The sequence below is a fragment of the Reichenbachiella sp. genome (genome assembly GCF_039941815.1).
GTDB lineage: Bacteria > Bacteroidota > Bacteroidia > Cytophagales > Cyclobacteriaceae > Reichenbachiella.
Map to the genome: position 1 here is coordinate 115,343 of NZ_JBDVDW010000032.1, position 461,373 is coordinate 576,715.

Consider the following 461,373-nt stretch of genomic DNA (forward strand, 5'->3'; position numbering starts at 1 on the left):
CCATATCGAGAGGAGCACACGACCAAACTAGCCGCATGGACTGGCAAATCCATAGCTGAAATCCGCTCTGGAGAGTCAATAAAATTGATCAAGGCTATCATTGCTCAAAGGAACATCAAATCGCCAGAAGAGATTGTAGAATTGCATAAAGCCGTAGACTTAACAGCCGATATGCATCTTGCTGCCATGAAATTTGCAAGGCCTGGAATGAAAGAATCGGAAATTGCTGCAAAGATCAACCAGGTGGCATTAGCTGGAGAGGGGCAGCTCTCTTTTCCCGTGATTCTAACTAAAGATGGACAAACCCTTCACAATCACTACCATGGAAATATTATTCAAGAAGGCGATTTAATACTTTGCGATACAGGTGCAGAGATTCAATCAGGATATGCAGGTGATATGACACGCACGTTTCCTGTGGCCTCTACATTTACGCAAACACAAAAAGAACTATACCAAATAGTACTCAATGCTCATGAAACAGCTATTGCAGCACTCAAGCCTGGTATAAAATATAAAGACATTCACCTGAAGGCTTGCACAAAACTGGCTGAGGGACTCATTGAAGTCGGTCTAATGAAGGGAAATCCTGAAGAAGCAGTTGCCGCCGGAGCGCATACCATGTTTTTCCAATGTGGGCTAGGTCATATGATGGGAATGGATGTCCATGACATGGAAAACCTGGGCGAACAGTATGTTGGATATTCTGATGATCTGAAAAAGAGTACCGAATTTGGACTAAAGTCCCTTCGTCTTGGAAAAGAACTTGAAGCTGGCTTTGTCATCACTGTCGAACCAGGGATCTATATCATCCCTGAGTTGATTGATCGTTGGAAAGCGGAAAATAAATACACGGACTTTTTGAACTATGACAGATTGGAGACTTATAAATCCTTCGGTGGAATCAGAATAGAAGAGGATTTTGTGATCACTCCATCAGGCGCAGATCTGCTGGGCAAACCCGTGGCAAAAACAGTAAATGACGTAGAAGAAATTAGAAAAGAAGCTTTACAATCATGAAAAATGCAATCCTAATCGCTGCAGTCCTGCTGACGGGCTGCCAATCATCCAACACTAACTTTACATGGGAAGAGTTTGCCATAGAAGGCAACCCCTCGCTTAGAGGAATATCTGTATTAGATGAAAACAATATCTGGGTATCTGGCACCAATGGAACTGTACTCAAAACAAGCAACGGCGGAGTAAACTGGGAAGAGGTATACGTGCCAGATTCAGACTCTCTAGACTTCAGAGATGTCGAGGTGCTGACCCCTGACGAAATCGTATTGATGAGTGCAGGACCAGGAGCACAATCTAATGTCTTCAAATCAAAGGATGGAGGTAGACATTGGGACAAAGAGCTATCAAATGCTTATGATTCCGGATTTTATGACGGCATGGCCTTTTGGAATGCGAAGGAGGGAATTCTGGCAGGAGACCCGGTCAATGGCAAACTATTTTTGATGAAGACAAATGATGGCGGCGACTCCTGGCAACGCATTCATCCAGACAAATTACCCGCGATGAATGACGGTGAATTTGGAGGATTCGCGGCTAGTGGTAGTCATTTGACCGTACAGGGCAATTCTATTTGGGTAGGTTCTGGTGCTGCCACCTCCAGGGTTTTTTATTCAAAAGACAAAGGCGAGCACTGGGAGGTGGTATACACACCAATCATCCAAGGGGAAAGCTCAACGGGTATCTTCTCTATCGATTTCTTTAATGAAAACACCGGCATCGCTGTAGGAGGCGACTACACTAAAGAAGACGAAGGCACCAAAAATGTAATATTATGTGCAGACGGAGGTGGTACCTGGAAGCTGGCTGATTCCTTTCCTGTCTTTCAATCTTCGGTCAGATATGTTTCTAAGGAGCAACTAGTTTCCGTAGGGCCAGAAGCGGGCTACTTTTCTGAAAATGGAGGGAAATCCTGGTCCAAAATTGAAGGCCAAGGATATCACACAATGGATATTGCTGAAGACGGGACTATCTGGGCGGCGGGTCGTGACGGCCGAATTGCTCAGTTGATTTCTCAATAATGGAGAAAGAAAAAATCCTCAAACATTGCTTAAAAATTCTGGAAGAAAAGATCTCCATCGCCAGACAAGGTATGGAAGAAGCGCAAGCTTCGGCTAACAACGAGACTAAATCTTCTGCTGGAGACAAATACGAAACCGGCAGAGCCATGAGTCAGCGAGAGCGTGATTTACATGCCCGACAGTTGTCCGAGCTCATAAATATGAAAAAAACATTTGGGTCAATCCCTGCTGACAGAGATTGTACAATTGTAGAGCTGGGCGCCCTGGTCGAAACCAACCAATCCACGTTTCTTATTTCTGCAAGCCTTGGTCAGATAAATGTGAAAGACATTCCCATCATGGCTATTTCTGCTATTGCCCCGATTGCGCAAGCCATGCTCGGGAAAAAAGTGGGAGACAAGTTTGAATGGATGAATAAGGAACTCAAGATCTTGGCGGTGTCATAGCCCCACATCGTTTTCCAATTATTCGTATTTTTTTCTAACCTCTTCCGGAATTTCACAGTCAGATTTTCGTCTCGTATCGGCCAGGTGAAAGATTTTCCATCCTTCGCTAGTCTCAGCAAGTTGAAAGGCATCCACCCCACAATGCAGAAATTGATCATTGAGATAAAAGGCATAATCTACCCACACCGCAGCCAATGGACCATCGATTTGTACCTTCTCATTCCAGATGGGTTCATTCCAAACGTCTTCTTTCGGATTTCCTACTGCGTCTATAAACCGCTGCAAGGCCCCGGCTCGTAATTGCGGTTCGCCTGCAGGATTTCGAAAAAGGGTATAGGTAGCAGCGTTCTCGGTAAAGCAAGATTTTAGCATTGTGCTATCACTTTTACGCATCGCTTCGAATACTCTATTTACTACCTCCAGCACTTGCTTTTCTTCAATATTTTGTGCCGATATTCGAAACGACAACAACATCATTCCGACCAATAAAATATATTTCATGAGTTTTTGATTTTACTCATAAAAATAGCCGGCTGAAAGGCTCAGTACAACTTCTGCCTGCAATTTTGGACAGCTGGGTAATCGACCTTATGTTTTGGTATTGAATGAATCTAAACGGTAGGTAAATCAGTGTCGCTCTTCCAATATTTTCACCACATCTTCCAGGTCATAGCCTTTGGCTCGCAGCAAAATCATATAATGATAGAGTAGATCAGCAGATTCATTGAGAAACAATTCTTTGTTGTCGTCCTTGGCTTCTATCACCACTTCTACGGCCTCTTCCCCTACTTTCTGAGCCACCTTGTTGATTCCCTTCTGGAATAGAGAAGAGGTGTAAGAGTTTTCATCTGGGTTTTCATATCGATCCTGAATCACCGCTTCCAATTTGGATAAAAATCCAAAATTGGATCGATTACTTTCTCCCCAGCAAGTATCCGTTCCTTTATGGCAAGTCGGCCCTACAGGGTTGGCCTGGATCAGCAATGTGTCCTGATCGCAATCGAGTTTGATATCCACCAGCTCCAGGAAGTTTCCGCTTTCCTCGCCTTTAGTCCAGAGGCGATCTTTTGAGCGACTATAGAAAGTCACCTTTTCAGATTCCTGTGTTTTTTGTAAAGCCTCCTCATTCATATATCCGAGCATCAAGACGGTCTTTGTCTTTGCATCCTGGATGACTGCCGGTACCAGGTCGTTGTTTTTTTTAAAGTCTATTTTCATATCATATTTTTTCCTATCGCTCGGCTATTTCGAAGTCAAGCGTGTGGCTGCTAGATCCGTATAGCAATGCCTTGTTTCTTTAATTCTTGTTTCAAAGCTGGAATTTCAATTTCCTTAAAGTGAAAAACGCTAGCTGCCAAAGCGGCGTCTGCTTTGCCATAGGTAAATGTGTCCGCAAAATCCTGCATACTCCCCGCACCACCAGAGGCGATGATGGGAATGTTGACCAACTCGGAGAGCTTTGCCAAGGCCTCATTTGCAAACCCATTCTTGGAGCCGTCATGATCCATAGAGGTAAACAATATTTCTCCTGCCCCTCTCGACTCAGCTTCTTTCACCCACTCAAACAGATCTATTTCTGTGGGCACTTTTCCCCCGACCAAATGCACTTTCCACTGATTGCCAATTTGTTTTGCATCCACGGCCAGCACAACGCACTGACTACCAAATTGTGCAGATAGTTCATCGAGGACCGATGGGTTCTTCACAGCCCAGGAATTGATTGATATTTTATCCGCCCCTCTATGCAACAGAGTATAGACATCCTTCACAGATTTAATTCCCCCGCCAACAGTAAAGGGAATATTCACTCTTTCGGCGACCCTTTCTACCAGTTCTGCGGTGGTTTTGCGACCATCATCTGTAGCTGTGATATCCAGAAAGACCAGCTCATCCGCCCCCTGTTGGGAATAGACCGAAGCCAACTCCACAGGATCTCCTGCGTCACGAAGATTCACAAAATTGACCCCTTTCACGGTGCGTCCATTTTTGATATCCAGACAGGGCACGATTCTTTTAGTCAACATATGATTCTAGTTGTTTGAGTGTAATTCTATCCTCATAAATGGCCTTTCCGATGATGATTCCGTCCATCTCCATCTCAGCTGCGGCCTCCACATCGGTGATGTCTTTTACCCCTCCGCTCGCTATTATTTTCTGATCTGGAAATGCTTCCATTAGATCTTTGTATAGATCAATAGCGATGCCTTGCAGCATTCCATCCTTAGCTATATCAGTACATACGATGTACCGGTTGCCCAGCGTCTGATATTCGGTAATCAGATCAAATAGATCCACCTTGGACTTTTCCTGCCAGCCGTTGATGGCAATTTTTCTATCGGTAGAGTCTGCACTTAGAATGATTTTCTCGCTACCAAATTTTTCCAACCATTGACTGAATAGCGCTTTATTTTCCAACGCCACACTTCCCAGATTGACTTGTTTGGCTCCTGCATTAAAAGCAATGTTGATGTCCTGGTCTGATCTGATGCCTCCACCAAAATCAATTTTTAAGCTTGTATTCGACGCAATTTGATCTAACACTTTTGCATTACGGATTTCTCTAGCTTTCGATCCATCGAGATCTACCAAATGCAAATAGCGAATCCCGGCTCCTTCAAACTTTTTGGCTACCTCGAGAGGATTTTCGTTATATACTTTCTTTTGGTCATAGTTGCCCTTGGTCAGCCTTACACATTTGCCGTCTATGATATCAATTGCAGGTATTATTCTCATGATAGTAAATTGATAGTTTGCTCACTGTTGATAGCCATTACAGTTCTATAAAATTTTTTAATATCTGCTGCCCACACGTCCCACTCTTCTCAGGATGAAACTGGCAACCATAAAAATTATCCTTGTGCAAAGCCGCACTAAAAGGTTTCGGATAATTGGCCTTAGCGATAGTCCATTCTGAATCCGGCACATAATAGGAGTGCACAAAATACATGTATTCTTTCTCCTCCAAACCACCCATTAATGGAGTCTGAAGGTTTTCTATTTGGTTCCAGCCCATATGCGGAACTTTCAAACCTTCACCAGGAAATAATTTTACCGGCAAGGGAAATAAACCAAGCCCTTTGGTATCGTTTTCTTCGGAGTACTCGCACATCATTTGCATGCCAAGACAAATGCCTAAAAAAGGCTGCTTGGCAGCCTTTATCACTTCCACCAATCCATACTTCTCCAGAGCGATCATCGAACTGCTGGCCTCCCCTTGTCCCGGAAAAATGAGCTTGTCAGCCGAAGCAATGGTCTCAGCATCACTGCTCAACTCGGCATGGAGTCCGAGTCGCTCACAGGCGAACTTTACAGACCGCACATTGCCCGCCCCATAATCGATTATTACCACTTTGCTCATAGAGTTCCTTTAGTTGATGGCAGTATCATTTTATCTTTGTCCTGCTTCACAGCCATTTTGATTGCTTTTGCAAATGCTTTGAATATCCCTTCTATTTTGTGGTGTTCATTCTGTCCCTCTGCTTTGATATTAAGATTGCATTTGGCTGCATCAGAGAAGGACTTGAAAAAATGAAAGAACATTTCTGTTGGCATCTTCCCGACCATTTCACGTTTGAACTCGGCTTCCCAAACTATCCAGTTGCGGCCACCAAAATCCAGGGCTACCTGGCAAAGACAGTCGTCCATCGGCAGGCAAAAGCCATATCGTTCGATCCCCATTTTGTTGCCCAAGGCTTCGGCTATAGCTTCGCCCAGCGCGATGCCAGTATCTTCGATGGTGTGATGTTCGTCCACTTCCAGATCTCCTTTCACAACTACTTTTAGATCGAGCAACCCATGTTTGGCAATCTGATCAAGCATATGATCGAAAAATTTTATGCCTGTATCAACCTGAGACTGTCCTGTGCCATCCAACTCGACGGTGATATCAATGTCAGTTTCTTTAGTCTTGCGTGATACGTTGGCAGTTCTGGTACCACGAGCCACCAGCTCATATATTTGCTGCCAGTCGGTCGTTGTGAGGGTAATACAGGATTGAAGCTCTTTTGCGTCAGCTGAGATTTCCTCTGCCCCCAGGGCTTCATTGTTATTGATGAAAATCGCTTTGGCGCCTAGGTTTTTAGCCAGTTCCACATCTGTGATTCTATCACCAATGACAAATGAGTTAGCCATGTCATACTCCTGCTTATTCAAATACTCAGTCAGCATGCCAGTTCTTGGTTTGCGTGTCGGCGCCTGATCTGCAGGGAAACTTCTGTCGATTTTGACTGCATCAAATATTACTCCTTCATTTTGAAAGGCTTGTATGCACTTGTCCTGCGCTGGCCAGAAAGTCTCTTCCGGAAAAGACGTTGTGCCCAGTCCATCCTGATTGGTCACCATCACAAGTTCATATCCCAATCTGGCAATCTTGGACATCCACTGAAATACGCCGGGATAAAACTCCAGTTTTTCGAGCGAATCCAATTGATGGTCCTCTGGCGGCTCTATCACCAACGTGCCATCTCTATCTATAAACAGTACCTTTTTCATCTATTCTTTTTTGTCTTTTTCAAAGGCTTCTATGCCAGCCAATAGTTTCTTGTTTTCTTCAGGAGTGCCTATCGTAAGCCTGAGGCAGCCATTACATAAGTATTCTTTGGAGCGGTTGCGAACCACAATTTGTCTATCCATCAAAAAGCGATACAGCTTATCGGCGTCATCCACTTTTATCAATAAAAAGTTAGCCTCTGATGGATAGATTTGTGTCACACAAGAGAAGTTGCGAAGGCTATCTTCTACTTTTTCTCTCTCATCTAGTATGATAGACAAGTTTCGTTTGAAACCAGTTTCGTTGTTCAAGGCATTAAGTGCTGCTCGCTGAGACAGTTGGTTTACATTATAAGGTGGCTTGATGGCGTTTAGCACTTTAATCAGTTTAGCTGAAGCGAAACACATCCCCACTCTCAAGCCAGCAAGTCCCCAGGCTTTGGACAGTGTCTGACACACCACCAGATTTGGATAGTTGTCCAGTTCGCTGAGCCAGGATTCAGAGCTCGAAAAGTCTATATAAGCTTCATCAATAACGACCAGGCCTCTTTGTAGATTCAATATTTTTTTAACCTCCGCCTTGTTTAATAGGTTCCCCGATGGGTTGTTCGGCGAGCAAAGGAAAAAAATCTTCGTCCTTTCGTCAGAAGTGTTGATCATTTTATCAGCATTTAGCTGAAAGCCCATGTCGAGGTTTACCTTTCTTATAGCGACATTATTAATAGCTGCCAGCACAGGGTACATACCATAACTGGGGTTGTGCGAGACGATATTGTCGATGGATGGCTCGCAGCAGACCCGAAATATCAAATCTAAAACTTCATCGCTACCATTGCCCAAAAGAATCTTGTCAGTAGAAACTCCTTTGAGTTCAGCAATCCTCATTTTGAGGTCTTTTTGATACGGATCCGGATAGCGGTTGTGTCCATTGTCAAATGGGTTTTCATTGGCATCCAGATACACCTCTGCCTCATGATCAAATTCGTCTCGGGCCGAACTATATGGAGTCAGGTTGAGCACGTTGGTCCGTATGAGTTTGGTTATATCCATGACTAGAGTGAAAGCAATCGTTTGGTGACAGCCATTCTATGGGCAGTTAATTGTTCGGCCTCAGCCATCAACTCTATGGCAGGGCCTATACGTTTGATCCCCTCAGCCGTAATTTTCTGAAAGGATATTTTCTTACAGAATGAATCTGTGCTCACGCCACTAAACGACTTGGCAAATCCATTGGTCGGCAACGTATGATTGGTACCAGAAGCATAATCACCAGCACTTTCTGGTGTGTAATTTCCTATAAAAACAGACCCAGCGTTGATCAATCCATTGAGGTAAAAACTTTCATTCTCTACACAAAGGATAAAATGCTCGGGTGCATATTCATTGATGAAATCCAAGCAGGCCTGATCATCCTCCATCAGAATCAACTTGGAATGCTGCATGGCCTGGCGTGCGATCTCTTTGCGAGGAAGTAGGGGCAGCTGCGCACTAAGCTCTTCTTGAACTTTAAATATAAGGCTCTCCGATTTTACCAGACAAATCACCTGACTATCCGGACCATGTTCGGCTTGTGACAAAAGATCCGACACGACGAACTGTGCATTGGCAGAATCATCAGCAAGCACCAATAGTTCTGAAGGTCCGGCTGGCATATCTATAGCCACACCAAGCTGCGTCGCTCTTTGTTTAGCTGCGGTTACATATTGGTTACCCGGCCCGAAGATCTTGTCTACTTTAGGGATACTTTCGGTACCGAAAGTCATAGATCCGATGGCTTGTATTCCTCCTGCCCTAAAAATCTGGCTAACGCCTGCATGTCTGGCAGCAAACAAGATCGCTGGGTGTATTTCTCCTTCGAGATTTGGAGGGGTGCAAAGGACAATCTCTCTGCATCCCGCTATCTGTGCTGGGATGGCAAGCATAAGCACTGTAGAAAAAAGAGGGGCGCTACCGCCTGGGATATAAATACCTACCCGTTCTATAGCTCTGGTCTCTTGCCAGCAGCTCACACCTGGCATAGTTTCTACTTTTACACCACTGGAAATTTGAGCCCTGTGAAACTTTTCAATGTTTTCTGCAGCCAGTCTGATCGCTGCTTTTAGATCATCAGGGATTCTTTTGCACGCTATGTCCACCTCCTCTGGGGTAACTCTCATCTCTTTTATGTCAGCCTTATCAAATATTTTTGTATAGGATAAAACCGCCTTGTCTCCTTCCTCCTGAATGGCCTGAAACACCTCATTAACGAGTTGTTGCAAATTCTGCTGCTTCAACTCTGGGCGCTGAGTAAGCGACTTCCACTCAGTTTTTTTTGGATTCTTAGCCAATATCATAGCACCATTTTTTCAATAGGAACAATTAATAACCCTTCTGCTCCGGCGGCTTTGAGCTGATCTATTACCGTCCAGAATTTTCCTTCTTCTATGACAGAATGCACCGAACTCCAGCCTTTTTCGGCCAGCGGTAATACGGTCGGACTACGCATGCCAGGAAGTAGTCTGGATACCTCGTCCAGCTTATCATTGGGCACGTTCATAAGTACATATTTCGATTTTTTGCCTTTTTGTACGGCATCCAGGCGGAATAGCAATTTTTCGAGTAATGCATTCTGGGTGTCGTCTAGTTTTCGGCTTTTTACCAGGCAGGCTTCTGACTGTAGTATGGTCTCTGTCTCTTTTAATCCATTTTTAAACAATGTGCTTCCAGAACTTACCAGATCACATATTCCTTCGGCCAGGCCTATATTGGGTGCGATCTCGACAGAACCTTTGATCAGGTGAATTTCTGCATTTACGTTATTTTCTTTCAGATATTCTGTAAGTGTATTTGGATAAGACGTGGCTATTTTCTTTCCTTCAAAATAATGAACCCCAGGGTAATCCACCTCTTTCGGAACGGCGAGAGAAAGTTTACATTTCGAAAAACCCAGCTTTCGTACAATTTCAATATCGTTTTGACTTTCGACTAGCAGGTTTTCTCCAACAATTGCCAAGTCGGCTACTCCATCTTCTACATATTGAGGTATATCTCCGTTTCTTAAATAAAGCACTTCGAGTGGATAGTTGGACGCACTGGCCTTGAGCTGATCCTTACCATTGTCGATATGGATGCCACAGTTCTTTAACAGACCGATAGAGTCCTCATTCAACCTTCCTGATTTTTGAACTGCAATTTTTAGTTTACTCATTTTTATTTTTTTGTGGCCTGAGTAAACTGGGCTTGGGGATAAAAAAATCCCGTCCAATTTTACTCAGACGGGATTCGATATTTTTTTATAGGTACAGCAATATCACCTCGTCTGTGCGATCAAATGATGGTGATGATGTTGCCTGTTTGTATTCATTTTTTTATTGTTAGGAAATGCAAACATAGAAAGGATTTGCCGAAAACAAGAAGAGAAAAATATTTTTATTCCGTCTTAGTAAAATAGTTCTGCCACGATAGCCAATCCTGCACCTATCAAACTTATGATCAATTTTTTTGAATTCCACTGATGCTCTGGACTGGATTCAATAAAAATGGTCGTTGAGATATGCAAAAAATTGCCGGCTACGAATGCAAAAAGCATGACCATGCCTGACTCGCTTATTAGTCCCAATGGCTCCAGCCAGTGACCGGCCAAAACACCAATCGGTGAAGCCATTGCAAAGACAAGCAGCAACATAAGCTGAGTGTTTCTATTTTTATACTGACAAGCCAGCACAGTCATAAGTGCCAGTGCTGCGGGTATTTTATGTAAAATCACACCTATAAGGAGGGTACCTTGACTGTGTTCGCTATGAATCACATCCGGATGGGCCAAAATGGTGCCTTCGAGAAAAGAATGTAGAAAAAGTGCTGTCATCAAAGAAATGCCAGACCATGCTGAATGATCTTTGCCATGATGGTGCATGTGCATATGACCGTGCTCTACTCCGCTGGTGAAATACTCAAGGATCTGCTGGAAAAAGAATCCCGCCAGGATGAACATACCAATTCTGAACTGATCCATATGGGTTTCAAATAGCTCAGGCAGAATGTGTACAATGGTGATTGAAAACAGAAAGGAACCTGCAAATACGAGGATACTTTTGACGTGAGCTTCGTTAGTCTGACTTGCTCTCAAAGCATAGAGCCCTCCAAGAAGAGCGGAAAAAAAGAGTATTGCAATGTTAATAATCATATTACTTTTCAAGAACAAAAATTAGCCGACTGGATTCTTCTTTCCGGTATTCGGACAATTCATAATCACCAAATATATCTATTACTTTCAAATTGATTCTGTTGAAATAGTCTAAAAAATCTGTGCGTCTGATGGCTTTTACTTTTTCCTGAAACTCATAGTGCTGTCCGTGATCGTCTACTTCAATATTCTTTAAAATAAATTCGTCCTCAGTATACGATCTGCGAATATTGAAATGAATGTTTTCTATAGTTTTGTCTTCTTCATGTATCAGGTTATTTACCACCACATAGGGATTTAAAAAATCCAACAAAAATTTGCCGTTTGGCTTCAAAGATTTGATAGTGGCATCAATCACACTTAGGTTTTCATCTTTCGAATCGAAATACCCAAAACTTGTAAACAAGTTGAAAACGTAATCAAATTTTTCATCAGCATATACATTACGCATGTCATGTACAGCAAAATGCAAAGTATCATTGGCTTTGGTACGCGCAAATTTGACGTTCTCCTCTGACAGGTCTACTCCCGTTACATCAAATCCTTTTTGGTTGAGGTAAATTGAGTGCCTTCCTTTACCACAGGCAAGGTCAAGTATTTTAGCATCGGGATTCGGCTGAAAGTAGGCAATAAGCTGATCCAAAAAAGCTGCAGCTTCTTCATGATCCCGATGTTTGTATAAAATGTGATAATATATGGTATTGAACCACTCATCAAACCATTCTTTCTTCGAAGTCCCCAAGGATATGTCTTTAATTACGAATGCTAAATTAATGGATTATAAAGTTTGACGATCAAAGTATTTCTATCTGAGATTCAATACCTGCTGTTGCATAGGATTTCAATGTGCCATCTTCTCCTGAATAAATGAAAAAAGCATCGATTCCATTCAATTTTTCTATCATTTCTATGGACTTTTCAAGCCCTAACACCATACAAGCAGTAGCATAGCCGTCAGCCAGGGTACAGTTGGGCGCAAAAATAGAGGCACTCAATAAATTGTGCGATACAGAATATCCTGTGTAGGGGCTAATCGTATGCGCAATAATTTTCCCGTTTTCCTGATAGTAGTTTCTATAATTACCTGAGGTCGCCAACGACCGGTTTTTCACAAAGGTCACAGCAAATGGATTGCCAACCGCTTGATTCATTTCTGGCTTCTCAATACCAATTTTCCATACAGAATTGTTTTGGTTCTGTCCCAAACATCGCACCTCTCCACCTATTTCTATCATATAGTTTGAAACTTTATTGTGATGCAAAAAACTTGCAATGACATCCAAAGCATAACCTTTGGCAGAAGCACTAAAATCTAGGTAAGTATGTGCCGGTTTGGTAGCGAATCTCTCGTTGAAAACTACCTGATCAAAACCAACAACAGCTAAAAGAGAATCTACAACTACACTATCCAACGTGCTTTTCTTTTCCGGGCCAAATCCCCAGGCGTTCACCAAGGGTCCAATCGTGGGATCATAGGCCCCTTGAGTATTTTCGAATATCTCGCGACTCAGCTTCAGTACCGGATATAGAAGAGAGCTTTCATAGGCCAGGCTGTCATTGATATTGAATCTTGAAATCTCAGAATCTGAGATGTAGGTGGAGAGTGACTGGTTGAAGGCTACTAGTATAGAATCTACCTCAGTCTTATACATGCTTTGCTCGGGTGCCATATACTTGATGGAATAGGGAATGGTACCCATAGTAGTGCCGGTCAAATGATGCATAACCTTCGATTCCATAGGGTTTAGTTGCCTAAAAACAATCAAAACTCCAACCGCCAGTACAATTAATAAGATCCTTCTTTTTTGCATTGCTTCAATTTTTCAGGGGCAAAGAAAGATTATTTAAGTCAAACGATCCATTTTGATCTCGCCTTTCGATACGAATCAGCCGAATACCTTATTTTAGTAAAAAATTTTAGTGCTCAATGAGGGAAGATTATTTGAATCCGGACGGTGAAGAGATGGACTCTGACGAGGTAGAGTTTGAGAAGGCTTTGCGTCCGTTGTCCTTCGATGATTTTACGGGTCAACATAAGGTAGTAGAAAATATAAAAATTTTCGTCATGGCAGCCAAGCAAAGATCCGAACCTCTGGATCATGTATTGCTCCACGGACCTCCGGGATTGGGGAAAACCACCCTGTCGCATATCATATCCAATGAGCTCGATTCGAGTATCAAAGTCACCTCTGGCCCGGTATTAGATAAGCCTGGTGATTTGGCCGGCCTTCTGACTAATTTAGAACCCAACGATGTACTTTTCATTGATGAAATACATAGACTAAATGCGGTGGTGGAAGAATATCTTTACTCTGCTATGGAGGACTATAAAATCGATATCATGCTCGACTCCGGACCCAATGCCAGATCAGTGCAGATTGGCCTCAATCCGTTTACACTGATAGGAGCAACCACGCGATCAGGATTACTTACCTCACCGCTGAGAGCAAGGTTTGGAATCAACGCCAGATTAGAATATTATGATTCAGGGTTGCTCTCGACTATTGTCAAAAGGTCATCTGGAATTTTGAATATGCCGATTGAGGAAAGTGCGGCTGTCGAACTGGCCAGAAGAAGTAGAGGTACGCCAAGGATAGCAAACAATCTACTTAGGCGAACAAGAGATTTCGCCCAGATCAAAGGCAATGGCACCATTACCAAAGATATCACTCGATTTGCTCTGGAAGCCCTGGATGTAGATGCTTATGGACTCGATGAGATGGACAACAGAATTTTGTCCACCATCATAGAAAAATTTAAAGGCGGACCGGTCGGCATTTCGACTATAGCTACAGCTTGTGGAGAAGAAGCTGATACGATAGAAGAAGTATATGAGCCATTCCTGATCAAGGAAGGCTTTTTGAAGCGTACGAGCCGGGGGCGGGAGGCTACCGAGCTAGCGTATAAGCACCTCAAAATCGTGCCTCCATCGAGAACTGGAACTCTGTTTGACTAACCATCTTGGATCGCTCAAGACTCACTCATCTCATCAAAGAAAAAGCTCTGGAAGAAGGCTTTCAGTTCTGCGGAATTGCAAAAGTTGAATTTCTAACGGAAGAAGCTCCACGTCTGGAAAAATGGCTCCAACAGGATATGCATGGAGAAATGTCCTACATGGCCAACCATTTCGACAAAAGATTGGATCCTACCAAACTGGTAGAAGGCGCCAAATCAGTCATCTCCTTACTTTACAACTATTATCCCAAGGAGGATGTCAATAAAAACAAGGAGGTGAAAATAGCCAAGTATGCCTACGGTAAAGATTACCACTATATCATTAAACCAAAACTAAAAACCGTCCTTCAGTCAATCACTGGACAGGTAGGAGATGTAAATGCACGAGTTTTTGTGGACTCTGCACCGGTACATGAAAGAGCCTGGGCAGCCAAGGCCGGATTAGGCTGGGTTGGAAAAAACTCCCTGCTTATCAATCGTAGCATGGGTTCGTTTTTCTTTTTGGCCGAAATTATTCTTGATGTAGATCTCGACTACGACGGCCCTATCAAAGACTATTGTGGTACTTGTACAAGTTGTATGGATGCATGTCCCACCGATGCTATTCCAGAAGCGTATGTCGTAGATGGTAGCAAGTGTATCTCATATCTGACTATTGAACTAAAAAATGAAATCCCTTCATCATTCGAAGGACAAATGGAGGGCTGGGCTTTTGGCTGTGATATCTGTCAGGACGTCTGTCCATGGAATCGATTTTCAAAACCACATCAGGAAGCTGCTTTTGAACCTCACCAAACCTTGAAAGAAATGAAGAGCTCTGACTGGGAAGAAATGACAGAGGATCTTTTCAAAGAAATATTCAAAGGCTCTGCAGTGAAACGAACCAAATATTCGGGGCTAAAACGAAATATTGATTTTTTAAAAAAAGGCAGATAAAAATCCATCTTCTATTTGATTCCTCTCGTAATTCAATTGATCCAATAATCTTCTATTTTTGCCGACTTATAATAAAATTCATATGGCTAGCAATAATCCACTTTTACAATCATTCGAAACCCCATTTGGAGTACCTCCTTTTGATAAAATAGAACTTGGCGACTATAAGCCAGGAATCGAATCGTTGATCAAAACAACCCTCGATGAAGTAAAGGTGATTGCGGAAAGCGAAGCTGAACCAACATTCGAAAACACCATAGTCGCTTTAGAAAGAAGCGGACATATGCTAGATCAAGCATCTGGAGTGTTTTTCAATCTAAACTCTGCAGAGACCTCTGATGAAATGCAGGCTCTTGCCAATGAGATTTCTCCGTTGCTTACTGAGTTTGGCAACGAAATCATGCAAAATGTCCAATTATTCGAAAGGGTAAATACTGTCTATGAAAGCAAATCTGAGCTTGAGTTGGACAAAGAGGACCAAATGTTACTCAAAAAAACGTATTTAGGTTTTATCAGAAGTGGCGCCAATCTCAACGAGAATGACAAAAAGAAATACCGGGAGCTGTCCAACGACCTAGCTATGGCTTCTCTTAAATTTGGAGAAAACGTACTCGCCGAAACAAATAGCTTTGAACTCCTAATTGAAAATGAATCAGATCTGGCAGGCCTTCCTCAAGGGGCCGTCGATGCGGCAACTCTTGCTGCAGATGAAAAAGATCATAAAGGAATGTGGCTATTTACCTTGCAGGCACCGAGCTTTCTCCCCTTTATGGAGTACGCAGAAAACCGTGAGCTGCGAGAGAAAATGTACAGAGCCTACATGTCTAAGGCCTTCAAAGGAGATGATCTTGACAACCAGGAAATAGTAAAAAATATAGTAGCGCTAAGATATGAAATGGCTCAATTGCTTGGATACGATACGTACGCTGACTACGTACTAGAGGAGCGAATGGCAGAAAAACCAGCCAAGGTCATTGATTTTCTCAACGACTTGCTAGATAAAGCACTTCCCAAAGCAAAAGAAGAAGTAGAAGAACTGAAGACATATATTCGTGACCTTGGAGAAGACATCGAGCTTGAACGGTGGGATTGGGCTTTCTACTCACAGAAACTTAAAAACGAAAAGTATCAGCTTGACGATGAAATGCTGAGACCCTATTTCCAAATGGATAAAGCGGTAGAAGGCATTTTTGAAGTGGCCAAAAGGCTATATGGCCTTCAATTCAAAAAAAATGATGACATACCAGTTTACCATAAAAATGTAGAAGCGTATGAAGTTGAGGATGAATCAGGCAAACACATTGCAGTGTTTTATGCTGACTTTTTTCCTAGACCAGGTAAGCGCGGCGGAGCATGGATGACTTCTTATCGCGGTCAGTGGAAAACGGACTCAGATCACCGACCAGTGATCTCTATCGTCTGCAATTTCACCCCACCAACAGAATCCAAACCTTCACTGCTGACCTACAACGAAGTCGAAACTCTATTTCATGAGTTTGGACATGCCCTGCACGGTATATTGGCCGATGGGAAATATAGCTCGCTGAGCGGTACAAGCGTGTATTGGGATTTTGTAGAGCTGCCATCTCAGATTCTGGAAAACTGGCTTATGGAAAAGGAGTGTCTGGATCTTTTTGCCACGCATTATCAAAGCGGAGAGCTGATTCCGGTAGATTTGATTGAGAAGATTAAAGCATCTTCAAATTACCATGAGGCCTATCAAACGGTACGTCAAATCAGCTTTGGGCTAATGGATATGGCATGGCACTCTTTGTCTGGCGACAAAATAAAGGTAGCCGACGTAGCCATCTTCGAACAAGAAGCCATGAAAAAAACCGAGCTGTTCAATCCAATACCAGGAGTTTGCATGAGCACACAGTTCAGTCATATTTTTCAGGGAGGATATGGCGCAGGATACTACAGTTATAAATGGGCTGAGGTGTTGGACGCTGATGCTTTTTCGGTATTTAAGGAGCGAGGTCTTTTTGACAAAACAACTGCCGACTCCTTTAGAGAAAATATATTGTCTCGTGGGGGTAGTGAACATCCAATGGAGCTGTATAAACGTTTCAGAGGGCAAGAGCCAACTGTACGGGCCCTATTGGAGCGAAGCGGTTTAACCTGAAATATGCATTAGATAATCTATTCCAATCATAAAACACTTTGAAATAGACACTAAACATATATTTATTGAATCACCATAGCGGTGCTATGCCTCTTCAATATAAGTGCCTCTTTCTTTGCGCTTTATAGCTTTCATCACGATTCCTAATGCATAATCCAGGTTTAAAGTAATAGGCTACTGTCTACTAATTATCATTTGCACCGCATAAGTAGAATTGATATTCGCTTTCTCGGCTTCATTGGTTGGATAGACCAGTCTTTGCAACTCAATTAAGTAGTTTTTGTATACCGCAGTCGGTTTAGCATTATCTCCTATCGATACTTTTTTTTCGGTGCCGTTTACTTCTATCGCTATTAATAGGGTTCCCTGTGTCACGCATTCCACATCATCCGGGCAAAGCGAATCTTCAAGCAAGTCGGTAAAAGTGATACTGATGATCGAAGATTTTACATCAACTGTCTCTCCCTTATTGATTGAGAAAGGCTCGTCCAGATTGACTTCTGTAAGCTCACCACAGCAGTCTTCATTAGGATCTGTGCATGCTGTCAGCGTCAGTATCAAAACGAAATGTAAAAATCTACTCATATTAATAGAACACTCTTTGTCGTCAACAGGTTGTGAGGAAACAAAAATATATTCAATTAGTTGCATTAAAAAAAAATAGATTTACCTTAGCGCCATTATGAAGTCATTAGAAAAGATCATAGCGTATAAGGCCACTCCGGCCGCCACTGTCTAAGGCCACTTAGACCCCAGCTATTTTTCATCTTTTTATCAACACTTTTATTTCTTAATAATGACAAGTTTGCTCAATTACCTTAGAAAAGGTTATAAATATTTTTTTATCGCTCTAAAAGGCGAAGAGACAGAATTCACTTCCGGTAGTATCAATAAAGCCATTTTCCTATTGTCTGTACCCATGGTCTTAGAAATGGGAATGGAGGGCATATTTGCTATCGTAGATATATTTTTTGTAGGAATGGTCAGCAAAGAAGCTCAGGCAACTGTAGGGCTTACCGAATCTGTAATGATGATTATCTACTCAATAGCCATTGGGCTGAGTATGGCTGCTACTGCGGTAGTAGCACGCAGGATTGGTGAAAAAAAACCGAAAAAAGCTGGCGATGCCGCTTTTCAAGCCATTTTAATTGCAGTCCTCTTTTCTGTAATTATTTCTGTAGTAGGTATCATCTATGCGGAGGACATATTGAGGCTGATGGGTGGCTCCGAACAACTGGTTCAGAATGGCTTTGGCTATACTAAAATCATGTTGGGGGGCAATCTCTGTATAATGCTTCTATTTCTGATCAATGCGATCTATCGTGGAGCTGGTGACGCTTCCATGGCTATGCGGTCTCTTTGGATTGCCAACGGATTGAATATTATTCTAGATCCTATCTTCATCTTTGGTTTGGGGCCTATTCCTGCCTTTGGCGTAGAGGGCGCTGCCATAGCCACTACTATCGGTCGGTCAGTCGGAGTTTTTTACCAATTGCTAGGATTGTTTGGCGGTGAGCGGATCATAAAACTCACCATAGAGAACGTGAAACTCAGATGGAAAACGGTTCGTAGTATATTTGATATTGCTGCAGGTGGAATGGGGCAATTTCTGATAGAGTCTGCCAGTTGGTTGTTCTTGATGCGAATTATCTCAGAGTTTGGCGATGCAGCCATTGCCGGATATACGATCGCTTTTAGAATCATTGTCTTCACAATTTTGCCTTCTTGGGGTATGGCTAATGCAGCTGCAGCCTTGGTCGGTCAAAACCTGGGTGCAGAAAGGCCTGATCGTGCTGAGATTTCAGTATGGAGAACAGCTCATCTAAACACAGGGTTTTTATTTGTGGTCTCTATAATCTTCTTCTGGTTTGCCCCTCAGTTTGTAGGTTTTTTCACTGATGAGGTAATTGTATTGGAGCATGGTGCTTTGGCGCTACGTGTGATTTGCGTAGGCTATATCACATTTGCGTACGGAATGGTAATCAGTCAGGGCTTTAATGGAGCTGGGGATACCAAAACTCCAGTAGTTATGAATATTATATTCTTCTGGTTTATCCAGATTCCGCTGGCCTATTACCTGGCGATCTATCTAAAATATGGATTCCTGGGAGCACTTAGCTCGGTAGCTATTGCTTTTGCACTACATGCTGCTGCTTGCATCTATTGGTTTAGACTAGGCAAATGGAAGCTAGTGAAGGTTTAGAATAAAATTAGTCACTTCCGAAATATTATGTTTTGGAAGTGACTTTCTTAATTATTTTGGAGTCACTGTGCACCTTTAATTATTTCTTCCACCACTTCAGGGTTCAATAGTGTAGAGGTATCACCGAGGCTAGACGTTTCATTTTCTGCTACTTTTCTGAGTATTCTTCTCATTATCTTACCGGATCTAGTCTTTGGAAGGCCTGGTACAATTTGAATTTTGTCCGGCTTAGCAATCGGCCCTATGATCTTATTGACAGTTGCTTTGATTTCATCTTTAAGGCTGGCTTCAGTCCGCCCCTCGGTATCACAGATCACATAGGCATAGATCCCCTGCCCTTTGATGTCATGCGGAAAGCCAACAACAGCTGACTCGACGACGAGCGGGTGCTCATTGATGGCATTTTCTACCTCGGCTGTACCCATTCTATGACCGGATACATTGATTACGTCATCTACTCTACCAAGAATCCTATAGTAACCATCTTCATCCCGCTTGACTCCATCACCTGTAAAGTACATCCCTTTGTAAGTCGAAAAATATGTACTAATGCATCTATCATGGTCACCATAGGTCGTACGAATCATCGATGGCCATGGAAAACTGATACAAAGGTTACCTTCCACACCATTTCCTTTCAATTCATTGCCTTCGCCATCCACGATGACTGGTCGAATACCCGGTAAGGGCAGCGTAGCATAGGCGGGCTTTGTCGGTGTAAGCCCCGCTAATGGAGAGATCATAATGCCGCCAGTTTCTGTCTGCCACCAAGTATCTACGATTGGGCATTTCCCTTTTCCGATATGGTCATGATACCAGTGCCAGGCTTCCTCATTGATTGGCTCACCTACCGACCCCAGCACTTTGAGCGAGTCCAGTTTATAGGGTGCCACAGGTTCCAGGCCATAGGCCTGAAGTGCTCTGATGGCTGTCGGGGCAGTATAGAACTGATTGACCTTGTACTTGTCCACCACTTGCCAAAATCTACCGGCGTCAGGATAGGTAGGTACACCTTCAAACATCAAGGTAGTTGCACCAGCCAATAATGGCCCATAGACTATATAAGAATGTCCAGTAATCCAACCTACATCAGCGGTACACCAATAGATGTCATCGCTATTGTATTGAAATACATTCTGAAAAGAATATTGAGTATAGACCATATATCCGCCTGTAGTGTGAACAACGCCCTTTGGCTTTCCTGTAGATCCAGAGGTATATAGAATGAACAGCATGTCCTCACTATCCATTTCTTCGGCCTTATGAATAGGGTCCGCTTTGGCCGTCTCCTCATGCCACCAAAGATCTCTACCAGATTCCATAGTTACCTTAGTTTTTGTCCTCTGTGCCACAATTACTTTTTGGATAGTGGTGCACTTTTCAAGTGCTTCGTCTACTACTTCTTTGACCGGTATGACCTTAGCCCCTCGAAAGTTTCCATCTGCAGTAAGAACCATTTTGGCTTCACAATCATTGATTCTATCGGCCAAAGCAGACGATGAGAATCCAGCAAATACGACAGAATGCACTGCTCCTACGCGTGCACAGGCAAGCATGGCTATCGCTGCTTCCGGAATCATCGGCATATATATAATGACCCGATCTCCCTTTTCGATACCGTTATTTTTCAAGACATTGGAAAACTGCGATACCTTCTCGAATAACTGATGATAGGTTAGCGTGATTCCCGCTTCATTCGGATCATTTGGTTCCCAGATGATAGCTGGCTTATCCCCAATGGTGTATAGATGTCGCTCGAGAATGTTTTCTGTGATATTGAGCTTAGCATTTTCAAACCATTTGACTTCGGCTTGCTCAAAATTGTAGTCTACTACACTGTCCCATTTTTTTCTCCAATAAAATTGGTTGGCCACTCTTCCCCAAAAGGCTTCTGGGTCAGCCATGCTCTTTTCATAAGCTAAAAAGTACTCACTTAGGTTTTCAATTTTTGTCAGCATAGGTAATCGTTTATCTGGTTCTTTGCATCGTCTCTTAAATTTATGGCCTTTAATTTATTATCAGCCTTCTTTTTAGCTGAATAACAATATTGTGGGGCTCAATGCGCAAAAAATTAGGCGCCATTGTGTTTTGACGAGTAGACCTGGCTAATCCTATTGATATGAAGTTTAGATTCGATGTCAGAGTTTATTAGCTTTGCCGATATATCCAAAATACCGCTGCTGATGAACGAAAGATACATGCAAAGAGGGGTGTCAGCCTCAAAAGAAGACGTACACAATGCGATAAAAAATATCGACAAAGGTGTATTTCCTAATGCCTTTTGTAAGATCGTTCCAGACATGCTGGCGGGTGATGATAGCTACTGCAATATCATGCATGCCGATGGTGCCGGGACCAAATCATCTCTGGCTTACATGTATTGGAAAGAAACGGGCGATTTATCAGTTTGGAAGGGAATAGCACAAGATGCGGTAATTATGAATACCGATGACTTGCTATGTGTAGGAGCGGTTGACAATATTTTGCTCTCCTCTACTATCGGTCGAAATAAAAATCTAATACCTGGTGAGGTGCTAACCGCACTGATAGAAGGTACAGAAGAGGTCCTACAAATGCTACGCGACAACGGCGTAGATATTCGGTCTACTGGTGGAGAGACAGCCGATCTTGGGGATTTAGTACGCACAGTGGTCGTAGACAGCACCGTCATTGGAAGAATGAAGAGGGCTGACGTGATTACTAATGAAAATATTCAAGCAGGCGATGTCATCGTGGGGCTGTCATCGTATGGCCAGTCCAATTACGAATCGACTTACAACGGAGGCATGGGAAGCAACGGCCTCACCTCTGCCCGTCATGATGTTTTTGCCAAAAAATACATGGAAAAGTATCCTGAATGTTTTGACCCCTCTGTGCCTGCAGAATTGATTTATTCAGGGTCTAAAGATCTTTTGGATCCGGTAGAGGGCAGCCCGCTGGATGCTGGGAAACTGGTGCTCTCTCCAACCAGGACGTATGCTCCTATTATCAAAAAAATACTGGAAAACTATCGAAGTCAGATTCACGGCATGATTCATTGTAGCGGAGGCGCACAAACCAAGGTGTTGCACTTTGTAAACGGCGTCCATGTCATAAAAGACAACCTCTTTGAAATTCCTCCTCTTTTTAAATTGATTCATGAGGAGAGTGGCACCGATTGGAAAGAAATGTACAAGGTGTTTAACATGGGTCACAGAATGGAGCTCTATGTTCCACAAGAACTCGCTAGTGAATTGATTCAAATCTCAGAATCTTTTCGAGTGAAAGCACAAATAATTGGTAGGGTAGAAGACTCTAATACCACCAAAGCTACCATCCAGACTCCGCACGGTTCGTTTGAATATTTGAAGTAAAGTTGCACCCTTTCCCATCGGAATATAACCGTAACACCCACACATAGTAAACTTACAAATAGCGAATTCCTATTACCAAAATGAGAAAAGAAAGCTGATTTTTATAGCTGACCTAGTATCTTAGGGCTAATAATCTGAGCTCAGAAGTTCTCTTTTTGATCTGGTTTGACTAATATTATATCTCCACCTGTTCTCAATCATTTTTTTAACTTTATTAACACTTAACCATAATTCACATGGCAGATATTAATGTAGTGGTGACGGTAGATACCGAAAACATCACACCTCAAAATCTCAAAACCACAGTCGTATTGACTGACGATAATGGCGATCAGGATAAGACTCCCGACGATAGTGAGACCTTTGACATCCGAACTACTAGTGGTAAGTCAGTCCAGTTTACAATTGTACCAAAAAACACTGGTATAGGAGCCCAAGTGTCGTTTGACAGTTTTTTTAAGGAAAGTGGAGACAGCGTCTTTGACCCGATGCCGATGTCAACAAATAACTGGACAGGCACAACTACCGGCACATCCGGAAACGATGAGTTTTTCGCTATCAAATTCAATGTGGTTGGCAATAGTAACAGTCCATTTACCCTAGATCCAGAAATGGAAATATGGCCATAGCCAAAATAAAACATATTCTTAAAATGGCCTATTTAATAGTGATAGGCCTTTTTTTTTCCTTCAAAAGTATAGGCCAGAATAATAGTGCTCAAGATAGCCTTATCCATCTCATAGAAACCTCGAATTCTCTGGACGATTCATCTCTATTTGAGCTTTTAATTGAGGTTACTAAAAATCATCACAGTCCATCTACAAGAATAAAATATGCACGACAGGCTCGAGACTTGGGTGAAAAAAACAACAATCAACTTTGGCTAAGAAAGAGCTACCTCGGATTGGGATATGCATTTAAACTCGATGGAGAATTAGAATTAGCCCTTGAAAGTCACCTTAAAGCTCTTGATTTTGCCATTCAGATGGAGGATCAATCCTTGGAAGCCACCTCATACAATGCCATCGCTGGTGTCTATCGACTTCAGGAAAACTACTCCCTCTCGCTAGATTATTATCGTAAGAGTATCGACATTTTCAATGAGTTTAAAGATACTTTGCGACTAGCCACCACGTTGATGAATGCTGGTGAGCTCTTCCGATTCAAAAAAGAATATGACTCAGCCATAGCGTTTACAAAAATATCTAAACAACACTTCACTCAGCTCGGTCACACGTTTGGTATGGCCTATAGTCTGGGTAATATCGGTTTGATTTATGCCGAAACAGGAAGAATAGATTCTGCCGAAAATTACATGAGCAAAGCGATTGGAATATTCAACTCTTCTGGAAAAACTTATCCTATTTCGGTCTATCAAATCTCTCTAGCTGACATCTATACCCAACGTAAAGATTATGGGAGAGCACTCAGTTACGCACATAGTGCTCTTGAGATAGGTCAGCAGGAAGGACTTAAGGAACAAATTCGAGATGCCAGTCTCAAATTGTCACAACTATATCAAAATCAAGGCAACTATAGAAAGGCCTATGATTATCAAAGTCAGTACATCATCTATCGTGATAGCATCAACAATGATGAAACGATTCGAAAGATGGCGGATCTTCGTACTGAATATCAGGTATCCAGAAAACAAGCCGAGGTAGATTTGAAACAGACGGAAGTAGACCTGCTCAACGAACAGGCAAGAAATAATCAAATTGTGCTTTGGAGTGTGATAGTGATTTTGGTTCTAGTCCTATTTCTCACTTATGCACTACTGAAAATATATAGAGTCAAAGTTCGGGCGATTCGAATTGTAAGAAAGAGAAGAAAGATCATCACTGCCCAGCGAGACCAACTTGAGGAGGTCAACAAAACCAAAGACAAATTTTTCTCGATTATCTCACATGACATCAGAGGTCCAATCAGTAATTTTCAAGGCGTATCTCAGCTAATTCATCTATTGGTAGAAAGCAACGATAAGGATGCCTTGCTCAAACTTGGCACCATGCTGGACACTTCATCCAAAGAGGTTTCTGCGCTATTAGACAATCTACTGGAGTGGGCTATGAGTCAGCAAGGAAGAATGCCATACAAACCTGAGGAAATCAAATTGCACGAATTATGTAATTCCAATCTGGCCATAATGAAGAATCTAGCGACGGCCAAGCAGATCACAATTAATGATAAGGTAAAAGAAAAAGTATCCATCCGGGCTGACAAAAATAGTGTGTCCACGATAATCAGAAACCTAATCAGCAACGCTATTAAATTCACTCCTGAAGGCGGCAAAGTAAAGTTAACGTTGGGGTTCGATGTAAATATGGCCGTGATTTCAATAAAAGATACAGGCATAGGTATACCCAAAGAAAAAATGCCTCATCTTTTTGATTTCAAAGGCGAACGTAGTCGATGGGGTACCGATGGTGAGAAAGGCGTAGGACTTGGACTCACTTTAGTCCATGAATTCGTCGAACTAAACAATGGAAGAATCGAGGTAAAAAGTGAGGAAGGAAAAGGCACTATGTTTATGGTTTATTTGCCACTGATCAGCGAATAATGGCCTCGTCTCGAAATTGCTAAAACTTCCAATTCTTAAGATAATATCTTTGAAGCATTAGCAAATCGCCAGACCGAATGCTGGATGTAACTTGTGAATGGATTACCTAAAATCTGGCATATCCAATTTCTTAGCAATTCTGTGCGCGGCATTTAGTAACCCAACATGGCTATAAGCCTGAGGGAAATTACCCCACATACTTCCATCCTTTTCGTTTACATCTTCGCTCAATAGACCAACATGATTTGAATACCCCATCAAATTGTCAAAATATTCAACGGCTTCTTCTACTCTTCCAACGCAGGCCAGTGCCTCGACATACCAAAAAGCACAAATCAGAAAAGTCGTTTCGGGTTCTCCAAAATCGTCCTGATGCTTATATCGATAGAATAGCCCATTAGATGCTTTGAGGTCCTTTTCCATCGCCTGCAGGTGCATTTTTGCTCTTTCAGAATTATTATCCAGATAGTTCATATTGATCAGCTGCAAGCAGCTGGCGTCCATGCGCTCCGTCCCTATGGCTTGACTATAACCTTTCTTAGAAGCACTATAGCACATTTCAATTTTTTGCTTTGCAATCTTACCTAGTTTTTGGGCCAGCTTTCCAATCTTCTCATCCTTGATAACAACCGCTATTTTTTCTGCGGCAAGACTTCCTGCCCAATGAAACAAATAGGTATAACAGTGATGCTGACTTAGGTTTCTAAACTCCCAAAGCCCTGCATCAGTTTGCTCCATAGTCTTCTCAATCAAACCTAGCGTCTTATAAATCAAATCACCTGAATCAAATCTTTCAGTAAAAATTATCCGCTGGTCATTATATAAGGGTAATAAGGACAGCAATACCTGACCATAGACATCATTTTGGATGTGTTCATAAGCTTGATTGCCAACCCTGACTGGCTGATTGCCTTGATAACCTTTCAGAGTTGTTTCAACTTCTATTAAGTCTTTTTCACCACCTATTCCAAAGAGTGGTTGATATCTATCTTCTTCACCACTTGTAATATTCATTATGTAATGAAAATACTTTTCCAGCTCTTCGAAGTGACCAATATTATTGAATGCATTCAACGTATAAAAGGTATCTCGCATCCAGCAAAACCGATAGTCCCAGTTTCTGGTAGACCCTGGTGATTCTGGCAAGCTTGTAGTGGTGGCTGCTACTATGGCTCCGGTGTCCTCATACTGATGGATTTTTAAAATCAGCGCGGAACGAATAGCAGCCTTTTGATAAAAATTAACAATGCTTGCCGTTTTCACCCACTTGTGCCAATAGTTGACTGTACGACCAAGGAACAATTCTGCTGTTTCGGTGAGATCAGCTTCCATCGGAGGACCAAAGGTCAATACCAAATATTTAGTTTCGTTTAGGACGAAACTTTGGTCATTGATCAAAAAGCTTAATGAAATATTGGTTGTCAGGCGAACCTGTGCTTCCAGCCCTATGTATCTAATATGATTACTCCCCATACTTTTTTCCGGACGAGTATCCCCATAGTCACCTACAGGGTCGCAAACTACCCTAATATTAGGATGGTCGGAGATAGGCTCTATTTTTCTGACAAGCATGAGTGGCTTGTAGCTGCGCTCATGCTGTAGATAGCGCGGTGCAAAATCGGTAACCCTATACTTTCCAGTAGCACAGGTTATTTCAGTACATAGCACATTTGTGTTTTCCAAATAATACTGATTGGAAGAAAAATCCCTTTCGCTCGGTAGAGCAGAAAACTCTCCTCCTTTATCCTCATCGATAAGGTTTCCAAAAATGAAACTGCTGTCGAATCTTGGCCAGCACATCCAGGATATGTTGGTGTCTTTTTTGATGTGGGCGGTATAAGCACAATTGCCAATTACACCATAGTCATAGGTATGTCTATCCATGGGAGCTCAGAATAATAAATTAAAGTTGTTTTTGGGTTGTGTGCTGCAATGATTGAACTATTAAGAAATTCAATCAATGTGCTAAAATGATGAAATATTATCAAATAATGCCATAATTATTGCAACTTTGTTTAGCTAAAATTCACATTTATTAATAAACACACAATGAGACAAAAAATCGTAGCGGGCAATTGGAAGATGAATAATAACCTGGAAGCGGGTAAAAAACTTGCTCAGGAAGTACTGGACAAAGCCACGGGAAATGAAGAAGCACAAATTGTACTAGGCACACCATTTATTCACCTTACTGTATTGGCCGACTCAGTCGCAGGCAAAAAAGGGATTGAGATTGCAGCCCAGAATTGTAGTGATAAAGCTTCAGGTGCCTATACAGGTGAAACCTCTGCTGAAATGGTGAAATCAACTGGTACAAACTATGTCATAATTGGTCATAGCGAAAGAAGAGAATATTTCAACGAAACCAATGCGCAATTAGCAGCAAAAGTAGATTTAGCTCTTGCTCAAGAGCTGATACCTATATTTTGCTGTGGTGAATCTCTAGAGATTCGAGAAAAAGAGGAACATTTCTCATATGTGAAACAGCAGTTGACCGAAAGCTTATTTCATTTGTCTTCAGCAGACTTTGCCAAAATTGTGATCGCCTATGAGCCTATCTGGGCCATTGGTACTGGGAGAACTGCATCTTCAGCACAGGCACAAGAAATGCATGCTGAACTCAGAGCTCATCTAGCTAGCCATTTTGGTCAAGAGTTGGCCGATTCTTGCTCGATTTTGTATGGTGGAAGCTGTAAGCCATCTAATGCAAAAGAGATTTTTGAGGGTTCTGATGTGGATGGAGGTCTAATAGGCGGAGCCTCATTAAATGCGAATGACTTTCTTGCCATTGTCAACTCCTTCTAAAACAATATTATTCAACATTTTCCCATAATGATATCTCTTATTCTTTTCTTGATTTTTCTACCCTGGACGGGGTTTTCTCCCAGCGGATCACAATTTGATCCTTGTGAAATCTATGGGAAAGTTTATGTCGAAAGCAATCCAAGATATGCTCATTTTAGAGTGTACGAAGATGATTCTGAGGCCTTTGCTGACATTATTATTTTTGATGAAGAGAATACCTTATATGCAGACGAACCAGGGCACTGGTCTTTTGTGGATGACAGAGATTTTGCTGATGTTTACATATACTTTGAAAAAGACAGGAATTTAGCCGACTTTGCGGTTTATTATACAGACTATGCGTCCTTTGCCGGCTGCAACAGATAGATGACTTTCACAAAAATAACATTTCAGACTAACAGAGAATTTTCGGATATACTCACAGCCGAGTTGGCTGAATTGGGCTATGATACATTCGAAGAAACTGAAAAAGGTATAGATGCCTATATCCTAACCGAACGATATTCTGAAATCGCCATATCTGATATGGTAAAAAAATATGAATCGCTCGCTTCCATCCAATATAAAATCGAGACCATAGAGAAGGAGAATTGGAACGAGGAATGGGAAAAAAACTATGATCCTATAGCTGTAGACAGCAGATGTAGAGTAAGAGCCACTTTTCATGAACCGGATGATTCCTACACGCATGAAATCGTAATTACACCCAAGATGTCGTTTGGCACAGGCCACCATGCGACCACCCAAAGTATGCTGGAGTTGCAACTGGATGGCGATTTTAATGAGAAATCCGTCTTGGACATTGGTTCTGGTACAGGTATTCTGGCTATCATGGCGTCTAAGCTTGGCGCTGGCTATGTAGAAGCCACTGATATTGACCAATGGTGTGTGGAAAATGGATTGGAAAATTTTCAACTTAATGGATTGGCTCATATTGAATACCACAAGGGAGCTATTCAAATGCTCTCGCTAAAAAAATCCACTTACGACATTGTAATTGCCAACATCAATAAAAACGTTTTACTCGAAGAGATGCCTCATTATGCGGCTCTGCTACCAGTTGGTGGTGATCTCTACCTGAGCGGCTTCTATGAGGAAGATATTGCTGATTTAAAAAATAGTACGGATGAACATAATCTGATCCTTGAAAAATCAGTTATAAAAGACAACTGGACGGCATTGAAGTTCAGCAAATACTGATAAAGCACATAGCATATCGCGATCGGTTTACTATCTTTAGCAGTTGATTCAGAATAGCATTAGATGGTCTGGAATAGGCGAATATACTTTCTACTTTTTTTTATACTTATAACAAGTCTGGCGCAAGCTCAATATTTTAGGTTCTCACAGGAGCCTGACAAGTTTGTAGAAGACGTTGTGAATAATATATCTGGTATTGGCACAGAATCAGCCGAAAAAGTTTCCTACGACTTTAGGAATGCCTGGGCATCCAGCATCACGGATGAACAGAAAGTATCCATTATAGAAATTTGTAATAAAATGGAAGATCGTCGGTTTGGTACCCGACCGTATCATGAATACTTCTTTAGCCTTATCACCTATGCTTTAACTCAGGAAGGCTCGAATTCTGCGGAGCTGTCAACCATTCTGGACGTATGCCACCATGCTGTCGATTTCTATGAAAAAAATGAGGTCGCAGACTTTTTCAGAACACTTACTTTCTTTTTTGCACGCGGCGCTCTCTACAATTCGCATTATAACAAGCTAACTACCACTGGAGGGTTTTACGAAATAGCCTTATTGGAAGGAGAGCTACCAGAGCCTGAGCCAGAAGCCCCATTAGAAGAGGAGGAAGAGGAGTTTATATCCGAAGAGGAAGTCGAGGAGGAGTATACGGAGGAGGAGACTGGCACAGATGATTGGGGCAGCGACGACGGTTGGGGAAGTGATGATGGATGGGGTAGTGATGACGACAGCTGGGGAAGTGATGATGGATGGGGCAATGATGACAACGGAAACAGCGATGACAGTTTTTACAACAGCGAAGAATCAGAAAATTTTTCGGCTGAAGAAGAAAAGAAGCCGCTGGTATTGGAGAGGCAGGCTTTTTCTCTAGAGAAGATAGATTTAGTTGCTCAAATGAAATCCAATGATCAGGATCCAATTCTCTCTGGCCCAGCCATCAAGCTTACTGGTATTGAATTTAAGATTGCAACACCATATGATACGCTAACTATTAGCAATGCTTCAGGTACTTTTTTAATCAAAGATCAAGTATTCGTTGGAACAGCTGGCGAGGTGGATTGGCCAGATGACCTGGCTGGCACCGAAGGCGCTGTCGTATTGCTTGAAGGCTATTCATTCAATGTGAACATTCCCAAATTGAGAACCTCTCGAGCCAAGCTAAAATATCCCGATCTATTCAATGGAGAAGCGCCTGGGGCATTCATTTTCAAAAGTGGGAAACGACTTGATCATGAAGAAAAGAGATTCCCTCAGTTTATCTCACATCATTCCGATCTTGAATTGAGCCTGCCTGGAGAGAGATTAAAATACACTGGTGGATTCGCCATGAAAGGCGCTAGAAAATTTGGTACCTCTGTTTCTAAAGAGCCGTCTACGATTGAAGTAGCAGATGGTAAAGGAAGATCTTTTGTAGCTAAAGCTGTAGAGTATGTCTTCAAGGATTCGTTGATCTTGTCTGATAAAGTTGCATTTGTTCTCTATCATGGATCAGACTCTATCTACCACCATTCTGTACGATTTGACTACGATCAAGCCATATCAAAATTGACTCTGCTCAAGGACAAGGGAGCATACAAAAACACCTACTACTTCTCTTCCTTCTTTAAATTAGAATTTAAAGCTGATATGATACAGTGGCATCTTGAATCAGACAGCATTGACATCTCCATTCTCAATGCAAAGAATAGAGTACCTGCCCTATTCGAATCCGAAGAGTATTTCAATCCTTTGCGCTACAAGAAAATGACCGGATTGTTCGAGTTTCATCCGGTGAGAGCCGTTGTAGAATTTGCTCGACTGGTTCAGAGCCCAGAATACAACCTTCTCGAAATGCAGGAACATTTTGGGATCAAGCCCGAGCTGGCTTTCCCAGCTATGCAATTCCTAAAGCAAAACAATTATATTCTCTTTGATGAAGAGAACAATCAGATCAAAGTCCTTAGAAAGGCATTCCACTATGTGATGGCCTATACCAAGCAGAAGGATTTCGACAACATTCTTATTTCATCATTAAATCCGAATGGCTCCAATGCTTCTTTGAATTTTGAGACTGGCGAAATGGAGGTACGAGGGGTCAGTAGAATAGTGGTGACACCCGACGAAGACGTAAGAATCACGCCAGATTCGAGTCGGATTACTTTACTCGAAGACAAGAATATGAGATTTAGTGGAGGAGTAAACGCAGGTGATTTCAAATATCGTGGTACGGACTTCTTTTTCAACTATGATGAATATTTGATTCAAATGCCCGTCATCGATTCTATAAGAATTCAGGTTGATTTTCATGAAGGGGATGATGAGGAGAAAACGTCACTTAGCAATCACTTGACTCAGACCTCAGGTACGTTATACATCAACCACCCAAAAAACAAAGCCGGGGTCAGGCGATTTGCCCAATATCCTTTTTTCGTATCAGACTCAGAAGCCATTGTATATTTTGACAGTCCTGATATCTTAGATGGTGCCTATGACAAGTCTGTATATTTCGTGGTCCCTCCGTTTGAGATGGACAGTATCAATCGTGATGACCCTGCTGGGATCGCTTTCAAAGGGACATTCTATTCTGGAGGAATAATTCCACCGATAGCGGAGAACCTTGTGATCATGCCCGACAGATCATTGGGATTCGAACATCAAATACCTGCCTCGGGATATGCGCTCTATGGTGGCGAAGGCGTGTTGTATGATAGCCTATCATTGAATGCAGACGGTCTACGTGCTGATGGAAGAATTGATTACCGGACAACAACGGTAAATTCCGATGATTTTATTTTTTATATGGATTCTGTATCAGCGGTAGGACAGGAAGGTATCATCCGTGAAGGACAATTGGATCAGGCCTCATATCCTGAAGCAGTGCTGGCCGACTATAAGATGCTTTGGCTCCCGCTCAAGGACAGTATGTACATCGCCAACAGAAACGAACCATTTCAATTCTATAATTCCAGCGCCTCACTTGATGGAAAAGCCAATATTACAGCCGGCGGTGTCTACGGGTCTGGTGAAATGCTCTCACGAGGATCGCGATCAGTCTCTGATGAATTTCACTTTAGCCAATATGAATATTCAGGAAGACATGCAGAATTCGAAATCTTGACAGATAACCCCGAGAAACCAGCGATGAAAGGAGAGGATATAGCCTTAGAATTCAACTTGCTCGACAATATAGCCGAGGTCAGACCTGAGCAAGAAGGAGTCGCTGCTATCAGTTATCCATATGCTCAAATGAAAACCTCCATAACTGAAGCCACATGGTATCTGGATTCTGACCGAATTACCATGACCAAGCCTGATGAAATAGATATCAGCTCTTCCTATTTCTATACCACCCGTGAAGAGCTGGATTCTCTAGCCTTCAGCGCTACCAATGCGATCTATGACATCAACACCTTTGAACTCAACATACAGGGTATCCCTTATATCAAAGTGGCTGATGCTGAGATCATTCCAGACAACAACGAGACCACTATTTTCGAAAATGCAGTACTGAGACCATTCGAAAACGCCAAACTCAAAATTGATACGCTCAACGGGTATCACAACCTGTTTGATGGCAATATCACAGTGATTTCGAGCAAGAAGTTTGAAGGATACGCGACTTATGAGTTAGTCAATGCTGCACAAGACACCTTCGCTATCAAATTCGACAGCTTCGAATTGAAAGGCTTTCAGGTGGGTAAAAATGAATATGACAGTATGACCGTCTCAGGCGGTACAGTACTTGAGTCACAAAAGCTTCAGCCGTCACCAGGGTTTTTCTTTGCAGGAGATGTGACTATGTACGCCAATCGCAAGTATTTGGAAATGGAGGGACAAGTCAAGCCTAACATTACCAGTCTTGGGGAATATGACTATTGGATTAACTATTCTGTCCCCGAGGGTCAGGACGAAGTGTTGATCGACATCGATACAGCTACGACCACCACCGGCAAACCAATAGACGCTGGCCTGTATTACAATAGTGTCACCTACGATGTATACATGGCCTACGTGCATGATAAAAAGAGAGCTGCTGACGAGCCCATATTTAAAGCGGGAGGCCTACTTTCTTATACAGACTCATTGTCAGAATTTAGAATTGAAGATCCTTCAAAAACTCTAAATGAAACTTATTCCGGTAGAAGTTTCATTTATAATGACGATACTCAGCAGCTTCTGTTTGAGGGTCCGGTCTCATTTATAAGGAACAAACCCGAATTCTCCCTGGAGGCCACCGTACTTGGCTTTGCCAAGCCAGACTCCAACACCTATTTTATGGATGCGATGCTAGCCTTGGATATGAAGCTGCATCCGACCGTACTCACAGCTATGACTTCTGACATTACGGATGTAGTAGCTCAGGTTGGGCCTGAGGTGGCTCATGGCAATAACATCGAATTGATGTACAAGCTGGCCGATATGATTGGAGATCCAGCCACAAGAAATTATGAAAACAACTCGATGAATGAATATATGGCACTTGCAGAGAGCTCCCCTAAAGTCATCAAAACATTGTTTATTTCTAATGTGAATCTAGCCTGGTCACATCGACATCGTGGTTTTTACAATACTTCTAAAATGGGTCTGTCACATATACTTCAAACAGATATCAATGCCCTATCCGATGGCTTTCTGGAAATCAAGAAATCTGATGATGGAGAAGATGTTGTTCACCTGTTCCTGCAGATTGCACCATCTACCTGGTATTTCTTCAGCTATGAACATGGTCGTCTGATGATGTTTTCATCCAACTCGGATTTCAACAATTTCGTAACAGAAAATTCTACCATCAGCAGCACAGGCCTTGGTGAATATACAACTGTGGTGGGTGATGAATTCGAAGTGCTGAAATTTGTAAATGACTTCCGAAACAAATACTATGGAATCAATGAGGCATATAATCTGGAATACCCAGAAGAAACGCATTTGGAGGAAGATATCTATCAGACTATAGAAGATGTCGAAGGATCTGAAGAAGAAGACCCTGTAGAGGATTACAATACTTTCGAAGAATTAGAAGAGGACGAAGACGATGGATTCTAAAATTAAACTCTGCTTTCTTCCCATCCACCAAAAAGCCAGTTACCCGCAGTGTTAGGGTTATCGCTTCTCATAAATTGATCCACAGACCGAATCATTTCCTCTTGAGAAAGTCTTCCATCATTGTTGGTATCCAGGTTTCTAAATGCCTTTGGTGCGAAACGAACCTCAATTCTCATCCCAATGAATAAGTCGATATATTCGGTCTGCGATATAAACCCATCATCATTGATATCAAATAATCTAAACAGAGTGGTCACAAAGTTATTGAGGTACTGCTTATAAGTTTCTAGATTTTTGGGATCCAGAAGCACAGTCATAAACTGCAACCATTGTTCTTTTGTCCCTTCTCCATTTTCCACATACGGGACTAGCTTATCCCATATACCTTTGGTCATTCCCATAACCACATCGTATTCGGGAGTATCTAAATCTATATCACGAATGATGGCTAAGTTCTCACCTATCGCTTCAAAATCTTCTTCTTCGATTGAGCCATTTTTATCAAAATCAAGAATGTTGAAAAAATGAGAAAGTTTCTTTATTTGTAGTGGTGTCAGCATAATAACTCAAACTTATAAATTCTGTAAGATTTTACCTACGGTCGCGCGTTTCTTATAATCCGGATCGAAAAAAGCATACAATATTTTTTTGTCTTGTCCGATAATATAAGTTGCAGGAACCGGTAGGTTGGGGCCATTGTCTCCATTGTTTTCTACTAGATCAATTCCCCAGTGTTTATATTTTTTTAACATCACCTCCTCCAATTTAAAGGTCACATGATAGGTATTCATAATGTCAAGACTCTTGTCATGAATGATTTTAAAAGAAGCTCCGGTTTTATCAACGGTTTTTGCGACTCCTTCAGGTTTCTCAGGTGTGACAGCCACTACTATTCCTCCCTTTTCGGTAATAAAATTGAGTGAGTCCTCCATCTGAGAGAGTTGTTTGTTGCAATGAGGACACCAATGTCCCCTATAAAACATCAAAACAACTGGCCCTTTTTCAAGTGCATTGTACAGTTCGAATGTATCTCCGTTCTGATCAACACCAGAAAAGTTTAGGGCGATATCTCCTTGACTTAATTGAAAAGGTGCATCCTGTGCACGGCTGATTACGGCTGCAATCAACATTACCGAAAATAGAGCAAGTTTATAAAATGGTCGCACCATTGTTTTACAATTTGTCGGCTAATATAATGCTTATACGGTTCATTCAACAATTCAGAGTTCAATTGTTGTTCTCACATTGCTGGTAAAAAATACCCCTATTTAACCTTAAGTATATCCTTCATGTGAAAAATGAAATTTTCTAGCGCCTCTTCCCATGTCAAATCAGCGTCCCACCTTGATCCCAGGTATACATCTTTAGTATAGACATGTTTTACAAAATACTTGGTCACCACGGCATCTACAGGTTGTGTGCTAAGTGTACTCCCAGCCTTGATGGTGACATAATCAGTTTCGTAAGGATCCACTTCATAGTTGAGCATTTTCTTTATGGTCTTACCAGTACTGGTAATAGATTGTAACGCTAACTGATATCCCTGATTATAAATTTCATCATCTTTCCCACTCTCCGAGAAGACATATTTCAACGGGTAATCAAGCATTATTTCCTCCAATCTTCTATTTTTTCTTTCAACCTCAGCATTAAACGACGCAATATTTCTTCGAGCTTCATCATCCAAGGCAGAGCTGTCCTCTACTTGATATTTTCTAAACTTTGGGACCACCAGTTTGTCTACCTTGAGATCCATGGCGTAGGTAGGAATTCTTTTGGCCTCGAGGATTTTGGTGTCCGTAAAAAATTCTGGCAGATCGGGAATAAGATAATTGGCTAAGTTCATTTCTGCTCTAAAGACATCTTTTCTCATTTCCTTGAGTAAGACATCCAGCACTGGCCCTTCCATCTGCCAAGCTTTTTGACCTTCACTAATAAAAGTGTTTTTGTCATTAAACGCAGTTATGGATATGACAAATGACTCAACTCCCTGCTCGTTGGCTGGGGACTGCTCCACCACTATTATATATTTTATCTCACGACGCTCCATTTCCTTTGCAAATGAGGCATTGGCATTGGGGTTGGCAAAAAGATCATCGAGATAATAATAGGCGACGGCATCAATCTTCATTCTTCGGAAGGATTCATGTACACGTCGCGATAATTCTCGCCAATCCTTACGGACACTAGGGTTAGCAATCGTTGGAGGTACCGAGACAAAAACCACTGATTTTGTCGACAGCAAATACTTGGGCAAATGAGGCTGAATGTCAAGATTTTTCATGGATAACCATCGCACAGTACCAGACTGAGCATTAGCCGGCTGGCCTATGAAGAAAAGGCCGACAACCAGCACTAGAATAATCGACGTGAAGTAATTGCGCAAAGAATTGATTGTTATAAATTATTGAAATCATTTAACGTTGAAAAATAGCCAAATTGATACACTTCCCGTTATTTTTATCATAATAATCTACGAGCCATGAATAAAGCAAAGTGCGAGTGGGCCCTTGGTCACTATAAATCATATGAAAACTACCATGACAAAGAATGGGGCACGCCTACATATAACGATCGGGTACATTTCGAATTTCTCATTCTGGAAAGTGCACAGGCAGGCCTGAGTTGGAGTACTGTACTAAAAAAGAGAGCAGGATATAGAGAGGCCTTTGCACAATTTGATGTACACGAAGTAGCAAAATTTGATGAGGAGAAAATCGAATCTTTAATCTCAAACCCGGCAATCATTCGTAATCAACAAAAAATAAGGGCTGCTGTGAATAACGCAATCAGGTTTTTGGAAGTACAAAAGGAATTTGGTTCTTTCTCAAACTATATCTGGTCATTTGTAGAACACAAGCCGATCATTGGGCATTGGAAGAGCAAGCAGGACGTGCCGGCTACTACGACAGCATCCGACACGCTGAGTAAAGATTTGAAAAAACGTGGGTTCAAGTTTGTTGGAAGCACCATCATGTATGCCCATATGCAAGCCACTGGTCTGGTCAATGATCATACAACCGACTGTTATAGATATAGAGAACTTTTGAGTTCAATGGATTCTTAGTTATCTTCGCAGGGATATTTAAAAAAGAACCACGATTATGTTTAATCCAGCAGTTACTTCAGGTGTAGATTTATTTGTGAATATTGTGATCGCTCTCGTCAGTTTTGCTGCAGCGGTCTCTCTTATCGACTTTAGAAACACCAACAAAAAGGAAGAAAAGGAGGCTTAATTATAGCTCCCTGTGAAAATATAAAATCCAACTTACGTTGGATTTTTTTTATGCCACTTCCAGTAGTTTTTTCACCTCGTCTATTATGGAAGAAGATTCCATATTGACAGCAATTCTCAGCGCCCTTAGCCCGCTTACTCCCTGTAGCTCTTCCAGTTCCAACTGCTCAACTTCCCCAATCAATAGGCCTTTGTTTTTGAGATAATCTATATATCTCCTGTATTCTTCAGCATCCCTATCTTGCGAATAAATGATTGCTATTTTGCCTGGCTGTGTTATTCTCTCCTCGGAATCTTTGACCACTGCCTTATCTATTCGTTTTTTGGTGATCTCATAACGAATATTGTATGCACCATCTACATCGAATTTCTTCTCTTCCTGTCTGAATCTAATAGACAGTGGATTTGAATGCACCAATATTAAATGAGTGGTCTCCAAAGGCATTGGTAAGCTAGGAATAAGGGCTGCACTCCTGTTGGCAATCTCAGCGGTCACCACAAGTTGCCACAACCGTAGATTTCTTAGATAAACTTCGTCGAACTCAAGGTGCTCTACCATAGACGCCCCGATATAAATGTTGTGCTCCACACCATCAGTTTTATATTTTTCGAAATAGTGTGGAAACATTTTTTGGGCCTTTTTCTCTTCTTCATCCAAGATCGTCCCTATTGTATCATTGAGCATGGTTAGACTATCCTCAAAGTTTTTTCTGTGTTCGTAGACGACACCAATCTCGGTATCCAAAGCATTCCAATACTCTGCAGAAAATTCACTATTGTCTGCGTGATTGGCTTCAATATTTCTAATGATTGGCTCGACCTCCTCTTGAATAAACTCAAGTATGACTGTTTCGTCGCCAGTCACCAGCTTATTTTTTATTTTTTTTCTAAAAGCATCCAACCTGAAAATCGTTTCATCCAAAATGGGAAGATTGGTAAGCTCCATGGCTTTGTTGAGAACCTTTTTGGCAAGCTGCAGCTGTCGGTTCAAATCCTTATAAATGCAGTGATGTCTTTCGACAGATGAGTTTCTAATGTCCGATGCCGCATACAGAGGAAATACATTGTTGAAGACAATGTTGGGAGCCACAGCGTTTTTATTCTGTGAAATCTGGTCCAGCATTTCATGCGCTGCATTATTAAACTTCCATTCTACGGTGGGGTGAATCGAAGTGTATTTCTGCTTAATTAAATTTTGAATGTTATTCTCAATCTCTTCAGAGCTTCTTTTAACAGCTATAGAAAACAAAGGAAGTACTTCTTTGATCCGGGTCAGCGTAAGTGCATTCAGATCCCCTTTATTGGGAGATGCAAGCTCCAAGAGGCCCACAAATTCGTCATTATAAAACAGGGGATTCAGAATCAAATTGTTGACTCCGCCATGCTGCAATGTAGAGGCTTGCTCTTGCAGTTGGCTGCAGCACTGTGACATGTCTTCCACTATCATCGGCTCAGCCTGATTGGCAAAGCGTTCATAAAGATGGGCATTAGCGTTTACACAGTCTATTTTATCGCCTTGACCTATCAAAATACTACGTCCGGATTGACCTCCGAAATTGATAAATCTATTCTTGCTCTTTTGATAACCTGAGATTCCAAGCCTGACGTCAGAAAGCTGTAATAGTGAACGGAACTTTTGTTCCAAATCAAGAAAACTTGCTTCATCAGTAATACTGTCTTTCTCCAGCAAATTTTCTTTCATTCTGGATAGCACCTGCTCCTTAGTGACTTCGTTCAATTTGAAAACAATCAAGCCTTGAAACTCAAATATTTCCGTCGGTAGCATTTCCATCCAAACGTCTACATTGTCGACATTATCCGTCAGGTGTTTAATACCCTCTTCAGATAAGTCAGGCAGATCCCCTTTGAGCTTGATTTCGCAAAATTTTGGATTTATCGTAATTTTAAAATACCTGCGCAACCCTGTGCGGTTGTTAGTCAGTGTATAAATGATATCCTTGTCCAACTCGATTGTCAGGCCATAGTACATCTGCATGATAGCAAAGTAAGCCGCCATCGTCTTGTGCAGCATGATCTGAGCCATCTCTTCCGGATCCAACAAGGCCTCATAAGATCCCGCCTCCGCCATCAAATCCCGATAAGCTTTTGTAGAATGTACGTCTTCTTTTTTAAACGGAGCCATAGCCGACACCATCTCCTCTTCTTCGGTAAATGGTGAAAATATAGCCGTCATTAGAAGGTTTACAACTTCTTTGTGCCTGTCCAATACGGTCATATCATCGATAGGCTCCAAAAGCTCAGGCGCTTTTTCCAAACGCTTCATTATTTCCTTTGCCGTAGAAGCAAGAAAAAAGTTCTTGTCATTGGTACGTACCTGCCAATATCCTATCAAGTTGGTCAAACTCAACTTTGACTCAAAAGGGAAACTTGCTCCCATATCACACTGCTCCAACTTTGCCTCCATCATTTTACTTAAAATCCTTGACTAGCGAACGTATGGACTGATTCTTTAGTTTCAAATCTAATTACTTTCTGACTATTAAAATTTAACAAATTAATCATACGCATCTTAGGCTGTTTAAAGGTGGTTGGCTTATATTTCTCTTTCAAATTGAGAAATAGGAGTTGGATACTGAGCAAAAAACGGAACAAAAAAAGAAAGAAGTCAAAAACCTGTACTTCAACAGAGATCTCAGTTGGATGACTTTCAACTATCGTGTCCTTTTGGAGGCAAAAAGTAACGAAGTCCCTCTCTACGAACGGTTGAGGTTCCTCGCGATCTACTCCTCGAATCAAGATGAATTCTTCAGAGTACGAGTTGCCAACATTCGTCGGCTGGTAGAAATTGGTAAGAAAAAAATTAATAAAGCATTAGATATCAAACCAGATATATTGCTCGATAGGATTCATGAAAGAATCCAAATCCAATTGGATGAATACGGTCAGACGTTAAGAGAGCATGTGCTAAAGGAGCTTGAAAAAAATGGCGTATTTATATTGGAGCCCAATCAACTCAATGAAGATCAGCGAGCGGCATGTCTTTATTATTTCAAAACTAAGGTGCTTTCGTTTCTGCAGCCCTATCAATTTGATAATCCGATCAGGGAGCCATTTCTCAACAATCGAGAGTTGTATTTTGCAATAAAACTTAAGAGTAAGTTTTCGCAAGATATAAAGTTCGCTTTTATCAATATCCCATCGAATCGTCTGCCCAGATTTTTCAAATTACCCTCACCTAGTTTTCAGTTTCACTACATTTTTCTGGACGACATCGTTTCTATGCATCTGGATTTTGTATTTCCTGATTATGAGGTGCTTGAGTGCAAAAGTATAAAAATGAACAAGGACGCTGATCTGAATATCGAGGATGAGTTTAGTGGGGATTTAGTTGAAAAAATTCAGAAGCAGATTCAAAAGAGAAACCTAGGCACGCCAGCTAGATTTTTGTTCGATCGATCCATGTCTCCCGAACTACTAAGCAACTTTCAAGATGTTTTTCATCTGTCAGAAGATGATCTGGTCTCTGGTGGTAGATATCATAGTCTTTTCGACTTTCTGGATTTTCCAAATCCCATAGGCTCATCGCTTGAGTTTGAACATCAAGAGCCTTTAAAAAATTATAAGATAGATAGACATCGATCAATCTTCACAGCTATTGATGAATCTGATCAGATGTTGCATTTTCCATATCATAGTTACAATTACATCCTACAGTTTTTTAATCAAGCTGCGATAGACCCATATGTGACAGAGATCAAGGTGACATTTTACAGAATGGCCTCGGACTCCCTCATAGGTAATGCGCTCATATCGGCTGCTAAAAACGGCAAGAAAGTAACTGTCTTTATAGAATTGAAGGCTCGATTCGATGAAGAAAACAATCTGATATGGGCAGAGAAAATGCAGAAAGAGGGTATTAGAATAATATATAGTATCCCTGGCCTCAAAGTGCATGCAAAGGTGGCTTTGGTTAAGAAAAAAACAGAAGATGGCTCAAATAAAATTTATTGCTTCTTTGGAACTGGCAATCTCAATGAAAAAACAGCCAGTATCTATTGCGACCATGGGCTGCTCACTTGCCACAACAAGATGGGAGAAGAATTGGACCAGCTGTTCAAATACCTTTATAAAAGGATACAGCCCAAACCCTTTAAACACCTGTTAGTCTCTCAATTCAATATCATTGATTCGTTCAACGCCCTGATTCAGCGAGAGATTGACCATGTAAAAAATGGTAGGGAAGGCAAAATAATAATCAAGCTCAACAATATAGAAGAGCGCGGCATGATTGACAAACTCTATGAAGCGAGCCGAGCTGGTGTAAAAATCGACATGCTGGTTAGAAGCATTTGTTGTATCATACCTGGAGTGGACGGAATGAGTGAAAATATCACCGTCCGCAGGATCGTCGGCCGCTATCTTGAGCATGCCCGAGTGTTCTGGTTCAATAATAATGACAAAGATGAACTGTTTATGGGTTCTGCAGATTGGATGAAGAGAAACCTTAAAAGTAGAATCGAGGTGACTTTCCCTGTATACGATAAGGCACTAAAGCAAGAGGTAAAGGAAATACTACGTCTTCAGCTTCAGGATAATACCAAATCAGTATTGCTGGATCAAAAAATGAACAATATCCCTATCCAAAGAACCAAAGGCCAGAAGCTTTACAATGCTCAGGAAGATTCCTATCAGATGATAAAAAAGTGGGAACAGACCGGTTGATCTATTGCTCATAGACCCGGCAAATGCAATTAATACATGTACTGATTCTTGAAGAACACTTCGGCTACGATGAAGGATAGTACTGCGATCACGAAACCAAACATAAATACGGTGTAGGCCATCCTTAGCATTCTATATTTTTTTCCTAGAACAGCGCCTAAGTAATAAATATCTTTAATCAGACTGCCATACAGGTAATGGCTATCTTTCATCAATTCATTCATTCCCCATTCATACTCCTCCAAACTCATTTTATGAAAATTGCCAAAAAAGAGAAGATTGGTTCGCTTATTCATGATATCACTTTGTGTAAACTTCCCTTTTGAAATATTGGGCCGTGTAGCCAGTATGCTTAGCACGATCGTGATCAAACAGATAATGGTCAAAATCAATGTGGGTATTATAAAATGAGGGTACTCCTCTAGTTTCCTGATGAGCACTGATATAATAATAGAAAGTATGATCGAATTAATAGAGATCATAATGTTCGCCTTGTTGTCGGCCATCCCGCTCAAATCCAGATGATTTTTTGAAGTGGTGCGAAACATTGTCTCTATACCTCTGGTAGGTTTTATGTCCTCCTTTTCTTTGGCCTTAGCTAATTTTTGTTCAAGAGTAGCTACCTTTTTCTTTAGGTCGGCGTTCCTTTCTTTTTTACGTTCAGATATTTGCGTTTGTAACGCTTTGAGGTTCTTTTGCTTGCCCTCCTCAAAGCTCTTCTTGGCAAACGTGGTAAAATATTCATGCCCTTTTAAGAAGTCTGAATTTATTTTGAGCCAGGAAGAGTTCTTGAAGTCCTCATCGTTTATTTCCTCCCATTCTTTTCTCAAGAGCTGAGCCCTTCCATCAAATTGATCCGTCGAAAGGTGATACAAATCCGCATCACAAAGCACCTCTTCCAATTTGGTCAGCGGTCGCTGAGGCATCATGGTCGCCATTATACAGCCTTCAACGCTGGCGATAATTTCAGAATCAACTTTGTTGTTGGTCAAGAAGTCCCGAGCGATCTCTGCACTCTTTCTTTCATGATTTTCGCTATCATAGATATGGCCCAGATCGTGAAACCATGCCGCAATTTCCACAATTTCTTTCTCTTGGTCAGAGAGACCTTCCCCTTCAGCAATTAGTTGTGTAGCACTTACCACATCTTCAGTATGCTGCAGGTTATGATAGTAGTATTTATCGGGCAACTCGTTTTTGAGAGAAGTAACTACATATTTCGATACCTCCCCTAACATCTTTTTTAGACTCCCCATTTTTTCTTAGTTAAACCACAAATTAACAAAATTGCCATGAAACAAAATCCTACTATATGGGGTAACATACCAAACGCATTTCATAAGTTTATGCTTATTTCTCTGATATTAATATATTAGTCCAGATGTCATGCCTTACACAAAGTATACTATGATAATTCTTTTGGCTCTGTTCGTGGGATGTCAGTACAACTCCAGGCCTACCGCAGAAGCCTTGTTTTATCATACGCCATCTACACTTGAAAATTACGACCTTAAAAAACCGGATGCAAAATATTTCTTGCCATATGTCCTTGAAGAAATCTCCGGGATGACCTATTACCAACCTGGAGTAATCGCCTGCATTCAAGATGAAGATGGCAAAATATTTTTTTATAATCATCACAAGCGAGAATTAGAAAAGACCATAAAGTTTGAAGGATCGGGTGACTATGAGGGAATCACTTGTGATGGAGAAAAATTATACATCGTAGAAAGCAATGGAGATCTGCACAAAATTGTGCTAAACGATCAAGGGAAAATAGAAAAGAAAAAGAAATACAACACCATACTTAAAAAGAGCAACGACGTAGAAGGATTAGTTTATGATCCTGGTACAGAGAATTTGTACCTTATATGTAAGGGCGATGCTGGATTAGGCAACAAGAAGACCAAAGGCAAGGCAGCCTATATTTTTGATCTTGACAAAAAAGAAGTCAAAGAAAAACCAGCATTCAAAATCACAAAAGACGATATCAAAAATTTTCTTGAAGAAAATAAGGATTTCAAATACGAGTCTAACAGAATTAACTTTAACCCATCTGGCATTGCATTACATCCCACCAACGGTCACTTTTATATTATCGCATCGGTGGGCAAGTTGATGCTGATTACTGATAAAAAGGGCAACATCAAAGGAAGTATCCCTCTAGATCCGCGTCTTCTGGGGCAACCAGAAGGTATATGCTTCGCCCCAAATGGTGATATGTTTATCTCAAGTGAAGGCCAGGGCGACAAGGGGTATATCTTGAAATTTAATATGAACTAATGATTCGATCGATAACATTATTTGCTGTCATTGCACTTACTCTGGTAGAAACTGGGTTTGCCCAAACCCCACAGACTTCACATAAGGTCTTCTTGATAGGAGATGCTGGAGAGCCAAAGCTGGCAAGTGAAAACTTTGCTACGCTTGAAGCTGAATTAAACAAGGCAGGCAAAAATGCTACTGTTATCTTTCTTGGAGACAACATTTATAAGGATGGATTGCCGGATAAAGATCACAAGGACCGCGACCAACAGGAAGATAAACTGCTCAAGCAACTTGAAATCACCAAAAACTTCAAGGGTAAAACAATTATTATTCCCGGAAACCATGATTGGGACCATAGCGGCAAAGAGGGCTGGGATCGAGTCAGAAATCAATCAAAAAAGGTAAAAAAGTATTACGATAGCAAAAAAGTGTTTTATCCCAAAAATGGAGAACCAGGCCCCGAAGAAATAAAACTGGACGAAGGTTTATTCTTAATCGTCCTAGATCTGCAATGGATCTTACACGAATGGGAAAAACCTCTGACCTCTGATGTATTGGTACCACACAAGGAAGCTGACATTTTGCATGACTTCTACGAAATGCTTGAGGCTCACAAAAATGATCACGTCATAGTTGCGGCGCATCACCCGATGTATAGCTACGGTCCTCATGGTGGAAAATATCCGTTTAAGAGGCACCTATTCCCTCTAACGGCCCTAAATCCGGACCTATATATTCCTTTACCCGTGATTGGTTCTATATATCCGGTATACAGATCGACCGCAGGGTCGTTGCAAGACATCCCACACCCGAAGTACAAAGCGATAAGAAATACCATAGCGAGTGTATTGTCTTACTACCCCAACGCAATCTTTGTGTCTGGACATGAACATTCGCTACAGCATATTGAAAAAGACAAGGTCAATTATATTGTAAGTGGGTCTGGCTCGAAAGTATCATATCTAAAGAAAAAAGGGAAGTACCTGAAATTTGGTGAATCTAGAAGAGGGTTCGGTGCCGTGTCTTATTTGCCGTCAGGCCAGCCTAAATTGGAGTTTTGGGCTGCAGATGCACAAAGTCCCAAAGGGGAAAAAATCTATGAAACTTCCCTCTATTCATTTCAATACAGGCCCGATAATTATGACTATCCCAGATATTCGTTTGACGATAGCGTCCGTCTGGCTCATGCCTCTACACAATATGATGCTGGAGGTTTCAAACGGAAATTGATGGGAGTTAATTATCGTGAGATATGGGAAACCGAGGTAAGTGCACCTATTTTTAACATTACAGAAGAGAAAGGAGGCCTTGAGATCATAAAAAAGGGTGGCGGATTGCAAACCAATTCTCTTCGTATGCAGGCTTCAGATGGTAGGCAATATGTCCTAAGGTCGCTTGAAAAGTACCCAGAAAGAGCTGTTCCAGAAATCATGAAAGGAACCATTGCAATAAACATTGTGCAGGATCAGATGAGTGCCAGCAATCCGTACGGTGCATTTGTCGTACCTCATATGGCAGAGGCCGTCGGCATCTATCACACCAACCCCAAGCTCGTGTACATCCCAAACGACGGCGCACTGGGGAGACATCGCCAAACTTTTGCTAATTCACTGGCCTTGTACGAAGAACGACCTGCGAAAGACTGGTCTGGTTCAGGCATTTTCGGGAACTCAGACGACCTCGTAAATTCACCGGAAGTCCTGGAAGAAATACATGATGACAACGACAATGAAGTAGATCAGGTATTTGCACTTAGAAACAGAATGTTTGATATGACAATTGCCGATTGGGACAGACATGAAGACCAATGGCGCTGGGCTTCTTTTGACAAAGATAAAGGCACACTCTATCGCCCCATACCAAGAGACAGAGATCAAACATTCTACCTAAACGAGGGCTGGTTGCCAAAGCTGGCGAGTCGACGCTGGGCTATGCCAAGAGTCGAAGGATTCAATGACAACATAAGATGGACGCCTGGTTTCAACTTCAACGCTCGACATTTTGATCGTTGGTTTTTGAATGAGCTTTCAAGAGAAGATTGGGCCAAAATGGCAATAGAGGTGAGAGACAAACTATCTGATGAAGTCATCGAAGAGGCCATCGGGCAATGGCCGGAAGAAATCTACAAGCTTGCTGGCGAACGAACCATCAAAACTTTGAAGGCCAGAAGAGACAATCTTCCGGACTTCACCATGCGGCATTATGAATCACTTTCTCGTGAGGTAGAGGTACTAGGATCTGATAAGAAAGAATTGTTCATCATAGAAAATATGAGTAGGGACAGTCTAAAACTAACAGTGTACAAACTGTCTAAGGGCAAAGAAGTGAGGCAGGTTATATACGAGCGTATTTTTATCGGCAAGGAAACCAAAGAGGTGAGAATCTACGGGTTGGACGATAATGATCAATTCAAAATAACTGGGTCAGCAAAAAGCAAGATCAACGTGCGAATCATTGGTGGAAAAGGGAAAGACACATTTTATGATGAAACCACCGCAGAAAAGGCCAGCAATATAAAAATATACGACAAGGCTCATTCCTCTAAAATAGCTACCGAAAGACAGACTTTCAACTCGAAACTGAGTGAGAAAAAAGGCATCAACAAGTACAATAGATATTGGTTCAAATATGACAAATTGATGCCTATGGTCTATGGTACTATAAATCCCGATGATGGTATTTTTATTGGCGGCGGGTTTAGATATACCAAGCAAGGCTGGCGCAAGGACCCATATAAATCCGAACATTTGGTACTTGCAAATGTAGCCTTGGAAACCAGGGCTTTCAACGTGAAGTATGAAGGTGACTTCAATGACGTCATAGGCACTTGGAACGTGGGACTTGGGATTGATATCAAAAGCCCTGTAGTGAACAACTTTTTTGGGCTGGGTAATGATTCTGAATACAACCTCGATAGGGGAGTTGATTTTTATCGAATAAGAGTAGAAGAAAGGGTATTGGAGCTGAGTATGGATAAAAATCTTGGCAACAAGGGACTCTTCTCTTTCGGAATACGACAGCGAACTGTGGAGGTAGAAGAGCGTGCTAATTCGTATCTAAGCTCTACCGGATTCAGTGAGTTCGACACAAGCGAACTCTTCGAGAATGCACGTCATTATGGTGGGCTTTATAGCCAGTTGGAATTCGACACGAGAGACGAAAAACTTTTTCCAACACGTGGATTATATTGGGAAAATGAGCTTTCTGGACACAAAGGCCTTAGTAACAATACTACGGACTATGGCCACCTTCATACAAGCCTTGGTCTCTACTACAGTTTCCAATACCCTGCGTGGCTCACACTTGCGTCTCGCACCGGTTATGCGCATAACTTTGGAGACTTCGTAGCCGATGAGTTTTATAATGCCAATACATTGGGTGGCAGAAGTAATCTTAGAGGTTTTAGAAAAACTCGTTTTTACGGGCGAACAAGCTTCTATCAAAATGTCGACCTCAGGCTCAAACTCTTCGATTTCTCCTCTATCCTCTTCCCTGGGAGGTTTGGTATCCATGGTTTTTATGACGTTGGTCGTGTGTGGACTAAAGAAAACTCCAATACCTGGCATCGATCTGTAGGCACTGGCATTTGGGTAGCACCGCTAAGCAAATTCGCAGCAGCACTATCCTATGCATTTTCTCCAGAAGAGGATCTCATTTCTTTCGATTTCGGTTTCTTCTTCTAAGTTCCTCTTGGTATTCGCTTTTTTTGTTCTAATCACATAGACGGCTAATTCGCCTCAATTTTGACCATTCTATAGACCTGACCGCCCGGTGCTTGAAAATACAGCTCTCCCTTTTCAGGTCGATCTTTTATGATTTTGGCCGTTGAGTTTTTAACTCGGTTATATCGTCGATCAAAATCGTCTACCAAAATTTTTATCCATAGGCCGCCATAAAACGCATCCGCATCAGGTACATCTTTGAAGTCTTGCTGATAGATTAGATTGAGTCGAAGATCATTGTCAAACTGAATATAGTCTCTAACCACTGGCTCATCAAATGATACGACTTTTGCCCCAAGTGTTTCTTTATAAAACGTCTGAATTTCTGATCTGGACTCTAACAATTGATTGATTTTTAAATCTCCTAAATTGACTGCTTCTTGAGCTAAGATTGAAAAAGTAATTCCAAGCATGATCATGCCTGATAAAATAATTGTTTTCATTTCACTTAATTTTAGAATGTGGAATTTGTATGGTTCTCCATTTACCTGGGGTTAACTTCAAGATTTGAAATGGAGATGAAGTTTTTATAGATAATCTTATGAATGGACGCTGTTTGCCGGATGAATGGTGGGATTTTGCTATTCCTAACTACAGCCAACAAAGTTTTCTATGAACGATAATTTAGACTTGAACCCTATTTTGCCTTAGTTCGTTATACCCTTTAAAAGGGTAACAATGCTAAAATCTAGTCTGCTTATTCTATTGCTCTCGCTCTCATATACTATAGAGCTACCAGAGCTCAATGCCAAAATCATTACCTACATAGATAGTGTAATGGATAAAAAAGTAGCTCGAGGAGAATGCTGGGATCTTGCAGCAGGTGCACTGGCCTATTCGGGAGCCTATTTCGATCGTAGCTCTCAAAAAACAGTCACAATCTATGGCAGAAAACTCAATCCAAAAAATGAAGAAGTTCTTCCCGGTGATCTGATCCAATTCGAAAACGTTCAAATGAAATGGTCTGTAGGAAATACCACTTATAGCTCGGCCATGGCTCAGCACACAGCTATAGTATATAAAGTAAATGCCAAGGGTGATTTTGAAATTGCCCATCAAAACACCAGTGAATGGGGTAAAAAAGTTGGCGTTAGCAATTTCAACCTAAATCATGTCACCAAAGGAAAAGTCATGATTTACCGACCTATTAAAAATAAAAAGTAAAGGTCAATTGAGTAGGGAATTCTAAGCCCGATAACTCTTCTGAACAACACAGCCGCCAATAAAAAAATCTGCTGAATAAAATAGTCCATTCAACAGATTTTAAGTTTCAATTTGTGGTCATAGCTCAATTAGCAAATGCCGGTTTATCTCAAATGAGTGTTTAGCCCCCAATATTAATATTGTAACCAATAGTAAATAAAACAGGCCATGGCTCTTGCAGCTCAATGCCTGGCAGACTCTTCACGATGTCCACATCATTGTCATATTCGGAAGATCGGAATGGGAGTAATAGTCCAAAATTCCAGTAGTTTTCCTCATTCTTTTTACCGAACAGCTTTACTCCAAAGCCGACAGTAGGGCCAAGATATACTTTGTCCAATTCCGTGAAGCCTTCCACCTTCAGAGCTGCATTGGTTCCATACATGGCACTAAAATAAGCTTGAGCCCTTTTTTCTGATGGTACATAGTACATCACTCCAAAGTTGTAACCGAATCCTGCTAGCTGATGACCCAAGCCAATGAACATTCCAAAATTGTCTGACAAATTGTGGGTGATAGACCCACCAATACCACCATAGTTAAGTCCCAAACCAATACCAAGATGAGTTTTACCCTTTTGTGCTTGAGAATATCCCAAAGAAGAACAAGCCACTAGTATGAACAGTACGACATATATTTTTTTCATAGCAACTTTTTTTTGCACGAAATTATATGAAAGACCATTGAGAAAAAAGTCCATTTGAGGATAACAGCAATAATCTCAGCTAAAAGAAGATAAGCCAACATTTATATATCTTCTTAAAACTAGAAACTAATAGTTTGAATCTTCGTACACGCTTATTGAAAACTCAATAAACTCAAACTTATATGAAAGGACACATAGGAGAATTTGAAGAATTAGTCTTACTGACCATTGCCACACTTGGTGAACAAGCCTACGGAGTGGCAGTATTGGAAGACATCCAAAATCGCACAAACAGAAAAACCAGCATAGGAGCCCTTCACTCGACCATAACCCGGCTCGATGAAAAGGGATTTATTACCTCATATCTGGGAGAACCTACCAACGAAAGAGGTGGTCGTAGAAAGCGCTTTTTCCAGCTCACCGCATCAGCCAAACAAGCCTTGTCCGATATGAAATCCTTGCGAGATGAACTATGGACGTTGTCAGACTTAAAACTCACTTCAAGATGAAAAATCAAGGTCAAAAAACTCAATCCCCGCCTCGCCTGGCCGTTAAACTCTTCTTCTGGTTTTGTGGTAATGCAGCAGTGGAAGATTTATATGGTGATCTCGAAGAACTATACATCTCGAATACTACCACAATAGGCAGGAAAAAAGCCAACCGAATATTCTGGCGTCAAGTCCTCTCACTGATATTCTCATATGCTGTGAAGAAAAGAAAGAAGGACGCCTCATACTCGTTTCGATTCAATGCTCCCTCTTTGGCCCTGATAGCAAATTTCTTAAAGGTATCAGCAAGGAGCCTTGTCAAACACAAAACCTTTTCCTTCATCAATATCATTGGTTTGGCTTTTGGGATGTCCATCTGCCTACTGGGAATCACCATGCTCTACAGTATACAGCAGTTTGACAAGTTTCATGTCAATGGAGATCGAATCTACCGCATCAATACAAAAATCAAAAGTAGTTCGGTCAATGATAAATTTGCGACTACAGCTCCATATGTGACCGACCGGATTGGTGGCTACACAGAGCAAATTGAGTCGACTATTACCATCAATGATGGCTTCAACGCACAGATTGATATTGATGAAAACGAAATGAGTTTTTCAGGACTGTATGCGGATGTCGAGTTTTTGAAGGCGTTTACTTTCCCACTTCAAGCCGGCAACACGTCATCAGCACTAAACGAACCATTCAGTCTGATCCTCACTGAAAAGTCTGCTACACGCCTCTTCGGGCATTCAGATGTACTGGGCAAAGTGCTGGAAGTAAAAGAGAAGGGCTTATTCAAAATAACCGGCATCATGAAAGACTACCCGTCTGCTTCTCATCTCCAGTTTGAAGCGCTGGTCTCCTATAGCACGCTGGAGGCAATTGACAAAGGGCTAACCAAGCGATACGATGACTACAGATTCTATATCAACTCATACACCTATCTATTATTAAAAGAGGGGGTGTCAGCCAAATCTCTGGAAGAGCCTTTGTCAAAAATCGCAGACGGACTCTCTGTCGACAATGAGCAATTTGCTCTGTATTTACAGCCAATTTCCAATATTGTCTCAGGAGAGGATATCAACTATTCGATCGGACCAGTCTTTGATCAGTTGACGATGGCATTTTTTGTTTTTCTTACCTTAATTATTCTGCTTCCGGCTTGCTTCAACTACGCTAATCTATCACTCGCCAGATCGTTGAAAAGAGCTAAGGAGATCGGCTTGCGAAAAGTAGTCGGTGGTGGCAGAAGAGATATTTTCATTCAGTTTTTGTTTGAAACACTGATCATAACTTGCATCTCGTTAGTCGGAGCGGTGTATATCTTCACCCTGATCAGAGAAGAATTTTTGAGTATGATTATAGGAGCAGACACTTTGGATCTTTCGATTCATTGGCCGGTAGCTCTCTCGTTTATTGCGTTTGCTCTTTTTACTAGTTTTTTGGCTGGAATCATTCCTGCCATCTACTTTTCCAAAATGAGTGCTATTTCATCATTGAAGGGTGGCGCCAAAGCCGGCATACTGTTTAAGGGCGGCCTTAGAAATGTACTAACGGTAGTACAGTTTTGTCTATCTATTCTGTTCATCTTCGGCGCCATTGCCATGAGTACACAATACATCCATACTATCAACTATGAAAAAGGCTTCGACGAATCCAATAAAGTTCTACTTCCTCTACATGGCGTAGACAAAGATTTGGTTTCGCATGAATTCTCCATCCATCCAGAAGTCCAGCAAATAGCCTTCTCATCCGGCGTCCCCGGTACACCCTCTAATGATGAAGAGTGGGTACAAATAGAAGATGGAATAGATTCTGTGGCAGTGGCACAGTTATTTGTAGACAATTCATATTTGGATCTTATGAAGTTCGAAATTATTGAAGGCAAAAAATTTATTGAAGACCTGAGCAGAGTAAATGAGGAACAATTGTTTATTAATGAAACCCTGCTGACCACCATGAATTGGACTAAACAGGAGGCGTTAAACAAAACACTTCTTCTTGAAGGCGGCCACGTAGGCAGAGTAATAGGAGTGGTGAAAGATTTTAATCACCTCCCTGTTTTTGAAGAGATTCAACCCTTCTTTTTTAGATATAATCCAGACCGGTTTAGTACTGCCACTATGCAAGTGAGTACAACAGACGTATTTGGTACAGCTATGAAATTTGAAGCCACTTGGGAGACGCTTAACAAAATAGTCCCTTTTGAATTGATCTTCTTGGAAGATAAATTAGATACGGCTTATCAGTCCTTAAGAAATCAAATCAAGATTTACTCATTTTTGAGCTTTCTGGCAATTTCAATAGCATGCCTTGGTCTTCTGGGAATGGTTGTTTTTTCTATGGAAAATAAAATTAAGGAAATCGGAATTCGCAAGGTGATGGGAGCCTCAGTCAAAGACTTGACTCTTCAACTCTCTAATGGTTTCTTCAAACTCATGCTCATTGCCGCCATTATTGCGCTCCCGTTAGCCTTTGTGTTCTTTGAATTTATGCTGGGCCAAATTGTATTTTATCATGCTCCTCTCGGCTGGTTCGAATTGAGTCTAAGTTTGATTACTCTTATTATATTAGGTGGAGGGACGATAGTCACCCAGACCTTGAGGGCTGCCAAAATTAATCCCGTGAATAATCTGAGGTACGAATAAAAAAAATAAATAGTATTATCTTTAACGGAGGCCTTCATTATTTGGAGGTCTCCTTTTTTTTCATGCAACTTTGCAGATTAGAAGTTTAATACATTTATAACTACCCTTTGGACTGCCACGCATTGAAGAATCTCATTGTTTATCTTCTTCTATTACTCTTGCCTAGCACTGCATTATACGGGCAGAAAAAAGTACTTAAGGCCAAGCCAAAAGCAAAAATGGATACCGTTCGGGTGAAAGCCGATCGCTTCATCTTCATTCATGATCACGCTTACTATGTACGTAAGGATTCTGTCTTCATCTTGCCTGATACTACAGATTTCTATATCAGAAAAAACAACCTTGAAAGGACGCAGGAATTTTATAAACAAGTAGAGAAGAAAATGAGTAAGTCAAAAGTGGCTAGCCTCATGTACGGTGTCATGTTTGCAAATAATGGCTCTTCTCCTAGAGCGGAAGAATTTCACGAACAAGCCTTCACCCCTTATGAAAGGGATAAAATATCTTCCTTGAAATACAAGCACTTGCCCATCTTTGGTGCGACAGTAAAAGATACCACAAAAAACAACCCGTCAAAATGGACCAAGCCTTTAAATAAAATTCATGTTCATACGCAGGATTGGATCATTAGAAAAAACCTGACTTTCAAAGAAGGCGACCGGGTCGATCCCTCCGACCTTGTGGATAGTGAGCGTCTTCTTCGACGGCTTGACTATGTGAAAGATGCTCGCATAATGATAAGACAGGGCTCCACCAGGCGAAAAGTGGATGTGGCAGTCGTCACACAAGATGTTTTTCCGTACAGTTTGCTGCTGACTCCCAGCAATGACAACGATGCGCTCTTCGGTCTTAGCAATGTGAACATTGCTGGTATAGGGCATGAACTAGAATATGACTATATCCGAAATGGTGGTTCAGATTTTTTTTATAGAATTATAAATATTCAAGGTTCTTTTATTGACAGTGAGCTCAACTATGCCAACCACTTCAGACGAACTGGCATTGGAGGGTTCTTGTCACGTGACTTTTATACACAAGAGACAAAATATGCAGGCGGTGCGGCACTCAGCAGATATAAGTACGGAGAATACAACTATGAGCCTGCCAGCGACGTGGCCTCTCCTTATTTCTATGAGAAAAAATATGCCAGCTTATGGCTCGGTCGGTCCTTCAAAACAAATATCAAAACTCACCTTCTAGGTATCAATGCAGAAACTAACGCTGTGGCCTCAGCAGGTGTGGAGCATTCGGATTTTTACGATCGCCCCATAGTAACCGCCGACACCAACTATCGATATCACGATAATACAACCTACTTATTGAGTCTTGGCCTGAGTTCGAGAAACTATTACAAAGACAGGTTTATTGTTCAATTTGGACGGACAGAGGACATCCCTACGGGTAGTGAGCTAGGGGTAGTGGCAGGATACCAAACAACAGAATTCAACGAAAGAGTCTACATTGGATTCAATTACGCCAGAGGTGGTTACATTAGGAAATTTGGTTACCTAAATGGAATCGTGTCTTGGGGAAGTTTTCTTAGCGAAAACGGATATGAAAACGGAATCTTCAGAATTGGTGCCGACTACTTTACATCATTGATCAATGTAAATCAGTACAAGATTAGACAATTCGTTGACCTTACCTTTAGCCAGGCTTTGCATCCTGATGAAGAATACATTTTGAGCTCAGAAGATCATCTGGGAATTAGAGGTGTGAGAAGCTATTACTTGAGAGCGACCACAAAACTAAATCTAAGGTTAGAAACAGTGTTGTTCACTCCTATCAACCTTATAGAATTTAGAATGGCTTTGTTCGGATTCTTTGATTATACGATGACCAAAAATATTCGTAATAACTTTTTCGATACTGATCATTTCTTAGGACTAGGTGGCGGTATCCGACTTCGAAATGACAACTTAGCAGTATCCACCATACAAATTAGATTAGGATATTATCCTAGCACCCCGATAAATGCTGGTACAGGACTAGTGGATCTTTCGACCTCCTCTCATCTCAATATCCGGGACTTTGCCTTTAGAAAGCCGGAAATAATTCCATTTTAAACTGGATTCAATCGAATAATATCAGGTTGGCTCTAATCGAAGAAAGAATTCTGATCTTTCTCAACACATTATTCCCCGATATTTACTCTTTTGTAAAATTTTTCAAACACTAAAATTTATTATTATGAAAAGAGTAATTGTAATTTTCTCACTAGTTTTTGTTTCAATGTTCGGATTCTCAGCTTGCGAGGGCGAGAGTGAATTTGACGAAATCCAAATGGATTTACCAACCTCAACAAATGATATTGATGATGATGATGAGACCGGAGATCCTACTGGAGGCTAATTCAGTGTTTTTTAAAGGCAAACAGAAAATGTTTGCCTTTACTATTCTAATTTCACGTTTGTTAGATCTTGCCCTACAAATAATCAAATAATAACCTATATTTGATTACATTCAATTTTTCGTTTTTGAATGCTACCCAATAAGACCTAACCCCTTTTGACATGTCAGTGATTCTAACTCACTTATTACTCATTTATTCATTATTTGGATTTGATACTGAAATTCAAAAAGAAGTTGACGACCTGAATAATCTCTGCAAAGTTTATTATCGCTCTAATCCTGATACAGTAAAAATTCTTGCAAATCGTGCACGTCAAAAAGCAGCGAATTCAGACTATTCCTTTGGGCTTGCCAAAAGCTTGTTTTTTCTTGGAGCTATTGCTGATCAAGAAAACCGGCCGGATGAAGCCGTACCTTACCTATTAGATGCACTAACTCATTTTGCATCAGTGAATAGTAAAACTGCTCTTTCAAATCAAGCGGAAGTTTGCGTAACTCTTGGTAAAATTTTCAAACAACATCATCATGAGGATGAAGCTATTGAATTCTACGAACAAGGAATTCAATATGCAGTTTCCGCAGAAAATAACAAGGCTTTACGAAAATTGCTTTACAATCAATCTGGGGCTTATAGGAAAAAGCAGCAGTTCACTGTAGCCACTGACTTACTTATGCAAAGTTTGGAATTTATTAAACCAGAGGATAATGTAATCAAACAAAGAACATACAATCAACTAGGAGCGATTTATTATGAGATTGGAGAACTAACCTCTTCCAGGGTGTGGTTCAACAAAATGATTCTATTAGATTCTGGAGGAGCACCATCAAGATATTCCGGGCAAGCTTATCACAACATTGCCCTCACATACCAGAAGGAAAATAATTTTGAGAATGCCTGGAAATATTACCTTTTAGCAATTCGGGAAAAAGAAAAAATAAACAATGCCAGAGATCTATTTGTGACCTATAAAGATGTAACGGAAATGTCTTTAAATAATGAGCAATACGACATGGCTATGTCCTATGCTCATAAGGCTCTTTCACTACTAGATCAAGTCCCCAAGACGCCTGAATATTATGAACTATACGATTTTCTATCCAGTTGTTTACTTAGAACGGATCCAAACAAAGCTTTGCATTACTCGAGACTCTATGCGGGTGAAAACAAGGCTTTTTTGAGTCAGCAAAAGCAACTGATAGCTGCAGGAGACAAATACAAAGTACAATTGATCACCTCGAATTATTTCTACAAAATAGAACAGGCGAAAGAAAGAATAAAGCTAGCCTGGACCGCGAGCTGTATGGCCGCTTTCCTATTTTTAGCCTTCCTCTTGACAATCAAAATCTATAACATCTACAACTATAAGTCTCCAAGCCTGGCACTCTCACATATCAAAAATCAGAAAGAAATGATATACCTACTTGATCTGTTTAGAAGAGAGAAAGAGGAGATGAAAAAAACGCTTAGGCAAAAAAAGTAGCCCCAGCTTTTCCATAAACTGTTCAGCTAACTCACCACTCAATTCTTAAATCCTAAGAGGATTTATTGGGCAAAAAAAGTCCTGCCATCCTGATTAAGTACAGGAGCAGGACATTCTGTTTCAGATTAATTCTTTTGATCTTATAACACGATCCCAATAAAGGATTTGAATGCAATTCCCATCAATCCAGTCAGGATCATTGTAATACCGAGGCCTTTGAGTCCATTGGGTACGTTGGAATACTTTAGCTTTTCTCTGATGGCCGCCAGTGCTACGATGGCAAGAAACCAACCGAATCCGGAGCCTGCACCATAAGCTGTAGCCTCGATTATAGTATAATCTCTCTGCACCATAAATAACGATGCGCCAAGGATCGCACAGTTCACTGCAATCAATGGAAGAAAGATCCCAAGTGAACCGTAGAGTGCCGGAGACACCTTCTCTATGATCATCTCTACCAGCTGTACCATAGCTGCAATAATTGCAATGAACATTATGAATTGCAAAAAGCTAAGATCGATGGTTTCAAAGCTACTGTTGATCCAAACCAAAGCCCCTTCTTTCAGAATGTACTCCTGTAGAACCCAGTTCATTGGCACAGTGATGGTCAATACAAAGATTACTGCTGCGCCAAGCCCAAGGCCTGTGGATACTTTTTTGGATACCGCCAAGAACGAACACATACCTAGAAAGTATGCGAACACCATGTTGTCGATAAATGCGCTTTTTATGAATATATTAAATGCTTCCATTTCTATTTCTTTTGTATGCTCCAGGCACGCTTAGTGTTCTACGTATCCGTTCTTAGTTCTTTGAATCCAGATTAATATTCCCAGTACCATGAAAGCACCGATAGAATCTACCATTAATCCATTGGTTTGAATATTGACAAGTCCTCCTGTCCAATCAGAGATAGTCGCATATACTGGCACATCGAATACGGTACCAGAGCCAAATAGCTCTCTGAAAAAAGCTACTGTCAAAATGATCCACGCGTACCCGAATCCGCTTCCCAGTCCGTCGAGTACCGAGTCATAAGCCTTATTTGCCATAGCGAACGCCTCTAATCGTCCCATGACAATACAGTTAGTAATAATCAGACCTACAAATGCCCCGAGTACTTTGTACATGTCAAACAGATAAGCCTTCAACACCTCACTCACAAGAGTCACCAACGTGGCTATTACAGCCAACTGAACAATAATTCTAACTCGTCCAGGGATGAGATCTCTCATTAGAGAAATGATAAGGTTGGAAAATACAACCACAAATACCACTGCCACAGACATGACAAGTGTCGGTTCCATCTTCACTGTTACAGCTAGAGCAGAACAGATGCCTAGTACTTGTATAGTGATCGGATTGTCATCATTCAACGGATCCGTGATGAACTTCTTCCTTCTCTTCGACAATAAAGGCTCTGAAGGCTCTTTTACTATCGTTTGTTCCAAAGTTTCTGTACTCATTGTATCTTATTTTAATGGGCATCGCCCAATCAATTCATTGCTTTACTATTCAGCAGATTCTTCTACCATTTCCTCTTCTGTGCTTACCACCTCAGCTACCGGCTGGTCTGCAGCTCTCTTCTTTTCTATAAATGTGCTGTAATACCCAAAATAATCTTTCAGCATAGCATTCACACCTTTACCTGTCAAGGTAGCACCTGACATACCATCAATGTGATGATCATCCAAAGGCAGTCCTTTTTCACCTTTCACCATATCTACTGACTGAAAGGAGCCTGATTCATCATAAAGCTTCTTGCCTACGTATCTGCTTTTTACTGCCTCATCCGTGATTCTAGCTCCTAAGCCAGGTGTCTCAGATTTGTGATCGAAAGCTACTCCTCTTATTGTATTTAGATCACCGTCCAGAGCAATAAATCCTGATATCCAATCCCAAAGACCAGCCCCAAACATCGGGAAAATATAGGCATCTACCCCAGAGCCGTCTTCTTTCATATACATGAATATCGGATAAGGTCTGGATTCAACATCTTTCTTGTATTTATTATGATTCTTTTGAAAGTCGATTTTCTCAGCAACCAATGGATTTCCTTTGGCATCTTTTTCCATAAGCTCTCCATTGATATCGACTACCATAGAGGTCACACGTGTCTTGTACAGCTCTAGTATTTCGTTGGGCTCTTTGATATTAGAAATATCCATCACCGCCCCCAAAATCTTCTTCTTGGTATCCAACTCAACTTGCTTGTCTTGCAATGGCTTCAATACCACTGAAGTACCTGACAGTAATACTGCCAATACTATGGTCAGTATGCCGGAAAAAACTACTATGTATAAATTAGATCGTTGCACGTTTCAACCTCCTTTTCTTGTTAGCTGCTACCACATAAAAATCAATAAGTGGCGCAAATACGTTCATTAATAAAATCGCCAGCATGATTCCTTCTGGATAAGCTGGGTTAAATACTCTTATGATAATGGTCAGTACTCCAATAAGGAATCCATAAATCCATTTTCCTGTTTCGGTTTGTGTGGCTGTGACAGGGTCAGAGGCCATAAACACTGCACCAAAAGCTAAACCACCGATGACCAGGTGATAGTGTGCCGGCAACTCCATGTATGGGTTGACTCCAAGCATATTGCAAACAGAACCCATAACGAAGGCTCCGAAAAACACGCTAAAAATAATCTTCCAGCTACCTACTCCTGAGATGATGAGGATGGCTGCACCAATCAAGCACATCAAAGTAGAAGTCTCTCCAATACTACCAGGAATGATCCCGATAAACATATTCCAAAAATCAAATAATCCGGCGGACCAGGTATTGCCCAGCATGCTCAACATAGATTCACTGCCTTCTACTGCCGCCGCACCGATTGCAAGTGGTGTAGCTCCTGAGAATCCTTCAATAGCCTGCTCAGTACCTAAGTATGACCAAACGTCACCTGAAATCTGCGAAGGGTAAGCAAAATATAAGAATGCTCTTGCGGTCAAAGCCACGTTTAGGATATTCATTCCTGTACCTCCGAATGCTTCTTTGCCGATGATGACTGCAAATGCTGTAGCCAATCCAACTTGCCAAAGTGGTATGGAAGGAGGCATCACTAGAGGAATCAGCATCCCTGTGACTAGAAACCCTTCGTTTACTTCGTGTTTTCTAATCGTCGCAAAGGTGAATTCTATACCAAGGCCAACTGTATACGATACAATCAAGATCGGCACAACCAATGTGGCTCCAAGCAAAATCTCACTCGCCAGGTCTGCTACCTGACCGATGGCCAGATAATGTTGATGTCCAGCATTCCATATTCCGAATAGAAGACAAGGAATCATGGCTATGATTACTGTCATCATCATTCTCTTCATGTCGATAGCATCTTTTATCTGAGTTCCTTTGGCACTTGTCGTGCTGTTTGGGGCCAGAAAGAGCGTCTCATGCGCTTCGTATATATAGAAAAACTTCTCCCACTTACCACCTTTTTCAAAGTTGGGGCGAACCTTCGCAAATATGTCTTCTATAAATTTCATGTGTTTATAATTGCTTTCTTATGTTACCGGTACCCCGGTACGATGTAACTCTCATGGGTCTCAATCTATTGATTTGTTTAATGTTCGAAGATTGAGCTTCCCTATTGGCTTCATCGATTCTTAACTATTTTTTACTAGATCCAGTCCTTCTCTTAAAATGGCCTGAACGTCATTTTTCGACACATCGATAAATTCACAAAGCGCCAAATCTTCCTCAATTACTTCATAAATGCCTAAGCCTTCCATATCATCAAAGTCCTCAGCGAGTATCGCTTTTAGCAAGTGGGTTGGAAGTATATCCATTGGAGTCACCTTCTCAAAGGCACCTGTTTGCACAAATGCTCTATGCTGACCTCTCATGTTGGTATCAAGTACATACTCTTTTTTCTTTCCGCCAAGGAAAGAAAGTAAGCCAAACGCTCTATGAAAACTCAAGCGATTAGTTGTAGGCAAAATCCAGCCAAACAGCTCGTAATAGTCCCCTTCAGGAATCACTGTAAGCTGATGATGATAGAATCCAAGATAGCCTGTGGAGTTCACTTGATTTCCGGTCAATACATTTCCAGAAATATATCTTACATATCCGTCATTGATAGTACCATCAATCAATTTGTTGATGGCAGCACCTGAGTACATCTTATAGTATTGTGGAGCTTTCACCTCAGAACCGGTCAGAGCGACAACCTTGGATGCGTCGTACTTTCCTTCAAGAAAAAGTTTGCCAATTTGCGCCACTCCATAAGGATGGACCGTCCAAGAGACTTCTCCTTTGTTGATCGGCGCCAAATGATGAATCTGTACTCCTACATTTCCTGCAGGATGTGGTCCTGATACAGTGTTTACTTGTGCTTCTGAGTTTTTAAATAAATCAGAAGTATCAGAGGCACTGATGTTGACATGGACCTTGCCATCTGTTAGCTTGGCCAAAACAGCGATACCTGCTTCAAAATAATTCTTCTGCCCTTCCAGGATAAAGTTCATATCCGGAGCCAGTGGATGCGTATCAACTGTTGAAACAAAAATGTTCTTTGGAGAATCATCCGGGTTGGCCACCACGCCAAACGGGCGTTGAATAATATTAGGCCAAACACCGCCTTGAGTCATCTGCGCTATCGCAGCTTCTTTGGAGAGACTCTTGATATCGGTATGCTTCTCGAATGACTCGAAAGACACCTCTTTGTCAGCCAATATCCTTACTTCCAATATTTTTCTTTTGGCTCCTCTGACCACTTCCGCTATTTCGCCACTTACTGGTGAAGCGTATATCACGTTTTCGACCAGCTTGTCCACCAAAATTGGTGTGCCGGCTTTTACGTTGTCACCCTCCTTGACCAAAAGCTTTGGACGGTTCATACCAACAAAGTCCGTGGGTTTAATGGCGTAAGTCTCCGCGAGTGGGAGTTCTCCGATTTTCTTTTCAGCTTTTCCTGCGAGATTGATATCAAATCCCTTCTTAAGCTTTATATTCTGAGACATATTTTATTGCAAAAGTCCTGTTTTATAAAACGAGGCAAAAATAATAAAAAATTGATGATAATGGGCTAGGAGCGCAATTATCGTAAAAGAATTTGAAGATGAAAAGGCAACAGATTAAAATCATGATTTGATAATGGACTTCTTACATTCCAACCAGGCAGAATCAGATGGCAGTCCACATAATGAAAATAACCAATCAAAGACTTATGTAAAGGAGTAGCATAATTCAATAATCTAAATTGCCCATATGGTAAACCAGCAGATTTTATTACTGGCATTAGGCATCTCAGCTAGTTTTAGCCATACATTTTACTCTACAAAACAGCCATTGACTATGAAAAAACCTAATTTTGGGCGATGAAAAAGATCTTAATACTTCCCTTTCTAACATTGACTCTTCTTAGCCTTTCGGCAAACGGCCAAGGGTTATCTGCCTCTGTCATAATTCCAAAAGACGGGTATGTCTCTGTCCCGGTAAGTCCACTTTCGATCAGAGGACTTGGAGTCAGTTTCGGTTTGATTGGTATTGAAACAGGAGCCTCTCTTTATAATATGCCCGGTTTGCCTATGGAGGGACTACCTTTTGACACAGATAAACCGGTCACCGGTCCTCATTGGTCTATTCTGGTTCCGCTGCAACTAACGCTGACGCTGGAATCGAACGCAGTCTCTGTCAAGTTTCTAGGTGGTGGATTCGGAATGGGGCATCTCGCTCCACGGATCAACTATGGCAACATGGATCGCGCGATTCGCACACATGAAAATTGGGATGTTGCAAATTCCGACCTCGAAGTGGAGAACAAACTAGGCTTTGGTTGGATGACAGGTGTAGAATTGTCTTTTCATGTGAGTAGCAAGTTTTCTATTACTACGGAGGTACAATACCTAAAAGGGACAAGTGGAGCGGCTATAGTGGGAGAGTATTCTGGTGGGTCGATCGGAGGCTCCATTGAAAACAGAGTTGTCGAATACCCAGATACCAAAGTCCTTCTGGAAGGAGTAGAGATATCCATAGGAGTAAAAATGAATACGTCCAAATAGTTTTTAAAACCCTGCTCTAGTTGACTGCTTCAAACAGATAGCTTCTGAATTCTCCATCAAATTCGCTAGAGATTTTGTGTTCTGTAGCATTGGAGGTGATGATCTGCCAAACTTGGACTGAGTCTCCAATGGTGATTACAAGTTCGTTTCTGTCAGTGCTGAATAGATATTCTCCGGAGAGCCCGGGGGCATCATTTTCATAGCACTTACTTCTGCCTTCATTCACTTCATATCTTCCACTGGAGAAATAAGTATAATTATTGTCGGCTACACAATCGTACGGAATCAGTGTTCCTAGCTCAACTTCGATGGCTGTCAGCTGCCACACTTTTCCCAATGAGTTTGACCCGCTAAAATGATCATAGCTATCATCAGCGTCTTCAGAACAAGAAAAGAAAAGGCAGGCAAGAAAAAATGTTGTCAATGTGAGTCGCATAGTTTATTAGAGTTTGTCATAAGACAAAAAGCTCTGATATCACCCCCAAAACGGTTATTTCCTTTTAAAAGAAATATAGGTGATTCCCCAAAATATTAGTGATGGAATTCCAATCCAGATGGCTTCACTTTTCAGCACCTCTAATCCACGTGCTGAGAAGAATCGAGCAGCACCGATTGGTGAGACAGCTATCGGCCTCCACGGGAGGAAGTATCTGGTATTGTCCCAAGGAGAAAAGAATGCTACGCCCAATCCGCCGTTGGTCATAGAGTCCAAAAGAGCGTGAGAGGCTGTACAGATAAAAAAATAGCTCCATAACAAGATCAAGGATTTCCAATTACCCTTTTTTATAGAGAATAACGTAGCGCATATCACGCCAATTAGTAAAGCGAAAAGTATCGAATGTGAAAATCCTCTGTGACCCCAAAAGCTGCCATAGGCAATTCCAAATTTGAAGGCCAGCACATCTATATCTGGTAGTATTGTGCAGCAGACGCCAACCAACAATACCCTCGGGGTAAAATGTTTCTGGGGAAACCCTGTCTTGATTGAGACAGCAATGATTGCATGACCAAAAGCTGAGGCCATTTATTGCGCAACGGCGGCATACTGGTTAATAATATAATCTCTCACTTGCTCCATCAGCCACATGGGGGTGGATGTAGCTCCGCAAATTCCTATCGAATCCTCGGGTCGAATCCAATTAAGGTCAATCTCTTCTTCACTGCCAACAAAATAACTTCGTTTATTAAAATTCTTGCATACCCCATAAAGTGCTTTTCCATTGGAGCTTTTTTTACCGCTTACGAAAATGATCACATCGTGCTTTTGGGAAAATTTTTCCATACTGGGCTCTCTATTCGACACTTGTCTACATATACTATCGTTAGCCTTGAAATCTGTGATTTCAAGTGGTTGGCCTTTTGCCGCTGTGATTTTGTCTTCTATGAGCTGCTTTAATCTATAGAACCCTTTGGTGCTTTTGGTGGTCTGACTGTAGAGTGTGATTGGTCGGGCAAAATCAATCTGGTCCAGATCTTCGTCTTCCATCACTATAATAGCCTTCTCTTTAGTTTGACCGGTAAGTCCAATGACCTCAGCATGACCTGGCTTGCCATAGATGACAATTTGACCTGCTCGCTCTTCCATCTGATCGAACGATCCCTTTACTCTATTTTGTAGTTTGAGTACTACGGGACAGGAGGCATCGATCAATTCGATATTATTTTGGATGGCAATCTTATAAGTCTCCGGTGGTTCTCCGTGCGCTCTAATCAGGACTTTACAGTTGTGAAGGTTTTTCAACTCTTCATGCTCAATGACTTGAAGCCCTTTGGCAGAAAGACGCTCCACTTCCATATGATTGTGGACAATATCTCCAAGGCAGAAAAGCTGACCGCTTTCGTTGAGCTCATCCTCGGCCATTTCAATGGCGTATTCCACACCAAAACAATACCCAGAATTATTATCTATCTCTATATTCATCTTTAGTCGAAACGTTGTACAAAAGTAAAATATATCTTTCTAGCGATAGGGTTAAGAGACAAAAATGTTCAGAACCCAATAGTCGCAAAATATTAAACGTATATTTTACAATTTAGGTACTAGTACCTATATCAATTGACTTTTAGGTAGACTAGCTTGCTAAAATTAATTACCTAAAACCTAACCATTACCTTATGTCTAGTCATAAACTAAAGTTACTTTCAGTATTATTATGTTACATCGTGCTGATGTCATCCTGTGGGAGCGAGGGCGATTCACAGACTAATGAAATTCCATTTACTTCAAAGCAAGTCACTACACTGGCAAACGAAACCCTAAATGGAATAAGTCCCATTTTTGAGGAAGTCAAAAATAGTGCCCGAGTCCAATCAGAACCATTACTTTTATCCTTTGATTTGGTGTTCGACACAGAAACAAATCAAATGGCAATTCTTGGTTTCAAAGAAGAAAGTTATTTTCCGATCGATGGCCGTGAAGAAACTGCCCGAGCACTTGGAACGGTATATACTGTAGATTGCACAATTGGTAATAAAACAACCAGTATTGAATGTGATGGGAAATGGAACTGTGGATCAGCTATTGCTGACTGTCTTGAGCAAGGTGGTTGTGCAACAATATGCGAAAACCCATCAGGGCTATCAGCACAGTCAATCAGAAACCATGACATACGGTTTTTAGCAGACAGAGGGATTTCTTCTACTACGATAAGTGCCTCGCTCTTAAAAACAACTAGTTTAGACCTTTCTAAGACATCCGTTTACTCTGTCAAACTAAAACGCTTTCTCTACTTCTAAAACCTGTAGACCGATTTCACACCGGAGTAGAAATAATAAGAATCATTAATTATTATCTGCTCTGCCGAAGGAGTGTATCTTTCGGCAGAGTCTTTATTTAGTGCTTTGCAGATCTACTCGGGAATAGATCCAAATTCTATGTTGTATAAGGTTTAGAAGAGCCAATTTCGTATTATCCACCAGATCAACCATTCGTCATTCGGCTGGTAGCGAGCTGCACAATATGATCTACTTGTTCTTCAAGAAACATGTGCGTCGTATCTACTTCAACACTATCTTCTGGCTTAATGAGTGGGCTTTCCTCTCGAGTAGTATCTATCTTATCACGTTTTCTTAGGTTATCCTTTACGTCTTCCAAATCGACGAGCTGATCCTTATCGAACAACTCCTTTTGCCGTCGCTCCGCTCTGACATCGAAGTCAGCGTTCATGAAAATTTTTAGCTCTGCCTCTGGAAATACCACCGAACCAATATCACGTCCGTCCATAACCACTCCTTTGGATCTACCCATTTTCTGCTGTTGTTTTACCATCGCTTGCCTCACTGCCTTAATCGCAGCCACTTCGCTCACCTTTTGCGAAATATCCATATGACGAATTTTCTCTTCGACATTTAGTCCATTCAAGAAGGTTTCGTTTTGGCCTGTGGATTCGTTGTGGTGAAAAGAGATTTCAATATTATCGAGCGCCTTACTCACAGACTTCGGATTTGTAAGGTCGATATAATGATCAATGAAATAAACGGTAACTGATCTATACATGGCTCCAGTATCCACGTACGCATAATTTAGTGCGGCCGCAACACGCTTGGCAGTAGAACTCTTGCCACAAGCAGAATAGCCATCAATGGCAATGATAATTTTCCTCATGAAATTTTTGGCTCAAATGGGTTAATGATCTTCCAAATTCAGGTGCCTATAGTTTTAGCAGTCTTTAATAGGACAAGGTATTGGTTTGCCTTTCTTAATCTTCCGAGGTTTTCTTTCCTTAGGATAATGCGAAGACTTGCATGAGCCAAAACTTAGAAGCAACCCTATTAAAATTAATGAAAAAGTTCGTGAAGTGAGTTTGAAGTACATGAAATTTTCGTTTGAACAAATATAGTCACAAAAGAAATTTTCATCCTAAACATTGCAGTAGCATCCTCATATATGTAGATTGGTAAACTCCACTTAACAATCGAATGCTTTATTAATTAAAAAAAGTTGCCCTATGAAATCCAAAAGGCTTTTGTACTTCGTATCTCTTGTCAAATCACAAAATAAAAATAATATATGAGTACCATCGCATCTAAGAAAGACGAAATTAAATGGCCTGAAATATTTAGCCTGGGCGCTTTAAATGTCTCGGTAGTTATAAGCTGGATTGCCTACCATGAATACCAACCTATTCTTTTAGAAAATTTTAGTTTCGATCATTTATCAGACTTTCTTATCATCTCTAAGGGATTGATTCTTGTACTGATCCCAGCACTAGCTGGACTATTGGCTGATTATCTGCTCGGGAAAAACGGTAAATTTTTCACACTTTTTACTGTCGGCATTGGGGCTACAGCAATGATTTTCATGATTGTGGCTTCCATCATTGGGGCTGGTCCTGTCGGCGCCTTAAAACCTTTTTTGCCCTACATGATCATTCTTTGGTTGATTTCCATGAACCTATTTATAAGCCCGGCTTATTCGATGATAGAAGCCTTTGCACCTGCTCAGAAGCTGCCTATTGTTATGGGTTTCTTGTTCCTTGTTACAGAATTGGTTTATGCACTTGAGCCTTTGGTTGTGGGATTGGTGCAGTTTTTTGGCGATACGCTGACATTTATCGTCGGTGGAGTTTTGATCTCAGCCAGCGGATATTTATTTCATCGAATATCCTCTGATGAAGTTATTTCAAGGAAAAAAGAGTTGATGGAGTCTAGGGTAAAGCCACAGAGCTTTCAAAGTTATATTGCCATACTCACAGTAGGCTTGGCACTTGGAGTAGGTAAGGCGTTTTTGGTAGAGTACATCCCCTCTAGTTTTGAGCACTCATTCCCCGAGATGAGCAGTCTTGGCGGCTATGTTTCCTTTGGGTTATTAGGCTTCTCAGCCATACTTGCTTTTGTGATAAGTAAAAAGGTGGCCACCATGAATACTCAAAATGTACTAATCACAAGTTTGATTATTATCTGTGTAGGTACCTTGATACTCATTGTATCTTCAAACCTGACACTATCGATTATTGGTGGATTGATTACTGCTATTGGGTTCAGCATGTTGAATATCAGCGGTCTGCCATTTGCTATCAATCAATTGTCTGTAAAACATATCACCTACGGTGTTGGGATTTTCATAGGGGCGTCGGAAGTATGTTCAGGCTTATTTGAATACTATTTCAGATAGCCAACCATATTCGAAATCATTGATAAAAAGAGCCTCTGTTGGGCTCTTTTTTTATTTCGTTTTTTTCCCAAATCCCCAAAACTTGATCATAAAGGTAACTCCCCATAAGAATAGAGGAATACTCAGCCATTGCCCCATATTTAGCGGAATGTCTGCCTCCCATGATTCTTGATTTTCTTTGAAAAACTCTACAAAAAATCGTTCTGACCATAGCATGGTCATAAAGAACCCAAAAAGAAAGCCTGCTTTGAGCCTTGATCGATGATAGTACCAGACATGAGCCAAGATTAAGAACATCAGGATACAAGCAATGGACTCGTACAGCTGACCAGGGTGCCGTGGTACTCCCAGTACATGAATTTTTGCATATTGAACTCCTCCGGACTTATATAAGTCATATGGCATCTCTAGCCCTTTTTCATAGAAAATGTGCTTCCGTATACTGCCTCGACTCAATGCATTGGGCACACTCCTTTCAAAAAATCCGCTAGAAGTTTCATCCAGTTCGATACCTCTTTTATATTCTAATACTATGGTCATTGGGACCAGGCCTGCACTATCACTTTTGGCCTTACCACCTTTTTCAAATGACACATTTTCAACTCTTTCATCACCACGTAGAAACATATCCTCCACACTTCTAGCAAACACCACCCCACTATCTGTACCCGTTGGCAAACCGATAATTTCAGAATTCATATAATTTCCAAACCTTATAAATGCCCCTACAAGTACCGTCACTATCGCTACTCTATCCAAAATCCATAAATAGGTGAAGCCGTAGTTTTTAGCATAAAGGTATAATGCGATAAACATTCCAATCGCACCACCATGACTAGCCAACCCGCCTTCCCAAATCTTGAATATTTCGATGGGATTGCTCAGGTAATAACCAGGGCTATAGAAAAGACAGTGGCCTAACCTGGCTCCCACAACTACGGCAATCACCAGATACAACGTCAGCTGATCGACATCTTTTGGGTCTTTACCTTCTCTTTTGAATATCCAATACATAACCTGCTGTGCCACAATAAAACCCATGGCGAACAACAAACCATACCATCGAACTTCTCTTTCAATGATAGGTATGGTAAACATTTCCGGACTAGGACTCCAGATTATAAATTCAAGGATAGATGTCATGCTTAACTATATTTTACGCCAAAAATATGGCGTTAGTAAAATCAATACTGTAAAAAGCTCCAGCCGGCCCAAGAGCATTAAAAAAGACAAGAACCACTTGCCGGGTACCGGTATGGCTGCAAAATTATCAACTGGTCCTACCTGGCCAAGACCAGGGCCTATATTGCCAAGACAAGTGGCTACGGATCCTATGGCTGTCAAAAAGTCAGACCCAATCCACGCCATGATCACAGATCCAAACGCGAATATCGAAATATAGATCATGATAAACGCCAGGATATTGTACGTAATGTCTCTATGGACAGCTTTTTTGTTTAACCTCACAGGTATTATCGCAGAAGGATGAAGTTGCCTTTTGAGCTCCAATATGCTATTCTTAATAAGGACAATATGCCTAACAATTTTTACTCCGCCGGCTGTACTTCCAGCAGATGCTCCAAAAAACATCATTACAAAAATCAGCACTACAATCGAAGAGGCCCATTGGCTATAGTCTGTGGTGACATAGCCAGTGGTGGTTATTATTGATATTACTTGAAACAAACCGTTCCTGAATGATTCTTCTATACCTAAGGAGGAGTGTGTGAAAACACTTACGCCGCAAATGATGGTAAGTAGAATACAGAAGGCAGCGTAGAATCTAAACTCTTCGTTTCTATATACCGTCCTAAACTTACCATGAAGCCCAAAGTAGGTGAGTGTAAAATTCGTACCCGCAAGAAACATAAATAACGTAATCGTATATTGTATAAAGGGCGATTGATAATAGGCAATGCTAGCATTTTTGGTAGAGAATCCCCCTGTAGCCATCGTAGTGAGGGCATGGTTTATAGCATCATAGAAGCTCATCCCTCCCAACCATAATAGAATCATTTCCGTAAGGGTCAGGCCCACATAAATAAACCAAAGACGCTTAGCTGTTTCTGTGATTCTAGGTTTTAATTTATCTGGCGTGATACCCGGAGCCTCGGCTACAAATAGCTGCATGCCTCCAATGCCTAATATGGGTAGAATCGCTACGGCTAGCACGATGATTCCCATTCCTCCAATCCATTGTGTCAGGCTTCTCCAAAACAAAATGCCTTTATCTATAGATTCAATGTCTGTAAGAATGGTAGCACCAGTTGTAGTAAACCCCGATATAGTTTCAAAAAATGCATCTGTGAAATTGGGAATCATGCCGCTCAGCATATAGGGCAGGGTGCCGAAAACCGACATCGTCAACCATCCTAAGGTCACGATTAGATATCCATCCTTTTTCTTGAGCTCCTTGGATCTATTTTTTCGAGTGAGTACGAAGGTGATATAGCCTACAAACATGGTGATACCACCTGATTTTAGTATTGGTATCAAATCTCCGTCGTCAAAATATAAACTAAATGGAACGCATAACATCATGAACGCTCCGTTCAACAGCACCAGCAGGCCGAGTACATTTAGAATTACTTTGTAATTGAATCTCATTTGAAGTATGCTTCTACTTTTCTGATGCACTCAGAACGCGTCAAAACAACCACTCGATCTTTGACCTCGAAGTGAAAATTTCCTCTGGCGATATGTCCCTGCCCGTTTCTAATGACACCACCAATAATAGCAGATCTTGGAAACTCAAGGTTGCGCAACTCATGATCAAGTATTTTGGAGCCTTCGGTCACTTCAAATTCCAAAATTTCTGCATCCACGCCATGAATAGTGGTCATGTTTACCACTTGCCCCTTTCTTATGTATCTAAAAATAAAACTAGCCGCAATCAACTTCTTGTTGATCATCGTGTCCACTCCGATATTTTGGGACAAATGGATATAGTCCATATTCTCAACCAAAGAAATAGTCTTGCCCACACCATGATTTTTTGCTACTAATGAGGAAATAATATTGGTTTCTGAATTGCCAGTAACAGCAATAAAGGCATCCATATCATCGATCCCTTCTTCCTTTAGTAAGTCAACATCGCGTCCGTCTCCATTGATAATCATGGTGTTTTGAAGCATATCTGCTAGTTCAAAACACTTATCTCTATCCTCTTCGATTAGTTTAATATTGTATCGCTTGCTTAGCTGCAATGCTGCCTGAATACCAATCTTACTTCCACCTAAAATCATGATATTTCTAATGTCCTCGCTTTGCTTTTTAGCAAGGTCAAGCACTCTTTCTACACCATCAGGTTGACATATAAAATAAGCATGATCATTGATGAGAAACTTATTGTCTCCATGCGGTATGATTGTCTCTTGATTTCTGAGTATTGCCACTGTGGTAAAACTGTGATCTGGATTGAGATACGCCGCCTCGACAAGTGTCTTTCCATTCAATTCAGAATTTTCATCAATGGTGATCCCTACCAAGGATAAAGTCCCTTTTTCGAAGTCAAACAAATCTGTGAGGGCAGTTTGTTTGAGCAGTCTTTTTATCTCTTTGGCTGCCAAAGATTCTGGAGAGATAATTTCATCTATGCCTATGTCCTTGAGGTCAAGGATTTCTTTCTTATGCAGGTATTCTGTATTTGTCACCCTGGCGATCGTTTTGCGTGCGCCCAGGTTTTTGCCAATAATGGAGGTGGATATATTGGTAGCTTCGGATTCTGTAACCGCGATTAGCAAATCTGCTTTTCCGATTTGTGCCTCTTCAAGCGTACGAAAGGAGGTCGAATTTCCTTTTGTAGTCTGTACATCCAGATGATTGGCAATGTATTGAAGCTTGTCGTCATCCATATCGATGATGGTAATATCGTGTGCTTCAAATGCCAACAGTTTGGCCAAATGAAACCCCACATCTCCAGCTCCTGCTATAATAATCCTCATACGTAGCTTTTTCCCTTTACCGATTGGTGTTAGCAAATATATAAAAACCCTCTTCTTGTGAAACGAATCGCATGTTTTGTTGGATTATTTTCGATGAGTGAATCGATCATAGTTCCTTTGTTCCACGAGTCATTTCCTTTTTTCCGGGAGGTCCATCAAGCTCCTCAGTTACAAATCCTGCTTCTTTCAAATCCCGCTTGAATTGACCTTGTGCGCAGTAGGTTACGAAAATTCCTCCCACGTCGAGTAGAGTATGCATTTTCGTCAGTACTTCCCTTGACCACATCTCTGGCTGTCTCGACGGAGCAAAGGCATCAAAATAAATAATATCAAAACTCTTTTCTGGCAAATCAACATCCACTATGTCAGCCTCGATTTTAGTAAGAGAAAAATTGTCTGTAACACGTGTCCTCTTTTCCCATCCAGCCTGATGAATCATTTCGAAAAGTTTATTTGATCTGGAATCTTTCTTTAGTTTCCCATAGTTGAGCTGTTCGACTAGTTGCGGCCGCAGTGGAAATTTTTCAAGAGACGCATAATCTATACTATATTCATTTTCTTCGGAGGCTAAAGCTGTGAGCCATACGTTGAGCCCAGTACCAAACCCAACTTCGAAGATCCTAACATCTCCTTTACCAGGGTTAACCTGTCTGAAATATTCAAGTCCCATCTTTAAGAACACATATTCCGATTCGGTGACTGCCCCGTGGGTAGAATGATAGGTTTCATTCATTTCAGGGATTAGAAGAGACGATGAGCCGTCTCCGGTTTCTATGAGCTTAATCTCAGGCATTTTTATAAATCAACACTACAGCATGTGCGGATATTCCTTCTTCTTTTCCTACAAAACCCAACTGCTCTGTGGTGGTTGCCTTTATAGAAATGTCATTTTCTTCCAAACCCATCACTTTTGACAAGGTAGCTTTCATTTGAGGTATATGTGGATTTATTTTTGGTCGCTGGAGACAGATGGTACAGTCGACATTGCCTACATCGTAATTCTGCTCTTTTATGAGCTTCATGACATCGGCCAACAAAATCTTACTATCAATTCCTTTGAATTCAGGTGCAGTGTCTGAAAAGTGAAAACCAATATCTCTAAGATTGGCAGCTCCCAGTAGTGCGTCACAAATCACATGGATTAGCACGTCTGCGTCCGAATGCCCAACAGCACCGTGTGTATGCGGAATTTCAATACCTCCGAGCCAAAAGGGATGCGCTTCTGCCAGCTGATGCACATCATAGCCATATCCTACTCTAATGTTCGGTTTCATTTTTTAATTGTCTTTGCTTTCTCCCAATATTTATCCATTTCTTCCAAGGTCATTTCGCCAAGTGTCTTTCCATCCTTTTTGCTTTCTGTTTCAAGGTATTGAAATCTCTTGATAAACTTCTTGTTGGTTCGCTCGAGAGCTTCTTCTGGATCAATATTCACAAATCTCGAATAATTCACCAGTGAGAATAACAAGTCGCCAAATTCATCTCTGGCCTTTTCTTCATCTCCTTTTTCAACTTCTGCCTTGAACTCGTCCAACTCTTCATGGACTTTATCCCAAACCTGATTTTGATTATCCCAATCAAATCCAACACCACGGGCTTTCTCCTGAATTCGCATCGCTTTGACCATGGCTGGCAGAGATTTAGGTACTCCGCCAAGGACTGACACATTGCCTTTTTCCTTTAGCTTTAGCTTCTCCCAATTCTCCTTGACTTCTTTTTCGTCTTTGACTTCGGTATCTCCATATATATGTGGGTGCCTGTGAATTAGCTTTTCGCAAATGCCGTTTAGCACATCTGCTACATCGAAGTGATTGGTTTCCGATGCTATCCGAGAATAAAACACCATATGCAACATGATGTCTCCAATTTCTTTTCGTACCTCTTCCAGATCATTTTCAAGAATAGCGTCGGACAGCTCATAGGTTTCTTCTATTGTGAGGTGACGGATAGACTGCAGCGTCTGTTTCATGTCCCAGGGACAATTTTCTCTGAGCTCGTCCATGACAGTCAAAAGTCTGTCAAAAGCCGCCAGTTTGGCTGAGCGATTGGTGTCTGGCTTACTTTTTGCGATCGGCATGAAAAATGATCTTGATCATTAATGTGGAATTTTTGACAAAGCTATTGGCTTTAATGTTTAAATTTGCATTCAACATTTGAAAATATGACTACAATATTATTAGGAATTGGATTTGTGGCGATTTTCTTCATTTTAATGAGTGTAAGGCTCATTTTTTTAAAAAATGGGGAATTCAAAGGTACTTGTGCTTCACAGAATCCATATCTAAATAAAGAAGGGGAAGCTTGCGGCTATTGCGGTAAAACTGTAGCAACTGGTGACTCATGTGGCAACCCTGACAATGAAGTAAACAGGGTCATGGAAAAATTCAACTAGCATTTCTTAAAGGATTATTAATTAAAACGGTAGGGTAAAAGCTAAAATTCGAAAGTCATTTTCGAATCTCATTGGTTTGTCTAGTTTTGCGCACCCAAAAAAAACCTTATACATCTATAGATGACACTAATTAAATCAATTTCCGGAATCAGGGGCACCATCGGTGGCAAGGAAGGAGAATCACTTACTCCCAACGACGTAGTAAAATATACCGCAGCCTTTGGGCATTGGGTGAAGGAAAATTCAGGAATCAATAAAATAGTAATTGGCAGAGATGCTCGTCCATCTGGAGAGCTGATCACAAAAATAGCGACAGGTACTTTACAAGGTCTTGGAATAGACGTTGTGGATTTGGGGCTCTCTACCACACCTACAGTAGAAATGGCAGTCTCGGCAGAAAATGCCGGAGGTGGTATCATCATCACTGCAAGTCATAATCCGAATGGCTGGAACGCACTAAAACTATTGAATGCCAAGGGAGAGTTTATCTCTGCCAGCGATGGAGAATCAATTCTCGAATCGGCTGATTCTGGTGAAATCGAATTTGCCTTGTCGAAAGACCTGGGAAAGTACGAGCAGAATGACTCATACATTGACTACCATATCGACCGAATCCTTGAATTAGACTTGGTGGATGTTGAGGCCATCAGAAATAGAAACTTTAAGATAGGAGTGGATGCTGTGAACTCTACTGGAGGAATTGCAATACCAAAGCTGCTTGAAAAACTTGGTGTACGTGATTACAAGATTTTCTTCGGTGAGCCGAACGGACTTTTCCCCCATAACCCTGAGCCTTTGCCAGAGAATATTACACACCTCTGCAATGAGATAGAAGGCGGACATTTGGACCTTGGTATTGCTGTTGATCCGGATGTAGACCGACTGGCCTTTGTTGGAGACAATGGAGAGCCATATGGAGAGGAGTATACACTAGTGACGATCGCTGATTATGTGGTCAAAAACAAGCCAGGAAATACAGTGTCAAATATGTCCTCCACCAGAGCACTAAGAGACGTGACTGAGCGTGCAGGAGGCCAATATGAAGCTTCTGCTGTCGGTGAAGTCAACGTGGTGGAAAAGATGAAGTCTACTGATGCAGTAATTGGCGGAGAAGGAAACGGAGGAATTATTTTTCCAGAATTACACTATGGTCGTGATGCACTCGTGGGGATCGCTCTGTTTTTGACACACCTTGCGAAATTTGGTAAATCTGCGTCGCTGCTGAGAGCCATGTATCCCAATTATCATATTTCAAAAAACAAAATCGATTTGACTCCTGAGATTGACGTGGATTTCGTTTTGGAAGAAGTGAAAAACAAATACATCAAACAACCTATTAATACTGAAGATGGTGTAAAAATCGAATTTGATAAAGAATGGGTTCATTTGAGAAAATCTAATACGGAGCCTATCATTAGAATATATGCTGAGTCAGATTCCAGAAATACGGCCGATGCTATGGCCAACAAATTGATTATGGATATCAAAGAAATCGTGACTGAGAAAGTTGAAGACTAGACCGGTTCTTCCAAGACACAATTGAAAAGCTGGATCATTCGATCCTGCTTTTTTTATGAAGTCTAAAATAGCTCCTCAAAAAAATTGATCATTGCCTGCCATGCCCGACGATTGGATTTCTCCTGATAGAACATACCTTTCTCTGGAAATTTTGCTGCTGGGTTGGTAAAAGCATGACCGGTGTGGCCAAATGCAAGTATTTGCCAATCTGCGTTGCGTTCAGTGAGTTCATTTCCCAAATCAACCGTACTCGCAGGATCAGCCAATGGGTCGTCCCATCCGTGCAATACTAAGACTGAGGACATGATGTCACCGTGATGTTCTATTCCAGGCTGGTCATATATGCCATGAAAGCTAACCACACCTTTCAGATCATATCCTGACCTAGCCAAATCCAGCATGGTTTTACCACCAAAGCAGAATCCAATACCTCCGACCTTGTTTACATCCACACGGTCATTCTTTTTGAGGGTATCCACGGCTAGCATGATATTATTAAGCAAGAGGGATCTGTCATCCAAAAAAGGCTTCATGAGTGCGTCGGCTTCCTCGGGAGTAGTTGCTCTATTGCCGATACCATACATATCCAGAGCAAACCCAACGTACCCTAATCTGGCCATTTCTTCTGCCTTTTGAATTTCAAATCCAGATTGACCTTTAAATGTATGAGCCACCAAGATACCTGGTCGCTTACCTACTATTTCGTCATCCCAGCAGAATACTCCTTCAAATTTTTGATTCTTGTTCTCATCCTGATAAATTAATTTCTCTGACTGTATCATATTCGTTTAATCGTGTATCACCCGCGCGCCTACTTTGTCTTTTATTTTAAAAAATTCATAACGTAACTCTGTTCCTTCCTTTTTGTCAAATTTAAAAGTATTGGTTTTTGAATCGTAAAGCACTTCAAAATATTGCTCCTCCAATTCACCAGATAGAATTTGAGTGCTATTTACTTCAGAATCTCTTAGATGGAGCATACTTGCATATGCTACGGGTAGAGAGAGAATAATATAATCTTCTATATACAAATCGTGCTGCTGTCCATTGAGCGTAATCTTGATTCCTTGTTTTGTCTTTTGAAACTGAGTGCGGTATAGATATACATAGCCATAAACATCATCTCCAGAGGGCTCCCTTTCTATAAAATTTCGCTTGTTGTAGTATTCGATTACTCTTGAGATATCTTTCCAACCAAACTTGAATCCAGATGAAGCAATGTAGGCTAAAGACTCGTCGTCATCAGCTACAAATGATTTGAAGGTCTCGAGTCTTTCTACCTTTTTTGATTTTTTTTCAGTAAGGCCAAGCGCTTTTTCAAATCGTCCATCCTTCTCCACATATAGACTCTGATCATTGCCGGTGTTTTCAAATAGGGAAACTCTGCCTACTTTCAGTCTTTTCAAAAAAAAGTAGCCGCTACCTTCCGATTCAGGGTTTGATTTTAGGAAGTAGGTTCTTTCTTTCATTCCTTCACTGTAGCCATAGACCAACTCACAGGGATAAGTTTCAAATTCTTTGGTTTGCTCATTCTTAATCTCCACCTGATCATCATACATGACCAATCTTGTGTAGGCAATTCGTTTGCCATTTTTCAGAACAAGGCTATCCTGAGAATAACCAGCCAGAGGGCAAAACATTGCAATGAGGAGTACTGCTGATACTTTCATGAGGAGGTGTGCTTGTTAATAACAGTCCTCAAATATATAAAAGGTCGTATCTAGTGAAGCCCTACCTCTACAAAAGAATAAAAAAAGCCTTACAGCATGCTGTAAGGCTCAATCCTCAAGCCTAATTATCAAAACTGTATCCTGTATAATATATCTGGGAAAAAGCCGATTTGTTCAACTACATTAATTTGGTCTGTAACTTCATTATAACGCTTCACAAACTCATTTTTTCTATTTGTTACATTTTGTAGATCAATAAAAAATTGATGTGAAACATTCTTTTTACTGCTGTTGATCCTAACTCCAAATTTTACATCCCATCTGAAATATTGGCCATATCGCATGGTATAAGCTTCATTTTCAAACCGAACTTCGTCTCCAGCATTATTTCTTGTCCCCTGTAGATCTATAGGTGTGTACGGCTTCCCGCCTGATGTAGTCAGCTTGGTATCAAACGTCCAGGCATTTTTTTGCCCTTTACCAAATTTCCATTCTTTACCAAACAGAATATTATATACATAATGATTGTTGAACGCCGTATTTCTTTCTACTCCATCGCTCCCTTCATATTTGGAATCGAATAGCGATGCAGTCATGAGCAGATAATAATTATTGCTGAAGAATTTTTCGAGCGTTACCTCTGCGCCATAGTTCTTACCTGTGCCGTTGTTAACCAACGAGCCTTTTTCTTCGAAAACAAAATCAGCCCCCTCGTTTAAGATAGAATAGCTGCTTGGAGATTGCTCCACTGGCACATCAAATATATGCTGATAGTAGGTCTCTGCCTTCAGACGCCAGCTTGGACCCAAATTTCTATCATATCCCAGCACAAAATGGTGGCTCCTTGTAAAATCAAGATTTGTATTCGTTTTTTGATAGACTCCCGGACCTACTTGCTCTTCATAGAAAAGTATGGGACTCGGCACGGCCTGAGCATGAAGCCCATAAGCAAAACTTATCCTTTGACGTGGATCAAATTGCCAACTGATTGCAGCACGTGGTTCGATGGCAATAGATTCCGTAAAACTGTGATATTGACTGTGTAAGCCGACAGTAATACTCAGATCGTCAGAAACCTTATGTTCGGTCTGAGCAAATCCCTGTGTCACCATATACTGATCCTTAAAATTTCTAATAAGCCTAAAATCGTCTGGAACTCCATCTCCGTCCGAATCAGGTATCCCTGGCTGATTGTCTCGGTCTTCAACAAAAAAATTGGCGTCATATAGTTCAGCGACAACACCCGCTCTTAGCGACCAGCTAGCATTAAACTTCTTGTTGAGAGTGGATGATAGATTATATCTAATCTCGGTATTGTCGACATTGGTAGACCGGTATTTCAATAGCGTATTTCCTTCGGCATCCTTGATCAGATTATCCTGATTGTAGGTGTTAGCCGTAGCCGACGCGCCAAGGATCGTTTTCAGATAAGTGTTTTTGTTTAGTCGGAGCAAATGTGATAATCCTATGACTCCTAGATCACTATTGACATAGGCGTCTTCATTTGGATTGGCGAATAAATCTGTTTCGTCTATCTCGTCTCCGAAAAAATCAATACTACTTAGCCCGCCAAGTCCAAAAATTTCAAACCTCCCTATTTTCGAATCTCCAAGGTTGGCCTTAAAAGAAAAATCATGATAGATCGGAATCGCACTGGTCCCGGGCGCAGCGAACCGCGCAATGCCATATCTATATGAGGCTACAAAGGACGAATTATTTCCACGCTTAATTGGACCCTCTGCCATAAATTCCAGTCCGGAAAATGCAGCCAATTGACCGGTAAACTCATATTTATCCGTATTACCGTTTCGAAAGTTCACATCAAATACCGCCGCATTTGCATTTCCATATTCGGCAGGGAAAGCCCCAGTCATAAAATCTGAGTTTCTGAGTAGATTGGTATTGAGTGCACTTACGGGGCCACCTGTAGAGCCTATCGTATTGTAGTGATTGACGGTAGCCACAGGCATGCCTTCGATTCGCCAAAGCAGCCCACTGGGTGAATTTCCACGAACGACTATATCATTTCTAGAGTCATCAGGAGCACTAACGCCGGCAAAAGAAGCAGCCATTCTTGCTACATCATTTCTACCACCTGAGAATCGAGTGACCTCTTCCAGGCTAAATGTTCTCGCACTGACTTTAGCCAGTTCATTAATTGGCAAATCCTTGTTGGCATCGGCCGTCACTACGATCTCTTCAAGTTTTTCGACGGATTCTTCAAGTTTGATTTGAATTACCACTTCTTTTCCTGTAGTCACCAATACATTTGGTATAGTTTGGTTTTTGTATCCCAAGTATTGCACAATCAGTGTCTGGCGACCTATCGGAACATTTTCTAATTTGAAATAGCCATTCACATCGGCTACCGTACCGAGATATGGGTCTGAGCCAATCAGTCCTACTGTAGCTCCAAATAGAGGGTACTCGGCTTGGGCATCGAGTATTTGGCCTTTTACAGTCTGAGTCTGGGCTGTTGCTTTCAAGCTTATTAGTGCTACAATCAATCCTAGCACTAGTATCAACTTCCTTTTCATGGTTTTCGGTTTTGAATTTTTAATATAGACTCGAAATTAGAGGTTGAGTTTACTTTCTATGAACATAAAATGACTGAATTGGGAAATATTAGGCTTGAATCGTGCTATAGCAAGGATGAATATTTACATAGAAATCGTCTCGGTTTCAATAGATGTTCTTTTGGTTTCAGCCACCGGTTTTCCCGGTTCAACACCAAACCACACGCCATATGAGAAAAAACATGATATAATTGTGTTTGAAGATTATCTAAAATTGTTGCTGTAGGCAGTGAGGAAATGAAAACTCGTATAGATTTAAGGAAAATGAAATGGCCAAGTGAGAAAGTAATTCGGTGGACTGGAATTCCTCTCATGGGGTTTGCAATGACATTTATTGTAAAAGATCATGGGCATTTACAAAAGTCGCTCATTGAAAACATTATTATATCTACCATCTTTACCTTGGTGCTTTGGAATGGAGCAGTAATAATTATTTTTTGGCTCAGGCGTAAATACCCCGACATTCATCTGACTGCTAGACGTTTGACTACCACGATGCTAATAGTGACCGTGTTTTTGATCATAGCTCCTAATACCATTAGATTAATTCTTGGCATCAGTACATGGGAGGAAATCATTCAACTCAAAACCATTTTTTCGCATTCGGAAATCAACATGGTTGCCGCCTTTATGGTATCCTCGATTTATGAGGGGGCATACTTTTTTGGGAAATGGAAGGAATCTTTTGCGCTTACAGAGCAATTGAAAAATCAACAGATTCGTACTCAGTTTGAGGTGCTGCAAAATCAAATGAGTCCACACTTCTTGTTTAATAGTCTCAATACCTTAACTACACTGATTGCTGAAGATTCGAAATTAGCCATAGATTTCACGCAGACCTTATCAGAGGTGTATCGTTATATCCTTCAGAATAAGGAGAAAGAACTGGTCAGACTGGAGGAGGAACTTGAGTTTTCGAAATCTTACATCTATTTATTACAAATGCGATATCCAGAAAATCTCCATATCAATTTCGCTGTGGATCATCGTCACTTAGATCTTTTTATTGCTCCACTCACACTTCAGATGCTCATCGAGAATGCCACCAAACATAATATTATTTCCAAAACTGAGCCGCTGACTATTGATGTATATGTTGAAAAAGGAGATGTCATTGTAGTGAAAAACAATCTCCAACTCAAGAAAACCTTAGAAAAATCTACAAAAACCGGACTGGCGAATATCAGAAAAAGGTACCAGTATTTGGGACAGCGAGAAATAGATGTGATTATCTCTCAAAAGAATTACATGGTAGCTGTGCCGCTAATAGAAATGCACACAGAAGTCGAATTTTCAAAACAACTATCTTATGAAAGTTCTGATCATTGAGGATGAGGCCCCTGCTTTTCGCAGGCTACAAAAGCTATTAGAAGAGATAGACCCCTCTATTGAAATTGTTGAAGTCTTTGATGGCGTAAAAGAAGCGGTAAAATGGTTCAACAATCATCAGGGACCTGACTTGATCTTTATGGATATTCAGCTAAGTGACGGCCTGAGCTTCGAGATTTTCGAGCAAACTGAGATCAATAATCCTGTAATATTCACTACTGCATTTGACGAGTATATGCTCAAGGCATTTAAGGTCAACAGTATTGACTATTTGCTCAAACCAATCAATAAGGACGATTTGCAGCATAGTTTGGATAAATATCGCTCATTGAAATCACAGTTTTCTGATAGCCAACCTACCACCATTCAAGATTTAATCAAGAACATCAGATTGGACGACCGTAAGTTTAAATCGCGATTTTTAGTTAAAATGGGAGAGAAAATGATGTCAGTCGAAACAGAAGATATTTCCTGCTTCATGGCCAAATCTGGAGTGGTTTTTTTGCTTACAAAAGCAGGTAAAAAATATCTGATAGATCAAACACTTGACGAAATAATTAGAGAATTGGATCCTGATAAATACTATCGAGCCAATAGACAATTCGTGCTAGGCTATAGTTCTATACAAGCAGTCCATAAGTATGGAAAAAGCAAATTGATGGTAGAGACGAATTTCGATCACGAAGAGCAAATCATTGTAAGTAGCGAAAAAGCCACATCCTTTAAGGAGTGGCTTGGTTAGGTGTTTCTCGGTCTTTTATATCTTACTTACCAATCTTCCAGGCATCATCTGGAGTCCCGGCAAAACAATTCGGTGTAACTGGAAAGTCTGCAGTAATCACATAGTAATATGTACCGTCCGGGTATTCAGGTGTTACTCCGGTACGTCCATTACATTCGTCCAAATCCCCCAAGTCTTCCACGTATTCGAAATCTTGGATATACGTACCGTCATAAGTCCCATCCGGAGCAGAAGAACCATCTCCTGGTCGACTTCCAGATCTGAGTTGATAGCTGGAAAGAAGCTCCTTAATTGATGATGAACCGTCATTCTCGTCAGAGTAACCATACTTGTAATAGATCGGAAATCCATCTGCCGCAAAACCATAAATCAATGAGTGTCTGCTACCATCTTCCTCATCAGCCAGTGCCACTATATCGCCGTGATAATGATAGTTACCAGCGGTTGTCACATGTGCACCATAGGCATCCAATCCAGTGTCGTTCTCTTCTGTAACTTTCGCTTGCCACTCCCAATTCTCCTCACCGTCATCTGGATTTTCCCAAGGTTTTAAGCCCATCGGGTGAAATTCTACGCCATTGACTGCCACCCCAAATTGATAAAAATTGTCATTGGATGGAGTGGGCCCTCCAGTCTCATCATATACATATGTGACACTCGCTGCCTTCTCTGGTGTTAGGTCTAGGTCATGCGTAGATTCTATTGCAGTAGGATCTGCATTAGGAAATGTTCCCACGTCATGGCTGGGATATTGATTAGAAGAAATGGTTCTGAGGTCACCGCTGATAGAGAAGCAAACCTGACTTATAGTAGTACTACTATAAGAACAACTGGATGTACTTCCTTCTTCTGCATCGTACTGATTGTCATATATGTGACTACCAGAGTATGGAACAAGCTTGAAATAATAAGATTTATCTTGTTCCAGGATGGTGAGATCCAATGATACAATCGATGTTCCATTGTAAATCAATTGCTCTCCCACTCCATTATAAGAAGTACTGCCATCCAGATCATCTCCATCCGTCAGGTCAGTAAAACTGTCTTCTGTATTAATAATAATTACATATCCATCGGCGTCATCCATGGCTGTCCACGAATCAATAGTAAGGCTGTTGCCATTCTGATTCGAAAAGCTAAAAATATCGGTCGAAGTATTTGATTCGCTTACTTCTACCTCGAAGGTATCAGATACAGTCGCGTCACTTGGGTCGGTTGCGGTGACTGTCACATTAGTGGAACCAGCTCCTACTTCCGTAAGAGTGAGCGTGGTGCCGTCTATACTCACAGTCACTATAGATTCATCTTCACTCACTACCGTCAGCGTCAGATCATCATTGTCTGCATCTTCGAAAACGTTGGCCAATTCCACCGTCGCTGAACCAAATCCAACATTCAATGATTGATTAGAAATTACATTGGCGACAGTTGGTGCTTGGTTCGTACTGCCAGACGAGGATATCTCGACAACAAAAGAATCAGAAACACTGTCTCCATCGCCATCTTCTGCACTTACAGATATGGTGGTGGTGCCATTACCCACTTCAGTGAGGGTAAGAGTGGAACCTGAGACAGCAACGGTTGCTACCTCTTCGTCGCTTGATGTAGCAGTAAATGTCAGGTCGTCCCCATCTGCATCAGAAAAAACATCCGACAAAGAGATGCTCTCCGTACCGAATCCTTCTGCAAGTGTGAAGTCTGCAATTTGATCCGCTACCGTTGGAGCAGAATTGCTTGAGCCGTTAGGCTCATCTTCGTTGCACGAAGACAACAGGCTTAGTAACATTAAAATTACAAGGCTAGATTTCAGTAAGCGTGAAAAATTTTTCATTACTAGTATTTTATGGTTGTAGATATCCGATCGGCATTGAGGCGAAAAGATCTGTTTTTCTGATAAAGTGACATTCTAATTATATTGGTTTGATACTTCACGACTGACAAGAGCACCGTGTTTTTGACTTCGATTTCAACCACTGGCTGATAGGGCAAGTCAATTTTTGCTATTATAATAATCATATCTTCATTAGTCGAAAGATCCAAATAGTCCAGTGATACTTGTTGACTGTTGATTGTGAAATTGAGATTTTGATCCAGATACTCATTCAGTTCACATTGGAACTGTCCAATGTCGGAAGAATTGTCTTTAGCGTTAATGGCCTGTATGACATTGGATCTATCTAGCCGAATTTGGAGATAATATGAATTCTGTTTTTCATAAATTTCAAAAAAACCAAAATTAAACTCATGACTGAAGGCCGATGAACATATCATCAGCCCAGAGAATAATAATGCGTGTCTAAGAAATAAATACATTAAAATTAGATCGTAGTTGAATCAAATATGAGACGGTAATAGTGGTATTATCCCTACCTGGTTCGTTGACCAAAGTATACCAAGTTACTAAATGTAAGCATGCGAAATTTTACATACTGTAATAAAACTCACGTTCTTTTGCGAATTTGTTAAATAATTAACCTTTAGTTTATCTTTTGGCCAAAACAAGACCAATAAAGAATTTTCCCTTCTATCTTTGAACCCTTCAAGAATGAACCTCGTACAAGGTGTTTACTTCCTAGTGTCAGGATCATACTCAAGAAAATGAAAAAAACGACATTAAATAATATCTCAATAATGAACATCTGTTGGATGTGTTGTTGCTGTATGTACTCATATAGCGGGAGATATACATTTAGTGAATTATTGATTAGAAGCACTTAATCAGCATAGCAATAAGACATTAAAAAGCCTCTCCCGAGAAATCAGGAGAGGCTTTTTTATTGAATAAAAATCAAAATATACCATGCAAAGTTTTAGAACAGAACTTGAAAATTTAGACAATCCAGTTGTCCAAAAAGACATAATAGCCTTAGCCGATAAAATTCAAATCTTTAGAGAAGGTAAAATAGATCCGGACAAGTTTAGAAGCCTAAGGTTGGCCAGAGGTGTCTACGGTCAGCGTCAGCCTGGTAATCAAATGGTACGAATCAAAATTCCATTTGGAAAAATGACAGTCAAACAACTGAGAAGGATTGCGGATATTTCTCATGAGTACGGTGGGGGTAATCTCCATGCCACTACCCGACAAGATATCCAGATACACTATGTCAGTCTGGATCGTACACCAGAGCTTTGGGCTAAACTGGAACAAGACGATATTACTTTGCGTGAAGCGTGCGGCAACACGCTAAGAAATGTAACGGCTTCGCCTGTGGCAGGCATAGACAAAGACGAACCTTTCGATGTGTCTCCATATGCTCATGCCCTCTTCAAGTATTTTCTCAGAAACCCTGTATGTCAGGAAATGGGAAGAAAATTTAAAATCTCCTTTTCATCAAGTGAAAAAGACACCGGAATCTCATTCATTCATGATATTGGATTCATTCCAAAGTTGAAAAAGGAAGGCGGCAAGGAAATAAGAGGATTCAAAGTAATGATAGGCGGGGGACTCGGAGCACAGCCTGTGGCCGCTCAAAAAGCCTACGATTTTCTTCCCGAAGATCAGATGATTCCATTTACTGAAGCCTTGCTGAGAGTGTTTGACAGATACGGTGAACGTAAAAGAAGAATGAAGGCTCGTTTCAAATTTCTTATCTCCGAAATAGGTATCGATGAAGTAATGAGACTGGTGGAAGAAGAGAAAAAAGCTTTAAGTACGCAATCATTTGTAGTAAAAAACCTGCTCGGTCAGCCTCTCATTCCAGAGAAACTAGGATTTTCGGATAAGGCAATAGCAGACTTGGAGAAATATGAAGCTTGGAGAAGCACCAACGTGTTTGAACAAAAACAAGCTGGATTCTATGCAGTATCCATCAAACTGCCAAACGGTGATATGAACTGGGAAAAAGCTCACATTTTTGGTGATGTGGTTTTAAAATATGCGGCTGATGATATCCGGGTGACTGTGAATCAGGGATATTTACTTCGGTTTGTGAAGGAGGAAAGTCTGAAGTCCTTGTTTGCTGAGTTGGACGCGCTTAATCTCGCTGACCCTGGTTTCAACAGTACAGGGGATATTATGGCTTGTGCTGGTACAGACACCTGTAACTTGGGCATTTCTAATAGTACTAGGGTAGCTCTGGAATTGGAAAAAGTAATCGAGAAAGAATATCCTGAGTTGATCAAGAACAACGATCTACATATCAAAATTAGTGGGTGTCCTAATTCTTGTGGTCAACATGCGATAGCTTCTATAGGATTTCATGGATCGTCATTGAGAAATAAAATTAATAAAAAGACACTTCCAGCAGTACAGGTATTGCTTGGAGGAGGATTGGGTAAAGATGGCGATGGATTTCTTGCAGAGAAGGTCATCAAAGTCCCTAGTAAACGCAGTCCTGACGTCCTTCGCGTTTTGTTCAACGACTATGAAGAAAACGGCAACGAGGGCGAATACTACTATGACTATTTCAGACGTCAGGGTAAAGATTATTTTTATCAGCTCTTGAAATTTTTGGCTGACCTGGAAAGTCTCCAACCGACTGATTATATCGATTGGGGCAAGGAAGAACAATTCGAAGTGAAAACCGAAGTTGGCGAGTGCGCCGGTGTTATCATAGATCTCTTTTCAACTTTACTGTATGAAGCAGAAGAAAAATTTGCCTGGTCTGTTGAAGCGTTTGATGGCGGTAGTATTGCCGATGCGATCTACCATACCTACACTGTGTTTATCAATGGGGCCAAAGCCTTACTGATCGATAAAGGGGTAACGGTCAACAATCAGGTGAGTGTGATGCGGGCATTTGATGAAGAGTTCGGTTCAGATTTCAATACCGTTACAGGAGGTTCGTTCAAAGATTTTGTACTTAGAATAAATCAGACCGAACCATCACCAGAATTTGCGCTTGTCTATAGAGATGATGCGGCAAGGTTTCTTAAAAGAATCAAAGAAGTACAAAAAAATCAGCTGGTAGAAGAACCAGCATAATATAACCTGAAATGAATAATTCGAAAACTCCGAAATTGACGTTAGTTGGCGCTGGACCTGGTGACCCGGATTTGATTACACTAAAAGGAATCAATGCCATAAAATCTGCCAATGTCGTACTCTATGATGCCTTGGCCAACGAGGAGCTTTTAGACTATTGCTCGCCTGAGACCAAAAAAATATTTGTTGGCAAACGAGCCGGTTTGCACCACTATCAGCAACACGTCATTAATCAAATGATCGTCAATCATGCCAAAAAGTATGGACATGTAGTTCGTCTCAAAGGCGGTGACCCTTATGTATTCGGCCGCGGTCATGAAGAATTGGAGTACGCAGAAAAATATGGCCTGATCGTGGATATTGTCCCAGGAGTGACTAGCGCAATTTCTGTACCTGCACTAAGCCAAATTCCATTGACGAAAAGAGGACTAAACGAAAGTTTTTGGGTGCTGACAGGTACCACCCGCAGCGGACAACTATCTGAAGATATTAGGCATGCTGCAAAGTCGTCTGCTACAAGTGTGATTCTAATGGGTGTGAAAAAACTGGGACAAATATTAGAAATCTACTCCGCAAATGGCAAATCACGGACGCCGGCTGCGGTCATTCAAAATGGCTCTACTCCAGAAGAGAAAATGGTAACTGGTAATGTCGCAACCCTCGAAGAACTGGTAATAAAAAATAATATCGGCTCCCCGGCTATAATAGTCATCGGAGAAACTGTAGCTTTAGGTAAGGAAAAATTAAACAGCACATTAGATAAATTCGTTTTATCTGAAAAAACCACTCAAATATGAAGAACGGCAACAATTTATTCCCGGTATTTTTTAAGCTGGAACAGCTGCAACTTTTGATTGTAGGAGGTGGGCATGTCGGATTAGAAAAACTGACTTCTGTGCTGACCAATAGCCCTTCTACCAACATTCGATTGGTTGCTAAAGAAATCAGTGATGAGGTTCGAGATATGGCAAAAGATCATCCGAATGTGAACCTTATAGAAAGAGAATTTAGGCCTTATGACCTGGAAGGCATTGAGCTGGTGATCGTGGGAATTGATAACACGCGCACCAGTGAGCTGATTCGAGACATGGCCAAGACCCGAGGCCTAATGGTGAATGTGGCTGATAAGCCGCAGCTCTGTGATTTCTATCTGGGCTCCGTGGTAAAAAAAGGTGATCTAAAAATTGCAATATCTACTAATGGTAAATCCCCAACGGTAGCCAAACGGATCAAAGAATACCTCAACGAATCTATTCCAGAAACTATCGACGAAGTGCTTCAGAATATGAAGAAAATTCGTGAACGACTCCATGGTAACTTCGATTTCAAAGTACGAACTCTTAATAGTATTACTAAAGATTGGTTGAAGGGCTAGGGCAATATTCTATTTGTATCCTATTTCTTCGGTTAGAGCAATTTTACTTTTAGCAAAATTCCCCGTACCAAAGCCAATTTCCTTGCCGGACTCATTGAATAATGTTGACTCTGCGGTGTAGAGGTTTTTAGATTCAAACCCTACTTTTCCTATTGCTTTTATTTTTCCACTACTCACTGGCCTTATGAGGTTGATATTGAATGAAGTGGTAAGAACAAAGACGTCTGTGACAATGGAGCTAACAGCAAAAAAAGCGGCATCATCCAATAATTTAAAATATATCGAGCCATGCGTGGCTCCCAAAGCATGAAAATATTTATCTGTGATGGTTAGTCCTATTTCAGCTGTTTTCTCCGTGATACACACTGTTGTGGTATCAAATATTTGTGTATTGACATTGGCACCCAAATACATGCGTTCTAGTTTGGTGTAATGCTGATCCATTGATAAAATCCGTATTAGTTTTTAGACTTTCCTGTCAAAACAAGATAATACTTTATTAGAAAATTAGTCAAAGTTAAACTCCAGAGATTAAACCCAAATTCTATTCAGAAAATTGATCACATTTTTACCGCTGATATGTTCAGCCGTCTCACGTGAGAATCGTTTTTCAATATTTTGAATCATCAAAGAATAGCTACCAGCGTTTTCATGCTCCGGATGATAAAATGGCTCTCTTGTTCTGTCTGGGTGACTGCCTGTAAAAAAGAAATCTGCTCCAAAACAGATGGATTCCTTGCCTCCTAGCGTAAGCCCGTGATTGATGTGGTCGTAAATCGTATCTGGATAATTGTCATCGACGAAGGCTCTTAGCAGATTGACCCCTATCAGCCCTTTTCTATTGATAATCTCTTTTGCCAATTCATCTGGCAAATTGCGATTGTGATCATATATAGGGCGATAGTTGGAATGACTGGCGATAATAGGAAAATCGAGATTTTTTTTGTCGATGAATTCTAATATGTCATGAGCCAAAGGATCACTGGTATGCGACAAATCAATTGCAATTTTTCGTCCACTAATATATTCAAGAAGCACTCGTCCATCGTCTTTGAGACCAACCTGAGTAGTATTCCCTCCACCAAATCTGTTTTCCAAATGATGCGTGAGCCCGAGATATAATACTCCGCTGGTATTTTCTATTATGCGTTCTAGCTTTACGAACCCATCATCAAGTGTGTCCTCTGCCTCACAAAAGCCTGAGGCATTTTCAATGGCCGCAACCATGCCTACTTTTTTGTCAGACATCACTTCGGACAGTGCCTCAAGGCTATTCGCCAAAGACAACTGATCCTGATGCTCGTTGAGCAATGATTTGAAAATTTGACTCTGCTCTAAACCTAACCTTGAGCTGCCACTACCTGTGGCAGTATAAATAGCCATCACTTGAAGCCTCACCCCGCCTTCTTTTAACCACGGAATAGAACAACCGATGTCATTTTTTCTGAATGGGTCTGGATTAGGTGCACTTTGTAGATAGGATAACAAATCACAATGAAGGTCAATGTTTGGGAAAGCCATAAAAACGATTTCAAATTATTATTGTCCTCAAATGTAATGCAAGAGCAACTTATACAAGTCAATCCCCATTGACGCAGAGTAAAGGGCAAAATTTTGAAACCAACTCTCAAATAAGATTCTACAGCTAGTGTTGAATATCAAGGTCAAATGCTATGATTTCACTCGGGTCAAAACCAATTCGATGAGACTTTACTTCCAACAAAGTCGCAGCCGTTGGAACGATAACTGGCTCGGTATATACCTCCCAGGTCGATCCCGTTCTTCCAAATTTCTCATCAATAAATCTATAGCCAAGTGAGGCTCCAGGCGTTGTGCACGAAAGAGTAACGCGTTTATTCTTAAGTGTCATTTTTGGCTCGTCCGTTTTTGGTTTGCCAGATTCCCCTTGCCAAAGTTTATTGATCAATTCTGATTCTGGTAAGTTCGGGTCGTCGTTGATCGAGATCAGCCAACGATCCATTTCTGCACTTAATTCACTCCGTTTGTTTTCATAAGCCGGATCTGAAGCCAGATTGACGAGTTCGTGCGGGTCGAGTTTACAATCGAACAACTCCTCTTCGGGTTTTGTCTGGCGAAACCATTGTGCTTGTTCGGCATTCAGTTGGCCTTCTTTTTCCAATCGAAGTAACTCTTGCATCGTTGGTATCCTTTCACGATAAGCGATTGGCAGATAATAGCCTTGCTGGGGTCGATAGTTGCGAATGTATTTGAATCTATGGTCTCGTACAGCTCGTATCACATCGGTATAACCATCAAATCGATCAGCGGCGGCATGTATATACTCTCTGTCGCTCAAGGACGCATCTTTTCCTAGAAATGGTCGTCCTTGAAAGTAGTCTGGCAATTCGCTTGAAGACAAGGAGAGTACAGTAGGTGCAAAGTCTACAAAACTGATCAACTGTTCGTCTATTTTACCAGCAAGTTGCTGATTGGGAAATCTAATGATCATCGGGGCATTGAGTCCAGCATCATACACCATGCGTTTCTGTCGAGGAAGGGGTCCTCCATGATCAGCAAAGAAGAAAATAATTGTGTTTTCAAGTAGACCGTCAGCTTCTAACTGATCCAGGATAGCTCCCAATTGAGCATCCATTTCAGCAATATTGTTGTACATTTTCCATAGGTCGTTTCGGACAATCTCATTATCCGGGAGATATGGAGGTATTGGGAAATCCGATTGCTTCGACACATGCATTTGAGCCCTGGTTTGTAAAGCTATTTTAGCTGAATCCGTTAATACCAAGGCTGTGTCTCCTGCATGATAATGTCTAAACTCACCAGCTCTTATTGGATAAGGCTCAAACAATCCTGACTCGTGGGTCACCATAAAATTAAATACAGAAAAAAAGGGTTGATTTTGGTTCCGATTTCTCCAATGTGCCAATTCACTGCTCTCATCCCAAGCGGTGACCGGTGTCGAAAACTGATAGTCCTCTTTTACATTATTGGTACAATAGTAATCATTGATTCGTAGCCATTCGCTCATCAATCGTACCTGAGGAGGTGGTACTGCTTCATAGGGCGGTAATCCTGTAATCTCTGTATGTGAATTAGTTCGCATGTGGTTTGCCCCGATGCTCGACGGGTACATACCTGTGATGACGGCAGTACGGCTTGGTGCACACACTCCAGATGGCGAATAGACATGTGGGAAGACAACTCCTTCGCTTGCCAGTCTGCTTAGGTTTGGAGTACGAATGGTAGAGTCACCGAACGGAGGTATAAAGGGCCCCATATCCTCGGTGACAAGCCACAGGATGTTGGGTTTCTTTGGTAAGTCTAAATCATTGTAGTTGACCATCTCATCTTCCGAGAATTTTGTCCTTTGGCAGGCAGATATTAATACTCCCAATGAAAGAGCCAGGAATAACGCTATTGAAAAATTTGGCCTGATGTTATGCACGATAGACTTATTTGCAATATTTTTCAAAGTAACTAGGTGATTCACTTCCTTGTGTTATCCATTCTTTACAAGCCTCACTTTTTCTTCCCATTTTATACTTAGCCAACACTCTTTGAACTCGAGCTCTATGATATTTAGGTTCAATCATTTCGCACTTATTGTAACAATCAATGGCACTTTCATATTCTTGGTGTTCTAATAATAGATCTGCGATTTTAGCATAATATTTATAATCTGTCGTGTCTTTTCTTCTTAGTTGTTTAATGCTTTCCCTAAGATCATTTTGAATATTCCACAACACCTGCACTGAATCAAAACTATTTAATTCAACTTGGGCCTGACTTCTTGTAATCATACCTTCTTTAAGTTTTAATTGGACCAATCGTTCATGCGCTGAATGAAGTTTTAAATATGTCAAGTATTCCTCAAGCAGAGGTATCAATTCGCTTTCTGATAATTGATCTAGATAAATTGACTTTTCTAGTTCGGATATCCGAATGGAATCAGTTTTTGTGAATTCTCGTTTAGATCCAAATGAATCAAGTAGTTGGCTATGAAGTTTCCCAAGGGCAAAATGATGTGCTTCTTCAAAATTCATTTTGCTCTTACTACAACCGAACAGACAGAAACCTACTGTTATTAATGATATGAATCTAAACATTAGGCAGAATCTAGCTTTTTTGCATTTAAATAGCAATGCGACTTCGTTCAATTCTAATCGCAAACGGTAAATCAGATGATATCACATATAGAAGGAAGACATTATAGCTCATAGTTATATCATTTGTTCCACTCTGTTTGATATTCATCTGCCTTGGAAGCTGCTTCTCTATTTTTTATGACGAGATGATTCTTATCGAGATGCTTGCTACGATAGCCCAAGAGGTGAAGAAATGGCTTGGCCAAAAAACGCGCAACGTTAAGGTTGACTACCATCGCGTCATGCTCTGCTGACTTCCATCTAATGCCTGGAAGAAAAGGAAGTAGGTGGGCAAGTTTTGTTTTTCTAAGTACAGCAGACAAGCGCAGAAAGAAAGGATGTACTTTCTTAATTTCAAAGAAACCTTCCTTTCCCTGATTTTGATACAGTGGCATAAATACTCTTCCAGAGTTAGACGCAAGAATGGTCTTTCCGCTTAGGGTAGCCATCTCCTGGCCTTTTTTCACCTTTTGGAAATTGACGAATCCGGGTTTCATTTGAAACTCTTGACCGTCCTTGATTTCGAATCTGAAACTAATTTCAAAAATGTCCCGTGAGGTGGCAGACGTCTTGGCTAGCTGCTCATAATAGTGATAGTATTCTATGAGCTCCTTATCCACGGAGCCAGCGAAGGCCAGACTGAGATAAATAAAAGCCAGCTGATTTTGAAAAGCTGCCGGATCGTCATGCTGTCCTGCCTCATAGCCAAAGGAGACGTAGCCCATCTCATTGATATAGCTCAAGATCGGGCCTTCGAGATATTCCTCGACACCCAAGATCATGGGGACAGGAAATTGCTCCGCAAAGCGGCGGTTTAGCAAGCTGTCGTTGACAATTACAAATGGAATGGATTCACTTGAAGTCGTATGCAAATCCATGAAATAGAAAGGCCCTTCTTCCTCTTCGATAATATCGTGGATCGTCTTATAAATTTCGTATTGCTCTTTCTTCTCATTTATCAATTGATTGTCAAATCCATTTTGTAAATCTTTGATTGCATCGCTGGTCCAAATCCTATTGAGATCTTCTGCACAGAAGCGCGTTCCTTTCTCAAGTGCACAGAGGTTTCCTGAGATTGCATAAATGTTGCCTTTTATGTTAGCCCGAATTGGAGACAGCTCTTCTCCGACCTGATGCAAAGCCAATAAGCCGGTATTCTCATTTCCATGAATCCCTCCAAAAAACACAACCGTGGGCCCTGGCTTTTCTCCTTCAATCTTTGCAATGATTCGTCCTACCTCTACCGTTCGGTTGAGTACCTTGTTGTGTACTTTAATCATGATCAAAGGGTATTACATCCTTGATCGTAATAATTCCCACGAGTTCTTTACCCTGAACTACAGGCATACAACCGTATTCCAATTTTTTCATTAGCTCTATAGCTTTAGATATTTCTGTGTCTGGGTGTACTGTTACCACATCTTTGGTCATGATATCAGCTACTTCCAGATAATCCACTTCCTCTTCCATTTTTTTGTACCGCTCAAGATGCGTCCAGGTCAGCAAACCACATAGGTCACCTTCTTGATTTTCTACTGGGACATGGTGGATGTTTTTCCATTCCATGACATTGGTGGCTAATCTGGCCAGATCACTATCATTTACGATATATAGTCTAGTGGACATGATGTGACTGACCAGATGAGCTGTGCTTTTTGCTTTGTTTTCCGCTTTTAGCATAGGCCATAAATGGACTGGCTGGTCTTCTATCTTTTGATTGTGATGCAATGCTTTGGTCACTGTAAGCAGCGCATCATCTTTCTTCATTTCTTTACTTAGGTTTCTATAGTTTTTTATTAACCATTTGGAAGCGGTCTGACCTTCAGCACGCTGCGCTATTATACCTAATAGTTTTTCTATATCCTGTTTGTCTATTCCCTCCTTCTCAAGGCCAGAATAGGCCATTGGCAGCAGCTCATTTGTAATTAATTTTGGCACTGGCACCTGGTCTCCATTCCAATGCAAAGCAGAATCTTTACCTGTTCTGGCAGCGTTTATAAAATTTGCCTTTGCATCCCTAAAATCCATCTTGCTTGCCATATGGTCGTACTGAGAAGGGCGTCCTTTCATCAGTCCAATCCAAAAGGCAAAATTTGCCATTTGGTCTAGCACTGTAGGGCCCGATGGAATGTATCTGTTTTCTATTCTCAGATGCGGTTTTCCGTTGCCTACTCCGTAGCAAGCTCTATTCCATCTGTATATCGTGCCATTGTGAAGACATAGGGCTTCTAGCTTAGGGATGTTACCCTTACCAAGCTCCTCCATCGAATCTTTGGTAATATCCTTCGTTAGGATCACATTGTACAGTGCGGCGTCATTCTTAAAAATGTCCACTGCAGATCCTTCGGCCCAGTGGTTTCCGATGGTGACCCGTGCCTGTCTGTCTCTTAGCGCTCGTGTCGAGCCACGAGTGTCTATGCTCTGTTGGAAGAGTGCGATTCTTGTTTCACTCCAAAGCTCTCTTCCCAGCAATAAAGGTGAATTGGTACATACGCTCAAAACGGGGCCGGAAATCGCTTGCGCCCAATTGTAACTTGAAATAAAATCATCTGATGTGATTTGCAGGTGCATCTGAAAACTGGTATTGCAGGCTTCAAATAAAACTGAATCATGTCGGATGGTGAGTTCGTCCACGCCACTTAGATTCAATTCAAAATCGCCTCCTCGCAATTCCCTGGCGATTTCATTTAGATTTCTATAACGGGGACTTGGAGTCATGTAATCGAAGCCCAATTCTTTCTTGCCAATGGTAGGAAGTATCCCGGCAAGCACTACGTTGTTGTTATACTTTTGAGCTACATTTTGAGCCTTAGCCAGCAAAGACTTTAACGACGACTGCATTTGAGCAAAACATGCCGACTTGAGTTCTATGGGATCTAAATTGATTTCCAGATTGTATCGAGCGAGTTCTGTAGTAAAATGGGGGTCATTGATAGCTTTTAGTACGTCCTGAGCATGCTTGGACGGTCGCCATTGGTCGGTGACCAGGCAAAATTCTTGTTCGGCACCAATTCTGATCGTATCATTTTCAATCAAATTGTCATTGATCATGGTCTCAAGCGCCTTGATATCACTTAGCAGGTGCTTGATAAACCGAGCGCGAGTTTGGTCATCCCTCATGGCAGTATTTTTAAAATCTCATGGTTGATTTCATGATACAATTCATGAAATTTTCTTACCTACCAATTTACTTACAAATGGAAGGGTAAGTACCTATGCAAACCAGACCTTAGTCCATCAAAATGATGATCTTAATCATATAGTCTCTCGAGTTCTAGTATCAGAATTTGGCAGCAATCATGTCCTTGTTGCATACCATTCCCGCCACTGATCCAGATGATACAGCCAAGGATACAGATCTGAGATTGGAATTGTCGCCACAGGCATAAATACCCTCTACACTGGTCTTTTGAAAATTATCGACACTGATTAATCCTTCTTCATTGATATCGCAACCAAGTTGAGCTGGAATCTGACAATGCTGCTCAAATCCAGGGCTAGAATATATGGCGTCGATGGCTACCGATGATTGATCCGCGAATGAAATCTGGCTTACCTGTCCTTTTTCATGTTCTAACATTACAATCTTTTTTTCAACAATATTGATCCCATGATGCTCGATTTTTTGCTTTTGTTCTGAGTTGAGCAATCCAGGGCCATTTGTGCAGAGCACAAGATCATCAGTCCAATGTGAAATCAGCATGGCATAGTGATAGGCAATATCAGCATTTGCAATGATTGCTGTTTTCTGACGTCTAACTTCATAGCCGTGGCAATATGGACAGTGTAGGACCGAAATGCCCCAACATTCCGAAAACCCGGGAATCCCCGATGAATGATCCTTCAGACCGGTAGCAAAGATTAGTTTCTCAGTAGAAAATACATTTCCCGATTGTGTTTCAATTACAAAGCCAGCCGCCATTTTCTTTCCTCTAACGGCTAGATCCTGATGAAAATGAATGGATGGGTAGGCCTCCACTTGTAGTCTAGCCACTTTGGAGATTTCTGCTGGGGGCTTTCCATCCTGGGTAAGGAAGTTATGCGAGTAGGGAGTTTGCGAATTGCAAGGCTCACCATTGTCAATAATGAGCACCTTTCGGAGCGATCTCCCAAGCGCCAGCGCGGCTGACAAACCAGCATAGCTTCCTCCTACTATTATTATCTCGAAGTTTTTTGCGTCTTCCATAATTCAATTCTTTTTGATATGGAGGCAAAGTTATTTTATTTATGCAACATTGTTGCATAAATAAAATATAAAAAAACTCCTCTTCGTCCCCTTTTATCTATCCAATAACCAACGGATCCTGTCAAATGAGAACAAATAATGAAGAGCGGTCACGGCCAAAAATAAACCTGCGTAAGAAGAATAATTGAGATCATAGATCATCCAGCAGGCTAGTCCAAAAAACAAGAATTCCAGTAATAATCGAATACATCCTGATATAGGAATAGGTGCTGATCCCGATCGGCTTGGGTCGTTTGGTACAGCAAATACACCCCAACAAGCCGCTGCAAAAACAGGAATCACTAATGCCAACACATACTTGAATTGTCCCCCGTAATCCCAGCCCCAGACACCCATGGCTAGTAGGGCTATAAGTTCTAAAAGAAATCTGATGGCAAGATTAAGCGGATGAGCACCCATATATTCGATTTGCAAAAAGTAAATCCTCTAAACTAGTGAATTCTTACTTCTGAAATACAGCACGGAATTTTTCTTGCCTATTCGAAAACTTTCTGAAAACTATTGTCTTCTATGATCTGCCCTAGTATTTGATAATGATTGGTTTGCATTTTATCAAATAGAAAATTGCCCATGCTGATCCGTTTCACTCCCCAATCTTTCAGGATCGCAAAAGACGGTAGGCCGGGCATGCACATTACATTTACGGGTAGTTTTGTGCAGTCAACAATTGCTTTAATATCGTGCTCCTGGTAGGCACATGGAATAAAAATACCATCTACTCCAGCTTTTTCATACTGCGCAATTCTTCTAACAGATTCTTCAACGGCGTCGCTTCGACCCAGTAGAAAGCTGTCAGTTCTGGCGTTGATAAACATATCTATCCCCCGACTCTCTAGTTTCTTTTTGACTTCTGAAATGCAGCTGGCAAACTGAGTGGCCGACAGTAGGTCGCGTTCCTTTTCCACCTGACTATCTTCAATATTGACTCCCACTACTCCGAGAGCTGCGAGGCGCTGGATATGATTTGAGATCACTGCAGGATCTTGACTATATCCGGACTCTAAATCTACCGACAGAGGAATGCTTATTGCCGTGCATATTCTTTGTACTATATACTCCAACTCTTCAAATCTCATCTCCTCTCCGTCCTGATATCCGAGCATGGATGCAATGGCAGCACTTGACGTGCCTAATGCCTGATTACCCAATTTTTCTGCGGTTTTAGCGCTGGCCACATCCCAAACATTTGCGATGAGCAGAGGTTGACTATTCTCATGTAATTTCTTAAAGTCACTCATGATTTTTTTGACAAAAAAACACCTTCACATTTTCACATTCAACCGATTATTGAACAAGCATTTTTTCCTGGTTAATCAGACCGGTGAATAAAACATGAAAGCTAAGGTTAATCGCATTGATTTTAATTGCCGCCTGATGAAGAGGCTACTCATGCCATGACAGATACCATCTCTAATACTTTTTTGCCGAGGGTCCGATTACCGTTGATTATGATTTTTTCTAATACCTCTGACGGGCGTAAGCTTTTGGAGAATAGTTTCCACGATATATCGACTGGGATTTCCACCTGTACATCTGGTACAATCTGATGGCCTGAAACCAAAGACCATGCGTCATTCTCTTTCTGGAGATACCAGCTGCCACCAATTTCACTTGGAATTTTCGCTTCGATAATTGTACCAAGAGTAGCTTCTACCTTACGAAAGGTGTAGGGTAGTGCCCTAAAAAATGTATCTATCATTGGAAAGAAAAACTGACGTGTCATAATTCCCTCCAATCCCACTGCGTCTCGGATTTGCTGCTGGTGATGCCATCTTTCAGTATACTCTCTGGCGACATGCATCCAATTTAGGCTATCGGATTCTCCGGCCCAATCCACAGAAAAAATAGCTTTGTCATTGGGGTCCAGATTCTCAAAGTACTGGCTGACTAAAGGTCCGGTAGTCTTATGCATCAGAATAAGGACTTCGGGGCTCAGTCTCTTACTTGCAGACACCCAATCGGCATTTAGCTGATTGAGCCAGTCTACCATCGTCTGATAGTCGGTCGAATTTGGAGGAGTATTTCCATAGTAGCGGTCTCGCTGAATTGATAGTACTCTCAGGTCTCCATCTAGTAGATGGCTCACGACATCTTTAACTTTCCACTGTTTTGCTACGGTTTGTTTGTGCCAATCTTCAGGGCGAAGGCTATTCAATAAAGTTATTAGCCGCTGCTGAAGTGGCTGGAATAGTGGGCGTACGTCTAAGGATAAATTGGTGCTCATAGTCATTCGATAAAAATTCTTAATTCTCTCGATTTACTAAAGTATTAACATTGGTATCGTTTGAGTGACTTTACATCATTCTCAAATACTTGAAGATCGATGCCTTGACCCAAGGTCACAAGTCTTTGGGCTTTTTCAAAAAATGATATTCTGATTATCAATCCACTTTTGTATGAAACAAAAATAGAAGTAAAATGAAAAAATCAAATTTTGACATTTCGCAAGTTATCAAGGCCACAGCACATGAAGCATGGAATATAATCGGTGCAGTAGATGGTGTTGATTTATGGCTGGAGCCCATCACAGCTGGTAGGGTAGAAAACGATAAGCGGACCTGCAGCACAGCTGAGGAATCTTTCGAAGAGGGTATTAAGACTGGCTTTGGGTCAAGCCCTGCAAGATACATTCGAGAACAAAGACTCGGTCATGCAGGGAAGTTGCTTACCACTACTCAACAATCGGTTTCTGAGGTGGCGTTCGCTGGTGCATTCAACGATCCCGCCGCTTTTCTTCCAGCTTCAAACAATATTATGGCAGTTCGCCTAAGAACTATCGATTGCTAAATAGCTGATGCTCTTGAGTATACTGGTTAAACTATCTGATATTATTCCTATCTTTACCCTGTTGCGCAAGCAATAAAAATCAATTCCTATCCTATCCAGCAGTTTTCAGCCAGCAGTTTTACTTGTTTCAATTTGATAAAACTGTTTTATGAGTATTCGTTTTTCAGCTAAACACCTAATCGGTGTCATATGTCTGACTTTGTTGATTGGAGATTTAAAAGCGCAATGGCTCACAGGCTATTGTTATAGAAAAAGCATCACTATTGACAATACAAAAGTCAACGGGTCGGCTAACCACAATGAGTTTCCAGTACTCATCTCTCTCACAGACAACGATCTCAGAACCGTAGCTAATAATGGAAATATTGAAGATTCCAACGGCGATGATATTCGCATTACTGACGATTCTCACGTAGAACTGGACATTGAAATCGAAAATTATGTAGCTAGTACAGGCCAACTTATCATATGGGTAGAGGTCCCGACACTGGACTACGATGACAATACCACACTCTATCTATACTATGGCAATAGTAGTGCTACGGCCTACGCTAACCCTGAAAATGTATGGGATTCTAATTACTCGGCGGTTTGGCATTTAAACGAAGCCACTGGCAGTCAGGTATTAGATGCTACTGCCAACAACATGGACGAGGCTGTAAATGCCGGAGTTCCGTATACTTACACTTATACCAAGAACACTAATACTTCGTCTATAGCCGGAGTCATATCAAAGGCTCGCAGTTTTAACAACGTCGGCAATCTGGCCAGTGATGACAACTATATAGAAATCCCGCATACGGCTGCCAATGCACTGGACATCACAGGTAGCCAAATCACTATAGAGGCCTGGGCAAGGATGTATTATCCTGCTCCACAAGACGCTCCCTTTATATGCAAGACCACGGCGACCAATCAGGAGAGTTATATGTTTGGTACTCAAAACGGATCCAACGCACTGAATCGAAGAGTTACCTCATCCGAAGCTGACACTAACGATGATGGCTGGGATCACAACAATAATTGCCTTGCCAATGGGCACTATAGATATGACGACGCTTATACTTCAGATGCGGATTGGCATTATTTTGTGATGATCTATGATGGGTCTGACGACGATGGTACAGATGTCACTAATCTTAAAACTTTTATTGATGGGTCATTACAAACCTTTAGTCGCTCTGGCGCCTGCGATCCTTATCCGTATGGAGATATTAAAACTACAACAGGAGATGTTTTTTTGGGCAGAAGACAAGGAACAGACAGATTCTTTAAAGGCGCCATGGACGAGGTCAGAATTTCAAATACAGCAAGATCGGACGATTGGATTACCACCACTTACAACAACATTAGTGATCCTTCCTCTTTCTACGCAATCGGTGAGGAGGAATATCCAATCGAAGGCGGTGTTGCTACGGCAACAAACAGCCAGATAGATATCAACGAAAGCACAACAATAACTTTAACTGGATACGACGTATCAGCTACTCTCCAATGGCAAAGCTCAACGGATAATTCATCTTTTTCGGATGTTGGTGGTGCTACATCCACAGAGTTGAGTACTGGCAACTTGACTCAGACGACATTTTACAGAGTAAAATCAACTTTAAGTGGGTGCGATGCCTTTTCTTCAACTGCCAGCGTCCTGGTTCGTTCCAATTTTAACGGTACTCATGCCTACAGAAGTATTTTGTCTATAGATCACACCAAGGTCGAGTGTACCTCAAGTCTTACGGACTACCCGTTGCTGGTAAACATCTCTGGAGATACGAATTTGCAACAAGCAAATGGGAAGGTGCAAGACGCAAGTGGGTATGATATTATTTTTACAGATGCAAGCAATGTACAGCTGAGCCACGATCTTGAGCACTATGAAGGTACTAATGGTGATCTGGTGGCATGGGTCAAAATCCCAACACTTTATTGCGATGCTAACACGGAAATTTTTATGTACTACGGCGAATGTGGATATGCGGGCGGTGATCAATCAAACACTGATACCTGGTCCAATAATTATGCTGGTGTTTATCATTTGAATGATGACCCTTCTGCAGCAACAATCGACGATCGTACGGCGAATGGCAATGATGGCACAAGTACAAACTTTGCCTCAGACACCAGACTGGCAGGGCAGGTAGGGCAGGCAATCTTGTTTGATGGTGCTGACGACTTTATCGACTTTGGTACCACACCACAGATTAGTGGTACAGGAAATCGAACGTATGAATGCTGGATCAATACACAAAGCTTTGATGCAAACGAAGGCATCTTCCAAGCGGGAGACCCTGGAAATAATGATTTTTCACTCCACTTGTTAAACAATTCATCCGAAAATTTTGAGGTAGAGACTGACACTAATGATGATGATTTTACACTTGTTTCCAGTACAAACAATTGGAGGCATATAGCGCTCACCTATGATAATGGCAGCAGCGAGACAAGTATTTTTTATGATGGTGTCCTTTTTGATGTTTTCGCCGGGGGGCTCAATACAACTGCTTTCGCTCTCGAACTTGGCAGGTACAACGGTAACGAGTTTGATGGATATATGGATGAGTTCAAAATATCGACAGTAGCCAGATCTGAGGAATGGATTAAAACACAATTTAACAATCAGGATGACCCATCGTCATTTTACTCTGTAGACGCCGAAGTGTCTGAATTTGTATGGTCTGGGGGTGCTGGCACCACAGATTGGAACGATGCCAACAATTGGTCTACTTGCACCGTGCCTTCTACATCAGATGATGTAATCATTCCAGGTAGTCTGGGGTTCTATCCTCAGTTGGATCAAAACAGGACGGCCAACTACATCAACATCGCTTCGGGTGCTAGTATGGACCTCAACGGGTTTCAACTCAACGTAACTGATGATTTCAAAAATGATGGCACGTTTACACATAGCAATGGCACCGTCATATTTTCTGGTACCGGAGAACAGACGATAAAAGGTTCGGCTGCACTGGAGTTCTACGCTGTAGAAATAAACAAGGCTTCGGGGAAAGTCATCCTGAACAAAAATGTGGATGTATCCAATACGATGACGATGACATCGGGCATCGTGGAGCTCAACGACAATGAGCTAACCATCACCGCCACAGGTTCGATATCAGGAGGGTCCTCCTCCTCATTTTTCGTAACGACTAGTAGCTCTTGTCTCACCCAGGAGGACATTGGGTCAGGCGGAAGAACCGGAAATATTCTGTATCCAGTGGGTACTAGCGGCACCAGCTACACTCCTGCGACTATCAACAATACAACAGGTACCGCAGACGACTTTTGTATCTATGTCTGCAACAATGTGTATTCGACAGGCGGATGCTCGGGCTCACAAATCACGAGTAAAGTGGTAAACAAAACCTGGGAAATCTCACCAGTGGCTGGCTCCGGGCTCGATGTCGCCATCACACTACAATGGAATGGTGTCGATGAAGCTCTCGATTTTGTAAGTACAAATGCGTATGTCTCTCACTACACCGGAGGCGAATGGATCAGTAGTACTCCATCGGATGTGAGTGGTCAGTCGGATCCTTATACATTGACAATATCCAACATCTCTAGTTTTTCTCCATTTGGTGTTGGATCGGATGACTCGTTGCTACCGGTGGAGCTAGTAAGTTTTGATGGGTCTCAATCCTCAGATCATATGGCGCTGGCTTGGCAAACATCATCTGAAGTCAACAACGACAGGTTTATAATAGAGCACTCAATAGATGGGATTTCCTATCAGCCTATTGGTGCGATTAGGGGCAACGGTACTGTCAATACAATATCAGACTACTTCTTTGATCATAACGAACCAGTCGAAGGCATGAATTATTATCGCTTGAAGCAAATTGACTATAGTGGCAAATTTGAGTATAGTGAAAGCATCGGAATTGCTTTTTTCACGTTGAATGCAAGCTCGCTAATCGTGACCTATCCAAATCCTTCTGACGGGGTATTTACAATCGAAAGTGCCATAGCGACAACAGCTCCTGTTTTGGTCGAACTGAGAGACATTAGTGGTAAAAGAGTCTGGGCTAAGAAGATCACGATCTCCGCGAATCAAACCTCTTTGGACATTTCTCACCTCGAAAACGGTTATTATTTATTGCTGGTAACCGGAAATAAATTTGTTCACACCCAAAAAGTTGTGAAGGAATAGCTCACGGATAATTATTTATTTTGAGAATAAGTTCTTGGTCGCACTATTGAGGTCCTGATCTAGTTACATATATTGACTGAAGAATGCTGAAATACTTTTATTGAAAGCTTCAAATTTTTTCTGCCTCTCCTTGTTCAGATAATCGTTCGTCTTATTAAATGATTCAATTGATGCATTGTATTCGTTGATCGAATTGTTGTATTCATCCACATCCTTTTGAGTCAAAGATTTTTGGTCTTTAGATTCGAAAGACTTTGCAGTGGCTTGCATTTTTTCTCCTTTTACATAGAAGTCTACCTGACCAGGCATATATTTTGAAGCTTCATTCTGGTAGAAATCAAGCATGAAATGGCAGGCATCCTTAAGCTTGCGGTCCCCTCTATATAACCCTACTGCTTTCAACTCTTCTTTGCCTTCCTTAGAGGTAAGCTCGAGTGATAGTCTGTATTGCTCGATATCACTCACTTTCCCTGTTGAAAGCGCTTCTACCATTTTTTTTTCGTACCAACTGCTTTTGAAATAAATCAGGTAAATTTTATTGTAGTACTTATTTAGCGATGAGATGTTGGTGAGTTTTCTGGAAAGCCTCGACTCGCTCTCCACCAAGTTGATATTATGCTTTATTGCAAATGCTTCTTCGGAAGATTTCATAGCTTGATAAATAGTATCCATTTTTATGTCTACGGCTTCCTTCGCCATCAAATAGGCTTCCATGTCGTCGTATGACTGCTCTGCTATTTGCTCCAGGTCTACAATGTTTTTATAATCACTATTGATAATTAGGTATGAATAATGAAGATAGGTTTTCACTGAATTGCGCAAGGAATGGTCTCCCTTGTAAGCCTTCATTTGGCTGGCTCTATACTCGGCCGATTTGAGTGTTGAGGCCAATTCCATTCTGCGTTTTTCAATCTTGCCAGCATTCCTACCTCTAGAAGCCTGTTTCATATAGTCCCAGGTATCTTTTGAAATTTGTTTATAATTTTCTCCCAGCCTACTCATGTATTCAACAGGTGATTCCTGAGCGGTCGAATCAAAATTTATAATCAACAAAATAAATGCAATAAGTGTAGTGCTTTTCATATCCGTTTTATTCGTAGTCTATCCAATCTTCAAATATTCGAAAAACTTCATTTAATATAGGGTCTTTCTTAGTACTTTCTTTTAGCAATTCGTTATTGGCCTCATAAGTCTTGTCTACCTCTATACCAATGGATTCGAACTCGGACGAGATATTTATTGGATCGTCCAACAGTGTGTATTCATTTGAGTATTGGTCATATTTCAGGGACTGACCAAAGCCTTGGGTCAACATTCGTTCTAGAGAGTCATATTGATTCTGCATGGTTAGTAAGACTGTGTCTTGTTTTATTCTAGAGGCTGACATTTCTCTCAACTCTTTGACCGGTACATTTCTGGCCTGTCTCGGGCGAAAGGATTTTGAAACAGTTTTTGATTTCAGAGCGTGTCGATATGTGCCTTCCCCGACAATTTTTTTGGAGGGAAAGAAAGGGAGTTCAATATCGGGAATTACACCAGTCTGTTGATAGCTTCCGCCATTGATGTTGTGCATTCTCATTGTTGTGATTTTGGCTAGACCCACATGGGATGAATTGGATTTCTGCTGAATTCGATAAAGAGTCTGGCCGGTAGACTTTCCAAAGGTAGTAGCCCCAACCACAAGCTGATTTGGATAATGGCGCATGGCAGACACCACCAGCTCGGAGGCGGATGCTGAGTAAGCATTAACAAGAAAAATAACTTTGCCTTTATAAATCTGTCCCCGTTTTGTGTCTTTGAACAACAGACCTTCTCTTGATTGTCTATCCGTGATCATAAAAAGAGGGCCATAATCAATAAAAAATCCTGAAAGATCTACCGCTTCTTGTAGAGATCCGCCGCCATTGTTTCGTAGGTCGATGATAAGTCCATCTATATTTTTTTTATTCAACTCTAGAAGAATCAAAGTCAGGTCCTGTCCAGAGCTTTTTGTACCAGCAACCAAATCAGAATAAAAGCTCGGAAAAAACACATATCCTATATTCCTATCTTCTTTATGGAGAATTAAATTGTAAATATGATTGTCGACATTTTCTACTTCTTTCTTTTTGAGAGTATAGGTTCTAAACGACCGGTCTGCTGCGGACCGGATTTCGACTGTAATCACATCAGAAGTACGACCATAGAAGGCTGCATGAATTTCCGAAAAGGACAAGCACTGCATCGGGCGAGAGACACTGTTCAGATTAATAGCTACTATTTCGTCTCCCACTTTGATCGATGTAAGGGTGCTTGCATGGCTAAAGGGAAGAATATTAGTGATGACAAACTTCGAATCTAAATTTTCAAATAAAAGCCCTGTCGAATAAGTCTGATTGGACAGGGCTGATAATAACCTCTCTTGTCCATCTGGAGAAAAGAAATCGCTATGCGGATCGAAACTTTTGGCATATGCCCGCATTAAACAATTGAAAATGAAGCTGCGAAGGTTAGACTTCCTGGATTCCAGTTTGCATTTTTCTGCCTCCAGCAGTGTTCTCATCTTATTGTTGAGGCGATGGTTTATCTCTTGGTCATCTGAATTGATCAAGCTGTCATTATCAGCTATTTTTTGTAGCACCCTTAGCTTTAAGTCTCGTTGCCAGAAATCATACAAGTCGGCTGTATTAGATGCAAAATTTATAGAATCAAACTGGATCTGGAAATAAATACTATCCTCTTCAAAGAAATCCAAATTACCCAATGTGTCAAGAAACATTTCCACTCCCTGAGACTGTCTTTGATAGAGTTCAAAAGACTGGTTTAGAAAACCATTGAGGCTCTTTAATTCTAATTCTCGGTCTGATGGAATAGATCGTCTGAGTTCGTCAATTACCTCTACAGTGAGCAGCAGTCTGTCCGGATCTATCAAGCTCACAAATTCATCGACTATTCGATGCTGCACTATGGGCCTTATACTTTCATATTCTACATGTGAGATAGAAAGTTTCCTGTCCAGCAATTCGATCTTTTTGATGTCGCCTTGAGAATACTCCTGAGCAAATAATCCATATGGAATGGTTAGCAGAATTATCAGTCCAATTATTATCTGCTTCATTAGGCTCATTTTCGCAATTGTGATTGATAAAAATAGATTTTGTGTGGTTTCGCCAAATCTCATATTAGGATACCCGTTCGTCCATGTTCATATCACCAGATTCAAGGTCTCGGTTAATGTTTTTCACTACTGTATCCAAGTCGAGTGCTGCTTTTCTGAGGGCAAGAGCTACTTCATTTTCTTTGCCCGGCTCCAGAGATTGACTAATGATATCCGTAAGGCCAAGTACGTTCGATAGAGGTGCACGCAATAAATGAGAGTTGGCAAACGCGTACTTTTTTAGCTGACTGTTTTGAGTCTCCAATTCTTGCGTACGAAATCTAACTTTCTCCTCCAGTGATTCATTAGAAGAAGTAAGCCTTTTATTAATTTCAAACAGCTCCTCATTCATCTCCTGGATTTGAGTTTTCAGCAGACTAAGTTCTGCATTTTTCTTTCTAGAATCAGTATAGGCTTCGCCCAAAAGGATATATAGAAAATACAGTGAACTCAAAATAGTGATGATAAATATAGTTCCTGACCAGAGACTAGACAGTCCTCTGACTTCCATTAAATAAGTTTGACCAATCTGATCTTCCAGATAAAAAAAATTGGCGAACTGAGTGATCAGTATAATTAATGCCCAAATTTGTGATCTTTTAAGACCCTGTATAATTAATGCTACTACAGGAATCAACGGAAACCAATAAACCATAAACGTATAGGTCTTTGGCAGTGCCAAAAAGATATATTCACAGAGCAGGTAAATAAAGACTGGTACTGCTCCCCTAATCCAGTTTTTGTTGGGATAACTAAATCCAAGAATCGAAATTAAGGTGACAGCAAGGGCATAGGCAGCAAAAGTTTCTACAGTACTTGACTGCAAATCCACCAAGATTTCAGCCAGAAGTAAAACATAGGCAACAAGCATTTGGCTAATCAGAATCCCAAAATACACTCTATTGGATTGTATCTTATAATCTGTCAGGGTAAACAAATTAAGCCTGCCCAAAAAACTCTTTTTACTCATCAAGGACTTTAATAAAAATGCGATGGATTCGAAGATAACGAAATACGAAATTTTAATCCTCGTATCACCACATTTAATGCCTGTCTTGACTAACTCCTACAGATTAAAAATGTTCTGAGCTTTTAATGTCTAGATTGCCCGTGCTGGCTAAATTGCTTTCCCATGCTCTAAGTAATAATTGATGGCCTCAACCCAATCCTCCAAATTGCGACTGTACATCTTATCAGCTGCGATTTTGTTCAACTGATTGCCTTTTTCGTTTAAGCCAATAAATGAATAGGTGACCTCCGCCTTCGTCTTTTGATCAGCAGATGATTGACACTTGACTGTGATTGTCCAATATCGATTCTGCGTGGAGACCAAATACTGAATATGAAACAGGCCTGGATCAAACTTAGATACTCGCCAAAGGTATTCGCCTTCTTCGGCACTGCCATCCGAGCTGAAGGTTGTACCTTCTTCGATGACTTCTGTCTCTGGGTAAATCAGTTTGGGTTTCCAATGTTTCTCCCATTTTCTTTCTTCAAACGCTCCGAATAATGGGAACACTCTTTCTATTTCAGCATCAAGTATAAAACTTGCTGACCTGACTTCTTTCTCGGATATAAATTGTGTCATATTGTGATTCGTTTTTGTGTTGCATGCAAGCAATAATAGTATCACAAACAGCACAGGTGTTGAATTTTTCATGTCACAATATTCGAACAAGAACACGAGTTGGATTTATCGAAAATTGGGAATTTTTACTTCAATATAGAAGCGGGTGTTTTTCCGAAATATCGGGCAAACGAATGGCTGAAAGACCCAAGGCTTGTGAAGCCCAGAGCGTAGCAGGTTTGTGTCACGTTATACTTTTTGCTCCTCAGCATCTTCTTGGCCTTTTCTAATTTCAGCTTGACTAGATATTGATGTGGAGTATCATCGAAAAGATTTTTGAAGTTGGCCAATAAATGAAATTTATTCATTCCTACGGCCGATGCCAGCGAGTCGAGGCTTACTGAGGAGTTTACATGATCATGCAAATATTCTTTTGCCAAAAAAAGCCGTCTGTAGAGTTCTTGTTGCGTAGACTTTTTCACCACGTCAATTTTTCTTAATTCACCTCGAGTTGTTTTTTCGATTGAATCGAACGCTATGATCAATTCGTATAGACAATCGTCCAAAACCTCTTGGGTAAGCGCCGGATCAGTAAGGTTAGAAAGCAGCAGCCTGAGTTGACCATTGAGTACGAAAGGCACTTCTGGTATTGTGGTGAGCCTATTAGTCTTATCAAAAGGATCGTCTAACAACCCTACTGTTGACGATTGAATACAACTTTCACAATCATGGATAAAGTCATTATCAAATAATACGAGTAGAGTTTCTACAGTGGCTTTCTCATTAAATCTGATTTCCAACTCATCGTTTTCATTTAGGAAATAGAAATATCGCTCTGATATTTCAATAGGCCTACCATTTAGCCGGTAGTTTCCCTTGCCATTCAGTTGAGTTGCCAACATATATGGCGTCTTGTGAGAAGGATAATAGTATTGATTTGTAGTCTTTACATGAATTACTCCATTACCTTTTGGCCTTGAAATAGCCTGATCGGGGTTGATAATATGCGAAAGTGTCCTTTTGATCATTTTCTAAAGCCTACTACACTGCAAAATCGTAATTTTAGTACGAACAAAAAAATACCCACAGGTAAGTGCCATCTGCACCGCCCGTGGGTTTCTACTTGAAAAGGTTGTCTTTATGGAATTATTTTCCCAATTTTTTTCTTGATAGCATGATAGGGCTAATGATAACTAGTCCGATACCTGGCACCAAGTATTTGTCCTTATTCGATCTGCTTTCATCCACATTTATGCCATCAGCTGTTAAGTTCAAGATGATTTGAAAATCATTGTCTTCACTTAAAAAGAGCTTGGTGACCTTTTCCCTACCCCTATAGATTCTAAATAAATTAGTTTGATTGTAAATGTCTGCGAACATGGAGATGTCACTCGAAGATTTGTGGGCTGTAATGGTATGTCGGGAAGAACAAGTTTCAAATCTGTTTGATCAGATTCCGGATTAATACCTCCGCTTTCAAGAGAAATCAACTCTCCATCAACTGTTAATTTGAAATTTTCTTTGACATAGCCCATAAACAATTCCTGATAGGCGGATAGGGATTTTTACTAAGGCCGATCCATTTCTTAGATTTTATTTTTGTATGGGCTCTCAACTATTGAAACGGAATGATGTTTTTACTCTCAGTCTCGAAAAGGAAAGATTATTGACTAAGGGTAGCAGATTGACCACTCAACAATTTCCATCCATCTTCTCGTCTTATTACTGTACCTGATTCGATTATAGAAACATTCATTTGTGTACCGGCTGTATCCGTCATTTCTCCCAATACTATCCCAGAGTAATTTGCAATATCTGCGGTCAGCGGAAAGATTTGTAATGTATCCCAACCAAAATAGATTTGCTGAAATGACTTTGCGTTGGCAGTCAAAATTGTCTCGACTGAATCATAACTAAGCGCAGCATCATAACCAGGTGGCACCCAATAAAAATCTGCAGACGTGTCCAAGTATTTAAACTCGGCTAGCAATCCGTCAGTGGCAATGTCTTTATGATAATTATCGAACATCTGTTGGACCTCCAACTTTATTTGATCTTTATCCATTGCTTGCGATTTTGGATTATAGTCACAAGACCAGAGTATAAATATGGTAAGAATATAGGAGGTGATTTTCATGGTATTCATAGTCAGTTGCACTTCAATTTAATAAAAATGAGCTTTTGAAGCTGCAGTTCCAGGTCGAACTCTTCCTACAATGTTTTCTTAAACCATGCTAGTACTTCTCTCTGCAACGGGGAGTTTTCCCTCAAAATATAAGATCCGTGCAGTCTACCATCTGCGATGTGAACTGCTCGATGCCCTGATGTATTGGCATAAAGCTCCTCGGCCCAGCCACGCCTTAGCCCGTTTTGTTCTTCCGCTGAGGCAATGTGAAATGCATTTCTTAAAGTAGGGCTTTTTACTGTTCCTAAGCTTTCAATGGCGGTAACTTTTGCCGAAATCGAAACCACAGACTTTACTGGATATGAATCTGAGGAAGCAGCCACACAAGCCAAATTGGCACCAATGGATGCACCCAGTATTCCTATTCTAGTACTATCAACGCGAGTATCAGATTTCAAAAAATCTAAAGCTGCCTTTAGATCTAGCGGAGCTCGGTTTGGATTGCCAAAAAGGTCGGTGAGATTACCTTGATCTTTTCCGGACTTACCATGCGTCCTGACGTCGTAAGCCAAGATGGCAAATCCATTATCCAAAAGATCCTTAACAAGATCAAGGGCAAACCACTCCTCTCGGGATGAGCCGCCCTGATGAATAAGTATAATCGCTGCGGCTGGTATAGTCGATTTCGCCAACCCATATGACGCACTTATTTTGATATCATCTGTAGTGACAAACTCTACCTCTTCAAAACCCGATATAGACTGAGCGTCTATGGTATGGTAAATCAGCGAAGACATAAGAAAGATCAGCACTCTATTCATTTGAGTCATTGGTTCTTTGATCTACGTCTTTTACAAATTTGATCAGGCCGTCGAAGAAGGCCTCCTGATCATCGTACATGTCCATATGGCTTCCATTCGGGCAATGTAAATAAGATGCGTCCGGCATCTGGGTCGCCATCCATTCCATATGCTTAGGGTCCATCGTGTCATAGGCTCCGCCTATGGTGAGCGTAGGCACTTTTATTTTTCCTAAATCTTGACTTCGATCCCAATTCTTTAATTTGGCATCTCCCACAATTCCAAATTCGCTAGGTCCTTGCATGGTCACATACATGTCCATATTTAGCTTAGCAAAAGCTCGATTGACAGGATCTGGCCATTGCTCCAAAGGCATGCGGAGCACATGTTTTGGATAGTAATGTGTGTATATCAATTCACTATACCTTGGGTTAGCATAATCTTCGTTGGCTTCTAACGCACGGATTTCAGCCAGCACTTCAGGGTCCAGCTTAGGACCGAGAACGTCATTAGCATAATCCACATAGGCAGGTATGGATGACATCATGTTAGCTATTATCAGTCCTTTTAGATTGTCCTGATATTTGAGGGCGTACTCTATACCCAATATTCCTCCCCAAGAATGACCGAGCAGATAGAAGTTGTCTTTGTCCAACCCCAGCGCTATTCTGACTTGTTCGACTTCCTCTACGTATCGATCCAGATTCCATAATATGCTATCTGAGGGTTGGTCGCTATAGGCAGATTCTAACTGGTCGTAGTAGTAATATTCTATATTGGCTTTGGGGAAGTAGGCATCGAAACATTCGAAGTATTCATGTGTCGCTCCTGGACCACCATGAAGCAGAAGTACTTTCATAGTAGGGTTGTTTCCAACACGTTTGGTCCAAACGTTAAATTCTCCAGCAGGAGTTTGAATTGGAATGAGTTTTACTCCTCCACTCATACGATCTGCCGAATCTGTGTAGTTGAAATAATCGGAAGATTTCTGAATGACTTCCTTTTCGATTTTGGTGGTACAACCAATTAGTATAAGTGCCAGGACAATAGCAATCGCAATATGCTTCATAGTTTCTTTTGTTTTAGGGTTGACTGATTCCTTAAACACCGAAGGATAAAAAATCAACGTGTATCCAATTTAATTAATCGTACTGATTATCCCGTGATCATTTCCGACAATCACCTTCAATTTTGAAATTACATTTTACATCATAACTTAAAATTACGTTGAATAACTTATAAATAAGTTTGCAAACTTAAAATTAAGTTGTACTATTGTATAGCTGATTAATTAAACTCATAAAGCGATGGTCACTTTAACTAAGGCAGAAGAGAAAATAATGAAAATTCTCTGGGGTATTGAAAAAGGTTTTATCAAGGATATTATCGATCAATACCCCGACCCAAAGCCGCCCTACAATTCGGTATCTACCATAGTGCGTGTCTTGGTACAGAAGGAGATTGTAGGCTATACTGCTTATGGCAACTCTCATCAGTATCATCCACTCATTACTAAGGACGAATATAGCAAGGGGCAGCTGTCGAGACTGGTGTCGGATTACTACAGTAACTCGCTCACCAAGGTGGTCAACTTCTTTTCGGAAAGTAAAGAATTGGATGAGAAGGAGTTGGACGAAGTGATGAAAATGCTAAAGGACTTAAAATCACAAAAGAATGGATAGGATAATTTGGTTTTTGGCTGAATCAAGCATTATGCTGATTTGCCTATATACTTTGTACCTATTGATCCTAAGGAGGGAAACCTTCTTTGCGCTCAACCGGTATTATCTGCTCTCTATTGTGGTCTTTAGTTTGCTTTTTCCGCTTTTGAGTTTTGATTTTGATCCTCCAAAGGTGGCTGTTGTTCAGAGGCCTATAGAGGAAATCAGCAAAGTGCGTTTGTCTTATTATGATGCATTTGAAGAATGGTCCTTTGCGAATGGCGGGGTTGTGAGAAGTAACGGGGAATCTCTGGAAGGGCTTTTATCCGATGTCAGTTCTATGGATCTGATATTATGGGTTCTGGCGAGCATATATGTCATCGGTTTGATTTTTTGTTGGTCTTGCACGTTTTGGACAGTACAATGGATCTACCAATTAATTGGTAAACACTCACATGTACATCGGGACGACCTAACAATTGTGCTAGTGGACAAACCGATTGCTCCTTTTTCATTTATGAAATATGTCTTCATCCCAAAGGAAATGACAAATTCGAAGGAGTACGATCATATTCTAGCACATGAAGCAACACACGTCCGACAACGTCATTCCTTGGATCTAATTATTGTTCAACTAATAGCAGCCATACATTGGTTCAACCCTGTGATCTGGCGGCTTATTAAATCTCTAAAAACAACACATGAATATATAGCAGACAACAACATACTAAATGAGGGTTATTCCTTAGTTGAGTACCAGACTTTGCTTTTGAGGCAATTGATCAGCAACAACTCATACGGGTTGGTACACAATTTCAATTTATCATTTATAAAAAAAAGAATAACCATGATGAAAAGTAAAAAATCAGGATGGACAGGTAAAGTAAAAGTAGCCTTCGTCCTTATAGGTACAATCATTTTTAGTATTGCCGCTGTACAATGCAATTCGCTTGTAGAGGAGCAAGTAGCCATCACTTCTGAAGGGTCTTCCGCCAATATCATTGCTGATGGCATCAGCTTGCCAGTACTCTCAGCCACACACGGTCAGGTAGATTTAAGTGCAAACAATTCACTGGAGCTAACGGTAGCATCTAATAAAATAACCATCAATGGCAAGTCCGTAGAAGTGGCTGGGATAATGTCGGAAATAGCTTCATCAAAGTTGGATGAGAGTGGCATCATCGTCATGCGGGTGGATCGCAATCAGTCTATGGGTCTGATACGTGAGATTCATACTGTCCTTCGCAAGGCTGACCGACGCAAGGTGCTCCATCTCGGACAGACCGAGGCTGGAGAAAGGGCAGAGTCTGCTTTGCTACTTCCTCCTATGCCAGGAGATACTCGTCCAGGAGTACCTCAACTGCCCACAATTGATGATGAATACATCGCCAGAACTGGCATAGAGGTACTAAAGATTAAGTTTGGAGATGATGAAGGAATATCCAATCAAATAAAGGTAGATGCTATGGTTAGAAAGCATATGCAGAATCAGTCGTCCAACTATGTGGTGAGCGCCAAGTTTGAAAACAACGATACATATGACACTTATCTACGCAATCTTGTATACATCAAAGAGGCCTTCAATCAGATCTATATGGAACGAGCAAAAGAAATGTTCGACAAAGATTTCTTTGAACTAGACAAATACAATCCGGACGAAAAAGAGCAATACCGGGCCGTACGAAAAGGCATCCCCATGGCTATTTCAATTGCTAATGAATCCTAATTTCAGGTAATAAATAAGTAAAAAGGAGCTCGTCTGGCTCCTTTTTTTATGCCTAATTAGATTCACTTTTCAGTTGAACAATCAATTTTCTTACCTCCAATAGTATGGCGTCGCGAGCCGTATTATAGTCCTTGCTTATCGAAGGAGTGCCATTCCATTCTACGGCCACTATTTTCAGTCCTTCCACAGGTGGGGGCTGACAATCAAAAGTTATGATTTGGCTAGCTGCCTTTAGATCATTTTCGTTCACAAGCTGTGGATTCCAATCATTTATATTAAAGCCGTCGGCACTTAGCCCTTCAATAGTGGCCGTAGTGAGTTCTGCATCAGGCTCTGTACCTCGAAAGACCGCTTGATAATTCAGTCCTTCTTCTTGAGCCAGCTGATTGAAATACGCCGCGGCAATAGGACTTCGTGCAGCTCCATGTGTGCAGACAAATAGTACTGTTTTAGTTGATTCTTCAGTCGATGTTTTCGGCGAACAGCCAATTATTATTGCTATGCATAGAATAATAAGGTTTAGTGTTTTTTTCATCATTGCTTATTTCTTTCCCTTCCTGTTTTTCTTTTTCCCCTTTTTCTTGTCCTTGCTGCTTCCTGAAAATGAGGAGTCGAGTCTACCAAATGGCAGATCTATATTGAAGTAGACCTCAGATTCTTCGCTGTCCTGATCAAAAGCCGTTAGGATATCGTAGCTGTGTCCATCAGAATGCTGGAGGCTCTGCCCGGCTGACCTCAGTCCGAAATAGTTGAGTAGAGAATATTCGTCTGCGGTGGATACCACTATATATGCAGATTCGTATTTGGTACCATCTCCTGTTGCAATGATGCTCTCCATCAGGCCATAGTAGATGGAATAAAGCCTGCGAAAATCATCCATATTTCTGGTCATATAGTTGGCGACTGAGACCTTATAAATATCATTCAATTTTAACGGTGTCGCCTGAAGTACGTTCTCAGTGTATTTTGCCAATTCCATAAACTCCTGATTGTTGAAATGTTCGGCGATTTTGGGATCGGACATTTGAAAATATGGAGAGTAGGTGCTTTGCTGACTTTGCGCCAAATAGAATCTGAGATAATCATCGCGAGAAAGAATTTCCGTGTTTTTCATCCTATCAAACAAGGAGTCATATGGGATTAAATTATTCTTATCCAGAAGGAGGTTTAAGTTTTTGGAGGTATAGTCTTTAAATTTGTAAGCTTTGTTTTCATCCTTCTCTATCAGCTTCAGGTCAGTCTCTGCCAATATTTTGGCTTCCAAACCTAATGTGAAAGCGTCAAAGTTGAGAGAGTCAATTTGCAATGCCTGAACAGATTGATCGACCGCTTCCTGAAAGTTTCCTAGCTCTAAGCTGCACATACCGTGGAGTAGAGCGAAGTTGATATCTAATGAATCAATGTTTTCTGCTTTGATTGCGATTGTCCTCGCTCGCTCATAGTCTTCTATATAAAAGTAATTCCAACTGAGGTAGTGAATCGTCATCAGGTTGGAGCTATCAAGTGTAAATGCATACTCGTACATTTGAGTAACTGAGTCCGATCGTCCTTGCTTTTGAAAGCAGTTAGCCAATCTCACATAGCCTTCCGGGTCGTCTTTTTGAAGACGATTATAGATGCGAAAATTCAACACAGCACTATCCAATACGTCTTGCTCATCGAATACATTGGCAAGATTGTAATAGCCATCTGCAAAAGTGGAATCCATTCTGATAGCCCTTTTGTAATCTGAAATGGCATTCTCGATATGATTTAGCTGATAATAGCAGTTGCCTCGGAGTTTGAATAATTCCGCATCGGCAGAATCGGACTCAACGACCTTACTATACAAACTAAGTGCTTCCCTGTACTGAGAGTTTTCGTAGTAGTCGTTCGCTTGCGAGAGCACCTCTGAGTAGTCTTGCGCCTTGAGCGAATTTGCAAACAAAGTGAATACTAGAAGCGTGGTCAGTTGCTTTAACATTAGTTAAGGAAATTAATTGATTATAGACAGAGCCTGTTTCTCATTAGATCCAAAATCCTTTGTTCTTTGGTCAAGTATAATATGGTTTAGTTCTAACCTTCTCGAGGACTCAATTGGAAGATAATAAATCTATATGTACTGAAAATGGTGTGAGCACACTTAATTCTAATTTATAACTAATGGCCTAGTCATGTGCCACATAAGCTATTGGTTTCAATTGGCTAATTGAAGATCTGTCTCAGGGACAAAGGATATACCTTAGGACTTCGCTGTATCCAAATCTCCAATAGATGTAACCGAAATAAGTTTTAGCAATTGATGAGACAAAAATCTCAACTTCTCAGAACTAATGCGAACATAAAATATTGGGGCTACTAGGAGATAGCAGCAAATGTTCTTTTAAGATTGGTAGTTCTTAGCTAAAAGGCTCCACTATTCCTTCTCTTTCATTTTGCAGGTGCTAATGCCAAAAGGTGCATATAGTGGGCAGAAGCTCACAAAGCTTGTCAAGATAAATACACCAGCTAAAACCAACAAAATAATGGCGAGTATGCCGGAAATAATACCAGCATTGTACAGTGTGGCGATGATGGCAGCGACGACTACTCTGAGTACTCGATCTGCGTTTCCCATGTTCTTTTTCATAATTTTGTATTTAGTTTGATACATACTGAACCAGTAGGACAATTCCTGTGACCAATGCCAGACAAGTCAGGCATACTAGCAGGAATTTGTAAATTTTGCCTTTCATAGCTCTTTTTATCAAAGATATTGGCGCGAAACCCGCGATGCAGTGACTTATGTCACCATTTTATAAGACTTTTATACTGTGGGGCTGTTGGAGCAGCTTGCCTTCGCTTTCAAGTTTTTTCATGACACGACTAATCACCTCGCGTGCGGTACCCAATTCATTGGCAATCTGACGGTGAGAAATTTTCAAAGGGTTTTTGCCTGTTAAATTCACTTTCTCCATTAAATAGTCATGAAGTCGCTTGTCCATCCGATCAAAGAGCACGTGATGGATTGTATCTAGCAGCTCCCCATATCTCAGGTTGTACTGTTGGAAAAAGAGCGAGTTAATATCTGGAAACTGGCGAGTCCATTCTGATACTTTGTCCACGGGAAGGAGCCATGCTGTCGTATTTTCTTCGGTAAGGGCGAAAACATTGCTGGGTTCATTTTTTATGCTGGCGGCAAAGGACATAATACAGCTCTCATTGGGGCGGATATAATAGAGTAACAGTTCTCTGCCCTCGTGTCTGGTAAACACTTTGATCAATCCTTTCTGCACAACAGGGATTACTTTTACATACTGGCCTTCTCGCAAAATCTCGGTGTCTTTGGGTATCATCTTCTGCACTGCTGCAGCTGTGATCTCCGAGACCAGCCCAGGGTTGAGCTGAGAAAAAACTGGCGGTACCTGTTCTGCTTCCACTTCTTGTTTAATTGGAATTAAAATTCTTTTCGTAGAACGCCAAGATCAGCTCCGATAGTTCCTCTCCTTTTTCTTCCTGGATGAAATGACCTGCATTTAATATTTTGTGATCCTGCCCTTTTGCTCCAGGAATCAGCTTTTGCATAGGGATTTCTGCGCCCTTCATAATGTGATCTGAATCTCCGAATAGGGTCAGAAATGGCTTTTCCCATTGCATTAATTTTTTCCAGGCCAACTGGTTGATTGCAGACTCGGGATTGTTCTCGTCGGCAGGCACTAGCATTGGAAATATTCTGGCCTCTGCCTTATACTCCTCGGAGGGAAAGGGTGCATTATAAGCGGCTATTACTTCTTCACTCAAGTCTTGGACTGTTCCCATATTGATAATTTTGCCTGCTTCAAATCCGGGAGAGTGTTGAGAATATTCCCGCCACTGTAGGAAGCTTTCGGGCATAGCGACCTGACCGGTAGGTAAAGTGGTATTGGAAGCCACCACCGCAGCGAACCGATTCGGCATATCTGTGACCATTCGCAACCCTAACAGGCCGCCCCAGTCCTGACAAAAGAGTGTGATGTCATTTAGATCCAGTTGTTCCACAAAGGTGGTCATCCATTGCAAATGTGTTTGATAGGTGTACTCCGATTTTTTGATCAGCTTGTCGGATTTACCAAAACCGATCAGATCGGGAGCTATAACACGAAAACCATGTTTGGAAAGAATGGGGATCATTTTTCTATAGAGATAAGACCAGCTGGGCTCGCCATGCAACAGTAGCATGATTGGGCCGTCTTTAGGCCCTTCGTCCACGTAGTGAATTCTCAGCCCAGGCTCTACTTCCAGATAATTGGCAGTAAAGCTGTACCCTTGTAAGTTTTCAAATCTGCTTGCAGGTGTTGTTATTATTTCTTTCATGAAATGGAATGATTTACCCTAAAAGGTAAAACAAAAAACGTTTATTTTCGGCTAATTTGACCGTTTATAAACGCTTTCAAGATTGAAATAGAATAGTCTATTTTCTCAATTTAAGAATGAAGTCTATGACTTGATCTGCGATTTCGATGGGACATCCATTATAGTCAAATATTCCTCCTTGCTTCGAGTTTTGCCCACAAACTACGAAAATGCCAGAACCGAATTCTTCCTTAATTTTAGTGGCCAACCAGCCAACAAACCCACTATTGTCCAGCCCTTTCTTAAAATGAAACCGAAATATCCTAAAGTTTTCTGTGCCTTCGTGTTCGACAGGAACCAGCTGACTCCAAACTTGATCATCTCTAACCATAGCCAGTGCTTTTGAATCAAATTGAAAATCGTCTGCTGGTATTTCTCTGAAGTAATAGGGCTCCTCATAAACCTTGAAGGTGGCCGTCTTCAATACCTCTTGCAATCGTTTTTCGGTTTCTTCCTTTGATTCCCGGCTAATATACATTTTCAACTTTTATACCATTGCCTTGTTGCAATAGCTGGCTTTTTCGAAGTCTGTGACGTTCATAGAAATGATAGGCACTTGAGGAAATAAACCATTGAGTACAGAAACAATACGGCGTGACAGATTAGCCTTTTGCTCATCTGTCCGCCCTTGCATAATGTTGCCAAAGACATGTATGAAATCATCCGACCCTTCTCCGGCTATAAATTCTTCGAAAGGCAAAACGCGTACTTTAATATCTCCCTTGGTAAAAAGCTCACTAGCCACGGCCTGGTTATAGACCTGCTGCATGATTTCCTTTTTGGAATGTACTCGGGTGATTCCTTCCGAACAGTGTATGATGAAATGGGGCATGAGAATAATTCAAGATTTATAAACAATTAACACTTTCTAGCTGGTAGATTACTCGTTGAAACCAACTGCTTTTTCTTACAAACCCTTCTGGTCGATCAGATAGATCAAAGCGGCCATAGAGGCAGCTCCAAGCTCCAGTTCGCGTTTGTTGACTTTATCGAAGGTGTCCTCAGATGTATGGTGATAATCGAAATATCGCTGTGAATCAGGCATCAATCCGATCAAAACGGTGCCTTGATCTTCCATCGGATTGATGTCAGCTCCACCGTATCCTTTCACTAGCTTTCGTAAATCATAAGGAGCCAACAGATCACTCCAGCTTTGGATTTTTGTGAGCACCTCGTCAGTAGATCTGATACCAAATCCTCTTGGTGTAAACCCTCCTGAATCTGACTCAAGTGCAGCCACATGCTTTTCTCCTTTCTCCTTCGCCACACGTGCATATTCCTTACCGCCTCTAAGGCCATTTTCTTCATTCATAAACATGACTGCTCTCAGCGTTCGTTTTGGACGAATGCCTGTAGCTTTAAAAATTCGGACGGCTTCGATTGCCTGTACACATCCGGCTCCATCGTCGTGAGATCCATCCCCAACATCCCATGAATCGAGGTGTCCTCCCACTACTATGTACTCGTTGGGTAATTCGGATCCGGTAAGCTCACCTATTACATTATAGGATAATACGTCTGGTAGCATTTCGCAGTGAGTTTCGATGTAGAATTTCAAACCCTTATTGGCTTTGAGAGTTTTACTTAGTTCATTCGCTCCGATAGTACTAATGGCTACTGCAGGTATCTTTGGGGCTTCGGGATCATAGATCAAAGTACCAGTATGGGGTACATCATCCAGCGCTAAGGTAAGCGACCTCACTACCACAGCTACTGCACCATACTTGGCAGCTACAGAAGGTCCATTTACGCGCTGATCACCTGCTCCACCATAGGCATGCCCTGTATGGATATGCTTCGGGTCCAACGGCCGATTGAAGAATACAATCTTACCTTCTACGTTTTTCTTTCCTAATGACTCCAGGGCTTCTAGGCTTTGCACTTCGATCACTTCCGCAAGCAATCCGGCTGATCCAGTTCCAACACTATTGCCCAGCGCAGTCACTTTCATATCTTTTGATCCAAAGGATTTTGCTCCTACAATTCTACCAACCTCTGTATTACCTCTTACCCAATGGGGTACCATCACTTCCTGTAGATATACTCGGTCAAATCCCATTGATTCCATTTGCTGTCGAGTGTATTCAACCGCAGCAGCAGCAGAAGGCGACCCACTGAGTCTATGCCCTATGCTAAGTGAAAGATATTTGAGCATGGGATACGATTGACCATTTGTCAGAGCCTCATCGAAAATGGTACGAAGGTTTTGTTCATGTTTTTGGGCTTGAGATACAAATGTGAAAACAAGCATGACCAGGACTGCAAGGGAAAATTTGTTCATTATTAAATTATGTTATAAGTGCTGATAAAAACTATTGGATGGCAAGAATAAGACTATGACCTTTTACTTGTATCAAATTTTGATGCAAATTTTTCATCCTGAACAGTAGGAATACTAATAGTGAGGATTAGAAGTATTCCTTACATCAAACTTTCCAGCTTATGGTTTCAGAATTAAGACTCCTTCGGATTGATCAACAATTTCTTGTTTGTTCATCAATTGTCTTCTAAACTCTCCACGCACAAACATCTCAGCTTGGTCGCTATAATGTGGGGAAAAGATATTGCCAGAATTACCGGTTGGCAAAATGCTCCAGCTATTGCCCTCTACATCAGCAAAATCAACAATTCTTCTTGTGGACGGCCCGGCGGTGGTTTTGTAAGCACCGTCTGCAGTCCATCGATAGATATAGTTGTTGATTACTTCGTTGTTTCCCGGTACAGGGAATGGCCCGACATTAAAATACTTCCGTAACAAATCTACCGATCCCAGTACGTGGCCGTGCTCTAATGTATGCACTTTGCTCCATTGCCAGTCTGACATATCGCTCCCCAACTGATTCTCTAATTCTAAAATGCCTTCTGTGAATGCTGATGTAATGACCTGAGATCTCGTTTCCACTTCTTGCGTTGTAGGATCGTCCCACCATACTGAGCTGTCATTAGCGAAAAGTGGCTGGAAACTCCTTTTCATCAGATGAGTTTTCATATAAGCGTCGAAGCCTTTCTCTCCAATTTTATTCACAAAAAGAGCTTCTTGTATTTTATACACCATTTTGTTGTAAATCACTGGGGCTACAGCTTCCAACTCAAAACTTCCTTCCCAACTACTTAGGATACTCAGTGCGTTTTCTTCATTTTCCGAATTCACTAGTTTTGGATCCACTGCTTGCACTATAGATCGGGCCACCTCCGGGGAGTTGTTGGACGTGATATCGAGCATCATTGATTTTGTATCTTCAACGTTCCATTTTTTGCCAGCAGAAAGGAGTTGTTTGATACGCCTGGCTCTATCTTCTGGCAGGTAGTAGCCTGGCACCACTACTCCATTAGTGGTATCCGATTGATTATTTGCGCTATAAGCAAATCCCCAGGGAGCATTTTCGGATTTTGGGTTATAGTTAAAATCATAGTATCCAAGCATCTCGGTCTCTTTAGATGTGCCATCGAGAATCAACTTGGAGTTTACTTGTGGGGCTCTTTTCATCAGATGCGCCGACGACCATCGAGCGTAATTGTTGTTTATATCTCCATACATGACATTGAGGCCTGGGGCATGAATTTTGGCCACATTGTTTCTTGCATCATCAAAATCTGAGAGATGCGAAAACCCATAAGTGACTTCAAGGATCTCTCCTGGCTTTTGTGTATACACCCAAAATAATGATACCGGTGGCATATTAGGATCCAGTCCGAGTGCTTCGTTGACCACAGGGCCATGATGTGTATGTCGAATTTCCATTTCAACATTTGCCGTATCCTTTACGACAATGTTTTCGCGACGCACTTTGAAATCTCTTACCTCCTCTTCAAAGAGATATTGGTTAGCATTTTCAGGGTTAACTTTTTCAAGGTACAAATCGATATCATCGTTTTCAAACATGGTCAACCCTGTGGCATATTGTCTGTTGTGTCCCATAATAGCGAACGGGTATCCAGCGAGATAGTATCCATAGAAGGAGGTCTCCTCCGTTTCTATATGAGCTTCATACCATACGGCTGGCTGAGAAAAGGCAATGTGTGGATCGTTGGCTAGAATCACCTTTCCGGATTCAGTTTTTTCAGGCCCGATAACCCAACTATTGCTCCCAATAAATGGAGATGCTGGTAAATCTTTCAAGACTTCATCAATCAGGATTGCCATTTCTTCCATAAGCGTGTCAGTAGGATATGACCTCATGGTTGCACTTTCAATATTGATGTCCACATCAAGGTCATTAATATATTCCTCACCTAGATCATTTAGTATTCTGGTGACTAAAGGTTCCGTCTTTTGCGCTGCAGCAAAACTGAAGGACATATAGCCCATGGTGTTGTAGACATCTATCAAAGTAAACGGCGTTTTTTCGATTCCCAGAAGGGTAAACTCTATGGGTGTCGGCCCATCCTTGAGAAAGGTATTCACACCTTCAATATAGGCTTGGGCAGCTGCCTTGATGACTGGGTCACCCTCGGCTTCAAAGGTGGCAAGCGTCTGGATGGAGTATTGGTGAATTCCCAATCCACGGAAGAGTTTGTCTGTCTTTAGCAATTTGCTTCCAAATATCTCAGACAGTCTCCCCGGTGCTATTCTTCGTACTACTTCCATCTGCCACAGTCTATCCTGGGCATGCAAATAGCCAAGTGTCCGATAGGCATCTACTTCATTGTCAGCATAAATATGAGGAATGCCATACTTATCAAAATAGGCCTCCGTTCCATCAGAAAGTCCGGGTAAACTGGCCTCACCTGTGTATTTTGGTCTGGAGCTGTCTGCATACCAGTACGCTCCAGCGATAATAAATAGTAGAAGTAGGAGGACAAAAAAGAGTAATTTCTTAACCATGATTTGAGAGAAGGTGTTCGACAGTCAAGATAGTAACTCCTGCTTTTTCGAACAAATTAAGAAATTGTTTTATAATTAGAGTAGGTTCACTCGTCTCTCACTGTAAGAACTGCTGGATTTTTCTCTTGAGCTGCTGCTTCTCGGCTCTCAAGACAATGTTTTTGTGTACAAGAGGGTACATTTCCATTACAGCACCCAAGCCGTACCCGAGCTTCGTGGCTATTTTTTGACAGTAGAGAACTTCTTCATTAAAAATCTCATCATCGATTTTCATTAGCTGAATGATGCTATAGAGAAATTCAAATTTGTCATCTTCGCTAAGGGATTTCAAGTCTCCAAGTTGTCCGGGATCATCTACAATTTGCTGGATTTCATCCCGGCTCATTCCATGTGCTTCCCCAATCCGAAAAATCAAACGTAACTCCCGCTCATCAACATTATCATCGCTGTTGGCTAGTTGTGCTAATGCTTTGAGCTGTTCTTCTACCATAAGTGGTGTTGATACTTGTATAACTAATTTAACTATTTTTTACTTAGGCTAAATATGGCTCCCGTTTTCTGTTGGAATAAAGACTTGTATCCTGCTAGCTATTTTTAGGAATAGAAACGAAAAGTTGGTGAATCAAGAAAAAACGCTTAAAAAAATAAATTAGATTAGGTGATGATGCCGTTCAATGCGTCATATAGCCATCAAGCTATAAATAGCAACACGAAATTCAATGTAATGAACTTAGATTTTAATCCCAAGGAATTCGAACAACTCCTGAACCAGACAAGCAAAATCGTATTGGATTGGCATGGTAAACTAACTTATGGAAAGACGTACAACAACCCAACGCCAGAAGACATTAGGGTACTCTTTGACGAGCCACTTCCTCAGCAGTCTACTCCCGCATCTCAGCTTCTGGAAAAGATAGATCAAGATGTCTTACAAAACTCGAATCTCAATACCAGCCCAAATTACTACGGATATATCACGGGTGGCGGCAATCAAGCTGCGATTCTAGCTGAAGTACTGAAAAATGCTCTAAATCAGAATAATCTAAAATGGCACAGTGCACCGGCCAACTCAGAAATAGAGAAAATAGTCATCAAGTGGATCTGTCAGTTTATTGGCTATCCTGATGATGCCGGAGGCGTACTCGTGAGTGGAGGCTCTGTTGCCAATTTTTTGAATCTAGCAGTCATGCGCAAAATGAAATGTCCCATAGATGTAGCTGTAGAGGGGATGCACCAGGCACCAACAATGACAGTATATGCCTCTGAGCAGGGACATAGCAGCATAGACAAAGGCATGGATATGCTAGGCCTTGGCAAAAGACAGTTGAGAAAAATTTCAGTAGATGACAACTTTCAGGTTCGGCTGGATGAAATGGAGTCGTGGATAATCAAAGATATTGAGGATGGGTACCTGCCAATTGGAATCGTTGGCATAGCCGGAACTACTAACTCTGGCGCTGTGGACGACCTTGATGCGCTTGCAGACCTTGCCGAAAAATACAATCTGTGGTATGTGGTAGACTCTGCCTATGGAGGACCAGCAGCTGCTACAGAAATAGCTGGTACGCTATTCAAAGGAATAGAACGAGCTGATTCAATTCTGATCAATCCTCACAAGTGGTTTTACGTGCCTTTTGAAGTGGCTTGTGTTATTGTGAAAAACAAGGAGCATTTACGGGAAACATTTTCATTGGTGCCAGATTACCTCACGGCAGGGTCAGATGAGAAGGAAGATTTGATGGATTTCAATTTACAGCTCACCAAGGACTTTAAGGCGTTGAAAGTATGGATGACCTTAAAAACTTACGGTGCCGAAAAGCTCCGGGCAGCTATTACCAACGACATTGAAAATGCAAAATATGCAGCAGAGTTGATCGAAAAGAGTAAAGATTTTGAACTGTTGGCTCCTGCACCTCTTTCCATTGTTTGCTTTAGATATCTTGGAAATGGCCAGCAGACCGAAGAGGCTCTCGACCAACTCAATATAAGCTTACTGAATGCAATAGAGGCGGACGGTCGAGTCTTTTTTGCCGGAACCAAGATAAAAGGGAAGATTTCTTTACGGATCAGTTTGACCAACCATAGACGTACTCTTGCTGATGTAGACTATCTCTTCCAGGTATTGCGAGAGCTCGCTGTTGCTCTTGACTGATGTTGCTTTTTGGCAAAAATGAATCGAACAAGAATAGGGTGGCTCCAATTCACAGATTTTGTAATAAGCCAAAATAATTGTTATATTCTAAATCCTTTCTGATCCCTGAGGCACTTGACAAGCCATAATTATTGCCTAATAATGAGAATCAGTATTGCCATATTTGTGTCGTTGCTCCTTTCGACAACTGTCTCCAACGGACAGGGTTTGGAGGGTGTCTTTAAAAAGCTGCTTAAGGAAGATATAAAAGACACATTATATGTTGATTCAATACTGACAGTTGCTAAGAATTTTAATAAAAGCCAACCCATTGAAGCCATCGAGTATTTCAAGAAGGCAAAATTGATTGCTGAAGAAATAGAATATGACCAAGGGGTGCTTGCGGCTATAAACGGGATTGGAAATGGCCATATAATTACCGGCAACTACGAGGAAGCACTAAGGTTTCACCAACTCCTGCTGACCGAATCTCAAGCGCTCGACGATAAGAACCATATTCTTATTGCTCTCGGCAATCTTGCCATCACCTATGCCAGCCTGCTCGATTATGATAAGTCATTAGATTATTTCCGGCAAAGTTTATTTTTGGCCCGTCAAACAAATCATCAAAAAGTTGGATCTATTTGTGGCAACCTGGGTAACCTTTTTAAGATTAGAGAAGACTATGACAGCGCAATGCACTATCTCAATCTCGCTATTACATTTGGCATTGAAAATGACAATCATCGAGCTTTAGCCTTCGGCCTGCTCAATTTATCTGATGTAAAAGTCCACTTGTCCCGATATGAAGAAGCTCTCTTGCATATTGATTCGGCCCTAGTCTGCGGCAAAATGATCGAGTCAGAACTATTCGAAATAAACGGCCAAGTCAGCCGTATTGAAGTGCTCAAAGCAATGGGGCAGGGCGTTAAGTATATTCCAGATTTGAAAGAGTATCTTAAAATTGCTGAAGACAACTTGTACTATCAGGCACTTGTGACTGGTTACGCTCTTTTGTCAGACTTATTAATAGAATCGGGCAGACCAAATGAGGCAATGTCCGCCCTGAAAAAAAGATATGAATGGGAAAATCAGGTGTTCAATTCTGAGAAGTCCAAAAAAATAGAGCAGTTGACAGCACAATTCGAACTCGACCGCAAGCAAAGGGAAATTGATATTCAAAACTTAAGGATAACCAAACAAACATATTTTATTTATATCGTAAGTGGCATTGCCATTTTGACTCTACTTATTGCTTTAGTTCTTTATAGATATTTTATCACCAAAAGCAGAGCAAATGAGAAATTAGAAGCTTTGAATCAACAAATCACGGAGCATCAAGTAAAGCTTGTCAATCAATCCAATAGCTTGAAACACGCTAATGAAGAAATCAATAATATCAATAGCAACCTCGAAAAAATTATTGAAGAAAGAACACAAATGATAAAAGCCCAGAACGAAAAACTACTTGAGTACGCTTTTTTGAGTGCACATGAAATTCGCGGGCCGCTTTCGAGTATTCTGGGCCTGACTCAGATGTTAAAAGAACACCCGGATGACAAGTCTCTTATGAGCATTACTACCCAACTCCATGACAAGTCTGCAGACATGGATTTTGTAATCAAAAAAATGGTTACCTCTCTCGAAGAGGAAATTCAACTAAGGCCAATCAATAAAAGGCCAACTACTTAGTTAAAAACAGAAAAACGTCTTCGACTAGTTGCAGCTTGATTTTATCATCGGAAATCTCTTTGATAGTATATGGAATGCCATATTTGTCTCCATCATTGATCAAGTTTAATACGGTATCAGAAACAACTTCCCAATTGAGTGTATGAATCAGCGTATCTGAACCAAAAATGCACCCGTCGTATCCATAGGCACTGATTGTAATCTTTCCATCTTCCTTAATGTTCATCAGACCATTCATAGTATAGTTGATCCCCTCGGTCTGACTGGCATTTTGATCCGGATAGGTAACCCATTGCACGTTCCAATCACCAGCAATTGTTTTGCTTATTCTTTCTGTTTCTCCCTTGGTTGAGTCACATGCATTAAGCATTATAGCCAATGCAAGAATGAGTAAGGTTAGATGTCTTTTTTTCATAGCTTTTTTAAATAATGTTCAAAATTACAACGATATTATTTGAAACAGCAAAACTAAAATGCTGCAGGTTAAGAAAAATATCAGACAATAGGTTCAAACTTTTTTATTATGCCTAATTGCTCCTAAATTTGCGCAATTTTAGAGTACCCTTAATAACTAAAAAAACACTCCGCAATGCCAAAGGACAATAGCATTAAATCAATACTTATTATCGGAAGTGGCCCCATTGTAATCGGCCAAGCTTGTGAATTCGACTATGCAGGGTCGCAAGCTGCCAGATCCCTTAGGGAAGAAGGTATCGAAGTGACTTTGATCAATTCGAATCCCGCCACGATTATGACCGATGAAGTAACCGCGGACAACATTTACCTCAAACCCCTTACAAAAAAATCCATTCGCGAAATCCTCGAAAAACATGACATAGATGCAGTACTGCCTACCATGGGTGGCCAGACGGCATTGAACCTTGCCATGGACTGCGATAAAGCTGGCATTTGGGAAAAGCACAATGTAAAAGTAATCGGATCGAATTTCGATGCTATCGAGACCACAGAAGACCGTGAAAAATTCAGATTGCTTATGCAGAAGCTAGACGTGGGAGTCTGTAAAGGGCGAACTGCGACTTCTTTTCTTGAAGGAAAAGAAATCGCTCAAGAAATTGGATTTCCATTGATCATTCGATCCTCATATACCCTGGGTGGTGCAGGCGGTGGTTTTGTAGAGAATCCAGAAGATTTTGACAAAGCCCTCAATGCTGGCCTTCATGCCTCTCCTATTCACGAAGTCCTGATTGAGCAGAGCATTATGGGTTGGAAGGAATACGAACTCGAAATCATGCGTGATAGTATTGGAAACTTCATCGTGATCTGTTCTATTGAGAATTTTGATCCTATGGGTGTACATACAGGAGACTCTATTACGGTAGCTCCTGCAATGACTCTGCCTGACACGGTTTATCAAAACATGCGTGATCTTGCCATCAAAATGATATCCGGAATTGGTCAGTTCGCAGGCGGTTGTAATGTGCAATTTTCCGTGCATCCGGAGACTGATGAAATCATTGGTATTGAAATCAACCCTAGAGTATCTAGATCCTCGGCGCTGGCCTCCAAAGCTACTGGCTATCCAATTGCAAAAATCGCAGCTAAGCTGGCCATTGGGTACAACTTGGATGAGTTGAATAATCAAATCACAAAAACAACCTCTGCCTTCTTTGAACCGACAATTGACTATGTAATTGTCAAAGTCCCACGCTGGAATTTTGACAAGTTTAAGGGAGCAGACAGACACCTGGGGCTTCAGATGAAATCTGTAGGTGAGGCCATGGGTATCGGAAGAAACTTTCAAGAGGCGCTGCAAAAAGCATGTCAGTCTTTAGAGATCAAAAGAAACGGATTAGGAGCAGACGGACGAGAGCTAAAGAGTCATGATGAGCTTCTCGACAGCTTAAAACACCCAAGCTGGAATAGACTATTTCATGTCTATGATTCCTTCAAGCTTGGTATTCCATTCAAAACTATTTACAACTTAACCAAAATTGACCCTTGGTTCTTGAATCAGATTGAAGAGTTGATCGCTCTGGAAGGCGAAATAAGTGAATTTAGCTTGGACTCTCTACCTAAGGATCTTTTGCTTGAAGCCAAAAAGAAGGGGTATGCTGATCGACAGATAGCCCACCTGATTGGATGTCTGGAGAGCGAGGTTTTTACCAAGCGGCAGGATCTCGGAATGAAGAGAACATACAAGATGGTGGATACTTGTGCTGCAGAGTTTGACGCCAAAACTCCGTACTACTATTCCACCTTCGAAGAAGAAAACGAATCCATTTCCTCCGATAAGAAAAAAATCATAGTACTCGGGTCAGGGCCCAATCGAATCGGTCAGGGGATTGAATTTGACTATTCTTGTGTGCATGGCATCCTTGCTGCAAAAGAGTGTGGCTATGAGACCATCATGATCAACTGTAACCCCGAAACTGTTTCTACCGACTTTGACATTGCAGATAAGCTATATTTTGAGCCCGTCTTCTGGGAACACATCTATGAAATTATTCTTCTGGAGAAGCCCGAAGGAGTCATCGTACAACTAGGTGGGCAGACTGCACTTAAGCTTGCAGAGAAACTGGAGCGATATGGAATTAAAATAATTGGGACGAGCTATAAGGCGCTTGATCTGGCAGAGGACAGGGGGTCCTTTTCTTCTCTGCTAAAAGAACAAAATATCCCATATCCAAAATTCGGCGTCATCGAAACTGCCGATGAAGCATTGGAGCTATCAAAGGATCTAGGGTTCCCATTACTGGTAAGACCTTCTTATGTCCTCGGTGGACAAGGAATGAAAATCGTAATCAACGAGGAAGAGCTCGAATCTCACGTGGTAGAGTTATTCAGACAGATTCCTGGAAATAGGGTGATGCTCGATCACTTTCTTGACGGAGCCATGGAAGCTGAAGCTGACGCGATATGTGATGGTGAAAATGTATATATCATTGGCATCATGCAGCATATAGAACCGGCAGGTATTCACTCCGGGGACTCGTTTGCAGTATTGCCTCCTTTCAATTTGGGAGACCTTGTGATTAGAAAAATTGAAGATTACACCAAGAAAATTGCTCTGGCTCTTGATACTGTTGGACTGATTAACATTCAATTTGCAGTCAAAAATGATGAGGTTTTCATCATAGAAGCCAACCCAAGAGCATCTCGAACCGTGCCATTTATTTGCAAAGCATATCAAGAGCCATATGTGAATTATGCGGTAAAGGTCATGCTTGGAGATAAGAAAGTGACAGACTTCAAGTTTAACCCCAGGAAAGAAGGATACGCAATCAAGGAGCCTATTTTCTCATTCCATAAGTTTCCAAATGTGAACAAGGAGCTTGGGCCTGAAATGAAATCTACTGGCGAATCTATCTACTTTATAGACGATCTAATGGATGATTATTTCATGGAATTGTACGCAGAACGAAACCTATACCTTAGTCGATAAGTAAAAGAAGCTATGTTTAAGTTTTTACTCCTATTATTTATTTTCATTTATGTCATCGCCAAGGTCGGTGGATTTATTCTTCGGACCCTGTTTTCTGGCTTTTCAAGTCAGGCACGTCAGCAAACTTATCAGTCTCAAGGCCAACGCAGTCAGCAGAGGCCAAGAGATGGAAACGTGATCATTGATTACAACCCAAAAGATAAGCACGAGTCAAAAGACGGCGGCAATTTTAAAGGTGGTGATTATGTAAATTATGAAGAGGTAGACTGAACCCAGGAATAATAAAAATTGATATCAAAAAAGGTCGATTGATTAATCGACCTTTTTTGTTCCTTACCAAACCATATTCATTCAAGGAGTATGCGTTCCATATAATTCCGATCCTCCGCTACTATTTTTAGAAAATACATGCCTGGCTTGATATCGTCAACCTGAACTACAGAAAGTTGATCCTCCAACAATTGTGAAAGTAAAATTTGTCCTGCTGGGGATATTAATTCAAGCTTACCAGATCGAATGGTTTGTCCAAACTGCACTTGAAAAACGCCTCTGCTTGGGTTAGGATATACATGAATTGGCTCCATCGCCAAAGGCTGCATATCTGACGCTGCTTTGATCCTGGCAGACGAAGAAGAACTCACCGAAATGGTGAATGCCGCATCAAAAACACCATAAGAAATGGTGTTGTACCAAAAATTTCCTCCTCCATATGTGTTGGAATAAGAGTATCTGATTGATGAATTGGTTAACTGAAAGGTATATGTCTGACCGTCAATTACATCGAACGGAATGTCCAAACCAATTGATTGCCATCCACTCCCTGCTGAAATTCCTGTTTGCTCATATGCAGGTGTTCCTGAAACAGTATTTCCTTGAAAAACTCTCAGCGAAGAGCCGGATATGCTATAGACGAGCCTAACATCAACCTCTACTACTTCCCCATCTTCGGTTGCAGTGAAGGATTGTCCCATAGAATTACTATTCGAATAGCTTAATATTCCGGACCCAGAGGTATTTCCTAAGGTAGTAATGACTGCTTCTCCTTCTGTAGCTGCTGAGGCTGAATTGCTAAATGTCGACATTCCTTCATTGTTTGATGCACTTAGTCTGTAGTAGTATGTAGTAGAAAGAATTAAACCTGTATCAGAATAGCTAGTAGTGTTGGCAGGCAAACTGGTTACTTGCATATAATTGCTTTCATTATCCTTTGAACGTTCTAGTACAAAAGAGTCCTCATTGTTAGAATTGTCCTGCCAGCTCAGCATAATTGAGGACGAACCCGTAGCGGTAGCTGATAACCCGGAAGGAGCAATGGGAGACGTCGGCGTGCCTCCACCTCCTGACGGTGTAGTCGCACTTATCTCGCTGCTACTAGCTGTATTGGCACTAGCGTCAGTCACTTTAATTTTATAAAAGTATGTAGTTGACGCTGAGAGGCCAGTGTCACTATAGCTAGTAGCATTTGCCGAAAGAGTGGCAACAGCACTAAAACTTCCCCCAGAACTGCTGGCTCTTTCTACCGTGTAAGATGTCTCGTTAGATTCATTGTCTGTCCATGTCAGGTCTATTTGAGTGGATGATGTTGCTAATGCGCTGACATTAGTAGGAGGACTGAGACTTGGTGTACTATTTCCTGTAAGGCCAAAAAATTCCGCTGCCCAATACGAGGAGAATAAATTCACATCATTGGTGTAAGAGCCGTTCGACCCTCCTTGAGTTGTACCCGGACCTGGATCGATCGCAATCGTATGTCCCATCGTATTGATAGCATAAGTTACTACTTGTGCCATACCGCAACCATCGTGGTATTCAGACCTTGTGACAAGTGAGTTTCCGTTGAAAGAGTTGTCGGTAACATCTGCTGTCTGGTCAATGCTGTGCACATTGGTCCATTGCTCCATGATCTCATTCTGATTCATGAAATATACAGTATAGTCAGAAGCGCCATGAAATGTGACCACTCTTGGCCAGGGCCCTGTATGACCTGAAGCTCCACGGACGCTATTGCCCAACTGAGTTGGTGATTGGTTTACATTACCAAACATTGCCATAAAGGCACTGGTACTGCTAGTGGCTACTTTATAGGGAAGGCCGGACATAACGGCACCAGCGCTAAACACGTCGGGATAGGTAGCAAGCATAGTTGTAGTCATGGCCCCACCAGCGGAGAATCCAGTAGCAAATACCTGACTATTGTCAACGGAGTAGTTGCTTTTCATATAATCGACCATATTTTTTAGTGATGCGGCCTCTCCAGAACCTCGATTGATATCACCGTTTTCAAACCAATTGAAGCACTCCGATGAATTGTTTGTGCTTTTCTGCTGCGCATGAATGACATAAAATTTGTAAGTGTCTGCCAGCATATTCCAGTCACTTTCATTTGAGTAGGAGGTCGCATTTTGTGTACAACCATGCATCACCAATACCAACGGCGCATTACTCGGCATGCTACCTGGGGTATGGATGTACATAGACAAATTCCCAGGATTCGATCCGAAACTAGGAATGGCGGTTAGCTGTGCTTGAGCATAGCTCAGCATCAGACAAAAGATTAATAAGTTTAGTGTTTTTTTCATAAGGCCTGAATTTGTATCATAACCTGAATTTCAATTTTTATCTCTCTAATTTTTGATCTCCGTACAAAAATCAAGGGTGGACTTATAGTTCGAATTGGTCCAAAAAGGACTCATATGAGACGCCTCCATATTATTTCAGTGTTTAGTTCAGTGCCAGACTTTAGCAATGGTGTGCAAGACAAATAGTCTCTCAAATGCTTGATTTTTCTACTATTTTGATCAATAGCCAAGCCGGATAACTGACATCTTCTATTATCTTTAAATAATGAAAGGTCTCTATTGCACGCTCTTCTTAGTTCTTCTTGGTTGTTCTAATAAAATGCCTGAGTCGACTGCTCCATCCACGAAGTCAGAAATTTTTCTTTCTGAGTATACCCCGGCTGGCAAACTTGCTCATGCTGGTATTTTTTCTCCTGACGAGAAGTCATTCTATCTTACGATTTCCAATTCAGATTTTGAAAAATTCGACATCCTTGTTTCGTTGTTGGTTAATGACCATTGGTCTGAGCCGAAACCTGCTTTCTTCAATTCCGAATACAATGAGCATGGGATAGGCTTCTCCTCTGATGGTAAAACATTATTTTTTAGCTCCACCCGACCTGTGGGCATTGAAGGAATTCCAGAAACCTGGCACATCTGGCGGTGTAGAAAACAACAGAACGGTTGGAGCGAACCAGAGTTTGTCAGTCTCCCAGGCATGGAAACCAAATTAGTCTCGCACCCTACGCTGACCAAGTCTGGCAGAATGTACTTCCATTCTGGAAGTCTTGATTATAGCGACTTAAGCTTATTCTACTCAGATTATAAAGAAAATCAACTCTCTGAAGTTAAACCTGTCGTATTTCTTACCGAACCTAATGGAATTATGATTACCCCTTTCATTGCACCTGACGAGACTTATTTAATATTTAGTCAGGTTATCTCCCAAAAGGAAATACTGCTTGTTAGCAAGAAAAGTCCCGCAGGCTGGAGTGCCCCACTCCCTCTTTTGACTCAACCGGAAAAGGCCAATATGTCAAACCCATTTATAAGCAGAAATCAAGATTATTTGTACTATGCCAGAGGTGAAAACGACGTCAATGGGAGCCCTACAATTTGGCAAATTCACAGAATGAAGATTAAAGCCGAAGTCTACCCTTTTCATTAGAAGAATATTGATTAATTTAATTGCTCATATTAACTAATCTAAACATGACACTTGAAGAATTAATGCCCCAAATCCTAAATTTGATATTCTCTTATGGTCCAAAATTAGTAGGAGCAATAATTATCCTTATAATTGGTTTTTGGGTGGTCAAAGCGCTTTCAGGGGGATTTAGGCGGCTGCTGGAGGCTCGGGAAATTGATGCTTCACTTAAACCATTTCTGGTAAGCCTAGTTTCCATGTTGCTCAAGGTCATATTGGTGATTTCTGTGCTGACTACAATGGGAGTAGAGATGACTTCTCTGATCGCCATCCTGGGTGCAGCGGGTTTAGCCGTTGGTATGGCACTGTCGGGTACACTCCAAAACTTTGCAGGAGGAGTTATGATTTTAATTTTCCGACCATTCAAGGTGGGTGACTTTATCGATGCTCAAGGATACAATGGCACAGTACATGCTATTCAGATTTTTAATACAATTCTTAAAACACCGGACAACAAAACTATAATCATTCCGAATGGAGGACTATCTACTGGAAGTATGACTAATTTCTCTTCTGAACCAAAAAGAAGAGTTGATTGGACTTTTGGGATAGCCTATGGAGATGATGTTGACAATGCAAAAGCAGTAATTAAAATGCTTGCTGATGCTGACACGCGAATTCACAAAGATCCCGAGGTTTTTATAGCCGTATCAGCACTAGCTGATAGCTCGGTCAATATTGTGGTAAGGGCCTGGGCAAACGCCGAAGATTACTGGGGCGTATTCTTTGATATGAATGAAAACATCTATAAGACATTCGCCAAAAAAGGAATCAGCATTCCATTCCCACAAATGGATGTGCATATGCATAAAGATTGATCAATCAGTATTTGGAATTGATAGCATTTTAGGATCAAAAATGCTCTAGGTTAAAATCAAAATGGTAGGCGGTTGACTAGACAATCAGCTTAATTGACAATTATTTTACTGCTAAATACATTTCCTCCATAGCTAAGCTTGTATATATAGATTCCAGAAGAGGCTCTCGTTCCATTAGAATAGTTTAAATCCCATATCACCGTGTGATCCCCATGAAGTTGTAATTCGTTATCTAAGATTGGGCTCACCAATTTGCCCATAGAATCGTAAATATGAAGTCCTACCTTGGTTGTGCTTGGCAAGGAGTAATGAATATTAACTGTGCTTCTAGACGGGACAGGATAGGCATTTGCAGCAATCAAAGGTTCTAAGCCTATCGGATCAATTGTGGTTAGCACATCGATTCGCCCTGCATAGACCTGGCCAGCATCGCTATTGAGGTCATCGTTTAAAAGTGCTGAAACAATAATCTGACCTGATCCCAATGCTATACCTGAGCCAAAGTGATTGTCTGATTTAGGTACAGGTTCGAATATTTCTTTGGCTTGTGTCCATGTGTTGCCATCACTGGTAAAAGAATATAGTTTACCCGCATGCTTTTGCCCATCAACTGTAGCTTTGGGTGCTCCTATTGCAATAATATCATCAACAATTTTCACGGTTGCTCCAAAATATTCGTTGAGAAGGCCATTGTCAGCATTTAATTTTTGTATTCGAGTCCAACGGTTGTTTTCCCTCTCAAAATAATAGGCTGTTCCAGAATTTTTAGTAGTCCCATTTCCTAGCAAAGACCCAACCAAAGCTTTGGTATCTGAAATTGCCACAGATACACCAAACATGTCGCTCACGCCTTCCTCTTCTGAAGTGAGAATTGCAGACTTATTCCATCTTTCTCTAGAATAGGTATAAATATATGCCTGACCAGAACTTTCACTTTCTCCGTCATAATCAGGCGCTCCAACAATAATTTCATTCCCGGAACTAATCCCCACAGCATAACCAAAGTTGTCATGAGAAAGATTAGAGCTTTGAGCCAGCGATGTCGGGATGCTTTGACGGCTTTTGTAATCTTGATATACAAAAACGTCACCTGACTCCACATTTTTACCATTTGAATTAATGGAACCGACCACAAGAAAGTCATCATTCATATCGAGAGAATAACCAAACCATTGATTGGGCATTTCCACAGCTGGGTAATATTCTCTTTCGAGCACCCATTCTGAACCGTTGAAATTATACAAGAGAACAGCTCCGGAAAAAGGACCCCAATGAAATGATCCAACGACCCCCACAGCCATCCAGCTGCCGTTTATGGCTACTGAATAGCCAAAATTTTCGAAAGAAGCTCCGCTTTCATTGCGTAATTCTTGAAACTCCTGCCATACTCCAGATTGGAGCTGATAAATATGAACCTCACCGGCATCTACCCCATCGATTGTGGTTGAATGTGGAGATCCTATTATCATCCACTCGGCATTGACGGCCGTCGCCCAGCCATAATGCTCATTAAGATTTGAAATTTCTCTTACGACCTTAGTTATCTCTTGCCCTCTAGACTGAAGCGATAGAAGAATTAGTGCAATCGTGATTACTTTTTTCATCAGTTAGTTTCTATTAGTACAAATTCTAAATTGATTGGGGAGCCATTATAAGTCAGGCTTTGGGTTTTTGTTTCGCCGTCTGCTAGTTCTAATCCTTTGGGTACGACAATACCAATTTTGTATTCTACTGATTTTTCAAATCCATGAAAGTGAAAATAGCCATCTTCGTCAGTAACTATTGATGTTTCGAATTCTCCATCATCGGCAGTACTAGCTGTGTTGTACATGCCGTCATTATTTTTATCTACATAGAGCATTATACCAGAATGTTCGGTGTTGTCATTGTGCTCGAGTATAGAAACTTGACCGGAAATCTGTGAATTGTATACAAAGCTTTCAGTAATTTCAGAATAGAAAGGAACAGCATCTCCGTCATCCATTACAAAGTAAAAGTGCATATCACTCTCATTTTTTATGTCTTCTGCGGTAAACTCTAAATTGATCTCTCCAAATCCACTTTCGTCCGCATCACCATAGTTTAAAGTACCTATATGATATCCTCCGTATGATGGTTCATCATTCCAAAACACACTTATTTCCGTCGAGTCTGGGTTATGACCCCAATAAGTCATATTGATGGCATATTTTGATTCTCCAAGATCTTCAGCTACTAAATCACCAAAATGACTTGGAAAAAAAGATTGCATTTCTAGGTTTATAGAATCTACCAAGTTTGTAGATGGGTAGGAAATAAGCAAGTCATATTGTCCCGGAGTAAGTAAGGATGAAGTGGTTTCACTCTCCTCGTTTTCAGGTTCTAAGTTTATGACATACAAGTTGAGTTTATCAGTATTAAGGTAAACCATCTTTTCTTCACCCAATGAAACTTCAGGAACCTCAGAGTCTCCCAAATCATTGACAATCAATTCATGTATATCATAAAACCCATCAGGTCCAATTACAGCAACGTATGTTTCATCCACAACCTGATCAAAGTCCACATCCAACATCAAAGAAGTTGCATTCCCTACTACTTCAAAGCTATACACGTTTTTTTGCCATTCATTATCAAGTGTACTACTGGATCTTCCGCTAGATAATGCTTGACTGACTTCCTTTTTCAAGTTGTTCACAGCATTCTTCCCAATGATATCCACCTTTTTTTTGCCAAAATTGTATCGTGCACCTGCATATTTTTTCTTCCACCCTATTTTATAGGTTACCCAGCCAGCAGCATAACTTCCGTTTAGGTCGTTTTTATAATATCTCATAGCACCATTCACACCTCCGATGTTTTTACCTCCAATAGCGGGTATTTTCTTAGGCACTTTTAGTTTTACCTTCATTAGAGCATTTAATGAGCCATTTTGTGACAATTTCGCGTTCAAGTCAAACGTCACCAATGGATCTGAAGGAATTTTCATACTGGACTTTATCGAATAATATTCATTCCAAATCAAATCTAAAACGATACTGCCTTCTCCTAATTGAGACTTCCAATTGTTGCTACCAGCCCGATATGCGCCTAACAATAAATCTGCAGAAAGCACGGCAAATTTTTTGGTGACCACTGCTGTGTTTTTGTTGTATAGAAGTGCTGCGTCTTTACCTCCGATAGTGGTAGGTCCTCCAAATGTAAATGCGATAGCTCCTTCAAAATATATTCCATTGGTGACATGAGAGTGGCCTGCGCCATCTTTGACAGTGACATAGGTACTAGGGTCTGCAAGGTTTTTCATGTTTCCTTCCATGTATACAATGTACATTCCTGTGCTACCTACTGGCAACGCAGTATTGAATGAGGTCGCCTCGAATGATATCCCAATGTTATTAAGTTTGGCGGGACTATCTTCAAATTCAAGAGTAGCACCTACTTCGTATCCAGGGGGAAAAGAAACCATTGCGGTAGCACTTTCTATTGTGTTGTTTGCAAATCCTACACGTAGGTTCTGAAGACTTACAGCACCAAGCTCTATCTGACTCAGCTCAATGGCAAAATCATTTATTTTAAATTTATTATTGCTGCCGGACATGTCAATTTCAAGGCCTCTGCCTCCATCATTGCCCAGATCAACAGAGGCAGACCAAAGCTGAGTAACACTTACAACTCCTGTGAAATAATATTTACTTTGACTGTATTCAATATTTACATCTTCGGCTTGCACCTCAAGGCTTCCCATTTGAAAATCAGAATTAATTGTTGCATTGAAATAATCAAGCTTGCCCTCGCTGATTCTCATTCCTGGAGATTGTGAATCACCTAGAGTTGCACTAATGGACTGACTGGAAATGGATAGTGTAAAATCACCAAAAATATTGAAGTCATTTGAGCTTTTGTCCCATTGGAGACCAAGAGGAGCGGGGTTAATTGAAAGTTGATTTAATGTAAACTCTTTGCTCAAGGATAGATTGATGCTTTTCAGGGTGCTTCCTTCTACGACAATTCCAGGTGTATCGGCATCGCCCATTCCGAAGGCAACTTCTTCTGATGCTATCTCAAAAGTCCCGCTGCCATACATCATAAACTGATTGTTGGATTTGTCAAATGCAAACGTCAGATCTTCCGGAGAAAACTGCAGACTCGACAACGTAAAATCACCGGTAACGCCCAAACTAATTTGTTGAATCACGCCATTTTCAATCATTATACCTGGGCTATCGGCATCTCCAAATGACAAACCAACCGTTTCTCCGCTGAAGCTCGCAGTGGCTCCGCCATAGAACATAATAATATCATCTTGACTATCCCATCCAAAGCTCAGGTCGTTAGGAGAAAACTGAAGTGCTTTGAGATTAAAATCTGCAGTGATCCCGGCTGATATTTTTTGTAATGCACCCTTTTTTAATTCTATTCCCGGAAATGATGCCGTACCTAGATTAACTCCAATGGTTTCTGTTTCAAAACTGACTTCTGCATTCCCATAAATTCTAAAGATTTCGTTGCTTCCATCCCAATCAAAGCTTAGGTCTTGCACAGAAAAATTAATGCCTTTCAAATCAAAGTTTTCCGACATGCCAAATGTCACCTTAGTTAATATTCCATCAATTATTTCAACAGCAGGGCTTGCGGACGAACCTAAGGATATTACTATTTGTTCATCCCCAAAATTTGCTGTGCCTTCTCCATATATTGAAAATTGGTTGTCACTATATACCAAATAGACCGAAGTGGGAATAATATTAAGTCCTTGAATCTCAAAGTCTGTGGTAATTTCTGTCAGAGAAATTGTATCATCTAATTCAATGCCTTCTATGCCGGCAACATCGATTATTTCAGCTTTCAATAAAATTGAAGGAAATAGAAAAATAAGAAATAGTAAGTGCCTGAGAATACTCCTTATAGTCATATATTTTAACATAAATGCTTTGATTCAGTGATAGTGGTGAATTGAAAAATTGGGTAAGGATATTGGCTCAAAACCAACTAAATATCAATAGCTCAATTTTATAACCAGCAGATCATTTCAGGCCTGCTGAGTATCAAACCAATAATCAAAATTTGGAAATGGATGTACTCAAACATTCAATAATTTCGAGTATTTATCGAGCAAATGTAGCCTTCAGTATAAGACTAATTCGGTCATGTGGGTGTTCTAATCGGACATCGACAGTGTTTGAATCAACCGACAAGAGGTCAAGAAGATTGTAGTTTATTCGATGCTTTTTCGTCGTATGTATTTCTGAAAAACACTAATAAATTAGAATAGAGTTTTGCTTCTTACCCATTCAAGAGAAAAGGAGGTAGGATATTAAACAACACTATGAAGATAGTGCTGAATTGATCAGCTGAATATCCTGATTACCTCAGAAAACAGAATTCTAAAAATCTAGTTACTTTAATGCCCCATTCTACAAGAACAACCGACCTCATTGGCTCTATGCCAGTCGAAAGCTGGGGCATATCCGTGCTGTTCCCAGTAGAACTTGCCTCTTGGCTTACTGTAGTTTCCGACTTCGTTCATCGTATTGGAATCATAGAGTCGTCCATTGATCATGGTATAAACAAGTGAGTTTGAATTCTGAATATCGTCTAATGGATTCTTATCTAAGACGATCAAGTCCGCCAGTTTACCTACTTCAATCGATCCAAGCTGATCGTCCATGCCAATGTAGTTGGCACCGTTGAGAGTTGCTGCTCTAAGCGCTTCCATATTTGTCATTCCACCCTGAGCAAGTTCCCATAGCTCCCAATGTGCACCAAGACCTTGTAGTTGCCCATGTGCACCGAGGTTGACTTTAACTCCTGCGTCGGCTAATTTTTTACAGCTTTGAGAGGCTAGGATATGTCCATTGTCATATTCTTTCATCGGGATCATCGTGCGATGCCGTGACCTGGAGTCGATAGTTCCTCTTGGGGTAAAACTCAGAAGCTTCTTGTCTTCCCAGACATTAGTCGTTTGATACCAGTAGTATTCTCCACTGACTGCCCCATAGCTCACCAGAAGCGTAGGAGTATATCCCGTCTTGCTTGCAGACCAAAGTTGAACAACATCATCGTAAAGTGGAGCCACAGGCAAATTGTGCTCTACTCCCGTATGGCCGTCTAATATCATAGTAAGGTTGTGGAAAAAATTTGACCCTCCTTCCGGAACTACCTCAACTTGCTGCTCATGGGCTGCCTGTATCACTTGCTGTCGCTGGTCTCTTCTAGGTTGATTATAGCTTTTCACCGAAAACGCACCAAATGCTTTTGTTCTAGTAATGGCCGATTTAGCATCGTCAAGACTGTTTACTACGGCTTTAAAATCCCCATCTGCTCCATATAAAATGACACCGGTAGAGAATATTCTTGGCCCAACCATGGCGCCAGATTTTACCATTTCTGATTGAGAAAACACCATTTCAGTATTAGAGGATGGGTCATGGGTAGTAGTCACTCCGTACGCCAGGTTGGCGTGGTATTGCCAATGCTGCTGCGGACTCAGGCCATATCTAAATGCCCCAAGATGGGCGTGAACGTCCACCAAACCAGGCATGATTGTTTTACCCTTGGCGTCAATCACTTTGGCATCTCCAGGTATGGCTATGTCCGTGCCCACTGCTGTGATCTTATTCTCTTCTATTACAATGGTACCATTGTTGATCACTTCGTTGCCTTTCATGGTAATGATTCTTGCATTGGTAAATGCGATTTTGCCCTTGGGTTTATCCGATTTCAGTTTCAGGTCAATTTTCGTTCCTACCGAATCCATGGCGGGTATACTGTCTGGAGCACCTTCCAGAAACAAAAATCTGTCATTGATTTTGTTGCTGAAGTACTCTTCTCCCAGGGTCCAATTCAACCGCTTAGAATCTCCCGACCAATGCAGACTGATTCCTGCATCTCGGGCTACTTGTGCCACTGGAATATTAGTTGATTTGCCATCCAATTCGAGTGTTTTACCTGCTAGCGGCATAGCGGCAATGTATACCTTATATAAATTGGAAAATGCTACCCACTTTTCATTCGGACTAGGCAGTAAGCGTTGTGCATATTTTGACTTCACGATTTCTCGTTTATCCGTACCGTCCAGCTTTACAGATTTGAGTGTTTTTTCAATATTTCCAAATAAATACCCTCCCGTCTGATAGTAGATTCTATCTCCTTTCTGATTGAAAGTAGGGTAGGTGCCTTCATCAGTTATTTTCTCACTCAGCGCCATATTGTCTAAGTCTTTTGGTTTTTTTGCGGCGCGCCATTTGAGCAAATAAATTCCCGGCTCCTTAGTGTATACAAAACCTTGATGTCCGTTGCCCGCTTCTTTTCTGTAAACCACAGTATTTATATCCGATGGGTGAAAAGAGGGCTCCCTGTAGATTGCCTTTTCGTTAGTAAGTTTTAAAGGGGCACTTTTTGACGATGTCATGGCCACTCTGTAAATCGCTCCCATGTCATCATCATTCCAGGTCACATAAGTGAGATACTTTCCATCTCTTGAGAATGAAGGCTCAAATTCCAGATCCGTCCCTTTGGTCAGACGAGAGGGTTTTCCGTCTGGCAAAGTTTTTTTCCATAAGTAGCCTGCCGCATTGAATACTAAAGTACGCCCATCTGGTGAGGCAACGGCCTGACGAATCGCTTTTGCATTGAATTCGTTTGGCGCAGCGTCATTCTTAAACTTAAGTGCATTGACTATTTTGTGTGTGGCTTCAGCTTGAAATGGAATGGTGCTGACTTCTAGCGAGGAGACATTGATCTTCCTGATTTTGCCTTTGGCCCATATTACAATATGTTGGTCATCAGGTGTCCAATTGAATCCTGTATAAGGACCAAAAATTGCCCAAGCTTCCTGTTGGTCTTTTGTGAGATCGTCGTAAATAGGCCATTCTTTTCCGGACTTCAAATCATGTAGGTAAAGCACCGTTTTTTCTCTAACCCGACGGATAAATGCCATTTTGTCTCCTCGGTGTGAGGTTACAGGCCGGATCGCTCCTCCAGCCCCTCCAGTTACTCTTTCGATCTTCCCCTTGTCGAGATCATATCTATTGATAGCGTAAATCTGACTATTTGGGTCTTTGTTGTATTGAAAAAAGCCTCCAGGATATACATCTTCACTGTAGTAGACGTATTTTCCATCGGCAGAAGCGAAAGGTTCTCCAATATCCTGTTGTTCATTTTTTTTCTCTACTAGCTGAATGCCTTTTCCTCCTGATTTGTGATACATCCAGATTTCACCAGCTCCAGCTGATCTTTGGGATGTAAAATGCTTCCTGGCAAAAATATATTGCCCATCTGCTGACCAGGCTGCATTATTGAGCAACCTAAAATCTTCCTTTGTTACTTGTTTTGCTTCAGTACCATCGACATTCATAACCCAAATATTGTCCCCTCCTCCAGCATCACTGGTAAAGCTTATCAACTTTCCGTCTGGGCTAAATCTCGGCTGTACTTCAAATGCATGACCCTCTCTGATTACACTTGCTTGCCCACCTTCCATAGGAAGTGTATAAATATCTCCTAGCAGATCAAATACAAGCAGAGTCCCATCCGGACTTACGTCCACACTCATCCAGGTACCTTCATCTGTCGTGATTTTGATTTCCTGAAAAGGTAGCGTGGGTTCAGAAACCTTCCAGTCATCTTTCTTTTTTTCCTGTGCTAGAGATAATTGTGCGATTCCAAGAAGCAATATTGCGGTTAACAGATTTTTCATGGTTAAATGTTGAAGTCAAAATGTAGCCTAAGATAATTCAATAATTTTTGCTCATAAAAAAGCTACTAGAACTCTTTCATTTCCTAGTAGCTTTCAATTCATTAAATAATTTTACTCTTTAAAAATTGGTAGTCCATGCTTTGCGCAAAGCGATTTGCTCTTCTGTGGCATCGGGGTCTATTTCGAAAACGAATTTTTTTGAAACTGCATCGTCACCGGCTCCTGTAATTTGTTCTGGAGTGTATTTGATTCCTACCTTTGCGTAGTATTCTTCCAATGGAAGTGCTTTAGCATCTTTGACGTAGTTCTGAAAAAAATCAGCAACTTCGGGATGAGTCATTTCTACGAAAATATCAAAAAAATCTGCTTCAGGAAATGCTCTCTCAGGACCATATTTCTTGGACAACTCGTTTACTACTTCTCTCAATCCTCGTGTCCCGTTAGATTTTTCTAAAAGCAAAATATCCAACATATTAATTATCAAGGCTCCCTTGTAGTAAATGTTGCCATACTGCTTTTGTCCTTCAGCAGAAAACGAGGTCTCTGCAATTTTTAGCAAACTATAACTAGAATCAAAATAAGCCTCATCGACTCTAAGCTTGTACCTCAACTGACCCAAAAGCTCTTCCAAGGTCATTATCCCTCCACGAACTTGCATCATATCTGATGCCCATTCTGTAGTGGCTTCATAAAGCCAGAGGTGGTCGGAAGAAGTCGGGGTTACAAAATTGAATTGCTCAATGATTTCACTATGAATATTGAGCGGAGTAATGATATGAAAAAACTCGTGTGCGGCGGTACTCGTGATTTTTGGTCCACCATCTACAGCATAGTCGTCCTCGATATACACATATTCTGAGCTATAAGAGTGCTCCCAGGCTCCTGCATTGTGGTCTTCGAAGTGGAATAAGAAAGTATATCTTTTTACAGGAAACTCAACTACAAATTTGTTGGCTGCCTCTAGCATAGCACTCATGCTTTCTAGCAAGTCTGCTGATTTGATCTTGTCGGTCTTGCTATAGGTATAAAGCTCAACTTTGGTGCCGTTGAAATCTGCACTGGCTTCTGACAGCCTTCCAAGCAATATGGGTGAATCCACTGCATGGTCAAAGCTCTTGGCATAGTAGGCTCCCAACTCATTCCTGGAAAGGGCCGTACCTATATTCCAATTTTCTGGATAATCTAAGTCAATGGTGAGAGAGGCGCCCTGCATGCCTTTTGGATAACCTATCACACAATGTGCATTGAATAGTACATGATCCTCTTCCATAGAGGTTCCACACATTTTATACACCTTCATTCCGTCATCTGGCGTATCCCATGTCTCGGCAATGGTGTATTCCAGTTTAGTGATTTTTTTGGGTGTGCTCAGTTTATACTGATTTTCGCCTAGTTTCTCCGTGGCTACTTCACGACCCTTTTTGTCATACGCTTTGAAGCTGCGAACATATCGTCCAATATTCATTGTCTGATAAGTACCTGGAGCGGTGGCCGCAAACTGATAGATGTCGTTATCTTCGCTCAGCCCTTTTACATTGAGCGTCACTTTGAACTCATCGCTAGTTCGGTCATTCAAATTGACGCTATAGTTGAGCTTGGCTTGCTGGCCGCAGGAGATCAGTACGATCCCTGCACTCAGCCATAATGTTGTGATTAATTTTTTCATTTTGATTGTTTTTGATCCTTAAAGAAGCAAGCTAAAACAGTCGATTGAATTCCAGAAGAAAACTTTGATGAACGGATACAAGCAGGGAGCAATAGTAACTTGTGATAGTTTACTCTTTAGATTTGCACTATGAATTCTATAAGTATACTGGGATGCGGCTGGCTGGGACTACCCTTAGCCAGAAATCTTGTGAAAGCTGGTTACTCTGTTAGCGGAAGTACAACTAGAATTTCCAAAATTCCCGTTCTAGAAAAGGAAGGGATTGCCCCATGTCTTGTAAATCTAAATCCCAAACTTGAGGAGAGTGCAAAGCATTTTTTTGATACTGACCTGTTGATTGTCAATCTTCCTCCTAGAAATAAGAATGATCAAGAAGGTTTTCACAAGGCTCAATTGGAAGAAATAATCAATGCTGCCAAGAAAAAGGTAAAGAAGGTAATTTTTGTAAGCTCGACAGCTGTCTATCCTTCTGACAATTCTGAAGTTATAGAATCTGATGCGTCTCATTCTTCACTATCTCGTAGTGGAATCCCTTTGCTCGAAATGGAAAACCTATTTGTCGAAGAATCGAGCTTAGAAACCACTGTGATCCGATTTGGAGGTCTCTATGGTCCAGATCGACATCCCGGTAGATTTTTGGCTGGCAAGAAGAATTTAGCCGGAGCAAACAACCCTATAAATATGATTCACCTAGAAGACTGTATCGGTGTGATAAGTGCAATCATTGAAAAGGGGCTATGGGGTGAAGTCTTCAACGCCTGTTCTCCTAATCGAAGCACAAGAAAGTCGTTTTACGAATCAGCAGCCAAAGAGCTAGATATGGTGCCTCCTGCTTTTTCGTGTGAAGAGTCTCCTTACAAGCTGGTCAACTCTGACAAACTCTTATCCGCAACAGGATATAAATTTATCTTTTAATCGTTCAAAAAATTACGGCACCATAGGCCTTAGAAGCTACTTCTCTTCAAATACCAGACTGGCAGAATTAATACAATAGCGTAGTCCGGTTGGCTGTGGTCCATCTTCGAATACGTGACCAAGGTGGCCTTCGCATTTCGCGCATACTACCTCTGTCCGAACCATTCCATACTTATAGTCGGCCAAGTCCAACAAACTAGAATCTGTCGCATAGGTGTAAAAACTTGGCCACCCGGTGCCGCTTTCAAATTTGGTGTTAGACTCAAACAATGGGTTTTTGCAAGCCGCACAATAGAAGGTGCCTTTAGCCTTTAGTTTATTGTACTCTCCTGTCCATGGCCTTTCGGTTCCTTTTTCACGCAACACATTATACTGCAATGGGGTCAATATCTCTTTCCATTCCTGGTCTGTCTTGATCACTTTTTGCCTCACTATAGAAGTGCGCTTATCCTGACTTTTGGTCTGACAGGCACTGATCAACATAACTGCAAGTACGGTGACAAATAATCTCATTATCAATTGGTTTTAGATTTCAAAGTAGTAAACATAAATTTGAAGGAAATAATTCAATGGGTTTTAAAGATGCTCAAAGGGTTCTACACCACAATGATTTATAAGTTGATTTTAATTAAATTGGTTTCGAACCAACTTAATTAACGATGGGTACTAAAGGAGATAAAATCACAAATGAATCTTCACTGACTGCAGCGCTGATATTAGAAAAGCTCATTTCGATAGATGGATTATCATCCAAAAAAATGTTTGGAGGCTACGGCATTTTTAATGACGGTAAAATGTTTGGGATGGTAGGCTCCAAAGGTCAAGCTTATCTCAAAGTAGATGATTCCAACAAAGCTCAATTTGAGAAAGCAGGAGCAAAACCTCATAGCAAAATGCCATATCTTTCCATACCAGATGATATACTTGCAGATCAAGAGAAATTGGTCCATTGGGCAGAGACATCGATTGAGATTACAAAATAAAACCCTCAAGATGAAAAATATTTTCCTGCTCTTTTTGGTACTGAGCGCTTGCCAGTCCAAAAACAACCTGGAAATCGAATCAACTTCTCAAGTACCAGAGTATTCCATTTTCAGTATTGACGTAAACGACCAGCTGGCCGGATCTGCATATCGAAAGAGAGCAACAGGATATCAGCTGATCACACTTTTGGATAGCTCATTGTTCATACCTTCATTCTCAGAATCGAATGAGGGCGCTGTCTCTATACGGCTCTCCTTGCATCCTCAACTTACCTATGAGAAACAATTGGATCAGATGCGCTTGATTCTGCCCGTGGCAGCCAAGGCATATAATCTCGATTCACTGCGTGGCATATACTTAGGACGACTGGTTCAATCCGGCGACCTGGCCATAGAGGTAACCATAGAGTATCTCCAAATCTTTGGTGGCTATGCTTCTACGGCGACAACAGAATATGAAAAAATTGGCGTGTTCCTTTCGAAATCAAAACTGGGACAGGATTGGAACGAGATTCTCCAACCTTACGGATTACAAGTGACCGGAGCTTCGGTGGAGAAGGTATTCTATACTCGGCCCTATGGGCCAATAAAAATTGATTCGTCTCGATATTCAAATATTGAAATCCCAGATCAATTGCTGGATTGTATGACTTGGTTGGAAATAAGGAAATTGCAATAGTTAAAAATGAGCTCTCAATTTGAAAGAAATACAGTCTATTGTCAATTTTAGATTGGATAATCTGTTACTCAAACGATCATAGAAATTATATTGATACACCAGTTCAATTGAAAAATAAAGCCTAACTTAATCCATATATTATGCAAGAATCATCAGAAAAACAGGGGTTTAAAGATCTATTGAGAGATGTCATTATTCCCAAAGCAGAAAAAATCGGTGGTGTTCTACTTCTTGTGTGTTTTATATTCAAAGTATTGGCCTTTGCAGGCGCAGAAAATTTGTTGTTGATATCTTTAAGTACGTTGGCTGTGACCTACTACCTGACCCCCTTTTTACTGAAAAGAGAAGATTACACGAAACTTGAAATCATAGTGTTAAAAATTGGCTTCATCTCATGCGCCATTGTAATCATGGGAGTCATGTTTGCACTCCTTAATTTGCCTGGAGCTAGTGAAATGTTATACATCGGGTTTCCAATTACGGGACTCTCTACCATAATCCTTGGATATATTTATACCTCCTCAGAAACCGATATACTGAAACCTAATTTTGTGCGCTTTGTACTGGCGTTAGCCTTAGGTTGTGCTGTATTTCTTATCTAGTGAGATAAACAAGGGTCAAACTAAAAATATATTAGTGCTGCAAAGCTATCTAGGAGGTAAAAAGGTTTACCTGCTTGACTAGTGATATGCCCTGTAGCACTACATCACGTTTCATCAATTGAATAAACGAAAATGTCAACACTTCAATTTTTCTCACTTTATTTCATGGCAGCTTTTTACTTGTTTGCTGGGATTAGTCATTTTCTAAAGCCCAGGTTTTTCTTGCAGATTATGCCACGGTGGGTACCTTCTCCTGAGTTTGTAAACAAGCTTGTCGGCGGAATAGAGATTCTGCTTGGAGTAGCTTTGTTGTTTGAAGGTTTTCGATCACATGCAGCATGGGGCATTATCTTATTGCTGATAGCTGTTTTTCCTGCTAATATTAATCACTTTCAAATAGCTCGAAGAAAAGAAAAACAGGTACTGGCCACACTGATACGATTACCTATCCAAGGACTTTTGATCTATTGGTCTTATACCTTTATTTGAGTGGAAACCGTCAGGTGTTAATTATTGTCTAACTGAATTTTGTAATTTTATTGATTCTATCTACGGCCACGCATGAATATTAAAGTATACGAATCAGATTTTATCTCCTTCAAGGGCGAATTGTTATCATTTATCTTTCGGCTCGTATCTAATCGTGCGCAGGCAGAGGATCTTGTGCATGATACATATCTCAAAGCTTTCGAAAATATAGATACCTTCCGAGAGGAATCTTCATTCAAAACCTGGGTCTTTGCGATCGCCCACAACATGAGTCAAAACGTGCTAAGAAAACAAAGTCGCTGGCGAGAAGATGCACAACAACTGAACGCTCGACTGCACATCGACTCACAAGAGATGTTCGAAGATATGCGGGCAGTATATGTAAGTCGGCCTGATGCTAATTTTGAAATAAAAGAGCATATCAGCTATTGCTTCAACTGCATGATTAAGACACTGGAGTTGCAACAGCAAGTTTGTATCTGGCTCAAAAACGTGTATGAATTTAAGATCCATGAAATAGTGACCATCACAGGATTGTCAGAAGGAAAGGTAAAACATGCCGTGGCTGATGCCCGCAAACATTTGCTTAGAATATTTGACGATAAGTGTGCTTTCGTCAGCAAAACCGGCACTTGTCACCAATGCTCTTCTCTAAAAGGAATTCTCAATCCTGAGCAGGATGCACAGGCACAGGCCAACCAGCTCAAGCTGGTAAAAGAAGGCTCATCTGCAGATAAAGAACGCTTGTTGGACTTGAGGGTTCAGCTTGTTCAAGGCATAGACCCTCTCCATTCTTCCAGTGATCACCTACATTCCTACTTCTTAGAAAACAGTCCTAATTGGGTCAAAATGGCCCTTTCAAAAGAAAAATCTTAAAATATCCTATTTCCTCGTCCGTTTTGCCTGCTCCATTTGTCTAAAGAGAAACATTGTTAAACAAATCTTTTATTCAAATGACAAAATCAGCATTAGAAACCGTGCAAGCATTTCAGCAATCACTAGGCAGCGGAAGCGCAGACTGGGAAAACCTTCTGGCAGACAATATCTCCTTCATTGGTCCAGTAGATCAAGTGTATGGGAAAGCAGCAAACATTGAGTTGAACAAAAACTTCTTTCCACTAATTAAGGGCTACCAGGCTAAGACAGCCCTGGAGAACGGCAACCATGCTGTAATGGAAGGCTCCTATACCATATCCACTCCAACGGGTGGAACCCTTGACTTGCATACCGTAGAAATTTTTGAAGTAAGTGAAGGACAAATTCAAAACATAAGAATCTACTATGACGCCCAGGCGTTTCGTACTGAATTTTCTATTCCTCTAAACAAATAATTTATGAAATATTTTGATCAAGACTTCGTAGATTTTTTTAAAGACTTAGCCAAAAACAACAAGCAGGAATGGTTTCATGCCAACAAAAAAAGATACGAATCAAGTATAAAAAAGCCGTTTGAAGGTTTTCTCAAAGATTTGATTCTATCCATGAGACAAGAAGACTCCACAATTACTGTTGAACCGAAGGACTGCACCCTCCGCATCAATAGAGATCTCAGATTTTCCAAGGACAAAACGCCCTACAATTTGCATTACTCCGCAGTGGTATCGAGTACCGGGAGAAAAGACAAAAGTGTGCCTGGGATTTTCCTGAGGTTTACGCCCGAAGAGGTCGGAATCATGGGTGGCGCTTATGTGCTGGACAAGGAGCAGCTTCAGGCCGTACGATCTTCGATAGCAGAAAACCCAAAAGCATTTCAGCAGCTAATCACAGATCCCTCCTTCATTTCTGTTTTTGGTAAACTAAAAGGAGAGGAAAGTAAACGGATACCTTTTGAGTTTCAGTCCGTTTTTCAAAACGAACCTTTAGTCGCAAAAAAGCAGTTTTATTTTGTGGCAACACATCCCGCTGATCTGATCACTTCCGATCAGCTCCTGGAGACGGTCATAGCTCATTGGCATGCCGCTCGACCGCTCAATGAATATTTCACCAAATCCATGCGAACTTAACATGGCATATGATGAGTATCTGGCGGAGCGAGTGAAGCTTGCCCTTAGCAGGAAAGGCGTCCGTGCTGAGGCGAAGCGATTGATGGGTGGATTATGCTTTGTGTTGAACGACAAAATGTGTGTCGGGGTGAGTAAAAATAAGAAGACCGGGCAATCAGGGCTGATAGCCAGAATTGGCGATTCAGCGGTACAAAACGCTCTTGAAAATCAACGCTGTCATACATTCAGTCCAGCCGGACGGCCAATGAAGGATTTTATATTCATAGAGGACCAGGGTCTCGATCAGGAAGCCGAATTGGATCATTGGGTTGAGCTTGCTATTGCCTTTAATCCAAAGGCGAAAAAAAGCAGAAAGTAAAAACTCCACTCCAGATCCATCATTCTAATCATATTTGCGTTTGATAGAATCATATTTATTAGATCAAAAAGGCAACTATGGTAGGATTGGAAACCGAAAGGTTAATCTTTAGACAATGGCAACGTGCTGACTATCCATCATTCTTTGATTTTTATAGTCGTGAAGAATACGCGCGCTTCGTTGGTGGAGTCAAAAACTCGGAAGAGGCATGGCGATTGATGGCTACCTACATAGGTCATCATGCGCTCAATGGATATTCCTACATGGCCATCGACGAAAAAGAGTCAGGGAGTCTGATTGGTACTGTAGGGCTATGGAATTCTGAGCCCTGGCCAGAACCGGAGCTAGGCTATTGGCTCTTACCACAGGCACATGGAAAGGGATTTGGAGTAGAGGCCGGAGTTGCGGTTAGAGATTTTGCGCTGAATACGTTAAGGCTTGAAACACTAGTGAGCTACATAGACGAGGCAAACGAGCCTTCTAAAAAACTGGCCCTTCGTCTTGGTGCCAAATATGATCAGACAATTGAATTACTCGATTTCGGCCAACACGAAGTGTATAGGTATAGATAAATTCGCTCACGACATAGAGTGCTGATTTTACCACCTATGCTTGCCTAATCATGAATGCGGCGACCGTCGATTGGGGCCTGGTCTCTTTCATGCATCCCATAATCTCGAATAACTCCTGCTACCCTTAACCTGTAGTCTTCAAAAATTACAGTGCGTCCTTTTTTTTGTGCTCGCCTATGCTCTTTCATCATTCGCCATCGACTCACAGATGCCTCATCTCTCCAAAATGATAAAGACAAGATTTTATTCGAATCTTGAAGGCTGACAAACCTCTCAATAGAAATAAATCCATCCATTTTGATCAGTTCTGATTTCAAATCAGCAGCTATCTCCAGGTACTCCTGTTTGTACTCTGTACGAGGGATTACTTCAAATATTACTGCTACCATTTTACTTTTCAGATAAGAATAATTGTACTTCATTATACAGCTGCTTTCTGGGTTTTTCTAAATGAATCACATGAGTTGATTTTTCAATAACTACATACTTTTTCAAGGCTGCTTCATCAAGATTTTCAAACAGCCTCCTTCCATCATCCCAACTAAATGAGGTGTCCCACTCTCCGCGAATCACTAAGGTTGGAGCCAAAACTCTCCCCGGCACAAAAAAACAATCTCCATTCCAACAGTCATAAAGATCCTTCTTCCATCCCGCAGGATATCTTACATACTCGCGATTTTCAACTATTGAAGAGCTATCACTTGCCAACCATGTTTGGCCCCAATACTCCATCACTTCGTCTTCCAACACGCTGTCATGTCCTTTTGGCAATTGTGTTAAAAATTGCTCCACTCTTTTTTCAGGAGTGAGTTCTATGTAGCCATAATCTGGCTTGCTCCAACTTACTGGCCCTTCACGCTCCACCAAAGGAGCAAAAAGCACTAATTTTTCAATTTGGTCTGGATGCTGAGAAGCATAATATCCTGAAACCGTAGCCCCCCACGAATGGCCTATAAGACACAGTTTTTTTTGGCCCGTCCTTTCCAGTATATATTCAACTGCCTGCTCAATATCAAAAGCTACCTCTTTTCCTGTACCCAGAGGATCGCCGGAATTTTCATTAATTAACATCTCAGAGTATCTATCAGATTCACCATAGCCCAAGTGATCCAGTGCATACACCTCATATCCTTGATTGGACAAGTCATCCATCCATGAAGAATTGTCCATTTGGAACCCAAAAGCCAAAGCCGATGGAAATGACGCTCCATGCACAAACAAGACCGGAAGTTGATTCTTCTTTTTTAGACCTGCCGGTAAATGCAATAAGGACAGATAAAGGTCGGGTATTCTACTTTCAATATTTAGACGTTTGAATCTGAAATCTTTAAGATCGGTATTGATTGGTTGGCTTGTACATATGCTGTGTATCACCAAAAGACAAACGGTAAAAGATATTTTCATTTCGAATTGAGTTTATTTTTTCAAAGCAAATGAATAGATGCGGTTAACGTTTCATTTCATAATGAAATATGAATTGGAGAGGTTTGGTATCTTTAAAATCTCATCAAAACAAGAACGCATGAATGATGCAGACGAATTTGCCGAAGTGACCGCCCTGATTGCAGAACCTAATCGTGCCAAAATGTTGTGGTGCCTGCTAGATGGAAGAGCCTATACCGCAGGTGAGTTAGCAACCGTAGCTAGTATCTCTCCTCAATCTGCCAGCAATCATTTAAATAAACTAATCGAGAAGGAGTTGCTGAATATTGAGAAACAGGGTCGGCACAGATATTACAAACTTGCTCGTCCCGAAATAGCATATGCCATAGAAGCTATGGCCAACCTCATCCCTGAAAAAAGCAGATCAGTGAAACAGCAACCTGAACTCAACAAGTGCGGAATAAAGTATGCAAGAACCTGCTATGACCATCTAGCCGGAAAAATGGGTGTTTTTATCACTGAGTCACTCGTATCCGCCGAAATATTGGTGATAAAAAACAAGCAATACAAAGTCACCTCAAAAGGGGCAACTTGGTTTGGTTTAATCGGAATAAAAATAGATGACTTAGCCAAATCTAAGCGTGCCTTTGCGTTACAGTGTCTCGACTGGAGTGAAAGAAAACACCATTTGGCCGGAGCTTTGGGGGCCGCTTTGCTGCATAAGATGCTTGAAAAAGATTGGATACGTCGGAAACAGGGCTCACGGGAGGTGATATTTACCCATCTGGGTGAAGAAAGTTTAGAGAACCTTTTCCGTGATTTTAAAACCAATACTTTTATATCGGCGTAAGGCCTTAACAAAAAAGATATTGAATGAACCTACTTGCCTCACTTTCATCACTCAACTTAACGCTGCCGGAAGTATCGACTCCTGGTGGATCCTATGTTTCGGTCAACATCCGTGGAGCTGTAGCCTACGTCGCCATTCAATTTCCGATCTTAAATGAAGAATACTTATTTCAGGGGCGATTAGGAGAAACGATATCTACCGAAGAAGGTAGTAAGGCCATGGAGCTCTGTGCACTTAATGTGCTTGCTCAGATTCATAGCAAGATTGGATTCGAAAGAGTTCTTGGGCTCAATCATTTGGATGCCTATTTCAGGGCAACCGGTGATTGGGATGATTCACCGATTGTAGTCAACGGTGCGTCAGACTTGTTTGTGAAAGTATTGGGTGAAAAAGGAACTCATTCAAGAGCTATATTTGGTGTAGACCGGCTGCCCAGAAATTTCTGTGTAGGACTTACCAGCTCATTTACTCTTATTAATTGATCTAAATTCATCCACTCATGAGAAGATTAAAATTATTTATTGCTACTAGTATCGACGGATTCATTGCTCGAAAAGATGGGTCTCTGGACTGGCTAGATGATATACCCAATCCTGATAAACTTGATTATGGCTATTTCAAGTTTTACGATTCGATCGATACACTTCTTATGGGTAGAAAAACCTATAACGAAGTCCTGGGCTTTGGTGTGGAATGGCCCTATCCAGATTCGAAAACTTATGTGATAAGCAGCGGCCCGGTAGACATCAAGACGGAAAACACCTTTTATATCCAAAAGCCACTAGCAGAAACCGTGAAGGCTTTAATGACCGAACCAGGCAAGGACATCTGGGTCGTAGGAGGAGGAGAGTTGATTTCTTCAATGCTCAGTCTGGACTTAATTGATGAGATGCTGATCACTATTACCCCAGTAATCCTCGGCGCCGGCATTCCATTATTTCCAAGCCAACCAAAGGAAACAAAATTTGACCTGATCAACACAGAGGCCTTTGATACAGGATTTGTAAATCTTACCTATAAGAAACATGTCTAGCGATCTGTCCTGGTCACCGTTTATCCAAAACAGCTTTAGAGCATAAGGGAATCTAATAGAGAATTGTTATCTTCTTATTAAATATTCAGCTTGGAGAAAAATGAACTACAAAGTAAAAACGCTATACCACTGCACAATTCTTCTTTGGTTTATCACCTGTCCCTACTTCCTAAAAGCACAATTCGGTTTTTCCATTCCTGAGGATAAAAAAAGTGTAGAAATCCCCTTTCAAAATTTTAACAACTTAATCGTACTTGAGGTCACCCTCAAAAACAAAGTGACAGTCAATTTTATACTGGACACGAGTATCGAACACACGATTCTTACAGAAAAAGCAGTTGGCGATTTTCTCAAATTTCGCTATGCAAGAAAAATGAGACTCGGCCAGAATGGGGATCAAGTATTCTACGGGCATGTCGCCGTCGATGCCCAAATGTCTCTTCAGGATAGTGTTCAAACTGGTGAAATGTCATCAATGCTAGTACTAGAGACTGACTACCTCAACCTCGCCGGTATGGCTGGATCCAAAGTGCATGGACTGATCGGATATGATATTTTCAAAAGTTTTGTAGTAGAAGTAGACCACAGTAAGCAAGTAATTCGGCTATTTAAGCCTGACATATTTTCTGCACCAAAAGGCTACAAAACCTTTGAGATGGAGGTTGTCGAGCGGAGACCCTATCTGTCCTCAGAAATAGTATTCGAAAATTGGGAACAGAGAAAAATGAAATTTTTGCTGAAGACAGGAGCCAGTCATGCAGTATTCTTTGAGGACGATTCTGTAGAATACTTCTTACCTTATAGAAACCTTGAAGTGCCCATAGGCCAAGCCTTTGGTGGAGAGATTCTGGGCCACATTGGGCGGCTCAGAAGTTTCAATATCGACGAGTATACCTTGGATCACCCACTAGCTACTTTCGCAAAACCAGAGCACGTAGATCAAAACGAAAATTCACAAAAATATGGAGATGGTTCTATCGGACAAGGAATATTACAGCGTTTTGATGTCATCTACGATTTTCATCACGCTAAAATTTATCTTAAGAAAAACAACAACTTCAGCGACACCTTCGAGTACGACATGAGTGGCATCGGTATCAATGTAAAACAAGCGAAAGAGTACGTCTTTACAATAAAATCGATACGAAAGGATTCTCCAGCAGCAAAATCTGGCCTCCAGATCGGAGATATCATCCTATCTATCAATGGAGATCCACTCACCATCAACAATTATGGTCAGTACCTAAACCTATTCCTCACACGAGAGGGTAAAAAAGTTACATTTATCGTCAAAAGAGCAGCGGAAGAGGTAGAATGCACCTACCGCCTAGCTCGGTTTATATGAAATAATTGAACACTTTTATGTCCAGTACTGGACAATTAGATCTCGCCAAAAAGAGCTTACTACATTCTAACTTACTGATAGTCTTTGGTTTAGTTAATTCGGCACACCATTTGTCAAACTTTTGGCCAGAACTATACGACTATGCTTAGAAACTATATCACCATTGCTATACGCAATATCCAGAATAGTCCTGTCTATTCCACTATTAATGTGATGGGGCTTACCATCGGAATCGTTAGTAGTATTCTACTTTTCCTTTATGTAGATTTTGAAAGGGGATATGATCAGTTTCATACAAAAAAAGACAACATCTATAGGGTTACGACGCAGGCTATTGTACAGGATACAGAGCTCAACGTACCGCTGGCTCCCTCTCTTACTGGCGCCACACTGATGAACGAATTTGGCGTAATCGACAATTTCGTTCGGTTTACCGGAGGCTCCGAAATGCTCATCGCAGTAGATAAAGAGTATTTCTACGAAACAGAAATTTACATCACAGACTCCTCCTTTTTCACAATGTTTGACTTTGAACTCTTAGAAGGAGATAAACGTCACTGCCTAAGTGAACCAAATTCTCTTGTGATCTCACAAACATTGGCCGAAAAATGGTTTCCAAAAGAATCAGCAATGGGTCGAACCGTAAAGACAGATGGTGAGGACACTAAAACAATTACTGGAATAATGGCTGATCCGGTCGTCAACAGCAGCATGAGGGCTCATGGCCTGCTTTCCTATGGAATCAATAGTTCGGGTCAGGATTCTTGGGGAAACATGAATGATCAGGTATTCATTTTGTTGAAGCCAGGATCTAACCCAAATGACATACTCCCTGCTATGTCACAGCTCTACGACAAATACATGGCTCCTATTTTTTCGAAATTCGGAGCATCTGCTGAGTTTTCACTCCAACCTTTGACGGATATACATCTCTATTCGAATTTTGATTTTGAAATGGGTGAAGTGGGCAACGTCAACTACTTGTACACTTTTAGTGCTATCGGGTTTTTCATGCTACTCATCGCCTGTATCAATTATATGAACCTGGCAACAGCCCGCTCAGTGGCGCGTTCCAAAGAAGTAGGAATTCGAAAAGCCATGGGGTCGTACAAAACGCAGCTCATGGGCCAATTTGTAATCGAATCCGTTGTTATTGCTTTTATCGCTCTGGCCATTAGTTTGATTTTGGCATTTTTCCTCATCCCTACCTTCAACGAACTAGCTAACCTTGAAATCAGTCAAAACTTCTTGAAAGACCCGATGATGCTTTTGGTATTATGCGGTGTAATTTTATTCGTTGGCGTAATAGGAGGAAGTTATCCTGCATTCTATTTATCCAAGTTTAAAGCAGCAGAGGTGCTCAAAGGGCGATCACAAAAAAGTAAGGGCAATGAATCTCTGCGAAAAATCCTGGTTGTAGCTCAGTTTTCGATTTCGCTAGGTATGGTGGTCAGCACATGGATCGTATTTGATCAACTCGAATATCTTCGAAATAAAGAGCTCGGCTTCAATCAAGAGCAGGTAGTCACCATCGCACTCGAAGGAGAACAGGTGCGGTCAAAACTAGATGTACTTTCAAGTAAGCTATTGCAAAATCCCGGTGTAGAGTCCGTAGGCTCTGGGTTTGGAGTGCCCGGCACCAATTCAATGAATATGAGTGGAATCAAAGTGGAATCCGCTGATGGTCACATGATTGAAAAGATATTTCAAAATATAGCTGTCGACAATCAGTATTTTCCAACGCTAGAAATTCCTATCGTAGAGGGAAGAAATTTTCTGCCGGAAATTGGTAACGATACAGCCGCTTCGGTAATTGTCAATCAGGAAATGGTACGAGAAATGGGGTGGGAAAACCCGATAGGTAAGAAGTTTGCAAGATTTATCAATGATGATCTCGATACCAAAGAGCTAACTGTGGTAGGAGTTGCCAGAGATTATCACTTGATTTCATTGCAGGATCCCATTGCCCCATTGATCATCTACAATAGTATCAACAATGGTCAAATGATCGTCAGGTTGAAATCCGAAAGTTTGGCCGAAACAATGAAGGAGGTAGAAAACATCTTTAAGTCTGTAGTAACCAATCGTCCCTTTGAATATGCATTCCTGGATCAGGGATTTCAGAAACATTATGAGGCAGACCAAAAACGAGGAGAGATCTTTGCCATATTTTCAATCCTTACTATTGCCATAGCCTGCTTAGGACTGTTCGGTTTGGCTTCTTACACCGCAGAGGCCCGAAGAAAAGAAATCGGAATTCGTAAGGTAGTGGGAGCTAACATTTTCACCATCGTTTTCATGATGTCTAAAGACTTTCTGAAACTCGTTTTTGTTTCTATGGCCGTAGCCTTTCCTATTGCCTACTATTTTATGAACGAGTGGCTCAAGGATTTTGCCTATGCCATGGAACTCAAGTGGACAAGCTTTGCACTATCTGCTCTGTTCACCTTGCTAATCGCATTAATGACTGTATTGTATCACTCTCTAAAGTCGGCGATTACGAATCCTTCAGCTGCTATTCGAGACAACTAATTAATACTGTCATTTTCATTGAGCAGTTTTGGACTACTTGTTGTCAACCAAACATGAATGAAAAGACAAGAAATAGTTTAGATGAAAGGAATTGATATTAGAAAGACAACATTTAGCTAGATTGCAGCACATTGCTATTCATTTATTTGAATAATGTACTTAAATTAATGGAAATTTGCCCCCATGAAACAATACATTCTGGCACTTGACCAGGGAACAACTAGTTCTAGAGCATTGCTGTTTGACCATAAAGGAAAGGTTGTTGCAATGGCTCAAAAGGAGTTCAATCAAATTTTCCCCAAACATGGGTGGGTAGAACATGATCCCTACGATATTCTCAAGTCCCAACTCGACGTGATGTATGAGGTCATCAAAAAGAGCAAAATCAACAATTCTCAAATCTTGGGAATTGGTATTACCAACCAAAGAGAGACAACTGTTGTCTGGGAGAAAAAAACAGGAAACCCTGTCTATAATGCCATAGTTTGGCAGGACACGCGCACATCTGATTTTTGCGAAACACTAAAAAACGAAGACGATTTTGAAGCGTATGTTAACAAGACGACTGGTCTCGTAATAGATTCTTATTTTTCAGCCACCAAAATTCATTGGATTCTGAATAATGTAAAAGGCGCTAGAAAAAAAGCCGAAGACGGTGAACTCATATTTGGTACAGTAGATACCTGGCTCATATGGAATCTAACGAACGGCGATTCACATATTACAGATTTCTCTAATGCCTCAAGGACTATGCTATTCAATATCTCAGAGCTCAACTGGGATGAGGACTTGCTAGAACGATTTGATATTCCAAGACAAATACTTCCTGATGTGACACATTCGGGCTTTCACTTCGGAATGGCAAAAATTCAAGGAGGAGATATACCGATCATGGGCGTGGTTGGAGACCAGCAAGCCGCATTGTTTGGTCAAGGATGCTTTGAACCTGGACAGGCTAAAAACACCTATGGTACCGGATGCTTTCTTCTGATGAACACCGGCGAAGAAATTCAATACTCAAAGAATGGACTGCTAACTACTATAGCCTGGGGCCTCAATGGTAAGATCGAGTATGCGCTGGAGGGCAGCATTTTTATGGCAGGAGCGGCCATACAATGGCTCAGGGATGGTTTGAAAATGATCAACTCGGCAGAAGAAACACAAAGGATTGCTGAAAGGGTCAAGGGAGACAGCGGAGTATACATGGTGCCTGCCTTTGCTGGGCTTGGAGCTCCCTACTGGGACATGTACGCCAGAGGTGGTATTTTTGGGCTCACTCAAGACACCACAAACGATGAGATAGTCAAGGCCACATTGGAATCACTCGCTTATCAAACCAGAGATATATTGTTTGCCATGTCCAATGACTCCGGGGTCAAACTCAATTCGCTGCAAGTCGATGGAGGAGCATCAGCCAATGACTATCTGATGCAGTTTCAGGCCGATATCCTAAATGTACGTGTAGAGCGACCAAAGAATGTAGAATCTACAGCACTTGGCGCTGCCATGATTGCAGGTATTACTAGTGGACTTTGGAGCATGTCCGACATAAAAAAGAAAAAGACACTCGATAAGACATTCAAACCTAAAATGGACGATTTCACAAGAGACTATTTATACACCGGGTGGCACAATGCTATCAAACGATGTATGAACTGGGCCAGATGAAACGTAAACATTTAATAACAATTTGAGAATTACTATTAATAGTAATTCTCCTTGTTTTGCAAAAAAAACATATGTCACAACCATCCTTCTCATACCAGACTCGTCAATCAATTATTCAAAACCTAAAAAATGAATATTTTGATCTAATTGTTATCGGTGGAGGAATCACAGGGGCTGGTATCGCTTTGGATGCCTCCACAAGAGGCCTGAAGGTTGCTCTTCTGGAAAAAAATGACTTTGCCTCTGGCACCAGCAGTAAGTCGACCAAACTGATTCACGGTGGGCTTCGGTATCTAAAGCAATTTGAATTTAGTCTCGTCCGTGAGGTCGGAAAAGAAAGATCCATTCTACATGAATTGGCTACTCATTTGGTCAGGCCGGAGAAAATGCTTCTACCACTAATCAAAGACGGCACTTATGGAAAAATTATCACTTCTGTAGGCCTCATGGTGTACGATGTGCTAGCCGGTGTAGAAGAGGAAGATCAGCGTAAAATGCTGTCTGTAGAGGAGACCATGGCTTCTGAGCCCTTGCTGGATCAAAGCATCATAGAGGGCGGCGGATTATATGCCGAATACCAAACTGATGACTTTAGATTGGTTACTGAACTAATTAAGACCTCTGTAGAACATGGCACCCAAGTGCTCAACTACGCTGCCTGCACCGACCTATTGGCCAAAGGTGGTAAGGTCTGTGGAGTGGCTTGTCATGATCAGGAATCAGGTGAAGACTTTAAAATCTATGCGGACTATGTGGTGAATGCCGCAGGACCCTGGGTCGATCAGGTCCGAAAATTCAACAAGAAAGTCAAAGAGACCAAGCTGCATCTGACTAAGGGCGTTCACATTGTTGTACCATTCGATCAACTGCCTGTGAAACAATCCGTCTATTTTGATGTCCCAGATGGCCGTATGATGTTTGCCATTCCAAAAAATGACGTAACTTATCTTGGCACTACCGACACCAACTACAAGGGCAACCCTCAGGATGCTACTGCCGAAAAGAAAGACATTGATTACCTAATAAACGCTGTCAACGAAGCTTTTCCTACTATTCATCTCACTACCGAGGACGTCCTGTCGTCTTGGGCCGGAGTGAGACCCTTGATTCAGGAGGAAGGTAAATCTGCCTCTGAAATTTCCAGAAAAGATGAAATATTCATATCCGACAGAGGGCTGATCTCCATTGCGGGAGGGAAGCTCACCGGTTATAGAAAAATGGCCAAAAGAACAGTTGATCTGGTGCTTGAAATGAAGAGCTCAAGATCGGGGATTACTAAAAAGGCAAAGTCAAAAACAAAGAAGATAAAATTCAATGGAAATAGCTTTAAAGATACTCGAGCCGTATCTGCCTATAAGGCTAAACTTCACAAAGAAAATCCCAAATTCAGCAAAGAGCAAATTAGATATCTGGTAGATCTTTATGGTGATCAGGCAGCTATTATCTTAGGCTTTGCAGACCAACTTCCTGGTAAGAAAGAGGAGACCAAACTAATAAAAGCAGAAGTCAGATTCTGCATAGAAAGAGAGATGGTGTTGCATCTCACAGATTTTTTTATCCATAGAACCGGTAGATTGTTTTTTGACATTCAAAGTGTAAAGGATCATCTAGCCTTAGTAGCAACAGACATGAAACACTGGCTCGATTGGGATACCAAACAAATGAATAAGGAGATTTTAAGTATGAATGAAGAAATTGAACGAGCCACAATTTTCAAATAACTAAATAAAACAAATATGAAAAACCTACTTCTCACATTAAGCCTGTTGACTGTATTTACATTTGGTGCAGATGCGCAATCTGCCCCGACCTATAAAGTAATTACTGTGGTGGAGTCCATCGTACCAGCGGGTATAGGGCGATCAAGAATGATAGAAAATGAAACAGATCTCAATATTGATGATTTTACCACTGTCCGTACGGATGGTAAAAAAAGTGATCAGAAAGATATAAAAAGAGGCGACGCAAAAGTCGATGAGTTTTCTGAGTCCAAATTATTAAACTTCTATAGCGTCACTGGAATCAATTTTCAGAATATTGCATCGAATGATGCGCTGATCTCCTCCAAACTCAACCAAATGGCTGAGGAAGGTTGGGAATTGATGTTTGTGACCGGTGGGGTAGAAAGCGATGCCGGCAAATCTGATGGCAAGGGAATCTACATCACTCGCTTTGTATTCAAGAAGTAATTGATATCCATATAGGAAAACAAATCGTAAAATTAAGAAGAAATGGCAATTGGTCCAAGATGGATTTTTTGCCATTTTTTTTATTCACATAATTATGATCTAATTTTCATATTAAAATAATCCAGCCTTGATTCGAAGCACACTAAAAGAAAAAGCACTCAAAGACACAACACCACAGTTTCGATTTCGAGGCGTGGACAATACGAGAATTGAGGCGCTTTCAGATGGCGTCTTTGCAATTGCCACCGCACTTTTGGTTATTTCATCTTCGATACCAGAGACCTACGCTGAATTGCTGCACTTCATTCATGATCTGGTGCCTTTCGCCATCTGCATGGCGCTACTGATGCTCATTTGGTTTCAGCACTATGTATTTTTTATTCGATATGGCTTCAAGGATGCCAAAATTGTTGCCGTCAATACTCTATTGCTATTTCTGATATTGTTTTATATCTATCCGCTCAAGTTTTTGATGCAATTACTATACGATATGTTTGGTGCTATGTTTACTGGCAACAAGGCAGTTTTTCAACAACTCTTCACCGAAGTGATTAGAATGGAAGATACGCCAAACCTTATGGTCATCTACGGACTTGGAGCCGCCAGCATATTTATTACACTTACGATCATGTATTCTATTGCTTATAAAAGAGCAGAAGAATTAGAGCTAACTCCGGTCGAAAAGCTGCTGACAAAATTTAGCATGCAGGCCAATTTACTTATGGCGGCTGTTCCACTAGTCTCGAGTCTATTTTGCCTCCTGCCAATCCAACCCAACTTGGCCTTTACTGTTGGAGGATTTATATATTGGGCTTATCCTGTAGTGATGATCCCTTTTAGTATTAGAAACAGGAAATTATTATCAAAAATCAATCTGAATATAAAATGAAAATCGTTTCATATAATGTCAACGGTATTAGAGCCGCCATCAAAAAAGGGCTACTTGATTCGTTCCAAGACATGCAGGCAGATATTATATGCCTGCAAGAAACCAAGGCTCAAGATGACCAAATATTAGAGGCTTTGGGAGAAGACTTTCCTCATCATGTAGAATCTAATAGTGCTGTCAAAAAAGGCTATAGTGGAACCTGCACAATAAGTAAGACTAAGGCATTATCTGTATCCAGGGGCATAGGAATCGAAGAGCATGACCAAGAAGGCCGAGTATTGACCAGTGAGTTTGAAGATTACTATGTTGTGAATGTCTACGTGCCAAATTCCAGCAGAGAGCTCAGACGTCTGGACTATAGACAAGGATGGGATGTCTGCTTCAAGGATTATCTAAAGGGACTAGAGAGCAAAAAACCCGTGATAGTCTGTGGGGATCTAAACGTAGCACATCAGCCCATAGATATTGCCAGGCCTAAATCTAACTACAACAAAACAGCAGGGTATACGCAAATAGAAATTGATGGCATGACCAATTTTCTTGAGGCAGGGTTCATAGATACATTCAGGCATCTTCATCCTGAGGAAGTGGCCTACAGCTGGTGGAGCTACAGAGCAGGTGCAAGAGAAAAAAATATCGGCTGGAGAATTGACTATTTCTTGGTTAGTGAATCCTTTAGTTCAAAAGTCAAGACTGCTGCCATCCATCCAGAGTATAAAGAATCAGACCACTGTCCAATCAGTATTACCCTCTAGAAAATGAGTACCATACACCTTTCTGCCAACGATGATTTTGAAGCATTTTATGCAGGACAAAAAATTGCAGATCACCCTAAGAAAAGAGCCATGTCAATGTTGCTCACGATTATAGCCGGATTACTCCTATACTCAGGGCTCAAAGTCCAGCCGTTCGATGAGCAGTATACCTACGCAGGTGCACTGACGCTCGTGTACATATTTTTTGGTCGGACCTGGCTTTTCAAAATAAAAGTTAGAAATCTCTGGAAAATGAAAAAGGCAAGCAATCCTGAACTCATCATTGACAGCAAAGGAGTAGAGGTGAAACATCAAATTCCCGAACAATGCAAAGTGATAGAATGGGGTGACTTCAGCTACTATCGAATCCAGGACCTATGGGCATTTATCTACCCAAAGAAAAATCCTGAGAAATTCCTTGTACTGTCCTTAAGAAAGTCGAGTAGTATGGAGCGAGTCGAGCTCAAAAGTATGCTCTCTGAAAACATTAAAATCAGTCAGGAACAGAAATCAAAATGAATATTTATCTAGCAGAATTCATCGGAACCGCCATACTCATTCTTCTCGGAGGAGGAGTCAATGCCGGCGTGAGCCTAAAAAAGAATTATTTCCATGGCGGAAGCTGGCTTGCTATCTGCGTAGGTTGGGGGCTCGCCGTAGCTTTAGCCATATATGCAGTTGGTGATATCTCTGGCGCACATATCAACCCAGCCGTAACACTAGGTTTTGCGATCATCGGGTCTTTCGAGTGGGTGCTGGTTCCTGGCTATATTCTGGCACAATTCTTAGGTGCTATGACTGGTGCGGCACTCGTTTGGTTACACTATCTTCCACACTGGAAAGCCACAGAAGACCAAGCTACCAAATTGGGTGTCTTCTGCAATAGCCCGGCGATTTCATCCAAATTCGCCAACTTGTTTAGCGAGGTGTCTGGTACATTTCTCCTGACTTTTGCCTTGTCGTTTTTGGGATTAAACAAATTTACCGAAGGCCTCAACCCCCTCGTAGTCGGACTACTAATCTGTATGATTGGGTTGGCCATGGGAGGCACCACAGGGTTTGCCATCAATCCGGCTAGAGACCTTGGTCCTAGAATCGCACATTTTCTACTTCCTATTGCTGGGAAGGGAAAGTCAGGCTGGGGCTACAGTTGGATTCCTGTCTTGGGCCCCGTACTCGGAGGCATGTTAGGTACGCTCGGTTATCAAGCCATATTTAATCAAAACATAATATTTGCTCTGTATCCATGCTTTGTAGCTTTAGTAATTTTGATTGTACTTGCTATAAAAGAACAAAATTCAAGTCAAGAAGAATGAAGACGCTAATCAGTTTTTTACTTATCGGAACAGGTAGCCTACTCATTAGCTGCAAGCCTACGTCGGAAACAAAAAATACTACCATGATAGATGTGCAAGGCCATAGAGGCGCAAGAGGTTTATTGCCTGAAAATACCATCCCGGCGTTTATCAAAGCCGTGGAGTTGGGTGTGACTACGCTCGAATTAGACTTAGCTGTCACGGCAGAAAAAGAGCTATTGGTAAGCCACGAACCCTACATGGGTGCCCATCTGGCGCTGGACTCTACCAGCCAGGAAATATCCAAGCAGGATGAACTCAATCACAACATTTACCAAATGACCTATGATGAGATCAAAAAATATGATGTGGGGTCTAAATTCATAGAAAGATTTCCAAAGCAGGAAAAATTCAATATCAACAAACCACTACTCAGCGAAGTAGTAGATGCAGTCAACCAATATCTTGATCAAAATCAATTGGATCCGGTCAATTACAACATTGAAATTAAAAGCCAACCAGAAGGCGATTCTCTTTTTCACCCAAAGCCTGATGAATATGCCCGATTGGTCTATGAGTTTATTACCAGCAGCATGGATACCACACGGCTCAACGTTCAGTCTTTTGATTTTCGAATACTAAAGTATTATCATCAAAACTATCCGGAAATCAAGTTGGCTGCGCTGGTTGAAAACGAAAAAAGCATTGAACAGAACCTGACTACTCTTGGGTTTAATCCTGAGATTTATAGCTGCTATTACAAGCTGCTGGATCATGATAAGGTCGCATGGCTACAAGCGCAAGGCATTAAAGTAATTCCCTGGACCGTCAATGAGCCAGAAGATATAGAAATGGTAATTGGATGGGGGGTAGATGGCATTATTTCAGATTACCCAAATCGCGTATTAGAATTAATTTCGAATTAACTTTGAAGCTTGCATAATTTTAAAGCGAGGATAATTAAGCTATGGATATACCAAGTCTAAGTGACATTAAGCGTGCGCATACCCGAATAGAAAAATACATTGTACGTACTCCCATTATGACTTCTCAAACCATCAATGAAATGGTTGGAGGCGAGGTGTTTTTCAAATGTGAGAATTTCCAAAAGGTAGGTGCATTCAAAATGCGTGGAGCGGCGAATATTATTATGTCCTACCGACCAGAAGACAGAGTCAACGGCTTTGTAACTCACTCGTCTGGAAATCATGCTCAAGCAGTAGCGCTCGCTTCGAAGGTAGCAGGAGCAAAAGCCTACATCGTAATGCCCGAAAATGCGCCGCAGGTCAAAAAAGATGCGGTAAAAGAGTATGGCGCCGAGATTACATTTTGCGAACCCACAGAAGAAGCACGAGTAGCCGCATGCGCTAAAATCATGGACAAAACTGGAGCAATCCAAGTCCACCCATTCCATGACCCACGCATCATCGCAGGACAAGCCACTGCTGCAAAAGAATTTATTGAAGAGTATCCTGATTTGGATTTCATGGTATCGCCAGTCGGAGGTGGCGGTCTGGCTGCGGGATCAGCACTGGCTCTGAGCTATGTCAGTCCAGCTACAAAAATGATCCTGGCTGAGCCGTCAGCAGTGGATGATACCTATCGATCTTTCAAGTCTGGAAAACTCACAGGAGTAAAGAACCCCGTTTCAATCGCCGATGGATTGTTAGTTTCTGTAGGCGAGCTCAATTTCGACATCATAAAAGAGCACGTCTCTGATGTCTTCAGAGTAGAAGAGCAGGAAATCGTAGATGCTATGCGTTTGACTTGGGAAAGAATGAAAATAATAATTGAGCCATCAAGCGCAGTAGCAGTAGCCGCGCTTCTGGGTCAAAAAGAGCTCTTTGCAAATAAAAAGACAGGAGTAATATTAACGGGTGGCAATGTTCAGCTAGACAAGCTGCCGTTCTAATCTAGCCATATATCTCATTGAGAATGCCAGCCAGTCTGATGCCCGCCTTGTGCAAGCGCTCATTCACAATAGATATGTTGGCATAGTTATAGTCATATCGCAATATTCCACTTTCCGGGATGTCGTAGATTCTCTTTCTATAACTTAGCGCCTCCTCAATCCAAACCATCATATCATCACATTGCCAGTTGGTGATCACGTCATCTTCAGCATGGTCTATCCAATTGCTATACTCTGTAAAGCTCAACTGTTGGTGGTCTATCAATCCGCTATCCCAAACACGGTGTAGATTAGAGTTTTCCCACATGAAGTTAACTCGCACTTCATTTCCACCCATATCTTCGCCATTGCCCACATGCAAAGGTTGATGTATATCTGCCACCAAATGCACAAGATATTTTAAGTTTTCTATCTCCGATTGGTAGGTAAATTTTTTGGACTTTAACTCCTGAATTATTCTCTTGATGGATTGAATAGCGTCTCCCTCCTCTGGCACACCGGCTTGATCATAAGTCATGCCATCCGGAATTGTACAATAGTGCCAAGGAGTCATATAATTATTGGAGCTATCAGCACGAATGAAATCCATGTAGTTACCTACCATATTCAAATGCTCACTACCCAGAATCGATTGTATGTTTTTCTTGGCTTTAGCTGTCAGGTGATTATATGCGATTTGACCAACCACTCTATGTCCAGTTTTTCCCCAGCAAAATGCGGTATGATTGCTGAAAACAACCATCGCAACCAGAATCAATAATTTTTTCATTTTGAGTTTTTTATTCCTAAGTATGTGAATTTAATCCGAATTCTTGTCTAGAATAGCCTCAGCAGTAGAAAAATCACTCTTACGAATCGAAATGACGATTTTTGAATCAAATGGATTGCTTCCTACATAATCATCAAGTTGGTCTGATTTCTCGAATATTCGTTCAAATAAAATATTATGCTTTTGTAATTTTTCTATGAGCTCTTCCACCTCAAGCGGGTCATAATAGGTTCGAAAAATTGATAATTCACTCATACCTTATTGATAGTACATTTCATTTCTATGCCAATTTAGCTCAATAATAATTAGACGCTGTGTGCAAGAAAGTTTATCACCAAGAAACAAAAAAATAGCACGTCCCCGAAGAAAGACGTGCCATAATCACCAACCTAACCTTAAACAATGAATCGCGAGTGCGCGATCATGAATAGATTAATACTCTGCCTAATAAATGTATTTACATATAAAAAAGTTCACTCTGTTAGAAAAAATATTCCATTCATTAATATTTCAATAACCAAACTTGTCTGATTTTTCTATTGGACATGGATAGCGTACGCTGTGAAATAGATTGTTCTTTCAAATAATTCGCAGCGACTCACCTTTTGACTTACTTTTGTGCCTTATTTCTGAATTGTGAATCAAAGAGAGTTACTATCCTTATACAAGTCTCAGGCCAACATCCAAGCTATAGCCGAAGCGACTAAACCCAATGACGACAAGACCCTTCAGCTAAAGGGCTTGGTGGGAAGTATGGATGCCGTAGTAGCTGCCAGCTTATATCAGCTCAATCATCAAAACCATATTTTCATTTTGCACGAGAAGGAAGAAGCGGCTTACTTCTATAATGACCTGCAAAACCTACTAGGAGAAAAAGAGGTGCTCCTGTTTCCTTCCTCCTACAAACGTGCATACGAATTCGAAGAAACCGAGAACGCCAATATTCTCATGCGAGCTGAAATTCTCAATCGCATCAACAACAAATCATCTGCTGGCGAACTTATAGTGACGTACCCTGAGGCACTAACAGAAAAGGTGATCAACAAGAAATCCCTTGTTCAAAACACCTTTACGGCAAAGGTTGGAGAAAAGGTGGGTAGCGAATTCCTCACCGACATTCTCCTGACTTATGGCTTTGTTCAAGACGATTTTGTATATGAACCCGGTCAGTTTGCAGTCCGTGGCGGTATAGTCGACATTTATTCCTATGCAGGGGAATTGCCTTATCGCATTGAACTCTTTGGAGACGAAATAGAAAGTATTCGGACGTTTGACCCTGAGAGCCAATTGTCTAAGGATGCCTTGAAAACCATCAATATCATTCCTAATATCCAAACCAAGCTTCTCGAAGAAACAAGGCAGTCTTTTCTGGATTATATCCCCAACAATTCTAAAATCTGGATTAAGGATTATCAAAATACGCTGGATGTACTGGACAAATCTTTTGATAAGGCGACTGACAGCTTTGATTCCATATTGGAAGCCAGTGGTGGTGCGAGTCTGGCGATGAAATCTGAGGAATTGTTTGAGACTGGTGGATCTTTTGAAGAAGCTGTTCTCAAATATGTGAAAATAGAGTTTGGCAATCGGTTCTATTTCAAAGATGCAGATTCAATTCACTTTGATGCAAACCCACAACCATCATTCAATAAAAACTTTGAGTTGATCGCTGAAAGCCTTGAGTCCTTTCAGGAGAAACAATATACTACCCTAATATCTTCAGAGTCTGCTAAACCAATAGAACAACTCACGGCTATATTTGAAGAGATCAATCCGTTTATCAAATTTAATCCCTTAATACTTGGGTTGAGGGAAGGATTCGTGGATAACGAAACTCTACTCACCTGCTATACCGACCATCAACTTTTCGAAAGGTTTCACCGATACAAAGTCCGAAAGAAGCATTCGAAGTCCAAGGCACTCACTCTAAAAGAACTCCGTACTCTTAATCCTGGTGACTATGTGGTACACATTGATCATGGGATAGGGAGATTCGCTGGCTTGGACATGGTAGAGGTTGCAGGCAACAAGCAAGAAGCTGTAAGAATTGTATATCGTGACGATGATTTGCTTTATATCAGTATCCACTCCTTACACAAAATTTCAAAATATAGCGGCAAGGAGACCGGGCCTCCACAAGTCAGCAAGCTTGGATCACCAGAGTGGGAAAACAAAAAGAAAAAGGTCAGTCGAAAGGTAAAGGATATTGCCAAAGAACTGATTGCCCTCTATGCCAAACGAAAAGCTGCCCCTGGCTTTAGTTTTGGAGAAGACGGATATCTACAAGCAGAGCTGGAAACGTCATTTATCTACGAAGACACACCAGATCAAGGTAAGGCTTCGGAAGATGTAAAAGTAGATATGCAAAAGCCACATCCAATGGATCGTCTCGTCTGTGGAGATGTTGGGTTTGGTAAAACCGAAGTGGCAATTCGGGCGGCATTCAAGGCTGCGGTACATGGAAAACAATCTGCGGTACTTGTGCCCACCACGATTCTGGCCATGCAGCATTACCATACATTCAAAGATCGTCTGGCAACATTTCCAGTCACGGTCGAGTATATCAACCGATTTAGGACAACCAAAGAAATCAAAGAGATCTTAGCCAAAGTGAAAGAAGGAAAAGTAGACATCCTGATAGGTACGCACCGGATTGTAAACAAGGATGTAGACTTCAAAGACCTCGGGCTGTTAATCATCGATGAAGAGCAAAAGTTTGGAGTCAAGATCAAAGACAAACTCAAAGAACTCAAGGTAAATGTTGATACCCTGACACTGACAGCCACACCTATTCCTAGAACGCTTCACTTTTCTCTGATGGGTGCGAGGGATCTAAGCGTAATTTCAACACCTCCACCAAACCGTCAACCAGTTACTACTGAGATTCACGCGTTTAGCGAAACTATGACGCGAGATGCCATCAGCTATGAAGTACGTAGAGGTGGACAGGTTTTTTTCGTGCACAATAAGGTCAGCGATATTGAAAGCATTGCAAATATTATTCACAAGCTCGTGCCCGATGCGAGAGTTGGGGTGGCTCATGGCCAAATGGATGGACCACGGCTTGAAAAAACTATGCTCAAGTTCATCGAAGGGGAGTATGACGTGCTGGTATCCACAAACATAATTGAGTCTGGATTGGACATTCCAAATGCCAACACGATCATCATCAACAATGCTCAAAATTTTGGGCTGTCAGACTTGCACCAGATGCGTGGTAGAGTAGGACGATCCAACAAAAAAGCATTTTGCTATTTGATTACGCCTCCAACTTCTCACCTTTCCTCTGATTCTAGAAAAAGACTGAGTGCACTAGAGGAGTTTTCTGAACTTGGGGACGGATTCAAGGTGGCGATGCGAGATCTCGACATTCGTGGAGCTGGTAATCTTTTGGGTGGTGAGCAAAGCGGTTTCATTACAGATATTGGCTTTGATATGTATCATAAGATTTTGGATGAAGCGGTCAATGATCTAAAAGAGAATGAATTCAAAGATCTGTTTGAAGATCAGGCTCTGGACACCAAAGCGCTCATCTCTGACTGCATCATAGAGACTGATCTCGAGATTCTGATCCCCGAGGATTATGTGAAAAATGTCACCGAAAGATTAAGCATCTACACTCAAATTGACAACATCAAATCGGATGCAGAATTAAACATTTTTCAGCAGTCCGTATTAGACCGGTTTGGTAAAATCCCGGATTCGGTGATTGATCTTTTCAAAACTGTCAAGCTGCGATGGTTGTCGATTGATCTGGGCTTTGAAAAACTGGTGCTTAAAAGTGGCAAAATGCGTTGCTATTTTCCTGGAAAGGACAACGAAGCCTACTATCAGTCACAGGCCTTCGGCCATATCATAAGCTATGTGCAACAACACCCAAAAGCATATCAGTTGAAGGAAATCAAGGACAAACTCATGCTGGTAATGGCAGATATAGAAACCATAGACAAGGCGGTGGAGCAGCTTGACAATATTTGGATAAGTCTGAAAAAATAAGGGCTGTCGTGCTCATCCATTTTATTCTCATTTCGTAGGTAAGTATAGAATCTAAACTGCTATGAAAATATCAACTGATGCCCACTTAGAGCAACCTTGGATCGCACACCAGTTATTGCACGATTTCAGAATAGAAGACGTCTGGCAACTCCCCATCCACGTTCAGAAAGAAAACACAACAAAAGAGGTGTTGGATACATTTGTGCTTGCGATAGGACAAATTGGAAAACGAGGGGTGGCCGGCCTCCTCTTCAAACTTAGAAACTGGATGGGTAGGGTTTTTCATTGGGAAGACAGCCCTGAATCCAAAGCTCCTTTAAAAGCAGGGTTGTTAAGAACCCGCTTTGCTAAACTAGAAGGCCTTGACCCGGATGATTTACCAAAAGGAGGCTTTGAAAATTTCCATTTGGTTTATGACTTGGCCAACGAGACTTTGCTCGAAATCGAAAACAAAACCGTCCAGGCGGCACTTCATTTTGGTAAGGTGGAAACCATTAATGGCAGCACAGTACATATGACCATTTGTGTGAAACCGAATGGAACATTTGGTCAACTCTATATGCTTGCCATCAAACCTTTCAGGCATTGGATCGTGTACCCAACCTTGCTCAAAGCTTTGGGAAGAGCATGGAAGTCGACCAAATGAACTAACATACGTCTGACCATTCGGTTTTGGCATTAATGAATAAAACCATTCATTTAAATGCTCAAACTGCTACCAACATTGTTTGCCACTATTCTATGGGGCCAGGCAAATGCTCAAATCTCTGACCTTAGAATCTCTGGTCAGATATTAGATGCAAAAACTCATCTCCCCATTGCGTTTGCTCATGTCCTTGGGTCTACAGATCAAGTGGTATCTGATCATTTAGGTCAATTTTCAATTAAAGTTCGTCTGGGTGATACGCTTACCTTTTCTCATATCAATTTTGATAGGTATGCACTCAAAGTATTAGACAGACCTGAAAATAGATTAATCATCTATTTATCCCCAAAGGAAAATCTCATGAAGGAAATTATCATTCGCGAATACATGCCTGAAGATGAATTCAAACTGGAAATATTAAAGCATGAGGTGCAAATAACCAAGGAGGAGGCCAACGCAGTCAACAATGTGGCTTACTCGACCATGCTATATAGGAAAGGATATGTCCCTGAAATGAACAGTTTGGATAATTTTAAAAATTATATAAAAGAGCCTCGGGGTATTACGTTATTTTCTTCTGACCCAAACAAAGGATTGATTAGGAGCATCAAAAAACTCAATCAACAGAATAAATCTTACAATCTGAATGGATTAAATCTAAATCGTGTCAAAACAGACTCACTATCAAATAACCTTTTCTATGTCCCCGCTAAATAAGTATGTCCTGACTGTCGCTCACAAAGTTCTACTTCTCTATTCGACCCATTTTGAGAAAAACAGGAAAAGTTACTTTTTTCGATTCTCCCTCCGACCAATATTCTTTTAGTCTTATCATGAGATCAGGTACTGGATTCTCTCCGTTATTATTCTGTTTATAGTTTTGAACACAAGACCAGGAATTGAAATAACCTTCCAGATGATTTGTGTTCCAAACTGCTTCGATCGCAAATTGTTTACCAGCTTCAATAGGGTTAAAGCAAAATGGAATCGTATCGTATTCAGCGTCAATATGTCTCCGCTCCACATCCCAATATGGCCCAACAATATTAGCGTCAAAATCTGTGATGATTTCATCTATACCGGGCTGAACTTTGAGTAGAGCATAGCCCCAAATTGCAACGATCCCTCCAGGTTTGGCCAATCGTTTAATCTCTTGATTGAAAGCCTCAAAATCAAACCAATGTATGGCTTGAGCTACGGTAATTAAATCGAATTGACTATCTGGAAAGCTTGTTCTTTCCGCTCTCTGAATAGAATAATTAACGTTTGAAATTTTTGGTGCACGTTCAAGTTGTTTTTCGCTGATATCCGAAGCCTCCACTTGCTGGAATTCCGTCGAAAGTACTTCTGCCACCTGACCATTGCCGGTGGCACAGTCCCAACATTTTTCTCTTTGATTCACCAAGCTAAGGATTTCATTATACAGAGCTGCAGGGTAAACTGGGCGATACTTTTTGTATGCTTCTGATTGTATTGAAAACCTATCGAGTGGATTCTTCATACCGTACAATTTCGATAATTCTACGATTCTGTCATAGGGCTCTTCCATTAAATGAAAAAACCAGGCTAATATTTGCCTGGTTTTTTGTGTGCGCATGAGAGGACTCGAACCTCCACGCCCGAAAGCACTGCCTCCTGAAGACAGCGTGTCTACCAATTTCACCACATGCGCGAGAGCAGCAAAAGTAGATTAATTTTCGAATTGTTAATCAGATATTATACTTTTCTCATCCACGTATTGAACGAAAGCCTCTTCGATCAAATCACCCCCTTGCAATCTTAGGAAAACTTGAGCTGTCGCCAATACATCACGGTTACAATATCTAGAAATTCGCTCCAGTCCATCTTCCAGATAGTATACTCGATTGACATCACTGCCATCGATATCATCTTTAGGAGAAGGGACATCTAGAATTTCAGCAAGTAGTGCTAGCGAGGTGTAGTTTTTATAATCTCCAAATTTCCACATCTCCATGGTATCGAGGTGTTTTATCTCCCACGGTTTTTTTCCCGATATCTGAAGATAAGATGGCAGTTTGATACTATTGATTATCATGCGTCTACAGATATACGGAATATCGAACTCCTTTGCATTGTGGCCACAAAGTTGAATATTCGGTTCGTCCATTTTTTCATGCAGCAGAGAAACAAACTCCTCTAAAAGCTCACGTTCGCTGTGTGACCTGATAGCTTTGATTCTTATGTTTAGCTGGTCATCAGCATCGCGGTACAAGATTCCAACCGATATGCAAATGATTTTTCCAAATTCGGAATAGATGGCGGCTCGATGTCTAGAAAAACAATACTTTTATAGGTATTCATGTTAGGTAGGTTATTGGTTTTTAGTTTATGCTTCTTTTTTTGTCCAGTAGCGCACGAGTCCTGCTACGCTCATCCACGATGGGTTTGCTGCCTCGTATAATGTAATTCCGGATTCGTTTAGTCGTGCTTTTCGCAACTGATCGGCTGTATATTTCATAAAGATAGGCACCATTTCTTCATTGGTCAGACCGCCAGTCATTTGTGTTTTAATCCAACGAGCCCAATCATCCAAAATCTGTTCGAGTTGATCCAAATGCTCGTCGATATTTTCTATTTTATCATAGTGTGTTAGATACAAGGCTTTAGGTTTTGCCCGACGAAGAATAGATATAGAGTTTTTCCAATCTTCGATATTGATATCTGGAGGAGGGCATGGTGGGACAACTGGACCGCCATCAATCTTTACTCCCGCTACGTCTCCAGTAAAAATCACATCCTCTATTTGCCACGCTATATGATGCTTGGCATGTCCCGGGGTATGTAGGCTTGTAAGGGTTAAGTCTCCTATTTCAATACGTTGAAGATCGTCTACCTGAATAAGTTGATGGGCAGGAATAGGTTTCATTTGGCCCCACAACTCATCCATCTTATCCTGATAAATTCTCTTGGCAGACTCCATCAACCTTGACGGATCTTCCATGTTTTTTGCCCCAAAAGGGTGCAGGTAAATATTTGCTCCAGCCTCAGCAAAGGCCCAGGCCGCACCAGCATGATCCAAATGAATATGCGTCAGAAATACATGTTTGATATCGCTAAGCTGATAGCCATTACTCTCTATCATTTGCTTCAGCTCTATAAAAGTAGAATAAGGTCCGGTTTCGATGAGAATTGGGCCGTCGACAGTGGGAATCAAGTAAGCTCCAATGGCATGATCCAGATGTTGAAAATGAAGGTCGATTAGTTCTATTTGAAGCATAATATTAAGTTTGAATAAATATACTTCAATTAATCTATCCACATAAACCTATGCCTGGTATGAACAAAAAAAATCCCGGGGAACCACCCCCGGGACAAAACTCAAAACATAACCAATCAACTAATCTCAATCTCGAATTGAGAACCGCGTCGGCCGTCAGCCGCGCAGTGTTAATTAATCTAAACTCAAATTGTTATATTCAATCTCCATGCCAAAAAATACCAACTGGTATTAAAATTTGTTAAAAACCATCTTAGGCATAAGTATATTATGCACTGACTACTCTGTGATTTTTACGTCATCAAGATTGATAAACTCTATTTCATTATCATTATTCAGTGTCATCCCAATGACCGACTCGTTGCTAATCGCGCCAGACAAGATTTGTTTTGATAGCTCATTAAGAATCAGTTTTTGCATCACTCTCTTCAGCGGTCTGGCACCAAATTGTGGGTCAAAACCCAGTTCTCCTAGTTTATCAAGTACTTGATTTGATCCTTCTAGTTTCATCCCGCTTTCAGCAAGACGATTCTGAATCAGTTTGAATTGGATTCCGACAATTTTCCTAATGTTTTCTTTCGTCAATGGTCTAAACATTATGGTTTCATCCACCCTGTTCAAAAACTCTGGTCGCACCGATTGTTTCATCAATTCAAAGACTTCACGTTTTGTCTTTTCGATTATGGCCTCTTCGTTTTCCCCATTGAGTTTATCAAAGTTCTCTTGAATCAAGTGAGAACCAATATTGGTCGTCATTATGATAATCGTATTCTTGAAATTGGCCACTCGCCCTTTATTATCTGTGAGTCGTCCATCATCCAAGACTTGCAAGAGTATATTGAACGCATCGGGGTGCGCCTTCTCAATCTCGTCGAGGAGGACAACAGAATATGGTTTTCTCCTTACGGCTTCTGTCAACTGGCCGCCTTCATCATATCCCACATATCCAGGAGGTGCACCTATTAATCTGCTCACCGCATGACTTTCCTGATATTCAGACATGTCGATTCTGACCATGGCGTTTTCATCATTGAACAGGTAATCTGCCAACGCTTTTGCCAATTCTGTCTTACCCACGCCAGTTGTACCGAGAAAAATAAATGAGCCAATCGGTCTATTAGGATCTTGCATCCCTGCCCGACTTCGCCGAACAGCATCCGAGATGCTTTCGATGGCTTCGTCTTGTCCTGCTACTCTTTTGCCAAGCTCTTCTTCCAGGTGAAGTAATTTTTCACGATCACTCTTGAGCATTTTCTGAACTGGAATACCTGTCCATTTGGCTACCACCTCTGCAATGTCCTCTGAATCAACTTCTTCTTTTAATAGCGAGCTTTCTCCTTGCATGGTGGCCAGTTGAGACTTGAAGTCTTCTAGATTTTTCTCGCTTTCCTGTATTTTTCCATATCTGATCTCAGCCACCCTGCCAAAATCACCATCCCTCTCGGCCTTCTCTGCCTCCGTCCTATATTTCTCAATATTTTCTTTTTCCGTTTGAATTCCGGTTATCACCGCCTTTTCGTTTTCCCATTTTGCTTTTAGCTCATCACGTCTTTCGGCTAATGCTGAGATTTCTTTCGACAGCGCTTTTTCGCGGTCTTTGTTTTTTTCCCTTCTGATAGCTTCCCTTTCGATTTCCATTTGCATGATTCTACGCTGGAGCTCATCGAGTTCTTCCGGAAGTGAGTCTATTTCTATCCTAAGTTTGGCAGCAGCCTCATCCATGAGGTCAATAGCTTTATCAGGCAATTGCCGATCGGAAATATATCTACTCGACAACTCAACTGCCGCAATCACAGCATCATCTTTTACTCTTACACCGTGATGTACTTCATATTTTTCCTTGATACCGCGAAGAATAGAAATGGCATCCGCTTCATTGGGTTCATCTACCACTACTGTTTGAAAACGTCGCTCGAGTGCCTTGTCCTTCTCAATGTATTTTTGATATTCCTTGAGGGTAGTCGCACCTATGGCATGAAGCTCGCCTCTGGCAAGAGCTGGTTTCAATAGGTTAGCCGCATCCATCGCGCCTTCTCCACCTCCAGCACCAATTAAAGTATGAATTTCATCAATAAATAGAATGATCTCACCAGCCGAATCGGTCACTTCTTTGATTACAGCTTTTAGTCTTTCCTCGAATTCTCCTTTATATTTTGCTCCTGCTACGAGCATTCCCATATCTAGCGAATAAAGCACCTTAGTTTTAAGGTTTTCGGGAACATCTCCATCCACAATTCGCTGGGCCATCCCCTCGATTATCGCTGTCTTACCTACTCCTGGTTCACCTATGAGCATCGGATTGTTTTTTGTTCTACGCGACAAAATTTGCAACACTCTGCGGATTTCTTCATCTCTACCTATGACTGGGTCAATTTTGCCATCTTTGGCCAGCTGATTCAAGTTTTTTGAATAGCGCTCCAATGACTGATAATTTGATTCTGCGTTTTGACTGTTCACTTTATTTCCTCCTCTTAGTTCATCAATCGCCGTTTCAAGTTCTTTTTGATTGAATCCGGCTTCCTTCAGTATGCTGGCGGTTTTTTCCTTTCCGCCTAATATTCCCAGTATAATATGCTCTATGGCTACAAATTCATCTCCTTGCTTTTTCGCAAGCGACTCAGCCTTCGTCAATGCCGCAGCAGAATCATTTGATAAATAGGGTTGCTGACCTGAAACCTTCGCATAGGTTGAAATCTGAGCGTCGATTTTCTCTGCCAATTGATTTTTGTTTACTCCCAGTTTTTTAGAGACAAATCCAATGACATTTTCATCAGTAGTCAATATGGCTTGAAAAAGGTGTGCCGGCTCTATGGCTTGCTGGCCATTAGCCAATACTAGCTCTCCCGCCTTATTAATTACTTCTTGCGATTTTACTGTATAGTTATTAAAATTCATGCTTCTTCTGGTTTTATAGAATGCCTCGATCAAATTTCCATCCAAATCACTATTTGTTAATTTTTCAGACATTTTGACTTAATTATCCTCTTACTACCTCATTATCAAGACATTGTGTCTTGATTTTTACAGCATCAGCTGACAGGTATGCCATGAGATCTAGGTGGTTTGCATTTATTGTTCTAATTTCGGATGACTCAATACTATCATAAATTATGTCTGAAAAAGGCCGTAGAAAATTCATCAAATCAGCAGGAGCCATCGCTGCCGCAAGCGCCACAACGCTACTCTCATCTTGCGCTGCTGATAAGAAATCCGTTTCGGATACTCCATACATCAACTTTAACAATAGTTACCAATGGAAAATGGTAACGACCTGGCCGCCAAATTTTCCGGTGCTAGGTGAGGGTTGCAAACTTCTCGCTAAGTGGGTGGAACAAATGAGTGGTGATCGATTGAAAATTGAAGTCTACGGGGGAGGGGAGTTAATTCCCTCGCTAGAATGTTTCGATGCTGTGAGCCATGGAGCAGTGGAAATGGCCAGCGGATCCGGATACTATTGGGCTGGTAAAATTCCAGCAGCGCAATTTTTTTCGTCCGTGCCATTTGGGATGAATGCTCAACAAATGAATACTTGGATTATTAATGGTGAGGCTAACAAACTCTGGGATGAAATCTATGAGCCATTTAATCTTATTCCATTACCTGGAGGAAATACAGGGATTCAGGCTGGAGGCTGGTATAATAAAGAAATCAATACCATTGAAGATTATCAAGGGTTGAAGATGAGAATGCCTGGATTAGGAAGTAAGATCATCAACAAAGCAGGTGGTACTGCTGTGCTGGTCGCAGGTGGAGAATTGTTTACCAATCTAGAACGTGGGGTGATCGATGCAACAGAATGGATCGGTCCATATCATGATTACCTGATGGGGTTTCACCGGGTGGCCAAACACTATTACTATCCTGGTTGGCATGAGCCAGGTACCGTGTTGGAAATGATTATGAACAAGGACAAATTTCACGAACTACCTATAGACTTGCAAGAAATTCTTCGTGCTGCCATTTATCGACTAAATCAATGGATGCTGCTGGAGTTCGAACAAAAAAATGCTATCTATCTTCAAAAGATGAAAGAAGAGAAAGTCGATATAAGGCCTTTTTCTAAAGAAGTATTACAACCACTACGAAAAATTGCTGAGGAAGTGATTCTGGAACTAGTGGAATCAGACGCGCAAAGCAAAAAGATTTATGAGCACTATTCTGCGTTTAAGAAACAGATCTCCGGTTGGTCGGAAATAAGCGAGAAGTATTACTACAGAGAAGTGCTATAGTTTCGATTCAGCGTGCTCAATTCCAAGATTAACCCAATGTGCCAAATCTGGCTCACTGAGAAAACCTTCTGCACTCACAAAGACAAATTCTTTCATCGGCTTTCCTGTAAAGTCCATCGGGCGTACATGATCTCTTTTTAGTTCTTCCTGATCCTTCGGTGAAATCACTCGCACGCACAATTCATCTTTGACTATACCAACACTCATTTTGCCCTTGTACAAATAGCACAATCCACCGAACATTTTCTTCTCAGTAATGTCACCACCAAACGGTAATAGATGCTGCTTAATTCTAGATGCGAGTTCTTCATTGTAAGCCATGTTGAAATTCTTCGTAGTGAATAATATAATTTTCTATTTCAATGTGTTTGATTTAATCATATCAATGTGGGGAATACCATCTTCAAGATATACTTCTGACGATTTTTTGAAACCAAAAGAGGCATAGTATTTCTCAAGGTACTTTTGTGCTTGCAGGTATATCTCGCCTATAGCTGATTTGTCTTCCAGAAATTCCAACGCTGCCTCCATCATTTTTCGACTTAGCCCCTGCCCTCGATATTCCTCTGGGGTCACCACTCTCCCAATGGCTGCCCTAGAGTTTTCAGGATAATAAATTCTCAAATAGCTCATCAATTTTTCGTCATCGGAAACCAATAAATGATGAGCTTCTTGATCTTGATTGTCTAGTTCGGGATAGGCACAATTCTGCTCTACCACGAATACATCGACTCTAGTCTTTAGTATTCTATAAAGCTCATCAAGTGACAACTGTTGAAAGGTCTTGATTTCTATTTTCATGTTCTGACTGTTCAGCTTTCAATCGATATCTTAAATAATAACAAAGTAGGAGCCCCAATACGCTCACAGCGAAGACCACACTCCACGTAAAATTATATCCATAGTTTTCTATCAACTGCATACCCATGTTTGGTCCTATAATATGTGCAACCGAAAATGCAATTGGAAACAAGGCCATATACTCTCCTGCTTTTCCTTTTTGAGATCTTTCCATTGCAAACGAGTTGGCAAACGGAAACACCAGCATTTCTCCAACGGTAATAAAGACCATACTTATGATCAATATCCCTCCCCAATCAGAAAAATTGAATACCCAAAAACCGAGGCCTAGAATAAGAGTACCTATCCACAAGATAGTGGGTTTAGATAATCTGATTCTTTCGAGCCAGCTGATAAGTGGCATTTCAAACAAAAAGATAATCATACCATTCAAGGAAATCAGCCAACCAATCTGACCTTCACTCATTTGATGAACCGTCTTGTAGTATAAAGGCACCGTGGCAAACATTTGAAGAAAAACTAACGCAGTTATAAATACTACGAACAAGAAGACCAAATAGGATACATCTGTATAAGCGGATTGCTGCTTTACATCTTTTTGAGATTTCTCCTGTATAGGGGTACCGTCCTTTTCATTCAATAAAACGAGTAGCAACATGGCTGCGAATAGACAGGTAATCCCATCAATCCAAAAAAGTGTGCCATACGTTAATGTAGCAATGATGGCTCCGCCCACCGCAGGTCCAAACGAAAAGCCAAGGTTGATAGCTAGTCTAATAAGGGTAACCGAACGCGTGTTATTTTCTGGTTTGCTGTAAGCTCTTATGGACACGTACATGGCTGGTCTAAACATATCTGCGATAACCATCAAAACAAATATGCCGGTTATCAAAGACCAGAAGTCGGTGAGGTACTGGACTGCAATAAAGACTGCGCCAGATCCAATCAGGCTAACTAGCATAACTTTGTAATAACCAATTTTGTCAGTCAATTTTCCACCTAGCCATGACCCAAAGATAGAGCCACTGCCAAAGGCTGTCATGACCCAACCCACCTGTGATAGTGAATACCCAAGACTAGATGTTAGATAGAGTGACAAAAATGGTACTACCATTGTGCCGGCTCTATTGATAAAAGTAATGACTGATAGCAACCAGATTTCTCTGGATAGACCCTGATAAGAGTTTAGATATGCCTCGAATTGTCTTTTGATCATGCTTTCGGTTTGTTGACTCATGATTGATCGCAATTTGCATTAATCAATCAATATAATTTAGTTTCTCAGATGAAGTCACTCTATCTAGCGATAAGCAAACTCAATTGGTTAAATAAACCATAGAGACTAGTTACGGGTATCGAAACAAAAAAGATGTTCTTCGAATATGAAATGATTTTCTGATTAGTATCAGAAATTATAATGAACGGTTAGGGGATACGCTCGAGGTTCTTTACTTCCGCTTCACCGTCCAAAACGATTCTATCACGTCCAGATTCCGTCTCAAAATATTGAGTGCTTATTGTTGCGATGTGCTTGCCAACTTTGATATCCGTAATTTCCAATTTTACCCTGTACTTCTTATCAGGATATATGGCTCTTTTAAATCCAAGCGATTGTCCGAGATAGAAAGTACCAGGTCCGGGAAATTCCATGCCTAAAATTTTTGATAGTACAGCTGCTGTAAATATCCCATGAACAATCGGCGATTTAAAATTGGTCGAGGCAGCATACTCAGCATCGAGATGTAACGGGTTCTTATCTCCAGAAAGCTCGGCAAAGGCATTTACCTGCTCTTGAGTAATGCAAAAAGAAGATTCAAATGTATCGCCTATTTTTAAAAACATCGGTTTATGATATAGTAGTTGTAGGGATAAAGGTAATTACAATATTGAAGTGTGACAATCTAGATGTAGGCCCCGATTAATAAAAAAGGCAGATCTTCTACATAGATTATCTGCCTGTCATTCGTTGGATTAGTATGCTAAGTAGTCTAATAAAAGAATCCACTTGAACTCTAAAAGTAGTAAGGAACCAAAGAAGTTGGAAATTTTTTCAACACTCATTTAGCCGAACCAAACATTCTAATCAATTAATCCAATAAAGCGAGATTTAATTTTGTAAAAGGTCTAATGAATAACCATTTGACTATAAAATCTACGAACAGGTCTTCGGCTTCTATCAATTAATACCAGATCAAACGTCACCAAAGTAAAATATTAGTTAGTTTTCAGGAATTTTTTCTAAAACACTACTCAGCATGAAATCACTTTTGGTACTCTCCTTACTAAGTTTATTGTTATTATCTAACCCGGCGCTTGGTCAGCCGGCGCCAATGAAGTTTGGTAAAATCAATTTGTCCGATCTCCAAATGAAATATTATGAAAAAGATTCAAGCGCAAGTGCGGTTATTCTTTGTGATTACGGTGTGTCCAAAATAGAATACGCCCATCGAGAAGGGTGGAAGCTTGTAACTGAAGTTCATCGAAGAATCAAGATTCTTAAAAAAGATGGTTATGAATGGGCTGATGGAGAAATTTACCTCTACAATCAATATGGAGATAAAGAGAAATTGAACTATCTCAAAGGATACACTTATAATCTGCAGGGGAAAAAAATTGTAAAGAGTAAGTTGGAAAAATCATCGATTTTCGAAGAGAAATATAGCTCTAATCGTGATGTGACAAAATTTACCATGCCTGATGTCAAGGAAGGTTCTGTTTTAGAATATTCATACATTATTGTTTCTGATTTCTTATTCAATTTTGACGATTGGGAATTTCAGAGTTCTATTCCTGTAGTATGGAGTGAATTTCGTAGTAAGATTCCAGAGTATTTTATCTACAAGGTCGTTCCTCAAGGGTTTCTTCCATTTCATGTTGCCACATCTGAAATGCGACCTCAAAATGTAACTATTGCTGAGGCAGGTACCGCACAAAAATTTGGCGCCGCTAGAACGGAGTCAAGCGTCAATCTTGTCAGCTATAGAGAAGAAAATAAAATCTGGGTCGTCAAGGATGCTCCCAAGTTTGAGAAAGAAAGCTTTATGACTTCTTCAAATAACTACATTTCCAAAGTCAGTTATGAATTGGCTTTCATAAAAGAAAAAAATTCTCCAGAAATAGACTACATGGGATCTTGGGACAAGCTTAACAGAAGATTTTTGGAGGCGAGTTATTTTGGAGAGCATTTGTTTAGAGCCTGGAAGCTAAGCAATCCAATTAAAGACTTACCTCTTGAAGGGTTATCCGATGAAGAAAAAATTGCTCAGGTCTATGGGTTTGTGAAATCCAAAGTATCATGGAATGGAGAGAACAGATGTACACTAAAGACAACTGGGGACTATTCCTTAAAAAACCCATTGAGTGAGGGAAAAGGGAGCGCTGCTGAAGTCAATTTGATTTTGACCACATTGCTGAGAAAAGCAGGCTTAAGGGCAGATCCTGTGATATTAAGTACACGTAACCACGGGATAGTCAAAAAAGATTTTCCAATGATGGATCAATTCAATTACGTGATTTGCAAAGTGTATATAGGTGATCAGTACATGCTTTTGGATGCGACTGACCCATATCTCCCAATCAATACTTTACCGGAAAGATGTCTGAATGGTAGCGGTTTTGCTATTTCAAAAGACAACCCTGGTTGGGTAAACGTAACGTCGAAAGCTAAAAAGTCAACCAAAATATCAGGTGCTTTGGTATTAGACGATGAGGGTATGATAACCGGTAATCTAAAATATGCCTATGGTGGATATAGTGCAAGAATTCCAAGGAAAGAGTTTCTCAATAGCGGTGAACAAACTTATGTTGACAATAAAATGGATAATTCTCCATGGGAAGTCAATTCTTTAGACGTAGAAAATGCAAAAGATCTTTCTCAAAGTTTCACTGAGAACTATGATTTGGAAATTGAATCAGACAACTCTGGTGGAGCTAGCATAATCTATATATCACCAATGTTTGATGGTAAACAAGAATCAAATCCATTTAAGCTAGAAGAGCGTAAGTACCCGGTTGACTTTGGTTCTACTATAGAAGAGATGTATTATGTCACCATTGAGATACCTGATGGGTATGTCATGGAACAATCGCCAACGCCACTTGCTTTGGCTCTTCCTGAGAAAAGTGGAAACTATAAATTTCAGGTAACTCAGCTCGGTAATAAACTCACGGTGTATAGCAAATTGGCAATAAATAAAATACAGTTTTCTTCAAATGAATATGCGTACCTCAAGGAGTTTTTTGCCCAAATTATATCAAAGCAAAATGAACAGATTGTATTGAAAAAATCCTGATAACATGACTGTTAAAAGGCTTGCCCTTATTGTTTTATTATTTTCTTCGATCGGTTCAGAGGCTATTGGTCAGGGTGGATACGCCATTAGGTATATTCCAGATTCATTATTGAAAAACGCAAACGCTGTTTTTCAATTAGATAAGACTGAAATCAAGATTCTGTCTAACAAAAAAACTATCGAAGAAAAACATCAGGTCATTACAATTCTCAACAACAAGGGTAAGAAATTTGCCGAATTGTATGAGGGTTATGATAAACACTCAAAGGTCAAAAGCATTAGTGCTAGGGTACTGGACGCTAACGGAAATGAGGTAAGGACATTTTACAGTTATGATTTTGATGATTATAGCAACGTATCTGGCGGGACTATTTTTGATGACAGTAGAATCAAATATCTGGACGTGTCACAACCTAGTTTTCCTTACACTGTCGAGTTCAAAAGTGAAGTAGTTTATCAATCCCTCTTTTATATTCCAAACTGGTACGCAGTTCCTGATGAGAATGTATCAGTTGTTCACTCGATTTATAACCTTTCCAGTCCGACTGAACTTAAACCAAGATATAAGTTTTTAAATACCGATTTGGAACTAAAAGAATCCACGGAAGACGGTATGTCTTTCATGTCCCTTTTTGTGGAGAATCAAAAAGCAACAAAACGTGAGCCATATGGGCCTGCGTTTTTTGAAACTGTACCAAAACTTTTGCTAGCACCATCTGAAATGTATTTTGATGGTTTCGATGGAAATATGGAGAGCTGGAAAAATTATGGTTTGTGGCAACTTAAACTTAATCAAGGCCGCGATAGTCTGAGTTCAAAATCCATAAATGAGATTCGACAAATTACCGATCAATTTGAATCCAGAGAAGATAAAATACGCGCGGTATATGAATATGTACAAAACAAAACTCGCTACGTAAGTATTCAATTGGGAATAGGAGGGTGGCAACCCTACGAGGCTACTTCTGTCGATGAGTTGGGATATGGGGATTGCAAAGCACTATCAAACTACACTTACTCCTTATTGAAATCTGTTGGAATTAACTCTTATTATACCAAAGTATATGCAGGAAGCAATCCACCAAAGTTGTTCGACGATTTTCCGTATATGGCTTCCAATCATATAATACTATGCGTGCCCAACGACCAAGATACGGTTTGGTTGGAGTGTACCAGCCAGACTAACCCTTTTGGGTATCTAGGCGAGTTCACCGGAGACAGGGAGGTTATGATTGTGACCCAGGATGGCGGCAAAATTGTAAGAACCCCGTCGTATTCAGTGGAGGACAACAGACAAATTACCAGAGCCAAAATCGATATCTCCAAAGATGGCCATGCAACGGCCACAGTAGATATACAATATACGGGTACCCAGTATGAAAATAATGATTTGAATTGGGTGATCAATGACGGAGAAGAAAAACTAAAAAAATGGATTTACAACAACACAGATATTCCTGAATTTCAAGTTGATGATTTTAGTTTTAATTTGAAAAAGGATAAGATACCATCCATTGATGAACACATCGAGATCACCATACGGTCGATGGCATCGGTCAATGGTGAACGCTTTTTCGTTCGGCCAAATATGATGAATAGATGGAAAAAAGCTCCTCGAAGAATTTCCAACAGACAAACAGAGGTAGTCCTATCTTCTGCATTCTATGACAGTGATTCGTTGGTTTATAAAATTCCAGAAAATTTACACATTGAGTATTTACCGGAGGACATTGCTATCAGCAATGAATTTGGAAAATACAATGTAAGTTTCGAATACAACAATCGGGAACTGATCTATGTCCGACAACTACGATGGAACAAAGGAACGTTTCCTAAAGAGTCATATGACAAATTTAGAAACTTCTATCGCGCCATTGTGAAGGGCGACAAAGCTAAAGTTGTGTTTGTCGATAAGACATAAAAAAAGCCTCATCAGTGATGAGGCTTAATAATGCATCAGCATTTTCTCATAATAAAAAACTTCAGGTTACTTCAAGAATTCATAGATTCCTGCTACACCCTGGCCACCGCCAACACAAGCTGTCACCATTCCATATTTTTGATTTCTTCTTCTCATTTCATTTATGAGTTGAACGGAAAGCTTAGCCCCTGAGCACCCTAGTGGATGACCCAAAGCTATGGCTCCACCATTCGGATTTATTTTTTCAGGATCTAATCCAGCTTCTTTTATTACAGCCAAAGACTGAGTGGCAAAAGCTTCATTCAGTTCAAACTGATCAATATCATTAAGTTTTAAACCTGCTTGTTTCAGCGCTTTTGGAATAGCTGCAACAGGACCGATACCCATGATTCTTGGATTTACCCCCGCCGCAGTATAGGTTACCATTCGGGCTACTGGCTCAAGATTCAATTCTTTAACCATGGCTTCAGACATCACCATCACGAAAGCAGCTCCATCAGACGTCTGTGATGAATTCCCCGCTGTGACCACTCCACCCATTTTGAACGCTGGTTTCAATCGGGACAATCCTTCCATTGAAGTGCCTTGTCTTGGTCCTTCGTCTGTATCAACAACATACTCACGCTCAGCTTTTTTGCCTTCTTCATTCACATAGGTTTCGCTGACCGTGATTGGAACAATTTCATCCTTGAATTTTCCATCTTTCAAGGCTGCCAAAGCCTTATCATGAGATTTTACGGAAAACTCATCTGCCTCTTCTCGGGTGATACCGTAATCGACAGCTATTTCTTCAGCTGTAAGGCCCATACCTAAATAATACTCAGGATGGTTTTCTGCTATCTTCCAGTTGAGTGCTGTTTTGTAGCCCAGCATCGGAACCAAAGACATTGATTCTGTGCCTCCTGCAATAATACAATCGGCCATTCCGGCTTTGATTCTGGCCGCCGCGATCGCTATAGTTTCCAATCCGGATCCACAGTATCTATTGACGGTGACCCCAGGAACTTCGATGGGTAATGACAAAAGAGAAATCATTCTTCCCATTTGCATTCCTTGCTCTGCTTCCGGGATGGCGTTGCCGACAATCAGGTCATCAATTCTTTTCGGGTCCAGAGCAGGCACCTCAGCTACCAAATGTTTTATTACGTCAGCAGCCAGATCATCTGGTCGAGAAAATCTGAAACCTCCTCTTTTTGATTTACCAATTGCTGTTCTATATCCTTTAACTATATATGCTTCCATTTTTGTAGTATCTAATTTAATAATTCAAGATTCGAGAAATTAGTTCCTGAGAGGTTTACCCTTGAACAAAATACTGTGGATTCGTTCTAATGTTTTTGGCTCTCCTGTCAAACTTAAAAAGGCTTCTCTTTCGAGATCCAATAGATATTGCTCCGATACTAGTGTCGGCGCTGAAAGATCTCCTCCATTCATAACCCAGGATATTTTCTTTGCTATTTTCATATCATGGTCTGAAATGTAGTTTCCATATCGCATCCCTGCCACGCCAGCCTCAAACATTGCTAAGCCAGATTTGCCCTGCACTTTGATGTCTGTTCTCTGCGCCTGCTGAGTGTACCCGGCTTCAGCCAGCTCTATTGCTTTATGTTTGGCATCAGCCAATAATCTTGATCTATTCAATGTGAAATCGTCAGATTTTCTAATAAAATCTAAATCTCTAGCTTCATAAGCAGAAGTAGCGACCTTAGCTGTAGCGATAGACATAAAGTTTTCTTGCAAAATATTTAGCTCAGGATCACCTGGTCTATATGCGTCTGATGTTCTAAGAGTCATCTCTTTGGTACCGCCGCCGCCAGGAATCAAGCCAACACCTACTTCAACCAATCCCATGTAGGTTTCGGTATGTGCCTGAATATGATCTGAGTGCAAGGACAATTCGCATCCACCACCAAGTGCCATTCCAGAAGTAGCCACCACTACAGGTATAGAAGAATATCTGGCTCTCATCATCGTATTTTGAAAATGGCCAATCATCATGTTGATCTCGTCATAATCCTGATCACCTGCATACATAAATAGCATGGCAAGGTTTGCTCCGGCGGAGAAGTTTTGACCTTCGTTGCCAATGACCAATCCTCTATAGCTCTCTTCAGCTTTTGAGATGGAAGCATTGATACCTTCAATGATTTCAGCACCCATCGCATTCATTTTGGTATGGAATTCTAAATTTAGAATTCCATCACCTACGTCATATAGTGTGCACCCAGGATTCTGATATACAATATTGTTTTGTTTGAATGCATCCAATATGATTAGACCTTCTGTCCCTGGTATGACCTTATAGGATTTTGTAGGAATGTCATAATAGAGTTTTTTACCATTCTCAAATTTGTAAAAACTCTCATGTCCGGCAGCGATCATTTCGGAAACCCAATCAGCTGGTTTCATTCCGGCTTCTTCCATTTTTGCGGCGGTTTCTTTGAGCCCTAATTCGTCCCAAGTAGCAAATGGTCCGATTTCCCAGGCAAAACCCGCAGCTACTGCTTGGTCTATTCGGTACAACTCGTCTGCGATTTCAGGAATACGCATCGAACAATACTTGAACATGTCATAGAAAGTGGTTCTGTAGAATTCTCCTGCTTTACCATCAGAGTTAACCAAAATTGGTATTCTTTCCTTTACATTCTCAATGTCTTTGACTTGGCCAAGGACATCGAAGTGTCCTTTTGTTCGTGGGCCATATTCAAATGTTTTTAGATTGAGTTCAAGAATTTCTTTCTTCCCGCTTTCGTCTACGGTCTTCTTGAAGTAGCCCTGTTTTGTTTTGTCTCCCCACCATTTTCTGTCATAGAGCTCCTGTACAATTTTAGGGAGTTTGAATGCCTCTCTGGATTCATCATCAGGCAGACCTTGATATAATCCGCTGGCGACGTTCACAGTAGTATCCAGACCAACAACATCCATTGTTCTGAATGTAGCAGATTTGGCTCTGCCAATGATAGGTCCTGTCAGTTTATCAACTTCACCTACGGTGAGGCCTATTTTCTCTACTGCGTGCATGCCAGACATGATCGCATAAATTCCAATTCGATTGGCGATAAATGCGGGAGTGTCTTTGCAAAGTACTGTTTCTTTTCCCAAGAAGAGGTCACCATAATTCATGAGGTAATCAATCACCTCTGCATTGGTATCTGCTGTCGGAATAATCTCCAGAAGTCTTAGATACCTGGGAGGGTTGAAAAAGTGGGTTCCACAGAAATGTTTTTTGAAATCATCACTTCTGCCCTCAGCCATAAAATGAATTGGGATACCTGACGTATTGGAAGTGACTAATGTTCCTGGTTTTCTATATTTTTCAACTTGATCAAAAACTATTTTCTTTATTTCAAGTTTTTCAACGACAACTTCCATGATCCAATCATATTCGGAAATTTTGGACATGTCATCTTCAAAATTCCCCAAGGAAATCAAAGAAGCACTTTTTTTGTTATAGAGTGCAGCTGGTTTTGCTTTTAGGGTATTTTGAAAGGCAAGGTTTACAATTTTGTTTCGTACCACCTTATCTTCTAGTGTAAGGCCTTTTGCCTTATCTTCATCATCCAATTCGCGAGGAACAATATCGAGTAGTAGAACTTCTACTCCAATGTTTGCAAAGTGACATGCAATTCTAGAACCCATAATTCCAGATCCAAGAATTGCAACTTTTTTGATAGCTCTATTCATTTTCGATTAACTCAATTTTTTGGTCAAGATTTTTATTTTCTTCAATTACATTGTCGATCACAGTCATGACTTCGAAAAAGGCTTCTAGCTTTTTTTCTGAAATTGATTCTCTTACTTTTTCGTTGAAAAAAATCACAGCCTTTCTGGAAAAGTCTCTTTTCTTTTGGCCGGCCTCTGTCAAATATATCCTTACTGATCGTTTGTCTTCTGTGTCTCTTTCTCTGTAGATGAGCCCGGTATCCTCCATGTTTTTTAGCATGCGAGTGAGGCTTCGGGATTCCATCCCTAGTAGGGGAGCAATTTTTGTAGCAGGTGTCCCTGCATCCTGGTCAATGTTGAGTAGCACAAATCCCGATGATGCTGTAATTCCCTTTATAGAACCACCTTGATTATACATTCTGGAAATGGCGTGCCAAACGACTTTGATATGGTAATCGACCGTTTCTTCCTTTCGCATACATTAAACTGTTAAATAAGTACTTTCGACTAAGATCAAAGATATACAAAAAATGTTATGCATGCATACTATTATTTGGAATTATCTTGGGTTATCGATCTGGAGGAATCAGCTGAGTTATTGGGGTATCAAGTCAAATATGGAAAGTAGGTATAAGTTGCGAGGTATCAGGAAGTAATTTGGCTGACTGTTCTAACGTTTTCTTTTGCTTCTACTCCAATCCCAAGGCGGTTGTGCACCACGATCTACCCAAAGACCGACTTCTTTTGAAATAGCTGTTTTGTGAGCTAACTCTAAAAATTGATCTTTTGAATATCTATAGTCCCACCAGGCATTGCCCGTGACGACCATTTCATAATTGAAATGAATATTATCAGATGTCACTACTACACATTCTCTTCTTCCATAAAACTCTCCGGGCATGAGGTAGGCTTTAACTTTTTTGTTTAATAGAATTTTTTCAGCAAATTCTTTCGATTTTAATCCATAATCTTGGGGGAGCTCGGGAGCATCAATACCCATGGCTACTACTTTCAAAATGGTGCCGTTTTCTGATTCGATTGTAAAACTATCCCCATTGTATACACTAATAACTTTTCCGGTAAAAATTTCCTGAGCCTGGAGTAGGGCTGGCATAGAAAAAAGAATGAGGGTTAAAACTTTTCTGAGCATGTCTAAACTTCCTTTTTGCATTAATTAATATTATCGCCTCTCAATTTACGAAATCGCTTTCTGGCTTCGGCGACATATACACTGCCAGGATATGTAATTAAGAAATCTCTATAAATTTCCATCGATTTACTTTCATCGTACAAGTGCTCTTCATAGATCTGCGCTGATAAAAACATAGCATCGTCTCCTAAAATATCCGTTGGATATTGGGACGAAATGGCTTGGAGTTCGAGCAATGCATTTTCAAATGCTCCCAGTTCAAGATTTATTTTAGCCATTTTCCAATAGATTTCATCTGTCAGTGAATGGCCGGGATATTTCGTAAGCATATTTTTCAATGCTATCAATGCGCTGTCTTTTTTGTTTTGAAAAAGCATAAGCTCTATAGAGGCAAATTCCTTCATCGTAAAATCAGAAGAATCTAAAACCGTATTATCTTGAATGAGTAAACTTAAAGATATGGCGTCGTTGGATATTTCCCGAGTGGTTGCCAGTTTTAATATATCAAGATGGCTTTTTGCTAATTCAAAGTTCCCTTGAAAATAATTGAGTTTTGCATTCTTCAATTTCGCTTCATAGCCTATTGGACTGTCTTTGTTATTTTTTTCAACCTGAGAATAAAGCAAGGTGGCTTCCCAAGGATCATTGGTAAGTAAATAGATATCGCCGAGATCCAATTTACTTTTTGATTTCAGTATCGGGTTTATTCTGGGAGCTAGGATAATCTTATTTAAAATACCAATTGCAGAATCCAGTTCGTCCAGATAGAAAGCATGTAGCAAAGCCTTACTTCTTAGTGCTTCGATGGTTTGAGTATTTACACCGATATCCAGGATCAATTGTCTATAATCATAGGTAAGTTCTCTAATTGCATTTTCTTGAACCGGAAAATCATTTTTTACCTTTTCTTCTCTTGCTTTAATGATTTTTCTACGCGCATTGATATAGTTTCCTGTGTTCGGATAGTTTTGAGAGACATAGGTAAATATTTCTATGGCTTCATCATAGGCTTTGTTTTCCAAAGCAATATTGCCAATTTGGATTACTCTACTTCCCTTAGACTTTTTCTTTTTGTCCACAGCTCTGGCCTGAATATAGGCACCATAAAAATCGTTTTGTTGTAAATTGACCCAAATCAGCAGTTCGGGATATATTTCTTGATTGGGTTGTCTTTGAACCTTATCAATTAGTACATTTTTGAAATTTTCGATGTCTTCATCTTCTTGCAAAATGTTTTGTAGAATATTCTTTATGTATCTAAGGTTGGATGGACTGATAGTCGCAAAAAGCAAATACTCCTCGATCATTTTATCCTTTTGATTAAGCACTCGGTAGGTGTTTGCCAATTCCAAGGCATAGCTGGTTTTGTCTTGATCATTTTTCCGACCTGCCTTATACGATTGTAATGCGTATGGGGTGAGTTGCTTACTTATAAAATATTGAGCTGCGGTACGGATTAGATATTTATTATCCTTAGCATAATCTATGGCTTCGGTATAAATTTTATCTGCTCGCTCTTCTTGACCCATAGTTTGATAAAGTAATCCTTCATCTATTCTATAGTAAACATTGGATGGGTAATACCTTCTTGCTTTTTTGAGGTGCTTTTCGGCTTCTTTATATTCTGCAGCGGAAATTAAAATATTAAGATAGTTATTGTGGATTTGCTGAATGTATTGTGGATTGCCAGATAGTTTTTCATAAATATCTTTGGCCTTGTCTGTTTGACCGGTATTATAATATTCATGAGCAAGCTGCACTTGATTAGAATTTTGAGCCGCCCCCACTATCGGGAGCAAAATTATTATTAGTATTTGAAAAGCTCTCCTCATTTTTCAGTTGTCCACATTTTCACTCCTTCTTTAAAATAAAAATATAGATTAAAGAAATTACTATTATTTATTAGGGCTGTAGATATGTTTATAACTATTTTGTTGAATCCTAATTGTTATTCATTGGTGTACTACTAATATATAGCGACATGTTATTCACATCTTAAGTTATTGATTTTTAGATTACTATTGACTTATTCACACCTACTTTTCTTCTTGTGTATTACTTATTTACATTCATCTGTGCTGGTAGAAAATGTTGATATATCATAAGAACGGAGAAGTTATCCTTGAGGTGTTCATTATTTTAGTTAAAATGTGAATGTGTCTTGATAAGTGAACGTGTTATGCAAGTTTGATTTACATCTTATCCACACAAGAGTTAGAATGTAATTTGGATATTCTCTAATTCCCAGTTCGCTCTGACATCAAATATTTCTGGATAGAAGTAGATTTCTTCGGGTGTTCGATCTTGCAGAATATTACCATAGGACCATGTACCATCCTGATTGGTATCAATCATTATTCTAAACGTGTATTTGCCTGGTTTCACATGAGTGAAACTAAATTGTTTAGGGTTTATGATTTCTTCAATGACTTCATATTTTGGATTTACGAGTTGTAGAATGTACGATTGGTGGGAAGAATTTATTGTTCCAGCGATTGATCCAAGTTGATCAAGAGAGTTAAACTTGTGTGTATTTCTAACGGCTTCTGTACTGTCATCTTCAAGACTGATAAATGTTCCTTTTGGAAATGCTATTGTAATTTGGTTGGTTTTGACCTGGCTGTAGTAATCCTTTTTTAATAGTGAAACAGAATCTGTCAAGGTTGTATCTGAATAAATTTTGAGTAGTGTATCTATTTGTGACTTGAGGTAGTTTTGATCTATAAAGGTTTCAAATTGAAGCTTAGTTCTATTGATGTTCCATTCTATTGTACTGTCGGGTATTCCTTGAATGGCAAGACTGTCATAGTGAATTTTTATACTGTCTTTGTTGAATGTTTTGATTGGCTTATTGAAGGTATAGGTATGCAATACGTTTTGACGTATGAATGATCCTGACTGCGGTGACAGCTTATAACTAAACGTTTCAGCTTTCCTGGAGGATTCTATGAATTTGACATGTACAGTATCTATTGTTTGATTAGACATACTATCCACAGCATGTACAATTACCTTCAGACTGTCGATATCATATCGGAAAGTAGTGTCTGGATAGAACCTTATTGTTTTATTACTTTTGATTTTATTGAACCATGGTAGGTTTAGGTTTTCTGAGGAATCTGCCTTATTTATATTGATACTGAAAACGGGTTTGTTGTATTGAAGATCGAAGTACCTCCCGGTAGTTTTTGACCTTATAAATTTGAAGCTTGATGCATTTATAAGTTGTGTATATAACCTTATTGAATCTAGTGATAAATTGAGATTAGTAGAGTCCGCTAAGAATCCGTGTGGCTCGGTTTCCGGATCTAATGTAAGATTTTTGTTTTGATCTTCAAAGGTCAATATTTTGTAATATCCATTCTTAATATTTTCAATGAGGTATTGGCCTTGTTCGTTGGTCTTTGCAAAATACCTTGGTTTATCTTCCAAGAGATTTGTTGAGTCTGTAAGTGGGTACAATCCAACTATGAACTGCGACTGTGATTTATTGGTATACAGATCAGTCACTTTACCATTGATGTAAATGGAATCAATATGTTGTCCTGTCGAAAATGCAAATGTTAGATTGACCACAGGATTTTTTTCGGTGAGGTCTACGACTCCTTCCGAAAAGTTTAGTGTATATGTAGTGCTGTCGTTGAAGTCATCATCAAAATCTAGAGTCAGTTCATTTTTTCTTACTTTCACGGAATACTTGTTCTCAATATGGGGTGTGATGAGCAGCTGACTTTTTAGCTTATCTGCACTGACTCTTTCATTGAATACAAACTTGAATTGCTTGTTTTTATAGTTGGTAGATTTATTAATTGGGAGAGTTTCAAGTAATGTAGGAGGAATAGTATCTCTAGGTCCTCCAGTCGGTGTGCCTTGATTTGCACATGCATATATATATATTGATAGAGTTATTAATAATACAGGAAATATTGCTCTCATGCTTTTTTGAATATATAGATAAGACTTGAATAGTTGTTATCGTTTTTTCGAGCCCAATTGTTTGATTTCCAGCCATTTACAATAGATCTGAAATAATTTATTTTGCCGTATTTATGCTTTTCACTTAGCATACTTACATAATAGGAATCCAACTTCATTGGTTTGGTTTCTACTAAACTAAAATTGTTATACTGCATTAACTGATTGATAGTCAGTTGATTGAAGTGAAATAAATGCCTTGGTACATCGTATGCTGCCCAGTACTGTTTATAGATTTGCTCATCCAGTGATAGGTGATTGGGAAGAGCCAGAACAAGCTTGCCTTCTTTGGATAAATGTTTTCTTAGGGTTTGTATAGTTTTATTGAGATCATGAATGTGCTCTAATACATGCCAAAGTGTAATGACTCCGAATTTTTTATCGGGCAGATCTTCTAACGACTCTACAACATTTAGATCATGGTCACTTATAGCAATTGTTCTCGCCATTTCGTCTGGCTCTACTCCTATAGTTTTCCAATTATTCTTAGCCTGTACATAGTTTAGAAAATGTCCTGTACCACTCCCGAAATCCAACAATGATTTCTTTGAAGCTAATCTATTAATGAGCTGAAATTTATTTCTGAGCGTGTAATTGCGAGCAATTTTATATACTCGGTTTATCAAGCTGTTTGCTTGATTAGTGTGCGAAATGTAATCTTCTGATTTATAGAATGCTCCGATAGATTGAACATCGGGTCGCGGTGAGGTGAGTAGAAGGTTACAGTTTTTGCACTTCATGATAGCAAAGCTTTCATGTGATACAGAATGATCATCACATATCATGTGATTTACAAAATCTTTTGAATGGCAGGAAGGGCAGGATTCTACTTTTTCGTACATAATTTATCTGGCCATATACACCATCAATACAGAAATGTCTGCGGGGTTTACTCCGCTGATTCTTGAAGCTTGTCCAAGATTTTTAGGTTTGATATTAGATAGCTTTTCTTTGGCCTCAGAGGACAGAGCTGGTATGGATTTATAGTCGAAGCTTACGGGTATTTTTTTGTTGTCCAAATTGTTCATTTGATCTGCCAGAGACCTTTCTTTTTCTATATAGGTTTCATACTTAATCAGTATGGCCGATTGCTCGATTATTGCTTTTCCAAGATTGGCTACTAATTTTTCCGCATCCGGGTGGAATGAAAGTACATCATCTATTTCTAGCTCTGGTCTACGCACAAAATTGATGAGGGCTGTTTTTTCTTTTATAGGTGCTGATTTTATCTGATTGAGTTTACCATTAATTTCTTCAGGTTTAACTTTTATTTTACTCAACTGATCAATGAGTTCTTGTGTAGCAATAATCTTATTGTTAACGGCTTCTAATCGCTCATCAGATGCAAGCCCTAGTTTATTTCCAATACCTGTAAGTCTGATATCTGCATTGTCCTGGCGTAGCAGTATTCTAAATTCTGCTCTTGATGTAAACATGCGATAGGGCTCGTCTGTTCCTTTGTTAATCAGATCGTCTATAAGAACACCAATGTAGGCTTCGGATCGTCCTAATACAAAGGCTTCTTTTTCATGAACCTTGTTGTGCGCATTGATACCTGCCATGAGTCCCTGACTTGCGGCTTCTTCATATCCTGTGGTCCCGTTGATTTGTCCGGCAAAATATAGATTAGCTATTCTTTTAGTTTCTAAAGTGGCTTCTAGCTGTGTGGGTGGAAAATAGTCATACTCTATTGCATATCCTGGTCGAAACATTTTGACTGTTTCAAATCCTGGAATTTTAGTTATGGCTTTGTACTGTACATCTTCTGGCAAACTGGTGGAGAATCCGTTGACGTATATTTCAACGGTGTTCCAACCCTCTGGTTCTACAAAGATTTGATGTCTTTCTCTCTCTGCAAATCGATTGATCTTGTCTTCTATCGAAGGGCAGTACCTTGGCCCAAGGCCTTTGATTCTTCCGGTAAACATAGGGGATTTCTCAAACCCTGTTTTAAGGATATCATGTACGTCTTGATTTGTGTAGGTTATATGACACGGCCTTTGGTTTGTAAGGGGTTTGGTATTTGTAAATGAGAACTTTCCAGGAGTATCATCGCCGGGCTGGACCTCCATTTTGTCCCAGTTAAGAGACCTTCCATCAACTCTCGGAGGTGTACCTGTTTTCATTCTGCCAGATTCAAATCCAAGTTGGACCAGTTGTTCGGTAATACCTGTCGCGGCTTTTTCCCCTGTTCTACCTCCTCCAAACCTTTTCTCTCCGATATGAATTAGCCCATTCAGAAAGGTACCGTTAGTGAGCACCACTGATTTACCCATGATTTCAAGGCCCATACTTGTACGTACTCCTACCACTCTATTTTGCTTAATGACAAGTCCAGACACCATTTCCTGCCAGAAATCTACATTGGGTGTTTGCTCAAGTGCAAGGCGCCATTCTTCTGCGAACCTCATCCTGTCGTTTTGGGTTCTTGGACTCCACATCGCCGGACCCTTGGACTTATTTAGCATCCGAAATTGGATCATTGACTTATCTGAGACGATTCCTGAATAGCCTCCCAATGCATCTATCTCTCGAACTATCTGTCCTTTCGCCACACCTCCCATTGCGGGGTTGCATGACATTTGCGCAATGGTGTTCATGTTCATCGTAATGAGCATTACCTTGGAACCCATATTGGCGGCGGCTGCAGCGGCTTCACACCCAGCGTGTCCTGCACCAACAACTATTACATCATACTGTGGAAACATGAATTTTATTCTTGTGTTCCACGTGGAACAATATCTCTGATTGCACCAAGTGTTCCACGTGAAACATTTTTATAATTGAAATTTTGGCAAAGATAAATAAGCATTCTCTTTTTCTGTCATCTGTTTTTGTTGAGTATCAGTCTTGTCGTTGTATCCGACCAGATGAAGAACACCGTGTATTATTACCCTTTGCAACTCTTGTAAGAATGGAATGCCGTGATCAACAGCGTTGTCCCGAACCCTATCGATACTAATAAATATGTCCCCTTCAACCCTTTGACTTTCTTCAGAATTATCGAAGGTAATAATGTCAGTGTAGTAATCGTGTTCTAAATACTCTATGTTCACCTTATGAAGGTACTCGTCGGAACAGAATATATAGTTGAGTTCTATTAGGTCATACCCTTCTGTGGTAATGGCATATTTCAACCAATTGGTAATTGTATTAGATGACGGCAGCTCGAATGAGACATCTTCACAAAAGAAGTTGATTGTGCTCATCAGGTGAGATAAAAACGGAGTTCTACGCGTTTCCCTTCATCTTCGAAGGATACTTCATCGCACAGATTCTTCATGAGAAATATCCCCCTGCCTCCTAATTTTTCAAGATTTTCTGGAGCAGTTGGATCAGGTAGGTTGTTGTAGTCAAACCCTGGGCCTTCATCCTCTATTGTAAATTTCACTAGATTTTCTTCTAGCGTTAATGATAGATGGACATTCTTGGATTTATTGGATTGGTTGCCATGTACAATGGCATTGTTTACAGATTCTGTAACGGCGATCATAATATTACCATAGATATCATCTGTGAACTGGTATTGTTCCCTGGCGTTGTCTATAAAGCTTTCTATGATCCTAATGTTTTCTGAAAGCGATGGAATCTGAATTTTGATGGCATCCATTATTCTTATTTGATCTTATTGTGTAGCAAATATATTATTGTTCGTTCAACCTTCTGAAGTATTTGTTTACTTCTTCTTTGTAATATGGATTCATTTTAGGAGGTACCGTATTCAATAACTCCACCTCATGCTTCTTGGCTTTTATATATTCGTCGAATTCCACAGGTAAAGTACGTGAAACATCGTCGGCATGTTGGGCCTCTCGTTCGTCGTCCAGCTCTCGTTCTCTCAGGGCATCTTCTGCCTTGAGCATTCTGGTCAAAATATCTTTTTGTCGGTTTATTGTTTGTTGCGTGATTCTTTTATTTACAAGGTCAAGCTCTGTTTCCTCCATTTTTTTTATGGCCTCTTTAAGGTTGTTACCTGCTCCTCCTTCATTTTCTCCAAGCTGTTCTTGTAGTTTTTGAAGTTCATTTCTCAGCATTTCTTGTTCTGCGGCCAGTTCGGCCAATTCCTTGGAAAGGGGTCTTCCAGATTTACCACTTTTCTTTAAGTCTTCTATCTTCTGATTTAACTGTTTTTGAATCTCGGACATTCCTGGCAGTTTTTGCTTTTGACCCTTCTTACCTTTTTGTGGTTTTCCCATAGCGTCTGCCATTTGCTGTTGCATTTGCTGCAACACATCATCTAGAAGCAGGGCCAAATTATTTATTGAGGTCATGGCATACTGCTGATGAGTAGTTGCAATACCTTTTTTTCGATCTTTTAACCCTTGTAAACTTGCTTCGATTTCGTCATTCATCGCGCTAACTTCTCGAGTTACAAAACTTTGAATTTGAAATACTCTACTGGCCAATGAAAGAAGACTATCTTCAATGATTTTGGCATCGTCTTTAAGTTTAAGTTGATCCTGAGAAAGAGAGACATATCTAGGGTCACTTTGATTTACGCCTTTAAAATCACTCATAATTCTTTCTTGATCAAACGAGACTTTGACAAGGTTATCAACGATGTCTCTCAGATTACCCAGGTTTTCTTGCATCATGGACATTTCCATTCCGGCCTGCATCTCCTGCATTTTTTGTTTCATCTTTTGCATTTTTTCAGATGCATTGTTTTGGGACTCTGAAGCTTTTTTTCTTTTCTTTTGATTAAGTTGTTCTTCACTCGCTTTTTGTTCTGAACTTATTTCGGACTGTTCTTCAGAAAGATCTTTCAAATCTTCTGGTTGTTTCATTTCTTCATTCAACTTATCGAGTTCATCCATTTCAGATTGTAGCTCCTCAAATGACTCAGTAAGCTTTTGTTGTTCACTTTGAAGACTATCCAAGCCGTTTTGTTTGTCTAAAGTTTGCTCAGCAAGTTCTTCTTGTTGTTGGCTCAAACCTTCCAAGTCATTGATGATATCGTCCATTTTATAATCAAATTGAAGACGTTTAAACATTTCAATGGCTCTTTCAATTTCTTTCTGAAGGTTTTCCTCTTTGTTTTCTATTTGCTCCATCACATCCTCTAAGTCACTTGCTTCTCCCTTTTCTTCAAGAAGCTTTTTGAGTTCGTCATATAGCTTTTTTGTTTCTTCATCCAAGATATCTTCCATCAATTTTTGTAACTGATCTACCTTCTCTTGGAGCTTTTTGTTTGGTTGATTGAATTTATTCTGCTTTTTGGCAAGGTCCTTATTTTGTTGAGCAATTTTTTGCAAAGCCTCTTCTAGCTTTTGCTTTTGATTAATAAGATCACTCATTTTCTTATTCTCTTGCCAATTAAGTTCTTTCTTACTTTTCAAATCGTTTTGAATATCTTCAATTTGGTTATTGAGATCTTCAGCCTCTTTCAATGATTTATCAAGTTCATTTTTAGCACCATCTGCCTGTTTCTTTAGTTTTCCCTTAATTTCCTTCTTATCAGGCACTTTGAAGGTGTAGTGAGCGGTTTTGACAGGTTTACTGCCGTTTACTCCATCGTTGTCCCAGACTCTTACATAGTATTCCAAAGCCTCTCCTTGCCTTAGCCCTAGCGAGTCCAGATTCCATTGATAAAAGTAATTTTGAGATATTAGATTTTTGTTAAATGGTATCGGAAGTTTAGTGACCTCGTTGTCTCTTTCATAAACTAATTCAAGTTTAGAAATGCCATAGTCATCGCTAATTAGGCCATTGAGTATCATAAATGAGAATAAGGTAGTGTCTTGGTAAAAATTTACTGACACCTTAGGAAACTCGTCCTTTATTACCTCAATTTGATAGGCAATTGAGTCCTTGTTAGTGCTATATTGGTTTTCCAGGAAGAGCTTGTAATAATCACTTCTTCTCATGCTTTTATTATGAGTAAACATTTGATTACCAGAACTTTGCATTTCAAAAATGCTTTTCGTCTGATCGAATTGAATATTAACGCTTTCTGTTTCTATGGTCTGAACTGTCCAGGTCACTTGGGTACCTTCAGGAATGGTTAAATTTCCGACGTTTTCCAGGACTTCATTATTCCTTTTCGTGTAATTCGGGTAATCTAAATCAATATTGAATGCTTTGATATCAGGCCTTTGAATTACTTGTATTTTGTGTTCTTCAGATTGATAATCTGCAGCTTCAAGTCTAAAACCGAAATTACCTTGAATTTTTTCAAAAGTATATTCATAAATGCCATCATTCTGACTTTTCATCTTTGCTTTTCTTCCTAGCGCGGTGACATAAATTTGATCTGGAATGGCACTTCCACTCACCTTCACTTGTAATAAATAACTTTCATTTTTGAATGCTCTAAAATCTTTGTTTGTAGGTTTCAGTGAAAAGAGTTTTGCAGGGGAGTACTCAATGTCATAATTGACTATACGTTCTGTACTTTCAGTGAGATACTGTGGAACAAAAAGAAAAAGAAGCATCAGGGCTAGTCCAGGATAGGCCACATACTTAACGTATTTTTTGTTCGCTTTTAAGTCGATACTAGAAGAAAATTCGAATAAAGAAATTTCTAGGGTTCTTTTTTCTATGCTGGCAACAGCCAGAGTGTTGTCCGCGCTAGTTTGCTTACCTAACTGTATGGTATTCAGAAGTTTATCTTTTATATCTGGAAAAAACCGCCCAATAATGATAGCTGCTTCCTCGTCTGATATCTGGTGCCTAGTCTGAATTATACTCAAATACGGTTTGAGTATTAATCTTAAAAAAGTTACTAATAACAGTATAATAGTAGAATAAAATAAGACAGTTCTGCTTGAGCTGCTCAAGAATAACGATCCCTCGATTCCCGTTATGAGTAAATACAGGCTTAAGCTTAAGGCGAAGAAAATAATAGTATTTCTTAGTAAAATATTTACATAATACCTTTTTTTGAAGGTATTTAGTTTTTTTCTCAATATGTTAGAATCACTGTTCAACTTCCTATCAATAGGTTTTAGGTGTTTTGTAGAATATAGTTTTTACCATTTCGCCAAGTGTTTGTCCGTTGTCAATTCCTTTTAAATCATTGTGATAAATAACATAATTTGGAAAAACGTCCAAAATGTAGACCGGGTCAGAATCATTGTTTTTGAACAATTTTTTGGCTTCAATAATGCTGTTGTTGCCATAGTTATTTAGAAAACTATCGCCACTTTCTTCTCTTATTACGATATGTGGATCAGTTGGATATAATTTTTCCAATTTTGTCCTCAAATAATTAACATTACTCGTACTTGTAAAATATTCTTTATCCTGATTCTTTGTCAATTCTACAATTGGTATTTTATAAATTGAATCTTGATTGATGTTCTTTGCAGCATCTGTTGGAGATATAGCAAAATCAGAAGAATCTCTCATAGTGTCTTTATTCACATCAATAGAACGTAGAATTGATTCAAGACATATCGAATCTTGAACATTGTTTATCTCTGCATATCGAATAGCTCTATTATCAATTTCTGAAAATTGATAACTAGGGTATTTAGAATTCAATATCTTTTCGATAACATTTGAATATTGGTCCCTTTGTTTGGTATCATAAGTTATCAGATTTAGTGAGCCGTCAATAAATTCTTTTAGAACGAGATCTTTGTTCTTAATAAAGCTAATCTCTATTTGTTCGATATAGCAACATTGTGCTTTCATTCTTCTAAGAACGGCAGAGATATCTTCATTTAGATCTTTCAACGCGAAGTCTCCACTGCCAATATAAGAATTGGCTTTTTTCTTGAACATTATAAATTCTGGTTGTCTAAACCAATCTAGCAGTTGATCATTGCCTTTAGTCAATTTGATGCTAAAAGTGGAGTCAGTCATTATTTTAAATCCACTAGGAATTGAATCCAGTATATTCTGGTTTTCACGATACCAATTCACATTGATAAACCCCTCCAACGAGGAGAAAAAGGAAAACACAGATTCTTCGTCAAAATGATTTTTGATTAAATTTTGAAAGACTTTTTTGACTTCTTTTGTGGTTATTGAGCTTTCATCGTGAAAACGGTTGTCATCGCGAAGAGTAAAGAAGTGTGTGGATAATAATGAGTCAAACGTGTACTCTCTAATAATATGACTGGTGCCGTCAGAATTGTAAAATTTGTCAAAAATAAGGTCAGCAATAAATTTTTCAGTTGGATTTGAAGCTTTCAGAGGGTTTAACTCTTGAATATTGTCGTGAAAATTCATCCTTAACACCTTGTTCGGAAGAGTAAAGATTTGACTGTCAGGTTCCTTTGTTTCACATGAAGTAATTACTTGGATGAATATCAACATCCAAATAAGCATACGATATGAGTTGACTTGTTTTATCAAAACGCTAGATCAATTTCTTCTATAAAGTATTCGATCACTTGAATTTTTAGTAGCTTCTCCTGTTCCACCGTATCAAAATGAGGTAATTTTTTTATTAGTTTCCAGTGGGGCCACCCATCGCCATCTGTGCCATCTAGTTTGTAAAAGCCAGCGAGACTGAGACATTTACAAATGCCCAAGTGGATCAGGTCTTGTTTTTCTTCTTTGGAAAAATTTTCGTGCCCGACACCTAATTCTTGAACGCCTATTAGAAAAAGCACACCGTTGAGATCAGCTGGTTTTTTGCCAAGAATCTCTTTCAGCTTTTCACGAAGCTTTAACCATTTTCTCTCAAGATCTAAGTCCTTTTTAATCATTGATGATTTTACTCGTAAACTTTACACTTTAGTGTACAATTATCAAAGATATTCTACCTATGCTTTGATTCAGCGCTGTTGACCTTTTAATTTACCAGTTATGCTAAAAAAGTACTGGAACGATTTTATATCTCTCATTTATCCGGACATCTGTTATAATTGTGAAGTCGCACTTGTCCCCGGAGAAGAAAAAATATGCCTGCGTTGTTATCGGGATTTTCCACTTTCTGAGCATCACCTAAGCGCAACAAATAGATTGCTTGAGATTTCCACTCAAGTATCTAAGGTTAGAGGAGCATTTTGCTATATGAAGTTTAACAAACATGGTATTGCGCAGAAACTACTTCATGAATTAAAGTATAATGGGAATACTTCACTTGGTATATGCCTGGGTCAATGGTTCGGAAAATATATTTACACTGAGCTTGCGAGCGCTGAAATAGATTATATTATTCCATTGCCTTTGCACAAAAAGAAACAAAGACTACGTGGTTTTAATCAAAGTGAGGTCATAGCACAAGGTATGAGCGAGGCGACTGGTATAAAGGTGTTAAGTGGCTGTCTGATTAGAGAGAGGAATGTAAGTACACAAACGAAGAAGGGTCGGGTAGAACGCTGGCAAAACACAGATGATATTTATGCCATTAAAGACGCAGACATTCTTAAAGGCAAAAATATTTTCTTAGTTGATGATGTAATTACAACCGGAGCAACTGTTGGGTCAGCATTGGAACTACTTTGCACAACTGGAGTTTCAGCTTTATACTTTGGTTGTATTGCCTCAGGAAAGTAAACTATGAGCCTCGTTTTTACATCGAGGCCTTTTTTGTGTCCTATCGTATAGATGTATCAAGCTCATTAGAGACTTGCTTTCTATTGTGAGCTTACAAAATGATTCCCAGTAAAATACCGCCTAAAATCAAAAAAGGTGTAGGAATCTTTTTGAACATCATGATCCCAAAGGTCCCAATCATTATAATATAGTTGAGATAATTTCCTGAAAGTGGAATCGACAATAACACCACTGCTGCCAGAATCATTCCTGAACTCGCAGCGTTGACTCCGTCCAAAGAAGCTTTAACAATTCTAAACTTTTTGAGCTGTTCCCAAAATCGAATAACAAAAAAGATGAGAAAGGTACCGGGTAAGAATATCCCTAAGGCCGCCATAAAACCTCCTAAAACCTGCCCCATCAAGCCATATTCTTTCATAGAAATGGATCCAACATAGGAAGCAAATGAAAACACCGGCCCGGGTACGGCCTGTACTAAAGCGAATCCAGAAAGAAACTCTGCAGAGGTCAGGTATTCTTTGAACTCTACAAATTCGGTATACATGAATGGTACTAGCACTTGACCACCACCAAATATCAAACTGCCTATCCGATAGAAATTTTCGAAAATTCTGATTCCAAGCCAATCCAAATAAGCCCCAAATAACGCCGCTCCGAGTAGTACACCACCCCATAAAACGAAATTTGACCATTGAATATTAATCTTTTGCTTTTCCTCCTTTTCATGCCGCTTGTAGTTGAATGCGGTAACAGTGCCACCAACAAGTAGAATAGCTGGGAAAACAAATGGGGTACGTACAGCAAAACTCGCAATGGCTGCTAAAATCATGAGCACTACCGCCAATTTAGTAGTTACAACCTTCTTAATAATTACGTAGGCCGAATAGGCAACAATGCCAACCGCCATAGGCTTAATAAATCTCGTGAACTCCATAGAAATGTTATATTCCTCAATTGAAGAGATAAAAATCCCGGCGAAAGTCATTATCAAAAAGGCGGGTGTGATCCAAATAAGTAGAGTAAGGTAGGCCAGATTGGGGCCACCAACTTTGAATCCAATAGCAGTGAGTGTTTGTGTTGATGTAGGTCCTGGCAAGAACTGGCACAACGCAGTCAGCTCTATCAGCTCTTTCTCATCTAAGTAGCCTCTCTTATGAACTAACATATCCAGCATCATGGCAAAATGAGCTTGCGGCCCACCAAATGCAGATATGGTTAGTAACAGGACATCTTTTAAGAAAATGTAATATCTAACCTTCTTAACCATTATTTTTTAAGCCCGATTTCTGCTAATCTTTGCTGTAGAAATTCCCCGGCTGTGATATCATCAAATTGTTTAGGGTGCTCTGCATCAACACAATTCTCCAGACATGTCAAATCCATATCAGACCTTGGGTGCATAAAAAATGGTATTGAGTATCTGGAGGTTCTCATCAATTCCTTCGGTGGGTTGACTACTCGATGTATCGTGGATTTCAATTTATCATTGGTATGTCTCGCTAGCATGTCTCCCACATTGACCACAATCTGATTTGGCAGCGCCGTAATTGGAATCCATTTTCCATCTCTACGGAGTACCTGCAAACCATCCGCACTTGCTCCCATAAGTAAAGTTATCAAATTGATATCACCGTGCTCCGCTGCTCTAACTGCATCTTCAGGCACTTCGTCTGGATTTTCAATTGGAAAATAATGTATTGGCCTAAGAATACTATTTCCATTGTGCACTCGACTTTCAAAATAGTCTTCTTCAAGCTCCAGATAAAGAGCAATTGCCTTCAGCATTTGTTTTCCTGCCTTTTCCAAAGTCTGGTATGCCTCTGAGGCTATTTTTGCAAAGTCCGATATTTCGTCAGGCCAAATATTGTCAGGATATTCAGACTTGATTGGATCTCCATCAGTGACTTCTTGACCTACATGATAAAACTCCTTGAGGTCACCAGTGGATCGGCCTTTTGCATGTTCTTTGCCTTTCCCTATGTAGCCGCGCTGTCCGAACAGCTCTGGGATTTCATATTTTTGCTTTACCTCATCGGGCAAACCAAAGAATTCTTTTACTGCTCCGTAGAGACTCTCACAAAGCTCATCCGAAAGCCCATGGTTCTTGACAGCTACAAATCCAATGCTATGGTAAGCTGCTCCAAGATCTGCCACAAATTTATTTTTTCTCTCCTCTTCACCTGAGTTGAAATCGGCTAAATCGAGAGAAGGAATTTCATTATATAGTTTTTCACTCATGGGGAAAGGTTTAAGTGATAGTGCTTATTCCACGATAATGGTGATCGATGCCGCCATCTTTTCACCATAGGAACTGTGGACTCCATTAGCAAACTGTAGAGCAATGGTATACTCTCCAGGCTCCATTTCTATTGTGGTATCTGTTTGGCCTTTGCCAAAATGCAAGGTTGAGTCAGACATCGGAATCACTGATCCTTCGGGCCAGCTCGTTTGATTTATAAGTACATGATGATGTCCAAAGCCTTCTCTGACTTCTCCTGCAGGCTCCACCACCATTCCAGATACTCCCATTTCGATGTAGACCGGGCTAGGTACGCTGGCTCCATCAGCTGGATGATTAAAAAACACGTAGGACGAATCCGCTGAGGGCTTCTCCACTATGGAACTTTGGTCTTCAACTGGTGCAGACTGCTCGGTGTTAGACTTGTTAGGCGAAGAACAGCTTACAATGAAGATGCTAATAAGGATAATAGATAGGTGTTTCATAGTGGTCTCAGAATATTGTTTAAGATAAATTTATAGATTCTTTTGTGAACGGAGGATTGCTTAGCGAAATATTTGACTTAATACTTCCAGAGACTTCAATTCTGTAAATCCGTCTACGTGCAACTTGTAATATTCAACTAAGTAATAAAGTACATCTCTTCTCAACTTGTTGCTACTTTCAAGGTTCGCACTTAAATCCATAGAATTTAGTGCCAGCAGAATATCATAAATTTCTTCATAGCTAGATGATCCCTGACTCAAGAGTCCATCTCTTTCAAGTTCAGCCCGGTTGTGAATCCCGAAACCTATATAGTGGGTGAGTTGCACCATGAGAAACAAATGAAGGCTTTCATAATTGGCTTCTTTCTCATCTAGCGTCAAGATAAACTGGTATAGAAATTCAAAAACTTCTCCTTTATCATCTTCCTCTTTTAGCACTTTACTTAATAGTTCGGTTACGAAAAGAGCGATGGCAGACTTCTTTACATCAAATGGAATCGAAGCAAAACTGTATGCCGGTTTGTATTCCGATATTCTTTGGAGACCATCAGGTTTTTGATTTTTGAAATAAACGACCATGTCTAAAACTGTAAGCGGCTGAAGTAGTGCGAGCCCTTTTTTGGACCTTTTACTCCTTACACTATTGATAATGTAAGATTGAGTTCCAAAATTCTCAGTATAGATTCTGGCAATTATCGATGTTTCGCGATACTTAATGTAGTTGAGCACTATGCCTCTGGTCTTCTGAAGCATCAGTTTATGACCGCAATTTTACCTACGAATGTCTCGCTTCCATCTGCAGAGGCACTAAATATCAAATAGACCCCTGTTGGTACTCTGTTGCCATTATAATCTACCAAGTCCCAAGAAGTGCCACCACCAGTTGCTTGCAGTTCTCGGACTAATCGACCAGCAATACTCGTTACCTTCAGGGAAACATCTGAAGCCAATCCAGTCAATCCTACAAGGCCATCATAGTCGGGATGAACAGGATTAGGAAAGATCTTGACTTGCTGATGTTGGTTGGTGGCTTCCGTCGCCTGAGTACGATATGACACCATGCCTTTGTCCGTAAGGACGAACAGTTCGCCGGTGACCGGATGAATGGCTAGATCGATGACTTGATTAGAAGGAAGCGGACTATTGCTTTCGGTGAAATGGTCAACCAATTCGGAAATATTCTCTTCAAACAGCCATAATCCATCCTGAGTACCTACCCACAACCGATTTCCACCATCTATGGCCAAGGCTTTCACTTCTTTATCTTCAAAAAGTTCGGTATCATCAAAGATTGGTACAGATAGATCAAGGGACTGGCCTTCAATCACCCCAAAAGAAAACGGGAAATAGGCTAGGCCTCTATCTGTAGCTATCCATATTTCATCTTCCTTACCGAAAGCAATATCATTGACATCATCAGATGGCAAGCTCGTGGATACTGCAGTAATGTATCGACTTTGCCCCGATTCAATTTCAAATGCTAAAACACCTCTGCCAATCGTCGAACCTATGGTCATCCATACTTGTTGGTTAGCATTGATGCTTAATGAAGTAGGTTCTGAGGCCGCCGAAGATCCAAAATCAAATCGCTCCCAATCGTCCGACCCATCCCATTTGAGTAAAGAATAGTTACTGAAGTTGGCAATCCAGACATTTTGATCGTCATCCAAATCCATGCCTGATACGACTGTTTTTCCAGAGCCAAAAGATACTTCTTCCAAAGGGCTGTTAGTATAGTCTGTTACAGCCTGGGTGTCTTGGTTGGCAATGCCTTGGCCAAACGAAGAAATGAGGAACTCGCCATTTCTTGAAATGGCGTCACTGATATTTTCGAACCCAAGGAGGTCAGTAGGAATACTTGTCATCCATCTGCCTTCATGAAAGACCGAGAACCCCTGCCCATTAGAGAGCGATGAGGAGGTATTGGTGATCAATTCGGCAAAAGCATAAACATCTTCATTTATAACCTTGATTGAAGCGGCATTATTTAGCGGGCCATTGAGAATAATAGACTCTTTACTATTTCCTTCAAGTCGGATCAATCCTTCGGCTCCATCTGCGTACCATAAAATCTGGTCGCTATCTTGAATAATGTCATTGATTTGAGCTTCATTCGGTATATCTATTTCTACTAAGTTATCCGAAGCGTCGATGATAAAAAGTCTTTGATTTGTCAGAACGAAAATAGTGTCTGCTTCACTTTTAATTAATTTTACCTGCTCATTCTGATCTAAAGACAGGGAAATTTCAATCCATGACTCTTGGTCATATTTATAAATAGATTCGTTTGATCCTACATACACAAAATTATCATCTGAGGCTATGGTGATAATATCACTATCATGAACCACACTACCAGAAAACCGCTCCCAATTATTGAAATCTTGGAGATTGTCCCCATTTGTCAATTGCCCAGAGAGTACGCCGCTAGTCGTGGCTAAAAAAATTTGATCCTTAGATATGGCCGAAGCATAAGTCTTTATTGTTTGGCCCTCTTCGCCCAAATTTTGATAAGCTTCTTCTACTACTCCATTTAGATTGATCACGAGCATTCCAAAATCAGTAGACCAATACATTTGACCATCATAATATGAGATGTGATTAATATTTTTGTTTTCAACAATGTCACTATTTAGTAGAATAGGAATATTGGATATACCATCTGCAGAAATGATATCTGCATTCCCATTTTCGTAGCCTATGGCGAGGTAATCATCCTCATCGTTATAGGCCAGAGCAGAAATGCCAGCATCGCTTAGCCCATCAATTTTAGATAGTTTACTTACGCTACGGTCTTCGAGGTCATATATCATTAAACCATGTGTAGTGGCTGCAAAAATCTTCGCTTGTGTTTGTTCAACAAGAATAGTCTGTTCATAATTGAAATGTGATCTCCAGGTGCCTATTGGTATCAGCTCTTGAGCTTTGGCACCAATCCATATAACTAAGAAAACTATGGTAAGGTTAGTTTTCATGATCGATTTTGAAATCCTCATAAAAGCAGTTTCTGCAGCGAGCCTCGTAGGCATCGTGTTCGCCAAGCAATACTTTCTTATCCGAACCTGTCAAGCGAAATGAGTAGGAGGCTACCCCTCCACACTTCATACAAATGGCATGTACCTTGGTCACAAACTCAGCCAAACTCATGAGTCCAGGCATGGGGCCGAAGGGTTCTCCCTTGAAATCCATATCTAAGCCGGCCAGGATCACTCGCTTACCTGAGTTGGCGAGCGTTCGGGCGACGTTGATCAGCTCCTTATCAAAGAATTGCGCTTCGTCGATTCCAACCACGTCACAGTCACCGGTAAGTAGTAAGATATCGTTGGCAAACTGAACAGGCGTAGATCGTATCGACGACTCGTTGTGTGAGACGACATGTGTTTCGTCATATCTGATGTCAATCGCTGGCTTGAATATTTCAACTGACTGCTTTGCAATAAGTGCTCTGTTCAATCTGCGAATCAATTCTTCTGTTTTACCGGAAAACATCGAGCCACAGACGACCTCGATCCATCCAGCACCTTTACCATCAGCTTTAAACTTATCAATACGTGGTTCGACAAACATTCGATTTAATCGGAGTATGTTAAATGATTGAATTTATTTTCAGGTGCGACTTTAACCAAAATGTCTCCACTCACCCGGCACTGGCAAGATAGTCTTTCATTAGGCAGAAGTCGTTTCATATCCCTGAATTTCAATTCCGCGGGAGATTCTGATGAGAAATTTTCCAAGCCTGATAAAACCTGCACTTTGCAGGTCGTACACCTTCCCTTTCCACCACAAGCATGCATCCAGTCGATATTATTCTGATGTATTATATCTAAAAGAATTATCTTTTCGTTTGTGATGAAAATCTCCTTGTTGTGAAGGTTTTGTATAACGATTTTCGGCATATTCTTTAACTTTACAAAAGAAGCAAATATTATGCACGCTAGCAAATTAAATCAGGAAGCCACTCAAACCTACAGCCAGTCATACGCAGCTAAAATTGCCGATGATTTTTTCGTCCAAAACGAGGTCATTACGGGTCAGCAAATCATATCCATCACTCCTGTCAAACAGGTAAATTATTTTGTCCTGAAGGCTCTATTCGATGAATGGCAGCAAGAAATAAAGAAATTTAGGAGCCCATATTTTGATTATAAAAATGAAGATGTAAATCTCGCCCTTAAAACGCTCATCAATACGCTCTCCAAGAATATCCAAATCCAAAAGGAACATTTCCAACCACTACTTGAAAGAGCTGTGGCCTCATGCCTAGTATTGCTTTACGATCCGGTTGATTACTACACGCACGAATTGAGCAAATCTACTTCCACGGATAAGTTACGAGAGCTGAAGGCAAATGGTAAGTACATCAAGTTGCACAAAGGATTGTTTGGTGCGCTGTTGGAAGGATTGAATCAGTCTGCAGACATAAAAAATGTTATTGAACACGCCACGATAGAATATACCGACTATAAAACCGATCTCGAATCTACAGAAGAATTATTCAATCGTACTTTGCCACTGAATGTTGTAGATAAAAAACCAATCCCTGAGGAGCTACCAATGCCAGAACCACTGGATTCGTTGGAGGAGATGACCCCTCTAGCCGAAGGTGAGGATGATGAGGAAATCAACAACGAATTTGAACCTATAGAAGAGGAAGAGCAGATAGTAGATCAAAATCTAAATCAACAATATAAGGAGGAGGACATCAAGACTTTGAATGAGCAGTACGAAGAGAAAGAAAAGGTTAGTTCCATTGCAGCTGTACATGAGACCAAATCTCTTTCAAATCTTAAAAATAACATCAATATCAACCAACGTTACATGTTTATCAATGACCTATTTGAAGGACATGAGCAGGACTATGAAGTAGCGATGGACGAAGTTGAAAATTGTGAGTCATTTGATTCTTCTGTAGAGGTATTGGTTCAAACCTATGCTAAGAAGTATGATTGGGATATGAATTCGGATGAAGTCAAAGAATTACTAAAAGTGATATTCAAGCGGTTTAGATGACAATCCCAATTAAGGGTTTGTCTCTTTTGAATGTTTCTAACTGAAACGGTCAAAATATGCTTGAATCAACTCTTAGAATTATTCTTACTGCCTTATTCATAATGGGTTGCTCAAATATACCAGATACTCAAACTCCATACTCCATAGTTTCGAAAGCCAATTGCTCCGGTCCATCGGGGGAATATCATACAGAGTTGCATGCCACAACTGATGGTTACACAAGGTTTATTCAAAGTTATCCTAACGACAAGGAGCGATACGACGCCATATCCTACGGTGATACTCTTGGGTTTACACTCAATCGCGATAAAGTAGACCGTTGGACCGATATTCCCGAAATTGCCGTGGGTAAAGGTCATATGTTTCATATGATTGCGATTGAGCCCGCCTTCATTTTCACCCTCACCGCTGATCAAAGATACCTCGACAGTACGGGAAGAATAATTTCCATCAAAAATGATTCGACCGGTGCACGCATACATAGTTTTGAGCTAACCAATCCTTTTGACAGTGCAGAACTTATTGAGATTTATTATTCTAACTGGGAATTGGTTGATGGCCATGAGCTACCCATGCATGTAAAGATTGTTCAGGGTGGGGAAAATGAATTTTATTTTGACTTTTATGAGGTCAAAATTGACGATCCTACATTCACAAAAGTAGAGCCGAATCAAGAACTATCGCATTAGGATTTGCATGCGATGAGAATCCAATTTGATTAGAATAAATAACAAAATTGTGAATGACCACAAGGATGAACCACCATAGCTAAAGAATGGCAGCGGTATGCCAATAACCGGGAAGAACCCTATTGTCATGGCAATATTCACAGCAAAGTGAAAAAAGAACACACTGAGTACTCCATAGCCATAAATTCGTGCAAACTTGGATTTTTGGCGTTCGGCTATTACTGAGATTCTGATGAGTAGTGCAACAAACAATGCGACAAGTACCAGACTGCCCATCCAACCTTGCTCTTCACCTATTGTACAGAAAATAAAATCAGTACTCTGCTCCGGTACAAAATCAAACTTGGTTTGTGTGCCTTCCAAAAAGCCTTTTCCAAAAAACCCACCAGATCCGATGGCAATTTTCGATTGGGTGACATTCCACCCGGCTCCCAATGGATCCGCATCAGGGTTGACGAGGGAAATCACTCTGCTCCTCTGATGGGGCTTTAGTACATTGGTCATCAAAAAATCCACACTTATTACTGTAGCAAAAACCATTGCTCCTAGTACTATCGTGGCTATGATTCTCTTTGGGTGCTTGAAGGATACTCCGATGGCAATTACACAAATAATTATTGTGATTATGAATATAACAGTTTTGCTCACCAGCAGTGTTAAAATAAACAAGATGATAAATCCAATACCGAGGATAAAATAGATAGGAGATATTCCTTCTCTAAATAACACAATCACAAATGAACCAAAAACCATGGCTGATCCAGCATCGCCTTGCATCAACACCAGAAGCATAGGAACTCCAAAAATAGCAAGCGCAATGAGTTGGGTTTTTACTTGTTCAAACTTGACGTGAATATCTCCCAAATACTTAGCGAGAGTTAAAGCGGTGGCAAACTTGGCAAATTCTGCGGGCTGCAATCTAAAACTCCCTATCTGAAACCAGGACTTGGAACCAGCCACAATGGTACCGGTAGTCAATACAGCGATCAGTAAAACAAGTACAACTCCATAAATAATGTAGGCGGAGTAATCATAAAATTTGAAATCCAAACTCATGATCGCTACAATGATAATCATGGCCGTACCGATCCAAATAAGCTGTTTTCCAGGATTATAAGCTAATGAAATTAAATTTGAAGCATTTTCTTCATCATATACAGCAGCATATATACTAGACCACCCAAGCAAAACCATGGCAAAATATAGGGCTATCGCTGCCCAATCTACTCGATCTAGTATGCTATCTCCTCTCATGCTATAGTCCTCCTATTGTTTCGGTTTGAGATTCAATGGCGGTTGCCTCTGTCGTTGAATCCGTCGCAATGACGCGCCGTTTTCTATCTCTAAAATCTCCTTTGAGCACGTAAGCCTCCAGCCAGGGTCTTGAATGACTCCCCTTCAGGTAGCTCTCTATTAAAAGGCTTGCGGTAGAAGCGGCTGCTCGGCCTCCCCAACCTGCATTTTCAACAAAGACAGAGATAGCAATTTTTGGACTGTCCTTGGGTGCAAAGGCCATAAAAACTGAATGGTCCTCGCCATGAGGGTTCTCCACGGTACCTGTCTTACCACAGATTTCGATATCAGGTACTATGGCACGAGGAGCTGTGCCTCTCAGTGCATCGGCCATTCCCTGAATGATGACTGGAAAGTGCTCCGGACTAATCCCGGTTTCGATTTTCTCCTTAAACTGTGGTAACAAGTAATTAGACTCTCCAACGGACTTCACAATATGAGGCCGATAATAAAATCCCTTGTTGGCCATGATGGCAGCCAGGTTGGTCATCTGGATCGGGTTCATCAAAATTTCTCCTTGTCCAATACTCAGCGAAGTAAGATTAGAGAATTTCCACCTTCCGGTGCCATATACTCTGTTGTAATACTCAGGGCCAGGCATAAATCCTGATTTCTCATTTGGCAAATCTATCCCAAGAGGGGTTCCCAGGCCAAACCTATTGACCTGCAATTTCCAGTTGGCAAGACCAATTGGCGCCTGTTCGAACTGGCTCAGTTCAGGGTGCTGATTGATTACCAATCTGAAGACTTTTACAAAATAGTTGTTGGAGGATAACATGATTCCCCTGCGCATATCATAAAAACCAGGAGGTGCATGGTCACCTATCAACGATCCATCACAATAAATTTTATCCTTCGCCCCAATAACACCCTCCTCCAACGCAATCAAGCCCTGAACAATTTTAAATATTGATCCGGGAGGATACATGGCCATTAGCGGCCTGTTGAATAGCGGCTTCAAACTGTCTGTCCTTAATGCCTTGAAGTTTTCACTAAAGTAGCGGCCAGCCAATTTTGATGGTTCATAGTCAGGAGCTGAGACAAAAGCTAAAATTTCACCAGTAGCAGGCTCAATGGCCACCACACTACCAATTTTACCATCCATGAGTTTCTCAGCATATTTCTGAAGTTCAATGTCAATACTGAGGGTAAGGTTTTCCCCTGGTACAGCCAAGGTGTCAAGTTCTCCACCTTTGAAGGAGCCTTTTTCTACTCGTCGGACATTTACCATTTTATATTTTACTCCACGTTTGCCTCTTAGATATTTCTCATAGGATGATTCCAAACCAGTAATGCCCAGATAATCACCACCTTTGTAGTACTGAGTAGAATCTCTGTCTAATTGCTGCTGACTCACTTCTCCTATATATCCAAATACATTGGCCAGGCTATTGTACCGATATCCCCTAATAGTCCGAGCTTTAGGATATATTCCTTCGTATTCTACCAGTTTATCCTGAATTTGAGCGAATACTTGATTTGGAATTTGTTTGACAATAGTAGTGGGCTGAATAGAGGAGTATCGTCTGGCCTTATATAGATTTGTCATTAAATCATCATACTCTATACCGAGCATTCCGCTAAGAAGCAGGGTGTCCTTTATGTAGGCCTCCTTAGGCACAACTTCGAGATCAAAAATGGGCTCATTATAAACGAGGAGATTTCCATTACGATCGAAGATCAAACCGCGAAAAGGATACTCTGTAACAGCGTGGATAATGTTGCTTTCTGCAGCCGCTTTGTAATCGTCGTTTATGACTTGGATAAAAAACAGCTTGACAAGAAAAGTTAATGCCACTAGTACAATTGCAATTCGGACAATATATTTCCTGTCTTCATTCATTCTATTTCATTTTTTTATAAAACAAATATTGAATGATCAATACCACAGTCATTGTAAAAATCGAACTGTAGAACACCTTGGACAGGGTTTGCCAAAACAGCCCAAATCCTGCAGCTTCTATAAAGAATAATAGAAGTATGTGTACAAAAATCAAGGGATAGGAGTACGTCAAAAACCATACGATTCCTTGTGTTCTTACGTTTATTTTGGGCCCTGAGTCATAGCCACCACTTGGAGTCATAATCTTAGACCAATATATTCTTAGATAGACCAAAAGGACACATGCTGCAGCATGAATCCCGAGCGTATTGTAGAATGAGTCAATAATAATCCCCACGATAAATCCAGTCAGAAGTTGCACTATTCTGTTAGTGTCCATCGGAATCATAAGGAAGATTAGGATGTAGCCAAAGCAGAATGCACTATCGTATAGCACCAAATTCTTAAACAGAATAACTTGCGCCAATATCAAAAGAATCGCTCGAATCAGTCCACCAAAAACATTAAACCTATTCATAAAGCTTATTAATTTCCTGATTGAGAGAATCGATTTCTTCCTTGCCACTCAAGTCCAATAGATAGACATGTGTTAGGTTATAAAAACCCGTTGCCAACTTAATTTTGGCTTGATAAAACGTAGCTTCATCTTCCAAATGTACTTCGCTTACTATACCTATTAGCTGGTTCTCAGGATATATTGAATTGAAACCAGAGGTGCTTATAGAATCTCCCGGAGTGATGGGTATGTGCCTGGGAAGAAACAGTAATTCGGCGTACAAAGGATCTTCTCCCTTCCAAACTACAGAGCATAACGTTCGAGTGGGGTTATGATGGGCAGAAATCATTGTTTTGCTATGGAGCAAAGATATCACGGTGGAATAATTTGTAGAGGTGTGTAGTACTTGCCCTACGATTCCGTCTGGACCTACGACGCCCATTCCTGAGTGTACGCCATCCGCATGTCCTCTGTTGAGAGTGAGATAGTTATTTCTAAAAAAAAGTGAATTGTCTATTACCTTCGCCTTGATACCCAGACGGGCGGAGTCGAGTAACAAACTGGCTGTGGAAGCAGAATCAGACAAAGACAATATCCGTTGCCTCAATTTGGCATTTTCCAAAGCCAGATATTTGTTTTGTTCAGCAAGTCTGAAATAGTCACTTACCTGATTTGAGGCCGACGCTATAGTGGCCACTAATCGATTTGAGGAGGTAAAATACTTTGCTCCGTGATAGTTATTAGAGTTGACAATGATCCAGAAACAGATTCCTTCCAGCAATATCAACAGGATGAAGGTCCTATACTTGTATAGAATCTGGAGGAGTCGTTGCATTTAGTTTATTGCATTAATACTGCTCGATATCGATCCAATTCTTTGAGCGCTTTGCCCGTGCCTCTTACCACAGCTTTTAATGGATCTTCGGCTATATGTATTGGAAGTTTGGTTTTCATTCCAAGACGCTTATCCAATCCTCTGAGCAGGGCACCTCCTCCGGTGAGATAAATCCCGTTGTCATAGATATCTGCTGATAATTCCGGGGGCGCTATTTCCAGCGCTTTCAAGACGGCCTCCTCTATTTTAGAAACTGATTTATCAATGGCAAATGCCACTTCAGAATAGGAGAGTTTAATTACTTTAGGAATACCGGTCATTAGGTCTCTCCCGCGAATATCAAAATCCTCCGGACCCTCATCTAATTCGGTCAATGCAGAGCCTACTTGAATTTTTACTTTCTCAGCTGTACGCTCTCCGATTAGAAGATTGTGCTGCCTTCTCATGTAATCCAAAATATCTTTATTGAATGCGTCACCAGCTACGCGAATCGATTGATCACAAACTATTCCTGACAATGCAATGACAGCAATCTCGGTTGTTCCTCCACCGATATCGACAATCATACTACCATCAGGTCTTTCAATATCTATCCCGATTCCTATGGCTGCCGCTATAGGTTCATGAATCATGAATACCTCCTTGGCTCCAGCATGCTCAGCGGAATCCCGTACGGCTCTCTTCTCTACTTCTGTGATACCAGAAGGAATACAAATGATCATCCGGTGAGAAGCCGGAAACAATCGTTTCTTATCCTTGTCAATCATCTTGATCATACCTCTGATCATAGATTCAGCGGCCTGGAAATCAGCAATCACTCCGTCTTTGAGTGGACGGATTGTTTTTATACTTTCATGAGTTTTCTCATGCATTTGCATGGCTTCACTTCCGATTGCCAGCACCTTGTTTTTGGCTTTGTCAATAGCGATAATAGAAGGCTCGTCTACTACGACCTCTCCCTTGCTAATGATCAGCGTATTGGCAGTTCCCAAATCGATCGCAATATCACTCGAGAAAAAATCAAATATTCCCATAACTAAGTTTGCTCAAATATTTTTGATGATCAAAAGATCACAAATTACGCACAAAAAATCAGGTAATCAATACTAACATCCAGAGATATTGAGTAATTGAATACTTAGTGTTTGAAATGGCGAGTCCCTGTCATCACCATGGCCATGTTTACCTCATCACAATAATCAATTGAAAGTTGGTCTTTTATAGACCCACCAGGCTGAATCACCGCTTTGATCCCTGCCTTATGTGCAATTTCTACGCAGTCAGGAAATGGAAAAAAGGCATCCGATGCCATCACAGCTCCATTTAAATCCATACCAAAACTGGAAGCTTTTTCTATCGCCTGATTCAAGGCATCTACTCGGCTAGTTTGGCCTGTCCCACTCGAAAGCATCATGTCACCATTCGCAAATACTATTGTATTCGATTTGGTATGTTTACATACTTTAGAGGCAAAAAGTAAGGCCTCTACCTGCTCTTCCGTAGGCGCTTCATTAGTCACTACTTTCAAATCTTCCTTTTGATCCGTTTTTAGATCTGCGTCTTGGACAATCACACCATTCAGTAGTGATTTAAATTGGACAGGGTTCGGTTTCAAATCCTTAATTTTTAAGATTATTCTGTTCTTTTTTGATTTGAGGAGCCCGAGTGCTTCATTGCTGAACCCAGGAGCAATAAGCACCTCGCAGAAAAGTTTGTTTATCTCTTCGGCAGCACTCTCGTCGATCGTCTGATTCGTGATCAAAATACCTCCGAAAGCCGAAACATTGTCTGAAGACAAGGCCTTCAAGTAGGCTTCTTTTACGTCTTTACCTTTGGCAACTCCACAGGCGTTGGTATGTTTAATGATGGCAAAAGCAGTCTCTTTTTCAAACTCTCTAATCAAAGCCACTGCGGCATCTACATCTACTAAATTGTTGTAGGACAGTTCCTTGCCATTGAGCTGATCAAAAAGCTCATCCAAATTACCAAAGAAGCTGCCTGACTGATGTGGATTCTCTCCATATCTCAATGACTGAGAGTTTCTAATACTTTGTTTGAAAGCGGGCTCATCTTCTTCTTTATTGAAGTAGTTGAAAATGGCAGAATCATAATGAGAAGAAATATCAAACGCTTTACAAGCAAATGCTCTTCGCTGATCCAGAGAGGTTTGGCACTCTTGTGAATCGAGCATGCCTAAAACCTCCTCATATTGCTCCATGGATGAAACAATCAATACGTCGTTGAAATTTTTTGCTGCACCTCTGATTAATGAGATTCCTCCAATATCGATTTTTTCGATGATCTCTTCTTCACTTGCACCTGAGGCCACAGTAGCTTCAAATGGATACAGGTCTACAATGACTAGATCTATATCAGGAATATTATGAGTTTCCTTTTGTTCTTGGTCGCTCGTATTATCTCTCCTGTTTAGGATGCCTCCAAAAATTTTTGGGTGCAGGGTTTTAACCCGGCCTGAAAAGATGGATGGGTAATCTGTAAGTTCTTCTACCGGTGTCACCGCGATGTCTAAGTCTTCAATGAATTTTTGCGTCCCTCCGGTAGAATAGATAGTGACATCATTGGCCGCTAAAACTTTTACAATATTGTCAAGATTGTCCTTGTGAAAGACAGAAATTAGTGCAGATTTAATTTTTTTAGATCCCATATTCCCCTTTTAAAAAATAAGGGGCAAAAGTACTTATTTATTTAGCACAAGAGGAGAAATAATGCAAAGTTTTCTACTGAAAACTCATCAAATCTTGCGTAGGTATTCTTCAATGGTTTTTGGAAAGTACTTGTACTCCAATTCATGAATTTTGCCTGCTACAGATTCAGCCGTATCTGATAGAAGGACAGGGCATTTATACTGACCGAGAATAGCCCCATTGTCATACACTTCATCTACCAGATGAATCGTGATTCCGCTCTCTTTCTCAGCATTTTCAACTACGGCTTCATGTACTCGTGCACCGTACATGCCCTTGCCTCCATACTTGGGCAGAAGGGCAGGGTGAATGTTGATGATCCGATCAGGAAAAGCATCGATAAGGTTTTTTGGTATCAGCCAAAGGAATCCTGCAAGTATGACGAGATCAATTTTTTTTTGCTTCAGAATATTCACAATAGCATCAGAACTATAGAATGCCTCACGGTCAAACAGGTGGGATTCAACCCCAAGCCTGCTGGCACGATTCAACACAAAAGCTTCTGGCTTATTACATAACACCAGCTCAACTCTTACGGCTTCTCCTTCGTGAAAATAATTGATGATTTGTTCTGCATTAGAACCACTACCTGATGCAAATATGGCCAGCCGCTTCATTGTACTAGAATTTTAAAAATGTTAAGCTTAAAATGCCTGCAATAATAAGCCATTTGCAATAGCTGCTCAGATAGGCAAAATGATTTTTGGTGTCAGCTCGAATGAGCCTAAACACGAAATAGGCCAGCGGTATGGTCAACACTCCAAAATAACCAAGTAGATAAATATTTTCTATCCTGAGAAGAAATACAACCAAGCTGACAAAAAATGCCAGAATCAAAAGCAGCAGGATAATTTTGGTTTTCCTTATTCCAAAAATTACTGGCAGGGTCAATCCTCCATAGCTAGCATCTCCCTCTACATCTTCGATATCTTTGATAATCTCTCTTATCAAAGTGATGCCAAAGGCAAAAAATGCATAGGTCATTACGAGCAAATCAGAGGACCTGTAGTAGACTAACAACACCAGTAACGTAGTGCCTGTGAGCACTGCCACAACAAAATTTCCTATAAAGGGAAGTCGTTTGAGTTGATTAGAATACCACCATAGCAGGAAAGCGCATAATAAATTGATGGCGCCGACCCAAAGAGACACAAATGCACCGAGCAATATCCCAATGGCGTTAAGCGTGGTGTGTGCGATCATAACAGGTCTCCTTTTGATCGTATTACCCACAATCACTCGGTAAGGCTTGTTGATTAGGTCAATTTTGATGTCGTAGTAATCGTTGATGTAGTATCCTGCTGCGGCTATAATTGTGGTACTCAGGACAAGCACAAAAAAGCGGATATCAGTAAGGACATAGAGTGGTGATTTTTCCGGATTCAATAGAAAAATGGCTCCAGCATATTGAGTCACAAATATTATAATCAGGTTGTTGAACCTGCTGAGCCTAAGGGCATCTGCAAGCAACTGAATGTGGGACCTCCTCTGCATGCTGCAAAGCTACATATCCTCCCCCAACTTTCTTAGATTCGCCAAAGTAAAAGCTGCATTGTCTAAAGCGGTCGTGTCTGTCCCTATTTCTACAGAATGAGCCTTCCATGCATCGTGAAATTTTGATAGTTTTATGCTTTGAAGGTCGACTTTATTTTGTTTCAAATGATAGGCGATGATCATTAGATCGTCCTTACTGACCGAGTCTCCATAGAAAATAGCATTAGATGCATATCCATCAAAATCATCAACCGCTTGTCTCTCATGGATATAGAATCCAAGCTCTCTGAGTTTATAGATGCGGTCGCCGTCCTTCTTCTTTTTGTAGTATCTAATGACTAAGTCGGTTCTTGCCTGTTGCTTAGGGCTTGACTTAGTTCTTTGTGCCATGTAGTTCTGATAAAGTTCAGTGAAAAAAGCCTTGTCATCTTTTTTCACCTGTTTTAGCGTATTTGTTGAATCAACATTGGCAATTTTTTCGTCGACAGACTGCTTTAGTGTATCGGGAACTGAAGCTTTTATCTTTTTTGTCTGCTGTGTAGGTTTTTTCTTTTTAGGACGGTTCTGTTTTTCTGAAGTTTGGATATTATTGATTCCTTCTTGATGATAATGAGAGGTTACAACTTCGCTAATGTGGATCAAAAACAAGCAGAAAAAAACGGTGAGTAGATATATTATCGCCTTATATGAAGAACCATTTGTCTGTTCCATTTTATTTTGAATTTATTCTAAAAGTTGGGGCCTCTAAATTTAAAATAATTTTATAACCCCCTCATTAGCAGATAATTCCATTTGACAGGGATATTTCATAAATTTAATACATTGTTTAAGATTTGCAAAATGAGGCCGAGTCATAGAAATTTTATATTTTTGAATGGGTATACCCAAATTTTGTATTATTTTCAGCAATCATTACTAATTCTCGATTAAACCTTAATAAATCGAACATGAAAAAATTATCTACTCTACTTGTCATTTTTGCACTTACCTACGGCGCTATGGCTCAAGAAATGGGCTCCCTTACTGATGCCCGTGATGGTAAAACTTATAAAACCGTCACTCTGAAAATAGAGCTGGAAGGTGGGATATTTATAGAAAGAGAGTGGATGGCAGAAAATCTCAACTACGAAACTGAGGGCTCCGTTTGTTATAAAAACTACCCTGCATACTGTGGCAAGTTCGGCAGATTATACAATTGGGTAGATGCTAAGACCGCTTGTCCTGACGGATGGCACCTCTCTACGCAGCTCGAGTGGCAGGAAATCATGCTCAACTATGGCGGCTATAAAACAGCGGCTAAAGAACTTAAAGAAGGGGGTGTAAGTAATCTCAATATTCTGATGGCTGGATTCTCAAATGTCGAGGGTCAATTCAGTGATATTGGAAAGACAGCTCACCTTTGGGATGCAGAAATCGGCAACAAAAGAACGGCAGGCTTGATCTCACTCTATGCAGACTATGATGAAGTAGCTCACGATGTGATCAGTGCAAGAAATATGAACAGCTGTCGCTGTGTCAAAGACTACTAAGCTGCTCTAGTAGTATTCTGGTGCTAAATAATTAGGATAAATTTTACGATGGTGGTTTTTCACTTTTTCAAAAATCACCTTTCTGAATTCAGCAGTATTTGTTTTTTCAATAGCTGATATGAAAATATTAGTTTTGTTTTTGGTAGTAGTATCTATGCCCGAAATGAAATCAAATTCTTCCCCTCCCTCATGCGCGTTGAGCTGATCGATTTTATTATAGACTACAATCATCTCTTTATCACTCGCTCCTAGTTCGGTAAGGGTATCGTTGACCACTTGCATTTGCTCTTCAAATGATGGATGAGAGATGTCTACTACATGGAGCAAAATATCTGCTTCTCGCACTTCATCCAATGTAGATTTGAAAGACTCGATTAGGTTATGCGGTAGCTTTCGAATAAAACCTACGGTGTCAGAAAGTAAAAAAGGAATCGTATTAATCACCACCTTTCTGACTGTGGAATCTACCGTGGCAAACAGCTCATCTTTTGCATAGATGTCTCCTTTTGACAGCATATTCATGATTGTAGATTTACCTACATTGGTATATCCCACAAGTGAAACCCTCACTACATTTGACCTTGATTTTCGTCTTGTCTCTCCCTGGCGGTCTATTTTTTCGAGTTTCTTTTTCAGCACAGCTATCTGATCTCGAATCATTCTTCTATCCGTTTCGATTTCTTTTTCTCCAGCTCCACCTCTAGTTCCAGTACCTCCGCGCTGTCTTTCGAGGTGAGTCCACATGCGAGTAAGCCTGGGCATCAGATATTGATACCTTGCCAGCTCCACTTGGGTCTTTGCCTGAGCCGTTTGGGCTCGTTTCAGAAAGATATCAAGGATCAATAAGCTGCGATCGTAGATCTTCACTTCCAACTCTTTTTCAAGGTTTCTCAGCTGAGAAGGAGAAAGATCTTCATCAAAAATGACCACGTCTATTTGTTGATCTTTTACAAATGTGATAATCTCTTCCAACTTACCTTTACCTACGAATGTCCTTATGTCTGGCTTATCCAGCTTTTGAACGAAAGATTGTTTGGTGAGTATCCCAAGGGTCTTCGCCAAAAATTCAAGCTCATCCAAATACTCCTGAGTCTTCTCAGAGGACTGTTTTTTTGGTGCCAAGGCTACCAATACAGCTTTTTCTGCTTCCTTCCTTGTATTATAATAATCTCCCATACAATCTTATTTAATGCAAAATTGATCAATTATCAGGATTTACGTCAATGAAATACGAATATTCGTCGATTGATTGACACTGATCTCTGCTATGCTAAATATATTTGGAGGCAAATTAACTGCGGCCATGCAGGCGCTAATGAAAGTAGCCATCACATTAAACACATCCTGGAACATCTATAATTTTCGACTAGGCTTAATCAAAGCCTTTATTAATGAGGGTCATGAGGTTTTAGCAATTGCTCCAATTGACAGTTTTTCGAAGAAAATAGAAAAAGCTGGATGCACATTTGTACCAATAGCCCTGGATAATACGGGATCCAACCCATTCAAGGATTACCTATTATTGCAGGAGCTGAAAAGTGTCTTTAGGTCACATAGGCCCGACATTGTTCTCAATTTCACGATAAAGCCGAATATCTATGGAACGTTGGCAGCCAAACAGTTAAAAATTCCTGTAATTAATAATGTAAGTGGTCTCGGTACGGTATTCCTCGCCAGAGGACTGACCTCTATGGTGGCGAAGCAATTGTATCGATGGTCATTCTCAAGAGCCAACCTTGTATTTTTCCAAAACAGTGATGACCTGAAAGTATTTCAGGCAGAAATAAATTTGCCCAAGCTCAAAACAGATTTACTTCCTGGATCAGGGATAAATTTATCTCATTTTCAAGCTACAGGACAGAGGGAAAGCGAGTATACGACATTTCTACTGATCGCCAGACTCATCAAAGAAAAAGGTATTACCGAATATATTAAAGCGGCTAAATTGATCAAAGAAATATATCCTGGCACTAAAATACAGCTGCTAGGTAAGCTTGACCCGTCGCATGTCCGAGGGATATCCAAAGAAGAGATCGACGAATCGATTCAATCTGGGGCAATAGAATATCTGGGTGAGGTAGAAGATGTGAGGCCATATATCGCGAATGCCAGTTGTGTTGTACTCCCATCGTATGGCGAAGGTACTCCCAGGACCTTACTCGAAGCTGCGGCACTGAGACGCCCGGTGATTACCACCAATGTAGCCGGATGCAGAGAAGTGATCGTCGATGGCGAAACTGGATTGATGTGCGAGGTAAAAAACGTGAATGATTTAGCAGACAAGATGAAAAGAATATGTACGATGTCAACTCGTCAACTCGATGAGTGGGGCAAAAATGGAAGAGCTCTTGTAGAAGAAAAATTCGACGAACAACTCGTGATTTCTCGATATTTGAGCCATATGGCTAATATTATGAATCAAATATCCCATGAATAAATTTGTTCTGTTTTATATTACCGTTTGAATAGAATTTGGTCGAAACCCGTCATAGTGAAAAGGTTTAATCTAATTATTTTTCCCGCCCTACTCAGCATGCTACTCTGTAGTTGTAAAGCCTATAAGCAAGACATAATGTTTAAGTTGGATGAAAATTTCACTGAGAGTGATTTGACAACTGCAGTCAATCAGGCGGAAAGGAATTATGTAATTCAGCCAGATGATCTACTTACTCTTGATGTCTTCACCAATGATGGAGAAAGAATCGTGGATCCCAACAATGAATTGCAACGAAATGCCCAGGGATTACAAAATAGGCGTACATTTAATTACCTGGTGAAAACTGATGGTACAGTCAAGTTTCCAATTGTGGGCCAGGTTAAAATAGATGGGCTCAGTCTGGATCAAGCAGAATCCACACTTCAAGAAAAATATAACGCTTATTACAAAGCGTCCTTTGTCAGACTTCAATTCGCTAACAAGCGAGTAGTGGTGTTGGGAGCCACAGCTCAGGGTGGTCAAATAATACCATTAGAAAATGAAAATGTATCATTGGTAGAAGTTCTTGCATTGTCAGGCGGTCTGGACATGGGGTCGAAAGCTCAGAACATCAAAGTCATTAGAGGCAATCTCGCTAATCCAGAGATTTTTCAGGTGAATCTGGCTACAGTATCAGGGATGAAGCAGTCTATGCTGGATATCGAACCCGGTGATATCATATATATAGAGCCCTGGAGGAGGCCCTTCTTCGAGGGTACGCGGGATATTGCACCTATACTTAGTTTGCTGAGTAGCACATTGGCCCTTGTACTTGTACTTCAAAACTTATAGGCTGTGAATCCCAGAAATGTCCATATACCGCAAGATAGTCCGCAGAACCGGTTCGATGATTCGGGGGATGTATTCAACGATTTAGATTTTGAGAAACTAAGACAAGTATTTGTTTCCAGTTGGCCTTGGGTATTGGCAATTATTCTTGCGACTATCAGCGTAGCGTTTTTGTATATAAGATATACAAAGCCGATATATAGTGCAGAGTCCATATTAAAACTTGATATTAAAAACGATGCCAACCTACTTGGGCTGCAGAATCCCTTGGAGCAAGACATAAAAGGTTTGGCTGGCGAAATTGAAATTTTGCGATCCCGGCTATTTTTTAGCAAAGTAGTTGATGCCGTCGGAATGGATATTTCTTACTATCATCCAGGTAGAAGTCATCTGGTCGATGAGAGATATGGCAACTCGCCTTTTGTAGTAGAATATGAACTGCTCAACCCAAATTTAAGAGATAATAGATTCGATGTAGAAATTCTTAATGATACTGAGTACACGATTTCATGCGTGGCATTAGGAGGTAAAATCGGTGACACTCAAAAATTTAGTAGCCCTGTAGTTACCAAAGATTTTGTGTTTACACTAGAGAAAACAAAGCATTTTGATGTTCAGAAAAACCTGGTTGATTTCTATTTTGTACTCAACAGTAAGAAGGCCCTTATCCGATATTTGGAGTCTCACGTCACAGTAGAGCCGATCAATTTTAACGCCAATACCATTAAGATTTCTCTTTCTGATTTCAATCAAACAAAAGCAAGAAATCTACTGGAGGCTATAGATACAATCTACCTTGCCTTTACCAAGAATGCCAAAAATCTGGCTGTAGAGCAAAAAATCAAATTTCTTGAGACTCAAATGGCCAAAACATCAAAGGAGCTTGTGGAATATGAGGATTACTTTGAAAAGTTTACCATTCAGAATCGAACCACAGACCTATCCGGAGATCTTGCCAGGACTATAGCGCTTTTAAATCAATTGGATTCTCAAAGGTATCGAATGCGTGATCACCTGACGGAGGTAGATTTGATTGGTGAGAATTTCAAAAATGATCGAACGGTAAGCGTACTCAATATCCCTCCAGGGATAGCCAAATTGATAAGTAACTACAACGAATTGGTCAATGAACGTGAATTGAAACTCAACTCTTACAACGAAAGCACACAAGTAATTAGCCGACTCAATCAACAAATTGAGTTGGCAAAAAGCACGACTAATTCAGTGCTGGTTGCCTATAAGAACAACTTGGTTCAGGACCTTGAAGAACTCAATAAAAAGAGAACACTTCTGGAGAACAATTTCATTGAACTGCCTTCAATGGGAACTTCATACAACAAAAATCGCCGACTCTATACACTGCAGGAGGAATTCTATTTTTCGCTGATACAAAGCAAAATTGAGCTCGAAATAGCGCGTGCCGGTACAGTGACCAATTTTGTAGTACTGTCTCCCGCATCTGTTTCCAATGTGCCGATTCACCCTAAAAAAGTCTTGATTTACGGTCTTGGTATTGTAGTAGGCCTGATCATGAGCATATTGTTTATGGCCATTCAGTTTTTGCTACATGATAAGATCACTAGCCAAAAAGAACTGGAAAAAATAATGCACGCCCCTATTTTGGGACTCATTCCTCATTATAAACAAGAAAAGCTAGCCAATTCCAAATTGATCGTTACTGACAATCCAAAGTCATCGATCAGCGAATCCTTACGATCGATTCGTACCAACATGGAATTCATTGCGGCCACTGGGAAAAATCAGCTGATTTCCGTGACTTCAACAGTTAGTGGAGAAGGCAAAACCTTTATCGCAGTGAACCTTGGAGCCGTATTTGCCTATGCCGGGCAAAAAGTAGTAGTGGTCGATCTGGATATGAGAAAACCAAAAGTTCATATTGCCTTTGAAGCTGAACACGTTCAAAGAGGAATGAGCACTATTCTAATTGGAAAGGAAAAATTAAAAGACTGTATCCAAGAGTCCGAGCTTGATAATTTGCATTTTATATCTGCTGGACCTATGCCTCCAAACCCGTCGGAATTACTGCTAAGCAAGCAGTTTGATGCATTTTTGGATGAGCTTAAAACCATGTATGACGTGATATTTTTAGACTCTCCGCCAGTAGGTCTAGTCACGGATGGTATACTGGTGATGAAAAAAGCAGATCTGCCGATATATGTAGTGCGGGCTGATTACTCCAGAAGATCGTATCTCAAGTCTGTTCATAGTCTCATTTCAAACAATAAGTTTGAACGCTTATCTGTTGTACTCAACGGGGTCAAGACAGGCAAAGGGTCTTATGGCTATGGCTACGGATATGGGTATTATGAAGACTAATGAAACGTTCAAAATAATCAACTTAAGTGTTGTTTAATTTATTTAAAACCAAGGGTAATTTTCTTGAGACAGATTTACACTCTCATCTAATTCCAAATATTGATGACGGGGTTAGCAACTGGGAGGACGCCGTTGAAATACTGTCGCAACTCTGCAAGCTCGGGTACAAGAAAGTAATCACTACTCCTCATATCATTCTTGGCTATTACCCAAATACTCCAGACATAATCCGAGAGGGGGTCGTCAGACTTAATCAAATGCTGGAAGATTCAGATATTCCTATTCTGGTGGAGCCCGGCGCGGAGTACTTTGTGGATGAAAAATTCTACGAAATGGTAAAGGCCGGCGAAGAATTACTCACTTTCGGTGACCAGTACATCCTAATCGAAACTCCGTTTATGAATAAACCTTTCTATCTGGAGGATGTGATTTTCGATTTGCAAGCTCGTGGATTCAAGCCAATTCTGGCTCATCCTGAACGATACAGCTATCTTCAAAATGATTTTCAGATCATACATAAGTTAGCTGATTCAGGTGTTTTGTTTCAGGTTAATATTAACTCTCTCGAGGGTTATTATTCGAGTCAAGCCAAAAAAATCGCTCAGAGATTGATAGATAATCAACTCGTTCATTTTCTTGGGTCGGATATTCACAACCAAAAGCACATGAATCAGATGCGAAAAACTGTGAAATCCAAATTATTTCAAAAGTGCAGGCAACTAGACCTGCTCAATTCCACATTATGAGACATATGGTATAAGTGACTCTCGAGATAAATGAAACTCAGAGTTTTTAATTTGAAAATTAATCTATCTTTGCCAGTCAAAAATTTAGAATGCTGCTTGACAGATACATGATGAAGAAAATTATTTTTGCCCTTTTCGCTTGCCTCATATTGTCCGCTGGTCAATTAGCTCAAGCACAACTTACCGAAGAAGTGAAGAAAAAGACTCCAGAGCTACCGGGTCAAATCGTCGCAGATTTTGGATTCAATAGTGTTGTCAATCGGACTACTGACGTGCCTTACCACTGGTGGAGGTCAAAATCATTAGGCTTATATTTCGTCAAGTCTTATGACTTTATGAAAAAATTTGAGCTTCGACCAGGTCTTGGAGTTAGCTTCGAAAAGTTTGGCCATGCTGACAACATGAATGTGTTTGCATATGGCGAAGATATCGATGGCACTGACTCACTGGGTTTTACTACAGTACTTGGAAGTGATTTAAAGAAAAACCAACTAGCCGTCCACTATATCGAGATGCCTCTAGAGGTAAGATTCAACTTTAGTGGCAATGAAAAAAAGGACGGACTTTTTCTCGCAGTTGGGGGTTCTGCCGCATTCAGAATTGAATCGCACACAAAGCTGAAATACACTGACGAATTCGGTAATAAAGTGAAGGACAAGAAAAAAAATGACTTCGGGTTGAATAGGTTCAGACTAGGAGCCTCGGGCAGGCTAGGTTACAGAAGTTTTAGCATTTTTTATAAGACCTATTTTACAAATATGTTTTCCAGTAGTGGGCCAAATGGCACCGCAGACATGCTTCAATCTACTATAGGGGTTTCATTGTCTGGCCTCTAGACAATGAACATAGCGCCTGAGCAAATGCTCAGGCCAACCAACAAGCCAGCAATTATTTCTTGCGGAGTATGAGCATTGAGTTGAAGTCTTGCACTCATTACCAGACCCGCAGCTATCGTCAAAAACATGAGGGGATATAATGCCTGACTATCAGGGTATCTGAGACCAAAGGCAATAAAAAACCCAACTACTCCGCTGATTCCGGCTGCATGGATGCTAATCTTAAACCATAGCGTAATCACAGTAAGCAAGACCACCAAAACGCTTGTTGCCAGCAGGAGCGTAGCAATAACATCATTTACCTGTATTTTGAAAACAAAAAGATAAGCGGTCAACCCATAAAAAATAGAGACGAAGAAAAAGGGCATGATCCTTTCTTCGCGTTTGTCCAGACTAAAATTTGAAATGTGTCCTGAAAACTTTAGCACAGAGATACTCAGTACGGGTATCATAAATGTAGTGATAAACAAAAAAGGGAGCGTGACTATAGTCAAAGGCTTGATTATCTCTGGCATGAACCGATAGAGAATCAGAAAGGTCATCGTCGGCATGAGCAGCGGATGAAACAGATAAGAAATGACCTTGTTTAATTTTCCCTCCACTACAATTCTTTTCTCAATCTTGCCACCGGTAAATTCAACTGCTCTCTATATTTTGCCACAGTACGTCTGGCAATATTATAACCGTCCGCCTTCAGCAGTTTTTCTAGTTTATCATCTGAGAGGGGCTTTGATTTATCCTCATTTTCAATATGCTTCTTCAATTTTTGTTTGACCTCCCGGCTACTCACATCCTCTCCAGAATCAGTGGCAATACCTTCCGAGAAGAAATATTTGAGCGGATAGATTCCAAATTCGGTTTGGACAGATTTGCTATTTGCCACACGGGATACGGTAGAAATATCCATGCTAATAATTTCAGCTATATCTTTCAAAATCATCGGTCGAAGTTTGCTCTCGTCTCCTTCCAAAAAGAAATCATACTGATATTTGATGATAGCATTCATTGTATTCAGAAGCGTATTTTGTCGTTGCTTGATAGCATCAATGAACCATTTGGCAGAATCTAGCTTTTGCTTCACAAAAGAGACAGTTTCTTTGAGTTTTTTATCCTTTTTATCACTCTTGTGATAACTCTGAAACATGTCAGTATATGATCGACTGACCTTTAACTCAGGGGCATTTCTGGAGTTTAGTGTCAATTCCAGTTTACCATCATTATTGGTAAGAATAAAATCGGGCATCAGATATTGAGTCTTCACCAGACCATCAGTAATACCTCCCGGTTTAGGGTTTAGTTTGGTGATCAACTGTACAGCAGCTTTCAGCTGTTCATCAGAAACGTTGAGCTTCTTGCTGATTTTGTCATAGTGCTTTTTAGTAAACTCATCGAAGCAGCTGGAGACGATTTTATGAGCAAGGATGTTTTCTTCTGAAAGATCATTTCTTTTTTCAATCTGAATAAGCAAGCACTCCTTCAAATTGCGCGCTGCTATTCCAGACGGGTCAAAAGTTTGAATCTTGTATAAAATTTCTTCCAATTCCTCCTCAGTTGTTTCCACATTCTGTGAGAAGGCAAGATCGTTCATGATGGCCTCCAGATCGCGTCGGATATACCCATCAGCCTCTATACTCCCTATGAGCTGCAGTCCTATGAGTGTCTGTCTTTCATCTAGTTTTTCAAACCCCAGCTGAACTACAAGCTGCTCGTGCAAGGATGACCCAGAGGATATTGGCATCTCTCTAGCCTCCTCGGCACCATTGCCGTCTCCTTGCATTTTGTACCCAGCATAGTCGTCCTCATTCAGGTAATCCTCTATGTCCAACTCCTCGCTGGCCTCTTCAGTCTCTTCTTCCGCCTGATCCTCAGCCTCTTCCTTGCCTTCTTCCAATGCGGGGTTCACCTCCAATTCCTCCTTGATCCGAGCTTCCAACTCTGCAGTAGGCACCTGCAGCAGCTTGATAAACTGAATCTGCTGCGGAGAGAGCTTCTGACCTAGGGTCTGGATTAAACTTAGATTTTGCATTGACTATTTGTTTGAACTGGTCTCTTTGATTCAAATTTATTCTTTTTAACAAAAAGAAACGCTTTCTTATTATTAATTTGATCAACGGAATTATATAGTTCTATTGTTTGTTGGTATCGTATAAATTGAATTGTGATGAAATATAGAATCTTACTTCTGATCTTATTTGTTCCTTTGCTCACCATTGCACAGCCGTCTCATCAGGTTTTTGATCAAATGCTGAAAAAATATGTAGACAAAGATGGAGGGGTCAATTATGCGGCCTTTAAAAATGAAGAAAGCGCTCTAAATGATTACTTGATAGAAATGATGCTTGAGCCTCCTACTCGCGAGTGGAGTGACAACGAGACGCTCAGCTATTGGATAAACGTCTACAATGCGCTGACTATTCAGTTGATCTTGAAATATTACTCTGTGGAGAGTATCAAGGACATCGGATCCAAAATACAAATTCCATTTATCAATACGCCCTGGGATATTAAATGCTTTGAAATAAACGATGGAGAAGAGCTCTCTCTCAATAATATAGAGCACGGGATAATCAGAAAAGACTTTGATGAGCCCCGGATTCATTTTGCGCTTGTATGTGCCGCAGTATCTTGCCCCAAGTTATTGAACGAAGCCTATGATTCAAACAGGCTGGATGCCCAATTGACTAAACAGACAAAAGAGTTTTTGGCCAATACTGGCAAAAACAAGATCAGCACGGATAGGTTAGAACTATCAAAACTTTTTAGTTGGTATGGAGGAGATTTTAGAAAAAAGGGGACTCTTGTAGATTTTCTAAACACATATTCGACAGTCAAAATCAACCAGAATGCCAAAACATCATTCATGGACTATAACTGGGACTTAAATAAACAATGATATGATTTTGGTATTTTGACTTAGTCAATACCTAAAGCCACCCATCATAATTTCATTGACCTTTGGTACAACTTTTTTTAGTTTGGGTACATCTCAAATTAGAAAACTCAACTACCATGGTCAAAAACTATCTCAAACTAGCGCTGAGGAACCTGTTCAAAAGTAAGTCCACAGCCTTTATCAATATTGGAGGGCTCTCCATAGGATTTCTCTCCGCCCTGCTCATTTTTACCTATATCAAAAAGGAGCTTTCCTTTGATCGCTTTCACTCAAACATTGACAACATCTACCGCGTCCTTACCATTGATGAGGCACTCGGCGTCACAAGCAATCTAGTTGGGATCACCATGCCTGCTTTGAGCGAAACCATGCAAAATGAGCTAACAGCAGTAGAAAAAAGTGTTCGGATTAGTACCAACGGCCGAACACTTGTAGAATATGACAAAGTCCCTATCTATGCAGAAAACATGGTTTATGTCGAACCGAGTCTCTTTGAAGTTTTCGACTACCAACTAGTAGCCGGACATCAACCCACCGCATTGACTGCGCCAAACACAGCTGTGCTGACTGAAACCATGGCTAGCAAAATATTTTCCTCTATGGACCCTTTGGGCAAGACGATTAGAATCAACAACTCTGACGATTTGGAAGTAGTCGGTGTCATGAAAGACCCGTCGCCATTTACCTCGATGGAATTTGATGTCCTGGTGTCCATGGTGCCAGCCGAAAGCGACAGCAATACAATCAATTACCTAAACAGTTGGAATAGTATTTCTATGGTTTCTTATGTGTCACTCAGTCCATCAGCAGAGGTTGATGACGTGAAATTTAAGATGGAAGAAATCATTCGCCAGAACAATGTACCAGACAATTTCAAGGTCACGCTCCAGCCATTGACAGAGAGCCATCTGAATTCTTCAGGTATCCTTTTCGATTTGTTTAATGCAAATAAGGGAGATGCCAATTACCTCTACACGCTAGCAATAGTGGGTTTATTTGTTGTGCTGATTGCCGCTTTCAATTTTATGAATTTGTCTACTGCCAGATCAGCCAATAGAGCGAGAGAAGTTGGCATGAGAAAAGTAATGGGAGCCAACCGTGGCCAATTGGCTATCCAGTTTCTATCTGAATCCATAGTAATCTGCCTTTTTTCACTTGTGGTGGCATTAATTGGCCTTTTTGTGTCCAGCACCTTTTTAGATTTTGGACTCAGCCAAAACTTTCTGGTCTATTTGCTCAGCGATTCACAAAATATCTTGTGGATAGTAAGCACAGTGCTTGGACTAGGAATATTGGCAGGCATTTATCCAGCTTTTTTGCTTTCAGGTTTTTCTATTCTGAAAGTCCTCAAGGGAAATTTCAAAACAGGAACTTCTGGGGTTTGGCTTAGGAAAATACTAGTTGTGATTCAATTCACTGCCTCCATAGCCATGATCATAGGTACGATCACGGTATATTATCAACTGGACTATCTCAAGTCATCCGACAAGGGATTTGAAGACGAGCAAATTTTGTCTATCAATCTCGGGGATCAAAGCTTGCGAGAATCTGGAGAGCGCCTTAGAAATAGGCTTGCACAAATACCGAATGTAGAAAAAATGGGCCTATCCGGATCAATGCCCGGCCGTGGTATTGGCCGAAGCGGTATGCTTCCGGAAGGGGCCGACCAGGATGATATTTGGATTGTCAGCAGTATGCAGGTCAACGATGAGTATTTTGATTTGATGGGAATGGAAATAGTGAAAGGACGCAATTATTCTCGTGATATCAAATCAGACTCTGCAACAGCTATTATTATGAATGAGGCGGCCGTCAAAGCCATCGGCTGGGAAGATCCTATAGGTAAAAAAATCAGCCAGGGGCCCAATGAGCGCACAGTGATTGGCGTAGTGAAAGACTTTCATTTCGCAAATATGCGGCATCAGATAGAGCCTATGATTCTCCCATATCAGCCCTCCTCACTTGGAAACGGCGTATTGTCACTAAAAATCCGCCAACAAAACTTAAAAAGTACGCTTCAGGAAGTAGAGCGAATCTGGAATGAGATCAATCCTAATCACCCATTTGAATATTCGTTTTTCAATGAAGAATTTGGCCGGCAATACGAAAACGATGAAAATTTCGCATCCTTGATTGTGAGTTTTACTTGGTTAGCCATATTCATAGCGTGTCTTGGTCTAATCGGTCTTTCAATGTTTACAGCCGAACAGCGAATCAAAGAGATCGGCATAAGAAAGGTGTTGGGTGCAAATATCCGCACCATTACCATATTGCTCTCTACAGAATTCACCAAACCTGTAGTGGTTGCCTGCTTGATTGCTATGCCGATTGCCTACTATTTTCTCAGCGACTGGTTAAATGGATTTGCGTATCATGTAACCATGCCGTGGACAGCATACGTGCTTGCCTCAGTGCTAGCTATTGTTATTTCACAGCTCACTGTGAGTATTCATGCAATCAAAGCCGCTGCATCGAATCCTGTGAATGCCTTGAGAAACGAATAGAATAAAATGGCCCTTGCCTTAATCTGTGGGTAAGTTTTGAACTTGCTCTTCCAAGATTTGAATGCCTTCCGAAAAGGATCTTGGGTTGTAACCGAGTAATTCTCTTGCTTTATCGATTATAAAACCGGTCTTGGGCGGACGCTTGGCCGGTTGAGAAAAGGTAGAAGCATCAACTTGAGTAATCAGTGACGCATCCAGGTCGAAATGCACGGCAGCCAAAAGCGCCATATCGTACGGCGTAAGCAACTCATCTCCAGAAATATTAAATATTCCCTTGGCTTTTTTCTCGGCGATTAAGTAGCACCCTATGGCAAGATCTTCTGCAAGCGTCGGCGTTCTCCACTGATCATTGACCAGATTGAGCGGCTTGTCATTTTCCAGATTCTCCTTTACCCAGAGAATAATATTAGATCTACTCATTCCTGGTGTAATGCCATACACCAGTATGGTTCTTGCGATCGCCCAATCACCCTCGGACGCCATTACAATTTTTTCTGCGTCTAGCTTACTCTGTCCATAAAAACTGACAGGGTTAGGAGTGGCTTCTTCTGAATAGGGCCCTGCTTCTCCGTCGAAAATAAAATCTGTAGATAGGTGAATAAAAAATGACCCATGCTGCTCGCTGGCTCGGACCAAATATTTAACCGCTTCTACGTTGAGCTGTCTACAGCCCTCCTTTTCGGCTTCACACTGATCTACATTGGTCATAGCAGCTGTATGGATAATCGTATCTGGTTTATACTGCTTAATTACCCGATCAACCTCCAGCTCATCGGTTATATCTAATTCGCAATACTCAAAATCAGTATTCAGATAATTAATGCGATTAGCTCCTCGCGAGGTTGCCACTACCTCGATATTCTTATCAATGAGAAGCTTAACCAATTTTTGCCCTAAAAGGCCATTGGAGCCCGTGATTAATATTTTCATTTCTGATAGAGATAAGATTTTTGAAGCGGAGGTGAATTGCAAACATAAAGAAAATAAATATTTTTTATATTCGCTTGTACACACCCAATCATGCCATAAAAAATTGAAAAACGAATAGAACCAATGGAAAACGAAGAATATCAGAAATCGTCAGTATTTCAAAATCTCCTTCTTATTCTTTCTATCTATGTCGTCATTGAGCTGTATGTTGGGACGATAGTCACCTATCCCGAAGGTCTAAAGGAAATACTTACCTGGATTGATTTCGGCATCTGTATGCTTTTCCTTTATGATTTTTTTAATGGCTTCTTTAGGAGCGATGATAAGTGGAAATACTTCAAGGGTAATTGGATCGATTTGGTTTCCTCTATACCTACCATCGAAGCGCTAAGAATGGGCAGGATCGTTCGGGTCATTCGAATCTTGAGAGTGCTCAGATCTGCAAAGTACATATTCAACGCGTTCAGTAGGAAAAACTCTTTCAACACCTTTAGGAATTTGATGTTGATCAGTGGCATGATCATATTATTTTTTACTTTGAGTTTTTATCATCTGGAAAAAAATGCCAATCCGCATATTACTTCCATGTCTGATAGCTTGTGGTGGACGACTGTCACCACCATCACGGTTGGATTCTTACAAGATATTCCACCGGTGACGGTAGAAGGTAAGTTTCTTAGTGTAGCTCTTATTTTGCTTGGAATGATTATGTTCTCCACCCTCACAGGTACTATTACTGACTACTTCATTGAGGATGAAGATATTCAAGAAAACATCGAAGAATTAAAGGAGAAAGTGGTTTCTCTGGAAAGCAAGATTGACCGGATGGCTGAAAAAATTGATCAGCTAAACAATTCTTAGAAATTCACAACAAACTCGCAATGGCTGCATTAAATGTATTGGACAATCAGTCTAAACTGCCCGCACTAGACGTGGATAAATACCTGATGCGATTGAAAGTGAGGAGGGAAAGGATTCCTAATCTGAAATTTCTAAAAACTCTGCATAAGGCGCATTTATATCGTATTCCATTTGAGAATTTGGATATTCATATGGGAAACCAAATTATTTTGGACGTGCAGAAAATTTATCAGAAGGTTGTCCTCAAAGGGCGGGGAGGCTTCTGCTATGAGCTCAATGGTTTGTTTTATCATCTGCTCTCTCATCTGGGCTACTCTTGCCATCTGATATCCGGGAGGACTTATGAAGATGGCTCACTAGCTCCTGAGTTTGACCATGCTGCTATTTTGGTGGATGTAGATGATACAAGCTATCTCGTGGATGTTGGGTTTGGCGATCTCTTTATTGACCCTAAAGCTTTGCATCCTGGTAAGGTTCAGATGGATTATACCAAATACTTTAGGATAGATAAGACCATAGATGATGAATATATCGTGAAGGTCTCTACCGACTCATTTAACTATGAATCAAAATACCTTTTCACCAAGACTAAGCGGCAACTGGTAGAGTTCATCGATATGTGCGACTATCATCAGGTCAATCCAAAATCTCCATTTACAAAAAAGATGCTTATCACAAGAGCCACACCTCGTGGCAGAATCACTCTTACGAACAGGAAGCTTTCTGCAACGATATCTGGCAAGAAGGAAGAAATAGTTCTCTTAAATCATGATGAATTCCGAGTTAAACTACTTCAGCACTTCGGTATTCGATTTATTAGAAATCGCTAGACCAATGCGTCCCAAAGCACCTCTACTGGGTGCTTGGCAATTTTGCCTGTCCCATCTTTGATCTGATGTCTACAGCTAGTGCCAGGTGCTACGATCACGGTTTCTCTGTCGCTTTTTCTCACCTCAGGAAAGAGTACGAGTTCACCTACTTTCATGGAGACGTCGTAGTGATTTTTTTCATACCCAAAAGAACCAGCCATTCCACAGCAGCCAGAACTGATCACTTCTACTTTATAGTTCTCTGGTATTGAAAGTGTGTCTTTTACTGTAAGCATGGAGGATAGTGCTTTCTGATGACAGTGACCATGTACTTTGATATTCTTGTGCTCTCGTGAAAATTTTTCTTTGACGATAGTTCCTCTTCTAAACTCTCTGGCCAAAAACTCTTCCATAATTAACGATGCCTGAGCAAGCGACTTGGCCTTCTCTCTCCATTTGTCATCTACCAGATCAGGGTATTCATCTCTTATTGTCAATAATGTGGACGGTTCTATTCCGATCAGCGGAACCTCATTAGATACTATTTCCGCTAATAGCTCTACATTCTTATTTGCGATAGCTTTAGCCCTCTTTACCATACCTTTCGATATCAATGCTCGGCCAGATTCTTTGTGCTCCGGGATTTCTACACAATACCCCAGCTTATCGAGAAGTTCTACGGCTTTTATTCCTATCTCAGCATCGAGATAATTGGTAAACTCATCACAAAGCAAATAGACTTTGTTCTTAGAGTTTTGACTGATGAGGTACTTTTTCGATTTCTGATACCACGAATAAAGCGTTTCGCTAGCCATCGGAGGCATAGAACGTTTTTGGTGGACCCCCATTACTGCTTTGGCAATCGATCCGGTCAATTTATTTCCAAAAAGAAAATTGTAAATGACAGGTGCCTTGGAGGCCAATTTCATGTTGGTGGCATACTCACCCATCATTCTGGCCTGTAGCGGGATACCGTGTTCATCATAGTAGTTTTGTTGAAACTCAGCTTTTAATCGTGCCATGTCTACATTAGATGGGCATTCTGATTTGCATCCTTTACAAGAAAGACATAGATCTAATACTTCTTTGATCTCCTCGCTATCAAACTTATTGGCCTTTTTGGAGCTAGTCAATATCTCCCTTAGAATGTTTGCTCTGGCTCGTGTTGTATCCTTTTCGTCTGCCGTAGCCATGTAGCTAGGGCACATCGTGCCTCCGCTTCCGGCCGATTTACGACAATCTCCTGAGCCGTTGCACAATTCTGCAGCTCTTAGGATGCCTTTGCTTTTATCCCAATTGAAATAGGTGCTTATTTCCTCTTCTTTCTGATCGACGCTATACCTCAGGCTGGTATCCATTGGTGGCGTGTCAGTGATTTTTCCAGGGTTAAAAATACCTTTTGGATCCCATGTTTTTTTGAGAAGTTCGAGCAAGGCATAGTTACTGGCTCCTATCTGCTCCTTGATAAACTCTCCCCTGAGACGCCCATCTCCGTGCTCGCCGCTGAGTGAGCCTTTGTATTTTTTCACAAGCCTGGAGATCTCCTCTGCTACAATCCGAAACATGCGATGACCCTCTTCAGTCTTGAGGTTTAATATTGGACGGAGATGTAACTCTCCAGATCCCGCATGGGCGTAATGAACACAGCTCAGATCATATTTATTAAGCGTCTCGTTGAACTCTCTGATATATGCCGGCAAATCCGTGACATCAACTGCAGTATCTTCAATAACCGGCTGCGCTTTTGCATCTCCGGGTATGTTGGCTAATAGGCCGAGACCCGCTTTGCGTAAACTCCATATTTTACCAACATCGTCGCCTTTAAGAATGGGATAATGATAGCCTAATTTTTTTGCCTTCAAGGCTGAGATCATCTCTTGGCACTTTCGCTCCAGATCACTTTGATCCTTACCTGCCAACTCCACTACGAGTATAGCTCCAGGATCTCCGTCGATAAAAAACCTATTTTTTTGTTGCTCCAGATTCTCTTTGGTACATTCAAGGATATAATGATCGATCAGCTCACAGGCGTGAGGGTTATATTCAAGCGTCACCAGGTTGGCCAGCAGGGACTCATTTACATCTGCACAATGAACACAAACAAGGGCTTTATGTTTAGGTGGAGTTGGGATGGTAGCCAGCTTAATCTCTGTGATAAAAAGCAATGTGCCTTCTGAACCGGCAATGAGCTTACAAAAATTAAATTTTTCTCCTTCAGTAATAAAGGGCTGATTGATTGCCATGAGATCTATAGCATATCCCGTGTTTCTTCTAGGTATAGATGGTTTTGGAAATTCTTTCTCTATTTCAGATCTGACATTGGCCGATTGCAACATGTCTTGCATATTTCTATACAGCGCTCCTTCCATCGTCTCAAGTTGAAGCTTTTGCTCAAACTCTTCAGATGTAAGTTCAGAAAAAGTGACTTCGCTGCCATCTGCCAGCAGACCTTTGATCTCCATCAGGTGATCACGAGTACTGCCATATACTACAGAGTTAGATCCGCAAGAATTGTTGCCCACCATACCGCCTATCATGGCTCTATTGGCAGTAGACGTCTCCGGTCCAAAGTATTGGTCGTATGGTTTTAGATGGCGGTTGAGATCATCGCGAATCACTCCTGGTTGCACTTTGACCCATTGTTCTGTCTGATTGACCTCAAGAATCTCAGTAAAGTGCTTCGAGACATCTACCACTATACCACTTCCTACCACTTGACCAGCTAGAGAGGTGCCCGCGGTCCGGGGAATGAGTGAGGTGTTATTTTCTGCGGCAAAGGTAATCAGTCGCTTCAGATCCTCCTGACTTTTGGGAATTGCGACAGCCAAAGGTATTTCTCGATAGGCCGAGGCATCAGTCGAATAAAGCTTTCGTAATGTATCATCCAAAAAAAGATCTCCCCCCAGCTTTTTTGCCAATCCCGTTAGTGCGCTTATCATGAAGCAAAATTATGGATTTAAAGATATAATTGACCTTAACTGTCCTTCACAATTTCTATGGTCTTGGTTATTTTTAATAATTATAAATTTTACGCTAGAATATTAAAGATTTTCTATCTGGAAGGCTCATATTTCAATAGAAGATCATGGCCAACGTTGTAACATCAAAGGGTTTAATCATTATTTTTAAGGTCGTGATAAGCGTAATAAAACTAAGGGTCTGAAAAAGCAGTTACAAATGATGGATAACGATACTCATAAGATGAAAAAATGGCAGCGGAAAATTCACGAAATAATTTTCGGATACCACACAGCTGCTGGTAGAATTTTTGACATTGTGCTGCTTGTCGCCATTGTAGCAAGTGTACTTGTGGTCATGCTGGAAAGCGTCAATGATATAGAAGAGCACTACGGCACCGAGTTGAGATTTATAGAATGGGTCTTCACCTTTCTTTTTTCAATTGAGTACCTGGCACGTATTTTATCTTCTCCCCGCCCGATCAAGTATATCACCAGTTTTATGGGCATCATAGATTTACTTTCACTCATCCCTACCTACCTCAGTTTCTTCATTGTAGGGACTCACTCCTTGTCCGTCATTAGATCATTTCGACTGATCAGGGTTTTTAGAATATTGAAATTGACTCATTTTATGGGTGGTGCTCAGCAGCTAGGCACTGCATTATGGAGTAGTCGGCACAAAATCGTCGTTTTTATGGGTACTGTTGTGTGCATCGTAGTGATAGCAGGGACCGCGATGTATATTATCGAAGGTGGAGAAAATGGTTTTACCAGCATTCCTAAAAGCATCTATTGGGCGATTGTCACCATCACCACCGTAGGATATGGCGACATTGCTCCGCAGACTATTATTGGTCAGGCTACAGCCTCTATCCTGATGATTCTCGGCTATGCAATAATAGCCGTACCGACAGGGATCGTAACAACTCAAATGGTGGCTGATTCAAGAAAAATCGGAACTGTGACGTGCTCAAATTGTGGGGAGGACGATCTTCCCAGCAGATCTCGGTTCTGTCTGAATTGTGGTGCAAGTATTTACAACCAATAGCCTGTAAAAATCTATCTTATTGGTTATTTCTAGAGCCGGTATACTTAAATCTTCTTGACAGCCCAAAGCCAAAGGTATAATCATTACCGGCGTCAAAAAGCAGCCCGCCATTTAGATCAATTTGAGTTTCACTATTTATCAAATAGGATACTGTGGATTGGACTTGTTTATAATCCTGATGATGCCAGTATTCGGCGGTGGCAGTCAACCCATCAATAAGTGCATAGGCCAAAGTAAAATCCCCAAAATAGCCTCCCGAAGTGTAACCTGCATTTATAAAACCGACCAGTTTATCTGACAAATTCTTATTGACAGCTACTCGATAGCCAAGCACTTTAAATGAATTTCCTCCTTCATTTGAATTCGATTTACTTCCCATATTTATGGAAAACCCGATTCCGGGTTTATTTCCTTCGGGCTGAATCATCATCCATTTCAGTCCCATAGTAGCAAATCTATCTTCGAGCGTTGGTATACTGATTCTAATTTCTGTAGACCTGGACAAAGAGGCACGAATCAGGGCGTCATAAGCCCATTCATCTCTGTCAATGTCAGAATATTGAGCCCCTTGCTCCCATTGGAAGCTGTTTTCGGGTAACACCCATGGTCCAATCGACAAGGTAGGACGGGCCGTGGCTATCGTCTCCTGTGCGCTCAAACTGTGAGTAAAAAAGCCAAGTAGAAGAAAAGCAAATAGAAGTTTGATGGGTATGTGTTTAATAATCAAGACGCTTTGTTTTTGAATGAATAATTCGAATGATAAAGGTAAAATTAAACTTATGTAGTCAGATTTCGTCCTCACTATTTAAAATCACTTAGGTAAATTATCTTTATTTTTGAACTGAAAATAATAATATGGGAGGATTTTAATTGAAAATGATTCCTGCGTAACTATTCTTTGAACAAAAAGTAAGCGAGACATTGAAAGTAAGGGCAATAAAAATTGGATTGATTGGGCTGCTTGTTCCTGTAGTTTTATTAGGCGTTTTCTCATTTTCAAATGATGACAAACATTTCGAGATGGCAAAGAACCTCGAGATTTTCGCCTCACTCTACTCGGAAATCAACAAGTACTACGTCGATGAGGTAAATCCAAATACGTTGCTAAGAACAGGTGTGGATGCTATGCTTGAGAATCTCGATCCTTACACCGTTTACATTCCAGAGGATGACATAGAGGATTTTAGAACAAATGCCACAGGCGAATACGGTGGACTTGGGATTCAATCCAACAGAATTGATGAAAAACACATTGTCCTAAATCTATATGAAAATTCGCCGGCTATGAAGGCTGGAATAAAGATTGGTGATGTGATCACAGAAGTGGACGGAGTGCCGCTTGCCAACCTGACGGATGAACAAGCTGGGAAATTGATGAAAGGTCAGTCTGGATCCGATATCCAGGTAAAAGTTCTCAGGAACGAAAAAGAAACATTTTCATTTACCACCACAAGACAGAAAATAGTAATCCCTAACATTAGTTATAGTACGCTACTGAATGGCAAAACGGGATATTTGCGACTTAGTGAATTCACCAAAGATGCAGCAGATGACGTAAAAAATACCGTTCTAGGTTTAAAAGAGCAGGGGGCTACCAGCCTCATCATAGACCTGCGAGAAAATCCTGGAGGACTGCTCAATGAAGCTGTTGACATATGTAATCTCTTTTTGCCTAAAGGCTCAAAAATTGTGGATACCAAAGGAAAAATCCAGGCACAAAGCCACTCTTACCTTGCCAATTCTGAACCTATAGATCTCAATATCCCCATAGCTGTAGTGGTGAATAAGGGAAGTGCCTCAGCCTCCGAGATAGTATCAGGCGTATTGCAAGATTATGACCGTGGGGTAATCATTGGTCAGAAATCCTACGGCAAAGGGCTTGTGCAGGTCTCTCGCAAATTGTCATTCAACTCTCAATTAAAAGTGACGACAGCCAAGTATTACATTCCTAGCGGCAGATGTATTCAGGCGCTGGACTACGCAACAAGAAATGCAGATGGCACTGCTATAAAGATGGCAGACTCGTTGAAAACACAATTTCGAACGACCAATAATAGAATTGTATATGATGGGGACGGGATAGACCCTGACCTTTTCATTGAGCCCAAATCTATGTCTTCATATGCTAGAAATCTGTCCAGAAGCGGGTTGATTTTCGATTATGCCACTACCTACTATTACAATCATGATAGCATTGCGTCCCCGAGTGAATTCAAACTTTCGGACGAAGAATATAGTGAGTTTGTAGAATGGATGGGTTCGAGAAGCTTTGATAACCCATCTCAAGTTGAAAACACACTTGAATTAATAAAGGAAGCAGCCAATCAAGACAAGGTTTACAACAAGCTCGTGAGTGAGATTGATGATATCACCTCCTCGGTAGAAAAAATTAAATCCAATGGTCTGGAAACCTTCCAAACAGACATCAAGGAGCTCCTGAAGAGGCAAATTATTCTAAGATACTATTATACCTCCGGGCAAGTGGAAGCTGCCCTCAACAAGGACGAAGAAATCCAGGTGGCACTAGATATTTTAGCCAATCAAGAAGAGTATATAGCCAAACTCAAAGGCTAGATTTTTAAGTTTCTTTCAAATATATTGCAAGCTTACTTATCATGCCATGCAAGAAAATCTTGACCGTGTAGTACTGTCCTTCAATCAAGAGTCTTTGATGCTACTCAATGCCTGCATCGCATTTATTATGTTTGGGGTAGCTCTGGAGCTCAAGATCGAACACTTTAAATACCTACTTAAAAAACCTAAAGCTATTCTCATCGGACTGCTGTCTCAGCTCGTCCTGTTACCGATGCTCACCTTTATATTGGTCTTGCTGCTCAACCCTTCTCCGAGTATTGCACTGGGTATGATGCTGGTGGCTGCCTGCCCGGGAGGTAATGTATCAAATTTCTATACCAGTCTTTCCAATGGCAATGTGGCACTTTCGGTGAGCCTCACTGCCATCACCTCCTCCATCGCTTTTTTATCCACGCCGTTCAATTTTACATTCTGGGCCAACCAGCATGAGCCTACAGCTGCCATATTAAGAGAGGTACAACTGAATGTGATGGACGTAGTATTCACCGTAATATTTATATTGGTGATTCCTCTTGTGCTTGGTATGTGGGTCAATAGCAGGTATCCCAATACCACTTTTAAAATAGCCAAGCCGATCAAACGACTTTCAATAATTATATTCGCCGCATTTGTGGTAGGGGCATTGTCTGCCAATTTTGACCATTTTGCCAACTATGTATTCAATTTCTTGTTCGTAGTCTTGATACACAATGCATTGGCTCTGACCACTGGTTTTTCTCTGGCCAAATCACTTGGATTAGGGTCAGCTGAAATACGAAGTATCACAATAGAAACTGGAATCCAAAACTCCGGATTAGCGCTTGTGATCATATTTCAGTATTTCGATGGACTCGGCGGTATGGCGATAATAGCCGCATGGTGGGGGGTGTGGCATTTAATATCCGGAGCTGTAATATCGTGGCAGTGGTCTTCCAGGCCCAAATTAGTGATGCCCTGATTTGCTCATCTTTCGACTGGTTCGATTTCTAATTATTCCATAATTTTTTGTACTTTTGACATAACCCATTGATTAATTCACCTGAATCAATATGAAAACTGAGTTTATTTGGTACAATCCTGCTGAACGGGAATATCAGTTCGGCGATAAGGAGCGATATATGAATACTATCAAGAATAGTAATCAATCGAATAATTTCGTGATTCTGGATAGTTTTCTAAATCTGAACGCAGATTTTAGAACTAAGCTCATTTCAAGGCTAAATTTCCTCAATTCAATGAGCAGATCGGGCGAAATGGAGTTTATTTAGGCCCTCTCCAAATCTTATCTAACAATTCATACCATTGATCGAAGCAGAGTCTCAGCTGATCGAATCACCGTGTTTTTACGGGCAGTAATCGAGACTCTTCCTGTGTCTATCGAATATAAATAACGCGTGTCAGATTGCTGAGTATACTTGTATCAAGAAAGCGCAGTTTATGAGAATCCAAGTTCGGAAATAGAACTTGGGTTTTCTTTTAAACTCAAGAAATTACCGCAAGGTCCGAATTGGTTAGCTATTGGAAAGATTCGGGATAGGTTAGTATGAATTGGAATTTTGTAACACTTCTTCACTCCTGGAGAGGTGTTTTTTTATTTCATCAACTGAGCCGCTTCTTTTGCGAAATAGGTCAATATCACTTTGGCTCCGGCTCGTTTCATACTCAACAAGGTTTCCATCATGGTCAGATCATTATCCAACCAGCCGCGCTGTGCAGCAGACTTGATCATGGCGTACTCTCCTGATACATTGTAGGCTGCTATGGGTAGATCAAAATTGTCTCTTAGTAGCTTTATCACGTCCAGGTAAGCTAAGGCTGGTTTTACCATTAAAAAATCCGCGCCTTCTTCCTCGTCAAGCTCAGCTTCTATGATGGCTTCTCTTAGATTAGCCGGATTCATCTGATAGGTTTTCTTGTCTCCTGATTTGGGTGCTGAATCAAGCGCATCCCTGAATGGTCCGTAAAAAGCACTAGCGTATTTGGCAGTATACGACATGATGGAAGTATCCTCGTATCCATTGTCGTCAAGAATATCTCGAATATACTCTACTCGCCCATCCATCATATCAGAGGGGCCGATGATGTCAATACCTGTCTCAGCCTGAGCCAAAGCCATAGCACCAAGAATCTCTAATGATTCGTCATTTAGTATGATTCCATCTTCATCGACGACGCCATCGTGTCCATCAGTACTATAGGGATCCATGGCTACATCTGTCATAATACAGGCTTCGGGAAATTTCTCTTTGATTTCTTCCAATGCCTTTAAGTAAAAGAAGTTGGGGTCGTGACTTCTGCTTGCCAGTTTGTCCTTGTGCTTTTCATCCACTACAGGAAAAATATCAAATGCAGAGATTCCAAGATTCAGACACTCCTCTATTTCCTTCAGCATCAAATCCTTCGACAGACGATAGATGCCAGGCATAGACTCCACTTCTATAGATTTAGATTTCCCTTCTAGCAAAAACAGGGGATACATAAAATCCTGTGTAGCAAGTCTAGTCTCCTCTACCATTCCGCGGATGGCTGCGGTCTTTCTGTTTCTTCTGGGTCTGCGTAGCATGTGCTTTTTTTTACAAATGTAGAAAGATGTTTCGAATTCTTTCAACGGTCACAAGTATGCAGAAAAATCTTGTAGAAAATGCCCGTTTCTATCCCAATAATCTACCGTTCATATAGCAAAAGCCGTTTTTTTAGTGTAAATTATTCACCTTCGTAAGGGAATCTTTTGTCCCCGATTGTTCAATTATTAGACACTGAGGCGAGAGAGATGAAAAAAATAAAACTTTATTGTGTACTATTCTTCCTACTGCTACTTAGCAGAACGGGTATGGCACAGCAGATAGGTTTTGACTTTCCCCCAGGCGTTCATAAGGTAGTTATCCCCTTCGAAAGGTACAATAATCTGATGGTCATACCTGTGACTCTCAATCATTCACTTACGCTCAAGTTCATATTCGATACAGGCGTACAGTATCCAATTCTTACTGAAAAAATGTTCGGCGATTATCTTGGTCTGGACTACACAAGGAATATTACTATTCAGGGTCCGGGAGAGGCAGATTCGATAAAAGCAAGAGTAGCTCAACGCGTTTCCATCAGCCTACCAGGTGGTATAGAGTCCGGTGTCAATCAGGCACTACTCGTCCTTGAAGAAGACTATCTAAAACTGCGAAACAATCTTGGGACAGATGTGTTTGGGGTACTGGGATATGATATTTTCAGCAGGTTTATTGTGGAGATAAATTATGATGAGAGTTACATAGTACTTCATGAACCAAGAAAATTTAGAGCCAAAAGATCTTACAAAAAGATCCCGTTGAAAGTTGTAAATACCAAACCTTATGTGGAATTGAAGATAATGAAAAATGACACTGAAGGGCGTCGTATGCATTTGATGGTAGATACTGGCGCCAGCCACGCAGTACTTCTAGACAACCCAGAAGATAATTCTCTGATACCCACACAAAAAATCACCTCAGTAATAGGTAGAGGTCTTGGCGGCAACATTAGCGGATATTTGGGGCGTATGACATCTATTAAAATGGGGAAGTTTGAATTCAATGGTCCGATAGCTTCATTTCCTGTCGAAGGTGACTATGGTGCTGGCATCAAACGAGGAAGTAGAAACGGTACAATCGGAGGTGAATTGCTGTCCAGATTCAATGTAGCCTTTGACTATTTTGGAGGTAACTTATATCTGAGAAAAAGTAAGGCCTATCACAATGGATTTGAGCATGACATGAGCGGAATGAATATTGCGGCTGATGGCACTAAGCTGGATAAACTCAAAGTCAACAACGTCCGAGAAGATTCACCGGCATATAATGCAGGGATTCGCGAAGGAGATTTGATAGAATCCATCAATGGATACTCGCTACAAAGTCTCTCTTTTTCGGACTTCACCTCACTGCTTCGGAACAAACCAGGAAAAAAAATCATCATTAAGTATGTGCGTAATGGGGAAGTCCAAAAAACATCTTTCAAACTAGAAAGATATATCTAGTATACTACACTCATCAAACTAGCGAAAATTCTCAGTTTGAAAATTAAGTTTCCCTTCCAAGCACGTTCTTAATCCATTATTACTTCCCGAAAACAGCAATTTGGGGCTACAATCAATAGAAGATAAAATCAGCGAAAAATTTTTTATTCCTTAGCTTTGCGGTCTCTAAAAAACAAAGGCATGACCCAAGACAAAATCAACCCTTATCATCCAAAGAATCACATTCGTATTGTAACGGCTGCTTCACTCTTTGATGGACACGATGCTGCGATCAATATCATGCGCCGAATCATACAGTCCACAGGTGTGGAGGTCATTCATCTGGGCCATAATAGATCAGTCAACGAAATTGTTAATTGCGCCATTCAGGAGGATGCACAGGCCATAGCCATCACCTCCTATCAAGGCGGGCATGTAGAGTATTTCAAATATATGCATGACTTGCTGAAGGAAAACGGCAGTGATCATATCAAAATATTTGGTGGTGGTGGTGGTACCATTTTGCCCTCAGAAATAGAAGAGTTGCATCAATACGGAATATCCAGGATCTATTCCCCTGATGACGGGCGTGCCATGGGACTACAAGGTATGATCAACGATATGGTGGAATCTAGTGACTACGCTATTGGTGAAAACCTGAATGGCGAAATAAAAAAACTGGATAAGAAAGATGCCAAATCTATAGCGCGGATCATTTCTGCGGCAGAGAATTTTCCGGATCAATCGAGTGAAATATTAAAAGACATTGATAAAAAATCAGAAACCTCTACTACTCCTGTACTCGGAATCACTGGTACAGGTGGTGCCGGAAAGTCTTCTTTGGTAGATGAACTGGTGAGGCGGTTTCTTGTTGATTTTGAAGATAAAAGTATTGCCATAATCTCTGTAGACCCATCCAAAAGAAAAACTGGTGGCGCCTTGCTTGGAGATAGGATTCGCATGAATGCGATCAATAACTCACGCGTATATATGCGCTCTTTGGCGACAAGGCAATCAAATCTCGCCTTATCAAAGTATGTGCAGGAGGCCGTCAATGTGGTAAAAACGGCTGGATATGATTTGGTAATACTTGAGACTAGTGGAATCGGCCAATCAGACACGGAAATCATCGAACACTCTGACCTATCACTATATGTAATGACTCCGGAGTATGGAGCTGCGACACAGCTTGAAAAGATTGATATGCTCGACTTCGCCGACATTATTGCGCTCAATAAATTTGACAAAAGAGGTGCATTGGATGCTCTTCGCGATGTAAAAAAGCAATATCAACGAAACCACCAGTTGTTTGATGCCAACGTAGACGATCTCCCTGTCTTTGGCACCATAGCCTCCCAATTTAACGATCCCGGCATGAATAAGCTCTATCGGGTGATTATGGATTCGATAGCGGAAAAAACAGGAGCTGCTCTTAATTCCTCATTTCAGGCAACTGAGGAGATGTCTGAGAAGGTGTTTATTATCCCACCAAAGAGAACAAGGTATTTGTCTGAAATATCTGACAGCATTCGTGAGTATGATCAATGGGTGGAAAAACAAAGAGAAATCGCCCAAAATCTTTATGGCATCAACCAAACCATGAGATTGTCTAACGACGAATCGCTAAACGAAAAGCTGAAGACTCTTTATCAAGACACAGCATTGGACTTTGATCCAAGAAACAAGCAAATTCTGGATGACTGGCAGACCAAAAGTGATAAGTACAACTCAGATGAGTTTGTGTACCAAGTCAGAGGCAAAGATATCAAGGTGCAGACTAAGAGCTTATCCTTGTCGCATACCAAAATCCCAAAAGTCTCGCTTCCTAAGTATCAGGCATGGGGAGATATTCTAAAATGGAATCTTCAGGAAAATGTGCCGGGAGAGTTTCCTTATACCGCGGGCGTATTCCCATTCAAAAGACAAGGTGAAGATCCCACTCGAATGTTCGCTGGAGAGGGTGGCCCCGAACGTACCAATACCAGATTTCACTATGTATCAAAAGGGTTGCCTGCTGCCAGACTTTCAACTGCTTTTGACTCGGTAACACTGTACGGAGAGGATCCAGATCACCGACCTGATATTTATGGTAAAATTGGAAACTCGGGTGTAAATATTTGCTGCCTCGACGACGCCAAAAAACTTTATTCCGGATTCAATCTCTCAGATCCGACTACTTCGGTATCTATGACCATCAATGGGCCGGCTGCTACTATCTGTGCGTTTTTCATGAATGCGGCTATTGACCAGCAGTGCGAATTATATATCAAAGAAAATGGTTTGGAAAAAGAGGTCGCTAAGAAAATAGCGGCGATCTATAAAGGACGTGAAAACGAGCAACCAAGATACAACGGGAATCTTCCAGAGGGTAACGATGGATTGGGTCTTATGCTACTCGGAGTCACAGGTGATCAGGTATTGGATGCTGATGTTTATCAAAAAATCAGAACCGAGACCCTATCTAAAGTAAGAGGTACCGTGCAGGCCGACATCCTAAAGGAGGATCAGGCACAAAATACGTGTATTTTCTCAACAGAATTTTCACTTCGTGTGATGGGAGATGTACAGCAGTTCTTCATCGATCACAATGTGCGCAACTTTTATTCGGTCTCTATCTCTGGTTATCACATTGCTGAAGCTGGAGCAAATCCAATCACTCAGCTTGCTCTTACGCTTTCCAATGGGTTCACGTTCGTAGAGTATTATGTGTCTCGTGGAATGGATATCAACAAATTCGCTCCAAACTTGTCCTTCTTTTTCTCTAACGGTATCGACCCTGAGTACGCAGTAATCGGAAGAGTGGCGAGAAGAATCTGGGCGAAGGCGATGAAGCTGAAGTATGGCGCTGACAGTCGATCTCAAATGTTGAAATACCATATCCAGACCAGTGGAAGGTCACTGCATGCTCAGGAGATTGACTTCAACGATATCAGGACTACCCTCCAGGCACTATATGCCATATATGACAATTGTAATTCTCTCCATACCAATGCCTACGACGAGGCAATCACAACGCCGACGGAAGAATCAGTAAGACGCGCCATGGCCATCCAGCTGATCATTAATAGAGAGCTAGGCTTGGCCAAAAACGAAAATCCTATTCAGGGCTCATTTATTATAGAAGAACTGACTGACCTGGTGGAGCAAGCGGTACTCGATGAGTTTGATAGAATCACTGAAAGAGGAGGCGTCCTAGGTGCTATGGAAACTATGTATCAGCGAAGTAAAATTCAAGAAGAAAGTCTCTATTACGAAACCTTGAAACATACTGGAGAATTTCCAATTATTGGTGTCAACACCTTCTTGTCGTCTAAGGGTTCGCCGACCGTGATCCCTCAAGAAGTGATCCGAGCCACTACTGAAGAGAAAAAGTATCAAATAGAAATGTTGAACAATCTCAAGGAATTCAATCTGGATCACTCACAAGGAGCTTTGAAGAAACTGCAAGAAACAGCCATTCACAACGAAAACATTTTTGAAGCCCTGATGGAGACAGTAAAACACTGTTCGCTGGGTCAAATCACCAATGCTTTATTTGAAGTTGGCGGTCAGTATCGTAGAAATATGTAACCTTTATTAGGAATTATTTAAACTCTTCTTGATAATTAGTGTTTAATACATAATTTGCATTTGATTTAGATTATCCATAATTTGTATGACTATGAGTCACATAATTAATACAATTCTAGAAACATTCTTTTCCTCACTAAACTCTTTGAGTCAAATGATAAAGTCCTCGGACGCAAAAATCATAAGCAAGGATGGAATGGAGATTCTTCAGAATGAAAAGAAGCTTAGAGAAGTATCCGAGGCCATAGAAAATTTTAAAAGGAACACTGACAAGTCAGCCCATTCGAAGCACATCGTAGTGAATCTTTAATTCTAAATGGATTTTACGTTTGGGTTAGTCTCCTTATTTCTCATGCTCGTTCTTCCGGGCATGATTTTTCGTAGAATGTTCTTTTGGGGAGAGTTTTCAAAACAACTCTCGGTAGGCGAACCAATTGTCAGAACCATTACCTATGCTACCATTCCAAGCATAATTATTCAATTTATATGTATATCAATATACGATCAATTAATAGAGCCTATTGATTTGGGCGAAATAATTGACTTGCAAAAAAAATTGGGTAATCAAACAATATTATTCAAAAATGATAATTCTCTTCCGATTAAAGATATGGTCTTTGGGAATTTTATTTGGTACTCAACAGGGGTTTATTTAACAGCCGCCTTCTCAGGTATATTTCTTTATTTGATTGTACGAAAGTTGAAATTGGATATCAAATTCAAATTGCTGCGATTCAAAAATCAGTGGGCATACATCTTTAGCGGTGAAATATTAAGCTTTGGAAAATTCACTCGTGCACACACGAAAAGCAATGAAAATAAAAAAGAAAAACTAAAGCATATATTTCCATATCTGGATGTTCTTGTCAAAAAGAATGATTCTGAAACTACTTTATATAGCGGTTTTCTAAAGGACTATGAATTAAGTGAAAAATCAATTCAGGACATTGACAAAATATATCTAGCAGATACAAAACGTTACATAGACAGTATTCCTGAGCCAAAACCTATACCAGGTGAATTTCTGATTATTCCAGGAAATCAAATCCAAAATATCAATGTTCACTACATATTTTCTGTTGATGATGAAAAAAAGAAGAAACGCCGAAAAACAACTTGGATAAGTAGATATGATACCCTACTCTTATTTTCCCTTATGGGATCAATCCCTTTTCACCTATTTCACTTCAGAATAATTGACCATGAATATTACAATGCCTTTTTTATTCTGCCTTGGTATCAAAGATTGCTCGTTTGGTGGTTTTGGAATATTTTCTATTCAATCCTGTTCCCATTCAAAAAACAATCAAAAGATGAAATTGAATATAAATGGATCGGTTGGACAATATTTCTCAAACGATTTGCTATTATTCTAATTTACGCATGTATCATGTACTTTACCATAGGTTCAAACTATATGCAGGCAATAAATGATTTGGAAAGCTCATTGTAATACTTACGTCATAAGATCACCAATGCTTTATTTGAAGTTGGCGGTCAGTATCGTAGAAATATGTAAGTCAAAAAGAGAAGTTTTAGTATTTTTCATAATCAGATAAATACAACTTATGAAAAATCTGCCCTGGACCAGTTACCTCATCGAGTTTTTTACAGTCGTGTTAGGCATACTAATCGCTTTTGGACTCAATACTTATTATACTAATAAAGTAGAAGAAGAACGCGCGAGCCACTTTTTGGAAGGCGTACGCCTCGAAATTGAAGAGAATTCCGTCGAAGTCAAAGAAAAGTTCGACTATCATAGTTGGATTAGTGAAGAGCTAAGAAATAATCCCAAAAAAGTTGTTCTGCGACTAAAATCTGCCCGAGTCAAAAATTTTGCATGGAAAATTGCGCAGGACAATTCCATTAGCCAGCACATTCCCTATGAGCTTTATCGAAAGTTGGCAGAAATTTATGCCGTCCAGCAAGAACTTGTACAAAACGGAAATGAAGCCAGCACCATGATGTCACACGTAAACGTACTTAGCCCGTTCTACACTGTAGGCGTAGACGTGAGTGAAGAAGAATCAAATGATTTCATCATTGATGTGAAATCGGGCTGGATTCCAATTTTTGAAGACTTTGTGGGTTCGGAAAAGTCTTTGATTAAACTTTATGATGAGGCGTTGGAGATGTTTTAATTACGGGAATGATGAACATTGCGAATGGTGCTACGTTCCACCTAATATTTACATTTTCCAATGTCTCAAAGATCCTTCTTTTTCATTCCCGATATCAGCGGCTTCACCTCTTTTGTAAAGCAGGTTGAAATAGAGCACAGTCAACATATTATAGCTGAATTATTAGAATTGATCATTGATTCTGATGATCTGGGGTTGGAATTGGCTGAAGTTGAAGGTGATGCTGTATTCTTTTACCAGCAGGATAAAATACCCTCCTCTGATCAAATTTTGGAGCAGGCCCGAAAAACTTATGTGGCATTTCACGAGCACCTTAAAGCCTATGAAACTCGAAGAATTTGTCCATGTGGCGCTTGTTCATCAGCAGTAAATCTCACATTGAAATTCATCGCAGATGCAGGAGAATCCCAACTCATATCAGTAAAAGGAGTCGAAAAGCCATTCGGTACTGCCGTGATCCGAGCCCATCGGCTGCTCAAGAATAGTGTGGCAAGTAGAGAATATGTATTATTGACTGATGAGATCGTAGATACTCAAGTGGCTCCAGTGACCATAGAAGGGTGGCCGGATCAAGTGGAAGGAGAAGACCTGTATGACGACCTTGGAAATATTTCATACAAAAGCATCACACTATCTTTTCTGCAAGATCAGGTGAACTATCCACCCAAACCGACCGCACAACGACTGATAGCCAAACCTCTCACCTATTCTATAAAAATGCATGCTAGCAAAAACGAGGTGTTCGAGTGGCTGACTAATATGGACAAGCGCAGCCTTTGGAATCGGGATGTCAATTTTTTCAAGTATAAAAAAGGGGTGCTAAACCAACATGGATATAAACATGTCTGTGTTATCGGCAATCAGTCGATTGGCTTCGAGACTGTCACCCACGACTTTGGTGAAGGAAAATTGGTCTATGGTGAAAAGACAACAGAAATTCCGATCTTCAAAGAGGCCACCTCATATTTCATATTAGAGGAGAAAGATTCAATCACCACCGTCAATGTCGAATTTCATTATCAGGAAAAGCCCATATTAGGGTTTCTTTTCAAAAAATTTATGTTCAAAAAACTATTCGCAGGCTTACAAAGCAACATGAATAATCTAAAAGAGCTCATAGAATCGAAATGACAAAAAAACAGCAGCCAGCACGTTTGCTGGCTGCCTATCTATACCAAACTAAGATAAACTTAATTAAGCCACATTTATAGTCTTTTTACCTCCCATCGGAATGGATATGGTTTTGTTTGCGATCATGATTCCCAGGACAATTAAGCACGCACCTACTATTGCCTCGACGGCGAGTACCTCATCCAAAAACAGGATACCCAACGCTACGCCATAGATTGGCATCAAATAAGTGACTAGAGACAAGTAAGAAGCAGTGGCAGTCGCTAATATTCTGTAATAGATCACAAATGCAAGTGCGGTTCCAAAAACACCTAAAATCACAAGCGACCAAATGGCATCCCAAGAAAGCGTGCCCCATAGTACTGGCCCTTCCACCGCAAGGGCAAATGGGATTAGATAGATTGAAGAAACCAGCAATTGCGAACTTGGGGCATACAATGGTTTCTCTTTCATTAAATGTATTCTGGAATATACAAGGGCCACACCATAAGAAAGTGCCGCTACCGCTACAGCCAATATGCCCCAAATGGATGCACTGACACCAGATACCAGATTAGGCGATACCAGTACAAATAGGCCAATGAAGCCCAGTACAGTTCCTATGATTTTCTCAGGTGTCATTCTTTCGTCCGCAATAGCAAAATTGGCAATGAGGACGGTGCATAGTGGCGTCAGACCATTCAATATGGAGGCGATAGAACTGTCGATATATTGCTCTCCCCAGTTGATAAGGGCAAAGGGCAATGCATGAGCAAAAAACCCAGCAACAGTTACATGTTGCCAAAACTTCCATGATCTGTTGAATTCGTATCCTTTCATGAATAAATAGGCATGAAGGACCAGTGCCGCCAAACCTATCCTGAGTGCTGCAAGTGTGATTGGCGAGATCTCTATCACTGCAATTTTGATGAATAAAAAAGATGGCCCCCAGAGCGTCGCCAGCAGTAAGAGTAAAAGTAGATTTTTTAGTTTCATAGTTGTCGGTTTGATAAAAGTATGGCTACCGCCATGAGCATTCGATTCTCACTGGCGATAGCACCAGCAAGATCTCTTACTGGTTATTTGACGAAAGACATCAGCCCTATATGGGGTGTCTTTACTTCTTTGAGATATTCTACAAGATCGAATTCATTGGTGGCGGCTCGGCGTTGTAGCTTCTCTGGTTGCTCGATCTGAATGCAACCATGCCCGTTCAGCTTGGCTATTTTTAAATGTAGTGCTGGTGTTTCCATATCGAAAATGTTTAGTTGTAGACAGAAAAGTTCCATCTCTAAAAAATAAATTATGAGGAATGAAACGCCCGGATAAAATTTTCGTTCTATGAATTGGATGAATTGATTTTGTCAATTTCATGAATAATACTAATACTTCAAAACAAACCAATGGAACTACGACACCTCAAACTGGTACGTGAAGTCGCCGACAAAGGCAGCTTGACCAAAGCCATGGAAAACCTTTATCTATCTCAATCTGCTTTGAGTCATCAACTCAAAGAAATAGAGACTCATCTGGGAGCACAGCTTTTTCACCGAGTAAACAAAAAACTGATTTTGACTGGGGCAGGTCAAATCGTGTTGGACTCTGCCAAAAAGATCTTGCGAGAAATTGATAAGACCGAAAGCTCGGTTAAAAAATATGTGAATGGTGACAAAGGACTGGTGAGGCTCGCTACTCAATGTTATACATGCTACCACTGGCTGCCCACGCTGATGATCGATTTCAACAAGGAGTTTCCAAAAGTAGACATCGAGATTTTTCCTGGCATCACCGAAATTCCAGACAAACTTATTCTCGACGGTGAATTGGACCTCGCAATTACAAGTGATTATAACGACCACCCGGCATTGACCTATACCGAGCTATTTCGTGACGAAATGATGGTGGTAGTGCCCAAAGATCATCCTTGGACCAAGCGGCCTTATGTGGAAGCTGAGGATTTTAGAGACGAAAATGTTTTCATACATTCTTACCCTATAGAATCGGTAACACTATTCAATCAAGTGCTCATGCCTGAAGGCGTGAAACCCAAAAAGGTAATGCCAATACAGGTGACAGATGCTGTATTGCAAATGATCAAAGCTGGGTTGGGTGTGCAGGTAATGGCAAGTTGGATGGTGCGTCCTTATCTGATGGACAACAATCTTGAGCTCGTGCCAGTGACAAAAAAAGGGCTTTATCGTACCTGGTATGCAGCTCATCTGAATCAACCCGAAGCCCCTGCCTACATCAATAATTTTATTGAGCACTTGAGGTGTAATGTGGGAGGCGTGTGTGAGTGTGAAGAGGACTGCTAGTCCCTATAGCTCTGATCGACCATAGGCCCTAGTTTCATACCGCCGAGTATATGCATGTGCAGATGAAATACACTTTGGCCGGAGTCTTCATTATTGTTAATACTGAGCCTAAATCCTGTGTTTGCGATTCCATGCTCAGCTGCCAGGCTTTTGGCAATAAGATGCATTTTACCCACAATCAATGCGTCTTCTTCTACGAGATCATTGATGGTCGGAATTCGTTTTTTTGGAACAATCAAAAAATGAACTGGTGCCTGCGGCCGCAAGGGAACGAAGGCTATAATTTCATCATCTTCATAAACGATATTGGCAGGTAACTCACGATTAATTATCTTGGTAAAAGGAGAATCCTTAGACAGTTTTTCGGCTTTCTTTTGAGTGTACTCGGCGGACTGAGCTGTTGCATATAGACTTGCAATGAGTAACCCGAATGTCAGAATATATCTCATGATAAAATAATTAATGCGTAATTGAATGGCTGTACCTTAGTTTTCTACCATTAATAAAATTAAAACTACTACTCTTCAACAATCCATTAGGTGCTTTTCAGCAATATTTTATATTTGTGAAAATCAAACTCCCCATCAGCCATGAAATCAAAGCTATTTTTTTTGCTGCTAATGGCAGCTTTTGTCACTCATGCCCAAAAACAACTCACTGTAGAAGCTATCTATGACCAGGCAGTGTTCAAACAAGAATCTCTTTCCAGTCTAAACTGGATGAACAACGGCCAGTTTTATACGGCCCTGGAGGATAATAAAATTATCAGATACGACGTGACAACCGGTATTTCAGACTCAGTGATCGTCGATGGCAAAGCTCTCAATCTCAAAATCGATGATTACAAATTCACCTCAGATGAATCCCGCTTACTGCTACTTACAGATAAAAAGAAAGTGTTTCGTAGATCATTTACCGCAGAGTATTATATCTATACTTTCAAGGGAGAGGAGCTGAAAAAACTATCCCCAAATGGTAGGCAGTCCTATGCAACCGTATCACCTGACAACCAGCTAGTCGCCTTTGTCAGAGACAATAATCTATACTATGTGAAATTGGTAAATATGGCTGAATACCCGGTAACAAAAGACGGACGAAAAGGAAGCATTATCAATGGCTCTACAGATTGGGTATACGAAGAAGAATTATATCTGACCAAAGCATTTTTCTGGTCACCGAACTCTGAAAAACTAGCCTACTATCGTTTTGACGAAAGTCAGGTAAAAGAATACAACTTGCAGTTTTGGGATAAAGGAGCCCTGTACCCAAGGGACTATCGATACAAATATCCTAAAGCGGGTGAGGCTAATTCGCTGGTAAATATCAAGGTGTACAATCTCAAAGACAACACAACTCAGACTGTTGACTTGGGTGAAGACACGGATATTTATATTCCCAATATCCAATGGACAAAAGATCCTGATCTCCTAGCCATCAAAAGACTCAATAGATTGCAAAATCGTCAAGATATTTTCCACTATAGCACTAAGTTTAAATCGGCTATCAACATTCTAACAGATAAAGCCAAAGACTATATACACGCCACTTTCACCAATGAATGGATCTATCTCGAAAATGGCACTCATTTTCTGATGTCTTCAGAGCGAGAAGGGTACAAGCACTTTTATATCCACCGAATGGATGGTCAGCTTGAGTATAAGGCCACCTCAGGAGCTTTCAATGCAGTGAAGCTTATTGGACTGGATCAGCGATCCAAAACGCCAGTACTGTATTATACCTCCACCGAGGTATCTCCACTAGAGCGGCATGTTTATAGAGTGGATTACAAAGGCAACGGCAAGGTTCAGCTCAGCACAAAAGCTGGAGTGAATAAGGCAGATATGAGTAAGGATTTTAAATATTACATCAGCTACAATAATTCGGCTCAGAGCCCAACGGAAGTATCTCTGATGATGACGAAGGGCAACAAGCTAGTGAAGGTGATCAAGGACAATGCTGCTCTCAGAGAAAGAGTCATCGAATATGGATTGACTGATAAAATTCTCTTTGAAGTAGAGGCGGCTGACAAAAAACTCCTAAATGCATATATGGTGCAACCACCTAAGATGGACAGCACTAAAAAATATCCGGTTTTGATCTATCAATATAGCGGCCCGGGATCTCAAGATGTGAAAAATGAATGGCAAGGCCGGCATTTTATGTGGCACCAGCTGCTCGCTCAGAAAGGTTATATCGTGGTGGCCGTAGACTGTAGAGGTACTGGAGGGAAGAGCACCGATTTCAAGAAAATGACATATATGAAAATGGGTAAAATGGAAGCCGAAGACCAGGTCTCTGCGGCCAAATTTCTGGCAAAGATGCCGTTTGTTGATAAGGACCGGATCGGCATCTGGGGTTGGAGCTACGGTGGCTATATTTCATCATTGGCACTGATGACAGACCCTGATATATTTAAGGCCGGCATCTCCGTATCTCCCTTTCTCTGGAAATATTATGATACGATCTATTCGGAGCGATACCTGAGAAGACCACAAGACAACCCTGAAGGCTACAACGAATATTCTATTGTGCGAAATGCCTCTAAACTAAAAGCCAAGTACCTGCTGATCCACGGTACGGGTGACGACAACGTGCACTTTCAAAATGCTGTCACACTACAAAACGAATTGATTATGCAGGGCAAACAGTTTGAATCTTTCTACTATCCGGACAACAATCATCACCTGATCGGTAAGAAAACCAAAGTTCATCTATTTACCATGATGACTGATTTCCTATTGGAAAACCTGTAGCATATCAATCAAGAATAAACTAGCCTCCCAAATAGATTAAAAACTAACAGATATAAATCATCAACACTATGAGTACTATTGGAATTATTTTGGCCATTGTAGGTCTTATTATTTATTTGCTTCGCCCACAACTAGCTGAAGAAAACGTATTTGAAGGAGACCGAAAGGTGCGCTCCAAAGCACCTCCATTTTTGCTAATGTTTAGTAAAAAACTATCTACTTCCATCTTAGTAGCAGGCACCCCGCTAAAATCTCTGATAGGCGCCGCTATGGTCAAGCCATTGCTGGACTCAAAAAGTGGATTTACCAAATTAAAGAAAATGCTCCTCGGAATCATCCGAGGAGCTCTCCATTACCAATTGTTAGCGAACTAGTTTCTTATTAAAAATGGTTTGGTTTGAGTGACCTTATCGTTGTAGACAAATCTATATAGATAATATCCTGTGGTGAGATGTCTTACATCCATCTGAACACTGTGGTGCCCAGCCGCTTTTTGAAACTCAACGACACTTTCTTCTCTTCCCCATAAATCAAAGATCTGGATTGAAACTGTACCACTTTCTGGTAGGTCAAATTCAAGATTGGACATTCCATTCACTACTGGATTAGGGTAGATGTCTGAAATAGCAAATTCCAATTTCTCATCCAGCGTAGCACCCAATCCTAAATCTCGAGTACGAGCGGTAGGCGCCGTATAGGCGACATACTCACTTTGCTTTACATATACTGCATAGCCGCGAGCAGGCGCTTCCACCCACGCTCTGCCGCTGCCATACACTTGTGTAGTTTGCGTATTGTCGAAAGCATTAGCCAGTACGGTATTATCCCAGCTAGACCATCCCGAAGGCGATATATCTACCCATAGGCCTTTAGTCGAAGAGCTATTGTTGATTACCACTATGGCGCCGTCTTTGGTACTATTGCCAGCTCTTCGAGCGACATACACATCATGCGCATCGCCTGATGGATATGGATTACCTACATCGCTGAGTACTTCTAGCGTACCGCCTAGATAGGTAGATCTGACAAACATCAGTTTGTTGATATCATCTTGCAGACTTGCAGGAGCTGTTACAGTATTGGTAGCGTCATGATTGTCTACCAGCGTCACGTTGTAGTAGTGTGGATAGAATACACATGGGCGCCCTTCGTGGGTCAGGATATATGCATATCCCATTTTCCAGTCCTGCGTGACCCACTTATCGTGCTCTTTGCCGGTATCATGATTGTCCAGCCAGGTGACCACAGAAGTACCAGGTAGCGCGTGCCCATTGCCGTTTCTCACCATTCCAGCATTATTTAACCATCGCATGTCGTAGCTGCTACTTCCATTACACATATCAGTAAGTGATGATTTTAGTGGAAAGTCAAATCCATCAGCATCGGCACCGTCTGCAGCCAGATCATTTACCCAGTCGTTGATTCTGCTATCTGATCCCCAGTATTCGCCTACAATAAATCTCTGACTACCGTTGAGCAAAGGCAAGCTATTCACCCAATCTGCGGCATACTCGGCTTGAAAACCTCTCACAAAATCAAGGCGATAGCCATCAAATCCAATTTCGTCTGAGAGCCATTCTCCCCAATCCTGAAATCGGGTTTCTACTGTGGCACTGTAGGTGTTGAAGTCATTGCCAAATCCTTTGGTGTTAGGGATAATCTCATCGCCACCCCAATCACCTAGCCAATCATTGGCATCTACCGGATGGAAGTGTGAGTAGTTCCAACTGAGATTGGCTTCTCCAGTGCCTGTGTGAGTGACATAGCTGATGCCAGTATTCGTACGTGCCTCCAAAGTAGTAGAGGCCAGATTGTTGCCATTGTACCAGACCTCAGATGGATAAAGCCCATGATTCTGATCTCCCCAGTTCCAGCCACTACTGTTGTCTATGGCCTTCAACTTGATCACTATGTCATTGCTACTCGACAACGTCACTTTGTACTCATCGATATCTGTAGAAGAGCCTATAAATCCTCGTACTATTTGTCCCGATGCCGGGAAAACATCAAATGAGCCTCCGCCATCATTGGGCTCACTTTCCCAGCTATAGGTGGTGTTGTCACCGGAGCCAGTATAATCTATTGTCACCTCATATCCTCTTTTGTCATAGGTAGCCCAATCCATTTCGAAACCTTTGATTTTAATATAATAATCCCCCGTTCCGGCATTAGGAATGGTCCACTTGATCTCGTTGGCTGGATAGGGTACATGCTGAGAACCATTGGTAAACGCCTCGGCAAACATATAGGCCTTTACGGCCGGATTGGCTTCCTCATCTTCATCATTGGAGTATACATGGTTTAGGATTATGTCTGCATACACTTCTATTTTGGGCTGGCCCCCGCTCGTGTCATGCATATCAGCGATCATGTTTTCTAATTCGGCTCTGCTGCCAAATCTGGTTTCGATGGATCCTTTTTGATTGTAGTTACCGAGATCATAGTGATCATAGATCCCATAACCCATGTCAATGATACCCCAATTTCCTTTCGCTGGTGAAGGCAACCATAGACCGGTAAACCCAGCGTTTTTCAGATAAGATGATTTGTTGGACAAGTTGTCCCACCAGTCCCCATCCAAGTTGGCCTCATCCACAGGAAGATTCCAATAGAAGGCCTGCATCATTACATCATTTTGTGCCTGGCCATTGGAGCCATACAAAAGGATGCCTAAAATAATAATCGTAAGTTTTTTGATCATGTCAGTTTTTGTTTGAAATGAACAGCTTTTTTTCAATAGCTGCCTGATTAACTATTAATCAAGTATTCAAACTTGCGTTAGGAGCTCCTCAAAAACGTCCTATTTTCTAAAATCAGTCAAGAATTGCCGATAAACAATTTCTCCAGACACATCTTAAGAGTCTGATAATCTGACATTTATAATACCAATGTCTTGAAGTAGTCTCTTGGGCTTTGATTGGTTATTTTTTTAAAGGCCAGGTTAAAAGTCGATTTGGAATTGAATCCCACTTCATGCGCTAATCCTAAAAAAGTCAGCTTTTCTAGTCTGCCACCATGAGCCAATTGAATGAATTCATGTACACGGTAGGCATTTACAAAATCACGGAAGTTTTGTTCATAGTGCTCATTCAGAATTTTGGATAATACGTGTGATTTTGTCTCCATCAGATCTGCCAGTCGCGTGACACTCAATTCAGCATCTCGATACACTTTATCATCCTCCATCAGCTGTCTTAGCTTCTTTAGCAATTCATCCGCAGAATCGATAGACAAATTTTGAGGCTTCTCCTTGAAATATTGTGGATCGTGCCAGAGCGCATAGACTTCCAACCAAATGATGAGCGAAACCAGGATAAAGAAGGCTTTCTGACTAAGAAATATTTCGTGCGGGCTTCCTACATAATCGAGATAGAGGTTTATGAAAATAAAGACTGCACCAAATGCATTGATCACCAGAAAAAGTGTCGAAAAAAGATGAATGTGTTGAGGTACTCTATAATCTGATATTCGTTCTGCAGAAATTAATTTAGCCATAAAAATCATTGTAATCAAAGCTCCTGACCCCAGCATCATGAGCTTACCCCAGGTGAGATACCCTATGATATCCACCGACAGGAATGCGACAGCCTCCAGATTGAATAATCGAAATACGGCCAAAACTACTGCCAGGCAGAGAGGAATGAAACATACCCATCTGACGGATAGATGCTGCTTGTTGAGAATCGAATGTATGAAATGATATAGAGCAGGCCCCCAAACGAATATCAGTACATGACTGAATATGATGAGGTAGGTTTGCCAAATCGGATTGACTACATAATATACTACCGTGCCTCCAAAGAGTAGAAAAATCAATCCGTTAGTCATCATGAAAAGGGTACTGCGATAGACCTCCTTCTTGAAGATTCTATGGCTAAGGAGCATCAGCATCAACGCCAAAAAAGCTACTGCGAAATAGTAGAAGATGAGGTATTCAAAGCTGCGAGCTCCACCCAGGTCTTGCCAGTTTTTTATCTGTATGAGGACGACCTGTCCATCATTTATTCTGCGAAAGATGCGATTGGGGATGTATTCGTTGTCAGTCCCGGTTTCTACTTTTAGCCAATCTCCACGAGAAAATTTATACTCAGATATGGCCTCATTTATTTCTAGTGTAATGGATAGCTGACCATTAGGCTGCTTACGGAGCAAATATTTTGGATCGTCCGTGTTCCATCCGTTGAAGGTGCCAGTAATGTATATAGAGTCCGTGGCCGGTGTGGTCTCGGGAAGAGATTCGATGACAAATTTCACCTGGGCTGAGGTTAGGTAGGTTGTCATGCAAAACAAGATCAAAAGCCCGCAATGTTTCTTCACTGTCGATTAATTCAACTTGACTTTGACAAAATTCGCTTAGCAAACCGGACTGTACATAGCGCCTAATAATAGAATACAGTGGCCTCCTTATACGAATTAATACGTGCTTTTTGAAGCTTCAATTTACGCAGAAATTACTGAACTTCCATAAGTTCAAAAAAGCTACTTCACACAATATTCATTAATGGAGGCTTTGATTAATTGCAGGAATAGAGGATTTTTATCCTATGCATATGATTCAAAAAGAGATGGTACTCAATCCGCACGCCAGAGGGTTTCATTTGGTCACAGATGAGATCTTGGCCTTCGTACCGGAGATCAAAGCGTGGACAGCCGGAATGCTGCAGGTATTTATCAAGCATACTTCAGCCAGTCTAACTATCAATGAAAATGCAGATCCTACGGTAAGAAAGGATTTTGAAAGTCATTTCAATGAGTTTGTACCAGAAGATGCTCCGTATTACCAACACACCTATGAGGGTTCGGATGACATGCCTGCACACATCAAATCTTCGCTCTTGGGAAGTTCAGTGTCTATTCCAATTTCAAATGGCCGCCCCAATCTAGGCACTTGGCAGGGGATATATCTTTGCGAACATAGAAACTATGGTGGAGGCAGGCAATTGGTCGTGACGGCATTTGGCCAGTAGTTATTCCAATTTGATCATGCGATGATAGATCGTTTCGCCAACTTCGATGTTGATAATATGCATCCCCGGCAGGAGATCCAACTGCAACGTTAGAAACCGGATTCTCTTTACTTCTGACTCGAATCTAATATTGAACATCAATCTGCGATTGACATCTATAATTTTGGCAGAAATGGAGCCCAAACCAATAGTATTTGCAGAGTGTCAACTAACAGGAGTTCAATGCAGGCTTTTCAATGCCTTTCAAAATCGAAATGTCGAGTAAAACCCCTTTAAACTCCGATCTTTTTTATTCTATAGAATTGTAATAAATCAATGCGGAACATCATGTGGTATTTTACGAATCGGTCCGTGGCTGAAGTTTGTTTAGTTGATCCTGACCTTTTGGATGTATTGCTTATTTCCGATGGTTATTTTGACCAGATAAATACCTGCGTTCAATCCTAAGTCTGAAGACACGAACTTAATTCTATCCATTTCTAACTCATAGGGTAAATTCAAGGTTAAATTGCCCGAAAGGTCAAAAAGCACTGCTGCCACATATACACCATCTGAGGCTGTGGTAGAAACATAGAAGTTTTCACTGGAAGTCAGTGGCATTGGATATAGGTTTAGCTGTTCGCTTTTGCCCAAATGAAAATTGACTTGTTTGACCGGAAAGAATTCGTTTTTGCCGTCATAATCTACTTGCTCAAGTTGGTAATAATATACTCCGTTTTGAGAAGGAAAGTCTTTGATTGAATAAAACATAGGTTCATTGGTCGTACCGTTTCCGGCTTCCCATTCAATGAGTTCGAAATCCAATCCATTGGTAGATCTGTAAATGTTGAAATGATCGTTGTTGATCTCTGTGGCTGTTTTCCAACTGATCTGAACATGGTCGAGAACGGCATCTACATTAAACGAAATCAGTGTCACTGGTAGAGAAGAGCAGGCAGATCCACAACACCCTCCCGAGCCTCCACTACATCCTTCTTCAGCACCGCCAGTCACTACAGGGTCTCCACCGCTATAGGTTCCACCTACGACCATGCCCCCTCCATCAATAGTGGCGCTGCCCCCTCCGGAGTTGTCAAAATCACCTTCTACTTCTATTGTCCCTCCACCTTCTGCAGTAGTACTTCCGCTACCACCATTGTCATAATTTCCACCGACCAGTATCGAGCCAGCGTTGCTCACTTCAAGTATCTCTGCTCCTGCATTGTCAAAATCACCGGTGATCACTACATGCGAAGCGTTGATATACATTTCATTGTTTTGGACATCTCCTTTTACATCCAGGGTTGTGTTACTATTGAGATAAAGTTTACCTCCACCATTCATGATGACTGCGTTTTGGCCAGTAGTACTTACATATCCTACGCCTACATCTAAATCTGAGTCGCTGACTGTACTTGTGCCGCTATCTACATCTAGCGTGCCCCCTACAGTAAGAGTTGAGCTTGTCACGGTGGCTTCTTCCAATTCTAATCCTCCGGTTCCTGTTGTGGTAATAGTTGAATTTGAAATAGTCATGGTACTTAAGTTAGTTGTCATTGAAGCCAATATAAGGTTGCTGTTGATAATAGAAATGTCCGAACCAGAAAAACTGGCTGAGCCGGTTGCGTTCAGCGTGACACCAGTCATAGAAAAGTCTCCGCCACCTGCAGTATTAAATGTACCGGATACCGTATATGTGCCTCCAGTTAGTGTGTTGGTGCCGTTGCCGTCTGTGAAAGCACCTAGTGAGACATTACCACCAGTAGCTATAATAGAACCTGTCCCTCTTACAGTCAATGTCCCTGTCACTGTCATAGTAACTCCTGTATTGACTGTTAGGGTGTTTCCGTTTACTGTAAGATTTCCCGTGGTCGTACAATCACTTGCAATGGTCCCACTGGTGGGGCACTGGCCAAAAGATAAGTTTATTCCTATAATGCTGGCAATCAAGGCTAATAAGCCTTTCAGTTCTATTGTCTTCTTTCCCATTTCTCTATCTGCACTTTTTGTTTTGAACATTGGACAGAATATGTACGACGTTCAGGTGCAAAAGAGATTTAAAAAGGGTCTATTGAGTTAATTTATTCGATGAATTTCGAAAAATATCCGATAAGTGCTACGAAAATGAAATCCAAATACGAAAAAAGCATTTACATATTAGAATAATTCAATTTAATGCGCTTCGAGCCAATTATCGCCCTTGCCCATACCGACTTCCATAGGTACATCAATAGGGATCGCATTTTTCATGAGATTTTCCACTTTCTGCTGGAGTACATCTAATTCATCTTTATGTGCGTCGAATACCAATTCATCATGTACCTGCATGATCATTTTGGATTGTAGTTTTTCCTTTTTCATCCAATCATGAATATTGATCATGGCCACTTTGATGATATCAGCAGCACTACCCTGAATCGGAGCATTCACAGCATTGCGCTCCGCAAATCCTCGGACAGTCGCATTTCTTGAATTGATATCTCTGAGATATCTCCTTCTTCCAAGGATTGTTTCCACATATTCGTGCTCCTTGGCAAAATTGACCTGATCATCCATGTACTTCTTGATATTAGGAAATTGGGCAAAGTAGGACTCAATGATTTCAGCAGCCTCTGTTCTTGATATGCCAATATTTTGAGACAGCCCAAAAGCGGATATACCATAGATCAGACCGAAGTTGACCTCCTTGGCTTTTCTTCTGATATCTGGTGTCATTTCTTCCATAGGTACATCAAAAACTTTTGACGCTGTAGTAGAGTGAATATCCTGACCGTTTTTGAATGCAGCTATCATCTGCTCATCTTTGGCAAATGCAGCTATGATTCGAAGTTCTATTTGCGAGTAATCTGCTGCGAACATTGTAAAGTCTTTACCTCGTGGCACAAAGGCTTTGCGGATTTCCCGCCCCTTGGCGGTCCTAATGGGGATATTTTGAAGATTAGGATTATTGGAGCTGAGCCTGCCAGTAGCAGCCACTGCCTGTCGGTAATCTGTATGAATCAGTCCATCCTTCTTACTGATCAAAAGCGGAAGCGCATCTACATAGGTCGACTTCAACTTTTGATACTCTCTAAACTCAAGAATTCGCTCGGCAATCTCATGCTCAGGCGCCAGCTTAGATAAAATTTCTTCTCCAGTCGCATATTGTCCTGTTTTGGTCTTTTTAGGTTTATCAACCAGATTCATTTTATCAAATAGAATTTCTCCCATCTGCTTTGGAGAATTTATATTGAATTCCTGACCCGCCAGTTCGAAAATTTTATCCTGAGCCACTACACTCAGTTCGTTGAGCTCCTTGGACATCACCCCCAGCACCTCTGTATCTATTTTTACCCCCGCGTATTCCATATCCGCCAGCACTATACTCAAGGGTTCTTCGACTTCGTGAAGTAGCTTATCCAAGTCTCTAGCTTCGATTTCTTCAGCCAATTTATGCTTTAGTTGAAGTGTAACATCAGCATCTTCAGCGGCGTACTCTACCACTTCACTGACTGGAATATCGCGCATGTTTTTCTGCGATTTCCCCTTACCAATAAGGTCCTCAATCGGTATCGCGGTATAGTTTAAGTAGTTCTCAGCCAGCACATCCATTTTATGCCTGGATTCAGGATCAATCAGGTAATGTGCGAGCATGGTATCAAACATTTTGCCTTTTACCTCCACACCATAGTTTTTCATGACCTGAATATCATACTTCAGGTTTTGCCCAATTTTAAGAATCTGCTCATTCTCCAAAATCGGTCTGAACTCCTCTACAATTTGCTGAGCTTCTTTTTGATCATCAGGAATGGGGACATAATAAGCCTCACCAGCCATATAGGCAAACGCGATTCCCACGAGCTCTGCTTCTTCCGGGTTGACGCTTGTAGTCTCAGTATCGAAGCAATATTCCTCTTGCAAGGACAAATATTTTATCAATGATTGTCTAAGGGCGGGTGTATCCACACAATGGTAGTCATGCTTGTGATTTTTAGCACTTTTCTTTTCTTCGACACCTAGCGGATTTTGAGATGCAGTAGTGACGGGGGCATCTCCAAATAAGCCGAGTTGACTTGGTACTGCCTCCTTTTTCTTAGAAGTAGCCGGACTCGCACTGGAGGTGGCCGTAGGAGTTTCCGTAGTGTCAAATATTCTCTTCAGCATGGTACGAAACTCAAGCTCATCAAATATTTCTCTGACCTTAGCTTCATTTGGGTCTATATGCACCAAATCTTCTTCGTCAAATTCGAGCGGCACATCTATTTTGATCGTGGCTAACTCTTTTGACATGATCCCTTGCTGGCCAAACTCCTCCACTTTCTCTTTCATCTTTCCTTTCAGATCGGCGGTGTTTTCTAGTAATCCTTCGACTGTACCGTAGGCTTGCAAAAACTTGATGGCCGTCTTTTTTCCTACTCCTGGTATGCCAGGAATATTATCGGCTGCATCCCCCTCCAGCCCAAGAATATCTCTCACCTGGTCTACCCGTTCTATTTCGAACTTAGCTAGCACCTCCGGTATTCCTAGAATATCCACACCGTTGCCCATGTAAGCCGGCTTATATAAGTAGATATGATCCTCTACCAGCTGCGCAAAGTCCTTGTCCGGTGTCATCATATACACCTCAAACCCTTTGCGAGCAGCCGCCTTAGCAAAGGTCCCAATTACATCATCTGCTTCAAACCCATCGAGCTGAAGGATAGGGATATTGAAAGCCTTAAGAATATCTTTTATTATAGGTGTAGCGGTACGAATATCTTCTGGAGTCTCTTCTCTGTGCGCCTTATAAGCAGGAAATTGCTCGTGTCTAAAAGTTGGTGCGCTGGTGTCGAATGCCACCCCAATGTGCGTAGGCTTTTCTTTTCGAAGAATCTCTAGCAATGAATTGACGAAGCCAAATACAGCGCTCGTATTCATCCCTTTTGAATTTATCCTCGGGTTTTTGCTAAATGCAAAATGTGCACGATAAATGAGGGCAAAAGCATCTAGTAGGAATAGTTTCTTCTCAGGTTTACTCATGTAAGTAAAGGTAAGAAAATGATTAAAAGATTAGCCGAGAAGGTAGAAATTTACTGCCCGCTAAGATTCAAAAATGGTAACAAATGTCCGGCAAATTTAACGGCCCAGGTCATAGGATAGCCCCATAAGATACTGCTCAACCACATGTACTTGATGATGTCGTTCCTTCTTCCTCCAAATGCATTCACTAATATGGCTCCTCCCAGTGGAGATAGTAGAACCGGAGTGAGAAAGGAGAGCCCCGGTACTCCATACTTTAGCCATAGCATCACATATTTTCTGTTCTTCTTAGAAAACACCCTTTTATCCTTAGAGGTAAAAACACGCTGACTGAAATGTCGAATATGCGTACCAAAATAGGTGAATAGGTAAACTGTAGTCATCATTCCCAGTATGGTAAGTGTCCCTGTGAGGAAAACGCTGTACCCAAAAGAAGCGCCAAAAACGGGACCGAATACGAATTTGATTCCGCTGGAACTGTAGATTAGTAGATACTTTAGTATTTCCTCTAGCATTTGAATTTGCAATTATGAAATGTAAAATTAGTCTTGCCTGTTTGATTTAGACGAAAAACAATGACTTTTGTGCTCTTATTTTGAAAATGATTATGGAGCCAATAGATATAGAACTTTTAAAACAACTCTGCGGAATTTTTGCTCCATCAGGAAACGAATCAGCTCTGACGAAATATCTGATTGAATATGTGGAAACACAGCAGGACAACTGGAAGACAAAACCTGAATTGATCTACGGTGAAGAATTTCAAGATTGCCTGATCCTAAAGTTTGGAGAGCCTACTACTGCAATTTTTGCGCATTTAGATTCTATCGGTTTTACCGTAAGGTATGAAAATCAATTGGTACCAATAGGAGGGCCAGAAGTGGAATCTGGTGATCTACTCGTAGGGCATGATGCAATGGGTCCTATCGAATGTAAAATCAAAGATGAAGACGGACACCTCTTTTACGACTTTGGTCGTGGAATAGAGTCTGGCACAGATCTCGTTTATAAATGTGACTTTAGAGAAACAGAAGAATATTTTCAATCCTGCTACATAGACAATCGACTTGGAGTATACAATGCACTCAAAGTCGCAGAAACGCTGGAAAATGGACTGATTATTTTCTCTTGTTGGGAAGAGCACGGAGGTGGTACAGTATCATTTCTGTGTAAATGGATGTATGAAAAGTACAAGGTAAAACAAGCGCTGATATCGGACATTACCTGGATTACTGACGGGGTCACCCATGGTCAGGGTGTGGTAGTCTCCTTGCGAGATTCAAGTATTCCCAGACGTGAATATGTAGACAAAATTATAGCGTTAGCTGAAGCGTCTGGCGTACCTTATCAAATAGAAGTGGAGAGAAGCGGGGGTAGTGATGGGCGAGAAATCCAGCAGTCGCAGTACCCTATAGACTGGTGTTTTGTCGGTGCTCCGGAGGACTACGTGCACACGCCAAACGAATTGGTCCATAAAGCCGATATTACAGCTATGGTCACCCTTTACAAATACCTGATGAATAACTTATAAGATGATTAGAATCGGCGACAAAAATTTTGAAGAGTTTTTAGGTGAATCAGAAATATTGAGCTGCGTGAGAACGCTGGCCAAAAGAATAGATGATGACTACACCAACAAGGAATTATTGATTTTGGGGATACTAAATGGAGCATTCCTGTTTGTAGCTGATTTGACACGGCACATGACATTGGATCCGGAAATTAGCTTTGTGAAATTTGCCTCTTATGAAGGCACCTCCTCTTCTGGTAAGGTAAACGATCTGATTGGCCTACATGAAGACCTTAGAGGCAAACATGTGTTGGTCGTAGAAGACATTGTGGATAGTGGGCGTACACTTTTGCACATTCAAGAGCTACTAAAAGATAAAGGCACCGCTTCTATAGAGGTTGCGACATTATTTTTTAAGCCTGATGCCTACCAACAAAAAATACCTCTTAGATATATAGGAGCTGAGATACCGAATCATTTTGTAGTCGGCTATGGAATGGACTACATGGGTAAGGGTAGAAATCTTACCGGATTGTATCAACTTAGGTCGTGATTAGACGCCGATTTATTTATTATATTTGCCCCCTTTTTACAGAATACTAATATACTCACTAACACATAGATCATGCTAAATATCGTATTATTCGGGCCTCCCGGTGCTGGTAAGGGTACACAAAGCGAAAACATTATTAATCATTATCACTTAGAGCATCTCTCAACTGGTGATTTGTTTAGAAAGCACCTTGGAGAAGGTACGGAGCTCGGAAAAATGGCTCAGAAATACATGGACGCAGGCAATCTCGTCCCCGATGAAGTAGTCATAGGCATGGTGAAAGACAAAATCGCCACAACTATAGATCCACAAGGTTTTATATTCGATGGGTTTCCGCGTACGGTAGCTCAAGCAATAGCCCTGGAAGACATGCTCAACGAATTTGATACATCTATTAGCGGTATGATCGCACTGGATGTGCCAGATGAAGAACTGAAAACAAGATTGCTCGAAAGAGGTAAAACTTCCGGAAGAGCTGATGATCAGGACGAATCTAAGATTGACAATCGAATTCAGGTATATAAAAATGAAACTTTGCCAGTAGCCGAGTTTTATGAAAAACAAGGTAAGTACAACAAAATCCATGGTGTAGGAGCCATAGAAGAGATATATCTGTCAATACGAAGAGTATTAGACGGACTTTAATGTAAATTCACTAGCATTTAAATGACAAAATCCACCAGATAAAATGATGGGTTTTGTCATTTGCTTTTTTCAATAAAAAAAGTGGCATCTTCAAACTTTATAGATCACGTTAAATTTTGCTCTCGCTCGGGAAGCGGCGGGCCAGGATCAGTGCATTTTCGACGAGAAAAACACGTCCCAAAAGGGGGCCCTGATGGTGGCAATGGAGGAAGAGGTGGGCACATTATCTTGCGTGGCAACAAGCAACTTTGGACCCTCCTTCATCTTCGCTATAAGAAACATGCCATCGCTGAGAACGGCAAACCCGGAGAAGGTGGTAATCGCAGCGGAGCGGAAGGTGCAGATATCATAATGGAAGTGCCTCTTGGTACTATAGCCAAGGATGCTGAAACGGATGAGAAAAGAGCAGAAATACTAGAAGATGGACAAGAGATAATCCTGACTCCTGGTGGACGTGGAGGCCTGGGCAATGACAATTTTAAAACAGCAACCAATCAGACCCCTCACTATGCTCAACCTGGAGAAGAAGGCAAGGAAGAATGGATAATTCTTGAACTAAAAGTATTGGCTGATGTTGGATTGGTTGGTTTTCCTAATGCAGGAAAGTCCACATTGCTGTCCGTACTGTCAGAAGCCAAACCTGAGATCGCAAATTATGCCTTCACCACCCTTGTTCCTAATCTTGGAGTGGTAGGATATAGGGACCATAAGTCATTTGTGATGGCGGATATCCCTGGAATCATAGAAGGTGCCGCCGAAGGCAAAGGACTTGGAATCCGATTTTTAAGACACATTGAAAGAAACTCTATACTTCTTTTTATGGTGCCTGCCGATGCTGACAACATCAAAAAAGAGTATGAAATATTACTCAATGAACTAGCAAAGTACAATCCTGAGCTTCTGGATAAGCAAAGAATGTTAGCGATTACCAAATCTGACATGCTCGACGACGAACTCATGGAAGAAATGAAACTGGAACTACCCACCGAGTTGCCAACTATATTTATATCCAGTGTCGCCCAAAAAAACCTTGACCAACTAAAAGATATGATCTGGAAAAGCATCAATGCTTAAACCTGACAACCAACCGATATAATCACTAAAAAACGACATTCTGTCACAGAAAATCTCTTGGCAAAGTAATTGTCGAATAGCTGAAGCAATTAATTGTGAATACAAATGGCAAAAAATAGTAAAAAAGCTGACAAGAAGTCGGAAGAGAAAGAGGTGAAAGGACAAGAAACGACTACCAATGAGTCAACTGTGAAAAACAAAGAGCCGAAAGTAGAGAAACAGCCAAACCTGAGTGCTGAAGAAAAACTTGAAGCTGAGCTCAATGAATCAAAGGATAAATATTTGAGATTGTATTCTGAATTTGAAAACTTCAGAAGACGAACCTCAAAAGAAAAGTTGGAGTTGATAAATACTGCTAACGAAAGCCTGATTCAAACGCTCTTACCGGTACTTGATGACTTTGAAAGAGCGGAGACTTCAATGTCCGCTGAATCGGATGTGAAATTAGTCAAAGAAGGCGTAGACCTTATTTATAACAAGTTTAAAGGAATCCTTGAGCAAAAAGGGGTAAAAAGGATTGAGGCTGACAAGGGGTCAGAATTTGATGTGGAATACCATGAGGCTATCACACAAATTCCTGCTCCTGAGGAAAAGCTGAAAGGAAAAATAGTAGACGTCGTAGAAAAGGGCTATCAGCTCAATGACAAAGTGATCAGATTTGCGAAAGTCGTAACCGGAGCATAATTATGGCAAAAAGAGATTATTACGAGGTACTGGGCTTATCTAAGTCTGCCTCCGCAGACGAAATCAAAAAGGCCTATCGCAAGCTGGCTATCAAATATCACCCGGACAAGAATCCAGATAATAAAGAAGCCGAAGAAAATTTTAAAGAAGCTGCTGAAGCCTATGAGGTGCTGAGCGATCAGCAAAAAAAGCAACGTTATGACCAATTCGGCCATGCTGGAATGGGCGGTGCTGCAGGTGGTGGTTTTGGTGGTGGAGGTATGTCCATGGATGATATCTTTTCACAATTCGGAGACATCTTCGGTGGTGGTGGAGGTGGCGGCAGTCCCTTCGATAGCTTTTTTGGCGGTGGAGGCGGTGGCCGGGGACGAGCACGCAAAGGCACCAATTTACGTATCAAACTTAAATTGACACTTGAGGATATTGCTCATGGTGTAGAAAAGAAAATAAAAGTCAATCGTCTGGTGGTAGCCGATGGCGTCACGTTCAAATCTTGTCCTTCTTGTAATGGCAGTGGACAGGTAAAGAAAGTGGTTAATACCATGCTAGGTCAGATGGTATCTGCGTCTACCTGCCCTACTTGCAACGGAGCTGGACAGAGTATAGACAAGAAACCAAATGGAGTGGATAGCTCCGGGTTGACATACAAAGATGAAGTTATCTCGGTGAAGATACCTGCCGGCGTAGTAGACGGTATGCAGTTGTCCATGTCTGGCAAAGGCAATGAAGCTCCCGGAGGAGGAATGTCCGGAGACCTTCTCATAGTCATCGAAGAGCAAGAAGGAGAAGAGCTCAAAAGAGAAGGCAACAATATTGTCTATGATTTATATCTAAACTTCGTAGATGCAGTATTGGGTACTTCAGTAGAGGTCCCAACTATTGATGGCAAGGTCAAAATCAAAATTGACCAAGGCACTCAAAGTGGTAAAATATTGCGCCTGCGAGGAAAAGGCATCAAGGATATCAATGGATACGGGAAAGGAGATCAGCTCATTCACGTCAATATTTGGACTCCCAAGACATTGTCCAAAGACGAAAAGGAGAAATTGGAGAGCATGAGAAACTCAGATAATTTTACTCCAAACCCTGGAAAAGGCGAAAAAGGCTTCTTCGAAAAAATCAAAGAGTTCTTTTAGACTTCACATATAGTGATGATATAAAGATTCTCTTGTGGGACAGACCTGCGAGAGAATTTTCTGTTTTTATGCCTTTCATAATCTCGTCCTTCTCAGATTAATTTTTGATTTCCGTCGAATCATTCTATTTTCGACGTTTGATTATAGGCATTCAACGAATGAATCCAACCAGAATGATAAAAAATCCGTACGAAGGGACATGCTAAGAGTATATCTTGTTGGTTTGGTGGTGATGGTATTTGGGTTGGATGTGTATGGACAACTAAAAAAGTTCTATACTATTAAGGATGAAGCCACTTTCGACACCGTTGCTTTTTCCCTAAAAGCGACGTCAGGTACCTGTTTTATTTTCCCATCGAAGCATGAAGATCCAGTTACGATATATGGTAATCCATCATTCTCAGAGGTGAATCCTACATTTCATACCGAAGTTACAGGCATGACCAATTACGTCAACTTATTCCTTGAAGACTACAATCAAAAAGGACTGAGCGAAGCCATTACTTATAGCATGTTTGGCAATGAAAAATCAGAGAAAAACTATTGGAAAGTCTTTCTCACCAATCAAAAGGTGTATGATCTGAATTTGAAGTATGGTGTTGGAGACGCCAACTTAGATTTGTCTAATCTTTCAGTTTCAAAGCTAAAGCTCGAATCCGGTAGCGCTAATGTCAAGATCATCTACAACGACAGCTCTATTAACAGGTGCCCAATGGATACCTTCTTGGTAAATGTAGATGTGGGTAATCTGGTGACGAAAAATGTGAATAAGTCCAGAGCTAAGGTAGTAATTGCGGATGTAGGGTTTGGTACTGCAGTCCTCGATTTCAGTGAAGGTGTAAGTGAGCATTGCAAAGTCAACGTAAGTGTCGGCGCAGGCAAATTGAAAATAATAGTACCTGAAAATGACTACCCTGCCATAGTCTATTTCAAAAGTTCTCCCCTGTGCAACATTTCTCTGAGTAAGGCTTTTGAGCAAGTAGACGAAAATGTATATGTAAATCGAAGCTACTCTGCCGATGCCAAAAATTTAATGGAGTTCAACGTAGACGTCGCTCTTGGCAACATCATTTTTGAATACGTGAAGTAATTATTCGCATCCTGTAATATTTCCCTACCTTTAGCTACTCATGTAGTAATATCAAAAATCAATCGTATTGAACTTAGTAAAAATCGATGGAGTCTCCAAGTCCTATGGAGACCATCAGGCACTGGATAATATTGAATTCAGTATTCCCGAAAACAGTATTTTTGGCCTGCTAGGGCCCAATGGCGCTGGCAAAACCAGTCTCATCCGAATCATTACTCAAATCACGATGCCGGACAGCGGACAGGTCTTATTCAAAGGCGTACCGATGACAGCCGAGGACGTACGCAAAATCGGATACCTGCCAGAAGAGAGAGGCTTGTACAAAAAAATGAAAGTTTCTGATCAGCTGGTATTTTTAGCCAGACTCAAAGGAATGAGCAGACCGGATGCCGTAGCTTCCATTCGCTTATGGATGGAAAAACTAGATATTATGGCCTGGCACAACAAAAATGTGGAGGATCTTTCGAAAGGCATGCAACAAAAAATTCAGTTTATAGCCACCGTTGTACACAGCCCATCACTTATCATTCTGGACGAACCCTTCTCAGGATTTGATCCAGTGAATGCCAATCTAATCAAAGACGAAATTCTCGAGCTAAAAGAAAATGGTGCGACCATTATATTTTCTACACATCGAATGGAATCTGTTGAAGAGCTATGTGATCAGATAACCCTGATCCACCACTCAAAAATTTTGCTTCATGGAGCTAAAAAAGACATCAAAAACCAGTTTAGAAACAATACCTTCATCGCAGAACACGAAGAAGATATACCGCTGGCTGCCAACGGGTTTGAAGTACTGAATACCAGCAGGCTTGAGGATAATATTGTCCGATCGGAAGTGCGGATATCAGCGGATAATTCACTGAATGATTTGGCAGGTTTCATTATGTCGAAGACCAAAATCGTCTCCATCAATGAGAAAATCCCATCCATTAATGATATTTTTATTTCAACCGTAAAGCCAGGCCAGTCATGAACAAAATAGGTCTAATTATCGCCCGCGAATATATCGCCAGAGTAAAAAAGAAGTCTTTTATTATCATGACCATTCTAGGCCCTATTCTCTTTGCGGGTATGATGGCAGTCGTATTCTGGTCCGCCACCAGAGAAGGGGATCAAAAACTAATACAAGTCATCGACGAGTCCGGGCTTTTTCAAAACAAGATAGACAACACTGAAACCATTACTTATCAGTTCATCAATGCCGATGTAGAAAAGACCAAACAAGATTTGCTAAATAATGAAGCCATCTTCGGGCTACTTCACATTCCCAAATTGGATTTGGATGACCCCAGCGGCATCAAATTTTATTCCTTGCAAAACCCCGGAATAGCCATAGAAGGTGACATCGAAAAAAGAATTCGCAATATCATCGAAGATGAAAAGCTTTCCAACTCAGGACTAGATCAAGCACTGATAGACAATCTCAGAGCCAGCGTAGACGTGCATACCATCAATCTCTCCGAGTCTGGAGATGAAAGTGAAAGTAATTCTGGGATAGCTTTTGGAGTCGGCTATGTCTCCTCCTTCCTCCTCTATATGTTTATTTTCATCTATGGCATGCAGATCATGCGAGGGGTGACACAAGAAAAAACGAGTAGAATTATAGAAGTGATGATAGCGTCAGTTCGACCATTTCAGCTCATGATGGGAAAAATCATCGGTATAGCAGCAGTAGGCTTGACGCAATTTGTTCTTTGGGCGGTCATGACCACAGCGCTCACCTCAGTGACCACTTCTTTGATGATAGATCGGACAAGTGTAGCCGAGCAGATGGTAGTCCAGACGGCTGAAGATGCTGAAGTAGAACAAATCAAAAATGAAAGCGCTGCATTCGATTTACTAAAAATTACGGAGAGAATAAACCTCCCTGTGATTCTAAGCTGTTTTTTGATTTACTTTCTTGGTGGATATTTGCTATATGGAGCGCTATTAGCGGCTATAGGTTCGGCAGTCGATAGCGAAGCAGACTCGCAGCAGTTTATGCTCCCAATTACCCTGCCTTTGATATTCTCGATGATGATGATCTCTATTGTGATACAAGAACCCCACGGTTCTCTGGCTTTTTGGCTTTCAATTATTCCATTCACTTCCCCAATTATTATGATGATGAGATTGCCGTTTGACGTCCCTTTTTGGGAGCTGGCACTTTCGATATCACTCTTGATTGCGGGATTCTGTAGTACTACATGGATTGCCGGTAGAATCTATAGGATTGGAATATTCATGCATGGCACCAAGGTCAACTACAAGACGCTAGCCAAATGGTTCGTAATGAAAATATAGAAAATCCGCGAAACGCTAATATTATAATTAATGAAATGAAGATGGGGTTATACCTTCACTTTGGCCACCACCTCTTTTACAATCTGACTTAAATGATCTGGACTCACAATAGGCTTCATCACAAACTTAGCAGCACCGGCCTCCATGAGTTCTTTCTCATGCTCCCAATGGGAGGACACCATTATGATCATTGGTTTATGCTCCAGTGCATCTATAGTTGTAAAGCCATTGATTTCGGGCATATCCACATCCAGAAATAACAAGTCTGGCTTCAGCCTATCAATCGCCATCACTCCTTCTATGGGGTTGCTATAGGTACCTAAGAGTTCCAAAAAGTCCACATGCTTGATATACTGTTCAAGTATTTCATTGAACATCTTATCATCATCGATACAAACACAGCTATATTTCACCATATCAATCTTTCAATAGATGCATAAAGATAATCTCTATTGATCAATAATGGGATACCAAATTCATTCTTAATAGAAAAATAATAAACAACGGTATTGTCTAATAAAATGGGCAATTTTGTAAAAATCACAAGTTCAAATGAAGGTTTATTTAGACAACTCGGCCACCACTCCTGTCGACCCGGAGGTATTTGAAGCTATGACGCCATACTTTATGGAGAATTTCGGCAACCCATCCTCCATTCACTCACACGGCCGTCAGGCTCGATCTACCATTGAAAAATGCAGAAAGAAAATTGCGGATTTGTTGAATACCTCACCAGCGGAAATCTTCTTCACCTCTGGCGGAACAGAAGCCGACAATACTGCCATATGTAGTACCATAGAGACTATGGGACTGAAGACCGCCATTACCTCCAAACTGGAGCATCATGCCGTCTTACATACCTTAGAGCATCTGGCAACCACAGGACGCATTGTACTTAAGTTCGTCGATATAGACCAGCAAGGACGAATTGATCACACACACCTAGAGTCGTTGCTCCAGCAGTCACCGTCTTTTGTGAGCCTGATGCATGCCAACAATGAAATTGGTAATCTCATCGACCTTTCACCTATCGGTGAAATGGTAAAGTCCAACCAAGGTTATTTTCACTCAGATACAGTACAGGCAATAGGGAAATATAAACACAACCTGGGCGAACTTAAAATTGACTTTATAGTAGGCGCAGCCCACAAAATCTACGGGCCTAAAGGCTGCGGATTTCTATATATCAATCACGAAACTAAAATCAGACCCTTCATACACGGTGGAGCACAAGAACGCAACATGCGAGGGGGCACAGAAAATGTAGCTGGGGTCGTGGGCCTGGCTAAGGCACTGGAGATTTCTTACCGCGACATGGAGCAAAACAAAAACCATATCACCGGATTAAAAAAACGTATGATGGAGAGCCTAAAGGAAAAAATTGACAACGTCACGTTCAATGGTCTTTCTGGAGAGATGGATGAGAGCCTTTATTCTGTCGTCAATGTCGGCCTACCGGCCACAGACGAAAATGATATGTTGCTCTTCAATCTTGACATCCGAGGAGTATCGGCATCAGGGGGCAGCGCCTGCGCTAGTGGATCCAACGTAGGCTCACACGTGCTCACTGCACTGGGTGTGGATCCTGAACGCGGCGCAATACGATTTTCTTTTTCTAAATATACGACCAGCGAAGAGGTAGACTATGCCGTAGATGTATTAGCAGATTTGATGGGCTAGTTTCTGGCCAGATCGCAGACGCATGCTACCCAAGAGGGGTGCACGTTGAGGCTTTCTACCAAATCCCATCTCTCGCCACCCAACTCTAAGAATTCTTCCTGATAGGTCTCTCCTACCTCAAGAGTAGTCTCCAAACAATCAGCCACAAAAGCCGGAGAGAAAGCCAGTACATTTTTTTTACCTTCACCAGCCAAGCGTTTGAGTGTGTCTTCTGTATAGGGTTGGATCCAAGGGTCTTTGCCCAATCTAGATTGAAATGCAGTGGTCACCTGATCATCGGGCAGGTCTAGTGCCTTCGCAATTAAACGGGTAGTCTCGAAACACTGAACTCGATAGCAATACTGATTTTTGTGATCACATGAATTGCAACAATCTCCCAGCTTACAAGTTTCGATACCAGATTTTAGAATCTGTCTTTCGGGTAAGCCATGATAGCTAAATAGGAAATGATCGTAGTCATGCTCCTTCATCCACTTCTCAGCGTTTTGAGTGATGGCCTCTATAAGTTTGGGATGATTGAAAAACGGTCCTTCAAACTCGATCTTTGGGATCACCTGCCAGCCCTTTACAATATCCATGACCTTCTCCACTACCGATCCACTGGTAGCTGACGCATATTGTGGGAATAGAGAGATTACTTTGATTTCAGAGACTCCTTTTCGCATTAGCTCATCAATCGCTACCTGGATCGAAGGGTTTTGATAGCGCATACCCAATACTACGACATAGTCGGAGCCCAGCTCTTTCTGAACAGCCTTTGTCAAATCCTCACCATAAAACTTCAGCGGTGACCCTCGATCCTCCCAAAGTTTTTGATACTCCTTCGCAGACTTCGGGCCGCGAAAAGTCGTGATTATAAGATTGACCAGCAACCATCGGTATAGGAAAGGTATATCTATCACCCTACCGTCCATTAGAAATTCGCGCAGATAAGTACGCACATCTTTTACAGACGGGCTATCTGGGGTGCCCAAGTTTACGAGTAGGATTCCTTTTTTTGCCATAGTGTGATATTAGACGACAAAGAAAGACGAGAAGTGGCATACCGCCAAATAATAAAAGCTCCAGATGTGAACATCCGGAGCCAGCAGCATTTTGAGAAAAATTAATTATTATGTACTGGCTAAAGTAGCGGCGGCTCATTTACAAATATTGCCAAATGAGTTAAACATCCTGCCTTTTTGGGCATAGCATGGCTTTAGACAACAAAGCAGAATTTTTTTTTGGATAGCAGGCTTAGATTCCTGTATTGCGGCTTACCAATTTGATCTCTACAAATATCCGTAGAATCTCATTCTGAGAAACAATCGAATCTTCATATTGACCATTCAAACAGCGGAGAGTCAGGTTTCTCTCATTAGCATTATAAGAGACGATTCGCCTTATCAGCAGACCCTCCTCCTTGTGCAGGATTAGAAAATTGTATCTGTTGGTTTTTAAATCTAGGTCCTCTATTTGGTTCTTATATTCTCGACTTAGAACTATATCACCAGCCATCCTGCTTTTATGCGTCCCATCAAACATACTGTCATCCCCCACCTCAAAGCATAGATAGTTTCCTTTTAGCGGCTGCTCAAGCAACACAGGAAACTTGGGTAGACTTTTTAGGTAATCATCATCACCATGCATGGATAAAAAATCCGAATTAATGAATTTGTGAACCAGAGGAATCTCAAAAGTATTCATTCCAGAAGCGTAAGCTATTTCGGGTTCGTTAGACATCATCAATTCCAAATTATTGGACTCATTATATAAATGAGCAATAGGAATGTCTAAAATATCAGATAAAGTTTTCAGCGAGTCAGCAGGGATGGAAGTCTTACCCGATAGGTAGTTAAAAAAGGTCGCACGCTTAATATTAGCCATCTTTGCCAGATCATCAAGCTTTATTTTTTTCTGGGAAGAGATTCTTTTAATTAAACCTAAGTCCATAATTTAGTATTTATAGTATATTATTATATACTTATTGTTCTTTGGTTGAAATATTTATACTTATATTAGTCGCACAATCGTAAATATAGCAAGGGCAATCCTTAAAGCGCTAGAATCTAAAGAAGTGTCTATGAGCAACATCTAGATACATCCGCCTGACAGCCAACCAAAATAGCCAGCAGCTACACGCACGTTTTAATCAAATAATCAACCGCTAAATAGCATCTCATGAACGCTGGAGACCAGAAAAGTCTATTCGAAAATCTAAACCAACTCGTAGTCTCAAATGGTAACCTTACCGAAACTAATCGAAAGGCCTTCGATATGGTCGAACAAGGTATTCGCGACAAGAAGAATCTAATGATCGCCTGTCATGAAATCTACGAAGGGCTCGGTCTCAAAGAGAAAAGGAGCCTGGCCGAAGAAAGCTGGTACCAAGGCTTGAAGCAAATCCTGCGGCAAAGTTTTTAGAGTGAATAGCTGAGCCAAGTTTTTGGTAGCATAGGAGCTAGCTTATACATCCGACCTACTTTTGTTTAAAGGTGCTCAGATGGATATTGGCTGAAAGCATTAGTATAGTCTGTGATTACTCCTTCATAATCTTGGTGCTTCTTCTTTGATAATCTTTTATTGTTATACTGCAGAGCCGTTTGACCTCAACCCGATATTAAGGAAACACAGGTCTTAAAAGCTACAAATATTATTCTCATAATTCCAAATTTATGAAGTAGGCTTTTCTCTAGGCTACAATTGATTAAAACTTAATCCTTTCATAATGTAATGATACACTATTGAATTTCCAATTGTAACTGGGTAAGCCATATCAAGCTCATAACCATACTTTGCGGAAAAATTTAGCGCATCCAGCATACCGTTAAATGTCATTGGTTTAAAATTTTCGTCAAATACTTGAGACTTTTGCACGTCTTTAATGGACCCTATGTAAAAATCAAACAACAGAATAATCAGATCAATATTAATACAATTACACAGAAGCAATTGCAAAATTTGTCGCCTGATGGTTTGAAGCAGATAGAGCGATTGATTAAGTCAACATGATTATTATTGAATAATGCACTGCCGTTAGGGAGGGGGGTGGTTAAATTGTCTGAAGGGAAAAGTATTTAAACCCCAACCCTATTAAGTTTTTTACGCTCCAAATTTCTCATGAGGGGACATAGCAAACTAGTTTTTCTCTTGATCCATTTTTCTTTGTGTAGAATTTGCCATAAATTAAAATTCAGCATTTTGAGACTATTATGAAAACTCACAATTAAAAATAGCATATCATGGTAATAGTTCTTTGGATAGTATTCTCTTTGATAGTGGGGTATGCAGGAAGTGATAAGAAAGTAGGATTTGGAGGAGCGTTATTTTTTTCTCTTTTGCTCAGTCCAATAATTGGTTTAATCATTGTTTTAGTTTCTGGTAACAAAGAAAATATTTTTGAAAAGTACAATTATTCTCTGGACAAAGGGAAACGTGCTGAGTTCAAGGAAAAATTTGATTTGGCAGAAGAGTTCTTTGGAGATGCGCTTTATGAACTCGGGAATGCTGAAAGAAAAGCAAATGGCGTCCAAAGAAAGCACATTAAGAAGCTTAAAATTGATCTTGCAGAGAGACTGAGCTTGCTAAGAGAAAAGCAGAATTAAAAAGAATAGAATTCAATATTTCTAAGCACCTCGAAAAAAAGCCAGTCACACTTTTACATGTAACTGGCTGATAATAAAGCTCCTCTTGTTGGACTCGAACCAACGACCCTCTGATTAACAGTCAGATGCTCTAACCAACTGAGCTAAAGAGGAATTTGGTCATTTAGCCATTCACTTTTGAATAACTCCCTGATTTTGGGACTGCAATATTAGCCGCTTCTTTTTAATTCTACAATACATGTATTCAAAAAAGTTTTAGGCCATCAATTACCTAACGTTTAATCTACCATGTAAGCTTAGAGCTTTCATAAACCAGTCATTATGTCTTGATATTTTAATAAAAATTAGGTTTTACAGACATTGTGTCATTATTATCTTTTACGATTTCCATTGGCACAACATTAGCAATTGGGCTATCAGAGTTTAATATCAACAAAAAACAAAATAAATATGTCACTGATTAAGTATAACCCAAGAACACTAAGAACATTCACAACAAATAGTTTGTTTGATGACTTGTTCAACGATCGCTTATTTAATGGCGGCGCAACTGAAGGAAAATCTTTTACTCCACAAGTAGATATATCCGAATCGGATAAATCATTCGAACTGAGCTTTGCCATTCCCGGCATCAAGAAAGAGGAGATTCACATCGACCTAAACGAAGGCCAGCTTGTAGTAAGTGGAGAAAGGAAATTTGAAGAGAAGAAAGAAGGGAAAAACTTCCACGCAGTAGAAACTAGATATGGATCATTTAGCCGATCGTTTCAACTGCCAGACAACATTAACGCCGATAAGGTGGAGGCAAAATATGAAGATGGACTTTTGAACGTGATTATCCCTAAGGATGAGAAGAAAATTCAAAAGAAAACCATCGCCATTAAGTAGTAAGTAGTTAGTTGAGGTTGGTTATGACCCTGACAATTGACCTCTGGTTGGTTCGTCAGGGTTTTTTGTTAAATGTTGTTAACAATAATATCCATTAATTTTAATTGACGTTTATTGAATCGGAAAAGCAAAAAGACTTTAGATATGAACAACAGACAATTTTATATAGGGATGATATTTGCCTCACTCTTTGGAGGCATTGTAGCACTTGGCGGCTACGAGCTCATCAGGACTGAGCAGCCCGCAACGATCATACAATCTACAGATCAGCCAGTGCGTTTTTCTAATTACGGTCTGGATTCGTCAGCCATGATTGTACCGGAAGGTCTCAATTTTGTCTACGCGGCGAAAGCCGTCACACCGGGTGTAGTACATATCCGTAGTACATTTAAAGGTAACAGCACTGTCGCTGGAGGATCAAGCCCCTTTGATCAATATTTCAAGGAATTTTTCGGCGACCCTCAAGGTGGTGGCCAATCACAACAGCGCCCATCTATGGGAAGCGGTAGCGGAGTCATCATCAGCGAGGACGGTTATATTGCCACCAATAACCATGTGATCGAAAATTCCACTGAGATCGAGGTTCTTCTCAATGACAATAGAACCTACAAAGCAGAAATCATTGGGACGGACCCAACCACAGACTTGGCGTTGCTAAAAATAGAGGCTGCCGGATTGCCGTTTATCAAAGTGGGAAATTCTGATCAAGTTCAAATTGGAGAATGGGTGCTTGCAGTCGGAAACCCTTTTGAATTCAGATCCACTGTGACCGCTGGTATCATTAGCGCAAAAGGAAGAAACATCAATATTTTGCGAAACAGAAATAATCTTCAGATCGAGTCATTTCTACAAACTGATGCAGCGGTTAATCCTGGAAATTCTGGCGGTGCCCTCGTCAATCTTAGGGGCGAATTGGTAGGTATCAATACCGCCATTGCCACCCCGACAGGAACGTACGCAGGCTATTCTTTTGCCGTGCCTTCCAATCTGGTAGATAAGGTACTGGCTGATCTAAAAGAATTCGGTGTGGTACAACGAGCCCTCCTGGGTATAAACATCCGCGATGTCAACTCTCAGCTAGCAGAGGAAGAAAATTTGGGTGTTCTTGAGGGTGTCTATGTAATCAACGTAAATCCTAACAGTGGTGCAGAGGATGCCGGAATCAAAAATGGTGATGTGATCATCGCCATTGGCGGAGAGAAAGTAGTGAAAACATCCGAGCTACAGGAGAAAGTGGCACTCAACCGTCCGGGTGACAAAATAGAAGTGACTTTAATACGAGACGGCAAAAAGAAAACCGTGACCGCCACCTTGCAAAATACGCTGGGAACTACCACGACCATAGCCTCCTCCAACAACATGACTATTAGGGGAGGAACCTTCGCGGACCTATCTAAAGAAGAAAAGGAAAAGCTAAATCTGGAAGGCGGTGCCAAATTGCTAAAGGTAGAGCCAGGCAAATGGAGAGAGGCTGGAATCAAAAGCGGGTTCATTGTGACCAGAGTAGATAAGCGACCCATTCTTTCTGTAGAGGATTTGTCTCGAGCACTGTCAAGCACAAGTGATGGCTCAGGCTTGCTGGTAGAAGGTGTATACGAAAATGGAGAAAAAGCCTATTATGGTATGGGTTGGTAATACGCCACACATTTGATACTATTTTAACATAATCCCTGCTTGACAGGGATTTTTTTTGTAACAATCATATTAATTGATAGGATAACCTATTTTTGCGGAAACGCTAAATAACACAAAAATGGCAGATAAATTCGGCATCGAACAAGCACTAAAAAATCTTGGAATAGAAGAGCTCAATATGGGATCTAGCACAGGGTCCAAATGGATCCAGTCCAATGGTGCAGTAATAGAATCCTATTCTCCAGCAGATGGGAAGCTTATCGGAAAAGTAACTTCTGGTTCAGAAGAGACTTATGAAGAAATCATTCAAACCGCCTCTGAGGCGTTCAAATCATGGAGACTTGTACCAGGACCCAAAAGAGGAGAAATAGTAAGACAAGTAGGCGAAGCGCTTCGCGAAAAGAAAGAAGACCTCGGCAAGCTGGTTTCTTATGAAATGGGTAAGTCATATCAAGAAGGCCTTGGCGAAGTACAAGAGATGATTGATATCTGCGACTTTGCAGTAGGGCTTTCAAGACAAATGTATGGTCTGACTATGCACTCGGAAAGACCGAGCCATAGAATGTACGAACAGTATCATCCACTGGGGATTGTAGGTATTATTTCTGCTTTCAACTTCCCAGTCGCTGTTTGGGCTTGGAATAGTGCACTAGCCTGGGTTTGCGGTGATGTATGCCTTTGGAAACCAAGTGAAAAAACGCCTATTACGGCGATTGCTTGCCAGCATATCACTGACAAGGTATTCAGAGCCAATGGTATCGCTGAGGGAGTAAACAATCTCATCATTGGAGATGCTAAAATTGGACAGCTCATGTCAAATGATAAACGTGTTCCTTTAGTCTCGGCTACAGGTTCTACACGAATGGGTAAAGCTGTAGGAGAAGCTGTAGGAGCAAGGCTTGGAAGAGCATTGCTTGAGCTAGGTGGAAACAATGCTATCATTATTTCTAAACATGCAGACCTGGATATGTCTCTTATCGGCGCAGTATTTGGCGCAGTCGGCACAGCCGGTCAAAGATGTACTTCTACTCGTAGATTGATCATCCATGAAGACATTTATGAAGATGTGAAATCAAAATTGCAAAGCGCCTATGGCCAGTTAAAAATTGGCAACCCACTTGATGAATCCAATCACGTTGGGCCACTGATCGACACTTTAGCAGTAGACATGTACACAGAGTCTATATCAAAAGCAAAAGCGGAAGGTGCTAAAACAGTCGTAGACGGAGAGGTACTGTCAGGAGAAGGATACGAATCAGGCTGCTATGTAAAGCCGGCTATTTTCGAAGTTGAAAACCACTACGAAATTGTACAACACGAGACTTTCGCCCCTATTCTTTATTTGATCAAGTACAAAGAATTAGAGGAAGCAATCGGAATTCAAAACGATGTACCACAAGGTCTTTCTTCGGCTATCATGACTCAGAATATGAGAGAATCAGAGATGTTCCTTTCTCACGGTGGGTCGGATTGCGGAATCGCTAATGTAAACATCGGAACTTCAGGTGCTGAAATCGGGGGAGCCTTTGGTGGCGAAAAAGAAACTGGTGGAGGACGCGAGTCCGGCTCAGATGCTTGGAAAGTTTATATGAGACGTCAGACCAATACCATCAATTTTGGAGCTGACTTACCATTGGCACAAGGAATCAAATTCGAATTCTAAAAGAGCCTAATTGGCAATACAAAATCGAAAATAGCACTGGATATTAATCCAGTGCTATTTTTTTTGTCCACACATTAGATTTTCTATCCTTACAATGTTCAGTATATTTAGTCTATGAAAAGACTATCCATTCTAACATTAGCATTGATCCTGCTCGGCTGTCAGCAGCCCGTCAAGGAGCCAGTAGTAGAGAAAACGCAAGAGGTAACACCTGAGTACACACTACCTACCACACAAAAACACAACAAATGGAGCAGTACAATCCCGCCAGTATTAAACGTGCCGAGCGGGGCAGTGGTAGAAGCATTCACAGAAGAAGCCACAGATGCTCAGCTGACTGTAGATTCTAACTTAGACGATTTAGCCGAAGTATCTTTCGAGCCCATCCATCCACTCACAGGCCCCATCTATGTAGAAGGTGCTCAGCCAGGGGATGTACTGGCAGTCACCATACACAAAATTGAAGTGGGCAACTGGGGTTGGTCGGCTATCTTCCCTGGTTTTGGTTATTTAGCTGATGTATATACAGAACCATATCTCAGAACTTTTAAGATTGACAGTACTGATAAACTGATCCATTTTTCCGACAAAATAAAAATCCCCACTCGTCCTTTTGCGGGAGTGATGGGGGTGGCACCAGATACTGATTCCCTCCTGTCTACCATCCCACCTCGAGCAAATGGTGGTAACATGGATGACCCCAACTTAGTAGAAGGTACTACTGTCTATTTTCCTGTATTTGTTGAAGGGGCCTTGTTCTCCATAGGAGATGCCCATGCCGTCCAGGGTTTGGGAGAAGTGTGTGGGACTGCAGTGGAGTCTCCCATGAGGTTTGTTTTTGAGCTGAATCTTTTAAAAGGTGAGAAGAATTTCATCCAGGAACCGCAATACGAAACTGATGATTATTATGCTGTCACGGCATTCGGTACCACAATAGATCAAGCGACACGCAAGGCCATTCAGTACATGATCACCTACCTTGTCGCCGAACACGGGCTGACTGAGGAGGATGCTTATATGCTTTGCTCTCTTGCAGGCGATCTGAAAATAGCCGAAGTGGTCGACGTACCACATATGCTAGTCACCATGCACGTATCCAAAGAAGTGTTGGGAATGAAATAGGAGAGCCCATGCAGTTGTTTTTGCCCTTGTGGGCTAATCTCATTGAATAAACACAATGCGAAATTCTCTTCACGTGATGTTAAATGATAGGCATCCCCGTGAAATGCAATGATGTGGTAGGCTAATTACCCGTTAATTGCCTCAACCTCTTGCACTTCAGGCACCATTCTCTTCAAGAGATTTTCAATACCTGCCTTTAGTGTAAGCGTAGAAGAAGGGCATCCGCTACACGCACCTTGTAGTACAACCTTGACCTTGCCATCTTCGAAAGAGTGGAAATCAATCGCTCCTCCGTCCTGCTCTACTGCAGGTCGGATGTACTCATTCAAAATGCCTTTGATATTTTCGTCCAGATCAGATGTTGGAACTTTAGCTGCTTCGTCCTTTTTTGGCTCAGCATAAGGTTCAGAAAGGTTTACCGCCAGTTTGCCGGATTCCAAATAGCTTTTGATGTGCTCTTTGATTCCATCTCTGACTTCTTCCCACTCTGTAGATTCATCCTTAGACACCGTAATAAAATTGCTCATCACGAATACACCTGTCACAAACGGAAATGTAAACAGCTCTTGAGCCAACTCAGAGTTAGTCGCACGTTCAAGAGCCGGATAGTCATAATTGGTGCCTTCCGGAACCAACATGAAATTGACTACAAACTTAAGCGTGTTTGGATTCGGGTTTGATTCGAAATATATATTTACCGGAGTGTTTGCTACTGCTTCTGCCATAATCTTTTCTTCTAATATCAGAATACAAAGATACGAAACACCGGTGTTCTTTGTTTGGTTCTTCGAAGATTAAGATATTTAATACTTATTCAACTCGCCCTCACTCTTGGCGATCAAGGTGGAGACTGTGGCATCACCCGTTACATTCACTACTGTACGACACATGTCGAGGATACGATCTACTGGGAAAATGATAGCAACCCATGCAGGATTTAGACCTACAGACTGCAATACTATAATCATCATGACGAGTCCGGCACTTGGTGTAGCAGCGGCTCCGATAGATGCCAGCGTTGCGGTAAGGACAATGACCAGCTGCTGGGTAAAAGTAAGGTCTACCATATGAAGTTGTGCCAGAAATACCACGGCTACGGCCTGATACAAGCTTGTACCATCCATATTGACAGTGGCACCGACAGGCAATACAAAACTTGAGATGTTTTTAGAAACTCCCATGTTGTCCTCTACGCACTCCATAGTGACAGGAAGTGTTGCGGCACTTGAGCTGGTAGAAAAGGCCAGAAACTGTGCAGGACTAATATTTTTGAAGAATTCTTTATATGAAATTTTTGGTACAAAAATTTTGATGATCAATGGATAAAAAACGAAAACCAAAAAGAATAAACCTGCTACTAATGTCAGTGAGTAGGAACCGAGGCCCAGGAAGATTTCGAAAACCTCCGCTGGTGTATCCGCCATTTTTGCGATCACGCCGGCCAGTAAGGCAAACACAAAGAAAGGAGCTGCTCCCATCACCATATTCACCATTTTTAAGAAGACCTCATTGATGCTATGGATGAAATCGACGACAGGTTTCTTCTTTTCTTCCGGCACCATCACTAATGTGATCCCGAAAAAAATGGAGAAGAAAATGACCTGTAGCATGAGTCCGTTGTTAGAGATAGATAAGACAACATTCTCTGGCACCATGTCTACGATGAACTGAAGTGGGCTTACATCTTTTTGCTTCTGAGCACTAGCCATTCGCTTGGCTACTTCTGCCTTGTCTTTTTCTGAAAGTTGATTGGCCTTCTGAGCATCAGTGATCAAGTGTGCATATTTTGGATCACTGAGGTAGGATTGTCCATCATGAGGCAGCCCCATGCCTTCACCTTCAAGCCACAATTCAAAAGAAATTCTATTTTTAACGCGCTGATTTTCTTCTACAAAATCACCAGGCTTCACCATATTTACAAGCAGCAGACCCAATCCTACAGCAGCCACGGTAGTGATGAGATAAGCTCCCAGAGTTTTCCCACCCAATCTGCCCAACTTCGACACATCAGATAACCCCGATACTCCACTAATAATGGAAAACAATACCAACGGCACTGCTATAAATTTTAATAATCGAATGAATATGACTCCGAATGGATCTATCCAGGTAATTGTAAAAGCGTTCCAACCTAGAGCACTTGATATAAATGCCCAGATTACACCTAGGACAAGCCCAATTACAATTTTAACATGGAGCGGTAAATTTTTCATTCTTGTGTATGTTTAAAAAAATTGATTAATCGGACAAGATTAATTTGCCAAGATACTAACCTTTTAGGACTGTGGACTGATGCAGAAGATAAAAATCAAGTACTGTAAGTGCTGCCATGGCTTCGACAATTGGAACCGCTCTCGGGACTACACATGGGTCGTGACGTCCTCTTCCTGATACCGTCGTAGAATTTCCATCCTGATCGACCGATTCTTGGTCTCTCATGATGGTAGCTACCGGTTTGAATGCCACATTGAAGTAAATGTCCTGACCGTTGGTTATGCCGCCTTGAATCCCGCCTGACAAGTTAGTTTTTGTTGTGATCTCTTTGCCTTGCTTTTCAAACAGATCATTATGTGCAGAGCCTTTCATCTTTGCGCCCTCAAATCCGCTCCCATATTCGAAGCCTTTCACCGCATTGATACCGAGCATGGCTGCCCCAAGCCTGGCATGCAGTTTATCGAATACAGGCTCGCCGAGGCCCACTGGCGTACCGGTAATCACGCCAGTGATCACACCTCCAACGGTATCTCCATCCTTACGGACTTGATCTATGAAGTTGATCATATCATCTGCGACGGACTCATCTGGACACCGTAGAATATTATCTTCTGTTTTGGAAAGGTCCAATTCCAAATAACTCTTCTCAGTTTTTAGTTCGCCGACTTGTGATACGTATGCTTGTGTAGAAATCCCGAGCTGACGTAGTGCCAGTTTGGCAATGGCGCCAGCGGCTACTCTAGCGGCAGTCTCTCTTGCAGAGCTGCGGCCTCCGCCTCGATAATCTCTGATCCCATACTTTTCCTGATAGGTAAAATCTGCGTGAGAGGGTCGATAGGACTTTGCAATATGCGTGTAATCTTTACTTTTTTGATCCGTATTGCGGATGACCAAGGCGATGGGAGTGCCTGTGGTTTTGCCTTCGAATACCCCGGAAAGAATTTCATAACCATCCGGTTCCTTTCTTTGAGTTGTGATTTTTGATTGACCAGGACGCCTTCTATCCAGCTCGGATTGGATAAAGGATTCGTCCACCTCTATTCCAGCGGGACATCCATCTATAGTGACTCCTATGGCCTTACCATGTGATTCTCCAAAAGTGGTGATCTTGAATAAAGACCCGAATGAATTGCTCATCAAAAAAAAATTTAAATACCTAATGAAATCAAAATTAGGTCAAATTCTCTTGAGGAATGCTTTTTTGCTGACTGGAAGTGCTATTTTTTGAATATTGCTAATGCAACCATACCTATCAATACAAATATGGCAATGTTAGCGACAGATCTCAGTCGATCTTTTGCGTCAAGAGGCTGCAACTCATTATCTTCGATATCGATCGCGTCATAAAATGACCCCATATCATTGGACAAGATGTATTCATTTTTTTTGCTTTCTCCTGTCACAGTCAATACTATTTCTGACTTGAGCGTATCATAGGTCTCTGTCTTTACATTAAAATAGATAAACTGCAGGTAGTCTCCCAGTGGGTAGTCACCCGGTTCGTTTGGTATACCATAATAGCTAAATGATTTGGTGCCACGCACCTTGCCATGGCCTCTGCTGATGTCTTGTCTGATGTTTGGAGAGTATATATCGAAATTGTCGTCTTCGGTGAGTCGTGGTTCTCGTATAGCAGAAATATTTCCTTCTCCTACCACATCAAACGAATAATTGAAGCTTTCGCCAGTGCGCAATTCTTGACTTGAAATTTTCTCCTTTAGCCTGTAATTTCCAACTGTTACACTTTCTTTGAGCGGGTGTGGGGGTAGTTCTTTGATTCTAACTTGCTTAGCTTTAGTCTCAAATGTCACCAACTCCTCCTGTTTGTTTCTTCCAAAAAATGTTGGGTTCTTCGCCACTTTATATTTGATCAATTCCAAGCCAACCTTGGGAAAATAAATGGTTTCATCATTGAGTGGATAATAAGCCGCCTGATAGATTTTGAATTGCGTATAGTTCTCTCCATTAATCTCTACTGGCTCACCAGAAATATTATCGATATTGAAATTCTCTTCCCAACAATTCGCGGGTTTTATTTTTTTGACAATATCAGGAATCTGCTTGCTCAGCTCATAAAACCTCATGTCTGCACGATTATTACCGGCTACATAGAACGCCAATGTGAGTGTAAAGCCTTCTCCCGGATATACCGATGACTTGTCGGTGGTCAGCGCCAGAAAAGCATCTGCTTTTACATCCACAAACTCTTGAGGAGCATTTTGTCGACCGAAAAAATCTTGAAATGGATCGCTACCAAATGGATCGTTGCGCTGTCTGCGCTGAGCTGGTGGTCCAACCTTGATTTTTTTTCCTTTTACAGCTATTTTTTGACCATTTACTTCCATCTCGAAGGGTTTTAGAATGAACTCACCTTCTGCGGTCGCAACATAGTTTTGAATAATACTCTGGGACGAACTCCGGCGACCATTGACAAAATTGGTCGAGGAGGAGGAGGAAGTACCTCGTTTGACAAATCCTGGGATATCGGGAAAGGGAGAATAACTCTCCAGACGAGCATTTTTTACTGTGAGCGTAATTGTAAACGCCTGGTTGCTCGCTATTTGATCAGGACCCGGTTCTATGGACACTTGCTGGCCTACCGATACCAGGCTTGTCAACAATAAAACAACAAGGAATAAAAAACCAACTTTCCGCATGTTCGTTTGAGGTATTAAAATTGCAAATCTAACCGATATTTCGTATTTTGAAGGTGCAATTTGTAGGACGGCAGAACGTGCCGTCAGGTTTAATGTTTAATGTTTTTTAACAAACCACTTGTACATGTTGGAATATTCTAAAACAATTCTTTCAAAAGTCAGTTTTGATAAAAATTTGTTTGACAAGGAGCTAGCTAAAGCAATCATGCTAGTTGGTAAAGAGCTTGACGCTCTGAGGAAATGGTGTTACGATAAATTCGGCCATTTATACCTAAGTATTTTAAATAAACATTTTGATTTGAATTAATTCAAAAAAATATAAGCTCCGCGATCGGAGCTTTTTTATTGTTGCTACTCCAATGAAATCTATAAAAACAAAGTTCTGCCTGTTGCTTTTGATCTGTTGTTCTCTTCCTTTAATTTCTAAAACTCAAACACTACAGAGAATCCCATTTAAAAGTACAGTTGACCAATCAGAAAGAGAATTTCTTATTTATTTGCCAAAAGGCTATTCTGACCAGCCTAATAGAAAATGGCCAGTCATACTCTTCTTGCACGGTAATGGGGAAAGAGGAGACGGGACTTCAGAGCTCGATTTTGTGATGGTGCATGGACCTCTATATGAGGCATGGATTCAAAAACGAGAGCTCCCGTTTATCATTATCGGACCTCAATTGCCTATGTTTGGCAGAGATGCCTACTCGGATTACTTATCTGATAGAACAATAGATCAGTTGCCCAGACAGCTAACCACAGGGACACCAGACCGAGAAGAGAAATGGGGTTCAGAATTGCCTATGAATGGGAGTGCAGCAGAATCTAATTATCCTTTTCAAGACCTGGGGCCTCCCATGGGTTGGGAGCAATTGGAAGATGACCTTCTCAATATGATGGATCATGTACATCAAAATTACCAATCTGATAAAAAAAGAGTGTATCTAACTGGCCTAAGCTATGGAGGATTTGGGACTTGGTATATGGGTAGTAAATATCCTGACCTATTTGCTGCGATCAACCCGGTTGTGGGATGGGGGCATACAGATCTGATGAAATCACTGGCAGAAAGCAAAATGCCCATCTGGTGCTTCGCTGGAGGACGTGACCAGGCGGTACCGGTAAAATATTTTTATCCCGGCCTCAATGAACTAGAGCGCCTAGGTCACAAAGTACGTTTTACTATAGAATCTGACATGGGTCACGACACTTGGAAGCGAGTGTATGAAGGAGAAGACATTTATAATTGGTTTTTGCTGTTCAGCAAATAACTTTGCACCAGAATTATTCTTACAACTATGCGATATACCGTCTTAACAGGTCTGGTCTTTTTATTCTCCATCGGACTGATGGCTCAACCAAAAGATTCGCTTACCAGCAAGCTAGGAACTCCCTATTTGACACTCAAAACTTTTGAGAACAATACAGCGATAGGTGAATATAATCCAGAATTAGCAGCAATAGTTTTCAATGCTCCGAGGCTAAATCTGGCTCAAAAAATAGAATATGTAAAGCAGCTCAAGCAGGTATTTGAGGGAGCCGGTATAGTCATCTTTTTTGATCAGGTGCCAACCAACCCTAATCATTTTGACTCCCTGCTCAACGGCAACCGCTATATAATTAATGATCGATACCCAGAGATTTATTTAGAAAAGAGGCGTGGACTATGGCAATTTCAATCGCAGGTACTCGAATCAATAAGCGATGTGCATGAAGAGTTGTACAAATTTGATCCTAAATCCTGGATTGGAATCGAACTGGAAAAAACCGGTCTCAACGCACACTTTCTTGGGTTGAAGCTTTGGCAGTGGTTGGGGGTTGTACTGTTTTTGGCAACATGCTTTTTTATCCGCTACATTTTTACTCTGATTTTTGGACGATTGCTGATTCAGCTTCTGGACAATATCGACAACAGAAAACTAGGAAGCAGGTTTATCTTACCCGTGGCTCGGCCGGTAGGTATGCTCATGGTATTCTTCTTTATTGGTGCGCTATACCCCAGTTTGGAATTACCACAACTAGTCGGGTTCTACGTAGTGCTTGCCTTGAAAGCATTGATACCACTGTTTGGAATGATTGCTTTATATCAGTTGACCAACATTGTAGATGTCTACCTTGGCAGGTATGTCAGTCGTACAGAAAGTACATTAGATGACCAGCTAGTCCCGCTCGTAAGAAAGGTACTGCGTGTTAGTATTGTGGTCATTGGTGGTCTAGTCATCCTTGACAGTCTGGATGTACCTATTTTACCACTGCTGACTGGTCTCTCGATTGGCGGTCTTGCTTTTGCTTTGGCAGCTCAGGATACGATTAAAAATTTCTTTGGGTCGCTAATGATTTTTGTGGATAAGCCATTTCAAATTGGGGATTGGATAGTATCGGGTGAAATAGATGGAACTGTAGAAGAGGTGGGCTTCCGTTCAACTCGTATCCGAACATTTAGAAATTCTGTGGTCTATGTCCCTAACGGTCAGCTGGCAGATAGCACGATAGACAACAATGGGCTACGTCAGATGCGTAGATTCCGAACAATCATTCAAATCAAATATGACACGCCTCCTAATTTGATCGAAGCATTTGTAGAGGGTTTGAAAAAGGTTATGATGAAACATCCAAAGACCAACAAGGAGAAATATGAAATCCATTTCAATGAGCTCGGAGCGCACTCCTTAGACATATTGTTCTACATCTTTTTTGAAGCTCCAACATGGACAGATGAGCTCAAATTCAGACAGGAGATTTTATTGGAAATACTCAGACTGGCTGAGTACTTTGGGGTTGAATTTGCCTATCCTACTCAAACCTTGCACGTAGAGAATATGCCGGGTCATCCAAATCATAGCAAAGGATACATTAGTGACAAAAAGGACCTTAACACCAAAATGAATGACTACTTCAACGCTTAGCGAAAAGCACTCTGTACAGTCCGAAGATACCTATGAGGCTGAGTAGGACGAGCCAGATAAACTGATCTCCTGTTTGCAAAGCCTTCATTAAAACCGGAGCCTGAGTACCCAGCCAAATGAAAAATAGGGTTCGCGGCAGCATTCCAAGCAGGCCTCCGAATAAAAAGGGCACAATTCTGACCTCTGCCACGGATAGCACAACGTTCATTAGGCCAAAAGGTAAAACTGGTGATATTCTAGCCAGAAGTGTAGTCAACCATTGTTCCTTTTCAACATTCTGAAAAACCATGTTTGATTTAGGATATTTTTGCTTGATCCAGTCCACCGCTTGTTGATCCACCGGTCGCGCCAAATAGTATCCAATAAGTGAGGCCAGCTGATAACAGAGAATGACTGGAATCACTGCATGCCAGCTCAAAAAGTAACCACAAAGCAGCGAAATAAACGTAGTCGGGGTAATAGCCAAACCCATGGTGAAAACGCTGAGTAGAAAAAACAATGCCCACTCGCCCTCCGAAAAACCATTGATCCATGCTTCATGAGTCATTGCCAGGACTGAAACTCCGGCTGTAGAGACCCATGGCAAAAATGTCATCCATGACATCAGAAAGAAAATGGCATTCTGTCTATTAAGAAAAAAAGAAATTTTGTAGTTATTCAAGGAATAAAATAGTCTAAGCGAAAATCATGGCGAATATGCGATATTGATTACATTTGTCGCTCAAAATCACAGGAGAATTATTTAAATTATAGTGCACCTATCGAGATGACCTTTATTTCGATTAAGCATGCATTTGAATATAAAATTAAGAAATTATGAAATTTGGTACTAAGGCCATTCATGCCGGGGTAGAACCGGATCCAACCACTGGAGCAATTATGACTCCAATCTATCAGACCTCCACCTACGTACAACCTTCGCCAGGTCATCACAAGGGATATGAATACTCAAGGACTCAAAATCCAACCAGAGACGCACTTCAAACAAACCTGGCAGCTCTTGAAAATGCTAAGCACGGCCTGTGTTTTGCTTCCGGTCTGGCTGCAACGGACGCCATTCTCAAATTGTTGAAACCTGGAGATGAGGTCTTAGCTTCTAATGACCTCTATGGAGGAACCTACCGAATTTTTACCAAGATTTATCAGGATTTTGGAATCAAATTTAAGTTTATCGACATGCGGGACTTAAATAGGATTTCAGAACATTTCTCAAATAAAATTAAGATGGTTTGGGCGGAGACCCCGTCCAACCCAATGATGAATATTATTGATATCAAGGGTCTATCCGGTGTCTGTAAGAAGTTTGGTTCTATGTTTTGCGTAGACAATACTTTTGCGACGCCCTACCTTCAAAATCCATTAGATCTTGGGGCAGACGTGGTCATTCACTCGGTCACAAAATACCTCTCTGGCCATTCTGATGTGGTCATGGGATGTCTGATGACCAATAATGACGTGCTAAAAGAGAAGCTCGCTTTTATCCAAAACTCTAGCGGTGCAGTTACAGGTCCAATGGATTGTTTTCTAGCCCTAAGGGGGATCAAAACTTTACATATCAGAATGCAGCGTCACTGTGAAAATGGTCGCAGAATAGCCCACTTTCTAAAGTCGCATCCTAAAGTCGGAGAGGTCTATTGGCCAGGCTTCGAGGAGCACAAAAATCATGATATTGCCAAAAAGCAAATGCGGGATTTTGGTGGTATGATTTCATTTGTTTTGAAAAACGACAAAATCGATGATGCCATCAAGGTGATGGAAAAACTCAAATTATTTGCCTTAGCCGAGTCGCTCGGTGGAGTAGAGTCCCTTGTAGGACATCCAGCAAGTATGACCCACGCTGCTATTCCAAGAGAAGAACGCTTAATTGCCGGCTTAAAGGATTCTCTGATCAGACTAAGTGTAGGTATAGAGGATGTGGAAGATTTGATTGCAGATTTGGAGAAGGCATTGGCGTAATAAAAAAAATTACAAGCAAAGCCTGGCTGATTATTCAGCCAGGCTTTTTTATTTAGCAACCTTCACCTTTTCGTATAAATGTTTGTACTTCTGGTAGCTTGGGCTATCCGTTTTTGCCTTTTGAGAGGCTTTCAAATAAAGCTCTGCCGCCAAATCTTTTTTATCCAAATACTCATATACCTCAGCCAAGGTACCCGGCAAGTCATAAGAATGAGGGTGGAGTTTCATCCCATGTCTGAGCAGCGCAATAGCGTCATCAGGATTGCCTGCCTGAAATAGCAGTCCGGCGGATTCCCCTATAGCCCCTTCAGGAATTTTTATTTCAAAATGGTACCGCTCGTCAATCTCGTAATAGTAATCTAAGATTTCATTTTTCCCCTTGACCACTATAGTATCAGGAATATAAAATTCATCAAATATGAATCTTAGCCCTTCATAAAGTCCTTCTGTAATGGCTCCTACATGAGATGCGTCATCCAAAATCTGAAACTTATAAGTAAGGTTTTCTCTCTCTGCTTGTTTTACCACCTGTTCATATTTCAGAAGTCCGGGTACTCTTGGGCCTTTTTCGGTACTTGCATAGAGATAGCATTTTTCGTACGTATTTTGGGGTAGCTTTTCATTGAAGTAGGCAGCGGTCTTCGCACCAATGCCTGTGCCTGTTTGAATATGTGCATCGAACAAATCCGGATCATTGGCCAAAAATTGCATATTGATATTAGAACTGGAAGACCAGCCATAAAGAATATCGAATTGATTAGTTCGATAATTTTGATTGATAAAAGGCATTAGTTCTCTTTTGATAAAGGCAAGAAAGTTGAGATATCCGCCGTCCACTTCATAGTTAACATACATATCTCGTACGCGATCCACATTGGGAATACTCACTACCAGTAGTGGAGGCATATGACCAAAAGCATTTGAAAGAAATGACACTGCTCCCTGGGCATAATCAAAAGCATATTCACCATCAAGTACATAAACGACTCCGTAATTTTCAACACTTGATTCGTAGTACTTGGGTAGGCCGACCGTGATATATCGGTTTTCCATTAGTATTTCAGAGGCAATTTTATGCTGTATTTCCGTTCGGCTTTGCGCCCAGAGTTCATTGCCAAAGACAATAGTTAGAAGGATATGAAAAAGTGTCTTCATCTCAATTCAGAATATATTGACCGAAATCTAACATTCTATAAATATTCTTGCAATCACTTCAGCCCAGAAGGTCGATAGGAAAGGCTGGATTGCAGTAATCGGAGAATTTTGGGATTAGACCTGCAGATAAAGTGCTGCAGCTTTAGAATGGTCACAAGTCTTCTCAAGGTCGAGAAAATAGTTGATTTGCCACGCCTGAGTTCTCATGGCTTGCTTACTTTGTGGCACATCCCATGGTGGATATACTCGAATGCCACGTTTGCCTTCGAGCGTGTCAGTACTAAAAATACCCTTACTGCACAGCACAGTTTTCGGGAATACAAATTGTCCAAGCTTACCTCGTTTTTCTACCAATATTACTACCAGATCTACCTCATCATTTTGATGAAAGGGAGTAATGGGACCATTCGGTAGCCTCTTCCAAATTGTTACGAATTGTCCATTTTTATTTGGAGTGATTTTAGCCTTACGGAATCTTATTTTCAATCTGTTTAGCTCGTAAGTACTCGCCCAATAGTCTTGGCTTTCAGGTTCTTCTCTATGGTTGGAGAATTCAAATCCGTTAGATTTTTTGAGAAGTTCTTCGATTTTGATTTGCGATTCTTTCATGAAATAAAATCCAATGATAGTTACCTCCAAAGTCCAATATTTAATTGAAGGGCACTTGCAATATTAAGTCACAGAAGTCATTGGTTCTATCAAGTCAAACTTATTGCCATATAAATCAGCAAAAACGGCTACCATTCCATAGGGTTGCTCTACTGGTGGTCTCACGATTTCAACTCCATTTTGAACGTATACATTATAATCTCTCTTGAAATCATCTGTATGGAAAAACAAAAATACTCGGCCTCCGGTCTGATTTCCAATTCGACTCTTCTGCTCATCATTTACAGCCTTTGCCAATAGTAAACCACACTGTGCAGACCCAGGAGGTTTTACCACTACCCACCGTTTGGTGTCAGATTGTGGAGTATCTTCAATCAGTTCAAATCCTAGTTTTTTGATGTAAAAATCTATGGCTTCGTCATATTCTGCCACGACCAGAGTAATAAGAGTTAGCTGCTGCATGCCAGTTTCTAAATGGATTTTTTTTCAAAGTGAAAGATCTCAGTGCTGATTTCTCCTCCACGATTTAGCTTTAGTTGGATTTCCATTTTATCCTTTTCCACGAGCTCATAGATGAGCCCTTTGAATTCGATCTTAGTAGGAGTGGCACTTACAAAAGGAAATTCGACGAATTTATCCTTCTCCTCCCATCCTGTGAGATCGGGATTGAAATGTTTGAGCCGAAGGCGAAATTCTCCATCAATCTTAGAGATATGCAGAATTTCATAAAAAGTGACTTTGCCTTCTTTAGAGTGCTTATAGCTCCCAATCATACTGCCAGCACTCGGCTCAGTCCAGGCCTCCTGAGATACTCCTCCGAAGCCATCGCCGACCCAATTGCCAGCAAGCCAGCCGAAATCGGTGATATCTGGATTTTCAATGGTCTGACATGCACCCTGGAAGGCGCAAGTAATCATTAGGAACAAAGTCAAAGCAAGTTGATATATGGCACTTTTCATAAGTATAGAGAATTGATTTTGTGGAAATTTAGTTAATTCCTTTCGGATAATTTTATCAATTCTACGGTGCCTCCATATTTTATATGGGGAGAGGAAAGTGCTATTTCTTGCGCTTTCACCCTGTCCTCGACACCGATAATGAAATAACCCGATATTTTGTCTGTGCTCTCTTCGATTTTTTCGTTTTGAGAACTAACCCATGTAGTGGTCTCAGGGGACAGTTCGTTTCCGGTAATGCTGATACCGCTGAGCATCATTTTTCCCATCCAAGCAGCATATTCTGCAAATATTTCAATTTCGCCGCCGTCAGGTTGAAATCTTTCGTCCTCATGAAGCAACAAAATATAGCCTGATGATATTTCCGCAACCTCATCAGTCCCGCTATTGCCTGTATAATATCCACTAACAAAAAATAGTATCGATGCAGCTATTCCCGCTATCCAGGGTTTCATATTAGTCATTTTCATATCGCTTTCGTTTATCAATGATTTTTCTTTCAATTCGTTCACTATTTTTTCCTCGAGGAATGAGGGCGGTGACGCTTCTTTAGACAATGAGTCAAAGAGAGTTCGCTCTTCGTTAGTTAGTTTATCATCCATTACTCATTGGGTTTTGTAGTTATCATACAATTCATTTCTAAGAATACCTCTCGCTCGAAAGAGCTGACTCTTGCTTGTGCCGTCGGAGATATCCATCATTTCACCAATTTCTTTATGCGTATAGCCTTCGATATCGTGAAGAATTAGAATTTGTCGATATCCGATTGGCAGTGATTTAATAGCGTTTTCAAGATCAATCGCATCTAGGCTGGTCGAACTAATTTGAGGTTGAGAAATTCCCTTCCTTTCGAGTGTTTTTTTTTGACTGACTTCCTTTCTGACTTTCTCTTTGAGCAGATTAATCATAATGCCTGTAAGCCAGGTTTTGAGCGTGGACCTTCTTTGAAAGTGCCTGATTTTCTCGATGGCTATCACCCAAGTTTGTTGTACCAGTTCTTCTGCATCCAATTGATCAGCCGTCAGTCGCAACGCCATCTGGTACAAGGCGGGAGTTCGGTTTCGATAAAGCTGCCGAAAGTCCTCATCACTTCTACTTGATAAGAAAGCATCAATAAGCTTGTCGTCTTCCATAGATTCAATTTACTACTTAGTGGCGTTAGGTAGCAAAAAGGTTGTATGAGAGTGTAATTATTTTGTTGGGCATCAATCACAATGTAGATAATAAAGGCCTCCAATTGATTTGTTTTTCTTGGCCTAAAATCAAAAAACCTCGATCCCCTAACCAATAGGGATCGAGGTTTTATCCAACAAATGACTTCCAATATAATATTGAAGTCCGTTCCAACTTCTATATAAGAAAACTACTTAGCATTTTTTCTAAACTACTTCTGCGGTCAAAAATTTATTGACCGAATAAGCCGCCTTACGTCCTTCACTGATGGCCCATACGACAAGAGACTGACCTCTACGACAATCCCCGGCTGCAAATACATGTTCCTTGTTAGTGCGATACATTTCATCTTTGATGTTGCCACGCGGATCTGTTTCAATACCCAGCTGCTCAAGCAGTCCCTCTTTCTGAGGGTGCATAAAGCCAATAGCCAAATAGGCTCGTTCGCATGGTAGAATACGTTCGGTACCTTCTATCTCTTCAAATTTGAAAGCATTCTTATCAATCCATTCTACATTCACCACACGCAAGCCAGTCACTTGACCTTTATCATCTCCGATAAATTCCTTGGTGAGTACCGACCAATTTCTTTCGCAGCCTTCTTTTTGGGAGGTAGACGTCCTCAATATCATGGGCCATTCTGGCCAGGGATTGTCCTCGGATCTGGATTCAGAAGGTTGATCCAATAGTTCAATCTGGGTAACGCTTTTGGCTCCCTGACGAATGGATGTACCTACACAATCAGAGCCTGTATCTCCACCACCGATTACAATTACATTTTTGCCATTAGCATCCAATTCTGGTACTATTTCCAACTCTTCGCCTGACACTACTTTATTTGAATTTTTCAAGAATTTCATCGCCATATGAATACCTCCTAATGCTCTTCCGGGTATCGGCAAATCTCGAGCTACAGTACTTCCAGTACAAAGAGCCACAGCATCAAATTTGTCTTCAATCTCTTTTGCTGTAATATCACGGCCAATCTCAACCCCACATTCGAACTTAACTCCTGAGTCTTCCATCAAGCGTATTCTTCTCTCGACTACAGATTTTTCCAATTTGAAATCAGGAATCCCAAATCTCAATAGTCCACCTGGCTGAGTATCTCGTTCGAACACAGTCACCTGATGTCCCTGCTTACATAGCTGATCTGCTGCAGCCAGTCCCGCAGGCCCTGATCCAATCACTGCGACGGACTTTCCGGATTTAAATTTTACAGTATGAGAGGTTTCCCATCCTTGTGCAAAGGCCTCTTCAGCGATCGTTTTTTCTATATGCTCAATGCTGACAGGATCATTGTTCAATCCCAATACGCAGGAACCCTCACAGGGTGCCGGGCATATCCGGCCTGTAAATTCTGGAAAGTTATTGGTGCTTTTTAGAATACCCCAAGCCTCTTTGAATTCATTGCGGAATACCGCATCATTGAAATCAGGAATTTTATTGCCCAATGGGCATCCACTATGACAGAAAGGAATACCACAATCCATACAACGAGCGGCTTGTTCGTTGGTCTCCTCGGCTGAGACGGGCTTCACAAATTCCTTATAATGCTGAGTCCTTTTATCAACCTCCTCATATTCGAGGCTGTGTCTTTCGTACGTCAAAAATCCATCTACCTGTCCCATATTAAACGATCTTTTCTTTTTCTAATTTCTGCTTTTCCAATATTTGTTTGTACTCCGTAGGGATCACTTTTACAAACTTTCTTTTCGCAGTTTCCCATTGATCCAGGATATCAAATGCCTTGCTACTTTTGGTGTACCTTGAATGTCTGTTGATCTGATCCAAAAGGAAGTCCAAATCTTCAGAACCAGGCGTTTCCAGCTCTACCAATTCCATATTGCACTTAGAGGTGAAATCGAAGTTTTCGACATAGATATAGGCTATGCCTCCACTCATACCAGCAGCGAAATTTTTTCCTGTCTCTCCCAGTACAATCACTCGCCCTCCTGTCATATATTCACAGCCATGATCTCCAAGACCTTCTGTAACGGCTAGTGCTCCAGAATTTCGAACGGCAAATCGCTCTCCTGCTTTTCCGTTGACATACAGCTCGCCGGATGTAGCTCCGTACAAACACACATTGCCCACCAGAATATTCTCCTCTGGCACGATATCAGAGCTTCCATGCGGGAAGCAGACTACCTTTCCACCAGAAAGACCCTTGCCTACGTAGTCGTTGGCTTCTCCTTCGAGTGTAAATGTGATTCCATGAGCGAGAAAAGCGGCGAAACTTTGTCCTGCCGAACCGGTATACTTGACCTTGATTGTATTTCTATTAAGTCCATCGGTGCCATGGAGCCGAGCGAGCTGCCCTGAAAGCATGGCACCGGTTGCTCGGTTTTGACTATTTATTGGCAAATCCAGTCGGACTTTTTCTTTTCTCAATAAAGCAGGCTGAGATTCTTTGATCAATGTTCTGTCCAACACCTGATCCAACTCATGATCTTGCTTTTCGAGTTTGCAGGATAGATGATCCTTTGGTTTAAATGGGTTTTGAAGAAGGGCTTCCAAATCGATATTTCCGGCATGCTCTTTAGCCTTTTTACGATCGAAAGTCAGTAGATCAGTTCTTCCGATAAGCTCAGCAACAGTTTTTACGCCAAGTTCTGCCATTATCTCTCTTAGCTCCTGGCCAAGGAAGTTGAAGAAGTTGACTATATGTTCGACCTTGCCAGAAAACAGTTTTCTTAGTTCAGGATTCTGAGTCGCTACGCCAACAGGGCAAGTATTCAAATGACACTTTCTCATCATGATACATCCTTCTACTACCAACACGGCGGTAGATACTCCCCATTCTTCGGCTCCAAGGATCGCTGCCACAGCCAGATCTCTTCCTGTCCTAAGCTGGCCATCTGCCTGAAGTTTTACCTTCTTACGCAAATCGTTTTTTTCCAGCGTCTGATGGGTTTCTGCCAAACCTATTTCCCATGGAATCCCTGCATGATGTACTGAGCTAATCGGTGACGCACCTGTACCACCGTCGTGTCCTGCAATCAGGATGTTGTCGGCTTTGGCTTTAGCTACACCCGCTGCGATAGTTCCTACACCAGCTTCTGCTACCAACTTTACATTTACGTCGGCCTTCTGATTCGTATTTTTCAGATCATAAATCAACTGCGCCAAATCCTCTATGGAATATATGTCATGGTGAGGTGGCGGTGAGATCAAGGACACGCCAGGGGTGGAGTGCCTGATTCTTCCGATGGTTTCATCCACCTTCTTTCCAGGCAGCTGGCCTCCTTCTCCCGGCTTCGCTCCTTGCGCTATTTTTATCTGAATTTCATCCGCATTGACTAAATAATGTGCTGTGACGCCAAATCGCCCAGAGGCTACTTGTTTGATCGCTGATCTCGATAAAGTACCGTCTGCATTGGGCGTATATCTGATAGCATCCTCACCGCCTTCGCCACTATTGGATTTGCCTCCAATCAGATTCATGGCCTTGGCTATTGTGGTGTGTGCTTCTTCTGATATAGAACCAAAGGACATGGCTCCGGTCGCAAACCTTTTGACAATTTCTGACACTGGCTCGACTTCTTCCAAAGGAATGCTTCCCTTAGAATTGAAATCGAACATGCTTCTTAGTGTAATATTCTTTTCTGCCTGATCATTGATCGCCCGGCTATAGGTTTTGAATAACTCATAATTCCCACTTCTGGTGGATTTCTGCAGCGCATGTATTACTTCTGGAGTGAATAAATGGCGTACTCCATCTCTTTTCCATTGATAGAGCCCACCAGTATCTAATTTTGGTTTTTCGTTGGCTGGTAAAAATGCTGTTTGATGATTTTCTAAAACCTCTTTTTCGATTTGCTCAAAATCTTTACCTGATATTCTCGATGGCGTGCCTCTAAAACAGAGGTCGGTCACTTCCAGATCCAAACCTATTATTTCAAATATTTGAGCTGACTCATAAGACTGAATCGTGGATATTCCCATTTTTGAGAGGATTTTTCTCAGCCCGTATCCAATAGATCTTCTGTACTGTTCAAAGAGCTCATTCCCTGATTGGTTCAGTGAGGCTCCATGACTCAAAATGGTCTCCACAGTTAGATAGGGGTAGACAGCGGTGGCACCAAAGCCAACCAAGGTAGCGATATGATGGGTCTCTACAATATCACCCCCTTCGACAACCAAGCTCGTCTTAGCTCTTGCTTTTTTCTTCAGCAAATATTGGTGAATCGCTCCCGTTGAAAGTAGGCTTGGAATTCTGACTCTGTCAGCAGAAATATCTCGATTTGAAACAATTAAAATATTGACTCCATCCTGGACTTGTTCTAAGGCAGTTCGAGAAATTGTTTTTAAGGCTTCTTGGAGTGTTGCACTTTTCGGATCATAGGTAGAATCAATCACTTTGGTTGCGAAACCATTGAATTTAATATTTCTAATTAACTCAAATTCGTGAAATGACAACAGTGGAGTCTCAATTCTGATCTTCTGCGCATGTGAAGCTTTATGCATCAATATATTCTCACTATTGCCCAAATAGTTAATCAAAGACATGACTGATCTCTCTCTGATCGGATCTATTGGTGGATTACTTACTTGCGCAAATATTTGTTTTACATATTGAGACAAATGGGTCGGGCTATCCCGAAAAACAGCCAATGCTGTATCGTTGCCCATCGATCCCAATGGCTCAGTCCCATTTTTGATCATGGGTTCCAATATGAACTTGATATCTTCCTGAGTGAATCCATTAGCGATCTGCTTTTGCAGCAAATCATCGGACTGAAGAGAAGGTTTTAGTGTCTTCTCTTTTAGAAAGTCAGACAAATGAATCAAATTTTCTTTAACCCATTTTTGATATGGACGATCCTTGGCAAGCGTATCTTTTATTTCCTTATTAGAAGCTACAGTCCCTTCAACTAAGTCAACCATGATCATTTGACCCGGACCAAGACGTTCATTTTTCTTGATCATTTCAGGAGCAATATGTACGGCTCCGACCTCTGAGCTTAGTACTAATCTATCGTCCTTGGTGGTAATGATTCTGGAGGGTCTAAGTCCATTTCTATCCAAACTTGCGCCTATAGTATAACCATCGGTGTATACCAGTGATGCAGGGCCATCCCATGGTTCAAAAATTGTAGAGTGAAATTCATAGAATGCTCGTTTCTCAGGACTAATATCAGATTCTTCCTGCCAGGCTTCAGGCACAAGCATAGCCATAGTATGCTGCAGACTTCTACCTCCCATTAAAAGCAATTCCAATATGCCATCAAGATTGGCAGAATCAGAAAACTGCGCATTACATATGGGTGTAAGTACAGCGATTTCGTCTTCGGTAAAGTCTGTCGACGTCAACAGCACTTCTCGAGAAACCATCTTATTGATGTTTCCTTTGATGGTATTGATTTCACCATTGTGTGCCAAAAACCTAAAAGGCTGGGCGAGTCTCCATTCTGGAAACGTATTCGTAGAGAATCGCGAATGTACCATGGCTGTTGCGGAGGTGTAGCGTGGATCATTTAGATCCTTGTAGTATTGGTTGACTTGCCAGGTTCTTAGCTCTCCTTTGTAGGTAATGGTTGAGCATGAGAAGGACGCGATATAAAAGTTTGAAACAGGATAGACTTCTCTTACTTTATGCTCGATGTGTCTCCTAAGGACATATAATTTTCTATTTAAAACTTTACCGGACCATGTGTCTTTTTTCACAAAGAGATGATAGATAGATGGTTCTGATTGTCTGGCTATTCTTCCAATTTTTTTAGACTCAACCGGGACTCGCCGCAGCCAAAGATTGTCGAACTGAAGAGCCCTCAATGACTCTTCTACTATATCCAATATCCCTTTTTTATCATGTCCCTTGGGCACGAATAGTACGCCCACTCCGTATTCGCCTTTTGGCGGCAATTTTATTTGACTTTCTTTTGCTACCGCTTCAAAAAAATCATAGGGCAATTGGGTAAGCACTCCTGCCCCATCTCCGGTTTCACCGTCCGCGGCCACCCCTCCTCTATGTTCCATCTTCTGAAGCATAGTAAGGCCATCCTGCACTATATCATGAGATGGGATGTTTTTGATTTGAGCGATAAACCCTATTCCACACGAGTCATGCTCAAACTCAGGAGAGTACAATCCTGTTGCTTTCTGGTTATTTTCCATATTAGATCAAATGCTTACATGGTCAACCTCTCTCATTTTGGGAATGTCGTTGCTCGGGATGCTAACAAGAGGTTTTCCAATTTTGAAGGAGTAAAACTATATTTTTTTATATATTGCAAAACCTAAGTATCAAGAAATGATATGAAGTTCAACATTAACCCAATAATGATTAATGAATTGATTATCAAACATTTACTTACTTAGAATATATGATGGCCAAAACTTCAAACACGCAGCCACTTTTTCAATTGATCCATGCGCTCACCAAATCTGAAAAAAGAAGTTTTAAACTTTACGCAGGCAAAGTCAGTGATCCGGCAGAAGCTAAATTTGTTCAGCTTTTCGATGTACTGGAGGGTATGGAGGGATATAATGAAGACCTGATTTTTAAGAAAATGCCAGATTTGAAAAAGTCGCAGCTGGCTAATATGAAATCGCATCTTTTTAAACAGGTGCTAATGGTCCTTCGTCAAAGTCATATGAAGACAGATGTAGACATTATGTTGCGTGAAAACCTAGATTATGTCCGTTTGTTGTTCAAAAAAGGTCTTTATGAGCAAAGCATGAAAATGCTGACAAAGACGAAGGTGACAGCCAACAATTACAAAAAGAATATTTTCAAGCTGGCTCTACTCAACTATGAGAAGAACATAGAAAACCAGCAGATGCTGTCACTGGATCAAACGACTTGTCTGAAGTTGGACAAGGACACTAAAAGTCTACTGAGGAAGATCAATGTTGCCCAGGCTTTTTTCTCTTTAGCCCTGCGTATGAAGGCACATTTTCTCAGAAGCGGAATGGCTAGAAATGCCGATGAGCTAGAAAAGATCAACAAGATTTTTTATGGCAATTTGCCAGAACATGATAAAACGCACTTGTCATTTAGCGAACAGTATAATATGTGCCGCGCCTATTATTGGTTCTCGTATATCACTCAGGATTTTCAGTCGTGTGTAAAGTATACTGAGATGTGGGTTAGTATTTTCAAGGAGAGTAGCCTAACGCACCTGCGGCATGCAGAATTTTTGAGAGGGCTCAATCGTCTCTTGCAATCTCTTTTCCGAATCAATGATTTCGACCGATTTAGTATCTACTATGAGGAGTTGATGGAATTCGAGAAGCTCTATGCCAAAGCCATTGATAGCAATAGCAAGCAGCTTTTGGTTCGATGCCTTACCATCCAAACATTGAATAAATGTTTTCTCGAAGGGGATTTCAAAAAATATGGGGCCAAGTTGGAGCGATATCTAGCCAAGTTGGAAGATTCAATCGACTATATTGATAAAAATAATCAGTTGGTTGTATTCTACAAATCTGCCATCCTCTACTTCGGGCTGGGCAAATATGAAAAGAGTCTTTATTATCTGGATCGGGTAATAGACAATAAAAATGATCAGCTCAGGGAGGACCTTAAAAGTTTCGCCTACATACTCTACCTTATCGTATTGTATGACATGCGGGATTTGGATCAGCTGAAGACGATGCGTAATCGTGCGTTTGTCTACTTAAGACAGCGCAATATTTTGGGTCAATTTCATCATATAATTCTACAGTTTTTGAAAAAAACAGAGGACATTATGCCTCTGGATTTGAAGGGGGAATTGATCACTCTGAGGTCGAGCCTTGAAGGCCTACTTGAAAACAAGTTTGAGTCGAAGCCTTTGCTTTATTTTGATATAATGAGCTGGCTGGAAAGCAAAATTACCAGTCGTCCTTTTCACGAGGTGGTAAAGGAACTTGCTGAAAGTAAACACTAGACCGTCATCTTTTACTTACGCGGAGCGATTCTCATGTGGAAACGGTTTCTTTGGGATTTTCCTATCAAGAAATTCGCATAGAGGATCCCAATCTAAGTTCTTGTCTAAATCAAGGACGAGTAGATCTTTCTGTCGGTATTTGAAATACAAGCTGACTTCTTCATGGTAAGAAATCCATTTGTCACTAAAGATTTGGTGGTCAAATAGTGTGGTTCCATAAAACCTTACATGGATTTGATCAGCAATTTTTCTAAGCTCCGGTTTCAGCGTTTGAAGTTCTTTTTCGAAGAGCCATTGTACACTTTTGAGCCACTGCTCCTGTGCTCTGGTGGTTAGAATAAATTTGCAACCACTAAGTTGCTGATCTAATTCACGATACAAAAGAGGAATCGGATTGTCCATAAACGCATCGAACCTTGTCAATATACCATCTTTTGAATTAGAGAATAAGGGAATAGAATGAGGAGCAGCCCTGACACCTAGTATATTAAGTGCATGATATAGCGTAGTTGTTCCTGTCCTTTGCAGTCCTATACCCAAGATTTTACCTTCCATAGTGCAAAAGGTAATTAGAAAATCAGGCATGTAATAGCATACTCGACCGAAAATTTGTAGTTTGAAATCCATATGAAACAAGAAGGTATTCTGTCGGCCAAGGAGCTCATAGCGTGGAAGATGAACAATGGAGCACTCAAAGTACCGATTGCACCCAAACATGTGATCATTTGCCCTCAACAGGTATTACCAACCAGATTCAAATCACTTTGGTACAAGGAGATCAGCGGGCTGATGGGTAGACATGTCTGTATAGATTCAAAGAATGGAATCTATCTGAGTACAGGATGGGGTGTGGGTGGCTCTGCTCTGGTGGCGGTTTGTGAGGAGTTGTATGCACTTGGAACGCGTGATTTCATATTAATAGGTATGGCAGGACGACTGACTGCCGAACTCCTCGAAGGTGACAGTTTCTATGCTACTTCTGCTTTTCGTGCGGAGGGCACCTCTCAACATTATTTGCCTGTAAATTCGCCTATTATTGTTGACTGCCCTTCTGAGCAGTATTATGATCGACTGGATCAAATCGGCCTTAGCCGTGGGCGTTTTTGTAGTACTGATGCTCCATTTCGAGAAACACCTGACCAAGTGACAGCATGGACTAATGAATCATGCACTTTAGTAGACATGGAAACCGCCTCACTTTATGCTTTTGCCAAGTCTAAAGGTGCTCATGCATTATCCATAGGAGTAGGTGCAGATTCGCTTGCCAATGGGCAATGGGGTAAACCAAAAGACCTTGGTAGTATTAATTCAATCATAAGAAAAACTGTTTTTCAAGTAATCGACTTGCTGGCATGAATTCACCTACCATAGTAATCAATGCGTACAACCGCCCTGACAGCCTTAGAAGACTCCTTACAAGTCTGAAAATGGCCACTATACCCACAGAATCCAATTTGGTGTTTTCATTAGAATTTGGCGCTCACCCAGAGGTGATGACACAGGTCAAGAATTTCGAATGGAAATATGGAAACAAAGAAATAATTCAGCAAGAGAAAAAATTAGGATTGATTGGTCATTTTTTGTTTTGTGGGGGACTCACGAAAAAACTGGGTGATATCGTTTATCTAGAAGATGATCTTTTTGTCGGTAAGAGTTTTTACCAATATTCACAGCAAGTACTCACACAATATGGAGATGACGAAAATCTAGCAGGATTCTCATTGAATGCACTTTGGTTCAATGGATATTTGCACATGCCATTCCATCCCTTCGATGATGGTAATGGTTGCTTTTTCCTTCAAGTGCCCTGGTATCAGGGTCAGGTCTATACAGCCAAACAGTGGAGTCACTTCGAGCAATGGTATCATCAGAAAATGGAAATGGGAGATGATCTGTTGATTCACGAAATGTTTCGCAACTATACATTGCAAGACGACTGGTTCCCAATCAAAACTCAATATCTGATCGAGAACAAAAAGTATTATGCTTTTCCTCGGGTAGCCCATTGTGTAAATTTTGGCGACGTTGGCGTTCATTTTCAAAAGACTACTAACTTCTTTCAAACGGAACTATCAATGGCAAGTCAGCTGCCTCAGCTCATACCCTTTGAAGAGTCTCTCGCGGTATATGACTCTTTCTATGAGCTAATACCAGATAGGCTCAAACGACTTTGCCCTCACTTCGAGCATTTGGATTTTGAGTTGGATCTGAATGGCACCAAAGAACTCTCTAAGATTAAATCGGACTACATTATCTCTTCGGTCAGACCTGATGAGTACGAGCGTAGTTTTGGTTTGGAAATGCGTCCACAAGAGCTAAATCTAGTGTATCAGATTGAAGGTGAGCATTTTTACCTGGCTAGGCGGGATCATTACAAGATAGACAGTTTCAAAAATAGACGTCTGATGAGTATGTTTAATTACCACTACAGATTCAAGCTATCGAAAAAACAGAAGCTCAGTTTTATACTCAACAAGCTGTTTAAACCTTAGTGAAGGTAATCATGAAGTAGTCTCCTATTCGATTAAATATGGGGAGTTTGGCTACTGCTCTGTCTAGTCTGGTTAGGAGTCTGAATAGGTAAGGAAACCGAGCAGGAAAGTATTCCATAAACGAGGGTGGCGTAAAAATACAGAGCCCAGTCACCGAAATATCCTTGATAGATCCTTTTAGTGATTTTATGATCTCACTCGGATTGTAATACCAGCACTCAAAATATTCTCCTTCGATATGTGCCGTAGATGGGCCACTAGTCTTTCTTCTTGTTGCCAGTTTGAAATCACCTTTCAAAGCATAAAGCTTTTCCCAAAGGGTAATCGGTGGGAGAATGGTAAGTGTAGCCTTGCCACCAGGTTTCAATTTGTCCATGAGTTGACTTACCACCTTTACCATATTTGGAGTACAGTTTAGGCCACCAAAATTGCTATAGAGATAGTCAAACTCACCTTCTATTTTATCTGGACATTCATAGCTTCCTTGAAGAAAATTTATTTGCTTCTCAAACTGATAGGTCCTTATCTTTTCATTGGCCTTTTTTACCATTTCTGGACTAATCTCCAGTGCGGTGACTTTATATCCCTCTTGAGCAAAAAATAAAGCGTCGGTACCAGTGCCAGCATTGATCTCCAAAATGTGACTGTCTGAGTTCAGGCCATTGATGACTTCTTTTCTAATGAGATCTCGCATGTAGCCAACGATTGGGTTGGAGTCATATATATCATCGAAAACCACAGACTGCTTCCCAAAGGCTTTGCTTACGATCTCTGCATTTTCCATACTTATGATTTGGTATAGAGGTAAAGTGGAAATGGTAGTCTGGTAATCAGGTACCTCCAGCCAAAATATTGTTTCAATCCGAGATGAAGAAGCTCATGACTTGTGTGATGGTAGTATCTTTTAGACATATCAGGAACACCCAATTTACTATAGTATTCTTTGCTCCGTTTCGCTGCAGCCAGTGCTAAAGCCGTGCTGTCATAGAATGGACTATCATTGATAAGTATTGATCCTTTAGGCTTCAGTAGTGTTTTTGCTCGTTCAATTATTCCAGTCAAGTCACTAAAATATTGAATAGAAGCATTAAAAACGATGACGTCTAATGTTCCATTCTCAAAGAAGGGCTCTTCCATAAGATTTAAATAGTACAGCTCTACATTTTTCTGTGTAAGCAAGCGGCTAGCCTGGTCCAGTTCAGTCAAATTGAGATCTACCCCAGTCATTCTGCACCTGGGAAATTCGGTAGATAAGTTCGCCATCATCCAACCATTGCCACACCCTATATCCAGCAACGAAGTTGGCTTCAATCTCTTTAAAACTGATAGCAATCTGCGATAACTCTTTGAGCGAAGTTGCCATTCCTGATGATGCGATTGCTCGGCCGATGTATTTGGCAACCTACTTACCTGATCATCTGTGAGCACTCGCCCCTCTAGCGATCGGGCTTCTATATATAAGGATTCGCTTGAACGATTGTCAGCAGGGTCACTGATCATTTTTACTCCCTTTACGTTGGAAGGGTCGATTATGCCAGCCATCTCAATTGAATCGTTTTAATGATGGCAAGCGGTATATGATACCCTGCACGTATAATTTCTCTTATTTTCACTCGAGTCTGCTGATGAGGCCGAACCAAAAATTGTCGAGCAGCTCTGAATCCTTTTTCAATTTTATAAATGTTATGTGTGTATTTATGGAGTACTTTGTAAAAGGCAGGTTGGTATGTGTTTTTAAACATCATGTCCAGGTCATCCGAATCTACCCAATTGGCTTTTTGCTGCAAATCGCTTTTCACAAGATCATAAAACTTTGTGCCCGGTAGTGGGTAAGAAACCGATATTCCTAGCAAATCAGGTAATAGCTCTTTGATCATTTTGATTGTCAAGTTTATGTCTTGCAGTGTCTCTCCCAAATAGCCGTACTGAATAAAGAATCCAACCTTGACTCCATGCTTTTTGAGTAAATTGGTTGACTCATGAATTTGGGCAACAGAAGTACCTTTGTCCATTGCGTCTAGAATTTTTTGGGAGCCTGACTCAGCGCCAATCCATACTTCGTCCAAGCCTGAGTCCACCAATGCTTGGATATTGTCTTCTTTCAATAGCAAGTCCGCCCTTGATTGAATTTTGAACCTTACTTTCAGTTGGCGATTTTGCAATTCATCTCTAAATTGTTGTACCCATCCAGGTTTGAGTCCAAAAATATCATCACACATCCAAAAGTGATTTACTTGATTATGGATGGCATGATATTCAATTTCATCTACTACTCTTTGGGGTGACCTGGAGTTGTACCTGGTTCCATAGATCGGTTTAGCGCACCAGTTACACTTATAAGGACACCCTCTAGTAGTTGCGATATTTAGGTACGGAGGTTTACCATTATTTTTCCAGATGGTCTTATATTTATCTACTTCGATCAGATCCCAGGCTGGTTGAGGCAATTCATCCAGATTGACCAGCGCAGGCCTCTTTGGGGTAGCGACAATCTCATCATCTTTCTTAAAAGAAATGCCCTTAACGCCACTTATATCGGATTCTTCTTCAAAGGCATTTATTAATTCCAAAAGAGTCCGCTCGCCTTCTCCTCTGATGACTACATCCGCCTCCTGATCGAGGTATTTTTTGACATGATCCGTTGAGTCTGAGCTGCAGGTAATGACCTTTATACCTCTCGACTTAGCTATTCTTTGCATTCGAAAGGCAGCTTCACGCATAGTTGATAGACACATTTTTGTAAGCCAGTTGAATCCATCATCAAATATCACAAAGTAGTCAGGCTTATGCTCCTCTAGCAACTTGTCTAACCCTTCCTCAGAAGCTTTTAATGCTACATCAAAAAGTGCAACATCAAAACCATTTTGTCTTAGATGTGCTGCAGCGGTAATAGTCATCAATGGAGGGAAAGGTTCGGCTTGCTTCCACTGCTTAGCGTCCAATCTATAAAAATATGAGTGACTAAATAATACTTTCGCCATATCTGGTTATTTATATTTCATAATGGCCTCTGCGTATTCCGTATCATGAATATTGAGTCTATCTATTCCAAAGAGGCTGTCTTCTGGAAAGAGGTATTGAATCAATTCTGGTGAATAGTACTTAGAAAAATTCTCTTTTAGTAGATGCTCAAATTTTTGTTTGATGGCCTCTTGATATCCACCTCTTGGGTTAGAAATTCGCTTCAAATTACACTTATTTCTTGGATTGAAACTAAGATTGATTTCTTTTAAGATTTTCCAATCCAATCTTTTGGTAGCTCTCAGTGTACAAAAAAGAGAAAAGCAAAGAAAATTAGGAATCCAAAATAGATAAGACCACACATTGGTAGAATTATTTGAGGACTCTGCAGACCGCCCAGATTTCTCCTTCAGATAGAAATTTTTGTACCATAGATTTTGATTTACGAAATCATTGAAACTGCCCTTGTCTACTAGCGATTTTATATTAACTATCTCTGTGGCGGTATAAAAGTTTTTGTTGTAGACTTCGAGAAACGATTCGTCGGTCACATAATTGAAACAATAGAAATGTGGTCCCATGATTGCTCTTCGCAGATTTGTGTATATCCGTTCTAGCAGGACAAACAGCCATAAGGTGTTTCTTGACGTGATCATAAACAAATCCATATCCACCGCTCCCTTGTTGACCCCACTCTTGTCTATGGTGGGATTATCAGCAGCCAACGAGCCCGATATTCCAATAAATTTGATGAATGGGAGCTTTCCCAGTATTGTCACAGAGGGCTTTCCCTCATCGATCAATTGAGCAGTATAGCTTTTTTTTAGTTGTTGTGATTCAATGTAATCTTCTCTACCAATCAATACAAGGTAATCATCTTTTCTCATGACATGACCTTCATCTTCCAGGTCACACACTGCCGTATTAAATCTTGATTCATTCTCGTGGCTTATGCCAATCCATTGCTTTAAATCTGCAATAGCCACTGGCGCTGAAAACACCTCTCTATAGCAAAGATGCACGACAATAAGCTCTTTTAATGATATATCCATGTTGAATTAGCTAGGCAATCAACCACCCAAGTCTGTTAACAGTTCATTTGAAATGCCTAAAGGCTCTCAATACAATTCTATCAAAGTATCTTAACGATACCTAATAATGAGAATCACATATTTGATAATAAAAACAATCCATGGCCTATTATACCTCAGTCCTCTTTTAAATAATCAGAATTATTTCAAGATTTGTTAAGCAACGATTATTAATATCCTAAATCTCTGGCCGCCACATTTACTCGAATAGCAAGAGACGTGAAGTTAGTTATAGATGTCAACGAGGGATCCGCACTGTCTCGCTTGCGATAGATGTGTCTGAGGTCTATAAAAAAATTATGTTTGATCATATAGCTCGCCGTTAGATCGGCAAAGAGCTGATCATTGGATACTCCCTGTCCTAGGGAGTTGCCATATTCCTGTGTTCGTGAATTGTAGTTCTTAAGAATATCCGACCCAATATTTTGGTCCAATGGATCCGTGCCATATTGGGAAGCTATGAATTTACCTGTCAGATACAATTTGTTGATTGGCTGATATCTGGCTATAAATATGGCTTCTTTGAAATTGGACCCTAAGGGATGCGCGAGTGGCTGTCTATAATGTGCATAATTAGTGAAAATCGACTCGTGCGAATAAGTAAAGGGCCTCGATACGTTATACTCAACCTGAAGATCCAGATTGCTCACCCCAAATGCATTGTAGTACTTGCCTCCAGCTTGAATAGAAAATTTATTTCCCCACCAGCCATTTCCAGCTTTCAACTCTCCAACAACCAACTCATCGAGTAGTGCCTGCCCGTAAAACTGGAGACCTTTGGTGATATTCCACTTCCAGTCCATTCCAAAAAATGCATTGTCCGGACTACCGGTATATTGCTCAATAGAGCGATAAAAAATTATTGGATTCATATAATTCCATTCGAGCGCAGTCCCTGTACTGTCGCCTCGGTTGAATATGATAGCTTCAAATATTCCAATATTAAAATTGTCTGTTACGTTCACACTGAGGTGATGGGCGGTCAAAAACTTCTTGGGAAACTCATCTGTTCCATTAGATCCAAATGAGGAAAATGGAGCATCAGCCACCAGTTCAGTATAGAGATTGGTGTATTGGATCCGCCAGATTTTTGTTTGTATTTTCAAAAACGTACTCGGCGCACTGAAGTCTGACAACAACAACGATCTATAACCATTGCCAACAAAATTTTTATCATAGCCGAATTGCATCATAATATGTTTGCTGGCATTGAAAGTAAAATATCCTCTAGCCGTAAAGAAATCCACCCCATGGTCGCCAAATTTTTTCCAAAAAGCCTCATTAGGCACCACTCCTCTTTCTCCAATATAATCCTGCACATAGCTCGGGAATACAGCTTGAGATTCTTCTATAGAAGAATAAAACCCAATTTTATTGTCGATTGATCCTCTGATCAAAGCTCCTCTAGTGTTGATGAATGGTGCAGAGCCGCTATTGTTATCCCTGCCTGCGCTCAGATACAAAATAGGATTTACTCGAAGTTTGAAATCCTTGGTATTGATATGCAAAAAGTCTGCTCTTGTCTGATAAAATTTCTTCAAAAAAGGTCTTTTGCTCTTGGTCTCACCTTCTGCTCCATACTCCCAATGATCGGTTTTCAAATAAGAATTATTAAACTGATCCTGGCTGGAGGTCAAAAACGAAGCTGAATCTACCGCTGCTACTATATCCTGAGCTCGATAGGGTTTGAAACTGGTGTGCAGACTTCTACTAAAATCCTGATTGAGCACATCTGTGCGATCAATCAGTTGATAATAATCCGCATTGAGTGGGGCATATATGCTCTGAGCATGGGTGGTGGTGGTTATCACAACCAACCAGAGGAAAAGAATTATTCGATTCATTAATACGCTTGCTTTCAATTCAAATAACTAAGAATAAATATTAGGAAGAGGCGCAAATGCTAAAATATTGCTTATCAGACTCAAAATCACTCAAAAGCATTTTTATTTAATAGTTTTGCAATTGAATTCCATTTACGTACTTTTGCAGTCCTTTTCGTTAATAGGCGAAAAATTTAACTGAAAAGCACTATGGCAAAAACCATGGCGCACAAAAGATAAAATCATGAAAAAAGATATTCATCCAGAATACAAAGAAGTAGTATTTTTTGATACGTCGAGCGATTTCAAATTCTTGACTAAATCTACTATGGGTTCTGAAGAGACAATCAAATGGGAAGACGGCAACGAATACCCTTTGATCAAAATTGAAGTAAGTTCTGCATCACACCCATTCTACACTGGTAAGAAACTATTTGTGGATACCGCTGGTAGAGTTGAGAAATTCAACAAAAGATACAAGAAAAAATAATCTGCCTTTTAAGGTAAAAAGATTGAAGTCTTCAAGATATTTGTTCTTGAAGACTTTTTTATTTCTAGCCCATGCAAATTGCTCTTGCAGACCTGTCGCAGCATAGGATCAAGTTGTTTCCATTTACAATGACCCGCCCCGTGGGAGACTTGCGTGTGGGCATTTTGACCATTCAGGAAAAATGGGAAAAGCATTTCAAACAGTCCGTTGATTTTCTTACAGTCACTGATCTGACTCCCAAATTTGGAGGCACACATCAAAACTATCAGCTGGTAATCAATGGTGCACTATGCCCAAACACCGAGCTGGTAGCAGAGATCCTAAAACTAGAACAAGGTCAGGCGCTATATCACCAAAATACTTTTCTCGCAGCTCGAGGTACCATCCATTCGTTGGAGGAATTCGAAAATCAAAAAAACACGACTGCCATAGAATACGATGGCGGATATACGCTGATTGCTAGAAGCTGGGATTTATTCACCCATAACAAGGAACAGCTCGAGGCGGATTTTTTGTTGCTCACAGCCGATCGAACTTCACATGTGATCACCGATCCTCATACCAGAGTCTATAATCCTGACTCCATATTTGTCGAAGAGGGTGTAGACATCAAGGCCGCAATACTCAATGCTGAAGAAGGCTCCATTTATTTGGGCAAGAATAGTATTGTTCAGGAAGGCGCCGCTATTCGAGGCCCTTTTGCATTAGGTGAAAATTCCAGGATCAACATGAATGCCAAAATAAGAGAAGGCGTGACGATAGGTCCCAATTGTAAGATTGGCGGAGAGGTCTCAAATTCTATCGTATATGGCAACTCGAACAAGGCACATGATGGATACCTCGGTATGGCCGTGGTAGGTGAATGGTGTAATCTCGGCGCCGATACGAACAACTCAAATCTCAAAAATAACTACGAAGACGTTAAAGTATGGGATTTTGAGTCCGAGTCACTAATTAATACCGGACTACAGTTCTGCGGTTTATTTATGGGAGACCATTCAAAAACAGCAATTAATACTATGCTTAATACAGGTACAACCATCGGTGTATGTTCCAATGTTTTCGGCAGCGGTTTTCCCCCGCCTTACATACCTTCATTTTCATGGGGAGGATCAGATCAAATGACCGTGCACAAAATAGATAAAGCCATCGCCACAGCACAAAAAGTATGGGCACGAAAGAATATCCAGCAAACAGGCAATGATGAAAAGATATTAAAAACTATCTTTGATCACTCGATCAAAAGTCAGTCATGAGATTTTCAGAAATTCCGGGACTCAGCTCATCAAAAGAACAACTCATACATGCGATAAAAGGCAACCATGTGGCCCATGCTCAGCTATTTTATGGTCCACAAGGCTCCGCAAACCTTTCCTTAGCCCTGGCTTATGCCACCTATATCAACTGCAAAAATCCTTCAGACACAGATTCATGTGGTATCTGCGAATCATGTACTAAAATGGATCGATTTATACACCCTGATCTGCAGTTTGTCTTTCCAGTGAGCTCCACCAAGAGTGTGACAGGCAAAAATGTTGTGAGTTCGAGTTATCTAAATGAATGGCGGACATTTTTACTCAACAATAAATATGGTAGCGTTGAAGACTGGAGTGCTCACTACGGAGCAGAAAACAAACAAGCCAATATATCCAAGGAAGAAAGCCGAAACATTATTAAATCACTCACTTTGAAGTCCTTTGAGGCTGAATACAAAGTGCTCATCATCTGGCTGCCAGAGTATATGAATGCCTTTGCCGCCAATGGCATTTTGAAAATATTGGAAGAGCCCGCGGAGAAGACTCTTTTTCTGTTAGTCAGCTGTGATTATGAAAGATTGCTAACCACTATACTTTCACGCTGTCAGCTATTCAAAGTTCCTTCATTCACAGATGAGGAGATCGAGAAGTACTTGGTAGAAAATAAAAACATCGAGTCTGACAAAGCAAAAAAAATTGCCTCTCTTTCTGAAGGCAGCATAAGATCAGCTGTAGAGCATATCGATAGCGCCGAAGATGATGCACATGTCATGTTTAGAGATTGGATGCGACAGTGCTGGATCAAAGATTTTACTTCACTAAATACTACCAACGACCTGTTCAACAAGCTTAGCAAAAATGGACAGAAGTTATTTTTGCAATATGCACTCAACATGATGCGCCAAGCGCTGGTTAGTGATTACTTACTTGGTGAAAAGAACAAACTGAATGAACCAGAGAAAGATTTTGCTATTAAATTCGGCAAGACTCTCTCCACGCAAAAACTTGAAAAGATCAGCGAAGAATTCAGCAGAGCGCACTATCATCTGGAACGAAATGCCAACGTTCGCATATTATTTATGGACTTGTCAATATCTCTTGGCAGAATAATGACTGCCGCATGAAAATAAGAATAGGCACCAGAGGAAGTAAGCTCGCACTTTGGCAGGCAAATCATGTGCAGGATTTGCTCAGAGCAAATGGAGCTGACACAGAGATCGTAACCATCGAGACTAAAGGAGATAAAGTTCTTGATGTGAGTATTGCCAAAATAGGAAGCAAAGGAGTCTTTACAGAAGAAATAGAAGAGCAGCTAAAAGATGGTAGAATAGATATCGCAGTACATAGCGCCAAGGACATGCAATCTACTCTAGCCAGTGGCTTTGAATTGATCGCCTTTGGAAAACGAGAAAAATCGCATGACGTTCTTGTCAGTCATCAATCTATTGATTTAGAGCAAGAAGGGCTAGTCCTGGGCACCTCTTCCACCCGCCGATTGGCCTTCCTAAAAAGGCACTATCCAAATGTGCAAACTGTGCCTGTCCGTGGCAATCTACAAACCAGAATTCGTAAGATGAAAGAAGGAGCATGTGATGCCCTCTGGCTAGCCTACGCAGGTGCTCATCGCATGGCTTTTGACGAAATGATCGTTCACGAATTTGACCCGACCATTTTTGTGCCCGCAGTTGGTCAAGGAAGCATAGCCATAGAAGTTTATGAGTCTATAGATCCGGAGAAAAAAGCGCTCGTCAGAAACTGCATAAACCATGAGCTCAGTGAGAAGTGTCTTATTGCCGAGCGCTCGTTTCTAAAAACAATGGACGGCGGGTGTAGCATCCCGGTATTTGGCTTGGCCACTATAGAGAACGACGTACTCACCCTATACGGCGGAATAATCAGCTTGGACGGGAAAACCAGTGTAGAAAAGTCATGCTGCTCTACTACGAATGCTGCAAAAAAAGTGGGTGAAACTTTGGGACGGTATGTACTGGAAAACGGTGGCCAAAAAATACTGGAAGATATAAGGAAACATCAGGAAAATTGAGCGTAAGAGTTATGAGAAAAAGTGCTATTCTATTAATTACGATTTGGTTTACACTAAGTGCCTGCGCTCAGGAACCAGTATTTCAGACAGAGAAATTCACTCAAACAGATAGTAAAAAAGACTACTTGGTGACCATTCATACTTCCTTTGGTGATATGAAAGCGATCCTATACGACGAAACCCCATTACATCGAGATAATTTTTTGGATCTGGCCCAAAATGGACATTACGACAGCACCATTTGGCACCGAGTCATAGACGAATTTATGATTCAAGGGGGTGGTATCGACATGAAAAAAGGAGGCCTTAGAAAAAGTGAAACCATACCTGCAGAGTTCGATAAAAGACTCTTTCATGTGAAAGGGGCTCTAGCTGCAGCACGAACTAACAATCCCGCAAAGGCTTCGAGCTGGTGTCAATTTTATATTGTCCAAGGAAAGACCTATACCGAGGATGAACTCATGATAGATCAGCAAAAGCTCAATCAAGGTATGCGGCAACTTTTGCAGACGGGTAAGCATCAAGCCCTACAAGAAGAAATAATGGAGCTTCAAGAAAAGAGAGACTTCGATGCAATCAATAAACTAATCATGGAGAAAACCAGTCTCATAGAGACTGAATTGGGAATCTCAGTCCGTAAAGAAATACCTAAAGAAAGAGTAGCCGCCTATACCAGTCTCGGAGGCGCTCCACATCTCGATGATGCCTATACCGTTTTTGGCCAAGTGGTAGAAGGCCATGAGATCATAGATAAAATCGCGGCAGTAAAAACAAAAAGTGGTGATAGACCACTCGAAAATTTGTACCTATCTATCGAAGTGGAGCAGCTCTCGAAGAAGAAGATAGCTAAACTATATGGAGTGATCTATCCAAAAAAATAGGGTTCCACTTGAAGAGTCCAGTTTAGAAGGACTGTCTTAAGCAAGACTGCTAAATGGTCATACCATCCTAAGTCAGTCGATTTGAGCTAAAAATACTTACATTTATGGATTGAACGTATAAAAGATTATTGAAGTGTCAATCGTTGAAGAAGATAAATTAATTAATAAACTAAAGAATGGCTGCCATCAGTCGTTCACCAACCTCTTTCATCTTTATGCAAAAAAACTATATAATTTTGCATATAAGTACACCGAATCACACGCCGAATCAGAAGAAATAGTTCAAGAAGTATTTCTGAAAATATGGAATAAAAAGGATTCTATCAACCCTAAGCTATCATTCAATGCTTTCGTAATAACTATCGCTAAAAATTTGATATTTAATAAAATCAAAAAAGAAGCGAGCAGAAGGCAATATCGCGCTCAGATTGCCAGTTCTGAAATGATCACCAACGAAACTGAAAATAATGTTATATTTGCCGATTTGGCAGAATTAGCAAATAATAAAGTTGAAAGCCTACCGCCTAAACGAAAACAAATTTATTTACTAAGAAGAGATTCGGGATTATCGGTAAAAGAAATTGCGGCCCAATTGGGAATAGCGGAGAGTACCGTCGAGAATCAAATGAATAAAGCAATAAAGACATTGAAATCTAACCTATCTAATTTTTCATAAAAATAATTAGCAGAGTAGGTGCATCAGCCAACCTATCTGTATTAATGGTGTAAACTATTTAAAGATTGGATTTTTATAACAAGTATAAAGCTTTCAAAGCGGGCCAGCTAACTCAGAAAGAAATTGAGGAGTTTGTTACCTGGATGAGTTCCAGGGAAGGGGAAAATATCATCTTAGAAGAGATTGAGGACGACTGGAATCTACTCGACGCAAAGCAAGCGACTGACGAAACCAGACTAGAGTCCATTCTCACAAAGATCACAGAAGAGACGAGAGAGGATGACAATATCCAACCAGGTATCGGTATTTTCACCAAAATAGCTGCCACAATTGCGTTATTAGCCATGTTTGCAGGACTAACATATCTGGTTTTCCCGGAACTTGTATCCCTGCACCAGGCCCAACACATTACAAAATCTAATCCTAGTGGACAGAAGTCTACTCACTTTCTGCCAGATGGCAGTAAGGTCTTTTTGAACGCAGAAAGCACAGTTTCTTACTTAGAAGAATTCGAAGGTGATGTCCGCCTCATCGAACTTAAAGGAGAAGCCTTCTTCGAAGTTGCCAAAAATCCTGAGAAGCCTTTTATCGTAAAATCCGATAATATCTCTACCACCGCCATTGGTACATCGTTTAATGTGCGTGCCTTCCCTGCTGAATCTATACTCGAGGTAGCTCTTGCTACCGGAAGAGTAAGAGTAGAATCAAACGGATCTGGAGGAGGCATTTATCTAAATCCAGGAGAGAAAGTAACTTATTCAGACGTGAGTGGTGTAGCTACTAAATCAAATTTTGATTTTGATGAAATTATAGGCTGGAAAAATGGCCTAATTAAATTTCAAGATGCTAACTATGAAGAAGTTAAGAATAGACTGGAAAGGTGGTTCGGAGTCAAGATCAAAAGCAATAAAAATCCTTCAAAAAATTGGACTTACTCAGGCGTTTTTGAGAACCAATCTCTGGAGATGATATTGGAAGGTATGAAGCTCACCAAAAATTTTGAATACAAATTGGAAAGAAAATCGGTGGAAATCATGTTCAACTAAAAGTTAGCTTATGCTAAAAACCTCTACCAGATTAGCCTTAATCTGTTTTCTATTTGTTTCATATTTTGCACATAGCGCCAGCATTTATGACAACATAAAGAATACAAAAATCAGTCTGGTACTCAAAGATGCTTCCATCAAAGAGACTTTCATGGCTATCGAAAAGTCAACCAAGTTTCGATTCGCTTACGAGAGAGAGGACATAGACGTCTTCGTCACTATCAATCACGATGGATCTACCATTTCCATTTCAGATCTATTGCTGCAAGTCTCCGAAAAGAGTGGATTGAGATTCAAGCAGATCAACAATACAATCAACGTCTATAGAAGCAATAACCCAGAAGGCGCAACCGAAGGTACCCTCCGTCATTTCAAAGTTTCAGGCCAGATTACAAGCGGAGAAGACGACCTGTCGCTGGTAGGAGTATCCGTACGAGTAGCAGGTTCTAATATTGGTATCATCTCTGATGGCGATGGTAAATTCGAACTTACTATCCCCGGTAAATCTGCGAAACTGGTAGTCTCTTATGTTGGCTTTGAGACTTCCAAAATAAACGTCGATCCGTCTGTAGGAAAGCTTCGAATTAAGATGGCACCAGATCTCAAAAATCTAAATGATGTGGTGGTGGTAGGCACAAGGTTTAATCCTCGATCGGTTTTAGATTCACCAGTTCCTATAGACATTATCTCCAGTCAGGAGTTGGAAGCCACCGGACAGCTCACTCTCGATCAAATGATTCATTTTAAAATGCAGTCTTTTAATGCTTCACAGCAAACCGTGTCTGATGCCACTGCACACTTCAATCCCGCCGATCTTCGAGGTTTGGGCCCAAGTAGAACTTTGGTACTCATCAATGGCAAACGCAAAAATCCGAGCGCTCTTGTATACATAAATGACACCCCAGGCAAAGGTGAAGTAGGAGTAGATATGCAAAGTATTCCTATAGGAGCGATAGAGCGAGTGGAAATATTGAGAGATGGTGCCTCGGCTCAATACGGATCAGATGCCATTGCAGGAGTGATTAATATTATTCTTAAGGAGGAGGCAGAATCCACAACCATTAGCGGCTTCTCAGGAATCACCACCGAAGGTGATGGGCTAAATTTTGGCTTTAGCGCCAATACTGGATTTGAACTGTTTGAAAGCGGGTTTTTGAATCTCACCACCTCATATAAAGAACAAGAATATACCAACCGATCCGGAAAACCAGGAAAGGATGAATTTCTAAACGTGGAGGGTTCCGAAGAATGGATCGCATCAAATCCCGACTTGGGTATGATCGTCGGTCAGCCTGACATGACCATCTTTGACGTGTTCTACAATGCAGAAATCCCACTCAATAGTCGATCAGAGTTATACTCCTTCGGTGGAGTTACACTCAGACAAGGAACCAGCTTTGCACTGTATCGTACGCCTTATTGGGTTCCTGATCCGGACAATATTTTTCATAAGGACCTTGAAGAATATAACGGCTTTCACCCCACCTTTGAAACCGATATCAACGATCGAACGCTAGGGTTAGGTATCAGAAGCGAAATTAGAGAGTGGGAAGTAGACATCAGTGCTGTATCAGGATCCAATACCGTTAGATATCATATAGGCCAGACGATGAATCCAGACCTTGGAAGGCAGAGCCCTACACGTTTTGATGCCGGTGGCTATTTCTTTCAAAATTTTGTCAACAACATCGATTTATTTAGACAAATCGGTGATTTTAATATTGGTTTTGGTTCTGAGTTTAGAACTGAACGATTTGAGGCCTTTGCTGGCGAAGAAGCCTCCTATCAAGGCCAAGGCTCGATTTCCTTTCCTGGAATACGTCCAAGAGATGTAGTAGCTGAAAATCGCAATAATGTAGGAGTGTATACAGATTTGGAATATGACAATGATGTGATATTAGTTGGAGGTGCCGCCAGATTTGAAAATTATGATGATTTTGGTAAGAATTTCACTTGGAAGCTCAATACAAGGTTCAGACCCTTCAGAGATTTAATTTCAATTCGTGCATCGGCTAGTACCGGATTTCGAGCTCCGTCGTTGCATCAAATCTATCTCAGCAATGTGCAGACTCTAATTTCGGATGGTACAATCTCCAATCAAGGAACTTTCAACAATCATAGCCCCGTCATCCGTGAGCTTGAAGTGCCTAATTTGACTCAGGAAAATGCAATCAACTTCTCTATAGGAATTGCTCTACAAATCACACAAGGACTCGAAATGACTTTAGATTACTATGATATCAGAGTCAAAGATAGAATTCTCTTTACCAACGAAATTGGGTCCGATGGTGATCCTACCACCACTACAGCACTTGAAGACACGCTACAGTCCTATCAAGTTACAAGTCTGAAGTTTTTTACCAATGCCGCTGATACAAGAACACGAGGTGCCGACCTGGTCACCACGTACAAAGATATTGCCTTGGGTCAAGCCAAATTAGATATCAGCTTCGCAGCCAACTTGACCGCTACTTCGATTGAAAATGCCATTCGTACACCTGGTCCAATTGCCGCTGCCGGAAATGAAATCTTCAACCGAAAAGAGCAAGCTAGAATTATTTCGGCACGTCCAGCGAGCAAGTATCATCTTGCATTTGACTATGTATATAACAAGATGACAGCTGGATTGAGCTTTACCCGCTTCGGCGAGGTGATTTGGAAACATGCCGAAGATCCGAACAAGGATCAGACATTCTCAGCTAAAATCATAACAGACCTGAACCTTAATTATCAAGTATCCCCTACGGCCACCTTCGGAATTACTATTCAAAACCTTTTGAATATTTATCCTGACGAGGTCGACCCTAAAAATGACCCCATCACAAATCTTGGTGGCCGCTTCAAGTACGCGTGGGAGGTCAATCAATTCGGATATCTCGGCACAGTGGTTTCCGCCCGAATCAACCTTCGGTTCTCTTAGAATACAGAAGGTAATTTTGTCAATCAAATGTTTGACAGGATATAATTTCTTCAAATCCGACCCTTATTCATTTATATTTTATCTAACGCAAACGGTAAGCGATTGACAATTGATATAGTTGACAATCATATAGTTAATGGCTTGATATAGAGTGATTGTTTTGAAAATACTAACAGGCGTTAGTCTGTTGGTTGAATAATTCTTTTAACTCTAAAACCGAACTTTATGAAAAAAGTTTACTCAGCATTGACCGTTATGCTCATGTTAACGGTCTCTGTAGCTTTTGCCCAGCGCACAGTCTCTGGGACAGTTACAGACGGTTCATCCGGCGAGGCACTCGTGGGGGTGAATGTGATTGAAAAAGGAACCGCAAATGGTTCTCTTACGGACCTTGATGGTAATTTCAAATTTGAAGTTGCAGAAGGGTCTATTCTCGTATTTTCTTATATAGGGTATAGCTCAAAAGAAGTGACTGTCGGATCGCAGACACAACTAGATGTATCTCTTATAGAAGATGTAACAAACCTTGAAGAGGTTGTAGTAACAGGACTAGCCACGTCTGTAAAGCGCTCTAACCTTGCAAACGCTGTGGCCTCCATCTCAGGCCAGGATCTTGCTGGAAAAACCAACATTCAAACATTGGATGGAGGATTGCAAGGCAAGGTAGCAGGTGCAAATATCCTGAATAACTCTGGTGCTCCAGGAGGAGGTATCTCTATGAAACTAAGAGGTATTACCACCATTACCGGATCTTCAGAGCCGCTTTATATTGTGGATGGAGTATATATTGACAACTCCGCCGTTTCCAATGGGTCTAATACGGTAACTGCCGCATCGACAAATGGTGCAATGACTACCAATCAGGATAACGCGGCCAACAGAATTGCAGATTTGGACCCTTCCGATATTGAGAACATAGAAATTCTCAAAGGAGCTTCTGCTTCTGCGATCTATGGCTCTAGAGCCAACGCTGGTGTGGTAATCATTACTACAAAAAGAGGAAGTGAAGGAAAAACAGCAATTACGTTCAAACAGGACGTTGGATTTGCTAAAATTCTAAATCCTCTTGGTACAAGGCCATTTACGTCACAATCAGTACTTGCTGATTTTGGCGCTGCAGCCCAGACACAATATGATGCTGCTGAAGCCGCAGGCAAACTCTTCAACTATGAAGACGAGCTGTACGGTGAAACTGGACTCTTGACTAACACCAAAGTAACTGTAGCAGGTGGCGATGAAAAGACCAAATTCTATGTGTCGGCAAGTAGAAAAGATGAGGAAGGAATCATCAAAAAAACAGGTTTTGAGAGAAACTCGATCAGAGCAAACGTTGATCACAAGATTTCGAAGTTTGTCGATATGAATATCTCTACCAACTACATCAAGTCTAAAACAGCCAGGGGTCTGACTAACAATGATAATGCCGGTGTTTCTTACGGTGTAGCTTTGGCTTTTACCCTGCCTTGGCATGATCTATATCCAAATAATAATGGTATCTACCCTAACCACCCAGCCAATCCGTCGAATCCTTTGGCGACTAGAGATAAGTCAACCGTGGAAGATGAGACGAATAGGTTTGTGGTAGGCTCAGGAATTAATTTCAATTTGATCAGACAGGAGAATTCTTTTCTTCAATTGAAACTGCAAGGAGGAATGGATTATTACAATAACGAATCCACCCTTCATTTTCCAGAAGATCTACAGTTTACTATTGGCAACCAAGACGGCGTGTATTCAAGAGGCAACAACGTAACTTTCAATACAAACCTGTCTGCTTTCTTGATCTACAACACATCAGTAGGGGACATTGATTTGACATCATCTGCCGGTGTAAATCGATTAGATCAGGCAAGAGAGCTCTTAACTGTGCAAGCACAGCAATTGACTGCAGGTCAGCAAAATCTGCAACAAGGTGGATCTTTGACAGCGTTTCACAGAAGATTGACTTCTCAGGATTTAGGCTATGCGGTACAGCAAGAAGCCAACTGGGATGACAAATTGATTGCTACGGCTAGTGTAAGACTCGACAAGTCTACGTTAAACGGTGACGCTAATAAGCTTTATGCATACCCTAAAGTTTCTCTAGCGGCTAACCTTGCCAATTTCGAATTCTGGAATTTTGGAACAGTTAGTCAATTGAAGTTGAGAGGAGCATATGGAGAAGCTGGTGGAGTACCAAATCCAAACGCAGTTTCATTCGTTCAGCCTAAATTCACAGCTCTCGGGCCACTCAACACAGGGGGAAATACAGGTGCCGTAGTAGGTACAGCTTTTGGAGATCCTAATGTAGAACCAGAAAGATCTAAAGAACTGGAACTAGGTTTAGATCTTGGTCTTTTTGATGGTCGTATCGGATATACCTTCACTTGGTACAACAAAAAAGTGGAAGACCTGATATTAGTGGCAGCTATGCCTCCGACCTCAGGATTTTTGAATCAGCAAACCAATCTTGGTGCGCTGGAGAACAGAGGTATTGAAATGTCTTTGAACGCATTAGTAGTGAACAATTCCGCCATCAAATGGAACACTACCATTAACTGGTGGACCAACGAATCAGAAATGACAAGATTGGATGTGCCAGCATTTAACCCTCCAGGGGGCGGATTTGGTGCAGGACTTGGTACCATTCGATTGGAAGAAGGTAAGTCCCTCACCCAAATAGTAGGTACGGATGGATCTCCTGATGTAGTACAATTGGGTGACGCAGCTCCGGATTTTCAAATGGGATGGAGTAACGATATCACATTCATGAAAAACTTTACTTTCTCCATGCTATGGCACTGGAAAAAAGGTGGACAAAATGTGAACCTTACAGGATTGTTGACTGACTTCGGTGGTACATCATACAACTTTGATGAGGTGCTGGATGACGGCCAGAGACTGGGTGACGCAAGAATAGCTGCTTTTGGTAGCGGTCAAAATTCGGCCTTGTTTGTAGAGGACTCAGACTATATCAAGCTTAGAGAGGTATCACTCTATTATTCAATTCCAAAAGCAGTGCTTGGCAATGCTTTTAAAGGCGCAATCGATCGAGTGAGAATTGGAGTCTCAGGAAACAACTTGTTTATGGACACACCATATTCTAGTTATGATCCAGAAGTATCGAACTTCGGTAGCGGTGGTGTACTTCAAGGTATTGAGGTAACTCCATTCCCGTCTTCAAAAAGAATGTTTTTTCACCTAGAAGTTGGATTCTAAAAAACGAACTGAATTATGAAAAGAATAAATCAATATATACTCGCTATAGTAGCGGTGTTCACATTATCGTGTGAATTGGATGAACCAGTTGATCTTAACAATCCGAGTTTCGGAGGCGTACTGAATGACGCCAGCATCGGTCAACTAAATGAATTGGTTACAGGCATAGTCGCCAGAGCCAGTACAGGCATGGGTAATTACCACGACATCGTCGGGGTGATTGGTCGTGAAATATACAGAATAGATGTATCAGACCCGAGATGGGTAGGAGATCTACTTGGTACCGGAAATCTTGATAATAGCGCTTTTTATACAGGCACTAATTTTAGCACTCGATATAATGGTGTAAAAACTGCAAATACACTCATTTCAGCAGTTGAGAATACTAGTGTTCTAACCAATGCCGAAGCTCAAGGGTATCTGGCATTCGCCAAGACTTTCAAGGCTCATGCGTTGCTGTTTGCTTTGAATCACCAGTATGACAACGGGATCAGAATCGATGTAGAAGACCCAAATGCGCTTGGAGCATTCACAAGCAATGCTGCCGAGGGGTATGATGCCATTGGTGACCTATTGGATGAAGCGGCTGGTCATGCAGCTAATGCTGGAAACTCTTTCGCTTTTGGTTTGACCACCGGATTCGACGGATTTGACACTCCTGCAACGTTTGAGACTTTCATCAAAGCACTTCAGGCACGTGTAGCGTTGTATCAGGAGGATTATGCTAGTGCTGCCACCTTTGTAGATCAGTCTTTTATCAATGAATCAGGTAGTTTCGATGTTGGCGTTTACCGTGTATTTGCCAATGCTTCAGGAGACAGAGTGAATGCTCTTTTCTTCCCGAACAATACAAATGGAACTACTCGATTGGTTCAAAATGATTGGGTGACTGACGCAGAAGCTGGTGATTTGAGATTGTCTAAGGCATCTCTTCGCACGAGCCCTGCCACTGTAATCACAGGTCAGCTTTTTGCCAGCTACGATGCCTGGAACGTAAAGGATCAGGTTCAACCAATGGCTTTCATTCGCAACGAGGAACTCATTTTGATCAAAGCAGAAGCGCTAATTCAGGAAGGATCAGCAGCTTCATTGGCTGAAGCGGTGATACTTATAGATGTCATTCGCACGCAAGCTGGCGGGCTTCCGGCCTATGCTGGTGCAGTCACTCAAAGTGCTTTGATAGATGAGATGCTTACACAGAGAAGATACTCTCTATTCGACGAAGGGCATAGATGGATTGATATGAGAAGGTATGACCGATTGGATCAGCTTCCATTGGACTTGACTAATCACTCTGTGATCAGAGAATTGCCGAGACCATTCAATGAAGTAGGGGTACAAGGCGGTTGATAAATAATATCGATATAAACAGGAAAGCCATCCATATTTTGGATGGCTTTTTTTGTGCCTAATAAATACTAACTGTCTTCGTCCAGCATATCTATATCTTGGATCAGCACTCTTTTGGAAATAGCCTGACCAGTCTTCGTAGCAGCCAATCCACCCATAGCAGTTTCTTTATACCGGGTCTCCATACTCTGGCCAACTTCGCCCATAGCTTCCGCACACTCATCTACAGGAATGACACTATCTACATCCGATAGAGCGATTTGAGCTGAAGAATTTGCAATCGCAGCGGCACTGGCATTTCGTACGACACATGGTACCTCTACAAGACCCGCGACAGGATCACATACTAAGCCTAGCATACATTGCAAGGTGATGGCCACAGCATTGAATACCTGATCCAAACTACCGCCGAGACAATATACCAAGCTACCCGAGGCCATGGCTGCGGCACTTCCCGTTTCCGCCTGGCAGCCACCTACAGCACCAGCTAGAGAAGCTTTCTGCTCTAGTATCAGAGCTATTCCGGCACTGATCAGTAGCGCTTCGGATATTTTTCTATCATCGATATTATGAATGCTCTGCATGGTGGTAAGTACGCCGGGAAGTATCCCAGAAGCGCCTGCCGTAGGTGCTGCGACCACTCTTCCCATACAAGAATTCACCTCCTTGGCAGCCAATGCACTGGACACCAACATTTGAAATTCTTTGGACAAAACCACAGTTTGATTTTGAGCTACTTTTTTTGCACCATTATTGATCATACCAGACATAGAGGACATGTCCTCGTTTAATCCAGTCTCTACAGCCTCCTTCATGACCTGATAGGCTGCGGTGAGGCCAGACCATATATCTTCTTCTGCTGCTCCCTTTTGCTCTATTTCGTATCGTAGCACCGGCACATACAAGGCAATTCCTTCTTTTTCACAAAGAGCCTTCCAGCCCTTAAAATCATCAAATAGAAATGACATGATAATGGTTTAAAATGTATGTTAAAGTTAGTCAGAAATTTGGCTGACTGCCGTCAAGAAAGTCGGAAAATCAGAATTCAGCGTTGCCTGGGGTTCTTGGAAATGGTATTACATCTCTTATATTGGTCATACCGGTCACAAAAAGAATCATTCTTTCGAAGCCAAGTCCATAACCACTATGCGGTGCAGAACCAAATTTTCTGGTATCGAGATACCACCACAGTTCGTCTTTAGGCACACCCATTTCATCCATGCGCTGCTCAAGCTTGTCCAGTCTTTCTTCCCGCTGCGAACCCCCGATGATTTCACCTATGCCCGGGAATAGGATATCCATAGCAGCTACAGTTTTACCATCGTCATTTTGACGCATATAGAAGGCCTTGATTTCTTTCGGGTAATCCGTCAGGATCACAGGTTTTTTGAAATGTTTTTCTACCAGATATCGTTCATGCTCTGATTGTAAGTCAGCACCCCATTCATCGATCAGATACTGGAACTTCTTCTTTTTATTTGGCTTAGAATTTCTCAGAATCTGAATGGCCTCAGTATAAGTAATCCTCTCAAACTGGTTGTCGACCACAAACTTCAATCGATCAAGAAGATACATTTCTGGCCTCTCAATTTCTTTTTTGTTTTTGTTTTCCTCCACCTCTCTTTCATGAAGAAATGCCAAATCGTCTGCACAGTTTTCAAGTGCGTATTGTACCAAATACTGTAACATCTCCTCAGCAAGATCAGCGTTGTCATCGGCGTCGAAGAAAGCCATTTCTGGCTCTATCATCCAAAATTCTGCCAGATGGCGAGTAGTATTAGAATTCTCCGCCCTGAAGGTTGGGCCAAATGTATAAATCTGTCCCAGTGCCATAGCGGCTAGCTCTCCTTCCAGCTGTCCTGAAACTGTAAGGTTGGTTTCTTTATTGAAAAAATCTTTTTTGTAATCGATGTCACCATCATCTGTCTTAGGAAGCTTGTTGAGATCCAGAGCGGTAACTCTAAAAGTCTCCCCAGCGCCTTCTGCATCTGAGGCTGTAATGATCGGCGTATGAATATTCAAAAATCCCTTATCGTTGAAGAACTTATGCACTGCATAGATCATGGCATGGCGTATCCTGTATACTGCCCCAAACGTGTTGGTTCTGGGTCTCAGGTAGGCTATCTCTCTCAAAAACTCCAACGAATGCTTTTTTGGTTGCAAAGGATATTTTTCAGGGTCTGCCTCTCCAAGTACCTCCAATTCCTTCACATGCATTTCTACCGACTGACCAGAACCTTGTGACTCTACTATATCGCCCTTAGCAGCTATACACGCTCCTGTTGAAATCCGTTTCAGGATATCTTCAGTGATCACGTCAGGGTCAGCCACAATCTGCAGATTGTTAATTGTAGATCCATCGTTCAACGCTATAAAGGCCACATTCTTATTTTGCCTTTTTGTCCTCACCCATCCCTTTACGAGTAAAGCAGCTCCTACTTCTGCTGATTTCAAGACCTCTAATATTTTTGTACGTCGTTCCGTGCTCACTTTTTTTGATTTTATTTCAATAATTACCTGATAATGAAGGCAGAGCGCAAAAAAAAAGTATTTTATGTTCCTGTGCAATTAATTGAATTTTCATTCTCTTTGCGCCTGGCAAAAACTACCTTTAATGAGGTTAAATAATCCCAATATGAAGAAATATGATGTGTATGGTATCGGCAATGCGCTGGTGGACTTGGTTTTCGAAGTAGATGATAAGTTTTTCAAAGATCACAAGGTAGAAAAAGGATTGATGACTCTAGTAGAAGAAGAGCATCAAAATAGGCTCATCAATGCCATAGACATTCATGAAAATATGATGAAGGGAGGCGGTTCGGCTGCCAATACGATAGTAGCTTCCAGCCAATTTGGAGCAAGCTGCTACTATTCCTGCAAGGTATCAAACGATGATTTTGGACAATTTTTCCTGAAAGATCTCTCACAAAACGGCGTGGACACTAAACTGACCAAGCAGACTGCTCCCGACGGAATCACCGGCAAATGCCTGGTGATGGTTACTCCGGATGCTGAGCGAACTATGAATACATTTTTGGGAATTACTTCTGACTTTTCAGCGAACGAAATTGACGAGGAGGCGATAAAGAATTCGAACTATATTTATTCTGAAGGTTATCTGGTGCCTTCTCCTTCCGGTCGTGAAGCTATGATCCGTGGTATGGAAGTAGCCAAAGCCAATGGGGTGAAGGTGGCAATGTCCTTCTCAGACCCTAGTATGGTGAAGTTTTTCAAGAATGAAATGGTTGAAGTCGTAGGAGACGGTGTTGATTTGCTCTTCTGCAATGAGGAAGAAGCACTACTTTACACTGGAGCTGACAATTTGCTTGCAGCTAGAGAAGAATTAAAACTAATCGCTAAAAGATTTGCTATTACTCTAGGTAAAAACGGTGCCACCATCTTCGATGGAGATACTTTTGTAGACATTGAATCTTACAAGGTGGATGCTATCGACACGAATGGTGCCGGAGACATGTTCGCCGGAGCTTTTCTCTACGGTATCACGCATGGTCACTCTTATGCGGAAGCAGGTAAAATCGCTAGCTTGGCCTCGTCAAAAGTGGTTTCTCAATTTGGTCCAAGATTAGAGTGGCATCAGGCCAAAGAAATTCTGAACCACCTATTCGAAGATTAAAGACGCTGAACACAATTCACAATTGAAATTCTGATTATTGTCACCATTTAAAACAATTCCGTTAAGGATGTGTTTGGATAGGTATAATCACAATACTTTTGACAAGCATATTAATTCAAAACACATGAGTATGACTTCTACGCTTATTTATAAGGCTGACAATGAATTCGAAGCGACCAATCAGGCTGGAAATACAGTCGCTATGGATATGTATCCTCAAGCTGATAAAAAGAATCAATCACCGATGGACCTGGTGCTGTCTGCTCTGGCCGGATGTGCCGCAGTGGACATCGTCTCTATGATCAAAAAGAAGCGCAGAACCTTTGTCAATCTCAAAGCAGAATCTACCGCAGAGCGAGCAGATACTCACCCTAAAAAGTTCACAAAAATCCACATCAAATATATTATTAGTTCCCCTGATCTGACTGATAAGGAAGCCGAGAAGGTAATTGAACTGGCCGTGGACAAGTACTGCAGCGTGGCCGCTTCATTAGACCCAAATATAGAGTTGACCCATAGCGTAGAGATCACTCGCTAGAGTACTCTTCTAGCGTGGCCAGAGAATCTCCCAATCTATACTATAGCGGGCAGTTTCTTTGTCGTCTATAGGCTGCATATCAACGGTATATGGTCCGCCGGGCTGGTCAGGCACAATAAAAGCAGTACCCAGGAGGTCATTAGGCGATAGTACATCATGATCCCAGACTTCTATCCCTACCCTTTCGTTAGGCGTCAGTCCTGAAAGTTCAATGTCAAGATCATGCTTGGTGTTGACCCGTACGTCTTCGTGTTTCTTATCTTTAGGCCAGATCTTTTTTTTGTCGAATTTGAGAAAAATGTCATCAAATTTCTCCTCATCATTTTGAAAACAATGGAGTGTTTTTAGCCTTACTGTTAGTTTTTCGCTCATGCTCCGCGTAATTTAGTATCCGTTGGAATATTTTAGTTGGTATACTAAAATAACAAATTCCTTACGGAAAAATATTCTCTTGAAAGTATTATACATTCATCAGTATTTCAAAACCCCCATGGAGGGTGGGAGCATCAGGTCCTATTCTCTGGCGAGAGAATTAGTAAAAAAAAATCATGAAGTGCTCATGATTACAACACATAACAATTCTCGCAGAGTTGCTAAGGAAATAGAGGGCTTGCAGGTAATCTATTTGCCTGTTAGGTATGGTAATGAGATGTCATTTGGTCGTAGAATAATCGCATTCATGAAATTTATGATTTTGGCGATAATAGAATCAGTTAAGCACCGAAACATTGACCTGTGCTATGTCATGACCACTCCTCTTTCTACTGGTATCATCGCTCTGTTCAACAAGGTCTTTCTAGGAAGGCCTTATGTTTTCGAAGTAGGCGATCTATGGCCCAAGGTGCCTATCGACCTGGGACTTATTCAGAAGAGATGGCAAATGCAGCTGCTTCTCTTGGCTGAGCGCATTTTCTATCGACAGGCCAAAGGGCTCATTGGTCTATCAGACCCCATCTCAGCCCATTTACAGAGGATCTCCCCAAACGTACCTATAGAAACGGTCTACAATATCTCCGATTGTAAAAGATTTAAGCCTGCTGTGAAGAAGGCTGAATTAGTAGAGAAATATAAAGTCGACGATCAGTTTGTTATTAGCTATACTGGCACATTCGGAATGGCAAATGATCTAAGTCGACTAGTTGATTTGGCTGCACAAGTACAAGATTTGCCCATTCAGTTTTTGATTGTTGGAGATGGTGCTGAGCGTAAGAAAATCGAACATTTGACAGAAAAGAGAAATCTTAATAACCTGGTGCTTTACAAAGCCATGGATAAAACCAAAATTCTGGAAATAATCAATATTACCGATGCTATGTTTGTCTCATTTGCAGATGTTGAATCGCTTCACACTGGTAGCCCGAACAAATTCTTTGACGCTTTGGCGGCAGGAAAACTGATCATCACCAATTTTAATGGCTGGATTGGAGAATTGATTGAATCAAATAGCTGTGGTGTAGTCGTTCGATCTGCTGATGATTTTCGATCCGAGATGTCTGGTTTTCTTCACAATCCCGTGAAGTTGTCAACTTATCAAGGCAACGCCAGAAGACTCGCAGAATCTCGGTTTGAGCTTGGTATGCAAGCCGAAACCCAATTGCGGTTCATTCAAACGGTAGTCAGTCATTGATATTTCTTGGCTTATATCCTGATTGTTGAAACATCTTATGCGCATCTCTTTCTGCCATTAGATCGGTAAAAGAAACATCAGGGTTTTGATCCATATACCTTCTTACGATTTGCCATCCTATCCATCCACCAACTCTACCGGGACAATTTTCGCTGATCTCTGCGATATTGGGTCGTTCGCCAATAATTTTGTTTTTCAAATAATGGCTGGTTTCATAGAGGAGTTCATTTTCAATAAGATTGGCCCATATTACTTCCTGATTTTTGAGAACGGCCTCCATTTCTTTGGAAGAATAACCAATGATCAGCGAATCTGCCTTGCAAGGCAAGGCTTGCTCGACGAAGTAGTAGGATTTGCCAAGGTTCACCATATCGGCCAGTAGTGTGCCATGTGTTTGATCTGCCAGATTGAATTCGTTTGAAACGAAGCTCAGCACTATAGGAGCTAAGCTCTCCTTCATGTACCTTTTTACAATATATCTTGGAATGTCATTTGGAAAATAGCGTCCATTTTCTCCGGAAAAATAATCAAGTCCAATTACGATCAAGGAGTCCGAAATGTACATATCGTTATAAAATCCAGTGATTATGGTTTGAATCTTTGGAACCTCCTGATTTGGGTAATTACTCTTTATAAACTGATAGGCCGATGTCAGCTCTTTTACGTTTTGGTCAAAGTCCGAGTAATAAGATTTCGTATCCATCATCAATGTGTCAATCGATGGCTGTTGCAAGAGACGAAAAAGTCTTTTAGCCAAAATGGTATCGTTAGGATATTGGTTAGCATCCAGGAAATAATCAGCCATTACCCTATTCTGCTGAAACAATCGAAGCACATCGTCTACATCCTTCAAATCGGACAGCTGATCTTCCAGTCTTTCTACTTTCAGGTCGACCGACACCTTCTCATACCTGTTTTCTTCGGTACATTTTGTGCCCTCACAGGCGGGCAGTCCGAGAATTAGCAGTATGACCGCACATTTTATTAGAATTAATTGATAAATTGTTAGCTGCTTCAATCGTATGGACTTTAGATTTGTAACGGATAAGACCTCTAACTAGAGGCCGTATTAAAAGAATGACAAAACTATTTATTTATTTTAATTTCTCATGAAGAATATTGTCCTTGCCACCTTACTATTCCTAATTTCCTTTGGTATCTATGCTCAGCCTCAGTTGGGTCTGGTCGTAGGCCCGAGTATCTCTATGAACCGGGTGAAATACAAATCAGATCCTCTACTAGACATCACCAATGATGGCTCAAAGCTCAAATTCAAATTTGGTCTGGAAGCAGATTTTTTACTTTCTGAAAACTATGCTTTCAATACAGCTCTGATCTTTGCTCCAAAGCGTGCGGGATATACGATCACACCTACAGATGGGTCAGGCTCGTTCACGGAAGAATACAAAGTACACTACCTCCAAATTCCTGTTACAATCAAACTATTCACCAGTGAGATACAACCTGATATCAAAGCTTTTTTTCAGCTGGGGTTTAAAGGAGAAATAAAATTATTTGACGAACCATTCAGAGAAGAATACACGCTCATAGAAGAATTTCACATGTTCGATTGTTCGTTTACCGGAGGGTTTGGTGTAGAATATGGCGCTGGAGTTAATACGGTGTTTTATGGCGGTATATTCTATGATCGAGGACTAGTAGATATTGTGAAATCATCACTTGCTCCTAATACGCTCACTACCAAAATGGACATGCTGGATCTAAAGATTGGCCTCAAGTTCTAGATAAAAAAAAGATCGAACTTAAAGTTCGATCTCTTCTCCTAATCCGTTAAGAAAATTATATTGTGTCAGCGGCATAGAGGAATCCTCTACCAGACTGACCCATCTCTTGTATTTGAAGTACCACTTCCATTGCTTTGAAATCATGCCTTTGGTAAAAAAGGCATATAGATATGGATGAAGCGATATGGTCAACTTCTTTTCGTTTTGTTTTTGTATAAGATGCTCAAGGTCTTTTTCAACCTGATCAGCTACAAGAATAGAGGCTGTGATTTTACCTGTCCCATTACATGCAGGGCAAACCTCTCTGGTCTTGATGTCAACTTCTGGCCTTACTCTTTGTCTTGTGATTTGCATCAACCCAAACTTGGATAAAGGCAGCACAGTAAATTTGGAACGATCAGTCTTCATTTCGTCCTTCATTTTCTGATAAAGCAGCTTTTTATTCTCCGCTTTTCTCATGTCAATAAAATCTACTACTATGATCCCTCCCATGTCCCGAAGTCGCAATTGTCTTGCGATTTCTTTGGCTGCATCTAGATTGACTTTTAACGCTGTATTCTCTTGGTTGTCCTCAGCGTTCGACTTATTGCCACTGTTTACGTCTACAACGTGCAGGGCTTCAGTATGCTCTATAATTAGGTATCCACCGCCGTCGATGCTTACCGATTGTCCAAAGAGTCCTTTGAGTTGCTTTTCAATACCATAGGATTCAAACATTTTGACCCTGCCGGTATATAGCTTTACAATTTTTTCTTTGTCCGGTGCGATATCTTGAATAAATGTCTTGACATCCTTATAGAGTGCTTTATCATCTACTACAATGCTGTCAAAGGATTCATTCAATACGTCACGAAGTATAGAGTTCGCGCGATTTATTTCCCCAATGATTTTCTCATTTGGTTTAGCTTTCTTCAGTTTTTGCATTCCTGAAGACCACTTCTCTACCAAACCGCTGAGATCTCTGTCAAGCTCGGCAACGTCCTTTCCGGCAGCAACCGTTCTTATGATAACTCCGAAATTTTCGGGTTTAATGGAGGTAATTAATCGAAGCAAACGCTTCCTTTCATTGCTGTCCCCAATTTTTTTGGAAACACTGACAGCATCGGAGAATGGTACGAGTACCAAGTATCTTCCGGCTATCGACAACTCACTGGATAATCTAGGCCCTTTTGTTGATATAGGTTCTTTTACAACCTGAACGAGAACACGCTGGTTTTTGGTCAAAACCTGGTTCATTTTCCCCAACTTATTGATATCGGGCAATCTTTTAAAGCCATTCAGATTCTTTCCGGTAATTCTACCGGAAATGATCTGCTTGGTGCATTTCATTAATGATTGCAATTGGGGGCCGAGATCCAAATAATGCAGGAAGGCATCTTTTTCGTATCCAATGTCTACAAATGCTGCATTTAATCCTGGAACAACTTTTTTTACTGATCCAAGATAAATGTCGCCTACATTGAATTGATGTCCATCATGGTCCTGATGAAACTCGGCTAATTTTTTATCTTTTAAAAGGGCTATTCGACATCCACTCTGAGTTGAATTTATTATTAATTCGTTACTCAAAATTGATATGTTTTATAGGTTCAAATATTAATTCAAACAACCCAAGAAAGCACAATTATTTTTTCTTGTGTCTGTTCTTTCTTAGCCTCTTTTTTCTTTTATGAGTAGATATCTTATGTCTTTTTCTTTTCTTACCGCAAGGCATAATCTAATTTCTTTAAATGTTCTAATTTCGTTTAATCTCATCGCTTCAACTCTCCAAAAAAAGGTCGTCGTCGCATTTATTTTTTCTAACCGTTCTTTGCTTTTTTAAAATATGGAACGATTATTCAATTCTTTAATTTCTTGTTTGTGAGAATTTCAACGCAGTTTTAAATTCTCTAAAAAGCACAAGGCTCCTCTAAACAGTCCGCAAAGATAGTATTTTTTTTCTTCATTGGAAGAAAAAAATTTAGCTACTAAAGCATGTTCGGAATTGTTAATTTAACTGGGCTCAGGAAAAGCCTCTTAATTCACTCAAATCAATGGTTGGGCTCAACCAATTTTCTTACTGCTTTTTATTTTCTCAATGAATACCTTCGACGGCTTAAAACTAGGAATATAGTGCTCATCAATTATGATAGCTGTATTTTTTGAGATGTTTCTGGCAATCTTCTTAGCTCTCTTTTTGTTAATAAAACTCCCGAATCCTCGAACATAAATGTTTTCGCCTTCAGCCATGGAATTTTTAACCACAGAAAAAAAAGCCTCCACCGATGCCTGAACGTCCAATCGATCGATACCTGTCTTTTCCGCTATTTCGTTGATCACATCTGCCTTTGTCACCTCTAATTTTTTAGATATTAATAATAAGATAAATATTTTACAAACTAATTTAGTTGCCTGAAATTCAACGATTTCAGAGGGCAAATAAACACAAAAAATCAATTATTGAGAAATATTAAGACGGCTTTCAAATCAGGCCCAGCTGGTATACACGCAGAATGGTTTTCTACAGTCATGTTGAATTGGTATCAAATCCATAAGCGAGATCTGCCATGGCGAGATACTAAGGACCCATTTTTCATCTGGTTGTCGGAAATTATTCTTCAGCAAACCCGAGTAAATCAAGGCCTGCCATACTATCTCAAATTCTCTGAAAAATTCGATTCAATTGAAAGCTTTGCTTCGGCAGACCTTGATCAGATTTTAAAACTCTGGCAAGGACTTGGATACTACTCACGGGCAAGAAACATGTACGATTGTGCTCATGCTGTTGTTGAAAAGTACCATGGAAAATTTCCAGACAATTATAAAGAGCTACAAAACCTCAAAGGTGTAGGCAAGTATACAGCAGCTGCTATTGCCTCTATCTGTTTTGATGAGGCCGTGCCTACCATTGATGGAAATGTATTCAGAGTGCTGTCGCGGCTATTTGGCATAGCGGATGACATAGCTAAATCCAGTACATTCGGCGTTTTCTTTGAGAAGGCCAAATCTCTTATCCCCAATCAGTCTCCCGGGGATTTTAATCAGGCCATGATGGAATTCGGTGCGACGGTCTGCACTCCCAAGTCGCCTAATTGCGAAGATTGCCCCTTTTCAAAATCATGTTTTGCTTATGAGCAGGAGATGATTGAAATGCTTCCAGTAAAATCAAAGAAAATCAAAATTAAGCATCGCTATTTCAACTATCATGTTATTACCTACAAGGGCCATCTATTGATGAGAAAACGACCTTCTGGTGATATTTGGACTGGGCTATTCGAATTCGATCTAGAAGAAGCTGAAAAGAGCTCAAAAAGCAGTAACTTTGAAAACACAACACTTCAGTACTCATCTGAAGAAATTGTGCATCAATTGACTCACCAACAACTACATATTAGATTCCATGTGTATGAAGCATTGGATCAGCGGTCATTCGAGCAGATAAGTGAGGACAGGGAATTGGATTCTATATTACTGAAGAGTGTAAAGAACTACGCGGTTCCAAAACCAATAGAATTGTTTTTGAATGATGAGTTTTGTAAGTAAATTAATATTGCGAATCTACCTTAAGAAATAGAATACATGGCAGGAGTAAATAAAGTAATCTTATTGGGAAATCTGGGAAAAGACCCAGAAGTCAGACATCTGGAAAATGGACGAGCGGTGGCAAATTTTTCTATCGCTACCAGTGAAACCTATAAAAACAAGCAGGGTGAAAAGGTGACCAATACGGAATGGCACAATGTGGTACTATGGACACCTCTAGCTGAGATTGCAGAAAAGTATCTCAACAAAGGCAATCAGGTATACATAGAGGGAAAATTGACTTCAAGATCATACGAAGACAAAGAAGGAGTCACTCGATACATCACGGAAGTAGTAGGTCGGGAGATGACGCTTCTGGGAGGACCATCGAGACCAGAAGGTGCTACGGCAGCACCTGCTGCAAGTCAACCAAATGAAAGCAGCGCAGCACCGACGGCTGCGGCTCCAGTAGAGGAGTCGAACGAAATCGACGATCTTCCGTTCTAACCTGAAACTGTAAAATACACTAATGGACGACCCACTCCTGGGAAATATAGTGATGACTGCTCTACTTACGAGCGGTGATATCTATCTGTTGATAACCAGCCTTTTTAGCATTGCCCTCCTTTTTTTGGGGTCAGCCTTGGTATCTGGATCTGAAGTGGCTTATTTTTCACTTTCACATGATCAGCTCTTAGATGCAGACCACGCAGATAATCTATCGAGCAAGAAAATAGCAAACTTGCTGAGGCACCCCAAACAACTATTGGCCACGATTCTGATATTGAATAATTTCATTAATATCTCAATTGTTATGCTTTCAACCTACGTTACAACAGCTCTGCTGGGAGAGGTTTTGTCAGGTGGGGCCATTATTGTCACTCTTACTGTAGTGATCACTTTTCTGATGGTTTTTTTGGGTGAAATTGTACCAAAAGTATATGCCAATCAAAACAATATGGTGTTTGCCAGGCGCACAGCTTCGTTGCTGGCTGTCTCCTTTAGAGTGTTTCAGCCATTGGCCTGGTTGCTTATTAAAGTAAGCAACATTATTGAGCGTCGAATCGAACGCCGAGGCTATGTAGTATCAGTAGATGACTTAAACCAAGCGCTAGATCTCGCCGCAGAAGATGAAACTACCGAAGAAGAAAAAGGTATACTCAAGGGCATTGTAAATTTTGGCACACTATCAGTGAAGCAGGTTATGAAATCTCGAATGGATATCACCGCTATCGACTTGGAAACTGACTTCCACGAATTGATGAATCAAATCAATAAAACTGGTTATTCAAGAATCCCCGTGTACAAAGAAACGATTGACAAAATCGAAGGCATACTCTACATCAAGGATTTGCTACCACACGTCAATGAAGAAGAGGATTTTGCATGGCAAACGCTTTTGAGACCCGGCTTCTTTGTGCCTGAAACAAAGAAAATAGACACCTTATTTAAGGATTTTCAGGAAAAAAGAATTCATATAGCCATAGTGGTAGACGAATATGGTGGTACCTCAGGACTGATCACTATGGAAGATGTGATAGAAGAGATCGTAGGAGAAATCAATGACGAATTTGATGAGGAGTCCGACATCGCCTACAGCAAACTAGACAGCAACACCTTTATTTTTGAGGGTAAAACCTCTTTGATGGATTTTTGCAAGCTGACAGGCGTAGATCACAAATCATTTGATGAGGTAAAAGGTGAAAGCGAATCGTTGGGCGGCCTCCTCCTTGAAATCAATGCTATGCTTCCTAATGCCGGGGAGAAAATCGTATTCGATAAATTTCTGTTCACGACTGTGGCTGTAAATGACAAGAGAATTATTAAAGTGAGAGTTCATATTTCAAGATGATGAGAAGAGGGTATTGGGTGCTGGTTTTATTGTTGATAGGATGTGGTAAACAAAACCATAATCCAAAACCAAAAGGGTTTAATCGGATAGAATTGGCTCCGGCCGAATACCAAATGCTAGCGGACTCCTTCCCATTCCAGATGGAGTACTCTACGCAAGCAATCATTCTAAAAGACAGTTCCTGGATCGCCGAACGCTATTGGTTTGATATGTATTACGAAAAATTAGGGGCTAACATTCAGGTGACTTACAAGCCTGTAAACAATGACCGGTCAAAACTTGAAGAGTACCTGAGTGACTCGTATAGACTCACTTCTGAGCATCGAGTAAAAGCTTACGCCATTGACGAAAGTGTCATCACTCTTAAAAACGGAATAAAAGCGACCGTCATGGAACTGTCAGGGGAGGTTCCTACGCAGTTTCAATTCCACGTCACGGATTCTTCGAAGCACTTTCTAAGGTGTGCGTTATACTTCAAAACAGCCACTCAAAATGATTCACTGCGTCCGGTAATCAACTATGTAAAAATGGACATGTTGCACATGCTGAATACTCTCACCTGGGATCAATAATCCATCAGCATGTCTAGCTATATGGATACCAAAATTGAGTTTATCAAGGGCGTTGGGCCAGTCAAGGCCAAGCTTTTGAATGATGAACTCCGTATCCAAACCATAGAAGATCTTGTGAATCATATTCCTTTTCGATATGAGGACCGATCACAATTTCAAACTATTGATCAAATCAGCCACGTTCATGATCAAGTCCAGATCAAAGGCATTATCGACAAGCTGAGTATTGTAGGATCCGCCAGAAAACAACGATTGACGGCTACATTTCGAGATAGTACCGGAAGGATTGAGCTGGTTTGGTTCAAAGGTGTGAATTGGATAAAAGGTAAGCTAAAGACCGGTGTGCCCTATTTGGTTTATGGTAAGCCCACCCTGTTCCAAACAAAATATTCTATCAGTCACCCGGAGATTGAAGTTATCACTCCATCCAATGAATCTGGAAAGAAAAGCCTAACTCCAGTATATGCAACTACCGAAAAACTCAAGAAAAGGTATCTAGACAGCAAGGCAATACAAAAAATAATGCACGCTGTAATTCAAAATACAAGATTCCAACCTGTAGAAACACTCGACCCTAAAATTCTGCAATCTATGGGCTTGGTAGATCTTAAAACGGCCTTGTCAGAAATTCATTTCCCGAAAGACCAGCTGGCAATCGAAAGATCTCTATCCCGGCTTAAGTTTGATGAGTTGTTTTTTATCCAGCTAAAGATTTTTCAAGAAAAGTCCGACCAGAAAGAAATACACAAGGGTATCATCTTTCAAAAAAGTCATTTGGTTCATGATTTTTATAGCCATCATATTCCCTTTGAGCTTACTGATTCCCAAAAACAGGTAATCAAAGAAATATACACGGATCTACAGTCAGGCTATCAGATGAATCGTCTATTGCAAGGCGATGTAGGGAGCGGCAAAACGATTACCGCATTTGTCTGCATGCTAATAGCCATCGGCAGTGGGTTTCAAACCACTATAATGGCACCAACAGAAATCTTAGCTATCCAACACTATCAGGGCCTCTCTGAGTACTGCGATCAACTGGGACTCAGCATTCGGCTGATCACTGGTTCTACCAAAAAAAGTGCACGAAGAGAATATTTGGAGGAGCTGCAATCCGGAAGCCTGAATATTCTGGTGGGCACGCATGCCCTAATCGAAAATGATGTGCAATTCAATCGACTGGGCCTGGCAGTCATAGATGAGCAACACAGATTTGGAGTGGCTCAACGGGCTAAGCTTTGGCAGAAAAACAAGCACGTATACCCTCATGTCCTGGTTATGACGGCCACGCCTATTCCCAGGACTCTGGCTATGACTCTTTACGGAGATCTGGAAGTATCCACCATTCTAGAACTTCCAAAAGGAAGAAAACCTATTAAAACCTCTCATTTGACAGATTCTTCGAGATTGAAACTATTTGGATTTATTCAAAGCCAAATCGACTTGGGTAGGCAGGTCTATATAGTCTATCCGCTGATAGAGGAATCCAGTGCCTTTGACTACAAAGATCTTATGGATGGATACGAAAGTATCTCCAGAGCATTTCCCAAAATTCCCTTGAGTATCCTGCATGGAAGAATGAAATCTAAGGATAAAGATTTCGAAATGGACAGATTTGTCAAAGGCGAGACCAAGATTATGGTAGCCACAACGGTGATAGAGGTAGGTGTAAATGTTCCAAATGCATCTGTGATGGTTATCGAAAACTCTGAGCGTTTTGGTTTATCTCAGCTCCATCAGCTTCGTGGTCGAGTAGGACGAGGGGCTGATCAATCATTTTGCATTTTGATGACCGGCAAGAAAATTTCAAAGGAGGCAAGGGAGAGAATCAAATGCATGGTATCTACAACAGACGGTTTTGAAATTGCTGAAAAAGACCTGGAACTACGTGGCCCTGGTGATTTGATGGGTACGCAGCAGAGTGGATTATTGGATCTAAAAGTGGCGGATCTTACTACTGACGGTGAGCTGCTAAAGAGGGCAAGGGCTCTAGCCGAACAAATCATCGAGGAGGACCCAGAACTCAAGTCTCTGGATCATCAGCTTATTGCCAGAAATTTGAAAAAGGGGCAAATCGCCAGTCTAAAATGGAGTGCGATTTCATAGAAACAAAAAAACCACTCGATTGGGAGTGGTTCTAAATTTTTTATAGAGAGTTGCTATCAACCAGCTTCCGTCGGGGCCTTTAATTTGGCGATAGTAAAAGACTTCTTTTCCTTATGGCCACAATAGCCACAGGTAAAGTACTTAACAAGCTCCCCATCAGATTCTGCTGTAGCTGATTGTACAATTTCCTCTCTGTTTACTTTTAGGGTTTGGTAATTGCACTCATTGCATTTAAGGGCGTGTAGTCTACCATTATACTTTTCGATTTTGGTAAATCCTGATTCTTCATCGATCCATACATCATAATCTACAGAAAATGCATCCTCTTCAGCTTGCATTCCTTCATCTAAGTAGACATCTTCCTCTTCTTCGCTTAGCAATTTCATTGGACGGCCTTCAGGTGAAATTCTTGGAGCGAATCTCAGCAACTTGAGCCTTTTTTCAATGTAGAAAGGATAGTAAAACTTCAAGATGTTTTGAATGATAACGCCTGCAATAATTGCAAACATAGTGCTAACAAAAAGTCTCACAAAAAACCACATCATGCCTGATTCTGATACCAATGTATTTGCATAGACGGCCAAAGCAATAATGATGAGCAATGCACTATACCAAAGCAAATTGATCTCATACATGTTGATATAGTCATACTTTGCTTTATAGTCCTTTGTGATCATTAGTTTGAATAGATGACCGATTAGGATCAACAAACCTATACCTGCAATGGCATACGCAACCATGTTGCCGTATAAATTCCAGGTATCAAGTAAACTTTGATCAATTTTGTTCATAGCGTTAAGCTTTAATAATAGTGGATTCTAATATTGTTTTGCGCCAGATTATATCCTTCTCACTTCTCAGATAGAATGACGCACCCTATTTCCAAATATAGATAAAATGAACTATTGTATTTGGATAGCGGAACTAAATTTATAAAAAAATACACTTAGTTCAAATCAATCTCAGTTCGCCCTAAAGTGTTAGAATATTATAATTGAGAAGACTTATAATGCAAAAAGCCATTTCGGATTATCGAAATGGCTTTCACATAAATATTGTCTAACGGTATTACCCGTTCATTGACACTAAGAATTCTTGGTTGTTTCTGGTGCCTTTCATCTTACCGAGCAAGAATTCCATAGCCTCGTTTGAATTCATATCGTCCATGAATTTTCTCAAAATCCAGATACGTGCAAGTTCTTCTTTGTCTATCAACAAATCTTCTCTTCTGGTACCAGATGCAGGAATATCGATCGCTGGGTACACACGTTTGTTGGATAGTTTTCTGTCCAACTGTAGTTCCATGTTACCTGTTCCTTTGAATTCTTCAAAGATAACCTCGTCCATTTTAGATCCTGTCTCAATCAGAGCAGTAGCTAGAATAGTCAGTGACCCGCCATTTTCGACATTTCTTGCCGCTCCGAAGAATCTCTTTGGTTTGTGCAGGGCATTGGCATCCACACCGCCAGAAAGGATCTTTCCGCTGGAAGGTACAACAGTGTTGTGCGCTCTTGCCAACCTGGTTATAGAATCTAGCAAGATGACCACATCGTGACCACATTCTACCATTCTTTTAGCTTTCTCCAGAACAATATTGGCCACTTTTACATGTCTTTCGGCTTGTTCGTCGAAGGTAGAAGCAATTACTTCCGCCTTTACGCTTCTTGCCATGTCAGTCACTTCTTCTGGACGTTCATCGATGAGCAAAATCATAAGATAAACTTCCGGATGATTCTCGGCAATGGCATTGGCGACATTTTTCAAAAGTACAGTTTTACCTGTCTTAGGCTGTGCCACGATCATACCTCTCTGGCCTTTACCAATAGGCGAGAACATATCCATAACACGGGTAGAATAATCGCTTGGCTTGTAGCAAAGGTTTAGTTTTTCTTCTGGGAAAAGTGGAGTCAGGTATTCAAATGGTACCCGGTCTCTAATTTCCTCAGTAGTTTTTCCATTGACCGAGCTTACTCTAAGTAGTGCAAAATATTTCTCACCGTCTTTTGGTGGACGTATCTGGCCCAATACAGAGTCTCCAGTCTTTAGTCCAAACAATTTTATTTGAGATGGAGATACATATATATCATCTGGGCTCGCCAGGTAATTGTAATCACCTGATCTCAAAAACCCATAGCCATCTTGCATGATTTCAAGTACACCACCGTTTTCTATGACTCCGTCAAACTCCTTAATTTTTTCGTTGTATTCTGCCTTTTTAGATTTCTGATCAGGTCTTCGGTCTCTTTTCTCCCCACGGTCAGCTCTATCTCCTTTGTCTTTTCGCTCTTCTTTCTCTCTTGGAGCTTTTCCTTTCGACTCAGCTTTTGGCTCGTTGTTCGAATTGTCTTCCGAATCTTCAGCTTTTTCCGATTTTTCTTTGGTCTCAGATCCTTTGGCCTCTGCCTCAAGATTGAATGAGCCTAGCAGGTCATCAGATGATTTTGATTCTTTTTTCTTTGATGGTTCTTTTTTAGAAGCTGTTTTCTCTACAGGTTTTTCCTTCTTTTGTTCTTCCGCTTTTTTCTCTGCTGCTGGTATTGGATTGATCGCTTGCTCGTCTAAAATCTTGTAGACAAGATCTTTTTTAGCAGCTTTCTTGTAGTTTTTGATGCCCAGGCTTTCTGCAATTTCTTTTAGCTCAGAAAGTAGCCTGTCATTCAATTCTTCAATTTTGTACATGATAATTTATTAGTAGAATAGTGCTTAATGATATAAGCGTCTTGATATGAAATATTTTTGAAATATTATAGTAATGAAGATTGGCCAATTTTGATTGCTGGATAGCGCCCTAGGCCTCAATGCATATAAGTGCCACAATTATATGACAACTAATTTTACTACACAAATTTACTCAAATTTATTTGATTCTTACCTTTTAGGCTCATTATGATTATTTCCTGCCCGATTCTTTGATTTATTATAGGGCGTGTCTCGATTGATCCTATAAATTTGCCATTCAAAAAAATTAGGCCTTATGTTAATTGTTTCAGACATCAGAGAAAATCAAGCAGAGTATACTGCCGGATTAGAGAAGAGGGGTATTGCAAATGCAGCTGCCATATTGCAGGAAGTAATAGAATTGGACGAGAAAAGGAAAAGTACTCAGACCCAACTGGATGAAATTCTTTCCGAGTCAAATAAAATGTCTAAATCAATTGGCCTATTGATGAAGGAGGGCAAACACGAAGAAGCCAACGCTGCCAAACAAAAGACTTCTGAGCTAAAATCAAGCAGTAAGGAATTGAGTCAGGTGCTGGAAGATACTAGGACTGCTTTGGATGAAGCGCTATATCAAATTCCGAATATACCCAATCCTGAAGTCCCTGCAGGAAACACCGAGGAGGACAACGAGGTACTCTATACAGTAGACCACCTACCCAAAGTAGGGAAAAATGCAGTTCCTCATTGGGAGCTAATCAAGAAATATGACATTATAGATTTTGACCTGGGTGTCAAAATTACAGGGGCTGGATTTCCAGTGTACAAGGGCAAAGGTGCCAAACTGCAACGTGCGCTTGTCAATATGTTTTTGGATGAGGCAGAAAAAGCGGGCTATAGCGAAGTTCAACCTCCTGTCGTCATCAATGAGGCCTCTGGACGTGGCACCGGGCAGCTCCCTGATAAAGAGGGGCAGATGTACCATATCTCTGATTCGGATTTGTATCTTATACCTACGGCAGAGGTGCCTATTACCAATTTGTATAGGGATGTAATTATCGATGAGAAGGATCTACCTATAAAAAATGTGGGCTTCACACCTTGTTTCAGAAGAGAGGCTGGATCATGGGGCGCACATGTAAGAGGCCTCAATAGATTACATCAGTTTGATAAAGTAGAGATCGTCCAGGTTCAACACCCTGATCGCTCTTTTGATACATTAAAGGAAATGGTGAATCACGTGGAAAGTCTACTAAAAAAACTAGAATTGCCATATCGAATTCTCAAGCTTTGTGCAGGAGACCTCGGTTTTACCTCTAACATCACCTATGACTTTGAGGTATATTCAGCAGCTCAGCAGCGATGGTTGGAGGTGAGCTCTGTGAGTAATTTTAAGAACTATCAGGCCAATAGATTGAAGCTTAGATATCGGGATGAAAACAATGCCAAGCATTTGTTGCATACCCTGAATGGTAGCGCGCTTGCCTTACCTAGAATAATAGCGGCGTTGCTTGAAAATGGACAGACGGATTCTGGAATAAATTTACCTGCTGCCCTACACCCCTACACAGGATTTGAAACTATATCGTAACAAATACGATCAACAGAAATGAATCTAAGAAAAGGAACAGAAGCTGACCTACCAAGACTCCTGGAGCTCATCACAGAATTGGCGATCTATGAAAACGCCGAAGAGCAAGTGGTGAACACCGTTGAGCGGATGAAAATTGAAGGTTTTGGACTTAAAGCTGTATTCGGTTTTTTTGTGATCGAAAATGAAGATAAAATTGTTGGCGCTGCTGTCTACTACTGGCGCTATTCGACCTGGAAGGGCAAGCGATTGTATCTGGAAGATCTGATTGTGACCGAAGCAGTACGCGGCAAGGGAGCTGGCAAAATCTTATTTGACAAAATGATAGCCTTCGGCAAGGAGGAGGGAGCCAGCGGGATGATGTGGCAGGTGCTGGACTGGAATAAGCCTGCTATCAATTTCTACAAAAAGTATGAGGCTACGTTCGATGCCGAATGGCTCAACTGTCACATTGATTTTAGCTAGTCATCCAGTGAGTATTTGAATGGAATCGCCTTTAGGATATTATTAATTGCTTCTAGTCTTGCTTCCGCTTTTTTGTTGGCATCTATTATGATCCATGGTGCTTCCTTAGTGTGCGTCGTCTTGAACATAGCATCTTTATAAAAGGTATAGTCTTCCCAAAGTTCCTGTGACTTCTCGTCTACCGGAGTCATCTTCCATTGCTTAAGCGGGCTTTTTTTGATTTCATTGAATCTACGCGCCTGCTCTTTCTTAGTAATAGAAAAGTAAAACTTAATCAGGAATATACCAGAGTCTATTAGCATCTGCTCATACCCATTCACTTGTGACATAAATGTCTTGTATTCTTGCTCAGAGCAAAATCCGTTGACTGGTTCTACTACTGCACGGTTGTACCAGCTTCGGTCGAAAAAGACAATTTCACCAGGCTTGGGCAGTTTATTGATGTATCGCTGCAAAAACCACTGCTCTCTCTCGTCTTCGGTAGGGATATTCAGCGCCACTATCCTAAAGTGCCTTGGATTGAGGTGTTCTACAATTCTTCGGATTGCACCCCCTTTACCTGCAGCATCTCTGCCTTCAAATATGACCACAATCTTTTTGTTGTTTTTGATTACCCAGGTTTGCAGCTTGATCAGCTCTGCCTGAACCTTTCTCAATTCCTCTTCATATCTGGTTTTCTCTAGTAGCTTTGAGATATTTACCTTCTTGGCACTCAGGAGCACTTCCAATCCTCTCTTAGAGTTGATGAGTGCTACATCTTCATTTGTTAGACTTTTTGGTTTCATCTCCTTGAGTTTAGATATCGATCTGAGAAGCACTTCTATGATATCGCATAATCACGTTTGGATCAGGTAATAGCTGAATCTTTGATTCTCCCTTTCCTTCATAGTTGAATTTCGAGAGTACGTGACGGATACTTTCCAAGCGAGCTTCTTTTTTATTGTTTGTCTTGACTATAGTCCACGGACAAAAGTTCGTATGGGTCTTGCTGAACATCTGCTCTTTGTAATGTGTGTATTTGTCCCAGAGCTCTTGTCCCTTCATATCGACAGGACTAAATTTCCATCTTTTCAATGGATTGTTCATTCTGGATTCAAAACGCTTCTTCTGTTCATTTTTAGAAATAGAAAACCAAAATTTGATGATTGTGACATTGTCTTCATAGAGTAGGTGTTCGAACTCAGGCACCTGAATCATAAATTTGTCATATTGCTTTTCGGTACAAAAATCCATGACAGGTTCTACCACAGCACGATTGTACCAACTCCGATCAAAGAAGACTATTTCCCCAGGGTTGGGTAGCTCCTTTATGTACCGTCTAAAGTACCATTGGCCCTGCTCCACTTCTGTTGGTTTCGTGAGCGCCACGACTCTTGAATACCTTGGATTTAGATGTTCCTTAAATCGTTTGATTGATCCACCTTTGCCGGCTGCGTCTCTCCCTTCGAATATCACACAAACCCGCATTTTCTTCTTCTTGATCCACTGCTGCAGATTTACCAATTCACTTTGCAGGCGTTCCAGTTCAATCTCATATTTTAATTTTTCAAGTACGCCATCAATTGGAATTTTGTTGATCTTGGCGACCTCAATCAGTTCTTTTCTGGTATTAACTTCTAAAAGTTGACTGGCCGTAAATTTCATTTGGATCGTGTTTATTATTCTACATGTTCGAGCATGGTTCGGAAGGCGACAAATTTGTCCTTGAATTTTTCAGTGTGCTCTGACTGTAGGCCTTCAGCATAATTGTTCTGATATTCATTGATTTTTTCTATGCTTTCCGCAAAATATTGGATGGCATAAGTAATGGCACCTTCCTGCTCATGTGAGAGTAGTTTAAAGATCTTTCTTTCTACGAAAAAACCTGTATCCATCACTTTTGGGATATGATCCTCCCTCATCCATTGTAGCCAATCCGCCTCTATATTTTCGTCGAGACTGACTGTAACATTGTATAATATCATATGATAAAGTTAATTAGAATAAACGTTCGTTAAGAGTGACTAGAAAAGAGCTATCGCATATGATTATATGATTTTCCGCACCTTATTTGAAATATTTAAGCTTAGAGAGAATCTAAAATAAGCCTTCAATACTGCCGTCATCTGTAATGTCGATCTTTTCGGAGGCCGGATGTTCTGGCAGTCCAGGCATGCGCATAATAGATCCTGTGATTGGGACCAAGAAACCAGCGCCTGCTGCAATTTCTATTTCACGCACGGTTACCACAAAATCTTTGGGCCTGCCTAATAGCGCAGGATTGTCAGAAAGTGATTTCTGTGTTTTTGCAATACATACAGGCAGTCCGGCTAACCCTAATCGTCCAATTTTTCTTAGGTCTGCTTTGGCCTTGGCAGAATAGTCAATTGCTTTAGCTCCATAGATCTTCTTTGCCAGAATATCAATCTTTTCTTCTACCGGCAAAGACCAATCGTACATGGGTGTGAATTTCACATTGTTGGCCTCCACAGTGGCGACAACATCTCGTGCTAGCTCGATAGCTCCGTTGCCTCCCTGACCCCAGACATCAGCAATTTCTACCTTGACACCTAGCTCCTCGCATCTTGATCTGATGATTTCAATTTCAGCATCAGTGTCTGTAGCAAATTTATTGATGGCCACCACAGGCAAGATGTTAAATAATCCAATATTCTCTATATGCTTCTCCAGATTGGCTAACCCTTTTTTCAGTCCTTCCAGGTTCTCCTCCTTCAGTTCTGTTACGGGTACTTCTCCATGATATTTAAGTGCACGGACCGTAGCCACAAGTACCACAGCCTTTGGCGAAAGCCCCGCAGATACACATTTAATATCGAAAAACTTTTCTGCTCCCAAGTCAAACCCAAATCCAGCTTCTGTCACCACATAGTCAGACAAGGAGAGCCCTGTCTTTGTGGCAATAATTGAATTCGTACCTTGTGCAATATTGGCAAAAGGACCGCCGTGGATAATTGCTGGATTTCCTTCCATGGTTTGCACCAAATTGGGCATGATGGCATCCTTGAGTAGGGCGGCCATAGCTCCATTAGCTTTGAGATCGCGAGCATAGATGGGTTCTTTAGTGTAGGTAAATCCAATGAATATATTGCCCAGTCGCTTTTTAAGATCAGAGAAGTTTTCTGCCAGACAGAGTATAGCCATTATTTCTGATGCCGCTGTGATATCAAAACCAGTCTCTCTAGGCACCCCTGAGGTAGTCCCTCCAAGCCCTACGATCAGATTTCTAAGTGATCGATCATTCATATCCATCACGCGCTTCCAGGTGACGGTTCTTGGATCTATGCCTAAGGAGTTTTCCTTATTCTGTATATTGTTGTCAATTAGTGCGGCCAGCAGGTTATTAGACTTTTCGATAGCAGAAAAATCTCCGGTGAAGTGCAGATTGATATCTTCCATCGGGAGTACCTGAGAATACCCACCGCCTGTAGCTCCGCCTTTGATTCCGAAAACCGGACCAAGAGATGGCTCCCTAAGCACAACCGTTGCATTTTTACCAATTTTATTTAATGCCTCAGTCAAGCCGATAGACATGGTGGTCTTTCCTTCTCCTGCCGGTGTAGGCGAAATGGCCGATACCAGGATCAAATTGTTTTTGCTATACTTTGATTTATCAATATAGGTAAGAGGAATTTTTGCCTTGGTCTTGCCATAAGGGATCAAGTCCTGCTCATTGATATTAAGTTTTTGGCCAATTTCTGCTATCGGTCTTAGCGTGGCTTTCTTGGAAATTTCTAAATCCGAGTTCATAGGTAAGTGTTTTTATATCATGTAAAACAAGGCCGAATCAAGGCAATCGAAAAAACCTTTGTCTTACTCAGAAACCAAGTTATCATATTTTTTTAGAGGTTCATCGAACTTTTTTAGAAAAGGACACGGCGCTCCATACATTTACTTTAAGCAAATCATAAAACCCACCTTAATTATGAATGTGCATAAGATCGAACGTATAGAAGAGGTCTGGAAAACGATCTCTGGATATACCAATTATGAAGTCTCAAATCTGGGACAAATTAGAAGAAAAGCTCGCGAAACCTTTCATGCGGGATCTGGTAAAAACATCGCCCTCAAAGAAAAAGTAATGAAGCAGAGATGGAATAAAACCTGCAAATGCTATTTCATGGATTTGGTAGACAGCGATGGAAAAAGAAAAACAGTCTATCCCCATAGGGAGGTAGCTATGGCTTTTTGTATCAATGTTTTACCTCAGGATTACACGATGATTCTGCACTTGGACAACAATCCAAAAAACAATAACAGCGCTAATCTGGAATGGGTATCACCGTCTGAGCACATGGCTTTTCAATTTGAAGTTGGTAACAAAAACAACTTCAAAGTATGGCGTACGCGTAAGAAGAAGTACAAAAATGGTTTCAAGAATAGCACGGTATTCAAAGGGCGCCCTCGAAAATTGGCTTAATTCTTTACTTACCTATCAATACGAATGGTGACCAATAGTAGGGATGTGCAAATTTTCCGCCTTTCTCTATCATGTTCATCTTAGCCTTTTTGAGCGCATAGGCATAGCTTAAGCTTTCATGCAGAGCCTCCGGCACATCATGAGCTAAGAAATTGTCATAATAGTCTATCATTAACCGTTTAGTTGACTCATCGGACACCTTCCACAAGGAGACGGTAATGTTTTTAGCTCCAGCGTAGATCAGAGCTCGGGTAAGACCAATGATTCCTTCGCCGTTAGATATTTTGCCGAGGCCAGTTTCGCATGCAGAGAGAGAGACTAATTCTGCATTGAGATTGATATTATAAACTTCGCCAGAAAACAGAATACCGTCTTCTGCCTTGCTCAGGGTATCTCTGGTCATGAAGATCCCGGAGAATTCTGGCTCTTCCTGATTTACGAAGCCGTGTGAGGCAATATGAATATACTTGTAGTTGTCCATTTGTCCGGACTTGGCGATTTCTTCTTGTGCGTCATAGTACATATACTTATCTGCGATTTTCTGGTTTTTGGTAAACAGAGTATCGATCTGCTGGACCTCTACTTCTGTTCCCGGAAGGGATTTTAGCTCCTCAGCTGAAATTGAGATCCCTTTTCTCAGGTTCTTCGCCTTATCGGCTTTTTCATAGGACAGCTTTTTTGCCTCCTTGAGTGCTTCTAGAGAGTGATCAAAATCCACCGGAGCTAGTACCATCCCTTCCTTGGGTGCTTTAGGTCGAGATATTTTCTCATTCATAAATGTTTTATAAATCAGATTGGCGGAGAAGGTGTATGAAATATTATAGTCTTTGACCAGATAGGGTAATGTCGCGTAGTCTATATTCCTATAGTCCACCTCTTCTGTCAAGAGTACCTCAAACGGAATGGTAGCCATGATTCCATCCTGCACAACGATGATGTTTTTAATTCGCTCAGGTATTTTCATTGGAAAAAGTTGCTCATAGAGCATTCGGGCATAGGTACTATATATTTTATCACTTTTATAAAGCACTCCTTTTCTCACTGCCTTTACAGCTTTTTCATAATCTCGCTTTTTATATACCTTATCGATCTTCATTCCGGTATTATCAATCTGTGCTACATATATACTATCCGAGGTGAGAAAGTAGGAAAGCATCATGGTAGAGTCATTTAAGAAACTCTGAATCTCATCCAACTCTGTGATATGCACATCGTATTTGAGATCGTAGTACTTAGGATATTCTGTCTCAAACTTTTCTATCAGATCTTCATATGACCTATTGGCTTTGAAAAGCTCTCGCTGATAAAACTCAACCATGTCAGGGTCAGGATTAGCTGCAAGTTCTTGCGTATAGCTATTGATTATGGTTTTTAACTCTTTTTCTTTGGTGAGTAAGGTATCGGGGATTCCCCCAAACGAGATGGCATTGGATTCCGCAAGGGAAGAAAATAGTATAGCTCCTTTATTCTTCTCTGTAAAGAAGAAGAATCGGTTTTCGTATTCTCTTTTTTTGTCTTCATAGGTGGCTTCAGCGCCCAAGTATTTCACATTGTCTTCATTGATAAGATTGATCAATGAATAGGCGGCGTTGACGGAAGACTCATAGATTCGGCCGGACATTTCACTGAGCTCTATTTGGTCTCTACGGTCCGTATATGATTGTCTGATTTGCTCTACAAGGCTATCGCTAAGCACAAAACTATGGAGTGAGATATCCAGCCCTTTCACATTTTCACTTCGTCTGAACCCTTCTTCGAGCAGCTGACCTTTGAATTGCAGATACCAGAGCAAGTCCTTATTATCAAAGAAGTTGACTAGTACCGGGTTCATGAATACGTTTTTGTCATCGAAGTCAATGATGCTGGCGTTGATCGCCTCCTGGCAATACTCAAGTGCTGTTCGGATATCGCCTTTCTCTCCATATACTCTTGAGAGGTTATAATAGCCATTGGCGACATTAGGGTGCTCATGTCCATGAATATTGATGTCTATGCCGAGTGCTTTTTTGAAATATCTGATCGCCAGATCAAAATCACCAAAAAAGTAATAGATACTTCCCAGGTTGTTGTTGGCTGCAGAGGAATTCACATGGTTTTCTCCGACCAGGTTGAAGTTAATGTCCATCACCTTATTATAGTAATCCAGTGCATCTCGAAACTTCTCCTGATACATAAAAGTGTTGCCCACTCCAAGAAAGCTTCTCACGCTATTTTGGTGTTCCAGACCAATGGTTTTTTCAAATAGATCCAGTGCCTTTTGATAATACTCCAAGGCTTTTTCATAGTTACCTTGGTTTTTATATACATCGGCAAAGCCTAAATAAATCGCACCAAATTTCGGATTCTTTTCATGCAAAAATTTCTGGTATATCACTAGCGCCTGTCTATAATACTGCATGGCCAGATCGTAAGCGCTTTTGTTTTTATATATATCTGCGATCCCCACATAGGTGGTAGCCACGTCAGGATGATTTTCTCCGAATACGTTGATGTTGATCTTTAGCGCTTTGTCATAATACTCTGTGGCGAGGTTATAGGATCCTTTGTTTCGATACAGGTTGCCCAGGCTCAAATATGAGTTGGCTACATAAGGATGATTCTCACCCAGAATCGAACGATTAGACTCCAAAGCAGTTTTAAAATGCTTGAAGGCCTCTTCGTATTGGTGCTTTCCAAAATACACGTTGCCGATCCCAAGACTGGTCGGGGCAGAAAACAATACTTCTTCATGAACTTCATGATTAGCCAGCTCAAGGGCCTTTTCATATTCTTCCAGCGCGAGTTCGTGCTGACCCGTGAGATAATGAATATTGCCCATATTATTCATGGCATTGGCTTTTTCTATATCCCAGGGTCCTAACTTCTCATGAGCCATGTCAAAAGCTTCTTTGGCTACTGTCATAGCTTTCTTAAGTTCGAAGGTTCCACATAGGTTTTCAGCAATCTTGTTGTCGCTAGAAACTACACCGCGCCAGTATTGATCCTGCAGGTATGCAGCTCGGGCCTTTTCAAAGTGCATAATGGAGCTGTCGTGCCGATTAAACAACAAAAATGTATCGCCTTGATGAAAATGCAGGTCTCCAAGTTCTTTTTGCGCCAGAGCAGGCTGAACCATAGAAGCTGTTAGGAAAGTTAGAACAATTACAATATTGAATTTCATTATTTGTATATTTCGATGAAAAAGACATCTTCCACGCTATTTTAATTGAATTTATTTGATATTGCACGCGCAAAGTATTTAATTGAATTAGTTATTTACAAAAAATATTAATGTCCCTTGCTATGAGAAAGGCGCTACTCTTCTTAATTCTATGTCCACTTGCGGCCTATTCCCAACAAAAGCCAAACGTCCAAAAACAATACTATATCAGTGAGGACGGCAAGCTGTACTGGCATGGCAAAAATCCAATGTACCTGTTTGTTTCTGAGACTCCAGATGGGAAAAACCTTCACAAGCTAAATAGCGAAATCCATAAGGACTATACAAATCCTATGTATCTGGATACCGAAGGCATCAACTATATCAGGTCAAACTGGGCTGCTGACTCTTCATTGAAACAGTTGCAACCGAAATTCGAACTTTTGTTTGAAGTCTATCGCGATAGTGAAGCGCCTAAGACGACAGTTCTACTTGATGAATCACCTAAATATAAGAACACGGAAGGCAAACAATACTTCGGAAAGGGCCTGAAGTTCAAAAGTACAGCTGTTGACAACCAGTCGGGTGTACAAAAGACTTTCTATTCTGTGGATAACAACAATTTTCTGGCATTCACTAAGGACCAGGAACTCAATCAGGACAAGGAGTACGATATAAAAATCTACTCGGCTGATAATACAGGTAACGTAGAGCCAATTCAGATTTTTCAGTTTAGAGTTGACTTGACCACTCCAGTATCAGAATATACCGTTCATAATGATCGAAGTGGAATGATATTTTCGCCAAGGACCTATATCAAATTACAGTCTGTGGATGCTACTTCTGGCTTGAATAGAATAGGCTATAAGATCGACAATGGCGCAGAAAAGATATTTTCAAATCAAATAGATTTGAATGCCTTAGAAGATGGTCCACATACCATCAACTTCTATGGCTATGACAATGTAAAGAACAAGGAAGTAGACAAGGTCATAGAATTCTATTTGGACAAGACAGTCCCTGTCGTAGAAGCTACCATCGTGGGTGACCAGTACCAAAATAGAGGTCGGGTATTTGTATCCACACGTACCAAAGTAAAACTGACTGCTGAGGACAATAAGGCTGGAGTGAAAATTATTAAATATTCAATAGATGGAGCGGATCCGGAGACGTACTATGAGCCATTCATAATGGACAAGACAGGCGGGAATCACGTGATCACATACTATGCAGTGGATAAGGTAAATAATAGATTTGACGGAAAGCTCGAAGAATCTAACTTGAGTAGATCTTCTCTCGACATTGATATGGAAGCACCAGAGATCAAATACGAATTTACTGGCGATCAATATCATTCCAGAGACACTGCGTTCGTGACGGGGAATTCTGAAATCGCCCTGGCGGCCATCGATGGTGAGAGTGGTGTGAAAGATCTCGGATACAAAATCAACGGTGGCACCGGGCAGACTTACGATGGCCCTATCAAACTGGAGGAGGAAGGTTTCTACACTATAGACTTCTATGGTACAGATCAGGTAAACAACCGAAATACAAAATCATTCTTCTTTGTAGTAGACAATACTGGGCCGAGAATTGAGCATATACTGAGTATGGAGCCGGTTGGAAAAATCATTCTGGACGAAAAGGATGGCAATCCGGTTAGCGTTTATTCTAAGGGGGTAAAACTTTTCTTGGCGGCTACGGACAAGACGGTGGACACAGACAAAGTGTATTATACTTTGAATGGAGAGGCCGAACTAGAATATGTAAAACCTGTGAAAATCAATACGCGTGGTCTGGTAACTTACCAAGTCAGGGCTGTGGATAAGCTGGGTAATGTGACAACCTCGGAGGAGGTGGAAGTGTTTATCAAATAGCTTTAAGCGCTTAGAAAATATTCAGCCGGGAAATGTTTTCCGGCTTTTTTTATGCCTTTACTTATCGTGCATTTGGCAGTAAACTCAAACGATTATAGTAATCCAGCAATATCCAGCGCTGTAAATACCAAGGCTAGTGACAAAATCACATTTATAGCTAATTTGATTTTTTGATTCTTCATATATCGCTGAATGGCGGCACCAAAAAGTGCCCAAACTGAAACACATCCAAAACATACCAGCGCAAGAAAAACCATCCATGGAAGCAGGATCGTATAATCTCCATTGACTCCAGCAAGAAAAGTAGTAAATATAGTCAGTCCATAGACCAGGCCTTTAGGATTGACGACTTGTAGAATCAGCCCTTTGCTAAAGGATGCCAAATGATGACTACTTTCGTTGGTATAACTAGCCGATAGCGCCCTGTACGCTAACCAGATAATGTATGCTGCCCCTATATACTTGAGATACCGCTGCGCTGAGGGGAGATGTAGTAGCAATGAGGTGGAGAGCAACGAGCATCCCAGCATCAGCAGAAAGAATCCTGTAGAAATACCCAACAAATAATTCAAGGTCTTGCCATAGCCAAGCAGCATGCCCATAGAAGCACTGGAGATATTGTTGGGGCCAGGTGTAATCGAAGTGATCAGCACGAAGGACAAAAAGGACAAGCTAGCAAACTCCATAATCTAAAGTCAAAGCCTGCAATTTAGAGCAAGAAACAATTTTTTGGACTGGATTACATTGAAATGAATTGATTCAATGAATGAATGGTATTCATGTTTGGCGGGACTCTGAGATGCCATCCTCGAAGAAATTGTTAGGACTACCAAATACTTTTTATCTTTAGGTGACAAAGCTCTTCATTTGACGAACACCAGAAAAACCGATCTGCTTCAAAAGTATACCATTTTCAATTTGGGAATTGGGTTTCTTGTCCCTGCTTTTGTCCTCTTGATTAGTCAGTTCTATCCGAAGCTGTTTTACAACCAATTGGTGATCTGGGTTTCGTTTGTCCTGGCTGTATTTGTGATCATCTGGATGCTGCTCAACATGGCCAAAGCATCCAACAGTAAGTTTATCCGGCTTCCAGGCCTGATCCTTTGGGGAGTTGCCAGTCCGTTGTGCAGTATATTCTTGTTTGCGGCCGTATACTTTGGGACTACGAGTCACCATGATCTGTCATTCATTCATGCACTGGAATTCAGCTTCTCGGCCTTCATCAGAAAAACGAGCAACTACTCTGACATATGCGACTGCAAATTATTTGAGATCACTCAAAACTACCTGGGCTATTTGCCTATGTGATCGCCGTCACGATTCAGGGTATTAATATTAGGTTGAAGGCGAACGAGGAGTAATTTGTGGGTGAGCAAGAAGCAAGGTTGGACTGGTGGGGGGAAGTTGCTGAGCAAATGAAATCAATAAAAACTTCTTTCATAAACATCAAGATCAACCAACTTGCCGCCTACATAATTTTCCATCTTTATCAAAAACCCATTTTTATCATATGCATATTTTTGTATGCTTTCGATGTTTCCGGAATTCATGTCGTACGAAGTCCAACCGACTACTTTCCCGTCATCATTTAGCACCGTTCTTTGCGAAAGCGTCTTACGACCATTTTCAACAATAAAATGATAGTGAATCAAAGGCTCATATTCTATTTCATTAATTTCTGCATAATTTTCAAATTGCTTATTAATGCTTGATATTCTATCCTGTTTGTCGTACGCATACGTTTCAATTATTTCAATTTGACCATCAGAATATCTCTTTACTTCTATCAATTTTCCTTTTTCATTATAATGATATTCATCTTTGGTCGTAGAAAGAGTTTCACTATTTAATTGTTCCCACTTATTCTTGAGTACTCCGCTTTCTGAATATTCATATTTAATTTTCAGGAAGACGTCTCCTTCGGAATTGGTGAAAATTTCTTCAACTAATAATTGCTCTTCGTTGTATAAATAACCTGTTGATTTTCCCGCACCAGTTTGCGCAAATGTTTTGACTTCTTTAACGAGAAGTCCATTTTCGTAGAAAAAGTTTTTTTTTGTTTTCACTCTACCAGACTTACGATAGCTTATCTCTTCAATAATCTTTCCATCACTGTTGTATCTTATTTTCTTAGAAACATGGTCAAATACTGATTCATCATCGTTTACCTGATAATGGTTGATGCGCACTTCTTTTGGAATAGCTTGACCTTTTAATAGACAAGGCACAAGCATTGGCGCTAAGGGTCTATTCTTTCCTGACTCATACCATGACTTAGTGTCAAATACAGCTTTAACAAAATATTTATTGGAAGAATCTAAATCCACAACTACAGACAAAACTGAAACAACATCAGCGGTATCTCCATAATATGTATAAATAGTTGAATCTGGAATTTCAGAAAAATCTGCCCATGTCAATAACACTTGGTCATCCCAGCAGATGCAATTGGAAGAATCTTGATTTACAGTAAATATCACTGCGTTTGCCTGAAGTATTGAGCAAAATAAGAGTGTACCGAGTATGTTAATTTTCTTCAATTTCAATGGATATTTTTTTTCTGTATTGCCGTTAATTTTTGCTCCGCTGGCGCGCGTTTAGCCTCTTCGGCGTAACGCGTGCCTTATTCTATAGGCACCACCTGTATCAACAATGAGGTGTCTAAATTCCTTTCTCGTAAATAAATCAATCCAAAACACAACCATACTAGTCACAAAATATATTCCCTCGGGCTCTCGAAATTTGTGTTTTCTGACATACTCGCAAGATAGGAATTTCGCGCTCAACGAAGCATCGCACGCGTTAAGTCGAAGAGGCTAAACGCGCGCTATTTGGTTAGATTATTACTTGTGTCGAAAAAGATATTTCAAATTAAAAATACCTAAAACGGTTACAGTTAACATTGCCAACGAGCCTAAAAAGTTTGCAGAAGTTGAAATATCATCAGCAAAAAATGAAAAATTAATAAACAAGATGCTCGAAAAAACGGTACACATTGAGGTCAGTATCGCAAGAATTATCCCTTTGGTACTTTTGATTCTCATACTTTTTAATCTTACAAATAAGAATGAGGCTAGCACCGTACTCATAAACAGAATTACCATTAATATTGAAACTTGAGTGACTTTACTGTTTAAATTTATTCCGCCGTGTGATCCTGCACCAACAATTGCAAATGTGAAAAAAGAAATCACACTCAAAATCATTCTATAAATACCCGATAGTCTTAAAAATATATCCATTATTTTAAATCATACTTTTCTGAGTCCCAATTATACTCAAGTTTACCACCTATGGTGTAGCATAATTAAACATCAAAGCCCAACCACATGGTCAGGCTTTTGATAGAATGGTTTAAAGACCCATCCTCCTTTTTTAGAGAGCAGGATTTCTATTTATTCAAATCACGATTCGATTGCAAGCTATGTAGTATACTATTTCACTGAGCGCAGACTATCACTAGAAATTTGATTAAATATTTTTTCATTCTTGATAAACATCGTATTAATTGAGTCTTTTAATGACAAATATCTATCTTCATCCTCAACATAATCTCCTACATAGCTTTCAGTACGAATAACTTCTAGCTTTTTTTTATTTAAAATTGAACTAATTTCAGTAACACTTCCTGGATATGATGTTTTTTCAGCAAGAACAATATTTTGCAATACATCACCATTATCCGATACAACTACTAAATGCATTTTAATTGATCTGCCTACTTTTTGATTTCTTGATATAAGTATCAAATCACAACCTCCTTCAAAATGTGAATAAAAGTAAAGCTCCTCATCCTCACAAATACTTGCAATTGAACTATTTGTATTCGCGGAAGCCAACTCATCAAAATTAATATCTCTCAACATTTCAACATTAAAGAAATCTGTATTCAGTTCTTTAGAGTATTGTTTGTAACTATTACAATCATTATTCTTATTAGTATCACTTACCTTATTTTCGGTGCTAGCCTTGCTAGAACAACATGACAAAAATATTGCTCCTATTATAAGAGTTGATAATTTAATATTCATAGTCTATTAATTAGTTTCAAGTTGTTGTAGTCGATCAGATAATCTAGACACTTCATTTGAAAGTCTATTTCTTCCTTTTTTATAATCTTTTTCAGATATATTTCCTTCTTTATAACTTTTAATAAGACCAACTGCCTGTTTAAGATTACTTAATATGGCACTACTAGTTTTACTTATTTCCTTTTGCTTTGAGGTCTGTTCCTTTTTCTCTTTCGGACGTCCTGCACCAACAAAATTACTTTCAAAATCAGTACCTGCCCAAAGATCTCCTGACTTATTAGTTTTGTATTTGTCATTAATACTCTCACCTCCTCCGTTTCTAGTTGATTGGACAATACTTAAGCGACCTTCTTCGCCAACCTCTGTTACAATTCCAGTATGTGTTATCCCATCTTCGCCTTTAAGGCTCCAAAATACAAAGTCACCTTCATTGACGTCATTAATGTCAGTAACCCATTCGCCCTTATCTTTATAATAATCGGCTTGAGCACCTGTCCAATTTCCCGGATCATATCCCTCTGCCTTAGCTATTTCTCTGCAAAACTCAGAGCAATCAACAAAATTATCAGTATATCTATTATCACCAGTCACTTGCTTGTACTTTCTGGTATCTTCTCCAACTGCCTTCTTTGCATTTTTTACTCGATCACCTGGCCCAAGCCCATCAACATCAACGAATCTTATCGGATTATTTTGCGAATAGTTGTAAGGTGAATAACTGTTAAAAACATCAGCAATAGGGTCCACTGATATAAACTTTCCCAAATCAGCCATATACATCCTGGCACCATAATCAAGCCAATTCAATCCATGATCATCAATTTCCTCCTTCCCATTATACTTAAAGTTCTGACCAGTAGTAGCCGGTCTGGAGTAAGAAGCGAACGTCAACCCAAAAGGATAATAGTCATCCTTGCTCACAATCGGAGTGTGATGCTGGATTACCGAAAAATCGTCAAAGAACACGTCGATTGGCGCACCCGCTTCGAGTGTGGCTTGCTCATTCGATAAGTAAATATAAACATATCCTGATTCTGCGATCTCGATAGTAGGTAGCGACATCAGCTCGTGATTTGACGTGCCTGTCCCATCTTCTCTAGCCGCAGTTGAGATTTGTACCGACAATAGATTGATCTGATTGAAGTACTCGTCAAACACAAAAGCATTGAGAAATGCCATCGGGACAGCCGTGTCCTCTGTCCTGTCGGTAAAGTCGACTGCACCTATACCTGATGGAGATAGTATGCCTTCGGCTAAGGTAAATGTGCCTACAGCACCAATCTGTCCGATGATGGTATTGTTGAGATTGGTCATGTCTGTAGAGGATACAGCAGGGTCCAGATACTTGGCCTTCACCGAGACGTCTATTTTGTCTCCAGGCTTCACTTTGAGTTGTCTCGCCAATCCAAATTGTTCGTCGTCACTTCCGCTGAGTCGCATGGCATGAGACGCTCCGGCCACTGCGGATTGCGGTGTGCTATTGAGGATAGCGGCATCTACCATTTTTACACTTTCATAGTGGTCAAAAAGGCCGGACTCGCCCGCTTCGTCCAATGGAGTGCTGTCTTCCATATAAGCTATAGACAGTTCTGAATCTTCTGGTTTAGCTTCTTTGAAAGTGGCCCGAATATTCCCCAAATGATCCTTAAGGTGATATTGGTAGTCGTAGATTGAGATTGCTTCGCTGGCGCCGGGCGGCGTTCCGCTCGCAATGACGATCCTTCCCTCTTCGTGCTGAATGATTTGCAGTACGCTGTCCTCATAGATGAAAGCGCCTTGATAGTCGGTGCGTTTGGTCAGCGTATCCGCAGTATAGACGAGCTGCGCCATTTTGATTCCAGCGGCATCGTAGATGTATTCGATGCGGTTGGAGCCATCTCCATTCATTTTGACCAACTGAGGCAGGTTCAAATGATTGTAAGCGATGCTGTCGATGCCTTTGTTCAGGTCTTCGATCATGTTGCCGTTGGCATCGTAGATATATTCGGTGGTGGCATTGGAGCCATCCTTAAATCCAGTATCATAGCCTGAGGCGTCAGTCACTTTGGTGAGCTGGTTGCCCTCATAGTCATAGTCCAAATCATCAAACCACTGACCAGGTTGGGCCTCATGATCTCCCTTTCTTTTGAGGGATAAGATATTGCCATTGGCGTCATAGTTGATATTGCTCACATCGAAGTCCATACCATTGGTGGCGGTGGTCGTGTACCCGGCACTTTTGATTCTATTGACAGGATCATAAGTATAGTTATAGCTATTGGTAGTGGACTCAAACGGATTTTTCCAGCTGGAGGCCCCAATGTTGCCGTTGTACTGGCCTGCCTCATCATATTTGAGCTGCATGCTAAAATAGTCGTCAGTATTTGGAGACACAGGATCGTTGATCTTGGTGAGCCAGCCGCGGATATTGTACTGGAAATCTACCTCCTGGCTGTATTGCCCAGCTCCTTCTTTGTTCAGCTTTTTGGTGATGAGTTCTCCTAGTTCGTTATACTCGTTCTCCAAAATTACCACCGAAGGCTCGCTATTGATCTGGTGAGTGACTTTCATCAATCGATCTGCATGATCGAAATCAAAATCCTTGGTTATAGTTGTAGTTTCTCCATCCAATTGGCTTTCATGAGTATGCACTGTCCTGACTACAAGTGGATGTACTATGCTGAAATAGTGATTGACATAAGTATCCTTGTTGCCCAGATAATCTCTGGAAATCGTGGATGTCACGCGATAGCGATTGTCGTATAGGGTCACGGTTTCGTTCCAGCCCAAATTAGAGACACTTACTTTTGATCCAGTCACAAGTGATTTGGCTTTAGCTTCTGCTGAATAGTCTCCTAGGGCCCAATGGCCTTCGTCGGAGAAGTCATAGTCGTCGTAATAGGTTACCGTCAAATAGTCAAATTCATTGTCGGCCTCCTTTGGAAATGAAAGATTGGTGTATCCATGAACGGTTGATCCTCGCGCTTCATAAAACTGGTCCGAATTTCCATGAGCTGCAGTGTAGAAATCGTTGACTTTGGTCTGCATCTCACCACGAGTCAAGGACTCGACGTCCTGATAGGTGCCTGTCAGGATCGGCCTATTGAGCTGATCGTATTTGGTGAAGCTCCACTCCGGCGTAGTTTTAGCTCGCTGATTACCATCCTGAGTCATAACCAGACGATTCCTCTCATCATATATCATGTAGACCCATGCTGCTCCAGGCACTCGTTTTTCAACCATACGTCTTCGTTCATCATATTGGTATTGAAAGCTCCATCGGTCAACAAAACTGCTATTGAGTATGAAGTCGTCTGTGGTGGCTGAAACGCTATAGATATCTGCGCCTTCATTCAGGGTGGTACCTGAATTGATATAGATTTTTGCCGGTGCAAGAATAGCTACTTTTTGATCAGGGCCAGAAACATCTTCAAAGTTGGCATCTGCAGTAACCAATGGCGTTCCATCGGGTACATACTGTCCATCGGTCAGATAATGTTTGGTGCCCATCGGAGGCAGTACAAATCTAAGCTGGCCTGCATTGTCATAGATATAATAGGTCTGCAGCCAATCCTCATCGCCTACCGGAGTAGTTTCTGACAACTGGACTTTTTTCAAGATCACCTGGCCTTGTAGATTTGTGAATTCTTGTGCTTGCTTGCCGTTTTCGTCCGTGGTAATTGTCTTGTACAACTCGCCGGCTTCATAGGTCGAGATTTTTTTCAATAAATCGTTTTCAAGGGACCAATAAATCACTTTCCCCGCAATATTGGTACTATATTCAAACATGACCGGCTTGTCGCCGCCACCTGTGGTTTGACCAGAGTCATCCGTAGGCTTCGCCCAGGGCTGTCCTGGTGCATAGGCCTTCGAAGGACGATTTAGTGGTGACTCTTCGAAGGTCGTTTCGGAATAGGCGAAATCGCTGTTGGCGATATTAGGCGCTGATTGATAAAAAATCCGGTGAGGCGAACCATCATACTGGTTCATTCCTTCCCCCATGGAGTTTTCTATTTGAAACCCGGAACCCTGGTTAGGAACATAAGGCAGATATTGTTTTCTTTCCCTACCAAAATCATCAAGTTGTTTTGCAGCAACAATATCTCTTTTCAGCGCGGATCCCTGTGTCACAACGGATTGTGCGGACCTGCCTAACGCATCGAAATATTCTATGCCCTCTGTGACATTCGTCAAGTCCTGAAATTCAATTGTTCCTGAGTTGAAATAACCCGATTGCTTAGCTGAATAATTTGCTATGTAATTTGCATTCTGAGATCCTAACAGGGTAAAAACTTCGACACCCGTTCTGGTTGAAATCCCACTTTTAGTCACTTCGACTTCATAAAAGGCAACTTCAGACGTCGTTAGGGTAGAGGTCGATTCGTTGAGAATTAGTTCGCCATTTTTGTACCACGCATAACTATCGTAGATTTCACCAACCACAACCAATTTGACTTCGCTGTTTCCTCCTCGCTCGAAATACTTCGCTCCGTCAAAAGTGATGACTGGATTCTCAAAAACTTCAAAAATAACTTCATCTGAAACCTGGCAAAAATCATAATGGAGCGTATGCTGTCCTTTTTCAGCCAAGTCGGGGAAAAATACATCTTTGATCAAATGATTTGATTGGACCCATTCACCTCCTGCTGGCAGCCCTTCTACCTTTGCCGGATTGTCATTTTCAAAGAAGAATCTATTTTGCCCTGCATCAGCCACAAACGTTGACGGGTCATATGATACCGTTATGGGTGTTCTGCCACTTTCACAAATGAAATTTCCCTGCTCATCATAGATCAATTCAGTAACCCAGAAATTCTTATCTGTCGATATTTTCAGCGTTGAAACCGATTTTCTGCAATCTGAATTGTTAGCAAAAATGACCTGGGTGTCATCAAATTCAGATCCGGCCTCAGAGGTATACAAACGATGTTCGGCCCGATAGTCACATGCGATATCGCTTTCGATTTTTACTACAAATAAGTGGCTCGGGTCACAACTATACCCGTCTCCTGTTACAATCACACCATTCTCACATGCTGAAGGATCTGTTAAACTGAATGTTTCACTGAAATCATATTCATCAGTGAAGCCAGTCTTGTAAACTTTGATTTTATAGTCTACACCAGCCAACATTTCGCTTGTTGAAATAATGCCACTTGAAGCACTTCCGGTAATCGGTCCTACCATTCGAGTATCCCCTTTCCACAGTTCAATTTGGATGGCAGATGATGATGACCCTGGATCATAGAGAGAAGTATTTATTGAAACGGAAATGTTTTCACCAATGACATAGCTTGATCCGGAAGATGGAGCCGTAACCCAATCGGTCAAGTAAACAGTACTGACCTGGGTGCGATCACTTTCGCAGATCAAGTTGTTTTGCTCATCATAAATTTTTTGTGATATCCAATAGCTGGTACTCGCAGTAACATTTTGAGAGCTTGCTACTAAGACACAGACACCATTTGTTGAATTGACATTGATCGTGTTAGAGCCAGTAGCGGCTGTATACCAGACATGTTCTCCTGTATAATTACATGCAATATCACTATTGACATTGATAGCAAAGACGTGGTTGGGGTCGCCTGTGGCACCACCGCCTGAAATTCTCAATTCTGCCTGACAAGCGGTATCATCTATTAGAGTGAAATCGTGAGTGTAGTCATATTCATCCGGGCTTCCTGTGGTGTAGACCTTTATGCGATAATCTGTCCCAGCCAATAACCCATTTGTGGCTATAGTTCTATCGGTTGTCCCACCTGTAATGGGTCCCACCACCTTGCTGCCTCCCTTCCACAATTCAATCTCAATTGAGGCTGGATTGTACATGGATGTATTCAAAGTTATCGGAATATTTTCTCCTATATTAAAACTAGCACTTGAAGTAGGAGAAGTAATCCAATTGGTTAAGTAAATGGTAGAAACCTTGGTTCGATCACTTTCGCAGATCAAATTGTTCTGCTCATCATAAATCTTCTGCGAAATCCAATAGTCTGTACTGGTTGTTACGTTTTGAGAGCTGGCTACTAACACACAGACGCCATTTGTTGAATTTACATTGATCGTATTCGGTCCTGTAGCAGAGGTATACCAAACATGCTCACCTGTATATTCACAGGCAATGTCGCTGTTGACGTCTATATAAAATGTATGATTGAGGTCACCTGTAGCCCCATCTCCTGAAATTCTCAACTCAGTCTGGCATGCTGTATCGTCTATTAGAGTAAAATAATGACTGTAATCATATTCATTAGGACTTCCCGTCTTATACATCTTTATACGGTAATCTGTCCCGGCTAATAAGCCATTCGTTGATATAGTGCTACCGGTAGTGCCTCCTGCAATTGGTCCGGCCACTTTGCTGTTACCCTTCCATATTTCTATCTGAACAGACCCGGGATTATACATAGCACTATTGGCCGCCACAGAAATATTATCTCCTAAATTATAGCTTGATCCGGAAGACGGAGCGGTAAGCCAGTTGGTTAGATAAATTGTAGAAACCTTGATCCGATCGCTTTCACAAATCAAAATGTTCTGTGCGTCATAAACTTTTTGTGACACCCAGTAGCTCGTGCTGGTAGTGACATTCTGCGAACTGGCCACCAAGACACAAACACCGTTAGAAGAGCTTACATTTATGGTGTTAGATCCTGTGGCTGAAGTATACCAAACATGCTCACCGGTATATTCACAAGAAATATCGCTATTGACGTTGATGGCGAAAACATGGTTTGGATCACCTGTTGCACCACCTCCACTAATTCTGATCTCGCCATCACAGGCCGTATTGTCAATCATAGTGAAATAACCGCTGTAATCATATTCATCCGGATTAGCGGTTGAAAGTACTTTAACCCGATAATCCGTCCCTGGCGTCAATGTACTGGAGTTAATTGACGTCCCGGAAGAACTACCTGCGATGGGTCCGATTTTTCTGGTTCCCCCTTTCCATACTTCGTAGTTGACTGATGCTGAATTGTATAAAGAAGTATTTATCGAAACTGATATATTATTACCGATATGGTAGCTGGAACTTGATGTCGGGCTGGTGATCCAATTTGTTAAATAAGTTACCGAAACTTTGGTGCGGCCAACAGTATAAATCTGATTTCCGTTGGAATAGACTTTTGCTCCAACCCAATAGGTTGCGTTTGTATTTATCGTCTTATTTGAAAAGGCAACACCACAATTTACGACCCCAGTACCTGAAGCCGGGTTATTGTAACTATTGCCTGTTTCTGATGTATACCAAAATATTTCAGCCGTCAGACCACAATCGAGCTGGTAGGTTGCATTAACATTAAATACTTTATTAGGGTCACCTGTTGCTCCATCACCTGAGACAAGAACACTACTGCCTGATAAGGTATTTAATAAATTGTGATTTTTAATATTCTCATTTTCCCCAGGTTCAGAATTTCCATACGAAAAATCATAAATAAGTAAGGAGAGTATGATTGTCAATATTTTAAACATTTTCATGTGCTATCGATTTAAATATTAGAGATTGGCTTCTTTTAAGTAGGAGATAATTAATTGCAAGAGCCATCATCACTAATGAAGACACTTTTCGTATTTGAGTCGATTATATTGCCGCAGATATCCTTCACCTGGCACTTTATCTCGAGATATCTGGCCACTGATGTGACACCTCCGGAAACATATGAAAAGCCATTTTCATGGACGCTTACCGATTGTTGGTCCTTGTCCATATCAATCCAACTCGACCATCCGGTGTTGTCTGTTTGAAATGTGTACCTAAAGCTCCAATTGTATGTTAACTTTTCAGCTGGATCTATTGACGTAACTATATTGTAAGTCAGATGATCATTAATATCATTTCCCTGACAAGTACCTTCTTTATAGTCCAAACATGGGTTGTATAGATGCGGCCCACATATCGACAGGCTGGTTAAGTTACATTCATACACTTCCAATAATTTGGTCGTCTCCTGAGTGATATAATTTGGATTGGTTAGAGTAAGGTTAACATTATAGTTCCCCCCATTGGTAAACGTATGAGTTATCGTTTTCCCACCGTTTATTATCGTTCCATCTCCAAAATTCCAGGTATACTGTGTATCACCAAACTCAGTATTGTCTCTTATCAACTCAAATTGTATAGCTGTTCCGGCACTTATTGGTGTTGTTACAATTCTGAAATCAGCATCCAGATTCTTAAATGCTCCATGGTATTTATACCTGTAATGCTCCGTTATATTTAGATCATGATCCTTAACTGTACTTAACCTGTTTGAATGATCATATTCGAAATAGGTGTCTCTTTCATTCTCATCTGCTACTTCCGTAACACCTATCATAGGCTTATGCTTAAAAATCGTCACATGCGCTTCAGGAAGATTGGCTCTCAACAGCTGTTCCTGACTAGAAGACAATCCTGCATTTGCCAGATCTACGTATTCGGAAATTTCACCCAATGCGTTTTTTACATCCGGGTACGTTGCATTTATAATTTCCGCAGCTGGCACGGTTTGATTGTATCCCCATAAGTATGATTTGGTTACTCCGTCACCAGTGGTATACTGCAAAATGTTCCCTTTGTCATCGAAAAGGTCGAACATCACCCTTGGAGTATAAACCGCACTTGAAAATTTGGTCTTTACTGCCTTAGGGAGAATCATTCCGTTTGTTTCCTGATACGATTTCAAAACTTGCAGAATCGTAGCCTGTTCGGTATTTTGCTTTGAAAGAATAACCTCATTCAAACGGTTAGAAGTGGTAAGATTTCGAATGACATCCTTTTCTTCTTCAGTCAGGTTTGGGTCACTTAGAACAGGAGCGTAATCTGAATAGAGGAAAGTATTTGAAATAAACCTAGTTTTGGCTTTGTTGAGATAGGTCTTATTCGAGGCCATTCGATTACGAGAGTCATAATAATAATAGGTTTCTTTGGTAATTGTTCCCTCTGCGGTATGATCTGAAACAATGGAAGATTTTAATTGTGCATCCGTACTATAGATAGGATAATATCCTACTAGGTACCTTCCTCCTTCGCCACCTTGAAAATTGGTGCTATTCCACCCAACGGGTTCAGAATATTTACCCATGAAGGAATGCCTCACTCCATAATAAAAGTCTGAATTTATAAGAATATCATAGTCATTGACTGTCTCCCTAACTTTTACGTCATTCTTATCATAGACTTCGATGGATAATTCTAATCCTCTCGGATATTGGTTGTGATCCGGTATTGATGGTAAGCTAAATCTGTGATGATCATAGTTATTAATGAACTCCTTATTTGTAGCATTGCTGAAATTCTTGATAAGATATCCATTAGATATTCCTTCGTTATCTAATCCTAAGGCCTTGACAGAACCATACCCCACACGATTTCCATCTCCTGCCGCATTTGTTATATAGTTATTAGTAGAAGAGACTGATATGGTTTCATAGTCCCAATTATTGAAGTATAAGATATTGTCCGTCCCTAAGTATCTTTCATACTTGACCGATTCAGTAAATTCATAGAAAAATTTCATGGGTTGACTTAACCTCCCACCGCTGTATTCATATTCGTTGATTGCTACGATAGCGGTTGGGTCAAGCTGGCTCTTTTGCCTTTTTAATCTTAATCCGGCTCCTACTGATTCTACCTGACTGGGATCATAACCAAAATCAATATTTGGAACGATTATGTTGTCAAACTTATTAAGTTCATATTCAAAACTTGTGTACCCTCCAGTAGGATAATTTATGCACTCCAATATTCCTGCCTGACTATACTTTAGACTGGAAGAATGGTCACTGTCATTTTGGCTAAGCAAACTTCCCAATTCGGGATATTCAAGCTGACTGGCATCCGCTATTCTTAGTATATTGGGTAAAGGTGATGCATTGTTGATCTTGCCATTATAATAGCCCCAATAATCTGTAGCAAATGAATTCTTTGGCGGTAATGATTCAGAATTATAGGCAAAGTAATATGATTCATTATCTATTGATACACCTTCCAGTTTTAATCGTTTGGTCTGTTCGGTTTTGTTCTTCGAGCACCACCCGGTGCCTCGGTAATCTGAATTAAAGTAACTATAATCGAAATCAATGCGCTTGACAGGGGTGCCATCAAAATTCTTTACTATAATTTGATTGAGTTGTTCATCACCATATCTATCGAGTCTGACATTGGAGTCCGTGAAAAATTCGACAGACCCTCCACTGAAGTCTATGCTTGATAGAGAAGAGTATTCCGTACAAGACCAAATATTAGACCTCCACAATCTTGCTGAGAGTCCATCGGACTTAGGGCGGGTATACGAGCCTTCATAGGATTCATATGGGCCTCCACTGTATACAAACCCGCCTAATGTAGTTTTCTCAGCAAGTAATAGTGACCCTTCAATGGCATTGTACACATTCCATTTCAATTGGTAGGTCGCATCGTTGAAATAGTTTCTATCATTCTTGTAGTTGAATTTGATATGACCTCCTTCTGTTGTAAGAATTTCTGTAATTTTCCAGATTCTCGAACTCTGGGGTTGGTCTGGTGATGAGCAATCTCCTTCTGTGGTAAATCCGCTGGCATCACACTCAGCCAGACTAACATTAATATTGGGTATGGCTTCATTGTCGAAGCCTTCATCAATTTTAACTCTTCTTGGTGGAGATTGATAATTATGGAGGTTTGTGGATTGTTCAAATTTGAAAATATCTCCGTCGGGAGTGGTAATTTCCCAACCGATTTCTTCAACCAAATCCATTTTCCTGATAATGTAGCCTTTTTTATTGAGGCAGACTACATTTTGGGTTTTGGGGTCAATCATAAACTTCAGACTATGTCCCAAAAAATTAGCAGTCATAATGTCAGGTTGGCTGTCTCTATTACCAAAATAAAGCAACTGGTCCATATAGGCAGTTTGTCCATTCTGTGGCTGATACTCCCTATGAAAGGCCCATGTGGAAAATTCTCCATTTGGGGTATTTCCGCTTGCATAAAAATCCTGAGGTAATAAGGTTTGCATATAAGGAAGTGGAGGTGGGCCGGGTATATAGTCCGGTAAATCCATTTGACCAACAACATTGCTGGGATTTACAAAATCATTATATCCATTTATGTTTTGAACGATGCTTCCAAATTGTAAGTCCCAACCTAAGCCAACCCAACTGGCCTCCTGTGTAACTCTTATACCCTCAGCATTATATCTAATAGCAATTGGTAAGTCAATACCCCTTTCCTTGATGGTATAGAGAGGAATGGAGATGTTGGGAACACCATTGTATTCATTAACCGGTAAGTTTCCAAATCTCAGAAATTGAGCTACCGTAGGCGTTTTGGGGTTCAGATCAGGTAGTGCTGCATCCTTGGCCGGGTCCGGTTCTTGCGCATAGGCTATTCCTGACTGAACTATTAAAAATAGAACCGTCAAAATAATGTCTCGTTTGTTATTCATACTTGTCTTGTATTTAGCCCCTCTCATTTCTCTTTTATCAAATTCTCTATTGTTTGAAGTCTATTGTTTAACTGTCTTACTTCATTGTCCTTTTCAATCAAGTACAGCGTCAGCTCTTCAATTTTCTTGAGCAGTAGTGCTTGCATATCTACCAGGTCGACACCATTGGCTTCTACTTCTGCTGCACTGGGGACATCGGGTAAGTGGTGATTTTTCTCAATGTAGTTCTCAACCCTCTCCAGACTATTAAGGACGTATTTGTCCGAAAAGACATAATCAGGCCATACCGCATTACTCGGTGCACGAAACTTTGTGGCATAAGCAGTGCCACTGACATGCAATGGATATTGGGGAGAGATAGTGCCGATTCCTAATCGACCATCATTGAGGTTCATAATAATTTGGGTTGCATCACTGTCACTCTCTCTAAACTGAATTTCAGCGTCAGCGTAGAGTGCCATTCTTGCATTATCAATGAATTTTATTCCCAATCCATCGGCAGTACCATTGTTTTTGTCAATAAGTATGATGTCTTTTTTATATACTGTTAAGTCGTCTGTGAAATATCCAGTTCCTGAAACTTTGAGTTTGTAGGTTCCTGGATTTGAATTACCAATGCCCACATTTCCGTTTTCAAGAATACGAACCCTTTCTTCGTTGCCAGATTTAAAGCCTAAGTAGGAATCTGCATTTAACACCAAATTTTGACCAGAATATATTTGGTTTGGGTCGATACCGAGTTCCATGCTTCCGTCAGTCATATAAATCGAAGAATTCTCAAAATTTCCTTCCCCTATGGTACCCGTGCTGGTAATGGACAATTGAGCCGTTGGACTAGAGGCACCAATTCCCACTTTTCCAAGCACATAAAACTCATCCGAATCTGTTCTATAAAGCATTCCAACATTGCCATCTTTGTCATTGACTTTAAAATAAGACTGATTGTTATTTAATGTTCCGAATTCAAATATTTCGACATCCTCAGAATTGAAAATGTTGAATGCGTCCTTTCCAATAATGTCTGATTTCACACTCAAGGTATTTGATGGTGCGGTTGTGCCTATCCCAATATTCCCATTATTGTCAACAATCATTCTTTCTACGCCTCCAGTATAGAATCGAATGATATTTGATTCTATCAATATTCGACTATTTGTGGTTTGCTGATAAGCGAGTGCTGAATTTGGCGCCTCTGCTATAGCTTGGCTAAAAATTGCCAGAAAGACATAGGTATTTATGGCAACTTTGGTTAGACTGTTCATGATGGTGCGGTTAAGTTTGAAAAGGATTTAAGAATACAGATCTTCTGAAGAATAAATATTTTGGTGTCAAATTTTAAGTCAATTATTCACCTTCAGGGGTTGAGTGTTTTTTCTATTTTGTTGACTCTCTCTTCCAAGAGCCTTAGATTTTTATTTTCATTTTTTAGGAGTTCAATATCCTTTTCCTTTTCAATCAAGTGCAGTGTCAATTCTTCAATTTTTTTTAGAAGCAACATATTCATATCAACTACATCAATACCATTAGCGGCTAGTTGTTCGGCAGATGGGACTTCTGGTAGATGATTGTTAGCATCAATATATTCTGCGGTACTTTTCAGAGAAAGCAATTGATAGTCTTCCTCAAAAACATAGTCTGGAGCAGGTATATTCAAATCAACTTTTACCCGCTCCGCATGAATCTCTCCTTTCACAGTAAGTTTAGCATCTGGAGAACTTGTACCTATTCCTATATCTCCATTTGCCTTGATTCTCATTTGTTCGATTAAGGCAGTACCATCATTAGTGAAAAACCTTAGCTGTCCGTTTATTCCTGTTCCATTTTCTTTGCCTCCGCCAACTCTACTCAAGGTAAAATCAGTCGTACTCTCGTCATTATCATAAATATCGAAATCAAGATATGATACAGTACTTGTGCTATTTTTCTTAGCACCTTTTATTGCAATACCAGCAGTGTTACTTGTATTGGCAGATTGCTCAAAGTAGGCTAGAAGTTGGCGATTACTGAAAGCTGCATCCTGAGCTGGATTCCCTTTTACGTGTATCATGTGATTTGGCAAAGAGGTCCCAATGCCCAAATATCCTTGATTGGAGAGTCTCATCTTCTCTATTCTATTAATGCCAAAAGCAATAGGAGAGGTAAACTGTCCAGTTCCGATATACAGGCCTGCGCCGCCATAGCTTTCTAGCATACTCCAATTATTCTGCAGGCTCTGGTCGGGTAACAATTGAAAGAGTAGATCGGGATGTCCATCAGCTCCATTATTCAGTCCAAATCTGTCCAATTTCATAATTCGAACGACTGGACCGGAACTCGAATTTGGTTCCAAGTCCAAATAGCCGGTTCCATCGTTTAAGGTATTGCCAGTAATTTTAGACTCATTCAAATCAATATGATCTGACTGTGCAAATAGCACAGCAGCGCTCACAAAAAATGAGAGGGTTAGAATGGTTTTTTTCATCTTGATAAATCAGGTTTAATTATACTATTTTCTCTTTATGATATTAATCGCTGCTCTGATGGGCTTGTTTATTCTTCGGGACTTCCAGATTGGCTCTGCGTAGGAGAGGAATTCAAACTCCCATTTTGGAGCAATGACTTCTTGAAGTGCTTTGTATTCATTTTTTTTCCATCCAGGGTATCCGAGCAGCTCGTCAAATATGATGATGGTTCCGGGTTCCAGCTGATCCACAGTATGTAGTAATATTGTTTTTGTTGGTGTGTAGGTGTCCACATCTAAGTGCATGAATGCAATTTTATCTTCAGTGTTCTGCATAAAGTCAGGTACAGTTTCGTCGACCCAGCCTTTTATTAGCTCAACATTGTCATTGACTATCGGCATCTTTCCTGATTGATCAAAGGTAAACTTCACCATATCTGTGCCACTCCAATCCTCTGACAACCCTTCAAATGAGTCGAATCCCGTGACTCTTCTGCTATCCATATTTTTCGTCAGCAATTGGCTAAAATAATTGATCGAGTCGCCTTTAAATACTCCAAATTCGAGAAGTAACCCTGAAGGTTTGATCCTACTAAAGGCATGATCATAGAATAAATGAATATCTGTGAATAACATGGCCTTCTCCATGTTTTCCTCAATAAATCTAGCGCTCTCAATAAAGCTGATTTGCTCCAACTGGTAGAAGGTCTTTTTAGCATTATCTGAATGATAAAATATAGCCCTGCTAAGTCGATCAATTAGATGCACAATTCTTTTTTTCATGCTTTTCAAGTTTGTTATAAATTAGTTAACTCCTTCCCCCTGTACAGGCAGAATGGGTTGATTCCAAATACCTCAAGATTCAGAATAAACTGAAATCTGGATCGACCAAAATTGAGTTGCAAAAAGTCAATATTATTGTTAGTTGTGATTTTTCTCAGAAATGCGTGAGCAAGGTAACTAAAGTTTTATCGAATGCCAGCTCATGAATCACAACTAATCTATAGATGTCAGGTTTAGGACGAGACAAATAACTAAACAAAAAAACCGATCAGATATCTGATCGGTTTTTCTTTAAGAATACTTTCTGACTTCTTAGCTTAGTTTGAAGGTGATAGGCAAAATCATTCTAACCTTTACTGGTCTTCCTCTTTGCTTACCCGGAGTCCACCTTGGAGCGTTTTTCAATACTCTTACAGCTTCTTCATCACATCCAGCTCCAATACCTTTAATAGCTCTCACCTCAGTGAGGTTACCCGCTTTGTCCACAACAAACTGAACAAATACTCTTCCTTCAATACCCATTCTTCTAGCTTGATTAGGGTATTTCATAGTTTTAGCTACGTACTGATAGAAAGCTGCCATTCCACCAGGAGGTCCTGGCTGGTCTTCCACAATATCAAAAATTTCGTCTGCCACTTCCTCTTCGGGAGCTTCTTCGAAAACAATGTCTTCGATGACTGTCTCTTCTGTGATTTCCACATCCAAATCTACTTCGATCTCTTCTTCGATTTCCTCTTCATCAGGAATCTCGATGATCTTCGGCAATTCTATTTTTGGCGGTGGTGGAGGTGGCTGCTCGGTCGGAGGAATCTCCATTATATCTTCAAAATCATCATCCACCTGACCCAGATCTACTAGCCCTCCATCATCATAGAATCTCCATTCAAATGCTGTAATGACTAGCAATAAACTGACAGCAAGGCCAATGTTAAAAAACATCCCTGTTCTTCTCTCAAGAGATATTTCCGGGTTTTTCTTTAGCTCCATGCTTATATTTTAAATTAAATTTCTTTTCTAATAGCAACATCAAATATACAAAAGTCCAGATTATATAAATGCTTATTCATTTTTTTTAACAAAATAAATAAGCAAGAGTCCGGTAGCCGTCCCACAACAATCCGCAATGAAATCAAATTTATCTGGTTCTCTACCGGGTACGTAAAATTGTAAGCATTCGGTGAGTGCTGCCAGCAGTATGCCGAGTAAGGCTCCGATCAGCAATCCACGCCTCAAGGTCTGACCGTATGAAACTAAGACTGCATAAATGCTAAAAAGTCCAAAATGCACAATTTTGTCAAAATGCGGAATCGGTATTTCAAAGTCTGGAATACCATCTTTAGGAGATAATGTAGCAATTAAGATGAACCCTGTCCAGCCTGCGGCCAGTATCTTACTTGTAGATCGTGAAACGATTATTTCCCAATTAATTCTTTGTAGGCATCTGCCGAAAGAAGACCGTCCTTCTCTGTCATGTCTGAAAGCTTGATCTTTATCATCCATCCATCTCCATAAGCGTCAGAGTTGACGATTTCCGGCTCAGACTCTAGTTCTTCGTTGAATTCTGCCACTTCTCCTGAAAGAGGCATAAACAGGTCAGACACGGTTTTGACAGCCTCAATTGTGCCAAATAACTCGCCTTTAGGAATGGTCTCCCCTTCAGTTTCGATTTCGACATATACAATATCACCCAATTCGCCTTGCGCAAAGTCAGTGATGCCAACCGTAGCAATGTCGCCTTCGATTTTTACCCACTCGTGATCTTCTGTATACAGTAAGTTTTCAGGAATATTCATCTTGTATCAAGTTTGATTAATTAAGTGCGTCAAAAATACGTTGATTTTCCCAAATCGATTGAGATTCCACTAAGATTATTATATCCATTTATGGCATTATTTATTGTGCCAAACTAAAGCGCATTTGGACGCCAAATGAGGAGGAAGATCGGTTGAATGTATTCGACACTTTGGGCTGATTGATATTCTTTTCGAAATACATTGTGATGTTAAGTTTTTGGTTAGCAACATAACTTATGGTAGGTCGAACTTGATAGTTGATATTTCCATTAGTAACGGTCTGCACATCATCAATTTTTCTTTGCACCGTCTTGGTATCTCGTACAGTAAAGGTAAATCTGAACTGAATGTCATTGTCGATCGTCACAGTTCTTCCTTTTATTTTGAAAGGAATTTTCATTTTGCTTTTCGTGATGCCAAAGTCAAAGGCCACATCATTGCTTTTAATTTCGGTCACTTGTGAATTTGACAAGTTGAGAGACAAGCTTCGTTCCTTTTTGTATTCAATTTTGGAAGTGATCTTTCCTTTGGTTCTTACATTGATTCCTATCAATGGAGAAAACCTTTCCATAATATCGACTTGATTGATCACATAGACTGGGGTGAGAGATCCATTCTCACCCTCTCTTGAGGCCATTGGGTAATCAAGTATACTATTGGTAAGCTCCAGCGCCGATTGATCAGAATAGAGCAAGGAGTTTGTATAATTTGTAATACTAAAAGTAGATACATAGGCATGCGTCAGGTTGATAGATGAAAACACCTCTTGGAACGCTGGAATTTTGCTGAGTCCGGCGTAATCCACCCGCCAGTTTGGCAATGGTGTCTTGGGAAATGGAGTGAGTTTCACGCTACTTGCACTTTGTCCGGTATATGCAGCAATGAAGGCGGGAATTAGGACGTCTTGCGAATTGATATCATATTCTCCATTGGAATTGAGCAGATTTAGACGCCTTCGAATGATATCTCTACTTTCTACAAAACTTTCAAATGTAGAAGAGATGTTTTCGCTATTGTCTTTTTCAAAAGCAGTTCTTATGGGCAAAAAAGTAACTGTATAGTTCCCGGATCTCGACGGCGTCAACGATCTAAATTCGTTGAGTAATGTGTCATATCTATATATTTCCTGATACGAGCTGGTCTCTGATCTTTTCATATCCAACTGTACTTTGAGATCTTTGAAGGGTTCCACATTGGCTCGAATATCAAAATCATTGGACAAGCTTTGAACAAAAGGAGTAGTCAATCGTCCGTTTTCAACAAGCCAACCGTTTTCAGCGGCTTCGAACCTGATATTAGGATCCTGGCTTCCAAAGATGAAAGCTGATCCAGGAGACTCAAAATCACTGTCCATACCGAAGAGATATGGTACTGGTACGAATCCAGGTAACTTAGTGGCTTCCCGTTGGCCAAGTGTAACGTTGATAGACCTGAGTGACATGAGCAGTCGCATAAAACCTTTGACTCCCTGACCTCCACCACCTGATGACTTGGTGGTATCGACTTTAGCGGGGAGTCGAGATCGTGACGAAGCACTTCTTGACCTGGAGGGTGTATTTATTGATTTTAAGTACTTGGATTTATTATAGAGTTTGACAAGGTCAAATTTGCCGCTAAGATCTCTGGTACGATTGTTTTCTACCAGGTTTCCAAATTCTTCAACCTGACCAATGTTACCGCCCGTCCAGCTGTAGTTCACATTGTATCTATAATCCGCACTCATCCAGTCCGTGATCGGGAGTTTGTCCAATGGCAATCGATAGTTGGCTCCGATACTTTGATCATACCTCTTCATTCTACCAAGTTTTTTGATATTAGACCAGATAGAATCTCTTTTAGCCTGAGTATCAATATCCCCTTCGGGTTCATCAATAATCGCATTGGCTGTGGCATTATAATTTAGACTCAAACTCTTGAATATACTCCATCGCAGATTGTACGTTCTGTTGAATGTGAAATACTTTTCAAAGTTTGGGTCGATTCCATCAGTAGTCAAATCTGCATTCCTGAGTTGCCTTTTTCTAAAAACTCTGTTCATAGAGGCACGAACCGAGAAATTATTGGGCAATGGTGAAAAGTTAATGTCTTTGATTAGCTTGAAATAGGGACCAGAGAGCGCTTCAGAATTTTTAAAAGGTTCGATAGACGGTGGTTGTGGGCTGTAGTTATACGACACATTGCCATCATATTCTTTTCTAAAGTCTCTCGCTGTATTTACATCGCTGGATTTTTGCTCGGAGTATGCATAGCTGAATGAGAAGTTTTCAATATCATAGATATGGCTTTTTGCATCTGGTTTTACTTTTTCCTTATGCACATCTATGAAGTTGATACTCTTATTGACTGTTTGAGAGATTACCTTTTCCTTATACTCGTCCCGTTCACTTTGTTCATCAAATTTTAGAACAGAGGCTTCAAGCGGGATGTCCGGATCCAATGGATCGTATTTTGGGGTCTGTCTGGATTTGGAATAGCTTACAAACATCGGAATCTTAATACCTGTATTCCAAGGGATCAGTTTGTCCACGTTCATATTCATTGATAAATCATAGTCTATTGATTCTTCACGAGTTCTTTGCGATATATTATCCTGAATTCCACCAAAGCCAACACTGGTATAACGAGTGGCTGCGTTTAGTGTGGCAAAATCAGCTAGTTTTAAGCTCATTCGAGCATTAGCCGCCCATCCTTTTTCATCGTCGTAGTCTGTCACACGCATCTCATTTGCCCAGATGCAGAGTGAATGAGGTTCGGCATTGTCCTCGGTCTTTGGATTTCTAACCCCAATCATCATGGTGGTAATATTGTTGAGCTTAGGATTTCCGACGATGGTCAATCGATATTTTCCATCAGACGAAGCCCTGGAAAACTCGTCCTCTACATTTACGTCACTTCCATTTCTTGCGGCTTTCACTCCATAGAGTTCGTTTAGTGCAAGATTAATTTCATTTTCCTCAGGCCAAACATCCAAATCACTATAGGGAGCTGCATCATTTGGCGTGACTTTCAGCGGTACTTCTATTTCATAATAATTGCTGGTTTGATCCAAACCCAATCGAATAAAAGCAGTCATTTCATCATCTTCTACAAAGTCACCCTCATTCTCTTCCGCATGGAAAAACATTTTTATCCTTCCATAGTTGACAAGGTCCTGTGATACCTCCTTGTATACAGCTCTGGCATCACCGTCTTCCAGATCATCGACACATATTTTGAGAGATTGCTCGTTGACTCGGCGCGAGACGGTTGTTGTATTGTCCAAATCTCTGCTTATCCCTGGAGGTAATACATAAGGGGGCTTGCCATCAGTAGGTTGGCTATTTCCTTCAATATTGACTACGGACACTTCAAAGTCCGAAGTTCCAGTTTCTGGTAAAACATCGAAGCCTTTATCTTTTAGATTCTCCACAGATTTTCGCCATTGACTCGCGACGAGTTGAAAATCCGCCATTCTAAGTACTACCGGTTGTCTCCAACCAGTCATATACATTCTGATAAATCGATTGGATTGATCTGTATAATCTCCAACTTCAGTGGTGGGTTGATTAATAGGAATTCTAAACAAATACCAGCTAACAGCATCAGCGTCGTCGCTAACTACTCTGTCGACAATGTTGTGCTCTCCCACTCTCAATTCTCCGGGCTCAAGTTCGAGTTCATATACTCGATAGGCTTCCTGTGTATTTATATAATTGTCTTCATTTAAGTCTTCATTATCCGGTATATTCGTCGCCGATGCGGTATAACTGTTAGTGCCTGCGCCTATTGGCGAATTGCCTTCCAGCCCATTGAACCTTTTGTATCGCTCTAGTACTTCTGCATCTCTCTCGTCTAAGCGGTCGCTAAGAAAATACTCAAAATCATCTGCTGCTACGTCATCTCGGATTCTCTGTTGGCCAGCAGCGTTCATACCATCCAATCCAATTATGGGTCCAAATAGCTCTGCCTCCTCGTCTGACTTGAGCCCATCTAGGCCTACATCCTGATTGGGTCTGGCCGAAGCCGAATTGTCAAAAAATTCGGTAAGGTATTGATCTGTAGTAGCCCGACCATAATCTGTAGGCGCAGTATTGTCCGTACTCCCATCTGGTGGTAAACCATTTTCAAATTCGTGAGTTCCTTCCTGGAGTAAATTTTCTGATACGTCTCCAAGATTGAATATCAATTTTCCACCGGTCGTATTGTTAGTCTCATCCCCTACACCGTCTTTTACGACTCCTCTTTCTCCTTGTATAAATGGGTCCATGAGCCAGAACTCGATATACTCCATATTGTTTTGACGAAAGTTGACCTCACCGTTAATCGCTCTGGTAATTGCACCAAAGTTTTCTTGTGGCTCGGGTAGCAATCCATCCTGTCTCAGATTCGGATTATAATTGTATGGCCCGCGTTCTTCAGGATAGTAGGCAATATCAAAAATGTTTAAGTTGGCGTTGACTTGATTATTATCCCGTTGTTTATAAATCTCCTGAGGAAAAACCGCCCTGACATAGTGGTTTTCCATGTCCTCATCCGAGATATTGTCAGGCTTATTTCCACCACTAAGGTAGAATGCAGATCTGTCTACTATATACCATGCCATTTTTGCACGCCTATAATTGTCCCCTAGAGGATCTGTACTGTTGGAAAATCCTGAGGGGGTAGATCCCAGCTTCCATGGCAGGTGGCCCCCACCAATATTGAAAGGGGTGACGGCACTCTCAAAATCATCGATGTATGAGCTGCTTTCTCCGTTTACTTTGTTGGAGGTGCCAGGGAGTAGTTGCGCAAACTCTCCATTGAATGTGACGGTTGATTTTTCTTTAGTACTGATAAGCGGTATTGCATCCACCATCTTGGTGAGCATTCGAGATTCATCCTGGAAGTTGACGTCGAAACCATACTTAGTATTCTTGATGGGCTCATTGCCTGCTGTGTATCGACTAACTCCACCAGGTCGTTCGCTCAAATGAAAAACAGTCGCTCCTACATTGATATTATCCGTAAACCTGTAGTCGAACCTTGCACCGGTGAGCCATCTGGATCTAAAGCTAAAAAGATCGTCTACTTCATAGGAAATGTTGATTTGTTTGCCCGAAGCTATGATGCCTTGATTGAGAATGGTTACGGTCCCTCCAGTATTGTAATTGACTTGGTAGTCAACACCTTCTGCCAACAGCTGACTACCGGCGGTTACCTTCACCGAACCTTTGGCTATATTAAAAGCATTGAGTGGGTACACTCCTGCGGCACTCGAGGAGTAGGTACCATTGAGAAAAAATTTGTTTTTGGCAATATTTTGCTGTGCATCGATTTTAGAGACATCATAAAGTTCCTGAAACACATATTGATCTTTGAGTCGCTGTTCGCTATCCTCAAATTTCGACTCCAGAGTGGTACCAAAAGGTTCAAGCACGGGAAATATTACGTAACCGTTGTCTACATCAAAAGTAACTTCTGGAATGAAATCAAATTTTCCGTCCTTTTGATTGTCGCCATTCACATTCAGTTGATCGAGCGCCAATAATTCAATTAGTGGCACATTGTTGGTATTTGCACCTTCATTCAGGTTGGGCGAATCATAATTTTTAGTGTCATCACGATAGTTTATTCTTAGTTCGAATCCTTCTTCATTGATTCTGGGCGAGTTCAAAGAATACACATTTTTCATCATCAAGTCCCAGGTTGTAATCTCGGTATTGATTCGTGCCGGGCGAAGCATTTTAAGGAGGATTAGATCATCATCAGGGCGACCGGAATACGACTCCGAGAGCTCTCCAACTACAAATGGGCCCTGCCCATTATACGTATACTCATAGGCTACAGCCAGCACCTCATCATTTTGAAGTTTTCTTTGTAGGCTGACATATCCCAATTTTGGATGCCATTTATACTCTCTGGCATCAAGCTTTCTTGCCGTGGGACGCACTTCATATTCATTTCCAATTTCAAGACCATACGAACTGAGTGCACTTTCTACAGTAGTTGCGTTACGCACGGCATCGTCGTTACTGATTGTATTCCAAAGGAGGTTGGCATCGTTGTCAGCTTCATCACCGGCGATTTGATTATCCCAATTTGAGTTTTGTAATACATCGTTTTCTCCTAAATCGGCAAAGGCAACAAAATTTCTAACATTCGCTGTTTCGTTATTAGTATTGACTACATATACTTCTACCCTCGTAATATTGACTCCGGAAGTAACTTGTGGTATATCTCTCAACCAGGTCTGATAATTGTCTCTAAAAAAATGCCCAAGAAAAAAATGTCTTCGTTCATCGTAATCTGCTGCTCGCAGACTAAAGGGTTGGCCTTCTGCACCAAATTGAAATGACTTGCTTTGAGATTTACCTTGCTGTCTGGATGCTAAAGCTGTCACATATAGTTTGCCAAATTGCAACTGGGTCTTGATTCCAAATAGGCTTTGACCACCACTCATGAGTGAGTTGGAAACATCCATACTTACATTTCCAATTTCTATCTTTTTGATGATGTCTTCTTCGTATCCGGTATACTCTACCTTCATGTTGTTTTGAAAGTCGAAGGAGTTGTTGTTGTCAAAATTGGCAGTAACGGATAATTTCTCGCCTACTTTGCCTATCAGATTCATTGAAATCTGTTGGTTGTAATTAAAACCTCCATTTCGCTGTTGGTTGATAGGAATTGCGGGATTTTCTATGCGTTGCCATTGACCACCAAAGTCTAGGTTGACAAATCCATTAGGTTCAATATCGACATAGCTTCCTCCAAAAATTCTATCAAAAACAGGACTGATGTACAGCTTGGGTATCAATCGTCTGCCGCTTACTGCACTTTCTCCATCTAATCCTGAGGATTTGTCTTGCCAATACTGCTTCTTCATTTCGGTGTCCTGATACCGATTAAATTCTTCGAATGTCATTGTTGACCTCGGACGATAATTCAATGCACCCACCCTTTCATAGATGGTATAGTTCATACCTGTATCAATCTCGAGATCCAACTGCATAGAAGCTGGATCTTCCAAGAGTAGTGGGGACGGGCTTTGGGTATTAGAAAACGGATCTCCAAATCGATCTTGCTGCCGAAAGGTAGGACGATAGGAGGGTTCGTATTTTTTAACTGAGTCTGCCTGAACAGAATCAGCTGGAGGAGATAATTGTTGAAAACTAAAAGACGCACGCACTTGATGCATTCCCGCTAGGAGAATGAGGAGTAGGATAGGTGTTCTTATGTGGAATTTGATTTTGGTCAAACTCTGTTGTTGCTTGTTAGGCCCTCTTGAGGGCTAATTTAATTAAATCCTCCAGACTCACTTCTTCTCCTGTTTCATTTATGATTTTGTCAATGGTTTTTTCTGCGACAGATTTGTTGATACCCAATGTGGTCAGTGCGGATAACGCTTCTGATTTCAGCGTATTGCCCATCGAAAGCGATATACTCGGAGCATGGCCTTCTAGTTCTTCTTTGCTCATTTTATCCTTAAGCTCCAGGATTATTCTTTGGGCAGTTTTCTGGCCTATACCCTTCACTCCACTTATCGTTTTGACATCACTGTTTACAATGGCTGAATGTATCTCCTCTGGAGACAATGACGAAAGAATCATCAATCCTGTAGATGGACCCACTCCAGTAATGGAGATAAGCTGCAAAAATCGTTTTCTCTCTGATTCCTCGAAGAACCCATAAAGTGTATGAGCATCTTCTTTGACATGAAGATGTGTAAATATTTTACACTGCTCAAGAGACTTTATTTGTGAATATGTATTGAGAGTAATCTTTACATGATACCCAATTCCGCCGACATCGACCAGGACATAAGTTGGGTCCTTATCCGCTAGTTTTCCTTTAAGGTATGCTATCATTTTAGTTTTTTGTTGGCTGTAGCTTGTGCATCGACGACGGCAATTGCCGCCATATTATAAATTTCTCTAACAGAGCTGCCGGCCTGTAAAACATGCACTGGTTTTTGCATTCCCATTAGAATTGGTCCTATCGCTTCACTGGCTCCGATTTCCATTAGAAGTTTGTATGCAATATTTCCAGAAGACAAATTAGGGAAAATTAATGTGTTTACCTGATGACCTGCCAGGTCGCTAAATGGATAGGTCTTTTCCAACAATTTTTTGTTCATGGCTAGGTTGGCCTGGATGTCTCCATCGATGATCATATCAGGCCATTTTTCCTTAGCGATTTGAACAGCCTTGGCTGTTTTACTTGGAACGTCCCCTTTGGCAGATCCAAAATTGGAATAAGAGAGCATCGCTAGTTTTGGCTCAAAGCCAAAAAATTTCACTGCTCTATGCGTCAATTCTATGATATTGACCAACCCTTCTACATCAGGGTTGACGTTGACAGTGGTGTCAGCAAGGAAGAAGGTTCCCTTTTTATTCCTGATAATATACATACCTGCTACTCTACTCAACCCTGGCTCTACGCCAATGATTTGAAGTGCAGGTCTGAGGGTATTCGGATAATCGCTATTCAATCCTGAAATCAGAGCATCTGCCTCGCCGGTCTCTAGCATCATCGAACCATAATAATTCCTATCATGCATCTGATGACGCCCTTCATTCATTGTGGCGCCTTTTCTTTTTCGCTTTTCAAAATGAAGCTTGGCGAAATGTTCGATTTTTTCAGTTTGATAGAACGGGTCAATAATTTCACATTCTAAATCTAGCTCAAGTTCAGCAATCAGGCGTTTTATCTTTTTCTCATTGCCAAGTAGTATTGGTATTCCAACTTTCTCATCAGATATGAGTTGAGCTGCTTTTAATATCTTTTCTTCATCTGCTTCAGAAAAAACAATTCGTTTAGGGTTCTTTTTTGCGGCTGATATTATTCTTGAAATGATTCGCTTTTCAGCTCCGACTCTTTCCTCGAGCTCTATCTTGTACTCTTCCCAATCATCAATACTACCCCTTGCTACCCCAGAATCCATGGCTGCTTTTGCCACAGCGGATGAGATATTTGCTATTAGCCTTGGGTCTAACGGTTTGGGGATCAAATAGTCCTTGCCAAATTTGATTGTTTTCTCTCCATACGCCTTTGATACAATTTCTGGAACTGGCTGCTTGGTCATTTCTGCTAGTGCAGTTACAGCAGCCAATTTCATTTCTTCGTTGATCGCTGTTGCTCGCACATCCAGGGCCCCGCGAAATATATATGGAAATCCGAGGACGTTATTGACCTGATTAGGATGATCTGATCGCCCAGTGGCCATTACTATATCGTCACGGGTAGACATAGCCAGTTCATAAGCAATCTCGGGATCTGGATTTGCCAATGCAAAGACTATAGGGTCTTTAGCCATCGAGAGCAGGTCTTCAGGTGTGAGGACATTACCCATTGATAAGCCCAAAAACATGTCAGCATCCTTAACCGCTTCCGGTAAAGTAGAAATTTGGCATTGTGTAGCATACCGTGCTTTCATAGCATCCAAATTATCTCTATCGGATCGAATCACGCCCTTGCTGTCAAGCATGACGATGTTCTCTTTTGTGGCGCCCATCTTTACATAAAGATCTGTACACGCAATAGCCGCTCCACCGGCTCCATTCACCACAATTTTTATTTCACCGATTTTCTTACCAACCACTTCGAGGGCATTGAGCAAGGCGGCGCTTGAAATGATAGCTGTGCCATGCTGGTCATCGTGCATGACGGGTATGTTCATTTGCTCTCGAAGCTCTCCTTCAACCTTGAAACTTTCTGGAGCCTTAATATCCTCCAAATTTATGCCGCCAAACGTAGGTTCAAGAGACTTCACTATTTTGATAAACTCGTCCGAATCTTCTTCATCGATTTCAATATCGAAGACATCAATTCCTGCAAATTTTTTGAATAGTACTCCTTTTCCTTCCATCACAGGTTTGGATGCTTCTGGGCCTATATTTCCCAGTCCCAAAACTGCTGTCCCGTTAGAAATCACGCCTACCAAGTTTCCTTTGGCGGTGTACTTATATACTTTTTCTTTGTCTTCGGCAATTTCCAAGCAGGGCACTGCTACACCAGGTGAGTAGGCCAATGCCAAATCATGCTGTGTGGCCAATGGTTTAGTCGGTGTAACCTCGATTTTACCGGGTGTCGGTTCTGAATGAAAATCGAGCGCGTCCTTCTTACGTATTTTGAAACTCATATAGTATCTGTGGATTAAAATGTCTTAGGCTTTTGGGCACATGGGGCATGTGAATGGGCAAAAACCAAGGATCAAAATTGGGTAAAATCTGCGACAATATCGTAAGTAACAGGCAATAGTTTATACCCTGAGAAAATGTCTGGAAAGGCTACTTGCCGGCTGTAAAATCTTCACCTGAGCGAAATGTATTAAGAATTACTTCCATCTCCTGCATTAGAGCGCGCTTATCTTTAGATGGAGCATAGACGTATCCCTCGAGGTAATAAAGTCTTTGTTGCGATTCGTCAACAAATAAATAGCTCAATAGTGGCCCGCCTGCAGAGATGTCACTAAGCTTCCAGAGTGCTCTGGTTTCCAGAGCATATTTGCCATGAAAATTAACCTCTCTGACGTTCTTGTTTTCGTTCTGCAGTGTCATGTAAATATCCGGCTTCTGAATATCCCTGAGGTAGGATGAAGTCAATTCTTCACGGTAGGTCAGTACATCATCAAAAGGTTCTTTTGTGTTGAATGGGCGGAAATGTACGAATACATTCTTTTCATATTCAGGGTCTAATAATCTAATCCAAACAAAATCTCTTTGACTTTTCGCCAGATCGTATCCGTAGGGCACCTGTATGTCAAATCCGTGCGTTTCTCTAAGTGTTTTCTCTATTTGTTTTTCACGCACTTTAAAAATGGATTGACTGATTCTTTTGTTTTCAATATTCAGAAAATAGTTACGAATCAATTCCTTATCTCTTTTCAAATGAGTAATCAGTTGGTCCTCTGTTTGTCCAAACAGATGTACTATCTCCTGGCCTCTGGCAAATTGGTTTTTTTGTGCTAATCTATAAACCGAACTGTCATCTAAAATTTTCTCTAGTGATGAAGTGGTAAAATAATTTTGCATGGCCCGACTTTGCGCTCCATTGTTGTCGAGAGTACTCACAAAAATCATAGACTTGGCTGTCTTGAGTATACTATTCATCTTAAGCGGATTGATGTTGCGAAGCTTAAAATATGGCTCGTCTTGTGGAAGCCCAGGGACGTACGTAGAAAAAATTTCTCTTAGAGCTTCACCGAGTGGCCCATTCCACTGTGTGGTATCCATCACTGCTAATACCGCATTCGACTCTCCTAGGGCAACAGGAAGATGCGACTTGCTTCCATTGTTTTCTGTAACTGAGTCGCAGCTTGTCACAGAAATAAAAACCAAAAGTAGTAAAATCGCTTTTATGCGTAGATGGGTTAAATTCATAATTTTTTTATTCTTATAATAGCCAGTGCTGTACATCGTCACATGCTAATGAGTAGTTTTTGCCCAGGCTTCAGGCTGGATGAAGTGAGGTTGTTTAATTTCTTTATTTTATCAATGCTCATATCTTTATACAGCCTAGATATACTCCATAGTGATTCGCCCGATTTTACCATATGATAGGTGCCTCCCGCTACCACAGGTACAGGAGATGGCACATTTTTCACCACATAGGTATCCTTGGTTTTTGAAGAGTAATGGGGCAGTGTCCAGATATTGAGTCGTTGACCTACACGGATCATATTGCTGCTCAGATTGTTCCACCGCTTGAGATCAGACAATCGCACATGATATCGTTGTGCTATTGTACCTAGCACATCTCCACTTCGAACTCGATATACTTGTCGGGTACGTCCAAATGTACTGCCTGGTGAGTTTCTTGCCAGATATTCTAGTTCTTTGCGTCCAACCTTACTTGCTGAATCAAGTATACTGGTCTTGTTTTCTCGTATCTCTGGTGCCAAGTCTGCTGGTACTTTCAGTGAAAAATTTGAAGTGCCATCTGGTGTAGCTCCACGAATAATTTGCGGATTGAGGCCAATCAATTCATCAACGCATAGATTAACCTGTGAAGCAAAAGTCTCCATGTGCATATAGCCATCTATGCTAATGGTATCATATTCCAGAAGATAGTTTTCTTCCACATCGCCTAGTATAAAATTATGTTCGTCTAAGTAGTTGAGCGTATAGATCATAGCTACAAACTGGGGTACATAGGAGCGTGTTTCTCTAGGCAAGTACCTGTAGACCTCCCAGAAGGTCTTTTTGTAGCCAGATCTTCTGATGGCTTTTCGCACGTTGCCCGGCCCAGTGTTATATGCAGCAAGCGCGAGCTCCCAATCACCAAACATATTGTGAAGGGCTTTGAGGTATCTACAGGCTGCCTGAGTTGCTTCCCATGGGTCCATTCGTTCGTCGATGTACCAGGATTGAGATAGTCCGTATGAGCGGCCAGTGGCCGGCATAAATTGCCAAAGGCCTGCAGCGCCTACTCTGGACATGGCGTTGGGACGAAGTCCTGATTCTACTATAGAAAGATATTTTAGTTCATCAGGCATTCCTCGTTCCGCTAGTGCTTTCTCGAATATTGGAAAGAAGAGGTTTTTGTTGGCCAAAACGGATTTTGTGTACTCTCGATCCCGAATAGTGAAGTAATCTATGAATGACTTGATGCGCTCATTAAATTCCAGCGGAATAGTCGCCTCCAGACATTTCACCCTATCCTCCATGAGGTCATAGGGGACCTCAGGGAATTGATCCAATGAGGCGTCCTTCTGCGCCTTGGCTATTATAGGCAGAGCGGCCAATATAATGATCCAAATGATAAATCTTCTGGTCATGTCATTAGTTAGATAGTACGTGTTCAATCAAATATCTTGAAAAAGATAACAGTTTTTCTTCTTCAAAAGTATTCGCTATTACTTGAATTCCAATTGGCAGTCCATTTTTGTCCACTCCGTTGGGCAGAGAAATAGCGGGAAGTCCTGCCAGAGAAGCCTGAACAGTGAAAATATCCTCAAGGTACATTTCTAAAGGATCTCGATTATGACTATTTAGCTCAAAGGCGGTAGTCGGAGCAGTGGGCAAAATGATAAAATCATGCTGCTCAAAGATTTTGAGTGTTTCCTCTCTAATCAATCTTCTCACCTTTTGTGCTTTAGAGAAATAGGCGTCATAAAATCCTTCGCTCAATACATATGTGCCTAGTAATATTCTTTTCTTTACTTCCTCCCCAAAACCTTCGGAGCGTGTCTTTTTGTACATCGACTCGAGATCGTGAGCAGATTCGCTACGATAACCATAACGCACACCGTCGTAGCGTGAAAGATTGGTGCTAGCCTCAGCGGTAGTTAGTATATAGTACGTCGGTAGCACATAATCTAGGTATTCAAATGCCTGATGGTCAAGACTGTGACCCAGACTGCGGAGCTTTTCATACGTGATGTTGGTGGCTGACTTTACCTGGCTATCAAGTCCCTGATGGGTTAGAATATTGTCAAAATAGGCGATTTTGGCTGTGCCTTCCCAGTTCAGGTTATTTGAATAGGGCAAAACAGGTTTGTGTGATACAGTAGTGTCGAATTCGTCAGGACCTGCCATAATTTCCAAGGTCAGAGCGGTATCTTCAATAGAACGAGCCAATAGACCAACACAGTCGAAGGAGCTTGCATAGGCTGAAAGGCCATGTCTGGAAACTCTTCCATAATTGGGTTTCATTCCAATAATACCACAATAAGCGGCGGGCTGTCTTACCGACCCACCTGTGTCTGATCCTATTGAAACCAAACACATCTCGGCCTGAACAGCTACAGCTGACCCTCCAGAAGACCCTCCTGGAACACGATTTTCTCCTACAGCATTGATCACTGGTCCGAAAACTGAATTTTCGTTGGAGGAGCCCATAGCGAATTCGTCACAATTGTTTCGCCCAATCAGGATGGCATCTTCGTCAAGCATACGCTGAACACATGTTGCTGTAAATTGAGATTCGAAACCTTCAAGAATTTTACTGCTACATTGTAATGAATGCCCTTCATGACAGTAGACATCTTTGACGGTGAATATCATGCCGGCCAGCCGGCCAGCCGTGCCTGCGTCGATTTTAGATTGAAGCTTCTTAGCTTCTGCTAAGGCTTCTTCCGCATATACTTCGGTAAGTGCGTTGAGATGTTGATATTTTCGAATGTTGGAGAGGTAGTGGTTGACTAACCCTACGCAATCAATAGATCCCGAATCAATGTCTGATTGGATTCGAGACAGAGAATCGTATGTACTCAAAATTATGCTTTGTCGTCCTTGATACCTTCCTGAATCTCATCTTTGATTTCCTTGGAAGCATCCTTAAACTCTCTGATTCCCTTACCAAGCCCTTTTGCGAGCTCAGGAATTTTTTTCGCACCAAAAAGGAGTATGATAACCAAAACTATAATTACAAGTTCCCATCCGCCAGGCATCCCAAATGCTAATACTGTATTCGCCATTTTGTTTTGATCTAGTGTGTATTGTTATAAGTGTGCAAAGATAAACCAATTTGACTCAACTATACGGCTCACTTATTTAATATGTTATGCTGCACTGCTAATTTAAAAAAATGGAAAAGAGCTGATTGAAAATTATAAATTTTAAAAAAATCTAATGAAAGTTGAACCTAAATATGAGAGACTCGTTATATTCGTAATTACAAATTTTGTATAGACATATAATTTACTAAACTATTATCACACATGTTAAATATCATCTTACTAGCTATTGGATTGTCAACAAATCCACTTGAGACTAACTCAACATTCGTAACAAACACAGAAGAAAGCAGCGTAGTCTGGACTGCCACTAAAGTCGTAAGCGGCGGCCATAGTGGTACAGTAAAAATCGCCAATGGTTCTCTTGAAATTGACGGAACAAAATTGACTGGGGGTTCATTTGTAATCGATATGACATCTATCAACAACACGGACCAAGAAGGTCAATGGAAAGCAAAACTGGAAGGGCACTTAAAGTCTGACGACTTCTTCTCAGTAGAATCCTACAAGACTGCGGCACTCAACATCACTAAGGTGAAAAGCACCTCCGCTGGTAAATATGAGGTTACAGCCGATATTTCCATCAAAGGTAAAACGGAATCAATCACTTTCCCTGCTGAAGTGAAAGTTGAAGGCAACAAGGCAACAGCAACGGCTAAAATCACTATAGATAGAACAAAATTTGATGTGAGATATGGCTCAAACAGCTTTTTTGACAATTTAGGTGACAAAGCGATATCTGATGAATTTACTTTGGACGTGACTCTGGTTGCTGCGAAATAAGAATATAAGCCCAAAGAATTGAGGTATGTATGGCGGAGGCTGATAGTCTTCGCCATTTTTTTTATCTTGATGACAAAAAAAGCTATGACACGAGGAGATAAACGATTGGCTCTTGGTTCTATATTTATATTAATTGGTGTCCTTTTTCTACTAGACAACCTCAGAATTCTACCGGTAGAAATCCCCTTTTATTTTTTTACCTGGCAAATGATTTTAGTTTTGATCGGGCTCTATCATCTGCTTTCTGGAAACACAAAAGGCGGCTTTTTTTTCATTGCTCTAGGTCTGATATTCTGGCTACCCGAATACTTTGACGTTCGATTCAGGGATTATTGGCCTGTAATACTTATCGCGTTGGGAATAGGGTTTTTAATTGATAAAAAAAGATCCTAAAGCCTGTTAATAATTAATTTAATCGGCATTTTTAGACTCCATATTTGAGCTTGCGTGCGTCCAGTACTGTCTAAGCAATGCGTATAGATCGTTGACGATTCGTCAATTGGGTAGGCGTAGAGCACGGTTTTAGCATCCAATTTCTGAACTGAAGCTCTAGGTGCCAAATCATTTTCAAGGCTATATTGATACGCATCCAGAAGTTGAAATTCTAATTCTACCTTTTCAGTAGAACTTGAGTTGACATACCGAATATCAGTTTGATAGCTGGACTCCAGAGAATCTATCTCAACCCATTTTGAGAATTCACAATCCATCTTATCACCGCTAGCTTTGTTTTGAATGATGGAATCAAGTACCTGCATGATTTCCTCGCCAAGAATAGTTCCCCCTTGAAGAATCTCTCCTTCTGTCACTCTTTTTATTTCTCGTGACTTTACCAACTCTGCAGGTGATACTTTGTTTTTGTTTTGTTCGTGGCAGGCCATTGTCACCAGCAATACAATCATCCAACTATATCTCATCTTCTTCAATGGTTATTGAATTTCAAAATTATTCAATTCAAAAGACATATCAGTCAACAGTCTTTCATAGTTGACTGATACCTGTCTTTCACAAAAAGAAAGTCAACTTTCGCTGCTTCTGATTAGGAACTTAGTCTGCTTATCATTAATTTTTGATTCGTATGCTGCAAAAGGTCGAAGAAGAAGAAATTAATCCCCATATTCTCACCCGGGAATTGCCAGTTCTGGTCACTGGCGGAGCGGGGTATATGGCTTCTTGGCTCGTTAAATACTTATTGGAAGATGGCTATAAAGTTCGAATCACAGTGCGTGATTTGAATAAGGAAGATAAATATAAGCACCTACAAAAAATTGCAGAAAATGCGCGTGGTTCACTGGATATCCTTGAAGCGAATCTTTTAGAACCAGATGGTTTCAAGGCTGCGATGTATGGTTGCAATATCGTCTTCCATACGGCGTCACCTTATTTGCTAAGTGGAATTAGCAATCCTCAAAAACAATTGATAGACCCTTCATTCGACGGCACTAGAAATGTGTTGGAAATGGTGAACAAAAGTCATTCTGTGAAAAAGGTGATTTTCACTAGTGCCATTTCTGCTATCTATGGTGATATTTCTGATATCTCAATTACCAAGGACAATATATTTACTGAAGAGTACTGGAATAAATCGAGCAATCTCAAACATCAACCTTTGGCGTTTTCTAAAACGGTGGCCGAAAGAGAAGCCTGGAGAATACACGACGAGCAAAGCAGATGGAAAATGGTCGCCTTAAATCCTGCAATCATCCTGGGACCATCGCTTACTGCTAATAGCAGATCGGGTAGTTTTGATTTTATTAAAAAAATAGCCAACGGCACATTCAAGACTGGAGTGCCAAATGTCCAATACGGTTTTGTAGACGTGCGCGATGTGGCACAGGCGCATATTTTCGCGGCTCAAGATCAATATGCCGAAGGCAGGTTTATGCTGGTAAGTGAAGCTAAATCCATGCTGGAAATAGCTAACATCCTGCACAAAAAATTTGGTGAGTCTTTTCCATTTCCTAGAAAGGTATTTCCTCGAAAAATGCTCTACTTCTTTGGTTTCACAAAAGGGTTCTCTCGAAAATTCGTTGTAGAAAATGTGGACCAGAAACTTAAGTTTGATAATAAGAAGAGTCGACACGAAATAGGGGTTTATTATAAGCCCATTGATGAAGCCGCAACAGACCTGCTACAATTCATTCTAGATAATAATATGCTGGAATAGAAATTCTATTGGTGCAGAGTGCTAATACGCTCTCCTCTCAACGTAGTATATTCTTTCATCAAATTGGCTGTAAGACAAGAATGTACAGGCAATATGCCAAGTATGCTTCCAATTTTAACTTTTTCGAATTCCTTAGAGGACATTGTGATCTTCCCGTGCTCTTGTGAAAGAGAGATGACTGAGCAATCGTCGAGTGGAGCGGACCATCCTTTTTCGCCCAACAGTACTACTACACCATAATAGGCCTTGCCTTCACTATCGAGCAGCGATTCTTTGCTCAAGTGAACTGCCCCTCCGTGCACCACCACCTCTGATCGATCAGGATAGACCGCTACTACTGGTGCCGCCAAACAAACCGCGATATCCTCGTATCTGCAGGATCCAATTTGCGCTTGCATCACATCATAAAAAACCAAATTGCCGGGACGAATTTCATCTATATGCTCAAAAGATTTCATAATGCTTGCTGAAGGGGTATCTCCGACTGAAATCAGTAAAGAGCCTCCCAACTGATCGCGGAGTGCATTAAGCAATCCTACTTCTGTTTTGAAAATGGAAATAATTCGATCTTTTTGATTTTCTCGATAGGTATGTCCAAAATGTGCCAATAGCCCCTTTGGTACGTGGTGATCTGCTACTGATTGGATCATTTCATTTATGTCATCTACTTTCTTGTGCCACACACCTGTTCTACGATACCCGGTATCCACTTTGATATATACATCTACAGAGTCGGAAATACTAGTGTTTATTACCTCTATTGCTTCGATGGACTCCACCACCAAACCAAGCTTTACTTGCTTACTTAGATGTTTCAATACTTCTATTTGCAGCACATTGATGGGGAAAGCTATGGTGATATCATTCCACCCCTGACCGGCAAAATAAACCGCCATATCTATAGACGAGACTGTTATGCTGATCACACCATATTCTCGATACCATTCGCCTATTTCTTTAGAAAAATGTGTCTTAAAGTGAGGCCTGTAGTTTACTCCTGAAGCTTTTGCCTTTTTTGCCATCCTTTCTATGTTTTGAATGGCTTTTTTCTTGTCTAAGAGCAGGGTAGGCCTTGTGACTTTGTACATATCCGATGACGTTATGACGCCAGCAGACGTCTGTGATAATTGATCTGGCCGAGGTGGTACATGAGATGGCCAGTCAAATGAATCAAAAAATAAGAAAAAGTAATCGGTTTGCCAAATACCTCTACAGGATAGATTTGCTCTAAATGGTCATCAGATAAATTGCTCAGTGCTTTTTCGACAGCTTGCTTGGTAGCAGACACCTCATCCATAAGTTCTTCAATAGATAGGTTTTTACTGGCAAACTCTTCCTCTCGTTTTCGGATATAACCATCCTTGCCTACAATAGCTCCAATGAAGTGCTGTAAATTTCCACAAATGTGCAGGGTCAGATTGCCTGCTGAATTTTTTATATCCCCTTCTATTTTCCAAATATCAGCAGATCGTATATAAGACTGAATTTCTTTTTCGAGACTGTTTAGGTCTCGTATAATTAATTCTTTTATTGATTGAACATTTGTATTCATACGGGCTAAGATGGAGTATTGATATAATTCAGAAATTCCTTTTTAGTGTCTTCTTGGCTAAATTTGCCACTAAAATGAGCTGTCCCTGTTTTACTATTAGTATCGCCTACGCCACGTGATGACACGCACATGTGATTAGCGTCTATGACCACACCTACATCCTGAGTATTTAAGACCTTCTTGAGTTCATTAGCTATTTGCACGGTCATTCGCTCTTGTACCTGCGGTCGTTTGGCATAGTACTGAACGATACGATTAATCTTGGATAGGCCAATCACATTTCCACTTGAAATATAAGCCACATGTGCTTTCCCGTAGATGGGTACAAAATGGTGCTCACAGTGAGAATAGAAGGTAATCTCTTTTTCTACGAGCATCTGATCGTAGCCAAACTTGTTTTCGAATAGTCGAGCGTGCGGCTTGTTCTTGGGGTTAAGACCACTAAACACTTCCTTAACATACATTTTGGCAACTCTATTTGGGGTACCCTTCAAGCTATCGTCAGATAGGTCAAGACCAAGCACCTGCATGATTTCTTTGAAGTGTTTGGCGATGAGTTCAATCTTCAACTCATCATCCATTTCAAATGCGTCCGTTCTTAGTGGAGTATCGAATGATGTGGCCACATGATCCAGGTCGTCGATTATATCTTCAGACTGGGTATTCGACGTAGTTTCTTTCTGTTTCATATAGCTTTATTTTCAACTCGTATTTCTCGTTTATTTCACTTCTCAGAAGATCATGAATCACTACAACTATATTTTCAGCAGTAGGGTTCAAGTTTTCAAACTCTGCTACGTCAACATTGAGGTTTTTGTGATCCAGCTTATTTAGTACTTTCTCTTCTATCAGGTCACTCAGTGCTTTCAAATCATAGACATATCCCGTATCAGGATCGATCTCTCCAAACACTCCTACTTCAAGGTTATAATTATGACCATGATAGTTTGGATTGTTGCACTTGCCAAAAACAGATTGATTTTTTTCATCACTCCATTCTGGGTTGTGCAATCTATGTGCAGCATTAAAATGCTCAACTCTATAGACAGCTACTTTCATAGTGCAATGTTACGCCATTCTACTAAAATGGTTCATTTTACAAAATTTGAAATCTCAGGGTGCAAAAATTGAAAGATCTGCAACCTTGATTGCTGCATACCTGTTTAGTATAGCCATTCACGCTCAGTTAATAGAATAAAATATATCTTCGCGTGTTCTCCGTAAAATACCTATTCGATGGATTTTGATGAAATAAAAAATCATATTAAAAAATATCAGGAGGATGGTAAAAAGTTATTCACCACCTCTTCATTTCAGACGCACAGTATTGTTCTGCTTCATTTGCTGAGCCGTATTGATAAATCTATCCCGGTATACTGTCTTAATACTGGTTTCCTTTTTCCTGAGACTATGGCTTATAAAGATCAGCTGGCTGATGAGTTTGGTCTTAATATGATCGAGATCAAACCAGATGTACCTAAGAGTCTGCAAAAGGACAGTGAAGGAAAACTTCTATTTGCCTCTGACCCCGACAGATGTTGCTATTACAACAAGGTACAGCCCATGGACAGGCTACTCTCTGACTTTGACATTTGGATCAACGGGATACGACGAGATCAAAACGCAAATAGAGCCAAAATGAAAGTCGAAGAGCATTCGAAGTTTGATTCGGTACGATTTCATCCTATGCTCGAATGGACCAACAAAATGATCTTTGATTACATTAGAGAGTATAATCTGCCTAAGCATCCTTTGGAAGCTCAAGGATATAGCAGCATAGGTTGTGAGCCTTGCACACGCAAACCAAGCCTCGAAATGATGGAACGTGAAGCGCGTTGGTATGGAATGAATAAAACAGAGTGTGGACTACACACCGAATTAGTAAGTAAGTAACTACTCCTTTTTTGATTTAAGAATGAAAGTATTAATAACTGGTGGAGCCGGATATATAGGAACAAGGCTGGTAAAGCACCTGAGCAGTAATAAAGCGATTGAGAAAATCATAATTTATGACAATTTGATGCGGGGCAACTATAACTTGTTTCTAGGTGATAAATTTATAAACCCATATGCTATTGAGTTTATCAAAGGCGACCTATTAGATTCTCGAAGTTTGAAAAAGGCTCTGGATGGTATTGATGTTGTGGTTCATCTCGCTGCCAAGGTCACTTCTCCTTTTGCCAATGTAAACCTTCATTTCTATGAGCAGATTAACAATTGGGGCACGGCAGAGTTAACCTATGCCATCGAAGAAAGTGATGTCAAGAAAGTAATTTATCTCAGCAGCATGGGTGTCTATGGGTTTGACGATGAGCCTATCACTGACGATCATGCCGTTAATCCATCGTCTTTCTACGCCATCTCGAAGCAGCGTGGCGAGGAACATATCCAGCGATTAAGTAAGGACAGAAATCCAATCGTACTGAGATGTGGCAACGTCTACGGCTACAGCCGCAGTATGCGATTCGATGCGGTCATCAATAAATTCGTCTTTGAGTGTAATTTCAACGGTCGTCTTCAGATCAATGGTAATGGCAATCAAAAAAGAGCGTTTATCCATGTGAATTCGATGGCCAACATAATCCAGGATGTCATTGGAAAAGAGGTGCCGTCAGGAGCATACAACGTGTCAGAAAGAAATCTAGCGGTGCTGGACATTGTTGATGTTTTGAAAGAACTTAAACCGGAACTGGAATTTCTCTTTGTAAACCAAAATACTGAACTCCAGCAGCAAATGGCTGACATGGATCAAAAGCTAATGGAGCATGTCAGCTATGGTAAGAATCTTCCAGAGTTCAAAGATGAGATGATAGAGTTTTTAAATAGCTTTAGCTACTGACCCTTGAGCACATATTTGCCTCCTCCTGTACAAAGTAGAAAAATTGCAAATGTCAATAAATGAATGGCTGGAGCTGTGTTGATATATGTGTCTCCGATATGTACCATCAATAGGGCTACAACAAAATTGGCCACCATCAAAAGAGCTGACTCACGCACCCACAAACCAAGTATCCAACTGACTCCTGCCGCAAACTGCAAATAAACCGATGCATGGGCGGATATAATTGGGAATGGGAAGCCATTTGCACCAAGAAAATCCGCAAACTCCAACATGCGACTATGGCTAAGGATATTATCCTGTGTCCCCCAGATCAGCCTGATACCAAAGGCTATTCTCAATAGAAGAAGAGAAACATCTGTATATTTTGAAAAGAGTCTTTGCAGGTTCATATTTGAATTTAATTCAAAATATGAATTAGATAAAATTCACTTCAGAAAATGAGGAATTCTTTTGATGATCGGTCAAACCATTGGTTATAAGGCAGATAAAACCAGCTGAGTTTAGGTTTGTTGCTCCTTCGGGGTCATAAAATTCCTTCTATAATTTTCATAAGCTTTTCAAGCTGCACCTTATCTACATGATCGAAATCTGCTAATTGATCACTGTCTACATCCAATATCAATTGCACCTCGCCATTCTTAATTGCCGGTAAAACAATCTCTGACTTAGAGGCGCTACTACAGGCAATATGGCCAGGAAACTTATCCACATCATCCACAACCATTATGCTTTGATCTGCCCAGGAAGTCCCGCATACACCCTTGCCCTTTCTAATTCGAGTACATGCAATGGGACCTTGAAAGGGCCCCAATACCAACTCGTCGCCTTTAACAAGATAAAAGCCTACCCAAAAAAAGCCCATGCCTTCTTTAAGCACTGCAGCAATATTTGCTAGATTGGCCACAAGATCAGATTCGGAAGATATCAAGGCCTCAATCTGAGGAATCAGGGACTCATACTTTTGCTGTTTATCAGAGGTCTCAGGAACGATAAGATTTTCTGCCATTATTAAATATTGGATGTGCATGCAATTTTACGACCTGCTGCTTGAAATAGTTGAATAATTCTAAAGATATTTATTGCATGTACGATGTGATTGTTGTTGGTGGTGGTATTGCAGGGCTAATTAATGCTATTCTGACCAGTAGATCCGGATTGAAGGTTGCCCTTTTCGAAAAGAAGGCTTACCCATTTCATAGAGTATGTGGAGAGTATTTATCGAATGAAGTCAGGCCTTTTCTCATCCGCAACAATCTATTTCCGGATGAACTCATGCCGACCAACATTTCTAAGTTTAGGCTGAGCTCCACCAATGGGAGTACCGCTCGATTGCCTCTTGATCTCGGTGGATTTGGCGTCAGCCGATATGCCTATGATCATTTCCTCTACCAACAAGCTATAGGCGCAGGGGTCGAAGTATATCAAAAGAGTAATGTCACTGATATCAACTACCTCGATGGCGTTTTTCAAGTCATAGCCAATCACAAGACCTTTGAATCAAAAATAGTAATAGGCGCCTATGGAAAGCGAGCAAAACTTGACAAGGCGAGAAGGTTTATGCAAAAAAAATCTCCTTATATCGGAGTGAAGTATCACGTCCGGACGGATCTTCCTGCAGATGAAATCTCGCTTCACAATTTTCAAGATGGCTATTGTGGGATTAGCCAGGTCGAAGAGTCCAAGTTCAACCTTTGTTATTTATCCAACCGAAAAAATCTCAAGCAACACAACGACATCGGTCTAATGGAACAGCGAGTGCTTCATAAAAATCCTTTTTTGGCTGATTTATGGAAAAATTCAGATTTTCTACTCGAACGACCAATTGTAATAAATGAAATATCATTTGATAAGAAAGAACTTATTCATAATCATATCTTAATGTGCGGAGACACAGCTGGCATGATAACTCCTCTTTGTGGAAATGGCATGGCCATGGCTATCCGTTCTGCTCATTTGCTCTCTACATTGATTAAAGGATATTTTGAAAATGAATCAGTTGATAGAACAAAACTGGAAAGACTTTATACCCAAAAATGGAATAATTTGTTTGCAACGAGGTTGGCCGTCGGGAGGCAAGTTCAACATCTATTCGGTTCAACTTGGTCGTCGAATATAGGAGTAGGTTTGGCTCGGTGGAAACCGCTTGGTACCGCTATCATATCACTCACTCATGGTCAGCCTTTTTGACTCTTTCATTTTATTTCATACTATTTTGGCTGACAATATGGATCACTCGGCATACACCAAAAAAATACTTGTTCATTTTTCGGTTGAACCTTATTTATTGCCGTCTTAGCTTAGCCTAAAATAGCTACTTTTAATCATGCAACTTTCTCTTCTTCCTGATACCGACACTATGTATACGGCTCTCGTTCAAAAAGACAGCTCATTCGAAGGGGTGTTTTTCGCCGCCATAAAGACTACTGGTATCTTTTGTCGGCCCACCTGTCACGCCCGTAAACCCAAACCAGAAAATGTTGAATATTTTGGCAATAGCAAAGAAGCCCTGGATCATGGCTATCGCCCATGCAAAGTTTGTCATCCTATGGAGATGAAAGGAGCCATTCCGATTTGGCTCAAACCCTTATTAGACGATATTGAAGCCACGCCTAATACTAGAATCAACGATCAAAGTCTAAGAACCAGAGGACTCGATCCTGCTCGTGTGCGGCGATGGTTTAAAAAAAATCACGACATGACTTTTCAGGCCTATCTCAGGTCTCTACGTATCAACAACGCATTTGGTCAAATTCGACAGGGCGACCAAGTAATACAATCTGCCTTTAGCAATGGTTTTGAATCCCTGAGTGGGTTTCTAGATAGTTTTAAGAATTCTACTGGATTTAGTCCAAAGGAAAGTAAGTTTAAAAATGTAATAGCAGTCACCAGAATTCCTACTCCGCTGGGGCCTATGATGGCCGGGGCATCCGAGGATGGTGTTTGCCTTCTGGAGTTTACCGATAGAAGAATGCTCGAAACTCAGGTTAAAAGATTGAGAAACTACCTAAAAGCTGAATTGATTCCAGGAAAAAGCCCTTTTTTCGAACCTCTCACAGCAGAACTTGAAAAATATTTTGCTGGCAAATTGAAGCATTTTACGGTCCCGTTAGACACTCCCGGAACAGATTTTCAGCAGCAGGTTTGGACAGAGCTCAGGAATATTCCATATGGCAAAACACGCAGCTATAAGGAACAGGCCATCGCGCTAGGAAATCTAGGAGCTATACGGGCTGTTGCCAAAGCCAATGGTGACAATCGAATATCGATTATCATACCTTGTCACCGAGTCATTGGATCCGATGGGGCCATGACCGGATATGGTGGAGGTATTTGGCGAAAACAATGGCTATTGGCTTTGGAAAAGAAAAACTTCTAACATGCGATAGACTCCGATTTTTATTCGATTATATTCGTCTAAAACATAATGACGAGTAGTGAAACTTCCTAAGGCCTTTCCAGAAAATAGCAAACTCAAAAACCTTAAAAAATTTCAAGAATCGCCTATTGAGTACATGAAAGAGGCGGAAAGTAAATATGGCTCTCCTGTTGACCTAAATCTACCCATAGGAAAATTTGCTTTGATTTCAGACCCGGATCAAGCTCAGCATGTCCTGGCTAACAATCATGAAAATTATACCAAGAGTAATGGTTATAAACAAGTGGCTCTTGTACTCGGCAATGGCCTGCTCACAGCTGAAGGCAAAGAATGGCATACCAATAGAAAAATGCTTCAGCCTTCTTTTCATAAAGCGCAGCTAAGAAAACTATTACCAGCAGTATGGGAAACTGGTACTCAGTATATCAACAGCTTAAATACAAAAGAAGAACTCAGACTCGATACAGAAATGAATGGCCTGACGCTTACCATTTTATTAAACTCGCTGATTCATTCTTCTGATGAAGAAATCCTATCTAAGATGTCTGATCACGTCAGCTTCGGTCAAGAATTTATTGTTAATAGAATTCGATCACCATTCAAATGGCCATTATGGATTCCGACTAAAAACAATAAGAGGTATCATTCGATGATGAACGACTCCAACCGATTGATAGAAAGAGCCATCAACGAACGAAGCCTACCAGAAAAAGAAGAAATCAATGACCTGCTTTCTGTCTTACTTGAAAATTTTGACCCAAAGGACAATTTTGAGCAAATAAGAGATGAAGTATTGACTTTCCTTGTGGCCGGCCATGAGACTTCCTCATTGGGCATGACCTGGACTTTGCACCTTCTAGCTCATCACCCAAAGGAACAAGAAAAATTGTTTCAGGAAGTGAAAGATCTCAAGTCGCTTGACGACCTGGATCTCCTCAATTTTAGCAACCTAAAGTACACAGGTCAAGTCATCAAAGAGTCTATGCGGCTATATCCACCAATCTGGAATATCGTACGAAAGGCCAAATCAGTAGATCAAATAGGTGATTATGAAATTGATGCCGGCTATCAGCTTATGACCAGTATCTATCAATTGCATCACAATGATCAATACTGGGAACACCCAGAAGAATTTGATCCTTCGAGGTTCGAAAATCATATGCTAAAACACAAATTTCAATATCTACCTTTTGGTGGAGGTCCAAGGTTCTGCATAGGCAACAATTTTGCCCTGTTTGAAATGACAATTCTCACCGTTTTATTTATTCGACAGTTTGAGCTAGAACCACTCTCTCCCGAAAGGATAAAATTTAACCCTTTACTTACCTTGCGTCCAGACCTTCCAGTATCAGTAAAGCTGCGTCAAAGAGATTAGCTCAGTTATACTAAGAAGTGGGTTAAGATTCAAAAATACACCGCTCCTATTAGTAGTAAAATCAATCCAGTTCGGTAATCATATTTTCTTCCACTCGAAAAATCTTCATTGGTTCAAATTTCTCGGATAGTAGACTTCTTGTTCGCTCTTCTCTGGCGTCGGTGAGAAATACCTGGCCAAATTCCTTCGACCCAATTATTGACATCAATCGATCAATACGCCCATCATCCAGCTTATCAAAAATATCATCGAGCATCAAGATCGGTGTTATCTTCAAATGCGATTTGACAAACCCAAACTGGGCTAATTTCAAACTAATCAATAAGGACTTTTGCTGACCCTGAGAGCCATACTTTTTTATCGGAAACCCGTCTATTTCAAAAATATATTCATCTCTGTGGATTCCTAGGCCGGTTCGTTGTGATTGGATATCTCGCTGAATGTTATCAGCAAACTGCTTTCCAAAATCAGCTGATAATGCTTTTGTATTGTATACGATTTCCACTCTTTCTTTTTTGTCAGCAATACGATCATAATTATTCTGAAAATGGGGTAGAAATTCTTGAATGAAAGATCGCCTTTTCATGGCAATTTCCGCACTATCATTCACCATGGGCGTTTTGTACGTTTCCAACATTACTTTGTCTACTCTGCCAGATTCTGCCATCTTCTTCAACAATGCATTTCTCTGCTTCAAATAATGGTTGTACCTGATAAGCAGCTTGAGGTACTCAGAATCATATTGAGAAATAATACTATCAAAAAACCTTCTTCTCACCTCATTACTTTCACGTATGAGTTCATCATCATTAGGAGCTATAAGCACAATGGGAAACTTCCCTACGTGCTCACTTAACTTATCATACTCTGAGTCATCGACTTTGAATGTTTTACGACTATTCCTTTTCAAACTGCAATGGATTTTGTGCTCTTTTTTCGATAATGAAATCTGTCCATTGATGACAAAGTACTGACCATCATGCTGAATACTTTGTGAATCCAAAGCATGAAAGGCACTCTTGGTGGTAGATAAATAATATATCGAGTCCAAAATATTAGTTTTCCCACTTCCGTTAAGCCCGACCAGGCAATTGAAGTGATCACAGAATGAAACCTCCGCCTTTTCGTAGTTTTTAAAATATTGCAACGAGAGTGATTGAAGGAACATATTGCTTTGCTGTCAGTACTAATTTAACTAATTTCGCTGTTCGTTAAAACGAGCGAAACGACATTCCCAGTAAACTAAATTTACGGCGAACCGCTTAAACACCTTTTGAAATGGCAAGTGTAAAAGAAAAAAAGAAATCAAAGGCAACATCTAAAAACGAATTCTCAAAGTCGACCTATCTTACCTGGTATGAGACCATGCTAATGATGAGAAAATTCGAAGAGAAAGCCGGACAACTCTATGGTCAGCAAAAAATCAAGGGATTTTGTCATCTTTATATAGGACAGGAAGCTTGTGTTGCAGGTGCCGTGAGTGCACTCGAAGAAGGGGACAAATACATCACTGCCTACAGGGACCACGCCCATCCTATTGCTCTAGGCACGGACCCAAAAAGAATCATGGCCGAATTGTTTGCCAAAGAGACCGGGATTTCAAAAGGTAAAGGAGGCTCTATGCACATCTTCGACAAAGAGCATAACTTCTTTGGAGGTCATGGTATCGTGGGTGGGCAAGTACCATTAGGTGCAGGGATTGCCTTTGCAGAAAAATACAACGAAACCGGAAAACTCTGCATCTGCTATATGGGAGATGGAGCTGTTAGACAAGGAGCGTTTCATGAGGCTTTAAATATTGCCATGACCATGAAGCTACCTGTCATTTTTGTTATTGAAAACAATGGATATGCCATGGGCACTTCTGTTCAGAGAACTTCAAATGTGACTGGTTTGGATCAGCTAGGTAGTGCTTACGAAATGCCATCAGAATCGGTCGATGGCATGTCTGTAATCGACGTCCATCATTCAGTGGCCAGAGCAGCGGCACGTGCCAGAAAAGGAGATGGACCAACCTTGTTAGAGTTTAGAACTTATAGATATAAAGGACACTCAATGTCCGATCCGGCTAAGTATCGGACCAAAGAAGAAGTGGAGTCTTACAAGCAAAAAGACCCTGTAGAAATGGTGAGAAAAGACATCATTAGTAATAAACTAGCGACAGAAAACGAACTTAAAACCATTGACCAAAAAGTAAAAGAAGAGGTTGATCTTTGCGTAAAATTTGCAGAGGAATCAGATTATCCCGCACCTGAAAATGCCTATACCGATGTATATGCTGACCCTGCTTATCCATTTCTAGAGGACTAATACTGGATATAAATCATAGTAATCCAATATGATTTTAAAATATTACTACATTTGCGGTCAGAATTTTTGAATTAGAATGACAAAGAAGAAGAAAAGTACGGAAAAACACGATCATGATTTGTTCGAGAATCCGGAAGCTATAGCTGAGCAGTTCTCAAGAACAGAACAGTTTATTGAAAAAAACAAAACAGCAGTCTCTATCGCAGCAGGGATTATTCTGGTCGTAATCGTAGGCTATTTATTTGGTACTTATTACCTCCAGGGTCAAAATAACAATGCACAGAGAGATATGTTTCAGGCTGTGTACTATTTTGAAGCCGACAGTCTGGGGAAAGCACTCAACGGGGATGGCAACAACTTTGGCTTTCTTGATATTATAAGTGAGTACGACATGACCGAAGCTGCAAATTTGGCTAACTACTATGCCGGGGCTACCTATTTGAAATTAGGTGACTATGAAAATGCAGTGAGGTACCTAGATGCTTTTAGTGCCAGCGATTATGTAGTTCAGGCAAGAGCCTATGCCTTATCAGGAGATGCACAAATGGAATTGGGTAACTACAAGGAGGCAGCCGTACTATATGAGAAAGCAGCTGACTATAACTCTAACAAGCAGTTTAGTCCATCATATTTAACAAAAGCAGCAATTGCCAATGAAGAAGCTGGCGATCTCAATGCGGCTATAGACAACTATCAAACTATTGTTGACGAATATTATGACGCCTTGGAATATCAGGAGTCTGTAAAACACCTCGCTAGATTGCAAGGATTGTCTAACTAAAGTTTAATAAAGAAAATTTAAGGAAAGGGATGAGTTGTTACTCAGCCCTTTTTTCTTTTAATGCTAAAATTTATTCCTATGGCAAGTAATCTGAAAAACTTAAGTGATTATAGCAACAAGAATTTAACAGACATTGCTGACAAAGTATTTGCTATTGTTGTTTCCGAATGGAACGAAGAAGTCACGGAATCGCTGTATAACGGGGCGATTGAAACACTATTACAGCATGGCGCCAACAATAAGAACCTTGTGAGAGTAGATGTGCCTGGCAGCTTTGAATTGAGCCTGGGAGCTCAGAAGATGGCTCAAAGGGATGATGTAGATGCTGTGATTTGCCTTGGATGTGTGATACAAGGGGAAACCCGTCACTTCGACTTCATCTGCGACGCCGTTGCGCATGGCGTGACCAACGTATCACTGAAATATGACAAGCCAGTCATATTTGGAGTATTGACTCCTGAAAATCAAAAACAAGCAACGGATCGTGCCGGTGGCAAACATGGTAATAAAGGAGATGAGGCTGCCATCACAGCTATCAAGATGCTATCTCTTTAATCAAAAAGCTAGAGCCAGCCCCAAAAGAAAAAGATCAGCCAGACGAGGACAAATAGTGGTAGTAATATTGGGATTGAAAACCTGATAATATAGCCGAAGAATGAAGGCATCTTGATCCCTACTTGTTCAGCAATAGATTTCACCATGAAATTTGGCCCATTACCAATGTAGGTCATCGAACCAAAGAAAACCGCAGCAATTGAAATAGCCTTCAATGACAATATTGAATTGCTAAATTCTCCATTCGAAAATCCAACGACGTCCGCCATTTCATTAATCGACCCGCCTTGAGAAGCGAGTGCCGCAGTCAAAAAGTTGATGTAAGTAGGAGCGTTATCCAAAAATCCTGAGAGTAATCCTGTTCCCCAGTAAAGCGTATTGTGCGTGATCATAGCTGCTCCTGTCTCAGATTGGGCAAAATTGCCCACCAGTTCAAGTGCTGGCATCATCGTGCCAAATATGCCAATGAAAATAAAAGCAACCTCTCTAATAGGTTCAAAATTAAATTCATTCCATTGCAGAGCTTCTTTGTTTGCAAATTTGTATGACAGATATCCAGACGAAAGCATTATTATTTCCCTTAGGAAGGAAAATTTCTGGCCGTCATAGTGGATCGCCGGAACCCATTCCAAAACATTCGGGTCAAGGAATACAGCGCCTACAATGATGGCAAGCCACAAGAAATTTTTGGTTCCAACAAAAGTTACCGAGTTGGACGGAGTATGTGAGCTTTCTCCAAAGCTATAATCTGACTTATTCTTTTTGTCTGTGAAATAAAACACAGCTGCCAGCGCCAGACAGGCAAATACCCATGGGATAATATTATACTTGAGTGTCCAGAAAAAAGGAACACCTTTCAGAAAACCAAGAAAAAGAGGTGGATCACCAATAGGCGTTAGAGAACCTCCGATGTTGCTCACCATAAAAATGAAGAAAATAATATGGTAGGGCTTGATACGATTCTTATTCAGGCGAATAAAAGGTCTGATCAAAAGCATAGAGGCGCCAGTGGTACCAATCACATTTGATATTAATGCTCCTATCAAGAGGATTATGACATTGGTCATTGGTTTTGCCTCTTTATCTACTTCTATCATAATACCACCAGAAGCGATAAACAAACCGCTGAGAAGAGCAATGAACTGCACGTACTCAGCCATTGCATGCACAGGGGCATGTGTATTGTGCAAGACGAACAAATAATACGATATCACCATGACCGCAAGCACGCAAGCCACTATAGGGTAATTTTTGTGCCAGAAATGTTCATAGAAAAGTGGACCTGTAGCTATCATGATCAATAGCAATGCGAAAGGAATCACCGACCAACCTGGAGCATGATGATGGGCATCATCACTCAAATTCTCTACTACAGGTGCCTCTATCGAAACAATTTCTTCGGATATACTTTCTTCATTGGCCCTCACATTGCCGGCATACCCCTGAAGGCCACAACTCAACAAAACAAAAAGAACCAAATATTTGTACATACTGCTTAAGAATAATTGAGAGCAATTATATGAAATCTAAATCGATCATTTTAGTTTCAACTTGTAATTTTCTTATTCTTCTCATAGCAGGTTGCGATTGATGTAATAAAGATATTATCTGTAGGGATAAAACCAAGCGTGTAGTATTAATATTTTACAATTTTTGTACGTATTAAGTTCTCCCATTAATTTCACCATATAGAAAAAGTACAATAAGCCCATTATTTCAGTATGCCAGATAACTCATCCAATATTGTCATAGACATAGGAAATTCTTCGCTAAAAGTAGGACAGTTTGTCGATTCAGAATTAGTCGCAGACTGGAATTGTCACTCAACAAATGATGTTGTCGAATTGGTTTCTAAACTTCAAGTAAAGGCAGGAATTGTCTGTAGTGTCGGAATGGATACACAAGAAATAGTCTATAAACTAAAGCCTTTAGAAATAAATATTCTAACTCCCAGCACACCTATTCCATTCAATAATCATTATAACACTAAGAACACCCTTGGGTTAGACAGAATTGCTGCTCTGGCTGGAGTTGAAAAAATTAATAGCGGTAAAAACAATTTGGTAATCGATATTGGATCATGTATTACATATGACTTCCTGGACAAGGATAAAAATTACCATGGAGGTAGTATTTCTCCCGGAGTCAATCTGCGTTTTAGAGCCATGCATGACTACACACAACGACTACCGTTAATCACCAATTATCAGGAAGCTAAACTAATTGGGAATACAACAAGGGAAGCGATGATGAGTGGTGTTATGATTGGAATAACAGCTGAATTGGATGGCATTATTAGTCACTATCAAATCAAATGGCCTGATTTAGAAGTGATTATGTGTGGCGGAGGACTAAATAGTTTTGAATCTAAATTAAAAGCACACATCTTTGCATCCCCTAAATTGGTGTTGATCGGATTGAACAGGATATTGGAGTATAATGAGAAGACTTAAATGGTTAGTGATTCTTGCAGCTTTTATGAGCTGCAAATTTGTTTTAGCACAAAACACTTATTCCCCATATACAGTAATTGGCATTGGAGATTTGAACGGAATGGGTCTTGCAAATAATGCGGCCATGGGCGATATAGGAATTGGAACACCCACAGTTTGGCACATCAATAATATGAACCCAGCCCTGCTTGCGTTTAATACTTTGACAGTTTTCGAAATAGGCATTGAAGGAGAAAACAGAAAAGTAACTAACAGTTTCAATTCTGTAAAAGTAGGTACCGCCGGGTTCAAGTACCTCTCATTCGCCTTTCCAATCATGTCGGGAAAGTGGACTTCAAATATTGGCCTCATGCCATATAGTTCTGTCAACTATGATTTTTCTTCTCAGCAAGATATCGCTGGTACTACAGTAGATGCCATCATAGATTTTGAAGGAAGCGGTGGATTAAATAAAGTCTACTTCTCCAATGGATTTCAGGTGAAAGATAATTTATATGTAGGATTAAGGCTTTCCTATCTTTTTGGTTTAATTGAAGAGACTACTTCCACTCGCTTAGAAGGTAGCGGAATCACCCAGCAATTTCCTACTGGGTACTTTGGAAAAACAAATTATTCTGGTTTTGATACCGGACTTGGTGCCGCATACAGAATGAGCCTCAACGAAGAAGACGTACTAAATTTTGGTTTGACCTATGATATTGGACACTCCATCGATGGTACACGACTAGAGCGTATACAATATGAAACCGGAACTGGCAACACTGTGCCTGGTGATACACTTATCAATGACCTAAATGACTCCTATCAATTGCCAACAGAATTGGGCATCGGTTTTTCTTGGCAGAAACTTAATAAACTGTCTCTCGGCATAGACATAAAACGGTCATTTTGGGATACCAATGCCGGATTTGCGGATGATAGCGAAGAGTATCGAAGTACATGGATGGTTGGCCTCGGTTTTGAATTCACACCAAAATACAACGATGTCAGCAATTACATAAAAAGAATAAAATACCGCATCGGACTAAACTATAAGCAGGTTCCATTTCTAGTGGATGGTCAGACCATAAATGATTTTGGCATCAATTTTGGCTGGTCTCTTCCAGTCAAGGGTCTCTCAGCAGTCAATATGTCTGTTAAATACGGGCAGAGAGGAGCGGTGACAGGCGCCTTGGTAAAAGAACAGTACTTCAAATTTGTACTGGGAGCAACGATCAATGATCGCTGGTTTATTAGAAGAAAATACAATTAATTATTATGTTGCGCTTTCATTAGCGAATTACATGGCATGTATTTCGAAGAGAGCAGACTATTAAATTTTGAAAATATGAAAAAGCTAGTACTATTCGGATTATTTATTGCGGTAAATACAATCTCAATTGCACAGCAGGGGTGGAAATGGCCTGAAGATGTGGAGACGGCTAAAGAAAAAAATGCGCTTTACGTTGACGCTGTGAAAAGCAAACAATTTGCAATGGCAGTAGCACCGCACCAATGGTTGCTCGACAACGCCCCGGATCTAAATGAATCGCTTTACATCAATGGAGCCAAAATCTATGAAGGACTTGTAGATGGCACTTCTGACGCTGCTAAAAAAGTGGAGTATCAAGGCATAGCACTCAAAATGTATGACGAAAGGATCAAATATTTCGGTAATGAAGGTAAAGTGCTAAACAGAAAAGCCTTTACTGCTTATAAATACTACAAAGGGAATAAGTCGAAATATCAGGAACTTATGACCCTTTTTGACAAAACATTCGAACTCAATCAGGAGAAAACCTTGGATAACAATCTAATGGCCTACATGGATGTTGTCAGACGATACAAACTGAGTGGAGGGTCTATCACGGACGAAGAAGTCATTGACAGATATGGCATGATCTCAGACGTGATTGATGGAAAAATAGCAAAAAAGAGAAATGTCCCTAGATTGGAAAAAATACAAGCCAATGTAGACAAACTACTGACCGCTACGGTTACTGTAGACTGTGCGTTTGTAGAAGACAAACTTGCTCCTAAAATGAGAGAGAGCAAAGATCCAAAAATGGCGAAGAAAGTGTTTCAGTTGATGCTTACGGCTAAATGTTCAGAAAGTCCAACTTTCGTAGAAGCAGCAGAGATTGTTTATGAAAGCGAGCCTGCATTTGGTTTAGCTAAGGTGATCGCTCTTAAGCACGCTTCTACCGGGGATGTGCAAAAGGCAAGCGAATACTATTCCCAAGCGCTATCGCTTACAGACGATAATTTGAAAAAATCAGAGATCTATTTGAGCTTAGCACAGATGCATGCATCAAATGATAACAAAGCTGCAGCCAGAACCAATGCAAGAAAAGCACTGGCCAATGACCCTTCAGCTAAAAAAGCATATAGCTTGATTGGCAACCTCTACATGCAAAGCTACAATGATTGCAGAGCTGGTGAAAGTAAGGTAGACGACAGGTTGGTTTTCATCGCTGCATACAATCAATACAAACGTGCCGGAGATCAAAGCGCTATGGAAAAGGCTAAGGAGCAATTTCCTTCTATCGAGGAAATATTCGAACTAGGTCTGACCGAAGGACAATCTATGACTGTGGGGTGCTGGATCAACGAAACTGTGGTACTTGAAAGAAGACCATAGTTCTTCAAAAAAATAAGCAAAAAGCACTCTAGAGCATTGTCTTCTGGAGTGCTTTTTTATTGTGGAGTTATTGACCAACTTTGTTGTGATGAATAGAATCGTAGTCATTGTCATCTTTTTGCTATCGCTAGTCGGTTGTAAGGAGCAGAAAAAGGTCGCCCATGAACTCTATGATGGACCTGAGATAGCCATGAAAAACATTGACATGCTGGTATCAGATTCCACTATTGTTAAGCTTAGGTTAGTGGCGCGTACGCAACTGGTGCTTTCCAATAAGGATCGTGATTTCCCAGATGGGATCTATCTAAGGTTCTATAATCCGTTTGGATTGGTTACTTCTACATTGGTGGCAGACAAAGGGCATTATTATTCAGAAAAGGACTACTATACAGCGGAAGGCAATGTGATTATGAGAAGTCTATTTTCTGGTGATGAGTTATCAACCGAATTACTCAACTGGGATCCAAAAGAAGAGAAGATCTACACAGATAATTTTGTCACCATCAAAACTGAAGATGAAGTGCTCACAGGAGAAGGGCTAGAAGCATCTCAGAATTTCGAAGAGTATACAATCCTAAAACCAAGTGGAACCATGTCTATCATGCCTAAACAAAATTCGCAAAGAGGAAATGAATAGCTTATCTCAGGTAATAATCCTCACCACATCAGCGGCATTTTTTATCATTGGCCTTCATCAAACAATGACTTTTGGATTTATGCATTCCTACTGGATTTTTATGTTAAGCATATCTCTTATACTTTTATACAAACTAAAAAAAGGGAAGAAAACCTAACATGGATCCATTTATCCTTGGTGTAATCGTCATTTGTGTCATATTCTCGGCACTCTTTTCAGGGTTGGAAATAGCCTTCATTACGACCAATAAGCTACATATAGAGTTGCAGGGAAAACAAGGTAGCCTTTCGGCAAAGGTGCTGTCTAAATTTGCCCGACGTCCGTCAAATTTCATTGCCACTACACTCATTGGCAATAACCTTACTCTTGTTATCTATGGCATATTCATGGCCATGCTGCTAGACCCGTGGCTAGCGATGTATCTACCCAAACAGTTCACAAATGATTTTATTATTCTGATTTTGCAAACGACAATTTCTACGGTGATTGTTCTTTTTACTGCTGAGTATATTCCAAAGAGTATCTTTCTTGTCAACCCATACGGCCTACTCTCCTTTCTAGCCGTCCCCTTTCTTGTCATCTATTACATGCTTAGCCCAGCCGTGTTTTTAATCGTATTTGCAAGTAAGTTCTTCATAATAAAGGTCCTTGGGCTTAATTATTCTGACGAGATACCAGTATTTGGGCTCACCGATCTCAACAACTACATCAAAAAAATCGCAGATGATACCATAGATCAGACCGAACAAGATGTAGACACCAAATATTTTAATAATGCACTTGACTTCAAAACAGTCAAGGTGAGGGAATGCATGATCCCAAGAACAGAAATCGTAGGGATGGATGTCAACGCAGACATTGACGAACTCAAGGAACAGTTTATAGACAGTGGGCACTCCAAAATTATTATCTATGACGAATCTATTGACGAGGTCATAGGCTACTGTCATTCGCTGGAGTTATTTAAAAAGCCGGCTAACATCAAATCGATACTGACCAAAATTATTATTGTCCCTGAAACCATGCCAGCCAATGAGCTGCTATTGCAAATGATCACGGATCACAAGACGCTCGCATTGGTAGTAGATGAATATGGTGGCACCTCCGGGATAGTAAGTATCGAAGACATCATAGAAGAGATATTTGGAGAGATCCATGACGAGCACGACGAGTCGGATTTGCACGAAGAAAAACTAAATGATCAAGAATACATACTAAGTGCAAGACAAGAAATTGATTACTTAAACGAAACCTACGGCTGGTCACTACCAAAAGGCGATTTTGATACCTTAGGCGGCCTAATCTTGTCAATCAACGAAAACCTTCCTAAAAAGGGTCAAATCATTGAATTAGAAGGTTTTTCAATAGAAATTTTACTAATGGAAGACGCCAGAATCGAAAAGGTACGTCTAAAAATAAATCACAATAACTTAACTCCGTGACAATCAATTTCCTAAGCACAGGAAAATTTTGATATTAACATCAGTCTTGCTTATTTTGCGCTTCGTTTTAAACAATTTCAAACAATGGCAGCAATAAATACGCTAAGGGAAAAGGGGGGTAAGATCATTGTCATCCTAATTGGTTTTTCAATTGTGGCATTCGTAGGCGCGGATCTACTTGGCCCAAACTCATCTTTGCTTGGCAACAGTAAAACTCACGTCGGGGAAATCGCCGGCACGAAGATTTCATACCAGGATTTCATAGCAAAGCAAAACGAAATCGAATACAATTGGACTCAATCCAATCGAAGAACTCCAACTTCAAATGATCAAATTGGTATTCGAAATGTAACTTGGGATGCACTTATTGCTGAGTATGCTTTCAAAAACGAATTTGATGCAATCGGTATTGACGTCACAGATGATGAAATCAAAGACATGGTTCAAGGTGATAATATCAGCCCAGAAATCAGACAAGCCTTTACAGACCCTCAAACCGGCGCATTCAACGAAGAGCAAGTACTACAGTATCTGTCTAGTCTGGTAGAAGGCACGCAAGAGCAGAGAAAGAATTGGGCAAATTTTGAAAAAAACTTAGCCGATGGCAGAGTAAGATTGAAATTTGATAACCTAATTATCAAAACTAACTACGCAACAGAGGCAGAGGCCAGATTCAAATACAAAACCGAATCCAATACAGCAGAAATTAATTTTCTCTACGTGCCATTCTTAAATATGGCTGATTCGGGAATTACCGTTACTGATAGCGAACTTCAGTCTTACCTCAGCAATAATGAGAATGACTACCAAAAGGAAGAGTCGAAGACGATAGAATATGTTTCGTTTGATGTAGTGCCATCTGCTGGAGATACAGCACTTGTCATCGAAGAGATCCAAAGAATGAAAGAAGCATTGATCAATACTGACAATGATTCGACTTATGCTGTAGTAAACTCTGATGCAACTGATGCATTTAGAGCTTATACTCCAGGTCAATTGCCTGCAGTGTTCCAGGCCGACAATGTAGCAATGGGACAGGGCACATTTGTAGGACCGGTAGTAGAAAATGGCAGCTATTCGATCTATAAAGTAGCTAGTATGGCTCCTAGCGATACATACTCTGCACGGGCCAGCCACATATTATTTAAATGGGCCAGTGATAGTGACGCAGACAAGGCGAAGGCGAAAAGTGAAGCTAGAGGTGTATTGAGACAAATCCGTAATGGAGCAGATTTCGCTGAGATGGCAAGAATACACGGTACTGATGGTACAGCCAATAAAGGTGGTGATCTAGGTTGGTTCTCAGATGGTGCCATGGTAGCAGAATTCCAAGATGCAGTCTACGGGGCCAAAAGAAAAGGTGTCCTGGCAGACGTAGTAGAGTCGCAATTTGGATATCACATCATTGACGTTACCGAAACAAAAACAAATGTAGTCTACAAAATCGCGAAGGTGTCTTTAGAGATTTTCGTAAGTGATGAAACAAGAAACAAATACTTCAGACAAGCAGAGGGGTTTGCTCTAGACGCTTCGAATATTGAAGAATTCAAGAAAACTGCAGATGAGAAAGGTCTTACGATAAGAACGGCTGCTAACGTTGGGAAAAATGATCGAAGAATCTCAGGTATTACAGAAGGAAGAAATATTGTGTACTGGGCTTTCAATTCTGGAAGTGTTGGAGACGTTTCTGATGTGTTTGAAATTGACGATCAATATGTTGTGGCAGTAATCACAAGCGAACAAGAGAAAGGAGTTGCTGCACTAGAAACAGTGAGAATTGAAGTAACAGATAAGGTAAAAAACCAGAAGAAAGCAAAAATTATCACGGACAAACTCTCCAAACTTTCTGGAAGTCTGGACGAGATGGCAGCTGGATATGGAGAAGGAGCTAATGTATATAACATGCCTGCATTGAAACTAAGTAGCAACTCGCTAAGAAGTGTAGGACTAGCACCAGAGGCAGTAGGAGTAGCGTTCTCAATGGAAAACGGTGAGGTCACAAAACCTTTTGCCGTTGACAATGGGGTGCTTATTATCGAAATGGTGAATAAGCTGGAAGCTCCTGAAATTTCTGACTATGAATCCTATCGCACGCAATTGCTACAGCAAAAACAAGGCCGTCTGGCATATAACACAGACCAAGCCGTACGAGATCTAGCAGAAATAAAAGACGATAGATATAAGTTCTTTTAGTAAATAACAAAATCAGATTTGAGTCACACCCATGAGGTGTGACTTTTTTGTTTATATGGATAAGTCTACAGAGTCGTTCAAAGAAAAATTGGATAACAACTATAGTTTTCCCGCACTATACTTGTTTAAGTTCATTGTGAAACCAGAGCAGGTGGAACAGATTGAATCACTTTTTCCTAAACACGAGGTTTTGCTCAAACCGTCGAGCGGCGGAAAGTACGTCAGTACGACAATCAAAATCATGGCCTCTTCAAGTCAGGAGATCATAGGCCTTTACAAGGAAGCCGCAAAGATTGAAGGTATAATTTCCCTGTAGCTAATTATCTTCTTTGCTATTCAGTTTATATCTTGTCCTCATAAATAATCAGGCTTACCATGATGTTTGTTCGTTTCTTGATGATTGCAATTTTGCTGGTTGGTATCGGAACAACTGATGTCTGGGCGCAAAATCCATTAGCTGAAGATTTGCCCACAAGAAAAGTGGACAAGAAAGTAAAGGAAAATAAGCGTGGCAATTTTCCTGCGGCCAAACGAATCCGATATATATATGTCAAAAAGGGCAAAAAAGTACTCTACGGAAATCCTTGTGCCCAGCAGGTGACTCACAGCATGGGATTTGAATATGGAATCGAACATAGACCAGAGCCAGGGTTTACTCCCTGGTGGCGAAGATTCAAAACAAATACTACAACCAAGACCATACTTTTTTTCACTAAAGGCCCATGGTGGAAATCCACAGTCAACAAAAAACTAAGCCAGTGTGTACAATCCAGCGGTGATCGCCGAGGTTAGCCGAGCGGATTGATACCAGTATAGTTGAATGGCGTGATTTCCTTTAACTGAGTTTTTAGCTCGTCAGAAACGTCAAGCGTGTCCACGAATTCTTTGATCACCTGATGAGTAATTTCATTATTGCCACGAGTAAGTGCTTTGAGAGCTTCGTATGGCTCCGGATAAGCCTCTCTTCTGAGTATCGTCTGTATGGCTTCAGATACTACCGCCCAATTTTGATCTAGGTCGTATTCAATAGCGTGTTGATTCAACTCTAGTTTACCAATGCCTTTTTGGAGTGACTTTAGCGCTATGAAACTATGGCTTACAGGAACACCAACATTTCTCAGTACAGTTGAATCTGTTAAATCTCTTTGCAATCTTGAAATCGGCAATTTCCCAGCCAGGAAATCATAATTGGCATTAGCTATACCCAGATTCCCTTCAGCATTTTCAAAATCAATTGGGTTAACCTTGTGAGGCATAGCCGAAGACCCTACTTCGCCTTTTACGACTTTTTGCTTAAAGTAACCCATGGAAATGTACTGCCAGATATCTCTGCTAAAATCGATAAGAATTGTATTGATCCTTTTTAGATTATCAAATAAAGCCGCCATATCGTCATAGTGCTCTATTTGTGTGGTAGGATAGCTTCTTCTTAAGCCAAGCGTGTTATCAACAAAATTATTAGCAAACTTGATCCAGTCAATCTCGGGATAGGCTATATGATGAGCGTTCATATTGCCAGTAGCTCCACCAAATTTAGCTCCATATCTGATATCATCCAGCATATTGATTTGCTGCGTCAGTCTTTCATGAAAAACCAGAATCTCTTTTCCCAAAAGGGTAGGTGATGCCGGCTGACCATGAGTCTTGGCCAGCATAGGGATATCTTTCCAGGTTTCTGCCAGATCCATTAAGGTACCAGTGATCTCATTAATCAAAGGCAAGTACTCATTTTCAACAGCATGCTTGAGCTGCAGCGGAATTGCTGTGTTGTTTATGTCCTGAGAGGTAAGGCCAAAATGAATAAATTCCTTGTAACGAGTCAAGTCCAAATCATCAAACCTTGCCTTGATAAAATACTCTACAGCTTTTACGTCGTGATTGGTGGTTTTTTCAATGTCCTTGATCGCTTGCGCATCTTTCTCTGAAAATTCGACAACGACTTGCCTCAATTTGCCAAAAACGGAGCTGTCGATTTCTTTTAATTGTGGCAATGGGTGTTGACACAATGCAATGAAATATTCGATTTCGACATGCACGCGATATTTGATCAAACCAAACTCAGAGAAATACTCCGCTAAGCTAGCTGTATGTCTTCTATACCTTCCATCTACTGGTGAGATCGCTGTAAGTGCATTCAATTCCATCGTTTGTGTATTTTTATGAAGGCTTAATAGCCAAAGTTTCCGGACGGCAAAATTAGACAAATCAATCAAGAACAAGAATAGAATTGAAAGATCAAAAACGCTAAACTGACATGAGTCCTACACTCAGGTATTTAAGACTTTCTTACCTCGGGTTCACATTTTGTCAACCTGAAAGATTAAATATATTGCGATATGAAAAAATCACTCAAAGACCCTGGAATCGGTAAAAATTTTGAAAAGGGTACGAGCAGAGTCATTAATAAGGATGGTTCTTTCAACATTAAAAGAATAAACTTCGGGTATCACTTTAGGAATACTTATCAATGGCTGATTCGAATTAATTGGCCTGTGTTCTTGAGTATGGTCACATTATTTATTATTGGATCAAACCTGATTTTTGCTGGAATCTATTTTCTTGTAGAACCGGGAGAGCTGGAAGGCCTTAGTCGAGGTGATGAGTTATCTAAGTTTTTTCAGTGCCTATATTTTAGCTTTCAATCATTCACTACAGTAGGCTATGGAGCTATATCACCCGTAGGGCATGTGACAGGTATTATTTCCTCCTTTGAATCTGTATTTGGCTTAATTTCATTCGCCTTTATTACTGGTATGCTATATGGCCGGTTTTCTCGCCCAAATGCCTCCTTTCAATACAGCAAGAATGCGCTGATCTCTCCATATCAAAAAGGTTGGAGTTTGCAATTTAGATTTGTAAACGGCAGAAGCAGTCAGATCATAGAACTAGAAGCCAATGTCATGATAAGCTATACAAAAGAAGTAAAAGGTAAACTTCAACGAATGTTTTACAACCTTGAGCTAGAAACAAAAAAAATCCTTTTCTTGCCACTGAATTGGACATTAGTTCATAAAATAGATGATGATTCTCCTCTGTTCGATTTGGATCAGGACACTTTGGAAAATGGCTCCGCCGAAATAATGATATTGATCAAGGGCTTTGATGACACTTTTAGCCAGATTGTACATTCAAGGTTTTCATACACTTGGGAAGAGATTGTTTGGGGCGGTAAATTTGTGAAACCCTACTTCAATGATGACGAGGGTATCACGCATTTGGATGCTGATCTGATTGATAAATTTGAAAACATTGAATTCACCAAATTCTAAAAAGCAACTTTTATAGTTAAGGGTTCCTTTGGATTCTTAATGATTGTGTGGCAGTTCTAAGAATATAGGAGCCGGGCAGCAGGTCGACAAAAGATATCTGAATACTGCTAGCTGTCGATATGATTTGAGGATATACCTGTGTTCCACTTAAGTCATATACCTTAAGTGAGCTTAGTTCATCGACGATTCCTGTCAAAAGTGCGAAATCATCTGTTGGGTTAGGATAGATCATTAGCTGATCTTTTAGCATACCACTGAGTCGGACACTGATAGCTTCAAACTCCTCAAATTTTCCATCATAATCTATTTGTCTTAATCGGTAGTACACAATTGCAGCATTGCTTAATTCATCCTGGTAAGTATAATACTGTGTCACCAAACTGTTTCCCGCACCTACGATGGTTTGAAGCTCGCTGAAATGCACACCATCCAGTGATTTCTCTAAAGCAAAATAATCGTTGTTCTCTTCCCACGCGGTAGCCCAAGACACCAAGATATGGTCTTCTTTTTGCACACCTTCAAAGGATAGCAAACCAATCGGCAGCGATCCATCTGTGGTTGTTTCATCCATGATTCCTTCATCTATGATATCACCATCACTCCCGTCCCAAGTTTCGTTTCCTCCGATGTTGATAGTAATCTCAGGGCCAGTCGAAGTCCCCAATGTATTGGCTTCTATCTCAGCTCCCGATTCCAGCGTGATGCTGGATGCTGCACTGAGGACAAGTGAAGACGTGTTCCCGTTATTTGAACCAAACCTGAGTGTGCCTCCAGATTCGATAGTGATATCAATATCACAGGCTGACAAATCTATTGTTGTATTTCTTATGATTATGGTCACGCCATTCGGAATGACAATAGAAGTATGGGAAGCGCAATCAGGTACTCCATTGTCCCAGTTGGCCGCACTGGTCCAAAGGTCTGGACCTCCTGTTCCATCTTGAGCGGTGGTAGTTTGTGCAACTCCTACAACCGTGGTGAATAGAAAAATAGATAGAACCAAATAGAATAGATAAATGGGGGATTTTATCATAACAGTAAATTTGAATTTTCTTCTTCAGATCAAACGATAAGTCTCGTCAATACCCTACCCTAATATTCGATAGCAAAACTCGTATCGCTTGACGACCATGCGAATTATTCTACCCTATATGTGCAAAATCTCCTACCTGATTATCTTTTATGAGATTATCTTAGATTCAACAAAACTCAGAGCTATGTCCAAGCTATTACTTACCCTTGCTCTACTAGCTATTTCATGTACTCCGAAAGAAGATCGTTGGGTGACTCTTTTGGATCAAGACCTATCTCAATGGGATACCTATTTGAGTTTCAAGCATAGTGAAGAATATAACGGAGACCACCCCACTGATCAGTTTGGAGCTCTTATAGAGCCAGTCGGTCTGAACCCAATCGACCAGCAGGTATTCATTGTTGAGAATGATGGCCAAACTCCAGTCCTTAAAGTCACTGGTGAGATATATGGATGTGTGGTGACAAAAAAGGAATATGCTAACTATCACCTTCGGTTAAAAGTCAGGTGGGGAACGGGGAAGTGGATACCCAGAGAGAATAAACTAAAAGATTCTGGCATATTGTACCACTCTATAGGGCCACATGGAGCGGAGCATTGGAGATCATGGATGCTTTCTCAGGAATTTCAAATCATGCAAGGGCACATGGGAGACTTTTGGAATCAAGCCAACTCAGCCATAGATGTGAGAGCTTATATTCCTGAATACATTATGAATCCTGTAGCGGACGCATCTCAGCCTTTTATTCCATTGGGAGAAGGTGAAAAAATCCCAGGATTCTGCCTACGTAGCAATAACTATGAAAAGCCTGAAGGAGAATGGAACACTTTGGAATTGATCTGCTATGAGGGCAAGAGTATCCATATCGTCAACGGCGAAATAGTCATGATTCTTCGCCAATCCAGATATGTTGTAAATGGCAAATCTATCCCACTGACTAAGGGAAAAATTCAACTGCAGAGTGAAGCAGCAGAAGTCTATTTCAAAGACATTGAAATTCAAGAGTTAGAAATCATGCCTGAGCGTTTTGTGAAATATTTCTAAAGCGCTGAAATAGTATTGAATTGTATCAAATTAGGATCAGTGAATTTTCTATAAGAGACACGATCCTCAAAGTTAGGTTTTCTACAAAGCATTTAATTACCTAATATTATCCTATGGAGCAGTGGTTGTCCCGGCCTTGGTTTGAAATGATGATGGCGAGCACCCTTTTAATGGGTGCGATCCTTTGCTTGTTTTTGCTTTTCAATAAATACCCTTCCAGCAGGTTTCTTGGCCAGCTAGTGATCGCATACCTATCACTATTTGTATGCAAAGCATTAGTTATTGGGCCTTGGTTTCATCTATCAATGATTTTTGTTGGGATTTCTTTCAACTGGTTTGCCAGAGCCTTATTTACGCAAAACTCAAGAATCAAATCGAAATACTGGTGGTTTTTGATTTTTGTAATACTTGTTGCTAGCAGTGCTTATCTATTTAATCAGAATTGGCTTATTAGAAGCTTGAGCACAGGCGCCGTCGCTGGTTTATTGATAGATCTGTTTCGTATTGTTAGAGCTGAGAGCGATCATCGGGGAATCTCTTGGTTTCAGAGCCCTGGATCAAGGTTGATATGGTTTAGAAATTACCTTGTGTATAATTTCTTGCTTTTGCTTTTGTTGATGGCATTTGGTAATTATTTTGAGTTGTGGATGCTGGGTCTTGCTGTGGGGTTCAATTTTATGATAGTCTACTATCAGGTATTTAGAGAATCCTCCTTTACCACACCCATTCCTGTAGCCAACAAGTATAAAAAATCAACCCTGTCGGCTGCGCAAAAAGCTTCAATTTTGGAGCGTTTAGATGAGCTCATGACATCATCGAAATTTTATTTAAATGACGACGCCTCTTTGAGTAGTCTGGCAGAGTTGCTTCATACCACAACCCATCATTTATCGCAAGTCCTCAATGAGTCTAAGGGAATAAGCTTCCAAGAACTTATAAGTCAAAATCGTATCCGAGAGGCGCGATATTTGCTCAAAGATCAGAGCATGGCACAGACCAAAGTTGAAAATATAGCTGCCATGGTTGGGTATAACTCTAAGTCTGCATTTAACACGGCATTCAAGCGTCTGACGGGGCTTACACCTTCCGAATATAGGGATACTAAAGACGTTCGATCTTATCGGGAAGAACCTCTTCCCGATAAGAAAAGACCATCCACAACTGACCGTACCTTTAGTTTGAGTTATCAATTCACAAATAAACTCAAACGTAATATGGTCGTCAATTTCTTTAAAACATTTATTAGAACTCTGAGTAGAAATAAGGTATTTACCTTAATTAACCTGCTTGGGCTGACAGTAGGATTTGCATGTAGCATGCTCATCTATTTGTACATTCAGGACGAGTTGTCCTTTGATCGAGCTATCCCTAACAATGAAAATATTTACAGAATAAGCTGGATTGGTGATCCTCCACAAACTCGTACGCCGCATCCGATGGCTCAAGCCATGAAAAGAGATTTTTCAGAAGTGGTTGAAAGTGTGAGTCTCTCGCCATGGTATGGAGCAGGGCTAATCAAACAGGATATTTCGGTTGAAAACCCAGTGACCAATATTGCCTTCGAAGAACCTAATTTCTTTTTTGCAGACTCTACTTTCTTTAAGGTTTTCCAAATGAAAATTATTGCGGGCGACAAGGATGCTCTAAAAGAACCAAACACCTTGGTGATAACGCAGGAGCTTGCTAATAAATACTTTGGTGATGATAATCCTATTGGAAAAGTCCTGGAGGTCAGTGATATGCCAATGGAGGTCTCTGCTGTGGTGGCGGGCATGCCAAAAAGCTCTCACTTTCATTTCAATGCATTGATTTCTTATGTTACTGTAAAGCATATCAACCCAGAGAGCTATTGGATGACTTGGGCAGACTTTGGACATTTCAACTATATAGTTCTCAATGAAGGCGTTTCTTTTCAAGATGTTGAATCTAAAATACCGGACTGGGCTCTGGATTATCTAAACTGGGGAGCTGATGCCAAAATTGCCTTTGACAATGGTACTATGGCCTTCAAACTTCAATCGATTACGGATATTCACCTCTATTCTCATCTAAGGTGGGAACTAGAAAACAATGGCAATGTTTTGTATGTCTACATCCTGATGGGTACTATGATTTTTATTCTGGTAATAGCAGGTATCAACTATGTGAATCTCACTACTGCTAAGTCTGTCGAAAGAGCCAAAGAAATCGGTGTACGAAAGACATTGGGCGCAGTATCATTTAACCTTACGGTTCAATTTTATCTTGAGTCTATTCTTTTTTGCCTGATCGCTCTAGGGATTTCCTTGGGACTGACTACGATGCTGTTAGACCCTTTTAATCACCTAAGTTCTAAGTCATTCACAATAGCCGATCTAATGAACCTTGGTTTCATAACCAAAGCTTCTTTGCTTAGTCTAATGGTAGGTTTAATAGCAGGATTTTATCCAGCCATCTTTTTATCCTCATTTCGTCCTTCTGAGGTGATGAAAGGCAAAGTATCAGGTGGCGGAGGTAATAGCAGATTGAGGAGCCTTCTTGTCGTTTGCCAATTTATAGTCTCAGCTATCCTTATCGCTTCCAGTTTAATCATTCTAAGACAAATAGATTATATGCAATCGAAAGAATTGGGGTTTGATCAAACTGCCGTGATATCACTACCTATCATATCGAGCGTAGAGCATGGAGGCATCGACCTTTCAGAGGCTCGTACAATTCAAAATGAATTAAGGACAATACCTGGAGTCAAAGCCGTATCGGCAGCATCAAACATGCCTGGCTCCCAATTCAACAATCATCCGGTGAGTACACGAAAAGACCCAACGAATAGAACCAGTGCTTCAGAGATTTTTGTTGATTTTGACCTATTGGAATTATTTGAATTTCAACTTCTTGAAGGGCGAACATTTGATCATAGCTTCTCAGCAGATTCAGCAGGAACCAATGTGGTGATTAATCAAGCTGCAGTGCAGGCACTACAGTTAGTTGACCCAATTGGAGAACAATTGGTCTGGCATCTGGACGGCTATCAGCTTGAGGTAACGGTGGTGGGCGTGGTACAGAATTTTCATTACAAGTCTCTACATGAATCTATCAATCCGCTAATTATTCAATATCGGCCTCGAGACTTTAACCACACAGTTGTAAAACTTGAGGGCAAAGATTTTCAGCAATCAATAAAAGCCATAGAGGAGATATATTCAAAAACAATTCCTGATGAGACATTTGAATATCACTTTCTTGATCGACAGTTGGAAGAATTGTATCAAGGTGAAATTCGAACTTTGGGTGTTTTTTCAACCTTCGCTTTTGTTGCACTGTTCTTGGCTTGTCTTGGTCTGCTTGGTATCGCTCTAGCCATGATGAGTCAGAAGATAAAAGAAGTAGGTATTCGCAAAATACTAGGCGCGAGTCCAGCTCAAATTGTGCAAATGATCTTTTTGCAATTTGCTAAGTTGATTGGGATTGCTTTGGCGTTAGGCTTACCGCTGTCTTACCTGATTATGCAGGAATGGCTTAATGAATTTCCTTATCAAGCTACTCTTGGTGTAATGCCCTTTGTCTGGTCAGTCCTGCTGCTGCTACTTGTTGCTGTCACTAGTGTAAGCGTCGTTGTGGCCAAAATAGCTGCTACTAATCCAGTCAATACATTGAGATATGAATAATAAAAAAACCCTGACTACGTGGTCAGGGTTTTTTTATTTAATTCCTCTAATAACTTTGATATCCATTCTTTCCAATAAAGTAAGATGAACTTCAGGGCTTATACTACATTGAGCACCTGCTCTTTGATCTTTTCCAACTCATCTTTCATGTCAACGACAAGTTTCTGGATTTCGGAGTTGTTGGCTTTAGAACCAATAGTATTAATTTCTCGTCCCATTTCCTGACTGATAAACCCGAGTTTTTTACCTTGGGATTCATCTTCGGCCAGTATTTCGTGGAAGTAGGCGATATGGTTTTGCAATCGAATTATTTCTTCTGCAATATCCAATTTTTCAATGTAGTAAATCAGCTCCTGTTCAAATCGATTTGGGTCCGTTTTGTCCGACGCACCTAACTCAGCCAAACTCTCCTGTATACGTTGTTTGATAACGACGATTCGTTCCGGTTCTTTTTGTTTGATAAGTATGAGCTTTTCATCAATGTGCTTCGCAAATGTATTGAGTGCAGCCTGAGCAGCATCCCCTTCTTGAATTCGAAATTGTTCACACGAATCCAATGCTTGACCAATAAGGTCAAACAATAAATCTTTTGGCACCTCTTCGCTAGCAGATTCTTCAAACTCGAAGATGTCGGGCATTTTTAATATTTCTTTTACGAGGTCAGCTTCACCCAGCACTTCCTCAGAAATGCTTTTTCGCAATTCCTGACAGTAATGTTTGAATAGTGTAGAGTTGAGTTTGCCGGCACTTCCGAGCCCTGATTTTAATGATATTTCAATGGTAAAATTGACCTTGCCTCTAACAATTTTTTCGGTTAGAATTTTCTTAATTTCATTTTCAAATGAAGCCACCTCTTTGGGTAATTTGGTAGAGATATCAAGAAATTTTGAGTTTAGAGATTTGATTTCTACATCTACGCTCATTTGATCATTTTCAAATGCCGCAGAGCCATACCCAGTCATTGATTTTAGCATGTGCAATAATCGTCAAATAAGCGGAGTATTAAAAATCAGATATGGTGTAGACTAGAAGTCGTAACCCAAGCTAAGGTAGAATTTCATGTCGCCTACCTGATAGTCAGCCATTGGTTTAGCAAAATCAAATCGTGCGTAGTATCCGAGCATTACGGTTCTGACCCCAAAACCATAGCTTGCCAACCAGGGATTATCAGATGTCCTGATCACTGCTTCGAATGGTGACCCCTCACGTTTCACCAATTTGGTATTTACTTCGTGGTCATCATTGAACGGAGACTTTCCAGTCCAGGCTGAGCCTACATCATAAAAGCCTATTAATTGAAGGTTCCTAAGGAAGTTGGACTTGATAGAACCTCTTGAAAAGTATTTGATAACTGGAAACCGAAGCTCCGCATTCGCGGTAAGCACACTAGAGCCACTGAATTCATTATAGTTGAATCCCCGTAGATTAACGAATTCTGTAAATAGAATATCTGTGTTATCCTTAGAGTTGTTAAAATTCAAAGGGGAATCTACCTGATCAGTATTTTCTTTTTGATTGGCCACCCAATTGTCCATACCGCCCAGCATATAGGTCATTGGGTTTCTACCAAACGATCTACCAAAATACACCCTAGCCGCTATGATCAGCTCTCTCGAAATCTTCTGATACCGGCGCAGATCCACCGTAAATTTGCTAAAGCTTAGTGCATTGTCATTTAAGCCCTGAAAATGTTCAAACGATACTTTGGCCCTACTGCCTTCGTACAAATTCAATCCATTTGCCAGAGTATTGTCATACACCCAATTGGCTTTGAAGCCACCAAATGTATTGTGTGATTCTACTGCTGGGTTGCTCTGTTGAGAATAGTTGCCAGCAAGAATATCAGGATTGAGATTGTAAAAATGAGTAAAGGTGATGAATGGCTGAAAATCAAATCTGGTAGCTACGGTCAATGGCAGAGAGGCGCCCAGAGTAAATGTGTTCTTTTTATATTTCTGAATGACCTCGTCAGTGGCTCCAGTGAAGTCAATTCTCTCTTCCAGATAGACATTTCGATCATATCTGGCCATTAGGTCTATGGTATACTTTAGGAAACGGTATTCTGCAAAAAAATCTCCTGATTTGAGGTCTGTAATCGCCATAAATCCACCATAGAATTTATGATTTTCAAGAACATCGTTCATTTCATATTCCATAAGAATACCAAAGCCTCTTACCGGATCAATTCTGAATGTTGTAATTACATTGTTGGATGAAAATGCCGTTTCATATTCATGAGGACCAGTAACCTCTGGCTCTTTTTGCATTTTTTGATAGGTGGTTAGAAATGAAAATGCCTGCTCTTCGTCTTCCTCCTCCTCTAGTTCATCTTCAAAGCTATAGTCATCAGTATCGATGAATATGTCCTCTTCTTCTTCCTCGATCACATCCTGGTCTTCACTTTCTTCGATATCAAATAGGCCCTCACCAAGTTCGAGTTCGACCTCCTCCTGCGGAAGATTATTTTTTGCATTTTCTGCTCTTCGTTTTTTGATAAATTCAACTTGTTCCAGCTGATTTCTCAAGGTGGGTGGCGTAAAGGCGGTTTGATCTAAATTGTAGTTTTCATGTAGATATATTCTAGATTTTCCTCTATCCAGCATAAGAAAAGTCAGATCATGAGACTCGTGATTGATGTCGTATTCCTGGATGCTCGTTCTAAAATTGGACACCTGATTATAGATATTGTTAGAGAAATTGTACTTGTATAAATTGTAAATTCCCTTCTGATCACTCAAATAGAAAACATTTTCTCTATCAACAGGCACGGGGTAGTAGTCATTGCTCAATGTATTGGTCATACGAAAGACCACATTGGTAGTCGTATCCAGATCATAAGCAAAGAGGTTGAGCGCATCTGAAGCTTCATTGATATTGTTAAGCTCGAGATTCAAAGTATCGCTAGGACGATTCGAGCTAAACACGATAGCATCTGTTCCAGGTATAAACTTTGGATTCAAATCATCATATTTATCTCTTGTCAGGCGCTTGACTGCGTTTCTTCTCATACTAATGAGATATAGGTCATTTTGACCTTTAATATCAGCGCTAATCACGGCCAACTTGCCATTGTCATTAAATCCAATTCCTTTTATTTGGTTGAATCGTAGTAGTGATTTTCGCTGCTTTGCTCGCGTAGGTAGATCATAAGAAACCAAATAATTGGTGCCGTACCAGTTTTGTATAATACCCAGCTTTGATTCAGAAATCCACTCTATGATTGGCAGTTCTGTAGTGACCTCCTGATTGATTACATGATATCCCCCCCGCAAGGCTGTTTTCTCATTTCCAGTCTCAAGATTCCGGACGTTGACAGTATACTTTCCACGATAGTTATTTACATATGCCAAATGTTTGCCGTCTGGGCTGACTCTCACTTTGGTAAGTTTGGCGATTTTGCCTGTCTTGGCTATTAGTTTGTTATCCTTTTCTGGTGAATCATATGCCGCATCAAGGGAGGCATTTGCATTACGATAGTACTCAGCCCATTCATATTTGAATTGCTTGAAAGAAATCCCAAGTGAGCTGGCAATACTGTGCTCTGGGTTTCTGATAATTCTAGTCAGGTTGAGAATATTGGATAAGTTGCTTTTACCGTATTTGACCGCTATGTAATTCCAAACCGACTGCCCTACCATTTGTGCGCGCACATCTTCCAGGCGGGACAATTTTTTAGTTTTTTTCTTTACCAGAAAATCTCTCATATAGTCATCCATTTCGACACTCCACCCATAGGCAGCATAGTTGGAAGCTCCGCCGATAAACCATTCGGGTAAGTTGAGTAGATAGGCACTCTGAAACATTTCTGCCAGACTGCCGCCAAACATCATATCGTCCAACAGCATTTGTGCTAGCCTAAATCTTAGTTCTTTTTTGAATTCAAGAATGCTACCGGGATAAGCCACCTCTACTTGAAGTTTTACAAATTTGGTCTGGCCAGCGATAGTGAAAGTCGCCCCATCCACCCCAATATTGCTCTGCTTTAGGTCTACTGGTGAATTGTATATGAATATTTTGGTTTTTGAGAATGGAGCGTATCCTAGCAGATCGGTAAGTTTGTCGTATTCTTCGTCCAGATAATCCAGGGCTAGTTTTGCGTAGTCTTCACCAAGATTATAATAGTGAATATCATAATCATCTGTACCATAATAGTACCAATCGTAACTCTTGTACTGGACTCTATTTTGGCCGAAAACCTTCCTATGTTCCTGGGCATATGAAGCCGAAGAAGCGAAAAGAATCAGACCAATAAGTAGTACCCTCAAACGCATATTGTGAATATTTTATTTCTTAAGATAATACGAGTAATAACGATTGACGTCAATCTCAGTATCGAGTGCTTTTCCGTCCAACAAATGTGCTGTGAATAGTTTTGAACATTCTGGTATTAGTGAAACACCCTTGGAACCAAAACCATTAAAGATATAAATATGTTCATTATCTGGATGTTTTCCAATGAATGGGCGTCGATCTTTTGTCGCAGGACGCACGCCTGCTCTGCTTGCAATGACCTTGTATTTTTCGTTCAACAATCCTTCTAATTTATCTATTAATTCATTTTGTCCGTCCTCGGTTGGCTTCATATGATCAAAGTCTCTTTGATAAGTAGAGCCTACACGCACCACCTGGTCTTGAAATGGCAAAATAAAAATGCCACGATTGTAAATCGTCGTAGGCCGCTTTCCCATTTCTATATCCACGATCTCACCTTTAACCGGACTGAATGGCAGCCAATGGAACCATTCGGATTGTTCGGCGGCAAGTCCGTTGCAGAATATTATTTCTTTGAATTTCCTGTCATCAAAAGAAAAGTGATCGCTATGCGTGTGCAAATCCTTTTCATAAAACATTATTTCCTGGTAACTACCCTTATCGATCAAATGCTTTTTATTAGCCTCTAAGAGCTTGACAATATTAACGTAACCTGACTGATTCAAATGTAGTCCACCGTGTGGGTCCTTGAGCCGGTGAGCCTGATGCGGTGTGGTAGTGGCCTCAACAATAAATGGGCTAAACCTAGGTTCTGTTTTTTTAGATTCCCAGTCATTTTGATCCTCTAGTGCAAAATAAGGACGGTAGATTCCGATAGGATGAAAAAAACTCTCGGCTAATGTCTTTTCCAATGAGGGGTAATAATTAAGAAGTTCAAGGAAGAATTTATCAGCATTCCATGTTTTGAACATTTTGCGGCCTGTTATAGGATTGAAAAGTCCCGCCGCTACTTTTGAGGAGATATTATTTTGCGGCTGATCCAGCACCAGCACCTGCTTGCCCCGGCTTATCAATCTTTGAGATAGTATAGCCCCAGCTAACCCATGGCCGATGATTAAGTAGTCATACATGCTTGTGCTTATATTTGCGATTGAGCAATAATCCAACAAAATTGCAGACTTACAGCTAGAATCTATGATCCAAATTCAGAATTTTGTATTTAATCCCTTCATGGAAAACACTTATGTGCTCCATGATGAGACCAAAGAAGCCATAATTATTGATCCTGGGTGTTATGAAGCGGCAGAAAGAGAAGAATTGACCTCATTTATTGAAGCCAATGATCTCAAGGTGGTTCGGTTAATAAACACACATTGTCATATAGATCATGTCTTTGGAAATGCCTTTGTCAAGAAGAAATATGGTGTGAAACTTACCATTCACCAGGAAGATGAGGCCACACTAAAATCAGTGGAAGTGTATGCGCCAGCTTATGGGTTTCAAAATTTTGAAACTTCAGAGGCGGATGATTTTTTCGAAGAAGGTGATCAAGTGAACTTTGGTAATTCGACGTTAGAAGTATTGTTTACCCCTGGTCACGCGCCAGGACATGTTGTCCTTGTGAATCAGCAACAAAATATCTGCATTGGCGGTGATGTGTTATTTGAGGGAAGCATAGGCCGAACAGATTTACCAGGAGGGGATTTTGATACCCTGATTCGGAGTATTCACGAAAAACTTTTTACACTCGATGAGAAGACCACTGTATATCCCGGACATGGAGGGACCACCACAGTAGGTAAGGAGAAAGTATCTAACCCTTTTTGTGCACTTTCAAAATGAACATTCGAAATATCATTCCCAATGCTTTAACAAGCCTCAATTTGGCTTTTGGTTGCCTGGCCGTCATTGAGATCTTTGAAGGTAGACTCGAATATGTTATTGTTTATACTATTCTTTCGGGAGTTGCAGACTTTTTTGATGGATTTGCTGCCAGGATACTCAATTCTACATCTAACATTGGCAAAGACCTCGATTCGCTTGCCGACATGGTGTCCTTTGGCATTGTGCCTGCCTTAGTCATGTACAAAATGATACAAATTGCTGCTCCTGGAACTTATTGGCCGTATTTTTCTGTTTTGGTGGCAATCATGTCAGGATTGCGGCTGGCGAAGTTCAACAATGACGAAAGACAATCAGATCAATTTTTTGGTTTGCCTACACCGGCCAATGCTTTTTTGATTATTTCATTGGCGTACCTGGTCGCAGATGGAGTATGGGTAGCTTTATTGAGTGACTTATGGGTATTAATCATGATTACCACCATCACTTCGCTGTTGTTGGTAATCGACATACCAATGATGGCATTCAAATTCAAGCAATATGGGTGGAAAGGAAACGAATTGAAATATATTTTTTTGATTATCAGTTTGGGACTGATAGTATTATTCCAACTGATTTCGCTACCTATGATTATTGCCCTATATATCGTACTCTCAGTGGCTGTACATATCGGGTCAAAAATTGCACATTAGGTGAATATTCAGAAGAAAAACCCGTTAATAGATCAGGTTTTAATCAATTGAAAACTTACATACATATCGTTTGGATTATATCCCTACTTGTAGCCTCCGCGCTAGAGGTGCGCTCACAGGCTTCTAATTCTATACTTTCGTCTGGAAAATGGTACAAGCTGGCAGTACTGGAGAGTGGTGTTTACAAAATTGATCATGCCATGCTGTCTGAGATGGGCATCAACATAGACAATATAGATCCAAGAAAAATAGCAGTCTACGGTAACTCATTTAACGGTATGTTGCCACAATCCAATCTAGAAGACCGACCAGACGATTTAAGCGAAAACGCCATATTAATCTCGGGTCAGTCGGATGGTTCCTTTGATAGAAATGACTACTTACTGTTTTATGGAAAATCTTCAGACCACCTTAGCTTTGATATGGCGGATAATCAGTTCCATTTCGAAAGAAACGTTTATAGCGACACTGCCTACTACTTTCTGACCATTAAAAAAATGAGTGGGAAAAGAATAGCAACTACTAAAATTCCTACTGGCAATTTGCCATTGACTCGCACCTATTCATCATTTGAATCCCATGAATTGGAAGAAAATTCAATAATTGGTTCCGGGAGGTTTTGGTATGGGGAAAGGTTTTCTAGTACGAATAGAAATAATCAAGTATCCTTTTCAGGACAAGGAATCAAGGACGATACAGAAATTGTCATTTATACTAGTGTACTATCTGGATCTACAGCTTCTTCCTCTTTTGACTTGGATATTGATGGTTTTGAACTTGGTACTATTCAAATGGTACCAATCTCAGATGGCACTTACGTTACTAAGGCCAACACCCAAATTGACACTATCAGAATAAATTCTACAGACTTAAATAATTCAGCTGAGCTGGAGATCAATTACAGATTTAATAACTCTGGAACTGGAAGCGGGTATTTAGATTATGTACATGTGCAATCAGAGAAAAATCTAAACCTTGGTAATGGGTCTTTATTCTGGAGCAGAAGATCGGGAGAGCAAGCTTATAGCGTTTCGGGTGAGAACGAAACTACTTTGGTATGGGATATCTCGAAGCCGCTAGACATTGTAGAACTGCAAGCTGATTTAGTTGGAAACAATCTGGCTTTTGCAGCACCCGAAGATGCAGAACGATTTCTGGTATTTAATCAAGGACAAGAACAAGTCCCATATTATGTAGGTCAGGTGGACGGGCAAAATTTGCACGGACTCTCACCTGCCGACGGTATCATCATTACTTACTCTGATTTTCTGACTTCGGCGGAGTCCCTGGCAGCCTTTAGGTCCAAGCACGACGGATTACAAGTCGAGGTCGTTACTGTAGACCAGATATATAATGAATTTTCCAGTGGTGCTCAGGACGTGACTGCCATTCGAGATTTCATCAAATTTCAATATGACAAATATGGCCAACTAAAATATGTGCTATTGTTTGGTGATTGTTCATTTGATTTTAAAGATAGAAGTATTGCCTCGACCAATTTTGTGCCAGTATATGAATCCAGAAACTCCCTTCACAAACTGTGGAGTTATTCTTCTGATGACTACTTTGGATTTCTAGAATCTGAAGAAGGTGATTGGTTCGAATCTCAAGGAGGAGATCATACCATGGAAATAGGAGTAGGACGAATTCCTATTCAAACCAATCAGGAAGGTGAGGATGTGGTGAACAAAATCATTCGATATCAGACTAACAAGCTTGCATTTGGTAAGTGGCGCAATAAAATAACCTTTGTAGCTGACGACGGAGACAACAATATCCATCAGCAGGATGCCAACAAAATGGCTACCTATGTGGATACCACAAGAAGTGAGCTCAATGTAAACAAGCTTTTTTTGGATGCCTTTGAGCAGAATCAAAACGAATCAACAAAAGCGTCGGAAGCCTTTATTGATGCCTTCTCTCAAGGCAATCTCATTGTCAATTTCACAGGTCATGGGAATGAAGGACAATTAACGCACGAAGATATTTTCAATGAGTTTATGATTCCCAAACTCAATAATAATATCATCATGCCTCTGTTTATTACTGCCACATGTCAGTTTGGAAATTATGATGATCCTAACCGAATTTCTGGAGGAGAGCAAGTGGTACTACTGCCCTATGGCGGTGCGGTAGCCCTTATCACTGCTACCAGGCCGGTATTTTCCAATACCAACTACAAGCTCAATGAGGCCTTCTATTTCTCAGCCATGCAAAAATCAGAAGGGCTCTACAAGCGGCTAGGAGATATGATGCGCGAAACTAAGAACAATAGCCTCGTAGGTATAGGCAACAGGAATTATGCCCTACTAGGAGATCCAATGATGAGAATCTCTTTTCCAGAGCAGACTGTAAAGCTTACAGCCATCAATGGAAAGTCGTTGGATCAGCTGGATACATTAAAAGCTTTCGGCACGTATGCGATTAGTGGTGAAATACAATCCAATGAGGAGGTATTGTCAAATTTTGATGGAAGTGTGGCAATGACGGTTTTCGACAAACCTTCGGCCTTTAGAACGCTGGGCGACGAAAGTTCTTCCGAAGTGTATCAGCAACGAGATGTACTTTTGTTTCAAGGACAAGCAACTGTAAGTAAGGGCACGTTTAACATTGATTTTATTGTGCCCAAGAACATCAATTATTCGTTTGGGGAAGGAAAAATTAATTTTTATGCAGTCAACGATACGACAGGTTCGGATGCTCATGGTTCCTATTCAGAAGTTATTGTGGGGGGCTCAGAGAAGATCAATTCAAATGACACCTCTCCTCCAGAAATAGATATTTTTTTGAATGATACTACCTTTCAATCTGGCCAGATTGTAGGCCCTTCGCCATTGTTGCTGGTGAAGTTAGAAGACGAGAGTGGAATCAATATCTCCAATGCTGGTTTTGGTAATGAGCTCACATTGATTATCGATGATGAAGAGGCCATTTCTTTAAATGAATACTATTCAGCTTCAATGGATACATATCAAGAGGGTTGGGTCTCATACCCATTGGACGATATAGGAGTAGGTAGACATTCGATGACTATTGAAGCATCTGACATATTCAATAATGTAAGCAGGCAAAGCGCCGACTTTATAGTAACGCAAGAAAACGGCATAAAACTGACTGAGATAGAGAACTATCCCAATCCCATTTTACCGAATATGAGCCAAACCACGATAGCATTTACGCATGATAGATTGGGCGAAGATTTGAGAGTACTCCTGACCATTACAGACATGCAAGGCCATGAAATATTAACCAATACTTATCGTTTTGATAATGTTTCTGAGGAAAGGCTGGAAATAAATTGGAACTTGGATAACTCAGGCGCAGGCAGAGTGAGAAAAGGGATATATATTTATAGACTCAAAGTACAAAGTAGAGTTGATGAGTCTTCGGGAGAGGCTTTCAGGCGTATAGTCGTTCTGAATTAACTATCTTTGCTTTTTAATTTTTTGAATCTATGACAACAACAACAACAATACGAGGAGTAATACTTACATTTCTCCTCTCAGTACCAAGCCTGGTTGTGCTTAGCCAAACTCAAACTTCAGGACAGGAAGGGGCTAGAGTAATCACAACTGCTGTTCCGTTCATCAGTTTCGCACCAGATTCCAGAGCTACAGGAATGGGGGACGTGGGTGTAGCGACATCACCTGATGCCAATAGCGTTCACTGGAACAACGGAAAACTCGCATTTATCGATCACGACTATGGCGCTTCATTGTCCTACTCCCCATGGTTAGGAAAGATTGTGGATGACATGTTTCTAACCTACCTATCCGGATACTACAAAATTGACAGAATTCAGACCATTGGTGTTTCCATGCGTTACTTTGATTTAGGTCAGATACACCTCACAGATGTCGCAGGGGGCTCGCTCGGTGTAGAAAACCCAAGAGAGGTGGCTTTCGACGGCACCTATTCTAGAAAACTGACTGAGAAAATTGGTATTGGTGTAACGGCAAGATATATCTGGTCCAACCTGATTGGTAGCTCTACAAGTGCTGCCAAAGCAGCCAAGAGTGTTTCTGTGGATTTAGGGTTTTATTACACCAATCCTATTGTGATTGGGGGCAAAGACTCGGAGCTCTCATTAGGAGCCTCCATTACCAATATAGGCCAGAAGGCTACTTATGGTAACGAAAGTGAGGCAGATTTTATTCCTATAAATCTGCGTATAGGGACCGCAGTCAAAGTAGGATTAGACGCATTTAATACCTTGACTTTTGCCTTTGATTTAAACAAGCTTATGGTTCCCACCCCTCCGATCTATGAATACGAAGATGACGGAGTTACGCCCGTTCTTGACAATAATCAAGAGCAGGTGATCCTAAAAGGTAAAGACCCAAATAGGAATCTACTGGGAGGTATGTTTGGTTCGTTCACCGATGCTCCTGATGGATTTTCAGAGGAGCTTCAGGAAATTATGATTGCCACTGGAGTAGAGTATTGGTACAAAGAACTATTTGCGGCCAGAGTTGGATATTTTCATGAAAACAAAAGCAAGGGCGCAAGACAATACATGACCATGGGCCTTGGGTTTAGATATCAAAAATTTGGAATTGATTTCTCCTACCTAATCCCAGGAGACAACAATCATCCCTTGGCAGAGACCATTCGCTTTTCTTTGCTATTCAATTTTGACAAGGCCGAGGTACAGGACACTACAGTCAATTAATTAATGCTTGATAGAACTTCAGCGCCAGCGGCAGGTAAAATTGCATTCGATGGCCTGCCAGATGCAACCCAAAAGACTCTTCCAAGTGGAACCCCCCTATTTTGGCTAAGAGCTGGTGATCAACCGGTAGTAAAGATTGAGATAGTATTTCAATCTGGTATTTGGCACGAACCCAAAAAAGCCGTTTCCTGGTTAGCCGCCAAGATGCTTGCAGAAGGCACAAGAAGTAAGTCATCCAGAGACCTCATGGAGGCTTTTGATGCATTGGGTGCTTTTTTGGAAATTAGCCCAGGGTTTGATGATGTGAATATTTCGGTTTACGGACTCAAGAAAAATTTTGATCAGGTCATTGGGCTTTTGAATGAAATGATCAACGAGTCTAATTTTCCTGATCATGAATTTGAGTTGATGAAATCGAATCGCAAGGATCAGATTACACTCAATGATAACAAGAGCAACCTCTATGCATCCAAAAAATTAAGGGAGGCTATCTACGGGCCAAAGTATCCGTATGGGCAAGGATTAAGCCCAGATGATATAGATGCAGTCGAGCTTAGTGAGGTGAAAGAATACTATGAAAAGCACCTTTTTAACAAACCAAAAATATATCTCTGTGGGGAATTCGATGATTCTGTAATCGAGACTCTTACTACCCTGCTTTCAATTCCTTTGGCAACAGCTTCTACCAAGGATACAATAGCGCTGCTGTCGCCCGTTCATGATATAGTGGTCGAACGGCCAGACAGCTTGCAATCTTCTATTAGAGTGGGGTGGCTAGTACCTAATAGACTGGACAAAGATTATTTCCACTACCAGATAGCAAATAGTTTACTCGGCGGATACTTTGGTTCACGGTTGATGAAAAATATCCGTGAGGAAAAAGGATATACCTATGGCATACATGCCTATCCAGTTCATCTTAGGCATAGTTCGTTTGGTATGATTGCGACTGATGTGGTGGCAGCACATACACAGGATACTTTGAATGAAATTCAGTTTGAAATCAATAAATTGATCGAAGAACCGATTGCTGCAGAAGAGATCAATGTATTGACAAATTATCTAGCCGGTTCTTTCCTAAGCTCAATCAATACACCCTTTGAGCTGATGAGCAAATTCAAAAAAGTTCAGGAAATAGGACTAGATAGTACGTACTATCAACAATATTTTGAATGCCTACGCACTATCAACGAAGAGGAAATCAAAAGAGTGATGGAGAAATACTTCAACATGGAGAAAGCATGTTCAGCCGTGGTCGGGCTCAATCAATAAGCTATTCCAGCTCATCTTTTATAGACTCTTGGCAGATGTATCTCCCTTTAGAAATTTCCACTACCTTCATGTACTTCAGAGGAATACTATATTTCCCCAAGGAATCAATCAGGCCATAGAGATTACGCCTTTTGACGATAAAATGATCGTCAAATGTTGGTTTAATTTCTGAATAAGAAGGTTGGAGAAGGAGCTCGCCAAATTGATTGAATAGACCAAATTTATTCTCCTTTCTCGCCAGTAAAAAATCATGCGTAGTAGTATATATGGAATCAAACTCAATCTTTATTTTTTCGTTTCCGTCAAAATCAATAGCTCCATATTTGTTGTCACGTTTGACAATCGAAATTCCATTTTTGAAAGGGGAGACTTCAGAAAAAGTAGGCTGAACCACTAGTCTTTCCTTCTTATCAATAAACCCCCATTTGTTATTAAGCTTGACAGCCGCATGATCAGCATTGAATGGTTGAGTAGCTTCATAACGATTGGCAATGAGCAGTTTTTGACCAAAATCTACAAATCCAAACTGCCCGTTTCTTTTTATACTAATTAATCCTTCTCCGACATGGCAGATGTCTTCTGTCTCTTCAGAAAGAGGAATAATCCAGAAACCTTTAAAATTTGCGAACCCCGTCTTAGTACCTTGTCTTACAATAACATATCGCCGATTGTGTGCATCCGAGATGCTATCATATTCAGGATATAATATTACCTCTCCCAAGTGAGAGATTAATCCTTTATGACCTTCCTCAGTTGACTCCAGGTAGCCAAAAAAATGTGGACTTAGATTATTGAAAGTTTGAAATAAAATTTCGCCCCGATAATTGATTAGATCAGTTTGTCCCCGCTTAGTTACCAATGCGGTATTAGCTTTTGCAATGGTGACTTGGTCGTACTCAGACGCTCCAATAAATTCGCCAAATTGATTTATGATTCTACGTGAGCCCAAATAATCTACCTCCGCCATATTACCAGTGAATCTACCGGCTTCATCGAATTTTGCGGGGATGGCGATCTTACCCGAATGATCCACATATCCCCAGTACCCGTTTTTTAACACAGGGATAAGATTATTACTGCCAATGAGTAGACTATCAAAGCCGTTCTCAGAAATGTTAGAGCCGAACTTGTTGTAAATTTTCCATTGATTTCCAGATTTTCCATATAGGTAATGATCATCATGACTGAGGGCGTCAAATCCGTCAGGCTCTACAGGTTCGCCAGAATATTTCACAATGTGAAATTTCTCTTTTTTGGTGAAAATCGAATTTTTGCGAAAAGAAGTTAGATTCTTCATTGAACTACCGCGATAGATAATTCCGAAATTGTTGTTGAGGATTTCATAAAAATCATTGCGAACTATCACAAGGGTAGAGGGAGATAACTGAAACAGTGTATCACAATAGAATTCCTTTATTTTTTTATGTGAAGCATTGAATATTTTATAGTTGCTAAACTTTACAACCTCCTCCACAGACTCTATTTTTTTGTACAACGGCCTGTGGATAATATTTCCTGATGTGTCGATTGCCCCAACCATTCCTGATTGAAAAATAAGTGAATAGGTCTGTGCTGCTGGGGCTATACTATCCAAATTCGATTCCATTGTAATGTGCCCCGCCTTGCTGATGATACCTTTTCGTTTATCTTCTGTAGTAAATACAAACAGGTCATCTTTGAAATAAGTAATGCTGGTAAACTTTGTCTCCAAAAGAGGTTTGCCCTGCAGATTGAGCAAACCATAGTAGGATATGCCTTTTCTTCTTTCGGATACGATATATGATTCATGAACAGGCTTTAATGAATGATATCGAAAGTCAATTAGTACTTCTCCTTTGGAATTGATTATTCCAAAAAATAGCTCGTTGGAGAACCGGCCTTTGATTGATGCAACGATAAGGTGCTTGTGATATGCTTCCAAAGAATAATATCTAGGGCCAGTGATTATCTTGTTTTTAACAGAAATCAATCCCCAGCCCTGTCGATAGTATCCAATCACATCATCCACCGGCAGATTTACACCTGTGCTCCAGCCCAATCGATCATATGTAGCAGGAATCATCGCAATACCATCCCCGTTTTTCAGACCTGACTTTCCGTTTTCTTTATAATAATGAAAAGGAGTTTGGCTAAAAACCATTGCTGGTTTCAGCAGGAAGAGCGGAATAAGAAATAAGACTAGAAAAATGAAGGAGGGTGAAGTTTCTTTCACTCTTAAGGCTTAATTTTTTCCGACTGATTTTCTAGGTTGAATAGGTCGTTTAATACCTCTATCAAAGAATCAGCCTCCCCTCTTTGGCAGGCAGCTCTCAATTGAAGTACAGGAAGCTTAATGATTTTTTGCATCATATTTTTCGTCACTTTGTCGACTAGTTCAGTTTCATTTTCACTAGCTTTTTTCAAATGACGAGCAATTTCAGTTTGCCGGATTTCTTCCAGAGCATTCTTCAGCTTATTGATGACTGGAGATACTTCCATCTCCTTTGACCACTGCCCAAATTCCACAATAGCCTCAGAAATAATTGCTTTTACATCAGGAATCGAAGCCATCCTCTTTTCAAGGGCCTGACTGGCTTTCGTTTGGATACCATCTATATTATAGAGTAATAGTCCATTGACCTCCTCAATGTCTTCTGCTATACTTCGCGGGATAGAAAGATCGAAGAGATACTTGTGACTCAATACGGGAGATTCATTAAATGTATCCTTGGTAACCAGCGGTGAATCCACCCTTACAGAAGAGATAATTACATCTGCTTCCAGAATGGCGTTATTTCTTTCTTCGAATGGAATGACTCCGTAGCCAAGCTCTTCAGCCAACACTTTGGCCTTATCTATACTTCGATTACAAATGACTACCTTCTTATCGGTAATATGCTCCAAATTACGAGCTACATCCTCTCCGATTTCGCCCAACCCCAATACAAGAATATTAGGTTGCTCATGTGCGGTAGTAAGCTCATCCACCAGCTCCACAGTAGCATAGGACACGGAAGCTGCTCCATCTCTAAACGCGGTCTCTTGCACCACTCGTTTGTTGGTAAAGAATATGGTGTGAAGTAAACGATGTAGAAATGGACCAACAATGTTTTGGTCTGCCGCCCATTGGTAGGACGTTTTTATCTGGTTGATAATTTGCAAATCACCTACCACCTGGGCTTCCAGCCCCAGTGAGACATTGAATAGGTGGCGTACCGCCGCGTCATGCTCATCGATGTTGGTGAAATATTTTTTGTATTTAGAAATGTGATCTATTCCTTTGACCATACCAATCAATTTGAGGATCGTCTCATATTGGTCATCAGCAGAAGAGTAATATACTTCAGTGCGATTACAGGTAGATATAATGAGTGCCTCAGATATATCTGCGTACTCTTCTATCATGCCTAGCAAACGCTTGCTTAGCGTTTCATCAAAAGCAACCATCTCCCTGATCTCAACGGGAGAGTTCTTATATGATAAACTTATGGCTTTGAATAGATTATGCATCTCTTAACTTTTGCAAAAAGGCAAAATTAAACTAAAAACGAAAAGATAGTATGACATGTATCATGCCAGGGCTTATTTAGAATAGATATAAATAAATACCTATTGAATAAAATTATTCTATACGTTCATGCCTATTTCTAACTATTTTGACCCTAGTTTTGCACGGCAAATAAAAACACTTATTTGCACATGCATTTCGACAGTTCTAAATTGGTTTTTGAGGCACTCACATACGACGATGTGCTTCTCCTCCCGGGTTATTCAGAAGTATTACCAAGAGACACGAGTACTTGTACGTACCTCACAAAAAACATCAAATTAAACATTCCTTTAGTTTCAGCAGCCATGGATACCGTCACGGAATCTGACTTGGCCATTGCGATGGCTCTTGAAGGGGGCATAGGTTTCATTCATAAGAATATGACTATTGAACAGCAAGCCGCTCAAGTCAGAAAAGTTAAACGGTCACAAAGCGGAATGATTTTGGATCCAGTCACTCTGCTTGGCGATGCCACGGTGGGTGACGCGCTTGCGGCTATGAAAGAGTTCAAGATTGGAGGCATTCCAGTCATCGACAAGGACAAAAAGCTGGTGGGTATCATCACCAATCGCGATTTGAGATTTCAAAAGAACAAAAAACTCCTGATCAACGATATAATGACCAAGGAGAGTTTGATAACTGCCAAAGATGGGATTGGACTGGAAGGAGCAGAAGGAATCCTACAAGAGTATAAGATAGAAAAACTTCCAATTGTTAACGACGATGGGGTCCTAACTGGACTAATTACCTACAAGGACATTCTCAAAAATAAGGACAAACCTAATGCCTGCAAGGACCAGTTTGGTCGTCTACGGGTGGGGGCTGCAGTAGGTGTAACTGCTGATATTGAATCACGAATTCAGAAGTTGATCGAGGCAGGAGTGGATGTGGTGTCCATTGATACTGCCCATGGCCATTCTAAGGGAGTCATAGATACTTGCAAGACCATAAAGAAAGCGTACCCTGACTTGGATGTGATAGTAGGCAATATTGCTACTGCTGAAGCGGCTGTAGCTTTGGCAGACGCCGGTGCTGATGGCATCAAAGTAGGAGTAGGACCAGGTAGTATTTGTACCACCAGGATCATAGCTGGAGTAGGCATGCCTCAATTATCAGCTGTGTATGAAGCGGCAAAAGCACTTGAAGGCCGCAACGTCCCGATTATCGCTGATGGAGGCATCCGATTTTCAGGGGATTTTGTCAAGGCAGTGGCTGCCGGAGCTAATTGTATCATGATCGGCTCCCTCTTAGGAGGTACAGAAGAGGCGCCAGGTGAAGTGATTATTTACGAAGGCAGAAAATTCAAAACCTATCGCGGTATGGGATCAGTAGAAGCCATGGAGGATGGTTCTAAAGATCGTTACTTTCAGGATGCCGAAGATGACGTCAAGAAATTGGTACCTGAGGGTATCGTTGGTAGGGTCCCCTACAAGGGTCATGTGTCTGAAGTTTTATATCAATTGACAGGCGGTTTGAAAGCTGGTATGGGATATTGTGGAGCGGCGACAGTAGAAGATCTCAAAAAGGCAAAGTTTGTAAAAGTAACTGGTGCAGGAATGGCAGAATCTCATCCTCATGATATTCAAATTACTAGAGAAGCGCCGAATTATAGCAGATAAGAAAAAGCCGGTATAAGTGCTTCAGATGGATCATTTTCAACCTGATAAATGTACAAGATTAGCCTAGGCGATTTGCGTAACTTAAATTTTGGTAACGGTACCTATTGCTGTCCTATGGACTGTAGGCTAGTTTTACAAGTATGATTTAAATGTATGAATGAGCTTGCAGGCAGTTTTGTCCCTTTGATCAAACGAATTGCCTATAAACCATTGCTTGCAGGTTTTTCTCACAAAAACATACATTTAATAATCTTTGTCTCGATTAGCCATCAGATAGTCATAGTAGAGATAAATATTATTTTTTAATCCCATTTCTGAATTAGGAAATGGGATTTTTTTATTCTTGCTCTTCGCTATTATCCACGACCAAGCGTGACATATTATTCTTATTCTGCCCATTCGGCAACTTTTGCTAAATTGCCACGATTAATAAGTCGATTAAATGCTCTCACAAAAAGGTATCATTAGGCTAAGCGTAATCCTTGGGATTATCTTCTGGTCACTATTTACGATAGTGGACCTGATGGCTCTATTTAGTGAGCTCAACAACATCGCATTTGGTATTCCGGCATTTGTTTCCAATCTACTACTTACTCTATTTATCATCTCACTGATTCTCTTTTATAGATTTAATATAGGACAAGCAGAAAGTGTCAATTTCGTGGACCTTCTTTGGCGAGTATTTGTTTCTGGACTTATCGCTACCATTGTCACGTTGAGTATTGAGTTCTTCTTTACTGTTTTCGCGAGTAGTAAAGTCGGTAGCAACACATTGGTGATTAACTTCCTGTACCATATCAATATAGGATTGGTCATTGCCTTTCTCGTGTCTACTTTTATCGTCTGGAAACGTCTGATTCTTTATCAGAAATCAAAATCGCTATTGGCCGCCTGGCAACTCTATGAATATGCCCTGTTTGGTACACTTATTTTCGACTTGTTTTCACATGATTATCAGGACCCTGCATTTCTTGCAGTCTATTCTATTCTTGTGATTATTGGGCTGGCATTGTCTTTTAATCTCAAGTGGATTGCCTATCTCAATTTCAAACAAAAATGGAGAAGTATACTCTTTGTACTATTGGTGATCATTTACATCTGGTACTTCTTCAAAACCCTGATGTTCTTTTCTGAAAGAGTACTTCTTGTGAGAGACCTTCTTGATAGTGTATTTATTCTTTCTTTAATTACCTTCATTGTCATCTATTGTGCCATTGCTCTACTGGTAATATTGTTTAATCTTCCCACCACTTCCGTTTTTGAAAAGAAGCTCGAGGAGGCTGTCAATTTTCAACGACTGAGCCAATCTATTCCAGCCGGTGAAAGCGAAGAAAAAGTGTATGAAATACTGCTGGACAGCTCCGTCAGTGCCGTTTATTCTGAAGCCGCATGGCTTCAAATATCTGATCCCAATAAAAATGTGGAGGTTACACTCACTCACAATTTGAATGAAGAGGTGATACCAAAGATTGCCAAGGCGGTCAACAACAGTAGGTTTAAGAAAATTCTAAATTCTGATTTTGAAAGGAATCCAAAGTCACTTAAAATTTCTGCGAATCTCAAAGACGTAAACTTCCGTTCTATTTTGCAGTTTCCAGTCACCGTGAAAGGAGAAAAAATAGGTGTTTTAGCCTTGCTCAAAGAGGTAAACGATGGATTCAACAAAGAGATGATTGACATCATCGACACCTTCGTCAATCAAGCTAGTATTTCTGTTGAAAACTTTCGCTTGCTCAATGAGGCCATTACAAATGAGCGATACAAGGAAGAACTAAAAATTGCTAACAGAGTGCAGAATAAACTCTTGCCAGACAAGCTCGAACCCTGTGCGGCTTATGACATTCATGCATTTACACAAGCCGCTGATGAGGTGGGCGGTGACTACTATGATGTCTATCAGCTTGACGAAGAGCGAACCGCCCTGATCATTGGAGATGTATCTGGCAAAGGGACCTCAGCTGCCTTTCATATGGCACAGATGAAGGGCGTCTTTCAGAGTTTGGTACAGTTGGACTTGGATCCAAAAGAGTTTTTGGTACATGCCAACAACGCCCTTAGTAGATGTCTGGAAAGCACCTCATTTATCACAGTTTCATTTTTTGTAATAGACAGCAAAACCAGAAAAGTAAACTTCGCTCGAGCAGGCCACTGCCCATCGCTCTACTATAATGCTGAAACTGGAAAAACCGAGTACTTCAAAAATAGAGGCCTCGGTCTTGGCATATTGAGAAACTTCAATTTCCATAAATACGTACAAGTCAACGAGTTTGAATACCATGCCCAAGATGTGCTGGTATTATACACCGACGGAATTACCGAAGCCTGCGACAATAAAAAAGAACAATTTGGTTTCGAGAGATTGCAAAATGCGCTGACCAAGCATGCTCACCAATCACCAAGTGCTATCCAACAAGGCATAATCGAAGAACTATATGAGTTTTGCGGAAAAGAATCATTGAATGATGACTACACCCTGTTAATTGTGAAATTTAATTAGAATGATAAAAATAGATAATCATATAAACGACGAACCAGAATATTATCAGCTCTCAGTTGGTGGAGAGATCGATGCGTCTTCCTCAATCCATTTGGAAGAAGGGTTGAAAAATGCAATGCAAGCCAGTAAGAAGATTATCGTTGATTTGGCTGAACTGGAGTATATTTCTTCAGCAGGATTGGGCGTCTTCATGTCTATCATCCAGGAGCTGGACAATCAGAACATCAAATTTATTATATATGGTATGGCACCCAAGGTGTATGAAGTATTCGAAATACTCGGATTGAATCAGTTGATTAGCATTAAAAAAGATAAAGAAGAGGCCCTGGAGGCTATAAAATAAGATGCATCAGTTTAAAACCAATTGTAAACGAGAGAGGCTCAAGGAAATTCGTCATTTTGTGGCGGAGGTTCTGGGAGATATTGGTTTTTCTGAAATCGACGCTCATAAAGTGATTTTGGCAGTAGATGAAGTATGCGCCAACCTCATCATTCACTCCAATAAATGCAATCCTTCTGAGTGCCTGGAGCTTTTTATTGAAGATCATGGGAAGGACGGCGTTCTGTTCGAAATAATAGACTATGGGATAGGGTTTAATTATAATAACTATAAGGAACCCAATCTGGAAGAAATCATTCGCAAGAGAAAGAAAGGTGGCCTTGGCATTATGCTCGTTAAAAATATAATGGACACAGTAGAGTTCAAGAATGAAGAAAATAAGAATATTTGCAGAATGATTAAAAAATTTACCAGAACCAAATGACCCTACCTACCAGATTTTCTATCCTTTCCGTATTTATTTTACTTCCACTTTTTACTACTGCCCAACCAGACAATGGAGACGAAGTATTATTCTATTTGGGTGATGAACCGTTTTCTCTCAAAGAATTTGACTATTACTTTCTCAAAAACTCTGATGATCACACTGCAGATAGTGCCAAAATCAAAATCAACGAATATTTTGACCTTTATCTAAACTTTAGATTGAAAGTAAAGGAGGCCGAAGCACAACGAATGGATCAAACCAAGGCATTCAAAGACGAATTCGAAGGCTATAAGAAGCAGTTGGCAGAGCCCTATCTAATGCAAACGAAAGTCAAAGAAGAAATGGTACAGGTAGCCTATGAGCGCAAGACTCAAGAGGTCTCAGCTTCTCATATTTTGGTGAAAACCAATGATCAAGGTAATCCTGAAGACACACTTAAAGCATATAACAAGGCACTCGCGATTAAAAGAAGAGTCCTTGACGGTGAGGAAAGTTTCGATGCCGTCGCAGCCAAAGAATCTGATGATCCAAGCGCCAAAAAGAATGGCGGAAATCTAGGCTATTTTTCTGCTTTGCAGATGGTGTATCCATTTGAAAACGCTGTCTATCAGAATGAGATTGGAGATATTGTAGGACCCATCAAGACCAGATTTGGATATCACGTCATCAAAATAAATGATAAAAGAAAGGCTAGGGGGCAAGTATTAGTTGCCCATATTATGATTCGGTCAAAGCCAGATAGTGTATCCATGGCCTCTACAAAAGAAAAAGCACAATCTGTATATCAAAATATTAAGAGTGGTGCAGATTGGAATGAGCAGTGTCAGTTATACTCAGACGATATGCGAACAAAGCCCTCAGGTGGAGAACTACAATGGTTTGGAGCAGGTAGTTTGGTGCCGGAGTTTGAAAATGCAGCTTTTGACTTAACGTCAAAAGGTGAAATATCACAACCAGTGCAAACCAGATTTGGGTGGCACATTATTAAACTGATCGATAAAAAAGGAGTAGCCTCCTTTGAGGAAATGCGTGCCGACCTCGAAAGTAAAATCTCAAGAGATACTCGAGCCAAGGACAAAAAGTCTACAGCTCTAAAAAAACTGATGTCCACTCAAGAATTCAAAAGAGACGAAGTGGTACGAAAAGATCTGATCAACGAATTTGATTCATCACTTCTTGAAGCCAAGTGGAAATACAGCCAATCGCATCCCAACCTGGCTAAAGCGATTTTTACCACCAATGGTAACAAATACACGCTAGAGCAGTTTTTCAAATATGTGATTGAAAACCAAAAAAAACGAAAGCTTACAGCACTTCACACCTATGTATATCAGCTATACAACCAATTTGAACAAAAGAGCATTTTTGATGAAGAACTGACCCTGATAGAAGCTAATAACTATGATTATCAAATGGTATTAGAAGAATACAGAAGCGGCATTCTTCTTTTTAATTTGATGGAAGAAGAAGTTTGGAACAAGGCTATGGTTGACAGCGTGGGTCTTGGAGAATTCTACGAAAAAAATAAGAAAAAGAACTATCGTTTGGCAGAGCATGCAGTGGTCAGAAGATTTGTATCCAAAGACTCACTAGTCTTGCAAAAAGTCGCGTCACAACTCGACAAACCAAATTCCGAATTGGATAGTCTATTCAATAAAGAAGAACCATTAACTTTGCAGACTTTTGAAGAAAAAATAGAGCGTGGAAAACAACCTTGGCTAGAGTCGCGATGGTTCGTAGGATCATCAATCCAAAAAGGGAAAAGCTACCATACGCTATGGGTCGTTCAGGAGATTCGACCAGATGGATATAAGCCATTAAAAGGAATAAAAGGAATGGTCATCTCTGACTATCAAAAGGAGCTAGAAAAGGATTGGCTAAAAAGACTGAGTAGAAAATTTCCTGTGAAAGTGAATAAACAGGTGCTAAAAGCATATATAGAGAGATTTGAAAACTAACATATACATAACCGGAATAATCGCAATACTGACATTAGTTGGCTGTGAGAAACTCTATTATGTGGATAGCGAGGAGGAAGTAGATACCCGTGTGACCATAGCCAGGGTCAATGATATCTACCTCTACGATGAAGATATTAGCAGCCTGGTGCCTAAAGGGAATCAATCTGCAGATAGCGGAATGATTGTCTCCAAGTATGTGGACTCATGGGTAAAAAAGCAGCTCACTATAGCCAGAGCCTCCACGGAGCTGGATTTTGATGAAGCAAAAATTGAAAGAAAAATTCTGGATTATAGATATGCACTAATGGTGCATGAATTCGAAATGCATTATATCAATCAGCATTTGGACAAGGAGATTTCGGACGAGGAAATAGAAAAATATTATAACGAGAAATTTGAAAACTTTGTCCTCCGCCAAAATATTTTACGATGCCTCTTTGCAAAAGTCCCGGTAGAAGCTCCGCAAATTGACAATTTTCGTAAACTTATCAGGACCTACCCAGGATCCAATCTGGAAGAAATACAGTCCTACTGCTATCGTTTTGCCGCCCAGTCGTCACTTGAGACTGAGCTATGGATCAATTTTGATGAAGTGATAGGAAATACGCCATTAATTAATGTCCAGGACAAAGCAGTATTTCTAAAAAACAACAGTTTTGTAGAAACTTCAGATGAGAAATACTATTATTTCATTCGAGTACTGGATTATAAAATTTCAGATCAGATTGCTCCTCTCACCTATATCAAGGACGACATAGAAAGTATATTGATCAATAAGAAAAAAGTAGAGTTAAGAAAGGAACTAGAAGAAGAGGTTTATAAAGTAGCCAAAGAAAATAATGAATTTGAAATATATTAAGCAGGGAATATTATTGGCCCTATGTATAGGTGCTATGAGCAATGCACAATCGCAATCTACTGATGGTAAAGGCGTGGTGGTGGATAAAATCATTGCCAAGGTGGACGACTATATCGTCTTAAAATCGGAACTTGATCGAGCATACCTGGATTTTTTGTCCAGAGGAGAACTCTCGCAGGGAAATGCTAAGTGTCAGATCCTCGAGTCTTTGGTGATCAACAAAATGATGGTTGCAAAAGCCGAGATTGATTCTATCTATGTACTAGATATAGAGGTAGAAAGCAATCTGGACAGAAGGATGTCATATATTATTCAGCAGATTGGGTCAGAAGAAAGACTTGAAGAGATCTATAACAAATCCGTTGAAGAATTTAAAGAAGAGCTTTTCGATCAAATCAAAGAGCAAATGATTGTCCAAAAGATGCAAGGCACTATTGGTGAAGATGTCTCTGTAACGCCAGGCGAAGTAAAAAAATTCTTTGGCAAAATACCAGCAGACAGCTTACCATACTTTTCTACCGAAGTAACTATTGGACAAATTGTGAAAATCCCAGACGTCAACAAAGATCGCAAGGAAGAAATCAGACAGCGAATGAATGAGCTGAAGAAAAGAATTGAAAACGGAGAGGATTTTGGCCAACTGGCTAAGAAATATTCTCAAGATCCTGGCTCGGCCGCCACGGGAGGAGAGCTTGGCTTTTTTAAAAGAGGTGAGCTAGCACCTGAATATGAAGCCGCTGCTCTGAGTATGAAGCCAGGACAGATTTCAAAACCCGTAGAGACACAATTCGGTTTTCACATCATCCAACTTATCGAAAGAAGAGGCAATACGTACAACTCAAGACATATCCTCAACATCCCTAAATCCACAGCAAGTGATGTCGAAGAGGCAAAGCAGTTTCTCGATAGTTTGAGAACCCTGTCCATGACCGATAGTGTGCGATTCGAAGTGCTGGCCAAAGAGTATTCCGACGATCAGCGTACCAGTGGCAATGGTGGATTCTTTAGTGATGCAACCGGAGCAATGAGAGTATCAGTAGAAGAAATCGACCCTACGCTTTTCTTTACAATAGACACCATGACCGTTGGCAGCATCACAAGGCCTTTGGAATTTCGAATGGCCGATGGTACAGATGCAGTACGTATCATTCTTTACAAAGAGAAAGTAGCGCCGCACCAAGCCAACCTGCTAGAAGACTATCAAAAGATAAGAGCAGCGACCGTTGCAAATAAGCGTAACCAAATCATGTCAAAATGGTTTAAAGATGCGCAAGGAGAGGTTTATATTAACATCGATCCTGAATATGAAAACTGCCGAATATTGGTTAACTAACGTCTATGAGCAAATTTGCAACTGAAGTTGAAGCCGCTGATGCTCTTTATCAAGCGTATTCTGACTTAAAAAAAGAAATATCAAAGGTAATTGTAGGACAAGATGAAGTCGTGAAATTACTGATTACTTCTATATTTTGTCAGGGGCATGCACTACTGGTTGGTGTGCCTGGATTGGCAAAAACACTATTGATTCGAACCATTTCAGCAGCATTACATCTGGAATTCAATAGAATACAGTTTACCCCAGATCTGATGCCCTCCGATATCTTAGGCGCAGAGACACTTGATAAAGAAAGAAATTTCCAATTTATCAAGGGGCCAATATTTTCAAACATCATCTTGGCAGATGAGATCAATCGAACACCGCCTAAGACGCAAGCTGCCCTGCTAGAATCAATGCAAGAATATTCTGTGACTGTCGGTGGCAAGCATTGGAAACTTGATGAACCATTTTTTGTACTAGCTACTCAAAACCCTATTGAGCAGGAAGGCACGTATCCACTGCCAGAGGCCCAACTGGATCGTTTCATGTTTATGATTAATTTGGACTACCCCTCGTATGAATCCGAAATTGACATTGTAAAAAACGAATCAGCCGGTGCCATCAAAGAGGTAAAAGGAGTGTTGAATAGTGATCAAATCCTGGAATTTCAATCCTTGATCAACAAGGTACCTGTGGCCGATAATGTAATCGAGTACGCAGTAAGCCTTGTACACAAAACCAGACCTGATTCAGACCGGGCTGCCGACAGTGCAAAAACATATCTAGAGTGGGGTGCAGGACCTAGAGCTTCACAATTTTTGATCAAAGGAGCTAAATGCAATGCACTACTAAACGGCAAATACTCTCCCGATATCGAGGACGTGCAAGCCGTAGCCGAACCAATACTTAGACACAGAATTGTAAGAAATTTTAAGGCAGAAGCCGAAGGCGTGACCATCCATAAGATTATTTCAGACTTACTGTAAATAATTTTGCTCTTAGCGGAGCGTTACTTGACTTCCTCTGCTTCAATTTTTTTATATTTGCAAAAGGATACAATGAGCGATGAAAGATAAGTCAATCGAAATACTGGTAAATGAGAACTTCGTATATGCGAAAGTTTTGGACTATTTCGGAGTAGAATAT

The 461,373-nt window shown here is 40.8% G+C and carries 387 protein-coding genes and 2 tRNA genes (2 of these 389 only partly in view); 184 read left to right on the forward strand and 205 right to left on the reverse strand.

Translation table 11 applies throughout. The features are described 5' to 3' along the window. The 3 genes in view from ABJF11_RS07760 to ABJF11_RS07770 are tightly spaced (each overlapping or abutting the next) and all read left to right on the forward strand, a layout consistent with a single transcriptional unit that may run on beyond the window. Positions 1 to 1,020 carry the 3' portion of an aminopeptidase P family protein gene (locus ABJF11_RS07760; RefSeq protein WP_348119226.1) on the forward strand. The gene continues 381 nt to the left of window position 1, outside the view, so the window shows 1,020 of its 1,401 coding nt (coding positions 382-1,401); its start codon lies beyond the left edge, outside the window; it ends in the stop codon at positions 1,018 to 1,020. Next, on the forward strand, positions 1,017 to 2,039 hold the full coding sequence (locus tag ABJF11_RS07765) for a YCF48-related protein (protein ID WP_348119227.1): 1,023 nt from the start codon (positions 1,017 to 1,019) through the stop codon (positions 2,037 to 2,039). Before ABJF11_RS07760 ends, ABJF11_RS07765 begins: the two co-directional genes overlap by 4 nt. Further along, entirely contained in the window at positions 2,039 to 2,485 is a 447-nt protein-coding gene (locus tag ABJF11_RS07770) for a GreA/GreB family elongation factor (protein ID WP_348119229.1), read from the forward strand. Before ABJF11_RS07765 ends, ABJF11_RS07770 begins: the two co-directional genes overlap by 1 nt. An 18-nt stretch (positions 2,486 to 2,503) precedes the next feature. On the opposite strand, the gene ABJF11_RS07775 is transcribed toward ABJF11_RS07770, so the two are convergent. The 12 genes from ABJF11_RS07775 to ABJF11_RS07830 all read right to left on the reverse strand — a co-directional run bounded on the left by ABJF11_RS07775 (position 2,504) and on the right by ABJF11_RS07830 (position 12,946). Beyond that, positions 2,504 to 2,986, reverse strand: a complete 483-nt coding sequence (locus ABJF11_RS07775; protein ID WP_348119230.1) for a nuclear transport factor 2 family protein — start codon at positions 2,984 to 2,986, stop codon at positions 2,504 to 2,506. Positions 2,987 to 3,112: 126 nt separating this feature from the next. Continuing rightward, a complete protein-coding gene (gene hisIE, locus ABJF11_RS07780; RefSeq protein ID WP_348119231.1) occupies positions 3,113 to 3,703 on the reverse strand; it encodes a bifunctional phosphoribosyl-AMP cyclohydrolase/phosphoribosyl-ATP diphosphatase HisIE in 591 nt (196 codons plus the stop codon). A 50-nt stretch (positions 3,704 to 3,753) separates the two neighbouring features. After that, positions 3,754 to 4,509 (reverse strand): imidazole glycerol phosphate synthase subunit HisF, encoded by a 756-nt coding sequence (gene hisF, locus ABJF11_RS07785; RefSeq protein WP_348119232.1) that lies wholly within the window; start codon positions 4,507 to 4,509, stop codon positions 3,754 to 3,756. Next, positions 4,499 to 5,218 carry a 1-(5-phosphoribosyl)-5-[(5-phosphoribosylamino)methylideneamino]imidazole-4-carboxamide isomerase gene (gene hisA / locus ABJF11_RS07790; RefSeq protein WP_348119233.1) on the reverse strand — a complete coding sequence of 240 codons (720 nt, stop codon included), beginning with the start codon at positions 5,216 to 5,218 and terminating at the stop codon, positions 4,499 to 4,501. The genes hisF and hisA overlap by 11 nt, the downstream gene beginning before the upstream one ends. 37 nt (positions 5,219 to 5,255) lie before the next feature. Further along, positions 5,256 to 5,843 carry an imidazole glycerol phosphate synthase subunit HisH gene (hisH, locus tag ABJF11_RS07795; protein ID WP_348119234.1) on the reverse strand — a complete coding sequence of 196 codons (588 nt, stop codon included), beginning with the start codon at positions 5,841 to 5,843 and terminating at the stop codon, positions 5,256 to 5,258. After that, positions 5,840 to 6,976: a bifunctional histidinol-phosphatase/imidazoleglycerol-phosphate dehydratase HisB gene (gene hisB, locus ABJF11_RS07800; protein ID WP_348119236.1), complete on the reverse strand. Its 1,137-nt coding sequence runs from the start codon at positions 6,974 to 6,976 to the stop codon at positions 5,840 to 5,842. Before hisB ends, hisH begins: the two co-directional genes overlap by 4 nt. Next, positions 6,977 to 8,023 (reverse strand): histidinol-phosphate transaminase, encoded by a 1,047-nt coding sequence (gene hisC, locus ABJF11_RS07805; RefSeq protein WP_348119238.1) that lies wholly within the window; start codon positions 8,021 to 8,023, stop codon positions 6,977 to 6,979. A gap of 2 nt (positions 8,024 to 8,025) precedes the next feature. Continuing rightward, positions 8,026 to 9,306 carry a histidinol dehydrogenase gene (gene hisD / locus ABJF11_RS07810; protein WP_348119239.1) on the reverse strand — a complete coding sequence of 427 codons (1,281 nt, stop codon included), beginning with the start codon at positions 9,304 to 9,306 and terminating at the stop codon, positions 8,026 to 8,028. Next, entirely contained in the window at positions 9,303 to 10,160 is an 858-nt protein-coding gene (hisG, locus tag ABJF11_RS07815) for an ATP phosphoribosyltransferase (protein ID WP_348119240.1), read from the reverse strand. The genes hisD and hisG overlap by 4 nt, the downstream gene beginning before the upstream one ends. Before the next feature lie 231 nt (positions 10,161 to 10,391). Then, a complete protein-coding gene (locus ABJF11_RS07820; RefSeq protein WP_348119241.1) occupies positions 10,392 to 11,135 on the reverse strand; it encodes a ZIP family metal transporter in 744 nt (247 codons plus the stop codon). A 1-nt stretch (position 11,136) separates the two neighbouring features. After that, positions 11,137 to 11,877, reverse strand: coding sequence for a class I SAM-dependent methyltransferase (locus ABJF11_RS07825; RefSeq protein WP_348119243.1), 741 nt, complete (start codon positions 11,875 to 11,877; stop codon positions 11,137 to 11,139). A gap of 52 nt (positions 11,878 to 11,929) precedes the next feature. Next, positions 11,930 to 12,946, reverse strand: coding sequence for an FAD:protein FMN transferase (locus ABJF11_RS07830; protein ID WP_348119244.1), 1,017 nt, complete (start codon positions 12,944 to 12,946; stop codon positions 11,930 to 11,932). A gap of 116 nt (positions 12,947 to 13,062) precedes the next feature. On the opposite strand from ABJF11_RS07830, the gene ruvB reads away from it, so the two are divergent. The 3 genes from ruvB (at position 13,063) to ABJF11_RS07845 (ending at position 17,151) form a co-directional block, all read left to right on the forward strand. Beyond that, positions 13,063 to 14,091, forward strand: coding sequence for a Holliday junction branch migration DNA helicase RuvB (ruvB, locus tag ABJF11_RS07835; RefSeq protein WP_348119246.1), 1,029 nt, complete (start codon positions 13,063 to 13,065; stop codon positions 14,089 to 14,091). Positions 14,092 to 14,096: 5 nt separating this feature from the next. Then, positions 14,097 to 15,026, forward strand: a complete 930-nt coding sequence (gene queG / locus ABJF11_RS07840; RefSeq protein WP_348119248.1) for a tRNA epoxyqueuosine(34) reductase QueG — start codon at positions 14,097 to 14,099, stop codon at positions 15,024 to 15,026. Positions 15,027 to 15,108: 82 nt separating this feature from the next. After that, entirely contained in the window at positions 15,109 to 17,151 is a 2,043-nt protein-coding gene (locus ABJF11_RS07845) for a M3 family metallopeptidase (RefSeq protein ID WP_348119249.1), read from the forward strand. A 174-nt stretch (positions 17,152 to 17,325) separates the two neighbouring features. Here the strand turns inward: ABJF11_RS07845 and ABJF11_RS07850 are convergent, their stop codons facing one another. Further along, the gene (locus ABJF11_RS07850; RefSeq protein ID WP_348119251.1) at positions 17,326 to 17,736 is read right to left on the reverse strand and encodes a hypothetical protein; all 411 of its coding nucleotides are present in this window, start codon (positions 17,734 to 17,736) and stop codon (positions 17,326 to 17,328) included. Positions 17,737 to 17,947: 211 nt separating this feature from the next. Between ABJF11_RS07850 and ABJF11_RS07855 the strand changes: the two genes are divergently transcribed. Continuing rightward, the gene (locus ABJF11_RS07855) at positions 17,948 to 19,354 is read left to right on the forward strand and encodes an MATE family efflux transporter (protein ID WP_348119252.1); all 1,407 of its coding nucleotides are present in this window, start codon (positions 17,948 to 17,950) and stop codon (positions 19,352 to 19,354) included. Positions 19,355 to 19,416: 62 nt separating this feature from the next. On the opposite strand, the gene acs is transcribed toward ABJF11_RS07855, so the two are convergent. After that, positions 19,417 to 21,312 (reverse strand): acetate--CoA ligase, encoded by a 1,896-nt coding sequence (acs, locus tag ABJF11_RS07860; protein ID WP_348119253.1) that lies wholly within the window; start codon positions 21,310 to 21,312, stop codon positions 19,417 to 19,419. 225 nt (positions 21,313 to 21,537) lie between these two features. Between acs and ABJF11_RS07865 the strand changes: the two genes are divergently transcribed. The 3 genes from ABJF11_RS07865 (at position 21,538) to ABJF11_RS07875 (ending at position 25,267) form a co-directional block, all read left to right on the forward strand. Continuing rightward, positions 21,538 to 22,707 carry an AIR synthase related protein gene (locus ABJF11_RS07865; protein ID WP_348119776.1) on the forward strand — a complete coding sequence of 390 codons (1,170 nt, stop codon included), beginning with the start codon at positions 21,538 to 21,540 and terminating at the stop codon, positions 22,705 to 22,707. A gap of 236 nt (positions 22,708 to 22,943) precedes the next feature. Beyond that, the gene (locus ABJF11_RS07870) at positions 22,944 to 23,336 is read left to right on the forward strand and encodes a hypothetical protein (RefSeq protein WP_348119254.1); all 393 of its coding nucleotides are present in this window, start codon (positions 22,944 to 22,946) and stop codon (positions 23,334 to 23,336) included. 23 nt (positions 23,337 to 23,359) lie between these two features. After that, positions 23,360 to 25,267 carry a tetratricopeptide repeat-containing sensor histidine kinase gene (locus tag ABJF11_RS07875; protein ID WP_348119255.1) on the forward strand — a complete coding sequence of 636 codons (1,908 nt, stop codon included), beginning with the start codon at positions 23,360 to 23,362 and terminating at the stop codon, positions 25,265 to 25,267. 102 nt (positions 25,268 to 25,369) lie between these two features. Here ABJF11_RS07875 and ABJF11_RS07880 read toward each other — a convergent pair whose 3' ends face one another. Then, positions 25,370 to 27,151 carry a glycoside hydrolase family 15 protein gene (locus tag ABJF11_RS07880; protein ID WP_348119256.1) on the reverse strand — a complete coding sequence of 594 codons (1,782 nt, stop codon included), beginning with the start codon at positions 27,149 to 27,151 and terminating at the stop codon, positions 25,370 to 25,372. Positions 27,152 to 27,316: 165 nt separating this feature from the next. Here ABJF11_RS07880 and tpiA point away from each other — a divergent pair, with 165 nt between their 5' ends. The 4 genes from tpiA (at position 27,317) to ABJF11_RS07900 (ending at position 34,300) form a co-directional block, all read left to right on the forward strand. Then, positions 27,317 to 28,072, forward strand: coding sequence for a triose-phosphate isomerase (tpiA, locus tag ABJF11_RS07885; RefSeq protein ID WP_348119257.1), 756 nt, complete (start codon positions 27,317 to 27,319; stop codon positions 28,070 to 28,072). A gap of 27 nt (positions 28,073 to 28,099) precedes the next feature. Further along, positions 28,100 to 28,438 carry a DUF6150 family protein gene (locus ABJF11_RS07890; RefSeq protein ID WP_348119259.1) on the forward strand — a complete coding sequence of 113 codons (339 nt, stop codon included), beginning with the start codon at positions 28,100 to 28,102 and terminating at the stop codon, positions 28,436 to 28,438. Further along, entirely contained in the window at positions 28,439 to 29,272 is an 834-nt protein-coding gene (gene prmA, locus ABJF11_RS07895) for a 50S ribosomal protein L11 methyltransferase (protein ID WP_348119260.1), read from the forward strand. Positions 29,273 to 29,335: 63 nt separating this feature from the next. Next, positions 29,336 to 34,300 carry a hypothetical protein gene (locus ABJF11_RS07900; protein ID WP_348119261.1) on the forward strand — a complete coding sequence of 1,655 codons (4,965 nt, stop codon included), beginning with the start codon at positions 29,336 to 29,338 and terminating at the stop codon, positions 34,298 to 34,300. Between the two features lie 2 nt (positions 34,301 to 34,302). On the opposite strand, the gene ABJF11_RS07905 is transcribed toward ABJF11_RS07900, so the two are convergent. From ABJF11_RS07905 to ABJF11_RS07915, 3 genes are all read right to left on the reverse strand, one after another. Continuing rightward, positions 34,303 to 34,860 (reverse strand): EF-hand domain-containing protein, encoded by a 558-nt coding sequence (locus ABJF11_RS07905; RefSeq protein ID WP_348119262.1) that lies wholly within the window; start codon positions 34,858 to 34,860, stop codon positions 34,303 to 34,305. A 12-nt stretch (positions 34,861 to 34,872) separates the two neighbouring features. Then, complete coding sequence (locus ABJF11_RS07910; protein WP_348119263.1) at positions 34,873 to 35,469, reverse strand: peroxiredoxin-like family protein; 597 nt, start codon at positions 35,467 to 35,469, stop codon at positions 34,873 to 34,875. 95 nt (positions 35,470 to 35,564) lie between these two features. Then, positions 35,565 to 36,686, reverse strand: a complete 1,122-nt coding sequence (locus ABJF11_RS07915; protein ID WP_348119264.1) for a hypothetical protein — start codon at positions 36,684 to 36,686, stop codon at positions 35,565 to 35,567. A 96-nt stretch (positions 36,687 to 36,782) separates the two neighbouring features. Between ABJF11_RS07915 and ABJF11_RS07920 the strand changes: the two genes are divergently transcribed. Both ABJF11_RS07920 and ABJF11_RS07925 read left to right on the forward strand, forming a co-directional pair. After that, a complete protein-coding gene (locus ABJF11_RS07920) occupies positions 36,783 to 37,367 on the forward strand; it encodes a DNA-3-methyladenine glycosylase I (RefSeq protein WP_348119265.1) in 585 nt (194 codons plus the stop codon). A 37-nt stretch (positions 37,368 to 37,404) separates the two neighbouring features. Continuing rightward, entirely contained in the window at positions 37,405 to 37,536 is a 132-nt protein-coding gene (locus ABJF11_RS07925; protein WP_348119266.1) for a hypothetical protein, read from the forward strand. Between the two features lie 48 nt (positions 37,537 to 37,584). Here the strand turns inward: ABJF11_RS07925 and ABJF11_RS07930 are convergent, their stop codons facing one another. Continuing rightward, the gene (locus ABJF11_RS07930; RefSeq protein WP_348119267.1) at positions 37,585 to 39,963 is read right to left on the reverse strand and encodes a GAF domain-containing protein; all 2,379 of its coding nucleotides are present in this window, start codon (positions 39,961 to 39,963) and stop codon (positions 37,585 to 37,587) included. Positions 39,964 to 40,121: 158 nt separating this feature from the next. Between ABJF11_RS07930 and ppk1 the strand changes: the two genes are divergently transcribed. Then, positions 40,122 to 42,218 (forward strand): polyphosphate kinase 1, encoded by a 2,097-nt coding sequence (ppk1, locus tag ABJF11_RS07935; protein ID WP_348119268.1) that lies wholly within the window; start codon positions 40,122 to 40,124, stop codon positions 42,216 to 42,218. Between the two features lie 29 nt (positions 42,219 to 42,247). On the opposite strand, the gene ABJF11_RS07940 is transcribed toward ppk1, so the two are convergent. Then, a complete protein-coding gene (locus ABJF11_RS07940; RefSeq protein WP_348119269.1) occupies positions 42,248 to 43,474 on the reverse strand; it encodes a Pycsar system effector family protein in 1,227 nt (408 codons plus the stop codon). 130 nt (positions 43,475 to 43,604) lie between these two features. Between ABJF11_RS07940 and ABJF11_RS07945 the strand changes: the two genes are divergently transcribed. Both ABJF11_RS07945 and ABJF11_RS07950 read left to right on the forward strand, forming a co-directional pair. After that, the gene (locus tag ABJF11_RS07945) at positions 43,605 to 44,501 is read left to right on the forward strand and encodes an SdiA-regulated domain-containing protein (protein WP_348119270.1); all 897 of its coding nucleotides are present in this window, start codon (positions 43,605 to 43,607) and stop codon (positions 44,499 to 44,501) included. Then, a complete protein-coding gene (locus ABJF11_RS07950) occupies positions 44,501 to 48,169 on the forward strand; it encodes a metallophosphoesterase (protein ID WP_348119271.1) in 3,669 nt (1,222 codons plus the stop codon). Before ABJF11_RS07945 ends, ABJF11_RS07950 begins: the two co-directional genes overlap by 1 nt. Before the next feature lie 44 nt (positions 48,170 to 48,213). On the opposite strand, the gene ABJF11_RS07955 is transcribed toward ABJF11_RS07950, so the two are convergent. Continuing rightward, positions 48,214 to 48,651 carry a VOC family protein gene (locus ABJF11_RS07955; RefSeq protein ID WP_348119272.1) on the reverse strand — a complete coding sequence of 146 codons (438 nt, stop codon included), beginning with the start codon at positions 48,649 to 48,651 and terminating at the stop codon, positions 48,214 to 48,216. A gap of 235 nt (positions 48,652 to 48,886) precedes the next feature. Between ABJF11_RS07955 and ABJF11_RS07960 the strand changes: the two genes are divergently transcribed. Beyond that, positions 48,887 to 49,372 (forward strand): CHAP domain-containing protein, encoded by a 486-nt coding sequence (locus tag ABJF11_RS07960; protein WP_348119273.1) that lies wholly within the window; start codon positions 48,887 to 48,889, stop codon positions 49,370 to 49,372. 160 nt (positions 49,373 to 49,532) lie between these two features. Here ABJF11_RS07960 and ABJF11_RS07965 read toward each other — a convergent pair whose 3' ends face one another. After that, on the reverse strand, positions 49,533 to 50,057 hold the full coding sequence (locus ABJF11_RS07965; RefSeq protein WP_348119274.1) for a hypothetical protein: 525 nt from the start codon (positions 50,055 to 50,057) through the stop codon (positions 49,533 to 49,535). Positions 50,058 to 50,239: 182 nt separating this feature from the next. On the opposite strand from ABJF11_RS07965, the gene ABJF11_RS07970 reads away from it, so the two are divergent. From ABJF11_RS07970 to ABJF11_RS07990, 5 genes are all read left to right on the forward strand, one after another. Beyond that, entirely contained in the window at positions 50,240 to 50,566 is a 327-nt protein-coding gene (locus tag ABJF11_RS07970; protein WP_348119275.1) for a helix-turn-helix transcriptional regulator, read from the forward strand. Continuing rightward, positions 50,563 to 53,199, forward strand: a complete 2,637-nt coding sequence (locus tag ABJF11_RS07975) for an ABC transporter permease (RefSeq protein ID WP_348119276.1) — start codon at positions 50,563 to 50,565, stop codon at positions 53,197 to 53,199. Before ABJF11_RS07970 ends, ABJF11_RS07975 begins: the two co-directional genes overlap by 4 nt. A 158-nt stretch (positions 53,200 to 53,357) precedes the next feature. After that, a complete protein-coding gene (locus ABJF11_RS07980) occupies positions 53,358 to 55,265 on the forward strand; it encodes a hypothetical protein (RefSeq protein ID WP_348119277.1) in 1,908 nt (635 codons plus the stop codon). Positions 55,266 to 55,389: 124 nt separating this feature from the next. Further along, on the forward strand, positions 55,390 to 55,551 hold the full coding sequence (locus tag ABJF11_RS07985; RefSeq protein ID WP_348119278.1) for a hypothetical protein: 162 nt from the start codon (positions 55,390 to 55,392) through the stop codon (positions 55,549 to 55,551). Positions 55,552 to 55,712: 161 nt separating this feature from the next. Next, on the forward strand, positions 55,713 to 57,032 hold the full coding sequence (locus tag ABJF11_RS07990; protein WP_348119279.1) for a hypothetical protein: 1,320 nt from the start codon (positions 55,713 to 55,715) through the stop codon (positions 57,030 to 57,032). A 140-nt stretch (positions 57,033 to 57,172) separates the two neighbouring features. Here ABJF11_RS07990 and nqrE read toward each other — a convergent pair whose 3' ends face one another. The 5 genes from nqrE to ABJF11_RS08015 all read right to left on the reverse strand — a co-directional run bounded on the left by nqrE (position 57,173) and on the right by ABJF11_RS08015 (position 62,003). After that, positions 57,173 to 57,784, reverse strand: a complete 612-nt coding sequence (gene nqrE / locus ABJF11_RS07995; RefSeq protein WP_348119280.1) for an NADH:ubiquinone reductase (Na(+)-transporting) subunit E — start codon at positions 57,782 to 57,784, stop codon at positions 57,173 to 57,175. A gap of 30 nt (positions 57,785 to 57,814) precedes the next feature. Then, positions 57,815 to 58,498, reverse strand: coding sequence for an NADH:ubiquinone reductase (Na(+)-transporting) subunit D (locus tag ABJF11_RS08000; protein WP_348119281.1), 684 nt, complete (start codon positions 58,496 to 58,498; stop codon positions 57,815 to 57,817). A gap of 45 nt (positions 58,499 to 58,543) precedes the next feature. Then, the gene (gene nqrC, locus ABJF11_RS08005; RefSeq protein WP_348119282.1) at positions 58,544 to 59,350 is read right to left on the reverse strand and encodes an NADH:ubiquinone reductase (Na(+)-transporting) subunit C; all 807 of its coding nucleotides are present in this window, start codon (positions 59,348 to 59,350) and stop codon (positions 58,544 to 58,546) included. Next, positions 59,337 to 60,527 carry an NADH:ubiquinone reductase (Na(+)-transporting) subunit B gene (locus ABJF11_RS08010; RefSeq protein ID WP_348119283.1) on the reverse strand — a complete coding sequence of 397 codons (1,191 nt, stop codon included), beginning with the start codon at positions 60,525 to 60,527 and terminating at the stop codon, positions 59,337 to 59,339. The genes nqrC and ABJF11_RS08010 overlap by 14 nt, the downstream gene beginning before the upstream one ends. A gap of 120 nt (positions 60,528 to 60,647) precedes the next feature. After that, positions 60,648 to 62,003, reverse strand: a complete 1,356-nt coding sequence (locus ABJF11_RS08015) for a Na(+)-translocating NADH-quinone reductase subunit A (RefSeq protein ID WP_348119284.1) — start codon at positions 62,001 to 62,003, stop codon at positions 60,648 to 60,650. A gap of 357 nt (positions 62,004 to 62,360) precedes the next feature. On the opposite strand from ABJF11_RS08015, the gene ABJF11_RS08020 reads away from it, so the two are divergent. Then, positions 62,361 to 63,044: a hypothetical protein gene (locus ABJF11_RS08020; protein WP_348119285.1), complete on the forward strand. Its 684-nt coding sequence runs from the start codon at positions 62,361 to 62,363 to the stop codon at positions 63,042 to 63,044. Between the two features lie 16 nt (positions 63,045 to 63,060). On the opposite strand, the gene ABJF11_RS08025 is transcribed toward ABJF11_RS08020, so the two are convergent. Genes ABJF11_RS08025 through ABJF11_RS08035 form a run of 3 tightly spaced genes read right to left on the reverse strand, consistent with a single transcriptional unit; the run spans position 63,061 to position 64,965 of the window. Then, complete coding sequence (locus ABJF11_RS08025; RefSeq protein WP_348119286.1) at positions 63,061 to 63,480, reverse strand: hypothetical protein; 420 nt, start codon at positions 63,478 to 63,480, stop codon at positions 63,061 to 63,063. Positions 63,481 to 63,534: 54 nt separating this feature from the next. Further along, entirely contained in the window at positions 63,535 to 64,068 is a 534-nt protein-coding gene (locus tag ABJF11_RS08030) for a metal-dependent hydrolase (protein ID WP_348119287.1), read from the reverse strand. After that, the gene (locus ABJF11_RS08035; RefSeq protein WP_348119288.1) at positions 64,069 to 64,965 is read right to left on the reverse strand and encodes a 4-hydroxy-3-methylbut-2-enyl diphosphate reductase; all 897 of its coding nucleotides are present in this window, start codon (positions 64,963 to 64,965) and stop codon (positions 64,069 to 64,071) included. Positions 64,966 to 65,159: 194 nt separating this feature from the next. Between ABJF11_RS08035 and ABJF11_RS08040 the strand changes: the two genes are divergently transcribed. After that, positions 65,160 to 65,780 (forward strand): hypothetical protein, encoded by a 621-nt coding sequence (locus ABJF11_RS08040; RefSeq protein ID WP_348119289.1) that lies wholly within the window; start codon positions 65,160 to 65,162, stop codon positions 65,778 to 65,780. A gap of 184 nt (positions 65,781 to 65,964) precedes the next feature. Here ABJF11_RS08040 and cmk read toward each other — a convergent pair whose 3' ends face one another. Further along, positions 65,965 to 66,648 carry a (d)CMP kinase gene (gene cmk, locus ABJF11_RS08045; protein WP_348119290.1) on the reverse strand — a complete coding sequence of 228 codons (684 nt, stop codon included), beginning with the start codon at positions 66,646 to 66,648 and terminating at the stop codon, positions 65,965 to 65,967. Between the two features lie 405 nt (positions 66,649 to 67,053). On the opposite strand from cmk, the gene ABJF11_RS08050 reads away from it, so the two are divergent. Then, positions 67,054 to 68,157 carry a hypothetical protein gene (locus ABJF11_RS08050; RefSeq protein WP_348119291.1) on the forward strand — a complete coding sequence of 368 codons (1,104 nt, stop codon included), beginning with the start codon at positions 67,054 to 67,056 and terminating at the stop codon, positions 68,155 to 68,157. 51 nt (positions 68,158 to 68,208) lie between these two features. On the opposite strand, the gene ABJF11_RS08055 is transcribed toward ABJF11_RS08050, so the two are convergent. From ABJF11_RS08055 to mazG, 6 genes are all read right to left on the reverse strand, one after another. After that, a complete protein-coding gene (locus ABJF11_RS08055) occupies positions 68,209 to 69,300 on the reverse strand; it encodes a prolipoprotein diacylglyceryl transferase (protein WP_348119292.1) in 1,092 nt (363 codons plus the stop codon). Positions 69,301 to 69,306: 6 nt separating this feature from the next. Then, positions 69,307 to 70,764, reverse strand: a complete 1,458-nt coding sequence (locus ABJF11_RS08060; protein WP_348119293.1) for a TrkH family potassium uptake protein — start codon at positions 70,762 to 70,764, stop codon at positions 69,307 to 69,309. Next, on the reverse strand, positions 70,761 to 72,101 hold the full coding sequence (gene trkA / locus ABJF11_RS08065; RefSeq protein WP_348119294.1) for a Trk system potassium transporter TrkA: 1,341 nt from the start codon (positions 72,099 to 72,101) through the stop codon (positions 70,761 to 70,763). Before trkA ends, ABJF11_RS08060 begins: the two co-directional genes overlap by 4 nt. Positions 72,102 to 72,207: 106 nt before the next feature. After that, entirely contained in the window at positions 72,208 to 72,894 is a 687-nt protein-coding gene (gene mnmD / locus ABJF11_RS08070) for a tRNA (5-methylaminomethyl-2-thiouridine)(34)-methyltransferase MnmD (protein ID WP_348119295.1), read from the reverse strand. Next, on the reverse strand, positions 72,887 to 73,375 hold the full coding sequence (gene ispF, locus ABJF11_RS08075) for a 2-C-methyl-D-erythritol 2,4-cyclodiphosphate synthase (protein ID WP_348119296.1): 489 nt from the start codon (positions 73,373 to 73,375) through the stop codon (positions 72,887 to 72,889). Before ispF ends, mnmD begins: the two co-directional genes overlap by 8 nt. Then, on the reverse strand, positions 73,372 to 74,178 hold the full coding sequence (gene mazG, locus ABJF11_RS08080) for a nucleoside triphosphate pyrophosphohydrolase (RefSeq protein ID WP_348119297.1): 807 nt from the start codon (positions 74,176 to 74,178) through the stop codon (positions 73,372 to 73,374). The genes ispF and mazG overlap by 4 nt, the downstream gene beginning before the upstream one ends. Positions 74,179 to 74,262: 84 nt before the next feature. Between mazG and ABJF11_RS08085 the strand changes: the two genes are divergently transcribed. Beyond that, complete coding sequence (locus ABJF11_RS08085; protein ID WP_348119298.1) at positions 74,263 to 74,493, forward strand: hypothetical protein; 231 nt, start codon at positions 74,263 to 74,265, stop codon at positions 74,491 to 74,493. Between the two features lie 120 nt (positions 74,494 to 74,613). After that, positions 74,614 to 76,011: a phosphoglucosamine mutase gene (gene glmM, locus ABJF11_RS08090; protein WP_348119299.1), complete on the forward strand. Its 1,398-nt coding sequence runs from the start codon at positions 74,614 to 74,616 to the stop codon at positions 76,009 to 76,011. Positions 76,012 to 76,073: 62 nt separating this feature from the next. Here the strand turns inward: glmM and ABJF11_RS08095 are convergent, their stop codons facing one another. From ABJF11_RS08095 to ABJF11_RS08105, 3 genes are all read right to left on the reverse strand, one after another. Further along, positions 76,074 to 76,793, reverse strand: a complete 720-nt coding sequence (locus ABJF11_RS08095; protein ID WP_348119300.1) for a dienelactone hydrolase family protein — start codon at positions 76,791 to 76,793, stop codon at positions 76,074 to 76,076. 6 nt (positions 76,794 to 76,799) lie between these two features. Beyond that, positions 76,800 to 77,681 carry a hypothetical protein gene (locus ABJF11_RS08100; protein WP_348119301.1) on the reverse strand — a complete coding sequence of 294 codons (882 nt, stop codon included), beginning with the start codon at positions 77,679 to 77,681 and terminating at the stop codon, positions 76,800 to 76,802. 128 nt (positions 77,682 to 77,809) lie between these two features. Further along, positions 77,810 to 80,218, reverse strand: coding sequence for a TonB-dependent receptor (locus tag ABJF11_RS08105; protein ID WP_348119302.1), 2,409 nt, complete (start codon positions 80,216 to 80,218; stop codon positions 77,810 to 77,812). Between the two features lie 303 nt (positions 80,219 to 80,521). Here ABJF11_RS08105 and ABJF11_RS08110 point away from each other — a divergent pair, with 303 nt between their 5' ends. Then, entirely contained in the window at positions 80,522 to 81,586 is a 1,065-nt protein-coding gene (locus ABJF11_RS08110; protein ID WP_348119303.1) for a histidine kinase, read from the forward strand. Next, positions 81,567 to 82,328 carry a response regulator transcription factor gene (locus tag ABJF11_RS08115; protein ID WP_348119304.1) on the forward strand — a complete coding sequence of 254 codons (762 nt, stop codon included), beginning with the start codon at positions 81,567 to 81,569 and terminating at the stop codon, positions 82,326 to 82,328. Before ABJF11_RS08110 ends, ABJF11_RS08115 begins: the two co-directional genes overlap by 20 nt. A 22-nt stretch (positions 82,329 to 82,350) precedes the next feature. Here the strand turns inward: ABJF11_RS08115 and ABJF11_RS08120 are convergent, their stop codons facing one another. Next, positions 82,351 to 84,159, reverse strand: coding sequence for a YHYH protein (locus tag ABJF11_RS08120; protein ID WP_348119305.1), 1,809 nt, complete (start codon positions 84,157 to 84,159; stop codon positions 82,351 to 82,353). Positions 84,160 to 84,161: 2 nt separating this feature from the next. Then, positions 84,162 to 84,599 (reverse strand): DUF6702 family protein, encoded by a 438-nt coding sequence (locus tag ABJF11_RS08125; RefSeq protein ID WP_348119306.1) that lies wholly within the window; start codon positions 84,597 to 84,599, stop codon positions 84,162 to 84,164. Positions 84,600 to 85,128: 529 nt separating this feature from the next. Between ABJF11_RS08125 and ABJF11_RS08130 the strand changes: the two genes are divergently transcribed. Genes ABJF11_RS08130 through ABJF11_RS08140 form a run of 3 tightly spaced genes read left to right on the forward strand, consistent with a single transcriptional unit; the run spans position 85,129 to position 88,627 of the window. After that, on the forward strand, positions 85,129 to 87,252 hold the full coding sequence (locus ABJF11_RS08130) for a nitrite/sulfite reductase (RefSeq protein ID WP_348119307.1): 2,124 nt from the start codon (positions 85,129 to 85,131) through the stop codon (positions 87,250 to 87,252). Between the two features lie 11 nt (positions 87,253 to 87,263). Further along, positions 87,264 to 88,049, forward strand: coding sequence for a uroporphyrinogen-III C-methyltransferase (gene cobA, locus ABJF11_RS08135; RefSeq protein ID WP_348119308.1), 786 nt, complete (start codon positions 87,264 to 87,266; stop codon positions 88,047 to 88,049). After that, complete coding sequence (locus ABJF11_RS08140; protein WP_348119309.1) at positions 88,046 to 88,627, forward strand: bifunctional precorrin-2 dehydrogenase/sirohydrochlorin ferrochelatase; 582 nt, start codon at positions 88,046 to 88,048, stop codon at positions 88,625 to 88,627. Before cobA ends, ABJF11_RS08140 begins: the two co-directional genes overlap by 4 nt. 9 nt (positions 88,628 to 88,636) lie before the next feature. Here the strand turns inward: ABJF11_RS08140 and ABJF11_RS08145 are convergent, their stop codons facing one another. The 10 genes from ABJF11_RS08145 to ABJF11_RS08190 all read right to left on the reverse strand — a co-directional run bounded on the left by ABJF11_RS08145 (position 88,637) and on the right by ABJF11_RS08190 (position 99,221). Beyond that, positions 88,637 to 89,071, reverse strand: coding sequence for a PaaI family thioesterase (locus ABJF11_RS08145; protein WP_348119310.1), 435 nt, complete (start codon positions 89,069 to 89,071; stop codon positions 88,637 to 88,639). 87 nt (positions 89,072 to 89,158) lie between these two features. Next, positions 89,159 to 90,148 (reverse strand): membrane dipeptidase, encoded by a 990-nt coding sequence (locus ABJF11_RS08150; protein ID WP_348119311.1) that lies wholly within the window; start codon positions 90,146 to 90,148, stop codon positions 89,159 to 89,161. 124 nt (positions 90,149 to 90,272) lie between these two features. Continuing rightward, complete coding sequence (locus ABJF11_RS08155; protein ID WP_348119312.1) at positions 90,273 to 92,078, reverse strand: sulfatase; 1,806 nt, start codon at positions 92,076 to 92,078, stop codon at positions 90,273 to 90,275. Next, complete coding sequence (locus ABJF11_RS08160; protein ID WP_348119313.1) at positions 92,059 to 92,649, reverse strand: hypothetical protein; 591 nt, start codon at positions 92,647 to 92,649, stop codon at positions 92,059 to 92,061. Before ABJF11_RS08160 ends, ABJF11_RS08155 begins: the two co-directional genes overlap by 20 nt. Before the next feature lie 182 nt (positions 92,650 to 92,831). Then, the gene (locus ABJF11_RS08165) at positions 92,832 to 94,031 is read right to left on the reverse strand and encodes a succinylglutamate desuccinylase/aspartoacylase family protein (RefSeq protein ID WP_348119314.1); all 1,200 of its coding nucleotides are present in this window, start codon (positions 94,029 to 94,031) and stop codon (positions 92,832 to 92,834) included. After that, complete coding sequence (locus ABJF11_RS08170; protein ID WP_348119315.1) at positions 94,024 to 95,871, reverse strand: CBS domain-containing protein; 1,848 nt, start codon at positions 95,869 to 95,871, stop codon at positions 94,024 to 94,026. The genes ABJF11_RS08165 and ABJF11_RS08170 overlap by 8 nt, the downstream gene beginning before the upstream one ends. A 160-nt stretch (positions 95,872 to 96,031) precedes the next feature. After that, positions 96,032 to 96,937 carry an NAD(P)/FAD-dependent oxidoreductase gene (locus ABJF11_RS08175; RefSeq protein WP_348119316.1) on the reverse strand — a complete coding sequence of 302 codons (906 nt, stop codon included), beginning with the start codon at positions 96,935 to 96,937 and terminating at the stop codon, positions 96,032 to 96,034. A gap of 93 nt (positions 96,938 to 97,030) precedes the next feature. Next, a complete protein-coding gene (locus tag ABJF11_RS08180) occupies positions 97,031 to 97,396 on the reverse strand; it encodes a YrdB family protein (RefSeq protein ID WP_348119317.1) in 366 nt (121 codons plus the stop codon). A 77-nt stretch (positions 97,397 to 97,473) separates the two neighbouring features. Beyond that, positions 97,474 to 98,235 carry an isocitrate lyase/phosphoenolpyruvate mutase family protein gene (locus tag ABJF11_RS08185; protein WP_348119318.1) on the reverse strand — a complete coding sequence of 254 codons (762 nt, stop codon included), beginning with the start codon at positions 98,233 to 98,235 and terminating at the stop codon, positions 97,474 to 97,476. A 149-nt stretch (positions 98,236 to 98,384) separates the two neighbouring features. Beyond that, a complete protein-coding gene (locus tag ABJF11_RS08190) occupies positions 98,385 to 99,221 on the reverse strand; it encodes a maleylpyruvate isomerase N-terminal domain-containing protein (RefSeq protein ID WP_348119319.1) in 837 nt (278 codons plus the stop codon). A gap of 194 nt (positions 99,222 to 99,415) precedes the next feature. Here ABJF11_RS08190 and ABJF11_RS08195 point away from each other — a divergent pair, with 194 nt between their 5' ends. Then, positions 99,416 to 99,784 carry an AraC family transcriptional regulator gene (locus ABJF11_RS08195; protein ID WP_348119320.1) on the forward strand — a complete coding sequence of 123 codons (369 nt, stop codon included), beginning with the start codon at positions 99,416 to 99,418 and terminating at the stop codon, positions 99,782 to 99,784. 148 nt (positions 99,785 to 99,932) lie between these two features. Beyond that, positions 99,933 to 103,931, forward strand: a complete 3,999-nt coding sequence (locus ABJF11_RS08200) for a DUF2341 domain-containing protein (protein WP_348119321.1) — start codon at positions 99,933 to 99,935, stop codon at positions 103,929 to 103,931. Positions 103,932 to 103,994: 63 nt separating this feature from the next. Here ABJF11_RS08200 and ABJF11_RS08205 read toward each other — a convergent pair whose 3' ends face one another. The 8 genes from ABJF11_RS08205 to ABJF11_RS08240 all read right to left on the reverse strand — a co-directional run bounded on the left by ABJF11_RS08205 (position 103,995) and on the right by ABJF11_RS08240 (position 112,628). Then, positions 103,995 to 105,014, reverse strand: a complete 1,020-nt coding sequence (locus tag ABJF11_RS08205) for a hypothetical protein (protein ID WP_348119322.1) — start codon at positions 105,012 to 105,014, stop codon at positions 103,995 to 103,997. A 7-nt stretch (positions 105,015 to 105,021) separates the two neighbouring features. Continuing rightward, on the reverse strand, positions 105,022 to 107,028 hold the full coding sequence (locus tag ABJF11_RS08210; RefSeq protein ID WP_348119323.1) for a S41 family peptidase: 2,007 nt from the start codon (positions 107,026 to 107,028) through the stop codon (positions 105,022 to 105,024). 64 nt (positions 107,029 to 107,092) lie between these two features. Beyond that, on the reverse strand, positions 107,093 to 108,037 hold the full coding sequence (locus ABJF11_RS08215) for a hypothetical protein (protein ID WP_348119324.1): 945 nt from the start codon (positions 108,035 to 108,037) through the stop codon (positions 107,093 to 107,095). A 147-nt stretch (positions 108,038 to 108,184) separates the two neighbouring features. Next, entirely contained in the window at positions 108,185 to 108,727 is a 543-nt protein-coding gene (locus ABJF11_RS08220) for a hypothetical protein (RefSeq protein ID WP_348119325.1), read from the reverse strand. A gap of 53 nt (positions 108,728 to 108,780) precedes the next feature. Continuing rightward, positions 108,781 to 109,662, reverse strand: a complete 882-nt coding sequence (locus tag ABJF11_RS08225) for an AraC family transcriptional regulator (protein WP_348119326.1) — start codon at positions 109,660 to 109,662, stop codon at positions 108,781 to 108,783. A 635-nt stretch (positions 109,663 to 110,297) separates the two neighbouring features. After that, positions 110,298 to 110,780, reverse strand: coding sequence for a hypothetical protein (locus ABJF11_RS08230; protein WP_348119327.1), 483 nt, complete (start codon positions 110,778 to 110,780; stop codon positions 110,298 to 110,300). Between the two features lie 65 nt (positions 110,781 to 110,845). After that, entirely contained in the window at positions 110,846 to 111,580 is a 735-nt protein-coding gene (locus ABJF11_RS08235; RefSeq protein ID WP_348119328.1) for an alpha/beta fold hydrolase, read from the reverse strand. Then, positions 111,573 to 112,628 (reverse strand): proline iminopeptidase-family hydrolase, encoded by a 1,056-nt coding sequence (locus tag ABJF11_RS08240; protein WP_348119329.1) that lies wholly within the window; start codon positions 112,626 to 112,628, stop codon positions 111,573 to 111,575. The genes ABJF11_RS08235 and ABJF11_RS08240 overlap by 8 nt, the downstream gene beginning before the upstream one ends. Before the next feature lie 238 nt (positions 112,629 to 112,866). Here ABJF11_RS08240 and ABJF11_RS08245 point away from each other — a divergent pair, with 238 nt between their 5' ends. Both ABJF11_RS08245 and ABJF11_RS08250 read left to right on the forward strand, forming a co-directional pair. Next, positions 112,867 to 113,241, forward strand: a complete 375-nt coding sequence (locus tag ABJF11_RS08245) for a BlaI/MecI/CopY family transcriptional regulator (RefSeq protein WP_348119330.1) — start codon at positions 112,867 to 112,869, stop codon at positions 113,239 to 113,241. Continuing rightward, positions 113,234 to 114,946 carry a M56 family metallopeptidase gene (locus ABJF11_RS08250; protein WP_348119331.1) on the forward strand — a complete coding sequence of 571 codons (1,713 nt, stop codon included), beginning with the start codon at positions 113,234 to 113,236 and terminating at the stop codon, positions 114,944 to 114,946. Before ABJF11_RS08245 ends, ABJF11_RS08250 begins: the two co-directional genes overlap by 8 nt. Before the next feature lie 52 nt (positions 114,947 to 114,998). On the opposite strand, the gene ABJF11_RS08255 is transcribed toward ABJF11_RS08250, so the two are convergent. The 10 genes from ABJF11_RS08255 to ABJF11_RS08300 form a co-directional block, all read right to left on the reverse strand. Beyond that, positions 114,999 to 115,484 (reverse strand): hypothetical protein, encoded by a 486-nt coding sequence (locus ABJF11_RS08255; protein ID WP_348119332.1) that lies wholly within the window; start codon positions 115,482 to 115,484, stop codon positions 114,999 to 115,001. A gap of 3 nt (positions 115,485 to 115,487) precedes the next feature. After that, entirely contained in the window at positions 115,488 to 116,909 is a 1,422-nt protein-coding gene (locus tag ABJF11_RS08260) for a DUF4919 domain-containing protein (RefSeq protein ID WP_348119333.1), read from the reverse strand. A 432-nt stretch (positions 116,910 to 117,341) separates the two neighbouring features. Continuing rightward, a complete protein-coding gene (locus tag ABJF11_RS08265; RefSeq protein ID WP_348119334.1) occupies positions 117,342 to 117,554 on the reverse strand; it encodes a DUF2892 domain-containing protein in 213 nt (70 codons plus the stop codon). A gap of 166 nt (positions 117,555 to 117,720) precedes the next feature. After that, positions 117,721 to 118,344 (reverse strand): Crp/Fnr family transcriptional regulator, encoded by a 624-nt coding sequence (locus ABJF11_RS08270; protein ID WP_348119335.1) that lies wholly within the window; start codon positions 118,342 to 118,344, stop codon positions 117,721 to 117,723. A 7-nt stretch (positions 118,345 to 118,351) separates the two neighbouring features. Continuing rightward, a complete protein-coding gene (locus tag ABJF11_RS08275) occupies positions 118,352 to 119,257 on the reverse strand; it encodes a haloalkane dehalogenase (RefSeq protein WP_348119336.1) in 906 nt (301 codons plus the stop codon). Positions 119,258 to 119,354: 97 nt separating this feature from the next. Next, on the reverse strand, positions 119,355 to 119,774 hold the full coding sequence (locus tag ABJF11_RS08280; protein ID WP_348119337.1) for a DUF6196 family protein: 420 nt from the start codon (positions 119,772 to 119,774) through the stop codon (positions 119,355 to 119,357). A gap of 9 nt (positions 119,775 to 119,783) precedes the next feature. Then, positions 119,784 to 120,128 carry a 5-carboxymethyl-2-hydroxymuconate Delta-isomerase gene (locus ABJF11_RS08285; protein WP_348119338.1) on the reverse strand — a complete coding sequence of 115 codons (345 nt, stop codon included), beginning with the start codon at positions 120,126 to 120,128 and terminating at the stop codon, positions 119,784 to 119,786. Between the two features lie 75 nt (positions 120,129 to 120,203). Next, positions 120,204 to 121,577: a M20/M25/M40 family metallo-hydrolase gene (locus ABJF11_RS08290; RefSeq protein WP_348119339.1), complete on the reverse strand. Its 1,374-nt coding sequence runs from the start codon at positions 121,575 to 121,577 to the stop codon at positions 120,204 to 120,206. A gap of 159 nt (positions 121,578 to 121,736) precedes the next feature. Further along, positions 121,737 to 124,121, reverse strand: a complete 2,385-nt coding sequence (locus ABJF11_RS08295) for a penicillin acylase family protein (RefSeq protein WP_348119340.1) — start codon at positions 124,119 to 124,121, stop codon at positions 121,737 to 121,739. A gap of 97 nt (positions 124,122 to 124,218) precedes the next feature. Further along, positions 124,219 to 124,611, reverse strand: coding sequence for a TerB family tellurite resistance protein (locus ABJF11_RS08300; protein ID WP_348119341.1), 393 nt, complete (start codon positions 124,609 to 124,611; stop codon positions 124,219 to 124,221). A gap of 234 nt (positions 124,612 to 124,845) precedes the next feature. On the opposite strand from ABJF11_RS08300, the gene ABJF11_RS08305 reads away from it, so the two are divergent. Next, positions 124,846 to 126,273 carry an aminotransferase class I/II-fold pyridoxal phosphate-dependent enzyme gene (locus tag ABJF11_RS08305; protein WP_348119342.1) on the forward strand — a complete coding sequence of 476 codons (1,428 nt, stop codon included), beginning with the start codon at positions 124,846 to 124,848 and terminating at the stop codon, positions 126,271 to 126,273. Between the two features lie 141 nt (positions 126,274 to 126,414). Further along, the gene (locus ABJF11_RS08310; protein ID WP_348119343.1) at positions 126,415 to 127,944 is read left to right on the forward strand and encodes a tetratricopeptide repeat protein; all 1,530 of its coding nucleotides are present in this window, start codon (positions 126,415 to 126,417) and stop codon (positions 127,942 to 127,944) included. Here ABJF11_RS08310 and ABJF11_RS08315 read toward each other — a convergent pair. Further along, complete coding sequence (locus tag ABJF11_RS08315) at positions 127,937 to 128,359, reverse strand: hypothetical protein (RefSeq protein ID WP_348119344.1); 423 nt, start codon at positions 128,357 to 128,359, stop codon at positions 127,937 to 127,939. The genes ABJF11_RS08310 and ABJF11_RS08315 overlap by 8 nt on opposite strands. Positions 128,360 to 128,533: 174 nt before the next feature. Here ABJF11_RS08315 and carB point away from each other — a divergent pair, with 174 nt between their 5' ends. Together carB and ABJF11_RS08325 are read left to right on the forward strand one after the other, a co-directional pair. After that, positions 128,534 to 131,347, forward strand: coding sequence for a carbamoyl-phosphate synthase large subunit (gene carB, locus ABJF11_RS08320; RefSeq protein WP_348119345.1), 2,814 nt, complete (start codon positions 128,534 to 128,536; stop codon positions 131,345 to 131,347). 12 nt (positions 131,348 to 131,359) lie between these two features. Then, complete coding sequence (locus tag ABJF11_RS08325; RefSeq protein ID WP_348119346.1) at positions 131,360 to 131,617, forward strand: DUF4834 family protein; 258 nt, start codon at positions 131,360 to 131,362, stop codon at positions 131,615 to 131,617. Between the two features lie 77 nt (positions 131,618 to 131,694). On the opposite strand, the gene ABJF11_RS08330 is transcribed toward ABJF11_RS08325, so the two are convergent. After that, positions 131,695 to 133,926, reverse strand: a complete 2,232-nt coding sequence (locus ABJF11_RS08330; protein ID WP_348119347.1) for a PHB depolymerase family esterase — start codon at positions 133,924 to 133,926, stop codon at positions 131,695 to 131,697. Between the two features lie 265 nt (positions 133,927 to 134,191). Between ABJF11_RS08330 and ABJF11_RS08335 the strand changes: the two genes are divergently transcribed. Further along, entirely contained in the window at positions 134,192 to 135,073 is an 882-nt protein-coding gene (locus ABJF11_RS08335) for a hypothetical protein (RefSeq protein ID WP_348119348.1), read from the forward strand. Positions 135,074 to 135,117: 44 nt separating this feature from the next. Continuing rightward, positions 135,118 to 135,930, forward strand: a complete 813-nt coding sequence (locus ABJF11_RS08340) for a mechanosensitive ion channel domain-containing protein (RefSeq protein ID WP_348119349.1) — start codon at positions 135,118 to 135,120, stop codon at positions 135,928 to 135,930. Positions 135,931 to 136,019: 89 nt separating this feature from the next. Here the strand turns inward: ABJF11_RS08340 and ABJF11_RS08345 are convergent, their stop codons facing one another. The 4 genes from ABJF11_RS08345 to ABJF11_RS08360 form a co-directional block, all read right to left on the reverse strand. After that, complete coding sequence (locus ABJF11_RS08345) at positions 136,020 to 137,534, reverse strand: T9SS type A sorting domain-containing protein (protein ID WP_348119350.1); 1,515 nt, start codon at positions 137,532 to 137,534, stop codon at positions 136,020 to 136,022. Further along, positions 137,534 to 140,758: a hypothetical protein gene (locus ABJF11_RS08350; RefSeq protein ID WP_348119351.1), complete on the reverse strand. Its 3,225-nt coding sequence runs from the start codon at positions 140,756 to 140,758 to the stop codon at positions 137,534 to 137,536. The genes ABJF11_RS08345 and ABJF11_RS08350 overlap by 1 nt, the downstream gene beginning before the upstream one ends. A 552-nt stretch (positions 140,759 to 141,310) precedes the next feature. Continuing rightward, positions 141,311 to 144,607: an amidohydrolase family protein gene (locus ABJF11_RS08355; RefSeq protein ID WP_348119352.1), complete on the reverse strand. Its 3,297-nt coding sequence runs from the start codon at positions 144,605 to 144,607 to the stop codon at positions 141,311 to 141,313. Positions 144,608 to 144,725: 118 nt separating this feature from the next. Further along, complete coding sequence (locus tag ABJF11_RS08360; RefSeq protein WP_348119353.1) at positions 144,726 to 146,273, reverse strand: peptidase; 1,548 nt, start codon at positions 146,271 to 146,273, stop codon at positions 144,726 to 144,728. Between the two features lie 129 nt (positions 146,274 to 146,402). Here ABJF11_RS08360 and ABJF11_RS08365 point away from each other — a divergent pair, with 129 nt between their 5' ends. Further along, positions 146,403 to 147,188, forward strand: a complete 786-nt coding sequence (locus ABJF11_RS08365; protein WP_348119354.1) for an NAD(P)H-binding protein — start codon at positions 146,403 to 146,405, stop codon at positions 147,186 to 147,188. A gap of 36 nt (positions 147,189 to 147,224) precedes the next feature. On the opposite strand, the gene msrB is transcribed toward ABJF11_RS08365, so the two are convergent. Further along, positions 147,225 to 147,701, reverse strand: coding sequence for a peptide-methionine (R)-S-oxide reductase MsrB (gene msrB, locus ABJF11_RS08370; RefSeq protein ID WP_348119355.1), 477 nt, complete (start codon positions 147,699 to 147,701; stop codon positions 147,225 to 147,227). Between the two features lie 146 nt (positions 147,702 to 147,847). On the opposite strand from msrB, the gene ABJF11_RS08375 reads away from it, so the two are divergent. The 9 genes from ABJF11_RS08375 (at position 147,848) to ABJF11_RS08415 (ending at position 152,874) form a co-directional block, all read left to right on the forward strand. Next, a complete protein-coding gene (locus ABJF11_RS08375) occupies positions 147,848 to 148,171 on the forward strand; it encodes a TfoX/Sxy family protein (RefSeq protein ID WP_348119356.1) in 324 nt (107 codons plus the stop codon). Positions 148,172 to 148,181: 10 nt separating this feature from the next. Beyond that, on the forward strand, positions 148,182 to 148,850 hold the full coding sequence (locus ABJF11_RS08380; RefSeq protein ID WP_348119357.1) for a hypothetical protein: 669 nt from the start codon (positions 148,182 to 148,184) through the stop codon (positions 148,848 to 148,850). Positions 148,851 to 148,990: 140 nt separating this feature from the next. Next, entirely contained in the window at positions 148,991 to 149,452 is a 462-nt protein-coding gene (locus ABJF11_RS08385) for a hypothetical protein (RefSeq protein ID WP_348119358.1), read from the forward strand. Between the two features lie 132 nt (positions 149,453 to 149,584). Continuing rightward, positions 149,585 to 149,941, forward strand: a complete 357-nt coding sequence (locus ABJF11_RS08390; protein ID WP_348119359.1) for a MauE/DoxX family redox-associated membrane protein — start codon at positions 149,585 to 149,587, stop codon at positions 149,939 to 149,941. A 72-nt stretch (positions 149,942 to 150,013) separates the two neighbouring features. Then, the gene (locus ABJF11_RS08395) at positions 150,014 to 150,817 is read left to right on the forward strand and encodes an RNA polymerase sigma factor (RefSeq protein WP_348119360.1); all 804 of its coding nucleotides are present in this window, start codon (positions 150,014 to 150,016) and stop codon (positions 150,815 to 150,817) included. Between the two features lie 77 nt (positions 150,818 to 150,894). Next, on the forward strand, positions 150,895 to 151,272 hold the full coding sequence (locus ABJF11_RS08400) for a nuclear transport factor 2 family protein (protein WP_348119361.1): 378 nt from the start codon (positions 150,895 to 150,897) through the stop codon (positions 151,270 to 151,272). 3 nt (positions 151,273 to 151,275) lie between these two features. Continuing rightward, the gene (locus ABJF11_RS08405; RefSeq protein ID WP_348119362.1) at positions 151,276 to 151,944 is read left to right on the forward strand and encodes a DUF2461 domain-containing protein; all 669 of its coding nucleotides are present in this window, start codon (positions 151,276 to 151,278) and stop codon (positions 151,942 to 151,944) included. Between the two features lies 1 nt (position 151,945). Further along, the gene (locus tag ABJF11_RS08410) at positions 151,946 to 152,302 is read left to right on the forward strand and encodes a TfoX/Sxy family protein (protein ID WP_348119363.1); all 357 of its coding nucleotides are present in this window, start codon (positions 151,946 to 151,948) and stop codon (positions 152,300 to 152,302) included. 77 nt (positions 152,303 to 152,379) lie between these two features. Further along, positions 152,380 to 152,874, forward strand: a complete 495-nt coding sequence (locus tag ABJF11_RS08415) for a GNAT family N-acetyltransferase (RefSeq protein ID WP_348119364.1) — start codon at positions 152,380 to 152,382, stop codon at positions 152,872 to 152,874. 44 nt (positions 152,875 to 152,918) lie between these two features. Here the strand turns inward: ABJF11_RS08415 and ABJF11_RS08420 are convergent, their stop codons facing one another. After that, the gene (locus ABJF11_RS08420) at positions 152,919 to 153,296 is read right to left on the reverse strand and encodes an antibiotic biosynthesis monooxygenase (protein ID WP_348119365.1); all 378 of its coding nucleotides are present in this window, start codon (positions 153,294 to 153,296) and stop codon (positions 152,919 to 152,921) included. Continuing rightward, entirely contained in the window at positions 153,265 to 154,278 is a 1,014-nt protein-coding gene (locus ABJF11_RS08425) for an alpha/beta hydrolase (protein WP_348119366.1), read from the reverse strand. Before ABJF11_RS08425 ends, ABJF11_RS08420 begins: the two co-directional genes overlap by 32 nt. Positions 154,279 to 154,396: 118 nt before the next feature. Between ABJF11_RS08425 and ABJF11_RS08430 the strand changes: the two genes are divergently transcribed. The 14 genes from ABJF11_RS08430 to ABJF11_RS08495 all read left to right on the forward strand — a co-directional run bounded on the left by ABJF11_RS08430 (position 154,397) and on the right by ABJF11_RS08495 (position 168,725). Further along, positions 154,397 to 155,107 carry a metalloregulator ArsR/SmtB family transcription factor gene (locus ABJF11_RS08430; RefSeq protein WP_348119367.1) on the forward strand — a complete coding sequence of 237 codons (711 nt, stop codon included), beginning with the start codon at positions 154,397 to 154,399 and terminating at the stop codon, positions 155,105 to 155,107. A 23-nt stretch (positions 155,108 to 155,130) separates the two neighbouring features. Further along, on the forward strand, positions 155,131 to 155,589 hold the full coding sequence (locus ABJF11_RS08435) for a RidA family protein (protein ID WP_348119368.1): 459 nt from the start codon (positions 155,131 to 155,133) through the stop codon (positions 155,587 to 155,589). Positions 155,590 to 155,606: 17 nt separating this feature from the next. Next, on the forward strand, positions 155,607 to 156,140 hold the full coding sequence (locus ABJF11_RS08440) for a dihydrofolate reductase family protein (protein WP_348119369.1): 534 nt from the start codon (positions 155,607 to 155,609) through the stop codon (positions 156,138 to 156,140). A 100-nt stretch (positions 156,141 to 156,240) separates the two neighbouring features. Then, positions 156,241 to 157,485 carry a PDZ domain-containing protein gene (locus ABJF11_RS08445; protein ID WP_348119370.1) on the forward strand — a complete coding sequence of 415 codons (1,245 nt, stop codon included), beginning with the start codon at positions 156,241 to 156,243 and terminating at the stop codon, positions 157,483 to 157,485. Between the two features lie 141 nt (positions 157,486 to 157,626). Next, a complete protein-coding gene (locus ABJF11_RS08450; protein WP_348119371.1) occupies positions 157,627 to 160,017 on the forward strand; it encodes an ABC transporter permease in 2,391 nt (796 codons plus the stop codon). Between the two features lie 183 nt (positions 160,018 to 160,200). Continuing rightward, complete coding sequence (glpK, locus tag ABJF11_RS08455) at positions 160,201 to 161,685, forward strand: glycerol kinase GlpK (RefSeq protein WP_348119372.1); 1,485 nt, start codon at positions 160,201 to 160,203, stop codon at positions 161,683 to 161,685. Between the two features lie 71 nt (positions 161,686 to 161,756). Continuing rightward, complete coding sequence (locus tag ABJF11_RS08460) at positions 161,757 to 163,406, forward strand: glycerol-3-phosphate dehydrogenase/oxidase (protein ID WP_348119373.1); 1,650 nt, start codon at positions 161,757 to 161,759, stop codon at positions 163,404 to 163,406. A 15-nt stretch (positions 163,407 to 163,421) separates the two neighbouring features. Continuing rightward, the gene (locus ABJF11_RS08465; protein WP_348119374.1) at positions 163,422 to 163,874 is read left to right on the forward strand and encodes a hypothetical protein; all 453 of its coding nucleotides are present in this window, start codon (positions 163,422 to 163,424) and stop codon (positions 163,872 to 163,874) included. Positions 163,875 to 164,001: 127 nt separating this feature from the next. Continuing rightward, the gene (locus ABJF11_RS08470) at positions 164,002 to 164,763 is read left to right on the forward strand and encodes a TMEM175 family protein (protein ID WP_348119375.1); all 762 of its coding nucleotides are present in this window, start codon (positions 164,002 to 164,004) and stop codon (positions 164,761 to 164,763) included. Next, entirely contained in the window at positions 164,760 to 165,518 is a 759-nt protein-coding gene (locus tag ABJF11_RS08475; RefSeq protein WP_348119376.1) for an exodeoxyribonuclease III, read from the forward strand. The genes ABJF11_RS08470 and ABJF11_RS08475 overlap by 4 nt, the downstream gene beginning before the upstream one ends. Positions 165,519 to 165,521: 3 nt before the next feature. Further along, the gene (locus ABJF11_RS08480; protein WP_348119377.1) at positions 165,522 to 166,037 is read left to right on the forward strand and encodes a hypothetical protein; all 516 of its coding nucleotides are present in this window, start codon (positions 165,522 to 165,524) and stop codon (positions 166,035 to 166,037) included. Beyond that, positions 166,034 to 166,834: an MIP/aquaporin family protein gene (locus ABJF11_RS08485; RefSeq protein ID WP_348119378.1), complete on the forward strand. Its 801-nt coding sequence runs from the start codon at positions 166,034 to 166,036 to the stop codon at positions 166,832 to 166,834. Before ABJF11_RS08480 ends, ABJF11_RS08485 begins: the two co-directional genes overlap by 4 nt. Further along, positions 166,831 to 167,739, forward strand: coding sequence for a glycerophosphodiester phosphodiesterase family protein (locus ABJF11_RS08490; RefSeq protein WP_348119379.1), 909 nt, complete (start codon positions 166,831 to 166,833; stop codon positions 167,737 to 167,739). The genes ABJF11_RS08485 and ABJF11_RS08490 overlap by 4 nt, the downstream gene beginning before the upstream one ends. Positions 167,740 to 167,780: 41 nt before the next feature. Next, a complete protein-coding gene (locus ABJF11_RS08495) occupies positions 167,781 to 168,725 on the forward strand; it encodes a pyridoxal-phosphate dependent enzyme (RefSeq protein ID WP_348119380.1) in 945 nt (314 codons plus the stop codon). Position 168,726: 1 nt separating this feature from the next. Here ABJF11_RS08495 and ABJF11_RS08500 read toward each other — a convergent pair whose 3' ends face one another. Together ABJF11_RS08500 and ABJF11_RS08505 are read right to left on the reverse strand one after the other, a co-directional pair. Continuing rightward, positions 168,727 to 169,494, reverse strand: coding sequence for a S1/P1 nuclease (locus tag ABJF11_RS08500; RefSeq protein WP_348119381.1), 768 nt, complete (start codon positions 169,492 to 169,494; stop codon positions 168,727 to 168,729). A gap of 30 nt (positions 169,495 to 169,524) precedes the next feature. Further along, entirely contained in the window at positions 169,525 to 169,749 is a 225-nt protein-coding gene (locus ABJF11_RS08505; protein ID WP_348119382.1) for a hypothetical protein, read from the reverse strand. 381 nt (positions 169,750 to 170,130) lie between these two features. Between ABJF11_RS08505 and mfd the strand changes: the two genes are divergently transcribed. The 3 genes from mfd (at position 170,131) to ABJF11_RS08520 (ending at position 174,853) form a co-directional block, all read left to right on the forward strand. Then, a complete protein-coding gene (gene mfd / locus ABJF11_RS08510) occupies positions 170,131 to 173,490 on the forward strand; it encodes a transcription-repair coupling factor (protein ID WP_348119383.1) in 3,360 nt (1,119 codons plus the stop codon). A gap of 61 nt (positions 173,491 to 173,551) precedes the next feature. After that, complete coding sequence (locus ABJF11_RS08515; protein ID WP_348119384.1) at positions 173,552 to 174,136, forward strand: DUF2867 domain-containing protein; 585 nt, start codon at positions 173,552 to 173,554, stop codon at positions 174,134 to 174,136. Positions 174,137 to 174,193: 57 nt separating this feature from the next. Beyond that, complete coding sequence (locus ABJF11_RS08520) at positions 174,194 to 174,853, forward strand: carboxypeptidase-like regulatory domain-containing protein (protein ID WP_348119385.1); 660 nt, start codon at positions 174,194 to 174,196, stop codon at positions 174,851 to 174,853. A 28-nt stretch (positions 174,854 to 174,881) separates the two neighbouring features. Here ABJF11_RS08520 and ABJF11_RS08525 read toward each other — a convergent pair whose 3' ends face one another. The 5 genes from ABJF11_RS08525 to clpB form a co-directional block, all read right to left on the reverse strand. Beyond that, positions 174,882 to 175,637, reverse strand: coding sequence for a class I SAM-dependent methyltransferase (locus ABJF11_RS08525; protein ID WP_348119386.1), 756 nt, complete (start codon positions 175,635 to 175,637; stop codon positions 174,882 to 174,884). 89 nt (positions 175,638 to 175,726) lie between these two features. Beyond that, positions 175,727 to 175,808 (reverse strand) — tRNA-Leu (locus ABJF11_RS08530). 33 nt (positions 175,809 to 175,841) lie between these two features. Continuing rightward, positions 175,842 to 176,414, reverse strand: a complete 573-nt coding sequence (locus ABJF11_RS08535) for a 3'-5' exonuclease (protein ID WP_348119777.1) — start codon at positions 176,412 to 176,414, stop codon at positions 175,842 to 175,844. Positions 176,415 to 176,483: 69 nt separating this feature from the next. Further along, on the reverse strand, positions 176,484 to 177,374 hold the full coding sequence (locus ABJF11_RS08540) for an MBL fold metallo-hydrolase (protein WP_348119387.1): 891 nt from the start codon (positions 177,372 to 177,374) through the stop codon (positions 176,484 to 176,486). 279 nt (positions 177,375 to 177,653) lie between these two features. Then, a complete protein-coding gene (gene clpB / locus ABJF11_RS08545) occupies positions 177,654 to 180,269 on the reverse strand; it encodes an ATP-dependent chaperone ClpB (protein ID WP_348119778.1) in 2,616 nt (871 codons plus the stop codon). A 215-nt stretch (positions 180,270 to 180,484) separates the two neighbouring features. On the opposite strand from clpB, the gene ABJF11_RS08550 reads away from it, so the two are divergent. Then, positions 180,485 to 181,603 (forward strand): TRAP transporter substrate-binding protein, encoded by a 1,119-nt coding sequence (locus ABJF11_RS08550; protein ID WP_348119388.1) that lies wholly within the window; start codon positions 180,485 to 180,487, stop codon positions 181,601 to 181,603. Here the strand turns inward: ABJF11_RS08550 and ABJF11_RS08555 are convergent. The 4 genes from ABJF11_RS08555 to ABJF11_RS08570 form a co-directional block, all read right to left on the reverse strand. Next, on the reverse strand, positions 181,598 to 181,924 hold the full coding sequence (locus ABJF11_RS08555; protein ID WP_348119389.1) for a TfoX/Sxy family protein: 327 nt from the start codon (positions 181,922 to 181,924) through the stop codon (positions 181,598 to 181,600). The two genes, ABJF11_RS08550 and ABJF11_RS08555, sit on opposite strands and share 6 nt — an antisense overlap. A gap of 33 nt (positions 181,925 to 181,957) precedes the next feature. Beyond that, complete coding sequence (locus tag ABJF11_RS08560; protein WP_348119390.1) at positions 181,958 to 182,404, reverse strand: GNAT family N-acetyltransferase; 447 nt, start codon at positions 182,402 to 182,404, stop codon at positions 181,958 to 181,960. Then, a complete protein-coding gene (locus ABJF11_RS08565; protein ID WP_348119391.1) occupies positions 182,364 to 183,641 on the reverse strand; it encodes an MFS transporter in 1,278 nt (425 codons plus the stop codon). The genes ABJF11_RS08560 and ABJF11_RS08565 overlap by 41 nt, the downstream gene beginning before the upstream one ends. A 188-nt stretch (positions 183,642 to 183,829) precedes the next feature. Beyond that, complete coding sequence (locus ABJF11_RS08570; RefSeq protein ID WP_348119392.1) at positions 183,830 to 184,246, reverse strand: MaoC family dehydratase; 417 nt, start codon at positions 184,244 to 184,246, stop codon at positions 183,830 to 183,832. Positions 184,247 to 184,659: 413 nt separating this feature from the next. Here ABJF11_RS08570 and ABJF11_RS08575 point away from each other — a divergent pair, with 413 nt between their 5' ends. Together ABJF11_RS08575 and ABJF11_RS08580 are read left to right on the forward strand one after the other, a co-directional pair. After that, positions 184,660 to 186,696, forward strand: a complete 2,037-nt coding sequence (locus ABJF11_RS08575) for a DUF3857 domain-containing protein (RefSeq protein ID WP_348119393.1) — start codon at positions 184,660 to 184,662, stop codon at positions 186,694 to 186,696. Between the two features lie 4 nt (positions 186,697 to 186,700). After that, positions 186,701 to 188,617 (forward strand): DUF3857 domain-containing protein, encoded by a 1,917-nt coding sequence (locus ABJF11_RS08580; RefSeq protein ID WP_348119394.1) that lies wholly within the window; start codon positions 186,701 to 186,703, stop codon positions 188,615 to 188,617. A gap of 66 nt (positions 188,618 to 188,683) precedes the next feature. Here the strand turns inward: ABJF11_RS08580 and ABJF11_RS08585 are convergent, their stop codons facing one another. The 13 genes from ABJF11_RS08585 to ABJF11_RS08645 all read right to left on the reverse strand — a co-directional run bounded on the left by ABJF11_RS08585 (position 188,684) and on the right by ABJF11_RS08645 (position 206,065). After that, a complete protein-coding gene (locus ABJF11_RS08585; protein WP_348119395.1) occupies positions 188,684 to 189,859 on the reverse strand; it encodes an acetyl-CoA C-acyltransferase in 1,176 nt (391 codons plus the stop codon). A 39-nt stretch (positions 189,860 to 189,898) separates the two neighbouring features. After that, positions 189,899 to 192,301 carry a 3-hydroxyacyl-CoA dehydrogenase/enoyl-CoA hydratase family protein gene (locus tag ABJF11_RS08590; RefSeq protein ID WP_348119396.1) on the reverse strand — a complete coding sequence of 801 codons (2,403 nt, stop codon included), beginning with the start codon at positions 192,299 to 192,301 and terminating at the stop codon, positions 189,899 to 189,901. Further along, entirely contained in the window at positions 192,294 to 192,758 is a 465-nt protein-coding gene (locus ABJF11_RS08595; RefSeq protein ID WP_348119397.1) for a MarR family transcriptional regulator, read from the reverse strand. Before ABJF11_RS08595 ends, ABJF11_RS08590 begins: the two co-directional genes overlap by 8 nt. A 192-nt stretch (positions 192,759 to 192,950) precedes the next feature. Continuing rightward, positions 192,951 to 193,451 carry a thermonuclease family protein gene (locus ABJF11_RS08600; RefSeq protein ID WP_348119398.1) on the reverse strand — a complete coding sequence of 167 codons (501 nt, stop codon included), beginning with the start codon at positions 193,449 to 193,451 and terminating at the stop codon, positions 192,951 to 192,953. Then, positions 193,451 to 195,262 (reverse strand): tetratricopeptide repeat protein, encoded by a 1,812-nt coding sequence (locus ABJF11_RS08605; protein ID WP_348119399.1) that lies wholly within the window; start codon positions 195,260 to 195,262, stop codon positions 193,451 to 193,453. Before ABJF11_RS08605 ends, ABJF11_RS08600 begins: the two co-directional genes overlap by 1 nt. A gap of 382 nt (positions 195,263 to 195,644) precedes the next feature. Further along, positions 195,645 to 197,366: an Ig-like domain-containing protein gene (locus ABJF11_RS08610; RefSeq protein ID WP_348119400.1), complete on the reverse strand. Its 1,722-nt coding sequence runs from the start codon at positions 197,364 to 197,366 to the stop codon at positions 195,645 to 195,647. Beyond that, entirely contained in the window at positions 197,363 to 198,247 is an 885-nt protein-coding gene (locus ABJF11_RS08615) for a class I SAM-dependent methyltransferase (RefSeq protein ID WP_348119401.1), read from the reverse strand. Before ABJF11_RS08615 ends, ABJF11_RS08610 begins: the two co-directional genes overlap by 4 nt. A 3-nt stretch (positions 198,248 to 198,250) precedes the next feature. Beyond that, complete coding sequence (mnmG, locus tag ABJF11_RS08620) at positions 198,251 to 200,113, reverse strand: tRNA uridine-5-carboxymethylaminomethyl(34) synthesis enzyme MnmG (RefSeq protein WP_348119402.1); 1,863 nt, start codon at positions 200,111 to 200,113, stop codon at positions 198,251 to 198,253. Positions 200,114 to 200,182: 69 nt separating this feature from the next. Continuing rightward, positions 200,183 to 200,614, reverse strand: a complete 432-nt coding sequence (ybeY, locus tag ABJF11_RS08625; RefSeq protein ID WP_348119403.1) for an rRNA maturation RNase YbeY — start codon at positions 200,612 to 200,614, stop codon at positions 200,183 to 200,185. Beyond that, positions 200,614 to 201,015 carry an ATP-binding protein gene (locus ABJF11_RS08630; protein WP_348119404.1) on the reverse strand — a complete coding sequence of 134 codons (402 nt, stop codon included), beginning with the start codon at positions 201,013 to 201,015 and terminating at the stop codon, positions 200,614 to 200,616. Before ABJF11_RS08630 ends, ybeY begins: the two co-directional genes overlap by 1 nt. 34 nt (positions 201,016 to 201,049) lie before the next feature. After that, positions 201,050 to 204,097, reverse strand: a complete 3,048-nt coding sequence (locus ABJF11_RS08635; RefSeq protein ID WP_348119405.1) for a DUF4175 family protein — start codon at positions 204,095 to 204,097, stop codon at positions 201,050 to 201,052. A 244-nt stretch (positions 204,098 to 204,341) separates the two neighbouring features. Next, entirely contained in the window at positions 204,342 to 205,583 is a 1,242-nt protein-coding gene (locus tag ABJF11_RS08640) for an ABC transporter substrate-binding protein (RefSeq protein ID WP_348119406.1), read from the reverse strand. Positions 205,584 to 205,705: 122 nt separating this feature from the next. Next, positions 205,706 to 206,065: a hypothetical protein gene (locus tag ABJF11_RS08645; protein ID WP_348119407.1), complete on the reverse strand. Its 360-nt coding sequence runs from the start codon at positions 206,063 to 206,065 to the stop codon at positions 205,706 to 205,708. Positions 206,066 to 206,165: 100 nt separating this feature from the next. Here ABJF11_RS08645 and ABJF11_RS08650 point away from each other — a divergent pair, with 100 nt between their 5' ends. Further along, positions 206,166 to 206,858 (forward strand): ComF family protein, encoded by a 693-nt coding sequence (locus ABJF11_RS08650; RefSeq protein WP_348119408.1) that lies wholly within the window; start codon positions 206,166 to 206,168, stop codon positions 206,856 to 206,858. Positions 206,859 to 206,949: 91 nt separating this feature from the next. On the opposite strand, the gene chrA is transcribed toward ABJF11_RS08650, so the two are convergent. From chrA to ABJF11_RS08685, 7 genes are read right to left on the reverse strand one after another with little or no spacing between them, the layout of a single operon-like run. Continuing rightward, positions 206,950 to 208,125 carry a chromate efflux transporter gene (chrA, locus tag ABJF11_RS08655; protein ID WP_348119409.1) on the reverse strand — a complete coding sequence of 392 codons (1,176 nt, stop codon included), beginning with the start codon at positions 208,123 to 208,125 and terminating at the stop codon, positions 206,950 to 206,952. Beyond that, positions 208,125 to 209,096, reverse strand: a complete 972-nt coding sequence (locus ABJF11_RS08660) for a 2-oxoglutarate and iron-dependent oxygenase domain-containing protein (protein WP_348119410.1) — start codon at positions 209,094 to 209,096, stop codon at positions 208,125 to 208,127. The genes chrA and ABJF11_RS08660 overlap by 1 nt, the downstream gene beginning before the upstream one ends. Positions 209,097 to 209,120: 24 nt before the next feature. Further along, the gene (locus ABJF11_RS08665) at positions 209,121 to 209,582 is read right to left on the reverse strand and encodes a DUF4399 domain-containing protein (protein ID WP_348119411.1); all 462 of its coding nucleotides are present in this window, start codon (positions 209,580 to 209,582) and stop codon (positions 209,121 to 209,123) included. Positions 209,583 to 209,642: 60 nt separating this feature from the next. After that, positions 209,643 to 210,335, reverse strand: a complete 693-nt coding sequence (gene recO, locus ABJF11_RS08670) for a DNA repair protein RecO (protein ID WP_348119412.1) — start codon at positions 210,333 to 210,335, stop codon at positions 209,643 to 209,645. Continuing rightward, positions 210,335 to 212,557, reverse strand: coding sequence for a hypothetical protein (locus tag ABJF11_RS08675; protein WP_348119413.1), 2,223 nt, complete (start codon positions 212,555 to 212,557; stop codon positions 210,335 to 210,337). The genes recO and ABJF11_RS08675 overlap by 1 nt, the downstream gene beginning before the upstream one ends. After that, positions 212,547 to 213,149, reverse strand: coding sequence for a thymidine kinase (locus tag ABJF11_RS08680; protein WP_348119414.1), 603 nt, complete (start codon positions 213,147 to 213,149; stop codon positions 212,547 to 212,549). Before ABJF11_RS08680 ends, ABJF11_RS08675 begins: the two co-directional genes overlap by 11 nt. A gap of 5 nt (positions 213,150 to 213,154) precedes the next feature. Then, a complete protein-coding gene (locus ABJF11_RS08685; RefSeq protein WP_348119415.1) occupies positions 213,155 to 213,478 on the reverse strand; it encodes a 2Fe-2S iron-sulfur cluster-binding protein in 324 nt (107 codons plus the stop codon). Between the two features lie 31 nt (positions 213,479 to 213,509). On the opposite strand from ABJF11_RS08685, the gene ABJF11_RS08690 reads away from it, so the two are divergent. After that, positions 213,510 to 214,592: a hypothetical protein gene (locus ABJF11_RS08690; RefSeq protein ID WP_348119416.1), complete on the forward strand. Its 1,083-nt coding sequence runs from the start codon at positions 213,510 to 213,512 to the stop codon at positions 214,590 to 214,592. Positions 214,593 to 214,648: 56 nt separating this feature from the next. Continuing rightward, positions 214,649 to 215,281 carry a hypothetical protein gene (locus ABJF11_RS08695; RefSeq protein WP_348119417.1) on the forward strand — a complete coding sequence of 211 codons (633 nt, stop codon included), beginning with the start codon at positions 214,649 to 214,651 and terminating at the stop codon, positions 215,279 to 215,281. On the opposite strand, the gene rodA is transcribed toward ABJF11_RS08695, so the two are convergent. The 9 genes from rodA to ABJF11_RS08740 all read right to left on the reverse strand — a co-directional run bounded on the left by rodA (position 215,270) and on the right by ABJF11_RS08740 (position 224,658). After that, positions 215,270 to 216,535 carry a rod shape-determining protein RodA gene (rodA, locus tag ABJF11_RS08700; RefSeq protein WP_348119418.1) on the reverse strand — a complete coding sequence of 422 codons (1,266 nt, stop codon included), beginning with the start codon at positions 216,533 to 216,535 and terminating at the stop codon, positions 215,270 to 215,272. The genes ABJF11_RS08695 and rodA overlap by 12 nt on opposite strands. A gap of 1 nt (position 216,536) precedes the next feature. Beyond that, positions 216,537 to 218,417, reverse strand: a complete 1,881-nt coding sequence (locus ABJF11_RS08705; RefSeq protein ID WP_348119419.1) for a penicillin-binding transpeptidase domain-containing protein — start codon at positions 218,415 to 218,417, stop codon at positions 216,537 to 216,539. Position 218,418: 1 nt separating this feature from the next. Beyond that, positions 218,419 to 218,934 (reverse strand): Rod shape-determining protein MreD, encoded by a 516-nt coding sequence (locus tag ABJF11_RS08710; RefSeq protein WP_348119420.1) that lies wholly within the window; start codon positions 218,932 to 218,934, stop codon positions 218,419 to 218,421. Next, on the reverse strand, positions 218,927 to 219,748 hold the full coding sequence (gene mreC, locus ABJF11_RS08715) for a rod shape-determining protein MreC (RefSeq protein WP_348119421.1): 822 nt from the start codon (positions 219,746 to 219,748) through the stop codon (positions 218,927 to 218,929). Before mreC ends, ABJF11_RS08710 begins: the two co-directional genes overlap by 8 nt. 5 nt (positions 219,749 to 219,753) lie before the next feature. Then, positions 219,754 to 220,782, reverse strand: coding sequence for a rod shape-determining protein (locus ABJF11_RS08720; protein WP_348119422.1), 1,029 nt, complete (start codon positions 220,780 to 220,782; stop codon positions 219,754 to 219,756). A gap of 104 nt (positions 220,783 to 220,886) precedes the next feature. Continuing rightward, positions 220,887 to 222,413 (reverse strand): bifunctional phosphoribosylaminoimidazolecarboxamide formyltransferase/IMP cyclohydrolase, encoded by a 1,527-nt coding sequence (gene purH / locus ABJF11_RS08725; RefSeq protein ID WP_348119423.1) that lies wholly within the window; start codon positions 222,411 to 222,413, stop codon positions 220,887 to 220,889. Positions 222,414 to 222,500: 87 nt separating this feature from the next. Continuing rightward, positions 222,501 to 223,070, reverse strand: a complete 570-nt coding sequence (gene purN / locus ABJF11_RS08730) for a phosphoribosylglycinamide formyltransferase (protein WP_348119424.1) — start codon at positions 223,068 to 223,070, stop codon at positions 222,501 to 222,503. Between the two features lie 4 nt (positions 223,071 to 223,074). Next, positions 223,075 to 223,947 (reverse strand): geranylgeranylglycerol-phosphate geranylgeranyltransferase, encoded by an 873-nt coding sequence (locus tag ABJF11_RS08735; RefSeq protein WP_348119425.1) that lies wholly within the window; start codon positions 223,945 to 223,947, stop codon positions 223,075 to 223,077. A 9-nt stretch (positions 223,948 to 223,956) separates the two neighbouring features. Beyond that, positions 223,957 to 224,658: a hypothetical protein gene (locus ABJF11_RS08740; protein ID WP_348119426.1), complete on the reverse strand. Its 702-nt coding sequence runs from the start codon at positions 224,656 to 224,658 to the stop codon at positions 223,957 to 223,959. 236 nt (positions 224,659 to 224,894) lie between these two features. On the opposite strand from ABJF11_RS08740, the gene ABJF11_RS08745 reads away from it, so the two are divergent. Then, the gene (locus tag ABJF11_RS08745; RefSeq protein ID WP_348119427.1) at positions 224,895 to 225,476 is read left to right on the forward strand and encodes an FISUMP domain-containing protein; all 582 of its coding nucleotides are present in this window, start codon (positions 224,895 to 224,897) and stop codon (positions 225,474 to 225,476) included. A 6-nt stretch (positions 225,477 to 225,482) separates the two neighbouring features. Here the strand turns inward: ABJF11_RS08745 and hflX are convergent, their stop codons facing one another. Beyond that, positions 225,483 to 226,652, reverse strand: coding sequence for a GTPase HflX (hflX, locus tag ABJF11_RS08750; RefSeq protein ID WP_348119428.1), 1,170 nt, complete (start codon positions 226,650 to 226,652; stop codon positions 225,483 to 225,485). Between the two features lie 91 nt (positions 226,653 to 226,743). Between hflX and ABJF11_RS08755 the strand changes: the two genes are divergently transcribed. The 5 genes from ABJF11_RS08755 (at position 226,744) to ABJF11_RS08775 (ending at position 232,660) form a co-directional block, all read left to right on the forward strand. Beyond that, positions 226,744 to 227,913, forward strand: coding sequence for a glycosyltransferase family 4 protein (locus ABJF11_RS08755; protein WP_348119429.1), 1,170 nt, complete (start codon positions 226,744 to 226,746; stop codon positions 227,911 to 227,913). A gap of 135 nt (positions 227,914 to 228,048) precedes the next feature. Continuing rightward, positions 228,049 to 228,744, forward strand: coding sequence for a polysaccharide biosynthesis/export family protein (locus ABJF11_RS08760; protein WP_348119430.1), 696 nt, complete (start codon positions 228,049 to 228,051; stop codon positions 228,742 to 228,744). 3 nt (positions 228,745 to 228,747) lie between these two features. After that, positions 228,748 to 231,078 carry a polysaccharide biosynthesis tyrosine autokinase gene (locus ABJF11_RS08765; RefSeq protein ID WP_348119431.1) on the forward strand — a complete coding sequence of 777 codons (2,331 nt, stop codon included), beginning with the start codon at positions 228,748 to 228,750 and terminating at the stop codon, positions 231,076 to 231,078. A gap of 29 nt (positions 231,079 to 231,107) precedes the next feature. Continuing rightward, positions 231,108 to 231,824: a CpsB/CapC family capsule biosynthesis tyrosine phosphatase gene (locus ABJF11_RS08770; RefSeq protein ID WP_348119432.1), complete on the forward strand. Its 717-nt coding sequence runs from the start codon at positions 231,108 to 231,110 to the stop codon at positions 231,822 to 231,824. Positions 231,825 to 231,913: 89 nt separating this feature from the next. Next, positions 231,914 to 232,660, forward strand: a complete 747-nt coding sequence (locus tag ABJF11_RS08775) for an outer membrane beta-barrel protein (RefSeq protein ID WP_348119433.1) — start codon at positions 231,914 to 231,916, stop codon at positions 232,658 to 232,660. Here ABJF11_RS08775 and ABJF11_RS08780 read toward each other — a convergent pair. Continuing rightward, complete coding sequence (locus ABJF11_RS08780) at positions 232,657 to 233,262, reverse strand: PA-phosphatase (RefSeq protein ID WP_348119434.1); 606 nt, start codon at positions 233,260 to 233,262, stop codon at positions 232,657 to 232,659. The genes ABJF11_RS08775 and ABJF11_RS08780 overlap by 4 nt on opposite strands. Beyond that, entirely contained in the window at positions 233,262 to 234,686 is a 1,425-nt protein-coding gene (gene rpoN / locus ABJF11_RS08785; RefSeq protein ID WP_348119435.1) for an RNA polymerase factor sigma-54, read from the reverse strand. The genes ABJF11_RS08780 and rpoN overlap by 1 nt, the downstream gene beginning before the upstream one ends. A gap of 135 nt (positions 234,687 to 234,821) precedes the next feature. Between rpoN and ABJF11_RS08790 the strand changes: the two genes are divergently transcribed. Together ABJF11_RS08790 and ABJF11_RS08795 are read left to right on the forward strand one after the other, a co-directional pair. Further along, positions 234,822 to 235,553 (forward strand): DUF547 domain-containing protein, encoded by a 732-nt coding sequence (locus tag ABJF11_RS08790; protein WP_348119436.1) that lies wholly within the window; start codon positions 234,822 to 234,824, stop codon positions 235,551 to 235,553. Positions 235,554 to 235,669: 116 nt separating this feature from the next. Then, positions 235,670 to 238,057, forward strand: coding sequence for an ABC transporter permease (locus tag ABJF11_RS08795; RefSeq protein ID WP_348119437.1), 2,388 nt, complete (start codon positions 235,670 to 235,672; stop codon positions 238,055 to 238,057). An 18-nt stretch (positions 238,058 to 238,075) separates the two neighbouring features. Here ABJF11_RS08795 and ABJF11_RS08800 read toward each other — a convergent pair whose 3' ends face one another. After that, positions 238,076 to 238,987 carry an SDR family oxidoreductase gene (locus tag ABJF11_RS08800; RefSeq protein ID WP_348119438.1) on the reverse strand — a complete coding sequence of 304 codons (912 nt, stop codon included), beginning with the start codon at positions 238,985 to 238,987 and terminating at the stop codon, positions 238,076 to 238,078. Between the two features lie 123 nt (positions 238,988 to 239,110). On the opposite strand from ABJF11_RS08800, the gene ABJF11_RS08805 reads away from it, so the two are divergent. Together ABJF11_RS08805 and ABJF11_RS08810 are read left to right on the forward strand one after the other, a co-directional pair. Then, on the forward strand, positions 239,111 to 239,848 hold the full coding sequence (locus tag ABJF11_RS08805; protein ID WP_348119439.1) for an ion transporter: 738 nt from the start codon (positions 239,111 to 239,113) through the stop codon (positions 239,846 to 239,848). Between the two features lie 20 nt (positions 239,849 to 239,868). Beyond that, positions 239,869 to 240,678, forward strand: coding sequence for an arylamine N-acetyltransferase (locus ABJF11_RS08810; RefSeq protein ID WP_348119440.1), 810 nt, complete (start codon positions 239,869 to 239,871; stop codon positions 240,676 to 240,678). On the opposite strand, the gene ABJF11_RS08815 is transcribed toward ABJF11_RS08810, so the two are convergent. Further along, entirely contained in the window at positions 240,675 to 243,596 is a 2,922-nt protein-coding gene (locus ABJF11_RS08815; protein WP_348119441.1) for an FAD-linked oxidase C-terminal domain-containing protein, read from the reverse strand. The two genes, ABJF11_RS08810 and ABJF11_RS08815, sit on opposite strands and share 4 nt — an antisense overlap. A 238-nt stretch (positions 243,597 to 243,834) precedes the next feature. Here ABJF11_RS08815 and ABJF11_RS08820 point away from each other — a divergent pair, with 238 nt between their 5' ends. Beyond that, complete coding sequence (locus ABJF11_RS08820; protein ID WP_348119442.1) at positions 243,835 to 244,665, forward strand: ion transporter; 831 nt, start codon at positions 243,835 to 243,837, stop codon at positions 244,663 to 244,665. A 16-nt stretch (positions 244,666 to 244,681) separates the two neighbouring features. Here the strand turns inward: ABJF11_RS08820 and ABJF11_RS08825 are convergent, their stop codons facing one another. Beyond that, positions 244,682 to 245,392, reverse strand: coding sequence for a hypothetical protein (locus tag ABJF11_RS08825; protein ID WP_348119443.1), 711 nt, complete (start codon positions 245,390 to 245,392; stop codon positions 244,682 to 244,684). A 293-nt stretch (positions 245,393 to 245,685) separates the two neighbouring features. Here ABJF11_RS08825 and ABJF11_RS08830 point away from each other — a divergent pair, with 293 nt between their 5' ends. The 3 genes from ABJF11_RS08830 (at position 245,686) to ABJF11_RS08840 (ending at position 248,507) form a co-directional block, all read left to right on the forward strand. Continuing rightward, positions 245,686 to 247,239, forward strand: coding sequence for a S41 family peptidase (locus ABJF11_RS08830; RefSeq protein ID WP_348119444.1), 1,554 nt, complete (start codon positions 245,686 to 245,688; stop codon positions 247,237 to 247,239). 46 nt (positions 247,240 to 247,285) lie between these two features. Further along, entirely contained in the window at positions 247,286 to 248,197 is a 912-nt protein-coding gene (locus ABJF11_RS08835) for a bile acid:sodium symporter family protein (RefSeq protein WP_348119445.1), read from the forward strand. Positions 248,198 to 248,288: 91 nt separating this feature from the next. After that, positions 248,289 to 248,507, forward strand: coding sequence for a hypothetical protein (locus ABJF11_RS08840; RefSeq protein ID WP_348119446.1), 219 nt, complete (start codon positions 248,289 to 248,291; stop codon positions 248,505 to 248,507). Between the two features lie 323 nt (positions 248,508 to 248,830). Here the strand turns inward: ABJF11_RS08840 and hemB are convergent, their stop codons facing one another. Then, positions 248,831 to 249,802 (reverse strand): porphobilinogen synthase, encoded by a 972-nt coding sequence (gene hemB, locus ABJF11_RS08845; RefSeq protein WP_348119447.1) that lies wholly within the window; start codon positions 249,800 to 249,802, stop codon positions 248,831 to 248,833. Between the two features lie 207 nt (positions 249,803 to 250,009). On the opposite strand from hemB, the gene ABJF11_RS08850 reads away from it, so the two are divergent. From ABJF11_RS08850 to ABJF11_RS08875, 6 genes are all read left to right on the forward strand, one after another. Continuing rightward, positions 250,010 to 251,245: an aspartyl protease family protein gene (locus ABJF11_RS08850; protein WP_348119448.1), complete on the forward strand. Its 1,236-nt coding sequence runs from the start codon at positions 250,010 to 250,012 to the stop codon at positions 251,243 to 251,245. A gap of 180 nt (positions 251,246 to 251,425) precedes the next feature. Beyond that, the gene (locus tag ABJF11_RS08855; RefSeq protein ID WP_348119449.1) at positions 251,426 to 254,794 is read left to right on the forward strand and encodes a methylmalonyl-CoA mutase family protein; all 3,369 of its coding nucleotides are present in this window, start codon (positions 251,426 to 251,428) and stop codon (positions 254,792 to 254,794) included. A gap of 154 nt (positions 254,795 to 254,948) precedes the next feature. Beyond that, complete coding sequence (locus ABJF11_RS08860) at positions 254,949 to 255,104, forward strand: hypothetical protein (protein ID WP_348119450.1); 156 nt, start codon at positions 254,949 to 254,951, stop codon at positions 255,102 to 255,104. 6 nt (positions 255,105 to 255,110) lie between these two features. Next, the gene (locus tag ABJF11_RS08865) at positions 255,111 to 256,247 is read left to right on the forward strand and encodes a hypothetical protein (RefSeq protein WP_348119451.1); all 1,137 of its coding nucleotides are present in this window, start codon (positions 255,111 to 255,113) and stop codon (positions 256,245 to 256,247) included. 115 nt (positions 256,248 to 256,362) lie between these two features. Continuing rightward, a complete protein-coding gene (locus ABJF11_RS08870) occupies positions 256,363 to 256,935 on the forward strand; it encodes a hypothetical protein (protein WP_348119452.1) in 573 nt (190 codons plus the stop codon). Between the two features lie 60 nt (positions 256,936 to 256,995). Beyond that, complete coding sequence (locus ABJF11_RS08875; RefSeq protein WP_348119453.1) at positions 256,996 to 258,066, forward strand: DUF2652 domain-containing protein; 1,071 nt, start codon at positions 256,996 to 256,998, stop codon at positions 258,064 to 258,066. A 63-nt stretch (positions 258,067 to 258,129) separates the two neighbouring features. Here the strand turns inward: ABJF11_RS08875 and ABJF11_RS08880 are convergent, their stop codons facing one another. Continuing rightward, positions 258,130 to 259,041, reverse strand: coding sequence for a DMT family transporter (locus tag ABJF11_RS08880; RefSeq protein ID WP_348119454.1), 912 nt, complete (start codon positions 259,039 to 259,041; stop codon positions 258,130 to 258,132). 83 nt (positions 259,042 to 259,124) lie between these two features. Beyond that, complete coding sequence (locus ABJF11_RS08885) at positions 259,125 to 259,298, reverse strand: hypothetical protein (protein WP_348119455.1); 174 nt, start codon at positions 259,296 to 259,298, stop codon at positions 259,125 to 259,127. Between the two features lie 150 nt (positions 259,299 to 259,448). Here ABJF11_RS08885 and ABJF11_RS08890 point away from each other — a divergent pair, with 150 nt between their 5' ends. Next, positions 259,449 to 260,360, forward strand: coding sequence for a LysR family transcriptional regulator (locus ABJF11_RS08890; protein ID WP_348119456.1), 912 nt, complete (start codon positions 259,449 to 259,451; stop codon positions 260,358 to 260,360). On the opposite strand, the gene ABJF11_RS08895 is transcribed toward ABJF11_RS08890, so the two are convergent. After that, on the reverse strand, positions 260,357 to 260,809 hold the full coding sequence (locus tag ABJF11_RS08895) for a histidine triad nucleotide-binding protein (RefSeq protein WP_348119457.1): 453 nt from the start codon (positions 260,807 to 260,809) through the stop codon (positions 260,357 to 260,359). The genes ABJF11_RS08890 and ABJF11_RS08895 overlap by 4 nt on opposite strands. A 141-nt stretch (positions 260,810 to 260,950) precedes the next feature. Here ABJF11_RS08895 and ABJF11_RS08900 point away from each other — a divergent pair, with 141 nt between their 5' ends. Both ABJF11_RS08900 and ABJF11_RS08905 read left to right on the forward strand, forming a co-directional pair. Continuing rightward, positions 260,951 to 263,113 carry an alpha/beta fold hydrolase gene (locus ABJF11_RS08900; protein ID WP_348119458.1) on the forward strand — a complete coding sequence of 721 codons (2,163 nt, stop codon included), beginning with the start codon at positions 260,951 to 260,953 and terminating at the stop codon, positions 263,111 to 263,113. 68 nt (positions 263,114 to 263,181) lie between these two features. After that, positions 263,182 to 263,487: a hypothetical protein gene (locus ABJF11_RS08905; protein WP_348119459.1), complete on the forward strand. Its 306-nt coding sequence runs from the start codon at positions 263,182 to 263,184 to the stop codon at positions 263,485 to 263,487. Here the strand turns inward: ABJF11_RS08905 and ABJF11_RS08910 are convergent. Next, complete coding sequence (locus ABJF11_RS08910) at positions 263,484 to 265,814, reverse strand: T9SS type A sorting domain-containing protein (RefSeq protein WP_348119460.1); 2,331 nt, start codon at positions 265,812 to 265,814, stop codon at positions 263,484 to 263,486. The genes ABJF11_RS08905 and ABJF11_RS08910 overlap by 4 nt on opposite strands. Before the next feature lie 176 nt (positions 265,815 to 265,990). Then, entirely contained in the window at positions 265,991 to 267,394 is a 1,404-nt protein-coding gene (locus ABJF11_RS08915) for a helix-turn-helix domain-containing protein (protein WP_348119461.1), read from the reverse strand. A 263-nt stretch (positions 267,395 to 267,657) separates the two neighbouring features. On the opposite strand from ABJF11_RS08915, the gene ABJF11_RS08920 reads away from it, so the two are divergent. Continuing rightward, positions 267,658 to 268,080, forward strand: coding sequence for a secondary thiamine-phosphate synthase enzyme YjbQ (locus ABJF11_RS08920; RefSeq protein WP_348119462.1), 423 nt, complete (start codon positions 267,658 to 267,660; stop codon positions 268,078 to 268,080). Here ABJF11_RS08920 and ABJF11_RS08925 read toward each other — a convergent pair whose 3' ends face one another. The 4 genes from ABJF11_RS08925 to ABJF11_RS08940 all read right to left on the reverse strand — a co-directional run bounded on the left by ABJF11_RS08925 (position 268,081) and on the right by ABJF11_RS08940 (position 273,572). Further along, positions 268,081 to 268,218, reverse strand: coding sequence for a hypothetical protein (locus tag ABJF11_RS08925; protein ID WP_348119463.1), 138 nt, complete (start codon positions 268,216 to 268,218; stop codon positions 268,081 to 268,083). It lies immediately after the preceding gene. 228 nt (positions 268,219 to 268,446) lie between these two features. Continuing rightward, positions 268,447 to 270,078, reverse strand: a complete 1,632-nt coding sequence (locus ABJF11_RS08930) for a T9SS type A sorting domain-containing protein (protein WP_348119464.1) — start codon at positions 270,076 to 270,078, stop codon at positions 268,447 to 268,449. 153 nt (positions 270,079 to 270,231) lie between these two features. Further along, positions 270,232 to 273,057: a DNA polymerase I gene (polA, locus tag ABJF11_RS08935; protein ID WP_348119465.1), complete on the reverse strand. Its 2,826-nt coding sequence runs from the start codon at positions 273,055 to 273,057 to the stop codon at positions 270,232 to 270,234. A 50-nt stretch (positions 273,058 to 273,107) separates the two neighbouring features. Beyond that, positions 273,108 to 273,572 (reverse strand): hypothetical protein, encoded by a 465-nt coding sequence (locus ABJF11_RS08940; RefSeq protein WP_348119466.1) that lies wholly within the window; start codon positions 273,570 to 273,572, stop codon positions 273,108 to 273,110. Between the two features lie 92 nt (positions 273,573 to 273,664). On the opposite strand from ABJF11_RS08940, the gene ABJF11_RS08945 reads away from it, so the two are divergent. From ABJF11_RS08945 to ABJF11_RS08985, 9 genes are all read left to right on the forward strand, one after another. Next, positions 273,665 to 274,588 carry a M20/M25/M40 family metallo-hydrolase gene (locus tag ABJF11_RS08945; protein WP_348119467.1) on the forward strand — a complete coding sequence of 308 codons (924 nt, stop codon included), beginning with the start codon at positions 273,665 to 273,667 and terminating at the stop codon, positions 274,586 to 274,588. 1 nt (position 274,589) lies between these two features. Then, positions 274,590 to 275,120, forward strand: a complete 531-nt coding sequence (gene hpt, locus ABJF11_RS08950; protein WP_348119468.1) for a hypoxanthine phosphoribosyltransferase — start codon at positions 274,590 to 274,592, stop codon at positions 275,118 to 275,120. Between the two features lie 72 nt (positions 275,121 to 275,192). Continuing rightward, on the forward strand, positions 275,193 to 275,765 hold the full coding sequence (locus tag ABJF11_RS08955; RefSeq protein WP_348119469.1) for an adenylate kinase: 573 nt from the start codon (positions 275,193 to 275,195) through the stop codon (positions 275,763 to 275,765). Positions 275,766 to 275,846: 81 nt separating this feature from the next. After that, positions 275,847 to 276,839 (forward strand): GTPase ObgE, encoded by a 993-nt coding sequence (gene obgE, locus ABJF11_RS08960; RefSeq protein WP_348119470.1) that lies wholly within the window; start codon positions 275,847 to 275,849, stop codon positions 276,837 to 276,839. Between the two features lie 105 nt (positions 276,840 to 276,944). Next, on the forward strand, positions 276,945 to 277,523 hold the full coding sequence (locus ABJF11_RS08965) for a nucleotide exchange factor GrpE (RefSeq protein ID WP_348119471.1): 579 nt from the start codon (positions 276,945 to 276,947) through the stop codon (positions 277,521 to 277,523). A gap of 2 nt (positions 277,524 to 277,525) precedes the next feature. Beyond that, positions 277,526 to 278,659, forward strand: coding sequence for a molecular chaperone DnaJ (dnaJ, locus tag ABJF11_RS08970; RefSeq protein WP_348119472.1), 1,134 nt, complete (start codon positions 277,526 to 277,528; stop codon positions 278,657 to 278,659). A 199-nt stretch (positions 278,660 to 278,858) separates the two neighbouring features. Further along, positions 278,859 to 279,749 (forward strand): hypothetical protein, encoded by an 891-nt coding sequence (locus ABJF11_RS08975; RefSeq protein ID WP_348119473.1) that lies wholly within the window; start codon positions 278,859 to 278,861, stop codon positions 279,747 to 279,749. A 67-nt stretch (positions 279,750 to 279,816) separates the two neighbouring features. Beyond that, positions 279,817 to 280,728, forward strand: a complete 912-nt coding sequence (locus tag ABJF11_RS08980; protein WP_348119474.1) for an ABC transporter ATP-binding protein — start codon at positions 279,817 to 279,819, stop codon at positions 280,726 to 280,728. Further along, positions 280,725 to 282,038 (forward strand): ABC transporter permease, encoded by a 1,314-nt coding sequence (locus ABJF11_RS08985; RefSeq protein WP_348119475.1) that lies wholly within the window; start codon positions 280,725 to 280,727, stop codon positions 282,036 to 282,038. Before ABJF11_RS08980 ends, ABJF11_RS08985 begins: the two co-directional genes overlap by 4 nt. Before the next feature lie 47 nt (positions 282,039 to 282,085). Here the strand turns inward: ABJF11_RS08985 and ABJF11_RS08990 are convergent, their stop codons facing one another. Then, on the reverse strand, positions 282,086 to 282,454 hold the full coding sequence (locus ABJF11_RS08990) for a response regulator (RefSeq protein ID WP_348119476.1): 369 nt from the start codon (positions 282,452 to 282,454) through the stop codon (positions 282,086 to 282,088). Between the two features lie 136 nt (positions 282,455 to 282,590). Here ABJF11_RS08990 and ABJF11_RS08995 point away from each other — a divergent pair, with 136 nt between their 5' ends. After that, the gene (locus tag ABJF11_RS08995; RefSeq protein ID WP_348119477.1) at positions 282,591 to 283,718 is read left to right on the forward strand and encodes a cysteine desulfurase family protein; all 1,128 of its coding nucleotides are present in this window, start codon (positions 282,591 to 282,593) and stop codon (positions 283,716 to 283,718) included. Here ABJF11_RS08995 and hemH read toward each other — a convergent pair. Together hemH and ABJF11_RS09005 are read right to left on the reverse strand one after the other, a co-directional pair. Further along, complete coding sequence (gene hemH / locus ABJF11_RS09000) at positions 283,715 to 284,722, reverse strand: ferrochelatase (RefSeq protein WP_348119478.1); 1,008 nt, start codon at positions 284,720 to 284,722, stop codon at positions 283,715 to 283,717. The genes ABJF11_RS08995 and hemH overlap by 4 nt on opposite strands. 232 nt (positions 284,723 to 284,954) lie before the next feature. Continuing rightward, a complete protein-coding gene (locus ABJF11_RS09005) occupies positions 284,955 to 285,650 on the reverse strand; it encodes a helix-turn-helix transcriptional regulator (RefSeq protein WP_348119479.1) in 696 nt (231 codons plus the stop codon). Between the two features lie 228 nt (positions 285,651 to 285,878). Between ABJF11_RS09005 and ABJF11_RS09010 the strand changes: the two genes are divergently transcribed. Continuing rightward, positions 285,879 to 286,121, forward strand: a complete 243-nt coding sequence (locus tag ABJF11_RS09010; protein ID WP_348119480.1) for a hypothetical protein — start codon at positions 285,879 to 285,881, stop codon at positions 286,119 to 286,121. 818 nt (positions 286,122 to 286,939) lie between these two features. Then, entirely contained in the window at positions 286,940 to 287,302 is a 363-nt protein-coding gene (locus ABJF11_RS09015; protein WP_348119481.1) for a hypothetical protein, read from the forward strand. A 79-nt stretch (positions 287,303 to 287,381) separates the two neighbouring features. Here the strand turns inward: ABJF11_RS09015 and ABJF11_RS09020 are convergent. Next, positions 287,382 to 287,455, reverse strand: a tRNA-Asn gene (locus tag ABJF11_RS09020). A 297-nt stretch (positions 287,456 to 287,752) separates the two neighbouring features. Here ABJF11_RS09020 and ABJF11_RS09025 point away from each other — a divergent pair. The 4 genes from ABJF11_RS09025 (at position 287,753) to ABJF11_RS09040 (ending at position 292,610) form a co-directional block, all read left to right on the forward strand. After that, positions 287,753 to 288,190, forward strand: coding sequence for an Hsp20/alpha crystallin family protein (locus ABJF11_RS09025; RefSeq protein WP_348119482.1), 438 nt, complete (start codon positions 287,753 to 287,755; stop codon positions 288,188 to 288,190). A gap of 144 nt (positions 288,191 to 288,334) precedes the next feature. After that, positions 288,335 to 289,825 (forward strand): Do family serine endopeptidase, encoded by a 1,491-nt coding sequence (locus tag ABJF11_RS09030; protein WP_348119483.1) that lies wholly within the window; start codon positions 288,335 to 288,337, stop codon positions 289,823 to 289,825. Between the two features lie 118 nt (positions 289,826 to 289,943). Next, entirely contained in the window at positions 289,944 to 291,488 is a 1,545-nt protein-coding gene (locus ABJF11_RS09035) for an aldehyde dehydrogenase family protein (RefSeq protein WP_348119484.1), read from the forward strand. 114 nt (positions 291,489 to 291,602) lie between these two features. Continuing rightward, a complete protein-coding gene (locus ABJF11_RS09040; protein ID WP_348119485.1) occupies positions 291,603 to 292,610 on the forward strand; it encodes an acetamidase/formamidase family protein in 1,008 nt (335 codons plus the stop codon). A 125-nt stretch (positions 292,611 to 292,735) separates the two neighbouring features. Here ABJF11_RS09040 and ABJF11_RS09045 read toward each other — a convergent pair whose 3' ends face one another. The 4 genes from ABJF11_RS09045 to ABJF11_RS09060 all read right to left on the reverse strand — a co-directional run bounded on the left by ABJF11_RS09045 (position 292,736) and on the right by ABJF11_RS09060 (position 297,481). Next, positions 292,736 to 293,335 carry a NifU family protein gene (locus tag ABJF11_RS09045; protein ID WP_348119486.1) on the reverse strand — a complete coding sequence of 200 codons (600 nt, stop codon included), beginning with the start codon at positions 293,333 to 293,335 and terminating at the stop codon, positions 292,736 to 292,738. Positions 293,336 to 293,413: 78 nt separating this feature from the next. After that, positions 293,414 to 294,823: a dicarboxylate/amino acid:cation symporter gene (locus ABJF11_RS09050; protein ID WP_348119487.1), complete on the reverse strand. Its 1,410-nt coding sequence runs from the start codon at positions 294,821 to 294,823 to the stop codon at positions 293,414 to 293,416. A 55-nt stretch (positions 294,824 to 294,878) separates the two neighbouring features. Then, positions 294,879 to 295,961, reverse strand: coding sequence for a chorismate synthase (gene aroC, locus ABJF11_RS09055; protein ID WP_348119488.1), 1,083 nt, complete (start codon positions 295,959 to 295,961; stop codon positions 294,879 to 294,881). Between the two features lie 80 nt (positions 295,962 to 296,041). Continuing rightward, positions 296,042 to 297,481 carry a BatD family protein gene (locus ABJF11_RS09060; RefSeq protein ID WP_348119489.1) on the reverse strand — a complete coding sequence of 480 codons (1,440 nt, stop codon included), beginning with the start codon at positions 297,479 to 297,481 and terminating at the stop codon, positions 296,042 to 296,044. A gap of 359 nt (positions 297,482 to 297,840) precedes the next feature. On the opposite strand from ABJF11_RS09060, the gene ABJF11_RS09065 reads away from it, so the two are divergent. Both ABJF11_RS09065 and ABJF11_RS09070 read left to right on the forward strand, forming a co-directional pair. Further along, positions 297,841 to 298,746 carry a prolyl oligopeptidase family serine peptidase gene (locus ABJF11_RS09065; RefSeq protein WP_348119490.1) on the forward strand — a complete coding sequence of 302 codons (906 nt, stop codon included), beginning with the start codon at positions 297,841 to 297,843 and terminating at the stop codon, positions 298,744 to 298,746. Positions 298,747 to 298,773: 27 nt separating this feature from the next. Continuing rightward, positions 298,774 to 300,381, forward strand: coding sequence for a mechanosensitive ion channel domain-containing protein (locus tag ABJF11_RS09070; RefSeq protein WP_348119491.1), 1,608 nt, complete (start codon positions 298,774 to 298,776; stop codon positions 300,379 to 300,381). Here the strand turns inward: ABJF11_RS09070 and ABJF11_RS09075 are convergent. Next, the gene (locus ABJF11_RS09075) at positions 300,371 to 301,042 is read right to left on the reverse strand and encodes a VTT domain-containing protein (protein WP_348119492.1); all 672 of its coding nucleotides are present in this window, start codon (positions 301,040 to 301,042) and stop codon (positions 300,371 to 300,373) included. The genes ABJF11_RS09070 and ABJF11_RS09075 overlap by 11 nt on opposite strands. Before the next feature lie 155 nt (positions 301,043 to 301,197). On the opposite strand from ABJF11_RS09075, the gene ABJF11_RS09080 reads away from it, so the two are divergent. After that, positions 301,198 to 302,337 carry a cystathionine gamma-synthase gene (locus ABJF11_RS09080; RefSeq protein ID WP_348119493.1) on the forward strand — a complete coding sequence of 380 codons (1,140 nt, stop codon included), beginning with the start codon at positions 301,198 to 301,200 and terminating at the stop codon, positions 302,335 to 302,337. Between the two features lie 48 nt (positions 302,338 to 302,385). On the opposite strand, the gene ABJF11_RS09085 is transcribed toward ABJF11_RS09080, so the two are convergent. The 8 genes from ABJF11_RS09085 to gltB all read right to left on the reverse strand — a co-directional run bounded on the left by ABJF11_RS09085 (position 302,386) and on the right by gltB (position 312,350). Then, positions 302,386 to 303,492 (reverse strand): alpha/beta hydrolase-fold protein, encoded by a 1,107-nt coding sequence (locus ABJF11_RS09085; protein WP_348119494.1) that lies wholly within the window; start codon positions 303,490 to 303,492, stop codon positions 302,386 to 302,388. A 114-nt stretch (positions 303,493 to 303,606) separates the two neighbouring features. Next, positions 303,607 to 304,101, reverse strand: a complete 495-nt coding sequence (locus tag ABJF11_RS09090) for a MepB family protein (protein WP_348119495.1) — start codon at positions 304,099 to 304,101, stop codon at positions 303,607 to 303,609. A gap of 63 nt (positions 304,102 to 304,164) precedes the next feature. After that, complete coding sequence (locus ABJF11_RS09095) at positions 304,165 to 304,563, reverse strand: VOC family protein (RefSeq protein ID WP_348119496.1); 399 nt, start codon at positions 304,561 to 304,563, stop codon at positions 304,165 to 304,167. Positions 304,564 to 304,571: 8 nt separating this feature from the next. Beyond that, positions 304,572 to 305,060, reverse strand: coding sequence for a DUF6265 family protein (locus ABJF11_RS09100; protein ID WP_348119497.1), 489 nt, complete (start codon positions 305,058 to 305,060; stop codon positions 304,572 to 304,574). Between the two features lie 32 nt (positions 305,061 to 305,092). After that, positions 305,093 to 305,659 carry a hypothetical protein gene (locus tag ABJF11_RS09105; protein ID WP_348119498.1) on the reverse strand — a complete coding sequence of 189 codons (567 nt, stop codon included), beginning with the start codon at positions 305,657 to 305,659 and terminating at the stop codon, positions 305,093 to 305,095. Between the two features lie 3 nt (positions 305,660 to 305,662). Continuing rightward, entirely contained in the window at positions 305,663 to 306,190 is a 528-nt protein-coding gene (locus tag ABJF11_RS09110) for an RNA polymerase sigma factor (RefSeq protein WP_348119499.1), read from the reverse strand. A gap of 246 nt (positions 306,191 to 306,436) precedes the next feature. Further along, a complete protein-coding gene (locus tag ABJF11_RS09115; RefSeq protein WP_348119500.1) occupies positions 306,437 to 307,861 on the reverse strand; it encodes a glutamate synthase subunit beta in 1,425 nt (474 codons plus the stop codon). A gap of 1 nt (position 307,862) precedes the next feature. Next, positions 307,863 to 312,350, reverse strand: a complete 4,488-nt coding sequence (gene gltB, locus ABJF11_RS09120; protein WP_348119501.1) for a glutamate synthase large subunit — start codon at positions 312,348 to 312,350, stop codon at positions 307,863 to 307,865. A gap of 209 nt (positions 312,351 to 312,559) precedes the next feature. Here gltB and ABJF11_RS09125 point away from each other — a divergent pair, with 209 nt between their 5' ends. Further along, positions 312,560 to 314,107 carry a hypothetical protein gene (locus ABJF11_RS09125; protein WP_348119502.1) on the forward strand — a complete coding sequence of 516 codons (1,548 nt, stop codon included), beginning with the start codon at positions 312,560 to 312,562 and terminating at the stop codon, positions 314,105 to 314,107. Between the two features lie 15 nt (positions 314,108 to 314,122). On the opposite strand, the gene ABJF11_RS09130 is transcribed toward ABJF11_RS09125, so the two are convergent. Then, a complete protein-coding gene (locus ABJF11_RS09130; RefSeq protein ID WP_348119503.1) occupies positions 314,123 to 314,662 on the reverse strand; it encodes a sulfotransferase in 540 nt (179 codons plus the stop codon). A 72-nt stretch (positions 314,663 to 314,734) separates the two neighbouring features. Here ABJF11_RS09130 and ABJF11_RS09135 point away from each other — a divergent pair, with 72 nt between their 5' ends. Beyond that, positions 314,735 to 315,463, forward strand: coding sequence for a hypothetical protein (locus ABJF11_RS09135; protein WP_348119504.1), 729 nt, complete (start codon positions 314,735 to 314,737; stop codon positions 315,461 to 315,463). Continuing rightward, positions 315,460 to 316,599, forward strand: a complete 1,140-nt coding sequence (locus tag ABJF11_RS09140; RefSeq protein WP_348119505.1) for a hypothetical protein — start codon at positions 315,460 to 315,462, stop codon at positions 316,597 to 316,599. Before ABJF11_RS09135 ends, ABJF11_RS09140 begins: the two co-directional genes overlap by 4 nt. Here the strand turns inward: ABJF11_RS09140 and ABJF11_RS09145 are convergent. From ABJF11_RS09145 to ABJF11_RS09165, 5 genes are all read right to left on the reverse strand, one after another. Further along, positions 316,589 to 317,383 (reverse strand): class I SAM-dependent methyltransferase, encoded by a 795-nt coding sequence (locus ABJF11_RS09145; protein WP_348119506.1) that lies wholly within the window; start codon positions 317,381 to 317,383, stop codon positions 316,589 to 316,591. The two genes, ABJF11_RS09140 and ABJF11_RS09145, sit on opposite strands and share 11 nt — an antisense overlap. Before the next feature lie 2 nt (positions 317,384 to 317,385). Continuing rightward, positions 317,386 to 318,141, reverse strand: coding sequence for a class I SAM-dependent methyltransferase (locus ABJF11_RS09150; protein WP_348119507.1), 756 nt, complete (start codon positions 318,139 to 318,141; stop codon positions 317,386 to 317,388). Next, positions 318,129 to 319,580, reverse strand: coding sequence for a radical SAM protein (locus ABJF11_RS09155; protein WP_348119508.1), 1,452 nt, complete (start codon positions 319,578 to 319,580; stop codon positions 318,129 to 318,131). The genes ABJF11_RS09150 and ABJF11_RS09155 overlap by 13 nt, the downstream gene beginning before the upstream one ends. 6 nt (positions 319,581 to 319,586) lie before the next feature. Beyond that, positions 319,587 to 320,612, reverse strand: coding sequence for a hypothetical protein (locus ABJF11_RS09160; RefSeq protein ID WP_348119509.1), 1,026 nt, complete (start codon positions 320,610 to 320,612; stop codon positions 319,587 to 319,589). A 209-nt stretch (positions 320,613 to 320,821) separates the two neighbouring features. Continuing rightward, positions 320,822 to 322,495: a hypothetical protein gene (locus tag ABJF11_RS09165; RefSeq protein ID WP_348119510.1), complete on the reverse strand. Its 1,674-nt coding sequence runs from the start codon at positions 322,493 to 322,495 to the stop codon at positions 320,822 to 320,824. 223 nt (positions 322,496 to 322,718) lie between these two features. On the opposite strand from ABJF11_RS09165, the gene ABJF11_RS09170 reads away from it, so the two are divergent. The 10 genes from ABJF11_RS09170 to ABJF11_RS09215 all read left to right on the forward strand — a co-directional run bounded on the left by ABJF11_RS09170 (position 322,719) and on the right by ABJF11_RS09215 (position 336,335). Continuing rightward, positions 322,719 to 322,964 (forward strand): type B 50S ribosomal protein L31, encoded by a 246-nt coding sequence (locus ABJF11_RS09170; RefSeq protein WP_348119511.1) that lies wholly within the window; start codon positions 322,719 to 322,721, stop codon positions 322,962 to 322,964. A 71-nt stretch (positions 322,965 to 323,035) separates the two neighbouring features. After that, positions 323,036 to 324,220 (forward strand): putative sugar nucleotidyl transferase, encoded by a 1,185-nt coding sequence (locus ABJF11_RS09175; protein WP_348119512.1) that lies wholly within the window; start codon positions 323,036 to 323,038, stop codon positions 324,218 to 324,220. Beyond that, positions 324,217 to 325,344, forward strand: coding sequence for a DNA polymerase III subunit delta (locus ABJF11_RS09180; protein WP_348119513.1), 1,128 nt, complete (start codon positions 324,217 to 324,219; stop codon positions 325,342 to 325,344). Before ABJF11_RS09175 ends, ABJF11_RS09180 begins: the two co-directional genes overlap by 4 nt. Next, positions 325,341 to 326,264: a hydroxymethylbilane synthase gene (hemC, locus tag ABJF11_RS09185; protein ID WP_348119514.1), complete on the forward strand. Its 924-nt coding sequence runs from the start codon at positions 325,341 to 325,343 to the stop codon at positions 326,262 to 326,264. The genes ABJF11_RS09180 and hemC overlap by 4 nt, the downstream gene beginning before the upstream one ends. 11 nt (positions 326,265 to 326,275) lie before the next feature. Beyond that, complete coding sequence (locus tag ABJF11_RS09190) at positions 326,276 to 327,145, forward strand: peptidylprolyl isomerase (RefSeq protein ID WP_348119515.1); 870 nt, start codon at positions 326,276 to 326,278, stop codon at positions 327,143 to 327,145. A gap of 133 nt (positions 327,146 to 327,278) precedes the next feature. Continuing rightward, a complete protein-coding gene (locus ABJF11_RS09195) occupies positions 327,279 to 327,821 on the forward strand; it encodes an RNA polymerase sigma-70 factor (RefSeq protein WP_348119516.1) in 543 nt (180 codons plus the stop codon). Positions 327,822 to 327,886: 65 nt separating this feature from the next. After that, positions 327,887 to 328,867 (forward strand): FecR domain-containing protein, encoded by a 981-nt coding sequence (locus tag ABJF11_RS09200; RefSeq protein WP_348119517.1) that lies wholly within the window; start codon positions 327,887 to 327,889, stop codon positions 328,865 to 328,867. Positions 328,868 to 328,877: 10 nt separating this feature from the next. Continuing rightward, positions 328,878 to 331,787 carry a TonB-dependent receptor gene (locus tag ABJF11_RS09205; protein WP_348119518.1) on the forward strand — a complete coding sequence of 970 codons (2,910 nt, stop codon included), beginning with the start codon at positions 328,878 to 328,880 and terminating at the stop codon, positions 331,785 to 331,787. Positions 331,788 to 332,012: 225 nt separating this feature from the next. Next, the gene (locus tag ABJF11_RS09210; RefSeq protein ID WP_348119519.1) at positions 332,013 to 334,985 is read left to right on the forward strand and encodes a SusC/RagA family TonB-linked outer membrane protein; all 2,973 of its coding nucleotides are present in this window, start codon (positions 332,013 to 332,015) and stop codon (positions 334,983 to 334,985) included. A gap of 15 nt (positions 334,986 to 335,000) precedes the next feature. Next, on the forward strand, positions 335,001 to 336,335 hold the full coding sequence (locus ABJF11_RS09215; protein ID WP_348119520.1) for a RagB/SusD family nutrient uptake outer membrane protein: 1,335 nt from the start codon (positions 335,001 to 335,003) through the stop codon (positions 336,333 to 336,335). Between the two features lie 68 nt (positions 336,336 to 336,403). Here the strand turns inward: ABJF11_RS09215 and sdaAA are convergent, their stop codons facing one another. Both sdaAA and asnS read right to left on the reverse strand, forming a co-directional pair. Further along, complete coding sequence (gene sdaAA, locus ABJF11_RS09220) at positions 336,404 to 337,303, reverse strand: L-serine ammonia-lyase, iron-sulfur-dependent, subunit alpha (protein ID WP_348119521.1); 900 nt, start codon at positions 337,301 to 337,303, stop codon at positions 336,404 to 336,406. A 70-nt stretch (positions 337,304 to 337,373) separates the two neighbouring features. Beyond that, on the reverse strand, positions 337,374 to 338,825 hold the full coding sequence (gene asnS, locus ABJF11_RS09225) for an asparagine--tRNA ligase (RefSeq protein WP_348119522.1): 1,452 nt from the start codon (positions 338,823 to 338,825) through the stop codon (positions 337,374 to 337,376). A gap of 145 nt (positions 338,826 to 338,970) precedes the next feature. Between asnS and ABJF11_RS09230 the strand changes: the two genes are divergently transcribed. Together ABJF11_RS09230 and ABJF11_RS09235 are read left to right on the forward strand one after the other, a co-directional pair. Continuing rightward, the gene (locus ABJF11_RS09230) at positions 338,971 to 339,969 is read left to right on the forward strand and encodes an adenosine kinase (RefSeq protein WP_348119523.1); all 999 of its coding nucleotides are present in this window, start codon (positions 338,971 to 338,973) and stop codon (positions 339,967 to 339,969) included. 130 nt (positions 339,970 to 340,099) lie between these two features. Continuing rightward, on the forward strand, positions 340,100 to 340,507 hold the full coding sequence (locus tag ABJF11_RS09235; protein ID WP_348119524.1) for an OsmC family protein: 408 nt from the start codon (positions 340,100 to 340,102) through the stop codon (positions 340,505 to 340,507). 9 nt (positions 340,508 to 340,516) lie between these two features. Here the strand turns inward: ABJF11_RS09235 and ABJF11_RS09240 are convergent, their stop codons facing one another. Beyond that, positions 340,517 to 340,879, reverse strand: coding sequence for a hypothetical protein (locus tag ABJF11_RS09240; protein ID WP_348119525.1), 363 nt, complete (start codon positions 340,877 to 340,879; stop codon positions 340,517 to 340,519). 79 nt (positions 340,880 to 340,958) lie between these two features. Here ABJF11_RS09240 and ABJF11_RS09245 point away from each other — a divergent pair, with 79 nt between their 5' ends. Beyond that, positions 340,959 to 342,134 (forward strand): glycosyltransferase family 4 protein, encoded by a 1,176-nt coding sequence (locus ABJF11_RS09245; protein WP_348119526.1) that lies wholly within the window; start codon positions 340,959 to 340,961, stop codon positions 342,132 to 342,134. Here the strand turns inward: ABJF11_RS09245 and ABJF11_RS09250 are convergent. Next, on the reverse strand, positions 342,124 to 343,152 hold the full coding sequence (locus ABJF11_RS09250) for a gliding motility lipoprotein GldB (RefSeq protein ID WP_348119527.1): 1,029 nt from the start codon (positions 343,150 to 343,152) through the stop codon (positions 342,124 to 342,126). The genes ABJF11_RS09245 and ABJF11_RS09250 overlap by 11 nt on opposite strands. A 91-nt stretch (positions 343,153 to 343,243) precedes the next feature. Between ABJF11_RS09250 and ABJF11_RS09255 the strand changes: the two genes are divergently transcribed. Beyond that, complete coding sequence (locus ABJF11_RS09255) at positions 343,244 to 343,879, forward strand: porin family protein (protein WP_348119528.1); 636 nt, start codon at positions 343,244 to 343,246, stop codon at positions 343,877 to 343,879. An 18-nt stretch (positions 343,880 to 343,897) separates the two neighbouring features. On the opposite strand, the gene ABJF11_RS09260 is transcribed toward ABJF11_RS09255, so the two are convergent. Both ABJF11_RS09260 and ABJF11_RS09265 read right to left on the reverse strand, forming a co-directional pair. Beyond that, on the reverse strand, positions 343,898 to 345,448 hold the full coding sequence (locus ABJF11_RS09260) for an Rne/Rng family ribonuclease (RefSeq protein WP_348119529.1): 1,551 nt from the start codon (positions 345,446 to 345,448) through the stop codon (positions 343,898 to 343,900). A 474-nt stretch (positions 345,449 to 345,922) separates the two neighbouring features. Next, positions 345,923 to 346,213 carry an HU family DNA-binding protein gene (locus ABJF11_RS09265; protein ID WP_348119530.1) on the reverse strand — a complete coding sequence of 97 codons (291 nt, stop codon included), beginning with the start codon at positions 346,211 to 346,213 and terminating at the stop codon, positions 345,923 to 345,925. 105 nt (positions 346,214 to 346,318) lie between these two features. Between ABJF11_RS09265 and mutY the strand changes: the two genes are divergently transcribed. Genes mutY through recG form a run of 5 tightly spaced genes read left to right on the forward strand, consistent with a single transcriptional unit; the run spans position 346,319 to position 351,910 of the window. Beyond that, positions 346,319 to 347,401, forward strand: a complete 1,083-nt coding sequence (mutY, locus tag ABJF11_RS09270; protein WP_348119531.1) for an A/G-specific adenine glycosylase — start codon at positions 346,319 to 346,321, stop codon at positions 347,399 to 347,401. Between the two features lie 36 nt (positions 347,402 to 347,437). After that, complete coding sequence (locus ABJF11_RS09275; RefSeq protein WP_348119532.1) at positions 347,438 to 347,887, forward strand: single-stranded DNA-binding protein; 450 nt, start codon at positions 347,438 to 347,440, stop codon at positions 347,885 to 347,887. 22 nt (positions 347,888 to 347,909) lie between these two features. After that, positions 347,910 to 349,232 (forward strand): gliding motility-associated protein GldE, encoded by a 1,323-nt coding sequence (gldE, locus tag ABJF11_RS09280; RefSeq protein ID WP_348119533.1) that lies wholly within the window; start codon positions 347,910 to 347,912, stop codon positions 349,230 to 349,232. Next, on the forward strand, positions 349,229 to 349,804 hold the full coding sequence (gene gldD, locus ABJF11_RS09285; RefSeq protein WP_348119534.1) for a gliding motility lipoprotein GldD: 576 nt from the start codon (positions 349,229 to 349,231) through the stop codon (positions 349,802 to 349,804). Before gldE ends, gldD begins: the two co-directional genes overlap by 4 nt. Before the next feature lie 9 nt (positions 349,805 to 349,813). Continuing rightward, complete coding sequence (gene recG / locus ABJF11_RS09290) at positions 349,814 to 351,910, forward strand: ATP-dependent DNA helicase RecG (protein ID WP_348119535.1); 2,097 nt, start codon at positions 349,814 to 349,816, stop codon at positions 351,908 to 351,910. A gap of 56 nt (positions 351,911 to 351,966) precedes the next feature. Here recG and ABJF11_RS09295 read toward each other — a convergent pair whose 3' ends face one another. After that, positions 351,967 to 352,701 carry a hypothetical protein gene (locus ABJF11_RS09295; RefSeq protein ID WP_348119536.1) on the reverse strand — a complete coding sequence of 245 codons (735 nt, stop codon included), beginning with the start codon at positions 352,699 to 352,701 and terminating at the stop codon, positions 351,967 to 351,969. A gap of 277 nt (positions 352,702 to 352,978) precedes the next feature. Beyond that, positions 352,979 to 354,589 (reverse strand): transcription termination factor Rho, encoded by a 1,611-nt coding sequence (gene rho / locus ABJF11_RS09300; protein ID WP_348119537.1) that lies wholly within the window; start codon positions 354,587 to 354,589, stop codon positions 352,979 to 352,981. A 295-nt stretch (positions 354,590 to 354,884) separates the two neighbouring features. On the opposite strand from rho, the gene serS reads away from it, so the two are divergent. Further along, positions 354,885 to 356,159 carry a serine--tRNA ligase gene (serS, locus tag ABJF11_RS09305; RefSeq protein WP_348119538.1) on the forward strand — a complete coding sequence of 425 codons (1,275 nt, stop codon included), beginning with the start codon at positions 354,885 to 354,887 and terminating at the stop codon, positions 356,157 to 356,159. An 18-nt stretch (positions 356,160 to 356,177) separates the two neighbouring features. Next, positions 356,178 to 356,624, forward strand: coding sequence for a GNAT family N-acetyltransferase (locus ABJF11_RS09310; RefSeq protein ID WP_348119539.1), 447 nt, complete (start codon positions 356,178 to 356,180; stop codon positions 356,622 to 356,624). On the opposite strand, the gene ppk2 (ABJF11_RS09315) is transcribed toward ABJF11_RS09310, so the two are convergent. The 4 genes from ppk2 (ABJF11_RS09315) to ABJF11_RS09330 form a co-directional block, all read right to left on the reverse strand. Then, complete coding sequence (ppk2, locus tag ABJF11_RS09315) at positions 356,621 to 357,409, reverse strand: polyphosphate kinase 2 (protein WP_348119540.1); 789 nt, start codon at positions 357,407 to 357,409, stop codon at positions 356,621 to 356,623. The two genes, ABJF11_RS09310 and ppk2 (ABJF11_RS09315), sit on opposite strands and share 4 nt — an antisense overlap. A 10-nt stretch (positions 357,410 to 357,419) precedes the next feature. Continuing rightward, positions 357,420 to 358,268 (reverse strand): polyphosphate kinase 2, encoded by an 849-nt coding sequence (gene ppk2, locus ABJF11_RS09320; RefSeq protein ID WP_348119541.1) that lies wholly within the window; start codon positions 358,266 to 358,268, stop codon positions 357,420 to 357,422. A gap of 14 nt (positions 358,269 to 358,282) precedes the next feature. Then, the gene (locus ABJF11_RS09325) at positions 358,283 to 358,588 is read right to left on the reverse strand and encodes a DUF4286 family protein (protein WP_348119542.1); all 306 of its coding nucleotides are present in this window, start codon (positions 358,586 to 358,588) and stop codon (positions 358,283 to 358,285) included. A 112-nt stretch (positions 358,589 to 358,700) separates the two neighbouring features. Beyond that, positions 358,701 to 360,371, reverse strand: a complete 1,671-nt coding sequence (locus ABJF11_RS09330; RefSeq protein WP_348119543.1) for a formate--tetrahydrofolate ligase — start codon at positions 360,369 to 360,371, stop codon at positions 358,701 to 358,703. Positions 360,372 to 360,546: 175 nt separating this feature from the next. Between ABJF11_RS09330 and ABJF11_RS09335 the strand changes: the two genes are divergently transcribed. Further along, positions 360,547 to 361,041: an NUMOD4 domain-containing protein gene (locus ABJF11_RS09335; RefSeq protein ID WP_348119544.1), complete on the forward strand. Its 495-nt coding sequence runs from the start codon at positions 360,547 to 360,549 to the stop codon at positions 361,039 to 361,041. 4 nt (positions 361,042 to 361,045) lie between these two features. Here the strand turns inward: ABJF11_RS09335 and ABJF11_RS09340 are convergent, their stop codons facing one another. Next, the gene (locus ABJF11_RS09340) at positions 361,046 to 364,201 is read right to left on the reverse strand and encodes a DUF2225 domain-containing protein (RefSeq protein ID WP_348119545.1); all 3,156 of its coding nucleotides are present in this window, start codon (positions 364,199 to 364,201) and stop codon (positions 361,046 to 361,048) included. Positions 364,202 to 364,323: 122 nt separating this feature from the next. On the opposite strand from ABJF11_RS09340, the gene ABJF11_RS09345 reads away from it, so the two are divergent. Then, complete coding sequence (locus ABJF11_RS09345; protein ID WP_348119546.1) at positions 364,324 to 366,057, forward strand: chitobiase/beta-hexosaminidase C-terminal domain-containing protein; 1,734 nt, start codon at positions 364,324 to 364,326, stop codon at positions 366,055 to 366,057. Between the two features lie 92 nt (positions 366,058 to 366,149). On the opposite strand, the gene ABJF11_RS09350 is transcribed toward ABJF11_RS09345, so the two are convergent. Beyond that, positions 366,150 to 366,743: a LysE family translocator gene (locus tag ABJF11_RS09350; protein WP_348119547.1), complete on the reverse strand. Its 594-nt coding sequence runs from the start codon at positions 366,741 to 366,743 to the stop codon at positions 366,150 to 366,152. Between the two features lie 181 nt (positions 366,744 to 366,924). Between ABJF11_RS09350 and ABJF11_RS09355 the strand changes: the two genes are divergently transcribed. Further along, positions 366,925 to 367,365 carry a hypothetical protein gene (locus ABJF11_RS09355; RefSeq protein ID WP_348119548.1) on the forward strand — a complete coding sequence of 147 codons (441 nt, stop codon included), beginning with the start codon at positions 366,925 to 366,927 and terminating at the stop codon, positions 367,363 to 367,365. Positions 367,366 to 367,478: 113 nt separating this feature from the next. Here ABJF11_RS09355 and ABJF11_RS09360 read toward each other — a convergent pair whose 3' ends face one another. The 17 genes from ABJF11_RS09360 to tatA form a co-directional block, all read right to left on the reverse strand. Further along, positions 367,479 to 368,603: a hypothetical protein gene (locus ABJF11_RS09360; RefSeq protein ID WP_348119549.1), complete on the reverse strand. Its 1,125-nt coding sequence runs from the start codon at positions 368,601 to 368,603 to the stop codon at positions 367,479 to 367,481. Positions 368,604 to 369,491: 888 nt separating this feature from the next. Further along, positions 369,492 to 370,088, reverse strand: a complete 597-nt coding sequence (locus ABJF11_RS09365; RefSeq protein WP_348119550.1) for a hypothetical protein — start codon at positions 370,086 to 370,088, stop codon at positions 369,492 to 369,494. A gap of 6 nt (positions 370,089 to 370,094) precedes the next feature. Continuing rightward, positions 370,095 to 377,552, reverse strand: coding sequence for a DUF6443 domain-containing protein (locus ABJF11_RS09370; RefSeq protein WP_348119551.1), 7,458 nt, complete (start codon positions 377,550 to 377,552; stop codon positions 370,095 to 370,097). Positions 377,553 to 377,602: 50 nt separating this feature from the next. Beyond that, complete coding sequence (locus ABJF11_RS09375) at positions 377,603 to 381,481, reverse strand: PKD domain-containing protein (RefSeq protein WP_348119552.1); 3,879 nt, start codon at positions 381,479 to 381,481, stop codon at positions 377,603 to 377,605. A gap of 23 nt (positions 381,482 to 381,504) precedes the next feature. Continuing rightward, positions 381,505 to 382,743, reverse strand: coding sequence for a hypothetical protein (locus ABJF11_RS09380; RefSeq protein ID WP_348119553.1), 1,239 nt, complete (start codon positions 382,741 to 382,743; stop codon positions 381,505 to 381,507). Between the two features lie 92 nt (positions 382,744 to 382,835). Next, on the reverse strand, positions 382,836 to 383,942 hold the full coding sequence (locus ABJF11_RS09385; RefSeq protein ID WP_348119554.1) for a hypothetical protein: 1,107 nt from the start codon (positions 383,940 to 383,942) through the stop codon (positions 382,836 to 382,838). Positions 383,943 to 383,966: 24 nt separating this feature from the next. Beyond that, entirely contained in the window at positions 383,967 to 384,704 is a 738-nt protein-coding gene (locus tag ABJF11_RS09390; RefSeq protein ID WP_348119555.1) for a class I SAM-dependent methyltransferase, read from the reverse strand. Between the two features lie 312 nt (positions 384,705 to 385,016). Continuing rightward, a complete protein-coding gene (locus ABJF11_RS09395; RefSeq protein ID WP_348119556.1) occupies positions 385,017 to 385,691 on the reverse strand; it encodes an energy transducer TonB in 675 nt (224 codons plus the stop codon). A 72-nt stretch (positions 385,692 to 385,763) separates the two neighbouring features. After that, entirely contained in the window at positions 385,764 to 386,204 is a 441-nt protein-coding gene (locus ABJF11_RS09400) for a VanZ family protein (protein WP_348119557.1), read from the reverse strand. Further along, positions 386,117 to 386,497, reverse strand: coding sequence for a glycine cleavage system protein GcvH (gene gcvH, locus ABJF11_RS09405; RefSeq protein WP_348119558.1), 381 nt, complete (start codon positions 386,495 to 386,497; stop codon positions 386,117 to 386,119). Before gcvH ends, ABJF11_RS09400 begins: the two co-directional genes overlap by 88 nt. 100 nt (positions 386,498 to 386,597) lie before the next feature. Further along, a complete protein-coding gene (sprA, locus tag ABJF11_RS09410; RefSeq protein WP_348119559.1) occupies positions 386,598 to 393,650 on the reverse strand; it encodes a cell surface protein SprA in 7,053 nt (2,350 codons plus the stop codon). A 76-nt stretch (positions 393,651 to 393,726) separates the two neighbouring features. Beyond that, positions 393,727 to 394,320 carry a Holliday junction branch migration protein RuvA gene (ruvA, locus tag ABJF11_RS09415; protein WP_348119560.1) on the reverse strand — a complete coding sequence of 198 codons (594 nt, stop codon included), beginning with the start codon at positions 394,318 to 394,320 and terminating at the stop codon, positions 393,727 to 393,729. Further along, positions 394,317 to 396,593: an NADP-dependent malic enzyme gene (locus ABJF11_RS09420; protein ID WP_348119561.1), complete on the reverse strand. Its 2,277-nt coding sequence runs from the start codon at positions 396,591 to 396,593 to the stop codon at positions 394,317 to 394,319. The genes ruvA and ABJF11_RS09420 overlap by 4 nt, the downstream gene beginning before the upstream one ends. 148 nt (positions 396,594 to 396,741) lie before the next feature. Next, complete coding sequence (locus tag ABJF11_RS09425; protein ID WP_348119562.1) at positions 396,742 to 397,833, reverse strand: DUF4837 family protein; 1,092 nt, start codon at positions 397,831 to 397,833, stop codon at positions 396,742 to 396,744. Between the two features lie 38 nt (positions 397,834 to 397,871). Next, complete coding sequence (locus ABJF11_RS09430; RefSeq protein WP_348119563.1) at positions 397,872 to 399,230, reverse strand: LysM peptidoglycan-binding domain-containing protein; 1,359 nt, start codon at positions 399,228 to 399,230, stop codon at positions 397,872 to 397,874. Positions 399,231 to 399,234: 4 nt separating this feature from the next. Continuing rightward, on the reverse strand, positions 399,235 to 400,668 hold the full coding sequence (gene gatA / locus ABJF11_RS09435; protein WP_348119564.1) for an Asp-tRNA(Asn)/Glu-tRNA(Gln) amidotransferase subunit GatA: 1,434 nt from the start codon (positions 400,666 to 400,668) through the stop codon (positions 399,235 to 399,237). 2 nt (positions 400,669 to 400,670) lie between these two features. Continuing rightward, positions 400,671 to 400,871, reverse strand: coding sequence for a twin-arginine translocase TatA/TatE family subunit (gene tatA, locus ABJF11_RS09440; protein ID WP_348119565.1), 201 nt, complete (start codon positions 400,869 to 400,871; stop codon positions 400,671 to 400,673). A 243-nt stretch (positions 400,872 to 401,114) separates the two neighbouring features. Between tatA and ABJF11_RS09445 the strand changes: the two genes are divergently transcribed. Both ABJF11_RS09445 and ABJF11_RS09450 read left to right on the forward strand, forming a co-directional pair. Next, positions 401,115 to 401,693, forward strand: a complete 579-nt coding sequence (locus ABJF11_RS09445) for a YceI family protein (RefSeq protein WP_348119566.1) — start codon at positions 401,115 to 401,117, stop codon at positions 401,691 to 401,693. Between the two features lie 84 nt (positions 401,694 to 401,777). Continuing rightward, positions 401,778 to 402,086 carry a DUF5668 domain-containing protein gene (locus tag ABJF11_RS09450; protein WP_348119567.1) on the forward strand — a complete coding sequence of 103 codons (309 nt, stop codon included), beginning with the start codon at positions 401,778 to 401,780 and terminating at the stop codon, positions 402,084 to 402,086. Here the strand turns inward: ABJF11_RS09450 and ABJF11_RS09455 are convergent. Next, positions 402,083 to 402,610 (reverse strand): hypothetical protein, encoded by a 528-nt coding sequence (locus ABJF11_RS09455; protein WP_348119569.1) that lies wholly within the window; start codon positions 402,608 to 402,610, stop codon positions 402,083 to 402,085. The genes ABJF11_RS09450 and ABJF11_RS09455 overlap by 4 nt on opposite strands. Positions 402,611 to 402,771: 161 nt before the next feature. On the opposite strand from ABJF11_RS09455, the gene ABJF11_RS09460 reads away from it, so the two are divergent. Beyond that, a complete protein-coding gene (locus ABJF11_RS09460) occupies positions 402,772 to 403,860 on the forward strand; it encodes an NAD-dependent epimerase/dehydratase family protein (protein WP_348119570.1) in 1,089 nt (362 codons plus the stop codon). Positions 403,861 to 403,865: 5 nt separating this feature from the next. Here the strand turns inward: ABJF11_RS09460 and ABJF11_RS09465 are convergent, their stop codons facing one another. The 4 genes from ABJF11_RS09465 to ABJF11_RS09480 are packed head-to-tail and all read right to left on the reverse strand — an operon-like array spanning position 403,866 to position 406,471. Beyond that, positions 403,866 to 404,948 (reverse strand): alanine racemase, encoded by a 1,083-nt coding sequence (locus ABJF11_RS09465; protein ID WP_348119571.1) that lies wholly within the window; start codon positions 404,946 to 404,948, stop codon positions 403,866 to 403,868. A gap of 11 nt (positions 404,949 to 404,959) precedes the next feature. After that, positions 404,960 to 405,412, reverse strand: coding sequence for a DinB family protein (locus ABJF11_RS09470; protein ID WP_348119572.1), 453 nt, complete (start codon positions 405,410 to 405,412; stop codon positions 404,960 to 404,962). A gap of 5 nt (positions 405,413 to 405,417) precedes the next feature. Next, the gene (gene folE / locus ABJF11_RS09475; protein WP_348119574.1) at positions 405,418 to 406,101 is read right to left on the reverse strand and encodes a GTP cyclohydrolase I FolE; all 684 of its coding nucleotides are present in this window, start codon (positions 406,099 to 406,101) and stop codon (positions 405,418 to 405,420) included. Continuing rightward, entirely contained in the window at positions 406,064 to 406,471 is a 408-nt protein-coding gene (locus ABJF11_RS09480) for a 6-carboxytetrahydropterin synthase (RefSeq protein WP_348119575.1), read from the reverse strand. Before ABJF11_RS09480 ends, folE begins: the two co-directional genes overlap by 38 nt. Before the next feature lie 177 nt (positions 406,472 to 406,648). Here ABJF11_RS09480 and ABJF11_RS09485 point away from each other — a divergent pair, with 177 nt between their 5' ends. Together ABJF11_RS09485 and ABJF11_RS09490 are read left to right on the forward strand one after the other, a co-directional pair. Continuing rightward, a complete protein-coding gene (locus ABJF11_RS09485) occupies positions 406,649 to 407,305 on the forward strand; it encodes a phosphoadenylyl-sulfate reductase (protein ID WP_348119576.1) in 657 nt (218 codons plus the stop codon). A gap of 22 nt (positions 407,306 to 407,327) precedes the next feature. Next, positions 407,328 to 408,251 carry an NAD-dependent epimerase/dehydratase family protein gene (locus ABJF11_RS09490; protein ID WP_348119577.1) on the forward strand — a complete coding sequence of 308 codons (924 nt, stop codon included), beginning with the start codon at positions 407,328 to 407,330 and terminating at the stop codon, positions 408,249 to 408,251. Here ABJF11_RS09490 and ABJF11_RS09495 read toward each other — a convergent pair. Continuing rightward, positions 408,245 to 408,643, reverse strand: coding sequence for a DoxX family protein (locus ABJF11_RS09495; RefSeq protein ID WP_348119578.1), 399 nt, complete (start codon positions 408,641 to 408,643; stop codon positions 408,245 to 408,247). The two genes, ABJF11_RS09490 and ABJF11_RS09495, sit on opposite strands and share 7 nt — an antisense overlap. 134 nt (positions 408,644 to 408,777) lie before the next feature. Further along, entirely contained in the window at positions 408,778 to 409,260 is a 483-nt protein-coding gene (locus ABJF11_RS09500) for a GAF domain-containing protein (protein WP_348119579.1), read from the reverse strand. A gap of 77 nt (positions 409,261 to 409,337) precedes the next feature. Here ABJF11_RS09500 and ABJF11_RS09505 point away from each other — a divergent pair, with 77 nt between their 5' ends. From ABJF11_RS09505 to ABJF11_RS09515, 3 genes are all read left to right on the forward strand, one after another. Continuing rightward, positions 409,338 to 410,441, forward strand: a complete 1,104-nt coding sequence (locus ABJF11_RS09505; RefSeq protein WP_348119580.1) for an NAD(P)/FAD-dependent oxidoreductase — start codon at positions 409,338 to 409,340, stop codon at positions 410,439 to 410,441. A gap of 136 nt (positions 410,442 to 410,577) precedes the next feature. Continuing rightward, positions 410,578 to 411,630: a methylated-DNA--[protein]-cysteine S-methyltransferase gene (locus ABJF11_RS09510; RefSeq protein WP_348119581.1), complete on the forward strand. Its 1,053-nt coding sequence runs from the start codon at positions 410,578 to 410,580 to the stop codon at positions 411,628 to 411,630. 58 nt (positions 411,631 to 411,688) lie between these two features. Further along, positions 411,689 to 413,005 (forward strand): cytochrome P450, encoded by a 1,317-nt coding sequence (locus ABJF11_RS09515; RefSeq protein ID WP_348119582.1) that lies wholly within the window; start codon positions 411,689 to 411,691, stop codon positions 413,003 to 413,005. A gap of 61 nt (positions 413,006 to 413,066) precedes the next feature. Here the strand turns inward: ABJF11_RS09515 and ABJF11_RS09520 are convergent, their stop codons facing one another. Continuing rightward, complete coding sequence (locus ABJF11_RS09520) at positions 413,067 to 414,173, reverse strand: DNA replication/repair protein RecF (protein WP_348119584.1); 1,107 nt, start codon at positions 414,171 to 414,173, stop codon at positions 413,067 to 413,069. A gap of 110 nt (positions 414,174 to 414,283) precedes the next feature. On the opposite strand from ABJF11_RS09520, the gene pdhA reads away from it, so the two are divergent. The 3 genes from pdhA (at position 414,284) to ribH (ending at position 416,651) form a co-directional block, all read left to right on the forward strand. Then, on the forward strand, positions 414,284 to 415,315 hold the full coding sequence (gene pdhA / locus ABJF11_RS09525; protein WP_348119585.1) for a pyruvate dehydrogenase (acetyl-transferring) E1 component subunit alpha: 1,032 nt from the start codon (positions 414,284 to 414,286) through the stop codon (positions 415,313 to 415,315). Between the two features lie 76 nt (positions 415,316 to 415,391). Then, positions 415,392 to 416,096, forward strand: coding sequence for a tetratricopeptide repeat protein (locus tag ABJF11_RS09530; RefSeq protein WP_348119586.1), 705 nt, complete (start codon positions 415,392 to 415,394; stop codon positions 416,094 to 416,096). A gap of 78 nt (positions 416,097 to 416,174) precedes the next feature. Continuing rightward, entirely contained in the window at positions 416,175 to 416,651 is a 477-nt protein-coding gene (ribH, locus tag ABJF11_RS09535; RefSeq protein ID WP_348119587.1) for a 6,7-dimethyl-8-ribityllumazine synthase, read from the forward strand. Between the two features lie 8 nt (positions 416,652 to 416,659). On the opposite strand, the gene ABJF11_RS09540 is transcribed toward ribH, so the two are convergent. Further along, entirely contained in the window at positions 416,660 to 418,141 is a 1,482-nt protein-coding gene (locus ABJF11_RS09540; protein WP_348119588.1) for a sodium:proton antiporter, read from the reverse strand. 231 nt (positions 418,142 to 418,372) lie between these two features. Between ABJF11_RS09540 and ABJF11_RS09545 the strand changes: the two genes are divergently transcribed. The 8 genes from ABJF11_RS09545 to ABJF11_RS09580 all read left to right on the forward strand — a co-directional run bounded on the left by ABJF11_RS09545 (position 418,373) and on the right by ABJF11_RS09580 (position 426,788). Further along, positions 418,373 to 419,104: a type III pantothenate kinase gene (locus ABJF11_RS09545; RefSeq protein ID WP_348119589.1), complete on the forward strand. Its 732-nt coding sequence runs from the start codon at positions 418,373 to 418,375 to the stop codon at positions 419,102 to 419,104. Further along, positions 419,091 to 420,356, forward strand: coding sequence for a hypothetical protein (locus ABJF11_RS09550; protein WP_348119590.1), 1,266 nt, complete (start codon positions 419,091 to 419,093; stop codon positions 420,354 to 420,356). Before ABJF11_RS09545 ends, ABJF11_RS09550 begins: the two co-directional genes overlap by 14 nt. 75 nt (positions 420,357 to 420,431) lie before the next feature. Then, positions 420,432 to 421,724: a hypothetical protein gene (locus tag ABJF11_RS09555; protein ID WP_348119591.1), complete on the forward strand. Its 1,293-nt coding sequence runs from the start codon at positions 420,432 to 420,434 to the stop codon at positions 421,722 to 421,724. Positions 421,725 to 421,812: 88 nt separating this feature from the next. Then, positions 421,813 to 422,361 (forward strand): LPS export ABC transporter periplasmic protein LptC, encoded by a 549-nt coding sequence (lptC, locus tag ABJF11_RS09560; protein ID WP_348119592.1) that lies wholly within the window; start codon positions 421,813 to 421,815, stop codon positions 422,359 to 422,361. Between the two features lie 158 nt (positions 422,362 to 422,519). After that, complete coding sequence (locus ABJF11_RS09565) at positions 422,520 to 423,803, forward strand: hemolysin family protein (RefSeq protein ID WP_348119594.1); 1,284 nt, start codon at positions 422,520 to 422,522, stop codon at positions 423,801 to 423,803. An 84-nt stretch (positions 423,804 to 423,887) separates the two neighbouring features. After that, the gene (locus tag ABJF11_RS09570) at positions 423,888 to 425,996 is read left to right on the forward strand and encodes a SurA N-terminal domain-containing protein (RefSeq protein ID WP_348119596.1); all 2,109 of its coding nucleotides are present in this window, start codon (positions 423,888 to 423,890) and stop codon (positions 425,994 to 425,996) included. A 55-nt stretch (positions 425,997 to 426,051) separates the two neighbouring features. Further along, positions 426,052 to 426,312, forward strand: a complete 261-nt coding sequence (locus tag ABJF11_RS09575) for a DUF493 family protein (RefSeq protein ID WP_348119597.1) — start codon at positions 426,052 to 426,054, stop codon at positions 426,310 to 426,312. Positions 426,313 to 426,371: 59 nt separating this feature from the next. Beyond that, entirely contained in the window at positions 426,372 to 426,788 is a 417-nt protein-coding gene (locus ABJF11_RS09580) for a hypothetical protein (RefSeq protein WP_348119598.1), read from the forward strand. Here the strand turns inward: ABJF11_RS09580 and purB are convergent. Further along, entirely contained in the window at positions 426,785 to 428,140 is a 1,356-nt protein-coding gene (gene purB, locus ABJF11_RS09585) for an adenylosuccinate lyase (RefSeq protein ID WP_348119599.1), read from the reverse strand. The two genes, ABJF11_RS09580 and purB, sit on opposite strands and share 4 nt — an antisense overlap. Before the next feature lie 192 nt (positions 428,141 to 428,332). Here purB and ABJF11_RS09590 point away from each other — a divergent pair, with 192 nt between their 5' ends. Beyond that, complete coding sequence (locus tag ABJF11_RS09590) at positions 428,333 to 429,265, forward strand: ion channel (protein WP_348119600.1); 933 nt, start codon at positions 428,333 to 428,335, stop codon at positions 429,263 to 429,265. Positions 429,266 to 429,281: 16 nt separating this feature from the next. Here ABJF11_RS09590 and ABJF11_RS09595 read toward each other — a convergent pair whose 3' ends face one another. After that, entirely contained in the window at positions 429,282 to 430,298 is a 1,017-nt protein-coding gene (locus ABJF11_RS09595) for a T9SS type A sorting domain-containing protein (RefSeq protein ID WP_348119601.1), read from the reverse strand. 184 nt (positions 430,299 to 430,482) lie between these two features. Here ABJF11_RS09595 and ABJF11_RS09600 point away from each other — a divergent pair, with 184 nt between their 5' ends. Both ABJF11_RS09600 and ABJF11_RS09605 read left to right on the forward strand, forming a co-directional pair. Further along, on the forward strand, positions 430,483 to 431,343 hold the full coding sequence (locus tag ABJF11_RS09600; RefSeq protein ID WP_348119602.1) for a DUF1080 domain-containing protein: 861 nt from the start codon (positions 430,483 to 430,485) through the stop codon (positions 431,341 to 431,343). Between the two features lie 113 nt (positions 431,344 to 431,456). Further along, a complete protein-coding gene (locus tag ABJF11_RS09605; RefSeq protein WP_348119603.1) occupies positions 431,457 to 434,987 on the forward strand; it encodes an ABC transporter permease in 3,531 nt (1,176 codons plus the stop codon). Positions 434,988 to 435,085: 98 nt separating this feature from the next. On the opposite strand, the gene ABJF11_RS09610 is transcribed toward ABJF11_RS09605, so the two are convergent. Genes ABJF11_RS09610 through ABJF11_RS09620 form a run of 3 tightly spaced genes read right to left on the reverse strand, consistent with a single transcriptional unit; the run spans position 435,086 to position 440,329 of the window. Then, positions 435,086 to 435,961 carry a YicC/YloC family endoribonuclease gene (locus tag ABJF11_RS09610; protein ID WP_348119604.1) on the reverse strand — a complete coding sequence of 292 codons (876 nt, stop codon included), beginning with the start codon at positions 435,959 to 435,961 and terminating at the stop codon, positions 435,086 to 435,088. Between the two features lie 51 nt (positions 435,962 to 436,012). Further along, the gene (locus ABJF11_RS09615) at positions 436,013 to 439,258 is read right to left on the reverse strand and encodes a translocation protein TolB (RefSeq protein ID WP_348119605.1); all 3,246 of its coding nucleotides are present in this window, start codon (positions 439,256 to 439,258) and stop codon (positions 436,013 to 436,015) included. Positions 439,259 to 439,270: 12 nt separating this feature from the next. After that, complete coding sequence (locus ABJF11_RS09620) at positions 439,271 to 440,329, reverse strand: FAD-dependent oxidoreductase (protein WP_348119606.1); 1,059 nt, start codon at positions 440,327 to 440,329, stop codon at positions 439,271 to 439,273. Between the two features lie 100 nt (positions 440,330 to 440,429). Here ABJF11_RS09620 and ABJF11_RS09625 point away from each other — a divergent pair, with 100 nt between their 5' ends. Genes ABJF11_RS09625 through ABJF11_RS09645 form a run of 5 tightly spaced genes read left to right on the forward strand, consistent with a single transcriptional unit; the run spans position 440,430 to position 447,677 of the window. Next, positions 440,430 to 441,041 carry an MBL fold metallo-hydrolase gene (locus ABJF11_RS09625; RefSeq protein WP_348119607.1) on the forward strand — a complete coding sequence of 204 codons (612 nt, stop codon included), beginning with the start codon at positions 440,430 to 440,432 and terminating at the stop codon, positions 441,039 to 441,041. Continuing rightward, positions 441,038 to 441,733: a CDP-alcohol phosphatidyltransferase family protein gene (locus tag ABJF11_RS09630; protein ID WP_348119608.1), complete on the forward strand. Its 696-nt coding sequence runs from the start codon at positions 441,038 to 441,040 to the stop codon at positions 441,731 to 441,733. Before ABJF11_RS09625 ends, ABJF11_RS09630 begins: the two co-directional genes overlap by 4 nt. Positions 441,734 to 441,780: 47 nt before the next feature. Then, positions 441,781 to 445,158 (forward strand): type IX secretion system sortase PorU, encoded by a 3,378-nt coding sequence (gene porU / locus ABJF11_RS09635; protein ID WP_348119609.1) that lies wholly within the window; start codon positions 441,781 to 441,783, stop codon positions 445,156 to 445,158. A gap of 29 nt (positions 445,159 to 445,187) precedes the next feature. Beyond that, complete coding sequence (porV, locus tag ABJF11_RS09640; protein WP_348119610.1) at positions 445,188 to 446,405, forward strand: type IX secretion system outer membrane channel protein PorV; 1,218 nt, start codon at positions 445,188 to 445,190, stop codon at positions 446,403 to 446,405. A gap of 3 nt (positions 446,406 to 446,408) precedes the next feature. Next, positions 446,409 to 447,677 (forward strand): pitrilysin family protein, encoded by a 1,269-nt coding sequence (locus ABJF11_RS09645; RefSeq protein ID WP_348119612.1) that lies wholly within the window; start codon positions 446,409 to 446,411, stop codon positions 447,675 to 447,677. A gap of 1 nt (position 447,678) precedes the next feature. Here the strand turns inward: ABJF11_RS09645 and ABJF11_RS09650 are convergent, their stop codons facing one another. Together ABJF11_RS09650 and hemA are read right to left on the reverse strand one after the other, a co-directional pair. Beyond that, positions 447,679 to 449,889: a WG repeat-containing protein gene (locus tag ABJF11_RS09650; protein ID WP_348119613.1), complete on the reverse strand. Its 2,211-nt coding sequence runs from the start codon at positions 449,887 to 449,889 to the stop codon at positions 447,679 to 447,681. 2 nt (positions 449,890 to 449,891) lie between these two features. Further along, positions 449,892 to 451,166, reverse strand: a complete 1,275-nt coding sequence (hemA, locus tag ABJF11_RS09655) for a glutamyl-tRNA reductase (protein WP_348119614.1) — start codon at positions 451,164 to 451,166, stop codon at positions 449,892 to 449,894. 189 nt (positions 451,167 to 451,355) lie between these two features. Here hemA and guaB point away from each other — a divergent pair, with 189 nt between their 5' ends. From guaB to ABJF11_RS09700, 9 genes are all read left to right on the forward strand, one after another. Further along, complete coding sequence (guaB, locus tag ABJF11_RS09660; RefSeq protein ID WP_348119615.1) at positions 451,356 to 452,825, forward strand: IMP dehydrogenase; 1,470 nt, start codon at positions 451,356 to 451,358, stop codon at positions 452,823 to 452,825. Positions 452,826 to 453,267: 442 nt separating this feature from the next. Then, the gene (locus ABJF11_RS09665) at positions 453,268 to 455,322 is read left to right on the forward strand and encodes a SpoIIE family protein phosphatase (RefSeq protein WP_348119616.1); all 2,055 of its coding nucleotides are present in this window, start codon (positions 453,268 to 453,270) and stop codon (positions 455,320 to 455,322) included. 1 nt (position 455,323) lies between these two features. Further along, positions 455,324 to 455,665 carry an STAS domain-containing protein gene (locus ABJF11_RS09670; protein WP_348119617.1) on the forward strand — a complete coding sequence of 114 codons (342 nt, stop codon included), beginning with the start codon at positions 455,324 to 455,326 and terminating at the stop codon, positions 455,663 to 455,665. Between the two features lies 1 nt (position 455,666). Next, entirely contained in the window at positions 455,667 to 456,086 is a 420-nt protein-coding gene (locus ABJF11_RS09675; RefSeq protein WP_348119619.1) for an ATP-binding protein, read from the forward strand. Further along, the gene (locus ABJF11_RS09680) at positions 456,083 to 458,047 is read left to right on the forward strand and encodes a peptidylprolyl isomerase (RefSeq protein ID WP_348119621.1); all 1,965 of its coding nucleotides are present in this window, start codon (positions 456,083 to 456,085) and stop codon (positions 458,045 to 458,047) included. The genes ABJF11_RS09675 and ABJF11_RS09680 overlap by 4 nt, the downstream gene beginning before the upstream one ends. Continuing rightward, complete coding sequence (locus tag ABJF11_RS09685; RefSeq protein ID WP_348119622.1) at positions 458,037 to 458,909, forward strand: peptidyl-prolyl cis-trans isomerase; 873 nt, start codon at positions 458,037 to 458,039, stop codon at positions 458,907 to 458,909. Before ABJF11_RS09680 ends, ABJF11_RS09685 begins: the two co-directional genes overlap by 11 nt. Then, positions 458,896 to 460,242, forward strand: a complete 1,347-nt coding sequence (locus ABJF11_RS09690) for a peptidylprolyl isomerase (RefSeq protein WP_348119623.1) — start codon at positions 458,896 to 458,898, stop codon at positions 460,240 to 460,242. Before ABJF11_RS09685 ends, ABJF11_RS09690 begins: the two co-directional genes overlap by 14 nt. Positions 460,243 to 460,247: 5 nt before the next feature. Next, positions 460,248 to 461,213: a MoxR family ATPase gene (locus ABJF11_RS09695; RefSeq protein ID WP_348119624.1), complete on the forward strand. Its 966-nt coding sequence runs from the start codon at positions 460,248 to 460,250 to the stop codon at positions 461,211 to 461,213. A gap of 79 nt (positions 461,214 to 461,292) precedes the next feature. Next, a protein-coding gene (locus ABJF11_RS09700) for an iron-sulfur cluster repair di-iron protein (protein WP_348119626.1) crosses the window boundary here: on the forward strand, positions 461,293 to 461,373 show its start. It continues 657 nt past the right edge of the window; the window shows 81 of its 738 coding nt (coding positions 1-81); it begins with the start codon at positions 461,293 to 461,295; its stop codon lies beyond the right edge, outside the window.

Bases quoted from the DNA above. Each gene is read 5' to 3' on its own strand.
- ribH (WP_348119587.1), top strand. From the start codon at position 416,175: ATGGCAAGTAATCTGAAAAACTTAAGTGATTATAGCAACAAGAATTTA.
- ABJF11_RS07990 (WP_348119279.1), top strand. From the start codon at position 55,713: ATGTCAGTGATTCTAACTCACTTATTACTCATTTATTCATTATTTGGA.
- ABJF11_RS08905 (WP_348119459.1), top strand. From the start codon at position 263,182: ATGAGTACTATTGGAATTATTTTGGCCATTGTAGGTCTTATTATTTAT.
- folE (WP_348119574.1), bottom strand. From the start codon at position 406,101: ATGAAACAGAAAGAAACTACGTCGAATACCCAGTCTGAAGATATAATC.
- ABJF11_RS08100 (WP_348119301.1), bottom strand. From the start codon at position 77,681: ATGAAAGTATCAGCAGTACTCCTCATTGCAATGTTTTGCCCTCTGGCT.
- ABJF11_RS08550 (WP_348119388.1), top strand. From the start codon at position 180,485: ATGTCTGAAAAAGGCCGTAGAAAATTCATCAAATCAGCAGGAGCCATC.
- ABJF11_RS08505 (WP_348119382.1), bottom strand. From the start codon at position 169,749: ATGAGTGAATTATCAATTTTTCGAACCTATTATGACCCGCTTGAGGTG.
- hisF (WP_348119232.1), bottom strand. From the start codon at position 4,509: ATGTTGACTAAAAGAATCGTGCCCTGTCTGGATATCAAAAATGGACGC.
- ABJF11_RS08840 (WP_348119446.1), top strand. From the start codon at position 248,289: ATGAAAACTGAGTTTATTTGGTACAATCCTGCTGAACGGGAATATCAG.
- ABJF11_RS08380 (WP_348119357.1), top strand. From the start codon at position 148,182: ATGAAAAATATTTTCCTGCTCTTTTTGGTACTGAGCGCTTGCCAGTCC.
- ABJF11_RS07870 (WP_348119254.1), top strand. From the start codon at position 22,944: ATGGCAGATATTAATGTAGTGGTGACGGTAGATACCGAAAACATCACA.
- ABJF11_RS09115 (WP_348119500.1), bottom strand. From the start codon at position 307,861: ATGGGACAGGTAGATGGATTTTTGACGTACGAAAGACACAGCCTCGAA.
- hisA (WP_348119233.1), bottom strand. From the start codon at position 5,218: ATGAGAATAATACCTGCAATTGATATCATAGACGGCAAATGTGTAAGG.
- ABJF11_RS08580 (WP_348119394.1), top strand. From the start codon at position 186,701: ATGACTGTTAAAAGGCTTGCCCTTATTGTTTTATTATTTTCTTCGATC.
- ABJF11_RS08570 (WP_348119392.1), bottom strand. From the start codon at position 184,246: ATGTTTTTAAAAATAGGCGATACATTTGAATCTTCTTTTTGCATTACT.
- ABJF11_RS09490 (WP_348119577.1), top strand. From the start codon at position 407,328: ATGAAAGTATTAATAACTGGTGGAGCCGGATATATAGGAACAAGGCTG.
- glpK (WP_348119372.1), top strand. From the start codon at position 160,201: ATGAAACAATACATTCTGGCACTTGACCAGGGAACAACTAGTTCTAGA.
- ABJF11_RS07965 (WP_348119274.1), bottom strand. From the start codon at position 50,057: ATGAAAAAAATATATGTCGTACTGTTCATACTAGTGGCTTGTTCTTCT.
- ABJF11_RS08830 (WP_348119444.1), top strand. From the start codon at position 245,686: ATGGCAAAGAACCTCGAGATTTTCGCCTCACTCTACTCGGAAATCAAC.
- ppk2 (WP_348119541.1), bottom strand. From the start codon at position 358,268: ATGAAATTTACGGCCAGTCAACTTTTAGAAGTTAATACCAGAAAAGAA.
- ABJF11_RS09695 (WP_348119624.1), top strand. From the start codon at position 460,248: ATGAGCAAATTTGCAACTGAAGTTGAAGCCGCTGATGCTCTTTATCAA.
- ABJF11_RS08660 (WP_348119410.1), bottom strand. From the start codon at position 209,096: ATGAGTGAAAAACTATATAATGAAATTCCTTCTCTCGATTTAGCCGAT.
- ABJF11_RS08120 (WP_348119305.1), bottom strand. From the start codon at position 84,159: ATGAAAAATTTTTCACGCTTACTGAAATCTAGCCTTGTAATTTTAATG.
- ABJF11_RS08315 (WP_348119344.1), bottom strand. From the start codon at position 128,359: ATGAAAAAAAGACATCTAACCTTACTCATTCTTGCATTGGCTATAATG.
- ABJF11_RS08815 (WP_348119441.1), bottom strand. From the start codon at position 243,596: ATGATAAGCGCACTAACGGGATTGGCAAAAAAGCTGGGGGGAGATCTT.
- ABJF11_RS07830 (WP_348119244.1), bottom strand. From the start codon at position 12,946: ATGCAAAAAAGAAGGATCTTATTAATTGTACTGGCGGTTGGAGTTTTG.
- ABJF11_RS09615 (WP_348119605.1), bottom strand. From the start codon at position 439,258: ATGCGTTTGAGGGTACTACTTATTGGTCTGATTCTTTTCGCTTCTTCG.
- ABJF11_RS08495 (WP_348119380.1), top strand. From the start codon at position 167,781: ATGGATATACCAAGTCTAAGTGACATTAAGCGTGCGCATACCCGAATA.
- ABJF11_RS08515 (WP_348119384.1), top strand. From the start codon at position 173,552: ATGAAAATATCAACTGATGCCCACTTAGAGCAACCTTGGATCGCACAC.
- carB (WP_348119345.1), top strand. From the start codon at position 128,534: ATGCCAAAGGACAATAGCATTAAATCAATACTTATTATCGGAAGTGGC.
- ABJF11_RS08340 (WP_348119349.1), top strand. From the start codon at position 135,118: ATGACACTTGAAGAATTAATGCCCCAAATCCTAAATTTGATATTCTCT.
- hflX (WP_348119428.1), bottom strand. From the start codon at position 226,652: ATGGGAGATTATTATAATACAAGGAAGGAAGCAGAAAAAGCTGTATTG.
- ABJF11_RS09240 (WP_348119525.1), bottom strand. From the start codon at position 340,879: ATGAGCGAAAAACTAACAGTAAGGCTAAAAACACTCCATTGTTTTCAA.
- aroC (WP_348119488.1), bottom strand. From the start codon at position 295,961: ATGAGCAATTCATTCGGGTCTTTATTCAAGATCACCACTTTTGGAGAA.
- trkA (WP_348119294.1), bottom strand. From the start codon at position 72,101: ATGAGGATTATTATAGCAGGAGCTGGAGATGTGGGGTTTCATTTGGCC.
- ABJF11_RS08645 (WP_348119407.1), bottom strand. From the start codon at position 206,065: ATGATTAAAAAGGACTTAGATCTTGAGAGAAAATGGTTAAAGCTTCGT.
- ABJF11_RS07975 (WP_348119276.1), top strand. From the start codon at position 50,563: ATGAAAAATCAAGGTCAAAAAACTCAATCCCCGCCTCGCCTGGCCGTT.
- hisIE (WP_348119231.1), bottom strand. From the start codon at position 3,703: ATGAAAATAGACTTTAAAAAAAACAACGACCTGGTACCGGCAGTCATC.
- ABJF11_RS08985 (WP_348119475.1), top strand. From the start codon at position 280,725: ATGAACAAAATAGGTCTAATTATCGCCCGCGAATATATCGCCAGAGTA.
- ABJF11_RS07865 (WP_348119776.1), top strand. From the start codon at position 21,538: ATGAACGAAAGATACATGCAAAGAGGGGTGTCAGCCTCAAAAGAAGAC.
- ABJF11_RS08920 (WP_348119462.1), top strand. From the start codon at position 267,658: ATGCATATGATTCAAAAAGAGATGGTACTCAATCCGCACGCCAGAGGG.
- ABJF11_RS08260 (WP_348119333.1), bottom strand. From the start codon at position 116,909: ATGTTAAAGCAACTGACCACGCTTCTAGTATTCACTTTGTTTGCAAAT.
- hisC (WP_348119238.1), bottom strand. From the start codon at position 8,023: ATGGATATAACCAAACTCATACGGACCAACGTGCTCAACCTGACTCCA.
- ABJF11_RS08125 (WP_348119306.1), bottom strand. From the start codon at position 84,599: ATGATATGTTCATCGGCCTTCAGTCATGAGTTTAATTTTGGTTTTTTT.
- ABJF11_RS09155 (WP_348119508.1), bottom strand. From the start codon at position 319,580: ATGGCGAAAGTATTATTTAGTCACTCATATTTTTATAGATTGGACGCT.
- ABJF11_RS08795 (WP_348119437.1), top strand. From the start codon at position 235,670: ATGGTCAAAAACTATCTCAAACTAGCGCTGAGGAACCTGTTCAAAAGT.
- ABJF11_RS07910 (WP_348119263.1), bottom strand. From the start codon at position 35,469: ATGGTGCGACCATTTTATAAACTTGCTCTATTTTCGGTAATGTTGATT.
- ABJF11_RS08085 (WP_348119298.1), top strand. From the start codon at position 74,263: ATGACTACAATATTATTAGGAATTGGATTTGTGGCGATTTTCTTCATT.
- ABJF11_RS08605 (WP_348119399.1), bottom strand. From the start codon at position 195,262: ATGAGGAGAGCTTTTCAAATACTAATAATAATTTTGCTCCCGATAGTG.
- ABJF11_RS08945 (WP_348119467.1), top strand. From the start codon at position 273,665: ATGGAGCCAATAGATATAGAACTTTTAAAACAACTCTGCGGAATTTTT.
- ABJF11_RS09180 (WP_348119513.1), top strand. From the start codon at position 324,217: ATGAGATTTTCAGAAATTCCGGGACTCAGCTCATCAAAAGAACAACTC.
- ABJF11_RS09210 (WP_348119519.1), top strand. From the start codon at position 332,013: ATGAAAAAAGTTTACTCAGCATTGACCGTTATGCTCATGTTAACGGTC.
- ppk2 (WP_348119540.1), bottom strand. From the start codon at position 357,409: ATGAAACCAAAAAGTCTAACAAATGAAGATGTAGCACTCATCAACTCT.
- ABJF11_RS09175 (WP_348119512.1), top strand. From the start codon at position 323,036: ATGCAAATTGCTCTTGCAGACCTGTCGCAGCATAGGATCAAGTTGTTT.
- ABJF11_RS09105 (WP_348119498.1), bottom strand. From the start codon at position 305,659: ATGGATGATAAACTAACTAACGAAGAGCGAACTCTCTTTGACTCATTG.
- ABJF11_RS08675 (WP_348119413.1), bottom strand. From the start codon at position 212,557: ATGAAAACTAACCTTACCATAGTTTTCTTAGTTATATGGATTGGTGCC.
- ABJF11_RS08640 (WP_348119406.1), bottom strand. From the start codon at position 205,583: ATGAATTTTCACGACAATATTCAAGAGTTAAACCCTCTGAAAGCTTCA.
- msrB (WP_348119355.1), bottom strand. From the start codon at position 147,701: ATGAGATTATTTGTCACCGTACTTGCAGTTATGTTGATCAGTGCCTGT.
- ABJF11_RS08265 (WP_348119334.1), bottom strand. From the start codon at position 117,554: ATGAAAAAGAACATGGGAAACGCAGATCGAGTACTCAGAGTAGTCGTC.
- clpB (WP_348119778.1), bottom strand. From the start codon at position 180,269: ATGAATTTTAATAACTATACAGTAAAATCGCAAGAAGTAATTAATAAG.
- purB (WP_348119599.1), bottom strand. From the start codon at position 428,140: ATGGAATTGAATGCACTTACAGCGATCTCACCAGTAGATGGAAGGTAT.
- ABJF11_RS07850 (WP_348119251.1), bottom strand. From the start codon at position 17,736: ATGAGTAGATTTTTACATTTCGTTTTGATACTGACGCTGACAGCATGC.
- ABJF11_RS09150 (WP_348119507.1), bottom strand. From the start codon at position 318,141: ATGGCTGGCATAATCGACCCTTCCAACGTAAAGGGAGTAAAAATGATC.
- ABJF11_RS08115 (WP_348119304.1), top strand. From the start codon at position 81,567: ATGAAAGTTCTGATCATTGAGGATGAGGCCCCTGCTTTTCGCAGGCTA.
- purH (WP_348119423.1), bottom strand. From the start codon at position 222,413: ATGGGATCTAAAAAAATTAAATCTGCACTAATTTCTGTCTTTCACAAG.
- ABJF11_RS09030 (WP_348119483.1), top strand. From the start codon at position 288,335: ATGAACAACAGACAATTTTATATAGGGATGATATTTGCCTCACTCTTT.
- ABJF11_RS09065 (WP_348119490.1), top strand. From the start codon at position 297,841: ATGAAATCTATAAAAACAAAGTTCTGCCTGTTGCTTTTGATCTGTTGT.
- ABJF11_RS07940 (WP_348119269.1), bottom strand. From the start codon at position 43,474: ATGGGGAGTCTAAAAAAGATGTTAGGGGAGGTATCGAAATATGTAGTT.
- ABJF11_RS07845 (WP_348119249.1), top strand. From the start codon at position 15,109: ATGGCTAGCAATAATCCACTTTTACAATCATTCGAAACCCCATTTGGA.
- ABJF11_RS09255 (WP_348119528.1), top strand. From the start codon at position 343,244: ATGAAGAATATTGTCCTTGCCACCTTACTATTCCTAATTTCCTTTGGT.
- gldD (WP_348119534.1), top strand. From the start codon at position 349,229: ATGATGAGAAGAGGGTATTGGGTGCTGGTTTTATTGTTGATAGGATGT.
- ABJF11_RS09630 (WP_348119608.1), top strand. From the start codon at position 441,038: ATGAACATTCGAAATATCATTCCCAATGCTTTAACAAGCCTCAATTTG.
- ABJF11_RS09505 (WP_348119580.1), top strand. From the start codon at position 409,338: ATGTACGATGTGATTGTTGTTGGTGGTGGTATTGCAGGGCTAATTAAT.
- ABJF11_RS09485 (WP_348119576.1), top strand. From the start codon at position 406,649: ATGGATTTTGATGAAATAAAAAATCATATTAAAAAATATCAGGAGGAT.
- ABJF11_RS09350 (WP_348119547.1), bottom strand. From the start codon at position 366,743: ATGGAGTTTGCTAGCTTGTCCTTTTTGTCCTTCGTGCTGATCACTTCG.
- ABJF11_RS07970 (WP_348119275.1), top strand. From the start codon at position 50,240: ATGAAAGGACACATAGGAGAATTTGAAGAATTAGTCTTACTGACCATT.
- recG (WP_348119535.1), top strand. From the start codon at position 349,814: ATGTCTAGCTATATGGATACCAAAATTGAGTTTATCAAGGGCGTTGGG.
- prmA (WP_348119260.1), top strand. From the start codon at position 28,439: ATGACTTTCACAAAAATAACATTTCAGACTAACAGAGAATTTTCGGAT.
- ABJF11_RS09170 (WP_348119511.1), top strand. From the start codon at position 322,719: ATGAAAAAAGATATTCATCCAGAATACAAAGAAGTAGTATTTTTTGAT.
- ABJF11_RS09605 (WP_348119603.1), top strand. From the start codon at position 431,457: ATGGAGCAGTGGTTGTCCCGGCCTTGGTTTGAAATGATGATGGCGAGC.
- ABJF11_RS09070 (WP_348119491.1), top strand. From the start codon at position 298,774: ATGCGATATACCGTCTTAACAGGTCTGGTCTTTTTATTCTCCATCGGA.
- ABJF11_RS09420 (WP_348119561.1), bottom strand. From the start codon at position 396,593: ATGAGTTTCAAAATACGTAAGAAGGACGCGCTCGATTTTCATTCAGAA.
- ABJF11_RS08560 (WP_348119390.1), bottom strand. From the start codon at position 182,404: ATGAAAATAGAAATCAAGACCTTTCAACAGTTGTCACTTGATGAGCTT.
- ABJF11_RS08110 (WP_348119303.1), top strand. From the start codon at position 80,522: ATGAAATGGCCAAGTGAGAAAGTAATTCGGTGGACTGGAATTCCTCTC.
- ABJF11_RS08300 (WP_348119341.1), bottom strand. From the start codon at position 124,611: ATGGTAGAAGAACAGCTCAAAGCATTAGCACAACTAGCCAACAGCGAT.
- ruvB (WP_348119246.1), top strand. From the start codon at position 13,063: ATGAGGGAAGATTATTTGAATCCGGACGGTGAAGAGATGGACTCTGAC.
- ABJF11_RS07820 (WP_348119241.1), bottom strand. From the start codon at position 11,135: ATGATTATTAACATTGCAATACTCTTTTTTTCCGCTCTTCTTGGAGGG.
- ABJF11_RS08210 (WP_348119323.1), bottom strand. From the start codon at position 107,028: ATGAAGCAGATAATAATTGGACTGATAATTCTGCTAACCATTCCATAT.
- ABJF11_RS08255 (WP_348119332.1), bottom strand. From the start codon at position 115,484: ATGATGAAAAAAACACTAAACCTTATTATTCTATGCATAGCAATAATA.
- ABJF11_RS08650 (WP_348119408.1), top strand. From the start codon at position 206,166: ATGCTAAAAAAGTACTGGAACGATTTTATATCTCTCATTTATCCGGAC.
- ABJF11_RS09500 (WP_348119579.1), bottom strand. From the start codon at position 409,260: ATGGCAGAAAATCTTATCGTTCCTGAGACCTCTGATAAACAGCAAAAG.
- sprA (WP_348119559.1), bottom strand. From the start codon at position 393,650: ATGCATCAAGTGCGTGCGTCTTTTAGTTTTCAACAATTATCTCCTCCA.
- ABJF11_RS08895 (WP_348119457.1), bottom strand. From the start codon at position 260,809: ATGAGATATATTCTGACATTCGGGTTACTCATTGCAAGTCTATATGCA.
- ABJF11_RS07880 (WP_348119256.1), bottom strand. From the start codon at position 27,151: ATGGATAGACATACCTATGACTATGGTGTAATTGGCAATTGTGCTTAT.
- ABJF11_RS08195 (WP_348119320.1), top strand. From the start codon at position 99,416: ATGAAAAAATCAAATTTTGACATTTCGCAAGTTATCAAGGCCACAGCA.
- ABJF11_RS08665 (WP_348119411.1), bottom strand. From the start codon at position 209,582: ATGAAACACCTATCTATTATCCTTATTAGCATCTTCATTGTAAGCTGT.
- rpoN (WP_348119435.1), bottom strand. From the start codon at position 234,686: ATGCAAAATCTAAGTTTAATCCAGACCCTAGGTCAGAAGCTCTCTCCG.
- chrA (WP_348119409.1), bottom strand. From the start codon at position 208,125: ATGGTTAAGAAGGTTAGATATTACATTTTCTTAAAAGATGTCCTGTTA.
- ABJF11_RS09385 (WP_348119554.1), bottom strand. From the start codon at position 383,942: ATGAAAAAAACCATTCTAACCCTCTCATTTTTTGTGAGCGCTGCTGTG.
- ABJF11_RS09165 (WP_348119510.1), bottom strand. From the start codon at position 322,495: ATGAATCGAATAATTCTTTTCCTCTGGTTGGTTGTGATAACCACCACC.
- ABJF11_RS08345 (WP_348119350.1), bottom strand. From the start codon at position 137,534: ATGAAAAAAGTAATCACGATTGCACTAATTCTTCTATCGCTTCAGTCT.
- ABJF11_RS09390 (WP_348119555.1), bottom strand. From the start codon at position 384,704: ATGAAAAAAAGAATTGTGCATCTAATTGATCGACTTAGCAGGGCTATA.
- ABJF11_RS09090 (WP_348119495.1), bottom strand. From the start codon at position 304,101: ATGAAAGAATCGCAAATCAAAATCGAAGAACTTCTCAAAAAATCTAAC.
- ABJF11_RS08240 (WP_348119329.1), bottom strand. From the start codon at position 112,628: ATGAAGCATATTGCGATTGCTATTGTCCTGGCACTTATACTAATTGGT.
- ABJF11_RS09465 (WP_348119571.1), bottom strand. From the start codon at position 404,948: ATGTACAAAGTCACAAGGCCTACCCTGCTCTTAGACAAGAAAAAAGCC.
- ABJF11_RS08445 (WP_348119370.1), top strand. From the start codon at position 156,241: ATGAACTACAAAGTAAAAACGCTATACCACTGCACAATTCTTCTTTGG.
- ABJF11_RS09230 (WP_348119523.1), top strand. From the start codon at position 338,971: ATGAAGAAATATGATGTGTATGGTATCGGCAATGCGCTGGTGGACTTG.
- ABJF11_RS08245 (WP_348119330.1), top strand. From the start codon at position 112,867: ATGGTCACTTTAACTAAGGCAGAAGAGAAAATAATGAAAATTCTCTGG.
- ABJF11_RS08555 (WP_348119389.1), bottom strand. From the start codon at position 181,924: ATGGCTTACAATGAAGAACTCGCATCTAGAATTAAGCAGCATCTATTA.
- ABJF11_RS07960 (WP_348119273.1), top strand. From the start codon at position 48,887: ATGCTAAAATCTAGTCTGCTTATTCTATTGCTCTCGCTCTCATATACT.
- ABJF11_RS08480 (WP_348119377.1), top strand. From the start codon at position 165,522: ATGAGTACCATACACCTTTCTGCCAACGATGATTTTGAAGCATTTTAT.
- sdaAA (WP_348119521.1), bottom strand. From the start codon at position 337,303: ATGTCATTTCTATTTGATGATTTTAAGGGCTGGAAGGCTCTTTGTGAA.
- ABJF11_RS08910 (WP_348119460.1), bottom strand. From the start codon at position 265,814: ATGATCAAAAAACTTACGATTATTATTTTAGGCATCCTTTTGTATGGC.
- ABJF11_RS08680 (WP_348119414.1), bottom strand. From the start codon at position 213,149: ATGTTTGTCGAACCACGTATTGATAAGTTTAAAGCTGATGGTAAAGGT.
- lptC (WP_348119592.1), top strand. From the start codon at position 421,813: ATGAATAGAATCGTAGTCATTGTCATCTTTTTGCTATCGCTAGTCGGT.
- ABJF11_RS08390 (WP_348119359.1), top strand. From the start codon at position 149,585: ATGTCAACACTTCAATTTTTCTCACTTTATTTCATGGCAGCTTTTTAC.
- ABJF11_RS08440 (WP_348119369.1), top strand. From the start codon at position 155,607: ATGAGAAGATTAAAATTATTTATTGCTACTAGTATCGACGGATTCATT.
- ABJF11_RS09575 (WP_348119597.1), top strand. From the start codon at position 426,052: ATGGATAAGTCTACAGAGTCGTTCAAAGAAAAATTGGATAACAACTAT.
- ABJF11_RS09470 (WP_348119572.1), bottom strand. From the start codon at position 405,412: ATGAATACAAATGTTCAATCAATAAAAGAATTAATTATACGAGACCTA.
- ABJF11_RS08225 (WP_348119326.1), bottom strand. From the start codon at position 109,662: ATGATCAAAAGGACACTTTCGCATATTATCAACCCCGATCAGGCTATT.
- ABJF11_RS08385 (WP_348119358.1), top strand. From the start codon at position 148,991: ATGCAAGAATCATCAGAAAAACAGGGGTTTAAAGATCTATTGAGAGAT.
- ABJF11_RS08835 (WP_348119445.1), top strand. From the start codon at position 247,286: ATGCAAGAAAATCTTGACCGTGTAGTACTGTCCTTCAATCAAGAGTCT.
- ABJF11_RS08965 (WP_348119471.1), top strand. From the start codon at position 276,945: ATGGCAAAAAATAGTAAAAAAGCTGACAAGAAGTCGGAAGAGAAAGAG.
- ABJF11_RS08740 (WP_348119426.1), bottom strand. From the start codon at position 224,658: ATGGAACAGACAAATGGTTCTTCATATAAGGCGATAATATATCTACTC.
- ABJF11_RS08745 (WP_348119427.1), top strand. From the start codon at position 224,895: ATGAAAAAATTATCTACTCTACTTGTCATTTTTGCACTTACCTACGGC.
- ABJF11_RS08610 (WP_348119400.1), bottom strand. From the start codon at position 197,366: ATGAGAGCAATATTTCCTGTATTATTAATAACTCTATCAATATATATA.
- mnmG (WP_348119402.1), bottom strand. From the start codon at position 200,113: ATGTTTCCACAGTATGATGTAATAGTTGTTGGTGCAGGACACGCTGGG.
- ABJF11_RS08900 (WP_348119458.1), top strand. From the start codon at position 260,951: ATGAAATCAAAGCTATTTTTTTTGCTGCTAATGGCAGCTTTTGTCACT.
- ABJF11_RS08250 (WP_348119331.1), top strand. From the start codon at position 113,234: ATGGATAGGATAATTTGGTTTTTGGCTGAATCAAGCATTATGCTGATT.
- ABJF11_RS08870 (WP_348119452.1), top strand. From the start codon at position 256,363: ATGAAAAATCTGCCCTGGACCAGTTACCTCATCGAGTTTTTTACAGTC.
- ispF (WP_348119296.1), bottom strand. From the start codon at position 73,375: ATGAAACCGAACATTAGAGTAGGATATGGCTATGATGTGCATCAGCTG.
- ABJF11_RS07955 (WP_348119272.1), bottom strand. From the start codon at position 48,651: ATGAAAACAATTATTTTATCAGGCATGATCATGCTTGGAATTACTTTT.
- ABJF11_RS09045 (WP_348119486.1), bottom strand. From the start codon at position 293,335: ATGGCAGAAGCAGTAGCAAACACTCCGGTAAATATATATTTCGAATCA.
- hisD (WP_348119239.1), bottom strand. From the start codon at position 9,306: ATGATATTGGCTAAGAATCCAAAAAAAACTGAGTGGAAGTCGCTTACT.
- ABJF11_RS09600 (WP_348119602.1), top strand. From the start codon at position 430,483: ATGTCCAAGCTATTACTTACCCTTGCTCTACTAGCTATTTCATGTACT.
- ABJF11_RS09110 (WP_348119499.1), bottom strand. From the start codon at position 306,190: ATGGAAGACGACAAGCTTATTGATGCTTTCTTATCAAGTAGAAGTGAT.
- ABJF11_RS08940 (WP_348119466.1), bottom strand. From the start codon at position 273,572: ATGCTAGAGGAAATACTAAAGTATCTACTAATCTACAGTTCCAGCGGA.
- ABJF11_RS09040 (WP_348119485.1), top strand. From the start codon at position 291,603: ATGAAAAGACTATCCATTCTAACATTAGCATTGATCCTGCTCGGCTGT.
- ABJF11_RS08885 (WP_348119455.1), bottom strand. From the start codon at position 259,298: ATGGAAACACCAGCACTACATTTAAAAATAGCCAAGCTGAACGGGCAT.
- ABJF11_RS07775 (WP_348119230.1), bottom strand. From the start codon at position 2,986: ATGAAATATATTTTATTGGTCGGAATGATGTTGTTGTCGTTTCGAATA.
- ABJF11_RS09050 (WP_348119487.1), bottom strand. From the start codon at position 294,823: ATGAAAAATTTACCGCTCCATGTTAAAATTGTAATTGGGCTTGTCCTA.
- ABJF11_RS08465 (WP_348119374.1), top strand. From the start codon at position 163,422: ATGAAAAACCTACTTCTCACATTAAGCCTGTTGACTGTATTTACATTT.
- ABJF11_RS08170 (WP_348119315.1), bottom strand. From the start codon at position 95,871: ATGAGGGATGACCAAACTCGCGCTCGGTTTATCAAGCACCTGCTAAGT.
- hemH (WP_348119478.1), bottom strand. From the start codon at position 284,722: ATGGCAAAAAAAGGAATCCTACTCGTAAACTTGGGCACCCCAGATAGC.
- ABJF11_RS08690 (WP_348119416.1), top strand. From the start codon at position 213,510: ATGCACGCTAGCAAATTAAATCAGGAAGCCACTCAAACCTACAGCCAG.
- ABJF11_RS08760 (WP_348119430.1), top strand. From the start codon at position 228,049: ATGTTTAAGTTGGATGAAAATTTCACTGAGAGTGATTTGACAACTGCA.
- ABJF11_RS08330 (WP_348119347.1), bottom strand. From the start codon at position 133,926: ATGAAAAAAACACTAAACTTATTAATCTTTTGTCTGATGCTGAGCTAT.
- ABJF11_RS08525 (WP_348119386.1), bottom strand. From the start codon at position 175,637: ATGAAGAATCCACTCGATAGGTTTTCAATACAATCAGAAGCATACAAA.
- ABJF11_RS07855 (WP_348119252.1), top strand. From the start codon at position 17,948: ATGACAAGTTTGCTCAATTACCTTAGAAAAGGTTATAAATATTTTTTT.
- hemA (WP_348119614.1), bottom strand. From the start codon at position 451,166: ATGCATAATCTATTCAAAGCCATAAGTTTATCATATAAGAACTCTCCC.
- ABJF11_RS09325 (WP_348119542.1), bottom strand. From the start codon at position 358,588: ATGATATTATACAATGTTACAGTCAGTCTCGACGAAAATATAGAGGCG.
- ABJF11_RS09555 (WP_348119591.1), top strand. From the start codon at position 420,432: ATGAAAAAGCTAGTACTATTCGGATTATTTATTGCGGTAAATACAATC.
- ABJF11_RS08365 (WP_348119354.1), top strand. From the start codon at position 146,403: ATGAATTCTATAAGTATACTGGGATGCGGCTGGCTGGGACTACCCTTA.
- ABJF11_RS09550 (WP_348119590.1), top strand. From the start codon at position 419,091: ATGAGAAGACTTAAATGGTTAGTGATTCTTGCAGCTTTTATGAGCTGC.
- ABJF11_RS08335 (WP_348119348.1), top strand. From the start codon at position 134,192: ATGAAAGGTCTCTATTGCACGCTCTTCTTAGTTCTTCTTGGTTGTTCT.
- ABJF11_RS07950 (WP_348119271.1), top strand. From the start codon at position 44,501: ATGATTCGATCGATAACATTATTTGCTGTCATTGCACTTACTCTGGTA.
- ABJF11_RS09035 (WP_348119484.1), top strand. From the start codon at position 289,944: ATGGCAGATAAATTCGGCATCGAACAAGCACTAAAAAATCTTGGAATA.
- ABJF11_RS09430 (WP_348119563.1), bottom strand. From the start codon at position 399,230: ATGACCAGAAGATTTATCATTTGGATCATTATATTGGCCGCTCTGCCT.
- ABJF11_RS08165 (WP_348119314.1), bottom strand. From the start codon at position 94,031: ATGATTAAAGTACACAACAAGGTACTCAACCGAACGGTAGAGGTAGGA.
- ABJF11_RS08325 (WP_348119346.1), top strand. From the start codon at position 131,360: ATGTTTAAGTTTTTACTCCTATTATTTATTTTCATTTATGTCATCGCC.
- ABJF11_RS08405 (WP_348119362.1), top strand. From the start codon at position 151,276: ATGAAATATTTTGATCAAGACTTCGTAGATTTTTTTAAAGACTTAGCC.
- ABJF11_RS08295 (WP_348119340.1), bottom strand. From the start codon at position 124,121: ATGGTTAAGAAATTACTCTTTTTTGTCCTCCTACTTCTACTATTTATT.
- ABJF11_RS09580 (WP_348119598.1), top strand. From the start codon at position 426,372: ATGATGTTTGTTCGTTTCTTGATGATTGCAATTTTGCTGGTTGGTATC.
- ABJF11_RS07905 (WP_348119262.1), bottom strand. From the start codon at position 34,860: ATGCTGACACCACTACAAATAAAGAAACTTTCTCATTTTTTCAACATT.
- ABJF11_RS09080 (WP_348119493.1), top strand. From the start codon at position 301,198: ATGAAATTTGGTACTAAGGCCATTCATGCCGGGGTAGAACCGGATCCA.
- mnmD (WP_348119295.1), bottom strand. From the start codon at position 72,894: ATGCCTGAGATTAAGCTCATAGAAACCGGAGACGGCTCATCGTCTCTT.
- ABJF11_RS09445 (WP_348119566.1), top strand. From the start codon at position 401,115: ATGTTAAATATCATCTTACTAGCTATTGGATTGTCAACAAATCCACTT.
- ABJF11_RS09675 (WP_348119619.1), top strand. From the start codon at position 455,667: ATGCATCAGTTTAAAACCAATTGTAAACGAGAGAGGCTCAAGGAAATT.
- recO (WP_348119412.1), bottom strand. From the start codon at position 210,335: ATGCTTCAGAAGACCAGAGGCATAGTGCTCAACTACATTAAGTATCGC.
- ABJF11_RS09025 (WP_348119482.1), top strand. From the start codon at position 287,753: ATGTCACTGATTAAGTATAACCCAAGAACACTAAGAACATTCACAACA.
- gltB (WP_348119501.1), bottom strand. From the start codon at position 312,350: ATGGAAAATAACCAGAAAGCAACAGGATTGTACTCTCCTGAGTTTGAG.
- ABJF11_RS08585 (WP_348119395.1), bottom strand. From the start codon at position 189,859: ATGGAAGCATATATAGTTAAAGGATATAGAACAGCAATTGGTAAATCA.
- ABJF11_RS08485 (WP_348119378.1), top strand. From the start codon at position 166,034: ATGAATATTTATCTAGCAGAATTCATCGGAACCGCCATACTCATTCTT.
- ABJF11_RS07900 (WP_348119261.1), top strand. From the start codon at position 29,336: ATGGTCTGGAATAGGCGAATATACTTTCTACTTTTTTTTATACTTATA.
- ABJF11_RS09625 (WP_348119607.1), top strand. From the start codon at position 440,430: ATGGAAAACACTTATGTGCTCCATGATGAGACCAAAGAAGCCATAATT.
- purN (WP_348119424.1), bottom strand. From the start codon at position 223,070: ATGAAGCGGCTGGCCATATTTGCATCAGGTAGTGGTTCTAATGCAGAA.
- cobA (WP_348119308.1), top strand. From the start codon at position 87,264: ATGAATAATTCGAAAACTCCGAAATTGACGTTAGTTGGCGCTGGACCT.
- ABJF11_RS09570 (WP_348119596.1), top strand. From the start codon at position 423,888: ATGGCAGCAATAAATACGCTAAGGGAAAAGGGGGGTAAGATCATTGTC.
- ABJF11_RS08565 (WP_348119391.1), bottom strand. From the start codon at position 183,641: ATGAGTCAACAAACCGAAAGCATGATCAAAAGACAATTCGAGGCATAT.
- ABJF11_RS09335 (WP_348119544.1), top strand. From the start codon at position 360,547: ATGAATGTGCATAAGATCGAACGTATAGAAGAGGTCTGGAAAACGATC.
- ABJF11_RS07890 (WP_348119259.1), top strand. From the start codon at position 28,100: ATGATATCTCTTATTCTTTTCTTGATTTTTCTACCCTGGACGGGGTTT.
- ABJF11_RS08180 (WP_348119317.1), bottom strand. From the start codon at position 97,396: ATGGGTGCTCATCCGCTTAATCTTGCCATCAGATTTCTTTTAGAACTT.
- ABJF11_RS08215 (WP_348119324.1), bottom strand. From the start codon at position 108,037: ATGAGTAAAAAGAGTTTTTTGGGCAGGCTTAATTTGTTTACCCTGACA.
- ABJF11_RS08425 (WP_348119366.1), bottom strand. From the start codon at position 154,278: ATGAAAATATCTTTTACCGTTTGTCTTTTGGTGATACACAGCATATGT.
- tatA (WP_348119565.1), bottom strand. From the start codon at position 400,871: ATGGCGAATACAGTATTAGCATTTGGGATGCCTGGCGGATGGGAACTT.
- serS (WP_348119538.1), top strand. From the start codon at position 354,885: ATGTTAATTGTTTCAGACATCAGAGAAAATCAAGCAGAGTATACTGCC.
- ABJF11_RS08375 (WP_348119356.1), top strand. From the start codon at position 147,848: ATGGGTACTAAAGGAGATAAAATCACAAATGAATCTTCACTGACTGCA.
- ruvA (WP_348119560.1), bottom strand. From the start codon at position 394,320: ATGATAGCATACCTTAAAGGAAAACTAGCGGATAAGGACCCAACTTAT.
- ABJF11_RS08060 (WP_348119293.1), bottom strand. From the start codon at position 70,764: ATGAGATTCAATTACAAAGTAATTCTAAATGTACTCGGCCTGCTGGTG.
- ABJF11_RS08230 (WP_348119327.1), bottom strand. From the start codon at position 110,780: ATGAATACCATGAAAATCACCTCCTATATTCTTACCATATTTATACTC.
- ABJF11_RS08190 (WP_348119319.1), bottom strand. From the start codon at position 99,221: ATGAGCACCAATTTATCCTTAGACGTACGCCCACTATTCCAGCCACTT.
- ABJF11_RS09590 (WP_348119600.1), top strand. From the start codon at position 428,333: ATGAAAAAATCACTCAAAGACCCTGGAATCGGTAAAAATTTTGAAAAG.
- nqrE (WP_348119280.1), bottom strand. From the start codon at position 57,784: ATGGAAGCATTTAATATATTCATAAAAAGCGCATTTATCGACAACATG.
- ABJF11_RS09545 (WP_348119589.1), top strand. From the start codon at position 418,373: ATGCCAGATAACTCATCCAATATTGTCATAGACATAGGAAATTCTTCG.
- ABJF11_RS09125 (WP_348119502.1), top strand. From the start codon at position 312,560: ATGATGGCCAAAACTTCAAACACGCAGCCACTTTTTCAATTGATCCAT.
- ABJF11_RS09215 (WP_348119520.1), top strand. From the start codon at position 335,001: ATGAAAAGAATAAATCAATATATACTCGCTATAGTAGCGGTGTTCACA.
- polA (WP_348119465.1), bottom strand. From the start codon at position 273,057: ATGAGTAAACCTGAGAAGAAACTATTCCTACTAGATGCTTTTGCCCTC.
- ABJF11_RS08450 (WP_348119371.1), top strand. From the start codon at position 157,627: ATGCTTAGAAACTATATCACCATTGCTATACGCAATATCCAGAATAGT.
- ABJF11_RS08430 (WP_348119367.1), top strand. From the start codon at position 154,397: ATGAATGATGCAGACGAATTTGCCGAAGTGACCGCCCTGATTGCAGAA.
- ABJF11_RS09085 (WP_348119494.1), bottom strand. From the start codon at position 303,492: ATGAAGACACTTTTTCATATCCTTCTAACTATTGTCTTTGGCAATGAA.
- ABJF11_RS09510 (WP_348119581.1), top strand. From the start codon at position 410,578: ATGCAACTTTCTCTTCTTCCTGATACCGACACTATGTATACGGCTCTC.
- ABJF11_RS08145 (WP_348119310.1), bottom strand. From the start codon at position 89,071: ATGGATCAGCATTACACCAAACTAGAACGCATGTATTTGGGTGCCAAT.
- ABJF11_RS08990 (WP_348119476.1), bottom strand. From the start codon at position 282,454: ATGGTGAAATATAGCTGTGTTTGTATCGATGATGATAAGATGTTCAAT.
- ABJF11_RS09620 (WP_348119606.1), bottom strand. From the start codon at position 440,329: ATGTATGACTACTTAATCATCGGCCATGGGTTAGCTGGGGCTATACTA.
- ABJF11_RS08055 (WP_348119292.1), bottom strand. From the start codon at position 69,300: ATGACATCTATCCTTGAATTTATAATCTGGAGTCCTAGTCCGGAAATG.
- ABJF11_RS09530 (WP_348119586.1), top strand. From the start codon at position 415,392: ATGACAAAGAAGAAGAAAAGTACGGAAAAACACGATCATGATTTGTTC.
- ABJF11_RS09610 (WP_348119604.1), bottom strand. From the start codon at position 435,961: ATGCTAAAATCAATGACTGGGTATGGCTCTGCGGCATTTGAAAATGAT.
- ABJF11_RS09310 (WP_348119539.1), top strand. From the start codon at position 356,178: ATGAATCTAAGAAAAGGAACAGAAGCTGACCTACCAAGACTCCTGGAG.
- ABJF11_RS08025 (WP_348119286.1), bottom strand. From the start codon at position 63,480: ATGCGACTCACATTGACAACATTTTTTCTTGCCTGCCTTTTCTTTTCT.
- ABJF11_RS09595 (WP_348119601.1), bottom strand. From the start codon at position 430,298: ATGATAAAATCCCCCATTTATCTATTCTATTTGGTTCTATCTATTTTT.
- ABJF11_RS09540 (WP_348119588.1), bottom strand. From the start codon at position 418,141: ATGTACAAATATTTGGTTCTTTTTGTTTTGTTGAGTTGTGGCCTTCAG.
- ABJF11_RS08915 (WP_348119461.1), bottom strand. From the start codon at position 267,394: ATGACAACCTACCTAACCTCAGCCCAGGTGAAATTTGTCATCGAATCT.
- ABJF11_RS09060 (WP_348119489.1), bottom strand. From the start codon at position 297,481: ATGCGGAAAGTTGGTTTTTTATTCCTTGTTGTTTTATTGTTGACAAGC.
- ABJF11_RS09345 (WP_348119546.1), top strand. From the start codon at position 364,324: ATGAGAAAGGCGCTACTCTTCTTAATTCTATGTCCACTTGCGGCCTAT.
- ABJF11_RS08955 (WP_348119469.1), top strand. From the start codon at position 275,193: ATGCTAAATATCGTATTATTCGGGCCTCCCGGTGCTGGTAAGGGTACA.
- ABJF11_RS09010 (WP_348119480.1), top strand. From the start codon at position 285,879: ATGAACGCTGGAGACCAGAAAAGTCTATTCGAAAATCTAAACCAACTC.
- hpt (WP_348119468.1), top strand. From the start codon at position 274,590: ATGATTAGAATCGGCGACAAAAATTTTGAAGAGTTTTTAGGTGAATCA.
- ABJF11_RS07925 (WP_348119266.1), top strand. From the start codon at position 37,405: ATGTTTAATCCAGCAGTTACTTCAGGTGTAGATTTATTTGTGAATATT.
- gldE (WP_348119533.1), top strand. From the start codon at position 347,910: ATGGACGACCCACTCCTGGGAAATATAGTGATGACTGCTCTACTTACG.
- ABJF11_RS09130 (WP_348119503.1), bottom strand. From the start codon at position 314,662: ATGGAAGGTAAAATCTTGGGTATAGGACTGCAAAGGACAGGAACAACT.
- rodA (WP_348119418.1), bottom strand. From the start codon at position 216,535: ATGAGAGGAGATAGCATACTAGATCGAGTAGATTGGGCAGCGATAGCC.
- ABJF11_RS08790 (WP_348119436.1), top strand. From the start codon at position 234,822: ATGAAATATAGAATCTTACTTCTGATCTTATTTGTTCCTTTGCTCACC.
- ABJF11_RS08275 (WP_348119336.1), bottom strand. From the start codon at position 119,257: ATGAAAGAAATAATAACAACACCTGCAAGCAGATTTGAAAACTTACAA.
- ABJF11_RS08360 (WP_348119353.1), bottom strand. From the start codon at position 146,273: ATGAAAAAATTAATCACAACATTATGGCTGAGTGCAGGGATCGTACTG.
- ABJF11_RS08880 (WP_348119454.1), bottom strand. From the start codon at position 259,041: ATGAAACTAAAAAATCTACTTTTACTCTTACTGCTGGCGACGCTCTGG.
- ABJF11_RS08355 (WP_348119352.1), bottom strand. From the start codon at position 144,607: ATGAAAAATCTGTTAACCGCAATATTGCTTCTTGGAATCGCACAATTA.
- hemB (WP_348119447.1), bottom strand. From the start codon at position 249,802: ATGCTACGCAGACCCAGAAGAAACAGAAAGACCGCAGCCATCCGCGGA.
- ABJF11_RS09135 (WP_348119504.1), top strand. From the start codon at position 314,735: ATGAAACAAGAAGGTATTCTGTCGGCCAAGGAGCTCATAGCGTGGAAG.
- ABJF11_RS09520 (WP_348119584.1), bottom strand. From the start codon at position 414,173: ATGTTCCTTCAATCACTCTCGTTGCAATATTTTAAAAACTACGAAAAG.
- mreC (WP_348119421.1), bottom strand. From the start codon at position 219,748: ATGCAACGACTCCTCCAGATTCTATACAAGTATAGGACCTTCATCCTG.
- ABJF11_RS08095 (WP_348119300.1), bottom strand. From the start codon at position 76,793: ATGATACAGTCAGAGAAATTAATTTATCAGGATGAGAACAAGAATCAA.
- ABJF11_RS09680 (WP_348119621.1), top strand. From the start codon at position 456,083: ATGACCCTACCTACCAGATTTTCTATCCTTTCCGTATTTATTTTACTT.
- ABJF11_RS08410 (WP_348119363.1), top strand. From the start codon at position 151,946: ATGGCATATGATGAGTATCTGGCGGAGCGAGTGAAGCTTGCCCTTAGC.
- ABJF11_RS08720 (WP_348119422.1), bottom strand. From the start codon at position 220,782: ATGGGAATATTTGATTTTTTCTCGAGTGATATTGCGATCGATTTGGGA.
- rho (WP_348119537.1), bottom strand. From the start codon at position 354,589: ATGTACAAAATTGAAGAATTGAATGACAGGCTACTTTCTGAGCTAAAA.
- ABJF11_RS08015 (WP_348119284.1), bottom strand. From the start codon at position 62,003: ATGTCTCAGAATATAAAGCTTAAGAAGGGATTTGATATCAATCTCGCA.
- ABJF11_RS08305 (WP_348119342.1), top strand. From the start codon at position 124,846: ATGAACTTAGATTTTAATCCCAAGGAATTCGAACAACTCCTGAACCAG.
- ABJF11_RS08615 (WP_348119401.1), bottom strand. From the start codon at position 198,247: ATGTACGAAAAAGTAGAATCCTGCCCTTCCTGCCATTCAAAAGATTTT.
- ABJF11_RS08695 (WP_348119417.1), top strand. From the start codon at position 214,649: ATGCTTGAATCAACTCTTAGAATTATTCTTACTGCCTTATTCATAATG.
- ABJF11_RS07920 (WP_348119265.1), top strand. From the start codon at position 36,783: ATGAATAAAGCAAAGTGCGAGTGGGCCCTTGGTCACTATAAATCATAT.
- ABJF11_RS08710 (WP_348119420.1), bottom strand. From the start codon at position 218,934: ATGAATAGGTTTAATGTTTTTGGTGGACTGATTCGAGCGATTCTTTTG.
- ABJF11_RS08865 (WP_348119451.1), top strand. From the start codon at position 255,111: ATGGATTTTACGTTTGGGTTAGTCTCCTTATTTCTCATGCTCGTTCTT.
- ABJF11_RS09235 (WP_348119524.1), top strand. From the start codon at position 340,100: ATGACTTCTACGCTTATTTATAAGGCTGACAATGAATTCGAAGCGACC.
- ABJF11_RS07770 (WP_348119229.1), top strand. From the start codon at position 2,039: ATGGAGAAAGAAAAAATCCTCAAACATTGCTTAAAAATTCTGGAAGAA.
- ABJF11_RS08875 (WP_348119453.1), top strand. From the start codon at position 256,996: ATGTCTCAAAGATCCTTCTTTTTCATTCCCGATATCAGCGGCTTCACC.
- ABJF11_RS08420 (WP_348119365.1), bottom strand. From the start codon at position 153,296: ATGAAGTACAATTATTCTTATCTGAAAAGTAAAATGGTAGCAGTAATA.
- ABJF11_RS08860 (WP_348119450.1), top strand. From the start codon at position 254,949: ATGATAAAGTCCTCGGACGCAAAAATCATAAGCAAGGATGGAATGGAG.
- ABJF11_RS08810 (WP_348119440.1), top strand. From the start codon at position 239,869: ATGGCTGCATTAAATGTATTGGACAATCAGTCTAAACTGCCCGCACTA.
- ABJF11_RS08285 (WP_348119338.1), bottom strand. From the start codon at position 120,128: ATGCCCCATTTCATCATACACTGTTCGGAAGGAATCACCCGAGTACAT.
- ABJF11_RS09395 (WP_348119556.1), bottom strand. From the start codon at position 385,691: ATGGAGCTAAAGAAAAACCCGGAAATATCTCTTGAGAGAAGAACAGGG.
- ABJF11_RS09140 (WP_348119505.1), top strand. From the start codon at position 315,460: ATGAATTCACCTACCATAGTAATCAATGCGTACAACCGCCCTGACAGC.
- pdhA (WP_348119585.1), top strand. From the start codon at position 414,284: ATGGCAAGTGTAAAAGAAAAAAAGAAATCAAAGGCAACATCTAAAAAC.
- ABJF11_RS08575 (WP_348119393.1), top strand. From the start codon at position 184,660: ATGAAATCACTTTTGGTACTCTCCTTACTAAGTTTATTGTTATTATCT.
- ABJF11_RS08590 (WP_348119396.1), bottom strand. From the start codon at position 192,301: ATGAATAGAGCTATCAAAAAAGTTGCAATTCTTGGATCTGGAATTATG.
- ABJF11_RS09670 (WP_348119617.1), top strand. From the start codon at position 455,324: ATGATAAAAATAGATAATCATATAAACGACGAACCAGAATATTATCAG.
- ABJF11_RS09370 (WP_348119551.1), bottom strand. From the start codon at position 377,552: ATGAAAATGTTTAAAATATTGACAATCATACTCTCCTTACTTATTTAT.
- ABJF11_RS08805 (WP_348119439.1), top strand. From the start codon at position 239,111: ATGGAAAACGAAGAATATCAGAAATCGTCAGTATTTCAAAATCTCCTT.
- ABJF11_RS07765 (WP_348119227.1), top strand. From the start codon at position 1,017: ATGAAAAATGCAATCCTAATCGCTGCAGTCCTGCTGACGGGCTGCCAA.
- glmM (WP_348119299.1), top strand. From the start codon at position 74,614: ATGACACTAATTAAATCAATTTCCGGAATCAGGGGCACCATCGGTGGC.
- ABJF11_RS07875 (WP_348119255.1), top strand. From the start codon at position 23,360: ATGGCCTATTTAATAGTGATAGGCCTTTTTTTTTCCTTCAAAAGTATA.
- ABJF11_RS09400 (WP_348119557.1), bottom strand. From the start codon at position 386,204: ATGGATGATAAAGATCAAGCTTTCAGACATGACAGAGAAGGACGGTCT.
- ABJF11_RS08175 (WP_348119316.1), bottom strand. From the start codon at position 96,937: ATGGAAGACGCAAAAAACTTCGAGATAATAATAGTAGGAGGAAGCTAT.
- hemC (WP_348119514.1), top strand. From the start codon at position 325,341: ATGAAAATAAGAATAGGCACCAGAGGAAGTAAGCTCGCACTTTGGCAG.
- ABJF11_RS08800 (WP_348119438.1), bottom strand. From the start codon at position 238,987: ATGAAAATATTAATCACGGGCTCCAATGGCCTTTTAGGGCAAAAATTG.
- ABJF11_RS08995 (WP_348119477.1), top strand. From the start codon at position 282,591: ATGAAGGTTTATTTAGACAACTCGGCCACCACTCCTGTCGACCCGGAG.
- ABJF11_RS08925 (WP_348119463.1), bottom strand. From the start codon at position 268,218: ATGTTCAATATTAGATTCGAGTCAGAAGTAAAGAGAATCCGGTTTCTA.
- ABJF11_RS08310 (WP_348119343.1), top strand. From the start codon at position 126,415: ATGAGAATCAGTATTGCCATATTTGTGTCGTTGCTCCTTTCGACAACT.
- porV (WP_348119610.1), top strand. From the start codon at position 445,188: ATGACAACAACAACAACAATACGAGGAGTAATACTTACATTTCTCCTC.
- ABJF11_RS08820 (WP_348119442.1), top strand. From the start codon at position 243,835: ATGATGGATAACGATACTCATAAGATGAAAAAATGGCAGCGGAAAATT.
- cmk (WP_348119290.1), bottom strand. From the start codon at position 66,648: ATGAGGAAAATTATCATTGCCATTGATGGCTATTCTGCTTGTGGCAAG.
- ABJF11_RS08600 (WP_348119398.1), bottom strand. From the start codon at position 193,451: ATGCAAAAAGGAAGTTTAGACATGCTCAGAAAAGTTTTAACCCTCATT.
- ABJF11_RS08775 (WP_348119433.1), top strand. From the start codon at position 231,914: ATGCTGCTTGACAGATACATGATGAAGAAAATTATTTTTGCCCTTTTC.
- ABJF11_RS09365 (WP_348119550.1), bottom strand. From the start codon at position 370,088: ATGAATATTAAATTATCAACTCTTATAATAGGAGCAATATTTTTGTCA.
- ABJF11_RS09645 (WP_348119612.1), top strand. From the start codon at position 446,409: ATGCTTGATAGAACTTCAGCGCCAGCGGCAGGTAAAATTGCATTCGAT.
- ABJF11_RS08290 (WP_348119339.1), bottom strand. From the start codon at position 121,577: ATGAACAAATTTTCCCTTGCAGTCCTGGTCATGCTTGTTTTCACATTT.
- ABJF11_RS09190 (WP_348119515.1), top strand. From the start codon at position 326,276: ATGAGAAAAAGTGCTATTCTATTAATTACGATTTGGTTTACACTAAGT.
- ABJF11_RS08220 (WP_348119325.1), bottom strand. From the start codon at position 108,727: ATGAAAAATTCAACACCTGTGCTGTTTGTGATACTATTATTGCTTGCA.
- ABJF11_RS08035 (WP_348119288.1), bottom strand. From the start codon at position 64,965: ATGAATATAGAGATAGATAATAATTCTGGGTATTGTTTTGGTGTGGAA.
- ABJF11_RS07945 (WP_348119270.1), top strand. From the start codon at position 43,605: ATGCCTTACACAAAGTATACTATGATAATTCTTTTGGCTCTGTTCGTG.
- ABJF11_RS08040 (WP_348119289.1), top strand. From the start codon at position 65,160: ATGTCTAGTCATAAACTAAAGTTACTTTCAGTATTATTATGTTACATC.
- ABJF11_RS08280 (WP_348119337.1), bottom strand. From the start codon at position 119,774: ATGTATATTAGCCGGGAATCAAAGGAAGAAACCGAAAAACGATTGCAA.
- ABJF11_RS08850 (WP_348119448.1), top strand. From the start codon at position 250,010: ATGAAAAAAATAAAACTTTATTGTGTACTATTCTTCCTACTGCTACTT.
- ABJF11_RS08735 (WP_348119425.1), bottom strand. From the start codon at position 223,947: ATGCAGAGGAGGTCCCACATTCAGTTGCTTGCAGATGCCCTTAGGCTC.
- ABJF11_RS08685 (WP_348119415.1), bottom strand. From the start codon at position 213,478: ATGCCGAAAATCGTTATACAAAACCTTCACAACAAGGAGATTTTCATC.
- ABJF11_RS08435 (WP_348119368.1), top strand. From the start codon at position 155,131: ATGAACCTACTTGCCTCACTTTCATCACTCAACTTAACGCTGCCGGAA.
- ABJF11_RS08185 (WP_348119318.1), bottom strand. From the start codon at position 98,235: ATGAGTGACTTTAAGAAATTACATGAGAATAGTCAACCTCTGCTCATC.
- ABJF11_RS08890 (WP_348119456.1), top strand. From the start codon at position 259,449: ATGGAACTACGACACCTCAAACTGGTACGTGAAGTCGCCGACAAAGGC.
- ABJF11_RS07930 (WP_348119267.1), bottom strand. From the start codon at position 39,963: ATGATGGAGGCAAAGTTGGAGCAGTGTGATATGGGAGCAAGTTTCCCT.
- ABJF11_RS09100 (WP_348119497.1), bottom strand. From the start codon at position 305,060: ATGAAAAGTGCCATATATCAACTTGCTTTGACTTTGTTCCTAATGATT.
- ABJF11_RS08200 (WP_348119321.1), top strand. From the start codon at position 99,933: ATGAGTATTCGTTTTTCAGCTAAACACCTAATCGGTGTCATATGTCTG.
- ABJF11_RS08010 (WP_348119283.1), bottom strand. From the start codon at position 60,527: ATGAAATTTATAGAAGACATATTTGCGAAGGTTCGCCCCAACTTTGAA.
- ABJF11_RS08460 (WP_348119373.1), top strand. From the start codon at position 161,757: ATGTCACAACCATCCTTCTCATACCAGACTCGTCAATCAATTATTCAA.
- gcvH (WP_348119558.1), bottom strand. From the start codon at position 386,497: ATGAATATTCCTGAAAACTTACTGTATACAGAAGATCACGAGTGGGTA.
- ABJF11_RS08160 (WP_348119313.1), bottom strand. From the start codon at position 92,649: ATGAATTTTGAAGAAGCACATCATTTTGCCCTTGGGAAACTTCATAGC.
- ABJF11_RS08395 (WP_348119360.1), top strand. From the start codon at position 150,014: ATGAATATTAAAGTATACGAATCAGATTTTATCTCCTTCAAGGGCGAA.
- dnaJ (WP_348119472.1), top strand. From the start codon at position 277,526: ATGGCAAAAAGAGATTATTACGAGGTACTGGGCTTATCTAAGTCTGCC.
- ABJF11_RS09450 (WP_348119567.1), top strand. From the start codon at position 401,778: ATGACACGAGGAGATAAACGATTGGCTCTTGGTTCTATATTTATATTA.
- ABJF11_RS08755 (WP_348119429.1), top strand. From the start codon at position 226,744: ATGCTAAATATATTTGGAGGCAAATTAACTGCGGCCATGCAGGCGCTA.
- ABJF11_RS08400 (WP_348119361.1), top strand. From the start codon at position 150,895: ATGACAAAATCAGCATTAGAAACCGTGCAAGCATTTCAGCAATCACTA.
- hisH (WP_348119234.1), bottom strand. From the start codon at position 5,843: ATGAGCAAAGTGGTAATAATCGATTATGGGGCGGGCAATGTGCGGTCT.
- ABJF11_RS08490 (WP_348119379.1), top strand. From the start codon at position 166,831: ATGAAGACGCTAATCAGTTTTTTACTTATCGGAACAGGTAGCCTACTC.
- ABJF11_RS09495 (WP_348119578.1), bottom strand. From the start codon at position 408,643: ATGAACCTGCAAAGACTCTTTTCAAAATATACAGATGTTTCTCTTCTT.
- acs (WP_348119253.1), bottom strand. From the start codon at position 21,312: ATGCTGACAAAAATTGAAAACCTAAGTGAGTACTTTTTAGCTTATGAA.
- ABJF11_RS08855 (WP_348119449.1), top strand. From the start codon at position 251,426: ATGACCCAAGACAAAATCAACCCTTATCATCCAAAGAATCACATTCGT.
- ABJF11_RS07985 (WP_348119278.1), top strand. From the start codon at position 55,390: ATGAAAAGAGTAATTGTAATTTTCTCACTAGTTTTTGTTTCAATGTTC.
- ABJF11_RS08630 (WP_348119404.1), bottom strand. From the start codon at position 201,015: ATGGATGCCATCAAAATTCAGATTCCATCGCTTTCAGAAAACATTAGG.
- ABJF11_RS09295 (WP_348119536.1), bottom strand. From the start codon at position 352,701: ATGAACAAAATTGATCAAAGTTTACTTGATACCTGGAATTTATACGGC.
- ABJF11_RS08540 (WP_348119387.1), bottom strand. From the start codon at position 177,374: ATGCTTCAAATAGAACTAATCGACCTTCATTTTCAACATCTGGATCAT.
- ABJF11_RS09565 (WP_348119594.1), top strand. From the start codon at position 422,520: ATGGATCCATTTATCCTTGGTGTAATCGTCATTTGTGTCATATTCTCG.
- ABJF11_RS09340 (WP_348119545.1), bottom strand. From the start codon at position 364,201: ATGAAATTCAATATTGTAATTGTTCTAACTTTCCTAACAGCTTCTATG.
- ABJF11_RS09330 (WP_348119543.1), bottom strand. From the start codon at position 360,371: ATGAACTCGGATTTAGAAATTTCCAAGAAAGCCACGCTAAGACCGATA.
- ABJF11_RS08030 (WP_348119287.1), bottom strand. From the start codon at position 64,068: ATGGCCTCAGCTTTTGGTCATGCAATCATTGCTGTCTCAATCAAGACA.
- ybeY (WP_348119403.1), bottom strand. From the start codon at position 200,614: ATGAGCACAATCAACTTCTTTTGTGAAGATGTCTCATTCGAGCTGCCG.
- ABJF11_RS09015 (WP_348119481.1), top strand. From the start codon at position 286,940: ATGGTAATAGTTCTTTGGATAGTATTCTCTTTGATAGTGGGGTATGCA.
- ABJF11_RS09275 (WP_348119532.1), top strand. From the start codon at position 347,438: ATGGCAGGAGTAAATAAAGTAATCTTATTGGGAAATCTGGGAAAAGAC.
- ABJF11_RS09095 (WP_348119496.1), bottom strand. From the start codon at position 304,563: ATGCAGCAGCTAACTCTTATTACTCTGGTCGTGGCAGAATATGACGAA.
- ABJF11_RS08050 (WP_348119291.1), top strand. From the start codon at position 67,054: ATGAGTACCATCGCATCTAAGAAAGACGAAATTAAATGGCCTGAAATA.
- ABJF11_RS08140 (WP_348119309.1), top strand. From the start codon at position 88,046: ATGAAGAACGGCAACAATTTATTCCCGGTATTTTTTAAGCTGGAACAG.
- ABJF11_RS08595 (WP_348119397.1), bottom strand. From the start codon at position 192,758: ATGCGAAAGGAAGAAACGGTCGATTACCATATCAAAGTCGTTTGGCAC.
- ABJF11_RS08000 (WP_348119281.1), bottom strand. From the start codon at position 58,498: ATGAGTACAGAAACTTTGGAACAAACGATAGTAAAAGAGCCTTCAGAG.
- ABJF11_RS08975 (WP_348119473.1), top strand. From the start codon at position 278,859: ATGCTAAGAGTATATCTTGTTGGTTTGGTGGTGATGGTATTTGGGTTG.
- ABJF11_RS09145 (WP_348119506.1), bottom strand. From the start codon at position 317,383: ATGGAAAATGCAGAGATCGTAAGCAAAGCCTTTGGGAAGCAGTCTGTG.
- ABJF11_RS09205 (WP_348119518.1), top strand. From the start codon at position 328,878: ATGCTAAAAACCTCTACCAGATTAGCCTTAATCTGTTTTCTATTTGTT.
- ABJF11_RS08020 (WP_348119285.1), top strand. From the start codon at position 62,361: ATGAAAAAGATCTTAATACTTCCCTTTCTAACATTGACTCTTCTTAGC.
- ABJF11_RS09665 (WP_348119616.1), top strand. From the start codon at position 453,268: ATGCTCTCACAAAAAGGTATCATTAGGCTAAGCGTAATCCTTGGGATT.
- hisB (WP_348119236.1), bottom strand. From the start codon at position 6,976: ATGAAAAAGGTACTGTTTATAGATAGAGATGGCACGTTGGTGATAGAG.
- ABJF11_RS08520 (WP_348119385.1), top strand. From the start codon at position 174,194: ATGCTCAAACTGCTACCAACATTGTTTGCCACTATTCTATGGGGCCAG.
- ABJF11_RS08415 (WP_348119364.1), top strand. From the start codon at position 152,380: ATGGTAGGATTGGAAACCGAAAGGTTAATCTTTAGACAATGGCAACGT.
- guaB (WP_348119615.1), top strand. From the start codon at position 451,356: ATGCATTTCGACAGTTCTAAATTGGTTTTTGAGGCACTCACATACGAC.
- ABJF11_RS08130 (WP_348119307.1), top strand. From the start codon at position 85,129: ATGCAAAGTTTTAGAACAGAACTTGAAAATTTAGACAATCCAGTTGTC.
- ABJF11_RS08930 (WP_348119464.1), bottom strand. From the start codon at position 270,078: ATGTTCAAAACAAAAAGTGCAGATAGAGAAATGGGAAAGAAGACAATA.
- ABJF11_RS08475 (WP_348119376.1), top strand. From the start codon at position 164,760: ATGAAAATCGTTTCATATAATGTCAACGGTATTAGAGCCGCCATCAAA.
- ABJF11_RS08500 (WP_348119381.1), bottom strand. From the start codon at position 169,494: ATGAAAAAATTATTGATTCTGGTTGCGATGGTTGTTTTCAGCAATCAT.
- ABJF11_RS08150 (WP_348119311.1), bottom strand. From the start codon at position 90,148: ATGGCTTTCCCAAACATTGACCTTCATTGTGATTTGTTATCCTATCTA.
- ABJF11_RS09375 (WP_348119552.1), bottom strand. From the start codon at position 381,481: ATGAATAACAAACGAGACATTATTTTGACGGTTCTATTTTTAATAGTT.
- ABJF11_RS09460 (WP_348119570.1), top strand. From the start codon at position 402,772: ATGCTGCAAAAGGTCGAAGAAGAAGAAATTAATCCCCATATTCTCACC.
- ABJF11_RS08105 (WP_348119302.1), bottom strand. From the start codon at position 80,218: ATGAAAAGGAAGTTGATACTAGTGCTAGGATTGATTGTAGCACTAATA.
- ABJF11_RS09005 (WP_348119479.1), bottom strand. From the start codon at position 285,650: ATGGACTTAGGTTTAATTAAAAGAATCTCTTCCCAGAAAAAAATAAAG.
- ABJF11_RS08235 (WP_348119328.1), bottom strand. From the start codon at position 111,580: ATGAATAGAGTGCTGATCTTTCTTATGTCTTCGCTGATTTACCATACC.
- ABJF11_RS08205 (WP_348119322.1), bottom strand. From the start codon at position 105,014: ATGAAAAGCACTACACTTATTGCATTTATTTTGTTGATTATAAATTTT.
- ABJF11_RS09425 (WP_348119562.1), bottom strand. From the start codon at position 397,833: ATGAATTTAACCCATCTACGCATAAAAGCGATTTTACTACTTTTGGTT.
- ABJF11_RS09380 (WP_348119553.1), bottom strand. From the start codon at position 382,743: ATGAACAGTCTAACCAAAGTTGCCATAAATACCTATGTCTTTCTGGCA.
- ABJF11_RS09455 (WP_348119569.1), bottom strand. From the start codon at position 402,610: ATGAGATATAGTTGGATGATTGTATTGCTGGTGACAATGGCCTGCCAC.
- ABJF11_RS08705 (WP_348119419.1), bottom strand. From the start codon at position 218,417: ATGAATGAAGACAGGAAATATATTGTCCGAATTGCAATTGTACTAGTG.
- ABJF11_RS09480 (WP_348119575.1), bottom strand. From the start codon at position 406,471: ATGAAAGTAGCTGTCTATAGAGTTGAGCATTTTAATGCTGCACATAGA.
- tpiA (WP_348119257.1), top strand. From the start codon at position 27,317: ATGAGACAAAAAATCGTAGCGGGCAATTGGAAGATGAATAATAACCTG.
- mazG (WP_348119297.1), bottom strand. From the start codon at position 74,178: ATGCCGATCGCAAAAAGTAAGCCAGACACCAATCGCTCAGCCAAACTG.
- hisG (WP_348119240.1), bottom strand. From the start codon at position 10,160: ATGAGTAAACTAAAAATTGCAGTTCAAAAATCAGGAAGGTTGAATGAG.
- ABJF11_RS09160 (WP_348119509.1), bottom strand. From the start codon at position 320,612: ATGGATATATCATTAAAAGAGCTTATTGTCGTGCATCTTTGCTATAGA.